The organism is Streptomyces sp. Pv4-95 (assembly GCF_045782725.1).
Taxonomy (GTDB): Bacteria; Actinomycetota; Actinomycetes; order Streptomycetales; family Streptomycetaceae; genus Streptomyces.
In genome coordinates, this window is record NZ_CP127172.1 from 6,356,787 (window position 1) to 6,812,945 (window position 456,159).

410 protein-coding genes, 9 tRNA genes, 3 rRNA genes, 3 pseudogenes and 1 riboswitch (2 of these 426 running past the window's edge) are annotated in these 456,159 nt (G+C 71.9%); of the genes and pseudogenes, 259 read left to right on the forward strand and 166 right to left on the reverse strand.

The window, feature by feature from the left end; all coding sequences use genetic code 11:
- The 14 genes from QOM21_RS27765 to QOM21_RS27830 all read left to right on the forward strand — a co-directional run.
- Positions 1–213 carry the 3' end of a helix-turn-helix transcriptional regulator gene (locus QOM21_RS27765; protein WP_407553731.1) on the forward strand. 648 nt of this gene lie to the left of the window's left edge, so 213 of the gene's 861 nt are visible here — the last part of the coding sequence; its start codon lies off the left edge, out of view; it ends in the stop codon at positions 211–213.
- A complete protein-coding gene (gene sufB / locus QOM21_RS27770) occupies positions 210–1,631 on the forward strand; it encodes a Fe-S cluster assembly protein SufB (RefSeq protein ID WP_401478882.1) in 1,422 nt (473 codons plus the stop codon). The genes QOM21_RS27765 and sufB overlap by 4 nt, the downstream gene beginning before the upstream one ends.
- Before the next feature lie 57 nt (positions 1,632–1,688).
- Complete coding sequence (gene sufD / locus QOM21_RS27775) at positions 1,689–2,873, forward strand: Fe-S cluster assembly protein SufD (RefSeq protein WP_407553732.1); 1,185 nt, start codon at positions 1,689–1,691, stop codon at positions 2,871–2,873.
- Complete coding sequence (locus tag QOM21_RS27780) at positions 2,870–3,187, forward strand: non-heme iron oxygenase ferredoxin subunit (RefSeq protein ID WP_326621575.1); 318 nt, start codon at positions 2,870–2,872, stop codon at positions 3,185–3,187. The genes sufD and QOM21_RS27780 overlap by 4 nt, the downstream gene beginning before the upstream one ends.
- Before the next feature lie 7 nt (positions 3,188–3,194).
- Complete coding sequence (sufC, locus tag QOM21_RS27785) at positions 3,195–3,959, forward strand: Fe-S cluster assembly ATPase SufC (protein WP_407553733.1); 765 nt, start codon at positions 3,195–3,197, stop codon at positions 3,957–3,959.
- Positions 3,956–5,212, forward strand: a complete 1,257-nt coding sequence (locus QOM21_RS27790; RefSeq protein WP_393895941.1) for a cysteine desulfurase — start codon at positions 3,956–3,958, stop codon at positions 5,210–5,212. Before sufC ends, QOM21_RS27790 begins: the two co-directional genes overlap by 4 nt.
- Before the next feature lie 20 nt (positions 5,213–5,232).
- Entirely contained in the window at positions 5,233–5,691 is a 459-nt protein-coding gene (sufU, locus tag QOM21_RS27795; protein WP_393549675.1) for a Fe-S cluster assembly sulfur transfer protein SufU, read from the forward strand.
- A complete protein-coding gene (locus tag QOM21_RS27800) occupies positions 5,688–6,035 on the forward strand; it encodes a metal-sulfur cluster assembly factor (RefSeq protein WP_407553734.1) in 348 nt (115 codons plus the stop codon). The genes sufU and QOM21_RS27800 overlap by 4 nt, the downstream gene beginning before the upstream one ends.
- A gap of 203 nt (positions 6,036–6,238) precedes the next feature.
- Positions 6,239–6,559: a DMT family transporter gene (locus QOM21_RS27805; RefSeq protein ID WP_407553735.1), complete on the forward strand. Its 321-nt coding sequence runs from the start codon at positions 6,239–6,241 to the stop codon at positions 6,557–6,559.
- Complete coding sequence (locus tag QOM21_RS27810; protein WP_407553736.1) at positions 6,559–7,098, forward strand: TetR/AcrR family transcriptional regulator; 540 nt, start codon at positions 6,559–6,561, stop codon at positions 7,096–7,098. Before QOM21_RS27805 ends, QOM21_RS27810 begins: the two co-directional genes overlap by 1 nt.
- 105 nt (positions 7,099–7,203) lie before the next feature.
- Complete coding sequence (gene dapD, locus QOM21_RS27815) at positions 7,204–8,208, forward strand: 2,3,4,5-tetrahydropyridine-2,6-dicarboxylate N-succinyltransferase (protein WP_407553737.1); 1,005 nt, start codon at positions 7,204–7,206, stop codon at positions 8,206–8,208.
- A gap of 251 nt (positions 8,209–8,459) precedes the next feature.
- Positions 8,460–8,657, forward strand: a complete 198-nt coding sequence (locus QOM21_RS27820; protein WP_407553738.1) for a hypothetical protein — start codon at positions 8,460–8,462, stop codon at positions 8,655–8,657.
- Positions 8,654–9,316: a hypothetical protein gene (locus QOM21_RS27825; protein ID WP_407553739.1), complete on the forward strand. Its 663-nt coding sequence runs from the start codon at positions 8,654–8,656 to the stop codon at positions 9,314–9,316. Before QOM21_RS27820 ends, QOM21_RS27825 begins: the two co-directional genes overlap by 4 nt.
- 63 nt (positions 9,317–9,379) lie before the next feature.
- A complete protein-coding gene (locus QOM21_RS27830; RefSeq protein ID WP_407553740.1) occupies positions 9,380–10,306 on the forward strand; it encodes an EI24 domain-containing protein in 927 nt (308 codons plus the stop codon).
- On the opposite strand, the gene dapA is transcribed toward QOM21_RS27830, so the two are convergent.
- The 3 genes from dapA to QOM21_RS27845 form a co-directional block, all read right to left on the reverse strand.
- Positions 10,239–11,183, reverse strand: a complete 945-nt coding sequence (gene dapA, locus QOM21_RS27835) for a 4-hydroxy-tetrahydrodipicolinate synthase (RefSeq protein WP_407553741.1) — start codon at positions 11,181–11,183, stop codon at positions 10,239–10,241. The two genes, QOM21_RS27830 and dapA, sit on opposite strands and share 68 nt — an antisense overlap.
- A gap of 163 nt (positions 11,184–11,346) precedes the next feature.
- A complete protein-coding gene (locus QOM21_RS27840) occupies positions 11,347–11,499 on the reverse strand; it encodes a hypothetical protein (protein WP_407553742.1) in 153 nt (50 codons plus the stop codon).
- A 99-nt stretch (positions 11,500–11,598) separates the two neighbouring features.
- Complete coding sequence (locus QOM21_RS27845) at positions 11,599–13,437, reverse strand: endonuclease/exonuclease/phosphatase family protein (protein ID WP_407553743.1); 1,839 nt, start codon at positions 13,435–13,437, stop codon at positions 11,599–11,601.
- A gap of 235 nt (positions 13,438–13,672) precedes the next feature.
- Between QOM21_RS27845 and QOM21_RS27850 the strand changes: the two genes are divergently transcribed.
- Complete coding sequence (locus QOM21_RS27850) at positions 13,673–15,184, forward strand: hypothetical protein (RefSeq protein ID WP_407553744.1); 1,512 nt, start codon at positions 13,673–13,675, stop codon at positions 15,182–15,184.
- Positions 15,185–15,408: 224 nt separating this feature from the next.
- The gene (locus QOM21_RS27855; protein WP_407553745.1) at positions 15,409–16,863 is read left to right on the forward strand and encodes an alkaline phosphatase PhoX; all 1,455 of its coding nucleotides are present in this window, start codon (positions 15,409–15,411) and stop codon (positions 16,861–16,863) included.
- Here QOM21_RS27855 and QOM21_RS27860 read toward each other — a convergent pair.
- Entirely contained in the window at positions 16,814–17,812 is a 999-nt protein-coding gene (locus QOM21_RS27860; RefSeq protein WP_407553746.1) for a class I SAM-dependent methyltransferase, read from the reverse strand. The genes QOM21_RS27855 and QOM21_RS27860 overlap by 50 nt on opposite strands.
- A 155-nt stretch (positions 17,813–17,967) precedes the next feature.
- Here QOM21_RS27860 and QOM21_RS27865 point away from each other — a divergent pair, with 155 nt between their 5' ends.
- Positions 17,968–19,008: an MsnO8 family LLM class oxidoreductase gene (locus QOM21_RS27865; protein ID WP_407553747.1), complete on the forward strand. Its 1,041-nt coding sequence runs from the start codon at positions 17,968–17,970 to the stop codon at positions 19,006–19,008.
- Between the two features lie 193 nt (positions 19,009–19,201).
- Here the strand turns inward: QOM21_RS27865 and QOM21_RS27870 are convergent, their stop codons facing one another.
- The 4 genes from QOM21_RS27870 to QOM21_RS27885 all read right to left on the reverse strand — a co-directional run bounded on the left by QOM21_RS27870 (position 19,202) and on the right by QOM21_RS27885 (position 22,953).
- On the reverse strand, positions 19,202–19,999 hold the full coding sequence (locus tag QOM21_RS27870; RefSeq protein WP_407553748.1) for a hypothetical protein: 798 nt from the start codon (positions 19,997–19,999) through the stop codon (positions 19,202–19,204).
- 264 nt (positions 20,000–20,263) lie between these two features.
- Complete coding sequence (locus tag QOM21_RS27875; protein ID WP_407555860.1) at positions 20,264–21,469, reverse strand: TerD family protein; 1,206 nt, start codon at positions 21,467–21,469, stop codon at positions 20,264–20,266.
- Positions 21,470–21,600: 131 nt separating this feature from the next.
- Complete coding sequence (locus QOM21_RS27880) at positions 21,601–21,873, reverse strand: GlsB/YeaQ/YmgE family stress response membrane protein (RefSeq protein ID WP_407553749.1); 273 nt, start codon at positions 21,871–21,873, stop codon at positions 21,601–21,603.
- A 270-nt stretch (positions 21,874–22,143) separates the two neighbouring features.
- The gene (locus QOM21_RS27885) at positions 22,144–22,953 is read right to left on the reverse strand and encodes an NAD-dependent epimerase/dehydratase family protein (RefSeq protein ID WP_407553750.1); all 810 of its coding nucleotides are present in this window, start codon (positions 22,951–22,953) and stop codon (positions 22,144–22,146) included.
- A gap of 302 nt (positions 22,954–23,255) precedes the next feature.
- Between QOM21_RS27885 and QOM21_RS27890 the strand changes: the two genes are divergently transcribed.
- Complete coding sequence (locus tag QOM21_RS27890) at positions 23,256–24,152, forward strand: 5-dehydro-4-deoxyglucarate dehydratase (RefSeq protein ID WP_407555862.1); 897 nt, start codon at positions 23,256–23,258, stop codon at positions 24,150–24,152.
- Positions 24,152–25,384 (forward strand): hypothetical protein, encoded by a 1,233-nt coding sequence (locus tag QOM21_RS27895; protein WP_407553751.1) that lies wholly within the window; start codon positions 24,152–24,154, stop codon positions 25,382–25,384. Before QOM21_RS27890 ends, QOM21_RS27895 begins: the two co-directional genes overlap by 1 nt.
- A gap of 33 nt (positions 25,385–25,417) precedes the next feature.
- Here the strand turns inward: QOM21_RS27895 and QOM21_RS27900 are convergent, their stop codons facing one another.
- From QOM21_RS27900 to QOM21_RS27910, 3 genes are all read right to left on the reverse strand, one after another.
- The gene (locus tag QOM21_RS27900; RefSeq protein ID WP_407553752.1) at positions 25,418–26,077 is read right to left on the reverse strand and encodes a class F sortase; all 660 of its coding nucleotides are present in this window, start codon (positions 26,075–26,077) and stop codon (positions 25,418–25,420) included.
- A gap of 114 nt (positions 26,078–26,191) precedes the next feature.
- Entirely contained in the window at positions 26,192–26,803 is a 612-nt protein-coding gene (locus QOM21_RS27905) for a hypothetical protein (protein WP_407553753.1), read from the reverse strand.
- A 333-nt stretch (positions 26,804–27,136) separates the two neighbouring features.
- The gene (locus QOM21_RS27910; protein ID WP_407553754.1) at positions 27,137–27,907 is read right to left on the reverse strand and encodes an IclR family transcriptional regulator; all 771 of its coding nucleotides are present in this window, start codon (positions 27,905–27,907) and stop codon (positions 27,137–27,139) included.
- A gap of 120 nt (positions 27,908–28,027) precedes the next feature.
- Between QOM21_RS27910 and QOM21_RS27915 the strand changes: the two genes are divergently transcribed.
- From QOM21_RS27915 to QOM21_RS27935, 5 genes are all read left to right on the forward strand, one after another.
- On the forward strand, positions 28,028–29,578 hold the full coding sequence (locus tag QOM21_RS27915) for an aldehyde dehydrogenase (NADP(+)) (protein ID WP_407553755.1): 1,551 nt from the start codon (positions 28,028–28,030) through the stop codon (positions 29,576–29,578).
- 52 nt (positions 29,579–29,630) lie between these two features.
- Positions 29,631–30,128, forward strand: a complete 498-nt coding sequence (locus QOM21_RS27920) for a GNAT family N-acetyltransferase (RefSeq protein WP_407553756.1) — start codon at positions 29,631–29,633, stop codon at positions 30,126–30,128.
- Between the two features lie 157 nt (positions 30,129–30,285).
- Positions 30,286–30,990 carry a DsbA family oxidoreductase gene (locus QOM21_RS27925; protein ID WP_407553757.1) on the forward strand — a complete coding sequence of 235 codons (705 nt, stop codon included), beginning with the start codon at positions 30,286–30,288 and terminating at the stop codon, positions 30,988–30,990.
- Between the two features lie 112 nt (positions 30,991–31,102).
- On the forward strand, positions 31,103–32,167 hold the full coding sequence (locus tag QOM21_RS27930; RefSeq protein ID WP_407553758.1) for an aminotransferase class V-fold PLP-dependent enzyme: 1,065 nt from the start codon (positions 31,103–31,105) through the stop codon (positions 32,165–32,167).
- A 125-nt stretch (positions 32,168–32,292) separates the two neighbouring features.
- Positions 32,293–33,363: an alkene reductase gene (locus QOM21_RS27935; RefSeq protein WP_407553759.1), complete on the forward strand. Its 1,071-nt coding sequence runs from the start codon at positions 32,293–32,295 to the stop codon at positions 33,361–33,363.
- Positions 33,364–33,409: 46 nt separating this feature from the next.
- On the opposite strand, the gene QOM21_RS27940 is transcribed toward QOM21_RS27935, so the two are convergent.
- The 5 genes from QOM21_RS27940 to ectA form a co-directional block, all read right to left on the reverse strand.
- Entirely contained in the window at positions 33,410–34,720 is a 1,311-nt protein-coding gene (locus tag QOM21_RS27940) for an alpha/beta fold hydrolase (RefSeq protein WP_407553760.1), read from the reverse strand.
- Positions 34,721–34,917: 197 nt separating this feature from the next.
- Complete coding sequence (thpD, locus tag QOM21_RS27945; RefSeq protein WP_407553761.1) at positions 34,918–35,817, reverse strand: ectoine hydroxylase; 900 nt, start codon at positions 35,815–35,817, stop codon at positions 34,918–34,920.
- 91 nt (positions 35,818–35,908) lie between these two features.
- Entirely contained in the window at positions 35,909–36,313 is a 405-nt protein-coding gene (locus QOM21_RS27950; protein ID WP_393895911.1) for an ectoine synthase, read from the reverse strand.
- A 46-nt stretch (positions 36,314–36,359) separates the two neighbouring features.
- Complete coding sequence (ectB, locus tag QOM21_RS27955; RefSeq protein ID WP_407553762.1) at positions 36,360–37,628, reverse strand: diaminobutyrate--2-oxoglutarate transaminase; 1,269 nt, start codon at positions 37,626–37,628, stop codon at positions 36,360–36,362.
- 132 nt (positions 37,629–37,760) lie between these two features.
- Positions 37,761–38,327 carry a diaminobutyrate acetyltransferase gene (ectA, locus tag QOM21_RS27960; RefSeq protein WP_407553763.1) on the reverse strand — a complete coding sequence of 189 codons (567 nt, stop codon included), beginning with the start codon at positions 38,325–38,327 and terminating at the stop codon, positions 37,761–37,763.
- 504 nt (positions 38,328–38,831) lie between these two features.
- On the opposite strand from ectA, the gene QOM21_RS27965 reads away from it, so the two are divergent.
- Positions 38,832–39,923: an amidohydrolase family protein gene (locus tag QOM21_RS27965; RefSeq protein ID WP_407555864.1), complete on the forward strand. Its 1,092-nt coding sequence runs from the start codon at positions 38,832–38,834 to the stop codon at positions 39,921–39,923.
- A 220-nt stretch (positions 39,924–40,143) separates the two neighbouring features.
- Here the strand turns inward: QOM21_RS27965 and QOM21_RS27970 are convergent, their stop codons facing one another.
- Complete coding sequence (locus QOM21_RS27970) at positions 40,144–41,109, reverse strand: bile acid:sodium symporter family protein (RefSeq protein ID WP_407555865.1); 966 nt, start codon at positions 41,107–41,109, stop codon at positions 40,144–40,146.
- 444 nt (positions 41,110–41,553) lie between these two features.
- Here QOM21_RS27970 and QOM21_RS27975 point away from each other — a divergent pair, with 444 nt between their 5' ends.
- Entirely contained in the window at positions 41,554–42,498 is a 945-nt protein-coding gene (locus tag QOM21_RS27975; protein WP_407555867.1) for an SCO1860 family LAETG-anchored protein, read from the forward strand.
- Positions 42,499–42,652: 154 nt separating this feature from the next.
- On the opposite strand, the gene cobC is transcribed toward QOM21_RS27975, so the two are convergent.
- From cobC to QOM21_RS28020, 9 genes and pseudogenes are all read right to left on the reverse strand, one after another.
- Entirely contained in the window at positions 42,653–43,774 is a 1,122-nt protein-coding gene (gene cobC, locus QOM21_RS27980) for an Rv2231c family pyridoxal phosphate-dependent protein CobC (protein WP_407553764.1), read from the reverse strand.
- Positions 43,758–44,675 (reverse strand): sirohydrochlorin chelatase, encoded by a 918-nt coding sequence (locus QOM21_RS27985; protein WP_407555869.1) that lies wholly within the window; start codon positions 44,673–44,675, stop codon positions 43,758–43,760. The genes cobC and QOM21_RS27985 overlap by 17 nt, the downstream gene beginning before the upstream one ends.
- A gap of 180 nt (positions 44,676–44,855) precedes the next feature.
- Positions 44,856–45,341 (reverse strand): annotated as a pseudogene (locus QOM21_RS27990) (cobalamin biosynthesis protein); the annotation flags it as partial.
- Positions 45,338–46,009: a VOC family protein gene (locus QOM21_RS27995; RefSeq protein ID WP_407553765.1), complete on the reverse strand. Its 672-nt coding sequence runs from the start codon at positions 46,007–46,009 to the stop codon at positions 45,338–45,340. The gene QOM21_RS27995 and the pseudogene QOM21_RS27990, both read right to left, overlap by 4 nt.
- Entirely contained in the window at positions 46,006–47,433 is a 1,428-nt protein-coding gene (locus QOM21_RS28000; protein WP_407553766.1) for a cobyrinate a,c-diamide synthase, read from the reverse strand. The genes QOM21_RS27995 and QOM21_RS28000 overlap by 4 nt, the downstream gene beginning before the upstream one ends.
- Positions 47,434–47,440: 7 nt before the next feature.
- Positions 47,441–48,037 carry a cob(I)yrinic acid a,c-diamide adenosyltransferase gene (cobO, locus tag QOM21_RS28005; protein ID WP_407553767.1) on the reverse strand — a complete coding sequence of 199 codons (597 nt, stop codon included), beginning with the start codon at positions 48,035–48,037 and terminating at the stop codon, positions 47,441–47,443.
- A complete protein-coding gene (locus QOM21_RS28010) occupies positions 48,037–50,268 on the reverse strand; it encodes a putative cobaltochelatase (RefSeq protein ID WP_407553768.1) in 2,232 nt (743 codons plus the stop codon). Before QOM21_RS28010 ends, cobO begins: the two co-directional genes overlap by 1 nt.
- Before the next feature lie 121 nt (positions 50,269–50,389).
- The gene (locus QOM21_RS28015; protein WP_407553769.1) at positions 50,390–51,991 is read right to left on the reverse strand and encodes a cobyric acid synthase; all 1,602 of its coding nucleotides are present in this window, start codon (positions 51,989–51,991) and stop codon (positions 50,390–50,392) included.
- A gap of 10 nt (positions 51,992–52,001) precedes the next feature.
- Entirely contained in the window at positions 52,002–53,045 is a 1,044-nt protein-coding gene (locus tag QOM21_RS28020) for a cobalamin biosynthesis protein (RefSeq protein WP_407553770.1), read from the reverse strand.
- 129 nt (positions 53,046–53,174) lie between these two features.
- A riboswitch (cobalamin riboswitch) is annotated at positions 53,175–53,330 on the reverse strand.
- 204 nt (positions 53,331–53,534) lie between these two features.
- Between QOM21_RS28020 and QOM21_RS28025 the strand changes: the two genes are divergently transcribed.
- The 3 genes from QOM21_RS28025 to QOM21_RS28035 are packed head-to-tail and all read left to right on the forward strand — an operon-like array spanning position 53,535 to position 58,041.
- Entirely contained in the window at positions 53,535–53,987 is a 453-nt protein-coding gene (locus QOM21_RS28025) for a hypothetical protein (protein ID WP_407553771.1), read from the forward strand.
- A 5-nt stretch (positions 53,988–53,992) separates the two neighbouring features.
- Entirely contained in the window at positions 53,993–56,641 is a 2,649-nt protein-coding gene (locus tag QOM21_RS28030) for a caspase family protein (RefSeq protein ID WP_407553772.1), read from the forward strand.
- Positions 56,638–58,041: an extracellular solute-binding protein gene (locus tag QOM21_RS28035; RefSeq protein ID WP_407553773.1), complete on the forward strand. Its 1,404-nt coding sequence runs from the start codon at positions 56,638–56,640 to the stop codon at positions 58,039–58,041. Before QOM21_RS28030 ends, QOM21_RS28035 begins: the two co-directional genes overlap by 4 nt.
- A gap of 50 nt (positions 58,042–58,091) precedes the next feature.
- Here the strand turns inward: QOM21_RS28035 and QOM21_RS28040 are convergent, their stop codons facing one another.
- The 3 genes from QOM21_RS28040 to QOM21_RS28050 all read right to left on the reverse strand — a co-directional run bounded on the left by QOM21_RS28040 (position 58,092) and on the right by QOM21_RS28050 (position 60,441).
- Positions 58,092–58,328, reverse strand: coding sequence for a hypothetical protein (locus QOM21_RS28040; RefSeq protein WP_407553774.1), 237 nt, complete (start codon positions 58,326–58,328; stop codon positions 58,092–58,094).
- A gap of 24 nt (positions 58,329–58,352) precedes the next feature.
- Entirely contained in the window at positions 58,353–59,615 is a 1,263-nt protein-coding gene (locus tag QOM21_RS28045) for an inorganic phosphate transporter (protein WP_407553775.1), read from the reverse strand.
- A 139-nt stretch (positions 59,616–59,754) separates the two neighbouring features.
- Positions 59,755–60,441 (reverse strand): lysozyme, encoded by a 687-nt coding sequence (locus tag QOM21_RS28050; RefSeq protein WP_407553776.1) that lies wholly within the window; start codon positions 60,439–60,441, stop codon positions 59,755–59,757.
- Between the two features lie 414 nt (positions 60,442–60,855).
- Here QOM21_RS28050 and QOM21_RS28055 point away from each other — a divergent pair, with 414 nt between their 5' ends.
- From QOM21_RS28055 to QOM21_RS28065, 3 genes are all read left to right on the forward strand, one after another.
- Positions 60,856–61,533 carry a class II aldolase/adducin family protein gene (locus QOM21_RS28055; RefSeq protein WP_407553777.1) on the forward strand — a complete coding sequence of 226 codons (678 nt, stop codon included), beginning with the start codon at positions 60,856–60,858 and terminating at the stop codon, positions 61,531–61,533.
- Between the two features lie 78 nt (positions 61,534–61,611).
- A complete protein-coding gene (locus tag QOM21_RS28060) occupies positions 61,612–62,739 on the forward strand; it encodes an alpha/beta hydrolase (protein ID WP_407553778.1) in 1,128 nt (375 codons plus the stop codon).
- A 192-nt stretch (positions 62,740–62,931) separates the two neighbouring features.
- Positions 62,932–64,413 (forward strand): hypothetical protein, encoded by a 1,482-nt coding sequence (locus QOM21_RS28065; protein WP_407553779.1) that lies wholly within the window; start codon positions 62,932–62,934, stop codon positions 64,411–64,413.
- Positions 64,414–64,447: 34 nt separating this feature from the next.
- On the opposite strand, the gene QOM21_RS28070 is transcribed toward QOM21_RS28065, so the two are convergent.
- On the reverse strand, positions 64,448–64,861 hold the full coding sequence (locus tag QOM21_RS28070) for a VOC family protein (protein ID WP_407553780.1): 414 nt from the start codon (positions 64,859–64,861) through the stop codon (positions 64,448–64,450).
- A 339-nt stretch (positions 64,862–65,200) separates the two neighbouring features.
- Between QOM21_RS28070 and QOM21_RS28075 the strand changes: the two genes are divergently transcribed.
- From QOM21_RS28075 to QOM21_RS28085, 3 genes are all read left to right on the forward strand, one after another.
- Entirely contained in the window at positions 65,201–66,799 is a 1,599-nt protein-coding gene (locus QOM21_RS28075; protein WP_393895891.1) for an ABC-F family ATP-binding cassette domain-containing protein, read from the forward strand.
- Positions 66,800–67,122: 323 nt separating this feature from the next.
- Complete coding sequence (locus QOM21_RS28080) at positions 67,123–67,344, forward strand: helix-turn-helix domain-containing protein (RefSeq protein ID WP_006606369.1); 222 nt, start codon at positions 67,123–67,125, stop codon at positions 67,342–67,344.
- Positions 67,345–67,457: 113 nt separating this feature from the next.
- Positions 67,458–68,237, forward strand: coding sequence for an enoyl-CoA hydratase/isomerase family protein (locus tag QOM21_RS28085; RefSeq protein ID WP_407553781.1), 780 nt, complete (start codon positions 67,458–67,460; stop codon positions 68,235–68,237).
- Between the two features lie 46 nt (positions 68,238–68,283).
- On the opposite strand, the gene QOM21_RS28090 is transcribed toward QOM21_RS28085, so the two are convergent.
- On the reverse strand, positions 68,284–69,033 hold the full coding sequence (locus tag QOM21_RS28090) for a hypothetical protein (protein ID WP_407553782.1): 750 nt from the start codon (positions 69,031–69,033) through the stop codon (positions 68,284–68,286).
- A 214-nt stretch (positions 69,034–69,247) separates the two neighbouring features.
- On the opposite strand from QOM21_RS28090, the gene QOM21_RS28095 reads away from it, so the two are divergent.
- From QOM21_RS28095 to amaP, 5 genes are read left to right on the forward strand one after another with little or no spacing between them, the layout of a single operon-like run.
- Positions 69,248–69,712 (forward strand): Asp23/Gls24 family envelope stress response protein, encoded by a 465-nt coding sequence (locus QOM21_RS28095; RefSeq protein ID WP_407553783.1) that lies wholly within the window; start codon positions 69,248–69,250, stop codon positions 69,710–69,712.
- Positions 69,713–69,748: 36 nt separating this feature from the next.
- Positions 69,749–69,955 (forward strand): hypothetical protein, encoded by a 207-nt coding sequence (locus QOM21_RS28100; protein WP_407555871.1) that lies wholly within the window; start codon positions 69,749–69,751, stop codon positions 69,953–69,955.
- 6 nt (positions 69,956–69,961) lie between these two features.
- Positions 69,962–70,354 (forward strand): hypothetical protein, encoded by a 393-nt coding sequence (locus QOM21_RS28105; protein ID WP_407553784.1) that lies wholly within the window; start codon positions 69,962–69,964, stop codon positions 70,352–70,354.
- On the forward strand, positions 70,351–71,016 hold the full coding sequence (locus tag QOM21_RS28110; RefSeq protein ID WP_407553785.1) for a DUF6286 domain-containing protein: 666 nt from the start codon (positions 70,351–70,353) through the stop codon (positions 71,014–71,016). Before QOM21_RS28105 ends, QOM21_RS28110 begins: the two co-directional genes overlap by 4 nt.
- Positions 71,017–71,023: 7 nt before the next feature.
- Positions 71,024–71,629: an alkaline shock response membrane anchor protein AmaP gene (gene amaP / locus QOM21_RS28115; RefSeq protein ID WP_407553786.1), complete on the forward strand. Its 606-nt coding sequence runs from the start codon at positions 71,024–71,026 to the stop codon at positions 71,627–71,629.
- 89 nt (positions 71,630–71,718) lie between these two features.
- Here amaP and QOM21_RS28120 read toward each other — a convergent pair whose 3' ends face one another.
- The 6 genes from QOM21_RS28120 to QOM21_RS28145 form a co-directional block, all read right to left on the reverse strand.
- A complete protein-coding gene (locus QOM21_RS28120; RefSeq protein WP_407553787.1) occupies positions 71,719–72,474 on the reverse strand; it encodes an SDR family oxidoreductase in 756 nt (251 codons plus the stop codon).
- A 4-nt stretch (positions 72,475–72,478) separates the two neighbouring features.
- Positions 72,479–74,269: a glycoside hydrolase family 15 protein gene (locus QOM21_RS28125; protein ID WP_407553788.1), complete on the reverse strand. Its 1,791-nt coding sequence runs from the start codon at positions 74,267–74,269 to the stop codon at positions 72,479–72,481.
- A 29-nt stretch (positions 74,270–74,298) separates the two neighbouring features.
- Entirely contained in the window at positions 74,299–75,216 is a 918-nt protein-coding gene (locus QOM21_RS28130) for an SURF1 family protein (protein ID WP_407553789.1), read from the reverse strand.
- 85 nt (positions 75,217–75,301) lie between these two features.
- Complete coding sequence (locus tag QOM21_RS28135) at positions 75,302–75,535, reverse strand: hypothetical protein (protein WP_398556362.1); 234 nt, start codon at positions 75,533–75,535, stop codon at positions 75,302–75,304.
- Positions 75,536–75,598: 63 nt separating this feature from the next.
- On the reverse strand, positions 75,599–76,633 hold the full coding sequence (locus QOM21_RS28140) for a DEDDh family exonuclease (protein WP_407553790.1): 1,035 nt from the start codon (positions 76,631–76,633) through the stop codon (positions 75,599–75,601).
- A gap of 264 nt (positions 76,634–76,897) precedes the next feature.
- Positions 76,898–77,608 carry a Type 1 glutamine amidotransferase-like domain-containing protein gene (locus QOM21_RS28145; protein ID WP_407553791.1) on the reverse strand — a complete coding sequence of 237 codons (711 nt, stop codon included), beginning with the start codon at positions 77,606–77,608 and terminating at the stop codon, positions 76,898–76,900.
- 97 nt (positions 77,609–77,705) lie between these two features.
- On the opposite strand from QOM21_RS28145, the gene QOM21_RS28150 reads away from it, so the two are divergent.
- Together QOM21_RS28150 and QOM21_RS28155 are read left to right on the forward strand one after the other, a co-directional pair.
- Positions 77,706–78,671: a sterol desaturase family protein gene (locus QOM21_RS28150; RefSeq protein ID WP_407553792.1), complete on the forward strand. Its 966-nt coding sequence runs from the start codon at positions 77,706–77,708 to the stop codon at positions 78,669–78,671.
- Positions 78,668–79,411 carry a lysoplasmalogenase gene (locus tag QOM21_RS28155; RefSeq protein ID WP_407553793.1) on the forward strand — a complete coding sequence of 248 codons (744 nt, stop codon included), beginning with the start codon at positions 78,668–78,670 and terminating at the stop codon, positions 79,409–79,411. The genes QOM21_RS28150 and QOM21_RS28155 overlap by 4 nt, the downstream gene beginning before the upstream one ends.
- 55 nt (positions 79,412–79,466) lie before the next feature.
- Here the strand turns inward: QOM21_RS28155 and QOM21_RS28160 are convergent, their stop codons facing one another.
- Complete coding sequence (locus QOM21_RS28160; protein WP_407553794.1) at positions 79,467–80,300, reverse strand: helix-turn-helix transcriptional regulator; 834 nt, start codon at positions 80,298–80,300, stop codon at positions 79,467–79,469.
- Positions 80,301–80,428: 128 nt separating this feature from the next.
- On the opposite strand from QOM21_RS28160, the gene QOM21_RS28165 reads away from it, so the two are divergent.
- Complete coding sequence (locus QOM21_RS28165) at positions 80,429–81,163, forward strand: SDR family oxidoreductase (protein WP_407553795.1); 735 nt, start codon at positions 80,429–80,431, stop codon at positions 81,161–81,163.
- Positions 81,164–81,301: 138 nt separating this feature from the next.
- Here the strand turns inward: QOM21_RS28165 and QOM21_RS28170 are convergent, their stop codons facing one another.
- Positions 81,302–82,813: a S8 family peptidase gene (locus tag QOM21_RS28170; protein WP_407553796.1), complete on the reverse strand. Its 1,512-nt coding sequence runs from the start codon at positions 82,811–82,813 to the stop codon at positions 81,302–81,304.
- Positions 82,814–83,350: 537 nt separating this feature from the next.
- Between QOM21_RS28170 and QOM21_RS28175 the strand changes: the two genes are divergently transcribed.
- From QOM21_RS28175 to moaA, 3 genes are all read left to right on the forward strand, one after another.
- The gene (locus tag QOM21_RS28175) at positions 83,351–83,695 is read left to right on the forward strand and encodes a DUF485 domain-containing protein (RefSeq protein ID WP_393895872.1); all 345 of its coding nucleotides are present in this window, start codon (positions 83,351–83,353) and stop codon (positions 83,693–83,695) included.
- Entirely contained in the window at positions 83,692–85,329 is a 1,638-nt protein-coding gene (locus QOM21_RS28180) for a cation acetate symporter (RefSeq protein ID WP_407553797.1), read from the forward strand. Before QOM21_RS28175 ends, QOM21_RS28180 begins: the two co-directional genes overlap by 4 nt.
- Before the next feature lie 145 nt (positions 85,330–85,474).
- Complete coding sequence (moaA, locus tag QOM21_RS28185; RefSeq protein ID WP_407553798.1) at positions 85,475–86,464, forward strand: GTP 3',8-cyclase MoaA; 990 nt, start codon at positions 85,475–85,477, stop codon at positions 86,462–86,464.
- A 38-nt stretch (positions 86,465–86,502) separates the two neighbouring features.
- Here the strand turns inward: moaA and QOM21_RS28190 are convergent, their stop codons facing one another.
- Together QOM21_RS28190 and QOM21_RS28195 are read right to left on the reverse strand one after the other, a co-directional pair.
- Positions 86,503–86,739: a hypothetical protein gene (locus QOM21_RS28190; RefSeq protein WP_407553799.1), complete on the reverse strand. Its 237-nt coding sequence runs from the start codon at positions 86,737–86,739 to the stop codon at positions 86,503–86,505.
- A 201-nt stretch (positions 86,740–86,940) separates the two neighbouring features.
- Positions 86,941–87,324: a DUF3099 domain-containing protein gene (locus QOM21_RS28195; protein ID WP_407553800.1), complete on the reverse strand. Its 384-nt coding sequence runs from the start codon at positions 87,322–87,324 to the stop codon at positions 86,941–86,943.
- Positions 87,325–87,544: 220 nt separating this feature from the next.
- Between QOM21_RS28195 and QOM21_RS28200 the strand changes: the two genes are divergently transcribed.
- Positions 87,545–87,823, forward strand: coding sequence for a GlsB/YeaQ/YmgE family stress response membrane protein (locus QOM21_RS28200; protein WP_407553801.1), 279 nt, complete (start codon positions 87,545–87,547; stop codon positions 87,821–87,823).
- A gap of 105 nt (positions 87,824–87,928) precedes the next feature.
- Here the strand turns inward: QOM21_RS28200 and tyrS are convergent, their stop codons facing one another.
- The 3 genes from tyrS to QOM21_RS28215 form a co-directional block, all read right to left on the reverse strand.
- Positions 87,929–89,332: a tyrosine--tRNA ligase gene (gene tyrS / locus QOM21_RS28205; protein ID WP_407553802.1), complete on the reverse strand. Its 1,404-nt coding sequence runs from the start codon at positions 89,330–89,332 to the stop codon at positions 87,929–87,931.
- Between the two features lie 113 nt (positions 89,333–89,445).
- On the reverse strand, positions 89,446–90,891 hold the full coding sequence (locus QOM21_RS28210; protein ID WP_407553803.1) for a metallopeptidase TldD-related protein: 1,446 nt from the start codon (positions 90,889–90,891) through the stop codon (positions 89,446–89,448).
- Positions 90,888–92,444, reverse strand: a complete 1,557-nt coding sequence (locus QOM21_RS28215; protein ID WP_407553804.1) for a TldD/PmbA family protein — start codon at positions 92,442–92,444, stop codon at positions 90,888–90,890. The genes QOM21_RS28210 and QOM21_RS28215 overlap by 4 nt, the downstream gene beginning before the upstream one ends.
- A 226-nt stretch (positions 92,445–92,670) precedes the next feature.
- On the opposite strand from QOM21_RS28215, the gene fabG reads away from it, so the two are divergent.
- The 3 genes from fabG (at position 92,671) to QOM21_RS28230 (ending at position 94,645) form a co-directional block, all read left to right on the forward strand.
- Positions 92,671–93,375: a 3-oxoacyl-[acyl-carrier-protein] reductase gene (gene fabG, locus QOM21_RS28220; RefSeq protein ID WP_393895863.1), complete on the forward strand. Its 705-nt coding sequence runs from the start codon at positions 92,671–92,673 to the stop codon at positions 93,373–93,375.
- A 5-nt stretch (positions 93,376–93,380) separates the two neighbouring features.
- Positions 93,381–94,151 carry an enoyl-ACP reductase FabI gene (gene fabI, locus QOM21_RS28225; RefSeq protein ID WP_393895862.1) on the forward strand — a complete coding sequence of 257 codons (771 nt, stop codon included), beginning with the start codon at positions 93,381–93,383 and terminating at the stop codon, positions 94,149–94,151.
- A 143-nt stretch (positions 94,152–94,294) separates the two neighbouring features.
- Entirely contained in the window at positions 94,295–94,645 is a 351-nt protein-coding gene (locus tag QOM21_RS28230; protein WP_407553805.1) for a hypothetical protein, read from the forward strand.
- Here the strand turns inward: QOM21_RS28230 and QOM21_RS28235 are convergent.
- Positions 94,623–95,306, reverse strand: coding sequence for a FadR/GntR family transcriptional regulator (locus QOM21_RS28235; protein ID WP_407553806.1), 684 nt, complete (start codon positions 95,304–95,306; stop codon positions 94,623–94,625). The genes QOM21_RS28230 and QOM21_RS28235 overlap by 23 nt on opposite strands.
- A 145-nt stretch (positions 95,307–95,451) precedes the next feature.
- Between QOM21_RS28235 and QOM21_RS28240 the strand changes: the two genes are divergently transcribed.
- From QOM21_RS28240 to QOM21_RS28255, 4 genes are all read left to right on the forward strand, one after another.
- Positions 95,452–96,786, forward strand: coding sequence for a CynX/NimT family MFS transporter (locus QOM21_RS28240; RefSeq protein ID WP_407553807.1), 1,335 nt, complete (start codon positions 95,452–95,454; stop codon positions 96,784–96,786).
- A 16-nt stretch (positions 96,787–96,802) separates the two neighbouring features.
- Complete coding sequence (locus tag QOM21_RS28245) at positions 96,803–96,919, forward strand: SGM_5486 family transporter-associated protein (protein WP_283113144.1); 117 nt, start codon at positions 96,803–96,805, stop codon at positions 96,917–96,919.
- A 261-nt stretch (positions 96,920–97,180) separates the two neighbouring features.
- Positions 97,181–97,393 (forward strand): hypothetical protein, encoded by a 213-nt coding sequence (locus QOM21_RS28250; protein WP_407553808.1) that lies wholly within the window; start codon positions 97,181–97,183, stop codon positions 97,391–97,393.
- 85 nt (positions 97,394–97,478) lie between these two features.
- Positions 97,479–97,997, forward strand: a complete 519-nt coding sequence (locus tag QOM21_RS28255; RefSeq protein ID WP_407553809.1) for a SixA phosphatase family protein — start codon at positions 97,479–97,481, stop codon at positions 97,995–97,997.
- A 191-nt stretch (positions 97,998–98,188) separates the two neighbouring features.
- Here QOM21_RS28255 and serB read toward each other — a convergent pair whose 3' ends face one another.
- Positions 98,189–99,436 carry a phosphoserine phosphatase SerB gene (gene serB, locus QOM21_RS28260; protein WP_407553810.1) on the reverse strand — a complete coding sequence of 416 codons (1,248 nt, stop codon included), beginning with the start codon at positions 99,434–99,436 and terminating at the stop codon, positions 98,189–98,191.
- Positions 99,437–100,226: 790 nt separating this feature from the next.
- Here serB and QOM21_RS28265 point away from each other — a divergent pair.
- Positions 100,227–102,767 carry an FHA domain-containing protein gene (locus QOM21_RS28265; RefSeq protein ID WP_407553811.1) on the forward strand — a complete coding sequence of 847 codons (2,541 nt, stop codon included), beginning with the start codon at positions 100,227–100,229 and terminating at the stop codon, positions 102,765–102,767.
- A gap of 82 nt (positions 102,768–102,849) precedes the next feature.
- Here the strand turns inward: QOM21_RS28265 and QOM21_RS28270 are convergent, their stop codons facing one another.
- The 3 genes from QOM21_RS28270 to QOM21_RS28280 form a co-directional block, all read right to left on the reverse strand.
- Entirely contained in the window at positions 102,850–103,593 is a 744-nt protein-coding gene (locus QOM21_RS28270; RefSeq protein WP_407553812.1) for a transglycosylase SLT domain-containing protein, read from the reverse strand.
- A gap of 648 nt (positions 103,594–104,241) precedes the next feature.
- Positions 104,242–105,369, reverse strand: coding sequence for an S-adenosylmethionine:tRNA ribosyltransferase-isomerase (locus QOM21_RS28275; protein ID WP_407553813.1), 1,128 nt, complete (start codon positions 105,367–105,369; stop codon positions 104,242–104,244).
- Positions 105,366–106,193 carry an SDR family NAD(P)-dependent oxidoreductase gene (locus QOM21_RS28280; protein ID WP_407553814.1) on the reverse strand — a complete coding sequence of 276 codons (828 nt, stop codon included), beginning with the start codon at positions 106,191–106,193 and terminating at the stop codon, positions 105,366–105,368. The genes QOM21_RS28275 and QOM21_RS28280 overlap by 4 nt, the downstream gene beginning before the upstream one ends.
- A gap of 185 nt (positions 106,194–106,378) precedes the next feature.
- Here QOM21_RS28280 and QOM21_RS28285 point away from each other — a divergent pair, with 185 nt between their 5' ends.
- The 3 genes from QOM21_RS28285 to QOM21_RS28295 all read left to right on the forward strand — a co-directional run bounded on the left by QOM21_RS28285 (position 106,379) and on the right by QOM21_RS28295 (position 108,722).
- Complete coding sequence (locus QOM21_RS28285) at positions 106,379–107,536, forward strand: GAF domain-containing protein (protein WP_407553815.1); 1,158 nt, start codon at positions 106,379–106,381, stop codon at positions 107,534–107,536.
- A 19-nt stretch (positions 107,537–107,555) separates the two neighbouring features.
- A complete protein-coding gene (locus QOM21_RS28290; protein WP_407555873.1) occupies positions 107,556–108,248 on the forward strand; it encodes a response regulator in 693 nt (230 codons plus the stop codon).
- 228 nt (positions 108,249–108,476) lie between these two features.
- A complete protein-coding gene (locus tag QOM21_RS28295; protein ID WP_407553816.1) occupies positions 108,477–108,722 on the forward strand; it encodes a chaplin in 246 nt (81 codons plus the stop codon).
- A 443-nt stretch (positions 108,723–109,165) separates the two neighbouring features.
- On the opposite strand, the gene QOM21_RS28300 is transcribed toward QOM21_RS28295, so the two are convergent.
- A complete protein-coding gene (locus QOM21_RS28300) occupies positions 109,166–109,975 on the reverse strand; it encodes a hypothetical protein (RefSeq protein WP_407553817.1) in 810 nt (269 codons plus the stop codon).
- Between the two features lie 108 nt (positions 109,976–110,083).
- Between QOM21_RS28300 and QOM21_RS28305 the strand changes: the two genes are divergently transcribed.
- The 4 genes from QOM21_RS28305 (at position 110,084) to QOM21_RS28320 (ending at position 113,214) form a co-directional block, all read left to right on the forward strand.
- Positions 110,084–110,875, forward strand: a complete 792-nt coding sequence (locus QOM21_RS28305) for an ABC transporter ATP-binding protein (RefSeq protein WP_407555875.1) — start codon at positions 110,084–110,086, stop codon at positions 110,873–110,875.
- 59 nt (positions 110,876–110,934) lie between these two features.
- The gene (locus tag QOM21_RS28310) at positions 110,935–111,345 is read left to right on the forward strand and encodes an NfeD family protein (RefSeq protein WP_407555876.1); all 411 of its coding nucleotides are present in this window, start codon (positions 110,935–110,937) and stop codon (positions 111,343–111,345) included.
- Positions 111,346–111,448: 103 nt separating this feature from the next.
- Positions 111,449–112,384 carry an SPFH domain-containing protein gene (locus tag QOM21_RS28315; RefSeq protein WP_393895847.1) on the forward strand — a complete coding sequence of 312 codons (936 nt, stop codon included), beginning with the start codon at positions 111,449–111,451 and terminating at the stop codon, positions 112,382–112,384.
- A 62-nt stretch (positions 112,385–112,446) separates the two neighbouring features.
- The gene (locus QOM21_RS28320) at positions 112,447–113,214 is read left to right on the forward strand and encodes a sulfite exporter TauE/SafE family protein (RefSeq protein WP_407553818.1); all 768 of its coding nucleotides are present in this window, start codon (positions 112,447–112,449) and stop codon (positions 113,212–113,214) included.
- A gap of 39 nt (positions 113,215–113,253) precedes the next feature.
- On the opposite strand, the gene QOM21_RS28325 is transcribed toward QOM21_RS28320, so the two are convergent.
- The 3 genes from QOM21_RS28325 to QOM21_RS28335 all read right to left on the reverse strand — a co-directional run bounded on the left by QOM21_RS28325 (position 113,254) and on the right by QOM21_RS28335 (position 115,541).
- Positions 113,254–113,757, reverse strand: coding sequence for an HNH endonuclease (locus tag QOM21_RS28325; protein ID WP_393895845.1), 504 nt, complete (start codon positions 113,755–113,757; stop codon positions 113,254–113,256).
- 419 nt (positions 113,758–114,176) lie between these two features.
- Positions 114,177–114,716: a YbhB/YbcL family Raf kinase inhibitor-like protein gene (locus QOM21_RS28330; RefSeq protein ID WP_407553819.1), complete on the reverse strand. Its 540-nt coding sequence runs from the start codon at positions 114,714–114,716 to the stop codon at positions 114,177–114,179.
- 42 nt (positions 114,717–114,758) lie between these two features.
- Positions 114,759–115,541 carry a sporulation protein gene (locus tag QOM21_RS28335; protein WP_393895843.1) on the reverse strand — a complete coding sequence of 261 codons (783 nt, stop codon included), beginning with the start codon at positions 115,539–115,541 and terminating at the stop codon, positions 114,759–114,761.
- A 172-nt stretch (positions 115,542–115,713) separates the two neighbouring features.
- Here QOM21_RS28335 and QOM21_RS28340 point away from each other — a divergent pair, with 172 nt between their 5' ends.
- The 6 genes and pseudogenes from QOM21_RS28340 (at position 115,714) to QOM21_RS28365 (ending at position 124,474) form a co-directional block, all read left to right on the forward strand.
- Complete coding sequence (locus QOM21_RS28340; protein ID WP_407553820.1) at positions 115,714–116,367, forward strand: DNA-3-methyladenine glycosylase; 654 nt, start codon at positions 115,714–115,716, stop codon at positions 116,365–116,367.
- Between the two features lie 621 nt (positions 116,368–116,988).
- A 16S ribosomal RNA gene (locus QOM21_RS28345) occupies positions 116,989–118,517 on the forward strand.
- Positions 118,518–118,820: 303 nt separating this feature from the next.
- Positions 118,821–121,944, forward strand: a 23S ribosomal RNA gene (locus QOM21_RS28350).
- A 113-nt stretch (positions 121,945–122,057) separates the two neighbouring features.
- Positions 122,058–122,174 (forward strand): 5S ribosomal RNA (gene rrf, locus QOM21_RS28355).
- The 16S, 23S and 5S rRNA genes sit together here, the layout of an rRNA operon.
- 284 nt (positions 122,175–122,458) lie before the next feature.
- Positions 122,459–123,580 (forward strand): annotated as a pseudogene (locus QOM21_RS28360) (hypothetical protein); the annotation flags it as partial.
- Positions 123,581–123,661: 81 nt separating this feature from the next.
- Positions 123,662–124,474 carry a hypothetical protein gene (locus QOM21_RS28365; protein WP_407555878.1) on the forward strand — a complete coding sequence of 271 codons (813 nt, stop codon included), beginning with the start codon at positions 123,662–123,664 and terminating at the stop codon, positions 124,472–124,474.
- Between the two features lie 92 nt (positions 124,475–124,566).
- Here the strand turns inward: QOM21_RS28365 and QOM21_RS28370 are convergent, their stop codons facing one another.
- The 5 genes from QOM21_RS28370 to QOM21_RS28390 all read right to left on the reverse strand — a co-directional run bounded on the left by QOM21_RS28370 (position 124,567) and on the right by QOM21_RS28390 (position 131,378).
- Positions 124,567–126,384, reverse strand: coding sequence for an IucA/IucC family protein (locus QOM21_RS28370; RefSeq protein WP_407553821.1), 1,818 nt, complete (start codon positions 126,382–126,384; stop codon positions 124,567–124,569).
- Entirely contained in the window at positions 126,384–126,950 is a 567-nt protein-coding gene (locus QOM21_RS28375; RefSeq protein WP_407553822.1) for a GNAT family N-acetyltransferase, read from the reverse strand. Before QOM21_RS28375 ends, QOM21_RS28370 begins: the two co-directional genes overlap by 1 nt.
- A complete protein-coding gene (locus QOM21_RS28380; protein ID WP_407553823.1) occupies positions 126,947–128,290 on the reverse strand; it encodes a lysine N(6)-hydroxylase/L-ornithine N(5)-oxygenase family protein in 1,344 nt (447 codons plus the stop codon). The genes QOM21_RS28375 and QOM21_RS28380 overlap by 4 nt, the downstream gene beginning before the upstream one ends.
- 36 nt (positions 128,291–128,326) lie before the next feature.
- Positions 128,327–129,952 (reverse strand): pyridoxal phosphate-dependent decarboxylase family protein, encoded by a 1,626-nt coding sequence (locus QOM21_RS28385; protein WP_407553824.1) that lies wholly within the window; start codon positions 129,950–129,952, stop codon positions 128,327–128,329.
- 160 nt (positions 129,953–130,112) lie between these two features.
- Positions 130,113–131,378: a DUF1015 family protein gene (locus QOM21_RS28390; protein ID WP_407553825.1), complete on the reverse strand. Its 1,266-nt coding sequence runs from the start codon at positions 131,376–131,378 to the stop codon at positions 130,113–130,115.
- Between the two features lie 175 nt (positions 131,379–131,553).
- Here QOM21_RS28390 and QOM21_RS28395 point away from each other — a divergent pair, with 175 nt between their 5' ends.
- Entirely contained in the window at positions 131,554–132,579 is a 1,026-nt protein-coding gene (locus QOM21_RS28395) for an HAD-IIA family hydrolase (protein WP_407553826.1), read from the forward strand.
- Positions 132,580–132,797: 218 nt separating this feature from the next.
- Here the strand turns inward: QOM21_RS28395 and QOM21_RS28400 are convergent, their stop codons facing one another.
- Together QOM21_RS28400 and QOM21_RS28405 are read right to left on the reverse strand one after the other, a co-directional pair.
- Positions 132,798–133,688, reverse strand: coding sequence for a siderophore-interacting protein (locus tag QOM21_RS28400; protein ID WP_407553827.1), 891 nt, complete (start codon positions 133,686–133,688; stop codon positions 132,798–132,800).
- Between the two features lie 216 nt (positions 133,689–133,904).
- Positions 133,905–134,933, reverse strand: a complete 1,029-nt coding sequence (locus QOM21_RS28405) for an ABC transporter substrate-binding protein (RefSeq protein ID WP_407553828.1) — start codon at positions 134,931–134,933, stop codon at positions 133,905–133,907.
- A 65-nt stretch (positions 134,934–134,998) separates the two neighbouring features.
- Between QOM21_RS28405 and QOM21_RS28410 the strand changes: the two genes are divergently transcribed.
- From QOM21_RS28410 to QOM21_RS28420, 3 genes are all read left to right on the forward strand, one after another.
- On the forward strand, positions 134,999–136,048 hold the full coding sequence (locus QOM21_RS28410) for a FecCD family ABC transporter permease (RefSeq protein ID WP_407553829.1): 1,050 nt from the start codon (positions 134,999–135,001) through the stop codon (positions 136,046–136,048).
- Entirely contained in the window at positions 136,045–137,256 is a 1,212-nt protein-coding gene (locus QOM21_RS28415; RefSeq protein WP_407553830.1) for a FecCD family ABC transporter permease, read from the forward strand. The genes QOM21_RS28410 and QOM21_RS28415 overlap by 4 nt, the downstream gene beginning before the upstream one ends.
- 187 nt (positions 137,257–137,443) lie before the next feature.
- A complete protein-coding gene (locus QOM21_RS28420) occupies positions 137,444–138,328 on the forward strand; it encodes an ABC transporter ATP-binding protein (RefSeq protein WP_407553831.1) in 885 nt (294 codons plus the stop codon).
- A 42-nt stretch (positions 138,329–138,370) separates the two neighbouring features.
- On the opposite strand, the gene QOM21_RS28425 is transcribed toward QOM21_RS28420, so the two are convergent.
- Positions 138,371–138,718, reverse strand: a complete 348-nt coding sequence (locus tag QOM21_RS28425) for an SCP2 sterol-binding domain-containing protein (protein ID WP_407553832.1) — start codon at positions 138,716–138,718, stop codon at positions 138,371–138,373.
- Between the two features lie 362 nt (positions 138,719–139,080).
- Between QOM21_RS28425 and QOM21_RS28430 the strand changes: the two genes are divergently transcribed.
- The 6 genes from QOM21_RS28430 to QOM21_RS28455 all read left to right on the forward strand — a co-directional run bounded on the left by QOM21_RS28430 (position 139,081) and on the right by QOM21_RS28455 (position 146,001).
- Positions 139,081–139,308: a hypothetical protein gene (locus tag QOM21_RS28430; protein WP_407553833.1), complete on the forward strand. Its 228-nt coding sequence runs from the start codon at positions 139,081–139,083 to the stop codon at positions 139,306–139,308.
- Positions 139,309–139,315: 7 nt separating this feature from the next.
- A complete protein-coding gene (locus tag QOM21_RS28435) occupies positions 139,316–140,131 on the forward strand; it encodes a TlyA family RNA methyltransferase (RefSeq protein ID WP_407553834.1) in 816 nt (271 codons plus the stop codon).
- Between the two features lie 59 nt (positions 140,132–140,190).
- Positions 140,191–141,069, forward strand: coding sequence for an NAD kinase (locus QOM21_RS28440; RefSeq protein ID WP_393894530.1), 879 nt, complete (start codon positions 140,191–140,193; stop codon positions 141,067–141,069).
- A 570-nt stretch (positions 141,070–141,639) separates the two neighbouring features.
- A complete protein-coding gene (recN, locus tag QOM21_RS28445) occupies positions 141,640–143,367 on the forward strand; it encodes a DNA repair protein RecN (protein WP_407555880.1) in 1,728 nt (575 codons plus the stop codon).
- 124 nt (positions 143,368–143,491) lie between these two features.
- Positions 143,492–144,280 (forward strand): hypothetical protein, encoded by a 789-nt coding sequence (locus QOM21_RS28450; protein WP_407553835.1) that lies wholly within the window; start codon positions 143,492–143,494, stop codon positions 144,278–144,280.
- A gap of 569 nt (positions 144,281–144,849) precedes the next feature.
- Positions 144,850–146,001, forward strand: a complete 1,152-nt coding sequence (locus QOM21_RS28455) for a glycosyltransferase family 4 protein (protein ID WP_407553836.1) — start codon at positions 144,850–144,852, stop codon at positions 145,999–146,001.
- 55 nt (positions 146,002–146,056) lie between these two features.
- Here QOM21_RS28455 and QOM21_RS28460 read toward each other — a convergent pair whose 3' ends face one another.
- Both QOM21_RS28460 and QOM21_RS28465 read right to left on the reverse strand, forming a co-directional pair.
- Positions 146,057–147,712 carry a PucR family transcriptional regulator gene (locus QOM21_RS28460; RefSeq protein ID WP_407553837.1) on the reverse strand — a complete coding sequence of 552 codons (1,656 nt, stop codon included), beginning with the start codon at positions 147,710–147,712 and terminating at the stop codon, positions 146,057–146,059.
- 273 nt (positions 147,713–147,985) lie between these two features.
- A complete protein-coding gene (locus QOM21_RS28465) occupies positions 147,986–149,029 on the reverse strand; it encodes a LacI family DNA-binding transcriptional regulator (protein ID WP_407553838.1) in 1,044 nt (347 codons plus the stop codon).
- A 140-nt stretch (positions 149,030–149,169) separates the two neighbouring features.
- Here QOM21_RS28465 and QOM21_RS28470 point away from each other — a divergent pair, with 140 nt between their 5' ends.
- The 3 genes from QOM21_RS28470 (at position 149,170) to QOM21_RS28480 (ending at position 153,031) form a co-directional block, all read left to right on the forward strand.
- A complete protein-coding gene (locus tag QOM21_RS28470) occupies positions 149,170–150,297 on the forward strand; it encodes a glycoside hydrolase family 16 protein (protein ID WP_407553839.1) in 1,128 nt (375 codons plus the stop codon).
- Positions 150,294–151,496, forward strand: coding sequence for a beta-1,3-glucanase family protein (locus tag QOM21_RS28475; RefSeq protein WP_407553840.1), 1,203 nt, complete (start codon positions 150,294–150,296; stop codon positions 151,494–151,496). Before QOM21_RS28470 ends, QOM21_RS28475 begins: the two co-directional genes overlap by 4 nt.
- Before the next feature lie 125 nt (positions 151,497–151,621).
- Positions 151,622–153,031 (forward strand): MFS transporter, encoded by a 1,410-nt coding sequence (locus tag QOM21_RS28480; protein ID WP_407553841.1) that lies wholly within the window; start codon positions 151,622–151,624, stop codon positions 153,029–153,031.
- Here the strand turns inward: QOM21_RS28480 and QOM21_RS28485 are convergent.
- The gene (locus QOM21_RS28485) at positions 153,028–154,833 is read right to left on the reverse strand and encodes a glycoside hydrolase family 15 protein (RefSeq protein WP_407553842.1); all 1,806 of its coding nucleotides are present in this window, start codon (positions 154,831–154,833) and stop codon (positions 153,028–153,030) included. The two genes, QOM21_RS28480 and QOM21_RS28485, sit on opposite strands and share 4 nt — an antisense overlap.
- A gap of 418 nt (positions 154,834–155,251) precedes the next feature.
- Here QOM21_RS28485 and QOM21_RS28490 point away from each other — a divergent pair, with 418 nt between their 5' ends.
- The 14 genes from QOM21_RS28490 to der all read left to right on the forward strand — a co-directional run bounded on the left by QOM21_RS28490 (position 155,252) and on the right by der (position 171,476).
- Positions 155,252–156,907: a CTP synthase gene (locus QOM21_RS28490; protein ID WP_407553843.1), complete on the forward strand. Its 1,656-nt coding sequence runs from the start codon at positions 155,252–155,254 to the stop codon at positions 156,905–156,907.
- A 91-nt stretch (positions 156,908–156,998) separates the two neighbouring features.
- Positions 156,999–157,625: an NUDIX domain-containing protein gene (locus QOM21_RS28495; protein WP_407553844.1), complete on the forward strand. Its 627-nt coding sequence runs from the start codon at positions 156,999–157,001 to the stop codon at positions 157,623–157,625.
- Between the two features lie 175 nt (positions 157,626–157,800).
- Positions 157,801–159,993, forward strand: a complete 2,193-nt coding sequence (locus QOM21_RS28500) for a tetratricopeptide repeat protein (RefSeq protein ID WP_407553845.1) — start codon at positions 157,801–157,803, stop codon at positions 159,991–159,993.
- A 168-nt stretch (positions 159,994–160,161) separates the two neighbouring features.
- On the forward strand, positions 160,162–161,277 hold the full coding sequence (gene ald, locus QOM21_RS28505) for an alanine dehydrogenase (RefSeq protein WP_407555882.1): 1,116 nt from the start codon (positions 160,162–160,164) through the stop codon (positions 161,275–161,277).
- A gap of 487 nt (positions 161,278–161,764) precedes the next feature.
- Positions 161,765–162,781 (forward strand): ParA family protein, encoded by a 1,017-nt coding sequence (locus tag QOM21_RS28510; RefSeq protein WP_407553846.1) that lies wholly within the window; start codon positions 161,765–161,767, stop codon positions 162,779–162,781.
- On the forward strand, positions 162,778–163,410 hold the full coding sequence (locus QOM21_RS28515) for a hypothetical protein (RefSeq protein WP_407555884.1): 633 nt from the start codon (positions 162,778–162,780) through the stop codon (positions 163,408–163,410). The genes QOM21_RS28510 and QOM21_RS28515 overlap by 4 nt, the downstream gene beginning before the upstream one ends.
- 187 nt (positions 163,411–163,597) lie before the next feature.
- Complete coding sequence (locus tag QOM21_RS28520) at positions 163,598–164,968, forward strand: segregation/condensation protein A (protein ID WP_407553847.1); 1,371 nt, start codon at positions 163,598–163,600, stop codon at positions 164,966–164,968.
- 65 nt (positions 164,969–165,033) lie between these two features.
- Positions 165,034–165,681, forward strand: a complete 648-nt coding sequence (gene scpB, locus QOM21_RS28525) for an SMC-Scp complex subunit ScpB (RefSeq protein ID WP_407555885.1) — start codon at positions 165,034–165,036, stop codon at positions 165,679–165,681.
- Positions 165,681–166,829 (forward strand): pseudouridine synthase, encoded by a 1,149-nt coding sequence (locus QOM21_RS28530; RefSeq protein WP_407553848.1) that lies wholly within the window; start codon positions 165,681–165,683, stop codon positions 166,827–166,829. Before scpB ends, QOM21_RS28530 begins: the two co-directional genes overlap by 1 nt.
- 198 nt (positions 166,830–167,027) lie before the next feature.
- The gene (gene aroH / locus QOM21_RS28535) at positions 167,028–167,390 is read left to right on the forward strand and encodes a chorismate mutase (RefSeq protein ID WP_398558605.1); all 363 of its coding nucleotides are present in this window, start codon (positions 167,028–167,030) and stop codon (positions 167,388–167,390) included.
- Positions 167,387–168,472 carry a prephenate dehydrogenase gene (locus tag QOM21_RS28540; RefSeq protein WP_407553849.1) on the forward strand — a complete coding sequence of 362 codons (1,086 nt, stop codon included), beginning with the start codon at positions 167,387–167,389 and terminating at the stop codon, positions 168,470–168,472. The genes aroH and QOM21_RS28540 overlap by 4 nt, the downstream gene beginning before the upstream one ends.
- A 98-nt stretch (positions 168,473–168,570) precedes the next feature.
- The gene (gene cmk / locus QOM21_RS28545) at positions 168,571–169,293 is read left to right on the forward strand and encodes a (d)CMP kinase (protein WP_407553850.1); all 723 of its coding nucleotides are present in this window, start codon (positions 168,571–168,573) and stop codon (positions 169,291–169,293) included.
- The gene (locus tag QOM21_RS28550) at positions 169,290–169,946 is read left to right on the forward strand and encodes a lysophospholipid acyltransferase family protein (protein WP_407553851.1); all 657 of its coding nucleotides are present in this window, start codon (positions 169,290–169,292) and stop codon (positions 169,944–169,946) included. Before cmk ends, QOM21_RS28550 begins: the two co-directional genes overlap by 4 nt.
- 69 nt (positions 169,947–170,015) lie before the next feature.
- Entirely contained in the window at positions 170,016–171,476 is a 1,461-nt protein-coding gene (gene der / locus QOM21_RS28555) for a ribosome biogenesis GTPase Der (protein ID WP_407553852.1), read from the forward strand.
- 88 nt (positions 171,477–171,564) lie between these two features.
- Here the strand turns inward: der and QOM21_RS28560 are convergent, their stop codons facing one another.
- Positions 171,565–171,846: a hypothetical protein gene (locus QOM21_RS28560; RefSeq protein ID WP_407553853.1), complete on the reverse strand. Its 282-nt coding sequence runs from the start codon at positions 171,844–171,846 to the stop codon at positions 171,565–171,567.
- A gap of 171 nt (positions 171,847–172,017) precedes the next feature.
- A complete protein-coding gene (locus tag QOM21_RS28565) occupies positions 172,018–172,800 on the reverse strand; it encodes a hypothetical protein (protein WP_407555887.1) in 783 nt (260 codons plus the stop codon).
- A gap of 304 nt (positions 172,801–173,104) precedes the next feature.
- Here QOM21_RS28565 and QOM21_RS28570 point away from each other — a divergent pair, with 304 nt between their 5' ends.
- The 4 genes from QOM21_RS28570 (at position 173,105) to QOM21_RS28585 (ending at position 177,385) form a co-directional block, all read left to right on the forward strand.
- The gene (locus QOM21_RS28570) at positions 173,105–173,683 is read left to right on the forward strand and encodes a transglycosylase family protein (protein ID WP_407553854.1); all 579 of its coding nucleotides are present in this window, start codon (positions 173,105–173,107) and stop codon (positions 173,681–173,683) included.
- Positions 173,684–173,950: 267 nt separating this feature from the next.
- Entirely contained in the window at positions 173,951–175,210 is a 1,260-nt protein-coding gene (locus QOM21_RS28575; RefSeq protein WP_407553855.1) for a glycosyltransferase family 4 protein, read from the forward strand.
- Complete coding sequence (locus QOM21_RS28580; RefSeq protein ID WP_407553856.1) at positions 175,207–176,262, forward strand: hypothetical protein; 1,056 nt, start codon at positions 175,207–175,209, stop codon at positions 176,260–176,262. Before QOM21_RS28575 ends, QOM21_RS28580 begins: the two co-directional genes overlap by 4 nt.
- Positions 176,263–176,425: 163 nt before the next feature.
- Positions 176,426–177,385, forward strand: coding sequence for a helix-turn-helix transcriptional regulator (locus QOM21_RS28585; protein ID WP_407553857.1), 960 nt, complete (start codon positions 176,426–176,428; stop codon positions 177,383–177,385).
- On the opposite strand, the gene ctaD is transcribed toward QOM21_RS28585, so the two are convergent.
- On the reverse strand, positions 177,354–179,033 hold the full coding sequence (gene ctaD / locus QOM21_RS28590; RefSeq protein ID WP_407553858.1) for a cytochrome c oxidase subunit I: 1,680 nt from the start codon (positions 179,031–179,033) through the stop codon (positions 177,354–177,356). The genes QOM21_RS28585 and ctaD overlap by 32 nt on opposite strands.
- 539 nt (positions 179,034–179,572) lie before the next feature.
- Between ctaD and QOM21_RS28595 the strand changes: the two genes are divergently transcribed.
- Positions 179,573–179,788, forward strand: coding sequence for an I78 family peptidase inhibitor (locus QOM21_RS28595; RefSeq protein WP_407553859.1), 216 nt, complete (start codon positions 179,573–179,575; stop codon positions 179,786–179,788).
- Between the two features lie 106 nt (positions 179,789–179,894).
- Here QOM21_RS28595 and QOM21_RS28600 read toward each other — a convergent pair whose 3' ends face one another.
- Positions 179,895–180,935 carry a phosphatase PAP2 family protein gene (locus tag QOM21_RS28600; RefSeq protein ID WP_407553860.1) on the reverse strand — a complete coding sequence of 347 codons (1,041 nt, stop codon included), beginning with the start codon at positions 180,933–180,935 and terminating at the stop codon, positions 179,895–179,897.
- A 263-nt stretch (positions 180,936–181,198) separates the two neighbouring features.
- Positions 181,199–182,392, reverse strand: a complete 1,194-nt coding sequence (locus QOM21_RS28605; protein WP_407553861.1) for a hypothetical protein — start codon at positions 182,390–182,392, stop codon at positions 181,199–181,201.
- A 211-nt stretch (positions 182,393–182,603) separates the two neighbouring features.
- Between QOM21_RS28605 and QOM21_RS28610 the strand changes: the two genes are divergently transcribed.
- Both QOM21_RS28610 and QOM21_RS28615 read left to right on the forward strand, forming a co-directional pair.
- On the forward strand, positions 182,604–184,232 hold the full coding sequence (locus QOM21_RS28610) for an MFS transporter (RefSeq protein ID WP_407553862.1): 1,629 nt from the start codon (positions 182,604–182,606) through the stop codon (positions 184,230–184,232).
- A gap of 220 nt (positions 184,233–184,452) precedes the next feature.
- Positions 184,453–185,646 (forward strand): acyl-CoA dehydrogenase family protein, encoded by a 1,194-nt coding sequence (locus QOM21_RS28615; protein WP_407553863.1) that lies wholly within the window; start codon positions 184,453–184,455, stop codon positions 185,644–185,646.
- Positions 185,647–185,818: 172 nt separating this feature from the next.
- Here QOM21_RS28615 and QOM21_RS28620 read toward each other — a convergent pair whose 3' ends face one another.
- The 3 genes from QOM21_RS28620 to QOM21_RS28630 all read right to left on the reverse strand — a co-directional run bounded on the left by QOM21_RS28620 (position 185,819) and on the right by QOM21_RS28630 (position 188,168).
- The gene (locus QOM21_RS28620) at positions 185,819–186,268 is read right to left on the reverse strand and encodes a cell division protein SepF (protein ID WP_407553864.1); all 450 of its coding nucleotides are present in this window, start codon (positions 186,266–186,268) and stop codon (positions 185,819–185,821) included.
- A 446-nt stretch (positions 186,269–186,714) separates the two neighbouring features.
- Positions 186,715–187,665, reverse strand: coding sequence for an ABC transporter substrate-binding protein (locus tag QOM21_RS28625; RefSeq protein ID WP_407553865.1), 951 nt, complete (start codon positions 187,663–187,665; stop codon positions 186,715–186,717).
- On the reverse strand, positions 187,662–188,168 hold the full coding sequence (locus QOM21_RS28630; protein ID WP_407553866.1) for a GNAT family N-acetyltransferase: 507 nt from the start codon (positions 188,166–188,168) through the stop codon (positions 187,662–187,664). The genes QOM21_RS28625 and QOM21_RS28630 overlap by 4 nt, the downstream gene beginning before the upstream one ends.
- 646 nt (positions 188,169–188,814) lie before the next feature.
- Here QOM21_RS28630 and QOM21_RS28635 point away from each other — a divergent pair.
- The 7 genes from QOM21_RS28635 to QOM21_RS28665 all read left to right on the forward strand — a co-directional run bounded on the left by QOM21_RS28635 (position 188,815) and on the right by QOM21_RS28665 (position 197,474).
- Positions 188,815–189,732, forward strand: coding sequence for an amino acid ABC transporter permease (locus QOM21_RS28635; protein ID WP_407553867.1), 918 nt, complete (start codon positions 188,815–188,817; stop codon positions 189,730–189,732).
- Entirely contained in the window at positions 189,729–191,657 is a 1,929-nt protein-coding gene (locus tag QOM21_RS28640; protein ID WP_407553868.1) for an FAD/NAD(P)-binding protein, read from the forward strand. Before QOM21_RS28635 ends, QOM21_RS28640 begins: the two co-directional genes overlap by 4 nt.
- A gap of 117 nt (positions 191,658–191,774) precedes the next feature.
- The gene (locus QOM21_RS28645; RefSeq protein WP_407553869.1) at positions 191,775–192,575 is read left to right on the forward strand and encodes an amino acid ABC transporter ATP-binding protein; all 801 of its coding nucleotides are present in this window, start codon (positions 191,775–191,777) and stop codon (positions 192,573–192,575) included.
- Positions 192,576–192,756: 181 nt separating this feature from the next.
- Positions 192,757–193,542, forward strand: a complete 786-nt coding sequence (locus QOM21_RS28650) for a DUF1684 domain-containing protein (protein WP_407553870.1) — start codon at positions 192,757–192,759, stop codon at positions 193,540–193,542.
- A gap of 277 nt (positions 193,543–193,819) precedes the next feature.
- The gene (locus tag QOM21_RS28655; protein WP_407553871.1) at positions 193,820–194,725 is read left to right on the forward strand and encodes a S1 family peptidase; all 906 of its coding nucleotides are present in this window, start codon (positions 193,820–193,822) and stop codon (positions 194,723–194,725) included.
- A 177-nt stretch (positions 194,726–194,902) separates the two neighbouring features.
- Positions 194,903–195,889 (forward strand): slipin family protein, encoded by a 987-nt coding sequence (locus QOM21_RS28660; RefSeq protein ID WP_407553872.1) that lies wholly within the window; start codon positions 194,903–194,905, stop codon positions 195,887–195,889.
- Between the two features lie 517 nt (positions 195,890–196,406).
- Complete coding sequence (locus QOM21_RS28665) at positions 196,407–197,474, forward strand: S1 family peptidase (RefSeq protein WP_407553873.1); 1,068 nt, start codon at positions 196,407–196,409, stop codon at positions 197,472–197,474.
- Positions 197,475–197,571: 97 nt separating this feature from the next.
- Here QOM21_RS28665 and QOM21_RS28670 read toward each other — a convergent pair whose 3' ends face one another.
- The 3 genes from QOM21_RS28670 to QOM21_RS28680 form a co-directional block, all read right to left on the reverse strand.
- Positions 197,572–198,378: a metallophosphoesterase family protein gene (locus QOM21_RS28670; RefSeq protein WP_407555888.1), complete on the reverse strand. Its 807-nt coding sequence runs from the start codon at positions 198,376–198,378 to the stop codon at positions 197,572–197,574.
- Positions 198,379–198,522: 144 nt separating this feature from the next.
- The gene (locus tag QOM21_RS28675; protein ID WP_393894457.1) at positions 198,523–198,960 is read right to left on the reverse strand and encodes a subtilase-type protease inhibitor; all 438 of its coding nucleotides are present in this window, start codon (positions 198,958–198,960) and stop codon (positions 198,523–198,525) included.
- Positions 198,961–199,371: 411 nt separating this feature from the next.
- Positions 199,372–200,040, reverse strand: a complete 669-nt coding sequence (locus QOM21_RS28680) for a TetR/AcrR family transcriptional regulator (protein WP_407553874.1) — start codon at positions 200,038–200,040, stop codon at positions 199,372–199,374.
- A gap of 111 nt (positions 200,041–200,151) precedes the next feature.
- Between QOM21_RS28680 and QOM21_RS28685 the strand changes: the two genes are divergently transcribed.
- The gene (locus tag QOM21_RS28685; RefSeq protein ID WP_407553875.1) at positions 200,152–200,916 is read left to right on the forward strand and encodes an SDR family NAD(P)-dependent oxidoreductase; all 765 of its coding nucleotides are present in this window, start codon (positions 200,152–200,154) and stop codon (positions 200,914–200,916) included.
- A 65-nt stretch (positions 200,917–200,981) separates the two neighbouring features.
- Here QOM21_RS28685 and QOM21_RS28690 read toward each other — a convergent pair whose 3' ends face one another.
- Positions 200,982–202,040: a DUF3533 domain-containing protein gene (locus QOM21_RS28690; protein WP_407553876.1), complete on the reverse strand. Its 1,059-nt coding sequence runs from the start codon at positions 202,038–202,040 to the stop codon at positions 200,982–200,984.
- A 265-nt stretch (positions 202,041–202,305) separates the two neighbouring features.
- On the opposite strand from QOM21_RS28690, the gene QOM21_RS28695 reads away from it, so the two are divergent.
- Complete coding sequence (locus tag QOM21_RS28695; protein WP_407553877.1) at positions 202,306–205,845, forward strand: PHP domain-containing protein; 3,540 nt, start codon at positions 202,306–202,308, stop codon at positions 205,843–205,845.
- A complete protein-coding gene (locus QOM21_RS28700; RefSeq protein ID WP_407553878.1) occupies positions 205,842–206,972 on the forward strand; it encodes a DNA polymerase thumb domain-containing protein in 1,131 nt (376 codons plus the stop codon). The genes QOM21_RS28695 and QOM21_RS28700 overlap by 4 nt, the downstream gene beginning before the upstream one ends.
- Here QOM21_RS28700 and QOM21_RS28705 read toward each other — a convergent pair.
- On the reverse strand, positions 206,963–207,601 hold the full coding sequence (locus QOM21_RS28705) for a pyridoxamine 5'-phosphate oxidase family protein (protein ID WP_407553879.1): 639 nt from the start codon (positions 207,599–207,601) through the stop codon (positions 206,963–206,965). The genes QOM21_RS28700 and QOM21_RS28705 overlap by 10 nt on opposite strands.
- Before the next feature lie 305 nt (positions 207,602–207,906).
- On the opposite strand from QOM21_RS28705, the gene QOM21_RS28710 reads away from it, so the two are divergent.
- Positions 207,907–208,758, forward strand: coding sequence for an esterase/lipase family protein (locus QOM21_RS28710; RefSeq protein ID WP_407553880.1), 852 nt, complete (start codon positions 207,907–207,909; stop codon positions 208,756–208,758).
- 92 nt (positions 208,759–208,850) lie between these two features.
- On the opposite strand, the gene QOM21_RS28715 is transcribed toward QOM21_RS28710, so the two are convergent.
- Positions 208,851–209,870, reverse strand: a complete 1,020-nt coding sequence (locus QOM21_RS28715) for a lytic polysaccharide monooxygenase (protein ID WP_407553881.1) — start codon at positions 209,868–209,870, stop codon at positions 208,851–208,853.
- Positions 209,871–210,695: 825 nt separating this feature from the next.
- Here QOM21_RS28715 and QOM21_RS28720 point away from each other — a divergent pair.
- Positions 210,696–211,253: a DUF3291 domain-containing protein gene (locus QOM21_RS28720; RefSeq protein ID WP_407553882.1), complete on the forward strand. Its 558-nt coding sequence runs from the start codon at positions 210,696–210,698 to the stop codon at positions 211,251–211,253.
- A gap of 384 nt (positions 211,254–211,637) precedes the next feature.
- Here QOM21_RS28720 and QOM21_RS28725 read toward each other — a convergent pair whose 3' ends face one another.
- The 3 genes from QOM21_RS28725 to QOM21_RS28735 all read right to left on the reverse strand — a co-directional run bounded on the left by QOM21_RS28725 (position 211,638) and on the right by QOM21_RS28735 (position 214,664).
- A complete protein-coding gene (locus QOM21_RS28725) occupies positions 211,638–212,048 on the reverse strand; it encodes a GntR family transcriptional regulator (RefSeq protein WP_407553883.1) in 411 nt (136 codons plus the stop codon).
- A complete protein-coding gene (locus tag QOM21_RS28730; RefSeq protein ID WP_407553884.1) occupies positions 212,045–212,836 on the reverse strand; it encodes a hypothetical protein in 792 nt (263 codons plus the stop codon). The genes QOM21_RS28725 and QOM21_RS28730 overlap by 4 nt, the downstream gene beginning before the upstream one ends.
- 280 nt (positions 212,837–213,116) lie before the next feature.
- Positions 213,117–214,664: a carboxylesterase/lipase family protein gene (locus QOM21_RS28735; RefSeq protein ID WP_407553885.1), complete on the reverse strand. Its 1,548-nt coding sequence runs from the start codon at positions 214,662–214,664 to the stop codon at positions 213,117–213,119.
- Between the two features lie 365 nt (positions 214,665–215,029).
- Here QOM21_RS28735 and QOM21_RS28740 point away from each other — a divergent pair, with 365 nt between their 5' ends.
- Entirely contained in the window at positions 215,030–215,635 is a 606-nt protein-coding gene (locus QOM21_RS28740) for a hypothetical protein (protein ID WP_407555890.1), read from the forward strand.
- 31 nt (positions 215,636–215,666) lie between these two features.
- Here QOM21_RS28740 and QOM21_RS28745 read toward each other — a convergent pair whose 3' ends face one another.
- The gene (locus QOM21_RS28745) at positions 215,667–216,371 is read right to left on the reverse strand and encodes a response regulator (RefSeq protein WP_407553886.1); all 705 of its coding nucleotides are present in this window, start codon (positions 216,369–216,371) and stop codon (positions 215,667–215,669) included.
- Between the two features lie 143 nt (positions 216,372–216,514).
- Here QOM21_RS28745 and QOM21_RS28750 point away from each other — a divergent pair, with 143 nt between their 5' ends.
- The 4 genes from QOM21_RS28750 to QOM21_RS28765 all read left to right on the forward strand — a co-directional run bounded on the left by QOM21_RS28750 (position 216,515) and on the right by QOM21_RS28765 (position 220,922).
- Positions 216,515–217,498: a Bug family tripartite tricarboxylate transporter substrate binding protein gene (locus QOM21_RS28750; protein WP_407555891.1), complete on the forward strand. Its 984-nt coding sequence runs from the start codon at positions 216,515–216,517 to the stop codon at positions 217,496–217,498.
- On the forward strand, positions 217,495–218,019 hold the full coding sequence (locus tag QOM21_RS28755) for a tripartite tricarboxylate transporter TctB family protein (protein ID WP_407553887.1): 525 nt from the start codon (positions 217,495–217,497) through the stop codon (positions 218,017–218,019). Before QOM21_RS28750 ends, QOM21_RS28755 begins: the two co-directional genes overlap by 4 nt.
- Positions 218,020–218,022: 3 nt before the next feature.
- Positions 218,023–219,582, forward strand: a complete 1,560-nt coding sequence (locus QOM21_RS28760; protein WP_407553888.1) for a tripartite tricarboxylate transporter permease — start codon at positions 218,023–218,025, stop codon at positions 219,580–219,582.
- 158 nt (positions 219,583–219,740) lie between these two features.
- Positions 219,741–220,922: a methyltransferase domain-containing protein gene (locus QOM21_RS28765; RefSeq protein WP_407553889.1), complete on the forward strand. Its 1,182-nt coding sequence runs from the start codon at positions 219,741–219,743 to the stop codon at positions 220,920–220,922.
- 15 nt (positions 220,923–220,937) lie between these two features.
- Here QOM21_RS28765 and QOM21_RS28770 read toward each other — a convergent pair whose 3' ends face one another.
- On the reverse strand, positions 220,938–221,885 hold the full coding sequence (locus tag QOM21_RS28770; protein WP_407553890.1) for a GNAT family N-acetyltransferase: 948 nt from the start codon (positions 221,883–221,885) through the stop codon (positions 220,938–220,940).
- A gap of 248 nt (positions 221,886–222,133) precedes the next feature.
- Between QOM21_RS28770 and QOM21_RS28775 the strand changes: the two genes are divergently transcribed.
- From QOM21_RS28775 to QOM21_RS28785, 3 genes are all read left to right on the forward strand, one after another.
- On the forward strand, positions 222,134–222,523 hold the full coding sequence (locus QOM21_RS28775) for a GntR family transcriptional regulator (RefSeq protein ID WP_407553891.1): 390 nt from the start codon (positions 222,134–222,136) through the stop codon (positions 222,521–222,523).
- Between the two features lie 73 nt (positions 222,524–222,596).
- Complete coding sequence (ddaH, locus tag QOM21_RS28780; protein ID WP_407553892.1) at positions 222,597–223,373, forward strand: dimethylargininase; 777 nt, start codon at positions 222,597–222,599, stop codon at positions 223,371–223,373.
- Between the two features lie 19 nt (positions 223,374–223,392).
- Positions 223,393–224,355: a pirin family protein gene (locus QOM21_RS28785; RefSeq protein ID WP_407553893.1), complete on the forward strand. Its 963-nt coding sequence runs from the start codon at positions 223,393–223,395 to the stop codon at positions 224,353–224,355.
- Between the two features lie 145 nt (positions 224,356–224,500).
- Here the strand turns inward: QOM21_RS28785 and QOM21_RS28790 are convergent, their stop codons facing one another.
- The 3 genes from QOM21_RS28790 to QOM21_RS28800 form a co-directional block, all read right to left on the reverse strand.
- The gene (locus QOM21_RS28790) at positions 224,501–224,776 is read right to left on the reverse strand and encodes a hypothetical protein (protein ID WP_407553894.1); all 276 of its coding nucleotides are present in this window, start codon (positions 224,774–224,776) and stop codon (positions 224,501–224,503) included.
- Positions 224,777–224,924: 148 nt separating this feature from the next.
- On the reverse strand, positions 224,925–226,037 hold the full coding sequence (locus tag QOM21_RS28795) for a DUF5925 domain-containing protein (protein WP_407553895.1): 1,113 nt from the start codon (positions 226,035–226,037) through the stop codon (positions 224,925–224,927).
- A 159-nt stretch (positions 226,038–226,196) separates the two neighbouring features.
- Positions 226,197–227,435 (reverse strand): S8 family peptidase, encoded by a 1,239-nt coding sequence (locus QOM21_RS28800; protein WP_407553896.1) that lies wholly within the window; start codon positions 227,433–227,435, stop codon positions 226,197–226,199.
- A gap of 328 nt (positions 227,436–227,763) precedes the next feature.
- Between QOM21_RS28800 and QOM21_RS28805 the strand changes: the two genes are divergently transcribed.
- Positions 227,764–228,570 carry an SGNH/GDSL hydrolase family protein gene (locus tag QOM21_RS28805; protein WP_407553897.1) on the forward strand — a complete coding sequence of 269 codons (807 nt, stop codon included), beginning with the start codon at positions 227,764–227,766 and terminating at the stop codon, positions 228,568–228,570.
- A gap of 262 nt (positions 228,571–228,832) precedes the next feature.
- Entirely contained in the window at positions 228,833–229,096 is a 264-nt protein-coding gene (locus QOM21_RS28810; protein ID WP_407553898.1) for a hypothetical protein, read from the forward strand.
- Positions 229,097–229,481: 385 nt separating this feature from the next.
- Here the strand turns inward: QOM21_RS28810 and QOM21_RS28815 are convergent, their stop codons facing one another.
- Positions 229,482–230,738 (reverse strand): type ISP restriction/modification enzyme, encoded by a 1,257-nt coding sequence (locus QOM21_RS28815; protein ID WP_407553899.1) that lies wholly within the window; start codon positions 230,736–230,738, stop codon positions 229,482–229,484.
- 205 nt (positions 230,739–230,943) lie between these two features.
- Here QOM21_RS28815 and QOM21_RS28820 point away from each other — a divergent pair, with 205 nt between their 5' ends.
- Entirely contained in the window at positions 230,944–232,335 is a 1,392-nt protein-coding gene (locus QOM21_RS28820) for an MFS transporter (protein ID WP_407553900.1), read from the forward strand.
- Positions 232,336–232,407: 72 nt separating this feature from the next.
- Here the strand turns inward: QOM21_RS28820 and QOM21_RS28825 are convergent, their stop codons facing one another.
- Together QOM21_RS28825 and hmgA are read right to left on the reverse strand one after the other, a co-directional pair.
- On the reverse strand, positions 232,408–233,157 hold the full coding sequence (locus QOM21_RS28825) for a GntR family transcriptional regulator (RefSeq protein WP_407553901.1): 750 nt from the start codon (positions 233,155–233,157) through the stop codon (positions 232,408–232,410).
- A gap of 16 nt (positions 233,158–233,173) precedes the next feature.
- Positions 233,174–234,508 (reverse strand): homogentisate 1,2-dioxygenase, encoded by a 1,335-nt coding sequence (gene hmgA, locus QOM21_RS28830; RefSeq protein ID WP_407553902.1) that lies wholly within the window; start codon positions 234,506–234,508, stop codon positions 233,174–233,176.
- 168 nt (positions 234,509–234,676) lie between these two features.
- On the opposite strand from hmgA, the gene QOM21_RS28835 reads away from it, so the two are divergent.
- The 7 genes from QOM21_RS28835 to QOM21_RS28865 all read left to right on the forward strand — a co-directional run bounded on the left by QOM21_RS28835 (position 234,677) and on the right by QOM21_RS28865 (position 245,249).
- Positions 234,677–235,381 (forward strand): TetR/AcrR family transcriptional regulator, encoded by a 705-nt coding sequence (locus QOM21_RS28835; protein ID WP_407553903.1) that lies wholly within the window; start codon positions 234,677–234,679, stop codon positions 235,379–235,381.
- 170 nt (positions 235,382–235,551) lie between these two features.
- A complete protein-coding gene (locus tag QOM21_RS28840) occupies positions 235,552–237,861 on the forward strand; it encodes a molybdopterin-dependent oxidoreductase (RefSeq protein WP_407553904.1) in 2,310 nt (769 codons plus the stop codon).
- A gap of 120 nt (positions 237,862–237,981) precedes the next feature.
- Positions 237,982–239,439 carry a CitMHS family transporter gene (locus tag QOM21_RS28845; RefSeq protein ID WP_407553905.1) on the forward strand — a complete coding sequence of 486 codons (1,458 nt, stop codon included), beginning with the start codon at positions 237,982–237,984 and terminating at the stop codon, positions 239,437–239,439.
- Between the two features lie 54 nt (positions 239,440–239,493).
- Positions 239,494–240,777: an MFS transporter gene (locus tag QOM21_RS28850; protein ID WP_407553906.1), complete on the forward strand. Its 1,284-nt coding sequence runs from the start codon at positions 239,494–239,496 to the stop codon at positions 240,775–240,777.
- A 208-nt stretch (positions 240,778–240,985) separates the two neighbouring features.
- Complete coding sequence (locus QOM21_RS28855; RefSeq protein WP_407553907.1) at positions 240,986–242,380, forward strand: aldehyde dehydrogenase family protein; 1,395 nt, start codon at positions 240,986–240,988, stop codon at positions 242,378–242,380.
- A 217-nt stretch (positions 242,381–242,597) separates the two neighbouring features.
- Positions 242,598–243,680: a Zn-dependent alcohol dehydrogenase gene (locus QOM21_RS28860; protein WP_407553908.1), complete on the forward strand. Its 1,083-nt coding sequence runs from the start codon at positions 242,598–242,600 to the stop codon at positions 243,678–243,680.
- Between the two features lie 192 nt (positions 243,681–243,872).
- Complete coding sequence (locus QOM21_RS28865) at positions 243,873–245,249, forward strand: MFS transporter (protein WP_407553909.1); 1,377 nt, start codon at positions 243,873–243,875, stop codon at positions 245,247–245,249.
- A gap of 13 nt (positions 245,250–245,262) precedes the next feature.
- On the opposite strand, the gene QOM21_RS28870 is transcribed toward QOM21_RS28865, so the two are convergent.
- Both QOM21_RS28870 and QOM21_RS28875 read right to left on the reverse strand, forming a co-directional pair.
- A complete protein-coding gene (locus tag QOM21_RS28870; protein ID WP_407553911.1) occupies positions 245,263–246,339 on the reverse strand; it encodes an urea transporter in 1,077 nt (358 codons plus the stop codon).
- 183 nt (positions 246,340–246,522) lie between these two features.
- Positions 246,523–247,164: a TetR/AcrR family transcriptional regulator gene (locus QOM21_RS28875; RefSeq protein WP_407553912.1), complete on the reverse strand. Its 642-nt coding sequence runs from the start codon at positions 247,162–247,164 to the stop codon at positions 246,523–246,525.
- A gap of 128 nt (positions 247,165–247,292) precedes the next feature.
- Between QOM21_RS28875 and QOM21_RS28880 the strand changes: the two genes are divergently transcribed.
- Together QOM21_RS28880 and QOM21_RS28885 are read left to right on the forward strand one after the other, a co-directional pair.
- Positions 247,293–248,453, forward strand: a complete 1,161-nt coding sequence (locus QOM21_RS28880) for an acyl-CoA dehydrogenase family protein (protein WP_407553913.1) — start codon at positions 247,293–247,295, stop codon at positions 248,451–248,453.
- Positions 248,454–248,580: 127 nt separating this feature from the next.
- Positions 248,581–249,210 carry a TetR/AcrR family transcriptional regulator gene (locus tag QOM21_RS28885; protein ID WP_407553914.1) on the forward strand — a complete coding sequence of 210 codons (630 nt, stop codon included), beginning with the start codon at positions 248,581–248,583 and terminating at the stop codon, positions 249,208–249,210.
- Positions 249,211–249,292: 82 nt separating this feature from the next.
- On the opposite strand, the gene QOM21_RS28890 is transcribed toward QOM21_RS28885, so the two are convergent.
- Complete coding sequence (locus tag QOM21_RS28890) at positions 249,293–249,754, reverse strand: MaoC family dehydratase (RefSeq protein WP_407553915.1); 462 nt, start codon at positions 249,752–249,754, stop codon at positions 249,293–249,295.
- A gap of 164 nt (positions 249,755–249,918) precedes the next feature.
- On the opposite strand from QOM21_RS28890, the gene soxR reads away from it, so the two are divergent.
- Positions 249,919–250,521 carry a redox-sensitive transcriptional activator SoxR gene (soxR, locus tag QOM21_RS28895; protein WP_407553916.1) on the forward strand — a complete coding sequence of 201 codons (603 nt, stop codon included), beginning with the start codon at positions 249,919–249,921 and terminating at the stop codon, positions 250,519–250,521.
- 46 nt (positions 250,522–250,567) lie between these two features.
- On the opposite strand, the gene QOM21_RS28900 is transcribed toward soxR, so the two are convergent.
- The 3 genes from QOM21_RS28900 to QOM21_RS28910 all read right to left on the reverse strand — a co-directional run bounded on the left by QOM21_RS28900 (position 250,568) and on the right by QOM21_RS28910 (position 254,315).
- Positions 250,568–252,010, reverse strand: coding sequence for an amidase (locus tag QOM21_RS28900; RefSeq protein WP_407553917.1), 1,443 nt, complete (start codon positions 252,008–252,010; stop codon positions 250,568–250,570).
- A 197-nt stretch (positions 252,011–252,207) separates the two neighbouring features.
- Positions 252,208–253,578, reverse strand: a complete 1,371-nt coding sequence (locus tag QOM21_RS28905; RefSeq protein WP_407553919.1) for an OFA family MFS transporter — start codon at positions 253,576–253,578, stop codon at positions 252,208–252,210.
- Between the two features lie 122 nt (positions 253,579–253,700).
- On the reverse strand, positions 253,701–254,315 hold the full coding sequence (locus tag QOM21_RS28910; protein WP_407553921.1) for a hypothetical protein: 615 nt from the start codon (positions 254,313–254,315) through the stop codon (positions 253,701–253,703).
- Between the two features lie 251 nt (positions 254,316–254,566).
- Here QOM21_RS28910 and QOM21_RS28915 point away from each other — a divergent pair, with 251 nt between their 5' ends.
- A complete protein-coding gene (locus tag QOM21_RS28915) occupies positions 254,567–257,392 on the forward strand; it encodes a penicillin acylase family protein (protein ID WP_407553923.1) in 2,826 nt (941 codons plus the stop codon).
- Between the two features lie 129 nt (positions 257,393–257,521).
- Here the strand turns inward: QOM21_RS28915 and QOM21_RS28920 are convergent, their stop codons facing one another.
- Positions 257,522–258,814: an MFS transporter gene (locus QOM21_RS28920; RefSeq protein WP_407555893.1), complete on the reverse strand. Its 1,293-nt coding sequence runs from the start codon at positions 258,812–258,814 to the stop codon at positions 257,522–257,524.
- Between the two features lie 373 nt (positions 258,815–259,187).
- Positions 259,188–260,480, reverse strand: a complete 1,293-nt coding sequence (locus tag QOM21_RS28925) for an exo-beta-N-acetylmuramidase NamZ domain-containing protein (protein ID WP_407553924.1) — start codon at positions 260,478–260,480, stop codon at positions 259,188–259,190.
- A gap of 163 nt (positions 260,481–260,643) precedes the next feature.
- Between QOM21_RS28925 and QOM21_RS28930 the strand changes: the two genes are divergently transcribed.
- From QOM21_RS28930 to QOM21_RS28940, 3 genes are all read left to right on the forward strand, one after another.
- Positions 260,644–261,417 carry an SDR family oxidoreductase gene (locus tag QOM21_RS28930; RefSeq protein ID WP_407553926.1) on the forward strand — a complete coding sequence of 258 codons (774 nt, stop codon included), beginning with the start codon at positions 260,644–260,646 and terminating at the stop codon, positions 261,415–261,417.
- Positions 261,418–261,530: 113 nt separating this feature from the next.
- On the forward strand, positions 261,531–263,192 hold the full coding sequence (locus QOM21_RS28935; RefSeq protein ID WP_407553928.1) for a class I adenylate-forming enzyme family protein: 1,662 nt from the start codon (positions 261,531–261,533) through the stop codon (positions 263,190–263,192).
- A 104-nt stretch (positions 263,193–263,296) separates the two neighbouring features.
- Positions 263,297–263,902, forward strand: a complete 606-nt coding sequence (locus QOM21_RS28940; protein ID WP_407553930.1) for a TetR/AcrR family transcriptional regulator — start codon at positions 263,297–263,299, stop codon at positions 263,900–263,902.
- Between the two features lie 61 nt (positions 263,903–263,963).
- On the opposite strand, the gene QOM21_RS28945 is transcribed toward QOM21_RS28940, so the two are convergent.
- From QOM21_RS28945 to QOM21_RS28985, 9 genes are all read right to left on the reverse strand, one after another.
- A complete protein-coding gene (locus QOM21_RS28945; protein ID WP_407553931.1) occupies positions 263,964–265,178 on the reverse strand; it encodes an acyl-CoA dehydrogenase family protein in 1,215 nt (404 codons plus the stop codon).
- A gap of 7 nt (positions 265,179–265,185) precedes the next feature.
- Positions 265,186–266,247 (reverse strand): phosphotransferase family protein, encoded by a 1,062-nt coding sequence (locus QOM21_RS28950; RefSeq protein WP_407553932.1) that lies wholly within the window; start codon positions 266,245–266,247, stop codon positions 265,186–265,188.
- A 200-nt stretch (positions 266,248–266,447) separates the two neighbouring features.
- Positions 266,448–267,464 (reverse strand): MBL fold metallo-hydrolase, encoded by a 1,017-nt coding sequence (locus QOM21_RS28955; protein WP_407553934.1) that lies wholly within the window; start codon positions 267,462–267,464, stop codon positions 266,448–266,450.
- Between the two features lie 149 nt (positions 267,465–267,613).
- Positions 267,614–267,967: a DUF202 domain-containing protein gene (locus QOM21_RS28960; protein ID WP_407553936.1), complete on the reverse strand. Its 354-nt coding sequence runs from the start codon at positions 267,965–267,967 to the stop codon at positions 267,614–267,616.
- A gap of 3 nt (positions 267,968–267,970) precedes the next feature.
- Positions 267,971–268,381, reverse strand: a complete 411-nt coding sequence (locus QOM21_RS28965) for a YidH family protein (protein WP_407553937.1) — start codon at positions 268,379–268,381, stop codon at positions 267,971–267,973.
- A gap of 42 nt (positions 268,382–268,423) precedes the next feature.
- A complete protein-coding gene (locus QOM21_RS28970) occupies positions 268,424–268,957 on the reverse strand; it encodes an NUDIX hydrolase (protein ID WP_407553938.1) in 534 nt (177 codons plus the stop codon).
- Positions 268,958–269,037: 80 nt separating this feature from the next.
- Entirely contained in the window at positions 269,038–269,838 is an 801-nt protein-coding gene (locus tag QOM21_RS28975) for a glucose 1-dehydrogenase (protein WP_407553940.1), read from the reverse strand.
- Positions 269,835–270,506 (reverse strand): TetR family transcriptional regulator, encoded by a 672-nt coding sequence (locus QOM21_RS28980; protein ID WP_407553941.1) that lies wholly within the window; start codon positions 270,504–270,506, stop codon positions 269,835–269,837. Before QOM21_RS28980 ends, QOM21_RS28975 begins: the two co-directional genes overlap by 4 nt.
- A 628-nt stretch (positions 270,507–271,134) precedes the next feature.
- Positions 271,135–272,022 (reverse strand): DMT family transporter, encoded by an 888-nt coding sequence (locus QOM21_RS28985; RefSeq protein ID WP_407553943.1) that lies wholly within the window; start codon positions 272,020–272,022, stop codon positions 271,135–271,137.
- A 209-nt stretch (positions 272,023–272,231) separates the two neighbouring features.
- Between QOM21_RS28985 and QOM21_RS28990 the strand changes: the two genes are divergently transcribed.
- Complete coding sequence (locus QOM21_RS28990) at positions 272,232–273,887, forward strand: FAD-binding dehydrogenase (protein ID WP_407553944.1); 1,656 nt, start codon at positions 272,232–272,234, stop codon at positions 273,885–273,887.
- A gap of 34 nt (positions 273,888–273,921) precedes the next feature.
- Here the strand turns inward: QOM21_RS28990 and QOM21_RS28995 are convergent, their stop codons facing one another.
- Positions 273,922–274,563 carry a ScbR family autoregulator-binding transcription factor gene (locus QOM21_RS28995; RefSeq protein WP_407553945.1) on the reverse strand — a complete coding sequence of 214 codons (642 nt, stop codon included), beginning with the start codon at positions 274,561–274,563 and terminating at the stop codon, positions 273,922–273,924.
- A gap of 523 nt (positions 274,564–275,086) precedes the next feature.
- Here QOM21_RS28995 and QOM21_RS29000 point away from each other — a divergent pair.
- The 5 genes from QOM21_RS29000 (at position 275,087) to QOM21_RS29020 (ending at position 279,572) form a co-directional block, all read left to right on the forward strand.
- Positions 275,087–275,794 carry an SDR family oxidoreductase gene (locus tag QOM21_RS29000; protein ID WP_407553946.1) on the forward strand — a complete coding sequence of 236 codons (708 nt, stop codon included), beginning with the start codon at positions 275,087–275,089 and terminating at the stop codon, positions 275,792–275,794.
- Between the two features lie 203 nt (positions 275,795–275,997).
- Positions 275,998–276,753, forward strand: a complete 756-nt coding sequence (locus QOM21_RS29005; RefSeq protein ID WP_407553948.1) for a molybdopterin-dependent oxidoreductase — start codon at positions 275,998–276,000, stop codon at positions 276,751–276,753.
- Complete coding sequence (locus tag QOM21_RS29010; protein WP_407553950.1) at positions 276,737–277,471, forward strand: cytochrome b/b6 domain-containing protein; 735 nt, start codon at positions 276,737–276,739, stop codon at positions 277,469–277,471. Before QOM21_RS29005 ends, QOM21_RS29010 begins: the two co-directional genes overlap by 17 nt.
- Before the next feature lie 77 nt (positions 277,472–277,548).
- Positions 277,549–278,277 (forward strand): helix-turn-helix domain-containing protein, encoded by a 729-nt coding sequence (locus QOM21_RS29015; protein ID WP_407553952.1) that lies wholly within the window; start codon positions 277,549–277,551, stop codon positions 278,275–278,277.
- Entirely contained in the window at positions 278,274–279,572 is a 1,299-nt protein-coding gene (locus QOM21_RS29020) for an MFS transporter (RefSeq protein WP_407553954.1), read from the forward strand. Before QOM21_RS29015 ends, QOM21_RS29020 begins: the two co-directional genes overlap by 4 nt.
- An 82-nt stretch (positions 279,573–279,654) precedes the next feature.
- Here the strand turns inward: QOM21_RS29020 and QOM21_RS29025 are convergent, their stop codons facing one another.
- From QOM21_RS29025 to QOM21_RS29040, 4 genes are all read right to left on the reverse strand, one after another.
- Positions 279,655–280,788, reverse strand: a complete 1,134-nt coding sequence (locus tag QOM21_RS29025) for a sensor histidine kinase (protein WP_407553955.1) — start codon at positions 280,786–280,788, stop codon at positions 279,655–279,657.
- Positions 280,785–281,558, reverse strand: coding sequence for a response regulator transcription factor (locus QOM21_RS29030; RefSeq protein WP_407553956.1), 774 nt, complete (start codon positions 281,556–281,558; stop codon positions 280,785–280,787). The genes QOM21_RS29025 and QOM21_RS29030 overlap by 4 nt, the downstream gene beginning before the upstream one ends.
- Before the next feature lie 4 nt (positions 281,559–281,562).
- A complete protein-coding gene (locus QOM21_RS29035; RefSeq protein ID WP_407553958.1) occupies positions 281,563–281,742 on the reverse strand; it encodes a hypothetical protein in 180 nt (59 codons plus the stop codon).
- Positions 281,743–281,846: 104 nt separating this feature from the next.
- Positions 281,847–282,248, reverse strand: a complete 402-nt coding sequence (locus QOM21_RS29040; RefSeq protein WP_407553960.1) for a (2Fe-2S) ferredoxin domain-containing protein — start codon at positions 282,246–282,248, stop codon at positions 281,847–281,849.
- Positions 282,249–282,392: 144 nt separating this feature from the next.
- On the opposite strand from QOM21_RS29040, the gene QOM21_RS29045 reads away from it, so the two are divergent.
- Positions 282,393–283,826 (forward strand): cytochrome P450, encoded by a 1,434-nt coding sequence (locus QOM21_RS29045; RefSeq protein ID WP_407553962.1) that lies wholly within the window; start codon positions 282,393–282,395, stop codon positions 283,824–283,826.
- A 275-nt stretch (positions 283,827–284,101) separates the two neighbouring features.
- Here QOM21_RS29045 and QOM21_RS29050 read toward each other — a convergent pair whose 3' ends face one another.
- From QOM21_RS29050 to QOM21_RS29060, 3 genes are all read right to left on the reverse strand, one after another.
- Positions 284,102–284,524, reverse strand: a complete 423-nt coding sequence (locus QOM21_RS29050) for an NUDIX domain-containing protein (protein ID WP_407553963.1) — start codon at positions 284,522–284,524, stop codon at positions 284,102–284,104.
- Positions 284,525–284,567: 43 nt separating this feature from the next.
- Complete coding sequence (locus tag QOM21_RS29055; protein WP_407553965.1) at positions 284,568–285,242, reverse strand: HAD family hydrolase; 675 nt, start codon at positions 285,240–285,242, stop codon at positions 284,568–284,570.
- A gap of 154 nt (positions 285,243–285,396) precedes the next feature.
- A tRNA-Leu gene (locus QOM21_RS29060) sits at positions 285,397–285,484 on the reverse strand.
- Positions 285,485–285,792: 308 nt separating this feature from the next.
- Here QOM21_RS29060 and QOM21_RS29065 point away from each other — a divergent pair.
- The 3 genes from QOM21_RS29065 to QOM21_RS29075 all read left to right on the forward strand — a co-directional run bounded on the left by QOM21_RS29065 (position 285,793) and on the right by QOM21_RS29075 (position 288,437).
- A complete protein-coding gene (locus QOM21_RS29065) occupies positions 285,793–287,118 on the forward strand; it encodes a M20/M25/M40 family metallo-hydrolase (protein WP_407553966.1) in 1,326 nt (441 codons plus the stop codon).
- A gap of 141 nt (positions 287,119–287,259) precedes the next feature.
- Entirely contained in the window at positions 287,260–287,493 is a 234-nt protein-coding gene (chpH, locus tag QOM21_RS29070; protein ID WP_393894385.1) for a chaplin ChpH, read from the forward strand.
- 149 nt (positions 287,494–287,642) lie between these two features.
- Entirely contained in the window at positions 287,643–288,437 is a 795-nt protein-coding gene (locus QOM21_RS29075) for a chaplin (RefSeq protein WP_407553967.1), read from the forward strand.
- Between the two features lie 94 nt (positions 288,438–288,531).
- On the opposite strand, the gene QOM21_RS29080 is transcribed toward QOM21_RS29075, so the two are convergent.
- A complete protein-coding gene (locus QOM21_RS29080) occupies positions 288,532–288,720 on the reverse strand; it encodes a DUF5703 family protein (protein WP_018537156.1) in 189 nt (62 codons plus the stop codon).
- Between the two features lie 47 nt (positions 288,721–288,767).
- Between QOM21_RS29080 and QOM21_RS29085 the strand changes: the two genes are divergently transcribed.
- The gene (locus tag QOM21_RS29085; protein WP_407553969.1) at positions 288,768–289,457 is read left to right on the forward strand and encodes a hypothetical protein; all 690 of its coding nucleotides are present in this window, start codon (positions 288,768–288,770) and stop codon (positions 289,455–289,457) included.
- Positions 289,458–289,579: 122 nt separating this feature from the next.
- Here the strand turns inward: QOM21_RS29085 and QOM21_RS29090 are convergent, their stop codons facing one another.
- Complete coding sequence (locus QOM21_RS29090) at positions 289,580–292,162, reverse strand: helix-hairpin-helix domain-containing protein (protein WP_407553970.1); 2,583 nt, start codon at positions 292,160–292,162, stop codon at positions 289,580–289,582.
- The gene (locus tag QOM21_RS29095) at positions 292,159–293,142 is read right to left on the reverse strand and encodes an aldo/keto reductase (protein WP_407553971.1); all 984 of its coding nucleotides are present in this window, start codon (positions 293,140–293,142) and stop codon (positions 292,159–292,161) included. Before QOM21_RS29095 ends, QOM21_RS29090 begins: the two co-directional genes overlap by 4 nt.
- A gap of 127 nt (positions 293,143–293,269) precedes the next feature.
- Between QOM21_RS29095 and QOM21_RS29100 the strand changes: the two genes are divergently transcribed.
- The gene (locus QOM21_RS29100; protein WP_407553973.1) at positions 293,270–294,319 is read left to right on the forward strand and encodes an LLM class F420-dependent oxidoreductase; all 1,050 of its coding nucleotides are present in this window, start codon (positions 293,270–293,272) and stop codon (positions 294,317–294,319) included.
- 280 nt (positions 294,320–294,599) lie between these two features.
- Complete coding sequence (locus QOM21_RS29105; RefSeq protein ID WP_407553974.1) at positions 294,600–295,388, forward strand: ferritin-like domain-containing protein; 789 nt, start codon at positions 294,600–294,602, stop codon at positions 295,386–295,388.
- A 68-nt stretch (positions 295,389–295,456) separates the two neighbouring features.
- On the opposite strand, the gene corA is transcribed toward QOM21_RS29105, so the two are convergent.
- The gene (gene corA / locus QOM21_RS29110; RefSeq protein WP_407553975.1) at positions 295,457–296,449 is read right to left on the reverse strand and encodes a magnesium/cobalt transporter CorA; all 993 of its coding nucleotides are present in this window, start codon (positions 296,447–296,449) and stop codon (positions 295,457–295,459) included.
- 59 nt (positions 296,450–296,508) lie between these two features.
- Between corA and QOM21_RS29115 the strand changes: the two genes are divergently transcribed.
- The 4 genes from QOM21_RS29115 (at position 296,509) to mshC (ending at position 300,167) form a co-directional block, all read left to right on the forward strand.
- On the forward strand, positions 296,509–297,207 hold the full coding sequence (locus tag QOM21_RS29115; protein ID WP_407553976.1) for a histidine phosphatase family protein: 699 nt from the start codon (positions 296,509–296,511) through the stop codon (positions 297,205–297,207).
- A gap of 118 nt (positions 297,208–297,325) precedes the next feature.
- On the forward strand, positions 297,326–297,916 hold the full coding sequence (locus tag QOM21_RS29120; protein ID WP_407553977.1) for a DUF3090 domain-containing protein: 591 nt from the start codon (positions 297,326–297,328) through the stop codon (positions 297,914–297,916).
- A gap of 5 nt (positions 297,917–297,921) precedes the next feature.
- Positions 297,922–298,818: an SCO1664 family protein gene (locus QOM21_RS29125; RefSeq protein ID WP_407555894.1), complete on the forward strand. Its 897-nt coding sequence runs from the start codon at positions 297,922–297,924 to the stop codon at positions 298,816–298,818.
- Positions 298,819–298,937: 119 nt separating this feature from the next.
- Positions 298,938–300,167, forward strand: coding sequence for a cysteine--1-D-myo-inosityl 2-amino-2-deoxy-alpha-D-glucopyranoside ligase (gene mshC, locus QOM21_RS29130; protein ID WP_407553978.1), 1,230 nt, complete (start codon positions 298,938–298,940; stop codon positions 300,165–300,167).
- 303 nt (positions 300,168–300,470) lie between these two features.
- On the opposite strand, the gene QOM21_RS29135 is transcribed toward mshC, so the two are convergent.
- A complete protein-coding gene (locus QOM21_RS29135) occupies positions 300,471–301,607 on the reverse strand; it encodes a PAC2 family protein (protein WP_407553979.1) in 1,137 nt (378 codons plus the stop codon).
- A 261-nt stretch (positions 301,608–301,868) separates the two neighbouring features.
- On the opposite strand from QOM21_RS29135, the gene QOM21_RS29140 reads away from it, so the two are divergent.
- From QOM21_RS29140 to QOM21_RS29175, 8 genes are all read left to right on the forward strand, one after another.
- Positions 301,869–303,236 (forward strand): enolase C-terminal domain-like protein, encoded by a 1,368-nt coding sequence (locus tag QOM21_RS29140; protein WP_407553980.1) that lies wholly within the window; start codon positions 301,869–301,871, stop codon positions 303,234–303,236.
- The gene (locus QOM21_RS29145) at positions 303,233–304,030 is read left to right on the forward strand and encodes an SDR family NAD(P)-dependent oxidoreductase (RefSeq protein WP_407553981.1); all 798 of its coding nucleotides are present in this window, start codon (positions 303,233–303,235) and stop codon (positions 304,028–304,030) included. Before QOM21_RS29140 ends, QOM21_RS29145 begins: the two co-directional genes overlap by 4 nt.
- A gap of 64 nt (positions 304,031–304,094) precedes the next feature.
- On the forward strand, positions 304,095–305,126 hold the full coding sequence (locus tag QOM21_RS29150) for a sugar ABC transporter substrate-binding protein (RefSeq protein ID WP_407553982.1): 1,032 nt from the start codon (positions 304,095–304,097) through the stop codon (positions 305,124–305,126).
- A 68-nt stretch (positions 305,127–305,194) separates the two neighbouring features.
- Positions 305,195–306,736, forward strand: a complete 1,542-nt coding sequence (locus QOM21_RS29155) for a sugar ABC transporter ATP-binding protein (protein ID WP_407555896.1) — start codon at positions 305,195–305,197, stop codon at positions 306,734–306,736.
- The gene (locus QOM21_RS29160) at positions 306,733–307,767 is read left to right on the forward strand and encodes an ABC transporter permease (RefSeq protein WP_407553983.1); all 1,035 of its coding nucleotides are present in this window, start codon (positions 306,733–306,735) and stop codon (positions 307,765–307,767) included. Before QOM21_RS29155 ends, QOM21_RS29160 begins: the two co-directional genes overlap by 4 nt.
- Before the next feature lie 6 nt (positions 307,768–307,773).
- Entirely contained in the window at positions 307,774–308,796 is a 1,023-nt protein-coding gene (locus QOM21_RS29165; RefSeq protein ID WP_407553984.1) for an aldo/keto reductase, read from the forward strand.
- Positions 308,793–309,629 (forward strand): amidohydrolase family protein, encoded by an 837-nt coding sequence (locus QOM21_RS29170; protein WP_407553985.1) that lies wholly within the window; start codon positions 308,793–308,795, stop codon positions 309,627–309,629. Before QOM21_RS29165 ends, QOM21_RS29170 begins: the two co-directional genes overlap by 4 nt.
- Before the next feature lie 160 nt (positions 309,630–309,789).
- Positions 309,790–310,602 (forward strand): 3-oxoacyl-ACP reductase family protein, encoded by an 813-nt coding sequence (locus QOM21_RS29175; RefSeq protein WP_407553986.1) that lies wholly within the window; start codon positions 309,790–309,792, stop codon positions 310,600–310,602.
- 220 nt (positions 310,603–310,822) lie between these two features.
- On the opposite strand, the gene QOM21_RS29180 is transcribed toward QOM21_RS29175, so the two are convergent.
- The 6 genes from QOM21_RS29180 to QOM21_RS29205 form a co-directional block, all read right to left on the reverse strand.
- Positions 310,823–311,494: a FadR/GntR family transcriptional regulator gene (locus QOM21_RS29180; RefSeq protein ID WP_407553987.1), complete on the reverse strand. Its 672-nt coding sequence runs from the start codon at positions 311,492–311,494 to the stop codon at positions 310,823–310,825.
- 60 nt (positions 311,495–311,554) lie between these two features.
- Positions 311,555–312,601 (reverse strand): hypothetical protein, encoded by a 1,047-nt coding sequence (locus tag QOM21_RS29185; protein ID WP_407553988.1) that lies wholly within the window; start codon positions 312,599–312,601, stop codon positions 311,555–311,557.
- Positions 312,602–312,828: 227 nt separating this feature from the next.
- A complete protein-coding gene (locus QOM21_RS29190) occupies positions 312,829–314,433 on the reverse strand; it encodes an FAD-dependent oxidoreductase (protein WP_407553989.1) in 1,605 nt (534 codons plus the stop codon).
- 3 nt (positions 314,434–314,436) lie between these two features.
- Positions 314,437–315,987 carry a glycerol kinase GlpK gene (gene glpK / locus QOM21_RS29195; RefSeq protein WP_407553990.1) on the reverse strand — a complete coding sequence of 517 codons (1,551 nt, stop codon included), beginning with the start codon at positions 315,985–315,987 and terminating at the stop codon, positions 314,437–314,439.
- 49 nt (positions 315,988–316,036) lie between these two features.
- A complete protein-coding gene (locus QOM21_RS29200; RefSeq protein ID WP_407553991.1) occupies positions 316,037–316,825 on the reverse strand; it encodes an MIP/aquaporin family protein in 789 nt (262 codons plus the stop codon).
- Between the two features lie 228 nt (positions 316,826–317,053).
- On the reverse strand, positions 317,054–317,818 hold the full coding sequence (locus QOM21_RS29205; RefSeq protein WP_407553992.1) for an IclR family transcriptional regulator: 765 nt from the start codon (positions 317,816–317,818) through the stop codon (positions 317,054–317,056).
- Positions 317,819–318,056: 238 nt separating this feature from the next.
- Here QOM21_RS29205 and metH point away from each other — a divergent pair, with 238 nt between their 5' ends.
- The 4 genes from metH (at position 318,057) to QOM21_RS29225 (ending at position 326,137) form a co-directional block, all read left to right on the forward strand.
- Positions 318,057–321,566 (forward strand): methionine synthase, encoded by a 3,510-nt coding sequence (metH, locus tag QOM21_RS29210; protein ID WP_407553993.1) that lies wholly within the window; start codon positions 318,057–318,059, stop codon positions 321,564–321,566.
- A gap of 170 nt (positions 321,567–321,736) precedes the next feature.
- Positions 321,737–322,438, forward strand: coding sequence for an HAD family hydrolase (locus QOM21_RS29215; RefSeq protein ID WP_407553994.1), 702 nt, complete (start codon positions 321,737–321,739; stop codon positions 322,436–322,438).
- Between the two features lie 375 nt (positions 322,439–322,813).
- Positions 322,814–324,421 carry an ABC transporter substrate-binding protein gene (locus tag QOM21_RS29220; protein ID WP_407553995.1) on the forward strand — a complete coding sequence of 536 codons (1,608 nt, stop codon included), beginning with the start codon at positions 322,814–322,816 and terminating at the stop codon, positions 324,419–324,421.
- A 117-nt stretch (positions 324,422–324,538) separates the two neighbouring features.
- Positions 324,539–326,137, forward strand: a complete 1,599-nt coding sequence (locus tag QOM21_RS29225) for an ABC transporter substrate-binding protein (protein ID WP_407553996.1) — start codon at positions 324,539–324,541, stop codon at positions 326,135–326,137.
- Between the two features lie 104 nt (positions 326,138–326,241).
- On the opposite strand, the gene QOM21_RS29230 is transcribed toward QOM21_RS29225, so the two are convergent.
- Complete coding sequence (locus tag QOM21_RS29230) at positions 326,242–326,913, reverse strand: response regulator (protein WP_407553997.1); 672 nt, start codon at positions 326,911–326,913, stop codon at positions 326,242–326,244.
- Positions 326,914–326,945: 32 nt separating this feature from the next.
- Complete coding sequence (locus QOM21_RS29235; protein WP_407553998.1) at positions 326,946–327,965, reverse strand: RecB family exonuclease; 1,020 nt, start codon at positions 327,963–327,965, stop codon at positions 326,946–326,948.
- Positions 327,966–328,140: 175 nt separating this feature from the next.
- On the opposite strand from QOM21_RS29235, the gene QOM21_RS29240 reads away from it, so the two are divergent.
- The 3 genes from QOM21_RS29240 (at position 328,141) to QOM21_RS29250 (ending at position 331,230) form a co-directional block, all read left to right on the forward strand.
- Positions 328,141–329,427, forward strand: coding sequence for a site-2 protease family protein (locus tag QOM21_RS29240; protein WP_407553999.1), 1,287 nt, complete (start codon positions 328,141–328,143; stop codon positions 329,425–329,427).
- Between the two features lie 107 nt (positions 329,428–329,534).
- On the forward strand, positions 329,535–330,470 hold the full coding sequence (locus tag QOM21_RS29245; RefSeq protein WP_407554000.1) for a tRNA (adenine-N1)-methyltransferase: 936 nt from the start codon (positions 329,535–329,537) through the stop codon (positions 330,468–330,470).
- A gap of 181 nt (positions 330,471–330,651) precedes the next feature.
- A complete protein-coding gene (locus QOM21_RS29250; protein WP_407554001.1) occupies positions 330,652–331,230 on the forward strand; it encodes a hypothetical protein in 579 nt (192 codons plus the stop codon).
- A 67-nt stretch (positions 331,231–331,297) separates the two neighbouring features.
- Here QOM21_RS29250 and QOM21_RS29255 read toward each other — a convergent pair whose 3' ends face one another.
- Entirely contained in the window at positions 331,298–331,594 is a 297-nt protein-coding gene (locus tag QOM21_RS29255; protein ID WP_407554002.1) for a ferredoxin, read from the reverse strand.
- A 249-nt stretch (positions 331,595–331,843) separates the two neighbouring features.
- Here QOM21_RS29255 and arc point away from each other — a divergent pair, with 249 nt between their 5' ends.
- The 6 genes and pseudogenes from arc (at position 331,844) to prcA (ending at position 337,903) form a co-directional block, all read left to right on the forward strand.
- Positions 331,844–333,610 (forward strand): proteasome ATPase, encoded by a 1,767-nt coding sequence (gene arc / locus QOM21_RS29260; RefSeq protein ID WP_407554003.1) that lies wholly within the window; start codon positions 331,844–331,846, stop codon positions 333,608–333,610.
- A gap of 276 nt (positions 333,611–333,886) precedes the next feature.
- Entirely contained in the window at positions 333,887–335,398 is a 1,512-nt protein-coding gene (gene dop, locus QOM21_RS29265; RefSeq protein WP_393894350.1) for a depupylase/deamidase Dop, read from the forward strand.
- A 199-nt stretch (positions 335,399–335,597) separates the two neighbouring features.
- A complete protein-coding gene (locus tag QOM21_RS29270; RefSeq protein WP_393894349.1) occupies positions 335,598–335,816 on the forward strand; it encodes a ubiquitin-like protein Pup in 219 nt (72 codons plus the stop codon).
- Between the two features lie 194 nt (positions 335,817–336,010).
- Positions 336,011–336,191, forward strand: a pseudogene (locus QOM21_RS29275) (endonuclease domain-containing protein); the annotation flags it as partial.
- On the forward strand, positions 336,143–336,988 hold the full coding sequence (prcB, locus tag QOM21_RS29280; RefSeq protein WP_407554004.1) for a proteasome subunit beta: 846 nt from the start codon (positions 336,143–336,145) through the stop codon (positions 336,986–336,988). The pseudogene QOM21_RS29275 and the gene prcB, both read left to right, overlap by 49 nt.
- Before the next feature lie 66 nt (positions 336,989–337,054).
- Positions 337,055–337,903, forward strand: a complete 849-nt coding sequence (gene prcA, locus QOM21_RS29285) for a proteasome subunit alpha (RefSeq protein WP_407554006.1) — start codon at positions 337,055–337,057, stop codon at positions 337,901–337,903.
- A gap of 97 nt (positions 337,904–338,000) precedes the next feature.
- Here the strand turns inward: prcA and QOM21_RS29290 are convergent, their stop codons facing one another.
- A complete protein-coding gene (locus QOM21_RS29290) occupies positions 338,001–339,074 on the reverse strand; it encodes a LacI family DNA-binding transcriptional regulator (RefSeq protein ID WP_407554007.1) in 1,074 nt (357 codons plus the stop codon).
- 123 nt (positions 339,075–339,197) lie between these two features.
- Between QOM21_RS29290 and QOM21_RS29295 the strand changes: the two genes are divergently transcribed.
- The 12 genes from QOM21_RS29295 (at position 339,198) to QOM21_RS29350 (ending at position 351,522) form a co-directional block, all read left to right on the forward strand.
- The gene (locus tag QOM21_RS29295) at positions 339,198–340,457 is read left to right on the forward strand and encodes an MFS transporter (protein ID WP_407554009.1); all 1,260 of its coding nucleotides are present in this window, start codon (positions 339,198–339,200) and stop codon (positions 340,455–340,457) included.
- Positions 340,458–340,466: 9 nt separating this feature from the next.
- Positions 340,467–341,828, forward strand: a complete 1,362-nt coding sequence (gene pafA / locus QOM21_RS29300) for a Pup--protein ligase (RefSeq protein WP_398557605.1) — start codon at positions 340,467–340,469, stop codon at positions 341,826–341,828.
- Positions 341,829–341,962: 134 nt separating this feature from the next.
- Positions 341,963–342,952 carry an FKBP-type peptidyl-prolyl cis-trans isomerase gene (locus QOM21_RS29305; protein WP_407554010.1) on the forward strand — a complete coding sequence of 330 codons (990 nt, stop codon included), beginning with the start codon at positions 341,963–341,965 and terminating at the stop codon, positions 342,950–342,952.
- A gap of 92 nt (positions 342,953–343,044) precedes the next feature.
- Positions 343,045–343,419 carry an FKBP-type peptidyl-prolyl cis-trans isomerase gene (locus QOM21_RS29310; RefSeq protein ID WP_393894342.1) on the forward strand — a complete coding sequence of 125 codons (375 nt, stop codon included), beginning with the start codon at positions 343,045–343,047 and terminating at the stop codon, positions 343,417–343,419.
- A gap of 117 nt (positions 343,420–343,536) precedes the next feature.
- On the forward strand, positions 343,537–344,502 hold the full coding sequence (locus QOM21_RS29315) for a helix-turn-helix transcriptional regulator (protein WP_407554012.1): 966 nt from the start codon (positions 343,537–343,539) through the stop codon (positions 344,500–344,502).
- Positions 344,503–344,519: 17 nt separating this feature from the next.
- Complete coding sequence (locus QOM21_RS29320; protein WP_407554014.1) at positions 344,520–345,470, forward strand: helix-turn-helix transcriptional regulator; 951 nt, start codon at positions 344,520–344,522, stop codon at positions 345,468–345,470.
- 38 nt (positions 345,471–345,508) lie between these two features.
- On the forward strand, positions 345,509–345,766 hold the full coding sequence (locus QOM21_RS29325) for a hypothetical protein (protein ID WP_407554016.1): 258 nt from the start codon (positions 345,509–345,511) through the stop codon (positions 345,764–345,766).
- An 86-nt stretch (positions 345,767–345,852) separates the two neighbouring features.
- The gene (locus tag QOM21_RS29330) at positions 345,853–346,056 is read left to right on the forward strand and encodes a hypothetical protein (protein WP_407554017.1); all 204 of its coding nucleotides are present in this window, start codon (positions 345,853–345,855) and stop codon (positions 346,054–346,056) included.
- Between the two features lie 206 nt (positions 346,057–346,262).
- A complete protein-coding gene (gene tatA, locus QOM21_RS29335) occupies positions 346,263–346,550 on the forward strand; it encodes a Sec-independent protein translocase subunit TatA (protein WP_393894337.1) in 288 nt (95 codons plus the stop codon).
- Positions 346,551–346,614: 64 nt separating this feature from the next.
- Positions 346,615–347,571, forward strand: a complete 957-nt coding sequence (gene tatC / locus QOM21_RS29340) for a twin-arginine translocase subunit TatC (protein WP_407554019.1) — start codon at positions 346,615–346,617, stop codon at positions 347,569–347,571.
- Between the two features lie 123 nt (positions 347,572–347,694).
- A complete protein-coding gene (locus QOM21_RS29345; RefSeq protein WP_407554020.1) occupies positions 347,695–348,594 on the forward strand; it encodes a diacylglycerol kinase in 900 nt (299 codons plus the stop codon).
- A gap of 111 nt (positions 348,595–348,705) precedes the next feature.
- Entirely contained in the window at positions 348,706–351,522 is a 2,817-nt protein-coding gene (locus tag QOM21_RS29350; RefSeq protein ID WP_407554022.1) for a DEAD/DEAH box helicase, read from the forward strand.
- Between the two features lie 66 nt (positions 351,523–351,588).
- On the opposite strand, the gene QOM21_RS29355 is transcribed toward QOM21_RS29350, so the two are convergent.
- Positions 351,589–352,749, reverse strand: a complete 1,161-nt coding sequence (locus QOM21_RS29355; protein WP_407554023.1) for an LLM class flavin-dependent oxidoreductase — start codon at positions 352,747–352,749, stop codon at positions 351,589–351,591.
- A 409-nt stretch (positions 352,750–353,158) separates the two neighbouring features.
- Between QOM21_RS29355 and QOM21_RS29360 the strand changes: the two genes are divergently transcribed.
- Positions 353,159–353,482, forward strand: coding sequence for an L-rhamnose mutarotase (locus QOM21_RS29360; RefSeq protein ID WP_407555898.1), 324 nt, complete (start codon positions 353,159–353,161; stop codon positions 353,480–353,482).
- Between the two features lie 23 nt (positions 353,483–353,505).
- Here QOM21_RS29360 and QOM21_RS29365 read toward each other — a convergent pair whose 3' ends face one another.
- The 3 genes from QOM21_RS29365 to QOM21_RS29375 all read right to left on the reverse strand — a co-directional run bounded on the left by QOM21_RS29365 (position 353,506) and on the right by QOM21_RS29375 (position 356,014).
- The gene (locus QOM21_RS29365; RefSeq protein ID WP_407554024.1) at positions 353,506–354,438 is read right to left on the reverse strand and encodes an ADP-ribosylglycohydrolase family protein; all 933 of its coding nucleotides are present in this window, start codon (positions 354,436–354,438) and stop codon (positions 353,506–353,508) included.
- A gap of 206 nt (positions 354,439–354,644) precedes the next feature.
- Entirely contained in the window at positions 354,645–355,106 is a 462-nt protein-coding gene (locus tag QOM21_RS29370; RefSeq protein ID WP_407554025.1) for an ABA4-like family protein, read from the reverse strand.
- Between the two features lie 2 nt (positions 355,107–355,108).
- Positions 355,109–356,014, reverse strand: coding sequence for a hypothetical protein (locus QOM21_RS29375; RefSeq protein ID WP_407555899.1), 906 nt, complete (start codon positions 356,012–356,014; stop codon positions 355,109–355,111).
- Between the two features lie 190 nt (positions 356,015–356,204).
- Between QOM21_RS29375 and QOM21_RS29380 the strand changes: the two genes are divergently transcribed.
- A complete protein-coding gene (locus tag QOM21_RS29380; protein ID WP_407555901.1) occupies positions 356,205–356,867 on the forward strand; it encodes a MerR family transcriptional regulator in 663 nt (220 codons plus the stop codon).
- Between the two features lie 40 nt (positions 356,868–356,907).
- Here QOM21_RS29380 and QOM21_RS29385 read toward each other — a convergent pair whose 3' ends face one another.
- Together QOM21_RS29385 and QOM21_RS29390 are read right to left on the reverse strand one after the other, a co-directional pair.
- Positions 356,908–357,765, reverse strand: a complete 858-nt coding sequence (locus QOM21_RS29385; protein ID WP_407554026.1) for a siderophore-interacting protein — start codon at positions 357,763–357,765, stop codon at positions 356,908–356,910.
- A 51-nt stretch (positions 357,766–357,816) separates the two neighbouring features.
- Positions 357,817–358,734 carry a 5'-3' exonuclease H3TH domain-containing protein gene (locus QOM21_RS29390; protein ID WP_407555903.1) on the reverse strand — a complete coding sequence of 306 codons (918 nt, stop codon included), beginning with the start codon at positions 358,732–358,734 and terminating at the stop codon, positions 357,817–357,819.
- 227 nt (positions 358,735–358,961) lie between these two features.
- Between QOM21_RS29390 and QOM21_RS29395 the strand changes: the two genes are divergently transcribed.
- Positions 358,962–360,179 (forward strand): glycine betaine/L-proline ABC transporter ATP-binding protein, encoded by a 1,218-nt coding sequence (locus QOM21_RS29395; protein WP_407554027.1) that lies wholly within the window; start codon positions 358,962–358,964, stop codon positions 360,177–360,179.
- A complete protein-coding gene (locus tag QOM21_RS29400; protein WP_407554028.1) occupies positions 360,172–362,778 on the forward strand; it encodes an ABC transporter permease/substrate binding protein in 2,607 nt (868 codons plus the stop codon). Before QOM21_RS29395 ends, QOM21_RS29400 begins: the two co-directional genes overlap by 8 nt.
- A 150-nt stretch (positions 362,779–362,928) precedes the next feature.
- On the opposite strand, the gene QOM21_RS29405 is transcribed toward QOM21_RS29400, so the two are convergent.
- Entirely contained in the window at positions 362,929–364,155 is a 1,227-nt protein-coding gene (locus tag QOM21_RS29405) for a cation:proton antiporter (RefSeq protein ID WP_407554029.1), read from the reverse strand.
- A 335-nt stretch (positions 364,156–364,490) separates the two neighbouring features.
- Here QOM21_RS29405 and QOM21_RS29410 point away from each other — a divergent pair, with 335 nt between their 5' ends.
- A complete protein-coding gene (locus QOM21_RS29410; protein WP_407554030.1) occupies positions 364,491–364,925 on the forward strand; it encodes a hypothetical protein in 435 nt (144 codons plus the stop codon).
- 83 nt (positions 364,926–365,008) lie between these two features.
- Entirely contained in the window at positions 365,009–365,746 is a 738-nt protein-coding gene (locus QOM21_RS29415; protein WP_407554031.1) for a helical backbone metal receptor, read from the forward strand.
- A gap of 12 nt (positions 365,747–365,758) precedes the next feature.
- On the opposite strand, the gene QOM21_RS29420 is transcribed toward QOM21_RS29415, so the two are convergent.
- Positions 365,759–366,901, reverse strand: coding sequence for a TDT family transporter (locus QOM21_RS29420; protein ID WP_407554032.1), 1,143 nt, complete (start codon positions 366,899–366,901; stop codon positions 365,759–365,761).
- Positions 366,902–366,988: 87 nt separating this feature from the next.
- Between QOM21_RS29420 and QOM21_RS29425 the strand changes: the two genes are divergently transcribed.
- Entirely contained in the window at positions 366,989–367,999 is a 1,011-nt protein-coding gene (locus QOM21_RS29425) for a LysR family transcriptional regulator (RefSeq protein WP_407554033.1), read from the forward strand.
- Positions 368,000–368,068: 69 nt separating this feature from the next.
- Here the strand turns inward: QOM21_RS29425 and QOM21_RS29430 are convergent, their stop codons facing one another.
- Complete coding sequence (locus tag QOM21_RS29430; protein ID WP_407554034.1) at positions 368,069–369,370, reverse strand: uracil-xanthine permease family protein; 1,302 nt, start codon at positions 369,368–369,370, stop codon at positions 368,069–368,071.
- Between the two features lie 3 nt (positions 369,371–369,373).
- Positions 369,374–370,495 carry an arylsulfotransferase family protein gene (locus QOM21_RS29435; RefSeq protein WP_407555904.1) on the reverse strand — a complete coding sequence of 374 codons (1,122 nt, stop codon included), beginning with the start codon at positions 370,493–370,495 and terminating at the stop codon, positions 369,374–369,376.
- A 97-nt stretch (positions 370,496–370,592) separates the two neighbouring features.
- On the opposite strand from QOM21_RS29435, the gene QOM21_RS29440 reads away from it, so the two are divergent.
- Positions 370,593–371,171 carry a helix-turn-helix domain-containing protein gene (locus tag QOM21_RS29440; protein ID WP_407554035.1) on the forward strand — a complete coding sequence of 193 codons (579 nt, stop codon included), beginning with the start codon at positions 370,593–370,595 and terminating at the stop codon, positions 371,169–371,171.
- 28 nt (positions 371,172–371,199) lie between these two features.
- On the opposite strand, the gene QOM21_RS29445 is transcribed toward QOM21_RS29440, so the two are convergent.
- The 4 genes from QOM21_RS29445 to QOM21_RS29460 form a co-directional block, all read right to left on the reverse strand.
- A complete protein-coding gene (locus QOM21_RS29445) occupies positions 371,200–372,219 on the reverse strand; it encodes a methyltransferase (RefSeq protein WP_407554037.1) in 1,020 nt (339 codons plus the stop codon).
- A gap of 55 nt (positions 372,220–372,274) precedes the next feature.
- Positions 372,275–372,961 (reverse strand): gamma-glutamyl-gamma-aminobutyrate hydrolase family protein, encoded by a 687-nt coding sequence (locus QOM21_RS29450; RefSeq protein WP_407554038.1) that lies wholly within the window; start codon positions 372,959–372,961, stop codon positions 372,275–372,277.
- A 66-nt stretch (positions 372,962–373,027) separates the two neighbouring features.
- Positions 373,028–374,500 (reverse strand): ethanolamine permease, encoded by a 1,473-nt coding sequence (gene eat / locus QOM21_RS29455; RefSeq protein WP_407554039.1) that lies wholly within the window; start codon positions 374,498–374,500, stop codon positions 373,028–373,030.
- Between the two features lie 100 nt (positions 374,501–374,600).
- Complete coding sequence (locus QOM21_RS29460) at positions 374,601–375,332, reverse strand: FadR/GntR family transcriptional regulator (protein WP_407554041.1); 732 nt, start codon at positions 375,330–375,332, stop codon at positions 374,601–374,603.
- 73 nt (positions 375,333–375,405) lie between these two features.
- Between QOM21_RS29460 and QOM21_RS29465 the strand changes: the two genes are divergently transcribed.
- The 4 genes from QOM21_RS29465 to QOM21_RS29480 all read left to right on the forward strand — a co-directional run bounded on the left by QOM21_RS29465 (position 375,406) and on the right by QOM21_RS29480 (position 380,495).
- The gene (locus tag QOM21_RS29465) at positions 375,406–376,794 is read left to right on the forward strand and encodes a glutamine synthetase family protein (protein WP_407554043.1); all 1,389 of its coding nucleotides are present in this window, start codon (positions 375,406–375,408) and stop codon (positions 376,792–376,794) included.
- A 10-nt stretch (positions 376,795–376,804) separates the two neighbouring features.
- On the forward strand, positions 376,805–378,181 hold the full coding sequence (locus tag QOM21_RS29470; protein ID WP_407554044.1) for an aldehyde dehydrogenase family protein: 1,377 nt from the start codon (positions 376,805–376,807) through the stop codon (positions 378,179–378,181).
- 1 nt (position 378,182) lies between these two features.
- On the forward strand, positions 378,183–378,995 hold the full coding sequence (locus tag QOM21_RS29475; protein WP_407554046.1) for a 3-oxoacyl-ACP reductase: 813 nt from the start codon (positions 378,183–378,185) through the stop codon (positions 378,993–378,995).
- A 183-nt stretch (positions 378,996–379,178) separates the two neighbouring features.
- The gene (locus QOM21_RS29480; protein WP_407554048.1) at positions 379,179–380,495 is read left to right on the forward strand and encodes a haloacid dehalogenase-like hydrolase; all 1,317 of its coding nucleotides are present in this window, start codon (positions 379,179–379,181) and stop codon (positions 380,493–380,495) included.
- A gap of 43 nt (positions 380,496–380,538) precedes the next feature.
- Here QOM21_RS29480 and QOM21_RS29485 read toward each other — a convergent pair whose 3' ends face one another.
- Entirely contained in the window at positions 380,539–381,756 is a 1,218-nt protein-coding gene (locus QOM21_RS29485; protein ID WP_407554050.1) for an amino acid deaminase/aldolase, read from the reverse strand.
- Positions 381,757–381,958: 202 nt separating this feature from the next.
- Between QOM21_RS29485 and QOM21_RS29490 the strand changes: the two genes are divergently transcribed.
- From QOM21_RS29490 to QOM21_RS29505, 4 genes are all read left to right on the forward strand, one after another.
- Positions 381,959–383,332 (forward strand): hypothetical protein, encoded by a 1,374-nt coding sequence (locus tag QOM21_RS29490; RefSeq protein WP_407554051.1) that lies wholly within the window; start codon positions 381,959–381,961, stop codon positions 383,330–383,332.
- Positions 383,329–384,495: a type VII secretion-associated serine protease mycosin gene (gene mycP, locus QOM21_RS29495; RefSeq protein ID WP_407554052.1), complete on the forward strand. Its 1,167-nt coding sequence runs from the start codon at positions 383,329–383,331 to the stop codon at positions 384,493–384,495. Before QOM21_RS29490 ends, mycP begins: the two co-directional genes overlap by 4 nt.
- A 73-nt stretch (positions 384,496–384,568) precedes the next feature.
- Positions 384,569–385,300, forward strand: a complete 732-nt coding sequence (locus QOM21_RS29500; RefSeq protein ID WP_407554053.1) for an SseB family protein — start codon at positions 384,569–384,571, stop codon at positions 385,298–385,300.
- A gap of 117 nt (positions 385,301–385,417) precedes the next feature.
- Positions 385,418–386,170: an aquaporin gene (locus QOM21_RS29505; protein WP_407554054.1), complete on the forward strand. Its 753-nt coding sequence runs from the start codon at positions 385,418–385,420 to the stop codon at positions 386,168–386,170.
- 148 nt (positions 386,171–386,318) lie between these two features.
- On the opposite strand, the gene QOM21_RS29510 is transcribed toward QOM21_RS29505, so the two are convergent.
- Positions 386,319–386,702, reverse strand: coding sequence for a DUF1844 domain-containing protein (locus tag QOM21_RS29510; RefSeq protein WP_407554055.1), 384 nt, complete (start codon positions 386,700–386,702; stop codon positions 386,319–386,321).
- Positions 386,703–387,037: 335 nt separating this feature from the next.
- Here QOM21_RS29510 and infC point away from each other — a divergent pair, with 335 nt between their 5' ends.
- The 8 genes from infC to QOM21_RS29550 all read left to right on the forward strand — a co-directional run bounded on the left by infC (position 387,038) and on the right by QOM21_RS29550 (position 396,196).
- Positions 387,038–387,751, forward strand: coding sequence for a translation initiation factor IF-3 (gene infC, locus QOM21_RS29515; protein WP_393894303.1), 714 nt, complete (start codon positions 387,038–387,040; stop codon positions 387,749–387,751).
- Between the two features lie 120 nt (positions 387,752–387,871).
- Positions 387,872–388,066 (forward strand): 50S ribosomal protein L35, encoded by a 195-nt coding sequence (gene rpmI / locus QOM21_RS29520; protein ID WP_361161105.1) that lies wholly within the window; start codon positions 387,872–387,874, stop codon positions 388,064–388,066.
- Positions 388,067–388,171: 105 nt separating this feature from the next.
- On the forward strand, positions 388,172–388,555 hold the full coding sequence (gene rplT, locus QOM21_RS29525; RefSeq protein ID WP_052857680.1) for a 50S ribosomal protein L20: 384 nt from the start codon (positions 388,172–388,174) through the stop codon (positions 388,553–388,555).
- A gap of 132 nt (positions 388,556–388,687) precedes the next feature.
- Positions 388,688–389,542, forward strand: a complete 855-nt coding sequence (locus QOM21_RS29530; protein WP_407554056.1) for a TrmH family RNA methyltransferase — start codon at positions 388,688–388,690, stop codon at positions 389,540–389,542.
- An 82-nt stretch (positions 389,543–389,624) separates the two neighbouring features.
- Complete coding sequence (locus QOM21_RS29535; protein WP_407554057.1) at positions 389,625–390,782, forward strand: ATP-binding protein; 1,158 nt, start codon at positions 389,625–389,627, stop codon at positions 390,780–390,782.
- A 189-nt stretch (positions 390,783–390,971) separates the two neighbouring features.
- Entirely contained in the window at positions 390,972–392,096 is a 1,125-nt protein-coding gene (gene pheS, locus QOM21_RS29540; protein WP_407554059.1) for a phenylalanine--tRNA ligase subunit alpha, read from the forward strand.
- A complete protein-coding gene (pheT, locus tag QOM21_RS29545) occupies positions 392,096–394,621 on the forward strand; it encodes a phenylalanine--tRNA ligase subunit beta (protein WP_407554060.1) in 2,526 nt (841 codons plus the stop codon). Before pheS ends, pheT begins: the two co-directional genes overlap by 1 nt.
- Positions 394,622–394,945: 324 nt before the next feature.
- Positions 394,946–396,196, forward strand: a complete 1,251-nt coding sequence (locus QOM21_RS29550; RefSeq protein ID WP_407554061.1) for a PP2C family protein-serine/threonine phosphatase — start codon at positions 394,946–394,948, stop codon at positions 396,194–396,196.
- Between the two features lie 133 nt (positions 396,197–396,329).
- Here QOM21_RS29550 and QOM21_RS29555 read toward each other — a convergent pair whose 3' ends face one another.
- Entirely contained in the window at positions 396,330–397,187 is an 858-nt protein-coding gene (locus QOM21_RS29555) for a 3-hydroxybutyryl-CoA dehydrogenase (protein ID WP_407554063.1), read from the reverse strand.
- Positions 397,188–397,346: 159 nt separating this feature from the next.
- Between QOM21_RS29555 and QOM21_RS29560 the strand changes: the two genes are divergently transcribed.
- On the forward strand, positions 397,347–398,615 hold the full coding sequence (locus QOM21_RS29560; protein WP_407554064.1) for a glycoside hydrolase family 10 protein: 1,269 nt from the start codon (positions 397,347–397,349) through the stop codon (positions 398,613–398,615).
- A 48-nt stretch (positions 398,616–398,663) separates the two neighbouring features.
- Here the strand turns inward: QOM21_RS29560 and QOM21_RS29565 are convergent, their stop codons facing one another.
- Positions 398,664–398,873, reverse strand: coding sequence for a DUF1918 domain-containing protein (locus tag QOM21_RS29565; protein ID WP_407554066.1), 210 nt, complete (start codon positions 398,871–398,873; stop codon positions 398,664–398,666).
- Between the two features lie 187 nt (positions 398,874–399,060).
- A complete protein-coding gene (locus QOM21_RS29570) occupies positions 399,061–400,038 on the reverse strand; it encodes a DMT family transporter (RefSeq protein ID WP_407554068.1) in 978 nt (325 codons plus the stop codon).
- Here QOM21_RS29570 and QOM21_RS29575 point away from each other — a divergent pair.
- The 4 genes from QOM21_RS29575 (at position 400,037) to QOM21_RS29590 (ending at position 403,766) form a co-directional block, all read left to right on the forward strand.
- Positions 400,037–401,539 carry a PLP-dependent aminotransferase family protein gene (locus QOM21_RS29575; RefSeq protein ID WP_407554069.1) on the forward strand — a complete coding sequence of 501 codons (1,503 nt, stop codon included), beginning with the start codon at positions 400,037–400,039 and terminating at the stop codon, positions 401,537–401,539. The genes QOM21_RS29570 and QOM21_RS29575 overlap by 2 nt on opposite strands.
- A gap of 91 nt (positions 401,540–401,630) precedes the next feature.
- The gene (locus QOM21_RS29580) at positions 401,631–402,083 is read left to right on the forward strand and encodes a GNAT family N-acetyltransferase (protein ID WP_407554071.1); all 453 of its coding nucleotides are present in this window, start codon (positions 401,631–401,633) and stop codon (positions 402,081–402,083) included.
- Positions 402,084–402,126: 43 nt separating this feature from the next.
- Positions 402,127–402,696, forward strand: coding sequence for a histidine phosphatase family protein (locus QOM21_RS29585; RefSeq protein ID WP_407554073.1), 570 nt, complete (start codon positions 402,127–402,129; stop codon positions 402,694–402,696).
- A 230-nt stretch (positions 402,697–402,926) separates the two neighbouring features.
- On the forward strand, positions 402,927–403,766 hold the full coding sequence (locus tag QOM21_RS29590) for a hypothetical protein (protein WP_407554075.1): 840 nt from the start codon (positions 402,927–402,929) through the stop codon (positions 403,764–403,766).
- 41 nt (positions 403,767–403,807) lie between these two features.
- Here the strand turns inward: QOM21_RS29590 and QOM21_RS29595 are convergent, their stop codons facing one another.
- From QOM21_RS29595 to QOM21_RS29605, 3 genes are all read right to left on the reverse strand, one after another.
- Positions 403,808–404,584 carry a hypothetical protein gene (locus QOM21_RS29595; RefSeq protein WP_407554076.1) on the reverse strand — a complete coding sequence of 259 codons (777 nt, stop codon included), beginning with the start codon at positions 404,582–404,584 and terminating at the stop codon, positions 403,808–403,810.
- Between the two features lie 157 nt (positions 404,585–404,741).
- Complete coding sequence (locus tag QOM21_RS29600; RefSeq protein ID WP_407554078.1) at positions 404,742–405,212, reverse strand: YybH family protein; 471 nt, start codon at positions 405,210–405,212, stop codon at positions 404,742–404,744.
- Positions 405,213–405,426: 214 nt separating this feature from the next.
- Positions 405,427–406,173: a response regulator transcription factor gene (locus tag QOM21_RS29605; RefSeq protein ID WP_407554080.1), complete on the reverse strand. Its 747-nt coding sequence runs from the start codon at positions 406,171–406,173 to the stop codon at positions 405,427–405,429.
- Positions 406,174–406,572: 399 nt separating this feature from the next.
- Between QOM21_RS29605 and QOM21_RS29610 the strand changes: the two genes are divergently transcribed.
- From QOM21_RS29610 to QOM21_RS29635, 6 genes are all read left to right on the forward strand, one after another.
- Positions 406,573–406,764: a DUF1059 domain-containing protein gene (locus QOM21_RS29610; protein ID WP_407554081.1), complete on the forward strand. Its 192-nt coding sequence runs from the start codon at positions 406,573–406,575 to the stop codon at positions 406,762–406,764.
- A 110-nt stretch (positions 406,765–406,874) separates the two neighbouring features.
- Complete coding sequence (gene argC / locus QOM21_RS29615; protein WP_407554083.1) at positions 406,875–407,903, forward strand: N-acetyl-gamma-glutamyl-phosphate reductase; 1,029 nt, start codon at positions 406,875–406,877, stop codon at positions 407,901–407,903.
- Between the two features lie 85 nt (positions 407,904–407,988).
- The gene (gene argJ, locus QOM21_RS29620; protein ID WP_407554085.1) at positions 407,989–409,140 is read left to right on the forward strand and encodes a bifunctional glutamate N-acetyltransferase/amino-acid acetyltransferase ArgJ; all 1,152 of its coding nucleotides are present in this window, start codon (positions 407,989–407,991) and stop codon (positions 409,138–409,140) included.
- Positions 409,137–410,066, forward strand: a complete 930-nt coding sequence (gene argB / locus QOM21_RS29625) for an acetylglutamate kinase (protein ID WP_407554086.1) — start codon at positions 409,137–409,139, stop codon at positions 410,064–410,066. The genes argJ and argB overlap by 4 nt, the downstream gene beginning before the upstream one ends.
- Positions 410,063–411,280 (forward strand): acetylornithine transaminase, encoded by a 1,218-nt coding sequence (locus tag QOM21_RS29630; protein ID WP_407554087.1) that lies wholly within the window; start codon positions 410,063–410,065, stop codon positions 411,278–411,280. The genes argB and QOM21_RS29630 overlap by 4 nt, the downstream gene beginning before the upstream one ends.
- Positions 411,281–411,288: 8 nt before the next feature.
- Entirely contained in the window at positions 411,289–411,831 is a 543-nt protein-coding gene (locus QOM21_RS29635) for an arginine repressor (RefSeq protein WP_407554088.1), read from the forward strand.
- A gap of 131 nt (positions 411,832–411,962) precedes the next feature.
- On the opposite strand, the gene QOM21_RS29640 is transcribed toward QOM21_RS29635, so the two are convergent.
- Positions 411,963–412,036: transfer RNA gene (locus QOM21_RS29640), tRNA-Pro, on the reverse strand.
- A 143-nt stretch (positions 412,037–412,179) separates the two neighbouring features.
- Between QOM21_RS29640 and QOM21_RS29645 the strand changes: the two genes are divergently transcribed.
- From QOM21_RS29645 to QOM21_RS29670, 6 genes are all read left to right on the forward strand, one after another.
- Positions 412,180–412,554, forward strand: a complete 375-nt coding sequence (locus tag QOM21_RS29645; RefSeq protein ID WP_407554089.1) for a DUF488 domain-containing protein — start codon at positions 412,180–412,182, stop codon at positions 412,552–412,554.
- A 117-nt stretch (positions 412,555–412,671) separates the two neighbouring features.
- The gene (locus tag QOM21_RS29650) at positions 412,672–413,865 is read left to right on the forward strand and encodes an argininosuccinate synthase (protein ID WP_407554090.1); all 1,194 of its coding nucleotides are present in this window, start codon (positions 412,672–412,674) and stop codon (positions 413,863–413,865) included.
- Between the two features lie 115 nt (positions 413,866–413,980).
- A complete protein-coding gene (argH, locus tag QOM21_RS29655) occupies positions 413,981–415,429 on the forward strand; it encodes an argininosuccinate lyase (protein WP_407554091.1) in 1,449 nt (482 codons plus the stop codon).
- A 120-nt stretch (positions 415,430–415,549) separates the two neighbouring features.
- Positions 415,550–416,101, forward strand: a complete 552-nt coding sequence (locus QOM21_RS29660; RefSeq protein WP_407554092.1) for a TetR/AcrR family transcriptional regulator — start codon at positions 415,550–415,552, stop codon at positions 416,099–416,101.
- Positions 416,098–417,747, forward strand: a complete 1,650-nt coding sequence (locus tag QOM21_RS29665) for an MFS transporter (RefSeq protein WP_407554093.1) — start codon at positions 416,098–416,100, stop codon at positions 417,745–417,747. The genes QOM21_RS29660 and QOM21_RS29665 overlap by 4 nt, the downstream gene beginning before the upstream one ends.
- Positions 417,748–418,042: 295 nt before the next feature.
- Positions 418,043–420,013: a bifunctional metallophosphatase/5'-nucleotidase gene (locus tag QOM21_RS29670; protein ID WP_407554094.1), complete on the forward strand. Its 1,971-nt coding sequence runs from the start codon at positions 418,043–418,045 to the stop codon at positions 420,011–420,013.
- Between the two features lie 78 nt (positions 420,014–420,091).
- Here QOM21_RS29670 and QOM21_RS29675 read toward each other — a convergent pair whose 3' ends face one another.
- Positions 420,092–420,763 carry a lysophospholipid acyltransferase family protein gene (locus QOM21_RS29675; RefSeq protein WP_393894518.1) on the reverse strand — a complete coding sequence of 224 codons (672 nt, stop codon included), beginning with the start codon at positions 420,761–420,763 and terminating at the stop codon, positions 420,092–420,094.
- A gap of 284 nt (positions 420,764–421,047) precedes the next feature.
- On the opposite strand from QOM21_RS29675, the gene QOM21_RS29680 reads away from it, so the two are divergent.
- Both QOM21_RS29680 and QOM21_RS29685 read left to right on the forward strand, forming a co-directional pair.
- Positions 421,048–422,184 (forward strand): glycerophosphodiester phosphodiesterase, encoded by a 1,137-nt coding sequence (locus tag QOM21_RS29680; RefSeq protein WP_407554095.1) that lies wholly within the window; start codon positions 421,048–421,050, stop codon positions 422,182–422,184.
- Between the two features lie 314 nt (positions 422,185–422,498).
- Positions 422,499–423,014 (forward strand): GNAT family N-acetyltransferase, encoded by a 516-nt coding sequence (locus QOM21_RS29685; protein WP_407554096.1) that lies wholly within the window; start codon positions 422,499–422,501, stop codon positions 423,012–423,014.
- A 93-nt stretch (positions 423,015–423,107) separates the two neighbouring features.
- Here QOM21_RS29685 and QOM21_RS29690 read toward each other — a convergent pair whose 3' ends face one another.
- Together QOM21_RS29690 and QOM21_RS29695 are read right to left on the reverse strand one after the other, a co-directional pair.
- Positions 423,108–423,551: a hypothetical protein gene (locus tag QOM21_RS29690; RefSeq protein ID WP_407554097.1), complete on the reverse strand. Its 444-nt coding sequence runs from the start codon at positions 423,549–423,551 to the stop codon at positions 423,108–423,110.
- Entirely contained in the window at positions 423,544–423,912 is a 369-nt protein-coding gene (locus tag QOM21_RS29695; protein WP_407554098.1) for a hypothetical protein, read from the reverse strand. The genes QOM21_RS29690 and QOM21_RS29695 overlap by 8 nt, the downstream gene beginning before the upstream one ends.
- Before the next feature lie 117 nt (positions 423,913–424,029).
- On the opposite strand from QOM21_RS29695, the gene QOM21_RS29700 reads away from it, so the two are divergent.
- The 9 genes from QOM21_RS29700 to QOM21_RS29740 all read left to right on the forward strand — a co-directional run bounded on the left by QOM21_RS29700 (position 424,030) and on the right by QOM21_RS29740 (position 436,692).
- Positions 424,030–424,677 (forward strand): HAD family hydrolase, encoded by a 648-nt coding sequence (locus QOM21_RS29700; RefSeq protein WP_407554099.1) that lies wholly within the window; start codon positions 424,030–424,032, stop codon positions 424,675–424,677.
- Positions 424,678–425,062: 385 nt separating this feature from the next.
- Positions 425,063–426,184 (forward strand): methionine ABC transporter ATP-binding protein, encoded by a 1,122-nt coding sequence (locus tag QOM21_RS29705; protein WP_407554100.1) that lies wholly within the window; start codon positions 425,063–425,065, stop codon positions 426,182–426,184.
- Positions 426,181–426,921: a methionine ABC transporter permease gene (locus tag QOM21_RS29710; protein ID WP_407554101.1), complete on the forward strand. Its 741-nt coding sequence runs from the start codon at positions 426,181–426,183 to the stop codon at positions 426,919–426,921. The genes QOM21_RS29705 and QOM21_RS29710 overlap by 4 nt, the downstream gene beginning before the upstream one ends.
- Positions 426,922–427,034: 113 nt before the next feature.
- Complete coding sequence (locus QOM21_RS29715; RefSeq protein ID WP_407554102.1) at positions 427,035–427,889, forward strand: MetQ/NlpA family ABC transporter substrate-binding protein; 855 nt, start codon at positions 427,035–427,037, stop codon at positions 427,887–427,889.
- A 221-nt stretch (positions 427,890–428,110) separates the two neighbouring features.
- Positions 428,111–428,746, forward strand: coding sequence for a GNAT family N-acetyltransferase (locus tag QOM21_RS29720; protein WP_393894266.1), 636 nt, complete (start codon positions 428,111–428,113; stop codon positions 428,744–428,746).
- Between the two features lie 143 nt (positions 428,747–428,889).
- The gene (gene cbiE, locus QOM21_RS29725) at positions 428,890–430,110 is read left to right on the forward strand and encodes a precorrin-6y C5,15-methyltransferase (decarboxylating) subunit CbiE (RefSeq protein ID WP_407554103.1); all 1,221 of its coding nucleotides are present in this window, start codon (positions 428,890–428,892) and stop codon (positions 430,108–430,110) included.
- Between the two features lie 235 nt (positions 430,111–430,345).
- Positions 430,346–434,395 carry a nicotinate-nucleotide--dimethylbenzimidazole phosphoribosyltransferase gene (cobT, locus tag QOM21_RS29730; protein WP_407554104.1) on the forward strand — a complete coding sequence of 1,350 codons (4,050 nt, stop codon included), beginning with the start codon at positions 430,346–430,348 and terminating at the stop codon, positions 434,393–434,395.
- 172 nt (positions 434,396–434,567) lie between these two features.
- On the forward strand, positions 434,568–435,800 hold the full coding sequence (gene cobA, locus QOM21_RS29735) for a uroporphyrinogen-III C-methyltransferase (RefSeq protein ID WP_407554105.1): 1,233 nt from the start codon (positions 434,568–434,570) through the stop codon (positions 435,798–435,800).
- Between the two features lie 73 nt (positions 435,801–435,873).
- Positions 435,874–436,692 carry a TrmH family RNA methyltransferase gene (locus QOM21_RS29740; RefSeq protein WP_407554106.1) on the forward strand — a complete coding sequence of 273 codons (819 nt, stop codon included), beginning with the start codon at positions 435,874–435,876 and terminating at the stop codon, positions 436,690–436,692.
- A 55-nt stretch (positions 436,693–436,747) separates the two neighbouring features.
- Here QOM21_RS29740 and QOM21_RS29745 read toward each other — a convergent pair whose 3' ends face one another.
- Entirely contained in the window at positions 436,748–438,121 is a 1,374-nt protein-coding gene (locus QOM21_RS29745; protein ID WP_407554107.1) for a serine/threonine-protein kinase, read from the reverse strand.
- 695 nt (positions 438,122–438,816) lie between these two features.
- Here QOM21_RS29745 and QOM21_RS29750 point away from each other — a divergent pair.
- The 3 genes from QOM21_RS29750 (at position 438,817) to QOM21_RS29760 (ending at position 440,650) form a co-directional block, all read left to right on the forward strand.
- Positions 438,817–439,026 carry a hypothetical protein gene (locus QOM21_RS29750; RefSeq protein ID WP_407554108.1) on the forward strand — a complete coding sequence of 70 codons (210 nt, stop codon included), beginning with the start codon at positions 438,817–438,819 and terminating at the stop codon, positions 439,024–439,026.
- Between the two features lie 225 nt (positions 439,027–439,251).
- On the forward strand, positions 439,252–440,298 hold the full coding sequence (locus QOM21_RS29755; RefSeq protein WP_407554109.1) for a phosphotransferase: 1,047 nt from the start codon (positions 439,252–439,254) through the stop codon (positions 440,296–440,298).
- A 73-nt stretch (positions 440,299–440,371) separates the two neighbouring features.
- A complete protein-coding gene (locus QOM21_RS29760) occupies positions 440,372–440,650 on the forward strand; it encodes a zf-TFIIB domain-containing protein (RefSeq protein ID WP_393894517.1) in 279 nt (92 codons plus the stop codon).
- Positions 440,651–440,697: 47 nt separating this feature from the next.
- Here QOM21_RS29760 and QOM21_RS29765 read toward each other — a convergent pair.
- The 5 genes from QOM21_RS29765 to QOM21_RS29785 form a co-directional block, all read right to left on the reverse strand.
- Positions 440,698–440,769 (reverse strand) — tRNA-Val (locus QOM21_RS29765).
- Positions 440,770–440,808: 39 nt separating this feature from the next.
- Positions 440,809–440,880 (reverse strand) — tRNA-Val (locus QOM21_RS29770).
- A gap of 37 nt (positions 440,881–440,917) precedes the next feature.
- Positions 440,918–440,989, reverse strand: a tRNA-Val gene (locus QOM21_RS29775).
- A 1-nt stretch (position 440,990) separates the two neighbouring features.
- Positions 440,991–441,064 (reverse strand) — tRNA-Cys (locus QOM21_RS29780).
- A 37-nt stretch (positions 441,065–441,101) separates the two neighbouring features.
- Positions 441,102–441,174: transfer RNA gene (locus QOM21_RS29785), tRNA-Gly, on the reverse strand.
- Positions 441,175–441,351: 177 nt separating this feature from the next.
- Here QOM21_RS29785 and QOM21_RS29790 point away from each other — a divergent pair.
- Genes QOM21_RS29790 through QOM21_RS29800 form a run of 3 tightly spaced genes read left to right on the forward strand, consistent with a single transcriptional unit; the run spans position 441,352 to position 444,113 of the window.
- Positions 441,352–442,422 (forward strand): chorismate-binding protein, encoded by a 1,071-nt coding sequence (locus tag QOM21_RS29790; RefSeq protein ID WP_407554110.1) that lies wholly within the window; start codon positions 441,352–441,354, stop codon positions 442,420–442,422.
- Complete coding sequence (locus QOM21_RS29795; protein WP_407554111.1) at positions 442,419–443,243, forward strand: aminotransferase class IV; 825 nt, start codon at positions 442,419–442,421, stop codon at positions 443,241–443,243. Before QOM21_RS29790 ends, QOM21_RS29795 begins: the two co-directional genes overlap by 4 nt.
- Before the next feature lie 39 nt (positions 443,244–443,282).
- Positions 443,283–444,113, forward strand: coding sequence for a GNAT family N-acetyltransferase (locus QOM21_RS29800; protein ID WP_407554112.1), 831 nt, complete (start codon positions 443,283–443,285; stop codon positions 444,111–444,113).
- A gap of 31 nt (positions 444,114–444,144) precedes the next feature.
- On the opposite strand, the gene QOM21_RS29805 is transcribed toward QOM21_RS29800, so the two are convergent.
- Positions 444,145–444,666 (reverse strand): DsbA family protein, encoded by a 522-nt coding sequence (locus tag QOM21_RS29805; protein ID WP_407554113.1) that lies wholly within the window; start codon positions 444,664–444,666, stop codon positions 444,145–444,147.
- Between the two features lie 192 nt (positions 444,667–444,858).
- On the opposite strand from QOM21_RS29805, the gene QOM21_RS29810 reads away from it, so the two are divergent.
- Both QOM21_RS29810 and QOM21_RS29815 read left to right on the forward strand, forming a co-directional pair.
- Positions 444,859–445,317 carry a hypothetical protein gene (locus QOM21_RS29810; RefSeq protein WP_407554114.1) on the forward strand — a complete coding sequence of 153 codons (459 nt, stop codon included), beginning with the start codon at positions 444,859–444,861 and terminating at the stop codon, positions 445,315–445,317.
- A gap of 68 nt (positions 445,318–445,385) precedes the next feature.
- Positions 445,386–445,541, forward strand: coding sequence for a hypothetical protein (locus QOM21_RS29815; protein WP_393894253.1), 156 nt, complete (start codon positions 445,386–445,388; stop codon positions 445,539–445,541).
- 36 nt (positions 445,542–445,577) lie between these two features.
- Here the strand turns inward: QOM21_RS29815 and QOM21_RS29820 are convergent, their stop codons facing one another.
- Positions 445,578–446,144, reverse strand: a complete 567-nt coding sequence (locus tag QOM21_RS29820; RefSeq protein ID WP_407554115.1) for a CGNR zinc finger domain-containing protein — start codon at positions 446,142–446,144, stop codon at positions 445,578–445,580.
- A 228-nt stretch (positions 446,145–446,372) separates the two neighbouring features.
- A complete protein-coding gene (locus QOM21_RS29825; protein WP_003959770.1) occupies positions 446,373–446,786 on the reverse strand; it encodes an SsgA family sporulation/cell division regulator in 414 nt (137 codons plus the stop codon).
- A gap of 189 nt (positions 446,787–446,975) precedes the next feature.
- Between QOM21_RS29825 and QOM21_RS29830 the strand changes: the two genes are divergently transcribed.
- The 4 genes from QOM21_RS29830 to QOM21_RS29845 all read left to right on the forward strand — a co-directional run bounded on the left by QOM21_RS29830 (position 446,976) and on the right by QOM21_RS29845 (position 448,267).
- Positions 446,976–447,407, forward strand: coding sequence for a TIGR02611 family protein (locus QOM21_RS29830; protein ID WP_407554116.1), 432 nt, complete (start codon positions 446,976–446,978; stop codon positions 447,405–447,407).
- A 53-nt stretch (positions 447,408–447,460) separates the two neighbouring features.
- A tRNA-Val gene (locus QOM21_RS29835) sits at positions 447,461–447,532 on the forward strand.
- Between the two features lie 86 nt (positions 447,533–447,618).
- The gene (locus QOM21_RS29840; RefSeq protein WP_407554117.1) at positions 447,619–448,080 is read left to right on the forward strand and encodes an SRPBCC family protein; all 462 of its coding nucleotides are present in this window, start codon (positions 447,619–447,621) and stop codon (positions 448,078–448,080) included.
- Positions 448,081–448,195: 115 nt separating this feature from the next.
- A tRNA-Val gene (locus tag QOM21_RS29845) sits at positions 448,196–448,267 on the forward strand.
- A gap of 159 nt (positions 448,268–448,426) precedes the next feature.
- Here the strand turns inward: QOM21_RS29845 and QOM21_RS29850 are convergent.
- A complete protein-coding gene (locus QOM21_RS29850; protein WP_407555906.1) occupies positions 448,427–449,152 on the reverse strand; it encodes an exonuclease domain-containing protein in 726 nt (241 codons plus the stop codon).
- Positions 449,153–449,430: 278 nt separating this feature from the next.
- On the opposite strand from QOM21_RS29850, the gene QOM21_RS29855 reads away from it, so the two are divergent.
- From QOM21_RS29855 to thrS, 3 genes are all read left to right on the forward strand, one after another.
- Complete coding sequence (locus QOM21_RS29855) at positions 449,431–449,997, forward strand: DUF4365 domain-containing protein (RefSeq protein WP_407554118.1); 567 nt, start codon at positions 449,431–449,433, stop codon at positions 449,995–449,997.
- Positions 449,997–451,184 (forward strand): hypothetical protein, encoded by a 1,188-nt coding sequence (locus tag QOM21_RS29860; RefSeq protein WP_407554119.1) that lies wholly within the window; start codon positions 449,997–449,999, stop codon positions 451,182–451,184. The genes QOM21_RS29855 and QOM21_RS29860 overlap by 1 nt, the downstream gene beginning before the upstream one ends.
- A gap of 104 nt (positions 451,185–451,288) precedes the next feature.
- Positions 451,289–453,268: a threonine--tRNA ligase gene (gene thrS / locus QOM21_RS29865; protein ID WP_407554120.1), complete on the forward strand. Its 1,980-nt coding sequence runs from the start codon at positions 451,289–451,291 to the stop codon at positions 453,266–453,268.
- A gap of 57 nt (positions 453,269–453,325) precedes the next feature.
- Here the strand turns inward: thrS and QOM21_RS29870 are convergent, their stop codons facing one another.
- Positions 453,326–453,967, reverse strand: coding sequence for a potassium channel family protein (locus QOM21_RS29870; protein ID WP_407554121.1), 642 nt, complete (start codon positions 453,965–453,967; stop codon positions 453,326–453,328).
- A gap of 67 nt (positions 453,968–454,034) precedes the next feature.
- Between QOM21_RS29870 and QOM21_RS29875 the strand changes: the two genes are divergently transcribed.
- The 3 genes from QOM21_RS29875 to QOM21_RS29885 all read left to right on the forward strand — a co-directional run.
- Positions 454,035–454,592 (forward strand): HIT family protein, encoded by a 558-nt coding sequence (locus tag QOM21_RS29875; protein ID WP_393894244.1) that lies wholly within the window; start codon positions 454,035–454,037, stop codon positions 454,590–454,592.
- Positions 454,593–454,684: 92 nt separating this feature from the next.
- A complete protein-coding gene (locus tag QOM21_RS29880; RefSeq protein WP_407554122.1) occupies positions 454,685–455,503 on the forward strand; it encodes a polysaccharide deacetylase family protein in 819 nt (272 codons plus the stop codon).
- A protein-coding gene (locus QOM21_RS29885) for a hypothetical protein (RefSeq protein WP_407554123.1) crosses the window boundary here: on the forward strand, positions 455,503–456,159 show its 5' portion. The gene runs 549 nt beyond the window's last position; the window shows 657 of its 1,206 coding nt (coding positions 1–657); its start codon is at positions 455,503–455,505; its stop codon lies off the right edge, out of view. Before QOM21_RS29880 ends, QOM21_RS29885 begins: the two co-directional genes overlap by 1 nt.

Here is a 456,159-nt window from a genome sequence, read left to right on the forward strand (position 1 = left end):
GAGCAGTATCCGCAGTTGTGCGAGGCGGAGACCGAGGTCTTCTCCCGTCTGCTGGGGACCCACGTACAGCGACTCGCCACCATCGCCCACGGCGACGGGGTGTGCACCACCTTCATCCCGAAGGCCGGCGGGGCCGCTCACAGCACCACTGCGCCGAAGAACACCAAGACCACCAAAGCATCTGCAAGCACGGCCGGGAGGAACCCCGCATGACGCTCCCCACGGAGACTGCTCACCCCGAGCTCGAGGGTCTGGGCAAGTACGAATACGGCTGGGCCGACTCCGACGTGGCCGGCGCCTCGGCGAAGCGCGGAATCTCCGAGGCCGTCGTCCGCGACATCTCGGCGAAGAAGAACGAGCCCGAGTGGATGCTCAAGCTCCGCCTCAAGGGTCTGAAGCTGTTCGGCAAGAAGCCCATGCCCAACTGGGGCTCGGACCTGTCGGGCATCGACTTCGACAACATCAAGTACTTCGTCCGCTCCACCGAGCAGCAGGCCGCCTCCTGGGAGGACCTGCCCGAGGACATCAAGAACACCTACGACAAGCTCGGCATCCCCGAGGCGGAGAAGCAGCGCCTGGTCGCCGGTGTCGCCGCGCAGTACGAGTCCGAGGTCGTCTACCACCAGATCCGTGAGGACCTGGAGGAGCAGGGTGTCCTCTTCCTGGACACCGACACCGCGCTCAAGGAGCACCCGGAGCTCTTCCAGGAGTACTTCGGCACGGTCATCCCGGTCGGCGACAACAAGTTCGCGTCGCTGAACACCGCGGTGTGGTCCGGCGGGTCGTTCATCTACGTCCCCAAGGGTGTCCACGTCGACATCCCGCTGCAGGCCTACTTCCGGATCAACACCGAGAACATGGGCCAGTTCGAGCGGACGCTGATCATCGTCGACGAGGACGCCTACGTCCACTACGTCGAGGGCTGCACCGCGCCGATCTACAAGTCGGACTCGCTGCACTCCGCGGTCGTCGAGATCATCGTGAAGAAGGGCGGCCGCTGCCGCTACACGACCATCCAGAACTGGTCGAACAACGTCTACAACCTGGTCACCAAGCGCGCCGTCGCCTACGAGGGCGCGACCATGGAGTGGGTCGACGGCAACCTCGGCTCCAAGGTGACCATGAAGTACCCGGCCGTCTACCTCATGGGCGAGCACGCCAAGGGTGAGACCCTCTCCATCGCCTTCGCGGGCGAGGGCCAGCACCAGGACGCCGGCTCCAAGATGGTCCACATGGCGCCGAACACCTCCTCCAACATCGTCTCCAAGTCGGTGGCGCGAGGCGGCGGCCGGACCTCCTACCGCGGTCTGGTCGAGATCGGCGAGGGCGCGGCGGGCTCCAAGTCCAACGTGCTCTGCGACGCCCTGCTGGTCGACACCATCTCCCGGTCGGACACCTACCCGTACGTCGACGTCCGCGAGGACGACGTGTCCATGGGTCACGAGGCGACCGTCTCCAAGGTCAGTGAGGACCAGCTCTTCTACCTGATGGCCCGTGGCCTGACGGAGTTCGAGGCCATGGCGATGATCGTGCGCGGCTTTGTCGAGCCGATCGCCCGTGAGCTGCCCATGGAGTACGCGCTGGAGCTGAACCGGCTGATCGAGCTGCAGATGGAAGGCTCGGTCGGCTGACCCGGCCCCACGCAGCGACCGACTCCCTGATTGCAGAAAGCGAGCACGACGACAGCCATGGCTGAGGCTCAGAACATCCCGGCGGGTTCCACGACCACCGGCTCCATCGCGGTGGCCGCGGAGTCCACCGTCGCCACGCGGATGAGCGCCCCGCCGTCCTATGACGTGGCGGACTTCCCCGTGCCGCACGGCCGCGAGGAGGAGTGGCGTTTCACCCCCCTCGCGCGCCTGCGGGGCCTGCACGACGGCACCGCCGTCGCGGGCGGCGCCGATCTGAAGATCGACATCACGGCGCCGGAGGGCGTCACCCACGAGCTGGTGGACCGTGCCGACCCGCGCGTCGGCAAGGCCGGCAAGCCGGTGGACCGCGTCGCCGCGCAGGCGTACAGCTCCTTCGAGAAGGCCTCGGTCGTCACGGTCCCCAAGGAGACCGTGCTCTCGGAGCCGATCCGGATCAGCGTGCACGGCGAGGGCGGCACCGCCTTCGGCCACCAGGTCATCGAGCTGGGCCCGTTCGCCGAGGCGGTCGTCGTCATCGACCACACCGGTGACGCGGTGCTCGCCGCCAACGTCGACTACCTCCTGGGCGACGGCGCCAAGCTGACCGTCGTCTCCGTCCAGGACTGGGACGACAAGGCGGTGCACGTCGGACAGCACAACGCCCTGGTCGGCCGGGACGCGAGCTTCAAGTCGGTGGTCGTCACCTTCGGCGGTGACGTCGTCCGTCTCCACCCCCGCGTCACCTACGCGGGCCCCGGCGGCGAGGCCGAGTTCTACGGTCTGTACTTCACCGAGGAGGGCCAGCACCAGGAGCACCGCCTCTTCGTCGACCACGAGGCCACCAACTGCCGCTCGCACGTCGTCTACAAGGGCGCGCTGCAGGGCCAGGACGCGCACGCCGTCTGGATCGGCGACGTCCTGATCCGGGCGTCGGCCACCGGCACCGACACCTACGAGCTCAACCGCAACCTCGTCCTCACCGACGGCGCGCGGGTCGACTCGGTCCCCAACCTGGAGATCGAGACCGGCGAGATCGTCGGCGCCGGCCACGCCTCGGCGACCGGCCGCTTCGACGACGAGCAGCTGTTCTACCTGATGGCCCGCGGCATCCCGGCCGACGAGGCCCGCCGACTGGTCGTCCGCGGCTTCTTCGCCGAGCTGGTGCAGCAGATCGGCCTCCCGGACGTCGAAGAGCGTCTGATGAGCAAGATCGAGGCCGAGCTGGAAGCGTCCGCCGCATGACGTACGTACGCGCAGCGGCGCTCAGCGAGCTGGAGGAGGACACCCCCAAGAGGGTGGAACTCGACGGCACGCCGATCTCCCTGGTCCGCACCGAGGGCGAGGTGTTCGCGATCAACGACATCTGCTCGCACGCGAACGTCTCCCTCTCGGAGGGCGAGGTCGAGGACTGCTCGATCGAGTGCTGGCTGCACGGATCGAGCTTCGACCTGCGCACCGGCAAGCCGTCCGGCCTACCCGCGACGCGCCCCGTCCCCGTATACCCCGTAAAGATCGAAGGGGACGACGTGCTCGTCTCCGTCACCCAGGAGTCCTGAGTTCCCCATGGCAACGCTTGAGATCCACGACCTGCACGTCTCCGTCGAGGCCGAGAACGGCCCCCGCGAGATCCTGAAGGGCGTCGACCTGACCGTGAAGCAGGGCGAGACGCACGCCATCATGGGCCCCAACGGCTCCGGCAAGTCCACCCTCGCCTACTCGCTCGCGGGTCACCCCAAGTACACGATCACCGGCGGCACCGTCACCCTCGACGGCGAGGACGTCCTGGAGATGTCCGTCGACGAGCGCGCCCGTGCCGGCGTCTTCCTCGCCATGCAGTACCCGGTCGAGGTGCCCGGCGTCTCCGTCTCCAACTTCCTGCGCACGTCGGCGACGGCGATCCGCGGTGAGGCCCCCAAGCTGCGGCTGTGGGTCAAGGAGGTCAAGGAGGCCATGGAGCGTCTCTCCATGGACCCGGCGTTCGCCGAGCGCAACGTCAACGAGGGCTTCTCCGGCGGTGAGAAGAAGCGCCACGAGATCCTCCAGCTGGAGCTGCTCAAGCCGAAGATCGCGATCCTCGACGAGACCGACTCCGGCCTGGACGTCGACGCGCTGCGCACCGTCTCCGAGGGCGTCAACCGCGTCCGCGAGTCCGGCGAGGTCGGCACCCTGCTGATCACCCACTACACGCGCATCCTGCGCTACATCAAGCCCGACCACGTCCACGTGTTCGCGAACGGCCGCATCGCCGAATCCGGTGGCGCCGAGCTCGCCGACAAGCTGGAGGCCGAGGGCTACGAGGCCTACACGAAGGGTGGGGCGACCGCGTGACACAGATGCCGGGCCTCCTCGACACAGAGGCGATCCGTAAGGACTTCCCCCTGCTGGATCGTGTGGTCCACGACGGGAAGAAGGTCGTGTACCTGGACAACGCGGCGACTTCGCAGAAGCCGCGCCAGGTCCTCGACGCGCTGAACGAGTACTACGAGCGGCACAACGCCAACGTCCACCGCGGCGTGCACGTGCTCGCGGAGGAGGCCACGGCGCTGTACGAAGGCGCCCGTGACAAGGTCGCCGCGTTCATCAACGCACCGAGCCGCGATGAGGTGATCTTCACCAAGAACGCCTCCGAGTCGCTCAACCTCGTGGCGAACATGCTCGGCTGGGCCGATGAGCCCTACCGCGTGGACCACGAGACCGAGATCGTCATCTCGGAGATGGAGCACCACTCCAACATCGTTCCGTGGCAGCTGCTCTCGCAGCGCACCGGTGCGAAGCTGAAGTGGTTCGGCATCACCGACGACGGCCGTCTCGACCTGTCCAACATCGACGAGATCATCACCGAGAAGACGAAGATCGTCTCCTTCACGCTGGTCTCCAACATCATGGGCACGGTCAACCCGGTCGAGACGATCATCCGCCGTGCGCAGGAGGTCGGTGCGCTGGTCTGCATCGACGCCTCCCAGGCCGCCCCGCACATGGTGCTGGACGTCCAGGCGTTGCAGGCCGACTTCGTCGCCTTCACCGGCCACAAGATGTGCGGCCCGACCGGCATCGGTGTCCTGTGGGGCCGCCAGGAGCTGCTGGAGGATCTCCCGCCGTTCCTCGGTGGCGGCGAGATGATCGAGACGGTGTCGATGCACTCCTCGACCTACGCACCGGCGCCGCACAAGTTCGAGGCCGGTACGCCCCCGATCGCCCAGGCCGTCGGCCTCGGCGCGGCCGTGGACTACCTCTCCTCGATCGGTATGGACAAGATCGCCGCGCATGAGCACGCGATCACCGAGTACGCCGTCAAGCGGCTGCTAGAGGTCCCCGACCTGCGCATCATCGGTCCCAGCTCGGCCGAGGACCGCGGAGCGACGATCTCCTTCACGCTCGGCGACATCCACCCGCACGACGTCGGCCAGGTCCTCGACGAGCAGGGCATCGCGGTCCGGGTCGGCCACCACTGCGCGCGGCCGGTCTGCCTGCGGTTCGGAATTCCTGCGACCACCCGAGCGTCGTTCTATCTGTACTCCACCCCCGGCGAGGTCGATGCCTTGGTCGAGGGCCTGGAGCACGTCCGCAACTTCTTCGGATGAGGACGAGGACTGACTGAGCCGTGAAGCTGGATTCCATGTACCAGGACGTCATCCTGGACCACTACAAGCACCCGCACGGGCGCGGTCTTCGGGACGGCGACGCCGAGGTGCACCACGTCAACCCCACCTGCGGTGACGAGATCACGCTGCGCGTGCGGCTCGACGGCGCGACCATTGAGGATGTGTCCTACGAGGGGCAGGGCTGCTCCATCAGCCAGGCCAGCGCGTCGGTGCTCAACGAGCTGCTGGTGGGCAAGCAGCTCGGCGACGCCCAGAAGATCCAGGAGACGTTCCTGGAGCTGATGCAGTCCAAGGGCCAGCTCGAACCGGACGACGCGATGGAGGAGGTGCTGGAGGACGCGGTCGCGTTCGCCGGTGTCTCGAAGTACCCGGCGCGTGTGAAGTGCGCCCTGCTCAGCTGGATGGCCTGGAAGGACGCCACGGCCAAGGCTCTCTCCGAGGAGGCGAAGACCGCATGACCGACACCCCCGAGAATACGATCACGAGCACCAAGCCGGCCTCGGAGGAAGAGGTCCGCGAGGCGCTCTACGACGTCGTCGACCCCGAGCTCGGCATCGACGTCGTCAACCTGGGCCTGATCTACGGCATCCACGTCGACGACGCCAACATCGCCACCATCGACATGACGCTGACCTCCGCGGCCTGCCCGCTGACCGACGTCATCGAGGACCAGGCGAAGTCCGCAACGGACGGCATCGTCAGCGAACTGAAGATCAACTGGGTCTGGATGCCCCCGTGGGGCCCGGACAAGATCACCGACGACGGCCGCGAGCAGCTGCGCGCGCTGGGCTTCAACGTCTGAACCGCGGCTCGGGGCCTCCTCAGCGGATTGCCCCGGCCGCGTCGGAACGGCCATATCCGCCAGGCACCCCCTGGCGGATATGGCCGTTTCGCCGTACCGGGCCGCCGCGCGCACACCCCCCGCCCTCGTCGCCCCTCCCTTGCGTACGGCCGCGCGCACGGCCTTGTGTACAGACGTACGCAACGTTGTGTACGCTCGTACGTATGGTCTATGTGACGCTGGCCGGCGCGATCTTGTCCGAGGTCCTCGCCACCACGGCGATGAAGTACAGCGAGGGCTTCTCCAAGCTGTGGCCGTCGCTGGGTACCGCGGCGGGCTACCTCGTCGCCTTCGCCCTGCTGGCGCAGACGCTCAAGGCGATGAACATCGGCACCGCCTACGCGATCTGGGCCGGGGCCGGCACGGCCCTCGTCGCGGCGATCGGCATGGTCTTCATGGGGGAGAGCGCGTCCGCCCTGAAGATCCTCGGGCTGGTGCTGGTCGTGGCCGGTGTCGTGGTGCTGAATCTGGGCGGTGCGCACTGATGGCCCGCCGCTACGACCCCGACCGCAGGCAGCGGATCATCGACGCGGCCATCGCGGTGGTCGGCGAACGCGGGATCGCGGGCCTCAGCCACCGCACCGTGGCCGCGGCCGCGGATGTGCCGCTGGGCTCGACGACCTACCACTTCGCGACCCTGGACGATCTGCTCGTCGCCGCGTTGCAGCAGGTCAACGGCGAGTGGATGGCCGACTTCGCCCGTTGGGTGGACGGCATCGACCCGGCGGCGCCGCTCGCCGACGAGGTCACCCGGCTGGTCGAGGACACCCTCGCCGGCGACCGCGCCCGGGTGGAGCTGGAGTACGAGCTGTATCTGGCGGCGCTGCGCCACGAGGCGGTGCGGCCGATCGCCGCCGCCTGCCTGGACGAGATGGTGCGGCTGCTCGGCCGGCGCATCGGCGATGTGGCGACGGCGCGGGCGGTGGTGGCGTTCACCGACGGGCTGCTCCTCCAGCACCTGCTCACCGGCCAGCCGTTCCAACCCACCACGGTACGGGCGGGGTTGGCCGGGATCCTGGGCTGAGCCCGCCGGCGGTCAGGGGCGGGGCCGGTGCGGTGGGCGGTGCGCGCTGGTCTGATCGCTGAGACCGGTTCGCCTCGGCGGGCACCCTCCGGTTAGGTTTCGAACATGACCGATGCTGCTTCTTCCCGTCTCCAGACCGGCGCCGTCGCCGCCGGGCTCGCCACCGTCACGTCCGACGGCACTGTTCTCGACACCTGGTTCCCGGCCCCCGAGCTGGTCGCCGCGACCGCCGAGGCCCCCGGCCCCGCCGGCACCGAGGTGCTGACCGACGAGCGCGCCACCGAGCTGCTGGGCGCCGCCTCGCTGAAGGCGATCGGCCCCGACCCGGTCCGCGACGTCGAGGTCGTGGCCGTCCGCACGGTCATCGCCTCCCTGGACGACAAGCCGCTGGACGCGCACGACGCCTACCTGCGTCTGCACCTGCTCAGCCACCGGCTGGTCAAGCCGCACGGGCAGAACCTGGAGGGCGTCTTCGGCCTGCTGTCGAACGTCGCCTGGACCTCGCTCGGTCCGGTGGCCGTCGACCAGCTGGAGAAGGTGCGGCTGAACGCCCGCGCCGAGGGCCTGCACCTCCAGGTCACCAGCGTCGACAAGTTCCCGCGGATGACCGACTACGTCGCGCCCGCCGGTGTGCGCATCGCGGACGCCGACCGGGTGCGGCTCGGCGCGCACCTCGCCGCCGGCACCACCGTCATGCACGAGGGCTTCGTCAACTTCAACGCCGGGACGCTGGGCACCTCCATGGTCGAGGGCCGGATCAGCGCGGGCGTCGTCGTCGGCGACGGCTCCGATGTCGGTGGCGGCGCCTCCACCATGGGCACCCTGTCCGGTGGCGGCAAGCAGATCATCGCCATCGGCGAGCGCTGCCTGCTGGGCGCCGAGTCGGGCATCGGCATCGCGCTGGGCGACGAGTGCGTGGTGGAGGCGGGCCTGTACGTGACCGCCGGCACCCGGGTGACGCTGCCGGACGGCCAGGTCGTCAAGGCGCTGGAGCTGTCCGGCGCCGACAACATCCTCTTCCGCCGCAACTCGACCACCGGCGCCGTCGAGGCCCGGCCGAACAAGGCGGTCTGGGGCGGTCTCAACGAGATCCTGCACAGCCACAACTGAGCGGTCACCGCTGAGCGCGCCGGTCCCGTGGGACCGGCGCGGGCACGGTGCGCGAACGGCCCGGTGGGGAGACCCACCGGGCCGTTGTCGTTGCCGGGAGTGGCGCCGTGGCCGGCGCCGTGGGTGCGCGGGCGCGGGCCGGAGTGCGCCCGGGGCGCGGAAGCGGGGGCCGGTTTGCGCTGGTGCCAAGGCCACTGCCGGTGGGCCACCATGGCCTGGACGGAGTCCAACGCACCGTACCGGGAGGCGTCATGAGGCTGGGCAAACCGCTCGCTGTCGGCATCGCTGAGGAGCGGGAAGCGGTCGGCCCACCACATCGGGCCGAGACGCCCGGAGAGCCGGAGCGGGACGCGGCGCGGTCGGCGGTCACGGACGCTGCCGACGCCGCTGCCGAGGCCGCCGCCGATGCCGTGCTGCGGCTCGGCGCCGGGGCGCCGGCGGGCCGATGAGGAGGCTGCGACTGCCGCATGAGCGCCCGGCCGAGCCGCCGCGCGGATACAAGCTCGCCCACCCGGTGGTCTCCCACGACGACGGCCGGGTCGGTTTCGCCGGGGTGTCGATCGGCGGCGCGCTGCCGTACGGGGTGCTGGACGAGGCGCGGTGCGTGTACGGCCGCCGGCATCGCAGCCCCGCACTGCGCTGCGACTGCGGCTTTCACTGCCTGCACACGCTCTCCGACGCGCTCGCCCTGACCTGTGCGGGCGCGCACCGGCGGGCGACGCTCCTGGAGGTCACGGTGCTCGGTGCGTACATCCGCTTCGAGCGCGGCATGCGCTACGCACGCCAGCGGGTGCGGGTGGCGCGCGTCGGCCCATGTGTCTGCGGTCTGCCGGCGGAGGTCTTCGTGGACGCGGGCTGGGGCCGTACCGGCTGGCGGGCGCTGACCGGCGCGTGCGGGAGCTGCGCGGCGGGGCAGGGGCAGGTGACCTTCACGGAGTTCGCCCGGGTCGGTGGCGGCCGGCTGCGGGTGGTGGCCGGGCACCGCCGGGAGGCGGGCGAAGGGCCCACTTTCCGTGCGGTGCCCCGTCCGGCCACGGAGCCCGCCTTGATGCAGGCCAGGCTCGACCGGCTCCAGGGGCGGTGGTCGCGGCTGACCGGGGAGCCGTGACGAAGACCGGAGAACTGGCATGGCCGTGTCACGGGCCGTGCGGCGCGCCGCTAGGCTTGGGCCATGCGTGATCTTGCAGCGGGGCTGCGGTATCTGGGCAAGGGGCAGCGGTGGGTCGCCGGGCACGGCCGGTGGTGGGGCTTCGGGTTGATTCCCGCGCTGATCACCCTGGTCCTCTACGCCGCGGTGCTCACCGCGCTGGCCTTCTGGTCCGGTGACATCGCCGCCTGGGCCACGCCGTTCGCCGACGACTGGGGCTCCCCCTGGCAGGCGCTGCTGCGCGGCCTGTTCGTGGCGCTGTTGTTCGCCGGCGGGCTGATGCTGTCCGTCCTCACCTTCACGGCCGTCACCCTCCTGATCGGCGACCCGTTCTACGAGTCGCTGTCGGAGAAGGTCGAGGAGTCCGAGGGATCCTGCCCGCCGAGCCCGGACCGGCCGCTGTGGCAGGAGATCTGGATCGCCCTGCGCGACAGCGTCCATGTGCTGCTGCGCGCCGCCGGCTTCGGGATCCTGCTCTTCGCCCTCGGATTCGTGCCGTTCCTCGGGCAGACCGTCGTCCCCGTGATCGGCTTCTGCGTCTCCGGCTTCTTCCTCGCCGTGGAGCTGACGTCGGTGGCGATGCAGCGCCGGGACGTCCCCGTCCGTGAGCGGCTGCGGCTGCTGCGCGGCCGCAAGGCGCTCGCCGTCGGCTTCGGCACGCCCGTCGTGCTGCTCTTCCTCGTCCCGTTCGTCGCGGTGCTCCTGATGCCCGGCGCGGTCGCCGGAGCGACGCTGCTGGTCCGGGACCTGCTGCCCGAGGAGCAGCCGCAGGCCGTGGGCCCTGGGGAAGGCGAGGGGCTGCAGGCCGCCGGGCCGTACGGGCAGGGCGCTCCGGGGTACAGCGGGCAGGGCGGATTCGGGCCGCCGCCGGCGCAGTTCCCCGCTACCCAGGGACCGCCGCCGCAGACCGGACCCGGGTCCTCCACAACGCCTCCGTCAGCCGGGTGGTGAGCTGGGGTCCTGCGTCCAGGAGCGGGCCGCGGACCGGTCCCGCCGGTAGTTCCAGGTGGTTCAGCAGCGCCTTCACGGTGACCGCGCCCGGCGCTTCCGAACCGGTGACCGCCTCGAAGAGGGGCACCAGTTCCAGATGGCGCCGGGCGGCTTCGCCGGTGGCGCCGGCGTCGTAGGCGTCCTGCACGGAACGCACCGCGCGGGGCGCGACGTTGCCGGTGGTGGTGACGCAGCCGGTGCCGCCGATCGCGCGGAGCGGCAAGATCTGCTCGTCGCATCCCGCGTAGTAGGCCAGGCCGGTTGCGGCCAGGACCTTCGCCGACTTCAGCAGGTCGTATCCGCAGTCCTTGACCGCCGCGATGCGGGGATGGTCGGACAGGCGCAGCAGGGTCTGCGCGGTCTGCGCGGTGCCGGTGCGGGCGGGGATGTCGTAGAGCATCACCGGCAGTCCGGTGGCGTCCGCGACCGTACTCAGGTGGTGCGCGACGGATTCCTGGGTGGGTCGTGAGTAGTACGGAGTCACCACCAACAGCCCCTGAGCGCCTGCCCGTTCGGCGCTGCGGGCCAGGGTGACGCTGTGCCGCGTGTCGCTCGTGCCGACCCCGGCGGTGACGCGCGCCCGGTCGCCAACAGCCTCCACGACGGCCCGGAGCAGCGTTTCCTTCTCGGCGTCAGAGGTGGTCGGGGACTCCCCGGTGGTACCGCTCAGTACCAACCCGTCGCAGCCGCCGTCATCCACGAGATACGTGGCGAGCCGCTGCGCTCCTACCGGGTCCAGTGCTCCGTCCGGGGTGAACGGCGTGATCATGGCAACTGCGGTGCGCCCGAAGAGTGGTGGGGCGCCGGGTGCCGCGACGGGCGAGGCTGCGGTGTCCATTCCGGGAGTGTGCTCACGACCCACACTTCACGTCCACTTAGTTGTGCTCGCTCCTCCGTGAAGCAGTGCTACAACCCGCTCGTTGCGGGGACGGGGAGAGGACGACGCGGAGCGGCCGCCGTGCCCTGCAGGGCACGGCGGCCGCTCGGGTGTCACAGGCCCATTACTCGCCGGTCAGGCCATTGCGCGACCGGGGCTTGAGGTCCTGGGTCCGCTCCGCGGCGGACTCCTCGGACCCCTGCGGCTTCCGCTCGCGGTCGCTGCGCCGCTCGGCGCCGCGGTTCTTGGCCGACTTGCGATTCTGGCCCTTGCCCATGATCACTCCCTTGTCCGAGCCGATGTGCTTACCTGCCCAGTACCGCACCCTCAGGGGGAGTTGGCGATCCGGAGGTGGGCCAGGGGAGTGACGGCCACGTCACGGCCGGATGCGCAGCACCTGCGGGTCGTGGTCGCTGGCCTGGTCGGCGTACTCGGCGTTGATGTGCACGATGTCGTAGTCGGCACGGGCGGGATGACGGCTGGTGAGCATGTGGTCCAGCACCTGGGAGTTGCCGTTGTAGACATAGCCGTAGCGCTCGGCGCGCGGCAGCCTGCCGACGAGGTCGGTGAGTACCCCGCCGTCCGTCAGCTTCATCAGCGCGGGCGAGAACTGGTAGTCGTTGAGGTCTCCGGCGACCACCACATCGGCGCGTGGGTCCTTGGCCAGCAGATCCTTGACGAAGGCGTTGACCAGCCCGGCCTGCGCGACGCGCTGGGTCTCCGAGCTGCGGGCCGGCGGCTGGAAGCGGCTGTCCAGGCCCTGGTCGCCGCCCTTGGAGTTGAAGTGGTTGGCGACCACGAACACCCGGCTCCCTGGGCGGCTCTTGAGCGAGAACTGGCCGACGAGCGGCTTGCGGCTGTCCTTCCACGCCGATTCGGCGGGCGCGATCCGGCCCGGCGAGGCGGAGAGTGCGGCCTTGCCGTGGTCGTCGACCACCTTCACCGCGGTGGTGGCATCGCCGCCGGCGACGTCGGTGAAGGAGACCCGCTCGGGGTTGAAGAGGAAGGCGACCCGGATGTTGCCGCCGGGCTGTCCGCCGTCCTGGTCGTTCGCCGGGTCGATCTGCCGCCACTCGTACGCCGGGCCGCCCGCCGCCTTGATGGCGTCGGTGAGCTTCTTGAGGGTGGCGCCCGCGGTCACCACGCCGTTGTCGGTGGCGCCGCTGTCGTCCTGCACCTCTTCCAGCGCCACGACGTCGGGGGCGGCGAGGTGATCGACCAGCGCCGCCGCGAGGCGGTCGAACTTGGCCTGCGGGGTGGTGGGCGCGAGGTTCTCCACGTTGTACGTGGCGACCGCGAGCTCGTCGCTCTTCTGCTTGCGGGTGCTCTCCGGCGCCGGACCGTGATCGGCGACCGTGCCGAGCTCGGTGGCCTGGAGGGTGTAGCCCCCGAAGTTGTCGTAGTCCAGCGGGCCCGCGGTGGTGCCGGTCAGCTCGTCGCCGACGTCGGCCACCGGGAAGGGGCGCTCGGCGAACGGGATCAGCGAGGCCACCTTCACCCGGCCTGGGTTGGGGTCCTTGTAGGAGTCGTAGAGGGTGCCGCCGCGGGGCGTGCGGTGGTGCTTGGGCTCGGCGGTGACCCACAGCTCGTGATGGGTGCTGGTCGCGCCGACGACGGGTGCCCCGGAGACCGAGACGCGCATGCCCTCCAAGGACTCGTAGCGGTCCAGCGCGTAGGAACGGGGGCGCAGCGGCAGCGACTCGATGTTCCCGCCGTCCGGGCGGGGAGCGTAACGGGCCGGTATGGAGGCGGCGTTCAGCCGGTAGGCGGCGGGCAGCTTCGCCTTGGAGGAGTCAACTGTCCACGTGGCGCCGGTTATCTCGGTGACGGACTGCAGACCCGCGTCCTTGCCGCCCGGGTAGTACTCGCTGACCTTGCCGGCGACGGTGACCGCGTCGCCGACGGCGACCTTCGGTGTCTGGCTGCCGGTGAAGACGAAGATCGCCTCGCTGGTCGCGGCGTCGTCGTCCGGATGCGGGTCCTGCACCCAGAAGCCGCGCGCGGAGCCGAACGAACGGATTGCGGTGACCGTGCCGGGCACGTCGCCGACCTGCTGCCCGGCGAGCGGGGAGAGGCGGGTGCTGCCTTGGATGTCGTGGATCCGGGCACCGGCGGCGCCGGCGGACTGCGGCGCGGTGAGCAGGCCGGTGGCGAGGGCGGCGCAGGCCACCGCGCTGAGGGTGGCCGGTTTGCGGAGCGAACGACGGGACGGCATGAGGGCCTCCTGGGAAGTGGGGGAAGAGGATGCGGGCGTCAGGGCGGCGAGCAGCGCGGCGCGGAGCGGCCCGGCGATCTCTACGCGCGTCAATCTCTTGCGTGGCCACGGGAGTTGTCAAGGTCCACCGGGTGATCGGGTGGGGGCGGGTGGGTGAACCGCCCGAGATACGGAGAATTCCGTCTACGCTTGGGCGTCGCACGAGCCGTAGTCCGTTCGAGGAGCTGAGCCCCAGATGTCCGCAGACCGCCCCACCCTGCCGCCGGTGCGGCTGCACTCCGAAGCGGAACTGGCCCGGGACGCGCTGAGTGCGCCGCTGATGGCCCGAGCCGCCAAGCTGGCCCGCTGGGCGGAGCGGGGCGTACCGGTCGGCGTCGGCGGCGAGATCCTCCAGGAGTCGCTGGAGGCCGCCACCGAGCACCTCGGCCTCGGCGCCGACGAGGACGGCCCCGGTTACGCCGCCGAGGCCTGGCAGCTCGCGGTGGACACCGGTCTGGTGGAGATCGAGGAGACGGCGGACGAAGCGGCCGACGCCGACGACCTCCCCGACGACGCCGCGGTCGGCACCGCCCGCCCCGGTGAGGAGCTGAGCCTGCTGACGTCCGGCAGCCCGCAGGACATCCTCGACATCTGGCTCGGCGGCATGGAGACCGTGCTCGCCGACGCGGTCGCCCCCGACCTGTCCGACATCGCCGACCAGCTCGCCGAGGGCGGCGAGCTGGACCTGGACGCGATCGACTGGAACCCGGAGGAGGAGGCCGAGATGCTGGACGGCATCCTCGGCAACCTCTACCTGCTCACGGCCGTGAACGACGGCCCCGGACAGGACGTCCCGCTCCCCGCCCTCGCCGCGTCCATGATCGTCCCGGACGACATGGAGGAGCCCACCGACGACATCCTGGAAGAGGTCTCCGAGGCGATGATGCGCCTGGACGACCAGTTCCGGGTGCTGGAGCCGATCGGGCTCGTCGCCTACACCCCCGTGGACGAAGCCCTCATCGAGGAGCTGGACGAGGACGGCGAGACGGTCCTCCCCGCAGGGGGGACGCCCGGCGCCGAGCCGCCGGCCGACGCCGATGTCTCCCGCTACGGCCTGGTCCGGCTGACCCCGCTCGGTCTCTACGCGGTCCGCGCGCGGATGCTGGACGCCGGTGTCCACGCCCCGGCCGTCGGCGACCTCACCGACAAGGGCGCGGACGTCCTCCTCGACGCGCTGCCCGAATACCCCGAGACGCTCGCCCAGGCCGAGTCCGAGCAGTGGCTCGCCGCCCGCACCCCCGCGGACGCCGCCCGTGACCTCCTCGCGGCCGCCCGTGGCGACGACGAGCGCGCCCCGCTGCGCCGGCTCGCCGCCCAGCAGACGCTCTCCCTGGTCTCGCCGGACGCCGAGCCCGCGCTGCGCGAGGTCCTCGACGACCGGCAGCTGGGCGGCCTGGCCCGGGTCTGGCTGGCCGAGCGCGCGGCGGCCGGCATCTCCGAGCCGTCCCAGGAGATGATCTTCTGGCTGACCGTGGACACCATCGCCGCGCAGCTGGACAGCGCGACGGAGGACGCGGCGAACGAGCTGCGCGAGCTGGTCCGGAGCCTCACCGACCAGCACAGCGGGTTCTTCGACACCGCCTGGCGGGTGGACCACCCGGCCACCGCCGACGTCCTGGAGGCCATGGGCCGGCTGCACCCGGACAAGAAGGCCGCCAAGGAGGCCCGTAAGGCCGCCTTCAAGGCGCGCTCCCGCAAGGCGGACTGACTCACTCCGCTGCTCCGGGCCACCGGCCCGGAGCAGCCGTGGAGCTCCGGCGCGGCAGGGATACGGGCGGGGGCGGGCGCGAGCCGAAGGGCTTGCGGCCGCCCCCGCCCGCTGCGTGCGGGCCAACTGCTTCCTGGATGTCGTGCCGCGTTCAACCGGAGTTCGAAGGCGGGCGGGAACGTGTGCGGCGCAGGGAGAAGAAACCGGCCATCCAGGAGATGACAATGCCGCTGACCCGGAGAGACTTCGCCAAGCGTTCCGCCCTCGCCGGTGCGGGGGTGACGCTGGCCGGCAGCGTCGGCGTGCTGGCCACCGCCCCCGGAGCCCTCGCGGGCGAAACCACCACCGCCGGCGACGCCGGCGGAACGGCGGGCGACCACACACTCGGCTACGGTCCGCTGATCGCGGACCCGGACGGCATCCTCGCGCTGCCCGCCGGCTTCTCGTACCGGATCATCACCAGGACCGGTGTGACCACGCTCGACAGCGGCGAGTCCACGCCCTCCAACCACGACGGCACCGGCGCCTTCGAAGGCCGCCGGGGCACCACCCTGCTCGTCAACAACCACGAGCTGAAGGGCCCGCGCGCCGACTGGCCGCACCCGGTGCCGCTCGCCGACGGGCTGGTCTACGACCCGGCGGCGGCCGGCGGCTGCACCGTCGTCGAGGTCGCCAAGGACGGCACCCCTGTCGGCGAACGGGTCGGCATCGCCGGCACGTCCACCAACTGCGCGGGTGGGCACACCCCTTGGGGCACCTGGCTCACCTGCGAGGAGAACGAGGACAAGGCCGGCCAGAAGGGCATGACCAAGGACCACGGTTATGTCTTCGAGGTGGACCCGCTCGACATCCGGGCCGGCCGCCACCCCCAGCCCGTCAAGGCGCTCGGGCGCTATGCGCACGAGGCGGTGGTCGTCGACCCCCGGCGCGGCCACCTCTACCTGACCGAGGACGCCGACAGCCCCAACGGCCTGTTCTACCGATGGACCCCGCCGCACGGCTTCCGGCACGGCCGGGGGCAGCTGCGGACGCTGGCCGACGACGCCGGTGTGCTGGCAGCGCCCAAGTGCTACGACTCCGGCGGCCGCTTCGTCGACGACCTCTCGCGCGCCACGAGGACCGGCACCGTCTACGGCGTCGACTGGGTCGAGGTGCCCGACCGCGACGCCCGCGAGGTGTCGGTGCGGCGGCAGTTCGAGGATGGTGACATCACCCGTGCCCGCAAGCTGGAGGGCATGTGGTGGGCGGACGGCGGGGCCTACCTCGTCTCCTCCTTCGCCCGCGAGGAGAGCCCGGTCCAGCACGACGGACAGGTCTGGTTCTACGACCCGCGGCGGCGCACCCTGACGCTGAAGGTGCTGCTCGGCGTCAATGAGGACCCCGCGAAGGACGGTCCGCTCGACGGCCCCGACAACATCACCGTCTCGCCCTACGGCGGACTGATCATCGCCGAGGACGGCGAGGGCGTGCAGCATCTCTTCGGCGCCACCGAGGACGGCCGCACCTACCCGCTCGCGCGCAACGACCTCAACATCGGGACCGCCGACGAGCCGGAGTTCAGCGAGTTCACCGGGCCGGTCTTCTCCCCGGACGGCCGGACGCTCTTCGCCAACATCCAGGACCCGGGCATCATGCTGGCGATCTCCGGGCCGTGGAGGCGGCAGCGCCGGCAGCGGTAGCGGCGGCAGTGGCAACACCACCGTCACCGCCGTCGGGTGCCTCGGCGGTGAGGACGTAGTAGTCCAGCAGACCGGTCTCGTACGCCGTGAGGTAGCGGCGCGGCCATTCGTCGCGGAGCTCCGGCTGCTGGGCCATGTAGCGGTCGTAGGACGCCCAGACCCGGTCGCCGATCGCCCGGACCCGGACATCGCGGAGGCCGGCGTCGGCGAGCGTGGCGGCGGCCTCGTCGATGACATGGGGGACGTCCAGGCCGTCGGCGTACGGGGGCAGGAGTTCGGGCAGCGCGCGGGCCGCCTCCGAGCCGCGGGCGAAGAAGGTGGTCAGCGCCAGTCGCCCGGCCGGGTGCAGCACCCGGGCCGCCTCCCGGGCGAAGCCGGCCAGCTCACGGAAGTGCTGCGCTGCCTCGACGGAGTAGACACAGTCGACGGAGGCGTCGGGCAGCGGGATGCGTGCGGCGGTGCCGCGGATGAAGGACAGGGAGCCCGAGGGGGCCGGAGGAGAGCCGGGAGTGGCGGGCGCGGGCCCGTTCGTGAGCAGCGCGGCATTGGCCTCCCGGGCACGGGCGATCTGGTCCGGATGGGCGTCCAGGCCGATCACCGACCCGAAGCCGAATTCGCGCAGCGCCAGCGCGCAGCCCAGGCCCCGCCCGCAGCCCACTTCCAGCGCGGTGCGGCCCGCGGGCCGGTCGAAGGCGCCCAGCACCAGCCGGTAGAGGTCCTCCTCGCTGCGCACCCGGTCGGCCACGGTCAGCGGGCGGTCGGCGCCGGGCGGCTGCGCCCAGTAGCCGAAGTTGATGAAGCCGCCGGCGAACGCGGGGACGGTGCTCAGGTCGAGGTCGCCGTAGATCTTCGCCACGCGGTCGGGGAGGTCCGGCGCCCCGGAGCCCTCCGGGCGGCCGGGCTGCTTCCGGTGGCCGGCGTCGCCTGCCGGGTGCGGCTGCTGCGTCATCGAACGCTCCTCGTGCGTGCCGTGTGCGCGTGCGGTGTGCGGGCCGCACGCGGCCGGGGGTGGTCGCTCCGTTGCCTGTCGTGGGGTTCTTGCCTGCCGGGGTGACCCGCCGGGGTGGCGCGGAATCTTCAGCGGGCGCGGACGTTGAAGGAGGGGTGAGCTCGACGATACGGACGACACAATTCTCGATCCTGGACCGCTCCCGCACCAGAGAGGGACACCCGGAGGGGGCCGCGCTGCGTGACACCGTGGATCTGGCGCGGCAGGCGGAGCGGCTCGGCTACCACCGGTTCTGGGTCTCCGAGCACCACAGTGTGCCGGGGGTCGCCGGGTCCGCGCCGACGGTGCTGGCGGCCGCGGTGGCCTCCGCGACGTCCTCGATCCGGGTCGGCACGGGCGGCGTGATGCTGCCCAACCACCGGTCGCTGGTGGTCGCCGAGCAGTTCGGGGTCCTGGAGTCGCTCTTTCCCGGCCGGATCGACATGGGGCTCGGCCGGTCGGTCGGCTTCACCGGCGGCATCCGGCGGGCTCTGGGCACGGAGAAGGACGCCACCGAGGACTTCAGCGCCCAACTGGCGCAGCTCATCGGCTACTTCACGGGTACGCAGACCGCTCATCCGCAGGTCCACGCGCGTCCCGCCGAGGGGCTGCGGGTGCCGGCGTTCGTGCTGGCGACGGGCGCGGGGGCGCAGGTCGCCGCGGAGGCCGGCCTCGCTCTGGTCATCGGCGACCTCCGCGGCCGGGCGAAGATGCTCGACGCGATCGAGTCCTACCGGGCACGGTTTCGCCCCTCGCACCTGTGGGGCCGCCCGTATGTGGTGATCTCCGGGACGGTCGCGGTCGCGGCGACGACGGAGGCGGCGCGTCGGCTGCTGGTCCCGGAGGCCCGGGCGATGGCGTACTCCCGGACGCACGGTGTCTTCCCGCCGCTGCGGCCCGCCGAGGAGATGCTCCCGGCCGGCGGGGGAGCCGACGGCGAGGGTGCTGTGTCCGCGCGGGAGCGGGAGTTCTACGAGGAGGCGCTCCGTGGTCACCTCTACGGCACCGAGGAGGAGGTCGCCGGGGCCCTCGACGCCCTTATCGAACGCACCGGGGCGGACGAGGTCCTGGTCACCACCAGCACCTATGACCGCACGGCCCTGCTGGAGTCCTATGAGCGACTGGCCCGGATCGCGGGACTGAGGGGACCGGGCTGAGGCTGGGCGGGGGAGTCGGCGGGCGCCCGCCGAGCCCCCCTGCCGGTTACCCGCACTCTGCGCCGCCGCTCCCGCAGCCCCGCCGGTCGCCCCGATGCCTGCCTTCGGCCCGTCGCGGCTTCGGTCCCTCGCGGGTTCGGCCCCTCGGCCTCGCGGCCCCCGTGACGACCGGCGGGGCACCGGGCTTCCTCCCTTACGTCCCGGCGTCCGCCGCCGGCAGCCGCTCGACCTCGGCCCGGTCGTAGCGGTCCAGCGGGCCCGGCCGGAGTCCGTTGCGCTCCGCGGTGACCTCGAACTTTCCCGGTGCCCACCCCAGCAGCGTCGCCGCCTCCTTGGCCGTGAGGCTCCGGGCGAGCCATTCCTCGCGTTGCTTCACCACGGTGGCGACGTGCTCCTGGGGGAGGCCGTCGAGGTCGTCCAGGCCGTACATGGGATGGCCGCGGAACTCGCCGACAGCACGCAGCAGACCCTGGTCGGCCAGGGCGCGGACATCGGGCCGCTCGACCGGGAGGCCGGTGCGGGCGGCGAGCCGTGTCGCCGCGTCGATCGAGCCGAGCCCGGGGTGGTCCCCCAGGACCTCGCGGATCTCCGCCACCCGGTCGCGCAGTGTCTCGACCACCTCGCGCGACCAGCGGGTGCCGTCCACGTCCGGCGGTGGGATGAGCCCCTGCTGCTCCGCCCGGCCGGCCTGCCAGCGCTCCAGACCCAGCTCCTTCGCCAGCTGGTGGGGGCCGAAGCTGTCCCGCTTCGGCACTCGCCGCCGGGCGGCCCCCGCGGTGGGCTGAGCATCGGGATAGTGCGCGTCGTCCACGGCGGCCAGGATCGTCTCGACGCGGTCCACGAGAGCCTTGGCGACGGATAACGACCACCGCTCGTCCGCCACGTCCGGCGGCGGGATCAGCCCGCGCGTCTCCGCGCGGCGCAGGTGGCGTGGTGCGATGCCCAGCCAGTGGGCCAGCTGCTGCGGGCCGAAGTCCTTTTCCCCTGTCACGATTCCTCCCCGTTCCGTAACTGCCACCACCCAGCCTACGGCGTGGGTATGACAGTCAACTGTGCCTTGGGAGAGGGGCGTTGGGGCCGAGGGCGCCATCGCTTTCCGGGCCTGGCCCAAGGCTCTGCGGCTCCCTCGGGAGGATCCGGCTGCGGGCCCCGGAGGCGGTGCGTCCGGCGCCCTGGTTCCGGCGGGAGCGCCCCTCCCGGCCGCGTCGGTGACGTCGGGCCGGGTGGGGCGGGGCGCCGGATGACGGGCCCTGGGTCAGAGGGCCTTGGCCGCGGGCTTCACCATGCCGCGCACCGTGCGGGAGTCGACGAACTCGCCCATGGCGGTCATCTCCCACTCGCCGGAGAACTGCCGGATGAGCTTGGCCATCATGACGCCCGTGCGCGGCTCGGAGCCGGTGAGGTCGAAGCGGACCAGCTCCTCGCCGGTCTGCGCGTCGGCCAGGCGGCAGTACGCCTTGGCGACGTCGGAGAACTTCTGGCCGGAGAAGGAGTTGACGGTGAAGACCAGGCCGGTCACCTGCGGGGGCACACCGCCGAGGTGGACGGTGATGACCTCGTCGTCGCCGGAACCGTCACCGGTGAGGTTGTCGCCGGAGTGCTGGATCGCGCCGTTGAGGATCGACAGCTTGCCGAAGAAGCAGTTGTCGATCTTCTTGCGGTCCGGGCCGTAGGCGATGACGGAGGCGTCCAGGTCGATGCTCTTGCCGCGGAAGGCGGGCTCCCAGCCGAGCCCCATCCGGACCGAGCTGAGCAGTGGCTGTCCGCCCTTGACCAGCGAAACCGTCTGGTTCTTCTGGAGGCTGACGCGGCCCTTGTCCAGGTTGATCTTGCCGGCGCCCGGAGCCGGCGCGGCGGGCGGTGCCGCGGGTGCGGCGGGCTGCGATGCGGCCGGTGCGGCGGCGGGCGGCGCCGCGGGCGCCTGGGGGGCGGCCTGCGGGGCGGCGGGAGCCGGTGCCTGCGGGGCGGCCGGCTCCTCGACGCTCACGCCGAAGTCGGTCGCGATGCCGGCCAGGCCGTTGGCGTAGCCCTGTCCGACGGCGCGGACCTTCCAGACGCCGTTGCGCCGGTAGATCTCGACGACCACCAGGGCGGTCTCCGTGCCGAGCTGCGGCGGGGTGAAGGAGGCGATGACGCTGCCGTCGTCGGCGTTGCGCACCGTGCCGGTCGGTTCGGTGCCCGCGAAGGTGGCGCCGGCGGCGTCCAGGCTCGCGGTGACGACGACCTTCTCGATGCCGTCGGGTACCGCTCCGGTGTCCACCGTGATGGTGTCGCCGCCGCCGGGGGCCGCGGAGTGGGTGACACCGGGGCCGTTGGGCTGGTTGTAGAACACGAAGTCGTCGTCCGAGCGCACCTTGCCCTCGGCGGTGAGCAGCAGGCCCGACACATCCAGCCGCACGGGGGCGGTGACGTCCACCGCGACCCGCGCGGAGGTGAGCGGGAGATTCGAGCCAGGAGTCATAGCGGTCATGCCAGCAGTAACGACCGGCCGGCTTTTACGGTTCCATTACCCGCACCCGGATGGTCGCCGGGCCGGTCCGCAGCCGTCGCCGTGGCACCCGGCGGGCGCCCCCCCCGCCGCGCCCGCCCGGCTCAGCGGCGGTCGCGGGAGTTGCCGAACAGCAGGCGGTAGGCGATCAGCAGGACCAGGGCCCCGGCGATCGCGGCCACCCACATCGAGGGGTCGTAGAAGTCCTTGGGTATCGGACGGTCCAGGACGCGGGTGGAGAGCCAGCCGCCGATGAAGGAGCCGGCGATCCCGATCAGGGTCGTCCCGACGAGCCCGCCCGGGTCACGCCCCGGCAGCAGGACCTTGGCGATGACGCCGGCGATGAGTCCCAGTACGAGCCAGCTGACGATGCCCATGATGCGTTTCCTCGTTCCTGCGGTGTGACGTTGGTGCCGTGTGCGCCGCGCCCTGTGCGCCGCGCCTCTGTCCTGCTTCTCTGCCCCGCTTCGTCTTCAAGGACGCGAGGGGGCGGTGGCGAGTTCCGTACGGTGACGGATCGGCGTCGTCGGGAGCGGGGCGGGGCGGGGATCGTCGGGGGCAGGATCATCGTCGGTGTCGTCAGCCAACTGCTCGCGTGCCTGCCCGACGGCCGGTGGCGGTCCCCGGTGGGCGGGCTCGCGCTCAGATCAGTACGGCCAGCGCGGCGGGTCGGTGCAGAACGCGCCACCGAGATGGGCGTGCTCGGGGTTGTCGGGGTCGAGCTCGCCCTGGGCCGCGATCAATTCGGCCGCGTAGGGCTCGGAGTCGTCCTGCGGGTCGTAGCCCAGGGCGCGGGCGGACGAGAGGTCCCACCACAGGCGGGTGTTGGCCGAGGAGGCGTAGGCGACCGTGTGTCCGACGTCCTCGGCGGTCAGCGCGGCGTGCAGCAGCCGGGCGGCGTCCGCGGGACTCAGCCAGATCGACAGCATGCGCACGGAGGTCGGTGCGGGGAAGCAGGAGCCGATGCGCAGGGAGACGGTTTCGATGCCGTGCAGGTCCCAGTAGAGCGAGGCGAGGTCCTCGCCGAACCCCTTGGACAGGCCGTAGTGGGTGTCGGGGCGGCGGGGGGTGCCGACGGGGATCGCGCCGGAGCCGTCCGGGGGCCGGGGGGTGAAGCCGACGGCATGGTTGGAGGAGGCGAAGACGATGCGGCGCACGCCCTCTTCGCGGGCGGCTTCGTAGAGGTGGTAGGTGCCTTCGATGTTGGCCCGCAGGATCTGCTCGAACGGGGCTTCCAGGGAGATGCCCGCGAAGTGGATGATCGCGTCGACGCCGCGTACGGCCTCGCGCAGCGCCTGCTTGTCCGCCAGATCGGCGGTGATCGCGTCCGGTTCGCCGTCGATCGGCCGCTGGTCGAAGAGCCGCAGGCGGTAGCCGTGGGGCGGCAGCAGCTCGCGCATCAGGGTGCCGAGCCCGCCGGCGGCGCCGGTGAGCAGAACGGTGCGGGGTGCGGTCATGTGCGGGGACTCCTCCGGCTGCGCTGTGACGCTGGATGCGTGGACAGCATTCAGATGTGTGGACACGCTAAGGACCGCCCCGCAGGTGGTCAAGGAGGCCGGTGGAAGGGGTGAACCCGCTTGACGCGCCGGGGATTTCGCGCCCTTGACCGACGTGGGACGGCTGCTCTAGCGTGGTCGGGTTCATAAATATGGACGCAGATCAGAATCATGCACGAGTGCATGCGCATGCGTGCCAGGGAGAGCCCGTGACCCCAGCCCCGCCGCTCGCCGGCCGCCTCGACGGACTGCTGTTCTTCCCCGTGACCGCGTACGCGCCGGACGGCGCCGTGGACCTGGACGCCTTCCGGGCGCATGTGCGCGGCGGTATCGACGCGGGCGCGGCCGCCGTCTTCGCCTGCTGCGGCACCGGGGAGTTCCACGCGCTGACCCCGGAGGAGTTCGGGGCCTGTGTCGCCGCCGCCGTGGCGGAGGCGGCGGGCCGCGTCCCGGTCGTCGCCGGAGCGGGCTACGGCACCGCGCTCGCCGAACGCTTCGCCCGCATCGCCCACGAAGCCGGCGCCGACGGCCTGCTGGCCATGCCGCCCTATCTCGTCGTCGCCGAACAGGAAGGGCTGCTGCGGCACTACACCGCCATCGCCGCGGCCACCCCGCTTCCCGTCATCGTCTACCAGCGCGACAACGCCGTCTTCACCCCCGAAACCGTCGTCGAACTGGCCAGGACGCCGGGCATCATCGGCCTCAAGGACGGTCTGGGCGACCTCGACCTGCTGCAGCGGATCATCAGCGCCGTGCGCACCGACGCCGCCGACGAGAGCTTCCTCTACTTCAACGGGCTGCCCACCGCGGAACTCACCGGCCCCGCGTACCTGGGCCTGGGAGTACGGCTCTACTCCTCCGCCGTGTTCGCCTTCGCGCCCGAGATCGCCCTGGTCTTCCACCGGGCCCTGAACGCCGGTGACGATTCGACGGTCGCCCGGCTGCTCGACGGCTTCTACCGGCCCCTGGTCGACCTGCGCAACAGGGGCCGCGGGTACGCCGTTTCCCTGGTCAAGGCGGGCGTGCGGCTGCGCGGCCTGGAGGTGGGGGAGATCCGGCCCCCGCTCACCGAACCGGCCCCGGCGCATGTCAAGGAGCTCGCCGCACTGATCGACCGCGGCCTGCTCCTGGCCGCCGACGCTCCGGAGAACGGCGCCTGATGCACACCGCCGCCTTCCTCTATCCCTGGGACATCGTCGGCGACCCGGACGCCGCCGGCCGTATCGCCGACCTCGGTGTCCAGCAGGTCACGCTGGCCTCCGCCTACCACTCCACCCGCGCCCTGACCCCGCGTCACCCCGGCCACCGCATCGTCACCGCCCGGCACGCCGCGGTCCTCTACCCCCCGGACGCCGAGCGGTGGGCGGGACGCACACTGCGGCCGTACACCCAGGACTGGGTGCCGGGTGCGGACCCCTTCGGGGCGGCCCTGCGGGCGCTGACCGAGGCAGGGCTCGACGTGCACACCTGGGTGGTGCTGGCGCACAACTCCCGTCTGGGCGACGAGCATCCGTCCGCCGTCGTCCGCAACGCCTACGGGGATGCCTACCCGTGGGCACCGTGCATCGCCCGCGGCGAGGTGCGCGAGTACCTCGTGGACCTCGCCGCGGAGGCGGCGGTCCGCCCCGGCGCCCGGGGCACCGAGCTGGAGTCCTGCGGCTGGTACGGAATGGCCCATCTGCACGCCCACGACAAGGTCGCCGGGGTCCCGCTGTCCGGCGCCGGACAGTACTTGATGTCGCTGTGCTTCTGCTCGGTCTGCTCGGACGGGTACACCGCGCTGGGGATCCCCGCGGCGGAGGTGCGCGCGGGCGTGCGGCAGGCGCTGGAGCCGCTCTGGAGGGAGGAGCCGGGCGCGGGCAGCCCGCCCCCGGCGGCGGCCCCGGCGGAGCGGGCGGCGGAACGGGACCTGATCGAGGCGCTGCTCGGCGGGGACCTCGCCGGTGTGGTGCGCACCTGGCGCGACCGTGCGGCCCGGTCCCTGCAACGCGCGGCCGTGCGCGCCGTACGGGAGGCGGCGGCGGAGGAGTTCCGGGTGCTGCTGCACGCCGACCCGGCCGCGCACCGCTGCGGCGCCAACGCCGGGGTGGATCCGGGGGATGTCCTCGCGCACGCCGACGGGGTGGTCGTGCCGTGCACCGGCGATGACGCGGCCCGCGCCGACGCCCTCGGGCCGTTCGCCGACCGCCCGGCCACCGCCACCGTCGCCGCCAACCTCACCGTCGTCGCCGGTATGGGCGGCAGCCCCGGCACCCTCGCCGCCGATGCGGCGCACGCCGTCTCACTGGGCGCGAACGCGCTGCGGCTCTACCACGGGGGGCTGGCGGGCGACGGCGACCTGGCGGCCGTGCGGCACGCCCTGCGCACCACGCTGCCGGGCCTCGGAAGCTGACCCCCAGGTTGCCGTGAGGGTGGGGTGTGCGCGTCACGGGCCCTTGCTGCCGGTGAGATGGGCGAAGACGACGACGTTGCCCAGGTACTCCTGGGTGGCCTCGTCGAAGCCGCCCCCGCAGGTGATCAGACGGAGTTCGGGGCGGGCGGCCGGGCCGTAGACCTTGTCGTCCGGGAAGCCGTCGCCCTGGTAGACCTCGACGGCGTCGACCGTGAAGAGTGCCGTCCGGCCGTCCGCGCGCCGGATCTGGATGGTGTGGTTCTTCTGCACGGAGCCGAGGCGGTAGAAGACGGCGGGCCCCGCGTGGTTGTCGACATGACCGGCGATCAGAGCGGTGCCCCCGGCGCCGGGTGCGGTGCCGGCCGCGTACCAGCCGGCCAGGTTCGTGTCCTTCTCCGGCGGCGCCGCCAGGCTCCCGTTCGCGGCGAGCCCCAGCCGGGTCAGCGGCGCGTCGACGCCGATCGACGGCACCGTGACGCGCACCGGCTCCGACACCGGCAGCGGTCGGGCCGCCGGGCCCGCGGAGGGCCCGGCCCTCGATGACGCCGCCGAGAACCCCTGGGTCGCGGACGGCTGCGGCGGGGCGGCGGCCCCGGCGCCCTGGGCGACCAGCCAGATCCCGGTGCCCAGCGCGAGAAGCGTGCCGATGGCTATGACGGTCCTGTCCCCCTGCGCGCGGCTGCTGGTTCCCATGGCGGTGCGCACCCCTCCCAGAAAGCGGTGGACGGCTCACGTCCCGGCCTCCCGTGTACGGCGGTCCCTCGGGAGGCGGGCGGCTCGTGGGTCACCGGCCGTGGCCGGCCCCGGTCAGATCCGGTCTCCCGAGCGGCGGCGGCGCGAGGCCCAGGCGCCACCGGCGACCGCGGCCAGCAGCACGGCCGCGCCCGCGGCGATTTCGGTGGTGTCGGTGTTCTCGCTGGTGGTGCCGACACCCGTCGCCACCTTGCCCTTGGGCGGGGAGGCGGGACCGTCGGCCGGGGCGGTGCTGGGACCACCGGCCGGGGCAGCGGTGTGGCCGCCGGCCGGAGCGGCGTGGGTACCGGCGGCCGGGGCGGCCGTGCTACCGCTGCCGCGGCCGATGTGGACGGTGCCGGTGAGATCCTTGCCGCCGGCGCAGGTGCCGCTGATGCCGTAGTTGCCGGGCCAGGTGCCCTGCCGGATGGTCAGCTCGCCGGTCAGCGGGCCCCGTACGGACTCCTGGGTGAGCTTGATGGTGCCCGTGCCCAGCGTGCTGGTGTCGACGCTCGCGGTGCGGCTGTTCCCGCAGCCCGTGACGGCCAGGGAGATCGTGGAGCCGGGCCGGGCCGGGTGGGGCGACACCTCGATCACACCGAAGTCGCCGGCGTACGCCGCGGTGGCGGAGAGGCCGAGAGCGGCCAGGGAGACCCCGGCGCCGGTGAGAAGTCGAGTGGAACGCATGGCACGAACCTCCACGAAGCACGGACGTGGCACACCACTGCGCCTGAGGGGAATTCCGCGCTTCCTGGTTCCGAGATAAGCGGTCCGGCGTCGGGAGAGCATGCTGACGAGCCGTCAGAACACCCCCACTCGGGCGTCACGGCACCCGAGTTCGTCGACAAAGGCGCAGGCCAGAGGGGGTTTCCCGCGGACGCCTCGCAGCCGTCCGCAGTGAGGTGAACGGGTGACCGGCCCGACCCGGGGTGTGTGACACTCCGTGACGGAGTGCCGGAGCGGCGGCCCCCGAAGGGGCGGTGGGCCTGCGCGTGGCGCCTCGGACGCCCGCCCGGGCATTCAGAGCCGGCGGGTGGCCAGCGTCAGGCGGTCCCGCGCGTCGAAGAGCGTGTCCTTGATCATCTGTTCGTGGGCCGGAGTCAGCCGGGCCACCGGCACCGAGCAGCTGATCGCGTCCCGCGCCGGCGTGCGGTAGGGGATCGCGATGCCGAAGCAGCGCAGACCCAGCGTGTTCTCCTCGCGGTCCACCGCGTAGCCCTGCTCGCGCACCGCGTGCAGCTCCTCGATCAGCTTCTCGCGGTCGGTGATGGTGTGTTCGGTCAGCGGCGCGAGGGTGGGCGGCAGCAGCGCGCGCACCTGGTCGTCCGTGTAGGTGGCGAGCAGCGCCTTGCCCAGGGACGTGGAGTGCGCCGGCAGCCGGCGGCCGACGCGGGTGAAGGGGCGCAGGTAGTGCTGCGACTGGCGGGTGGCGAGGTAGACGACGTTGACGCCGTCCAGCCGGGCGAGGTGGATGGTCTCGGTGGTGTCGTCGGAGAGCCGGTCCAGGGTGGGCCGGGCGGCGGCCACCACCTCGTCGCCGTCGATGTACGACGTGCCGACCAGCAGGGCGCGGACGCCGATGCCGTAGCGCGTACCGGTGGCGTCGGTCTCGACCCAGCCCAGGTCGACGAGGGTCCGCAGCAGCATGTAGAGGCTGGACTTGGGATACCCGACGGCTTCCTGTACGGATGCCAGGCTGTGCATACCGGGGCGGCCCGCGAAGTACTCCAGCAGCTCCACCGTCCGTACCGCGGACTTGACCTGCGCTCCACCGGCATCGGCAGCTGACATCGCCCTTGACCCCTCTGTTCGGACACCCATAGAGTCCCAGAGATTCACCATCCGGGACAGCGTTCAGCATACCGAACACGGTCGGGTGTGCGGCAAGACTTCATCGGGAAGGAATGCACGGTGGCAGCAGCGGCAGCAGCACCAGTCTGGAGCGTCGACCCCCGAAGCGGGAAGCGGCGTGAGCAGGTTGCGGTGGAGGCGACGGCGGCCGAGGTGGATGCCACGGTCGGCGCGGCGCACGCCGCTCGCGCCTCGCTCGCCGACCGGGACGTGCGCGCGGCCTTTCTGCGTCGCGCCGCCGAGGTGCTGGAGGAGGCGGGCGACCGCGTCATCGAGGCCGCCGACGCCGAGACGGCGCTCGGCCCGGGGCGGCTGACCGGGGAACTCGGCCGGACCACCTACCAGTTGCGCGCCTTCGCCGACATCGTCGCCGAGGGCGCGTTCCTCGACGTACTGATCGACCACGCCGACCCGGCGCTCGCCCCGCCGCGGCCCGACTTGCGCCGCTACAAGATCCCGCTGGGCGTGGTCGCGGTCTACTCCGCCAGCAACTTCCCGCTCGCCTTCTCGGTGCCCGGCGGCGACACCGCCAGCGCCCTGGCGGCCGGCTGTCCGGTGGTGGTCAAGGCGCACCCCGACCACCCCGCCACCTCCGAGCTGTGCGTCGCGCTGCTGCGCCGGGCCGCGGCCGACGTCGGCCTGCCCGAGGGCGTGGTGAGCCTGGTGCACGGCTTCCAGGCCGGCGTCGACCTGGTACGCCACCCGCTGATCACCGCCGCCGGCTTCACCGGTTCGGTACGCGGCGGCCGGGCGCTTTACGACGCCGCCGCGGCCCGTCCGCAGCCCATCCCCTTCCACGGCGAGCTCGGCAGCCTCAACCCCGTGGTGATCACCGAGGCGGCGGCCGCCGAACGCGCCGAGGAGATCGGCGCCGGCCTGGCCGGCTCGGTGACCCTCGGCGTCGGGCAGTTCTGCGTCAAGCCCGGCCTGGTCCTCGCCCCCGAGGGGGCGGCCGGCGACCGGCTGCTGAAGTCGCTGACCGCGGCGGTCAGCGACAGCGAGGCAGGCGTCCTGCTGGACCACCGGATGCGCGACGCCTTCGTGGACGGCGTCCGGGCCCGCGCCGAACTCCCCGACGTCCAGGCTCCGGTGACCCCCGGTGCGGGCGGGGAGCACAGCGTCAGCGCCGGCTTCCTCGCCGTGCCGGCCACCCGCCTCGCCGCCGAGGGCCCGCACGACCTCCTCCTGGAGGAATGCTTCGGCCCGGTCACCGTCCTCGCCCGCTACGCCGACGAGTCCGAGATCGGCGCGGTCCTCGCCCGGCTCCCCGGCAATCTCACCGCGACCCTGCAACTCGGCGACGAGGAGGGCGCGGGCACCGACGCCGAGGGCCGCGGCGCCCGGCTGCTTGCCGACCTCACCCCGCTCGCCGGCCGCGTCGTCGTCAACGGCTGGCCGACCGGCGTCGCGGTCGCCCCCGCCCAGCACCACGGCGGGCCCTACCCGGCCACCACCTCCACCTCCACGTCCGTCGGCGGCACCGCCATCGAACGCTGGCTGCGGCCGGTCGCCTACCAGGACGCCCCGCCCGCGCTGCTCCCGCCCGAACTGCGGGAGGACAACCCGCTCGGGCTGCCGCGCCGCGTCGACGGCCGTGCCGAAGGCGCGTAGGGCCGACGGCGCCTTGCGTCCCGAAAGCGGGGGACCCGCCCTCCAGGTCCGCGTGGCACACACCGCGGACCTGGAGGCGATCGCCACCCTGCACAGTCGCGCCCGCGCCGCGTACCAGCGCGGCCGGGCGCCCGGCGTGCCCTTCGACCTGCTCGCCGAGCACACTCGCTGCCGGGCCGTCTGGGAACGCGCCCTGGAGCGCGACGACGCCCTCTGCGGCGTGCGAGAAGGCACAGTCCTGGGCGCCGCCTCCTACGGGCGCCCCTCAGGCCCGGGAGCCCGCGGAGCCGTCACCCTGCACCAGCTCCATGTCGACCCCGACCACTGGGGCACGGGCGTCGGCCGCGCCCTGCACACCGCCTGCGTGCTCGCCTGGCGCAGCGCCGGGTTATCCCGGGCCGCCCTGGACGTGGTCTGGCACAACCAGCGGGCCCGCGCCTTCTACAGCGGACACGGCTGGCGGCCTGACCCACGCCGCCGCCCCGCCCCCGACGCCACCCACCTCACGCTGACCCTGGCCCTCGCGGCAGCACCTGCCGGCGGGCACTGAGCCGCTGCCGTCGACGGGGCCCGTGGCCCGTGGCGCGCCGGGACCGGGCCCCGCGGAATAGCGTGCCGCCGCTGCCTGTTCCCCTCACGCCCCCGCGACGAAAAGCCGCGACAAGAGCAGCGGCAAAGTCCGCGACAACACGAAGGTCAGCCACTCCATGCGCGTCGAAATCTGGTCCGACATCGCCTGCCCCTGGTGCTACATCGGCAAGGCCCGCTTCGCGTCCGGGCTCGCCGCCTTCGCCCACCGCGACGACGTCGAGGTCGTGCACCGCTCCTTCGAACTCGACCCGAACGCCCCGGCCGCCGGCGACACCCCCGTACTGGACATGCTGGCCCGCAAGTACGGCGTCACCCGCGAGCAGGCCGAGGCCATGGAGGCCCGGGTCGCCGGCGCCGCGGCGGAGGAGGGGCTGGACTACCGCTCCGACCGGATCCACGGCAACACCTTCGACCTGCACCGCCTGCTGCACCTCGGCCGGGCGCACGGAGTCCAGGACGCCCTGCTCGACGCCCTCTACCGCGCCAACTTCGCCGAGGCCCGCCCCCTCGGCGACCCCGCCGTGCTCACCGCGATCGCCGTCGGCGCGGGGCTGCCCGCCGACGAGGTCGCACGGGTGCTGGCCGATCCGGACGCCTACGCGGACGCCGTCCGCGCCGACGAGCGGGAGGCCGCGGAGCTGGGCGCCACCGGCGTCCCGTTCTTCGTCATCGACCGCCGCTACGGCATCTCCGGCGGACAGCCCGCCGAGGTCTTCCGGCAGGCCCTGGAGCGCGCCCACGCCGACGGCGCAGGCCACCACCTCCCGGCCGGCGACGCCGAGGTCTGTGCGGACGACGGCTGCGCCGTGCCCGGGACATGACCGCCCGTCGGCCCGCCCGCAGGCCCGCCACCAGCGCGGATGAGTGCTTTACGCGGGCCGGCACGGCGCAGACGCCATGGACGTGGCACGGATCGCCCCGCACAGTGGGGGCATGCAGCGACGAAAGCCACTCGGCGGGGCCGAATTCGCGCCCGAGACGATCTACCTGAACTCCGCGTCCAGCGGACTGCTTCCGGCCCGCAGCGCCGCCGCGGTGCGCGCCGCCCTCGACGAATCCGCGACCTACGGCACCATGGGCCGCGACTACTTCGCCCCCGCCGCGGCCTCCCGGGCCGCCTTCGCCCGGCTCCTGGGCACCTCCCCGGAGCGCGTCGCCATCGGCAGCTCGGTCGCCGTGCAGTCCGCCTTCGTCGCCGCCACGCTCCCCGCAGGCTCCGAAGTGCTGGTGCCCGAAGGCGACTTCAGCTCCCTGGTCAACCCCCTGGCCGCGCGCCCCGGCATCACGCTGCGCAGCGTTCCGCTCGCCGACCTCGCCGAGGCGGTACGCCCGGGCACCGCGCTGGTCGCGTTCAGCGCCGTGCAGTCGCTGGACGGCACGATCGCCGACCTGGAGGCGGTGCGGACCGCCGCCCGGGCCCACGGCGCACGTACCTATCTCGACATCACCCAGGCCGCCGGCTGGCTGCCGCTGCGCGCCGCCGACTTCGATTTCGTCGTCTGCGGGGCCTTCAAGTGGCTGCTGTGCCCGCGAGGCACCACCTTCATGGCCTTCGGCGGGCAGGACCGGGAAGCGGCGGCGTGGCCCGCCGCGCTGCACGCGGGCTGGGTGGCCGGAGAGGACACCGGCGCCTCCAGCTACGGGCCCGTCGTCACACCGGCCGCCACCGCCCGGCGCTACGACGAACCGCACGCCCACTACTCCTACGTCGGCGCCGAGCACTCCCTCGCCCTCATCGAGGAGCTGGGCGTCGACACCGTCCACGCCCACAACACCGCGCTCGCCGACCACTACCGCGCCGGACTGGCCGCCCGCGGACTCACCCCCCGCCCGGCCCCCGGCTCGGCGATCGTCTCCACCCCCGGGATCGCGGACGCGGAGACCCGGCTGACCGAGGCCGGCGTGCGGATCTCGGTGCGCGGCGGGCTGCTGCGCGCCGCCTTCCACCTCTACAACTCCACCGACGACGTGGACCGGCTGCTGGAGCTGCTCGCCTAGGGATTTCGTTCCGATCCGGCCGGGCCCGGGGGAATGCCGGGGTCGGCCGGGCTGCTGAAACCATGGTCAAGACCTCGACCGCACGCAGGTCGAGGTCCCGTGGCCCAGCAACCGAAAGGCCCTCAGTGACCACCGCCTTCGACCCCGTCGACCTCGCCGGCACCCCCCTCGCCAACCGCATCGTGATGGCACCGATGACCCGCAACCGCGCCACGCAGGGCGGCGGCGTGCCGACCGACTCGATGGTGACGTACTACGCCCAGCGCGCCACCGCCGGTCTGATCGTCACCGAGGCCACCCAGCCCTCCGTCGTCGGCCAGGGCTATCCCTTCACGCCCGGACTGCACACCGCGGAGCAGGTCGCCGGCTGGCGCCGGGTGACCGACGCCGTGCACGAAGCGGGCGGCCGGATCTTCGCGCAGCTGTGGCACGGCGGCCGGATCGGCCACCCGGACGTGCTGCCGGACGGCCTGATACCGGTCGCGCCGTCGCCGGTGGCCGCCGGCAGCCAGGTCTTCACCGAGGACGGCATGAAGGACTGCGTCACCCCGCACGAGCTCACGGACAGTGAGATCCGTGCCACCGTCGCCGACTTCGCGGCGGCCGCCCGCAACGCCGTCGAGGCCGGCTTCGACGGCGTGGAGATCCATGGCGCCAACGGCTATCTCATCCACCAGTTCCTGGCCCCCAACAGCAACCTGCGCACCGACGCGTGGGGCGGCACGACCGAGGGCCGGATCCGCTTCGCGGTGGAGGTCACCCGCGCGGTGGCCGACGCGATCGGGGCCCACCGCACCGGCCTGCGGCTCTCGCCCGGCAACCCCTTCAACGACATCGACGAGCCCGCCCCCGAGCCCCTCTACACGGCGCTGCTCCAAGCGGTGGAGCCGATCGGCCTCGCCTACCTGCACGTCTGCGACGTCCCCGACCACGAGCTGCTGGGACGGCTGCGCAAGCACTTCACCGGCACCTTCGTCCTCAACCCGGCAGGCGACGGGCGCCCCGCCGGCCCCGAGGACCTGGCGCTCGTCGAGGACGGCACCGCCGATCTGCTGGCCTTCGGGCGGCAGTTCCTCGCCAACCCCGACCTGCCCCGGCGGCTGGCGCTCGGCGGGCCCTTCAACTCGCCCGACCGCGCGAGCTTCTACGGCGGTGACGACACCGGCTACCTGGACTACCCGGCCCTGCCGGCCTGATCCCGAAGGCGGCCGCGGCGGGGCGCCCGGGCACCCCGCCCGCCGTTCACACCTCGCCGCGCACGGTCCGGACCAGCCGGTCGAGCACCGCGCCGTCGCTCACCCGAAGGCCGTCGTGCTCCCACTCGTTGGTCACCCACACCCGCAGGCCCCGGATGCGATCGGCGGTCCGCAGCGACTGAGCGGTGTCGACGTACATGTCGTCGAAGTAGACGGCCGCGGCGGCCGGCACGGTGTTGCGGGCCAGCCGCCCGGCGTCATACAGATCCGGCCAGTCGGTACGCTCCGCGAGCGCCTGCGCGGTCTCCTTCAGCGGGACCAGCGCGGGATCGGTGTCGAACAGCCACGGGTACATCATCTCGCCGGTGAAATACAGCGGCCCGTCGCCGGCCAGCGCCGCATCCACGTCGAACTCCGGGAAGCCGGCGCGTACGCGCTGCGCCGCCCAGGCGGTGGGGCCCGGATCGACCGAGCGCTGCCCGTAGATCGTCTCGTGCAGCACCGCGAACAGCGGGGTGGTGGCGTAGGAGAGATGGCCCTGCACGGCGTGCAGGAACGCGTCCGCGAGTTCGGGGCCGCCGGGACCTCTCACCCAGGGCTCGGAGACGAGGTGGTGCAGGGTGTGCGAGCCGGTGCCGCTGCCCAGCATCAGGCCGAGCGCCTGGAACGCCTCGGCCGTCAGCAGCCCGCCGCCCGGCAGCCGTACGGTCCGCTCCCGCAGGTGCGCGGCGATCTCCTTCGCCGCCGCCACGTCCTGCGGATAACGGGCGTAGTGGGCGGCGTTCTTGCGCGCGACCCTCGGATAGGCCGCCAGATAGACGTCCTCCGCGCTCGCGTCGATCCCGGGCAGCCCGCCGGTGAGGTACGCGGCGCTCAGGCCCTCCGGGGCCCGGGAGAGGTAGGTGACGGTGCAGAACCCGCCGAAACTCTGGCCCAGCGCGCTCCACGGCGCGCCGCCCGCCACCAGCCGGCGCCGGAACAGCTCGGCGTCCCGCACGATGGCGTCGGCGCGGAAGTGCGCCAGGTAGGCGGCCTGTTCGGCCGGGCCGCCGCGCAGCGGCAGGGTCTGCCGGTTGGCCGGTGCCGAGCGTCCGGTGCCGCGCTGGTCCAGCAGCAGTACGCGGTGGTCGTCGAGCGCCCGGGACAGCCAGGAGTCGCGGCCCAGCGGGCGGGGAGCGGGGCAGCCCGGCCCGCCCTGGAGGTAGACCAGCCAGGGCAGTTCGTCCCGCTCGCGGCCCGCGGCGACCACCTCGCGTCCGTAGACCGCCAGCTGCTCGCCGTCCGGATCGTCGTGGTCCAGGGGCACCTCCAGCAGATGGTCGGTCAGCACTACACCGGGCAGCCGGTCGACAGCCATGCGCTCTCCTCGCTCCTTGTCTCCGTCGCCACCATGAAACCGCAGGTCGGGCAGGAGCGGCGGGCAGTGCCCACGGCGGCATCCGGTACGCCCGCACAACGCAGCGCGGCCCCCGCACAGTCGATGCTGTGCGGCGGCCGCGCCACCCGTGCGTACCGGTGAACCGCCGGCGAAGGCGGTGGTTCCGGAGTGATCCGCTACTTCACCGGAGTGAAGTCACGTGCGCCGATGTAGTCCGGGCGCCGGATCGGAGCCGCGAACGGATCCACCGCGGCGTTCTCCACGCTGTTGAACACGATGAAGACGTTGCTGCGCGGGTACGGGGTGATGTTGTCACCGGAGCCGTGCAGGGCGTTGCAGTCGAACCACGTCGCCGAGCCCGCCTTGCCGGTGAACAGCCGGATGCCGTGCTTGTCGGCCATCTTCGTCAGCACCTCGTCCGACGGGATGCCCGCGTCCTGCATCTGCAGCGACTTCTTGTAGTTGTCCTTCGGCGTCTCACCCGCGCAGCCCACGAAGTGCTCGTGGGAGCCCGGCATGATCATCAGGCCGCCGTTGGTGTCGTAGTTCTCGGTCAGCGCGATCGAGACCGACACGGTCCGCATGTTCGGCAGACCGTCCTCTGCGTGCCAGGTCTCGAAGTCCGAGTGCCAGTAGAAGCCCGAGGCACCGAATCCGGGCTTCACGTTGATCCGCGACTGGTGGACGTAGACGTCCGATCCGAGGATCTGCCGGGCGCGGCCGACCACACGCGGGTCGGAGACCAGCTTGGCGAACACCTCGCTGATCTTGTGCACCTCGAAGACGGTCCGTACGTCCTGGGACTTCGGCTCGACGATCGAGCGCGGGTCGGCGCGCATCGTCGGATCCAGGACGAGTCGGTCCAGCTCGGCGCGGTACACCGCGACTTCTTCCGCCGTAAGCAGTTCCCCGATGGCGAAAAAGCCGTCGCGTTCGAAGTCGCTCAGCTCGGACGGCTCGAAAGGTCCGGCCGTTCCGGGCTGCGACCACACCACCGGGTCCCTTCGCGGAGTGATCACCTCAGTGGATCCGCGGGTCGGGTACAGGTCGGCGGTGCGCTCGGGTGCGGTGGTCATGGTGTTGCCTTCCTCTCCTCTCGAAGTGCTCTGTCTTACCTGCTCGTGTGCGTGCCTTCCTTGCTGCCGGACGGGGCAGGCGGAGTACGCCTCAGACCGTCTCGGGTTCGGTGAGCAACGGGTAGACACCGTTCTCGTCGTGGTCCTCGCGGCCGGTCACCGGAGGGTTGAACACACAGACGCAGCGGAAGTCCGTCTTGGGCCGCATCGTGTGCTTCTCGTGGCCGTTGAGCAGGTACATCGTGCCGGGCGTGATCCAGTGCTTCTCGCCGGTCTCGTCGTTCGTGAGCTCGGCCTCGCCCTCTACGCACAGTACGGCCTCGATGTGATTCGCGTACCACATCGACGTCTCGGTTCCCGCGTACAGCGTGGTCTCGTGAAGCGAGAAGCCGACGCGCTCCTTGGCGAGCACGATGCGCTTGCTCTCCCACGTGCCGGAAGCGGCCTTGACGTGGCGGTCGGTGCCTTCGATGTCCTTGAAGGATCGGACGATCACGGTGAGTCGGTGCCTTTCTGTGAAACGGTAAGGAGCTCTGGGCTGTTCAGGCGCAGTCGCGGACCGCGCGGGCGAGGGTGCGAAGGCCCTCGTCCAGCTCCTCGGGGGTGGTCGTCAGTGCGGGGAGCAGCTTGACGACCTCGCTCTCCGGGCCGGAGGTCTCGATGAGCAGACCCAGCTCGTAGGCGCGCTTGGCGATTTTGTTGGCGAGGCTCTTCTCGACGCACTCCAGGCCCCACACCAGACCGCGGCCGCGGTACTCGGCGATGGCTTCCGGGTGCTCCTCGACGATGGCCTTCAGGTGGGCTTCCACGATCTCACCGCGGGCGAGAGTCTGCTTCTCCATCTGACCGTCGGCCCAGTAGGTGTCCAGCGCGGCGGCGGCGGTGACGAACGCCGGGTTGTTGCCGCGGAAGGTGCCGTTGTGCTCGCCCGGCTCCCACACGTCCAGCTCCGGCTTGAACAGCGTGAGCGCGAGGGGGAGGCCGTAGCCGCTGATGGACTTCGAGACGGTGACGATGTCCGGCACGATGCCCGCCTCCTCGAAGGAGAAGAAGGCACCCGTACGGCCGCAGCCCATCTGGATGTCGTCGACGATCAGCAGCATGTCGCGGCGCTCGCACAGGTCGGCGAGGGCGCGCAGCCACTCGGCGCGGGCGACGTTGATGCCGCCCTCGCCCTGGACGGTCTCGACGATCACCGCGGCGGGGGTGTTCAGGCCCGAGCCCTGGTCCTCGAGCAGCCGCTCGAACCACAGGAAGTCGGGGTACGCGCCGTCGAGGTAGTTGTCGAACGGCATCGGGGTGCCGTGCACCAGCGGGATGCCGGCGCCGGCGCGCTTGAAGGCGTTGCCGGTCACGGCAAGCGAGCCGAGCGACATGCCGTGGAAGGCGTTGGTGAAGGACACGATCGACTCGCGGCCCTTGACCTTGCGCGCCAGCTTCAGCGCGGCCTCGACGGCGTTGGTGCCCGTCGGGCCGGGGAACATGACCTTGTAGGGCAGGTCACGCGGCCGCAGGATGATGTTCTGGAAGGACTCCAGGAACGCCCGCTTGGCCGTGGTGGACATGTCCAGGCCGTGGGTGACGCCGTCGCGCTCGATGTAGTCGATCAGCGCGCGTTTGAGGACCGGGTTGTTGTGGCCGTAGTTCAGTGACCCGGCACCGGCGAAGAAGTCGAGGTAGGTGTGGCCGTCCTCGTCGAACATGCGGCTGCCCTGCGCACGGTCGAACACGGTCGGCCAACCGCGGCAGTAGCTCCGCACCTCGGACTCAACGGTTTCGAAGACGCTCAGATCGGGCTGGGTGATGGTCACAGCATGCTCCTGGGAGATGAGTGGCGAAAGGGGGAGAAGTCTTGGGTGGCTGGGGGCGGGACCGGCGGTGTTACGGGGTGTGCCGGAACCGCGTGGCGTACGCGGCATCGGAGCCGCGTGGCCCGGAGGCCGTCAGCGCCCGGAACCCGGTGGAGGGTCGAACGGGCCGATGAGGTGCAGGACCTCCGGCTCGTGGCCCTGCTCCGGGAACAGTCCCGCGTCGAAGAGCACCTCGCGCTTCAGCGACACCTGGTGGCGCTCGGCGAACGAGGAGAACAGGCGGTTCGACGCGGCGTTGTCGGGCGTGATCGTCGTCTCTACGAGGCGGATGCCCAGCTCACGTGTGGCGCGGGCGGTCAGCCCGTCCAGGAGTGCGGCGGCCAGCCCCTGACCCCGGTGCGCGTCGTCGACGGCGACCTGCCAGACGACGAGCGTGTCGGGGCGCTCGGGGCGGATGTAGCCGGTGACGAAGGCCGCCGGCTCGCCCTCCGCGTCACGTGCGACGACGGAGGTGGCGGCGAAGTCGCGACACCACAGGAGGTAGCTGTACGAGGAGTTCAGGTCCAGTGCCTTGGAGTCGCGAGCGATACGCCAGATCGCGGCCCCGTCCTCTACGCGTGGGGTGTCGAGCTTGAAGCCCTCCGGCAATTCTCTGATATCGCTACGGGCACCTGCATGGTCTGCTTGTGCGGCGGTCATAGAAATTAAATTTACCCAGTGAAAAAGGAAATTGCATCGCGAGGAGGGGTTACGGAACGGATCGCTTTGTGGTATCGCGCGGGGGCGCTCGAGCGCGCGATCCAGCGGAGGGATGTCCCAATTTGACCAGGAAGTTCGGGGCGAAACGGACACCGTGTGTAGTCGGTCACAGGTCCGTAACGTCCTGGAGACCGGTCCGAATTACGGCACTTGCCACCTGCGGAATCGTGGCGTTTGAGGTGCGGAAAAGCGGGCAGAAGAATACGGGAAGCTAAGCTTCTCAGGAATTTGGAATTTGCCGGTGGAAGGTCTACCGAGCGTACGCGTGACTCTCTCCGCGAGACACACCGGAAGATGTGCGAGATGATGGGCGGGAACGCCCGCCAAGGAATGTGCAAGGCGCCGCCGGGATTCTCTGCCGTGGCGCGGAAAAGACTGTCGCGCGCGCGGAGGCCGCCCCTCGGCCGGTCGCGGCGCGCCGCTTAAAGTGCCGCTATGACGTCCATGAGCGAAGGTGCGGCGCTGCACCTCAAGGGGAGGGTCCTGGCGGGCCCGGAGGATGTGCGCGACGAGTTCTGGGTCGTGGGCGGGCGGGTGACGTTCCAGCGCCCGACCGGGATCCGGGACCTCACCACCGTCGAGGGCTGGATCCTTCCGGGGCTGGTCGACGCGCACTGCCATGTCGGGCTCGACGCCCACGGCCCGGTCGACGCAGGGACCGCCGAGAAGCAGGCGCTCACCGACCGTGATGCCGGCACTCTGCTGATCCGCGACGCCGGATCGCCCTCGGACACCCGCTGGATCGACGACCGGGCGGACCTGCCACGGATCATCCGCGCCGGCCGCCACATCGCGCGCACCCGCCGCTACATCCGCAACTACGCCCACGAGATCGAGCCCGAGGACCTGGTCGCCTACGTCGCCCAGGAGGCCCGGCGGGGCGACGGCTGGGTCAAGCTCGTCGGCGACTGGATCGACCGCTCGACCGGTGACCTGGAGTCCTGCTGGCCGCGGGGCGAGGTCGAGGCGGCCATCACCGAGGCGCACCGGCTGGGCGCCCGGGTGACCGCCCACTGCTTCGCGGAGGACTCCCTCGCGCCGCTCGTCGAGGCCGGGATCGACTGCGTCGAGCACGCCACGGGCCTCACCGAGGACACCATCCCGCTGTTCGCCGAGCGGGGTGTCGCCATCGTGCCGACGCTCGTCAACATCGGGACGTTCCCGCGCCTCGCCGCCGGCGGGGAGGCGAAGTTCCCGCGCTGGGCGGACCACATGCGGCGGCTGCACACGCGGCGCTACGACACCGTGCGGGCCGCGTACGACGCCGGGGTGCCGATCTTCGCCGGTACGGACGCGGGCGGCTCACTGGCGCACGGGCTGATCGCGGAAGAGGTCGCGGAGCTGCGGAAGGCCGGGCTGCCCGCCGTGGCCGCGCTCTCCGCGACGACCTGGGGGGCCAGGGAGTGGCTCGGCCGCCCCGGACTCACCGAGGGCGCTCCGGCGGACCTGGTCGTCTACGAGGCGGATCCCCGTGAGGACGTGCGGGTGCTCGCGGCGCCGCGCCGCGTGGTGCTGCGCGGGCGGGTGGTCGGCTGAGGCGCGCCCCGGAGCGCGGGGTGCGGTCAGGAGGGTGGCCGTACGCCGCTCTCCCGGCCTGTGGGGCCATGTGGGTGACTCGGGGGGCCCGATGCCCCTCGGGAGCCCGTCACGCCCCGGTCTGCTCGCGAGAGCCGGGCCGGTGAGGCGCCGGGCCCCTCGCGAGCGGAGCGGCACGAGGCGGCTGGGTCCCGCGCCCCCGGAGTCTTGGCCCGGGGCTCTAGCCCTGCCGGCGCGCGGACCGTGCCATCCAGGCGGCGACCAGCGCGCCCGAGACGTTGTGCCAGACGGAGAAGACCGCGGCGGGCAGCGCGGCGGCCGGGCTGAAGTGGGCGGTGGCCAGGGACGCCGCGAGCCCGGAGTTCTGCATGCCGACCTCGAAGGCCATCGCCCGGCTCGCCGGGCGGCCCAGCCGGGCCAGCTTCCCGGACGCGTAGCCGAGCATGAGGCCCAGCCCGTTGTGCAGGACCACCGCGAGCACGACCAGGGCGGCCGCGTCCTTGATCGCCTCGGCGCTGCCGGACACCACGGCCAGCACGATGGCCGCGATGGTGACGGCGGAGAGCCACGGCAGGGCGCCGAGCACCCGGTCGACCCAGCGGCCGGCGACCACCCGCACCACCAGCCCCGCGATCACCGGGAGCAGCACGGTCTTGAGGATGTCGGTGACCATGACTCCGGCGTCCACGTCGAGGAACTGCCCGGCGAGGAGCAGCGTCAGCGGGGGAGTGATGAGCGGCGCCAGCACCGTGGAGACCGTGGCCACCGAGACCGAGAGCGCGACATCGCCGCGGGCCAGGAAGGTCACGACGTTCGAGGCCGTACCGCTGGGGGCGCAGCCGACGAGGATCACGCCCGCCGCGAGCTGCGGCGGCAGGTCGAGCGCGGTGGCGATCAGCCAGCCGAGCCCCGGCATGATCACGTAGTGCGCGACCAGGCCGAGCCCGACCGCCCACGGCCGCTTGGCGACCGCGGTGAAGTCCGGCGGGGTCAGCGTCAGGCCCATCGAGAACATCACCACGCCGAGCATCCACGGCACCGCCGGCGCCCAGCCGGTGAAGTGCGCCGGCCACAGGAGGCCGACCGCCCCGGCGGCGAGTACCAGCAAGGGGAAGACCGTGACCGCCCGGCGGGCCGCGCGGTCGGACGCGGGAAGGTCGCCGGTGGGTGCGGGCGGCTCCGGTATGCCGGATTCCGCGGCCGGTTCGGGGCTCTGGTTCGTCTGCTCGGTTGACACGGCGGCACCCTAGCTTCCGCATGCGTGTAGGAGGCACGGGATTCCGGATGGTGGACGTCGGGGCTCCGCGGCGGCCGGCCCCGGGGCGATCAGCCGGTCGCCTGCTGGTCACCCCTGAGGTGGGACGGCTGGGACACGGGGGGCGGGTTGCATCGAATAAATTCGAAAAAAGACACGGAAACCACCCATTGGGATGAACTCACGTCACGTGGCTGCCCGTTCACCCTCGGTGCGGCCACGATGTGCGGGTCGAGGTCGTCGGCCCGCGTGATGTCCCCCATGGCGCGGCCGACGGCTCACTTCTCTTGTGGGGGTTCCACACACGTGTCCACCAGATCCACCAGCTTCTTCGGCGTGCCCGTACGCGGCCGGGCGGCCGGTTCCGCCGCCCCGCTGCCGGCCCGCCGGCTCGCCGCGACCTTCGTCGCCACCGCCTTCGCCGCCGGCCCCGCCGTCCTGCTCGGCGCCGTCCCGGCGCACGCCACCGGTGACCACGGAGCGGATGGCGGCACCTCCGGCGCGGTCGTGCTGCGCACCGCCCTGGACGTCGGTCTGCTCGACAAGACGGTCAAGGTGCCGCTGCGGGCCGCGCTCAACGAGGTGCGTGCCCCGGCCTCCGCGGAGAAGACCTCGCTGACCGTCGAGCTCGACGGCATCAACCAGGGCAGGCCGTTCAGCGTGCTGCGGGCGGACGTCGCCACCGCGCGGGCCACCGCCGCCCGCGGCCGGACCGAGGGCTACGCCAACGTCGCGCACGCCAAGGTGCACGTCCCCGGCCTTCCGCTGCTCTCCCTGATCGAGGTCGAGCAGGTCACGTCCAAGGCCGTCTGCGAGGCGGGGAAGCGGCCCCGGGCCGAGTCGAACGTGCTGGGCACGGTGCGCGTCCTGGGCAAGAAGGTCACGCTGAGTTCGAGCGGCACGACCGACGTCAAGGTTCCGGGCGTCGGGGAGGTGCGGCTGGACCTGTCGAGGAAGAGCGTCACGTCCAAGTCCGCCGCGGCCACCGCCCTCGACCTCAAGGTCTCGGTCAACCCGCTGAAGCTGAACGTCGCCGAGGTCGAGGGCCGGGTCACGCTCGCCCAGGCCACCTGCACCGCGCCCCGCACCGCGCCGCCCGAGGACGGCTCGGGCGGCACCGGCACCAGCGGTGGCGAGGGCTCCGGCCCGAGCACCCAGACCGGCTCCGGCCCGAGCACCCAGAACCTCGCGGAGACCGGCGGCAGTTCCGCCACGCCGTATCTCGTCGGCGGCGCGGCCCTGCTGGTCGCCGCGGGTGCCGGATCGCTCGGCTACGCCCGCCGGCGCCGGGGCGCCGCGCCGCAGGGCGGCCGCGGCTGACAAGCCCCGTATCCGCGCTCGGTGCCGTGGGGGCGCCGGGCGTGGATACGGCCCGAGGTGTGCCGCGTGGCCGGTGACGGCCGGCGCGGTGTGCCTCACCCCGCCGGGGTCCCCGTAGAAGCGTGGTTCACGGGGAACCCGGCGGGGCTCTCGGTCAGTTGGCGGGCTCCGCCGCCGGGCCGGTGGCGAGCACCTCCGCGAGGGCCGTCACGAAGCGGTCCGTCGTCGCCCGGTCGCGGACGGCGAGCCGGAGCCAGTCGGGTCCGAGGCCCGGGAAGGTGTCGCCACGGCGCACCGCGAAGCCGCGCTCGCGCAGCCCGGCGCGTACCGCCGCCGCACGCGGCAGCCGGATCAGCACGAACGGCCCTTCGGCGGGGCCGACGGCCCGTATCCCGGGGAACTCGCCCAGCCTGGCCCGCAGATGGTCCCGGTCGGCGGCGATCCCGACCGCCGCCGCGGCCGCCTCGTCGAGCGCGGCGGACTCGCAGCACGCCTCGGCCGCGGCCAGCGCCGGGCTGGAGACCGGCCACAGCGGCTGGGCCCGCTCCAGGGCGGCGACGGTGCCGGGCTCGGCCAGCACATAGCCGACGCGCAGCCCCGCGAGCCCCCATGTCTTGGTGAGGCTGCGCAGCACCACCAGGCCCGGCAGATCCGTGCGCCCGGCCAGCGACGCCCGCTCACCGGGCACCGCGTCCATGAACGCCTCGTCCACGACCAGCGTGCGGCCCGGACGCGCCAACCGGGCCAGGGCGTCCGCGGGATGGAGCACGGAGGTCGGATTGGTCGGGTTGCCGACGACCACCAGATCGGCTTCGTCGGGCACCGTCGCACCCGCCAGCCGGAAGCCGTCGTCCTCGCCGAGCAGCACCCGCTCCACCGTGTGCCCGGCGTCCCGCAGGGCCGCCTCCGGCTCGGTGAACTGCGGATGCACCACGACCGGCCTGCGGGCGGCCACGGCGCGGGCGATCAGCACGAAGGCCTCGGCGGCGCCCGACGTCAGCAGCACCCGTTCGACCGGCAGGCCGTGCCGCGCCGCGACCGCCCGGCGTGCCGCCCGGCCGTCCGGATACGCGGCGAGACCGTCGAGGGACGCGGCGATCCGGGCCTTGAGCCAGGCCGGGGGAGTGCCGGTCCTGACGTTGACCGCCAGGTCCGTCAGCCCGCCGTCTGCGCCCCGTACTTCGGCGTCGCCGTGGTGTCGCAGGTCGGGCTCGTGCGGCGGCGGGGACTGCGGCCGTACCGCCGGCCGCCGTGCGGACTCAGCCGGCGCTGACATGGCCACCCCGCTCCCCGGCCGGACCCGCCTGCTCCGGTGCGCAGGCCGTGCCGAGGCCGTCCTCCGCCGCCACCGCGCAGTCGGGGTGCCCGTCCCGGAGCAGGGGATCGCCGGCCACCGCCTCCCGGTAGCGCTCCATGACCACGTCGGCCAGTTCCGGTTCGGGGCCGATCACTCCGGCGCCGAGCACCTCGATGCCCGGGTGCGCCGCGGCCCAGCCCTCGGACTGCATCCGCAGCCGCGCCAACAGGTCACCGCGGAACAGGAAGTAGGGCAGCACGACGATGCGTGGCGGGCCGCCCCGTCCCGGGGCCGCCGCGGCCAGCACGCTGCACCGGTCGAGCCCGGCCGGCACGTCGGGTGCCGCGTGCGAGACGAACGCGGTCTCCACACCGGCGAAGCCGCGGCCCTCCCAGAGCAGGCGCGCGGCCCGCGCCACCTCGGCGTTGGCGTGCGGGTCGGGGGCGCCGCGGCCCACCAGCAGCACCGTCGTACGGGCCCGGTCCTCCGGCCTGCGGGCGCCGCCGCCCAACGCCTCGTCCAGCCGCCGCTCCAGCACGGCGAGCAGCTTGGGGTGCGGCCCCAGTTCGGCGCCGCAGGCGTAGTCCAGGCCGGGGTGGCGCTCGGCCGCCCGCGCCAGCGAGACGGGGAGCGCGTCGGGCGCCTGCCCGCTCGGGTCCAGCAGCAGCGGCACGGCGGCGATCCGGGTCGCGCCCCGCTCGACCAGCTCCTCGACGGCGTCGTCCAGTGGCCGGACCGGTGAGGAGCCGAAGAAGCCGCCCGCGACGGGCACGTCGGGGTGGCGCTCGTCGAGTGCCCGCACCAGGGCACGCAGGGCCTCGGCCCCGCTGGCGTCTCGGGTGCCGTGACCGGCGATGAGCAGAGCGGGAGGGGTGGTCACAACGTCTCCTTGGAGCCGGGGTCTCGCTGTCGGGCGCGGCGGTGCGGACGGCGGGCCGCTGCGGGGCGTGGTGGGGGAGGTCATGACGATATCCGCCGGGTGCAAGGGGGCGGTGGCCGCTCCCCACGTACTGTCGGTAAGGCCCGAGGTGTCCGGTCCCGTCCCGATGGCGAGCGCGCAGGTCGCCCGGGCCGCACGGCCGTACGGCGCCGACTTCCGCTTGCCCGCGACCAGTTCGGCCCCCGGCCCGGCGGCGAGCAGCGCGGCGGCCTCCGCGACGCTCGGCGTCCCGACCGCGGCCGAAGCGGCAGCGGACGGCGCCGGTACCGGCACGGTCGCGAGCACCTGCGCCGGGAACGACCGTAGCGGCACCCCGAGCCGCCGTGCCGCCCCGACCAGCCCCGGCTCCGCGGCCTTGGCCGTCGCCGTCGCCAGCGCGGTCAGCGCGCCCGCCGGCCGTCCCGCGGACGCGAGGGCGGCCGCGATGAGGTCCAGCACCTCCGCCACCGCCACGCCCCGGCTCGCTCCGACACCGACGACCAGTGGTGCGGCGGGCGGTAGCGGCTGCTCGCCCTCCGTTGCCGGAGGGCGCGCCGCACGAGCGGGTCCGGTCCGCGGCGCCTCGCCGGCGCCGTCGCGCGGCCCGCCTCCCGCCCGGCCCGTCATACCGCGACAGCTCCCCGGCCGAAGGCCACCGGCCCCTGCCGGCCTGCCAGGACGGCGGTGAGCCCGCCGGGCCCGCTGGTGAGCGGCTGTCCCGGCCACCGTGCGCCGAGCGCCGCCAGCCGGCCCGCGACGGCGTCCGGCTCGGGGTCGCTCGCGGTGAGCGAGACCAACGGCAGTTCGGGGAGAGGGGCGTCGGACGGGTGCTGCGTGTCGCCCCAGTCGAGCAGGAACGGCGTGCGGCCGCCGCCCGCGCACGGCGGCGTCAGCCGCCAGGCGATACGGCCGCCGTCCGGGGCCCGGCGGCTCATCGCGACCGCGTCGCCGGGGTCGTAGCCGTGGGCCCGCGCGTGGGCGACGGACGACGCGATGCCGGTGACCCGGACCGCCCAGGTGACCAGTTCGGGACCGGACAGCGCATCGATGCCGAACCACCGCGGTCCGTCCGGCGCGGGCTGCTCCGGATCCGGCCCGATGATCTCGAAGTAGGCCCCGCCGCCCAGCCCCAGCAGGTGATTGCGGGTACCCCGGCCCGGATGGCTGCCGCCCGGGGCGGGGCGCACACCGGTCAGTTCCGCCACCTCGGCGACCGTGCGGTCCAGGTCCGGGGTGGCGTAGACGAGATGGTCCAGCACGGCGGCCGGGCCGCCGGCTCCCCGGCCGCCGGTCACCCGGCACCGCCCGGCGCGGCGGACGGCGTGCTCCGTGCGGCGCTCTCGACCAGGCGGCCGGCCAGCGAGGGCTCGGCCGCCCAGTGCACATGCAGATACGAGGCGTGCACGCCGCCGCTGACGAAGCCCTCGACCCGGCGCTCCGGGTGGGTCAGGCCCCACGCGGGCGACGCCCCGGCGCCCGGCTCCAGCGTCGTGCGATGGAACTCGTGGCCGCGCACCCGCGTCCCGGCGGCCGCCAGCGCGTTGTCCTGGAGCGCCACCGCCTCCCGGTAGCCCAGCGTGAGCCGCTCGGTCATCCGGGCGTCCGCGGGCAGCACCCCGCACATCGGCTTGCCGTCGATGGAGCGGGAGAGGTAGAGCAGCCCGGCGCACTCGGCGGACACCGGGGCCCCGGAGGCGGCCAGCGCGGCCACCGCCGATCGCAGCGGGGCGTTCGCCGACAGGTCCGGCGCGTACACCTCGGGGAAGCCGCCGCCGATCACCAACCCCTGGGTGCCGGGCGGCAGTTGCTCGTCGTGCAGCGGGTCGAAGGGCGCCACTTCGGCGCCCGCGGCGGCCAGCAGCTCGGCGTGCTCCGCGTACGAGAAGGTGAAGGCGGCGCCTCCCGCGACGGCGATCAGCGGCTTCCCGGCGGCCGCGTCGGTGGGAGCGGCCCCGGCCGTCGCGCCGACGACGGGCGCCACCTCCGCGGCCGGATCCCAGGGCGTGTCCGTCAGCCGCGGCACGTCGTGCGCCAGGGCCAGCAGCGCCTTGAGGTCGCAGCCCTCGCGCACCCGCGCGGCGAGTTCGCGCACCGACTCCACCGCGTCCGTACGGCGCTCGGCGACCGGCACCAGGCCCAGATGCCGCGACGGGGTACGGGCCTGCTGCGTACGCCGCAGGGCGCCGAGCACCGGCACCCCGGACGATTCCATCGCCTCGCGGAGCAGCGCCTCGTGGCGGTCCGAGCCGACCTTGTTGAGGATCACCCCGGCCAGCCGGACCTCCGGGTCCCAGGACGCGAAGCCGTGCACCAGCGCGGCCACCGACCGGGACTGCGAGGACGCGTCCACCACCAGCACCACCGGCGCCCGCAGCACCTTCGCCACCTGCGCCGTCGACGACAGCTCGCCCTGCCCCGACGCCCCGTCGAACAGACCCATCACGCCCTCGACGACCGCCAGGTCCGCGCCCGCCGACCCGTGCAGGAACAGCGGGGCGATCCGGCCGGTCCCGCACAGGTAGGCGTCGAGGTTGCGGCCCGGGCGGCCGGTGGCCAGGGAGTGGTAGCCGGGATCGATGTAGTCGGGGCCCACCTTGTGCGGGGAGACCGCGAGGCCGGCCTCGGCGAACGCCGCCATCAGGCCGGTGGCCACCGTCGTCTTGCCCGCTCCGGAGGCGGGCGCGGCGATGACCAGCCGCGGGATCGTCGCTCCGCTCACGCCGCGCTCACCATTCGATGCCCCGCTGGCCCTTCTGGCCCTCGTCCATCGGGTGCTTGACCTTGGACATGTCCGTCACCAGGTCGGCGAAGTCCACCAGGGGCCGAGGGGCGTTGCGGCCGGTGATGACGACGTGCTGCGTACCCGGGCGGTCGCGCAGCACCGACACCACCTCCTCGGTGTCGATCCAGCCCCAGTGCATCGGGTAGGCGAACTCGTCCAGCACCAGCAGCTTGTAGGTCTCGGCGGCGAGATCCCGCTTGACCTGCTCCCAGCCCTCGCGCGCCGCGTCCTCGCTGGAGGCGATGTCGCGCTGCACCCAGGACCAGCCCTCGCCCATCTTGTGCCAGGCGACGCTGCCGCCCTCGCCGGTCTCGCCGAGGACCTTCAGCGCGCGCTCCTCGCCGACCTTCCACTTCGCCGACTTCACGAACTGGAACACCCCGACCGGCCAGCCCTGGTTCCAGGCGCGCAGCGCCAGACCGAAGGCGGCGGTGGACTTGCCCTTGCCGATGCCCGTGTGGACGAAGACCAGCGGCCGATTGCGGCGCTGGCGGGTGGTGAGCCCGTCGTTCGGTACGACGGACGGCTGTCCCTGCGGCATTACGCGACCCTCCGGGATCCTTGAGTGTGATCAGTGGTGCGGGCGGTCCTGCCGCCGGCTGCGTGAGCTGATTCCTGCACACCGCTCCGGCCGCGGCCGGCGGGGCCCGACCGTGCGGTGTGCCCGCCGTGGCTTCCCTGCACCTCACGGACGAGCGCCGAGACGCTGTCCGCGCGCAGCTCGTCGAGGGTGACCGCGGTGCCCTGCAGGGCCCGGGCCAGTTCGCCCGCCAACCCCAGCCGGACGGGCCCCTGCTCGCAGTCCACGACGACCGACGCGACGCCCTCCGAGGCCAGCAGGCGGCCGGCTCGGGTGGCCCGCGGCAAGGGCTGGTCGCCGCCGGTCGCGCGGCCGTCCGTGACGACCACCAGCAGCGGCCGGCGCGAGGCGTCCCGCATCCGCTCCACGCGCAGCACCTCGTGGGCCTTGAGCAGGCCCTCCGACAGCGGTGTCCGCCCGCCGGTGGGCAGCTGCTCCAGCCGCGCCGCCCCCGCCTCCACCGAGGAGGTCGGCGGCAGCGCCAGCTCGGCGCCCTTCCCGCGGAAGGTGATCATGCCGATCTTGTCGCGGCGCTGGTAGGCGTCGAGCAGCAGCGAGAGCACCGCGCCCTTGACCGCGCTCATCCGCTGCCGCGCCGCCATCGAACCGGACGCGTCCACGACGAACAGCACGAGATTGCCCTCCCGGCCCTCGCGCACCGCCTCGCGCAGATCGTCCCGGCGCACCACCAGGCCCCGCCCGCTGCGCCCGCGGGCCCGCTGGTGCGGCGCCGCGGCCTGCACCGTCGCGGACAGGTGCAGCTTGCTCAACGCCCCTTGCGGGCGCCGGGCGCCGGTGGTCCGGCCGTGCGCGGTACGGGCCCGCGACCTGCGGCCGTCCGCACCCTCGCCCAGTCCGGGAACGTCCAGCCGCCGCGTGGTGAACGGCTCGGCCGCACCCACCGCCGCGCGCTCCGGTCCGGGGCCCGCCGGGGGCTGTTCGGCGGACGGCTCGGGGGCCGGTGCTCCGGTGTCGGCGGGGTCTGCCGTGCCCGACTCCGGCTCCGGGCCCGCCGGGGGCGTCCGGTCGTCCCGGCCCTCGGGCCCGCCGTCCTGCGGCGGCTGCCCGCCGGGACCGTCCGGGCCGCCGTCGGGGCCGCCGTCCGGGCCGTCGGGTCCGCCCTCGGGACCGCCGTCCGGCCCGTCCGGCTCCGGGTCGTCGTCGCCGTCGTCCGACCCGCCGAACTCCTCCAGCGTCTCGTCCAGTTTGTCCTCGTCCAGGCCCGGCGCGTCGAAGGGATTGCGGCGCCGCCGGTGCGGCAGCGCGAGGAGCGCGGCCTGCCGGACGTCCTCGGCCAGTACGTCGGTCCGCCCGGCCCAGGCCGCGAGCGCGGTCGCGGTGCGCGCCATCACGATGTCCGCGCGCATCCCGTCCACCTCGAACGCCGCGCAGGTCGCGGCGATCTGCCGGAGGGCGGCGTCCCCGAGCGTCACGGCGGGCAGCCGCTCCCGCGCCGCCGTGATGCGCAGGCGCAGCTCGTCCTCCTCGGCGGCCCAGCGCGCCGCGAAGCCCGCCGGGTCGGCGTCGTAGGCCAGCCGGCGGCGGACGACCTCGACGCGCCGGTCCGGCTCGCGGGAGGCCGCGACCTCGACCGTCAGCCCGAAGCGGTCCAGCAACTGCGGCCGCAGCTCGCCCTCTTCGGGGTTCATGGTGCCGACGAGCAGGAAGCGCGCCGCGTGCCGTACCGAGACGCCCTCGCGCTCGACGTAGGAGGCGCCCATCGCCGCCGCGTCCAGCAGCAGGTCCACGAGGTGGTCGTGGAGCAGGTTGACCTCGTCGACGTAGAGCACCCCGCGGTGCGCGTCGGCCAGCAGGCCGGGCTCGAAGGCCTTGACGCCCTCCGACAGCGCCCGTTCGATGTCCAGCGCGCCCACCAGCCGGTCCTCCGAGGCGCCGACGGGCAGTTCGACCATCCGCGTCGGGCGGTCCTCGCCCGCACCCGCCTCGTGCGGGCCGTCCGGGCAGGCCGGGTCGGGCGCGACCGGAGCGCAGGAGAAGCGGCAGCCGGTGATCACGTCCACGGGCGGCATCAGCGACGACAGGGCACGCACCGCCGTGCTCTTGGCGGTGCCCTTCTCGCCACGCACCAGCACACCGCCGACCGCGGGGCTGACCGCGTTCAGCAGCAGCGCCAGCCGGAGATCGTCCATGCCGACTACCGCGGTGAAGGGATAGTTGGGAGTCGTGGTCATGCGTTGATGCCTCCTGCGGGCGCACTACGCCCGCGCACGTGATCTGCCACCGCGGCCCCGGCCGCCGTGGCACTGTGGCCCCCGCTTCCACGGGGGTGGTACGTCCTTGTCCGCCGGCTCCTCACGGCGCGCCCGGAGGGACGAACGGCAGCCCCTGCGGCACCCCCTCCTCGATCAGCCGCAGCAGCGCGTCGGTGTCCGCGTGCTCCTCGATCAGATCGCCCAGCCGGTCCAGCTGCTCCTCGCGCAGCGTGCCGAAGCAGGTGTCGGGGGCCGGCACGAAGGCCCGGCCCGCGTCCGCCGCGACCTGCCGCAGAAAGGCCCGCCGGAACGCGTCGCTCTCCAGCGAGCCGTGCCAGTGGGTGCCCCACACCGAGCCGACCCGGCACCCGTCCAGACTCTGCCCGCGGCCGTCGGAGATGAACGTCTGCCCGCCGTTGACCTCGGCCACCCCGTGGTGGATCTCGTAGCCCTCCACGGGCTCGTCCAGCGCCTGCCCGACGGGGCGCGCCAGCGTCTTCTCCACGGCGAAGCGCACCCGGACGGGCAGCAGCCCGAGGCCGGGCACCGCGCCCGCCCGCGACTCCACCTCGTCGTCGATGTGCTCGCCGAGCATCTGGAACCCGCCGCAGATGCCCAGCACCGGACGGCCCTCGGCGGCCCGGCGCGCGATCGCGTCCGCCAGACCGCGCTCGCGCAGCCACTCCAGCGCCCGGACCGTGCCCCGGGTGCCCGGCAGCACCACCAGGTCCGCGTCGGCCAGTTCCTCGGCCCGGTCCACGAACCGCACGACCACGCCGGGTTCTGCGGCCAGCGCGTCCACGTCCGTGAAGTTGGACATCAGCGGCACCGCGGCCACCGCGACCCGCAGGACGTCCGCGCCGTGCGGCGGCGCCACCACGCTCTCGCGCACCGCGCCGCGCAGCGAGACCCGCAGGCCGTCCTCCTCGTCGATGCCGAGCCCGTGGGCGAAGGGCAGCACGCCGAGCGTCGGCCGGCCGGTGAGGCCGCGCAGCATCTCCAACCCCGGCTCCAGCAGCGTCACATCGCCGCGGAACTTGTTGACGACATAGCCCGCGATCAGCGACTGGTCCTCCTTCGACAGCAGCGCCGTGGTGCCGAAGAAGGAGGCGAACACCCCGCCCCTGTCGATGTCCCCGACCACCACGACGGGCAGCCGGCCGGCCCGCGCGATGCCCATGTTGACGATGTCGGTCCGGCGCAGATTGATCTCGGCGGGGCTGCCCGCGCCCTCGCAGATCACCGCGTCATGGGTGCGCCGAAGTTCCTGGAGGCAGTCGGTGACCGTACCCAGCAGCGCCTCGCGCCGCCCGGCGTACGGCCCCGCGCCGGGCGTCCGGCCGTCGGGGTGCCCGAAGTATCCCGTGGCGCTCAGCTCGCCCACCGGCTTGCCCAGCAGCACCACCTGGCTGCTGCGGTCGCTGCCGGGCTTGAGCAGCACCGGATTCATCAGCGCCGTCGGCTCGACCCGGGCGGCCGCCGCCTGCATCGCCTGCGCCCGTCCGATCTCCGCGCCCTCACGCGTCACGAAGGAGTTCAGCGACATGTTCTGCGCCTTGAACGGCGCGACGCGGACGCCCTGGCGAACCAGCCACCGGCAGATGCCGGCCGTGACCACGCTCTTGCCCGCGTCGGACGTCGTGCCGGCCACCAGCAGGCCACCGCCGACGGACCCGCCGGACACCTCGAACCGTCCCGTCACCGGGCCCTCCTCATCTGCCGGGGCATCGCTGTGCCGTGAGCCGTGCCGAACCCGCCCGGCCGTGCGCCCTCGCCGCCCGGACCGCGCCCACCGCGAGCCGGCCCGCGACCGTCGTCGCCAGCGCCAGCACGCTCACCCGGCGCGAGAGCCGGACCGCCCGCTCGATGTCGGGCACGCCGACCGGTCGCGCCGCGCCGTTGAGCACCGGCCGGTGCTCCACCCGCCCGCCGTACGCCAGCGTGCCGCCCAGCCGGACGCCAAGCGCCCCCGCGAACGACGCCTCCACCGGGCCCGCGTTGGGGCTGGGGTGCGCGCCGCCGTCGGCCCGCCAGGCGTTCAGCGCGCCGCGCCGGTCGGGGCCCGCGAGCACCGTGAGGGCCGCGGTCAGCCGGGCCCCGGGCCAGCCGGCCACGTCGTCGAGCCGGGCCGACGCCCAGCCGAACCGGCGGTATCGAGGCGATTTATGACCCACCATCGCGTCCAGGGTGTTCACCGCACGGAACGCCACCAGGCCGGGCACACCGCCCAGCGCACCCCATACCAGCGCGCCGACCACCGCGTCCGACGTGTTCTCCGCGACCGACTCGACCACCGCGCGCGCCATCTGCGGCTCGTCCAGTGCCTGCGGGTCGCGCCCGCACAGATGCGGCAGCCGCTCCCGCGCCAGATCCGGGTCGCCCGCCGTCAGCGCGCCGCCGATGGCCCGCGCCTCCCGGCCCAGCGAGGTGCCGCCCAGCACGGCCCAGACCGTCGCCGCGGTCAGGGCGACGCCGGCGGCGGTACGGGTGCGGGCGCCACCGCCGGGAAGCGGCGAGGTCAGGGAGCCGCGTACGGCGCGCTGCACGAGCGCGGCGCCCGCGGCCGCGCCGCCCGCGCACAGCAGGGCATGGGCCGCTCCCCGGCCGCGGTGGTCGCGCCACAGCCGGCGCTCGACGGCACCCGCGGCCCGGCCGAACGCGGCCACCGGATGGCCGCGCCGGGGGTCCGCCGCGATCAGGTCGCCGAGAAAGCCGAGGGCCGCGCCGCACGCGTACGTGGCGTGTTCGGCACGCATCGGATCAGACCGCCGTCAGTCCTCGAAGGGATGCTGCGGCGTCGCTCAACGGGCATCTCGAACTGCGGCCGGGCATGGCGGTATGTCCTCACTCAGGGTCCGCGCCCTGGCTCGACGTGACGGCGACGAGAGTCTCCTGGCTCCCGGATCGGCGCTTCCCCCGGCCTTCCAGCCCGTACGCGCGCGACCTGACGGACGACGCGTGACGGGCCGTGACCTCTCCTGGAGGAACGCTCCCCGGTGACAGTGGCGGGACCGCGCCGGATTCTCACCGGACTTCCTCATCTGTCGCCGAATGGCTCCGGCAGTCCACCACGCCCCACGAATGCCCGTCAACTCACCCTTGACCTGCGACGCAGCCCTGTGGCAGGCGCTGTGGCGCACACCACAGGGTGCTCCGGAGGTCACGGACGGTTGCCCCCGCGCCTGATCCCACGTCACTATCTGGTGGCACGGCGGGCGATGGCGCCGCCGGAAGGGGGCCGGGGGATGCCGGACAAGGCTGACCGTCACGAGATCCGTATCAGGATCACGGGCACGAACAACGCACACCAGGACATCGAGGATCTCAAGGCATGGCTGGAGCGCGAGCCGTGGCTGGCACACCAGCGCCACGACTGGGCCCTGCGGCCGCGCCCGTCCGGCGGCGACGGCGCCCCGGACGAACGCGACCTCGGCGACATGGCCATCGGCATCGACGATCTGGTCCTGGTCCTCATCGGCACGGTCGCCGCCGAGGTGACCAAGAGCCTGAGCATCGCCCTGCGGGAGTGGCTGCGGCGGCGCCGGGAGGAACGGGCGGTGGGGGAGGCGCCGGCCGTGGCCGTCGACGGCGACGGCGGGCTGGCGCCGGTCGGTGACCCGGGCCCGCGCGGCGCGGCCCCCGAACGCCCCGATCCCCGAAGCCGGTCGACCGAGGGCGGCAGCGCCGGCGAGGACTGACCCGGATGTCCCTCTACGACGCGCGGGGCAAGATCAACCGGGCGCTGCTGATCTGTGTCAGCGACTACAAGAACTTATCCGCACTCCCCGCCGTGGAGGCGAACGCCGAGGAACTCAAGCGGGTCCTGCTCGCCCCCGGCACCGACCTGTTCACCGACGAGGAAGTCGTCATCTGCCGGCCTCAGGAGCCCTGGGAGCTGGAGCAGGCCCTGGACACCGTCACCGACGAGGCACGCGGCCTGCTGCTGGTGCACTTCTCCGGCCACGGCTGGGTCGGCCGCGACGGCGGCGACCTGCAGCTCATGGTCGGCATGTCGGACACCCGCCAGCGCCACAAGGCGGTGTCCTGGCAGGACATGGTGCTGTCCTACCTCGACAGCGCACGCGCCGACCGGATCGTGATCCTGCTGGAGTGCTGCTACTCCGGCAACGCCGACGAGACCTTCCACTCCCGCCGCACACCCATGTCCCTGCTGATGGCCGCGCAGCCCAACCGCCGGATCTTCAGCGGCGACGAACCGGCCGGCGGCTCCCTCTTCACCCGCGCGGTCGTGCAGATCCTCGAACGCGGCATACCCGGCGAGCGGTTCGTCACCTTCGAGGACCTCGTCCGCACACTGCGCGAGCGGCTGGCCCACGAGCGGACGCCGATGGGCGACGTCTGGGAGCCCCGCTCGGCCAAGCAGAACACCGTCGACGACGTCATCCTCTCCTTCGCCACCCCCGAGGTCCGGCCCCCGACCCCGCTGCGCATCCGCTTGCGCCGGTGGCTGAAGCAGCGCCTCAGCCGCTGGCTGCGGGTCATCGCCGCCCTGGTGACCGTCCTCGGCCTCACCGCCGCCGGCCTCGTCGCCTTCCAGCTCCTGCGGACCGACCCGGCCTGCCCGCCCGCCCTCGAACTGCGCCTGCTCACCGCCCCCGAGTCCGAACCGGCCCTGCGCCAGGCGGCCTTCGCCTACGAGATGTCCGACAGCAACACCCGTCCGCTGCAGGGTGAGGACGACGTTCCCGACGGCTGCCGGCGCGCCCAGATCACCGTCTACTCCGCGGCCAAGGACCAGGTCGACCAGGGCTTCGCCGCCGCCGACCGCTGGCAGGGCGAGGCCCACGGCACCGGTAAGGGCCACCCGTCCACCAAGGGCATCGAGCCCCTCAACAGGCCGGGGCCGCAGCCCGATCTGTGGATCCCCGAATCCAGCGCCGACTACGCCGAGGTCCGCCGCGGCATGCCCGCCACCGGCTCCCCGGTGACCCTGCACCACACCGGCCCGGTGGCCTACACCCCGCTCGTCGTCGGCATCCCGGCGAACCGGCGCCTCGACGACGTCGAACAGGTCGGTGCCTCCTGGCAGGAGATCCTCACCGGCACCGACAGCGACCACCGCGACCTGCGACTGCTGCGCCCCAGCCCCGTCCTTTCCGGCACCGGCCTGCTGCACACCATCGGCCTGTATCTCGCCAACGACGGCTCGCGGATCGCTCCCGCGGGCGGCCCCGACCCCACCCTCGCCCGGGACGCCGAGCGCCGGCTCTCCGCCCCGGGCAGCCAGTACGCGGGCAGCACCGAGCTGCTCTGCTCGCTGCGGCCCACCGGCCAGGACGGCCGCCCCGGCACCGGCCGCGGGACGGGGGCGGCACCACTGGTCTCGGAGAAGTCCCTCGCCGACTTCAACCTCGGCCGCGCCATCGGCGGTTGTCCCGCCCTGGAGAGCCCGCTCGCCCCCGGCGACCGGTACGCCGCCTACTACCCCAAGAACGTCCCGGCGCTCGACCACCCGCTGATCCGGGTGGACTGGCAGGGCGCCACCGACGCCGCGCCGCGCCAGGACGCCGTCGGCCGGTTCGGCGACTGGCTGAGGGACCCCGAGGGCGGCCGCCGCATCCTCGGCAGGCAGGGCTACCGTGCGGTGCCCGGCAAGGACGGCAAGGCGCCGGACCCGGTGCCGGACTCGCCGCTGACCGACGACCGCGCGGACGCCGACCTCGACGCGCCGGTCACCCCGTTCACCGCGGGCGGGGACCAGGTGACACGGGTGCTGGACGGCTACGACAAGGCGCAGAAGTCCAGCCGGCTGCTGATTCTCATGGACACCTCCACCTCGATGGCCGAGGGCGGCAAACTCCCGATCGCCCTCAGCGCGGCCGGCCGCGCCCTGGAGATGGTGGGCACCCACCACACGTACGGCCTGTGGACCTTCCCCGACGGCGCGCACCCCACCGATCCCGGCGCGGTACGCCGGACCGTCCCGCTGGGCACCGCCGACCCCGCCCCGGGCAAGGCGGCCCTGGACCGCATCGCCAAGGGGGAGCTGGTCGAACACGGCGCGGCCATGCAGGAGGCACTGACCGCCGCGGTACGGGAGATGAAGAAGTCCACCGGCACCAACAACGCCATCGTGCTCGTCCTCGACCAGGACGACGGCGCCGCAGGGCGGGCGTCGGGCGTGGAGCAGACCCTCAACTCACTCCTCAAGAAGGGACCCGAGGTGCCCGTCCTCACCCTCGTCATGGGCAAGGCAGGCTGCGACTCCTTCGTCCTCCAGGGGCTGGCCGGTGCCTCCAAGGGGCAGTGCGTGCCCGGCGGTCCTGACGCCCCCGATCTGCTCGCCGGACTGGTCGCCTCCGTCGGCGCGGCCGGAAAGGACAGCCGGTGAGGGCCCGGCGGGCCGGATTGCCCGCGGCCCTGGTGTGCCTGACCCTGACGGCGGCGGCGAGCGGCTGTACGTCCGGGCCGGAGCCCACCCCGGAGAAGGGCGCGATCGTCCTCGCCACCGGCAGCGACCTCAGCAGCTCCGGTGTGCGCCAGGACCTCATCCTCGACTGGGAGCGGCGCACCGGCCGCACCGTGCGGATCGTCAAGCTGCCGGACACCGCGGACGGCCAGCGCAGCCAGCTGCTGGCCTCCGGCCAGTCCGGCAACAGCGGCTACGACGTGCTCAACCTCGACGTGGCCTGGACCGCCGAGTTCGCCGAGGCCGGCGTCATCCGGCCCTGGGGCGCGAGCCTGGACGCCGACTTCCTCGACAGCGTGGTCAAGACCGTCGAGTACGGGGGCAAGGTGTGGGGCGTGCCCTTCAACACCGATGCCGGGCTGCTCTATTACCGCAAGGACATCCTTCACGACTACGGATACGACCGGCCCCCCACCAACTGGGGCGAGCTGAAGAACGTGGCTGCCCAGGTCGCCGGGGCCTACAACCGCAAGGCCGCGAAGGACGCCAAGGCCGCCGGGAACGCGGATGAGGACGCCGAGGCCGTCCCGAAGATGTACGGCATGGTCGCCCAGCTCCGCCCGTACGAAGGGCTGACCGTCAACACCCTGGAGTCCGCCTGGGCCAACGGCGGCGCCCCGGAGGCGACCAGCTTCACCAAGGGAGAGCAGGTCGGCGCGCTCCAGCAGGGCGTCGCCGACGTCAAGGACCGGCTCGACTCGATCATGCCGCACGAGGCCACGACCATGGACGAGACCGAGAGCCGCCGCTGGTTCGCCGACGGCCGTGCGCTGTTCATGCGCAACTGGCCGGTGGAGTACGCCTCGGTCGCCGAGAAGCTGGAGGCGGGCGTCCAGTTCGACGTCGCCGAGCTGCCCGGCCGCCCCACCGACGGCAAGCGGATGTCCGTCCTGGGCGGGCAGAACCTCGCGATCTCCGCGACCAGCTCCCGCCCGGAGGGCGCCCGCCGGTTGATCGAGGCACTGACCGGTCCGGGCAGTGAGCGCTGCCTGCTGGAGCGGGGGTTCGCCGCGACCCGCGACTCGGCCTACCGGGCACCCGAGAAGGCCCCCGACTGCACCCTGCCGCCCGGGGACGCCGAGCGCGCGGAACACGGCGCCGCCCGGCAGCCGGCGCAGCGCCCCGGCCAGGAGCCGCCGTACACCCGGACGCTGTACGCGGCGCTACGGGCCGCCGAGCCCCGCCCGCGCTCCGCCCACTACCAGACCTTCAGCAAGGTCGTGCAGCTGCGCGTCTCCGAATACCTCAACAGCCGCGGCGGCACCGCCATCGCCGACGCCCTGGCCAGGGAAGCGGACGAGGCGCTCAGCGGCCGCGGCTGATGCCGCGGTCCGCCGAACGCCTCGTCCGGTGGAGTCCCTCGCCGTACCGGTCAGCCGGCGACGATCAGGTAGATGCCGTAGGCCACGGCCGCCGCGCACAGCGCGAAGGCGGTCACCGCGCCGGTCCGCGCGCCCGCACCGGGCCCGGAGGCCACGGCCGCCGCGCCCTCCTGGTGCGGCTTGCGGGACGTACCGACGATGCCGACGGTGAACAGGCCCACGATCCCGACCGTCACCACGAGGCTGACGCCGAAGACCTGACCGAGAGCTGCCCATTCGATGTTCATTGCGAGTTCCTTAGATGAGGGCCGCTAGCGGCCGGCTGCGGTCGCGGCCGCGGTGCGATGGGCGGCCGCCGGGACGGCCGCGGTGCCCTGCTCACGGTCTTCGGCGAGGGGAGCGGGCGAGCTCGCCGGGGGAGGGGAGACGCTCTGCAGCGCTGCCGTCACCACGCCCACCGGCTCGGCGGCGGGTGCCTCGTTGACGTTGGTGTGGTCGACCGGCTTGCGCCGGGAGGCGGCCCAGATCGCGCCGCAGACGGCGAGTCCGAGGACCGCGACCGTCGCCACGCCCCAGTCGCCCTGACCGGCCAGGAGGGCGGCGCCCGCCGCGACCAGACCGGCGGCCGGCAGCGTCAGACCCCAGGCCAGCACCATCCGGCCGGCGGTGGACCAGCGCACCACGCCGCCCTTGCGGCCCAGGCCCGAGCCCATCACGGAGCCGGAGCACACCTGGGTGGTGGAGAGCGCGAAGCCGAGGTGGGAGGAGGCCAGGATGGTGGCCGCGGCGCCGGTCTGGGCGGCGAAGCCCTGCGGCGGCTGGATGTCGGTGATGCCCTTGCCCATCGTGCGGATGATCCGCCAGCCGCCCAGGTAGGTGCCGAGCGCGATGGCGATACCGGCCGAGGCGATGACCCACAGCGGCGGGTCGGCGTGCGGGGCGACCACACCACCGGTGATCAGCGCGAGGGTGATCACGCCCATCGTCTTCTGCGCGTCGTTGGTGCCGTGGGCGAGCGAGACCAGGGCGGCCGAGGCGATCTGGCCGCTGCGGTAGCCCTTGGCGGTGTCCGCCTCGTCGCGGTTGCGGGCCAGCCGGTAGGTGAGCCGGGTCGCGGCCATCGCCGCGAGACCGGCGACCACCGGGGCGGCCACGGCCGGGATGAGGACCTTCATCACGACGGCGTCCGCGTGCACCCCGCCGGTGCCGACGGACACCAGGGTCGCGCCGATCAGACCGCCGAACAGAGCGTGGGAGGAACTGGAGGGGAGCCCGGCGAGCCAGGTCAGGAGGTTCCAGACGATCGCGCCGACCAGGCCGGCGAAGATCACTTCAGGTCTGATGCCGGCACCTTCGTCGATGATGCCGCCGGAGATGGTCTTGGCGACCTCCACCGACAGGAATGCTCCGACGAGGTTGAGCACCGCCGACATCGCCACCGCTGTCTTGGGCTTCAGTGCCCCGGTGGAAATGGTGGTGGCCATCGCGTTGGCCGTGTCGTGGAAGCCGTTCGTAAAGTCGAACACCAAGGCCGTGACGATCACGATCCCGATGAGAAGCGTGATGTGTTCCATTCACCCAGGCAATCAGCTCGATGGTCAGTGACTTTCGGAAACGTACGGAGGGCGGGTGAACGGAAAGTGAACTGGGGCGGGCCGAGTGATGACACCACCGCAGGGTTCACGGGGAGGTACCCCTGACGTCACTTCCGTCTCACCCTCTGGCGAACTTCTTGAGCTGCCCCAGTGTCCCGTTCCAGCGGTCCTGATCGCCCGGAAGGGGCCCCTGGTCGGCGTACTGCCAGAAGGTGGGGGCCGACCAGCCCGCGGGCGTCGGGCCGGGCACGTCGTGCCAGTTCGCCAGCCACAGCGGATGGGACCTGAACGAGCGGCTGCTGCCCGTGCAGTCGTTCCACCAGCGGGCCGTCGTGTAGATCACCGGCCGGCGGCCCGTCGTGCGCCGCACCTCCTTGCTGAAGGAGCGGATCCAGCGCACCATCGCGCCCTTGCTCAGCCCGTAGCACGGCTGCCTGGCGTTGTAGGGGTTGTGCTCGATGTCCAGGGCGGGCGGCAGCGTCCAGCCGTCCGACTTCCAGCGGCCGCCGTTGCGCAGGAAGAAGCGGGCCTGCCGCGCGCCGCCCGAGGCGCTCGGGACCGCGAAGTGGTAGGCGCCGCGCAGCAGCCCGGCCTCGCGCGCACCGTTGTACTGCTCGCGGAAGGCGGGGCTGCGGTAGCTGTGCGACTCGGTCGCCTTGACGTACACGAACCGCGCACCCTCCTCCCGGGCTTCGGTCCAGTCGACGTTCTTCTGATGTGAGGAGACGTCATGCCCGCGGGGCGAGCTGTCCGCGGCGGCGGGGGCCACGGGCCCGACGAGCGCCGCGCCCGTCAGTGCGATCACGGGCAACGCCGCCAGCAGTCGGCGCGGACGGCCGGTGAGGTGGGGGTGGCGGAGGCTCCGGGGACGATCGGGGTGGCGGAGGCGGGGGCGAGGCTGCCGCGAGAGGCGGCGCACGGGCCGCGGCAGGGCGTCGGCGGGAATGCGGTGGGAAGCGCGCTCACTGGCCAATGGATCCCCTTGGTCGGCGACGTCTGGAGACAGTGCCCGACAGTAGTTGCTCGCTTACCCGGAGTGGCGCATTTAACGGATAATCATTTCGGGAGTGTCGCTATCATTCGATGTCCGTCGTTAACACCGGCTATCTGTCGATAGCGGGCATAAGGAATTCGGGGTCCTGCGCCCTCCCCCGAACCGGCCTGCCCGTACGGTGGCGCGCACCGCATCCGCTTCTGCCGCCACCGCGCCGGAGGACCCGTGAAGGACCAGCCCGACTCCGCTGCCCGCCTCGCCGCCGCCTGGCAGGAACTGGTCGACACCGCACGGCGGACCGTCGCCGACGGCCTGGTCGTCGGCACCTCCGGCAATGTCTCGGTGCGCGTCGACGACCTGATCCTGGTCACCCCCAGCGGCGTCCCCTACGACCGGCTCGGTCCGGACGACCTCACCGCGGTCGACTCGGACGGCCGCCAGGTCGCCGGCGACCTGCGGCCCACCAGCGAACTCCCCATGCACCTGGCGGTCTACCGCACCACCGCGGCCACCGCCGTCGTGCACACCCACGCCCCGCACGCCACCGCCGTCTCCACGCTGGTCACCGAACTCCCGCCGGTCCACTACATGGCCGCGGCGCTCGGCGGCCCGGTCCGGGTCGCCCCCTACGCCCTGTACGGAAGCGACGAACTGGCCCGGCACATGGTGGACGCGCTGCGCGACAGGACCGGCTGCCTGCTGCGGAACCACGGCACCGTGGTCCACGGCGACAGCCTCGGCCAGGCGCTGGACCACACCGCCCAGCTGGAGTGGATGTGCCGGGTCTGGCTCCTCGCCCGCTCCGTTCCCGGCCACACCCCGGGCCTGCTGTCGGCCGGTCAGCTCGACGAGGCCGGCGCGCAGCTGCGCGGCTACGGCCAGTGGGACGGCCGGCGGCGCTGAAAGCGCCCGGTCCGGAGCCCGTCACCCGGCCGCTCCCGCCCACTGGCCCCGCCGCTGTCCCCTCCGCACACTGGGATGGTGCGCCTGGGTACTGCGGCGGCTGTCGCCGCCACCACCGTGATCGGTGCCGGGGCGGCCGCGGTGGCGGTCGGCCGGTACGCCAGCGATGTTGCCCTCAAACCGTCGCCTGACCACCCCCTGCCGGGCGACCCCCGTCTCACGGTCCACTCCGCCACGGACGAGCTGATCACCCTCACCCGGACGCTCGCCTCGCTGCGGCCCGGCACCTACGGCCTCGCCGGCGCGGGCTGCCACGCGGTGGTCGGCCCCGTCGTCCGCGGCGTGCCGCATCCCGCCGACACCGTCGTACGCCGGCTGGAGCGGGTCACCCACGGCGTCCTGACGCCCGGCGCCCGGATGCTGCTGACCCCCCAGGTGTACATCGGCAACCCCCGCGACGCCCTCGGGATCGACTACGCCGACGTCGACATCCCCGGCGAACTGGGCGCGCTGCCCGCATGGTTCGTCCCCGGCGTCCGCGACACCTGGGTCATCACCGCGCACGGCCTCGGCACCACGCGCGAGCATCCGATGGTCGCCATGCCGTTCCTGTGGCGCCATCAGATCCCGGTCCTCGACCTCGCCTACCGCAACGACGTGGGCGCCCCGCGCACCACCGACGGCATCAGCCATCTCGGCGACTCCGAGTGGCGCGACCTGGACGCCGCGATCCGCTACGCGATCCGCTACGGCGCCCACAAGGTGGTCCTCTACGGCTGGTCCACCGGTGCCACCATGGCGCTGCGCGCCGCCGTCAATTCCGCGCTGCGCGACCGGATCAGCGGGCTGGTGCTGGACTCCCCGGTCCTCGACCGGCAGGCCGCGGTGCGCGCGCTCGCAGCCGGACGGCGGGTCCCGCGGGCGCTGCTGCCGCTGGTCGTACGCGCCGCGGAAGGTGCCACGGGGCTGCCCCTGGACCGCCCCGCCGACGCCGTGGACCCCGCCGCGCTGACCGTCCCGGCCCTCCTCTTCCACGGCCCGGACGACATCGTCGCGCCCTGGGCGGCCTCCCGCTCCTTCGCCGCCCGCCGAGAGGACCTGATCACCCTTCAACCCGTTCCGCACGCCCCGCATGCCGCGATGTGGAACGCCGACCCGGACAGCTACGACGAGGCCCTGCGCCGCTTCCTGACCCCGCTGATGTAGCGGGAGAGGGGGGCTCCGCAACGGCTCTTCCGGTCCGGTCCGCCCCGGTGTCACCCGATATCGGGTGACGCCCGGCCGTACGGGGGGACAACTCCCCACATCCGGGATGGGTCGCCTGGGTGGCGCCGCGTGCGCGGAGCGCCACCCGGGTTCCGATTGGGCTTTCGGGCCGTCAGCGGCAAGACTGCTCCTGTGACGTCCCGTACCCCGCGCGACTCCCGGCTCCGACTCGTCCCCCGCCAACCGATTGCGGCCGCCCGCAGGGCGGTGAGCACCCGGGCCGCCCGCCCGGCGCCGCGCCCTCCCGAGGGCACCCCGCCGCCGGCGGAGCTGGCCCGGCAGGCCCGCGCCGCACTGGCCGGTGCGGCCCGCCTCGCCCGCTGGGCCGACGGCGCCGGCGGCACCGGCGCGGGACTGCGGGCCGGGCCGGACGGAGCCCTGCCCCTGCCCGACGTGGAGCGCGCCGCCGAGGCCCTGCAGCTCGGCGCGCGGCAGGTCCGCGCCGACTGGGACCGCGCCCGGCTCGCCGGGCTCATCGAGCTGCACGGCGGCGTGGCCCGCCCCGGCTGGCGGCTGCGTGCCTGGGACCGCGACGACACGGCCGCCCTGCGCGGCTGGGTCGCGCTCTTCGACGCCTGGTCACTGGCCCGCCCCGCACCGGCCGGCGCCGGCCCCGCGATCGTCGCCGAAGTCGTCGAAGCCGTACCGCAGTTGCTTTCGCTGCTGCACCTCTCGGCCGGCCCGGTGCGGCTGCCGGTCCTGCTGGACATGCTCGACCAGCGCGTCGCAGAGCTGCGCACGGAGCGCTGCGAGGTCCCCTACGGCCAGGACACGGCTCAGGGCCGGGCGGCGCAGACTCCCGTGCCGGGCCCGCGTACGGGCGCGGTCGCGGAAGCCGGGGGAGCGGTGGTCGAGGCCGCCGGTGCCTCGCTCGCCGAGCTGCTTGACTGGGCGCTGGACTCCCTGACCACCGTCGGGGCGCTGTTCCCTCACGACGACGCCCCCGGCGCGCACGGCGACCGCGACGAGGCGCAGTTGACGCCGCTGGGGAACTGGTCGGTGTGGGTCAAGCTGGAGCAGATCTGCGTCGCCGCGCAGAGCCCGGCCGGTCATATCGAGCAGTCCGCGGAGGCGATGCTGCGCGGCTGCGCCCGGCTGACCCCCGGTCCCGCCAGGACCGAGTACCGCGCGTGGCTCGCCGCCCGCTCCGTCGGTGCCGCGGTCGAGGAACTGCTCACCGTCGCCCGCGGCGAGGACGCGCTGCTGCGCGGGCTGGCCTTCGAGGCGCTGCGGGCCGTCGGCGCGCCCGCGGAGCCCGCCGTACGCGCTGCGGCCGATGAGCCGGCGCTGCGGCCGTACGCCCTGCTGTGGCTGGTCGAGCACGAGGGCGGGGACCCGGAGACCGCACCCGACGTGCTCACCCGGGAGGAGTCGACCTGGCTGTGGGTGGACACCGCCGCGGCCGTCGCCGACCACGGCGAGACCCAGTTGCTGGTCCGTCATCTCGACTCCGCGGTGCAGGGATCGGTGCCGCGCCTGCTGGACGAGGTGCGTGCGGTCGGACACCCGCGCACCGTGCAGGTGCTGGTCGCGCTCGCCGCGGCGCACCCGGACCCGGCAGTCGCCAAGGCCGTACGCCGCGCGGCGTTCCAGGTCCACACGGGCGGTGTCTGAGCCGGCCCGGCGGCTCGCCTCGGCTTGTGCTTGCTCAGGCCGAGGCGCCGGGGACGTACGTCCCGAAGCTCCAGATGTTGCCCTCGCCGTCCCGGGCCATGTAGTCACGCGAGCCGTAGTCCTGGTCCTTGGGCGCCATGAGGATCTCCGCCCCGGCCGCCTCCGCCCGCGCGTGGTGCGCGTCGGTGTCCTCGACGACGACGTAGACGCCGGTGGGGCCGGAATCGCCCATCGCCGCGTCGAAGACGCCGCCGTGGCCCTTCGCCCCCAGCATCACCTTGCCGTTGCCGTAGGACAGCTCGGCGTGCAGCACCGCACCGCCCTCGCCTTCGTAGACGGCGTCCTGCGTGAAGCCGAAGGCGTCGGTCAGCAGCCGGATCGCCGCCCGGGCGTCGCGGTAGAGCACGGTCGGGTAGATCGTCGGGGGCCCGGAGGGGGCTGTGGTCATGGTCGTTCACCATCCCTGCGGTCGGGCCGCGGAACTTTTTCCGAGACCTGCGTCACAGTCTTCCAGCCGGGTCCGACAGCGCACCCCGGGACCGCACCCGCCCCGCCGCGACCACCGCCGCGTGACCTGGGCCGGACGGCCCGCCGCCCGGCATTCGCCGTACGCCCCCGGCACGACCTCGGCCCACGGGCCCGCTCCGGCCGCCCGCAGCCGGGAAAACGGCTTGCGCAGCACCGTTAGACTGCCCGTATGGCAGTTCTCCTTTGGGTTCATTAGACGGCGCAGACCGCTCTCGGACCGTCCGTCCAATCCGCCGTCTTCCTGCCCTGGAGTTTTTCCGTGATCACCGCTTCCGGCCTTGAGCTGCGCGCCGGCGCCCGAATCCTCATCGAGTCCGCCTCCTTCCGCATCGCCAAGGGCGACCGCATCGGCCTGGTGGGCCGCAACGGCGCCGGCAAGACCACCCTCACCAAGGTGCTGGCGGGCGAGGGCATCCCCGCCGCCGGCACGGTCACCCGCTCCGGGGACGTCGGCTATCTGCCGCAGGACCCGCGCACCGGCGACCTGGACGTGCTGGCCCGCGACCGCATCCTGTCCGCCCGCGACCTGGACTCCGTGCTCCGCAAGATGCGGGAGAACGAGGACCGGATGGCCAACGGCAAGGGCGCCACCCGCGAGAAGGCCATGCGGAAGTACGAGCGCCTGGAGACCGAGTTCCTGACCAAGGGCGGCTACGCGGCAGAGGCGGAGGCCGCGACGATCGCCGCCAGCCTCGGACTGCCCGACCGCATCCTCGGGCAGCCGCTGCACACCCTCTCCGGTGGTCAGCGCCGCCGCGTCGAGCTGGCCCGGATCCTGTTCTCGGACTCCGACACCCTGCTGCTCGACGAGCCGACCAACCACCTCGACGCCGACTCCATCGTCTGGCTGCGCGACTACCTCAAGACCTACCGCGGCGGCTTCATCGTGATCTCGCACGACGTCGACCTGGTCGAGACCGTCGTCAACAAGGTCTTCTACCTCGACGCCAACCGCTCGCAGATCGACGTCTACAACATGGGCTGGAAGCTCTACCAGCAGCAGCGCGAGGCGGACGAGAAGCGCCGCAAGCGTGAGCGGCAGAACGCCGAGAAGAAGGCGGCGGCCCTCAACAGCCAGGCCGACAAGATGCGGGCCAAGGCGACCAAGACGGTCGCCGCACAGAACATGGCCAAGCGCGCCGACCGCCTGCTGGCCGGCCTGGAGGCCGTGCGGGCCTCCGACAAGGTCGCCAAGCTGCGCTTCCCGGACCCCGCGCCGTGCGGCAAGACGCCGCTCACGGCCGAGGGCCTGTCGAAGTCCTACGGCTCGCTGGAGATCTTCACCGACGTCGACCTGGCCATCGACAAGGGCTCGCGGGTGGTCATCCTCGGCCTCAACGGCGCCGGCAAGACCACCCTGCTGAGGCTGCTCGCCGGCGTCGAGACGCCGGACACCGGCGACGTCCGCCATGGACACGGCCTCAAGCTGGGCTACTACGCCCAGGAGCACGAGACGCTGGACCCGGACCGCACGGTCCTGGAGAACATGCGCTCGTCCGCCCCGGACATGGACCTGGTCGCCATCCGCAAGACGCTGGGCTCCTTCCTCTTCTCGGGCGACGACGTCGACAAGCCGGCCGGAGTGCTCTCCGGCGGCGAGAAGACCCGTCTGGCCCTGGCCACGCTGGTCGTCTCCTCCGCCAACGTCCTGCTGCTCGACGAGCCGACGAACAACCTCGACCCGGCCAGCCGCGAGGAGATTCTCGGCGCGCTGCGCACCTTCACGGGCGCGGTGGTCCTGGTGTCGCACGACGAGGGCGCGGTGGACGCGCTGGAACCGGAGCGGATCATTCTGCTGCCCGACGGCGTCGAGGACCTGTGGGGCCAGGACTACGCGGACCTGGTCGCGCTCGCCTGATCAAGGCCGTCTGGATCATTCGGCCGACGGGTGATCCATCATCTGAGTGAGAACGGCTCGTACATCGGCGAGCCTGCGGCGGAAGGCCGGGCCCCTCGGGGCCCGGCCTTCTCCCTTTCGCTCACATACCTCCTGACCTGCCGCTTCTCCCGGAGGGCGGTCTCCGGCCGGCCCGCGCGAGGGGCGGAATGAGGAATTCCATCGGCCCTGACCCGGCCCCGGAGGCCGAAGGATGTCGTAGAGACCTTGCGGAATGGGTGGCCAGGAAGCCGGGGAGGGGTGATCATGAGAGTCCAGAGCGCACTTCCCACGAGGAGGCACGGGTGGCCGAGACTCTGAAGAAGGGCAGCCGGGTAACCGGCGCCGCGCGCGAGAAGCTCGCGGCAGACCTGAAGAAGAAGTACGACTCCGGTGCGAGCATCCGGGCGCTGGCCGAGGAAACCGGCCGCTCCTACGGATTCGTGCATCGGATGCTCAGTGAATCCGGTGTGGTCCTGCGCGGTCGTGGCGGAGCCACGAGGGGCAAGAAGGCCGCCTCGGCCTGACGACCGCGACTCCGGGTACAGCGGTGTCCCCCCGGTCGGTCGAGCAGTCGACCGGGAGGTTACCGTTCAGTCACTTACGCCGCAGGTGCGGCTGGCTGACTCGGAGGCGCCTTATGACTCTGCTCGACAAGGACGGTGTGCGGCTCACCGTGGACGACGCGATCGCCACGGTGACCCTCGCCAACGCGGCCAAGCGCAACGCGCAGTCGCCGGCCATGTGGCGGGCGTTGGCCGAGGCGGGTTCGCTGCTGCCGGGAAACGTACGGATCGTTGTGCTGCGCGCGGAGGGCAAGTCCTTCTCCGCAGGGCTCGACCGGCAGGCGTTCACGCCCGAGGGGTTCGACGGCGAGCCGTCGTTCCTCGACATGGCGCGTGGTCCGGACAGCGAGCTGGACGCCACCATCGCCGAGTACCAGGAAGCGTTCACCTGGTGGCGGCGCAATGACGTGGTCTCCATCGCCGCCGTGCAGGGGCATGCCATCGGTGCGGGCTTCCAGCTCGCTCTGGCCTGCGACCTGCGGGTCTGCGCCCAGGACGTTCAGTTCGCCATGCGCGAGACCAGCCTGGGGCTGGTACCGGACCTGACCGGCACCCACCCCCTCCTCGGCCTCGTGGGCTATGCCCGCGCGCTGGAGATCTGCGCCACCGGACGCTTCGTGCACGCCGAGGAGGCGGAACGGGTGGGCCTGGCCAACCTCGTGGTACCCGCCGACCAACTGGACGCCGCGGTGGCCGATCTGGCGGCGGCCCTCACCGCCGCCCCGCGCGACGCCGTCATCGAGACCAAGGCACTGCTCGCCGGCGCGGCGGACCGCAGCTACGAGGAGCAGCGCACCGCGGAGCGGGCCGCCCAGGCCCGTCGGCTGCGCGACCTCGCGGGCATCGGGGAATAGCACCCCACGACACCGCGTACGGGCGTGCCCGGTCGGCGGAGCGGTCTCAGCCCACCGGCCGGGCACCCCCGGAGAAGTTCCCCTCCACGGCCGTGACCAGCACGGCGACCGTTCGGGCCGCGGGCGCCGCGGCGGTCACCGCCACGCGCACGGCCCGGGCCACCTCCAGAGCCCGGTGGCCGGCCACGGTCGTCAGCTGCACGAACGCGTGTCCGTCGGCGAGCCGCACCGGCCGGGTGCCGAGCACCGGGGCGAGCCGGGCGACGCCGGGGACGGCGCGGGCGACGGCGGCGATCCCCTCCGGGCCGTCCTGCGTCGCGCCCGAGCGGGCCTTCTGCGGCGTCACCGGTGCGCCGGACGTCCGCGCGGGCGCTGCCCGGTCGGTCCGCTCGGTGTCGTCCGCCTCCAGGATGTCGTCGGCCCGCAGGTCGACCGCGCTCACCACCAGCCCCAATTCCCTCTCCGCGGCGTCCACGAGAGCCGCGCGCAGCAGTTCGGCGACGGCGGTCAGCGGCCGGTCGGCGTACGCGGCGAAGTCCGCCTCGATCCGCAGCGGGCCGGGCGGCAAGGCGCTCGGTGGCGCCGGCACCTCGGGGTGCGGTGCGCTCCCGGGATCCGCGAGGGACAGCCGCGGGGTGCCCCATCGCGCCCCGGCCGGTGAGCCGACGGCGGCCCGCAGCGCGTCGGCGGCCGCCCGCTCGGTGATCCAGGCCCCGTCCGAGGGCCCGCCGAGCGGAAGCACCCGGCCCATGCGGAGCTGCTCGCTCACCGCTTGCGCCAACTGGTACGCGGGCACCTCGCCACCTCTTCTCCGTCCGCCCCCGGTTTCCCCGGTTCCCGGATTGTGCCCCCAGCCTGCCGCAGAGCTGCCCGTACGGCAGGGCGGTGCGCCGAATGGCGCCATATGGAGCACGCCGCCCGCCATCCCCGAAGCGAGGTGCGGTAACCGCACTTACTGTGGAAATCGGAGCGGGCAGACCGCTTCTCCCCTCCGAAAGGGACGAACGGCGATGAGCGAGAGCCAGCAGTATTCGGACAGTGGAAAGACGCTGGGCGGCAGGCGGGGCGGCGGCGATCCCGCGGCCCGTGGACGGACCACCATCGCCGACGGTGTCGTCGAGAAGATCGCCGGTCTCGCGGCCCGCGAAGTGGTCGGCGTCCACGCCATGGGGAGCGGCTTCGCCCGCACCTTCGGCGCGGTACGGGACCGGGTTCCCGGCGGCGGCAAGTCGGCCACCGCGTCCCGCGGTGTGAAGGCGGAGGTCGGCGAGGTACAGACCGCGCTCGACCTGGAGATCGTCGTGGACTACGGCGTGGCGATCGCCGATGTCGCGCGGGCCGTCCGGGAGAACGTCATCTCCGCCGTCGAGCGGATGACGGGCCTGGAGGTCGTCGAGGTCAATATCGCGGTGAGCGACGTCAAGCTGCCCGAGGACGAAGACGAAGAAGAAGAATCGGAGTCTCGGCTTCAGTGACCGGGCCCGTCCGGAGTGGTAGCGAAGGAGCGCATGATGAGCATGGCCGTGGTCGGCCTCTTGGCCGGTATGGCGCTGGGCTTCGCCGGATACTTCGGCGGATTCGGAGCCTTCGTCCTGGTGGCGGCGTTGGGTGCGATCGGATTCGTGGCGGGCAGGTTCCTCGACGGCGACCTGGAACCCGGCTACTTCTTCCGCACGCGCAACGGTGACCGCTACGACCGCTACGACCGGCGGGGGTGACGCCGGGTGACGACGGTGTCCCCGGCCCCCGCTGTCACCGCTGTTCCGGCGGGGGAGCGGGGTGCGACAAAGATCGCTGACCGGGTGGTGGCCAAGCTCGCCGCCCAGGCGGCGCGCGAAGCGCTGCGCACGGCCGCGCCCGGCCGGACCACCGACGCCCATGCGTCGGTGACGGTCCACCGCAAGGACGGCCGGCCGTACTTCGGCGAGGCCCGGGTGCGCGTGGCCGTGGAGCTCCCCTACCCCTCGGACATCGGCGCGCAGTGCGGCGCGGTGCGCCGCCGGGTCACCGAGCGGGTCACGACACTGGCGAACATGGAGGTGCCCGACGTCGCGGTGGAGGTCGAGCGCCTGCACTCCCCGCTGCTGGACACCTCCGGCAGGGGAAGGGTGCGATGAGCGACGACGAGGAACTGTCGAACACCCGGCGGCTGCCCACGCTCGACAAGGAGCCGGACGCCACCGACCCCGCCGAACCCCCTCCCGGGGCCACCGGCCCGAGCGCCACCGCGGACGGTGAACGGACCGGGCGCTTCTGGTCGGAGCGACGGGTGCCGGCCGCCATCCTCGCGCTGGTGCTGCTCGGCGGGACCGGGCTGTTCCTCTACGACGTGGTGTCCGTGCGCGCCGACCGCCCGGCGATGTCCTGGCGCCGTCAGCTCGCCGACCAACTGGCCACCCGGCCCCTGGACAGCGCCTGGGTACTGGGCATCGCGGCGGCCGCCGCGGCGATCGGACTGTGGCTCCTCGTGCTCGCCCTCACCCCCGGTCTGCGCGAGGTGCTGCCGATGCGCCGCACCACCTCCGCGATCCGGGCCGGACTCGACCGTTCCGCCGCCGCGCTGATCCTCCGCGACCGGGCCATGGAGGTGCCCGGCGTGCAGTCCGTACGGATGTCCGTCACCCGCCGCAAGGCCAAGGCACGGGCGTTCTCCCACTTCCGCGAGCTGGAAGAGGTCCGCGGCGACCTGGACGCGGCGCTCGGCGACGGTCTGCGACAGCTGGGACTCTCGCACCGGCTGCGGCTCTCCCTCAAAGTCCGGCGCCCGAAGAAGAGGTGAGCGCGACATGCGCAAGGTGCGAAGAACCGTCAACCGGGTGCTGCTGGGCCTGGCGGGCGCGGTGCTCTTCGGGGCCGGCGCCTCGGTGCTGACGGCCGGTCTCGACCTGCCCGCCAAATGGCACTTCACGCTGCCGGAGAACTGGCCCTGGACCGGTCCCGACGAGGTGCTGCTCTCCGACGAAAACCGCACCCGGTGGACGGACAGCAGCTGGTGGTGGCCCACGGTCATCGCGGCCCTGGCCGTACTGCTCCTGCTGGCGCTGTGGTGGCTGCTGGTGCAGTTCCGGCGGCACCGGCTGACCCATCTCCTGGTCGACAGCGGCGACGGTGAGGGCGCCCTGCTGCGCGGCCGGGCCCTGGAGGACGCGCTGACGGCCGAGACGGAGGCCCTGGCCGGTGTGGACGGTGCCGGTGTGCGGCTGACCGGCCGGCGGACCGAGCCCACGGTGCGGGCCCGGCTGGCGCTCGCTCCGCACGCCGACCCGGGCACGGTGGTGCAGCGCCTGGCGGACGACGCGTTGGACAACGCGCGCCGCTCGGCGGGCCTGGAGCAGCTGCCGGCGGACGTACGGCTGCGGGCCGTGCGGCACCGCGCGGAGCGGGTCAGTTGACGGCACGGCGCGGGTCATGAACCGACGAAGCGCCCCGGGTAGCGGCCAGGACCGGCTCCCCCGGGGCGCTTCGCCGTGCAGGCGGTGCGTCAGAAGCCGTGCCGTGCCCCGCCGTCGACCGGCACCATGACGCCGGTGATGTAGGAGGCGGCCGGCGAGAGCAGGAACGCCGCGGTCCGGCCGAACTCCTCGGGGTTGCCGTAGCGGCCCAGCGGAATCGACGCGGAGTTGCGCGCACGGGAGCCCTCCGGGTCCCCGGAGAGCGCGTCGAGCTGGGTCATCCGGTCGGTGGCGATCCGGCCCGGCAGCACGCCGACGACGCGGATGCCGCGCGGGCCCACCTCGTTGGCCAGCGACTTGGCGAACCCGGCGAGCCCCGGGCGCAGCCCGTTGGAGATGGTCAGGCCGCCGATCGGCTCGTAGACGGAGCCGGACAGCACGAACCCGATGACGCCGCCCTCGTCCAGCTCGGCGGCGGCGGTCCTGGCCAGCCGCACCGCGCCCAGGAAGACCGCTTCGAAGGCCGACTGCCACTGCTCGTCGCTGTTGTCGGCGGCCGAGCCGGGCGGCGGGCCGCCGACGCTGATCAGGATGCCGTCGAAGCGGCCGAAGCGTTCACGGGCCGCCGCGACCAGGCGCGCCGCGGCGTCCGGATCGGCGTTGTCGGCCGCGACGCCGAGGGCGCGGTCGCCCAGGGACGAGGCCGCCTCGGCCGCGCTCTCCTCGCTGCGCCCGGTGAGCACGACGTTGGCGCCGTCGGCGATCAGTTCACGGGCGGTGGCGAAACCCAGCCCACGGGTCGCTCCGGTGACGATGTACGTCCGGTCGGTGAGTCCAAGATCCATGGCCCTAGTCTGCCCCCGGGCCGTCCAGCAGCGCGAAGGCGGTCCCCACCAGTCCGATATGGCTGAACGCCTGCGGGTAGTTGCCCAGCTGCCGCCCGGCGACCGGGTCGTACTCCTCGGCCAGCAGCCCGACGTCGTTGCGCAGGTCCAGCAGCCGCTCGAACAGCGCGCGGGCCTCGTCACGGCGGCCGATCGCGTGCAGGGCGTCGGCGAGCCAGAACGAGCAGACCAGGAAGGCCCCCTCGCCCCCCGGCAGGCCGTCGACGGAGACGCCGTCGGCGGGGGTGCTGTAGCGGCGCACCAGTCCGTCGCGCGTCAGCTCCCGCTGCACCGCCTCGACGGTGCCGACGACCCGCGGGTCGGTCGCCGGCAGGAAGCCGACGCGGGGGATCAGCAGCGTCGCGGCGTCCAGCTCGGTCGAGCCGTAGTACTGGGTGAAGGTGCCGCGTTCCGCGTCGTAGCCCTGTTCGCAGACCTCGCGGTGGACCTCGTCGCGCATCGCCTTCCAGCGGGTGAGGTCGCCGCCGGCCTTCGGGTACGCCTCCAGCACGCGCACCGCGCGGTCCGCGGCGACCCAGGCCATGACCTTGGAGTGCACGAAGTGGCGCCGTGGCCCCCGGATCTCCCACAGCCCCTCGTCGGGGTCGCGCCAGTTGGACTCCAGGTACTCCACCAGGGTGCGCTGGATCCGCCAGGCGTGGTGCTCCGACGGCAGACCCGCGGTACGGGCGATGTGGAAGGAGTCCAGCACCTCGCCGTAGACGTCGAGCTGGCGTTGTTCGACGGCGGCGTTGCCGATCCGCACCGGCGGGGAGTCGGCGTATCCGGACAGCCACGGGAGTTCGGCCTCCGGCAGCCGCCGCTCGCCGGACAGCCCGTACATGATCTGCAGGTCCTGGGGCGCACCGGCCACCGCACGCAGCAGCCAGTCCCGCCACGCCCGCGCCTCGTCGAGATACCCGGCGGCGATCAGGGAGTTCAGGGTGAGGCTGGCGTCCCGCACCCAGCAGTAGCGGTAGTCCCAGTTGCGGATGCCGCCGAGCTCCTCGGGCAGCGAGGTGGTGGGAGCCGCGACGATGCCGCCGGTGGGCGCGTACGTGAGCGCCTTGAGGGTGATCAGGGAGCGGATCACCGCGGCGCGGTAGGGGCCTTCGTAGCGGCAGCGGGCGGACCAGCCCTGCCAGTCGTCCAAGGTGACGTCGAGTGCCACGAACGGGTCGATCTGGTCCGGCCGGGGCTCGTGGGAGGGGTGCCAGGTCAGCACGAACGCGGCGCGTTCGCCCTCGGCGACGGTGAAGTCCGAGCGGGTGCTGAAGTCCTTGCCGTACGTGGTGCCCCGGGAGGGGGTGCGCAGCCACACCGAGTCCGGTCCGGCGACCGCGACCCGGCAGCCCTCGGAGTGCCGCACCCAGGGAACCACCCGCCCGTAGTCGAAGCGCAGCCGCAGCACACCGCGCATCTCGACGGTGCCGCGGATGCCTTCGACGATCCGTACGACATCGGGGGCGCGGTCGCGCTGCGGCATGAAGTCGGTGACCTTGACGGCGCCGGTGGAGGTCTCCCACACGGTGTCCAGCACGAGGGAGTCACCGCGGTAGGAGCGCTCGGCGCGGGCGTCGGCGTCCCGGGGGGCCAGCCGCCAGTGTCCGTTGTCCCTGTTGCCGAGGACGGCGGCGAAACAGGCGGCCGAATCGAAGCGCGGCAGGCACAGCCAGTCGATGGATCCGTCGCGGCCGACGAGTGCGGCGGTCTGCAGATCGCCGATGAGCGCGTAGTCCTCGATAAGTGGGTGCACTCAGCGCACCTTCCCGCGAGGGGGGCGCGCTACTCGGGCGGCGCGGCTGTCCGGGCTACGGCTTCCGCCCGGTCAGATGCCTGGTCCGGTGCGGGGCCCTTGCCGTCCTCGGTGGCGTCTGCCTCCGCCTCCGGTGCGGGAGGCTCGGTTCCCTGAGGCGCCGGGGGACCGGCCGCGCCCCGGTCCTCCGCGGCCGCGGCCGCGGCCCGGTCGCGGCGCTCGCGGCGCACCAGGACGACCCAGCCGACCGGGACCGCGGCAGCGAACAGCCACCACTGGATGGCGTACGCCATGTGCGGGCCGATGCTGTCGTGATCCGGCTCGGGGACCTGCTCGGGCTTGCCGCCGGCCGGCTCGGGACCGGTCTGCTCGATGTAGCCGCCGAGCACCGGCCGGTGCAGCCGCTCGGCCTGCTGCCCGCTGTTGATCAGCATCACCTGGCGGGCCGGCAGTCCCTTGGTGTTCTTGATGCCGCTCTCTGCGGTGGTCTCGTCGGCCATCATCCGGCCGGTCACGGTCACCTGGCCGCGAGGGGCGGCCGGGACGTCGGGGAACCTCGTGAGGTCGTTGCCCGCCGAGATCCAGCCCCGGTTCACCAGGACGGCGTCGCCGCCGGGCAGGAGCAGGGGGGTCAGGACGTAGTAGCCGATGCTCTGCTCGTCGGCGGCGGTGCGCTGGCGGACGACGACCTCGTGGCGGGTGTCGTACCGGCCGGTGGCGGTGACCGTGCGCCACATGTCGTCCCGGGGCAGTGGCCGGCCCGGCGCGGTCAGCTCGGTGACCGGGACCGGCTGGGCGGCGAGGCTGTCCGCGATGAGCTGGTTCTGCGCCACCTTGTGTTCGTGGCGGTGGAACTGCCAGAAGCCCAGCTTGATCATCGTTGGGATCAGGACCAGGCCCACGAGGGTGAGGATCACCCACTGCCGGGACAACAGGAAGCGGTACACGCATTGACGGTACCCGGAGTGCGGCGGCCCCCGAGCAGGGGGTCCTGCCGGGGGCCGAGAGCCGCTCGGAGGGCCGGCGGCCGGGTCAGACTCTGTCGACGATGCCCACCTTCCCCTCCGCGCGGGCGCAGTGGGCGCCGCAGAACCACTGGTCGCCGACCTCGACGCCCTGGCCGATGATCTGGCATCGGCAGTGCTCGCAGATCGGTGCCATGCGGTGGATGGCGCAGGAGAAGCAGTCGAAGACGTGCACCGCGCCCTGCGCGTGCACCTCGAACGTCATGCCGTAGTCGTTTCCGCAGACCTCACAACGTGCCATGCGCCACAGGGTGCGGGCGGGGCCTGCGCGGGGCGAGGTGCTGACGGGTGTGTTGGACGGGCTTCACCCGGAAGCAGGCGCGGAGGGCGCCGGCGCGACATCCTGCAGCAGTTGCATGAAGGCCGCCTCGTCGATCACGACCGTGCCGAACGAGGCCGCCTTGGCGGTCTTGGAGGTCTGCGCACCGGGGTCGTTGGTCACCAGCAGGCTGGTCAGCCGGGACACGCTCGTGGCGACGTGCAGGCCGGCCTCGATCGCGCGGTCCTCCAGCAGCTCGCGGTCGACGGAGGTGTCGCCCGAGAACGCGATCCGCATGCCCTGGACGAGCCGGCCGCCGCTTTCGTAGCGCCCCGGGTTGGGATACGGGCACGCCGGGCGCTTCCGGGACGGCCGCCAGGAAGTGGGGCGGTAGGAGGACGCGGAGTGCTGCCGGGGCGCGGGGGCGTCCGACCACTCCGTCAGCGGCTGGCAGCTCAGCAGGGGGAGCCGCAGATTCTCCTGCGCGGCCCGGCGCAGACCGGGGCGGAACGCCTCGGCGAGCACCCGGGCGTCGTCCAGGGCGTGGTGGGCGCGCTCCTGCACGACGCCGTAATGGGCGGCGAGCGACTCCAGCTTGTGGTTGGGCAGCGGCAGCGCCAGCTCCTTGGCGAGCGCGATCGTGCACAGGCGCTGGCGGACCGGCGCGGTCGCGGCGGCGCGGGCGTACTCCCGGGCGATCATGGACCAGTCGAACATGGCGTTGTGCGCGACGAGTACCCGGTCCTCCAGGCGCTTGGACAGCTCCGGCACGATGTCCGGGAAGAGCGGGGCGTCGGCCAGCATCGCGCTCGTCAGACCGTGGATCCAGACCGGGCCCGGGTCCCGCTGCGGGTTGACGAGGGTGTACCAGTGGTCCTGGACCTCGCCCTGTGCGTCGAGTTGATACACGGCGGCAGAGATGATCCGGTCGTCCCGGGCGAGGCCGGTGGTCTCCACGTCGACCACCGCGTATCCCTGGGGATATTCGGTCGGCCAAGGAGCCGGCGGCGTCTGCGGGCCCGGCTGCTGCCCGATCTTCGGTGCGATCGAGGGGGCTGCTGCCATGCGGTCTTCGAGCATGGTCAATGAGGATACGGGCCGCCACTGACAGCCACCGCACCGCCCGTCGCGCGCGTCGGCCCGCGCGGTGCCCCTGCCGCCGCCGGTGCGGAGGCGATCGGCGGCGGTCGCAAGGCCGGACGAAAGCACCGTCAACAGGCCCTGGGCAGCGCGGATGAAGGGTGTCGCCGGGTCGTCGGGGGTCGCATCGCGCTGCCCCGGGACGCAGGCCGCGCTACGTCCGCCGCCGGCCCGCACTTTCGGGTTGTCGCCCGCGCGGAGGCGTCAGGTCTGAGGGGCGAGCGGACGCGCCGCCCATGGCGTCTCGGTCACCGCACCACCGACGCCGACGCTCACCCGTCGCACGGTGGCGTCCGGCCTGCGCGTCACCACATCCACCGGCTCCCCGTCGGTGAACACCGCGGCGGCACCGTCGTCGATGGCCCAACCACTCGGAAGGGCACCGCTGTTGACCGCGTCCCGGTACGCGGGACGGCGTGCCGGCTCGCTGTCGTAGTGCGGACAGAGGCTGCCCGGCACCAGTCCCAGCCCGTCGGAGAGCGGCGCCACGGGCCCGAAGGAGTCCGAGAGCGCGCTCTCGAACCAGCAGCAGGCCCCCGCGCTGATGCCACAGAGCAGTACCCCGGCCTCGTACGCCTCGCGCAGGACGGTGTCCAGGCCGTGCAGGCGCCAGACGGCGAGCATGTTGGCGGTGTTGCCGCCGCCGACGTAGACGATGTCCTGGGCGAGTACAAAACTCCGCAAGTCGGGCTCGGTGCGCCGGAACAGCGCCAGATGGCTCGGCTCGCAGTCGCGCGCGGCGAAGGCGGTGTGGAACGCCTCGATGTATCCGTGGGCGTCGCCGCTCGCGGTGGGCAGGAAGCAGATCTTCGGCCGCGGCCGTGCGGCGGCCGCGAGGACGTAGTCATCGATCAGGGTGTCGTCATCGCCGGAGAAGCCGCCGCCCAGCAGGGCGAGGGTGCGTACGGGCGTCATCCGGTCCTCGATTCTCTTCCCGCTGACAGCAGGTCTTACATACTTCTCGGTAACAACCTCTAGCGGGGGCGCCACCGGCCCCCTTATGGTGCGGGGCATGCCGCACCTTCCCGATGTCGTGTTGTGGTCCGTCCCGGCCTTCGTCCTGCTCACCGTCGTGGAGATGGTGAGCTATCGCCTGCATCCCGACGAGGACGCGGAGGGCTATCAGGCCAAGGACGCCGCCACCAGCGTCGGAATGGGGCTGGGCAGCCTCGTCTTCGACGCCCTGTGGAAGATTCCGATCGTGGCGATCTACGCCGCGGTCTACGAACTCACCCCGCTGCGTGTCCCCGTCCTGTGGTGGACGGTGTTGCTGATGCTGCTGGCGCAGGACTTCTTCTATTACTGGTCACACCGCGGGCACCACGTCATCCGCGTCCTGTGGGCGTGCCATGTGGTGCACCACTCCAGCAAGAAGTTCAACCTGACCACCGCGCTGCGGCAGCCCTGGACGACGTGGACCGTCTGGCCGTTCTACGTCCCGATGATCGCCCTCGGGGTGCATCCGGCGGCTGTCGCGTTCTGTTCGGGGGCCAACCTCGTCTACCAGTTCTGGGTCCACACCGAGCGGATCGGCAAGCTGCCGCGCCCGGTGGAGTTCGTCCTGAACACGCCCTCCCACCACCGCGTCCACCACGCCTCGCAGGGCGGCTACCTCGACCGGAACTTCGGCGGGATCCTGATCCTCTGGGACCGGATGTTCGGCTCGTTCGTCGCCGAGACCGAGCGGCCCGTGTACGGCCTCACCAAGAACATCGAGACGTACAACCCGCTGCGGGTGGCCACCCATGAGTACGCCGCCATCGCGCGTGACGTACGGGCGGCCGACACCTGGCGCGAGCGCGCCGGACGGGTCTTCGGCGGGCCCGGCTGGCAGCCGGCGGCCGCGGCCGTACCCGTCCCGGCCCCGGAGGGCGCCGCCAAGTCCCCGGTGGAGGCGGGCAGTTCGCCGGTGCCGGCCGGCGGGAAGAAAGCCCGGCGCGACAAGAAGAACGCCACCGTCAAGGAGCCCGCCGCGTGACCTTCCCCGGGCCCGGCCCCCGTACCGCACGGATCCTGGCCGGCGCCTTCGGCGTGCTGGCCGTCGTCCAGCTCGCGGCCCTGCTGACCGGAGCGGCCACCGGAACCGCCGACGGACTCGGCGCCGCGGCGGACCTCGCCGTGCACGTCACCAAGCCCGCCCTGATGCCGGTGCTCGCCGCGTACGTCCTCGCTCGCGGCGGTCCGCCGCTGCTGGCCGGCGCGCTGCTGTTCGGCTGCGGGGGCGACACCTTCCTCCAGATCGGCGGCGACACCCTCTTCCTGCTGGGGATGGGCTCGTTCGCCGCCGGGCACGTCTGCTACCTGGTGCTCTTCGCCCGCCACGGCGCCCCCGACGCACGGCGGGGGCGTACCGCGGCGGCTGCCGCCGCGTACGCGGCCCTGCTGACCGGCACCGTGGTGCTGCTGTGGCCGGATCTGCCGCCCGAGCTGCGGATCCCGGTGGCGGGCTACAGCCTGCTGCTCACCGCGATGGCGTTCGGCGCGCTGCGGGCAGGGCCCTGGGCCGCGCTGGGCGGGCTGCTCTTCCTGCTCTCGGACACCCTGATCGCGACCGGCATCGCCGAGTGGCCGCAGCTGCCGGGCCCGCAGTTCTGGATCATGCTCACCTATGTCGCGGCCCAGTGCGCGCTGGCCTTCGGCGTGCTCCGGGCGGCCGCCGCCCCGCGCGGACCGCGTGCCGCCGCGCAGCCGACCCGTACGGCCGGCTCGGCCGTCTGAGCCCGCCGGGCGCCGCGGCGACTGCTCGGCAGATCCCGGCCGCCCTCTCCTCCGGCTACCGGGCGGCCTGATCCGAGGTGGCGTGGAGGGAGCCGAGCAGGCCCAGGGCCTGGGCGCTGGGGCTGCCGGGTTCGGCCTGGTAGATGACCAGTTGCTGGCCCGGAGCGTCGCGTACGTCGAAGGACTGGTAGGTGAGCGCCAGGGGTCCGACGTCCGGGTGGAGCAGGTGCTTGGCGTCCTGGGTCTTGCCGCGCACGGCGTGGGTGTTCCACAGGCGGGTGAAGTCCGCGCTGTGCTCGGTGAGGGTGCGGACGAGCTCCCGCAGGCGTGGGTTGTCCGGGTCGAGACCGGCCGACTGGCGCAGGTGACTCACGGTGGCCTGCGCCGCCTGACTCCACCTGGTGTAGAAGTGTCGGCCCGCCGGATCGAGGAAGGTCATGCGGGCCAGATTGTCGGCCTGCTCGAAGGGTGAGTACAGGGCCTCGGCCAGGGCGTTGCCCGCCAGGACGTCCAAGGTCGGGTTGATGACGAACGCCGGCGCGCCCGGGTAGCCGTCCATCAGCCGGCGAAGGGCGGGACCGACGCGGTCCGTGGTGTGGGCGAACCGGTTGACCGACGCGGTCCCGGCCAGCTGGTGCAGGTGTGCGTGGGCGTCGGGGTCCAGCCGCAGGGCGCGTCCGAGCGCGTCGAGTACCTGGGCCGAGGGGTGGCGCTCGCGCCCCTGTTCCAGGCGGGTGTAGTAATCCGCGTTCACCCCGGCCAGGACCGCGACCTCTTCACGGCGCAGTCCGGTGACCCTGCGTACGCCGTAGCTCGCCATGCCGATGTCCTGCGGCCGCAGGCCCGCCCTGCGTGCGCGCAGGAACTCTCCCAGGTGGTTGTCGGTCATGTCCTCAGGCTAGGACGCGGGGGCGGCGTGCTGCCCGGGTGCACCGCACCCAGGCAAGCCGCGTCCTGGTCGGTGGTCCCCGACCTGTCCAGACTCGGCCGGGCACCCCACCGAGAGGAACAGCAGACATGACAGACACAGCCAAGGTCGTGGCGGTCACCGGAGCGAGCAGCGGGATCGGCGAGGCGACGGCCCGCCGACTCGCCGCGGACGGCCACCGCTTGTTCCTCGGAGCACGGCGCACCGATCGCCTCGATGCGCTGACCCGGGAGATCACCACCGAGGGCGGCACCGCGGCCTTCCAACGGCTGGACGTCACGGACGCCGACGATGTCCACGCCTTCGTGTCCGCGGCTCGCGAGCGCTACGGCCGAGTGGACGTGGTGGTCAACAACGCCGGAGTGATGCCGCTCTCGCCACTGGAGGCGCTCAAGACCGACGAGTGGGACCGCATGATCGACGTCAATGTGCGGGGAGTCCTGCACGGCATCGCCGCCGCTCTGCCCGTGATGCGCGCTCAGGGCGGCGGGCACTTCGTGAACATCGCCTCCGTCGGCGCCTACGAGGTCTCGCCCACCGCCGCCGTCTACTGCGCCACCAAGTTCGCGGTCCGCGCGATCTCCGAAGGACTGCGCCAGGAGTCCACCGGGAACATCCGGGTCACCCTCGTCTCCCCGGGCGTGACCGAGTCCGAACTCGCCGACGGCATCTCCGACCCTGCCGCCAGGGAGGCCATGAAGACCTACCGCGCCGCGGCACTGCCCGCCTCCGCCATCGCGGAGGCCATTGCCTACGCCCTTTCGCAGCCCACGCAGGTCGACGTCAACGAGATCGTCGTCCGTCCCACCGCAAGTGCCCAATAGCCCGAGCAGCGCCCCACGTGGTGCCCATGATGCTCTCGATCACACCCATGCCGAGCCGCAGAAAAGCCGGGGCGAGCAGCCCGCCAGGTGCGGCGCAACGGGCCGGGGGGGGGCGAACCACCCGGCCCGTCGGGGGAGTTACTTCTTCACCGCGTCCAGCGCGTCGACGATGCCGTAGCCGAAGTGGCTGTTGACATGCTTCGTGCCGGTGCAGGTGGCGTCACCCGTGGGGCAGCCGGGGTTGTCGGCCTGCTCCTTGAGGAGCCACTGGATCTCCTGTGGGCTCGCCTTCGGGTGGGCGCTCTTGACCAGCGCCGCGACACCCGCGACATGCGGCGATGCCATGGACGTGCCGGCCAGGTAGGCCCAGTCGCCGCCCGGCATCGTGGAGAGGATGTTGCCGTGCTTGGCGGGCAGCTCGGGCACCTGCCGCGAGTCGCCGCCCGGGGCCGCCACATCGATCTGGCCGAGGCCGTAGTTCGAGTAGTACGACTTGAGCTTGTGCACGCCGGTCGCGGCGACCGTCACCGTGCCCGGGATCTGGGTGGGGACGTCCCAGCAGGTCTTCGGGTCGATGGTGCGCTCGACCGGTGTCGAGTCGTTCGGGCTGCTGTTGTCGGCGATCTTGGCAGCCGCGAGGTCGAAGCTGGAGTTGCCCGCGGCGGCGACGTTGATCGCGCCCTTGCGCTGGGCGTACTTCGCGGCCCGGCCGACCGCGTCAACGATGGCGGCCTGGTCGGCGTCATCCTTGCAGTTGAACATCCACGGGTCGACGTAGTAGCTGTTGTTCGTGACCTCGACGCCGTGGTCGGCCGCGAAGACGAAGGCACACACCACGCTCTCGGCGAAGAAGAGGGAGGTCTCGGGCTCGCTGACCTTGATGGCCGAGATCTTCACGCCCGGGGCGACACCCGCCACGCCCACGCCGTTGCGGGCCGCGGCGATCGAGCCGGCGACATGCGTGCCGTGGTAGTCGTTGTCCGGGTCGTACGGGCGCCAGGAGCCTGCGGAGGTATCGGCGACGCCGCCCACGCAGTTGGCGGACTGCTTCGCCGAGAAGTTCGCCTTCAGGTCCGGGTGGGTGTCGTCCACACCGGTGTCGATGACGGCGACGGTGACCTTCTTGCTGCCGGGGTTCACCTGCGCGGCCTTGTCGGCCTTGATCGCCGGGAGGTCCCACTGCAGGGGCTCCAGCGGCTCCTCACCGCTCGCCTTGGCCGCCGCGGCAGCCTTGAGCTGGGACTTCGGCAGCGCGACCTTCTGCGGCTTGCCGATGTCGGTGGTGCCCGACGCCTTCAGCGGCGAGGTGCGGGTGGCGCCCGCGGACTGCACACCCTGCACGGTGCGGATCGACTCCGCGAACCGGGGGTTGGCCGAATGGACGACGATCACACCGATCTGCTGATGAGCGGTGACCACCTTCCCCCCGGCCTTGGCTATCTCCTTCGACACCCTGCCGACCGTGGCCCGGTCCGGGGTGGTGTTCACGACGTACGAGAGCAGCGGGCCGTCGGTCGAGACGGCAGCGGCCGGAGCGGTCTCCTGCGACGCGGCGGTGGCCGCGTTCGGGAGGAAACCGAGGGATGCCGTCAGAGCCAGTCCGAGCGGGACGGCCAACGCCCGCACCCGTCTGGATCGGGGATGCGCCATGGGTACTCCACATCATCCGTGAGACCGCCCGTGCACGGGTGTGCGCACGGGCGGATGCAATGACTCGTGAAGTTATCCGCGATCACCGAGGAACAGCAATGGACTCGGCCGAAAACCTGGCACATATGGCATATTGACGCTGCGTCACATGAATCGGGCGAGTCGTTCACGGAGCGCGGCGCAGGGCCCCGATGCTCAGCGGCGGCAGCGCGATCCGCGGGCCGTACCACCGGCGCCGCTCCCTCCCGGCCGGCCGCGGCGCCATGGGCGGGACGGCGAGTGGGACCGGCAGCCGGACGCTGCCGTAGGGGCGCCGACGGGGGCCGGAAGGCCGCGGGGCCTGCGGGGGAGGCGGTTTCACAACCGTCTCAACGAAGCGTCCTCCGAGCGGTGGCGGTCCGTCCGGCCAATCCTCTGGAATTCAACCAACAGCCCCCTGTCGCATCGTTTGCCACGGCTCTACCATGCGTGATCCGGATCACTTAACTGATTCTTACCGACGGCCTTCCCGCCAGCAACTACGCGTCAGGAGATTCCGTGAGCACCGCACCGCCCTCCGCCCCGGGGCCGCACGAGCCGCCCGACTACGCCCAGGTGCAGTCGAGCGCGGAATTCGCCGCACTGCGTCACTCGTACCGCTCGTTCGCCTTCCCGCTCACCATTGCCTTCATCCTCTGGTACCTCACGTACGTGCTGCTCTCCAGCTACGCGGGCGACTTCATGGGCCTGAAGGTCTTCGGCAACGTCAACGTCGCCTTTGTTCTCGGCATCGCCCAGTTCGTCACCACCTTCCTCATCGCCTGGTGGTACGCCCGGCACGCCGCAGCCAAGCTCGACCCCAAGGCCGAGGCCATCAAGTCCCGCCTGGAGGGCGACGCATGAACCTCATCCAGCAGGCGCACACCCTCCCGCTCGCGGCAGGCGGCGCGGGTGAGCACCGCCCCCTGATCATTTCGCTCTTCGCGGCCTTCGTCCTGGCCACCCTCGCCATCACCGTCTGGGCGGGCCGGCAGACCAAGGGGGCGGAGGACTTCTACGCCGGCGGCCGGCAGTTCAGCGGCTTCCAGAACGGCCTGGCGATCTCCGGCGACTACATGTCCGCCGCGTCCTTCCTCGGCATCGCCGGCGCCATCGCGCTCTTCGGCTACGACGGCTTCCTGTACTCCATCGGCTTCCTCGTCGCCTGGCTGGTCGCCCTGCTCCTGGTCGCCGAACCCCTGCGCAACTCGGGCCGCTTCACGATGGGCGACGTCCTCGCCTACCGCATGCGCCAGCGCCCGGTCCGTACGGCCGCGGGCACCTCCACCATCATCGTCTCGATCTTCTACCTGCTCGCCCAGATGGCCGGCGCCGGCGCCCTGGTCACCCTGCTCCTCGGCATCACCAGCGAAGCGGGCAAGATCCTCGTCGTCGTCCTCGTCGGCATCGTGATGATCCTCTACGTCACCATCGGCGGCATGAAGGGCACCACCTGGGTGCAGATGGTCAAGGCCGTCCTGCTGATCGCCGGCACCCTGCTGATCACCTTCCTGGTGATGCTCAAGTTCAACTTCAACATCTCCACCCTGCTCGGTGCCGCCGCCGAGAACAGCGGCAAGGGCTCGTCCTTCCTGGAGCCCGGCCTGAAGTACGGCGCCACCGCCACCTCGAAGATCGACTTCATCTCCCTCGGCATCGCGCTCGTCCTGGGCACCGCCGGCCTGCCGCACATCCTCATCCGCTTCTACACGGTGCCCACGGCCAAGGCCGCCCGTAAGTCGGTGAACTGGGCGATCGGCATCATCGGCGTCTTCTACCTGATGACCATCGCGCTCGGCTTCGGCGCCGCCGCCCTGATCAAGCCCGAGACGATCATCGCGTCCAACAAGGCGGGCAACACCGCGGCCCCGCTGCTCGCCCAGGAAATCGGCGGCGGTGCGGACTCCACGGGCGGCGCGATCCTGCTCGCGGTCATCTCGGCGGTGGCCTTCGCGACCATCCTCGCCGTCGTCGCGGGACTCACCCTGGCCTCGTCGTCGTCCTTCGCGCACGACCTGTACGTCAACGTCATCCGCAAGGGCAAGGCCAGTGAGAAGGAAGAGGTCCGCGCGGCCCGCTGGGCGACGGTGGGCATCGGCGCCGTCGCCATCGCCCTCGGCGTCCTCGCCCGCGGGCTGAACGTGGCGGGCCTGGTGGCCCTGGCCTTCGCCGTAGCGGCGTCCGCCAACCTCCCGACGATCCTCTACAGCCTGTTCTGGAAGCGGTTCACCACCAACGGCGCCCTGTGGTCGATCTACGGCGGCCTGGCCTCCTCGGTCCTGCTGGTCCTCTTCTCGCCCGTCGTCTCCAGCAAGGAGACGTCGATGTTCCCGGGTGTGGACTTCGCTTACTTCCCGCTGGAGAACCCCGGCCTGATCTCCATCCCGCTGGGCTTCCTGCTCGGCTGGCTGGGATCCCTCCTGTCCAAGGAGGGGCCGGACGTGAAGAAGTACGCCGAGCTGGAGGTCCGCTCCCTGACCGGAACCGGAGCGCACTGAGGCATCCGCACAGCCCCTGGGCGGGGTGGCCTCGTAGAGATCTACGAGGCCACCCCGCCCACCTCGTGCTTCTCAGACCTGCTTCTCGGCGAACCCATCGCGTAGGCTCGAAGCGTACTGACCGGACTCTCGGGGAGGGGACCTCGTGCTCATCGACACCTACGGTCGCGTGGCCACCGACCTGCGCGTTTCGCTGACCGACCGCTGCAACCTCCGGTGCACCTACTGCATGCCCGAGGAGGGCCTGCAGTGGCTGGCGAAGCCGGATCTGCTCACCGACGACGAGATCGTCCGGCTGATCAGCATCGCCGTGACCGACCTCGGCATCGAAGAGGTCCGCTTCACGGGCGGTGAGCCCCTGCTGCGCCCCGGCCTCGTCGGCATCGTCGAGCGCGTCGCGGCGCTCACCCCCCGCCCCCAGATGTCGCTGACCACCAACGGCATCGGCCTGCAGCGCACCGCGACCGCACTGCGCGACGCCGGCCTGGACCGTGTGAACGTCTCCCTGGACACCCTGCGGCCGGACGTCTTCCAGACCATGACCCGCCGCAAGCGGCACGACGACGTGCTGCGCGGTCTGGAGGCGGCCCGCGACGCCGGGCTGACCCCGGTCAAGGTCAACTCCGTGCTGATGCGGGGCCTCAACGACGACGAGGCCCCCGACCTGCTCGCCTGGGCGGTGGCGAACGACTACGAGCTCCGCTTCATCGAGCAGATGCCGCTCGACGCCCAGCACGGCTGGAAGCGCGACGGCATGATCACCGCAGGTGACATCCTCACCTCGCTGCGCACCCGCTTCGAGCTGACCGCCGAGGGCCAGGACGAGCGCGGCTCCGCGCCGGCCGAGCGCTGGACCGTCGACGGCGGCCCGCACCGCGTGGGCGTCATCGCCTCCGTCACCCGCCCGTTCTGCCGGGCCTGCGACCGCACCCGCCTGACCGCCGACGGCCAGGTCCGTACGTGCCTGTTCGCCACCGAGGAGACGGACCTGCGTGCCGCCCTCCGCTCGGACGCCCCCGACGCCGAGATCGCCCGCATCTGGAAACTCGCGATGTGGGGCAAGAAGGCCGGCTCCGGCCTGGACGACCCCACCTTCCTCCAGCCCGACCGCCCGATGTCCGCAATCGGCGGCTGAGCCCTCCGGCGAGCCGCCCGCGGCGGGCGGCTGCCCGCTCAGCCTTCGGAGTCCGGTGCCTCCCACTCCTCCAGGGTGACGACGTCCTTCAGGAAGCCGCGGACGCCGAGGAACTGGGAGAGGTGCTCGCGGTGTTCGTCGCAGGCGAGCCAGGTCTTGCGGCGCTCCGGGGTATGCAGCTTCGGGTTGTTCCAGGCGAGTACCCACACGGCGGGTGCGCGGCAGCCCTTGGCGGAGCAGATGACGGCGTTCTCGGGGGAGTTCGGGGAGTTCACGGCCTCAACCCTACGTCCCGCATCCGGACGCGGACATGGCGACGCCGGGCAGCCACGGGGGGAGCCGCCCGGCGTCGGTCCGTCGCTCCGACGGGGGATGCGGAGCGCGTACGCAGTATGTCACGGGCACTGGTGCCGGGTGCACCGGAACCACATGATTGATCTGAGCTTTTCTTGAGCTTTGCAGACGGCCCCGAGGGGTCAGGTTCCCGCGGTCCGCGGCTCCGACGCGTCCGGCCCAGGAGGCCCCGAAGGCTCCGCCGCCGGCTCCGCGGGCGTGACCGGACTCCCCGCCGTCAGCATCGGCCGGGTCGGCGCGGCGACGAACGTCGAGGGCAGTGAAGGGGCGTTCTCCCGGCCCGCGTTGGCGATGACGACCGCGATATAGGGGAGCGCGATGCCCAGCACCAGGGCCGCGATGGCGATCGGCCGCTGGACGTTCCACAGCACGGCGGTCAGGATCACGGCGACGGTCCGCACCGACATGGAGATCACGTAGCGGCGCTGCCGGCCGCGCACGTCCTCGGACAGCCCCTGGCGCGCCCCGGTGATCCGGAACGCCTCGGTGCTGCTGTGCTTCCGCATCACATTCCACCACCTGGTCAGTTGTGCCGGATGATCCCGCTTTCCGGGCGGATTCCACGGTACGCCGCGACTGCGTCGGGTTCGAGACCGGGTCCTGCCGCGGTGCGTCCCTGTGCCCTACGCCGTTGTGCCCACCCCCTGCTCCGGCGTGCGCCGTAGCTCGCACGGAGCGACACTGGCGTGGCACGGGTAGGTGCTCCGCGCCCCACGAGGAGGCGACATGAGTTGGTTGTGGGCCATCATCCTCGGTCTGGTCCTGGGCCTGATCGCGAAGGCCATCATCCCGGGCAAGCAGGCGATCCCCCTCTGGCTGACCGTGATCTTCGGCATGCTGGGCAGCGTCCTGGGCAACTGGGTGGCCACCGGTATCGGAGTGAACGAGACCGAGGGCATCGACTGGATGCGCCACTTGCTGCAACTGGTCGGCGCGGTCCTCGTCGTCGGCGTGGGCGACCGCCTCTGGGCCGGCATGCGCGCGCACCGGAAACGGACCACCTAGATCATCCGGCATACCGCTCCCGCCCCGTGTCCGTGCGAGGCGCTGCCACATGACCGACGGCCGGTGCGCTGACGCACCGGCCGCCGTCATGCCATGCCCTGCGCGTCAGCGCCCGTCGAGCTGGGCGAGCTTGCGGCCGGCCTTGAGGTACGCCGTACCGGCCGTGCCGGCCAGCTTCTCGGCCAGCACCTCGGCCAGCGGGCGCACCGACTCGGCCTCGGCGAGCACCACGGTCTGCTGCCCGTCCTCGCCCTCCACGACCAGCCGCAGCGCGTTCTGCTTGGCCAGCCGGCGCGCGGCCGAGGCGCTCGGCGTGAACTCCAGCACCTTCGTCAGCACCGCGGCCACCGTCTCCGCGCCGTGTGCGGCGACGTCGACGACCGGCAGCGAGTCGACGTCGGCGAACGACTTCTTGGAGAACTGCGCGATGAACCCGGCTCGCGCGGCCATCGCGGCCTCCAGGCCGTACAGCGCCGTGACGACCTCGCCGGCGAGGATCTTCTTGAGGTCCATCGGGTGCAGCGACCGGTCCGCGACGCGGCCCAGGACGAGGGTGATCTCCTCGTCGGTCCACTCCGTCCATGCCTTGAGGTACGGCTCCATCAGCCGGTCGGGCACCGACATGATCTTGCCGAAGACATCGTCGGCGGGGGAGTTCAGTCCGACGTAGTTGCCCTTGGACTTGGACATCTTCGCCCCGGTGCCGTCCGTGCCCTCGATCAGCGGCATGGTCACCACCAGCTGCGGCTGCTGACCGCGCAGCTCCATGAGCTTTCGGCCCATCTGGAGGTTGAGCAGCTGGTCCGAGCCGCCCAGCTCCACATCGCACTCCAGCGCCACCGAGTCCAGGCCCTGGGCGATGGGGTAGAGCAGCTCGGTCATCGTCAGACCCGACCCGGCGGCCAGGCGGTTGCGGAAGTCCTCGCGCTGCAGCAGCTGCGAGGCCGGCACCTGGGCGAGCAGCGAGAGCAGCTCGGGGAAGGTGTAGGGCGCCAGCCACTCGCTGTTCTGCCGGAAGCTGACCTTGTCGAAGTCGAAGAAGGGGCGCACCTGTTCGCGGTACGTCGCGAGGTTTTGCGCAATGTCCTCGTCGGTCAGCGGGGGACGCTCGGCGGTACGGCCCGAGGGGTCGCCGATCTTGGCGGTGAAGTCACCGATGATCAGCGTGACGTCGTGCCCGAGCCGCTGGAACCGGCTGAGGATGATCAGCGGCACGGCGTGACCGAGGTGCACGTCGGTCGCCGTCGGGTCGATGCCCAGCTTGATGTGCAGGCCCCGCCCGGCCGCCCGGCGCTCCTCGATCCGCTCGGCCAGCTTGTCCACGCCCGGCAGGACCTCGACGGTCCGGCTCGCGATCAGCTCGGCCTGCTCCTTGGCGGGCAGGTCCGTCAGGTCGAGATAGCGCCGCGCGCCCGTCTCCTGGAGCAGCTCCTGGACGGTCGCGTCCGCGGAGAGGTCGGTGGAGAGCAGGGTCGTGGCGCGGGCGACGGATTCGCCGAGGCGTGTCATGGCGTTCCTGATCGATCGGTGTTCCCACAAGGGGAGGACAAGCGGACAGTCTATTCGCCCGCGGGCCGGTGATCGCCCGGCCGGGCCAGGGGCACCGGCCGGGCTGCGGCCGCTCACACGCCGCGGCTGACCGAACTCATGTTGAAGTCCGGGATGCGCAGTGCCGGCATCGCCGCCCGCGTGAAGTAGTCGCTCCACTCCCGCGGCAGCGTCCGCTCCGTACGGCCGGCCTCCACCGCGCGGGAGAGCAGGTTCACCGGCGACTCGTTGAAGCGGAAGTTGTTGACCTCGCCGACGACCTCGCCGTTCTCGACCAGATAGACGCCGTCACGGGTCAGACCGGTCAGCAGCAGCGTGGCCGGATCGACCTCGCGGATGTACCACAGGCAGGTCAGCAGCAGGGTGGGCCCGTCGTGGCCGCTCGCCGCCACCATCTCGTCCAGTGAGCGTGAACCACCCGCGTCCAGCAGGAGGTTGTCGATTCCGGGGGCCACCGGGAGGCCGGTCAGTGCGGCACTGTGCCGGGTGGTCACCAGGCGGTTCAGCACCCCGTCGCGCAGCCATTCGGTCGGCGCCAGCGGCAGCCCGTTGTCGAAGACCGACGCGTCGTCGCCCGAGGTGTGCGCCACCACGAACGGCGCGCACTCCAGACCGGGCGCCCGCGGATCGCTGCGCAGTGTCAGCGGCAGCTCCGAGAGCCGCTCGCCCAGCCGGGTGCCCGCTCCGGGCCGGGAGGCGTCGTCGCCCTTGCCCGGCTTCGAGAAGACCGTGCGGCCCTCGACGGCGTCCCGGGCGGCGGACGACCACATCTGGTAGATCAGCAGGTCCGCGACGGCGGTCGGCGGCAGCAGCGTCTCGTACCGCCCGGCCGGCAGCTCGACCCGCCGCTCGGCCCAGCGCAGCCGACGGGCCAGCTCCGCGTCCATCTCGCGCGGGTCGACGTCGGTGAAGTCGCGGGTCGCGCGGCCGGTCCAGGCGGAGCGGGCGGCGGCCGCGGTGCTGCCCGCCGACTTGGCGTTCAGCTCCAGCGTCCCGGTGGGCTGGTCGTGTCGCAGCCGCAGCCCGGTCGAGGTGCCCAGGTAGGTCGAGACGACCTCGTGGTGGGCGAAGCCGTACAGCTCGCGACCGCCGTCCCTGGCCTGCCGGAAGGACTCCCCGAGCGCCGGCGCGAACTCCGCGAAGACATCGGAGGAGGTCTCGGCGGGCCCGTCGGTGAAGTCGGCGGACGCCGCCGCGGTGCCGCCGACCAGCGGCTGCGCGTCCTCGGCCGGCCCCGCCTCGCGGGCGGCCGCCTCCGCGGCCCGTACCAGCGGCTCCAGATCGGCCGCGGTCACCGCCGACCGGGAGATCACTCCGCACGCGGTGCCCTGCCTGCCGTCCACGGTCGACACGACGGTCAGCGTCCGGCCCCGGGTGACGCCGTTGGTGGTGAGCGCGTTGCCCGCCCAGCGCAGATTGGTGCTGGAGTGCTCGTCGGCGAGGACCGCGCAGCCGTCGGCGCGTGAGAGCTCAAGGGTCCGCTCGACGATCTCGTGCGGGGTGCTGGTGCGAGGGCTCATCGGCCGGCCTCCTGCGTGGTGTTCAGGATGTTGACGCCCTCGAACAGGGCCGAGGGGCAGCCGTGCGAGACCGCGGCGATCTGCCCCGGCTGGGCCTTGCCGCAGTTGAAGGCACCGCCCAGGACATAGGTCTGCGGGCCGCCGACCGCGCTCATCGAGCCCCAGAAGTCGGTGGTGGTGGCCTGGTAGGCGACATCCCGCAGCTGCCCGGCCAGCCGGCCGTTCTCGATGCGGAAGAACCGCTGGCCGGTGAACTGGAAGTTGTACCTCTGCATGTCGATCGACCAGGAGCGGTCGCCGACGACGTAGATGCCGCGCTCCACCCCCGAGATCAGCTCGTCGGTGGAGGGCCCGTCCGGCGCCGGCTGGAGCGAGACGTTCGCCATCCGCTGGACCGGCACATGTCCGGGCGAGTCCGCGTAGGCGCAGCCGTTGGAACGCCCCAGGCCCGCCAACCGCGCGATTCTGCGGTCGAGTTGATAGCCGACGAGCGTCCCGCCGCGGACCAGGTCCCAGGACTGCGCGGCCACCCCCTCGTCGTCGTAGCCGACCGTGGCCAGGCCGTGTTCGGCGGTCCGGTCGCCGGTGACGTTCATGATCTCCGAGCCGTACGCCAGCTTCCCGAGCTGGTCGAAGGTGGCGAACGAGGTGCCCGCGTACGCCGCTTCGTAGCCCAGCGCGCGGTCCAGTTCGGTCGCGTGCCCGATCGACTCGTGGATGGTGAGCCACAGGTTGGAGGGATCCACCACCAGGTCGTAGGCGCCCGGCTCGACGCTCGGTGCGTGCAGTTTCTCCGCGAGGTGTCCGGGGATCCGTTCCAGCTCGCCGTCCCAGTCGTAGTGGCCGCCGGTCAGGTACTCCCAGCCCCGGCCCACCGGCGGCGCGATGGTGCGCATCGAGTCGAACTCGCCGGTGACCGGGTCCACCGCGACGGCGGTCAGCTGGGAGTGCAGCCGCACCCGCTGCTGCGTGGTGCTGGTGCCCGCGGTGTCCGCGTAGAACTTGTTCTCCTGGACGGTCAGCAGCGACGCGTCCGCGTGCGCCACCCCCGGCGCCGCCAGCAGCCGGCCGCTCCACTCCGCCAGCAGCCCGGTCTTGTCGGCGTCCGGCACGTCGAACGGATTGATCTCGTACGACGACACCCACGTACGGTCCGGATGCGCGGGCTCGGGCGCCAGCTCGACCCGCTCGTCGGACCCGGCGGCGTCGATGACCTTGGCCGACAGCTTGGCCATCGCCACCGCGCGGGACGCCACCCGCGCCGCCGCGTCCATCGTCAGATCCACACCGGAGGCGAACCCCCAGGCCCCGCCGTGCACCACCCGCACCGCGTACCCGAGGTCGGTGGTGTCCGACGTCCCGGCCGTACGGGCGTCCCGCAGCCGCCAGGCCGCGCTGCGCACCCGCTCCAGGCGGAAGTCGGCGTGCTCGGCGCCCAGCGCGCGGGCCCGTGCCAGCGCGGCGTCGGCCAGCGCGTGCCGCGGCAGCGCCAGAAAGGTCTCGTCAGGTGCATGGGGTGAAGCAGGCACGGCATCCTCCCGTAGTCGGCGCATGCATCATGCCCTGCGCGGCGCGCCCGGCCCAGACGGCGCCGGGTGAGGCGCCGCGGCGATTCGGCCCGCCGGGAGGCGCCCGGGTAAGGGGCGTGCGCCGCGGTTCTGTGGGGACCCGACAGAGCGCGGCGCGCGCCCCTGTCCGGGCTCGATTCCCCGTACGGGCCCCGCTACCGATAGTTTCGTACCGAACTCAGGACGGACAGGAACAGGAAAGGGTGATCTCTTGAGCCGCTCGGTTCTGGTCACCGGAGGCAACCGCGGCATTGGCCTTGCCATTGCCCGGGCCTTCGCCGAGGCAGGCGACAAGGTCGCCATCACCTACCGCTCGGGCGAGCCCCCCGAGGGCTTTTTGGCCGTGAAGTGCGACATCACGGACAACGAGCAGGTCGAGCAGGCATACAAGGAGATCGAGGAGAAGCAGGGCGCGGTCGAGGTGCTGGTGGCGAACGCCGGTGTCACCCGCGACCAGTTGCTGATGCGGATGTCCGAGGAGGACTTCACCTCGGTCCTGGAGACCAACCTCACCGGCACGTTCCGGGTGGTCAAGCGTGCCAACCGCGCGATGCTGCGGGCCCGTAAGGGACGGGTGGTGCTCATCTCGTCCGTGGTCGGGCTGATGGGTGGCCCCGGGCAGTCGAACTACGCCGCCTCCAAGGCCGGTCTGGTGGGCTTCGCCCGCTCGCTGGCACGGGAGCTGGGCAGCCGCAACATCACCGTCAACGTCGTCGCCCCCGGCTTCGTCGACACCGACATGACCCGTGTGCTCAGCGACGAGCAGCGGGAGAACATCGTGAAGCAGGTTCCGCTCGCGCGTTATGCGCAGCCCGAGGAGATCGCCGCCTCGGTCCGCTTCCTGGCCTCGGACGAGGCCGCGTACATCACCGGAGCCGTCATTCCTGTCGACGGCGGATTGGGCATGGGTCACTGATCAGCATGAGTGGAATCCTTGCAGGCAAGCGCATCCTGGTCACGGGTGTTCTGACCGAGTCGTCGATCGCGTTCCAGGCGGCCAAGGTCGCCCAGAACGAGGGCGCCGAGGTCATCCTCACCGGCTTCGGCCGGCTCTCCCTGGTCGAGCGGATCGCCAAGCGGCTGCCCAAGCCCGCGCCGGTCATCGAGCTGGACGTGACCAACCAGGAGCACCTCGACACCCTCGCCGACAAGATCCGCGAGCACCAGGGCGAGGGCGCCCGGATCGACGGCATCGTCCACTCCATCGCCTTCGGCCCGCAGGGTGCCTTCAACTTCCTGGAGGCGGAGTGGTCGGACGTGGGCACCGCGGTGCAGGTCTCGGCGTACTCCTACAAGTCGCTGACCATGGCCTGCCTGCCGCTCATGGAGCACGGCGGCGCGGTCGTCGGCCTCACCTTCGACGCGCAGATCGCCTGGCCGAAGTACGACTGGATGGGCGTGGCCAAGGCGGCGCTGGAGAGCACCAACCGCTACCTCGCGCGTGACCTGGGCCCCAAGGGCATCCGCTGCAACCTGGTCTCGGCCGGTCCGATCAAGTCGATGGCCGCCAAGTCCATCCCCGGCTTCGAGGAGCTGGCGGACGTGTGGAACCACCGCGCCCCCATCGGCTGGGACCTCGCGGACCCGGAGCCGGCCGGCCGCGGCGTCGTCGGCATGCTGTCCGACTTCTTCCCCCGGACGACCGGTGAGATCGTCCACGTCGACGGCGGCGTGCACATGATGGGTGCCTGACGCCCGAAGCGCATCCGTACTGCCCGTCCCGGTCCGCCGGGGCGGGCAGAACGCGTTTTCGAGTCGAGAAGCGAGGGCGCTCCCCACACACTGGGTGAGGTGTCCGGGACCCGCCCGGCGCATCGTGGGGAGGAGGTACCGGCGTGCCCGCATCACGACGCCGTACGGCAGCCCTGACGATCACCCTGGCAGCCCTCGCGGGGGTCACCGCACCGGCCGCACGGGCCGTGCCACCCGTGGGGTCCGACGATCCGCAGCAGGTGCCGCACGCGCAGTGCCGCACCGCCGTCGTCCGCAGCAGCGCCACCGCCACCTGCTTCAACCCGCACGGCAACATCAGCCACGTACGCCTGCACATCGAGTGCAAGCGCTGGTACGACCCGGACGTGGACTCCCTGGCCGAAGCGGTCGGCCCCGCTCAGCGCGTCACTCTCTCCGGCCGCTGCTGGCAGGAGATCGAGGACGTCTGGGTCAGCCACGATCCAGCAGGGTGAGCCGGCAGCCGAAGGGGTGCGCGCTCGCCTCCGCGGCGGCCAGGTCGCCGTCGCCGGCGCGGATCGCCTCCACCAGACGCGCATGGTCCATGTGCGCCTCGGGCCGCAGCACCTTGCCGACATCGGCGCGCAGGAAGTCGCGCAGCACGCCCCCGAGGTCGGCGTAGATCTCGGCCAGTACGTCGTTGTGCGAGGCCGCCACGATCGCCATGTGCAAGGTCGCGTCCGCCTCCACGAAGGCCTCCGCCGCACCGGACTCCCAGGCTTCCTCGCGCCGCTCCAGCAGGGTGTCGATCTGCCGCAGGTCCTGCGCGGTACGCCGGCGGGCCGCGAGCCGGGCGGCCTCCGCCTCCAGGGCGCTGCGCAGCTCGGCGACGTGCATCGGGTCGGCGTCGGCGAACCTGCGGTTCATCACCCCGGCCAGCTCACTGGTCGCGACGACGTACGTGCCCGAGCCCTGCCGGATGTCGACCAGCCCGTTGTGCGCGAGGGCCCGGACGGCCTCGCGGACGGTGTTGCGGGCCACCCCGAGCTGCTCGACGAGTTCCGGCTCGGTCGGGATACGCGACCCCACGGGCCACTCCCCGGAGGTGATCTGACCGCGCAGCTGCGCGATCACCTGGTCGGCCAGCGCGGATCGGCGGGTCGAGGTCAGGGGCATGGCTGAGCTCCGGAGGGGTGCGGCGGACGGTGGGCGGCGGGTGTCCCGGGCGGAGCTGCCGGTCGCCGGTGGCGCCGTCCGGGACAGCAGAGGCTATCGACAGCGAGTGGACACACATTCATCCCATGATTCTATGATGGTGCGCATGGCAGACGAAGACCTCGCGACCCTCGGCCCGGCGGCCGAGTCCAGGACCACCCCCGCACCCCGCCCGGCAGACGGCTCCGGAGAGCCGCAGCCGGCGGCCCGAGAAGCCGGACCGGACGGCGGCCGCGCGGCCTCCCGGGCCGCCCGTTGGCTGCCGGGGATCCTGATCGCCGGCCTGGTCCTCGCGGCGCTCAACCTCCGGCCCGCCATCACCAGCCTCGGCGCGCTCCTGGAGGAGGTCCGCGTCGGTCTGGGCATGTCCGGCACGGTCGCCGGGCTGCTGACCTCCGTGCCGGCCCTGTGCTTCGCCGCCTTCGGCCTCGCCGCGCCCCGGCTGGCCAGGCGCTGGGGCCCCGGCGCCATCGTGTGCGTCGGCATGGCCGCGATCGCGGTGGGGGTCGCGGTGCGGCCGTTCGCCGGCGGCACCGTCGGCTTCCTCGTCGCCAGCGCGCTCGCCCTGGCCGGTATCGCGGTCAGCAACGTCCTCATGCCGGTCGTCATCAAGACCTGGTTCCCGGACCGGGTCGGCTCGATGACCGGCCTGTACTCCATGGCCCTGGCCCTGGGGACCTCGCTGGCCGCCGCGCTGACCGTCCCCATGACGGCCGCGCTGGGCGGAAGTTGGCGCACCGGCCTGGCCGTGTGGGCGGCGCTCGCCGCCGTCGCGGTGCTGCCGTGGCTCGTGGTGGTCCGACAGCGCCGCAACTCTGCCGAGATGTCCACGGGAAGCGCGCCGCGCCCCGCGGAAACCCCCGTACGGATCACGTCCTCGCCGACCGCCTGGGCACTGGCCGTCTTCTTCGGCCTGCAGGCAACCGCCGCCTACATCACCATGGGCTGGATGCCGCAGATCTTCCGCGACGCCGGGGTCTCGGCGGGTACCGCGGGTGTGCTGCTCGCCGTCACCATGGCGATGGGCGTGCCGCTCTCGTTCGTGCTGCCACGGCTGGCCTCCCGGATGCGGCACCAGGGGCCGCTCGCCGTGGTGCTCGGCGTCTGCGGCCTGGCCGGCTACGCCGGGCTGTGGCTGGCCCCGGCCGCCGGTGCCTGGATCTGGGCGCTGCTGATGGGCATATCGAACTGCGCCTTCCCGCTGGCCCTGACGATGATCGGGATGCGGTCGAGCAGCTCCGCGGGCGTCGTGAAGCTCTCGGCCTTCGCGCAGTGCGTCGGCTACCTGATCTCCATCCCGGGGCCGCTGCTGGTCGGCACGCTCTACCAGCACAGCGGCGGCTGGGGCCTGCCGATCGCGCTGATGGCCGGGCTCATGGTGCCGCAGATCGCGGTCGGTGTGCTGGCCGGCCGGGACCGCCGCATCGAGGACGAGACCTGAGTGGGAGACTGGGCGCATGCCAGTGCTCGAACCGAATCCGCAGGGCGGCCAGAAGAAGCTGCTCCTCGTGCTGGGCGCCATGCTCGGCGTGACCGTCGTCGTCGCGATCATCGCGAGTATCGCGGCGCCCTGAGCCGACCGAAGCCGCTGCGGCGGACCGGGGGCGGAGCAGGGCCGCGAGCCGTGGGCGGAGTCCTGTGACGGCCGGCCCGGGGGCACGTGGTGGGGTTCTCCCCACCATCCCCTAGGGGGTCGGGCTCAGGGGTAACTGGGTGGCTTCCCGGGTAGGAACGGCCGCCCAAGATCCGTAGCTTCGAAGCACACCGCACCGCAGCGGTGGGCGCCCCGCGGCCCCGCGGCCGCGCAGCCCTTCGATCGCCACGGAGGCGATTCCATGTCCGCCGCGTTCCGCCGGCCGTCCCCACCGAGGATCCGGGGCCTGCGGATACCGCTGCCGTGGTGGGCCCTGGCCCTGCCGGTCGCCTCGTTCGCCGTCCTGCTGGTGCTCATGGCGAGCTCCTCCCCGGCGACCGCCGCGAGCGCCCGTGACGGCCTGGCGCCGCTGCTGGAATTCCTTGCCAGGGTCGTCAGCCTCGGTTCCTCATGACCGCCGGTGCACGGCCGTCACCCTGCGGGGGGCAGCCCTTCAACACCCCGCGCCCCGCGCCGCCTTTCGTGCGAAGCTGGGACTCATGAGCGCCGATACACCCCGCCGGATTGTCCTCCTCCGACACGCCAAGGCCGAATGGTCGGACAGTTCCGACCACGAGCGGCCGCTCGCCGATCGCGGCCGTCAGGACGCCCCGGCCGCCGGTCGACGGCTGGCCGGAGCCGGGATCACCCCCGACCTGACGTTGTGCTCGACGGCCACCCGCACCCGTGAGACCTGGAAGCTCTTCGTGACCGAGCTCGCGCACCGCCCCAAGACGGTGTATGAGGAGCGGCTCTACGAAGCCTCGCTCGGCGAGCTCATCGCCCTGTTGAACGAGACCTCGGACGACGTGCACGACCTGCTGGTCGTCGCCCACAACCCGGGGGTTCACGCCCTCGCGGACGCGCTCGCCGGCGAGGCCGACGACGATCTCCTGGCCCGCATGAACCGCGGTGGCTTCCCGACCGCGACGATGGCCGTGATCGCCTTCAACGGCTCGTGGAAGTCCGTCGAGCACGGCGTCGGCCGCCTCGTCGCCTACCTGCCGCCTCACGAGTGAGGCCACCGCACCACCGTCGCCGCTGACGGGCCGGTCCACCCTCCGGCCCGCTGACGGTCGCACCACATACGACAAGGGCTCCGGCGCACGCCGGAGCCCTTGTCGTATGTCTGCCGCGGCCTGCTGTTTCTGCCGGGGCCGGCCCGGTGCGGCCGGCCCGTCGGCCGGGCGCCCGGGGGAGCGGTGCGGCCTCAGCCGAGGTGCGTGTCCGCGGCCTCGACCTCTTCGCGGGTGATGCCCAGCAGATAGAGCACGGTATCCAGGAACGGCACGTTCACCGCGGTGTGCGCCGCCTCGCGCACCACCGGCTTGGCGTTGAAGGCGACGCCGAGGCCCGCCGTGTTGAGCATGTCGAGGTCGTTGGCGCCGTCGCCGATCGCGACGGTCTGCGCGAGCGGCACCCCGGCCTGCTGGGCGAAGCTGCGCAGCAGGCGCGCCTTGCCCGCCCGGTCGACGATGTCGCCGGTCACCCGGCCGGTGAGCTTGCCGTCGACGATCTCCAGGGTGTTGGCCGAGGCGAAGTCGAGACCGAGCTCCTCCTGGAGCGCGTCGGTGACCTGGGTGAAGCCGCCCGAGACCACACCGACCTGGTAGCCGAGCCGCTTGAGGGTCCGTACCAGGGTGCGGGCACCCGGGGTGAGCCGCACCTCCTTGCGTACGGACTCCACGACGGAGGCGTCGAGCCCGCCGAGCAGCGCAACCCTGGCGTGCAGCGACTGCTCGAAGTCCAGCTCGCCGCGCATCGCGGCGGCCGTGACCTCGGCGACCTCGGCCTCGCAGCCGGCGTGCGCCGCGAACAGCTCGATGACCTCGTCCTGGATGAGCGTGGAGTCGACGTCCATGACCACCAGCCGCTGGGCCCGGCGCTGGAGCCCGGCCGCGACGACGGCGATGTCCACCCCGAGCATCGCGGCCTCCGGTGCCAGCACCGAGCGCAGCGCGTCCGTCGCCGCACCCGACACCGCGAACTCCACGGCCGTCACCGGATACTTCGCAAGACGGAAAATACGGTCGATATTACCGCCCGAGGTCGTTATGGCGGCGGCGATGGCGGCGGTCGACTCGGCGGTCAGCGGGTGGCCCAGCACGGTGACGTGCGAGCGGCCGGTGCCGCGCGGACGGTTGTCGCCCCGGCCGGAGATGATCTCGGCCTGGAGGTTCAGCGACTCGGCCCAGCTGTGCACGGTGGCCCGGAGGTCGCCCTCGGAGGAGCCGGAGGAGCCCTCTGCCGGGGAAGGGGCCGTGACCAGCGCGCACAGCACGATGCGCCCTCGGGTCACGACCTGCTCGATGTCCACGACATCGACGGAGTAGGCGGCGAGGGTGTCGAAGAGACCTGCGGTGATGCCGGGCCGGTCCTTCCCGAAGATCTTGACGAGAAGGGTCGGTACGTCATCGCCCGGTACGGCGGTGGCAGGCGGGATCTGCGATGCGCTCATGGTGCCCTTACGGTATCCGGCCGGAGAGCCCGACCGTACAGGTGTCCGTGGTTCGGACCAGCGCGTTCCGCCGTCTGCCCGCGGTGCGCCCGGGGCTTCGGGGCGCGACCGGCCCCGCTGATCGTTATCGAGTCGTGTCCGGGCCGTCGGCCGGGCCGGTCGATGCGGCGAGTGACGCCGCCAACTCCCTTGCCGTGTGGGGGAGTTCGTCGCGCCAGTGGCGGGTGCGGGAGGGGGGACCCGGGCCCGATGGCACCCCTCCCGACCTCCGCGACCCTCTCCGATCCGTGTGTGCGATGGCGATGTCAAGGGTGTTTTGGGTCATTTTGCCCGGTAGAGCGGGGGTGGTGTCTCTCCGCGGCACTGTGTCCGCCGCGGCGCGGCCTGCTCCGCCTCCTTCGCGCTCGCCGAGGGCCGCACGCCGGCAGCCTCGGCCGCACGGCGGAGAGAAACCGGCCCTCCCTTCTCGCCTACATCGGAGGAAAAGCCAGCTCAAAGCGGAGCGGATGGAGGGCGGCGGCGCGACCGGCGCGATTCCGGGCGTCGCGGCGGGAGGGGGCGCCGACGCACCGTCAGCTCCCCGGCTTTCCGTAATGCGCCTGTTCCCCGGAAATCTCCGTATCCGCTCCTACTTCCCGCTCTCCGGGGGAGTTTGGCACATCACGACAAGCGGGCCCCGCGCCCCGGTCCTCTCCCGGTTACCGGTCCGAGGGCCGAGCCTGAAATAGTTCCTCACGATGTTCGCCATCCCTAGACTTCCCATACAGGGCGTCACTCGGGGGACTATGTAATGGGGCATGGAGTGCCTGAACTCGTACTCGAATTGAACGGAAGGACCTGGACGCTCGATCCGTCCCGGTCCTACAACGTGGGCCGCGATCCGCAGGGCGACATGGTGCTCGACGACGCCAGGGTTTCCTGGCGGCACGCCACCGTGCGGTGGGCCGGCCGCGGCTGGATCATCGAAGACCACGGCAGCACCAACGGCACATACGTCCAGGGGCAGCGGATCCACCAGCTGGAGATCGGCCCCGGCTCGGTCGTGCACCTGGGCAACGCCACCGACGGTCCCCGGGTGAGCCTGTCGGCCGCCCCGGCTGCCGGCGCGTACAACGCGCAGCCCGCGATGGCGCCCCAGCAGCAGGGCGCGCAGGGCTGGCAGGCGCCTCCCGCGCAGCAGCCGCCGGCCCACCAGCCGCCGGCCCACCAGCCGCCGGTCCAGCAGAACTGGCAGGCCCCGCCGCAGGCGCAGCAGCCGCCGTACATCCCGCCGCAGCAGGCCCAGCAGCCTCCGCAGGCGGCCGCGCCCTCGCAGCGGCCGGCCGGTGACCGCAGCCCGACCACCTTCCACCGCCTCGACACCGGCCGTGTGATGCGCATCGGCCGTGCGCTGGAGAACGAGCTGGTCGTCTCCGACCTCCAGGTCTCCCGCAATCACGCGGAGTTCCGGGCCACGCCCGACGGCCGCTTCGAGATCCGCGACCTCGGCAGCCACAACGGCACGTACGTCAACGGTCAGCCGGTCGCCAAGTCCGGCACGGCGCTGATCGGCCCGAACGACATCATCGGTGTCGGTCACTCCACCTTCCGGCTGGTCGGCGACCGCCTGGAGGAGTTCGTCGACACCGGCGAGGTCTCCTTCTCGGCCCGCCACCTCACCGTCACCGTCGACGGCGGCAAGCAGATCCTCAAGGACGTCTCCTTCGGCGTCCCGGAGAAGTCGCTGATCGCGGTCATCGGCCCGTCCGGTTCCGGCAAGTCGACGCTGCTCAAGGCGCTGACCGGCTACCGGCCCGCCAACCAGGGCGATGTCCTCTACGACAACCGCAACCTCTACAAGCAGTTCGCCGAGCTGCGCCAGCGCATCGGCCTGGTTCCGCAGGACGACATCCTGCACAAGGAACTGACCGTCGCCAAGGCTCTCAAGTACGCCGCCAAGCTGCGCTTCCCCGGGGACACCGCGGAGTCCGAGCGTGAGGCGCGGATCGACGAGGTGCTGCGCGAGCTGAAGCTCGACATCCACAAGGACAAGAAGGTCACCTCGCTCTCCGGTGGCCAGCGCAAGCGCGTCTCGGTGGCCCTGGAGCTGCTGACCAAGCCCTCGCTGATCTTCCTCGACGAGCCCACCTCCGGCCTCGACCCGGGCATGGACCGCGATGTCATGCAGCTGCTGCGCGGCCTCGCCGACGACGGCCGCACGGTCCTGGTCGTCACCCACTCGGTGGCCGAGCTCGGTATCTGCGACAAGCTGCTGGTGATGGCGCCGGGCGGTGGCGTTGCCTACTTCGGCCCGCCCGAGGAAGCGCTGAACTTCTTCCAGTACGACACCTGGGCGGATGTCTTCTCGGCCTTCGAGAACTACCGGGACTACGACTGGATGGGCCGCTGGCGCGGCTCGCCGCACTACCAGATGTACGCCGCGGACATCGACGCCGTCGCCCCGCAGTCGGTGACGATCCAGCCGCCGCCGGCCCGGATGCAGAAGTCCCAGAGCTGGGGCTCGCAACTGTGGACGCTGATGCGGCGCTACGTCTCGGTGCTCGCCTCCGACCGCGGCTTCCTGGGCCTGATGGTGATCCTGCCGGCGGTCCTCGGCGTGGTCTCGATCCTGATCCCCAGCGACTACGGCCTCGGATACGGGCCGCTCAACAAGAACAGAACCAACCGCGACGCGAGCACGATCATGCTGATCCTCGCGGTGGGCATGTGCTTCTCGGGCGCGGCCAACTCCGTCCGTGAGCTGATCAAGGAGCGGGTCATCTACGAACGCGAACGGGCCACCGGCCTGTCGCGGTCGGCGTATCTGATGTCCAAGGTGATCGTGCTCGGTGTGGTCACGGCCTTCCAGGGCGTGATCATCGCGGCGATCGGGTTCTCGCCCCGCAAGCTGCCCACCGAGGGCCTGCTGCTGGAGGGCGCGCCTGCCGTCGAGATGGCACTGGCGATCATCGCGCTCGGCTTCACCTCGATGATGTTCGGCCTGATCATCTCGGCGCTGGTCAAGACGGCCGAGAAGACCATGCCGCTGCTGGTCATGTTCGCCATCGTCCAGGTCGTCTTCACGGGCGTGCTCTTCCAGCTCTTCGACACCGTGGGCGTCGGGCAGTTCTCCTGGCTGATGCCCTCGCGCTGGGCCGTCGCCGCGATGGGCGCGACCGCCGACATGAACACGCTGCTGCCGTGGGAGGTCGGCAACCCCGACCCGCTGTGGAAGCACCAGACCGGCGTCTACATCATGGACATGATCATCTTGATCGGTCTGGGCGTCGCCCTCGCCTTCGTCGTCGCGCGGCTGCTGCGCCGCCACGAGCCGGAGGTCATGCGCAAGTAGCGCGTCCCGCATTCACGCCCGAGGGGCGGCACCCGGTTCCGGGTGCCGCCCCTCGGCGGTGTTCGGTGCGTGAAACGGCTTCTCAGTAGGCCGAGTTCACGTTGTCCATCGAACCGTACATGTCGGCCGCGTAGTTGCAGGCGGCGGTGATGTTGGCGACCGGGTCGTAGAGGTCCCACGAGGTGCCGTCGACGTGGTACGCCTCGAAGGTCGGCTGGATCACCTGGAGCAGACCCTTGGACGGGACGCCGTTCTGGGCGTTGATGTCCCAGTTGTTGATGGCCTTCGGGTCGCCGCCCGACTCCCGGATGATGTTCCGGTGGATGCCCTCGTACGTGCCGGGAATGCCCTTCTTCGCCATGATGTCCAGCGACTCCCGGATCCAGCCGTCCAGGTTGTCGGCGTACGTCTTGGGGGCCGGCTTCGGGGCGGGGGCGGCGCGCTCGGCGGACCGGCTCGCGGCCTGCTGCTCCTTGCGCTCCTTCTCCGCCTTGGCCTTCGCATCGGCCTTGGCCTTGGCGGCCGCCTTCGCCTTGGCCTCGGCCTCGGCCTTCTTCTTGGCGGCGGCCTCGGCCTTGCCCTGCGCGGCGGAGTCGTCGGCCTGCTTGGTGATCGTGTCCTGCTGCGTCTTGGCGGCGGTGTCGACCGCGCTGAAGGCAACCGGCTTCACGTTCTGGGTGGCGGCCTTGGGCTCGCCCTGTTCGGCGTCGGCGCCCGGGACGACCGAGAAGGCCAGAGCGGCGGCACCGGCCGCTGCGATGCCTACGACGGAAAGCTTATGGGTCCGCTTGAGGCGGGAAAATCCAGAAACAGCGTGCTTCGGCATGGCGGAGTCGACCTCTTCCAATGGGGGGACCGTCGCGAGGGCCGTGGTGGCGAAGAACGCCGATTTCGATACGGCGCCGAGCGACGGAGGCCATTCTTAGCGGCCGGAAATTGCCCGGGCAAAGGTGTGACATACGATCCGGGTTAGTGGAACCAGGTGCTCACGAATTGCGTCGCAGCTGGTCGCATCCCAGCTCACAGCGCCTTTACAAGGCCACTAAGTCGGGTCGTAAGTGACCTGCGTCCTATGTGCGGCGTCACAGTGGAGAGGGGTTTGTCTCGCTGGGTGTAATTGCGAACGCACAGCCTGTGCGGGTCATGCCGACATCGCGGCGAAGTCAAGAGGCTTTCGGACCAAATGGGCCTCTTCAGTGGCAGTATCGGTCAATCCGACCAAAACGCCGCGAAAGCTCACTCTTCGGCGGACCCGCTCCAGCGGTTCCTGGAGCAAAAGCCCTGGTGCAGCGCGTATATCGGCCCTGTCAGGCCCGGCAGGTGCTGCGCGGCCGGCAGCATGCCGGACCATGAAGCAGGTCGACTCGTCCGCGTAGTACGCGCCCATGTAGTAGGGCATGGCCGGCACAGCGGCCGTCAGCGCGAGAGTCCAGGGCTGCTCATGCGCCCCGGGTGACACGGCGGCGGCGCGGGCTCAGGACGGCAGCAGCAGATGGAGATCCCCGAACTCGTGCCACAGGTAGCGGCGCTCCACCGCCGCCGCGTACGCGCGCCGCAGCGTATCCCCGTCCGCCACCGCCGACGCCACCGCCTCCAGCATCAGCAGATGCGAGGCCGTGGGCTCGTGCAGCCCGGTGAGCAGGCCGTTCACCACCCGCACCCCGCGCTCCGGCGTCACCACGAGATCCGTCCAGCCGTCCGTCGCCCGCACCCGCCCGTCCGGCCCGGCGGCCGACTCCAGTGCCCGCACCGCCGTCGTCCCCACCGCCACGATCCGCCCGCCGGAACCGGCGCCGCGCCCCGCCCGCCCGGCGCGCACCGCGTTCACCAGCCAGGCGGTGGCGGGCGGCACCGCGAACCGCTCCGGATACGGCGGCTCGAAGGCTTCCGCCGACGCCACGCCCGTGTGCAGCGAGATCGGCGCGAACTGCACTCCTGCGCTCACCAGCCCCGCCACCAGCGACGCCGTGAAGGGGCGGGCCGCGCTCGGCATCTCCGCGCTGCCGCCGCCGGCGGAGTCCGTCGCGAAAACCGTCTGGTAGGCGGCCGGCGGCTGATCGCGGTCGGTGTAGCCGTACCGGATCGGCCGCCCGTACCTCCGCATCAGCTCCGCGGCCGTGCCGCCCGCCAACCGCGCCCACCACAGCCGTGCGCCCCCGGGGTCCACCGGCGCCTCCAGGGTCAGCCGCGCCCCGCCCGGCAGCCGCACCACCCTGCCTGCCGGGCCGCCCGCCCGCGGCCGGGTGCTGCCCCGCCCGTCCGGTCTGCGCAGCTCCACCGCCCAGCACCCGGCCACGGCGCGGCCCGCCGGATGCCCGCGGTCCGCCCGCGTCGAGAAGTGCACCACCACAGGCTCGCCGCGCCCCCGGCCGTCCCCGATCCGGCCGTCGACCGCGGCCGACAGCGTCGGAGAGGTGTTCACCACCAGCACGTCCCCGGCCGCGAGCAGTTGCGGCAGCTCACCGAAGGCGTGATGCCCGACCTCCTCCGTGCCCCGGCTCACCATCAGCCGTACGGCGTCGCGGTCGAGGCCGGGGCCCCGCTGCTCCGCCGGGACCCGGGCGGAGAGCTCCTCGGGGACGCGTAGCGCCTCCGTGATCATCGTGCGCCCTCCGGTGCGGCCGACGGCGGATCCGCGGGGGTCGCCGGCCCGGCCGGCAGGTCCCCCGCCCGGTACCGCCCGGAGGCGGCCCGGCGGTCCAAGAGGTCCAGGAGGGCGGGAACGACGGTCTCCGGCAGCGGCCGCCCGGAGTCGTCGTCGGTGGGGACGGCGGCCGCGTACAGGTCGGTCCGCATGTCACCCGGGTCCACCCACCACACCCGCAGCCCCGGCTCCTCCTCCGCCAGCACCGCCGACACCTGGTCGAGTGCCGCCTTGGAGGCTCCGTAGCCACCCCATGTCTCGTACGCCTCGACAGCCGCATCCGAACTGATGTGAAGAACAGCCCCACCTGTCCCTGCAAACGCATCGCCTTCTGTCCCTATATAAGGGGACGAATCCTCATTGGCCGCGCCCTCCGTGGGAGGGGCGAGGAGCGGGGACTTACGCAGCAGCGGCAGAGCCTCCTGCACCAGCCCCAAGGGCGCGACGACATTCACCTCCAGGGCATCCCGCAGTCCCGTCAGCGGATGCTCCGCCAGCCGCACCAGCGGAGCCGCCCCCAGGACGCTCGCGTTGCTCACCAGCAGATCGAGCCCGCCCAGCTCACGGGCCGCCGCCACCAGCTCCCGCCGGTGCCCGTCGTCCGCCACATCGCCGGGCAGCGCGACCACCCGGGCCCCGCCTTCGCGCAGCTCCCGCGCCGCCGCCTCCAGCGGCCCGGACGACCTGGCGTCCACCACCAGATCCCAGCCCCGCCCGGCCAGCGCCGCGGCCAGCGCCCGGCCCAGCCCCTTCGACGCCCCCGTAATGATCGCCACCGGCATGATCGCGTCCCCTTCCCGGGCCGGGCCCGCGCCCCGCCCTCGCCCTCACCGTAGGAACGCGCCGCCCCGGCAGGCGTCGGGCGACGGGCGGGCCGCCGCAGGGCATTGGGCCTAGGGCGGTGGGCGGAGACCGAGGGCGCCGGTGGTCCGATACGGGCCGGTCAGCGCGCCGGTACGGTGAAGCCATGACCAACGGACCGGGAGCCGGCATCCCCGCGGTGAGCACCGCGATCCTGGCGATGAGCAGGCACCTGGAGGTGCGCGACGTCCTCAAGACGATCGTCGCCTCGGCCCGCGAGCTGCTGGACGCCGAGTACGCCGCCCTGGGCGTGCCCGACGATCACGGCGGCTTCGCGCAGTTCGTGGTGGACGGCGTCAGCAGCGAGCAGTGGAAGGCCATCGGCCCGCTGCCCCGCCAGCACGGCATCCTCGCCGCGATGCTGCACAACGCCACCCCGGAGCGCCTCGCGGACGTCCGGCAGGACCCGCGCTTCGGCGGCTGGCCCGACGCCCACCCGGACATGTCCGACTTCCTGGGCCTGCCGGTCGCCGACGGCGACGAGATCCTGGGCGCTCTCTTCCTCGCCAACAAGCGCTGTCCCGAGCCCCGGCCCGCCCGCGGCAGCCGCTGCGGCTTCACCGAGGACGACGAGCGACTGCTCGGCATACTCGCCCAGCACGCCGCCATCGCGCTGACCAACGCCCGCCTCTACGAGCGCAGCCGCGAACTCACCATCGCGGGGGAGCGCGCCAGGCTCGCCCACGAACTGCACGACGCGGTCGCCCAGAAGCTCTTCTCCCTCCGGCTGACCGCACAGGCCGCCACCGCACTGGTCGACCGCGACCCGGCCCGCGCCAAGGACGAACTGCACCAGGTCGCCGCGCTCGCCGCGGAGGCCGCCGACGAACTGCGCGCCGCCGTGATCGAGCTGCGGCCCGCGGCCTTGGACGAGGACGGCCTGGTCGCCACCCTGCGCTCCCAGGCCCAGGTCCTGGACCGCGCCCACTCCGCGCGGGTCAGCTTCACGGCCCATGGGGTCCGCGCCCTGCCGTCCGCCCAGGAGGACGCACTCCTCCGGGTCGCCCAGGAGGCGCTGCACAACGCCCTGCGGCACTCCGGGGCGGAGCACGTCGACGTCAGCCTCGCCCGCCACGGCCAGGGAGCGCTGCTGCGGGTCGCGGACGACGGCTGCGGTTTCGACACCGGCCGGGTCCGCCGGGCCGGCCGCCACCTCGGCCTGGTCTCGATGCGTGACCGCGCCGGCGGAGTCGGTGGAAAGCTCACCGTGGAGTCGGTGCCCGGCAAGGGGACCGCCGTCGAGATGGAGGTACCCGGTGGCTGAAATCGAAGGGGGCGGGGCCATGGGGGTGCCCGCGGACGGGGCCCGGGGGAGCCGGGACCGGCAGCCGGCCGACGGCCGGGCCATCCGCGTCCTGCTCGTCGACGACCACCAGGTCGTACGCCGCGGGCTGCGGACCTTCCTGGAGATCCAGGAGGACATCGAGGTGGTGGGAGAGGCGTCCGACGGCGCTGAGGGCGTCGCCGCCGCCGAACAGCTGCGCCCCGACGTCGTCCTGATGGACGTCAAGATGCCCGGCATGGACGGCATCGAGGCCCTGCGGAAGCTGCGCGAACTGACCAACCCCGCCCGGGTGTTGGTCGTCACGAGCTTCACCGAGCAGCGCACCGTCGTTCCGGCCCTGCGCGCGGGCGCGGCCGGATACCTCTACAAGGACGTCGACCCCGACGCGCTGGCCGGCGCCATCCGTTCGGTGCACGCGGGGCATGTGCTGCTCCAGCCCGAGGTCGCCGGCGCCCTCCTCTCCCAGGACGAGGGCAACACCGGCCAGGGGCGCGGTACTTCGCTGACCGAGCGGGAGCGCGAGGTGCTCGGCCTGATCGCCGACGGACGGTCCAACCGTGAGATCGCGCGGGCCCTGGTGCTCTCGGAGAAGACGGTCAAGACTCATGTCTCCAACATCCTCATGAAGCTCGACCTCGCGGATCGCACCCAGGCCGCGCTGTGGGCGGTGCGGCACGGCATCGGCGCCTGAACACACCGCCGCCGGAGGGAGATCCGGCGGCCGAGCCACTCCTCGAAACGATTCTGCGCCGTTCTCCCCGAGGGGACGGGGCGATCAAAGCGGAGCGTCGTCTTCCGGTGCGAGATTCATACTGTCGTGTAGACGTCGCCCATTTGGCGTATCCGTCCTCGGGGCCCGGCCGTTTCCCAGTGCAGTCGTGACGGCTGGTCACGGCAACGGCAACGAGGAGCATGAGAAGTGAAGAACATCAAGCGGGTAGCGGCCCTCACGATGATGGCCGGCGGCCTCGCCGTCGCGGGTGCCGGTGTCGCCTCCGCCCACAGCGCGCCGCTGGCCCAGGGCACGGCCGTGAACTCCCCCGGCGTGGGCTCCGGCAACCTCGTCCAGGTTCCCGTGAACGTCCCCGTGAACGCCTGCGGCAACACCGTCACCGTCATCGGTGCCCTCAACCCGGTTTTCGGCAACCCCTGCGTCAACCACTGAGACGGGCACTCCCCTCCCGGCAACGGCATCCCGGCCCCGCAGGCAACCACCTGCGGGGCCGGGCCTGTTGAGGCCACTGCCATCGCGGTCATGGCCGCCGCTCCCGACGGTGCGTCCCACCGGCCAGGTGTCGCCAGGCCGACGCCCTGACGGAACGAAACACGGACCGAAGCGCGGACCCGGAGCGCAACACTGACGCCCTCTTCCCGAACGTCTCCTCCTGGAGGTCCCTGAGGCCCTTGAGGCCCGTTCCTGTGCTCGTCCCTCGGCCCGCTCCGTGACGGCCCATCCCTGGACGGGAGGACGGACTCCTTGGACCGGCGGACCCCCTTGGACCGGCTGATCCCTTTACGGGCGGGCGTACCCGGTCCCCCCGCCACCCCCGCCACCAGTCCGGCCCTCGCCCCAGGGACGAACTGCCCGCCGAAGCTGGGCAGGGATTCTCACCCCCGCCGCTCCCGCTCCTCCACCGCGGCGTTGTACGCCGCCACCTGCGCCCGTCGGGCCGTACGCTCCACCGGCCGCAGCGCCTCGGCGCGGGCCGCGATCTCCGATGCGCTCACCGCCCCGCCGTGCTCCCCGTCACCGCCGGCCTGCCGCGCGATGTCGACGAGCGCGCCCACCCGCTGGGCCAGCTCCAGCACCCGCACCGCACGAGGCGGGTACCCCGGCGCGAGCACCTGCCGGCCCGCCTCCGCCCGCGCGCGGTACGCCTCCAGGGCCGCCTGCGCGACGGGGCCGGAACCGGCTACGTCCAGCGACGAGAGCGCCTCGGTCGCCTCCCGCAGCGCCTCCGCCAGCTCCCGCTCCGCCTCACCCAGCGACGGCACGTCGGCCGGTGGCCCCTCCCGCACCGGCAGGCAGTGCCAGACCACCTCCACGTGCACATCGGGGCCGCTGCCGCCCTCGGGGCCGGCCTCGTACACGTCCGGCACCAGGCCCAGGCCGGCTCCCACTGTGAGCACCGCCTCCTCGGACTCCAGCGCTCGCGCGTTGAAGTCCGGCGGGCCGCAGAGCCCCAGCGGATGCCCCGGCACCGGCAGCGCGACCCGCAGGCCGACCGCCCCCAGCGCGCGCAGCCGCCCCAGCGCGAGCGTCAGCCCGACCGGCGACGACTCCCCGGGCAGGCCCTCCACGCGGTGCACCGCGTCATCGTCCGCGATACGGTGCGCGGCTTCATCAGGTGAGACAAGTCCGGCCAAGAGGGCATTTCCCCACGACGCCAGCCGTCCCGAACGAGGTTCATCGAGCATGCTCCCCAGCCTAGGCAACAGCTCTGACAACGAGTGGCGTAGGTTTGCTGGGGGGCTGCGCCTACAGGTGCACGCGACGACCGAGAAGCAATGGGAGACAACGCGCTCATGAGCGATGTGCTGGAGCTGGTGGACGTATCCGTGGTCCGCGAAGGACGGGCTCTGGTGGACCAGGTCTCCTGGTCGGTGAAGGAGGGCGAGCGCTGGGTGATCCTCGGCCCGAACGGCGCCGGCAAGACCACCCTCCTCAACGTCGCGTCCAGCTACCTCTACCCGAGCACCGGCACGGCCTCGATCCTCGGGGAGCAGCTCGGCAAGGTCGACGTCTTCGACCTCCGCCCGCGCATCGGCATGGCCGGCATCGCCCTGGCCGACAAGCTGCCGCGCAGCCAGACGGTCCTGCAGACCGTGCTGACCGCCGCCTACGGCATGACCGCGAGCTGGCAGGAGAGCTACGAGGAGGTCGACGAGCAGCGCGCCCGCGCCTTCCTCGACCGCCTGGGTATGACCGCCTACCTCGACCGGAAGTTCGGCACCCTCTCCGAGGGCGAGCGCAAGCGGACCCTGATCGCCCGCGCGATGATGACCGACCCCGAGCTGCTCCTCCTGGACGAGCCCGCCGCCGGCCTCGATCTCGGCGGCCGCGAGGACCTGGTGCGCCGCCTGGGCCGCCTGGCCCGCGACCCCTACGCCCCTTCGATGATCATGGTCACGCACCACGTCGAGGAGATCGCCCCCGGCTTCACCCACGTCCTGATGATCCGCCAGGGCAAGGTGCTGGCCGCCGGCCCGCTCGACCTGGAGCTGACCTCCAGCAACCTCTCCCACTGCTTCGGCCTGCCGCTGATCGTCGAGCAGCGCGGCGACCGCTGGACCGCACAAGGTCTGCCCCTTTCCTGACCGATCGTGCCCTGTCCCGGGCCGTCCCGCGGATCTACCATGAAGCCGTGGACGCATGGGTGTGGTGGCTGATCGCCGCCGTAGGGCTGGGTATTCCTCTCGTCGTGACCGCGATGCCCGAATTCGGGATGCTCGCGGTCGGTGCCGTCGCCGGTGCCGTCACCGCAAGCCTCGGTGGCGGCACCGTTCCGCAATTCCTCGTCTTCGCCGCCGTGTCGGTCGCGTTGATCGTGGTCGTACGCCCCATCGCCAACCGCCACCGCGGCCAGAGTCCGGGCCTGGCCTCGGGAGTTGACGCCCTCAGGGGCAAGAGCGCCACGGTTCTCGAACGCGTCGACTCCGGTGGCGGCCGCATCAAGCTCGCCGGTGAGGTCTGGTCCGCCCGCGCTCTCGACACCGACCAGGTCTACGAACCGGGCCAACAGGTCGACGTCGTCGAGATCGAAGGGGCCACGGCGGTCGTCATCTGACCTGAACCCGCTGCGCCGCGCGCCTCGACTCTGAAAGACTGATCAACCGCCAAGCCGGTCCAACGGCCGGCACGGACCAGCAACGAAGGGCACGGGAGCCGCAGTGGAACCGATCATCATCGTCCTGATCATCCTGGTGGTGCTCGTGTTCATCGCACTCATCAAGACGATCCAGGTCATCCCACAGGCCAGCGCCGCCATCGTCGAACGCTTCGGGCGCTACACCCGTACGCTCAACGCCGGGTTGAACATCGTCGTCCCGTTCATCGACTCCATCCGCAACCGCATCGACCTCCGCGAACAGGTCGTGCCGTTCCCGCCGCAGCCGGTGATCACCCAGGACAACCTGGTCGTGAACATCGACACCGTCATCTACTACCAGGTGACCGACGCCCGCGCCGCGACCTACGAAGTCGCCAGCTACATCCAGGCGATCGAGCAGCTCACCGTCACCACCCTGCGCAACATCATCGGTGGCATGGACCTGGAGCGGACCCTGACCTCCCGCGAGGAGATCAACGCCGCGCTGCGCGGGGTCCTGGACGAGGCCACCGGGAAGTGGGGCATCCGCGTCAACCGCGTCGAGCTCAAGGCCATCGAGCCGCCGACCTCCATCCAGGACTCGATGGAGAAGCAGATGCGCGCCGACCGCGACAAGCGCGCCGCGATCCTCCAGGCCGAAGGTGTCCGGCAGTCCCAGATCCTCACCGCGGAAGGTGAGAAGCAGTCCTCGATCCTGCGCGCCGAAGGTGACGCCAAGGCCGCGGCGCTGCGCGCCGAGGGTGAGGCCCAGGCCATCAGGGTCGTCTTCGAGTCGATTCACGCCGGCGACCCGGACCAGAAGCTGCTGTCCTACCAGTACCTTCAGATGCTCCCGAAGATCGCCGAAGGCGACGCCAACAAGCTCTGGATCGTGCCGAGCGAGATCGGCGACGCCCTCAAGGGCCTCGGCGGCGCCATCGGCAACTTCAACCCCGCGGGCGGCGGCAGCATCCCCAAGCCCAGCTCCCCGAACCGCGAGGCGCCCCCCATCGACTGATCCGGCAAACCCCTGGGGCATGATCGGGTGACACCCACCGACCACGCCCCAGGGGAGTCCGCATGAGTATCTGGGAAGCGCTCGCGGTCTTCGTCGCGGGAATCGGCGCCGGCACCATCAACACCATCGTCGGCTCCGGCACCCTCATCACGTTCCCCGTGCTGCTGGCAATCGGCCTGCCGCCCATCACGGCCAACGTCTCCAACACGCTCGGTCTGGTGCCCGGTTCGATCAGCGGCGCCATCGGCTACCGCCGCGAACTCAGCGGCCAGCGCCGCCGCATCCTGCGCTTCGGCACCACCGCCTTCATCGGCGGCCTGACCGGCGCGGTCCTGCTGCTCGCACTGCCCTCCGAGGCCTTCGACGCGATCGTGCCCGCGCTCATCGCCGTCGCCCTGGTCCTGGTCGTCGCCCAGCCCAAGCTCTCCGCCGCGCTGCGCGCCCGCCGTGCCCGTACGGGCACCACAGGCCACCGCGACGGGGGCATCGCCCTGCTCCTCGGCCTGCTGTGCGCCAGCGCCTACGGCGGCTACTTCGGCGCCGCTCAGGGGGTCTTGTACCTCTCCCTGATGGGCTTGCTGCTCAACGAGGACCTGCAACGCATCAACGCCCTCAAGAACGTCCTCGCGGTCGTCGTGAACGGCGTCGCGGCGGTCTTCTTCCTCTTCGTCGCCCACTTCAACTGGACCGCCGTCGTCCTCATCGCCGTGGGCTCGGCCCTGGGCGGCCAGATCGGCGCAAAGGTCGGCCGGCGACTGCCCCCCACGGCGCTGCGGGCGGTCATCGTCGTCGTCGGCCTGGCAGCCATCGCCCAACTCCTCCTGAAATAGGACGGCCGGGCGACGGCCACCACGCACCGCGGGAACCCCCTAGGCCGGCAGTGCCAGCCAGTCCGGCAGCTCTTCCCGCACGGAGACCCCGAGCGCCGACAGCATCGCGTCCGCCGGCGTCGGCTCGAACGGACGCCGCAGCAGCTGCATCCCCGCCTGCTCCGGAGTACGGTCCGCCTTGCGGTGATTGTCCTCCGCACACGAGGCGACGGTATTCAGCCAGGTGTCCCCACCACCGTGCGACCTCGGCACGACGTGGTCGACGGTCGTCGCCCGCCGGCCGCAGTACGCACACCGGTGCTGGTCACGGACCAGCACACCCCGCCGCGACCACGGCGCCTGCCTTCGGAACGGCACCCGTACGTATCTGCTGAGTCTGATCACCCGCGGCACCGGAACATCCACCGAAGCCGCCCGAATGCGAAGCCCCGGGTGGGCGTGCTCGACGACGGCCTTGTCCTGCATGACCAGTACCACCGCACGCCGCAGCGACACCGTCGACAGCGGCTCGAAGCTCGCGTTGAGCACCAGCGTCTCGCGCATCCCGCCCACCTCCCGGACCCCGTTCGCCCCCTCGGCGAAGTGGCTCCACTGTGCAGTGGAAGGGATTCCCAGGACAACGCAATTTCCGCATGCCAGAAGGTAGATGACGGGCAATCAGAAGGTGAACGGGGAGCGGCCCGCACGCCGGTCCCGCGCCCCTGAAGCGGGAGCGCCTGACCTCGGCGCCGGAAAAGCGTGCGCTCCGGGTCCCACCCCCGTGAAACACGCGGGACCCGGAGCGAACGGCAGCCGGCGAGGACGCCCGACACGAGTGCGGGCTCCGGCAAGCGGCGGGGGACACACCTGCGCCCCGCCGCTCCCGCCAGTGCGGTACCGACTGCCCGACGGCCCGATGGAGGCCGTCAGCCATGTACCACTCTGTGCGCGGGAAGCGCCGGGGCGCAACGGAATTAGCGGGCTCAGCCCGCCGCGGGCACCTCGAACTCGGCGATCAGCTGCGCCCGCCCGATGGTGTGGAACCGCAGGTTGAAGCCCACCGCCGCGGGCGAGGCATCGGCGTCGGGGCCGAGCTTTTCCTGGTCCACCGCGTACACGGTGAACACATAGCGGTGCGGCCCGTCCCCGGGCGGCGGGGCGGCGCCGGTGAACTCCAGCGTCCCGGCGTCGTTCCGGGCATGGACGGCGCCCTCGGGCAGCCCCTTCATGTCACCGGAGCCGGCACCGGCCGGCAGCTCCGTCACCGACACCGGAATGTCGAACAGCGTCCAGTGCCAAAAGCCACTGCCGGTCGGCGCGTCCGGGTCGTAGCAGGTGACGGCATAGCTCTTCGTCCCCGCGGGAGCACCCTCCCACCGCAGGTGCGGCGAACGGTTCCCCTGGGCCTGGACCTGTTCCGGTCGCAGCGTTCCGCCCGGCTCCACCTCATCGCTGGTCACCGTGAACTGCGGCACCGGCGGATGGAAATCGTGCGGGAGCGGCCGCCGCTTCAGCTCGGACACCTCGACACCTCCTGGTCGCTTGCTGACACCTGTCCGCCCAGGTTAGAGCCAGTTCCGCTTACCGCCGACCTCCGCCAGCCACTGGTTGAGGTAAGCGGCCCAGTCCGTTCCCTCGAAGTCGTTGAGCCCGACCGTGAACGAACGGAAGGAGTCCGTCCCCTCGGTGAACAGCCCCGGCTTCTTGTCCATCTCCAGTACGACGTCCATCTCGCGGTCGTCGGCGACGAAGGACAGCTCCACCTGGTTCAGCCCGCGGTACTGCTGCGGGGCGAAGAACTCCACCTCCTGGTAGAACGGCAGCTTCTGGCGCGTCCCCCGGATGTGCCCCTGCTCGAGGTCGGCGGCCTTGAAACGGAACCCGAGCCGGCCGAACGCGTCGAGAATCGCCTGCTGCGCCGGCAGCGGGTGCACATTCACCGGGTCGAGGTCACCGGAGTCCACCGCACGGGCGATCTCCAGCTCCGTCGTCACACCGACGGCCATGCCGTGCAGGTGCTGGCCGAGAAACGTCGTGATCGGCGTCTCCCACGGGATCTCCAGACCGAACGGCACGGTGTGCGCCGCCCCGGCCTGCACCTCGAACGCGCCACCCAGCCGCTGCTTGGTGAACTCGATGTTCCGCTTGTACTCCTCCTCGCCGCTCTCGACCTCGACGCGCGCCTGCAGACCGACGGACAGCCCCTCGACCTGCTGGGCCACCGACCCGCCCTGGATCCGCACCTCACCCTGGACGACGCCACCGGGGACGACGTTCTCCTCGAAGAGCACCGTCTCCACCGACGCGCCCCCGGCTCCCAAACTCGCCAGCAGCTTCTTGAACCCCATGCTCGTCCTCCCCAGGCGGAACGCCTGTGCTCTGTGTAGCTCGCCGAGATCTCGGCTTGATTCCTACCCACGCGAAACGGCGCGGGCCGGTTCCACGGGCCATACCTTCCCAACCCCGGTGCCCCGCTGACCAGCCGCCCACCCATATATCGCTGCACTACCCTCGGAGCGCATGACCGACGTACCGGAACGTATGCCGCTCAGCCGCGATTTCTTCGACCGCCCGGTGGTGGACGTGGCTCCCGACCTGCTGGGCCGCACCCTTGTACGCCACACCCCCGACGGCCCGATCGAACTCCGCCTGACGGAGGTCGAGGCGTACGACGGGGAGTCCGACCCGGGCTCACACGCCTACCGGGGCCGCACGGCGCGCAACGCCTCCATGTTCGGTCCGCCCGGTCACGCCTACGTCTATTTCATCTACGGCATGTGGTTCAGCCTCAACCTGGTCTGCGGCCCCGAGGGCAAGGCGAGCGGTGTCCTCCTGCGCGCCGGCGAGATCCTGACGGGCGAGCCCCTGGCCGCAGCCCGACGTCCCAAGGCCCGCAGCGCCAACGAACTCGCCAAGGGCCCGGCCCGCTTGGCAACGGCCCTCGACATCGACCGCAGCCTGAACGGCGTCGACCTCTGCGCCGGCGACCCCGACCATCTCTCCGTGCTGCACGGCAGCCCGGCAGTGCCCGCAGATGTACGGAGCGGTCCGCGCACGGGCGTAGGCGGAGAAGGGGCCGACCACCCGTGGCGCTACTGGATCGCCGGCGACCGCACCGTCAGCCCGTACCGCCCGCACGTGCCGCGTCGTCGCCGTGCCACCAGCGATACTTGACTCGGGCGGGCCAACCGCCTAACGTGGCCCGAGCCGCTGGAGACGGGCAGCGCTATCTGCGTGGACCGCCAGGCGGCACAACCAACTACTACGAACGCTCCCTCTGACCGGGGCCTTTTTGGCGTTGCCAAAATTCGACCCCTTCGACTCGATTATGAGTCGCCGGGAAAAGCAGCTAACGTAGTGACCACGCCGAAAGGCAAACCCCCTCCGACAGGTAATCGGAACCGCATTTCGAACCCACCGCGATAAGCGGGGGAACGGAAAAGGATCTGATAGAGTCGGAATCGCGAAGAGGCCGAAAGGCCGAATCGCACCGGCGAAAATCAGGACCGCGAGGATCTGATAGAGTCGGAAACGCAAGACCGAAGGGAAGCGCCCGGAGAGCCTGGTGAAACAGGCACAAAGGAAGCGTCCGTTCCTTGAGAACTCAACAGCGTGCCAAAAGTCAACGCCAGATATGTTGATACCCCGTCCACCTCGGTGGATGAGGTTCCTTTGAAAGTCCATCCCGTCCATGTGGCGTGGGTGGCACACACAGCGAGGACGCTGTGAACGAGCAGACTTATTCCGTCCGCTCGTTCCGCTCTCGTGTGTGTTTCGCCGGATTACCGGCAAACATTCACGGAGAGTTTGATCCTGGCTCAGGACGAACGCTGGCGGCGTGCTTAACACATGCAAGTCGAACGATGAACCTCCTTCGGGAGGGGATTAGTGGCGAACGGGTGAGTAACACGTGGGCAATCTGCCCTTCACTCTGGGACAAGCCCTGGAAACGGGGTCTAATACCGGATACGACTACCGACCGCATGGTCTGGTGGTGGAAAGCTCCGGCGGTGAAGGATGAGCCCGCGGCCTATCAGCTTGTTGGTGGGGTGATGGCCTACCAAGGCGACGACGGGTAGCCGGCCTGAGAGGGCGACCGGCCACACTGGGACTGAGACACGGCCCAGACTCCTACGGGAGGCAGCAGTGGGGAATATTGCACAATGGGCGAAAGCCTGATGCAGCGACGCCGCGTGAGGGATGACGGCCTTCGGGTTGTAAACCTCTTTCAGCAGGGAAGAAGCGAAAGTGACGGTACCTGCAGAAGAAGCGCCGGCTAACTACGTGCCAGCAGCCGCGGTAATACGTAGGGCGCAAGCGTTGTCCGGAATTATTGGGCGTAAAGAGCTCGTAGGCGGCTTGTCACGTCGGATGTGAAAGCCCGGGGCTTAACCCCGGGTCTGCATTCGATACGGGCAGGCTAGAGTTCGGTAGGGGAGATCGGAATTCCTGGTGTAGCGGTGAAATGCGCAGATATCAGGAGGAACACCGGTGGCGAAGGCGGATCTCTGGGCCGATACTGACGCTGAGGAGCGAAAGCGTGGGGAGCGAACAGGATTAGATACCCTGGTAGTCCACGCCGTAAACGTTGGGAACTAGGTGTGGGCGACATTCCACGTCGTCCGTGCCGCAGCTAACGCATTAAGTTCCCCGCCTGGGGAGTACGGCCGCAAGGCTAAAACTCAAAGGAATTGACGGGGGCCCGCACAAGCAGCGGAGCATGTGGCTTAATTCGACGCAACGCGAAGAACCTTACCAAGGCTTGACATACACCGGAAACGCCTGGAGACAGGCGCCCCCTTGTGGTCGGTGTACAGGTGGTGCATGGCTGTCGTCAGCTCGTGTCGTGAGATGTTGGGTTAAGTCCCGCAACGAGCGCAACCCTTGTTCTGTGTTGCCAGCATGCCCTTCGGGGTGATGGGGACTCACAGGAGACTGCCGGGGTCAACTCGGAGGAAGGTGGGGACGACGTCAAGTCATCATGCCCCTTATGTCTTGGGCTGCACACGTGCTACAATGGCCGGTACAATGAGCTGCGATACCGCGAGGTGGAGCGAATCTCAAAAAGCCGGTCTCAGTTCGGATTGGGGTCTGCAACTCGACCCCATGAAGTCGGAGTTGCTAGTAATCGCAGATCAGCATTGCTGCGGTGAATACGTTCCCGGGCCTTGTACACACCGCCCGTCACGTCACGAAAGTCGGTAACACCCGAAGCCGGTGGCCCAACCCCTTGTGGGAGGGAATCGTCGAAGGTGGGACTGGCGATTGGGACGAAGTCGTAACAAGGTAGCCGTACCGGAAGGTGCGGCTGGATCACCTCCTTTCTAAGGAGCATTTCTTACCGACTTCGGTTGGTCAGAGGCCACTTCGTCGGCAAATGTTCGACGGTGGTTGCTCATGGGTGGAACGTTGACTATTCGGCACATTCGGTTGGTTGTCATTAGTACTGCTTCGGCGTGGAACGTGAGGATGGATCGGGTGGGCCGGGCACGCTGTTGGGTATCTGAGGGTACGGACTTTCGAGTCTGGACCTTCGTGATGCCGGCCCCAGTGAACTCGCCTTGTGTGGCGGGGTGATGGGTGGCTGGTCGTTGCTTGAGAACTGCACAGTGGACGCGAGCATCTGTGGCCAAGTTTTTAAGGGCGCACGGTGGATGCCTTGGCACCAGGAACCGATGAAGGACGTGGGAGGCCACGATAGGCCCCGGGGAGCTGTCAACCAAGCTTTGATCCGGGGGTGTCCGAATGGGGAAACCCGGCAGTCGTCATGGGCTGTCACCCGCTGCTGAACACATAGGCAGTGTGGAGGGAACGCGGGGAAGTGAAACATCTCAGTACCCGCAGGAAGAGAAAACAACCGTGATTCCGGGAGTAGTGGCGAGCGAAACCGGATGAGGCCAAACCAGTCACGTGTGATACCCGGCAGGGGTTGCGTGGTTGGGGTTGTGGGAGTTCTCTTTCATCGTCTGCCGGCGATGAGGCAAGTCAGAAACCGTTGGTGTAGGCGAAGGGCATGCGAAAGGCCCGGCGTAGAGGGTAAGACCCCCGTAGCTGAAACATCAACGGCTTGCTTGAGAACCACCCAAGTAGCACGGGGCCCGAGAAATCCCGTGTGAATCTGGCGGGACCACCCGTTAAGCCTAAATATTCCCTGGTGACCGATAGCGGATAGTACCGTGAGGGAATGGTGAAAAGTACCGCGGGAGCGGAGTGAAATAGTACCTGAAACCGTGTGCCTACAAGCCGTGGGAGCGTCGCTGTATGTGCTTGCACATGCAGTCGTGACTGCGTGCCTTTTGAAGAATGAGCCTGCGAGTTTGCGGTATGTTGCGAGGTTAACCCGTGTGGGGAAGCCGTAGCGAAAGCGAGTCCGAATAGGGCGTTGAGTAGCGTGCCCAAGACCCGAAGCGGAGTGATCTAGCCATGGGCAGGTTGAAGCGGAGGTAAGACTTCGTGGAGGACCGAACCCACCAGGGTTGAAAACCTGGGGGATGACCTGTGGTTAGGGGTGAAAGGCCAATCAAACTCCGTGATAGCTGGTTCTCCCCGAAATGCATTTAGGTGCAGCGTCGTGTGTTTCTTGCCGGAGGTAGAGCACTGGATAGGCGATGGGCCCTACCGGGTTACTGACCTTAGCCAAACTCCGAATGCCGGTAAGTGAGAGCGCGGCAGTGAGACTGTGGGGGATAAGCTCCATGGTCGAGAGGGAAACAGCCCAGAGCATCGACTAAGGCCCCTAAGCGTGTGCTAAGTGGGAAAGGATGTGGAGTCGCAGAGACAACCAGGAGGTTGGCTTAGAAGCAGCCATCCTTGAAAGAGTGCGTAATAGCTCACTGGTCAAGTGATTCCGCGCCGACAATGTAGCGGGGCTCAAGCACACCGCCGAAGTCGTGTCATTGCAGTACATACCCCCAACGGGGACTGTGATGGGTAGGGGAGCGTCGTGTGCCGGGTGAAGCAGCCGTGGAAACGAGTTGTGGACGGTTCACGAGTGAGAATGCAGGCATGAGTAGCGATACACACGTGGGAAACGTGTGCGCCGATTGACTAAGGGTTCCTGGGTCAAGCTGATCTGCCCAGGGTAAGTCGGGACCTAAGGCGAGGCCGACAGGCGTAGTCGATGGACAACCGGTTGATATTCCGGTACCCGCTTTGAAGCGCCAAACATTGAATCAGGCGATGCTAAGTCCGTGAAGCCGGCCTGGAGTCTTCGGACAAAGGGACGTGGTGGAGCCGACGAACCAGACTTGTAGTAGGTGAGTGATGGGGTGACGCAGGAAGGTAGTCCAGCCCGGGCGGTGGTTGTCCCGGGGTAAGGGTGTAGGCCGTGTGGTAGGTAAATCCGTCACACGTTAAGGCTGAGACCTGATGCCGAGCCGATTGTGGCGAAGTGGATGATCCTATGCTGTCGAGAAAAGCCTCTAGCGAGTTTCATGGCGGCCCGTACCCTAAACCGACTCAGGTGGTCAGGTAGAGAATACCGAGGCGTTCGGGTGAACTATGGTTAAGGAACTCGGCAAAATGCCCCCGTAACTTCGGGAGAAGGGGGGCCATTTCTGGTGATCCGATTTACTCGGTGAGCTGGGGGTGGCCGCAGAGACCAGCGAGAAGCGACTGTTTACTAAAAACACAGGTCCGTGCGAAGCCGTAAGGCGATGTATACGGACTGACGCCTGCCCGGTGCTGGAACGTTAAGGGGACCGGTTAGTCACATTTCGGTGTGGCGAAGCTGAGAACTTAAGCGCCAGTAAACGGCGGTGGTAACTATAACCATCCTAAGGTAGCGAAATTCCTTGTCGGGTAAGTTCCGACCTGCACGAATGGCGTAACGACTTCTCGACTGTCTCAACCATAGGCCCGGTGAAATTGCACTACGAGTAAAGATGCTCGTTTCGCGCAGCAGGACGGAAAGACCCCGGGACCTTTACTATAGCTTGATATTGGTGTTCGGTTCGGCTTGTGTAGGATAGGTGGGAGACTTTGAAGCAGCCACGCCAGTGGTTGTGGAGTCATTGTTGAAATACCACTCTGGTCGTGCTGGATGTCTAACCTGGGTCCGTGATCCGGATCAGGGACAGTGTCTGGTGGGTAGTTTAACTGGGGCGGTTGCCTCCTAAAGAGTAACGGAGGCGCCCAAAGGTTCCCTCAGCCTGGTTGGCAATCAGGTGTTGAGTGTAAGTGCACAAGGGAGCTTGACTGTGAGACTGACGGGTCGAGCAGGTACGAAAGTAGGGACTAGTGATCCGGCGGTGGCTTGTGGAAGCGCCGTCGCTCAACGGATAAAAGGTACCCCGGGGATAACAGGCTGATCTTCCCCAAGAGTCCATATCGACGGGATGGTTTGGCACCTCGATGTCGGCTCGTCGCATCCTGGGGCTGGAGTCGGTCCCAAGGGTTGGGCTGTTCGCCCATTAAAGCGGTACGCGAGCTGGGTTTAGAACGTCGTGAGACAGTTCGGTCCCTATCCGCTGTGCGCGTAGGAGTATTGAGAAGGGCTGTCCCTAGTACGAGAGGACCGGGACGGACGAACCTCTGGTGTGCCAGTTGTCCTGCCAAGGGCATGGCTGGTTGGCTACGTTCGGAAAGGATAACCGCTGAAAGCATCTAAGCGGGAAGCCTGCTTCGAGATGAGTACTCCCACCCCCTTTGAGGGGTTAAGGCTCCCAGTAGACGACTGGGTTGATAGGCCAGATATGGAAGACCGGTAACGGTTGGAGTTGACTGGTACTAATAGGCCGAGGGCTTGTCCTCAGTTGCTCGCGTCCACTGTGTGGTTCCCGGGTTGCGAACAGTCGCAATCGCTGGTTGAACCAAGTTTCACTCTTAACTAAAAAGTGTGCTTGTTCGCTAGAACCCGATAGGGTTTCGGTGGTCATTGCGTTAGGGAAACGCCCGGTTACATTTCGAACCCGGAAGCTAAGCCTTTCAGCGCCGATGGTACTGCAGGGGGGACCCTGTGGGAGAGTAGGACGCCGCCGAACAATCTTTCAAGGACCCTTGGTCCCAGCGTTCATGCTGGGACCAAGGGTCCTTTTTGTTTTGCCGAAGCGCGCCGAAATGGTCGGTGCGCGAGAATGAATGTGCAGTACCGATGACAGGAGTCACGTCGATGTCCACCAACTCTTCCGACGATCGTTCGGAGCGCCGGCCTCAGCGGCGCGACGACGGTGACCGCGGTGGTTTCCGGCGTGACGACCGGGGGCCGCGTCGTGACAACGACCGTGGCGGCCGCCCGGCCGGCGGCGGTGGCGGTAACGCGGGCCGTGACAACCGTGGTTCCGACCGCGGTGGGTTCCGCCGTGATGACCGTCCGTCCGGTGGTGACCGTGGCGGGTTCCGTCGCGATGACCGTCCCTCGGGTGGCGACCGCGGCCGCTCCGCAGGTGGCGACCGTGGCGGCTTCCGGCGCGACGACCGTGGTGGACGTCCGACGGGTGGCGGCTATGCCGGGCGTGATGACCGTGGTGGTCGTCCGTCGGGTGGGGACCGCGGGGGGTTCCGTCGCGATGACCGTCCCTCCGGTGGTGACCGTGGCGGATTCCGTGGCGGTGACCGCCGGGATGACCGTCCGCGCGGACCTCGTCGCGACGATGAGCGCGGCGGTGGTTTCCGTCGCGATGACCGTCCTTCGGGTGGGGACCGCGGTGGGTTCCGCCGTGATGACCGTCCGTCGGGTGGCGACCGTGGTGGGTTCCGTCGTGATGACCGTGGTGGGCGTCCGTCCGGTGGTGACCGTCCGGCGTTCCGTCGTGATGACCGTCCCTCTGGTGGGGACCGTGGCGGCTTCCGTCGGGACGACCGTCCGTCGGGTGGCGACCGTGGGGGCTTCCGTCGCGATGACCGTCCCTCCGGTGGCGACCGTGGTGGGTTCCGTAGGGATGACCGGGGCTCTGAGCGTCCCTCCTTCCGTCGTGATGACCGGCCGTCCGGTGGGGACCGCGGTGGGTTCCGTCGTGATGACCGGCCGTCCGGTGGGGACCGCGGTGGGTTCCGTCGTGATGACCGGCCGTCCGGTGGGGACCGCGGTGGGTTCCGTGGTGGGGATCGTCGGGACGAGCGGCCGCGTGGGCCGCGGCGTGAGGACGACCGTGGTGGGCGTCCGACCGGGGGTGGCGACCGCGGGGGCTTCCGTCGGGACGATCGGCGCGATGAGCGTCGTGATGACCGCGGTGGTGACCGTGGGGGCTTCCGGCGTGATGACCGGCCGTCCGGTGGCGACCGTGGTGGGTTCCGTCGCGATGACCGTCCCTCCGGTGGCGAGCGTGGCGGGTTCCGTCGGGATGACCGGGGGCCGCGTCGGGATGATGACCGCGGGCGTCGGCCGTACGGTGCCGGGCGTGGGCGGGACGACCGTCGGGACGACCGGCGTGATGACCGTCGCGACCGGGACCGGGAGCCGATCAAGCGGCTGCCGATTCCGGAGGACGTCACCGGGGAGGAGATCGACAAGGATGTGCGGCAGGAGCTGATGAGCCTGCCGAAGACGCTCGCCGACGATGTCGCCAAGAACCTGGTGATGGTGGCGAGGCTGCTGGACGAGGACCCGGAGCAGGCGTACGGGTACTCCCGGATCGCGCTGCGGCTGGCGTCCAGGGTCGCCGCGGTGCGTGAGGCCGCGGGCTTCGCGGCGTACGCGGTCGCCAAGTACAGCGAGGCGCTTGCCGAGTTCCGGGCGGCACGGCGGATGACCGGCAGCGTCGAGCTGTGGCCCGTCATGGCCGACTGCGAGCGCGGTCTGGGCCGGCCCGAGAAGGCGATGGCCATGGCCGGCGAGCCCGAGGTGGCGAAGCTGGACAAGGCCGGGCAGGTGGAGATGCGGCTGGTCGCGGCGGGTGCCCGTCGGGACATGGGGCAGGCGGACGCCGCCGTGGTGACGCTGCAGGGTCCCGAGCTCGCGTCGAACGCGGTGCACCCGTGGACCGCGCGGCTGCGCTACGCCTACGCGGACGCGCTGCTGGAGGTCGGGCGCGAGGACGAGGCGCGCGACTGGTTCGCCAAGGCGCTGGAGGCCGACCAGGGTGGCACCACGGACGCCTCGGACCGCCTCGCGGAGCTGGACGGTGTCGAGTTCACCGATGCTCTGGACGACGGCGACACCGGCGCCCCCGCCGACGAGTCCGACGAGACGGACGCGGCTGAGGAGACGGGTGTGACCGTGGCCGAGGAGGCCGGCGCCGAGGTGTCGGTCGTCGAGGGCGACGACGTGGCTGATGAGGTCGTCGTGGTCGAGGCCGCGGGCGAGGACACGGACGATGAGGACGAGCGGTCCGAGAAGGGCTGAGTCGCCGACGTGCGTGATGCCGCGCGGGCTGCGGTGAGTTGACTAAGGGCGGGACCCCGGTGGGTCCCGCCCTTCGTCGTTTCTGTGGGGGGTCAGGTGGTGGGGGCGTAGGGGGCGAGGGGGTTGCGGAGGGTGCCGATGAGCTGGAGGGCGCCTGCCGGGTCCTGGAGGTCGACCATCTGCTGGTTGTTGCGCAGCTGGAGACGGTTGAGGCAGGAGAGGGAGAACTCCTCGGCGAACATGTCGTACTGGGCGAACTTGTCGGCCAGGTGGGGCATGGACGCCTGGTAGTCCGTGACGCAGTCGGCGACCGTGCGCCAGAAGGTGTCCTCGTCGAGGACGCCGAGGTCGGCGAGTGTGCCGTTGAGGAAGCGGAAGAAGCAGTCGAAGACGTCGGTGAAGACGGACAGCAGCTTCTTGTCCTCGGGGACGTCGGCGCGGATGCGCTCGACGGCGGGGGGCAGCACCGCGTCGGGGTCCATGACGGCGATCTCTTCGGCGATGTCCTTGAAGATCACGCGAGCCACGGCGCCGTCCTCGATGACCAGGATGGCGTTCTCGCCGTGCGGCATGAAGACCAGGTCGTAGGCGTAGAAGGCGTGCAGGACGGGGGTGAGGTACGCGTCCAGGTAGCGGCGGAGCCAGACCGCGGGCTCCAGGCCGGACTCCTCGATCAGGGCGCCGGCGAAGGACCCGCCGTCCCGGTCGACGTGCAGGAGGGAGGCCATGGTGGCCAGCCGCTGACCCGGTTCGACGGTGGAGACGGGGCTCTCGCGCCAGAGGGCGGCGAGCATCTTGAGGTACGGGGAGCCCTTGGCGGTGGCGGCCTCGTACCGGCGGTGGTGGTAGCCGATGGCGGCGCGCTCGCGGATGATCGAGAAGCGGGCGGCCCGGAAGGTCTCGTCGCCGTCGATGAGGCGGGCCAGCCAGTCGTTGATGGCCGGGGTGGCTTCCATGTAGGAGGCGGACAGGCCGCGCATGAAGCCCATGTTGAGGACCGAGAGGGCCGTTTTGACGTAGTGCTTCTCGGGGCTGGTGGTGTTGAAGAAGGTGCGGATGGACTGCTGGGCCAGGTAGTCGTCGTCGCCCGAGCCCAGGAACACCAGGCGCTGCTGGGCGACCTCCGCGGCGAAGGTGACCGAGAGCTTGTTCCACCACTGCCAGGGGTGGGCGGGGATGAGGTGGTAGTCGGCGAGGTCCAGGCCGAGGTCGCCGAGGGTGCCGGCGAAACGGTCGAGGGTGCGCTCGCCCAGCTCGTCGCGGACGAGCGTGTCGTAGTCGAGGTCCGCGCCCGCGGTGAAGGTGGAGTGGTCGCGGTGGGCGGCCAGCCAGATCAGCTGGACGGGGGCGGCGGCCTCGGGGGCGTACGCGTGGTACTCGTGGACGCCGAAGCCGAGACGGCCGTTGTTGGCGACGAAGCAGGGGTGGCCCTCGGTCATGCCGGTCTCGATGGCCTGGAAGCCCGACTTCGTGAGTTCGGCGGCGCTTGCCGGGGCGGCGGCGAGTTTGTAGGCGGTGCCGGAGAGAGTGGAGCTGATCTCTTCCAGGTAGACCGGGAGGATCTCCTCGCCCAGGCCCAGGGTCCCGCGGAATTCGATGAAGAAGTCGAGGGCGTCCAGCGGGAGTTCGCCGCTGTCGCGGTGGCGGGTGACGCTGTCGGCGTTGATCTGCCAGTGGTCGAGCGTCAGGCGGCGGGCTCTGAAGCGGTATTCGACGCCGCCGTCGTCACTGCGTACGGCGTAGTGGCCGTCCGCGGGCAGGCGGGTGGGGGAGAGCAGCCGTTCGTGGGCGAACTCGGCGAGCGCCTTGCGGACGAGGAGCCGGTTGGCGCGGGACCAGAGGTCGGGGGTGAGGTGCGCGACGGCGTCCAGGGCGGGCAGGTGCGGGGCTGCGTCGGAGGTGGGGAGCATCAGTTCTCTCCTCGGGCGGCCAGGAACTGGTCGCGGGTGCAGGTGCTGAGGTAGGCGTCTTTGGAGGGGAGGGAGACGGTGCGTTGGACCTCGAACCCGACGGCCTTGTTGAGGGCGTGCACCGCGGTGTTGCGGGCGTCGGGCTCGACGACGATGCGGCGGGTGGCCGGGTCGTCGAAGAGCATCTCCATCACGGTCGTGATCACGGCGAGGGTGAAGCCGTGCACGGGGGTGTCGGTGGGGGCCGACAGGAAGTGCATGCCGACGTCGCCCGGCTGGGCGGCGTGGATGCCGACCAGTTCGCGGTGGGCGGGGTCGTAGCGCTCCGCGAGGAACGCCGGGGTGCCGTTGTGCAGGCCGAGGTAGGCGTCGTGGAAGGGGTCGGCGGCTATCCGCGTGAACTCCTTCTCGACGGCCGGGAGGTCGCAGTCCTGCATCAGCCAGAAGACGGCCTTGGGGTGGGTGACCCAGCCGTGCAGCAGCGCGGCATCGGCCGGCGGGTCGACCGGGCGCAGCGAGAACTCACCGAGCGCTTGGTCGGTACGGGTGAAGAGCGGGGCGCTCATGCGGAGACCTCCAGGGTGTGCCGCGGGTCGGCAGGGGTGGCGAGGTCCATGACGGCCGGAGCGGCGAACTCCTGGAAGGCGATGGACTTCTCGACCGGGTAGTACTCACGGCCGAGCAGCTCGCGGACGATGCAGGAGTTGCGGTAGGCGGCCATGCCGAGGTCGGGGGTGACGAAGCCGTGGGTGTGCAGCTCGGCGTTCTGCACGTAGATGCCGTGGCCGGCGGTGTCGATGCTGTAGTTGCGTGCGACGTCGTAGCGGCCGGCGTCGTCCCAGGCGATGCGGTCGTGGATCGGGGCGAGGAAGTCCGGGGTGCGGTAGCGGTATCCGGTGGCGAGGATCAGGCCCTGTGTGTCGAGGGAGAAGTCCTGGCCTTGTTCCTCCTGGCGCAGCCCGAGGGTGTAGGTGCCGCTGGTCTCGTCGTAACGGGCCGTGTTCAGCGCCGTGTTGGTGAGCAGCCGGGTGGCGCAGGGGCCGTTGAGGTTCTTCTGGTAGAGCAGGTCGAAGATGCCGTTGATGAGGTCGGAGTCGATGCCCTTGTAGAGGTTCTTGTGCGAGGCGTTGAGGCGGTCGCGGGTGGCCGGGGGGAGGGCGTGGAAGTAGTCCACGTACTCCGGCGAGGTCATCTCCAGCGTGAGCTTGGTGTATTCGAGGGGGAAGAAGCGGGGGGAGCGGGTGGCCCAGGTCAGGTGGTAGCCGTGGCTGTCGATGTCCTGGAGCAGGTCGTAATAGACCTCGGCCGCGCTCTGGCCGCTGCCGACGATGGTGATGCTGTCCTTGGCCTGCAGGGTGGCCTTGGCGTCGAGGTAGTCGGCGTTGTGCAGCAGGTCGCCGCCCAGGCCCTCGCAGGACTCGGGGATGTGCGGCGGGGTGCCGGTGCCGAGGACGATCTTGCGGGCGCGGTAGGTCTTCCGCTCGCCGGTGGGCACGTGCTCGGCCTGCACGACGTAGAGCTCCTCGCTCTCGTCGTAGGTGACGGTGGTGACCTGGTGGGCGAAGCGGATGCTGTCCAGTTTGCCGGCGGCCCAGCGGCAGTAGTCGTTGAACTCGGCGCGCAGCGGATAGAAGCTCTCGCGGATGTAGAAGGAGTACAGCCGGCCCGATTCCTTCAGGTAGTTCAGGAAGGAGAAGGGGGAGGTGGGGTCGGCGAGGGTGACGAGGTCGGCCATGAAGGGCACCTGGAGGGTGCTGCTGTCGAGCATCATGCCGGGGTGCCAGTCGAAGGACGCCTTGTTGTCCAGGAACAGGCCGTCGAGCCCGTCGATGGGTTCGGTCAGGCAGGCCAGGCCGAGGTTGAAGGGGCCGAGGCCGATGGCCACGAAGTCATAAGGAGCGGACACGGGATCTCCGTTGGGGGGTGGTCGGCGGTGGGGAGGTCAGCGCGCGCTGAGGGCCGGCTCGGGCTGCTCGGCCAGGTAGCTGCCGGCGTGCTCGGCGATCAGGTCGAGGACGGTGGCGATGTCCTCCAGCGTGGTCTCCGGGTTGAGCAGGGTGAACTTGAGGTGGTGCCGGCCGTCGACGACGGTGCCCGCGACGATGGCGTCACCGGAGGCGAACAGCGCCTCCCGGGCGTGCAGGTTGACCAGGTCGCTGAGGTGGGGGTCGTGGTCGGCGCTGGGGACGTAGCGGAAGACCAGGGTGCTCAGCTGCGGCTCGACGACGACATCGAACCGGGGGTCGTCATGGAGGATCTTCCAGGCGTCCGCGGCCCGGTCGATGACCTCGTCGAAGAGTTCGCCGATGCCGCTTGCGCCCATGGTGCGCAGCGTCAGCCACAGTTTGAGGGCGTCGAAGCGGCGGGTGGTCTGGATCGACTTGTCGACCTGGTTGGGGATGCGCCGCTCGGCCATCCGGCGCGGGTTGAGGTAGTCCGCGTGGTAGGTGACGTGCCGCAGCGTGGTGTGGTCGCGGACCAGTACGGCGCTGGAACTGACCGGCTGGAAGAAGGACTTGTGGTAGTCGACGGTGACCGAGTCGGCGCGTTCGATGCCGGCGAGCAGGTCGCGGCGTCGGGAGACCAGCAGACCGCAGCCGTAGGCGGCGTCGACGTGCATCCAGGTGCCGTACCGGTCGCACAGGTCGGCGATCTCGCCGAGCGGGTCGATGCTGCCGAAGTCAGTGGTGCCCGCGGTGGCGACGACGGCGATGGGGAGGAGGTCGTCGCGGCGGCAGCGCTCCAGCGCGGCGGCCAGGTCGGTGGTGCGCATCCGGCGGTTCTCGTCGCAGGGGACGGAGATCACGGACTCCGCGCCCATGCCGAGGAGGGTGGCGGCCTTCTGGATGCTGAAGTGGCTGCACTCGGAGGTGAGGATGCGCAGCCGCGGCAGGACGTCGGAGCGCCGGGCGTCGGCGGGCGCGTCGGCGCGGGCCAGTTCGCGGCGGCATGCCTCGTCCCGGGCGAGCAGCATGGCCTGCAGGTTGGACTGGGTGCCGCCACTGGTGAAGATGCCGTCGGCCTGTTCGCCGAGACCTATTCGGCGGGCCGTCCAGTCGATCAGGCGCCGCTCGATGAGGGTGCCGCCGGCGCTCTGGTCCCAGGTGTCCAGCGAGGAGTTGACGGCGGAGAGCACCGCCTCGCCGACGAGGGCGGGGATCACCACCGGGCAGTTGAGGTGCGCGAGGTAGCGGGGGTGGTGGAAGTAGACGGCGTCGCGGAGGTAGACCTCTTCGAGTTCGTCGAGGGCCGCGGCCGGGTCGTGCAGCGGTGCTTCGAGGTCGATGTCCGCGACGGTCGGGGTGAGTTCGTCGACGGAGATGCCGGTGAACGGCCGCTCGGTGGCGGCGATGGTGGCGCTCACCCGCTCGACGCTCTCGGTGACCGTGCTGCGGTAGCGCCCGGCCGTGCCGTTGTTGAGCAGGTAGGACCTGCTGTCGGCCGGTTCGGTGGTGGCGCTGTCGCCCGGTTGTCCACCCGGGGCGTGGACGGTGGGGGTGACGCGGTGGGTCGCCCCGGGGCTGCCGGTGGTCGACGGGTCCTCGGCGGGGTGCGCGAGGGGACTCATGAGCTTGTCCTCCCTGATGCGGACTTGGCCACGTCCTGCGCAGCGCTGAGGGCGCGCAGGGGCAGGGAGACCCACCCGATGACGTAGTGAGGTAAGCCTAACCTAACTACATCTGCGGGTTGCGGAGGGGGCGCTCCGCCGGCGCCGGCCGGCGGAGGGCTCAGGGGGTGCCGTCCTCCAGGGTCCGCAGGACCAGGCCGGTGGCGGGCTTGGGCCCGAAGGAGGTCGACTTGCGTGGCATCGTCACGCCCTGCAGGGCGAGTTGACGGACCGTCTCCTCCGAGGTGGCACGCATCAGGACGGCGGTTCCGCCGTGCCGGGCGGCCTGCTCGACGGCTGCCTCGGTGTGATGCAGGTAGCCGATGTCCGACGGGTGGTCGGGGATGCGCCAGACGCTGTCGAGAAGGGTGGCGTGCAGCACCGTGGCATCCAGTTGCCGCCAGGTCTCCGGCCGGTCCTTGCGGATCGTGCGCTCCAGCAGCGCCGGATCCGGCCGGTCCAGCAGATGGAAGGTGTCCGGCCCGCCCGTCAGGACGAAGGCGTTGCCCGGCGTCCGCTCCAAGGTCTGCAGGGCGGCGGTCAGTCCGCCGGAGAGCGCGCGTACGCGGAAGGCGCCGGACAGGCCGGCCAGCGCCTCGGCGGGCGGCAGATGCGGCAGGACGCGGTGAATCGCGCGGACCTGGAGCGGATAGCGGGCCGTGTCGACCAGCAGCACCAGGCCGGATGCCCAGGGCGAGGAGGGGGTGGCGCCGGGCAACTGCTCGTACAGCCGCTGGTAGGTCGCCCAGCGGTGGTGTCCGTCGGCGATCAGGGCCTGCCTGCGGGAGAGATCGTCGTCGACCGCCGCGAGGTCGGCGGGGTCGGTGACGGCCCACAGCCGGTGCGCGAAGCCGTCCTCGGTGGTCGTGGCCAGCAGCGGGCTGCTCAGCACGGTGCGCTCGATGACGGCGGTGGCGCCCGTCGCGGTGCCCTGGCCGCGGTAGGAGAGCAGCAGGGGCTCGAAGTTGGCGGCTGCCGCGCGCATCAGGGCGGCGCGGTCCGCGACCACCTCGGGGATCACGCCCTCGTGCGGGAGCACCGGACCGTCCAGGCACAGGGCGCCGATCAGCCCGCGCTGCAGCACTTCGCCGCTGCGCTGCTCGTAGACGTACAGCGCCGGCCGGTCGTCGTGCGTCAGGATGCCTTCCGCGCGCCAGCGGCTCAGGGTGTCGGCGGCCTGGCGGTGGCGGGTGGCGGGGTCCGCGGCGTGCGGCAGGATCAGCCGGACGATGTTGTACGGATCGGCGGTCTCCAAGTGGCGCACACCGTCGGGCCGGACCACGACGTCGTACGGCGGCGAGGTGACGGCGGTGAGGCTGCTGACACGGTCCGGGGCATAGCGCAGTCCACGGAACGGGAGGAGGCGAAGGCCGTCGGTACTGGTCATTGAAGAATGCTATGCCGCCGTCCCGGTGAGGGATGATCGGGGGACAGCCGGTGACTGGCTGGAAATATCGGTATGCGCGAGGTGCGGACGACGCGCCGCGCGACGCGGAGGGCGACGTTCCGCGCGGCCGGGCGGAGTTCTTCGCGGGCGGCGCGGTGATGAGGAGCGAGACGGCATGAACGAGCAGGTTCGCAGGCAGCCCGACGGTTGCGAGCGCGCCCTGAGCGCGGCGTACGACACGGCGCTGCTGGATCTGGACGGGGTCGTCTACGCCGGCGGACAGGCCATCGCGCATGCCGTGGAGTCGCTGACGACGGCGCGGGACGGCGGTATGCACCTCGCATATGTGACCAATAACGCTGCCCGGACACCGCAGGCCGTCGCCGATCAGCTCACCGGCTTCGGTCTGCCGACCGGTCCGGAGGACGTGATCACCTCCGCGCAGGCGGTGGCGCGGCTGATCTCCGAGCAGGTGCCGAAGGGCGCGCGGGTGCTGGCGATCGGCGGCGAGGGGTTGCTGGTGGCGCTGCGTGAGCGAGGGCTGGAGCCGGTGGCGTCCGCGGACGACGAGCCGGCGGCGGTCGTGCAGGGCTACGACCCCACGCTGGACTGGGAGCGGCTGGCGGAGGCCGCGTACGCGGTGCAGCGAGGGGTGCCGTGGTTCGCCTCCAACACCGACCTGACGATCCCCAAGGAACGCGGGATCGCCCCCGGCAACGGCGCGTTGGTGGAGGTCGTCCGGATCGCGGCGGGCGGTTCGCCGCAGGTGGCGGGCAAGCCGCAGCCGCCGATGCACCGGGAGACGGTGCTGCGGACCGGCGCCCGGCGGCCGCTGGTGATCGGGGACCGGCTCGATACGGACATCGAGGGCGCCTGCAACGGCGAGGTGGACTCGCTGCTGGTGCTCACCGGCGTCACCACCGCCGCGGAGCTCCTGGCCGCGCCGCCGCAGCACCGGCCGACGTACGTGGACGCGGATCTGCGCGGGATGCTGACCTCGCAGCCGGATGTCGTCGCGGCCGACGGCGGCTTCCGGTGCGGCGGCTGGACGGCGAGGGCGAACGGTGAGGCGCTCGCCCTGGACGGCGACGGTGCGCCCCTGGACGCGCTGCGAGCGCTGTGCGCGGCGGCCTGGACCGCGGCGGGGGACGGCAGTTGCACGGCGGACGCGGGGAAGGCGCTGGCCCGCATCGGGATGTGAGGACCGGGCCCGGGCCCGGGCATCTCGCGGCCCGGGGCGCTCGTGGCCGACGCACTTCGCGGTCGACGGAGGCATCAGGGAAGCGTGCGGCACCAGGGGGTGGCGTGTCTGTGCCACGGCCGGGGGCGCGGCCCCCGGCGCATGCCCCACGGTGCGTGTCATTGCCGGGTCGGTCCTTGTCGGTTCGGTCCGGCCGTGTCCGGGTCGGGGTGTCCGGTTCAGTCCTGGTCGGCCGCCGCGGTGCCGGCCGTCAGCTCCGCGATCAGGTCCTCCTCGCTGGCGCCACGGCGCCAGTAGCCGGTGAACTTCACGGCCCTGCGGTCGATGCCGCGCTCGCGGACGAGGTGCCTGCGCACCGCCTTGACGGTGCCCGCCTCTCCGGCGATCCAGGCGTACGGCGTGCCCTCGGGCAGCTCGGCGGCGCGCAGTGCGTCGAGCACCGGCTGACGGGTTGCGGCCGTCGCCTCGTCCCGGACGAGCCAGGTGATGTCGGCGTCGGCGAAGGTCGGCAGGCTCTGCCGGTCGTCCTCGTGGGCGATTTCGACGTAGACCTTGGCCTGGGTGCCGGGGGAGAGCCAGGACAGGATGCCGCCGATGGCGGGCAGCGCGGTCTCGTCGCCGGTCAGCAGGATCCAGTCGGTGCCCGTCGGCGGCCGGAAGTCGACGCCGCCGTTGTCCTCGACGGCGGGGGCCAGGACGGTCAGCAGGTCGCCAGGACGGGCGCGGGCGGCCCAGCGCCCGGCCGGACCGGCCGCCGCGGCGTGGGTGGCGCTGTCCGCGCCGTGCAGGGCGAAGTCGACGTCGAACTCCCGCGGCTCATGGCGCTGTTCGCGGATCGTGTAGGAGCGCATCACGGCGCGCTCGGCAGGATCCTGTGCCCGCCAGGTGGTGTACCAGCCGTCGCCGGTGTCCTCGAAGACCGGCCGGTCCTGGTGGGGCTGCGGGAGGAAGATCTTGAAGCGCTGGTCACGACCGCCGGACGTCAGCTCGGCCAGACGTTCACCGCCGAAGGTGATCCGGACGATGGAGGGGCCCAGCCGCCGGGTGCGCACGACATGCACATCGAAGAAGCGGAAGGGCGTGGTGGCGGGTGCGGCGGTCGTGGTCATGCGGAGGAACCTCCCGGGAAGGCGCTGCGGTTTCTCGGTGACGGGACTGGGCGTTGGCGGTGACGGGACTGGGCGTTGGCGGTGCGGGGGTGGTGCATGGCGGTCCGGCGACGCCGCGTCGGGGGAGGCGTGGCGCCGGGGGTGCGGTGGTGCGGTGCGGCGCTGGTGGACCGCCGGCCTGCCGACGGCGGGCGGGTGATCCACCACCGCCCTGCGTCAGTTGACCTTCTTGGCGTCCTCGATCGCCTTGGCCAGCGACTCGATCAGCGGTGCGGCACCCGCGTAGGAGAAGCGCGGTTCGCTCGACCACGGGGTGATCTGGCCGGCCTTGACGGCGGGCAGCTTGGCCCAGGAGGGCTTGGCCGCCAGGTCCTTGGGCTGGAGGGTGGCGGTGCGGTTGTCGAGCAGCAGCACATCGGCCTTGTACTTGTCGGCGTTCTCCCAGCTCAGGCTCTCGAAGTAGCCGCCCTTGTCCAGGTGGTCGGGGACGATCAGGTCGACGCCGAGGGACTTGTAGTACATGAGGTCGGCGTTGATGCCCGGGTTGGAGGCGTAGAAGAGGTCGGGGCTGCCGGAGCAGGCGAGCACCTTGACCGGGTGGGACTTGGCGGCCTTGCGCAGCGCCGCGGCGGCCTTCTCGAAGCGGGCCTTGTCGTCGGTGACCTTCTTGGCCTTGAGGTCGGCGCCGAGCGACTGCGCCAGCTCGGCGTAGCGCTCGATGATCTTGACGAGGGGGGTCCGGGAGGAGGTGATCGCGACGCTCTTCGCGAGCTGCGCGATCTTGTCCTTGCTGTCCTCGGGGACGAACCAGAGGGCGCCGGGCTCGTACATGTTGGTGATGAGCAGATCGGGGTTGAGGCCCGCGTACTTCTCGACGTTGAACTGGTTGTAGGCGTTGCCGATGATGGTGACCTTGTCGACGTCCAGGTCACCCGCCTGCGGGTCGGCCTTGCCGTTCTTCAGCTTGGTCGGGCCGAAGACGCCGACGATCTGCTCGTCCATCCCGAAGTCGTGCAGCGCCGCCGCGGTGCCGGTGAAGGCGACGATGCGCTGCGGGGTGCCGTCGAGGGAGACCTTCTTCCTGCGGTCGTCGGTGAAGGACCAAGGGCCGCCCTTGGCGTCCTTCGTGGCGCCCCCCGTCCCCTTTTCACCGCCGCACGCGGCCAGCAGGGCGCCGATGCCGACGGCGCCGCCCGCGGCCAGGACACCGCGACGGGACGGAGTTACGCTTCGGGGGGTGCTCATGAGGGTGCGCTTCTCTCTGGGAGGGGCCTGTAAGTCGAATGTGAGGGTAGGCTAACCTAACTCTCGTGTTGGTTGACAGCCCCCCCGAAGCATCAAAGGCCCCGGCCCAAGTGGCGCCGCAGCGTCGGCTCGTCACGCGCTCCGCGGGGCTGGTCGCCTCCGTGGCCGCCCTGGCCGTGATCGCCGTCCTCGGCATCGCCGTCGGCGCCAAACAGATTCCCCTCGACCAGGTGTGGCACGGGGTCTTCGACTACTCCGGCTCCGATACCGACGTGGTCGTGCGCGATGTGCGGTTCCCGCGCACCCTGCTCGCGCTCATCGTCGGAGCCGCGCTCGGACTGGCCGGCACCGTCATGCAGGCGCTGACCCGGAACCCGCTCGCCGACCCCGGGGTGCTCGGCATCAACGCCGGCGCCTCCGCGGCGGTCGTCTCCGCCATCAGCTTCTTCGGCGTCACCTCGCTGTCCGGATATGTGTGGTTCGCGTTCGCCGGCGCGGCGGTGGTCTCCGTCGCGGTGTACGTCCTGGGCGGCACCCGCAACGCCACGCCCGTGCGGCTCGCGCTCGCCGGCACCGCGCTGACCGCCGTCCTCGTCGGCTACATCAACGCCGTCAACCTGATGGACACCGCGGCGCTGGACAAGATGCGCTTCTGGACGGTCGGTTCGCTGGCTTCCGCCACCATGCCGACGGTCACCCACATCGCGCCGTTCCTCGTGGTGGGCGGCGTGCTCGCGCTGCTGCTCGCCCGGCCGTTGAACGCCGTCGCCCTCGGCGACGACCAGGCGCGGGCCCTGGGCGCCCGGCTGACCCGCACCCGCGTGCTGGCGATGCTCGCCGTCACGCTGCTGTGCGGCGGCGCGACCGCCGCCTGCGGCCCGATCGTCTACGTCGGGCTGATGGTGCCGCATGTCGTACGCGCCATCACCGGGCCCGACATGCGCTGGATCCTGCCGTATTCGGCGGTGCTCTCGCCGGTCCTGCTGCTCGGCGCGGACATCCTCGGCCGGGTCGCGGCCCGGCCCGGCGAGTTGCAGGTCGGCATCGTCACGGCCGTTGTCGGCGGACCGGTCTTCATCTATCTCGTACGGCGTCGGAGGATGGCCCAGCTGTGAGCGCGACCGTGAAGCCCGGAAAGGGCGGGCAGCCCGGGACGCCCGGAACATCCGAGAAGGGGGCCGATGACGTGACGGAGGAAGGGCGCCGCACGCCGGCCGGCCCGGACGCGAAGCGCGGTGCGGGGGCGAAGGCGCCGCGGCGGGTGATATCCGTGCGCACCGCGGGCGGGTTCTCCCTCCGGCTCGATCTGCGTGCCGTCGCGACCGGGCTGGTGCTGCTCGTCGTCGCGCTGGCCGCGGCCGTGGCGCTGATCGGCTCCGGCGACTACCCGATGACACCGGGCGAGGTGCTCAGCACGCTGACCGGTGACGGCAACCCCGGCCAGGTGTTCATCGTGCAGGACCTGCGGCTGCCGCGGGTCCTGGTGGGGCTGATGGTCGGCGCCGCGTTCGGCATCGCCGGTGCCGTCTTCCAGACCGTCTCGCGCAACCCCCTGGGCAGCCCGGACGTCCTCGGCTTCGCCCAGGGTTCGTCCGTCGGGGCGCTGGTCGTCATCGTCTACTTCCAGGGCGGCACCCTCGCGGTCGCCGCCGGCGCGGTCGTCGGCGGTGTCTTCACCGGCCTCGCCATCTTCCTGCTCGCCTGGAAGCGCGGTATCCAGGGATACCGCTTCGTGCTCGTCGGAATCGGCGCCTCCGCGATGCTCTACGCCCTGGTGCTCTACCTCCTGACGAAGGCGAACATCTACGAGGCGACCCGCGCCACCACCTGGATGACCGGGTCGCTCAACGGCCGGGACTGGTCCCAGGTCTGGCCGCTGGCCGGGGTGTGCGTCGTCCTCATCCCGCTGGTGCTCCTCCAGGGGAGGCCGTTGCGCATGCTGGAGATGGGCGACGACGCCGCGTACGCGCTGGGCGTCCGGGTCGACCGGGTGCGGGTGGTGACCCTGTTCGCCTCGGTACTGCTGGTCGCCTCGGCCACCGCCGCCGCCGGTCCCATCTCGTTCGTGGCGCTCACCGCGCCGCAGCTGGCCCGGCGGCTCCGCCTCCCGCGCTTGCGCAAGGGCGCTCGAAGCGCTCCCACGCCCGGCCCCAACCTGCTGTCGTCCGCCCTCATGGGCTCGGTGCTGCTGGTCGCGGCCGACTGGGCATCGCAGGGTCTCTTCGGCGCCGACCAACTCCCGGTGGGCGTGCTCACCGGCATGCTGGGCGGCGGCTATCTGCTGTGGCTGCTGGCCACCGAGCGCAAGGCCGGGCGGGTATGAGCACGGGCACGCCCGGAGCACCCGCCGGTACGAGGGCCGGTGCGACGGCCGCGGCCGAGCCCGGCGGAGGGATGGCGGCGAGCATGCCTCCGGCGGCCGGTGACCGCCCGGCGGCGGACGGGCCGCGCGCCGCACACCGGTGTGCGGCACCGGACAACAGCTACACGACAACCCCAGGAGCCCTGAAGTGAGCCGTCTCACGGCCGAGAACGTCACCCTCGCCTACGACCAGCGGGTCATCGCCGAAAACCTCTCGGTCCGCATCCCCGACCACTCCTTCACGGTCATCGTCGGCCCGAACGCCTGCGGCAAGTCCACCCTGCTGCGCGCCCTGTCCCGGATGCTCAAGCCGGCCGCCGGGTCGGTACTGCTCGACGGCTCGGTGATCTCCTCGCTCCCGGCCAAGAAGGTCGCAAGGACCCTGGGGCTGCTGCCGCAGTCCTCGGTCGCACCCGACGGCATCACGGTGTCGGACCTGGTGGCGCGCGGCCGCTACCCGCACCAGGGTCTGCTGCGCCAGTGGTCCGGCGAGGACGAGCGCATCGTCCAGGAGTCGCTCGCCGCGACCGGTATCACGGGCCTGGCGGAGCGGTATGTCGACGAGCTCTCCGGCGGTCAGCGGCAGCGCGTGTGGATCGCGATGGCACTCGCCCAGCAGACGCCGCTGCTCCTGCTGGACGAGCCGACGACCTACCTGGACATCCAGCACCAGATCGAGGTCCTCGACCTGTGCGCCGATCTGCACGAGGAGCAGGGCCGCACGCTCGTCGCCGTGCTGCACGACCTCAACCACGCCGCCCGTTACGCGACGCACCTCATCGCCATGAAGGACGGCGCGGTCGTCGCCGAGGGCGCGCCGGGGGAGATCGTCACGGCGGAGCTGGTGGAGGACGTCTTCGGGCTCGGCTGCCAGATCATCGACGATCCGCAGACCGGCACGCCCCTGGTCATCCCGGCCGCCCGCACTCCGCGCGGCGGAAGCCGGAGCGGCGTCGGCCTGCCCGGGACGGAAACGGCCGGGGCAGGCGAGACGGCGGAGGCGAAGGCCGATCGCGTGCACGCGGGTTCGTGAAAGCGGGCCCCGTCCTGGGCGGCCACCGGGCGGTGGCCGGCGCTACAGCAGCGTGCGCAGGCGCAACAGGTCGCGCAGGCCGGCTTCCAGCTTGACGCGGCCGCTGCCCCACGCCTTCGCGAAGTTGAGGCGCCCGTCCACCAGGGCGACCAGATCGTCCCCGGCCATGGCGAGACGGATATCCGCCTTGTGCGGCGGCGGGCCGGGCACATGGGTCACGTCCTGGATGCTGCCGTCCGCGAGCCGCCCCACGAACGTGATGTCGAGGTCCGTGATGCGGCAGCTGAGCGAGCGGTCGAGCGCGGCGGCGCTGCGCACGCCGCCGTCCGCCGAGGAGAGGTTCTGGGCCAGCCGGTCGAGCGCGGCGCGGCACTGGTCGAGGGTTGCCATCGTGATCGACGATACGCCAGGTCGGGGGCGGCTCGTACGCCGTTGACGGGGTTGCGCAAGGTAGCGTCGGGGGCATGGAAGAGCCGACGTCAGGCCCGGAGCCGGAAGGGCCCGCCGCAGCCTCGGACCCGGGTGCGCGCCCGGGGTACGGGGACCGGGCGGGAAGCGCGTCCGGAACAACCGGATCCGCCGGGCAGGCCGGGAGCCCCCGGTCTGCCGAGAACGCCGTAACGGCCGCTGGGACGGACGGGACAGCCGGGGCGGAGGACCCTGCCGGGGCGGCGGAAGCCGCGGGGCCCGACGGGGCCGCGGAGCCGACCGACGCCCCCGCGCCGACCGAATCCGTGGAGCCGGCCGACCCCGTGGGCTCCGCGGCACCGCAGCCGATCGGGATCGCGGTCACGCCGACCGGCGACGCCGCGGTCGACGCCCGGCTGCGGCGGCTCGCCGACGCCGACCACCTCCCCGCGAGTGGCCACCTCCAGGTGTACGAGGATGTGCACCGTGGGCTGCGCGACGCGCTGGCCGCCCTCGACCAGCGCCCCGGGCCGCCCGCCCCTTCCTCGACGACGCACGACAACAGGAGCTGAACCACAGGTGGCAGGAGTGGCACGACGCCGACTCGACGCGGAGCTGGTGCGCCGCAAGCTGGCCCGCTCGCGCGAGCACGCGAGCCAGCTGATCGCCGCGGGGCGGGTGACCGTCGGCGGGGCGACCGCGACCAAGTCCGCCACCCAGGTCGAGACCAGCGCCGCCGTCGTCGTACGCGAGGACGAGGGCGACCCCGACTACGTCTCGCGCGGCGGCCACAAGCTCGCCGGCGCGTTCGCCGCCTTCGTCCCGCAGGGCCTGAAGATCGAGGGCCGGCGGGCGCTGGACGCGGGCGCCTCGACCGGCGGCTTCACCGACGTACTGCTGCGCGCCGGCGCCGGGCACGTCGTCGCCGTCGACGTCGGCTACGGGCAGCTGGCGTGGTCGCTGCAGAGCGACGACCGGGTCAGCGTCAAGGACCGCACGAACGTACGTGAGTTGACGCTGGAGCAGATCGACTCCACACCCGTCGACCTCGTCGTCGGCGACCTCTCCTTCATCCCGCTCGGGCTCGTCCTGCCCGCACTGGTCGGCTGCGCGGCGCCCGACGCCGACCTGGTGCTGATGGTCAAACCGCAATTCGAGGTCGGCAAGGAACGGCTGGGCAGCGGCGGAGTGGTGCGCAGCGCGGAACTGCGTGCCGGGGCCGTGCGCGCGGTCGCGGGCCGGGCCGCGGAACTGGGACTTGGCATTCTTGGCGTAACTGCGAGCCCGTTGCCCGGACCATCGGGGAATGTCGAGTACTTTCTGTGGCTGCGCGCCGGGGCGCCTGCACTCGACCCGGCGGATGTCGACCGTGCAGTGGCGGAGGGGCCCCGTTGACCACAACCCAGGCAGTTGAAGGCAGCGCAGCACACGAGCGGGACGGCGCGGAGCGGACCGTGTTCCTGCTCGCGCACACCGGCCGCCCCGCGGCCATCCGCAGCGCCGAACTCGTCGTCCAGGGCCTGCTGCGCAGCGGCATCGGCGTGCGGGTGCTGGCCGAGGAGGCCGCGGACCTGCCGCTGCCGCCGTCCGTCGAGCGCGTCGAGACCGAGCCGTGCGCCGCCGAGGGCTGCGAACTGCTGGTGGTGCTCGGCGGGGACGGCACGCTGCTGCGCGGCGCGGACTTCGCGCGCACGTCCGGCGTGCCGATGCTGGGCGTCAATCTCGGCCGGGTCGGCTTCCTCGCCGAGGCCGAACGCGATGACCTCGACAAGGTCGTCGACCGGGTCGTCACCCGCGCGTACGAGGTCGAGGAGCGGATGACGCTCGATGTCCTCGTCCGTAACAACGGCAATGTCGTGCACACCGATTGGGCGCTCAACGAGGCGTCGGTGGAGAAGGCCGCGCGGGAGCGGATGCTGGAGGTCGTCACCGAGGTCGACGGCCGTCCGGTCTCCCGCTTCGGCGGCGACGGGGTGGTCTGCGCGACACCGACCGGCTCGACCGCGTACGCCTTCTCGGCCGGCGGCCCGGTGGTCTGGCCCGAGGTCGAGGCGCTGCTGATGGTCCCGATCAGCGCGCACGCGCTGTTCGCCAAGCCGCTGGTGACCTCGCCGAATTCGGTGCTGGCGGTGGAGGTCCAGCCCAAGACACCGCACGGCATCCTGTGGTGCGACGGCCGGCGCAGCGTCGAACTCCCCGCCGGCGCACGGGTGGAGGTCCGCCGCGGCGCCGTCCCGGTACGCCTCGCGCGCCTGCACCACGCCTCCTTCACCGACCGCCTCGTCGCCAAGTTCGCCCTGCCGGTGGCGGGGTGGCGGGGGGCACCGCACTAGGAACCGGGACCGGGAGCGGTGGAGGTACCGTGCCCGGGGCCCGGTGGGCGGGAGCTTCGGCGTCGGACTCGGCGACGGAATCCGGCCATTGAAACCGCCGGGTGAGCTGCCGGGCCGGGGCCTGGATCACCGGCCCGAGGGATGTCCGACAGCTCCCTCGTGGACGGCTTCCCGATGGCCGGGCCCCGGGAATCGACATGTCGATGGACCCGAGGGAGGGCCGCCGGCCATCGGATGGTGACAAGGCGATGCCATCATCACCCCCTCCGGCTCGGGACTCTTGCCCGCCCCCCGGCCACGCAGACCCGCACCTGCCGGTGAGCCGGGTACGAATGCACCTTTCGTTCGGTACGTACGCGGCCTTCTCGCTGTACGTACGCGGCTTTCTCCCGAGCCCGAGGGGTCCGCGGCCCGGTGCGGTCGGGCTCCCATCTGGGCCGCGAGGGCCTTGCCCAGGAGGAATCCGAGCGGGGGCGGGTGGGTTTTCCGCGGCTTCCGGGGCAGGGGAGAGGGGGAGGCCGTCGCGGGGGGACCTCGGGACCTCGTAAGGTCGTGTCCGTGTTGGAGGAGATGCGGATCCAGTCCCTGGGCGTCATTGATGACGCCGTTGTCGAGCTGTCCCCGGGCTTCACGGCGGTGACGGGCGAGACAGGCGCGGGCAAGACCATGGTCGTCACCAGCCTCGGCCTGCTGCTCGGCGGGCGCGCCGACCCCGCCCTGGTGCGGATCGGCGCCAAATCGGCGGTCGTGGAGGGCCGGATCACGACGGCCGACGGCGACCCGGCGGCCGTACGGGCCGAGGAGGCCGGCGCGGAGCTGGAGGACGGCGTGCTCCTGATCAGCCGCACCGTCTCCGCAGAAGGCCGCTCCCGTGCCCATGTGGGAGGCCGGTCGGTACCGGTCGGACTGCTGGGCGAGCTGGCCGACGATCTTGTCGCGGTGCACGGCCAGACCGACCAGCAGGGTCTGCTGCGGCCGGCCCGTCAGCGCCAGGCCCTCGACCGCTACGCCGGGGACGCGGTCAGCATTCCGCTCGCCGCCTATGCCACCGCCCACCGCCGGCTGCGCGCCGTCGCGAGCGAGCTGGACGAGCTGACGACCCTGGCCCGCGAGCGGACGCAGGAAGCCGATCTGCTGCGCTTCGGCCTGGAGGAGATCGCGGCGGTCGAACCGCTGCCCGGGGAGGACACCGACCTCGCCGCCGAGGCCGAGCGGCTCGGGCACGCCGAGGCGCTCGCCTCCGCGGCGACCGCCGCGCACGCCGCGCTGGCCGGTGACCTCGAAGACCTGGAGGCCGTGGACGCCACCACCCTGGTCGCCGGTGCCCACCGCGCCCTCGACGCCGTACGCAGCCACGACCGGGAGCTGTCCGCGCTGGCCGACCGGCTCGGCGAGATCGGCATTCTCCTGTCGGACGTGGCGGGCGAGCTGGCCGGCTACGCCGACGGCCTGGACGCCGACCCGCTGCGGCTGGCCGCCGTCGAGGAGCGCCGCGCTGCCCTGACCCAGCTGACCCGCAAGTACGGGCAGGACATCGCGGCGGTGCTGGCCTGGTCCGAGGCGAGCGCCGCACGGCTCGCCGAACTGGACGGCGACGACGACCGGATCGGTGAGCTGACCGCAGAGCGGGACGCGCTCCGTGCCGAACTGGGCGCGCTGGGACAGGCGTTGACCGACGCCCGCACCGCGTCGGCGAAGGAGTTCGCCGACGCCGTCACCGCGGAACTCGCCGAACTCGCCATGCCCCACGCCCGGGTGAGCGTGGAGATCCGGCAGGTCGAGGTGGCGGAGGACGCCGACGGCATCGAGATCGGCGGCCGTAACGTCGCCTATGGCCCGGCAGGCGCCGACGAGGTCGAGCTGCTGCTGGCCCCGCACCCGGGCGCACCGCCCCGGCCGATCGCCAAGGGGGCGTCCGGCGGTGAGCTCTCCCGGGTGATGCTCGCCGTCGAGGTGGTCTTCGCCGGCTCCGACCCCGTACCGACCTACCTCTTCGACGAGGTGGACGCGGGCGTCGGCGGCAAGGCGGCCGTCGAGGTCGGCCGGCGGCTGGCCCGGCTCGCGAAGTCGGCACAGGTCGTCGTCGTCACGCACCTTCCGCAGGTCGCGGCCTTCGCGGACCGGCAGCTCCTCGTCGAGAAGACGAACGACGGATCGGTCACCAGGAGCGGTGTCACCGTCCTGGAGGGCGAGGAGCGGGTGCGGGAACTCTCCCGGATGCTGGCCGGCCAGGAGGACTCCGAGACGGCCCGGGCGCATGCCGAGGAGCTGCTGGAAACGGCGCGTTCGGGACGCTAGAGGGCGCGGGCCGAACGGTCCGCAGGGCACGTCTGGTCCGCACCACCGGGGCCCGCGGGCATCAATATCGCGCCTTCCGACGACGGGCGTGGAGCGCGGCACGGCGTCGCGCGAGGGGAGAGACATGGCGGCGGCAGACACCGGTGTGTGGGGGCGGATCGCGGCGCTTGCCGGGGCGGCGGGAGCGACCAGGGCGGCGTACGCGGCGCTCAGGACCCGGCCGCCGGGCGGTGCGGCGCGCTGGGAGCGGACGAACCACGCGGGCCGGACGGTGCACTTGCACGCGGGGCTCGCGACGGCCTTCGGCACCGCGTTCGCCGCCGCCACGGCTCCGGGACTGCCCGCACGGACGAGGGGCGCCGCCGCCCTGGCGGTCCTCGCCGCCGGCGGCTGCGGGGCATACGACGACCTGGCCGGCGTGGGCGATGCCCGGCGCGGCTTCCGGGCGCACCTCTCGGCCCTGCGCGGCGGAGAGGTCACCACGGGGGCCGTGAAGCTGTTCGGGATCGGCGCGGCCGGGCTGGCCGCGGGCGCGCTGCTCAAGGAACGCCCGGTCGACAAGGTGCTGGCGGGCGTGGTGATCGCCGGCTCGGCCCATCTGGTGAACCTGCTGGACGTCCGGCCCGGCCGGGCGGTCGGCGCCGTGGCGGCCATCGGCGCGCCGGGGCTGCTGCGCCGAGGACCGGCCGGCCCGCTGTCCGCCGTGCCCGTGGGTTCCGCGACGGCTGTCGTCGGTGACGACATGGGGGAGCGCACCATGCTCGGGGACGCCGGGGCGCACGCCCTCGGTGCGGGCCTCGGGCTCGCCATCGCCACCGGAAACGGGCGAACAGGGCTTCTCGCCCACGCGGCCGGGCTGATCGTGGCCGCGGCCGCGGGGGAGCGCGCCAGCCGGGCCGCCGCCGCACTGTGACCACGGGGCACTGCGGCCGGGGGGCGCTTCCGGCCACCATTCCGGCGCAGTCCGGCCTCTTTGGCCGCCCGCGCTCCGGCGTGCGCCGCCAAGGCCGGAGCGCGGCAGCCTTGCCCGGCGTGTAGCGGCCCTTCTAGCGGCCCTTCCCCGGCGTGTGTCCGGCCGTCCGGCGTACGCCCGAGCCATCCTCGAACGGGTGTCGAGGCGGTCGGTTTGTCGCCCATGTGGGTGAACCCGTGGATGTGCGGGTGAGACTTCCCACCGGAACGGCATACAAGCGGTGCGGAATTGACGCCGCCGGGCTGGCATCCTGGGCGCGGTGCGCAGCGTCGGGCGCGCTCGCGATGTCCTGCCCCGGTGGAGGACCTCGGTGCGGCCGGCCTCGCGATGCCGCACCACACCCTTCGCGGCGCTCCCCGGCCCCGCGCACGACCCCGAGGCCGCACGACCACGCTCAGCCGGTTCCGCACGACCACGCAGCAACGCTGCACGACGCAGCGCCCCGCAGTTCCCGGACCGCCCCCGCCGGTCCGGCCCGTACCGTCCACCGACACAGGAGCCCCGACCACGTGAGCAGCGTCCCGACCTCGTCGCACGGGCAGTCCCCGCTGCGCACGGTCCAGGTGCTGGGGCACGGCAGCGCCGGCAGCGCGGCCCATGTGCGGTCCTTGGCGGAAGGGCTGGTCGCGCGCGGGGTGCGGGTGACCGTGTGCGCCGCTCCCGAAGCCGAGGAGACGTACGACTTCACCGGCGTCGGAGCGCGGTTCACCCCGGTCGCCCCGCGCATGGACCCGGCCGGTGTGGCGGCCCTGCGCAGCGCCTGCTGGGGCGCCGACCTCGTCCATGCGCACGGCCTGCGGGCCGGTCTGCGGGCCTCCATGGCCCTGCGCGGCCCCCGGGGAGCACGCGTACCTCTGGTCATCACCTGGCACACAAAAGCGCACACCGCGGGCGCGCGTGCCGGGCTCGTGCATCTGATGGAACGGCGGGTGGCGAAGGCGGCCGCTGTCGTCCTCGGAGTCTGCTCCGACCTCGTGGACCGGGCGCGCGAGCGGGGCGCACGCGATGCCCGTCTCGCGCCGGTCGCCATCCCCCGCCCCCGGCCGGGCGGTGCGCCGTCCGAGGCCGAGGACGAGGAGTGCAAGCGCGACAAGGAGCGGGCCGAACTGGGCGCCGTGGACCGCCCCTTGCTGCTCGCGGTCGGCCGCCTCGACCCCGGTCAGGGCCACGACCTGCTGCTCGACGCGGCGCACGCCTGGTGTGCCCGTGACCCGCAGCCGCTGCTCGCCATCGCGGGGGAGGGGGACCAGCGGCTCGCGCTCCAGCGGCGCATCGACAACGAGCTGCTGCCCGTCCAGCTGCTCGGCCGCCGCGACGACGTCCCCGAACTCCTCGCGGCCGCCGACCTGGTGGTGCTTCCCAGCCGCTGGGAAGCGCGTTCGCTGATCGCCCAGGAGGCGCTGCGGGCCGGTGTACCCCTGGTGGCGACCGACACCGGAGGCACCCGCGAGCTGGTGGGCAGCGGAGCCGAACTGGTCCGCTACGGCGATGCCGCGGCCCTGGCCCGTACGGTCCTCGACCTCCTCGCCGACCCCGCCCGCCGGGACGCCCTCGCCGCGGCGGGCCGGGCCCAGGCGGCCGGGTGGCCCACCGAGGACGACACGGTCGCGCAGGTGCTCAGCGTCTACGACGAGCTGACGCAGCCCGTTCAGCCGGGCTAGCCGCAGCGGGCGGTGCGGCCTGCCACCCGCTGCGCCGCTCCCTCGTCCCCCTGCGCTACGGCTTGTCCGCGGGCCGGTTGCCCGTGTGCCGGCGGGCGCGCAGGGCCAGTCGCAGGCCCAGGACCGTCTGCGGGTCCTCCAGGTCCGTCGCGAGGAGCTGGCCGATACGGGCCAGGCGGTCGTACAGCGTCTGCCGGTTCACGTTGAGGTCACGGGCGGTCTCGGCCTTGCGGCCGGCGCTCGCCAGATACGCCTCCAGCGTCGGCAGCAGCGGCTGGCGCGCGCCCCGGTCATGAGCGAGCAGCGGGCCGATGGCGCGCTCCACGAAGTCCGCCAGGACCCCCTGCTCGCCGTGTTCGCGCATCCGCCAGAGCAGCAGCTCGATGTCCAGCCGGCGCGCGTCGTACCAGGTCTGTTCCGGCAGCCCCTGCGCCGCGGCCGCCGCCTCCTCCGCATGGCGCAGCCCGGGCCCGGCCGCGGCCCAATCGCCCTTCGTGCCCACGACCACCACGGGCCGGTGCGCGGACGGCCGGTCGACGCCCGCCCGTACGACGCCCGCGCGCAGCGCCTCGGCGATGCGGTCCGCGACGGCGTCCCGGTCCTGCCCCGCGCGCAGTGCCACCAGCACCGGGACCCGCCCTTCCACGGGCCGTACGCCGAGCAGGACGGGCACCCCGGTGGCGGCGAGTTCCTCGCGCAACGTCTGCGCGAGGAGTGCCCAACTGCCGGGAGTGGGCAGCCCGGTGGGCAGCCGCATGACCACCGGGAACACGGGCGCCTCCGGCCCGGGACGGAAGCCCAGCAGGCGTGCCTGGCCCGGTGCCTCGGCCGCGGAGATCCGGCCCTCCGCCAGATCGGCGAGGAAGTCCCCCCGTCCCCGGGCGGCGAGCACCTCTTCCTGACGGGACTGCAGCATGACCACGGCCAGCAGGTCGGCGGCGCGTTCGGCGGCGATCCGGTGGACCTGCGCCACGGGGGTGTTGACGGGCAGCAGGACCAGACGGGCGCGCACCGCGTCGGGGCCGTGGCCGCCGCCGGGCACGTCGATGCGGACGCCGGTGTCGCGGAGACCCTCCCAGGCCAGCAGGGGATCGGCGTCCGCGGGACCTCCGCTGTCGTCGTCGCCGTCGGGTCCCGCCGCGTACAGCGGGCTGCCGTCGGGGGCCTCCAGGCACAGCGGATTACCGGTGAAGACGGCCAGCAGGCGGAGCACCTCGGGAGCGCCGCCGCCGCGCAGCAGGACGTCCGTGCAGCGGCGCAGGATCTCGTCGGCCCGCCGCAGCAGCAGGTAGTGGCTGTTGATGATCTCGGTGTGGATCGCCTCGGTCACCGTGACGTAGGGGACCTCGCGGTGCAGCTGGATCAGCGGCAGCCCGCAGTCGCGTGCGCTGTCGACCATTGCCGAGGGCAGCGCTTCGAAACGAGAACCCAGCTCCACGACGAGAGCAGCGATCTCGCGGTCGGCGAGCTTGCGGATGAAGGCGCGCTGCTCGGAGGGCCGCGCGCCCAGTCCGAGGCCGGTGGTCAGCAGCAGTTCGCCGCCCTTGAGCAGCGAGGCGATGTGCGGGACCTCGCCGGCGTGCACCCAGCGCACCGCCCGGTCCAGACGGTCCTCACCGGCCACCACCTCCGGCAGGCCCCGACGCAGCGCGGGCAGCTCCAGTGCCCTGCGTACCGTGATCTCGGCTTCGATTTTCGCTTCCGGCCCCATGGCGTCGAACGGTACCCGCACTCCGCTATCCGGAACGCCCAGGTCCGCCTCCGGCACCGGGGCGTGGCACGGGCGAGCGGTGCGCGGAAGGGACGTGGGCCGGGCGGAACGGGTGCGGTGGTGGGGGACCGGGCCGGGTGGGCGACAGGCAGGGCGGGAAGCGGCGCCCTGCCCTACGGTCGCGGCGCCCGGCCGTACGGCCCGCCGCGCCCGCCGCGCCCGGCCGTACGGTCCGCGGCGCCGGCCCCCCCCCGGCTCCCTCGCCCGGCCCCCTCACCCCGACTCCCGCACCACCAGCTTCGCTTCGGTGATCACCGGTGCGAGGTCCTCGTCGTCCGTCTTCCGCGGGCCCAGCCGGCGGAGCAGCAGCCGGGCCATCACCCGGCCCATCTCCTCGACGTCCTGCCGCACCGTGGTCAGCGGCGGGTCGGCCCAGGCCGCCGGCTCCAGGTCGTCGTAACCGACGATCGCCACCTCGTCGGGCACCCGCCTCCCACGGGCCCGCAGGGTGCGCAGCGCGCCGTTCGCCATCAGGTCGGAACAGGCGAAGACCGCGTCCAGATCCGGCGCCGAGTCCAGGAGTTCGGCCATCGCGCGCTCGCCGCCGCTCGCGGTGAACCCGCCGTCCGCGATCAGCCGCGGGTCCGGCTCGGCGGTGCCGAGCGCGTCACGGTAGCCGTCGAGGCGGTCGAGGGCGGACGTCTGGTCGAGCGGGCCGGTGATGACGGCGATCCGGCGCCGGCCGCGGCCGAGGAGATGACGTACGGCCTGACGTGCGCCGTCGCGGTTGTCGGTGTCGACATAGAGCGGGCGGGGCGCACGGTCGGCGCCCGTCCAGCCGGGCCGGCCTCCGTAGACCGTGGGCAGCCCGGCGCTCTCGGCCATGCCGGGCAGCGGGTCGTCGCGGTGCAGCGAGAACATCAGGGCACCGTCGACGTGCCCGGCCGACAGATAGCGGCCGATCCGGTCGTAGTCGGCGCGGTGCTCGACGAACAGCAGCAGCAACTGCATGTCGGCGGCGGCCAGTTCGCGGCTGATGCCGCGCAGCTGGCGACCGAAGAAGGGGTCGGAGAAGACCCTGGTCTCCGGCTCCGCGATGATCACCGCGATCGCGCCGGTACGGCGGGTGACCAGCGAACGGGCCGCGCTGTTGGGTACGTACCCCAGCGCGGTCACCGACTGCCGGACCCGCTCCCGGACCGCGGCCCGTACGCCCGCACCCCCGTTGACCACGCGGGACACCGTCGCACGGGACACCCCGGCATGCGCCGCGACCGCCTCCAGCGTCGGTCGTGGGCCGTTCGGTTCAGACACCATCCAACTCCTTTTTCCACGCGGTGACTTGACGGTGCGCCGTCGAGTCGGCAGGGTGCACTGCACACGATATGAGAGCGCTCTCACAACGTGTACCCCCAAGAACTCCTCACGACCCCCCACCGTGCCGAGGAGAGAATGTCATGAGCATGAGACTGAGTAGGAGAACGCGGACGAGAGCAGTGTTCTTCGCCGCGAGCACAGCACTCGTCACGACCTGCGCCCTCACCCTTCCGACGGCTTCGGCCGAGGAACCGGCCCCCCGGGCGGGGCAGTCGACCACCGACCGGCACTCCGCCGACGACCGGACGACCCCCCGGGCCCTCCAGGAAGTCTGGCGCACCGACTTCGACGGCGCCGCCGGATCGGGTCCCTCCGCCGACGACTGGATCATCGACACCGGCACCGGCTATCCCGGCGGCCCCGCCAACTGGGGTACCGGTGAACGCCAGACCTACACCGACCGCCCCGAGAACCTCCAGCTCGACGGGGACGGCCACCTGAAGATCACGGCGCTCGAGTCCGGCGGTGCCTGGACCTCGGGCCGCATCGAGTCCCGGCGCACCGACTTCGCGGCCCCGGCCGGCGGCAAAATCCGTATCGAGGCGGGCATCCGGATGCCCGACGTCTCCGGTGACGCCGCGCTTGGCTACTGGCCGGCGTTCTGGACGCTGGGCGCCGAGTACCGGGGCAACTACTGGAACTGGCCGGGCATCGGCGAGTTCGACATCATGGAGAACGTCAACGGCATCAACAAGGTCTGGGGCGTGCTGCACTGCGGCGTCAACCCCGGCGGGCCGTGCAACGAGACGCAGGGCAAGGGGAACTCCCGCGACTGCCCGGACACCGCCTGCCAGGCCGGCTTCCACACCTACGCGCTGGAGCTCGACCGCACCGACAGCGCCGCGGAATCGCTGAGCTGGTTTGTCGACGGCCAGAAGTTCCACACCGTCAACTCCTCGGAGATGGACGCCGCCTCCTGGGCGAACGCGACCCACCACGGGCACTTCCTGCTGCTCAACCTGGCGATGGGCGGGGCCTTCCCGGACGGCGTGGCCGGCTCGGCCACCCCCACCGATGCCACCGAGCCCGGCGGCTCGCTGCTCGTCGACCATGTCGCCGTCTCCGTCGAGCAGCCCGCGAAGGCCGCCGACGCCACCCGAGGCCGACACTCCGCGACTGCCCGGTCCGCCCCGGCCGCCCTGCCCCATCGGTCCGCCCGGACCGCCCCCACCGCCCAGCGCCCCGCCCCGCAAGGAGCCACCTCGTGATCACTCGTCGCAGCCTGCTCGGCGGCCTCGCCGCCGGCGCCGCCACCGCCTCCGGAATCGCCCTGGCCGGCCGTGCCATCGGAGCCCCCGCGCCGGCCGGCCGGGCCGTCGCGGGCATGCCGCTGCACCTCGTCAACAACTCCGGCGCGTACGCCAACTCCTCGGTCTGGGTCTACATCGTCGGCAACGACGGCACCCGGCAGGTACGTGTCACCCCCGAGGGGGAACTCAAGCCCGTCGCCCTGGCCGACAACGGCTCGGACGGCTTCACCGACTACGCCATACCGCTCGCCGCGAGCGGCACCACGACCCTCCAACTGCCCCGGATGTCCGGCCGGATCTACACCGCGCTCGGCAGCAAGCTCAAGTTCAAGGCGGTCGAGGACGGCAACGGCAAGGCCGCGCTCGCCTATCCGGCGGGCTGGGTGGCCGGCGACCCCAACTACGACGTCCTGCACGACTGCGCCGAGTTCACCTACAACTCCGGTGGCATGTACTGCAACACCACCATGGTGGACATGTTCAGCGTCCCGCTGGCGATCAAGCTCACCGGCGCGAAGGACCAGACCACCGGCACGCTCAAGGACGGCGCCCGCGCCAAGGTCTTCGCCGACGTCAAGGGCGCCGAGGGGTTCGACGCGCTGGTCATCGACGACAAGCGCATCATCGCCCCGGGACACGGCCTCGACAGCGGCCTCTTCGGCAAGGACCACTTCGCCCCGGCGATCGACGAGGCGTGGTCCGCCTACGAATCCAAGGACCTGTCCGTCACCACCAACGCGGGCACCTTCACCGGCCGGGTCAGCGGCGGCAAACTCGCCTTCACCGGCCCCCAAGGCCTAAAGGGCCAGGGAGGTGCCCCCACCGGTTCGGTCTCCTTCGACAAGCCCTCCACCCGGGACGTCCTCTTCTGCGACGGCACGCTCGCTGCACCCAACGACGGCACGCTCGGCCCGGTCGCCGCCATCCTGGGCGCCGCCCTCAACCGCTCCACGCTCGCCTCCGACGCCGCCCAGCCCGGCACCGACCCCGCCGCCTTCTACCAGGCGCAGCTGACCAACCACTACGCCAAGGCCATGCACGCGGCGACCCAGGACGGCAAGGCGTACGGCTTTGCCTTCGACGACGTCGCGGGGTTCGCCTCGTACATCGAGGACGGGGCGCCCAAGGAGATCACCCTGACGCTGACCCCGTTCTGACCGGCCCGCCGCCACCTCCCGGGGTGGCGGCTCGTGCGGTAGCGGACTCACGGCCGCTCCCGCGCCCCGTGACGCGGCCGGAAATGCGGCGACGCGCCCCGGTCCCCGCTTCTACGCTGAGCCGCATGTCAGGTACCGCACAAGCCCGCAAGGACCCTGACGACGGCGGGAGACCGCACATCGGGACGCCTCAGGACCCGGACCGTGCCACCGTTGCCGCAGTGCAGCGCCGCACGCTCCGGGTCCTGGTGTCCGCGCAGGTCGTCGCGGGTATCGGTATGGGCTCGATGCTCTCGTCGGGGGCGCTGCTCGTCGCGAGGCTCACCGGTTCCGAGGCCCTCGCGGGCCTCGCCACCACCTCCGTCACCCTCGGCGCCGCGCTGCTCGGCATCCCGCTCGCCGCGCTCTCCCGGTGCCGGGGCAGGCGGGCGGGCCTCGGTGCGGGCTGGCTGCTGGCCGCCGCCGGTTCGCTGGCGGTGCTCGTCGCCGCGCACCTCGGCTGGTTCCTCCTGGTCCTCGCCGGGACCCTGCTCATCGGATCCGGTACCGCCGCCAATCTGCAATCCCGTTACGCCGCCGCCGACCTCGCCGAGGACGCCCACCGGGCGCGTGCCCTGTCCCTGGTGGTGTGGTCCACGACGGTCGGCAGCGTCATCGGGCCCAACCTCAGCGGCCCGGGGGAACCGGTCGCACGCGCCCTGGGGCTGCCCGAGGAGGCGGGCACCTTCGTCTTCTCCGTCGGAGCCTTCCTGGCCGGCGCGGCGCTGATCTGGTTCCTGCTGCGACCGGACCCGCTGCGCCTGGCGGCCGCGCGGGCGGGCGCACGCGTCCCGGCCGGCGCCACGGAACCCGCCGCACCCTTCCGCACGCGGATCGTCGCCGCCGTGCGGCACGTCCGCACCTCGCGGCCGGCGCTGCTCGGCCTGTCCGCCGTCGTCCTCGGCCATGCCGTGATGGTGTCGGTGATGACCATGACGCCGCTGCATCTCACCCACCACGGTGCCGCGTTGAGCGCCGTCGGCTTCAGCATCAGCCTGCACATCGCCGGGATGTACGCGCTGTCGCCGCTCGTCGGATGGCTCACCGACCGGCTGGGCCGGGTCCGCGTGATCCTCGCCGGCCAGGCGGTCCAGGTCTGCGCCGCCGTCACCGCGGGCACCGCGGGCGGCGCGCCGTGGGGTGTCGCCACCGGTCTGTTCCTGCTGGGCCTGGGCTGGTCCTGCGCCACGGTGGCCGGCTCGACGCTGCTGACGGAGTCCACCGCGGCCGCGCACCGCTCCGAGGTGCAGGGGCTCACCGACACCCTGATGAATCTCGCGGGCGCCGCCGGTGGCGCGGCGGCCGGCGGCATCGTCGCACTGATCGGCTTCGGCGGCCTCAACGCCGCCGTCACCGTCCTGCTTCTCCCGGTCACCGCCCTCGCGCTCGCGCCAGGCACACGCACGCGGGCCGGGCATGACCGTCGTCGAGCACGGCCGGGGGGCGCGGCCGGGGCGGACGCGGAGTCCGCCGACCGGCCCGGCCCGCCGGTCTAGCCGCCGTACGCCCCGCTCGCCGTCAGCCGCAGTGCCGTATCGATCAGCGGGACGTGGCTGAACGCCTGCGGGAAGTTGCCCACCTGGCGCTTGAGCTTGGGGTCCCACTCCTCCGCGAGCAGACCCAGGTCGTTGCGGAGCGAGAGCAGCTTCTCGAAGAGCTTGCGGGCCTCCTCGACGCGCCCGATCATCGCCAGGTCGTCGGCGAGCCAGAACGAGCACGCCAGGAAAGCGCCCTCCTCGCCCTCCAGGCCGTCCACGCCGAGGTCGTCCGCGCCGGACGTCGGGTAGCGCAGCACGAAGCCGTCCTCGGTGGCCAGCTCCCGCTGGATGGCCTCGATCGTGCCGATGACGCGCTTGTCGTCCGGAGGCAGGAAGCCCATCTGCGGGATCAGCAGCAGCGAGGCGTCCAGCTCCTGCGAGCCGTAGGACTGGGTGAAGGTGTTCCGCTCCTTGTCGTACCCCTTCTCGCAGACGTCCCGGTGGATGGTCTCGCGCAGGTCCTTCCACCGCTCCAGCGGACCGTCCACGTCCCCGGACTCGATCAGCTTGACCGTGCGGTCCACCGCGACCCAGGTCATCACCTTGGAGTGCACGAAGTGGCGGCGCGGACCGCGGACCTCCCAGATCCCCTCGTCCGGCTCGTCCCAGTGCTGCTCGACCCAGCGGATCAGCTTCAGCTGCAGCACCGAGGCGTAGTCGTTACGGGCCAGACCCGTCATGTGCGCCAGGTGCAGGGCCTCGGTGACCTCGCCGTAGACGTCCAGCTGAAGCTGGCCCGCGGCGCCGTTGCCGACGCGTACCGGCTGTGAATTCTCGTATCCCGGAAGCCAGTTGAGTTCGTTCTCGCCCAACTCGCGCTCACCGGCGATGCCGTACATGATCTGCAGGTTCTCCGGGTCGCCGGCCACCGCCCGCAGCAGCCACTCGCGCCATGCCCGCGCCTCTTCGCGGTAGCCGGTGCGCAGCAGCGACGACAGGGTGATCGCGGCGTCCCGCAGCCAGGTGAAGCGGTAGTCCCAGTTGCGGACACCGCCCACGCACTCGGGCAGCGAGGTCGTCGGCGCCGCCACGATCCCGCCGGTCGGCGCGTAGGTCAGCGCCTTGAGCGTGATCAGCGAGCGCACCACCGCGTCCCGGTAGGGACCGTGGTACGTGCAGTGCTCGACCCATTCGCGCCAGAAGTCCTCGGTGGCCTCCAGCGACGCCTCGGGCTCCGCCAGCGCCGGCGGCTGGTGGTGCGAGGGCTGCCAGCTGATCGTGAAGGCGATCCGGTCGCCCGGCCGGACCGTGAAGTCGGAGTACGTCGTCAGGTCCTTGCCGTAGGTGTCCACCGAGGTGTCCAGCCAGACCGAGTCCGGTCCCGCGACCGCGACCGTGCGGCCGTCCACCTTGTGGACCCACGGCACGACCCAGCCGTAGGAGAACCGCATCCGCAGCGCGGAGGTCATCTGGACGCGCCCGCTGACCCCTTCCACGATGCGGATCACCTGCGGCGCGCCGTCACGGGGCGGCATGAAGTCGATGACCCGCACCGTTCCGCGCGGTGTGTCCCATTCCGACTCCAGCACGAGCGAATCGCCCCGGTAGCGGCGGCGGTCGGCGGGCGGCGGCTTGCCCTCGGGGCCGTGCGCGGGCCCCATTCGCCAGAATCCGTGTTCCTCGGTGCCCAGCAGCCCGGCGAAGACCGCCGGCGAGTCGAAGCGGGGGAGGCACAGCCAGTCGACCGTGCCGTCCCGGCACACTAGGGCGGCGGTCTGCATATCGCCGATGAGTGCGTAGTCCTCGATGCGCCCGGCCACGTGCCTCTCCCGTCGAACTGGAGTGACGCCCCCCACGGGACGTGTGATGTATCCGTCCTGCCCATGAAACGTCGCCGAGCAGCGGGACCGGAAATCGGGGCGGGGGTGGTGCCTTCCCGGACGGCTCGATTGCGAGTGTCCGAGCAGGATACGACGCACACGGATGATCTGCGTGACCCTCGCGTCGAGTGGGGTGGTCCGAACGGGTGGCCTGTGTCACGTGAGAGTCCGGGTGCGTGGCCGGGAGCGACCATGCCAGGTCGCTGATAGCCTGGTACCCCGTGGACCGGTGGGACCCCAGAGCTGTCACGGCAGATGTCACGGCACCCCCGAACCGCAGCGAAGGCACCCCTGAAACTCCAGGTCGGCGCCGCATCGCACCTCTCCACCTCGCGACCACGGGAGTTCCCTCTTGGCCATGCCGCCCAAATCCACGACGACCAAGCACCTCTTCGTCACCGGGGGCGTCGCCTCCTCGCTCGGCAAGGGGCTCACGGCCTCCAGCCTGGGCGCGCTCCTGAAGGCGCGCGGCCTGCGGGTCACGATGCAGAAGCTCGACCCCTACCTCAACGTCGACCCCGGAACGATGAACCCGTTCCAGCACGGTGAGGTCTTCGTCACCAACGACGGCGCCGAGACCGACCTGGACATCGGCCACTACGAGCGGTTCCTCGACGTCGACCTCGACGGCTCCGCGAACGTGACCACCGGCCAGGTCTACAACACCGTGATCGCCAAGGAGCGGCGCGGCGAGTACCTCGGCGACACCGTGCAGGTCATCCCGCACATCACCAACGAGATCAAGCACCGCATCCGGCGGATGGCGACCGACGACGTCGACGTCGTCATCACCGAGGTGGGCGGCACGGTCGGCGACATCGAGTCGCTGCCGTTCCTGGAGACCGTCCGCCAGGTCCGCCACGAGGTCGGCCGGGACAACGTCTTCGTCGTGCACATCTCGCTGCTCCCGTACATCGGCCCGTCCGGTGAGCTGAAGACCAAGCCGACGCAGCACTCGGTCGCGGCGCTGCGCAACATCGGTATCCAGCCCGACGCGATCGTGCTGCGCGCAGACCGCGAGGTCCCCACCGCCATCAAGCGCAAGATCTCGCTGATGTGCGACGTGGACGAGGCCGCCGTCATCGCCTGCCCCGACGCGCCGTCGATCTACGACATCCCCAAGGTCGTGCACGCCGAGGGCCTGGACGCCTACGTCGTGCGCAAGCTGGACCTGCCGTTCCGCGACGTGGACTGGACCCAGTGGGCCGACCTGCTGGACCGCGTCCACAACCCCGACCACGAGGTCAAGGTCGCGCTGGTCGGCAAGTACATCGACCTGCCGGACGCCTACCTCTCGGTCACCGAGGCGCTGCGGGCCGGCGGCTTCGCGAACAAGACCCGCGTGAAGCTGAAGTGGGTGACCTCCGACGACTGCAAGACCCCGGCGGGGGCCGCCGAGCAGCTCGCCGACTGCGACGCCGTCTGCATCCCCGGAGGCTTCGGCGACCGCGGTGTCGACGGCAAGGTCGGCGCGATCACCTACGCCCGCGAGAACAAGCTGCCGCTGCTCGGCCTGTGCCTGGGCCTGCAGTGCGTGGTCATCGAGGCGGCCCGCAACCTGGCCGGCATCGAGGGCGCGAACTCCACCGAGTTCGACCCGGCGGCGGCCGACCCGGTCATCTCCACGATGGCCGAGCAGATGGACATCGTCGCCGGCGAGGGCGACATGGGTGGCACGATGCGGCTGGGCATGTACCCCGCCAAGCTCGCCGAGGGCTCGATCGTCCGTGAGGTCTACGACGACCAGCCGTACGTCGAGGAGCGCCACCGCCACCGCTACGAGGTCAACAACGCCTACCGCGGTGAGCTGGAGAAGAAGGCCGGTCTGCTGTTCTCCGGCACCTCCCCGGACAACAAGCTCGTCGAGTACGTCGAGTACCCGCGCGAGGCGCACCCCTACCTGGTCGCCACCCAGGCGCACCCGGAGCTGCGCTCCCGCCCGACCCGCCCGCACCCGCTCTTCGCGGGCCTGGTCAAGGCGGCCGTCGCCCGCAAGACGGGTGCCGGGAAGTAAGGCACGGCACGACGGATACGGTTGCCGGGGTACGGCCTCTTCGAGGTCGTACCCCGGTTTCTGCGTTGAGGCTCACCAAGGAGGACGCCGCATGGCGATCAAGGACACCCCCGAGGAGTGGACGGTCACCGCGACCACGACGCCGTTCACCGGGAAGAAGACCAGCGTGCGCACCGACGAGGTCGTCATGCCGGACGGATCCACCGTCACCCGCGACTACCAGGTGCACCCCGGTTCCGTGGCGGTCCTCGCCCTGGACGACGACGGCAACGTACTGGTGCTGTGCCAGTACCGTCACCCGGTGCGCCAGAGGCTCTGGGAGATCCCGGCCGGACTGCTCGACGTCCCCGGCGAGAACCCGCTGCACGCCGCGCAGCGCGAGCTGTACGAGGAGGCGCACGTCAAGGCCGAGGACTGGCGGGTGCTGACCGACGTCTACACCACCCCCGGTGGCTGTGACGAGGCCGTACGGATCTTCCTCGCCCGCGGCCTCTCCACGGCCGAGGGGGAGCGCTTCGAGGTCTTCGAGGAGGAAGCAGACATGGAGCTCGCGCGGGTCCCGCAGGCCGAGCTGGTCCGCGGTGTGCTCGCCGGCGAGCTGCACAACAACTGCCTCGTCGTCGGCGTCCTCGCGCTGACCGCCGCCCAGGGCGGCGAGGGGCTGGACGCGCTGCGCCCGGCCGAGGCGCCGTGGCCGGCCCGCCCCTTCGAGAGCTGATCCGACCGGTCGCTCCGCCGGCCCTCGCCTTCCGGTCCGATGATCTGCTGATCCGATCGAGTGACTCAACCGCCCTGCTCAGCACGGCTTGTGACGGGGTGTGAACTACCCTCGGTCGCATCCCCGTCCGCGTCCGCGGCGGGCTCGTACGCGCAGGTGGACGGGAGCGTGGCCGGTGACGGATCAGGCGGTGGGCGGGGGGCACCTCCCGCCGGAGACGGCGGGGCGGCCCGCCACGGCGGCGCGCGATCTGCAGGCGTCACCACCCCGCCAGGACGGCGTCGCCGGCGGCCCGCCGAGTCGCCGCGGCGCCCCTGAGGGGACCGCCCCGGGGGCTCCCGCCGCGCCTCCGGCGTCCCGTTTCGCCGGCCGGCGCCGGGAGCTCAAGGCGCTCCGCGCCGACATCGCGCGCACCGGTCTGGACACCCTCTCCGGCCGCAGGGGAGCCCGCAGCCGCGTCCTGCTCATCGCGGGCCGCCCCGGGGCCGGCCGTACGGCCCTCGCCGAGGAGCTGCTGCGCGAACTCGCGGACGACTACCCCGACGGTGTGCTGCGGGCCGTGCTGACCGCGCCGGGCGGCGGTGCGGTCGGCACCGACCGCACCGCCCGTGAGCTGCTCACCGCCCTCGGTGTCGACTCCCCGCCGGGCGCGACCGAGGACGAGCTGACGGAGAGCCTGCGGGCCGCACTCGCCGATCGCCGCGCACTGCTCTTCCTGGACGACGCACCGGGCGCCGAGCAGGTCGAGGCGCTGCTCCCGGACGCCCCGGACTGCCTGGTGGTGGTGGTCTCCCAAGGGCCCCTGACCGGCATCCCCGATGTGCGCCCCTGCACCGTCGGCGGTCTGGACAGCGCGGCGTGCGTGGAGATCCTCGCCCGGTTCGCGGGGCCGACCCGCATCACCGTCGACCCGCGGATCGCGGAGGCCGTAGCCGAGGAGTGCGGCGGACAGCCCGCAGCCCTGGTGCTGGCCGGCGGCTGGCTCGCCGTCCGGCCCAAGGCGTCGATCTCCGACCTGCGCAACGAACTGCACGGCGTCCCGCTGCCCGAGGACCTGCCGAGGGGACTCCGCCCGCTCTACCGGGCCTTCCGGCTCGCCTACGCCGCGCTGCCGCCGCCGGCCGCGCGGATACTGCGGCTGCTCACGCTGGCCCCGGGCGGTCTGATCGACCCGCACATCGCGTCCGCGCTGGCCGGCTGCTCGGTCGCCGCAGCGACGACGATGCTGCAGGACTTCGTCGCCCTGGGCCTGCTGCGGCCGGTCCCCGACGAGGAGGCCGGAGCCGACGGCGTGGCGGCCTCCTCGCCGGGGGCGCACGGTTCCGGCAGCGTGCCGCATCCGCGCTATCAACTGCCCAGCTGCCTCGGCCCGTTGGCACGGGAGCTGCTCCAGGAGCACGAGCGGCCCGCGGACATCCAGCTGGCCCGGGCCCGGATGCTGGAGCGCACCGTGCGCCTGCTCCTGTCCTGCCGCGCCATGGGCGAGCCGGTCGATTCCCCCGCGCGGCAGAAGGTCGCCGGGCTGCCGCGCTCGTTGCGCTTCCCGTCCGAGGACGCCGCCGCGAGCTGGCTGCGCAGCCGCCGCGACGCGCTGCTCGACGCCGCCAGGGTCGCCGTCGCGGACGGTGAACTCGACACCCTGGACCGGCGGTTGATGGCCGCGCTGACCCGGACGTTGCTCGCCCACCTGGGCGCGCAGGCGGCCGCGCCGGACCTCTACGCGCTGCACGGACTCGTCCTGGAAGTGGCCCGGCGGCGCGACCTGCCGCACGAGAAAGCGGCCGCACTGCTCAACCTCGCCGACCTCGACGGCCAGTGCGGACGCACGGAGGAGGCGCTCACCCGCTACCGCGGAGCGCTGGAGGCCGCCCGCTCGGTGAAGGACCCGGTCGCCACCGGCCGGGCGCTGGAGTCGCTCGGCGGTACGTACTCCGAGCTGGGCGACTGGCAGCGGGCGGCCGACTGGTACGGCCGGGCGCTTGAGCTGCGGCTGGCCCGCGGGGAGAGCGCCGACGCCGCGCGGCTGCACGGGCGGATCGGCGGCGCGCACACCTACGCGGGCCGGTGGGGCGACGCGCTGAAGGAGTGGCGGGCCGCCGCCCGGACGTACCGCAGGCTCGGCGACGTGGCGGGGCAGGCGCGTGCGACCGGCGAGGTGGCACGGGTCCAGGAGTACGCGGGCCGGCCCGAGGAGGCCCTGCGGACCTGCATGGAGGCCCTCGAAACCGCCCGCAGCGCGGGTGACGGACGTCTCGAAGCGGCACTCCAGCTTCGGATTGCGGACACCCTCGAACGGCTCGGCGACCCAGCAGCGGCACGGCTCCATCGGGCCGTGGGAGAGCGACTTCTCGAAGATCACCCTCTGTGACCTACGAAATCGGTAGTGGTCATCGAAAAGATTGAAGCTTTGCAAGGCTAGACAACAGGAGCTCCTTCAATAGACTGGGTGGGCCGCGTACGGCGCGGTCAGTTCCGTCATGCGCCGCATGAGGGGATAATTCATCCCGCAACCTCTCTTACAAGGACCGTGATCGACGTGAAGGTCGGCATCCCCCGCGAGGTCAAGAACAACGAGTTCCGCGTGGCCATCACGCCCGCCGGCGTGAACGAGCTGGTTCGCCACGGCCACCAGGTCTTCGTCGAGAAGGACGCCGGCCTCGGCTCGTCCATCACGAACGAGGAGTACGTCTCCGCCGGCGCCGCCATCCTCGGCACCGCCGACGAGGTCTGGGGCACCGCCGACCTCCTGCTGAAGGTCAAGGAGCCCATCGCGGAGGAGTACCACCGCCTCCGCAAGGACCAGACCCTCTTCACCTACCTGCACCTCGCGGCCTCCCGCGAGTGCACGGACGCGCTGCTGGAGTCCGGCACCACCGCCATCGCCTACGAGACCGTCGAGACGGCCGGCCGCCAGCTGCCGCTGCTCGCCCCGATGTCCGAGGTCGCGGGCCGGATCGCCCCGCAGGTCGGCGCGTACCACCTCATGCGCCAGGCCGGCGGCCGCGGTGTGCTGCCCGGTGGCGTCCCCGGTGTGGCCGCGGGCAAGGCCGTCATCATCGGCGGCGGCGTCTCCGGCTGGAACGCCCTGCAGATCGCCGTGGGCCTCGGCTTCCACGTCACGCTGCTCGACAAGGACATCAACAAGCTCCGCGAGGCGGACAAGATCTTCGGCACCAAGGTGCAGACGATCGTCTCCAACGCCTTCGAGCTGGAGAAGGCCGTCGTCGAGGCCGACCTGGTCGTCGGTGCCGTGCTGATCCCCGGCGCCAAGGCCCCGAAGCTGGTCACCAACGAGCTCGTCGCCAAGATGAAGCCCGGAAGTGTCCTTGTCGACATCGCGATCGACCAGGGCGGCTGCTTCGAGGACTCGCGTCCCACCACGCACGCCGAGCCGACCTTCCCGGTCCACAACTCGGTCTTCTACTGCGTCGCCAACATGCCCGGCGCGGTCCCCAACACCTCCACGCACGCGCTCACCAACGCCACGCTGCCCTACATCGTGGAGCTGGCGAACCGCGGCTGGGTCGAGGCGCTGCGCCGTGACCCGGCGCTCGCCAAGGGCCTCAACACGCACGACGGCAAGGTGGTCTACGGCCCCGTCGCCGAGGCGCACGGCCTGGAGGCCGTCGAACTGCGCACGCTCCTGGGCTGAGCGTCAACCGCGAGCGTCAACGCTGCACACCCGGCCGGGCCTTGTCGACAAGGTCCGGCCGGTCGCATGTACGAGTCCGCGGATGTCCGACACCGGCGGGCCGGCTCTCAACTCGCCGTGAACGTAACCCTTTAACCGATTCGCACACCCCCGAAACCTCGGTCTGATGCCGCCTGCGCCCTTGACATCGAGGGGTTCGGTTGCCGACACATCGTGCCGGGTCCGGTGGATTGTGTTGCTGCGAACGCCCGACACGCCATAGAGTCGCCAACCGTCGGCATGGTGCCACGCTGACCTATCGATAAGTTTCCTGGTCACATCCAAGGAGGTAAGACGACTTGTGAATGAGTCGACATTTTCTCCCGGAGGTGGTCGACCAGGAGTCGTTGCACGGGGCCAAGGTCCCTCGGGGCTCAAGGCTGTCGGCTCCGTCGCAGTCCGCACCTTCGCAGCCCACCAGAGCACGACCACGACAGCCCACGAAAGCATGGACGGCCATCACGTGAACGCCATGGCCGGCGACCGGGGCAGTGGAGATCCCGCCCGTCTCGCCGACTACGACGACCTGCCCGAGGGGCACTTCTACGATCCCGATGCGGAGTACGAGCCGGACCCGGAGTACGCGGCGACGCTCGCCCCGGACGCGGCCCGCCAGCGCCGCGAGCGCGTCGGCCCGACCGGGCGCCCGCTCCCGTACTTCCCGATCCCGGGACCGCTGTCGGATCACGGCCCCGCCAAGATCATCGCGATGTGCAACCAGAAGGGCGGGGTCGGCAAGACCACCTCGACCATCAACCTGGGCGCCGCACTCGCCGAATACGGACGACGGGTGCTGCTCGTCGACTTCGACCCGCAGGGTGCCCTGTCGGTCGGACTCGGCGTCAACCCGATGGAACTCGACCTGACGGTCTACAACCTGCTCATGGAGCGGGGCATGTCGGCCGACGAGGTCCTCCTCAAGACCGCGGTCCCCAACATGGACCTGCTGCCCAGCAATATCGACTTGTCGGCGGCAGAGGTGCAGTTGGTCAGCGAGGTCGCGCGCGAGTCGACATTGCAGCGGGCGCTGAAGCCGCTGCTCGCCGACTACGACTACATCGTCATCGACTGCCAGCCCTCGCTCGGGCTGCTCACCGTCAACGCCCTGACGGCGGCTCACAAGGTCATCGTCCCGCTGGAGTGCGAGTTCTTCGCACTGCGTGGCGTGGCGCTGCTCACCGAGACGATCGAGAAGGTCCAGGAGCGGCTCAACCCCGAGCTGGAGCTGGACGGCATCCTGGCGACGATGTACGACTCCCGCACCGTGCACAGCCGCGAGGTGCTGGCGCGCGTCGTGGAGGCGTTCGACGAGCACGTCTACCACACCGTCATCGGCCGTACGGTCCGCTTCCCCGAGACGACCGTCGCGGGCGAGCCGATCACCACGTACGCCTCCAACTCCGTGGGTGCGGCCGCTTATCGTCAGCTCGCCAGGGAGGTGCTCGCCCGGTGTCACGCCGAGTGAGTCTGCCCGGAGCCGACGAACTGTTCCGCACCACCGGGGGGATGGGGCTGCAGCCCTCGTCTCCCCGCCGCACGGCGAACGGCTCCCCGGCCAACGGCGAGGCACCTCGGGTGCCGGCGCCGGCCGGGGAGAGCACTCCGGCCGCGACTGCGCCGGAGGCGCCCCCCGTCGTACGGGCCCGCCGGCCGGAGACGGCCGCACCGGCCGGTGACGGCGGCCCGGGGACCGCGCGCACGGCTCCGCCGGCATCCCCGGCCGAACACAGCGGCCGTGAGACGGACGCGGACGGGCCCAAGGGACACCGGGCGGCGACGGGCCGGTCCGGCCGGGCCGACGAGGACGCCGCCGCCGCGGCCGCCCAGGCCGGCGGGCAGAGCCGCCGCCGTGGCGGCGGGCGCGGTGCCAACCGGCGCCCCAGCGGCCGGGAGCGGCACGACGAGAAGATCACGGTCTATGTCTCCGCCGAGGAGCTCATGGACCTGGAGCACGCGCGCCTGGTGCTGCGCGGCGAACACGGCCTCGCCGTCGACCGCGGCCGGATCGTGCGCGAGGCGGTGGCCGTCGTCCTCGCCGACCTGGAGTCGCGCGGAGACGCCAGCATCCTGGTCCGGCGGCTGCGCGGACGTTAGGGCGGGGCCGGGCGGTCCGGCCTGCGGGTTTTCCGTACGCCGCACGCCGCAGTGCGGCGTCCCCGGCGGCGCGGTCCGGACGGGATAGCCTGCCCACTCGGTGGGGGCGGGCCCGGTGAAACCGGGCCGAATCCCTCCGTGACCAGCCCGTCGCCCCGGCGCGGGGACCGCAGCAGCATGGACCGCGATGCCGACGACCCACGACGACGCCCCTCCGCCCCGCCCCCGCCGCACCCTCGGACGCGGCCCGGCCGCGGGCCCCGTAACGGAGGAGCCGGCGCCCCCGGCGGAGGAGCCGGCAGCCGCCCCGGAGCGGGCCGCGGTGCCCGACCCGGCCACGGCACCGGAACCTGTCACCGTGCCGGAAGCGGCTACCGCGCCGGAGCCGGCCATCCTGCCCGGTCCGGCCGCGGAGCAGGCGAGTGCGCCGGAGCCGCTCGTGGCGCCCGAGGGCCGGGAGCCCGCCGCCGCCCACGACGGGGAGCCGGATCCGTCCGCTGCCGTCGATGTCGCAGACCCCGTCGATCCCGCGGATCCCGCGGAAGCCGACACCGAGATCGCCGCCGATGCCGACGTCGAAGCCCCCGCCCAGACCGATGGCGGCATCGAGACCGAGGCCGACCCCGCCGACGCCGGCGACGGCAGGTTCACGGTCCGGCTGGACAACTTCGAGGGCCCCTTCGACCTCCTCCTGCAGTTGATCTCCAAGCACAAGATGGATGTGACCGAGGTCGCACTGTCGAAGGTGACCGACGAGTTCATGGCGCACATCCGGGCCATGGGGCCGGACTGGGACCTGGACCAGACGACGGAGTTCCTGGTCGTCGCGGCCACGCTGCTGGATCTGAAGGCCGCCCGGCTGCTGCCCGCCGCGGAGGTGGAGGACGAGGCCGACCTCGCGCTTTTGGAGGCCCGCGACCTGCTCTTCGCGCGCCTGCTGCAGTACCGCGCGTACAAGCGGATCGCGGACATCTTCAGCGACCGCCTGGCGGACGAGTCCCGGCGCCACCCCCGTACGGTCGGGCTGGAGCCGCACCTCGCGGAGCTGCTTCCCGAGGTCGTCATCAGCATCGGGGCGGAGGGGTTCGCGAAGCTCGCGGTGAAGGCGATGCAGCCCAAGGCCAGGCCGCAGGTCTACGTCGACCACATCCACGCGCCGCTGGTCAGCGTGCGGGAGCAGGCCGAGGTGATGGTGGCGCGGTTGCGGGAGGCCGGCGAGAGCAGCTTCCAGGAGCTGATCGCGGACGCGCCGGACACCCTCACGGTCGTGGCGCGCTTCCTGGCCCTGCTGGAGCTCTACCGGGAGCGGGTGGTGGTCCTGGACCAGGAGGAGGCGCTGGGGGCGCTGACGGTCCGCTGGACGGGCTCCGAGGGCTCCCGGCCGGTCGTCACGGACGAGTTCGACCAGGAACCGGCGGAGCGGGCCGCCGTGGCGGCGGCACGGCCGGCAGAGACACCGGAGCCGGACGCCGTGCGGGAACCGGACGAGCGGGACAGGCCGGACGGGGCGGTCGGGCCGGAAGAGCCGGAAGAGCCGGAAGAGGAGGAGCGGGCGTGAGTGGTGGTCAGGAGACCCAGGGGACCGACGCGGCCTACGAGGTCACGGAGAGCGGTGCGGGCGAGATTCCCGTCCCGGAGCAGGCCCATGAGGCGCCGGCCGGGGCGCTCGGCGTCGCCGAGCTGGACCTGAAGCCCGCCCTGGAGGCCGTGCTCATGGTCGTCGACGAGCCCGCCACCGAGGAGCATCTGGCCCGGGTGCTCCAGCGGCCGCGCCGGTCGGTCGCGCTGGCCCTGCGCGAGCTGGCCGACGACTACACCCGCGAGGGGCGGGGCTTCGACCTGCGGCTGGTGGCCGGCGGCTGGCGGTTCTACTCCCGCGCCGAGTACGCGGACGCGGTGGAGAGCTTCGTCCTGGACGGGCAGCAGGCCCGGCTCACCCAGGCCGCATTGGAGACTCTGGCCGTGGTCGCGTACCGTCAGCCGGTCAGCCGTTCCCGTGTTTCGGCCGTACGCGGCGTCAACTGTGACGGTGTGATGCGCACACTCCTCCAGCGAGGTCTGGTGGAGGAGGCGGGGACGGAACCTGAAACAGGTGCGATCCTGTACAGGACGACGAACTACTTTCTGGAGCGGATGGGCCTGCGCGGCCTGGACGAGCTCCCGGAGCTCGCACCGTTCCTCCCGGAAGCGGACGCGGTCGAGGGCGACTCACCGGAAGGTATCCCGTCGTTCGACGTAGACGACAGCGGCGACTCTCAGACGGATCATTGATGCGAAGCAGCGGCAGGAACAGCGGAAACCAGAACAACGCGGGCGGCGGCGACCGCCGACGCTCGGGTGCGGGGGGCCGCGACGACCAGCAGAAGCGCGCGGGCCGGCCCCGTCCCGAAGAGCGCCGCTACGACGTGGGCGGATCCGGCGGCAGCGGAGGCTCCTCCGGCCGCGACGACGAGCGCAAGGGCGGCGCCCCGAAGAGCGGCGGCAGCCGTGGTGCGGCGGCCCGCGGCGGCGCCAAGGGCGGCCCCCGTACGGGCGCCGCGGGCAAGGCCGGCCGCCCCGGCGGCAAGGGCGCCGGTCCGCAGCGCGGCCGTGGCCAGGGGCCCGCACGCTCCCGTGAGCTGGACGCCAAGATCGAGGAGCGCAACCGCGCCCGCCACGACAAGCCGCAGGTCAAGACCCCCAAGACCTTCGATGACCAGGAGGGCGAGCGGCTGCAGAAGGTGCTGGCCAGGGCCGGCATGGGCTCGCGGCGGGCCTGCGAGGAGCTGATCGACCAGGCGCGCGTCGAGGTCAACGGCCAGATCGTCATGGAGCAGGGCGTCCGGGTCGACCCCGAGAAGGACGAGATCAAGGTCGACGGCCTGACGGTCGCGACCCAGTCGTACCTCTTCTTCGCGCTGAACAAGCCGGCCGGCGTCGTCTCCACGATGGAGGACCCCGACGGCCGCCAGTGCCTGGGCGACTACGTCACCAACCGTGAGACGCGGCTGTTCCACGTGGGCCGGCTGGACACCGAGACCGAGGGCATCATCCTGCTCACCAACCACGGTGAGCTGGCCCACCGTCTGACGCACCCGCGCTACGGCGTCAAGAAGACCTACCTCGCCGCGATCCAGGGCCCCCTCCCGCGTGACCTGGGCAAGCAGCTCAAGGACGGCATCCAGCTGGAGGACGGCTACGCCCGCGCGGACCACTTCCGGGTCGTCGAGAACACCGGGAAGAACTACCTCGTCGAGGTCACCCTCCACGAGGGCCGCAAGCACATCGTGCGCCGGATGCTCGCCGAGGCCGGATTCCCCGTCGAGCGGCTCGTCCGTACGAGCTTCGGCCCGATCCCGCTGGGCGACCAGAAGTCGGGCTGGCTGCGCCGGATGACCAACACCGAGGTCGGCATGCTGATGCGCGAGGTCGAGCTCTAGGCACTCAGGGTGCGGGCGCCCCGCCCGCCCGACCGGCACCCCTCGACCGTCACGGAGACGATCGGGGGGTGTTCTCATGCGCCGTGCCGCCGGTTCCCCGGCCGGGAGCTGAGGTACGGCTGTCGGTGGGCCTCGTTACCCTTGATCTGTGCGTGCAGGTGCGCGCGACGCGGCACACAGACGCAGGGGAGCAGTGACGTGGCGGTAAGAGCGGTCCGCGGGGCCGTCCAGCTGGAGCGGGACGACGCGGAGCACATGCAGGAGCAGGTGGCCGAGCTGCTCACCGCCATTCTGGAGCGCAACGGCCTCGTCCCGGACGACCTGATCAGCGTGTGGTTCACCGCCACCCCCGATCTGCACAGCGACTTCCCGGCCGCCGCCGCGCGGGGCCTGGGCATCACGGACGTGCCGTTGATCTGCGCCCAGGAGCTGGACGTGGCCGGCGCCATGGAGCGCGTGGTGCGGGTGCTCGCCCATGTCGAGACGGGCCTGTCCAAGGCCGGGATCGCCCATGTCTACCTCGGCGCGGCCGGGGCGCTGCGAAAGGACATCGCGCAGTGAGGACCGCACTCGTCGTCGGCACCGGCCTGATCGGCACCTCCGCCGCCCTCGCGCTGAACGCGCGCGGCGTCCAGGTCCACCTGGAGGACCACGACCACGCCCAGGCGCTGACGGCCGCCGCGCTCGGCGCGGGCACCGCGGAGCAGCCCTCCGGCCCGGTCGACCTCGCCATCGTGGCCGTGCCGCCGGCCCATGTCGCCTCCGCGCTGGCCGAGGTCATGCGGCGCGGCGCGGCCCGCGCGTACATCGACGTGGCGAGCGTCAAGGGCGGCCCCCGCCGCGAGCTGGAGGCGATGGGCTGCGACCTGTCCGCCTACCTCGGCACCCACCCGATGGCCGGCAAGGAGCGCTCGGGGCCGCTCGCCGCCACCGCCGACCTCTTCGAGGGCCGTCCCTGGGTGCTCACCCCGACCCGCGAGGGTGACACCGAGGTGCTCAATCTCGCCCTGGAGCTGGTCGCGCTCTGCCGCGCGGTGCCCGTGGTGATGGACGCCGACGCCCACGACCGCGCCGTCGCCCTGGTCTCGCACACCCCGCAGCTGCTCTCCAGCCTCGTCGCGGCCCGTCTGCGGGGCGCCGACGAGACCGCCGTGCGGCTGTGCGGTCAGGGCATCCGGGATGTGACGAGGATCGCGGCCTCCGATCCGGCCATGTGGATCGACATCCTGTCCGCCAACCCCGGCCCGGTCGCCGATGTGCTGTCCGAGGTCGCCGCCGACCTGGACGAGACCGTCCGGTCGCTGCGCGCACTGGAGTCCGCCGACGAGGACAAGCGCGGCACCGGCGTGGGCGGCATCGAGGACGTGCTGCGGCGCGGCAACGCCGGGCGGGAGCGGGTGCCGGGCAAGCACGGCGCCGCCCCGGCCGTCTACGAGATCGTCGCCGTCCACATCGGGGACCAGCCCGGTGAGCTGGCCCGGATCTTCGCGGACGCGGGCCGGGCGGGGATCAACATCGAGGACGTCCGGATCGAGCACGCCACCGGTCAGCAGGCCGGTTTCATCCAGCTCACGGTCGAGCCCAAGTCCGTACCGGCGCTGACCGCGGAGCTGCGGGAGAGGGGCTGGTCGATCCGGCAGTGAGACCGTGGACGGCGCCATGCGGGTGAGCCAGTAACCTTGTCCGAGGTCTGTATGGCCCGTGGACCCCCGCCCCGTGTACAAGAAAGGTGTTCGTCACCGTGGAAACCGCCGCCCGGACCGCCCCGGCTGCAGTGATTGTCGCCATCGACGGCCCCGCTGGCACGGGCAAGTCCAGCACGTCCAAGGCCGTGGCCGCCAAGCTCGGCCTCGGCTACCTCGACACCGGTGCCCAGTACCGCGCGATCACCTGGTGGATGCTGACCAACGGCATCGACGTCAAGGACCCGGTCGCGGTCGCCGACGCCGCCGCCAAGCCCGTGATCGTCTCCGGCACCGACCCGGCCGCCCCGACCATCTCGGTCGACGGCCTGGACGCCGCGGGCCCGATCCGTACGCAGGAGGTCACCGGCGCGGTCAGCGCGGTCAGCGCCGTCCCCGAGGTGCGCACCCGCATCACCGACCTGCAGCGCTCCATCGCCGCCGAGGCGCCGCACGGCATCGTCGTCGAGGGCCGGGACATCGGCATCACCGTCCTGCCCGACGCCGACCTCAAGGTCTTCCTCACCGCCTCCGCCGAGGCGCGGGCGGCCCGCCGCAGCGGCGAGCTCAAGGGCAAGGAGGCCGGAGACCTGGCCGCCACCCGCGAGGCCCTGATGAAGCGGGACGCCGCCGACTCCTCCCGTAAGACCTCCCCGCTGGCGAAGGCCGACGACGCCGTCGAGGTGGACACCACCGAGCTGACCCTGGAGCAGGTCATCGAGTGCGTGGTGACCCTCATCGAGGGTGCGAGCGCCGAAAAGGCGGGACGGGTCGCTCCGTGACCGAAAGCACCAAGGCGCCGAGCCCGGCCGGCGCCGCGGTCGGCAGGCGGATCGGCATCGGCCTGATGTACGGCCTGTGGAAGCCGCGGGTCCTGGGCGCCTGGCGGGTTCCCGCGGCCGGCCCGGTGATCCTCGCGGTCAACCACTCGCACGGCCTCGACGGCCCGATGCTGATGGGCACCGCGCCCCGGCCGGTGCACTTCCTGATCAAGAAAGAGGCCTTCGTCGGCCCGCTGGACCCCTTCCTGCGCGGCATCGGGCAGCTGAAGGTGGACCGCAGTACGGCCGACCGCAAGGCGATCACCGACGCCCTCGGTGTGCTGGACAACGGCGGGGTGCTGGGCATCTTCCCGGAAGGCACCCGTGGCGAGGGCGACTTCGCGTCCCTGCGGGCCGGCCTCGCGTACTTCGCCGTGCGCTCCGGCGCACCGGTCGTCCCGGTGGCGGTGCTCGGCAGCACCGACCGCAGGAGCCGGCTGACCCCTGCCGTACCGCCGCTGCGCGGCCGCGTCGACGTCGTCTTCGGTGACGGCTTCGCGGCGGGCGACGGCAGCGGACGGCGCACCCGCAAGGCGCTGGACGAGGCGACCGTGCGGATCCAGGAGCGGCTGACCGCCCACCTGGCAGAGGCCAGGCGCCTGACCGGGCGCTGACCGAAACTTGAGTAGTGGGCCGCGCACGAGCGGCCCACCGATGACGAAGATGAACGAGGAACGGACTTCATGAACGACCAGATCCACACCGGCGACGAGCACGGTGCGCTTGGCGACGCCGAGTACGCGGAGTTCATGGAGCTCGCCGCGCAGGAGGGCTTCGACCCCGAGGAGGTCGAGGGCGACATCGCCGCGGCCGGCCACGGCCCGCTGCCCGTCCTCGCCGTCGTCGGACGCCCCAATGTCGGTAAGTCGACCCTGGTGAACCGCATCATCGGCCGCCGTGAGGCGGTCGTCGAGGACAAGCCCGGCGTCACCCGTGACCGCGTCACCTACGAGGCCGACTGGAACGGCCGCCGCTTCAAGGTCGTCGACACCGGCGGCTGGGAGCAGGACGTCCTCGGCATCGACGCCTCCGTCGCCGCCCAGGCCGAGTTCGCCATCGAGGCCGCGGACGCGGTGGTCTTCGTCGTGGACTCCAAGGTCGGCGCGACCGACACCGACGAGGCCGTCGTCAAACTGCTGCGCCGTTCCGGCAAGCCCGTCGTGCTGGTCGCCAACAAGGTCGACGGCCTGTCCGGCGAGGCCGACGCGGCCGCGCTGTGGTCGCTGGGCCTCGGCGAGCCGCACCCCATCTCCGCGCTGCACGGCCGCGGCACCGGCGACATGCTCGACGCCGTCCTGGAGGCGCTGCCCGAGGCGCCCGCGCAGACCTTCGGCACCGCACTCGGCGGCCCCCGCCGGATCGCGCTGATCGGCCGCCCGAACGTCGGCAAGTCCTCGCTGCTGAACAAGGTCGCGGGCGAGGAGCGGGTGGTCGTCAACGAGATCGCCGGCACCACCCGCGACCCGGTCGACGAACTGATCGAACTCGGCGGCAAGACCTGGAAGTTCGTGGACACCGCCGGCATCCGCCGCCGGGTGCACCTCCAGGAAGGCGCCGACTACTACGCCTCGCTGCGCACCGCGGCGGCCGTGGAGAAGGCCGAGGTCGCGGTCGTCCTGATCGACGCCAGCGAGTCCATCAGCGTGCAGGACCAGCGGATCATCACGATGGCCGTGGAGGCCGGGCGCGCCCTGGTCATCGCCTACAACAAGTGGGACAACCTCGACGAGGAGCGCCGCTTCTACCTGGAGCGGGAGATCGAGCGGGACCTCGTCCAGGTCCCGTGGGCGATGCGGGTGAACGTCTCCGCGCGCACCGGCCGCCACATGGAGAAGCTCGTTCCGGCGATCGAGACCGCGCTGGCCGGCTGGGAGACCCGCATCCCGACGGGACGGCTCAACGCCTTCCTCGGCGAGATCGTGGCCTCCCACCCGCACCCGATCCGCGGTGGCAAGCAGCCCCGCATCCTGTTCGGCACCCAGGCAGGCACCAAGCCCCCGCGCTTCGTGCTCTTCGCCTCCGGCTTCCTGGAGGCCGGCTACCGGCGCTTCATCGAGCGCCGGCTGCGTGAGGAGTTCGGGTTCGAGGGGACGCCCATTCACATCTCGGTGCGGGTGCGGGAGAAGCGCAGCAAGAAGAAGTAGGCACACGCGCTCCCGGCCTCACGCCTGCGCCCCCGCCCTCATGAGGGCGGGGGCGCATTGCGTTCGGGGCCGCCGCCCACGGCGGGTGTCAGTGGCCGTGCTGGCGGTGGTCCCGCGGTCCCGGCGGCAGCGCCGCGGGGACATGGCGCGGGTGGTACGGCTGCCGGCCCACGACTTCCCAGTGGCCCGAGGACGCCGCCGTGCGTCCCCAGTTCCCGGCGCCGCGCAGGGCGTCCGAGACCTCCGCCTCATCCGTCCGGTCCCCGGGCAGCGCCCGGAAGGAGCGTCGGTACTCGGCGTACAGCGCGTCGTAGATCGGCGTGGCCGAAGCGCGATCGGCGGCGTGCGTCGGTTCGTGCGACGAACGCATGCCGGGGATCGGGTGGGGATACTGGGCGCGGGAGGAGGGGTCGTATGAGTGCACGTCTGTGCCAACGACCCTGATGCCCCGGGGATGCGGCTTTCGGGTGGAAATGGCTGATCGCGGGGGTAATCCGGCCAATTCAGGCGGACTGCCCCCGCGATCGGTCTACCGCTCGGATCAGGTGCCGGCCAGCGGCATCGCCGCCGCGACCAGAACGCCGTCCGCGGCCGCCTTCTCCAGCGCCTGCCGCATCAGGTCCTCACGCGGCTGGTGGCCGATGGTGCCGACGGGGGCCGCGTACATCAGCACGGTCTTGGCCTTGTTCGCCGCCGCGCGCCAGCCGTCGGAGACGGCCAGCGGCTGGTGCGCCTGCCACCACGCGGACTGGTTGTTGGCGGTGCCCGGCTGGAGGACGGCGTGCAGCTTGCCCATGGCGAGGAGCGCGGACCAGCCCGGGTTCGGGGCGGGCAGCTGGTTCATGTCCGTGACGGGGCTGAAGCCCTGCTCCAGGAGCAGCGGCAGGAAGTCGTCGTTCATGCTCGTCGACCCGGGGCGGGCGATCGGGCCGTTGGGCTCGACGACCAGCGCCGGGCGCAGTTCGCCCTCGATCAGAACCAGGCCGCAGGTGATCCCGAGGGTCGCCTGGCTGCCGGCGGGGGCCGGGGCGGGGCCCGGGGCGCCGGCGGCGGCGTCCTCACCGGTGATGGAGCGCACGGCTCCCTGGAGCTGCTCCTCCGATACGGGAACGACCTGCGAGGGGATGCACGTCGCGTGCGCGAACGCGAGCACCGCGGTCTCCTCGCCCACGAACAGGACGGTGCTGGTGCGCTCCTGCTCGCTGTCGCCGGGGGTGCGGCATGAGGTGCAGTCGTAGCTGCCGGGGGCGTCGCCACCGGCCAGCAGGCGGTCGGCTTCTTCGTCGCCGATCTCGGCGCGAACGTCGTCGCTGACGTCGAGCATGCGCGGCACGGGTGGCTCCTCGATCTCTGAGCGGCTGCCGGGCGGTCTCCCGGCTCGTAGAGGAACAACGGGTGACCTGCGGCAGGGGTCACGCGCGGACGGGAACAGAATCGAACCGATCGGCGCACAGCGGAATTCGGTGGTGATACATAGCAAGGTGCGGGTGAAGCGGTCACACATCGCCACCCTCTGCGCAGAGCCCGGCGCAGGTGGCGGCTCGCGATACACCGGACCGGGTGGGCCCGCCCTGTCGGGGGCGCGGCACCGGCCCGCCGCGCCGTGGCGCTGCTTAACGTCACCGGTTATGTCTGACTACCCATCAGTCGCATGGCGCTTCCCGGCCCGAGGGCTGCTCGCCGCGGGGGCCGCAGCGCTGCTGCTGTGCCTGCCGGTGGAGGCCGTTGCGGAGCAGTCGCGGGGGGCGGGGGCGCGCGGCGGCCCGGCTCCGTACGCCTGCGCCGAGGACCAGTGGCCGTGGGGCTGCATGGCCGAGTGCGAGAGCGGCGGTGACTGGCACATCAACACCGGCAACGGCTTCTACGGCGGGCTGCAGTTCTCGCAGCGCACCTGGAAGAGCTTCGGCGGCTCCGTCTACGCGGCACGGGCCGACCTCGCCACCCGCGACGAGCAGATCGAGATCGCGGAGAAGGTCCTCGCCGTCCAGGGCTGGGGGGCCTGGCCCGCCTGCTCCAAGCGCTACGGGCTGAGCGGCAAGACCTATGCCGTTCCGCCGGGCGACTCCCTCGACGGGGTCACGCAGGAGCTCCGGCTCCGCGGCGAATGGCCGGTGCTGTACCGCGCGGACAGGGGAGGCAAGGGGGGACGGCACGCACGGCTGCGGACCGGCGCGCGGCCGGCGCACTCCGGTCACCCGAGGCGGTGACGTCGGGAGGCGCAGGTGCACCTCCCTCCGGTGGGTCCATCGGCTGTGTTGTCCGTAGGTGGAGGGATTTCTCGGCGCAGAGGTTCCCTCACTTCTCTACCGATGCCCTAACTTTTTCGGAACAACTTGGCGAAAGCCCCCAACCCGGAACCTCGTTTCACGGTCCTACCGTTCAGCAACTGGGTGTACGAAGCCGTCGGGAGGGGCGCGCGGCGTGGCCCACGGGGCGGCCAGGCACAACGGATGACCAGGGGACGCGGGGGACGGATGCACATCTCATTCCTGATTCACAATGCATACGGCATCGGGGGGACGATCAGGACCACGTTCAACCTGGCCCGTACGCTCTCGGAGCAGCACGACGTGGAGATAGTGTCCGTGCTGCGGCACCGCGACGAGCCGGTGTTCTCCCTCGGGCCTCAGGTGACGTTGCGTCATCTCGTGGACATCCGGGAGAACAGCTCCACCTACGACGGCGCCGATCCCGCACACGCCCGCCCCGCCAAGGTCTTCCCCTCCGCCGAGGGCCGCTTCGGCCAGTACAGCGAGCTCACCGACCGCCGGATCGCCCAGCATCTCAGCGGGATCGAGGCGCACGTCGTGGTCGGCACCAGACCGGGTCTGAATGTGCACATCGCCAAGCAGGCGCGCCGCGGCCCGGTCCGTATCGGCCAGGAGCACCTGACCCTCGACACCCACAGCCGGGCGCTCAAGTTGGCGCTGCGCGGCGCCTATCCGCGGCTGGACGCGGTCACCACCGTCACCGAGGCCGATGCCCGCGCCTACCGCCGGACGCTGCGACTGCCGGGAGTCCGCGTCGAAGCGGTGCCCAACAGCGTGCCCGCATCCGGCCTGGAGCCGGCCGACGGCAGCGGCAAGTGGGTCGTCGCGGCCGGCCGGCTCGCCCGCGTCAAGCGCTACGACATCCTCATCCGCGCCTTCGCCCGGGTCGCCGCCGAGCGGCCCGACTGGCGGCTGCGGATCTACGGCGGCGGCGCCGAGAAGGCCGCCCTGCGCGACCTGATCGACGAACTCGGCCTGTACAACCACGTCTTCCTGATGGGGCCGGCCAACCCCCTGGAGCCCGAGTGGGCCAAGGGCTCCATCGCCGCGGTCTCCTCCAGCCTCGAATCCTTCGGGATGACGATCGTGGAGGCCATGCGCAGCGGCCTGCCGGTCGTCGCCACCGACTGCCCGCACGGCCCCGGCGAGATCATCCGCGACGGGGTGGACGGCCGGCTGGTGCCGGTCGGCGACCCCGAGGCGCTGGCCGGGTCGCTGCTGGAACTGATCAACGACGACGCCGCTCGCAAGCGGATGGGCGGCGCCGCACTCGCCGCGTCCGCCCGCTTCGATCCCGCCACGATCGCCGAGCGCTACGAATCGCTCTTCGGCGACCTGCTGGCGCAAAGACGGGGCAGCCGCGTGCGCGGCACCCTTCATCGCACCCGAGGAGCACTGTTGAGCGGCGCTTACGCCACCAAGGACGCGGCTCGTGCCGCGCTGAGAGGGGTGCGGACGGTATGAACGCGTCGACCCAGCTCCCCGCGAGCGGACACCACGCGAAGGAGCACCAGGACATCGACCGGACACCGGCGGTGCCACCCGCCGGGGGAGCCGACGCCACCGGCCCCGCGGGGCCGGGTGGCGAGGCGGTCCACGCCGCCACGGCAGGCGAGGACGCGGGCGCGGCCCGGGTCCCCGAGGTGCTGAAGGCCGACTGCATCGCGGACTCCGCGGGCGGCCTGACCTTCGATCTGAACGCCCCTCAGGACCTGCCCACCGCGTGGAGCGCCGCGCTGGTGCTGCGGCGGCGCTCCACCGGCAAGGAACAGGACGGCGGCACGGACGGGACGGACGAGGAGGTGCGTCTGCCGCTCGGCCCGAACGGCTCCGGGCAGCTGCGCGCCGTGCTCCCCAGCACCGTCGCGCTCGCCGAGGGACGCTGGAACGCCTACGCCGACCTCGGCGACGGCCAGGACGCCAGGCGCCTGCTGCCGGGCGTCAACGACCTGCGGTCGCTGGTGGACCGCAGGCCGCTGACGGGCATCGGCCGGCTCGGCGTGCGCATCCCGTACGCGACCAAGTTCGGCAACCTCGCGCTGCGCAGCTGGCTGCGCGGTCCGCACGCCGAGGCCGGTGACATCCTGGTGGCGCCCGAGGGCCTGACGGTCTCCGGCCGGCTGTACGGCGCGGTCCCGGCCGACGGTGCCCGGGCCGAGGCCCGCGCCCGGCGTTCCGCCCCGGCCGACGGAAGGCCGGCTTCCGGCACCCCCGTGGTCGTCACGGCCCCGCTGACCGTCGACGGCGCGCACTTCACCTTCACTCTGCCGTGGGAGGAGCTGGCCGTCCGCTGGAAGCGCGGCAGCGAGCCGTGGGACCTCTGGGTGCGTCCCGCCGAAGGCGCCAGGCCGGTGCGCATCGCCCGCCTCCTGGACGACGTCGCGGACAAGAAGCAGGTCTTCAGCTACCCGGCGCTCGCGGTGCAGGCACCGGCGGGGCCGGTCAGGGTCGGCCCGTATTACACGCTCGACAACGACCTGGCGATAAGGGTCGCGGGACCGGCCGACGAGGCGTAGCCGGACGCGAGGGACGACGGCGGTGCGGGCTCGCACCGCCCTTCGTGCTGCCCGCACGCCGCCGGAGAGCTGCGGCAGCAGGCCGCGCCGGGCTCCACACCTGGACAAGGACGTCTCGCGCACGCGGACAGTACCTGTCCGCAAACGCTGCGAGACTTGGCGCATGTTGGACACCTCGGCACGGCTGCTCCGTCTGCTCTCCCTGCTGCAGGCGCATCGGGACTGGTCGGGCGGGGATCTCGCCGACCGCCTCGGCGTCACCCCGCGCACCGTCCGGCGCGACATCGACCGGCTGCGCGAGCTGGGCTACCCCGTGCACTCCACGCCCGGCACCGCCGGCGGCTACCAACTCGGCGCCGGTGCCGAGCTGCCGCCGCTGCTCCTCGACGACGAGGAGGCGGTGGCCGTCGCGGTGGGGCTGCGCAGCGCCGCGGAGGGCAGCGTCGAGGGCATCGAGGAGACCTCCGTGCGGGCGCTGGCGAAGCTGGAGCAGGTGCTGCCGCACCACCTGCGGCGCCGGGTCGGCGCGCTGACCGCCTTCACCGTGCCGATGCCCGGCAGGACCGGCGGCCCGCGGGTGGACGCCGCCACCCTGACCGAACTCGCGCACGCCTGCCGGGACTGCCAGCGGCTGCGCTTCGACTACGTCTCCCACGACGGCACGGTCACCCGCCGCAACGTCGAACCGCACCGGCTGGTCTCCACCCAGCGCCGCTGGTATCTCGTCGCCTGGGACGTCGACCGCGCCGACTGGCGCACCTACCGCGCCGACCGGATCACCCCGACCCCGCCGCACGGCCCGCGGTTCACGCCCCGGCCCCCGCCTGCGGAGGATCTCGCGGCGTACGTCTCCGAGGGCGTCTCCACCCACGCCTACGCGGAGCGGGCGACGGTCCTGCTGCGCGTGCCGCTGGAGCGGGCCGCGACGCGTATCGGTCCTTCGGCGGGGGTCCTGGAGGCGGTCGACGAGAACAGCTGCCTGTTGCGGACCGGGGCGCACAGCCTCGACGTGATGGTGATCCACCTGGTGCTGACCGGTTTCGACTTCGAGGTCCGTGAACCGCCGGAACTGCTCGATCGCATACGGGACGTCAGGGACCGGTTGTCCCGGGCGCTGGGATAGCGGCGGGCGGCTTGCCCACCCCGGGGTGGTGCAGGTCGAAGGCCGGTGACTCGGAGCGGATCTTGGGCATGGTGGTGAAGTTGTGCCGCGGCGGCGGCGAGGAGGTCGCCCACTCCAGGGAGCGGCCGTAGCCCCAGGGGTCGTCCAGCGTCGTCGCGGTCCCGTACTGCGTGGTCTTCCAGACGTTGTAGAGGAACGGCAGCGTGGAGGCGCCGAGCAGGAACGAGCCGATGGTGGAGAGGGTGTTCAGGGCGGTGAAGCCGTCGGCGCTCAGGTAGTCGGCGTAGCGGCGCGCCATGCCTTCCACACCCAGCCAGTGCTGGACGAGGAAGGTGGTGTGGAAGCCGACGAACAGCGTCCAGAAGTGGATCTTGCCGAGCCGCTCGTCGAGCATCTTGCCGGTGAACTTGGGCCACCAGAAGTAGAAGCCCGCGAACGTCGCGAAGACCACCGTCCCGAAGACGACGTAGTGGAAGTGGCCGACCACGAAGTACGAGTCGGTGACGTGGAAGTCCAGCGGCGGCGAGGCCAGGATGACGCCGGTGAGCCCGCCGAACAGGAAGCTCACCAGGAAGCCGATCGCCCACAGCATCGGGGTCTCGAAGGACAGCGAACCGCGCCACATGGTGCCGATCCAGTTGAAGAACTTCACCCCGGTCGGCGCCGCGATCAGGAACGACAGCAGGGAGAAGAACGGCAGCAGCACCGCGCCGGTCACGAACATGTGGTGCGCCCAGACCACCACCGACAGGCCGGTGATGGCCATCGTCGCGCCGATCAGCATGATGTACCCGAAGATCGGCTTGCGGGAGAATACCGGGATGATCTCCGTGATGATCCCGAAGAACGGCAGCGCGATGATGTAGACCTCGGGGTGGCCGAAGAACCAGAACAGGTGCTGCCACAGCAGCGCACCGCCCCACTGGGGCTCGAACACCACCGCCCCGAAGCGCCGGTCCGCCTCCATCACCAGCAGCGCGGCCGCCAGGACCGGGAACGCCAGCAGCACCAGGATCGATGTGAACAGCACGTTCCAGGTGAAGACCGGCATCCGGAACATCGTCATGCCGGGCGCCCGCATGCCGATGATCGTGGTGATGAAGTTGACCGCGCCGAGGATGGTGCCGAAACCGGCCAGCGCCAGGCCCATGATCCACATATCGGCGCCGAGGCCCGGGGCGTGCGTCGGGGAGTTGAGCGGCGCGTACGCCGTCCATCCGTAGCCCGGTCCGCCGTCCGGGGTCAGGAAGCTGCCCACCACCATCAGCGCGCCGAAGAGGTAGAGCCAGTACGAGAGCATGTTCAGCCGCGGGAAGGCGACGTCGGGAGAGCCGATCTGCAAGGGCATGATCTCGTTGGCGAAGCCGGCGAACGCCGGGGTGGCGAACAGCAGCAGCATGATCGTGCCGTGCATCGTGACCGCCTGGTTGAACTGCTCGTTGCTGACGAGCTGGAGGCCGGGACGGGCCAGTTCGGCACGCATCACCAGCGCCAGCAGGCCGCCGAACAGGAAGAACCCGAAGGAAGTGATCAGGTAGAGATGCCCGATCTTCTTGTGGTCGGTCGTGGTCAGCCAGTCGACCAGGATCGAACCCCGGCGTCGCGCCCTGGTCGGCCGGATGCTCGCTCGGGCGGTGTCCGTACCCATCCGCCGCACCTCGTTCCTCAAGGGTGTACTGGGGGCCGGGGCCATGATGCTCGGGTCGGGAGGGGAGTGCGAGGGGGCGCTCCGGCCGTGCCCGGCGGGATCTGACGCCCCGTTACCGCGGGCGGGCGGCGGCGCCGGGCGGGGCCGCGGCGGGGTGTCCGGGACGGCACGCCGAGGGCGGCCATGGGCGATGTGCGGGAAATGTGTGTGGAGTGTGTCTCGTTGGCCAATTGCCCCTTGGCCGATAAAGCACTTCGGGTAAGGGAAATGCGCACCGGACGGCGGATTGTTTTCCCAACTCTGTCCGGCGTTGTCCGGGCCGGCTGCACACCGCTTCGCATTTGATCAAGGAGGAATTCAGGCCGCTTTATTTTCCACCCGGTTGCGGCATCACACGGCACGTACGGGTGACGGGAGTTCCCGCAAACGCAGGAGCCTTGGCTGTGACACAAGTGTGACCAATGACAGACCCGGAAGGCACCGGCGTGTGCGACAGAAGGGCCTTCCGTGCTCCGGTACAGGCGCCTAACGTGGCTGTCATGGCACCCGAACCGAACCTTCCGAACGAACCCCAGGACGACACCGAGGCATATACCGGCCTCGCCCAGCAGGACGCCGAGGAGCGTGCCCGCGCGCGCGGCTGGACCACGGTCCGCTCGCTGCCGCCCGGCGCGATCATCACGATGGAATACCTCGTCGGCCGGCTCAACTTCGAGGTGAAGGACGGCGTCGTGCACCGGACCTGGCAGGGCTGACCGCCCTCGCGTACGACGAAGGCCCCGGCTGCTCCCTCAGGAGCGGCCGGGGCCTTCGGTGCGGGGTAGCGGGTGTGCGTACCGGCCCCGCGGTCAGGGGAGGCGGTCAGCCGGTCCCGTTGCGGCCCCGCCCGGACGTCGGGCTCATCGGGGTGCTGCGCGGGACGCGGTCCGCGTGCGGCGGCCGGCGGCTGCCCGCGGGGGTGACCGGTGAGCGCTCCGAGCGGGAGGTGTGCGGACGTGCCGGGTGGTGGGGCCAGCCGTCCGGCGCGCGGGTGGCCGCGCCGCGGCCGCCCGTACCGACGCTGACGGCCTCGCGCACCAGCGCCTCGCCGTCCGCGCCGACACGCTGGCGCGAGATGCCGGGGGCCGGCGCTCCGGCCGGCAGCGGGCCGCGCAGCGAGTCGGGGCGCAGTCGCAGCCACAGGCGCAGCAGGACGCCCATGATGCGGTCCTCGACCCAGGTCAGACCGGGCTCCAGCCACGGCAGCGCCAGCAGCACCAGCAGTCCGGCCGCCCAGCCGAGCAGTACGTCACTGACCCAGTGCGTACCGAGGTAGACGGTGGTCATGCCGACGCCCAGGGCGCCCAGTGCCGCGATCACCGACAGGGTGCGGCGGCGCAGCGGCGTGGTCGCCAGGTAGGCCAGCACACCCCAGGTGACCACGGCGTTCGCGGTGTGACCCGAGGGAAATATATCGCCGCCGAGCCACATCTCGTTCGAGCCGACGGTGGTCGCGTAGTGCGGGCCGAGCCGGCTCATGCCGAGCTTGGCGGCGCCCACGGTCACGTTCAGCAGGAGGAGGGAGGCGCCGAGCACCAGCAGCGGGTGGAGGTTGCGCTGGCGCCAGCACCGCCAGCCCAGCCAGGCGGCCACCGCCACAGCGGTCGGTCCGCGCTGCCCCAGGACAACGAAGTAGTCGAGGAAGGCATGGATCTCAGGCCATTGCTTGTACGGCTTGAAGAACATGACTTGCCAGTCGAATGTGACCAGCCATGAAGTGGCCAGCACTCCGACCACGATCGCGATGTACACCGCCAGCGTGCCTCCGAACAGCCACAGGCGGGTCCGGGTCATGCGTGGTAGGGGTCGGCCGCGATCGGTCGGGCGCTCCTCCATCTGGTCGAGCTTGTCATCGGTACGCACTCAATCGACGTTACCGCGTGTGATGTAGCTGCTTGGTCAAACTGTGAGCTTTGTAATGACGATGTGATGTGGAATGTGTCTCAAACAGGGCTTGGAGGCAGGGATTTGGAAGTGAATTCGAAGCGATTCGGATTCCCCTCGTGGCGTCCGCGTGTCGCCGGTGTGAGCGCCTTATCTGCTTTTCCTCGCGGGAGTTTATCCCTGATTCGCCGGGGCGTCGCGGGATGTTTCCCGCGGCGTCCTTACGGAGGGGCGGCTTCCGGTCACGGTGGGCCGGAGCCGTTCAGCCAGAAGGCGCCGTACAGCGCGGAGCCCACCGTGACCACCCCGATGACCAGGCACGATCGTGCCGGACGCAGGCGCGCGAGCCCCACCGCGAGGGGCAGCAGCAGTGGGTAGGCCGGCAGCATCAGCCGCGGCTTGGAGCCGAAGTACCCCTTGGCGGTCAGTGCCAGCAGCAGCACCGCGCCGCCGTAGACCAGCAGTGGCAGCGGCTGTCCCGTCCGCACTCCGCGGACGTACAGCCAGATGACCAGCGCGACACCGATGAGCAGGCCGAGCCCGGCGGCGAAGGCGGGGCCGGACAGCAGGTCCCCGATGAAGGAGGCGAAGGCCATTCCGCCGTCGAAGCCGTTGCCCCAGCCGCCCTGGACGTCCAGATAGCCGGTGAGGCTGCCCTGCCGGGCGCCGACCCACAGGAAGAAGCCGCACCAGCCGAGCGGGGCGATCAGCACGCCGAGCAGCATTCCCCGGTGGCGGCCGCCGAGGGCCGCGCGCAGTCCCACACCGCCGGCCCGCTCGTTCCACACCGTCACCGCCGCGGTGATCCACACCGCCGCCACGACCGCGGCACCCACCGGCCGGGTCAGCCCGGCCAGCGAGGCGAGCACCCCCGCCCAGACCCAGCGCCCGGTCAGGACGCAGTACACGGCCCAGGCCGCGAGGGCGGTGAACAGCGACTCCGAGTAGGCCATCGACTGCACGATGCCCACCGGCAGGGCTGCCCAGAGGGCCGCCAGGGCCACTCCGGCACGCGGCCCGTGCAGCCGCTCGCCGGTCGCGTACAGCGCCCAGGCCGCCCCCAGCGACGCCGTCCAGGCCACGATCATCCCGGCGTCGGCCGCGGACAGCGGCAGCAGCGCGGACAGGCCCCGCTCCAGCCAGGGAAGCAGCGGGAAGAACGCCAGGTTCGAATGCACATCGCCGTTGGCCAGCTGCACGCTGTAGCCGTAGCCCTGCTCGGCGACGCGGGTGTACCAGAGGGCGTCCCAGCGCGCGGAGAGCAGTGTGTGCCAGCTCTTGCCGTTCGCCGCCGACCACACCGCGAGCACGACCACGCCCAGCAGCCGGATGGCCGCGTACGCCGTGAGGGCGGGCGCGGCCCGGCGCAGGGCGTCCCGGACGGCGGGACCGCACACGGTCCGGCCGGGGGCGGCGGTCGAGGCAAGATCGTTCACCCGGACGATTATCCAGGGTGAAAGAAGCGCCTCTGCCTGCGGCGTCGAGGGAACGCGACGACCTGCGATGCGCGTCTCATCGTGAGGTGAGCCACGCGGGCCCCCGGGTGATTCGCGTAGTCTGACGTATCAACTCGCCCGTGCCGCCGGTTCACCCGGGGCGTTTTCGCGCCCTGCTCCGCGGCCGCGAGAGCATGACAGGAGGTACTGCATGTCCGGGACGACCGCGTCCGACAAGGGACGGACGGCTGGTGTTCCCCGGCTCTCAGGCGGCGGTGCGAGCCGCTGGACCGTGCTGATCGTGCTCTGTGTCAGCCTGCTCTTCGTCGCGCTGGACACCACGATCCTGTACGTGGCGGTGCCCTCGGTGACCGAGGATCTGCGGCCGGGCCCGGTGGAACTCCTCTGGATCGTCGATGTCTACCCGCTGATAGCCGCGTCGTTGCTGATCCTCTTCGGCACCCTCGGCGACCGGGTGGGGCGCCGGCGCATCCTCCTCCTCGGCTACGGCCTCTTCGGTGTCGCCTCGGCCGCCGCGGCGCTGGCGCCGAACCCGCAGACCTTGATGGTGGCGCGTGCCCTGCTCGGCATCGGCGGCGCGATGATCATGCCCGCGACGCTGTCGATCCTGCGCCAGGTCTTCCCCGACCGGCGCGAGCGCGCGGTCGCCATCGGCGTGTGGAGCGCGGTGGCGGCGGTCGGCGCCGCGGTCGGCCCGGTGCTGGGCGGCTTCCTCGTGGAGAACTTCTGGTGGGGCTCGGTCTTCCTCATCAACATCCCGATGATGGCCGTGATGCTGCTGATAGGCCGCTGGCTGCTGCCGGAGTCGCGGGGTGAGCGCAACGGGCCCTGGGACGTGATCGGCGCCGTCATCGCGGCGCTCGGCGTGCTGGGCATCGTCCTCGGGGTCAAGCGCATCGGCAGTGGCGAGGCCGTGCTCGGCCTCACCACCCTTCTCCCCATCGTCCTCGGCACCCTGCTGCTGGTCCTCTTCGTCCACCGCCAGCGACGGCGCGTGCACCCGCTGATCGACATGCGGCTCTTCGCCCGCCCGGCGTTCGGCACCTCCGTCGGCTGCATCGTGCTGGCGATGCTCGCCCTGGTGGGCCTTCAGCTGATCGCCGTGCAGTACCTCCAACTCGTGCTCGGCCTGAGCCCGCTGGAGACCGGGCTGCGGATGCTGCCCCTGGTCTTCGCCGCCATGGCGGCCGGGCTCACCGGCTCGCGAATGCTGCAGGCCGTCGGGCCGCGGGCCATGGTCTCGCTCGGCTTCGTCCTCACCGCCGTCGCGGTGCTCTGCCTGACCGCGATGAACGACCAGGACCGCATCTGGCTGCTCTCCCTCGGCTTCGTGCTCCTGGGATTCGGCTTCCAGTCCACCCTGTTCGGGGCCTACGAGTCGATGCTCAGCGAGGCCCCCGCGGAAGCGTCCGGCGGCGCCGCCGCCATCGGCGAGACCTCCTACCAGCTCGGCGCGGGCATCGGCGTCGCGCTGCTCGGCAGTGTCATGAACGCCGCGTACGCCCCGGGTCTGTCCCATGTCGACGGTGTCCCCCGGGGGGCCTCCGCCTCGGCGTCGCACTCCCTGGGCGAGGCGTACAAGGTCGCCGCGGGGCTGGGGGAGTCGGCCAAGCACGCGCTGCGTGAGGCCGCTCGCGAGTCCTTCGTCCGCGGACTGCACGTCACGCTCGTCGCCAGCGCGGTGCTGCTGCTCGTCGGGGCGGCGATCGCGCTGCGGCTGCCGCGTCGGGCCGCGGACTCCGCCGAGCGGGCCGAGGGCGACAACGCCACCGGCGTCAGCCGCGACGGTGAACCGGCTCCGGCGAACACCGGCCGCTGACGGGACCGTGCCGCGCGCCCGCGGCACGAACCGTGTCCCCTCTATACGGTTTGCGGGTATCGATAGGGCGCCCGTCCTGACGGAGCCTGCTGTGACCCCGGGCCCGGGACGCGCCGCGTTTCGGCGCCCCTTGCCCGCCGGGCCACGGTGGCCGTACCGTCGGAGACGCAATAACTACCACTGCTAGTTTTTCGCGTGCTGAACCCGCCGGAGGCCCGCCATGTCCGCCAAGTCGTCCTCGCTGCCGCCGTTCGATCCCCGCGACCCCCTGGGCATCGACGACCTGCTCACCGACGAGGACCGCGCCGTCCGCGGCACCGTCCGCCAGTGGGCCGCCGACCGCGTCCTGCCGGACATCGCCGACTGGTACGAGCGCGGCGAACTGCCCGGCATCCGCGAACTCGCCCGCGAGCTGGGCTCCCTCGGCGCGCTCGGGATGTCCCTGACCGGCTACGGCTGCGCGGGCGCCTCGTCCGTTCAGTACGGACTGGCGTGCCTGGAGCTGGAGGCCGCCGACTCCGGCATCCGCTCGCTGGTCTCCGTCCAGGGCTCGCTCGCCATGTACGCGATCTGGCGCTTCGGCTCCGAGGAGCAGAAGCAGCAGTGGCTGCCGCGGATGGCCTCCGGCGAGGTCATCGGCTGCTTCGGCCTGACCGAGCCGGACCACGGCTCCGACCCCGCCGGGATGCGCACCTACGCCAAGAAGGACGGCTCGGACTGGGTCCTCACCGGCCGCAAGATGTGGATCACCAACGGCTCGGTGGCCGGCGTCGCCGTGGTCTGGGCCGGCACCGACGAGGGCATCCGCGGCTTCGTCGTCCCCACCGACGCCCCCGGTTTCTCCGCCCCCGAGATCAAGCACAAGTGGTCGCTGCGCGCCTCGGTGACCAGCGAGCTGGTGATGGACGAGGTGCGGCTGCCGGCCGACGCCGTACTCCCCGAGGTCACCGGCCTGCGCGGCCCCCTCAGCTGCCTGAGTCACGCCCGCTACGGCATTGTCTGGGGCTCCATGGGCGCCGCGCGTGCGAGCTTCGAGGCGGCGCTCGACTACTCCAGGACCCGGGAGCAGTTCGGCCGGCCCATCGGCGGCTTCCAGCTCACCCAGGCCAAGCTCGCCGATATGGCCGTGGAGCTGCACAAGGGGATCCTGCTCGCCCATCACCTCGGGCTGCGGATGGATGCGGGGCGGCTGCGCCCCGAGCAGATCAGCTTCGGCAAGCTCAACAACGTGCGCGAGGCGATGGAGATCTGTCGCACCGCCCGGACGATCCTGGGCGCCAACGGGATCTCGCTGGAGTACCCCGTCATGCGGCACGCGACCAATCTCGAATCGGTGCTCACCTATGAAGGCACCGTGGAGATGCATCAGCTGGTGCTCGGCAAGGCGCTGACCGGCCTCGACGCCTTCCGCTGAGCGGCCGGCCGGCCCCGGGGCCGGCCTCCGGCGTCGCCGGATCGACGCAGCGCGCACCGACCCGTCGGCCGGTGCGGAACTGCCGCCCCCTCCGGGAGGCGGCCCCGCGCGGCTCGGCCGGCTGCCCTCTCCGGGGGCGGCCGCCAAGCCGTGCTCAGGGCACGGGCGCCGGTCAGCTCTGGTTGAAGAAGCCGCCGTTGCGGTGCCCGTCGGCCTCGCCGCTGACGACCTGGTAGTCGGCGGGAGTGAGCAGGAAGACGCGGGTGGCGACCCGCTCGATCGATCCGCGCAGCCCGAACGTCAGGCCGGCGGCGAAATCCACCACGCGCTTGGCGTCGGTGGGGTCCATGGACGTCAGGTTCACGATCACCGGGACGCCGGCCCGGAAGAGCTCGCCGATGCCGCGGGCGTCACCGAAGCCGTCCGGGGTGACCGTGGCGATGCGGGTGCCCTGGTCCTGGGCGGCCCGGTCGGCAACCCGGACCCGCGGGTCGGTCACCCAGGGGGTGCTGCCCGCCTCGCCGGGCTCGGGTCCCTCGGCGTAGTCGTCGTCGTAGTAGCGCTCGTCATCGTTGTCGTCGACGAGGCCAAGCCAGGCACTCGCCTTGCGCACCGATCCCATGGACGCCTCCTCTCACCCGCGGTCGCTGTGTTCCGCCTCTCTATCGTCGTCCATGAGACGGAGGTGGTGCCAAGTGGATAGCCGCCGCTCGGGGGGTTCGTGACACATCTGGTGCATTGAGGGTGGCATGTCGTCAGCTCTCCTACCCCGAAAGGGAACTGACTGTGCGCCCGAGGTGACTGATCGTTACGCGCCCGGCGGAGCTGACACACGGTCAGCGCAGCGCCGACCGGACCGCCGGGTAGGTTCACCCACCGGACCAGGGTCGATGATGGTGCCTCAGGTTGACGGCCAGGAGGTGGCCCGATGATCGGGCGAGTGATGCGGCGGAGGGTCGTTGACAAGGGACGCCGGTTCCCTTCCGGCTCTCCGGGTGGTCGCGTCACCGGCGGCCACCGGGGTGCCGTACCCGGGGCCGCCGGTGCGCGAGGCGGCTCAGCGGCCGGTCACCGGATCTCCGGCGGGCTGATCCGCGACGTGGTGATCGCCGACTTCTCGGTGCCCCACTTCTTCAGGATGCGGTCGTAGGTGCCGTCCTTCTTGAGCCGGTTGACCGCCGCTTGGACGGCGGGCGCCAGCGGGGTGTCCTTCTTGAACGCGAACCCGACGTCGAGGCGCTTGAACTCGTTGAGGAACCGCAGCCCCTTCTGCTGCCGAACGGCGTAGCGCAGCCCGTTGATGGTGCTCATCACCACATCGGTGCGGCCTTGCTGCAGGGAGATCCACAGGGCGCCCTGCTCGGCGTAGGTCTTGACGTCGTACGGCTTCTTGCCCGCCTTCGCGCACAGGGGCCGGTTCTGCTCCAGGGTCGCCTCGAAGGTGGTGCCCGCACCGGTGGCGACGGTCAGACCGCACAGCTGCCGCAGCGAGGTGACCTTCTTCAGCGAGCTCTCCGCGCGGACCGCGAAGCCCTGCCCGTCATTGACGTAGGTGACGAAGTCGATGGTCCTGCGGCGGTCGTCGGTGACGCCGAAGTTGCCGGTGCCCAGGTCGTACTTACCGCTGCCCAGGGCGGGCAGGATCGCCTCGAAGCTCGCCACTTCCCGCTTGAGCCGGAGGCCGAGGACCTTGCCGACCGCGTCCGCGAAGTCGACGTCCTGGCCGGCCAGGGTCTTGCCGTCGGCGAGATAGGTCGCGCTGGGCGGGGCGCCGACGCTGGTGGCGAGGGAGAGGGTGCCCCGGGCGCGGACGTCCGCGGGCAGCAGCTTCGCGGCGGCCGGGACCTTCTCGACCTTGGAGACCACATCCGTGGTGGGGAGCTCGGTACCGGCCGCCGCCGGGCCCGCCGGCGAGCCGGCTGCCGGGTCGCCGGTGCCACAGGCGGTGAGCGCCAGGGCCGCGGTGGCGACGAGGGCGGCGGCGCGCGGCGCGGTGCGGCGCGGCAGGGAGGTGGTCATGGTCGTGGGTTCTCCAGATGCTTCTCGAACGGCAGCGGGCCGATCGTCTCCGGGGCGGCGGACAGGTCGAACAGCGGGCGGTAGCCCGCGGCGAGATAGAGGCCCTTGGCCTCCGGCTGGCGCGGACCGGTCGTCAGGTAGACGCGGTGGTAGCCCCGTTGGGCGGCGTCCTGTTCCAGCGCTTCGAGGACGCGGCGGGCGAGACCGCGCCTGCGGTGAGCGGAGTGCGTCCAGATGCGCTTGAGTTCGGCGGTGTGCGCGTCGTAGCGGCGGTACGCGCCGCCGGCGACCGGGCTGCCGTCCTCCAGGAGCAGCAGGAACGCGCCCCGTGGCGGGTCGAATTCCGCGTCCGGGTACTCCAGGCTCAGGTCGACGGGTTTTTCGTAGCGGGTGCTGTATTCGTGGGTGAGTTCGTCCAGCAGGGGGCGGGCGAGTGGGTCGGAGACGGCGGTGTGCAGGACGGTCACCGCGGCGGAGCGCGGCGGCCCGGGTGCGGCGGTCACCGGCCGGTCTCCTGGCCGGGCGGGGCGGAGGCGGAGTCGTGCGCCGGAGGGGCGGGACACCGAAGGGACCCATGACGGGTGGGGTGCCGGGGGAGAGCGTGGTCGGTCGTGACACCGATGCGCATGTCGCGCCCTTCTGCGAGCGTGCCGACGGAACGAAGGAACGAAGGAACGAAGGAACGAAGGAACGAATGACGGAAATGGCGGAATGGGGGTGCGAGGGGAGGGCCGAGAGCCGGCGTGCCGGCACCCGGATCCGGGCATGCGAGGGGAGGGGTGCGTCGCTCGGCGACGCGAAGCGTGAAGGCGCGCGGTGGAGGAGAGGGAACCGCGAAGCGGCCCGGCCTCAGCGGCGGCGGGCCTCAGGGCAGGGCGTCAGCTCAACAGGACGACGACCACACACGACCGAAGTCGATGTGGTCGCGGGTGACCAGCCGCTGCCATGAATACATGCGCCAAGTGGAACAGGCATCCGTTTGTGCGTCAACCGGACTGTGACGCACTGCTCACAGTGTGGACAGCCTTGACAGCGGGGCGTGTTGTCCTCATAACCTCAAGGGCCGGTCGTGCTGAGGGGCTCGACCGTGCTGCCTGTGTGAAGGCGCTCCACCCGTGTTCGATCACTGAATCCACGGAGCCCGCACACATGCCTGTGAACGATTCCCTGGTCACCGACGCCTCCGCGCCGTCGGACCGCCGCTTCCTCGCTCCTCCTGACACCCCGGCCGACGATGACGCCCTCAAGGTCGTCCCGGTACGCCGCACCGGCCAGTGGCTCGCCGCCGGCGTGGTGGTGCTGCTGCTCGTCATGGCGGGCAACTCCGTCGTCCGCAACGAAGCCTTCCAATGGGACGTCGTCGGCGCGTACTTCACCACCACCGCCGTGCTGCGCGGCCTCGGGCTCACGCTGTGGCTGACGGTCCTGGTGATGGTGCTCGGCTTCGCCCTCGGCACCCTGCTCGCCGTCTGCCGGCTGTCCTCCAACAGGATTCTGCAGGGCGTCAGCTGGGGCTATGTCTGGCTCTTCAGGTCGATGCCGATCCTGGTCCAGCTGCTGTTCTGGTTCAACATCGGCGCGCTCTATCCGCAGCTCGGCCTCGGTATCCCGTTCGGCCCGGAGTTCGTCACGGTCAAGACGGTGAACCTGCTCGGCCCGGTCAGCATCGCGATCATCGGCCTCACCCTGCACGAGGCCGCCTACGCCGCGGAAGTCGTCCGCGGCGGCATCCTGTCCGTCGACAGGGGGCAGTGGGAGGCCGCCCAGTCGCTGGGTCTGGGCGCCTGGCGCCGGCTGCGCCGCATCGTGCTGCCGCAGGCGATGCGCGCGATCGTGCCGCCGGCCGGGAACATGCTGATCGGCACGCTCAAGGGCACCTCCATCGTCAGCGTCATCGCCGTCCAGGACCTGCTCTACTCCGTCCAGCTGGTCTACCACCGCACCTACCAGGTCATCCCGCTGCTGCTGGTCGCCACCATCTGGTACGTCGTGGTCACCTCGGTGCTCGGGGTGGGCCAGCACTACATCGAGCGGCACTACGCCCGCGGAACGGCCGGCGCCCGATGAGGCCCTCCCTGGTGATCGTGGGAGCAGGGCCGCGGGGCAGTGGACTGGTCGAGCGGATCGCCGCCAACGCCGTTTCCCTGTACGGCGATACGCCCCTGGACCTGCACCTCGTCGATCCGTACCCGCCCGGGTGCGGCCGGATCTGGCGCCATGACCAGTCCCCGCTGCTGTGGATGAACTCCACCGCCGAGGACGTCACGATGTTCACCGACGAGAGCGTGGAGCTGGAAGGGCCGGTACGTCCCGGACCCTCGCTCGCCGAGTGGGCCGCCGGCGTGCGCGCGGGCGAGCACACCGTCGCACCGCACGTCGCCGCCGCCGTCGAGGCCCTGGGGCCGCGGGACTTCGCGGGCCGCCGGCTGCAGGGTGACTACCTCGGCTGGGTCCATGACCGGTCGGTCGCGTCGCTGCCGCCGGGGATCGCCGTCCACGAACACCGCCGCACGGCCGTAGGGGTGTCCGGTCCGCGCGACGGCCGGCAGCAGGTGTGGCTGGAGGGGCGGGCCGAGCCGCTCGTCGCCGATGCCGTCGTGCTGGCCCTCGGGCATCTGGAGTCCGCGCCGTCGTCCGAGCAGGAGGCCCTGGCCGACTTCGCGACCCGGCACCAACTGACGTATCTGCCGCCGGCGTTCACCGCGGACAGCGATCTGAGCGCGCTGCGGCCCGGCGAGCCGGTGCTCGTCCGCGGCTTCGGGCTGGCGTTCGTGGACCTGATGGTGCTGCTCACCGAGGGGCGCGGCGGCACGTACACGACCGGCCCCGACGGCGAGCCGGTCTACCGTCCCTCGGGGCGCGAGCCCGTCCTGCATGTCGGGTCCCGGCGCGGGGTGCCCTACCACTCCAAGATCGGTTACGAGCTGCACGGCGAACGGCCGCCCGTACCGCGCTTCTTCGGGCCCGCACAGGTCGACGCGCTGCTTGAGCGGCAGGAGGGCCTCGACTTCCGGCGCGACGTACTGCCCCTGATCGACAAGGAGCTGGGCTTCGCGCACTACCACCGGCTGTTCACCGTGCACCCCGGCCGCACCCGCATGGCCTGGCCGGACTTCGAGGAGAAGTACGCCGCCGAGGAACCGGGGAGCGCCGCGCTCGGGGCCCTGGTCGAGGCATCGGTCCCCGACCCCGCGGACCGGCTGGACCTGGCGGCTCTCGACCATCCGCTCGCGGGTGTGACGTACCCGGACGGTGAGGCTCTGCAGGAGGGGCTGCGCGGCTACATCGAGGCCGATCTCGACCGCCGACACGACCCGGAACACAGCCCTGACCTGGCGGTCTTCCTGGCGTTGCTGTCGGTCTACGGTCAGCTGGTCCGGATCGGCGACCGCGGGCCGTGGTGGCACGGCTTCTTCAGCTACCTCGCCTCGGGGCCGCCGGGCCCGCGGCTGCGGCAGCTGCTCGCCCTCTCCCGGGCGGGTGTGGTGCGGTTCCTCGGCCCGGACACCACCGTCACCACCGACGAGCGGCGCGGGGTGTTCCGGGCGGGCAGCAGCGGTGTGCCGGGGGAGACCGTCGAGGCCGCGGCGCTGGTGGAGGCGCGGCTGCCGGAGCCGACGGTCGAGCACACCGGGGACGCCCTGCTGCGCGGGCTGCACGCCGATGGCGCGGTATCGACGCCCGGCGGACTGCTGGCCGTGGACGCCGCCGACGGCCGGGTCCTGGACCGTGCGGGCCGGCCGCACCCGCGTCGCTTCGCCCTCGGTCCGCACACCGACGCCCGGTCCGGCGGCGCGTTCGCCCGCCCCCGCACCAACGCGCCCGCCTTCCGCCAGAACGACGCCACCGCGCGGGCCCTGCTCACCCTTCTCCGGGACCTGGCCGCACCGCCCGCCGCGCCCGGCGTGCGGGCCACCACGCCCGCCACCTCCTCCGTCGCCGCTCCCCGCGCCGCACCGGTCTCCGAGGAATCCCGTGTCGCCGACCTGTGAGGGGCCCGCCGCGCAGACCGCCCAGAGGGCCGCCGGCGTCCGGCGCGTCCTCCTGACCAGTGGGCTCTCCGCCCGCCGGCACCACGTCGCACGTCACTACGCCCGAGGAGCCACGCGATGAGCACCACCGCGACGCCCGCCACCACTTCCGCCACGACCTCCGCCATGGTCGAACTCCGCGCGGTCCGCAAGAGCTTCGGCCCGCTGGAGGTGCTGCGCGGCATCGATCTGCAGGTTCGCTCCGGCGAAGTGGCGGTCATCCTGGGGCCGTCCGGCTCGGGCAAGTCCACCCTGCTGCGCACCATCAACCACCTGGAGAAGGTCGACAGCGGCCGGATCAGCGTGGACGGCTCCCTGGTGGGCTACCGCAGATCGGGCGACAAGCTCTACGAGCTGCGCGAACGGGAGATCCTCAAACAGCGCACCCACATCGGCTTCGTCTTCCAGAACTTCCACCTCTTCCCGCATCTGACGGTCCTGGAGAACATCACCGAGGCACCCGTCTCCGCGCTGCGACGGCCCAGGAAGACCGCCCTCGCCGGTGCCCGCGCCCTGCTGGACCGGGTGGGTCTCGCCGACAAGGCGGACGCCTACCCCCGGCAGCTCTCCGGCGGGCAGCAGCAGCGGGTCGCCATCGCCAGGGCGCTCGCCCTGGAGCCGAAGGTGCTGCTCTTCGACGAGCCGACCTCCGCGCTCGACCCGGAGCTGGTCGGCGAAGTCCTCGACGTCATCAAGGACTTGGCGCACCAGGGCACCACCATGATCGTGGTCAGCCACGAGATCGGCTTCGCCCGCGAGGTCGCCGACACGGTGGTCTTCATGGACGGCGGCCGGATCGTCGAGCAGGGGCCGCCCGGCCAGGTCCTGGACAACCCGCGCCACGCACGCACCGCGGCCTTCCTGTCCAAGGTGCTCTGACACCGCATCCGCTGCTTCACGGGCCGGCGACCCGTCCGGGGCCGGGCGTTGCGACCGCGATCGCGGACGTGATCGCCACCCGGCGCCAGGGCCCGGAGGCCGGCCCCGTAAGGGAATACCCCGGCACGACATCGTGCTCCCACTTGAGACTGCCGCAGCCGGCAGGGAAAAGGTGACCGTCATGAGCAGTTCCCCCGCACAGGAGTGGCAGGAGTGGCACGACCGGCGCGTCGCGACGGTCTCCCGGCCGTACGGCCCGCTCGCGCTGACCGGCACCCACTGGCTCAGCGACCACCCCGGCGGCCGTGTCGAGGGCCTGCCGGGCACCTGGACCGAGGAGGGCGATCACGTCCTGCTGCGGGCCTCCGCCTCCGACGGCCTCACCGTCGACGGCAAGCCGCTGGACGGCGAAATCCGGCTCGACCAGGACACGGCACCCGACCGCACCAGAGTGACGCAGGGGGAGCGGCATCTGCTCGTGTTCCGCCGCGAGGGAGTGTGGGCGGTACGGGACTTCGACCCGCAGGCCGAGGCCCGCCGCGCCTTCACCGGGATCGATGTCTACCCGCACGACGATGACTGGGTGCGGCCCGGTCTGTTCCGCCCGTACGCGCAGGGGCGTACCGTCCGGGTGCCCAATGCCGACGGGCAGCAGCGTGGCCTCGGTCTGGCGGGCGAGCTGGCCTTCACCCTCGAAGGCGACGAGCACACGCTGGAGGTCGCGGTCGAGGGCGACGGCTCCCTGTGGGCGGTGATCGCGGACGCGACCAGCGGCGACGAGAGCTACCGCTTCCGCTTCCTGCGGCCGCCCGCGCCCGCCGAGGACGGCACGGTCACCGTCGACTTCAACCGCACCCTGCTGCCGCCGTGCGCCTTCGCCGACCATTTCCTGTGCCCCTTCCCGCCGCCCGGCAACACCCTGCCGTTCGCCCTGCGGGCCGGTGAGCGCAACCGCCTCACCCGCTGATTCGTCCAAGCGCCGACCGCGAGGTCGGACACCGCCCCGGAAGCCGCGAGGGAGGCTGCCGGGGCGGTGCGCCGCGTGCTCGCGGCGGTCGGTCACCGGGTATCTCGCACGAGACATTCGTGAGGCCCTCTTGCGCGGTGGGGGTGGTGGACCCGAGACTCCCGACCAGCGCTTGTCAGGGGCACGCAGAAAATGAACGTGCGGATTCTTGCCTGCCCTTCGGCTGCGCCTCACGGGCCGCCTACAGGTGGCCCCACGATCCCCTCGGAGGAATCACGTGAGGAACGAGCGCACCACCCCCCGCAGCGGCGTAGCGAGACGCACCCGGCTGATCGCCGTGGCGTCCGGACTGGTGGCCATCGGAGCCGTCGCCATCCCCACCGCCAACGCACAGAACCCCGCTCCCGACCAGGCGTACAGCGCCACCCAGCTCTCCGCGGCCGGTAACGCGGTCCGCACCGCGGACGTCGCGGGCACCGCCTGGCGGGTCGACAAGGCCGCCAACGAGCTCGTCGTCACGGCCGACAGCACCGTCTCGCAGGCCGAGATCGCCAAGATCGAGCAGGCCGCGGGCGGCAACGCCGGTGCGGTCCGCATCGAGCGCACCGCGGGCACCTTCCGCAAGCTCATATCCGGCGGCGACGCCATCTACGCCCCCAGCTGGCGCTGCTCGCTCGGCTTCAACGTCCGCAGTGGCAGCACGTACTACCTGCTGACGGCCGGTCACTGCACCGACGGGAACCCGCCGTGGTACTCCAACTCGGCGCACACCACGAGCATCGGCCCGACCACCGGATCCAGCTTCCCCGGCAACGACTACGGCATCGTGAAGTACACCTCCTCCGTCGCGCACGCCGGGACGGTCGGCAGCCAGGACATCACCAGTGCCGGCAACCCGACCGTGGGCCAGTCGGTCACCCGCCGCGGTTCCACGACCGGCATCCACAGCGGCAAGGTCACCGCGCTGAACGCCACCGTGAACTACGGCGGCGGCGACATCGTCTCCGGCCTCATCCAGACCACCGTGTGCGCCGAGCCCGGCGACAGCGGCGGCCCGCTCTACGCCGGGACGAAGGCCCTCGGCCTCACCTCCGGCGGCAGCGGCGACTGCACCTCCGGTGGCACCACGTTCTTCCAGCCCGTCACCGAGGCGCTCAGCGCATACGGCGTGAGCGTCTACTGACCGGCTGACTTCCGTACGGATCGACCGGGTCGCGCGGCCCGGTGGCAGAAGGGCCCTCGTCCGCCGGCGGACGAGGGCCTTGCCGTGCCGGGCGACCCTCGTCCGTCCCGAGAAACCGGGCATACCATGGGTAATGCGAGGTAATCGGGCGACAGTGGCACAGGTCAGGGGTCCGTGATGGTCGAAGAACTGGTGACGGCCGGAGTGGCGCTGGCGTCGGTGGGCGCCGTGTACCTCATATCGGCGGCACGTGTGGTCAAACAGTACGAACGCGGTGTGGTGCTGCGGCTGGGGCGGCTGGCGTCCGAGGTGCGCTCGCCGGGCTTCACCATGATCGTTCCGGGCGTGGACCGGCTGCGCAAGGTCAACATGCAGATCGTCACGATGCCGGTGCCGGCCCAGGAGGGCATCACCCGCGACAACGTGACCGTCCGGGTCGACGCGGTGGTCTATTTCAAGGTCGTGGACGCCGCCGACGCGGTCATCGAGGTCGAGGACTACCGCTTCGCGGTCTCCCAGGTCGCCCAGACCTCGCTGCGCTCCATCATCGGCAAGAGCGATCTGGACGATCTGCTCTCCAACCGCGAAAAGCTCAACGAGGGCCTCGCGGTGATGATCGACAGCCCGGCACTGGGCTGGGGCGTACGGATCGACCGGGTCGAGATCAAGGACGTCTCGCTGCCGGAGACGATGAAACGGTCGATGGCCCGGCAGGCCGAGGCCACCCGTGACCGGCGCGCCCGGGTGATCAACGCCGACGCCGAACTCCAGGCGTCGAAGAAGCTGGCCGAGGCGGCGCAGGCGATGTCCGACCAGCCCGCGGCGCTGCAATTGCGGCTGCTGCAGACCGTCGTCGCGGTGGCGGCGGAGAAGAACTCCACCCTCGTGCTGCCCTTCCCGGTGGAGCTGCTGCGCTTCCTGGAACGCTCGGGGCTGCAGGCCCAGGCGCAGACCGAGCAGACCCAGGCGGAGACCGAGCAGGTCGAGGCGGAGCGGGGTGCGCGGCGCCCGGCTCCCACCGTGAAGCAGGCCCCGGCCATGACGCCGACTTCCGCGATGGGTGCCGCCCCCGCCACGCGGTCGCGCGCGGCCGACGAGAACGGCTTCGGCGGCTCGCTCCCGCCCGAGCTGGAGGACCTCCCGGAGGCGGAGAACCTGACGTAGGGCGGGGGCGCAGGGAGCCGGGGGCGCGTCCTACGGTCATGGGGGCGGCGTGATCGCCGCCCCCTCTTCGCTGTCCTGGTGGCTCCCGGCGCTCCCTCGTCATTGTGTGACCGCCCAGCGGCGGCGGGCGGTCGATGCCGAGCGGGCCGGAACGGTTGCCCGGCCGGTGGGCGCTGCTTCCGGGAACGTACGGATGGTTTCCGGTCAGGTGTGGTCCTCACACATTTCTGGGTGTCGAGTGCGTCATGTGGCGCCTGATGTCCGCAGTCAGGATCCCCGTGCGCGGATATCGGTGTGACCGCGATGTGAAGAAGCGGTGAACTACCGGACCCAAGACCGGAACTCGGTCTTGTGCACGAGTGTGTGCGATGGGAATACTCGGCTCCGCACGTTGGCATGGACGCGACTCCCCGAGGTCGCTATACGGGGGTGACCCGTTCGTGTCTCGAAGTCCCACACTCTCCGGGCCCGCGTGATTCCCCACACAGCGGGCTCTTCCCCCCACGGAGGCTTTGAGTTGAAGCACCGACGCATACCCAAGCGACGCGCCCTCATGGCAGGTGCCGGAGCGCTGGCCCTCGCGGCCACCGCCACCATCACCCTGGCCAATGCCAACGCGACCCCGGCCACCCCCACCGTGGCCAAGCTGACCTCCACCGCCGCCACCACGCTGGCGTCGCATCTCAAGACCGGCACGGTCGGCGCGTTCTATGACGCCAAGGCCAAGAAGCTGGTGGTCAACGTCGTGAACGAGACCGCGGCCAAGGCCGTACGGGCCAAGGGTGCGGAGGCGAGACTCGTCCGCCACACGCTCGCCCAGCTCGACTCGGCCCGCCAGACGCTCAAGACGAAGGCGACCATCCCGGGCACCTCCTGGGGTGTCGACCCGCAGACCAACAAGGTCGTGGTGACCGCCGACCGCACGGTCAAGGGCGCCAAGCTCGACCGGCTCACCAAGGTCACCGAGAGCCTCGGCGACAAGGTCGAACTCCGGCACACCAAGGGCGAGTTCAAGCGCTTCATCGCAGGCGGCGACGCGATCTGGGGGAGCGGATCGCGCTGCTCGCTCGGCTTCAACGTCGTCAAGGACGGCCAGCCGTACTTCCTGACCGCCGGACACTGCGGCAACGCCGTGCAGAGCTGGTCCGACCAGCAGGGCGGCTCGGAGGTCGCGACCACCGAGGAGTCGAGCTTCCCGGGCAACGACTACGCCATCGCCAAGTACACCGGCGACACCGCGCACCCGAGCGAGGTGGACCTCTACAACGGCAGCACCCAGAAGATCACCAAGGCCGGGGACGCCACCGTGGGGCAGAAGGTGCAGCGCAGCGGCAGCACCACCCAGCTGCACGACGGCACGGTCAAGGCGCTGAACGCCAGCGTCAACTACCAGGAGGGCACCGTCGACGGTCTGATCCAGACCGACGTCTGCGCCGAGCCCGGTGACAGTGGCGGCGCGCTCTTCGACGGCGAGACCGCGCTCGGCCTGACCTCCGGCGGCAGCGGCGACTGCTCCTCGGGCGGCGAGACCTTCTTCCAGCCGGTGCCCGAGGCCCTGGAGGCCTACGGCGCGCAGATCGGCTGACCCGCACCGCACGGCGCCGAAGGGCCACGCCCCGACCGGCACCGGCACCGGCCCCCGGAACGCTTCGGCGTCCGGGGGCCGGTGCCGTTCCGCGCTCTCACTCCGCGTTCCCCGCCGGCCGCCCGTCCCCGGGGCCGAACGCGGCCAGCGCCTCCTCGGCGGAATGCCGGGCCCGGACGTAGGTGTTCGCCCACTCGGCCGCCGCCGGGAAGCCCGACTCCCGGTCGATCCGGTCGCAGGCCGCGTCGTGGTCGAAGGGGGTGTGCCGCAGGGTGACCGCGCCACCTTCGGGCCCGAGCAGCGCCCAGTGCGCGCCCGGTCGGCCGTACGGCATCCCGACGCTGCCCGGATTGACCACCAGCCGGCCGTGCGTGAAACGGACGAACGGCACATGGGTGTGCCCGCAGACCACCGTGCGTACGGCGTCGGGCACCCCTTCCAAAACCTCGGCCCAGCGCTCCGGCCGCGAGTCGACCAGCACCATCTCCTCGTCGTCACGCGGTGTGGCGTGACAGAAGAGGACCGGCCCCAGACCTGCCACCTCGCGGGTGACGGTGGCGGGCAGGGAGCGCAGGAAGTCCTTCTCCCGTGGGAGGAGTTGCCCGGCCGCCCAGGCGCTGACCTCGTCGGCGGCCGCGTCCGGTCGTCCGGCCGTCAGCTCGCGGTCGGCGTTGCCGCTGATCCACACCGCGCGCTCGCCGAGGGCCCGCAGCCGCTCGAAGGTCTGCCGGGGGAGCGGCCCGGCGAGCAGATCGCCGGTCAGGACGACGTGCCGGGCGGTGCGTACGTCCGGCTCCTCCAGCACGGCTTCCAGCGCCGGCAACACGCCGTGGATGTCGGAGAGGACGGCGACGGCCTCCGTGCGGTGCGGAACTGGCGCCTCGTCAGAAGTCTTGCTCGGCATATCAGTTGTGTGGTGATCGGCCATGACCCCGAGCTTAGGAGCCGTGCGCGTGCCGCACGCGACGATCCCCGGGCGCCGCCGTCCGGCGCCCGGGGATCGGACCCCGGACACCGTGGTGGCGCCCGGGGAGTGCGGACCGCTCCGTCAGAACTCGAAGACCGAGCCCCTGCTGCCGTTCATCGCGCAGGGGTTGGCGTAGGTGTAGCTGTGGGACACCCGGCGGCCTTCCCAGACGCCGTCCGCGGTGACCACGACGGGGTCCCACTCCTTGGTGCACAGTCGATCGGCCGTGGTGCCGGTGATCTGGGTGAAGTCCCCGGCGGCGGAGCGCAGCTGGGCGCAGGCGGCTCGCGGGTTCGGGTGGCTGCCGGTCGCGCTGGGCGTACAGGTGAGCGTGACCGCGCGCTGCACTGTGGCAGTCGCCCGGCTCTCGCCCTGGCCGACGGTCAGAACCAGAGCCGTCGGGGCGTAGAGCCCACCGCTCCGCGCGGGCTGCGCCGGTGCGGCGGCCTGTGCGGTGGTGGCCAGTGCGCCGAGAACCAGCGCCGCGCCGAGCGCGATTCCCCCAGTGATGTACCGCATGACGAACACTCCTTTGGTCGAAGGTGCAGATACCGGACGGGAGTCTGACCCAAGGGCACCTTGAACGCACGCCGGGCGACCACTTTGAGTCGTTGGGTGAAAGCGGTGAGTAATGGCGAGAACGTCACGGTGGAGATGTGAAGGGGGTGTGACGTTATGGTGCCCTACCTGCGGAGATGCGGCCCTCGACGGCGTGATGGGACGCGCGTAGACCGGGCATGGAAGGAGTGAATCCGGCCGCCGACCGGTCGTTCGGGCGGGTATCGATCTCCGCCGATTGGCCGAAGAGCGGGCCGGAGTACCCCTCCGTATCGATTCCATGCCCGGCGGCGGCAAAGAGACGGAAACCCTCCGTGCGCCCCGAGGCGCTCCGGAGGGTGCGTGCGGTGTCCTCGCAGGGGGCCGGGCGCGCTACTCCTTGCGCCGGTCCAGCTCCGGCAGGCCCGCCGTGAGGGCGTGCAGGCCGCGTCCCGCCAGCTCCGCGGGCCCGTGGGGGCCGTCCGCAGGCGCGTCGCCCGCGGCCCACTCCTCGACCGCCACCCGCATCGCGGTGTTCGCGGCGGCCGCGGCCAGTCGTAACTCCAGCGGGCCGGCGCCGGTCAGCTTGGCCAGGACCGGCATCAGTGCCTCCTCGGAGTCGTGGTGCACCCGGTGCCAGACGGCGCGCAGCGCGGGGTCGCCCGGCATCGCCCGCAGGAGTCCGCGGGTCCAGTGCAGCGCCTCCTCGGCCGGTGCGTCCGCGGGGGTCAGGGCCTGTCGCGCGGCCCGCTCCAGCGCGGCCCGCGCCGGCGGTGCGTCCGGCCCGGCGGCCGCCGTGGCCAGATCGTCGATCCACTCCCGGACCCCGACGGCCAGGAGCGGCGCCACCGCGTCCTCCTTGGTCCGGAAGTAGCGGTAGAAGGTGCGCAGCGCGACGCCGGCGGTGCGGGCGATCTCCTCGGCGGTGACGGCGGCGCCGCGCTCGGCGAACAGGGCCGCCGCGGTACGGGCGATCTCCAGCTGGGTCTCGGCCTTGCGCCGCTCGGTGAGGGAGGGGCGGGAGAGGCGGGAGGGAGTGGCGGGGCGCGGTGCGGTGGGCATGGGCCCAGCTTACGGAGCGCTGCGTCAGATAGGCGCATCATGTGAATGTGGCACGTTGTGCCAAAGCGGCGTACCGTGCCGTCGTCGTATCCCGACCTAGGACGGAGCACCATGAACCGCTTTGACGGACGCCGCGCCCTGATCACCGGAGCCGGCTCGGGCATCGGCCGGGCCACCGTCCACCGGATCCTCGCCGAGGGCGGCCGGGTGGTGGCGGCGGATGTCGACGCGGACGGCCTGCGGGCCACCGCGGAACGGGCCGCCGCGGACGGCGCCGGCGACCGGCTGGAGACGGCGGTGCTGGACATATCCGACGAGGCGGCCGTCCGGGCCGCGGTCGCCGCCGCGGTGTCCGGACTGGGCGGCCTGGACGTCCTGGTGAACGCGGCAGGCATCCTGCGCTCCTCGCACACCCATGAGACCGGCCTGGACTTCTTCAACAAGATCCTCGCGGTCAATCTGACCGGCACGTTCCTGATGATCCGGGAGGCACTGCCCGCGCTGCTGGAGGGCTCGGCGCCGGTAGTGGTCAACTTCAGCTCCACCTCCGCCTCGTTCGCGCACCCGTACATGGCGGCGTACGCGGCGAGCAAGGGAGGAGTGCAGTCGCTGACCCACGCCATCGCGAGCGAGTACAGCAAGCGGGGGCTGCGCGCCGTGTGTGTGGCGCCGGGCTCCATCCGCTCGGGGATGACCGTCGACCCGGGCCTGCCCGAGGACGCGGACATGAGTCTGTTCGGGAAGCTGATGCCGGCCATCGGCGAGGGCTTCGCGGGCCCGGAGACGGTCGCCGGTGTCATCGCCATGCTCGCCTCGCAGGACGGCGCGTTCATCACCGGTACGGAGATCCGGATCGATGGCGGCACGCATATGTGAACGGGTGGACGTCCGCGGGCGCGGCGCCCTGAGGTGCCGCGCCCGCGGACGTCCCGTCGGCCGGTTCAGGCCGGTAGCCGTTCCCCGTCGGAGCTCTTGGCGGTGTTCTTCCGGTGGAGCGTCGCGAGCACGAGGGTGATCACGGTGCCGCCCACGGCCCACGCGGAGAGCACCAGCAGCGGTCCGGTCGTCGCGTTGCCCCGGAAGTACGCGATCGAGCGGGCCGACCAGGTGCCCGCGCCCGGTGGCAGCGCCGGTCCGATGGCCTGCCAGAACGGCGGCAGCAGCGGATAGGGATAGGCGCCGCCCGCACTGGGGTTGCCCAGGATCACGATCACCAGGATCGCCAGGCCGATGCCGACGATGCCCAGTAGCCCCTGGAAGGCCAGGGTGGTGGCTCCCACCGCGAAGACGACCAGGGCGCCCAGCCCCCACATCCCGAGGATGCTGCCCGGCAGCGCGGCCAGCACGGGTCCCACGATGATCGCGCCGGCCAGGCCCGCGAGGATCGAGTAGAGCGCCAGCACGGTCAGCCGGATGACCGCCCGCTGCCCGTTGGCGGGCCGGGCCCCGGCGCTGATGGCGAGGACCGCGGCGCACAGATAGCCGCCGACGCACCAGCCCACGACGAGGTAGAACGACGACAGGCTGCGGCTGTCGCCCGCGTCTGCCGGTGTCGCGTCCACGGTGCGTACGGTGCGCCGCTGTTCCTTCTCCGCCGCCCTGATCACCTGCTCGACCGCCTGGGACAGCGAGGCGCCGCCGCCGCTCGCGACCAGCAGCCGGTCGGTGCTGCCGCGCGGATCCACGATCAGCGCCCCGTCGATCTTGCGGTCCTGGAGCTGCCGCAGTGCCTCCGCCTCCGAGGGCGAGGTGCGCGGGTCAAGGGGGGACCCGGGCAGCCGGTCCAGCTTCCCGGCCAGCTGTCCTGCGGTCTGCGGGGGAGCGACCACGGCGAGCGGTACATCCCGCGGCTGGGGGTGGTGGAAGGCGCCGGTGTACGACGTGATGAACGCGATCATCAGTCCCAGGACACCGGTCACCAGCAGTGCGGCCCGGGCGGTCACCGCGCTCTTCACCTCCGCCAGGAGGGTGGTGGGGGTGCCGTCGTCCGTGGTGGCCATGCGCGCTCCTTGCCCCGTACGGGGGTCGTGCCGTGATGATCCCGGGCGTTGTGGTCCATATCTTCCGTTCGGTCCTGAGGCGGCGCAGATCGGGTGGGGCCGATTGACGGAAGGAAGGGGAGGTCACGGGGGTGAAGGGATAGGGGTGCCCCCTCGGGGCCCGCTTCCTTTCGTTCGTACGAATGTTCGAGCTAGGGGTTATGGTGGAGAGGTAAACGAGGGACTCGGGGATAGCCAGGGGGCCGATGAGGTGCAGGAGGTGCGGATGCCGGGGTTCACGCATCTGCACACCGCTTCGGCGTTCTCCTCGCGCTACGGCGCCTCCCGCCCGGAGCGCCTCGCCGAGCGCGCCGCCGAACGCGGTATGGACGCCCTCGCGCTGACCGACCGGGACGGCCTCACCGGAGCCCTGCGGTTCGCCAAGGCGGCCGCCGAGGCCGGTGTCCGCCCGCTCTTCGGCACCGAACTGGCCGTGCGGGAAGGCGAATCGCCGCCCCTGGGCGCCGCCCCCGAGCGCGCTCCGGCGGCCGCCTCCCGCGCCGTCTTCCTCGCGCGCGACGGAGCGGCCGGCTGGGCGGCCCTGTGCCGCCTGGTCTCGGCCGCCCACGCCGAGCGGCCCGAGCGGCCGGTCCTCCCGTGGAGTGCCCTGGAGTCCGCCCCGGCCGGTCTGAGCGTCCTGCTCGGGCCGGACTCCGAGGTCGGCAGGGCGCTGGCCGCGGGCCGCCCGGACCGCGCCGCCCGGCTCGTCGCCCCCTGGCGCGAGCGGTACGGCGAGGCGCTCCGCCTGGAGGTCGTCGACCACGGGCGGAACGGCGACGGCCCCGGGTCCCGGCGGCTGGCCGCCCGCACTCTCGGCTTCGCCGTCACCCAGGGCCTGCGCGCCGTCCTGACCAATGCGGTCCGCTACGCCGACCCGGGGCAGGGCCCCGTCGCCGACGTCCTGGACGCCGTCCGCCGGACGGTGCCCGTGGACCGCCGCCCGGAGGGCCGGGACAGCGGCGAACGGTGGCTCAAGGACGCCGCCGCCATGAGCGGGGCCGCCGACCGGATCGCCGAGGCGGCCGGCTTCCGGCGCGACCTCGCCCACCGCCTTCTCACCATGACGGAGGAGGCCGCGGGGGAGTGCCGGGTCGATCCGGCACGGGACCTCGGGCTCGGACGGGCCCACGTCCCCGAACCCCGGCCGGCCGGTGCCCGGCGCCGCACGGCCGCCCGGATGCTGCGCTCGCGCTGTGCCGCCGGGATGCTGTTGCGCGGCTACGGCCGGGACCGCGAGCGCTGGGCGCGGCTGCACGACGAACTTCGGGTGATCGAACGGCGCGGCCTCCCTGCGCACTTCCTGACGGCCGCTCATGCCGTCGATTCCATGAGGCAGCTGGACATCCGATACGCAGCCCGGGGGGACGGCGCCGCATCTCTGGTCAACCACCTCCTGGGTATCGCACACACCGACCCCGTCGCGTACGGGCTGTCGGCGGAGCGCTTCCTGTCCGAACGGCAGGCGGGACCGCCCGCCATCGGCATCGACGTCGAATCCGCCCGTCGGCCGGCGGCCCTCCGGGCGCTCCTCGACCGCTTCGGCGCGGAGCGGGTCGCCGCGGTCTCGATGCCCGAGACCTACCGGGTACGGCATGCCGTACAGGACGTCGGTGCCGCCCTGGGCGCGCCCCCGGAACTGGTGGACCGGCTGGCTTCGGCCTTCCCGCGTGTCCCGCCCCGCGAGGCCCGGACGGCGCTCTCCGGACTCCCGGAGCTGCGCGGGGCGCGGGAAGCGGGCGGCGAGCGGCTGTGGGAGCTGGTCGAGGCACTGGACGGGCTGCCGCGCGGCCGCGCCGTGCACCCGAGCGGGGTGCTGCTCTCCGGCGCCTCGCTGCTGGACCGTACGCCCGTCCTGCCGGCCGGCGCCGCAGCCGCCCCGGAGCGGGGCGGAGCGGGGGCCGTCCCGTTGCCGCTGTCCCCCTTCGACCCGGCGGACGCCGCGGACCTCGGGCTGCTCATGCTCGATGTGCGGGGAGTGCGGGCGCAGTCCGCGATCGCGCACGCGGTCGCCGAGATCGGCCGGGCCACCGGGCGCCGCCCCGACCTGGACGACCCGGCGCAGGTGCCGCCGGACGACCCCGACACCTACGAACTGATCCGTTCCACCGACACCCTCGGCTGCCCCCGGATCGAAGCGCCGGGCGGGCGCGAGCTGATCGGACAGCTGCAGCCGGACAGCATCGACGATCTGGTGCTCGCCGTCGCGCTCCACCGCCCCGGGCCGGCCGCCGGTGACGCGGCGCAGTCGCTCGTCGAGGCGCGGCACGGCCGGCGGGCGGCCCGCCCCGCGCACCCCGACCTGGCGGAGACGCTGCGCGGGACCTACGGCGTCATGGTCTTCCGGGAGCAGCTCATCGAGACGCTGCGGATCATGACCGGCTGCACGTGGGAGGAGGCCGAAGCGAAGCGGCGCGCCTCGGCGCATCCGGAAGGGCGCAGTCGCGTGCGCGCGTGGTTCGCGGCGCGTGCCGAGCGGCGCGGATACGCACCCGAGGCGATCGCGCAGGCATGGCGGAGCGTGGCGGAATTCGGCGCGTACGACGTCTCCAAGGCGCACGCGGTCGCCTTCGCCGTACCCGTCCACCAGTCCGCCTGGCTCAAGGCGCACCACCCCGCGGCCTTCTACGCCGGGCTGCTCACCCACGACCCCGGGAGGTATCCGAAGCGGCTGCTGCTCGCGGATGCGCGGCGCCGCGGCGTGCCGGTGCTGGCGGTGGACGTGAACCGGTCCTCCGTGACTCATCGGATCGAACTGGTGTCCGGTTCGATGTCGGGGGTCGCCGTCTGGGGGCTCCGGCTCGCGCTCTTCGAGGTGCACGGCATGAGCGCGGCCGAGGCGCAGCGGATCGAGGCGGGCCGGCCCTACCTCTCGCTCCAGGACCTCTGGCAGCGGGCCCGGCCTGGCCACCCCGTGGCCGAACGCCTGGCCCGGGTGGGGGCGTTGGACGCCTTCGGCGCGAACCGGCGCGATCTGCTGCTGCACATCGCCGAGCTGGACCGGCGCGGGCCCGGACAGCCGGGATGCCCGGCGCTCCCCGCCCCCGCCGACCTCGGTGACGTCGAACGGCTCAGCGCCGAACTGGGCGCCCTCGGCAAGGGCGTCTCCCGGCATCCGATCGCCGACCACCAGGAGTTCCTCACGGAGCTCGGCGCACTGCAGGCCCCGATGCTGCACCAGGCCAGGAACGGTGAGACGGTGCTGGTCGCCGGGGCCAAGGCGGCCACCCGGACACCGCCGGGCGGCTCGGGGCGCGGGTTCGTCCGTACCACTCTCGACGACGGCACCGGTCTGATCGACTGCGCCTTCCTCGACGCCGCCCCCGGGCCGGGCGGTCCGGCAGCGGACCCCGGTCAGGGGGCATGCGCGCAGACCGTCCTGCACTCCTGGCTGCTGCTCGTGCGCGGCACGGTCCGGCACGGGACGGGCAGCCTCAGCGTGCTCGGCGGCGCCGTCTGGAACCTCGCCGAACTGGCTGAACTGCGCCGCCAGGGCGGCCTGGAGGCGGTGACCGTGCGCCTCGCCGAGGGGCCCCGGCCCACTGCGGAGCCGGCCGGCCCCGGCGCGGCGGACCGCCCGGATGCGGCACACACCCCCGGGGCCGCGGACGGCGCGCACCCGGCGGACGCGACGACCGCCGCACCGGGGCGCACCATCCAGATGGAGACCGGGCACGGACTTCCCCCGGACACCGGCCTCCAGCCCTCCGGGGCCCGCGCGGCCACCGTCCGCAAGCTCTGGCACGCGAGCCCGGGGAGCGCGGGATGAGCCCCGCGCCGGACCCGTCCGCCACGCCGCCACCGGGCGAGGAGAACCCCGCGGTGCCGTCGGCGGCCACCGCCGCGCCACGGTCGCCCGGCATGCTCCATGTGCGCTTCCGGGGTGCCGCGGACACCGCCGTGAGCGCCGAGGTGTACGAGGAACTCCTGGGCCTGCTGGCGCAGTTCACCCCGGTGGTCGAGGCGCTGCCGCCGGACGCGGCGCTGGCCGATGTCCGCGGGGCGCGGCGCTACTTCGACCGGGACGCGGCGGGCATCGCCGAACTGGTGCGGCTGCGCGCTCTGGCGTGGCACGGCGTGCGGTGCACGATCGGCATCGGCGCCAATCCGCTGCTCGCGAGGATGGCGGCCCAGGAGGCGGGGCCCGGAGAGATACGGGCCGTCCCCGGCGACCGGGAATCCGTCGCCGCGTTCCTCGCCGGCCGGCCTGCCTCCGCGCTGTCCGGAGTGGGGCCCGCGACCGCCCGCACCCTGTGTGCCTACGGTCTCGACAGCATCGGCCGGATCGCCGCCGCGCCGCCCGCGACCCTGCAGCGGATCCTCGGCGCGAAGGCCGGCCGCGCCGTGCACGAGCGGGCCCGCGGTATCGACCCGACGCCGGTCCTGCCCAACGCCTCCGCCCGTTCGATGGGCGCGGAACACCGTTTCGTGCGCGACGAACTGGACCCGGAGGGGCGCCGCCGGGCGCTGCTCTCCCTCGCCGACGACCTCGGGGCACGGCTGCGGACGACCGGGCAGGCGGCCCGTGCGCTCACACTCACCGTCCGCTACGCCGACCGCTCCGTGACGACCCGCACCCGTCGGCTGGCCGAACCGACCGCGCACGGGCCCACGCTGACCGAAACGGCCTACGCCCTGCACGCCGCACTCGGCCTGCAACGGGCGCGGGTACGGTCCGTCGCGCTGCGTGCGGAGGATCTGTGCCGCGCCGAACTCGCCACCCGCCAGCTGATGTTCGACCCGGCGGAGGACAAGGCGCACCGCATCGAGGCCGCCGTCGACCGGGCCAGGGCCCGCTTCGGGACCGCCGCGGTCCGGCCGGCGGCGAAGCTCGGCACCGGGCGGCAGCCACCGTGGCCGGCCGGCAGGCCGGGCCCCCGGGCCGTTCAGCCGTAGAGGCGCTCGGCGTACCGCGGGCCGTAGTGCTCCTCCAGGGTTTCCAGCGGGAGGTCCTGGGCCTCGACGCCCTTGACGATCCGCGCCCGCGACGGCAGCGCGTCCGGCTCCCAGGTCTCCGGCTCCCACAGCCGCGAGCGCAGGAACGCCTTGGCGCAGTGGTAGAAGAGCTCCTCGATCTCCACCAGCAGGGCGAGCCGTGGCCGGTTGCCCTGGACCACGAGGTCGTCGAAGAACGGGGCGTCCCGCAGCAGCCGCGCGCGGCCGTTGATGCGGAGGGTGTCGCCGCGTCCGGGCACGACGTAGTTCAGCCCGACATACGGATTGGTGAGGACGTTCGCGAAGCCGTCCAGGCGCCTGTTGCCGGGGCGGTCCGGGATCACGAGGGTGGTGTCGTCCAGGACATGGGTGAAACCCGCGGGGTCGCCCTTGGGCGAGACATCGCAACGGCCTCGGGCATCCGCGGTGGCGATCAGACAGAACGGGGAGCGGGCCAGCCACTGGCGGTCGAGGGCGTGCAGCCGGTCCCTGGTCTTGTTCGCGGCGTGCGCGGTCGGTTCGCCGATCAGCTCGCGCAGCTCCGCCTCCGACGAGATCTCGTCGAGGCCCGCCAGATCCGCCTTCGTCACCGCAGTCTCCCCTCGGTCACCGGTCGCTCACGAGCGTGACGACCGTGCGATCGACTTTACGGGAGCCCTCCGACAATGCGGCCGGACGCGGCGTACGCGGTGCGGGACGGCGGGTGGCGCGGCGCGGACCCCGGACGTCCGGTGAGGGTTGTGTGCTGCTTCCTTCACCGTCACGCGGCTGGCCCTCGCTGCTTACCCGGCCGTAACTTTAACTTTCAGTCAACAAGCTTGGCCCTTGCGATCCGGATCGCAGGTGAACGGCTCACCGGGCACTTCGGAGACCCCTCACCCGCAAGGAGCACCGTATGAAGCTGCGTTGGACACGTACGCTCACCCTGCTTCCCGCCCTCGCCCTGGCCCTCGGTCTCACCACGGCCACCCCGGCCGCCGCCGACGCCACCGTCAGCAGCGGCTGGAACAACTACTCCTGCAAGCCCTCCGCCGCGCACCCCCGGCCGGTGGTCCTGGTGCACGGCACCTTCGGCAACTCCGTCGACAACTGGCTCGGTCTCGCGCCCTACCTGGTGGCGCGCGGCTACTGCGTCTTCTCCCTGGACTACGGCCGGCTCCCCGGCGTCCCGTTCTTCCACGGGCTGGGCGCGGTGGACGACTCCGCACGGCAACTCGCCACGTACGTCGACCGGGTGCTGGGCGCCACGGGGGCCCGCAAGGCCGATCTGGTGGGGCACTCCCAGGGCGGCATGATGCCGCGGGTGTACCTCAAGTTCCACGGCGGTGCGGACAAGGTGAACGCACTGGTCGGGCTCGCACCCAGCAACCATGGCACCGATGTGAACGGGCTGACCGATCTGCTGGATCAGTTCCCCGGGGCGAAGGACTACGTCGACGCCTTCACCCCCGGACTGTCCGACCAGATCGCCGGGTCGGACACCCTCAACCGGCTCAACGAGGGCGGCGACACCGTCCCTGGCGTGCACTACACCGTCATCGCCACCCGGTACGACGAGGTCGTCACGCCCTACCGGACGCAGTTCCTCGACGGCCCGGACGTGCGCAACGTCCTGTTGCAGGACCTCTGCGCCGTCGACTTCTCCGAGCACGTGGCCATCGGGCTCTTCGACCGGCTCGCCTTCCACGAAACGGCCAACGCCCTCGACCCGGCCCACGCCACCCCGACGACCTGCCTGTCCGGCTGACGCAGGGCGGCCCCGGCCCGCAACCCGGGTCCGGGGCCGCCCTCGTGGCCGGGCGGGCGGCCGGCCATCGCACCGCGGCCGGCCGCCATGTCTCAGCCGCGGTGCCGGGCGGCCTTGCGGCGGCTGGTGGCGAACAGGAACGCGGCGCCGACGGCCAGTACGGCGGCGCCGCCGACCGCGAGCGGAGCGGTGGAGCTGTCGCCACCGGTCTCGGCCAGCCGCGTGCCGTCGACCGGCTTGCTGCCGCCGCCGTTGGGCTGCGGCGCGTTGGCGTCCCCGGGGGCCGCCAGGGCCGGGTCGTCCGCCCCGGCCGACGGCGCGGCCGCCCCGGCCTGGGTGTGGGAGTCGGCGTCGCCGTGCCCGTGGTGCTCGACGGAGGACTTGCCCGCGCCCGCGGCGATCTGGGTGTCGGTCGGCGCGGACGCCGACGGCGCCGGGTCCGCGGTCTGCGCGGAGCCGCCCGCGGCGCTGCCGCCGCCCTTGCCGAACACCACGTCGGAGCAGGTGTAGAACGCCTCGGGGCTGTCCGAGCGCTGCCAGATGCTGTAGATGAGGTGGCGTCCGGTCCTCGCCGGCACCTTGCCGTCGAAGACGTAGTCGCCGTTCTCCATCTTCGGGTCCGTCACGTTCACGAACGGCTTCGCCTCCAGGTCCGACCACTTCAGCGGCTTCGTCGGGTCGTAGCCGTCCTTCGTGATGTACAGCTCGAAGGAGCCCTTGTGGGGGGCCGTGCCCTTGTAGCGGAAGGTGTGACCGCCGGCCTTCATCGCGGTCGACGGCCAGTCGGCGCGCGGCAGGTCCAGGCCCTTGTACTTGTCGTTCCCCGCGCTGCACAGCTTCCCGTCGGGGATGATCTCCTTCGACTTGCCCGCGGCGTTGGCGATGTTGACCGCGTTCCAGTCGTAGAAGGCCTGCACACCGCTCGCCGCCACCGCGGCCTTGCACGCCGCGGACCGCGGGCTCTCGGGGCCCTCCGCGTAACAGGCCGACACCCGGCTGACCGGGTCCGTCATCGAGCCGTGCGCGGCGGCCGGCCCCGCGGCGAGAGCGGTGAGGGCGAGCGGGGCGATGCCCACCAGTGCGATCCCGGTGGCCTTGCGACGAGCGGTCATCGTGGGGGTCTCCTTCATCAGGTACGTCGAGCGGGGTGAGGACGAAAAAGCGGCGGTGGGGGGTCGGAAGGCACGGCCGGTGCCGCCCCCCGGTGAACGGCGCCGACGGCACGCAACTCCGCCTTGCGAGCAGCACGCTAGCCCCGCTGAACAGCCGATTTGAGGCCCGAAGGCCGATCCCGGGGATCCTTATGGTGCGTTTAAGGAAGGGCTAAGCGGGGGCTCATACAGGGCTGCCGAAAACGGGCATCGGGGCCTGCGGTGTTCTCGGCGGGTTCGCCCGTCACCGTCCATGCCAGTCCACCGGGATGCGCCTCGTGTGGCTCTCCCTCCGGCTCTCCGCGCGGCTCCCCGGTGGCTCTCCTCGGGCCCCGCATGAACCGAATACGTGGGGCGCTCGCCCCTGGACGATCTATTCCAAGGGGCCAGTTGTCCTTTGACAGCGAACCCGGTCTCTGCGCCGTCCAACCCGGTCGATGCCGCTGGCGTTGCCCCGGCACACCAGCTCGAGCGGAGCTGTCGATGCTGCTCCTCCGCGGTTGCCGGGCCGATGCGGGCTCCCACGACGGCAGGCGCGCCACCGCCCCAGCTCCCGCAATGGCCTGTGCAAGAGGCCACTTGGACATCGAAAACGCAACTTCGACATGGCCCGCGGAGGCAGCTACCTTCACCTGGTCTTCGGCGGTCGCCCACGGTCGCGCAGGGGTTCCTTCGGGCTGAGCCACCCCTCACGGGATGAGTTGGTCACGCCCCACGAACCCTTCGCCCCATGCGTGAGCCACCGAACCGGGTCCACACCAGGCACCCCCAACCAGGGAGAGACGCATGCCCCATCTTGCTCTGTACACATTCGGCGTCCTGAAGTCACCTCTGGCCGACCCCGCACCTCTCACGCGCGAGTTCTACGACATCGGTGAGGCCGTCTACCGGAAGATCGGTCAGCACCCCGGGTACATCGCTCATGCTGAAGCGGCAGAAGGTGACCGGGGCATGATCTTCGGGGCGGACTGGGGTGCATGGGGGGAGTTCGCCGTACCGACCTGGTACGGCAAGGGCCGTACGGTGGATACCACCGCCCTGGCCGCGACCCTCTCGCTCTGGACCGACCTGGGCCCCGCCTTCGACGCCATCTACACCGGTCTGCACCGCGCGGCGCTGAACCGGCGTTACGACTGGTTCGAGAGGACAGGACACCCGAATTACGTGTGCTGGTGGGTCTCCGACGGCGTGATACCCACCTGGCAGGACGGGGTGTCCAGACTGGAACACCTCCACGACCAAGCCCCCGCGCCGCACGCCTTCACCTTCCACCACCCGTTCGCCCCGGAGGGAACTCCGACCAGGATCAACGGCATCGGGCCGAAGAGCGACCGGGTTCGCTGACAAGCAAGCCGACGCGAGCGATGACGGCGTCGGGTGTGCGTCCGCGGTGGCGTTCGAGGTCGAGCCGGCCCTTGAAGGTCTCTTGATCGACGCGATGATCTGCCACAGAGGCCCAAACGACCTGGTGACGAGTGGATGCCTGGCCTGTGGTGACCGGTTCCGTTGAGGCGTTGCTCCTGGTCCTCCGGTCGATCCGGAGCGGAGATCTCCGGATCAACCAGGGCCGCGGGAACGGGACATTTCCGGGGCCCGTGCCGTGGGCTGACAGTGGCTCACCACCCACTGTCGGCTGCGCCTGTCACCTCTCTTGCTTACGCCTGCCGCTCAAGTCTGTTCTCCCGTCGGTGACTTGAGCCGGTGCTCGGCCGTCTCGGGGGCATGCGCTCAGCTGTCGGCGGTGGTCGAGGAGGAGGTGGGGCCCGGGTCCATGGCGTCGCGGACGGCGGTCAGGATGTCCTCGGTGTCGGCCCCGAGCGCACGGGCCGCGGAGGTGAAGTCCCGTGCGAGGGTCGTGAGTTGGTCGGCATCGTGTGCGCGCGGCTCGGAGGGGAGTCTCGCGACCCGGGTGCCCGCGCCACGGCGGGTGCGGATCAGCTCGGCGGCCTCCAGTTCGCGGTAGGCGCGAGCCACGGTGCCCGGCGCCAGGCCGAGGTCGACGGCGAGCTGGCGCACGGTCGGCAGGCGCTCGCCCTCGGCCAGTCGGCCGGTGCGGATCAGCGCGGCCAGCTGGGCGCGGATCTGCTCGTACGGCGGTACCTGGCTGGTGGTGTCGACGCGGACGGCGGGGTCACTCATCGTCGAGGGCCATCGTCGGCTGCCTCGTCGTCGACCGCCCGGGGGGCCACCACGGTGACCAGGGACCATCCGAAGGTGAACAGGCTCAGCAGGCCCAGGGGGCAGATCACCACGATGGTGGCGGCGCCCAACGGGCCGGCGCAGGTCTCCTTCTCCGTGAGTGCGACGAAGATCATCAGCGCCACCAGCAGCACCTGGCTCGACACCAGCAGCCCCCAGGCCCCGGTGATCGCCCACGCGCGGTCGCGGCGCTGCTGGTCGCCGCCCGGGCCGTGGGCGATGCGGCGCAGGGCCCAGACGCAGACGGGAGTGCCGATCGCGAGGGCGGCGAACATCGGGCCGCTGTAGTACAGGCCGGGCCAGGGGCCGAGGGAGGTGTTCATCCCTTCGCAGGCGACGGTGATGACATGCCCCGTTCTGCCGATCCGGTCGGGGTCGGAGGAGGCCGTGCCCGCACCGATCACCAGCAGGGTGACAAGGGACGCCGCCTGCAGAAGGAGCAGGGGCGCCATGCGGGGCGGCACCTGGTCTCTGACCAGGCGCGGGGCGACGCTCGCGGTGCGTACCGCTTCCTGGGGGCGCAGGGTCAGGGTGTCGCCGAGCAGGACGCCGCCCACCGCGCACAGGCCGAAAGCCGTGATGGCGAACACGACGGGCATCGTGATGTCGCCGCTCTTCATGGTGACCAACTGCTGTGCGGCCACGATGCCGATGGCCAGGCCCGACCAGCGCGCGTAGTAGTCGGCGTGGTCGAGGAACCGGGATCGGAGCGGGGCGGTGTCGAGCATATGGAGATCCCCCCGGATCATCTTGTATTAAGTGATGGGTACAAGATGCCCCGGGCGAGATCTTGTGTCAAATGCTCGATACAAGGCGGATGTGCGGCGGAACGGCCTCCCGCGCAAGGGAGTTCACTCCGGCGCAGAGAAGGGGGAGCGGGCCTCTGGCCAGTGCGGCAGCCACAACTGGGGCGGGCACGTCCCGTACCGGAGTAGCAGCCGGCTGAGTGCGCTGCTGCGTGTATCGGGGCCGCCGGGCCCGTGGTGGCCCGGCGGCGGGTTGCGGGGATCAGGTGCGGGGGAGGGCGTCCTTCCACCACAGGCGCTCGCCGCTGCGCGGGTCCTCGACGGCCGTGTCGGCGGTGGTGTTGTCGTGGGCGAAGCACATGACGGTGCGTCGTGCCTCGTCGTAGGGCTGCCAGTTGACCCCACCGGTGGTGGCGAACTCCACCCAGGTGCCGTGCAGGGCGTCGGCGAGTGCCTGGGGGGCGTCGGGGCCGGTGAAGGCCTTGGACTCGGGCAGGTGGAGGGTGTCCCAGGCGAAGGGCAGGTCGAGGCTGTGGCACGCGCCCAGTTCGACGCCGACGTTGTTGGGGGTGACCCCGGAGCGCCAGCCGAACTCGTAGACGAACGTGTTCTCGTCATCCGTGCGGGCTTCGGCGACGCGGTAGGTGGGGATGCGGAACATGCGGTCGGTCAGGACGGCGGAGGCGACGCCGGGGGCGGCCTTGCGTGGGTAGACCGGGCCGTCGACGTCGTAGGTGTCGTAGGAGCCGTCGGGGGCGCCGTAGGCCTTGATGCGGGGCTTGAACAGGATCGGTGTGTCCCAGCCGGCCAGGAAGCTGGTGGTCACGAACAGGCGGAACTCCTCCGTGGTCGTGCCCATCAGCAGCGGGACGTGGCTGCCCTGCCCGGAGCTGATCGCCTTGATCGGCTGCTCCCGCAGCAGGTCTCCGTCGATGACCGGCATGAACGACATACCGCAGGAGGCGATGGTGCTCGCCCCGTACTTGGCGACGCTCGCGGTCTTGGTGATGTCGGCGCTGGTCAGGTTCTGCGCATCGATCAGTGCGGCGACCTCGACCCCGGCCAGGGACTCCACCGTGGCGGGCACGTTCAGCCGCTTGGCGACGTCGTTCATCACCAGCGCCGCGTCCCCGGGGCTCTGTCCGAGGTGGGCGGTCCCGCTCTGCACGATCGCCTTGTGGAACAGGCTGGTGCCGGTCGACAGCAGGGCCAGCACGCTCATCGCTCCGGCGGACTCGCCGCACACCGTCACGTTGTCCGGGTCGCCGCCGAACTGCTGGATGTTGTCGCGCACCCACTCCAGGGCGAAGAGCTGGTCGAGCAGGCCGCGGTTGTCCGGTGCGCCCTCCAGGCGGCCGAAGCCGTAGACGCCCAGACGGTAGTTGATGCTCACACACACCACGCCGTCACGGGCGAAGGTCGTACCGTCGTAGACGGGCACCGCGCTGGAGCCGGTGGTGAAGCCGCCGCCGTGGATCCACACCATTACCGGCAGCTGGGTCTGCGTGCCGGGGCTCGGGGTCCACACGTTGAGGTTGAGCCACTCGTCGGGCCGGTCGCCGACGACGTCCGGGTCCGACATCAGCTCCCCCAGCCGTCCGGCCAACTCGGGCTTGGGGGCGGTGGAGCCGTGCGTGTGCGCCGGGAGTACCTCTTCCCACGGCTCGGGCCGAACGGGCGCGGCGAACCGCCGCTCCGCGGTCATCTCCGCGGCGTACGGGATACCGAGGAAGCGGGTGATGCCGTTCTCCACGATCCCGGAAACCGGGCCGTAGGCGGTTTGCGCGTCGATCGTCGTCAGCTCGGACATGTGACTCCTCAAGGCCGGCGACATGTGCACCCGCGAGAGCGCCGGCCCCCTCGTCGGCGTCCCGCACCCTTCGGCGGGACAAGCACTCAAAGTACACGCATGACTACGCACCGTGTTCGCCGTGTGGCATATTCCCCACTCTTTGTCCGAAAACGGCTCTGCGGGTCATCGGTCAAGCGCAGGTGAGGTGAAGAGGGTCATCCGGGGCGGGAGTTGTGCGGGGCCGCCGACGCACCGTGCTCACCCGGCGCTTCCCTTGCTCCCCCCTGTGCGCTCTTGCGGGACGGCCTCCCGGGCTGCACGGTCGAGGAGGGCTGTTCCCGGAGGCGTTGCCCGGGCGGGGAAGGCGGGAGGGCGCTGTGACCTTGTCATCACGATGGGCTCGCGAGACGTTCGGCGTCCTGGCCGGACCGCTCGCGGAAGCCGTGCCGGCCTGCCTCACACGCGCCCACGAACGTGCCAGGGGCGGCCATCAGGGCGTGCACACCCAGACGCTGGAGGCGTACGGGCACGGCTTGCACGCGGTGCAGTACGAGGAACTGGCAGCCGGGTTGGAACACCTCCCGGGCGCGACGGCGGTCCGGCTCCAGGCCCGGACGGTGATGATCGTCGCCGACCACGTCGTCCATCCGATCCGCTACGCGAAGACCGATGTGCCGGTGACCGGAGCCCGGCTCCGGAGTGTCACCGGGCTGCGTGCGGACCTCATACGCCGGCACGGGCCCGAACCCCTGCAGATGGAGCTGGACCTGGGACTCGACGAGGTCGAGGAGCAGGAGGTGCACCCCGACCTAGGGCAACTGCCGCCGGGCGTCGGCCTGGTGCTCGTCGCTTACGCGTGTTCCATGGACCGCGGTGTGATGCGTCTGGAGTGGGGTTCCGCGGAGCTGAGGACGGCCGACCGTCATCTCCTCCGGCACCACCACGAGCCGCTGCCGATGCCCGCTCCCGGACGGCCGGATGTCGCATGACGCCGCCGTCACTGCGGAGCCTGGTGGCCGCTCAGGCGATCCAGCGGTAGCGCCGCTCCGGCCGGCCCGTACCGCCGTAACGGAGCGAGACCTCCGCGCGGCCCGTTTCGGTGAAGTACTCCAGGTAGCGCCGCGCGCTCACCCGGGACAGCTCACCGGCCGCCGCGCACTCGGACGCGGACAGTCCCTCGGTGTGGCCCCGCAGGGTGCGCTCGACCAGTTCCGCGGTGTGTGCCGCAAGGCCCTTGGGCAGACCCCGGGAACCGGGCGGGCGGGTGCCGAAGATCTGATCGACGTCCTCCTGGCTGGCTTCGCCCAGCCGGTCCAGCCGCGAGCGGACCGCCGCCACATGACGCAACTGCTCCTGAAGAGAAGTGCGGTGGAACGGCTTGATCAGATAGTGCAGGGCTCCGGCCCGCAGGGCGTCACGGATGATGTGCGCATCGCGGGCGGCGGTGATGAAGAGCGCGTCGACGGGCTGCCGGGGCTCGCGGCCGGGCTCCCCGCGGGCCTCCTCCTCCCGGGCACGCAGCTCGCGCAGCACGCTCACCCCGTCCATGTCCGGCAAATACACGTCCAGCAGTACGAGATCGGGCCGCAGCCGGTCGGCCGCGCGCAGCGCCTCGGCGCCGCTGTGCGCCACGCCCGCGACGGAGAAGCCCTCCGTGGCGGCCACGTAGTGGCTGTGCAGCTTGGCGACCATGAAGTCGTCGTCGACGACCAGGACCTCGGTCATCACACGCGCCTCTCCATGACCAGAAGTTTCATAAGGACCCTTAATACCGGAAGCGAGACGCGAGGTTAACCCCCGGGCAACATGTGGCCCGCATCACACCGTCCACCCCCCCGCCGGCCAACCACAGAAGGGTGGTGTCACCTGTGCGTCCGCGCACACCCCTCGCTCTGCTCGCGGCAGCGCTCCTGGTCCTCCTCGGGCCCCCGCTGCTCACCTCCGGCAGCGGCGCCGAGACCGGCACGCAGATCCCCGGCCTGAAGATCATGGTCCCCAACACCCCGGGCGGCGGTTACGACATCACCGCCCGCACGGCCGCCAAGAGCATCGAGGACGCCGAGCTCAACCACAACGTCGAGGTGTACAACCTGCCCGGCGCCGGGGGCACGGTCGGACTGAGCCGGCTGGTCAACGAGCGCGGCAACGGCAAGCTCGCGATGTCCATGGGGCTCGGGGTGGTCGGCGCGGTGCACACCAACCACGCGCCCTCCACCCTGGGCGACACCACTCCCATCGCCCGGCTGACCGAGGAACCGGACATCGTGGTCGTCGCCAAGGAGTCGAAGTACCGGACGTTCGGCCAGCTGCTCGCCGACTGGAAGAAGCGGCCGGGCAAGATGCCGGTGGGCGGCGGATCCTCGCCGGGCGGCCCCGACCACCTGGCACCCATGCTGATGGCCAAGGCCGCCGGCATCACCCCGAAGACCGTCAACTACGTACCGTTCGACGGCGGCGGTGAACTGCTCGCCTCCGTCCTCGGCGGCAAGGTCGCCTTCGGCGTCTCCGGCCTCGGCGAGTACCTCGACCAGATCAAGTCGGGCGAACTGCGGCTGCTCGCCGTCACCGGCCCGAAGCGCGTCCCCGGATTCGACGCGCCGACCCTCAAGGAGTCGGGCGTGGACGTGGAGTTCACCAACTGGCGCGGCATCGTCGCCCCGCCCGGCCTGTCCACCGCCGAACGGGACAAGCTGATCCACCTGTTCACGAAGCTGCACGACTCCCCGCAGTGGAAGGACGCCGCCAAGCGCAACGGCTGGATCGATGCCTTCGCGACCGGCGAGACCTTCGGCCGCTTCCTGGACGCCCAGGACCGGCGGGTCGACAAGGTACTGAAGGAGCTGGGGCTGTGAGTACCTCCGAGACCGCCCACCGGACCCTGCGCGAGCGGCTGCGCGGCCGCTCCGAACTCGGCGTGTGCGCCCTGCTCCTCGTCCTCGGCGTCCTGGTACTGACCGACGCCGTCACCATGGACACCGACTTCGCCCAGCGCGGCCCGGTGGGCCCGACCACCGTCCCGTTCGTCGTGGGCGCCCTGCTGCTGCTCGTCGCCGTCCTGCTCGCGGTGGACGTGCTGCGCGGCGGCCGGGGCGAGGCCGAGGGCGGCGAGGACGTCGACCTGACCGAGCCCGGCGACTGGCGCACCGTCGCGCTGCTCGTCGGCGTCTTCCTCGCCAACGCCGTCCTCATCGGCCCGCTCGGCTTCCCGATCTCCGGCGCCCTCCTCTTCTGGGGCTCCGCGTACGCGCTGGGCAGCCGCAACCTCACCCGCGACCCGCTGATCGCGGCCGGGCTCGCCCTGGCCACCTTCCTGGTCTTCAACAACCTGCTGGGCGTCCCGCTGCCCGGCGGCCCGCTGATGGGGGTGCTGTAACCGATGGACTCCCTGAACTCCCTCCTCGACGGCTTCGGTACGGCGCTCACCCCGCTGAACCTGCTGTGGGCCGCCATCGGCGTCCTGCTCGGCACCGCCATCGGCGTGCTGCCCGGCATCGGCCCCGCCATGGCCGTCGCGCTGCTGCTGCCCGTCACCTACGGACTCGATCCCACCGGCGCGTTCATCATGTTCGCCGGCATCTACTACGGCGGCATGTTCGGCGGCTCCACCACCTCGATCCTGCTCAACACACCGGGCGAGAGCGCCGCCGTCGTCGCCGCCATCGAGGGCAACCCGATGGCCAGGGCCGGCCGGGGCGCCCAAGCGCTCGCGGCGGCCGCCATCGGCCACTTCGCCGGCGGCATGATCGGCACGATCCTGCTCGTCGTCCTCGCCCCCACGGTGGCCGCGCTCGCCGTCGACATCGGCGCCCCCGACTACTTCGCCATCATGGTCCTGGCGTTCATCGCGGTGACGTCCGTCCTCGGCAGCTCCCGCATCCGCGGCTTCGCCTCCCTGCTGATCGGCCTCACCCTCGGCCTGGTCGGCCTGGACCAGATGACCGGCCAGCAGCGGCTGACCTTCGGCTCCCTGCAACTGGCGGACGGCATCGACGTGGTGATCGTCGCGGTCGGGCTGTTCGCCATCGGCGAGGCCCTGTGGGTCGCCGCCCATCTGCGGCGCTCCTCCGGAGAGTCGATCCCCGTCGGCCGCCCCTGGCTGGGGCGCGCGGAGCTGCGCCGCACCTGGAAGCCGTGGCTGCGCGGACCGCTGATCGGCTTTCCGTTCGGCGCCATCCCGGCGGGCGGCGCGGAGATCCCCACCTTCCTGTCGTACGTCACCGAGAAGAAGCTCAGCAGGCACCGCGACGAGTTCGGCCGGGGCGCCATCGAGGGCGTGGCCGGTCCCGAGTCGGCGTCCTCCGCGTCCGCGGCGGGCACGCTGGTGTCCATGCTGACGCTGGGCCTGCCCACCACGGCGGTCGCCGCCGTCATGCTGGCGGCCTTCCAGCAGTACGGCATCCAGCCGGGACCGCTGCTCTTCGAGCGGGAACCCGACCTGGTGTGGGGCCTGATCGCCTCCCTGTTCGTCGGCATGGTGCTGCTGCTCGTCCTCAACCTGCCGCTGGCACCGGTCTGGGCGAAGCTGCTGCGGATCCCGCGGCCCTACCTCTACGCGGGCATCCTCTTCTTCGCGGCGGTCGGCGCGTACGCCGTCGGCGGCGAGGCCCTGGACCTGGTGATCCTGCTGGTCATCGGCCTGATCGGGCTCGGGATGCGGCGCTACGGACTGCCGGTGCTGCCCGCGGTCATCGGGGTCATCCTCGGCCCGGCCGCGGAGCAGCAGCTGCGCCGGGCGCTGCAGATCAGCGACGGCAGTGCCGTCGGCCTGGTCAACACGCCGTTCGCGGCGACCGTCTACACCGTGATCGTCATCCTGCTGGCCTGGCCCTGGATCAAGCGGCTGGTGCCGCGTGGGCGGAGCGGGCCGCGATCGGGTACGGGAGCCGGGTCCGGGGCCGGATCCGGGGATGAGACGGCCGGCAGCGGCGGCGGGTGAAACATGGTGGCCGGCGGGGTGAGATCCGCCGGCCGCCCCGTACAACTCGACGGCCCGCGCGGGCTGTCGGGCGCCCGATCCCCCCGCGCCTTCACGGCGGGCGGGGAGTGCTCAGCTGCTCCCGGCCCATTGTCAGTGGCCGCTGGCACCATCGGCACATGACCACCGACCAGCCCGCCCGCCGGCGGGAAGCGCCGCTGCCCGGTACCGACGCCGCCTACTGGGATTCCGCCGCCGAGACCTTCGACGACGAACCCGACCACGGCCTGCGCGATCCCGCCGTCCGTGCCGCCTGGGACGAGCGGCTGCGTTCCTGGCTGCCGTCCGGGCCGTCCGACATCCTCGATCTCGGCTGCGGCACGGGGAGTCTGGCCCTGCTCGCCACCGAGCAGGGCCACCGCGTGACGGGCGTCGACCGCTCGGCCGCGATGGTCGCGCGGGCACGCGCCAAGCTCGCCGGGCGGGAGGCGGACTTCCTCGTCGGTGACGCCGCCGCTCCGCCCGTGGGGGAGCGGCGGTTCGCCGTCGTCCTGGTGCGTCATGTCCTGTGGGCGCTCCCGGACCCGTCGGCCGCCCTGCGGCACTGGGCCGGACTGCTGGCTCCCGGCGGCCGGCTGCTGCTGATCGAGGGGCGCTGGGGCGAGGCCGACCCGGTCGGCCTCACGGCAGCGGAACTCGTCTCGCTCGCCGCCCCGTTGGCGGAATCCACCCGCGTGGAGGACCTCTCCGGCGAACCCGCTCTCTGGGGCAAGGAGGTGCATGACGAGCGCTATGCCCTGATCGCCTGGCCGGACCGCACACCCGAGGCCGGCCCGGCGCCCGGTGCCGCCCGGCCCGTCCGGCACACCGAAGTCGTCGACGTCCACCTGGTGTTGCGCCGGGGCGACGAGGTGCTGCTCGCCCGCCGCTCCGGCACCGGCTACGCGGACGGCCTGCTGCACGCCCCGTCGGGACACGCCGAGGACGGCGAGGACGTGCGGGAGGCCATGATTCGCGAGGCCCACGAGGAGTTGGGGCTGCGGCTGACGCCCGCCGATCTGCGCGTCGGCCTGGTCATGCAGCACCGCGCCCCTGGCCCGGCGCGGCCCCGCATCGGCTGGTTCTTCGAAGCGGTCCACGGCGCGGGCGGAGAGCCGGAGAACCGCGAGCCGGACAAGTGCTCGCAGCTGGCGTGGTATTCGCTGGACGCGTTGCCGGACGACATGGTCGCGTACTGCCGGGCGGGGCTGGACGGTCTGCGCGCAGGTCACCGATTCCTGCTCCACTGGCACCGGGCAGGCGACAGTATCGCCTACGACCCCTCCGCCCCCAGCCGCGCGGTCGCTCTGGACGGGCCGTAGCGGGCAGGGGTGCCCTCACCTCCGGTCCCGGTCCCGGTCCCGCGAGAGTTCGCGCACACACCGCCACTCGGCGCCGAACGGGCGGTAGCCGAAGGCCCGGTTGATGGCGAGCATCGGGGCGTTGGTGGCGTCGTTGCCGGTGAAGGCGGCGGTGCAGTCGGCGTCCCGGGCGCGGCGCAGCGAATCGGTCTTCGCGAGCCGGGCCAGGCCCCTGCCCCGGAAGGCGCGTCGGGTGCCGGTCATACCCGTCGAATAGCGGCCGAGACCGTCGACCTCGGCCAGGGTGTAGGACGCGATGTCCCCGTTCACGGTCACCACCGAGCTGAGGTTCCAGTCGATGTCCGGGTGCTCCCACGTGTGCAGCAGCCAGTCCTCGTAGGCCATGGCGTCGCAGGCGACCTCGCCCGGCTCGTCCGCGGTCGCCTCGGCGTCCGCCTCGAACAGCGGGCGGGGGTCGGCCCCGAAGTCCGCGCCGGTGCACAGGCGGACGCCGGGCGGCAGCGGGGAGGGGAGGGGCGGCAGGCCGGCGGACCGCAGATCGAGACGGAGGAAGCGGGCCGGGCGGGCCCGGCGGTAGCCGCGGCGCTCCGCGAAGGCGAGAGAACCGGGCTCGTCGACGGCCCAGGCGTACAGATGGGTGGCGCCGGCCTCGGACAGATGCGCCTCGGCCGCGGCCAGCAGCGCCGATCCGACGCCCCGGCCCCGGTGCTCCGGGTGGACCTGCGGGGTCGCGGCGCTCTGCCCCGGCAGGCTGCTGTCGTACAGCAGTGCGCTGCGGACGGCGCCGACGATCCGGCCGTCCAACTCGGCGACGAACAGCCGCAGACACTGGGCCGCCGGCGCATGGGCGACATCCCAGGCGATGCCTTGCGGGGTGGAGAGGAGGTACGGCAGCGCGGCACGCCGCAGGTCTGCCACGGCCTTGGCGTCGGCCGGCCGGAATTCGCGCACGGTGGGCGTCATGGCTGCGGACGGTACGCCGCCCGCTCCCTCCGCGCCTCCCTATTTCGACCGGAAGATGCCCGGTTGCCCAGAGGCGACCGGACCCGCACCCGCAACTGCCCGCAGTGGTGCCGGCCACGGCGCGAAAGCGCCCCGTATCCCCGCGCGGGCGGCGCTCCTGACGCACAATGGGTGCGACAAAACCGCGCACCGGCGGAAGCCCGCACCCGACGCAACCGCCCGGCCCCACCAGCACCAGGAGCGCCACCGTGTCACCCCAGACCCTCACGATCATCATCGACCCGGACGCGGCCGAAGCGCCGTACGAACAGGTACGCACCCAGATCGCCGACCGGGCCAGGGACGGTGGCCTGCCGGTCGGCTACAAGCTGCCGACCGTCCGCGGGCTGGCCGAAGACCTGGGGCTGGCGGCCAACACCGTCGCCAAGGCATACCGCGCCCTGGAATCCGACGGTGTGATCGAGACCAGGGGCCGCAACGGCAGCTTCATCGCGGCCGCGGGCGAGGCCGCGGACAAGGAAGCCGCCGCGGCCGCGGAAAGCTACGCCCGGCGTGCCCACCGGCTGGGCCTGGACCGGCGCGCCGCCCTCGCCGTCGTCGAGGACGCCCTGCGCGCGGCCTACGGATCCGGCACCTGACCACGCCCCGAGCCACCCGAGACGACCCCGCCGCCGGCCCCGGCACGGCGCCCCGCCACCCCGAAGGAATCGCATGCCCAGTCAGCAGGCACTCGTCCGCCGCCCCTCCCCGCGCCTCGCCGACGGCCTGGTCACCCACATCGACCGGCAGCCGGTCGACGCCGCCCTCGCCATGCGCCAGTGGGAGGGCTACGTCCAGGCGCTCCGCGAGCACGGCTGGCACACCACCGAGGTGGACGCGGCCGATGACTGCCCGGACGCCGTCTTCGTCGAGGACACCATGGTCGTCTTCCGCAACGTGGCGCTGATCGCCCGCCCCGGCGCGGATTCCCGCAAGCCCGAGACGCGCGCGGCGCGGGCCGCGGCCGAGGCACTCGGCTGCTCGGTCAACGAGGTCCGGGCGCCCGGCACACTCGACGGCGGCGACGTCCTGAAGATCGGCGACACGGTCTACGTCGGCCGCGGCGGGCGCACGAACGCCGACGGTGTACGGCAACTGCGCGCCGCCTTCGAGCCGTTGGGCGCCCGAGTCGTCGCCGTACCGATGAGCAAGGTGCTGCACCTGAAGTCCGCGGTCACCGCCCTGCCGGACGGCACCGTCATCGGCTACCCGCCGCTCGTCGACGACCCGGCCGCGTTCCCGCGCTTCCTGCCGGTCCCCGAGGAGCCCGGTGCGCATGTGGTGCTGCTCGGCGGCGGCAGGCTGCTGATGGCCGCCAGCGCGCCCAAGAGCGCCGAGCTCTTCGCCGACCTGGGCTACCGCCCCGTCCCTGTGGACATCGGGGAGTTCGAGAAGATGGAGGGCTGCGTGACATGCCTGTCCGTACGCCTGCGCGAGCTGTATGCCTGAGCGCGCATATCGTGGCGGTATGAGCAACCTCGATCTCCGGCCGGCACCCAACCTGTGCGGGGGGAACGGCCGTACGGGGCCGGTCCGCGACGTCCAGCCCGGCAAGCAGGTGGCCCTCGGCGAGAGCACCGTCGTCCGCCGGCTGCTGCCCAACCTCGGGCGGCGGATGGTCGGCGCCTGGTGCTTCGTCGACCACTACGGTCCCGACGACATCGCCGACGAGCCCGGGATGCAGGTGCCACCGCATCCGCACATGGGCCTGCAGACCGTCAGCTGGCTGCACGAGGGCGAGGTGCTGCACCGCGACAGCCTGGGCAGCCTGCAGACCGTACGGCCGCGCGAGCTGGGCCTGATGACGTCGGGACAGGCCATCTCGCACTCCGAGGAGTCCCCGCACGGCCACCCGCCGCTGCTGCACGGCGCCCAGCTGTGGGTGGCGCTGCCCGGCGAACACCGCCTTACCGCGCCGGCCTTCGAGCACCATGCCGACCTGCCCGTCATCACCGGTGGGGGCGGCCTGTCGGCCACCGTCATCCTCGGTGAGCTGGACGGCGCCACCTCACCCGGCACCACCCACTCCCCGCTCGTCGGCGCCGATCTCACCCTCGCCGCGGGCACCGACGCCCGCCTGCCGGTCGACCCGGATTTCGAGTACGCGGCGCTGGCCATCTCCGGGGAGACCGAGATCGACGGGGTGCGTCTGGCGCCCGGCGCCCTGCTCTACCTCGGCTGCGGACGCACCGAACTCCCCTTGCGGTCCGAGGACGCCGGCAGCCTGATGCTGCTGGGCGGCGTGCCGTTCGAGGAGGAGATCGTGATGTGGTGGAACTTCGTCGGCCGCACCGGCGAGGAGATCGCACAGGCCCGCGCCGACTGGATGACCGGCAACCGCTTCGGCGAGGTGCACGGCTACGACGGCGCCCGGCTGCGCGCCCCCGAGCTGCCGCCGGTGCCGCTGAAGCCGCGAGGAAGGGCGCGCTGACCTGCGGGCACGGCCCGGGTCGTGGTCTCTCGGGGCACGCGTTCACCGCATGGACGGCTGCACCTGCCGTACTTCAACGGTAAGCAGCGCACGCCCCTCCCGCCACCTTGCGCGCTCCGCCACCCGGCATGCCCGCCGCTGCGCCTCACATCTGCTGCGGGAAGACGTAATAGGACTCCAGCGGGCCGCCTGCGATGTGCACCAGCCTGACGAAGGACACCTGATCCTCGTCGTTCGACAGGTGATCGAGCACTCTGGTGTCGATACAGACGCCGTTCACCGTGAACTCGGGCTCCAGCCGTTCCCTGAGGAACTTCTCCGGGTCGGCGCTCAGGGTCTCCCACTCTCCTTCGCCGAGTTCGATGTCGAAGATTTCGAGAGGGTACGACTCCCCCTCGCTTTTCCGGACCGCCTTGGCCATGGCGCGCTCCTTCCGAAGAGAGCTCTCCCCTCCTTTCAGCTTGCGCTCTCCAACGGCCTGGGCAAGTCGAGCGGACCGGCGGCCGCGGCTCCTCCCGTGGGCGGGAAGCGCGGGGCCGCGACCGGGAATTCGCACCGCGGCGTGGCCCTCACAGATACATGCCCGCGTCCGCCCCCGCGTCCTGGGCCGGGACCGAGGCGGGCCGGGTGCCGCGGCGCAGCGCGAAGAGCTCGGCGAGGGAGGCGCCCTCGCGGCCGATGCCCTCCTCGGTGCCCAGCCAGTGCACCGCTTCGGGGCGGGTGAGCGGGCCGACCTCGATACGGGCCAGGCAGCGGCCGGGGCGGACCACCGCGGGATGCATGCGCTCCAGGTCCTCGTTGGTGGTGACGCCGACCAGGACGTTGCGCCCCTGGCCCAGCAGACCGTCCGTCAGGTTGAGCAGCCGCGACAGTGCCTGGCCCGCCGTGTGCTTGGCCTCGCCGCGGATGAGTTCGTCGCAGTCCTCCAGGAGCAGCAGGCGCCAGCGGCCCTTGCCGGTGCTGTCCTCCTCCCCGATGGCGATGTCCATGAGGTAGCCGACGTCGTTGAACAGCCGCTCCGGGTCGAGCACGCAGTCCACCTGGCACCAGTCGCGCCAGGAGCGGGCGAGGGTGCGCAGCGCGGAGGTCTTGCCGGTACCGGGCGGGCCGTGCAGCAACAGCAGCCGGCCGGCGATCTCCTCGGGCGCCACCTTCATCAGCCGGTCCATGGCATCGGCCACCGGCGCGGTGTAATTGGGGCGGATCTCGTCCCACGTTCCCGCGGAGATCTGCCGGGACGTCCGGTGCGGGCCGCGGCGCGGTGAGAAGTACCAGAAGCCCATGGCGACGTTCTCCGGCTGCGGCTCCGGTTCGTCCTCCGCACCGTCCGCCGCCTGCCCCAGCACCTTCTGGGCCAGCTCGTCGCTGACGGCGGTGACCGTCACATCGGCCCCGCGGTTCCAGCGCGAGACCAGCAGGGTGAACCCGTCGCCCTCCGCGAGGGTGGCGCTGCGGTCCTCGTCGCGGGCGGAGCGCAGAATGCGCGTGCCGGGCGGCAGCAGGGTCAGCCCGGACTTCACCCTGTCCACGGAGCGGCTGCGGGCGTACGGCTGCTCTCCCTTGGCGAACCGCCCCAGAAAGAGCGCGTCGATGACATCGGAAGGGGAATCGCTGTCGTCCATGTTCAGACGGATCGGAAGGGACTCCTCGGCGGCGGACGGCTGGACGTGATCGGCAGACATGCCGCCATGATCTGTCACGGCACCCGGTCCGGCACGCGGATTATCCCGGTGTTTTCCCCGGACAGAACACAACCGTTACGTGGAAACCGGGCGCCGGGCCCGCGGGACGCCCGGAAGGGCCCCGGGCGATGTGCCGCCCGGGGCGCCGTGGTGGCCGTGTTACGGGACGATCTTGAGCAGCTTGTTCGGCGATCCGGCGCCGGGGCTGGTCACGACTCCGCCGGTGGCGCCGTTCGTCAGGGCGGTGGCGACCGCCGCGGGGGTGGCGGCCGGGTGGCCGGCGAGGTAGACCGCGGCGGCGCCCGCCACGTGCGGGGACGCCATCGAGGTGCCGGAGATGGTGTTGGTGGCGGTATCGGTGGTCTTCCAGGCGCTGGTGATGCTGCTGCCGGGCGCGAAGAGGTCCACGCGCGACCCGTAGTTGGAGTAGCTCGCGCGCGCGTCGGTGGAGGTTGTCGCGCCGACGGTGAGCGCTTCGGGCACGCGCGCCGGCGAGTAGTTCTGCGCGTTCGCCCCCGAATTGCCGGCGGCGACGGCGTAGGTCACCCCGCTCTTGATGGAGTTCTGCACCGCGGTGTCCAGGGCCGCGTCGGCGCCGCCGCCCAGCGACAGGTTCGCCACCGAGGGGCCGCTGTGGTTCCTGGTGACCCAGTCGATGCCCGCGACGACCTGGGCGGTGGTCCCCGAGCCCGCGTTGTTCAGCACCCGCACCGCCACGATCCTCGCCTTCTTGGCGACGCCGTAGGAGGTGCCGGCCGCGGTCGCCGCGACATGGGTGCCGTGCCCGTTGCCGTCCTGGGCGGTGGTGTCGTTGTCGACGGCGTCGTAGCCGTTCGCCGCCCGCCCGCCGAAGTCCTGGTGGGTGACGCGGACGCCGGTGTCGATGACGTAGACGGTGGCGCCGGAGCCCGCGGTGTCCGGGTAGGTGTACTTCTGGTCGAGCGGCAGGTTCGCCTGGTCGATCCGGTCCAGCCCCCAGGACGGCGGGTTGGTCTGGGTGCCCAGGGCGTGCAGGGTGCGGTCCTGGAAGACCTGGTCGACGGCCGGGTCCGCGGCCAGCCGTCTCGCCTGCGCGGCCGAGAGCGTGACGGCGTATCCGTTGAGGGCGGCGGTGTAGGTGCGCCGCACGGTGCCGCCGTACTCGGATATCACGCCTCTGCCGTGCGCCGAGGCGGACGTGAACCCGGCGTCGCGCTTCAGGGTGACGAGGTAGCTGCCGCGCACCGCGTCGGCGGCCCCGGCACCCACGACGGTGCCTTCCGCGGGCGCCGCGTGGGCGGGGAAGGACAGGGCGCCGAGCGTGGCGGCGGCCGTGGCCGCGGTGAGCGCCGCGGCGATCCGCAGCCGGGCCGAACGGTTCGGGGTGGAGCGCGGGGTGGTGTTACGCGTCACTGCCATCGCGAGGGAGTCCTCCTCATCGGTGGCGCGCCGTGGTGCGCGCGCGAGGGATGGGGCGTACGGAGCCGTACGCGCCGGGCGGTGCCGCGGAGGGTTCCGCTGACCGCCCGTCAAAAGGTTCGGCGAGGGGGCCGCCCGTATCAACACTTCTGTCGGGATGTCATATGCACGTCATAGCAAAGCAATGTCAGCTCCGACATGGCGGTGGAGATCCCCATGGATCGTCAGATTTGCCGCGAAGCATGCATCAGCTTTGGCATGGACACTTCCGGTTACCGGTGAGTCCTGCTACCACGGATGAGGCAGAGACCCTGCTGAGGGAGGTTCCATGAGACTGTCCCGATTCGCGGCCACCACGGCCGCCTTCTTCGTCACCACGGCGCTCGCGCTCACCGGCACGAGCGCCGCCGCATCCGGCCAACAGGCCGCAGCCACCGGCTATACGGCCCTGGGCGACTCCTATTCCTCGGGAGTCGGGGCCGGCAGTTACGACAGCGCGAGCGGTGACTGCAAGCGCAGCACCAAGGCATACCCGGCCCTCTGGGCCGCGTCGCACTCACCCTCGTCCTTCCGGTTCGCCGCATGCTCAGGTGCTCGTACGGGTGATGTCCTCAACAACCAGCTCTCCTCGCTCGACAGCTCCACCGGGCTCGTCAGCATCACCATCGGCGGCAACGACGCGGGCTTCGCCGACACCATGACCACCTGTGCGCTCAGCTCCGAGAGCGCATGTCTGGCCCGCGTCGCCCAGGCCGTCGACTACGTCCGCAACACCCTGCCCGCCAAGCTCGACGGGGTGTACACCGCCATCTCCCAGAAGGCCCCCTCCGCCCGCGTCGTCGTCCTGGGATACCCGCACTTCTACAAGATCGGCGGCAGTTGCATCGCCGGTCTGTCGGAGAAGTCCCGTACCGCGATAAACGGCGCCGCCGACGAGATCAACGGCGTCACCGCCAAGCGGGCCGCCGATCACGGCTTCTCCTTCGCCGACGTCAACACCACCTTCGCCGGCCATGAACTCTGTTCGGGCGCCGCCTGGTTGCACAGCGTGACCTACCCCGTCCTGGAGTCCTACCACCCCACCGCCACCGGACAGGCCGGCGGCTATCTGCCCGTCTTCGGCGGCGCCGCGTAGATCTCCCGCATCCCCGAAGCCGAGGAGGGGCCGGAATCCGGGCCCTCCTCGTGTTCCCGTCGCCCGTGGTGCCAGGTGCCTTCCGTCGCCCGACGGGCAATCAACTTGCCCTGGTCGATGCCCTGTACGCGATGTTCCGTATGGTGTTCGTCAACGTCGAAGCGAGGCAGGTGGATCCGTTGGGCGGTCTGCACGCGTGTCCTCCAAGAGAGATAGGGTTACCCTGCCCGGGCCGGGTGCCCTCGTACGGGTGGGGAGAGTCATGGAACAGATAACAGTGCGTAGCAGGGCGCGAGTCCCTGCCATCAACTGCGGGAGTGGCGCGTCCAGTGCGCGCCTCGACCGTCATCTCGCGGTGCTGGGCGGTCCCGCCGTCCCGCAGCGTGAGGCACAGGGTGCGACGTCATTGATGCAGGAGCTCACCGCTCGTGATCACACGCGCACCAGAGGGAGCCGCGGCGCCAGGGTCTCGCTGTTCGCACCGCTGCGCAGGCTGCGGCGTTCGCTGTTCGGCGGCCACGGCTGACCGTAGTACCCCTGAAGTGAATACCTCGGGCGACCACACCGTCCCGGCGCAGCGCTGCGATCCGATCGCGCATCAGGCCAAGGGCGTCACGCAGCGCGTCGGTGTGCTCGCCGGAGGCAGGAATTCTTCTCTCCGGTGCGCTCCGACTGCCTTCCCCTCACCCGGAGGCCGTTCGGTGCCCGGATACGAACCACCCGTCCCCGTGACGGGTGGTTTTTTCTTTGCCCCGTGACCGCCGCAGGCGCCTGGCCGCGGGGCCCGGCGCACCAAGGGCGTGAGGCGTTCTCCTCGCCGGGGCCGGAGTTGGCGCCCCAGGAGTGACCCAGGAGTGACCCAGGAGTGAGTGGAAGGCGTGCACGGGCGCCGGGGCGCGCGCCCCGGCGCCTCACAGCAGGGCGAACTGCCCCTCGGGGCCCTCTTCGTGGTGGTCCAGCACGGATGCCGGACGACGCGCGGAGAGCGGCGCGGGGACGACGCCGGCCGCCCGCAGCTCGGCCGCCCCGATCCCCGGAGCGTCCGCGGCCCGCAGGCGCAACTCCTCCACCGGCGCGCTCAGTTCGGCCAGCAGGGCCAGGACGGTGATCAGCTCCAGCAGGTCCGACGTCCATTCCTGCGGCCAGGTCGCGGGGCGCAGTGCCGCCAGCGAACCGGCCTCGGCCGGCTCCGCGCCCGCGCCGGTGCGCTGCGTGAACCAGGCGTCGAGGACGCGTACGCCGCCTGCGTGGTAGTCCCAGGCGCCCGGCGGCACCGGCGCGATCCGGCCGCTGCCCAGCAGCAGCGCCTCCTCGTCCCGGTCGTAGGCGAGAGTCTGCGGCAGGCCGTGTTCGGGAAGGGCCGCGCGTACGTAGGGCCGGCGGCCGCCCGGCATCCGGGGCCGCTCCGTTGCGCGCGAGCCGTCGGCGGGCTCCCCGCCCGTACGGGCGCCGCGGGTCTGCAGCCACAACAGCCGCCCGCCGAGGGCCACCCCGTCCTCCCAGACCGCCGGATCGGCGGGGAGCGGCACCACGCAGCCGTCGGGGGAGTGGTGGGCGCTCGCGGTGATCCAGGCGAGGAGCTCGGCCGGTGCCACGGGGCGCGCAAGGCGGCGGCCGAGCAGGTCGAGCAGGCCCGGTGTGAGGTTCGGCTCGATGCCGCCCGGCCGCCGGTAGAGCGGGTGGATCCGGCCGGGGCGGCCGGCCGGTGACCGCCCGTCCGGGAGCGTCGCGGAGCACACCACGGCGGGGCCCGGCACCTGGGGCACCGCTCCCCACGCGACAGCGAACAGCTGGCGGTCGTCCGCCACCCGCCACAGCTCCGGCCGGGCGGTGTCGATCAGCCGGTGGTCGGGCAGCAGCCACTGCTGATCGAAGGGGCCGTGCAGCACCCGCTGGGGCGCCGGGCACGGCCCGCCCGCCCGCAGCAGCCGCTCGGTGGGGGTTGCCTGGCCGGGCAGCTGCCCGACGGCGGAGTGCAGCGTCCGGGCCCGGGACGGCCGGAACAGCCGCTCACGGGCCGCCGCGTCCTCGGCCGCCACCAGCCGCTTCCAGCGGGCCGTGAGGACCGCGGGATCCGGCCCCATGACCCAGGAACGGCCGAGCCGCAGCGGCGCCACGGACCACGGCATCAGATCGGACAGCCGTGGCGCGTCCTGCTTCGCCGTCACGCGGAGCCCCTCCCGGACCGTTCGGTTGACCCCGGCATCGTAACCAGGGGCCGGTGGCCGCGTCGGAATCCCGAGCCCGGAGCACTCCTGCCCACGCGCCCTTCCGGTAACTGATCTTGGAGGGGTACCGTCCACGCGGTACGCCCGATGCGCGGTGCGGCGTGGCTCCGCCCTGCGCGTGGGACCTGCTCAGGGGAGGACCGCCATGTCGGACACCGTCTCCCCCACGCCTGACCGGCGCGGGGGAACCCCCATCGGCGCTCGCGCCGCGGCGCGGCTCGACCGGCTGCCGCCCTCCCGATGGCACCGCCGGATCACGCTCGTCGTCGGCATCGGTGCCTTCTTCGATCTCTACGAGATCTTTCTCGGCGGTGTGCTCGGCGCGGTCCTGGCCGAGCAGTGGCATCTCGGGCACACCGGGAAGTCCTGGGTGATCGCCTCGGGGTTCCTCGGCATGTTCGTCGGCGCCAATGTGCTGTCGGTGCTCGCCGACCGCTTCGGACGGCGCCGGATGTTCATGGTGAATCTGGGCGCGTACTCACTGTTCTCCCTGCTGTGCGCGTTCGCCCCGAACCTGGAGTGGCTGCTGGCGCTGCGCTTCCTCGCCGGCCTCGGCCTCGGTGCCGAGCTGGTCCTCGTCGACACCTATCTCGCCGAGTTCCTGCCGCGCGCGGTCCGTGGCCGGTACATCGCCTACGCGTACACCTTCGGCTTCCTCGGGGTGCCGGTCGCCGCGCTCCTCGGGGCCCGGCTGGTGGCCGAACAGCAGCTGCTGGGCATCGAAGGCTGGCGCTGGCTGCTGGTCGCCGGCGCGCTGGGCGCCGCCTTCATCCAGCTGATGCGTAGCCAACTCCCTGAGTCACCACGGTGGTTGACGGTCAGGGGGCGGACCGCGGAAGCCGACCGGATCGTGTCCGGCATCGAGGAGCGGGTGGCGCGGGAGACCGGCACCAGCCTGCCGTCCGTCCCGGAGGTGGAGAATGTTCCGGAGCGGAAGGTGCCGCTGGGGGAGATGTTCCGCGGGGACTTCCGCCGGCGCACCGTCATGTGGTGGATCTTCCAAGTCCTGCAGACCGTCGGCTACTACGGCTTCGGTTCGCTGGCGCCGGTGGTGCTCACCGAGAAGGGCCACACCGTCACCGCGTCCCTGCTGTACGCGGCGCTGAGCTTCTGCGGCTATCCGCTCGGGTCGGCACTGTCCATCCCGCTCATCGACCGGATCGAGCGCCGCACGCTGATCATCGCCTCCGCCCTCGGCATGGCCGGCTGCGGCCTGGCCTTCGGATTCGCCTCCGCCACCTGGGCGATCGTCGCCTTCGGCTTCGGCCTGACGGTGTGCAGCAACGTCTTCTCCAACGCCTTCCACGTGTACCAGACCGAGATCTTCCCGACGGGGCTGCGCAGCAGCGCGATCGGCATCGCCTACTCGCTGTCCCGGCTCACCTCGGTCGTGCTGCCCTTCGTGGCGCTCAGCGTGCTGACCGACCTCGGGGCGGCCGCGGTGTTCGCGGGTTCCGCGATGCTGATGGTGCTGTTGTGCCTGGACGTGGCGCTGTTGGGGCCGCGCAGCACGGGCCGGAGCCTGGAGCGCATCTGAGCGCCCTCCCGGGGCCGTTCCGCCCCGGGGCCGCTCCGCTCCGTCGCCCCGGACCGTGCCGGACCGGCACGGTCAGTGCGCGTCCAGGGTGACCGTGAAGGAGAAGCGGTCGCCGCGGTAGCGGATCCGGGCGACGTCGACGGCCCGGCCGGCCTCGTCGTAGGTGATGCCGGTGTAGTGCAGGATCGGACTCAGCAGCGGGACCTGAAGCAGCCGGGCGGTCTCCGGGTCGGCCAGCCGCGCCTCGACGGTGTCGGTGATCCGGCTTATCCGGACGCCCACGGCGTCCCGCAGCACCTTCGTCATCGGCCACCGCTCCAGATCCGCCGGGTCGATCTTGGTGGCGACATCGGGCCGGACGTAGTTGCGCGCGTGGTTGGTGGGCTCACCCGTCTCCTCGTCGCCGCGCAGCCGGCAGAATCCGGTCACCTCCGCGCAGTCCGGGAAATACTCGGCCAGTTCGGCGGGCACCGGCACCGGTCCGTGCTCCAGCAGCGTGCTGTTCATCCCGGACTGCTGGGCGACGATCGCGTCCACCGACCCGAGCAGCCGCACCGGCGCGCCCCGCTGCGCGCTCGGCTCGATGAAGGTGCCGCGGCGCCGGTGCCGGCTGATCAGGCCCTCGGTCTCCAGTTCCTTGAGGGCCTGGCGCATGGTCAGCACGCTCACGCCGTAGTGCGCGGCGAGCGCGTCCTCGGTGGGCAGCCGCAGCGGCGCGTCCGGGGACCGGCCGAGTATGGAGGCACGCAGGGACTGCGACACCTGATACCACAGCGGCAGCTTGCGGTTCAGGGCGAGCGAGTCGGGAGCGAAGGTGTTCACAGGGCGTTCCCCGGTCTCACGGGCGGAAGTGGCGCTGGAGACCCTGCCATACGTCGTCGTAGCCGGTCTGCAGGTGTTCCGCGTCCCGGGCCTGCTCGGTGAGGGTCAGCGGCCAGCGGGTCTCGAACATGAAGGCCAGGCCGTCGTCGATCCGCTGCGGCCGCAGCTCGGCGGCGCTCGCCTTGTCGAAGGTCTCCCGGTCCGGGCCGTGCGCCGACATCATGTTGTGCAGCGAGCCGCCGCCCGGTACGAAGCCCCCTGGGCCCGAGGTCTTGGCGTCGTAGGCGCCCTCGATCAGTCCCATGTACTCGGTCATCACATTGCGGTGGAAGTAGGGCGGCCGGAAGGTGTCCTCGCCGACCAGCCAGCGCGGCGCGAACACCACGAAGTCCACCCCGGCGAGGCCGGGGGTGTCGGACGGTGAGGTGAGGACCGTGAAGATCGACGGGTCCGGGTGGTCATGGCTGATCGAGCCGATGACGTTGAAGCGGTGCAGGTCGTAGACGTACGGCACGTGGTTGCCGTGCCAGGCGACGACATCGAGCGGCGAGTGGTCGTACGTCGCGGTCCAGAGGTTGCCGCAGAACTTGTTGACGACCTCGAACGGCCCCTCGATGTCCTCAAAGGCGGCGACCGGGGCGAGGAAGTCCCGCGGGTTCGCCAGCCCGTTGGCGCCGATCGGGCCGAGGTCCGGCAGCTGGAAGGGCTTGCCGTAGTTCTCGCAGACGTAGCCGCGCGCGGTGTCGTCCAGCAGCTCGACGCGGAAGCGGACGCCGCGGGGGATCAGCGCCACATGGCCCGGTTCGGCGCGCAGCAGACCGAGTTCGGTGCGCACCAGCAGCCCGCCGCGCTCCGGGACGATCAGCAGCTCGCCGTCCGCGTCGCTGAACACCCGCCCCGTCATGGAGGAGTTGGCGTGGTAGAGGTGCACGGCCATGCCGGTGCGCCGGGTCGCGTCGCCGTTGCCGCCCAGCGTCCACAGACCGTCCAGGAAGTCGACCGGACCGGCCGGGGCGGGCAGCGGGTTCCAGCGCAGCCGGTTGGGGTCGGGGACGCAGTCGGTGAACGGCGCCGAGCGGAGGGTACGCCGCTCGGCGCGGACGAACGGCGGGTGCGCGGCCGAGGGGCGGATGCGGTAGAGCCAGGAGCGGTGGTTGTGGGCCCGCGGTTCGGTGAAAGCCGAACCGCTCAGCTGCTCCGCGTACAGGCCGAGGGGGGCGCGCTGGGGGGAGTTGCGGCCCACCGGCAGGGCGCCGGGGAGGGCCTCCGAGCTGTGCTCGTTGCCGAAGCCGGAGAGGTACCCCAGCCCTTCGGCCGTCTTCCTCGCCTGCTCGTTGCCCGTACCTGTCATCGCGTGCTCCCGCCGCTCAAGGAATCCTATGCAAGACCTTAGGATTGCTGGGGGAGCCCGTCAACGGAGACTTCCCGGCCGACATGGCCGGATCCCTTCCCCGCCCCGGCCGGGCCGGTATCCGCCCGACCGGCTGTCGTCCGGCCGAACCGAGGGCAGGATGGACGGGTGCAGCAACCCACCCCGCCACCCGCCCCGCTCCGGCGCGTCCCCGTCCAGCGGCGCAGTGCCCAGCGCCTCGCGCGCATCCTCGACGCCTGCGCAGAACTGCTGGAGGAGACCGGATACGAGGACCTCAGCACCCGCGCCGTGGCCGGCCGGGCCGGGGTCCCGATCGGCTCCGTGTACCGCTTCTTCCCCCACAAGCGGGCCATTGCCGAGGCGCTCGCCCGGCGCAATCTCGACGCCTACGCGGACCGCATCACCGCCCGGCTCGGCGCCTCCGCCGAGCCGCTGGCGTGGCGGCACGCGATGGATGTCGTGCTCGACGAGTACCTCGCCATGAAGCGGACGGTGCCGGGCTTCGCCCTGGTGGAATTCACCGTGCCCGCCCCGCAGGAGTCCCGGCAGGCCAACTACGAGGTGGCCGACCGGCTGCGCGAGCTGTTCGCCGGCCGGCTCGGCCTGGACGCCACCGACGAGGGGCTGCGCACCGCGTTCCTCGTCGCCGTCGAGACCGCCGACGCGCTGCTCCAGCTCGCGTTCCGTACGGACCCGGGCGGCGACCCGGCGATCATCACGGAGACCAGGCACCTGCTGCGGGCCTACCTCGGGCGGTATCTGGACGACGGCGGCACGGGCGGCACGGACGTCGGGACGGCGGACGGGACCGTGGGGCCCGACGGGCCGGGCGGGGGAGCCGGGGCGGGCTGACGGCGGGCTCCCCCTGGGGGCGACCGCCTACGGTGCGGGACGCCGCCCGGAGGTCCGTGGCGCGCCTTCCCCGGCGAATTTCCGTCGGCGGGCTTCCCTCATGCGTACCGGTCGGTATGGTCGGTGCGTACGCGCACCGCCGCCGCCGGCACCGTCCCCGGGAGGGACCGATGAGTCGTACCGCCCTGCGCATCTGCCCGCTCTGCGAGGCCACCTGCGGGCTCAGCGTCACCGTCGAGGAGGACGTCGCCGACGGGCGGGAACTGCTCGGCCAGGGGCGCATCACCGCCGCCCGTGGCGATCGCGACGATGTCTTCAGCAAGGGGTTCATCTGCCCCAAGGGCGCCGCCTTCGGCCAGCTCGACGCCGACCCCGACCGGCTGACCCGCCCCCTGGTGCGGCGCGACGGGCAGCTTCGGGAGGCCGGCTGGGACGAGGCGTTCGCGGCCGTGCAGGCGGGACTGCGGCCGGTGATCGAGGAACACGGGGCGAACGCCGTCGCGGTCGTGCTCGGCAACCCCAATGTGCACACCGTCGCCGGCGCGCTCTACCCGCCGGTCCTCCTCAGCACCCTGCGGACGCGCAACGTTTTCACCGCCTCCACCGTCGACCAGATGCCCAAGCACGTCTCCAGCGGCCTGCTCTACGGCGACCCGCTGGCCATACCGGTGCCCGACCTGGACCGCACCGACCACCTCGTGGTGATCGGCGCCAACCCCCTGGATTCCAACGGCAGTCTGTGCACCGCGCCGGACTTCCCGGGCCGGCTCAAGGCGCTGCGGCGGCGCGGCGGGCGGCTGACGGTGATCGACCCGCGGCGCACCCGCACCGCCCGGATCGCCGACCGGCATCTGGCGATCCGCCCCGGCACGGACGCGCTGCTGCTCTTCGCCATGGTGCAGGTGCTCTTCGAGGAAGGTCTGGTGGACCCGGGGGAGCGGGCCGCTCATATCGAAGGGGTCGCGGACGTCGAGCGGCTCGCGGCGGAGTTCACCCCGGAGGCGGTGGCGCCCGCCTGCGAGGTGCCCGCGGACGAGATCCGGACGCTCGCCCGGGAGCTGGCGGCCGCGGAGCGCGCGGCCGTATACGGCCGGATCGGCGCGAGCACCGTCGAGTTCGGCACCCTGACCTGCTGGCTCGTCGACGTGGTGAACATCCTCACCGGCAACTTCGACCGGCCGGGCGGCGTGATGTTCCCGCTGTCCGCGACCGGCGCGGCGCCCCGGCCGCCGAAGCCGGGCCGGGGGTTCGCGCTCGGCCGCTGGCACAGCCGCGTCTCCGGCCACCCGGAGGCCAAGTCCGAGCTGCCGCTCGCCGCGCTGGCCGAGGAGATCGACACGCCGGGGCCGGGGCCGGGGCACCCGGGGGCGCCGGACGGCCCGGTCCGTGCGGTGATCGCCATCGCCGCGAACCCGGTGCTGTCCGCCCCGGACGGCGAACGGCTCGACCGCGCGCTGGCCGGTGCCGGCTTCATGGTCAGCGTCGACCCCTACCTCAACGAGACCTCCCGGCACGCCGACGTCGTCCTGCCGCCGCCCCCGCCCTCCCGCAGCGCGCACTACGACTTCGCCTTCAACGCCCTCGCCGTCCGCAACCAGGCCCGCTACACCCGGGCCGTGCTGCCGCTCGACGAAGGGCGGCCGGACGAATGCGAGATCCATGCCCGGCTGATCCTGTGCGCGGGCGGCCAGGACGGTGCGGACCCCGGCCTGGTCGACACGATGGTCATCGACGCGGCGCTGGGCAAGGCCGTCGCCGACCCGCACTCCCCGGCCCACGGCCGGCAGCCGGCCGAACTCGCGGCGGAGCTGACCGGCGAGAGCGGCGCCGAACGGCGGCTCGACATGATGCTGCGGCTCGGCCCGTACGGCGACGGCTTCGGTGCGGACCCCGACGGTCTCACCCTGGCGCGGCTGCTGGAGCACCCGCACGGCATCGACCTCGGGCCGCTGGCCCCTCGGGTGCCCGGCGTCCTCAAGACCCGCGGCGGGACCGTCGATCTGTGCCCGGAGCCGATCAGGGCCACCGAAGCGGCGCGTCTGCGCGCGACCCTCGACCGGCGCCCCGAGGGCCTGCTCCTCGTCGGGCGGCGCCATCTGCGGTCCAACAACTCCTGGATGCACAACCTCCCTGCGCTGACCGGTGGCACCAACCGCTGCACCGTGCAGGTGCACCCGCAGGACGCGGCACGGCTGGGCCTGACCGACGGCGGCACCGCGCTGATGAAGGGGGACGGCGGCGAGCTGGAGGTGCCGGTGGAGGTCACCGACGCGGTGCGGCCCGGCGTGGTGAGCATGCCGCACGGCTGGGGGCACGACCGGCCCGGTACGCGGATGGGGGTGGCGGCCGCCGACCCCGGACGGAACGTCAACCAGCTCAACTGCGGTACCCGGCTGGACGTCCTGTCGGGGACCGCGGTGCTCAACGGGCTGCCCGTTCAGCTCGCCCCGGCGCCCGCGATCCCGGCCGCTCGCTCATGACCTGGTGTTTTGCTCGTATTGCTCGCACGTCAAGACCTTGTTAACAAAACTTTGCGGCACCTAACGTCGCCACGACCGCCATCCCCGGTGGGTGTTCAAGGGCGAACGTGAGGTACCCCAATGCTGACAATCCTCGGATTTGTCATGATCGCCACCTTCCTGGTGCTGATCATGATGAAGAAGATGTCACCGATAGCAGCGCTCGTGCTCATTCCCGCTCTGTTCTGCGTACTCGTGGGACAGGGTGGGAATCTGGGCGACTACGTCCTCAAGGGCATCGGTGACCTTGCCCCCACGGCCGCGATGCTGATGTTCGCCATCATCTACTTCGGGGTGATGATCGACGTCGGGCTCTTCGACCCGATCGTCCGCGGCATCCTGCGGTTCTGCAAAGCCGACCCGATGCGGATCGTGGTCGGCACCGCCGTGCTCGCCGCGATCGTCTCCCTCGACGGGGACGGCTCGACCACGTTCATGATCACCGTTTCCGCGATGTATCCGCTCTACCGCAGGCTGAAGATGAGCCTGGTGGTCATGACCGGCGTCGCCGCCACCGCCAACGGCGTGATGAACACCCTGCCCTGGGGCGGCCCCACCGCCCGCGTCGCCACCGCCCTCAAGCTCGACGCAGGCGACGTCTTCGTCCCGATGATCCCGGCGCTGGCCGTCGGCCTGGTCGCGGTGTTCCTGCTCGCCTACGTCCTGGGCCTGCGTGAGCGCAAGCGGCTCGGTGTCCTGACGCTCGGCGACGTCGTCGCGGAGAAGGAGACCGAGCAGGTCCTGGTCGGCGCGGGCGGCGGCAGCGCCACCGCGGCCGGGGGCGGCAACGCGTTCGGCAAGATGTTCCGCAAGATGGCCGTTTCCGGCGGCGCGGGCTCCACCGCCACCGCCACCGCCACCGGTGACGACGACACCAACGACGGCCCCGACGGCAGCTTCCAGGGCCTTGACCCGCAGCGCGCCACCCTGCGCCCCAAGCTGTACTGGTTCAACGCCGCGCTGACCGTCGCGCTGCTCACCCTGCTGATCATGCAGACGCTGCCGATCCCGGTGCTGTTCCTCATCGGCGCCGCCATCGCGCTGACCGTCAACTTCCCCCGGATGAAGGACCAGAAGGAGCGGATCGCCGCGCACGCCGAGAACGTTCTGAACGTCTCCGGCATGGTCTTCGCCGCCGCGGTCTTCACCGGCGTGCTCACCGGCACCGGCATGGTCGAGCACATGGCCCGCTGGCTGGTCGACGGCATCCCGGACGCCCTCGGCCCGCACATGGCGATCGTCACCGGCATCCTGAGCGTCCCGCTCACCTACCTGATGTCGAACGACGGCTTCTACTTCGGCATCGTGCCGATCCTCGCCGAGGCCGGCGCCGCACACGGCGTCGCCCCCATCGAGATCGCCCGTGCCTCGCTCGTCGGCCAGCCGCTGCACATGTCCAGCCCGCTGGTGCCCGCCGTGTTCGTCCTGATCGGCATGGCCAAGGTCGAATTCGGCGACCACACCAAATTCACCATCAAGTGGGCCGCACTGACCTCCCTGGTGGTCCTGTGCGCCGGACTCCTCTTCGGCATCATCTAGACGCAGGAACCCCTTGCCGCAACACCCCCCACACACGGAACGGAACAACGCACCGTGACGGCACCCGCGAGGCCCGGCAGGAGCTGGCTGCTGCGTCTGGTCATCACCTTCTCCTTCGCCCAAGGAGCGGTGAGCATGGCCAGACCGGCCGTCTCCTACCGGGCCCTCGCGCTGGGCGCCGACGAACAGGCCATCGGCGTCATCACCGCCGTCTACGCCCTGCTGCCGCTGCTCGTCGCCGTCCCGCTCGGCCGCCGCACCGACCACGGCCGCTGCGCGCCGCTGCTGGTCGTCGGCGTTGCGCTGATCAGCGGCGGCTGCGCACTCAGCGGCCTCGCCGGCTCGCTGCCCGCGATGGCCGCCTGGAGCGGCGTGATGGGCCTGGGGCACCTCTGCTTCGTCATCGGGGCCCAGTCGATAGTCGCCCGCCGCAGCGCCCCCGCCGAACGCGACCGCAACTTCGGCCACTTCACCATCGGCGCCTCCCTCGGCCAGCTCGTCGGCCCGATCGCCGCCGGCCTGGTCATCTCCGAGCACGACGGCGCGATGGCCCCGACGAGCGCCACCGCACTGCTCGTCTCCGGCGGAATCGGCGCGGTCTCCTACGTCGCGCTCTGGCGCCTGGAGCAGCGCACCCCGCCCGCCGCAGCCGTACCCGAGCCGGCCGGGCCGCACGTCCCCGTACGCGCCATCCTGCGCACCCGGGGCGTACCGGCCGGCATCTTCATGAGCCTGGCCGTGCTCTCCGCGACCGACATCCTCACCGCCTACCTCCCCGTCATCGGCGAGGACCGCGCCATCGCCCCCACCACCATCGGCCTGCTGCTCAGCCTGCGGGCCGCGGCCACCATCGCCTGCCGGCTCGTGATGACGCCGATGATCCGGTGGCTGGGCCGCACCGCGCTGATGGCCGGCAGCTGCGCGCTGGCCGGCCTGCTGTGCGGCGGCATGGTGCTGCCCGTGCCGGTCTGGGCGCTGGCCGTGATGCTCACCGCGCTCGGCTTCTGCCTCGGCGTCGGCCAGCCGCTGTCGATGACCACCGTCGTCCAGGCGGCGCCCGACCGGGCCCGCTCCACGGCGCTGGCCCTCCGCCTCACCGGCAACCGCCTCGGCCAGGTCGCCGCCCCCGCCACCGCGGGCCTGCTCGCCGGCGTCGCGGGGACCGCCGCACCCTTCGTGATGCTCGGCGTACTGCTCCTGGCCTCCGCAGGGACCGCGGCCGGAGGAAGCACGCGCCCTGGCGACTCACCGCCTCCCACGGCCGGCCACGTCCCCCGGCCCACGGACGGCACCTCACCGGGGCCCGTCCGGGACGGCTCCGGCCGCGCCGAGCGCTAGCTCCGCGGCCGTCGCAGCCCCCGCCGCGGCGTCCGCCGTCGGTTCTCCGTGTTCCGGTGCGCGTGATCGACGGCACCCGCCGCATTCCCTGGCGTCCGAAAACTACCGACGCTAGTTTAGGAGGGTCCGGGCGGACGGCCGTGGCGCCCACGGCCCCGACGGACACCCCAACGGGGATGACCACCAGCCGTTTCGGGAGGACCACGACGTGAAGCAGCACGACGCGATGTACATCGACGGAAGCTGGCGGCCCGCCGCGGGGAGCGGCACGATCGACGTCGTCAATCCGGCCGACGGCCAGGTCATCGCCGCCGTACCGGCCGGTTCGGCCCAGGACGTGGACGCCGCCGTCCGGGCCGCGCGTGCCGCACTGCCCGCCTGGGCCGCCACCTCGCCCGCGGAGCGCGCCGGCCTGCTGACCGCGCTGCGCGACCAACTCGCGGCGCGCGCGGAGGAGATCGCGGAGACCGTCACCGCCGAGCTGGGCTCGCCCCTGGCGTTCAGCACGGCCGTGCACGCGGGCGTCCCGGTCGCGGTGTGCGGCTCCTACGCCGAGCTGGCCCGGTCGTACGCCTTCGAGGAGAAGATCGGCAACTCCACCGTGCTGCACGAACCGGTCGGCGTGGTGGGCGCGATCACGCCGTGGAACTACCCGCTGCACCAGGTCGTCGCCAAGGTCGCGCCGGCGCTCGCGGCGGGCTGCACGGTCGTGCTCAAGCCCGCCGAGGACACCCCGCTGGTGGCCCAGCTGTTCGCCGAGTGCGTCGACGCGGCGGGCATACCGGCCGGAGTCTTCAACCTCGTCACCGGTCTCGGCCCGGTCGCCGGCCAGGCGCTGGCCGAGCACGAGGGGGTCGATCTGGTCTCCTTCACCGGCTCGACGGCCGTGGGCAGGAAGATCGGCGCGGCCGCGGGCGCCGCCGTCAAGCGGGTGGCGCTCGAACTGGGCGGCAAGTCCGCCAACGTCATCCTGCCCAGCGCCGACCTCGCCAAGGCGGTCGGTGTCGGCGTCGCCAACGTCATGGCCAACTCCGGCCAGACGTGCAGCGCGTGGACCCGGATGCTGGTGCACGAGGACCGGTACGCGGAGGCCGTGGAACTCGCCGTGGCCGCGGTCGCCAAGTACGTGCCCGGTGAGCGGGTCGGCCCGCTGGTCAACGCCAAGCAGCGCGACCGGGTGCGCGGTTACATCGAGCAGGGCGTCGCGCAGGGCGCGAAGGTCGTGGCGGGGGGCCCGGAGGCGCCCCGGGAGACCGGCTACTACGTGAAGCCGACCGTCTTCGCGGACGTCACCCCGGAGATGACCATCGCCCAGGAGGAGATCTTCGGGCCGGTGCTGTCGATCCTGCCGTACCGGGACGAGGACGACGCCGCCCGGATCGCCAACGGCACCGTCTACGGGCTCGCCGGCGCGGTCTGGGCGGGCGAGGCGGAGGAGGCGGTCGCCTTCGCCCGCCGTCTCGACACCGGTCAGGTCGACATCAACGGCGGCCGCTTCAACCCCCTGGCGCCGTTCGGCGGTTACAAGCAGTCCGGTGTCGGGCGCGAGCTGGGCCCGCACGGCCTGACCGAGTACCTCCAGACCAAGTCGCTGCAGTTCTGAGACGCCGGGTGGCGGGACGCGCTGCGGACCGCGGTGTCGCGGTCCGCAGTCGTGAGCCGGTGAGCCTCGGGGGCTTCGGTGGCCGATGTGCCGTCCGCCGCCCGCCCGCCGCCCCGTCCTGCCCTCCCGCCCGGCATGCCGCTCCTGCTTTCCTTGGTTCCGTCCGAGCCGCCCAACGCCTCCGTTCCCTTCTCTTTCCCGTCCCGAGGAGATCCCTGTGGTCCGCGCCGCCCTCCTGTCCGCCGTCAACGCCCCGCTCCGGGTCACCGAGATCGACCTGCCGGAGCCCGGTCCGGGGCAGGTCCGCATCCGTCTCGCCGCCGCCGGCGTCTGCCACTCCGACCTGTCGCTGTCCAACGGCACCCTCCGCCAGCCCGTCCCGGCGGTCCTCGGACACGAGGGTGCGGGCACCGTCACCGCGGTCGGGCCCTCGGTGACCTCGGTGGCCCCGGGGGACCGGGTCGTCCTCAACTGGGCGCCGTCCTGCGGCGACTGCCACTTCTGCGGCCTCGCGGAGCCCTGGCTGTGCGCCAACTCCGGTGTCGCCGCGAACGCCCCGTACGCGCACCTCGCGGCCGACGGCAGTGAGCTCTACCCGGGCCTGGGCACCGCCGCCTTCGCCGAGGAGACCGTGGTCCCCGCGCACGCCGCGCTGCCGCTCCCGGAAGGGGTGCCGCTCGCCGACGCGGCGCTGCTGGGCTGCGCGGTGCTGACCGGCTGGGGCGCGGTGCACCACAGCGCCCAGGTGCGGGCGGGGGAGTCCGTCGCCGTCTTCGGTGTCGGCGGCGTCGGCCTCGCGACGCTCCAGGCGGCACGGATCGCGGGTGCGGGCACGATCGTGGCCGTGGACGTCTCGCCGGAGAAGGAGGAGCTGGCGCGCGCGGCGGGCGCCACCGAGTTCCTGGTGGCCGGCGAGGACACCGCCAAACGGATCCGCAAGCTGACCGGCGGCTTCGGCGCCGATGTCGCCGTGGAGTGCGTGGGCCGCGCCGAGACGATCCGTACGGCCTGGTCGGCGACCCGGCGGGGCGGCCGCACCACGGTCGTCGGGATCGGCGGCCAGGACCAGCAGGTGACCTTCTCCGCCCTGGAGATCTTCTACTTCGGCCGCACGCTCTCCGGCTGTGTCTACGGCAACAGCGACCCGGCACGGGACCTGCCGGTCATCGCCGAGCACGTCCGCTCGGGCGCGCTCGACCTGTCCGCCCTGGTCACCGAGCGGATCTCGCTGGACGGCATCCCCGACGCGTTCGACGCGATGGTGGCGGGCAAGGGCGGCCGGGCGCTGATCGTCTTCTGACCGGACGCGGCGGCGGGGCGGCCGGGCCACGGCCGGCCGGGGCGGTGTCCAGCGCTCCGGCCGGCCGGCCCCGGCGGGCGGGGAAAACTGATGCTGCGCGGTCCGTTGACGGCGTACCGGCCGGTCGGTACGGTCACCCGACATCTTGGCGCCGCCCCCCATCCCTCCCCGCACCCACCGGAGTGTGCACGCATGGACTCGGCCCCCTCCGCGACACAGGGCAACAGCAGCACGCCACCCTCCGCCCGGAACCGCCGCAAGGTCGCCACCGCCGCGGCCCTGGCCTCGGCCGTGGAGTGGTACGACTACTTCGTCTTCGGCATCGCCGCCGCGCTCGTGCTCGGCGACTCCTTCTTCCCCTCCGGCAGTGAGGCCGCGGGCGTGCTCGCCGCCTTCGCGACCTTCGCCGTCGGCTTCCTCGCCCGTCCCGTCGGCGGCGTCATCGCCGGCCATCTCGGGGACAAGCGGGGCCGCAAGCCCATGCTCGTCCTCGCGCTGACCGTGATGGGCGTCGCCACGACCGGCATCGGCCTGCTCCCGTCGTACGACAGCATCGGGATCGCCGCACCGATCCTGCTCGTCCTTCTGCGGGTGCTCCAGGGACTCGCGGTGGGCGCCCAGTGGGGCGGCGCGATGCTGATGGCCACGGAGTACGCCCCCGAGGGCAAGCGGGGGCTCTACGGCTCGCTGGTCCAGCTCGGTGTCCCCATCGGCGTGGTGACCGCCAACTCCGTCTTCCTGGTGGCCGGCGCGGTCACCGACGAGCGGACCTTCGGCAGTTGGGGCTGGCGGATCCCGTTCTTCATCGGCATCCTCGTGCTCGTGCTCGCCCGCTACATCCACACCCGGGTCGAGGAGACGCCGGAATTCAAGGCCGCCGAGAACGAACTGGCCGCCGCCGAGAAGTCCGCCGACGCGCAGCGCTCGCCGCTGGGCACGATCATGCGCCACCACCTGGGCACCGTCCTGCTGGCCGGCGGCTCCTTCGCGGTGAACACCGCCACGTTCTACATCCTGATCACCGGCGTCCTGGACTACTCCACGCGCGAGCTGCACATGGAGCGCACCGCGGTCCTCACCGTCTCGCTGCTCGTCAGCCTCACCCAGCTCGCCCTGATCCCGGCCTCCGCGGCGCTCTCCGACCGCATCGGCCGCCTGCGGGTCTACGCCGCGGGCGCCGTCGGTCTGCTCATCTGGGCGATCCCGATGTTCCTGCTCATCGACACCGCGTCGCTGGCCTGGATGGCCGTGGGCACATTCGTCGGCAGCTGCTTCCTGAGCATCATGTACGGGCCGCAGGCCGCCCTGTTCGCCGAGCTGTTCACCGCCGAGATGCGCTACACCGGAGCGTCGCTCGGCTACCAGATCAGCGCCATCCTGGGCGGCGGGCTCGCGCCGTTCGTCATGGTCCTGCTGCTGGAGGCGACCGGCACCTCGATGTCGGTCTCGGCCTACATCATCGGGCTGTCCGTCATCGCGCTGGCCTCGATCTGGCTGCTGGCCCGCCGCGCGGCGGCGTCCCGTACGGCCGTGGACGGGACACCGAAAGCGGCGACGGCCAAGGGCTGACGGCCGGCAGGGATCAGACGGCGGCCCGGCCCGGCTCGGGGCCCTCCGGAGCCGGGCCGCCCGGCTCGAAGGCCCGCTCCGGAGCGGGCTGCGGGTCTCCCGCGCCGGGCACCGGGCCGGGTGCCCCTGCCCGGCGCAACCGGGGGAACGCCGGTACCGCCGCCAGGAAGGCCAGCGAGACGAGGACGAACGGCCAGGTGAAGGTGTGACCGCCGGACGGGGCGAAGACGGCGGCCATCGTCGCGCTCAGGCCGGTCGCGGTGACCGCGCCGGCCAGTGCGTAGGCCAGGCTCCAGGCGTCCGCGGCGAGGAACACCCCGCACAGCGCCATCGCCACGAGCACCGCGTTGTAGCCCATCGTGCCCTCGGCCACCTGCCTCGCGGGTGCGCCGAGGGCCCAGGCGGTGAGGATGCCGACGCCGCTGCCCAGGCACGCCATCACGCCCGCGAGCCGGGAGGCGGCGAAGATGCCGAGCAGGAGGATCACGCCGACGTACCACTGCGGCATGAAGAAGATCTGCGCGACGTTGGCGAAGAACGCGCGCCACAGATCGGATCCGGCCAGAGCGGTGGGCCCGCTCGCGGGCCGGGCGAGTGCGGCCAGGCTCGCGCCGTGGTGCCAGACCCGCGCGAAGCCCGGCGCGGCGATCGTCGCGGCGCTCGCCATCAGGCAGTACGGCAGGGTGAGGGTCGGCAGGCCCCAGGTGGCCAGTATCCGTGCGGCGGCGCCGGTGACGACGGTGACCACCACGCTCCCGGCGAGCGCCAGCACGGCGGTGGAGAGATGGTCGGCGCCGAGGAACACGGCGAGCGCGACGGCCACCAGGCAGGCGTTGAAGCCTTCGAGGCCGGCCGTGACGCGGCCGCCGTCCACGCCCAGGAGCCGCGCCGTCGCGGTACCGACCGCCGTGCCCAGCAGCCCGTACAGCGCGAACTCCCAGCCCGCGGCGCACAGCGCGAGCGAGATCACCGCCCCTGCCCACGCGCTCTGCAGGAAGACGACCTGCCCCTTCCCTCGGAGCACCTCGGTGACAAAGCGTCCGTAACCCGCGGTGAATCGACCGCACTTGGCCGTACTCGGCTCGCGCACGCCGCCTCCATGCCTCCCGCACAACGCCCTGCCCGCCAGGGACTGCTGGATTTTAGAGCGGACCGCGGGCGCGGTGACACGGGGCCTCGGTGGTACGCAGGGGGCGTGCGGCTGCGGGCCGCGCGGATGCGAGCCGGAGCGGGCCCCTCCGGGGGCTCCGCGCCCAGGGCCCTGCCGATCGGATCAGGCCGGCGGGACCAGCTCCGGGTGTTGCAGCGCGAGCCCGTCGACGAGGGCCTGCAGGCCGGTTTCGAACGCGCCCTCGTCCACCTGGCGTTGATGCTCGGCGAGGAGATGCGCCTGGCCCAGGTGGGGATAGTCGGCGGGGTCGTAGGCGCCGGGGTCGTCCACGAAGCCACGGGCGAACGAGCCCAGTGCGGAGCCCGCCACGAAGTAGCGGACCATGGCGCAGACCCGGGTCGCCTGGGCGGGCGGCCAGCCCGCCTCGACCATGCCGCCGAACGCCTCGTCGGCCATCTTCAGGCCGGCCGGGCGGCGGCCGGGCCCCTGGGCGAGGAACGGCACGACGTGCGGATGCGCGGCGAGCGCGGCGCGGTAGGAGCGGGCCCAGCCGAGCAGTCCGGTCCGCCAGTCCCCGCCGGCCTCGAACGCCGAGACGTCGACCTTCGCGATGACCGTGTCGGCGACCGCGTCGAGGATCTCGTCCTTGGTCGTGAAGTGGTTGTAGAGCGACGGCCCGCTCACGCCCAACTCGGCCGCGAGGCGCCGGGTGGACAGCGCCGGCAGCCCTTCCGCGTCGATGAGTGCCAGCGCCGTGGTGACGATGCGCTCACGGCTCAGAAGGGGCTTGCGGGGTCGGGCCATGACGCACATAGTAGAGGCTGCCGTCCAAAAACTAGCAGTGCTAATTAACGTCTTCGGGGCGATGCGGTGAGCGGACGCCGCCGTGCCCGCCCGAGCCGTCCCACTGCGCACGTCACCGAGGGGTCCTGATGAACCTGGAGCTCAGCGAGGAGCAGACCGCCGTCCGGCAGCTCGCCGAGGATTTCGTCGGCCGCGAGATATCCCCGCACGTCACCGCCTGGGACCGCGCCGAACAGGTCGACCGCGGCATCGTCAAGAAGCTCGGCGACCTCGGCTTCCTGGGCCTGACCGTCCCCGAGGAGTACGGGGGCTCCGGCGGCGACCACCTCGCCTACTGCCTGGTCACCGAGGAACTGGGCCGCGGGGACTCCTCGGTGCGCGGCATCGTCTCGGTCTCCCTGGGGCTGGTGGCCAAGACGATCGCGGCCTGGGGGGACGAGGCGCAGAAGCGGGAGTGGCTGCCGCGGCTCACCTCCGGGGCGGCGATCGGCTGCTTCGGCCTGACCGAGCCGGGCACCGGATCCGACGCCGGCAACCTCGCCACCCGCGCGGTCCGCGACGGCGGTCCCGGCGGGGACTGGATCATCGACGGCGCCAAGACGTTCATCACCAATGGCACCTGGGCCGACGTCGTGCTGCTCTTCGCCCGCACCGGGCCCGAGCCCGGCCACAAGGGTGTCAGCGCCTTCCTCGTGCCCACCGACAGCCCCGGCCTGGAGCGCCGCGAGATCCACGGGAAGCTCGGCCTGCGCGGCCAGGCCACCGCGGAGCTGGTCCTGGACGGTGTGCGGGTGCCCTCCGCCGCCATGCTCGGCCCGGCGGGAAAGGGGTTCTCGGTCGCCATGTCCGCGCTGGCCAAGGGCCGGATGTCGGTGGCCGCCGGCTGCGTGGGTATCGCACAGGCCGCGCTGGACGCGGCACTCGGCTACGCGGGCGAGCGCGAGCAGTTCGGCAAGCCCATCGCCGGGCACCAGCTGGTCCAGGAGCTGCTCACCGACATCGCCGTGGACGTGGACGCCGCGCGCCTGCTGACCTGGCGGGTCGCCGACCTCATCGACCGCGGGAAGCCGTTCGTCACCGAGGCGTCCAAGGCCAAGCTGTTCGCCTCCGAGGCCGCGGTGCGGGCCGCGAACAACGCCCTCCAGGTCTTCGGCGGTTACGGTTACATCGACGAGTACCCGGTCGGCAAACTGCTCCGGGACGCCCGCGTGATGACCCTCTACGAGGGCACCAGCCAGATCCAGAAGCTGGTCATCGGCCGTGCGCTGACCGGCGTCTCGGCCTTCTGACCGGCCGGCGGCCGCGCGTCGCCGCCCGGCCGCCGCCCCCGCGACGCCGCTAAGCGCTTGCTCAGCGGCGCGGTATGGTGTTCGATCCGTCGGAGGAGAGTCCCTGGCGGAGCGAGGAGCGTGCGCGATGGGTGCGGAGGCGGAACGGGCGGCCGAGGCCGGCGAGGACTGGGACGATGTGACCCCGGACGCCGCGCGGCGGCTGGTCTGCGCCGCCGTCGAGGCGTTCGCCGAGCGCGGCTATCACGCCACCACCACCCGCGACATCGCGAGCCGGGCCGGGATGAGCCCCGCCGCGCTCTACATCCACTACAAGACCAAGGAAGAGCTGCTCTACCGCATCAGCGGCAACGGCCACGAGAAGGCGCTGCGCATCATGGGTGCCGCCGCCGAGGCCGAGGGCAGCGCCACCGAGCGGCTCCGCGACGCCGTGCACACCTTCGCCCGCTGGCACGCCGAGCACCACACCACCGCCCGGGTCATCCAGTACGAACTCCAGGCGCTCGGCGCCGAGCACTACACCGAGATCACCGACCTGCGCCGCAGGACCGACCGGCTGCTGCGGCAGATCATCCAGGACGGCGCGGACAGCGGGGAGTTCCAGGCCGACGACGTGCCGGGCACCACCCTCGCCGTGCTGTCGCTGTGCGTCGACGTGGCCCGCTGGTTCTCCTCGGACGGCGCCCGTACCCCCGACGAGGTCGGCGCGCTCTACGCGGGCCTGGTGCTGCGCATGGTGGGCGCGGACGCGGTCTGACGCATCGGCGCCGCCGCCCCGCGCCCCCGGGCCGGGGAGGGGGGACCCGCCCCGGCCCCGGTGAGCGAAGGCCGCCGCCGGATCAGAGGTAGAAGCGGCTGACCGACTCCGCCACGCAGACCGGCTTGTCGCCGCCCTCGCGCTCGATCGTCACGGTGGTGGTGAGCTGCACCCCGCCGGAGACCTCGCTGACGTCCGCGATCCGGGCGGTGGCGCGCAGCCGCGAGCCCACCGGGACGGTGGCGGGGAAGCGCACCTTGTTGGTGCCGTAGTTGATGCCCATCTTCACGTTGTCGACCCGCATCAGCTGCGGCACGAGGGCGGGCAGCAGCGACAGCGTCAGGTAGCCGTGCGCGATGGTGGTGCCGAAGGGGCCGGCCGCCGCCTTCTCCTGGTCCACATGGATCCACTGGTGATCGCCGGTGGCCTCCGCGAACAGGTCGATCCGCTTCTGGTCGATCTCCAGCCAGTCGCTGGTGCCCAGGTCCTCGCCGACCGCGGCCCGCAGTTCGTCGAGCGATCCAAACACTCGGGGCTCTGCCATCTCCGTCTGCCTCCTCAGGATCCGTACGCCGGGCCCGGAGCGCGTCCGGCGCGCGCCTCACCCGTGCGCTTACTAAGCGCTTGCTCAGCATGCTGAGTGGGGGTACCCGCTGTCAACGCTCGGGGACACCCTTGAGGCCGGGCCGTGTGTCCTAGGGTTGAGCCGTGCCCCAGCTTCCGTTCAAGGTCCATGAACTCTCCGTCGGCCAGCTCTCCGCACGGAGCGGCGCCGCGGTCTCCGCGCTGCACTTCTACGAGTCCAAAGGGCTGATCAGCAGCACGAGGACGGCCGGCAACCAACGCCGCTACACCCGGGACGCCCTGCGCAGGGTCGCCTTCGTCCGGGCCGCGCAGCGTGTGGGCATTCCCCTCGCGGTGATCCGCGACGCGCTGGCGGAGCTGCCCGACGAGCGCACCCCCAACCGCGCCGACTGGGCCAGGCTCTCCGAGGTCTGGCGCTCGGAGCTGGACGAGCGGATCAGCCAGCTCGTCGAACTGCGGGACCGGCTCACCGACTGCATCGGCTGCGGCTGCCTCTCGCTGGAGAGGTGCGCGCTGTCCAACCCGTACGACAACCTCGGCGAACAGGGCCCCGGCGCCCGCCGGTTGCGCGTCGACCGGAGCGTGAAGGACCCGGCGGCGGTGCGGGACAACGGGGGCGGGGCGCGGGCGGCCGGGCCGGAGGCCGCCGCGGGGGAGTGCGAGGGCGGGGAGTGCGACGCCGACGCCGCTGCCGCTCAAGGGCGGGAGCACGCGCGGCGCCGCTGACCCCGCGGTGCGGGGTGCGGGGCGCCGCCGCGAACCGAACTCCCTCTCACCACATGGAGGGCTTGCGTCCCGCCCACGGGCGGGCCCGCTCCAGCTGCGCGGAGAGCGAGAGCAAGGTGGCCTCGTCGCCGTAGCGGCCGCCGAGCATCACGCCGATCGGCAGGCCCGCGGCGTTCCAGTGCAGCGGGACACTCACCGCGGGCTGGCCGGTGGCGTTGTAGAGCGCGGTGAAGGGGGTGAACGCCCCGATGGCGGCGAACTCGGCCTGCGGATCGGCGTCGTCGCGCAGCGCCCCGACCGGCGCGGGCGGTGCGGCCAGCGTGGGCGAGAGCACCACGTCGTACCCGCCGTCCTGCGGCATCAGGCCGTCGGCGAGCGTCTGCGCGAGCATCCGGAAGGTGTACATCGCGCTCGCGAAGTCGGTGCCGGAGACCTCTGCGCCGCGGGCCCGCAGATAGCGGGTGAGCGGCATCAGCAGCTCCTCGCCCTCCGGCGGCACCGGACGGTTCGCGGCGATCACCGACCAGACCTTGGTGAAGGCGTAGCGGATGCCGTCGTCGACGGGAAGCACCAACTCCTCGACGCGGTGGCCGAGTTCGCCGAGCAGCTTGGCGGTATCGGTGACGGCGGCGAGGCAGTCCGGATGGACGTCGACATTCGGTATGGGCGCACCGGCCAGGCACGCGATGCGCAGCTGCCCCGGCTCCCGGCGGGCGTGTGCGGCGAAGGTCTCGCCGGGCGGGAGCGCGGGCGCCGTGAACGGGTCACCGGGCATCGGGCCCGCGAGGACGTCCAGGAGCGCGGCCGCGTCGGCGACCGTGCGCGCCAGCGGCCCCGAGGTGCTCAGGCCCGTGATGTCTTGCAGCAGCGGGCCGCTGCTGACCCGGCCGCGGCTGGGCTTGATGCCGAACAGCCCGCAGGCCGACGCCGGGATGCGGATGGAGCCGCCGCCGTCGCTCGCATGCGCGAGGGGTGCCAGGCCGCCGGCCACGGCCGCGGCCGCCCCGCCGCTCGACCCGCCCGCCGAGCGGCTGAGGTCCCACGGGGTGCGGGCCGGCGGCGCGAGACCGTTCTCGGTGTAGCAGGGCAGCCCGAACTCGGGGGTGTTGGTCTTCCCCGGCATCACGGTGCCGGCGGCGCGCAGCTTGGTGACGATGTGATCGTCGACGGGGGATACCTGCTCGGCGAGCGCCCGGGAGCCCATCGTGCAGCGCTCACCCGCGACGTGGTTGAGGTCCTTGACCGGCACCGGAACGCCGTGCAGCGCGGGGAGTTCGCGCCCCTCCCGGCGCGCCGCGACGGCCTCCCTCTCGGCTCCGGCGGCCTGCTCACGGGCGAGCTGCGGAGTGCGGGTCAAGAAGGCGCCCAGGGTGTCGTCCAGCCGGTCGATCCGCTCCAGGTAGTGCTCGGTGAGCTCGACGGGCGAGAGGTCGCCGGACCGGATGGCTGCGGCCTGTTCGAGCGCGGTCAGATCGTGCGGTGCGGCCATGGGACGTCCACCCTTTCGTGGGGAGCCCGTGCGGCCGGGGCACCGGGGCACGGGCACCCGGACGGCACGGGCAACGGTGTGCGCGGGTCAGCTCGTGAACAGTTGTTTCAGTTTCAGGGCGAGTTCGTAAAGGCCGTAGGCGAAGGGCACCCCCACCCAGAGCCAGACGGAGACGAGCAGCAGGGTGCGCCGTGCGGTCACCGGTCCGCTCCCTTCGGGTCGGCGGCGGGGTCGACGGCGGGCCGCTCCCCGGACGCGGCGGGTTCGTGGTGGCGGGGGTGGACCGGCCGGACCGCCTCGTTGGCGGCGAAGCCGACGGCCAGCAGCCCGATCATGATGAAGAAGGAGGTCGCGTAGAGGTCCGGCCCGCTGTGGCCCGCGGCCTTCTGCGCGTCGGCGACGGCGTTGACGATCAGCGGGCCGAGGACACCCGCGGTCGACCAGGCGGTGAGCAGCCGGCCGTGGATCGCGCCCACCTGATAGGTACCGAAGAGGTCCTTGAGATAGGCCGGGACGGTGGCGAACCCGCCGCCGTAGAAGGAGAGGATCACCGCGGCGCAGCCGATGAACAGCGGCTTGGAGGTGTCGCCCGCGAGGGCGATCAGCAGATACATCAGGGCCCCTACGCCGAGGTAGAGGCGGTAGACGTTCTTCCGGCCCGTCAGGTCGGAGGTGGAGGACCAGACGATCCGGCCGAGCATGTTCGCCAGCGACAGCATGCCGACGAAGCCGGCCGCGGCTGCCGCGCTCACCGGCGCCGCTGACCGGGCGAAGAAGTCGGAGATCATCGGGGCGGCCTTCTCCAGGATGCCGATCCCCGCGGTGACGTTGGTGCACAGGACCACCCACAGACACCAGAACTGCGGGGTGCGCAGCGCGTTGCGGGCCGATACCTGGGCGGTGGTGACCAGCGGGCGGGCCGCGGCGGCCGCGGCGGCGCGGGGTTGCCGGTCGGCGCCCGGGACCCGCACCAGCAGCACCCCGAGCGTCATGAAGACGGCGTAGACCAGGCCCATGACGAGGAAGGTCCGTGCGATGCCGGCCGCGTCCGCACCGAGGGCGCCGAGGAGTTGGGTCGACCAGGGGGAGGCGATCAGCGCGCCGCCGCCGAAGCCCATGATGGCGATACCGGTGGCCATTCCCGGGCGGTCGGGGAACCACTTGATGAGCGTGGACACCGGGGAGATGTAGCCGATGCCCAGGCCGATTCCGCCGATGAAGCCGTAGCCGAGGACGATCAGCCAGTACCGGCCGGTGGCCGCGCCCAGGGCGGCGACGAGGAATCCGGAGACGAAGCAGACCGCCGAGACACACATCGCCCAGCGTGGACCGTTGCGCTCCACGAGCGTGCCGCCGAAGGCCGCGGACAGCCCCAGCATCACGATGGCCAGCTGGAAGGGGAGTGCGGAGGCCGTCCCGGACAGGTGGAGGGCCGACTCCAGAGGCGGTTTGAAGACACTCCAGGCGTAGACCTGGCCGATGGCGAGGTGGATGGACAGGGCGGCGGGCGGGACGAGCCAGCGGTTCCATCCCGGAGCGGCCACCACGGTGCGCGAACGGGCGAGCATGCGGCGGAACGTACAACGTTCATCCACTTCGGGGGAAGGCCGCCCGCGGAATCCCCTGTACCCGGCACCGATTGCCGGGGTGGGGCAGGCGGCCCGTCAACTCGGCCGGTGCGCCCCGATGTTCAGGCCGCGACGACCGTACGGCCGCTCCGGACCCGGCCCGCGGCCGTCAGTACCTCGGCGGTCAGCACGGAAGCGGGGGCCACCACCCCGCACTCCCGGCAGGCGGGTCCGGATGCCGGCGGCCCGGCGGGATCCGGGAGCCAGGCGAAGCGCGTCCCGCCGCACACCGGGCAGTCCCGGCGCGGGCGGCCCGACTCCATCGCCGCGATCATGTTGCGCAGCACCACCGCGAGGCGGGCCGCCGGGTGCCGCTGCGGGGACTCGCAGGGCACGATGTCACAGCCGCCCCAGGTGCGGCGGTGCCAGTCGTCGATCGCGCTGGGCTGGCGGATGCCGTCGTGCTTCTCCCTGCGGCGCCGGGCGGCGAACTCCTCCTCGTAGGCCAGCCAGAGGGTGCGCGCCTCCTCCAGCTCGGCCAGTGCGACCACCAGCCGTTCGGGATCGGGGTCGCGGTCCTGTGGCGCGATGCCGACCCTGCTGCACAGATGGTGCCAGGTGGCCCGATGCCCGTAAGGGGCAAAGCGCTCCAGGCACTTGCGCAGGGCGGTACGCCGCTGAGCTGCGACGAGTCGTGGATTGCGGACCTGTTCGGCGAGGGCTCTGAAACCGGCCATGTTCATCCCACCTCCGTGGGGAGGACCCGACTGGACGCAGAAGGGACGTAGCCGATCACCATCTGGATCCATCGAATTTTCGTGCGGTTTTTTCGGCGGGTGGTGCCGGTGCGGCTCCCGGGTGTCTGTGGGGAATTGGAAAAGGTGACTGTTGTTCATCTTCCGGCCGGGGTTAACCGCCGGTAACGTCCCGCCCACCACCCTCCCCCGAGCTGTTGAGGAGCAGGGGGGACCCCCATCGAGGAGCAGGGATGCGACGACGTACCGGAAGGCTCAGGACTGCCGTGGCGGCAGCCCTGGTCGCCCTGGGTGCCACGCTCTTGGCACCACCCCCCACCGCGGCCGCGGCCGCCGCACCGACCGAATCCACCGACTACTGCCAGGGCCAGTGCGCCGACATCCTGCCGCCCGGCGCCAGCGGCAACGCCACCCTGGTGGAGATCCTCGGCAACAAGCTGTTCGGCACCCACCCCGCGCACACCACCGACCAACTCGGCCCGTACGGCGCCCTGGCGAGCGGCTACCAGTCGCTCACCGACGACACTCTGACCAACTTCTTCAACGACGCCTCCTTCGGCGTCCCCGAGGGCCAGGTCGCCAAGGTCACCGCACCCCGCGACGACGTGACCATCACCCGCGACAAGAAGACCGGCGTGCCGCACATCAAGGGCACCACCCGCTACGGCACCGAATACGGCGCCGGTTACGCGGCCGGCCAGGACCGGCTGTGGCTGATGGACCTCTTCCGGCACATCGGCCGCGGCGAGCTGACCTCCTTCGCCGGCGGAGCCCTCGCCAACCAGGGCCTGGAGCAGCAGTTCTGGCCGTCCGCCCCGTACACCGAGGCGGACCTCCAGGCGCAGGTCGACAGCATCCGGGACAACAACGGAGCCCGCGGCAAGCAGGCGATGGAGGACGCGCAGGCATACGTCGACGGCATCAACGCCTACCGCGAGGAATCCAAGAACGGCCGCTACTTCCCGGGCGAGTACGTGCTCACCGGGCATGTCGACGCCGTCACCAACGCCGGTGAGATCAAGCCCTTCGAGCTCACTGACCTCATCGCGCTGGCATCAGTGGTCGGCGGCCTCTTCGGCAACGGCGGCGGCGGCGAGGTCCCCTCCGCCCTCGCGCTGCTCTCCGCCCAGCAGAAGTACGGCGTGGAGAAGGGCACCGAGGTCTGGGAGTCCTTCCGGGAGCGCAACGACCCCGAGGCCGCGAAGACCCTGCACGACGGCCAGAGCTTCCCGTACGCCGTCAAGCCGGCCAAGGCCAAGGGCACCGCGCTGCCCGACCGCGGCACGGTCGCCGCCGAGCCCCTGGTGTACGACCGCACGGGCGCCGCCACGGCCAAGAAGGGGACGCCGCCGCGCGACCCGGTCAAGGCCCCGAAGAAGTACAAGAAGCTGGAAGGGCTGTTCAAGGACGGGGTGCTGCCCAAGGGCAGTTTCGACCCCACACAGCACCGCGGGATGTCCAACGCCCTGCTGGTCTCCGGCAAGCACTCCGCGAGCGGCAACCCCGTCGCCGTCTTCGGCCCGCAGACCGGCTACTTCGCGCCCCAGCTGCTGATGCTCCAGGAGATCCAGGGTCCGGGCATCAGCGCCCGCGGCGCCTCCTTCGCCGGCGTCGGGATGTACGTCCAGCTCGGCCGCGGCCAGGACTACGCCTGGAGCGCCACCTCCGCCGGCCAGGACATCACCGACACCTATGCCGTCGACCTGTGCAACACCGACGGCTCCGCGCCCACCAAGGACTCCACCGGCTACCGCTACCACGGCTCCTGCCTGCCCATGGAGAAGCTGGAGCGCACCAACTCCTGGAAGCCCACCATCGCCGACCCGACGGCGGCAGGCTCCTATCGGATGCAGGTGTTCCGGACCAAGTACGGCACCGTCACACATCGCGCCACCGTCGACGGCAAACCCGTCGCCTACACGGCACTGCGCACCACCTACCGGCACGAGGCCGACTCCATCATCGGCTTCCAGATGCTCAACGACCCCTCGTACGTCCAGGACGCGAAGACCTTCCAGAAGGCCACCCAGCACATCGGCTACGCCTTCAACTGGTTCTACGCCGACTCCCGGGACATCGCCTACTACAACAGCGGCCTCAACCCGGTCCGCGCCCCCGGGGTGGACCCGGCGCTGCCCGTCAAGGCGGACGCCGCCTACGAGTGGCAGGGCTACGACCCCGACACCAACGACACCGACTACACCCCGCCCGCGGAGCACCCGCAGTCCGTCAACCAGGACTTCTACATCTCCTGGAACAACAAGCAGGCCAAGGACTACGACTCGGCCGGCTACGGCAACGGCTCGGTGCACCGCGGCAACCTGCTCGACGACCGGGTGCGGGACCTGACGAAGGACGGCGGGGTGACCCGCGCGTCGCTGACCCGGGCGATGTCCGAGGCCGCCGTCACCGACCTGCGCGGCGAGGACGTGCTGCCCGAACTCCTCAGGGTGCTGCGCAGCAAGCCGGTCACCGACCCCGCTATCCAGACCGCGGTGCAGCGGCTGGAGGCGTGGCGCAAGGACGGGGCCCAGCGCCGCGAGACCACCGCCGGCTCGCACACCTACGCGCACTCCGACGCGGTACGGCTGATGGACGCCTGGTGGCCGCTGATGATCGAGAAGAGCTTCGAGCCGGGCCTGGGCGGCGATCTCTACGACGCCCTGGGGGCCAACCTCGCCATCGACGAGTCGCCTTCGGCCGGCCACGGTCCGACCGGCGCCCACGCCGGATCCGCCTTCCAGTACGGCTGGTGGAGCTACGCGGACAAGGATCTGCGGTCGGTGCTCGGTGACAAGGTCCAGGGCCCGCTCGCCGAGCGGTACTGCGGCAACGGCGACCTGCCCGCCTGCCGCGACACCCTGCTGGAGACCCTCCGGCAGGCGAACGCGAAGACGGCCGAGCAGGTCTACCCGGGCGACGACAGCTGCAAGGCCGGCGACCAGTGGTGCGCGGACGCGATCATCCACCGTGCGGTGGGCGGTCTGACGCACGACACCATCAGCTGGCAGAACCGGCCGACCTACCAGCAGGTGGTGGAATTCCCCGGCCACCGCTAGGAGGGGAGCCGGGCCGGGGCCGCACGACGGGCCCCGGCCCGGCGCTCCAGGACCCCTCGGCCACACGACGCCGGCCGGGTGCCCGAAGGACTCGGGCGCCCGGCCGGCGTCGTGCACGTGCCTGCGGCGTCAGGCGAGTTCGCGTTCCCGGGTCTCGGGCAGCGCCAGCACGCACACCAGCGAGACGACCGCCATCGCGCTGACGTACCAGCCCACCGAGGAGGAGCCGAACTCCGCCTGCAGTCGGGTGGCGACCAGCGGGGCCACCGCACCGCCCAGGACGCCGCCCAGGTTGTAGGCCAGCGAGGCGCCCGAGTAGCGCACCGTGGTGCGGAACAGCTCCGGCAGATACGCGCCCATCGGGCCGTACACCACGCCCATGCAGAACAGCGCGCCGCCGATGCCGAGGGCGATCAGCACCGGCTGCTCGGTGTCCAGCAGCGGGAAGAGCACCAGGCCCCAGACGGCGGCGAGTCCGCACCCGGCCAGGACGAGCTTGCGGCGGCCGGAGCCGTCGGAACGGGTGGCGGCGAGCCAGGTGCCGGCCGCAAGGAACAGGCAGGCGACGAGCGAGAGGCCGAGCATGGTGTTCCGCGAGACGCCGAGGGTGCCGGTCGCGTAGGAGAGGCAGTAGGTGGTCGCGGTGTAGAACAGGCCGTAGGCGACGACCATCCCGCCCGCGCCCAGCAGCAGCTCGCGCGGATGCCGGCGGAAGACGTCCACGGCCGGGACGCGGCCCGCTTCCTGGGCTTCCCGCACCTTCGCGAAGACCGGCGTCTCGCTGATCCTGAGCCGGACGAACAGCCCCACGCCGACCAGCAGGAACGACAGCAGGAAGGGCACCCGCCAGCCCCAGGAGCGGAACGCCGCGTCGTCGAGGACCGCGGACAGCAGCCAGAACACACCGGTCGCCGCGAAGAAGCCGACGGAGGGCCCGAGTTGGGGGAAGGCGGCATACAGTCCACGACGCTTCCTGGGCGCGTGCTCGACCGCGAGCAGGGCGGCCCCGCCCCACTCGCCGCCCAGCCCGATGCCCTGCAGGAAGCGCAGCAGGATGAGCAGCAGCGGCGCCCAGATGCCCAGCGTGCCGTATCCGGGGAGCAGTCCGACCAGGGCGGTGGACAGGCCCATCAGCAGCAGCGAGGCGACCAGGACGGACTTTCGGCCCACCCGGTCCCCGAAGTGCCCGAAGATCACCGAGCCTAGGGGGCGCGCGGCGAACGCCACCGCGTAGGTGGAGAACGACGCGAGCGTCGCGTTGACCGGATCGAGGGTCGGGAAGAACGCCTGGTTGAGGACGAGCGCGGCGGCCGTGCCGTAGATGTAGAAGTCGTAGAACTCGATGGCGGTCCCGATGAACGAGGCCACCGCCACCCGCCGCAGGCTCTCCCCGCCGGTCTTCTCCACGGCGGTCTTCTCCACGGCGCCGGTCTCCGCGCCGCGGGTCTTCTCCACGGCGGTCTTCTCCACGGCGCCGGTCTCCGCGCCGCGGGTCTTCTCCACGGCGGTCTTCTCCACGGCGCCGGTCTCCGCGCCGCGGGTCTTCTCCACGGCGTCCGCGCCGGCCGGCGCCGCGGACGGGTCGGCCGCTCCCGCCCGCGGTACGGCCGCCGCCCCTGGCTCCGCCGGGGCCACGGCCGCTTCGTCCGGGCTCGTCTTCACTGTTTTCGCTGGTGTCGCGTCACTCTGCACGAGCCGCACTCTCACGCTAGGTGTACGGGGCAGTCAATAGGCGAAATGCCCTGTCTCGGGTGCTGAGACGGTGCGGGGGCCGTGACGCCGGATCGCCGCCCTGTCAGTGGTAGCGCAGATACTGCTGACGCACCGTCCGGAAGCGCCGCAGCGGCCCCTGCCAGGCGGCGACGACCTCGTCCGTGTCCGCGCCCGCGTCGATCATCGTCCGCACGGCCGACGAGCCGGTCAGCCGGTCGATCCCGTTGTCCGGCCGCCAGGCGAAGCCGCTCCAGACCCGCTTGGCGGTCACCAGCAGGGCGATGCCGGTCCGCACCGGATCGAAGACCTCGCGGTCGTGGACGTGCAGTTGTACGCCGCCGATCGTCTTGCCCTCGAACTTGGAGAACGTCGGCGCGAAGTACGCCTCCCGGAAGTGCACGCCCGGCAACCGCAGTTCGCCCGCCGCCGCGGCCCACCGCCGGTCGATGCCGTCCGCGCCGAGCAGCTCGAAGGGCCGGGTGGTGCCGCGCCCCTCGGAGAGGTTGGTGCCCTCGAACATGCAGGTGCCCGCATAGACGAGCGCGGTGTCTGCGGTGGGCATGTTGGGGCTCGGCGGGACCCACGGCAGCCCGGTCGTGTCGAAGAAGTCCCCGCGCCGCCACCCGGTCATCAGGACCGTCTCCAGCTGCACCGGCCGTCCGGCGGCCTTGGGTACGAACTCGCCGTTGAACAGCAGCGCCAGCTCCGCCACCGTCATTCCGTGCGACTGCGCGATCGGCTCCCGGCCGACGAACGAGGCGTACGCCTTCTCCAGCACCGGGCCGGTGGCGGACCGGCCGGTCACCGGGTTGGGCCGGTCGAGCACCACGAACCGCTTGCCGGCGAGCACGGCCGCCACCATGCAGTCGTACAGCGTCCAGATGTAGGTGTAGAAGCGGGCGCCGGCGTCCTGGATGTCGAAGACGACGGTGTCCACGCCGGAGGCGGTGAAGATGTCGGCGAGTGCCTTGCCGCTCTTGTTGTACGTGTCGTAGACCGGCAGCCCGGTCGCCGGGTCGTCGTAGCGGCCCTCCGAGCCTCCCGCCTGGGCCGTGCCCCGGAAGCCGTGCTCGGGGCCGAAGACGGCGGTCAGCCGCACCCGTTCGTCCGCGTGCATCACATCGACGATGTGCCGCACGTCCGGGGTGACCCCGGTGGGGTTGGTGACGATGCCGACCCGGCGGCCTTCCAGCAGACGGTAGCCGTCCGCGGTCAGCCGGTCGAAGCCGGTGCGTACCGTGCGGCCGGCGGGGGCGGCGCGGCCGCCGGGCACCCGCGCCGTCGCGTGGGCCGGGCCCGCGGCCGCGGCGACCGTGGCGCCCGCCGCGCCGGTCGCCGCGAGATGCCCGAGCAGAACGCGTCTCGACAGAGCCATGCGCACACCTCCGTGATCGGGTACGTGTCGTGCGCACGCTAACGCGGTCGGGGCCGCGACGGAACGCACCCGGCCGTCACGGAGCCGGGGCTCTTCCGTTCGGACATACCGACTGGTTAGTCTGCCTCGGCAGGCGAGTGGACGTGACCGAGGGAGAAGCAGCGTGGAAGCCGTACGGGACAAGGCCGTTGTCGTGACCGGGGCCGGCGGGGGGATCGGCGCCGCACTGGCCCGCCGGTTCGCCGCCGAGGGTGCCCGCGTCGTGGTCAACGACCTGGACGTGGCCAAGGCCGAGAAGACGGCCGAGGAGATCGGCGCCCTCGCGGTCCCCGGCGACGCCTCCACCGTCGTCCCGGCAGCCCGCGACGCCCTCGGCGGGGCCATCGACATCTTCTGCGCCAACGCGGGCGTCGCCCCGGCGGGCGGCCCCGAGGCCGCCGAGGACGTCTGGCTCCAGGCGTGGGACGTCAATGTCATGGCTCATGTCCGGGCCGCCCGCGACCTCGTGCCCCACTGGCTGGAGCGCGGCAGCGGCCGCTTCATCTCCACCGTCTCCGCGGCCGGACTGCTGACCATGGTCGGCTCCGCCCCGTACAGCGTCACCAAGCACGGCGCCTACGCCTTCGCCGAGTGGCTGTCGGCCACCTACCGCCACCGCGGCATCGACGTGCACGCCATCTGCCCCCAGGGCGTGCGCACCGACATGCTGGCCGTCACCGGAGCCGCAGGCGACCTCGTCCTCACCCCCGGCGCCATCGAGCCGCCCGCCGTCGCCGACGCGCTGTGCACCGCGATCGAGGAGGGCCGCTTCCTGGTCTTGCCCCACCCCGAGGTGGCCGGCTACTACGCCTCCCGCGCCGCCGACCCCGACCGCTGGCTCGGTGCCATGAACCACCTCCAGCAGAAGCTGGAGAAGGCCGAGGGCCGGGACGCGTAACCGCACCACCCGGGGGTGGCGAGCCGGACGGGACCGGCCACGTCACCCCCGCCCGCACTCCAGGTGTCCCCGCAGGGATGATCAGGCGATCAGGAAGAAAGGGCCGCACCCCGATGACCTCCTACCAGGACAAGCCGTGGCTGGCGCAGCTCACCGACGCTCAGCGCGCGCCCGTCCAGCCGCCCCCCTCGACACTGCACGCCTTCCGGAACGCGGTCCGCGGCGCCCCCGACCGCACCGCGCTCGCCTACTTCGACGGCCGGCTGTCCTACGCCGAGACCGACGCGCTCTCCGACGGCATCGCCGCCCACCTCGCCGAGCGAGGCTTCTCCCGCGGTGACCGGGCCGCGGTCATGCTGCAGAACTCCCCGCATTTCGTGCTCGCGCTGCTCGGCGTCTGGAAGGCCGGGGGTGTGGCGGTGCCCGTCAACCCGATGTACAAGTCCGGCGAGATGCAGCACATCCTGAACGACGCCGAGGTCACCGCCGTCATCTGCGCCGACCGCACCTGGGACGGCTTCCTGCGGGACACCGCCGCCGGGGCCCCGTCCGTGACGATCGCGCTGACCGCCTGCGAGCTGGAGCTGCAGACCCGCGACGACGCACGGGTGCTCCGCGGGGAGCGCCTCGGACCGCGCGAGGGCGCCGACGACCTGCTCACGGTCGCGCGCACCGCCGGCCGGATACGCGCCGTACCCACCGACCCGGACCTCACCGCCGACGACATAGCGCTGATCAGCTACACCTCGGGCACCAGCGGAGCCCCCAAGGGCGCGACCAACACCCACGGCAACATCAGCCACAACGCCGAGCGGCAGCGCACCGGCCTCGGCCTGCCCGACGGCGCCACCTACTTCGCGCTCGCCCCGCTCTTCCACATCACCGGCATGGTGTGCGAGCTCTCCGCGTGCATCGCCAACGCCGGCACCCTCGCACTGGCCTACCGCTTCGAGGCGGGCGTCGTCCTGGACGCCTTCCTGGAGCACCGCCCCGCCTACACGGTCGGCCCCTCCACCGCCTACATGGCGCTGATGGCCCACCCCGACGTCAGCCGGGACCACTTCGCGTCGTTCCTGACGATGTCCTCGGGCGGTGCGCCGCTGCCGCCCGCGCTCGTCGAGAAGTTCCGGGCCGGCTTCGGCCCCTACCTCCACAACGGCTACGGCCTGACCGAGTGCACCGCCCCCTGCGCCAGCGTCCCGCCGGGCAGGGAAGCGCCGGTGGACAAGGTCTCCGGCACCCTGGCGGTCGGCGTGCCCAGCCCCGACGCGGTCGTCCGCATCATCGACGAGAACGGCGCCGACCTGCCGTTCGGTGAGCAGGGCGAGATAGCGGTGCGCGGCCCGCAGGTCGTACCCGGCTACTGGCGGCGCCCCGAGGCCACCGCGGACGGTCTCCCGGACGGCGAGCTGCGCACCGGCGACATCGGCTTCATGGACTCCGACGGCTGGCTGTACGTCGTCGACCGCAAGAAGGACATGATCAACGCGTCCGGCTTCAAGGTGTGGCCGCGCGAGGTCGAGGACGTCCTGTACACCCACCCGGCGGTGCGCGAGGCGGCCGTGGTCGGCGTGCCCGACGCCTACCGCGGCGAGTCGGTGAAGGCGTATGTCAGCCTGCGGCCGGGGAACACCCCCGAACCCGGCGAACTGGCCGCGTACTGCAAGGAACGGCTGGCGGCGTACAAATATCCGCGGGAGGTGGAGATCCTGCCGGAGCTTCCCAAGACCACGAGTGGCAAGATCCTCCGACGGGAGTTGCGCCACCGCGCATGACCCCGGGCACCCGGCGGGCGCCCGGCCCGGCAACGGGCCGTGCCCCGCCCGGCCCGGGCCCACCGGCACCACAGGCGCATCAGCACGAAGGACAGGTGAGGGCGATGGCCGGCACGAAGGACGGCAACGGCAACGGCAGCACGAAGCCCGTGGCCCAGCGGCTGCTGGCCACCGCCACCAAGCTCTTCGCGGAGCAGGGCTACGACCGCACCTCGGTCCAGGAGATCGTCGACGCGGCGGGCGTCACCAAGGGAGCCCTCTACCACTACTTCGGTTCCAAGGACGATCTGCTGCACGAGGTCTACGGCCGGGTGCTGCGGCTCCAGCAGGAGCGGCTGGACCACTTCGCCGACGCCGACGCGCCGGTCGAGCAGCGGCTGCGGGACGCGGCCGCCGATGTCGTCGTCACCACCATCGACAACCTCGACGACACCAAGATCTTCTTCCGCTCGATGCACCACCTCGGACCGGAGAAGGACAAGCAGGTCCGCGCGGAGCGGCGGCGCTACCACGAGCGGTTCCGGGCGCTGATCGAGGAGGGCCAGCGATCCGGCGTGTTCACCACGGACATCCCGGCCGACCTCGTCGTCGACTACCACTTCGGCTCGGTGCACCACCTCGGCACGTGGTACCGCGAGCGCGGCCCGCTGACGCCCCAGCAGGTCGCCGACCACCTTGCCGACCTGCTGCTGCGCGCGCTGCGTCCGTAACGCACGCAACCACGGAGGGGCCCCGCGGCCGAACAGCCGCGGGGCCCCTCCGTCGTCGACGCTAGAGGTACTTCTTCAGCTCGCGGCGGGCCAGCGACCGCTGGTGCACCTCGTCGGGGCCGTCCGCCAGCCGCAGCGTGCGGGCCGCCGCCCACAGCTCCGCCAGCGGGAAGTCCTGGCTGACGCCGCCGGCGCCGTACAGCTGCACCGCCTGGTCCAGGATCCCGACGACCGTGCGCGGGGTGGCGATCTTGATGGACTGGATCTCGGTGTGCGCGCCCTTGTTGCCGACGGTGTCCATCAGCCAGGCGGTCTTCAGCACCAGCAGCCGCAACTGCTCCACCGCCACCCGCGCGTCCGCGATCCACTCCTGGACCACGCCCTGCTGGGCCAGCGGCTTGCCGAAGGCCGAACGGGCCACCGCGCGGCGGCACATCAGCTCGATGGCCCGCTCGGCCATGCCGATCAGCCGCATGCAGTGGTGGATCCGGCCGGGGCCGAGCCGGGCCTGGGCGATGGCGAAGCCGCCGCCCTCCTCGCCGATCAGGTTGGCCGCCGGCACCCGCACGTCGTGGAAGACCACCTCGGCGTGGCCGCCGTGGTAGTGGTCCTCGTAGCCGTAGACCTGCATGGCGCGCTTGACCTCGAGCCCCGGCGTGTCGCGCGGCACCAGGATCATCGACTGCTGACGGCGGATGTCCTCGCCGCCGGGGTCCGTCTTGCCCATCACGATGAAGACCTGGCACAGCGGGTTCATCGCCCCGGAGATGTACCACTTGCGCCCGTTGATGACGTACTCGTCACCCACCCGCTCGATCCGCGTCTCGATGTTCGTCGCGTCCGAGGACGCCACCTCGGGCTCGGTCATCGCGAACGCCGAGCGGATCTCGCCCGCGAGCAGCGGCTCCAGCCACTGCTTCTGCTGGGCCTCGGAGCCGAACTGCGCCAGCACCTCCATGTTGCCGGTGTCCGGCGCCGCGCAGTTCAGCGCGGTGGGGGCGAGCTGCGGGCTGCGGCCGGTGATCTCCGCGAGCGGCGCGTACTGCAGGTTGGTCAGTCCCGCGCCGTGCGCCGCGTCCGGCAGGAAGAGGTTCCACAGGCCCTGCCGGCGCGCCTCCGCCTTGAGCTCCTCCACGATCGCCGGGGTGTCCCACGGCGAGGCGAGCTGCGCCCGCTGCTCCTCGACGATCTCCTCGGCCGGCAGTACGTGCTCGTCCATGAAGGCCAGCAGCTTCTCCCGCAGCTCTTCCGTACGGGCGTCGAATGCGAAGTCCATGGGTGCCTCAGCCTTCCTTCAGGGCGGACAGGGTGGAACGGCCGTGCTCGATGAAGACCGGCACGACCTCGCCGATCCGGTCGAAGCCGGCGCCCAGGGTCTGGCCGAGCGTGTAGCGGTAGTGGATGCCTTCGAGGATCACCGCGAGCTTGAAGTACGCGAACGCGGTGTACCAGGCGACCTGCGAGACATCGCGGCCCGAGCGGGTCGCGTAACGCTCGATCAGTTCGGCCGGTTCGGGGTGTCCGGGGGCGCTGCGGGTCGTGGTGATCGGGGAGTCCGGGGTGTCCTCCTGCTCGCTGTACATCACCAGCAGCCCGAGGTCGGCGAGCGGATCGCCCAGCGTGGACATCTCCCAGTCCAGTACCGCGGTGATCCGGTCGTCGGCGCCGACCAGGACGTTGTCCAGGCGGTAGTCCCCGTGGATCACGGTCGGCGCGGGGGAGTCCGGCAGCGCCGCGGCCAACTCGCCGTGGAGCGCGTCGATGCCCGGCAGCTCACGGTTCCTCGACGCCGCAAGCTGTTTGCCCCAGCGCCGCAGCTGGCGCTCCAGGAAGCCGTCGGGCCGGCCGAAGTCCGCGAGGCCGACCGCCTCGGGGTCCACCGCGTGCAGCGCGACGAGGGTGTCGACGAGGGAGAGCACCACTCCCCGGGTGCGCTCCGCTCCCAGCGGCCGCAGCTGGTCGGCGGTGCGGTACGGCGTGCCCTCGACCAGCTCCATCACGTAGAAGGGCGCCCCGATGACCGACTCGTCCTCGCACAGCAGCAGCGCCTCGGGTACCGGCACCGGCGTCTCGTGCAGCGCGCTGATCACGCGGTGCTCGCGCCGCATGTCGTGCGCGGTGGCCAGCACATGGCCGAGCGGCGGCCGCCGGACGACCCAGGAGGACGTGCCGTCGGTGACGCGGTAGGTGAGGTTGGACCGTCCGCCCTCGATCAGCTGCGCGCGCAACGGTCCGCCGGTCAGGCCGGGCCGTTCCCGTTCCAGGTGCTCGCGCAATCGCGCCAGGTCCAGGCCGGGGGGTACCTCCCGGGCCGCGGCCTGAGGGGGAGGGGTGCCCTTGCTCATCGTGCTCCTCCGTACGGAGTGGACAGTCACTCGGTCAACGCCTCGATCATGCCGACTAGTCGGTATGGCGTCCAGTGCGCGGACGTGGGGCGTCGGTCACGCGACGGCGGCCGGACGCAGCACCGGCCGCCGACCGGCTGCCGCGCAGCCGCCGTGACCAGGCCGGATCGCGCGGAGGCAGGCCGCCGCCGGCGCTTGCCTCAGGCGTGGCACGCCATCGGAATCCCGCCGTTCATGACCGTCATGTCCCCGAACCCGGCGACCGGATCCAGCGGGGAGCCGGGTGCCGCGCCCGACAGCTCCGCGTACGCCCGATGCAGATTCGCCACCAGCCGCTCGCTCTCGGCCAGCTCGGCGAACGGGCCGAGGTCGGTCTCCCGGGCCACCTCCAGAGGAGTCCGGCCGGCCGCGTGCCCGTCGACCGCCAGCCGCTGGACGAAGCGCAGGTAGCGCTCGATGTCGTCGTACACCTCCGGGCCGGTCACCGGGCCGTGCCCGGGGACGACGGTGACGGCGTCCAGCGAGCGCAGCACCTCGATCGCGCGCAGCGAGCCGGTCAGGGATCCCATGAACACGAACGGGGTGCCGCCGTGGAAGACGAGGTCGCCGGTGAAGACGATCCGGTGGCCGGGCAGCCAGACGATGGTGTCGCCGGGGGTGTGCGCGACGCCCGGGTGGATCAGCTGCACCTCGGTTTCGCCGATGTGCAGGCTGAGCGTGTCGGTGTAGGTGACGGTCGGCGGGGTGAGGCGGATGTCGCCGTAGGCCACCTGCGGCCACATCGCGTGCAGCTGGTGTCCGGCGGCCAGCAGTTCGCGGCGGCAGTCGGCGTGCCCGATGATCGTCGCCTCGGGTGTGAAGACGGCGTTGCCGTAGGTGTGGTCGCCGTGGTGATGGGTGTTGACCACGGTGCGGGGTGTCGCGGCGCCGCTCTCGGCGATCCGGTGGCGCAGCAGGCGTGCCCGGCGTTCGGTGGCGGCGGTGTCCACCACCAGGGTGGCGCCCCCGTCGGTGACGAACCCCGCGTTGTTCAGGCACCAGCCGCCGTCCGGCTGGATGAACGCGCTGACCCCGGCGGCCAGTTCGACGAGATACGGCTCCGGTACGGCCTGCTCCGCGACGGCTGCCGCGCCGGCCGGCGGCTCGGCGGCGGTCACCTCGGCGGCGGGTCCCGGGACGGTGCGGGGACCGGTGGCGGTCGGTGCGGTGTGGCTCATGCGGATGTCGCCCCTCAGCTGATGGATCCTCACCCCGCTCTGCCGGGGCGAGTGTTGTGCCTGCTCCGGCGGTGTGCGGGGTCGCGACACGGTACCGCCGGGGCCCGATCCGCCGGTGCACCGGGCACCTCACCGCGCGACGGGCGCGCTCAGGGCAGCAGGATCGTCGCGCCACCCACCGCGAGCGCCAGGGTGCAGCCGACCAGCAGCAGCGCGGTCCGCGGGGGCATGCCGGGCGGCCGGCCGCCGGCCATCGCCTGCATCCTGCGGTGTGCGACGGAGACGAAGACGATCCACACCAGCCCCATCAGCACCACCAGGACCGCCTCCACGGCACCCGGGGCGTCGCTCTGGATCAGTTGCCTGCCGGCCAGCAGCGCCACGGCCGTGCAGGACAGCGTCGTACGTCGCCAGGCCAGCCTGGTCCGTTCGGGCTGCAGACCGGGGTCCCGGTCGGGCTCCGGCTGCCGTGCCCCCGCGCCCCGCGCCCGCCCGTCACCCATCGGCTAGCGGGTCCGGCCCAGCAGCACGAGCACGACCATCGCCGCCGCGAGCACCCCGACGCCCAGCGCAAGCAGCGAGGGGAAACGGGACGTCGGCAGATCCTCACCGCGTCGCATCGCCCGCTCGCACCGCACCCAGTGGTTGACCGCGCGGAGCGCACAGAGCGCCCCGCCCGCCAGCAGCGCGACGGTGAACGTCACCCGCAGCGCCTCGTGCAGCCGGGGCAGGAACTGATCCACCGCGAATCCGCCGCCGACCAGTGCCAGACCGGTGCGCAGCCAGGCGAGGAAGGTGCGCTCGTTGGCGAGCGAGAAGCGGTAGTCGGGTGTCGAGCCCTCCTCGCGGACCCGCCCGGGGGAGAGCCAGAGCCGCACGGCCGTCGCCGTCGCCCGCAGCCCGTCGGTGAGGATCATGCCCAGAACCCTACCCACCGGTTGGCTTGTCCGCCGGTGCCATCAGCGGGCCCCGCCGGCCCGGTGGGCGAGCAGCTGACGCCAGGCCGCCAGACCGTCCGGCGTCCACGGCCACTCGTCGAGCCGCCCGGCGAGCTCGTCCTCGGTCACGAAGGCATGCCAGTCGATCTCCGACTCCTGCGGGGCGACCGGCAGCGTGCAGCGCACCTCGTACACCGCGGACCACCAGGTGTGCTCGGGCGTCTCGTACAGGAAGGTGAAGAGATGCTCCGGCTGCGGCAGGCCCTGGACGCCCAGTTCCTCCTCCGCCTCGCGCAGCGCCGCCTCGTCGTAGGTCTCCCCGGTGCCGACCACGCCTCCGACGAACATGTCGTAGTGCGAGGGGAAGACGAGCTTCTGCGGTGTGCGCCGGTGCACGAAGATCCGGCCCTCGGTGTCCCGGGCGAGGACGAACGCGCAGCGGGTGCGCAGCCTGCGGGCGTACGCCTCACCCCGTGGGGCCTGTCCCACGACCTGATCGTTCTCGTCGACGACGTCGAGGATCTCGTCCGCGTTGAGCGGCTGCTGATCGGTCATGGGGCCATGCAATCACCCCCGGCGGTGGCCGGTTCCGCCGGGGATGCGGGGCCCGCGGGCACTGCCCTGCGGGCGAGTGCTCACTGCCCCATGACGTACTTCACCGTCGGCCCGGTGGTCCAGCCGCCGTCCACGGCCAGCTCGGCGCCGGTGACGTAGGAGGCGGCGTCGGACAGCAGGAAGACCACGGCCCCGGCGATCTCGTGTGCCTCGCCGACCCGGCCCATCGGGGTGTTGGGGTACCTGCCCTCGCCCCGCTCGATGCCGACCTCGGCGGTCATCGGCGTATAGGTCATACCGGGGTGGACGGAGTTCACGCGGATCCGCGCCGTGCCCAGCTCCACCGCACCGATCTTGGTCAGGCCGCGCACGCCCCACTTCGACGCGCCGTAGCCGCCGGTCAGCGCCAGCCCCATCAGGCCGGCCGCCGAGGAGATGTTCACGATCGAGCCCGCGCCGCGCTCCCGCATGGCGGGGATGACGGTCTTCATCCCGATGAAGACGCCGGTGAGGTTCACGTCCAGAACCTTGCGGAAGAAGTCGACGGAGACCGACTCCAAGGGCGCCCCGGTGGATATCCCGGCGTTGTTGACCAGGCCGTCGATTCCGCCGAACTCCGCCACGCAGAACTCCCCCACCCGCTGCCAGTCCTCCTCGGACGTGACGTCATGGGGGAGGAAGCGGGCCCGCTCGCCGAGGCGGGCCGCCGTCGCCGCGCCCTCTTCCCGGAGCACATCGGTGAGCACGACCCGGGCGCCGGCCGCAACGGCCTGCTCGGCGGCGGCCGCACCCAGTCCGCGCGCACCGCCGGTGATGATGACGGTCTTGCCGGCCAGGTCCGCGGCGGGGGCAGCGGCGGGGGCGGGGGTGGCGTCGGTCATGAAGCGCTCCTTGAAGACGGGGTCGGAGAGGACGGGGTCGGGCCAGGGGCGGCGGCGAGCAGGAACGCCTCCGTGGTCCCGGTGAGGTCGGCGAGGAAAAGGTCCTCGCCGGTGAGGGGCGTGGCACCGTCGAGGTGGTGCCGCGCGCGGTCGGCCATCGCCGCGCCGATGAGGGTCAGCGCGAGGTCCAGCCGCTCCAGCCGCAGCGCCTCGGGCAGCCCGGCCGCGACGAGGGCGTCCTCGACGCGGCAGATCAGCCGCCAGTAGGCGGTGCCGGCCAGCGTGGGGTGCGGAATCCGGGTGCGTACCCCGCTCTCGTGGCTGAGCTGGGCGGAGATCCGCAGACAGCGCCGCCCGCGGTCGTCGCGCAGCTCGGTCGCCTCCGCGGTGACCAGCGCGCCGATCAGCTCCCCGAGCGAGGGCTCGCCCGTCATCGCGGCCAGCAACGGCTCCAGCGCGGCTTCGGTACGGGCCAGCCGGCCGGCCATCACGGCGTCCAGCAGACCGGCCCGAGAGCCGAAGTGGTACTGCACGGCCGAGGGGTTGCTCTGCCCCGCCCGCCGCACGATGTCGCGGGTCTGGGCGCCGTCCACCCCTTGCGCCGCGAAGATCTCCTCGGCGGCACGGAGCAGCTTCTCCCGGGTCTCGGGTCCTGACGTTCTGGCCATGAACGCACTCTAATGCTGGGCATTATTAAAAAGCGAGCCGCTGGAGACGAAGAGAACGGAGAGGGGCCGCGATGCCCGGCGGGCACGGGGAAGTGAGGGCTTGGCGCCGCGGCAGCCGTCCAGCCGGGGCCCGGCGGCCCGCCGGGACCAGCCGAGCCGCCGGTCCCATCCCGCAATCGCCCTCAGCGCGGCCCCATTCCCGCGAGCCCTCGGCGTACCCGGACGGCTCGTTGCTACCGCCGGGTCGGTAGTTGGGCCTCGGCAGGAGCACCGCACGGGCCACCCGGGCCCGCCTGAGGGCTCGCCCCGCCGGGCAGCTGTCGGCGGCCGGTGCCACGGCCATCCCCGCGCGCCTTCGGCCGCGCGCCCGTACGCCTGGGCGCCACCGCCCGGCGGCAGGTCTCCCGGGCAGGCGGCGTCGGCACCCTGCCGGGCGGGCGGCCGCCTGCGTCGGCGCGGCTCCCACTCCAGCGAGCCCTCGATCGCGCGCCGGTACACCTCGGTGCCACCATCGGCGGGCAGTGTCAGGCGGCCGGCTCCCGCCCAGGCGGCCCCGCCGCGCGCCGGGCCCGCCGACCATCGGCCCGTCGGCTCCGGCTGTCCCGCACCGCCCGTCCCGCACCCGCGTTCAGCGCGGCTGCAGCTCCCGTGAGTCCTCGGCGCGGCCGGCGCCCGGCGGCATCGCGGGGTGGCTGCCGATCAGGACGATGCCCGTGACGACGGCCGCTATCCCGATCCCTTCCCAGGCCAGTGCCCCGGGAGTGACCTCCAGCCGGTCGCCCAGGAACCCGACCCCGCAGGCGATGCCGGCCAGCGGCTGGGCGGCGGTCAGCGCGGGCAGCGACATCCGCAGCGGCGCCGTCTCGAAGGCGCTCTGCACCAGCACCAGCGCCAGCACCCCGAGCACCACGATCGCGTAAGGCTGCCAGGAGGTGAGCAACGCGCTCCAACCCCCCTCGCCGAACCGCTCCCCGCTCATCCTGGTGAGCGCGTCCTGGAGGCCGTAGAGCAGCCCGGCCGCGACGCCCAGCAGCGCCGCCTCCACACTTATCCGCGCCCGCTTGGCCAACGCCGCGAGCAGCAGGGCGGTGCCCAGCACCATGCCCATGATCAGCCAGTGCCACATCGATTCGCTCTCGCTGCTCCCGCCGCGTGGCCGGCCCGCCACGATGAAGGCCGTCACCCCGCCCGCCAGCAGCCACAGCCCCGCCCAGCCGCTGCGCCCCAGCCGCTGCTTGGTCAGCCGCCTGGCCAGGGCCATCGCGAACAGCAGATTGGTCGCCAACAGCGGCTCCACGAGGGTGATGTCGCCCATCCCCAGCGCCACCGCGCCCAGCGACATCCCGATCACCATCAGGCCGATGCCCGCCAGCCAGCGCGGCATCCGCACCAGGTCGAGCAGCAGTCGCAGGGAGAGGAAGTCCTTCATCGGGGCGTGCTGCGCCGCGGCTTGCTGGAAGACGAATCCCAGTCCCAGACAGCAAGCCGCACCAAGGGCGAGCAGTATCACCGTCACGTCGCACACCTCGTATCGCGCGGGGCGGGGGATGCGCCTGAGGATAGTCATCCGCCGGCGTCGGTGGAGTGGCCCTGGTCACCCACCATTCTCCCGCTCACCCGTGCGTACCACCCGGTAACAGCTGTTGACGGCCGTGGCCGGTGCACTGAAGATCGTGTGCACCACGGCGGCCAGGTCGTCCGGCGTGTCCGGTGAGGAGAGCTGAGATGGCGTACGACGCTGATGTGATCGTGATCGGGGCGGGGCTCGCGGGGCTGGCCGCCACGGCGGAACTGGTGGACGCCGGGCGCAAGGTCATCCTCCTGGACCAGGAGCCCGAACAGTCCCTCGGCGGTCAGGCCCACTGGTCCTTCGGCGGCCTCTTCCTGGTGGACACGCCCGAGCAGCGCCGGCTGCGGATCCGCGACAGCCACGAACTGGCCTGGCAGGACTGGCTGGGCACGGCCGGTTTCGACCGCCCGGAGGACCACTGGCCGCGCCAATGGGCGCAGGCGTACGTCGACTTCGCGGCGGGGGAGAAGCGCTCCTGGCTGCACCGCCAGGGCCTGCGCATCTTCCCCGTCGTCGGCTGGGCCGAACGGGGCGGTTACGGAGCCATCGGGCACGGCAACTCCGTCCCCCGCTTCCACATCACCTGGGGCACCGGCCCCGGCATCGTGGCACCGTTCGAACGCCGGGTACGCGCCGGTGCGGCGCGCGGCCTGGTGGATCTGCGCTTCCGTCACCGCGTCACCGGCCTGTCGCGCAGCGCGGGCAGCCTGGACACGGTCAGCGGCGAGATCCTGGAGCCCTCCGACGCCGAACGGGGTACGCCCAGCAGCCGCGAGGTGACCGGCTCCTTCGAGCTCCGGGCGCAGGCCGTGATCGTCACCTCCGGCGGCATCGGCGGCAATCACGACCTGGTCCGCGCCAACTGGCCCGAACGGCTGGGGAAGCCCCCGCGGCAGATGCTCTCGGGGGTGCCCGCGCATGTGGACGGCAAGATGCTCGGCATCACCGAGGCGGCCGGTGGCCGGATCATCAACCGGGACCGGATGTGGCACTACACCGAGGGCATCGAAAACTGGAACCCGATCTGGCCGAAGCACGGCATCCGGATCCTGTCCGGGCCCTCCCCGCTCTGGCTGGACGCCCGGGGCAAGCGCCTGCCCGTGCCGCTGTTCCCCGGCTTCGACACGCTCGGCACGCTGGAGCACATCATGCGGACCGGCCATGACCACACCTGGTTCGTGCTCACCCAGAAGATCATCGAGAAGGAGTTCACCCTCTCCGGCTCCGAACAGAACCCGGACCTGACCGGGAAGAGCATCCGGGACGTCCTGGGGCGGGCCAGGGCCGGCGCGCCGGGACCGGTGCAGGCGTTCATGGACCACGGCGCGGACTTCATCGTCGAGCGGTCGCCGTCCGACCTGGTGCGGCGGATGAACGAGCTCACCGGGGAGCCGCTGATCGACGAGGCCGCGCTGCGCGGCGAGATGGTGGCGCGGGACCGGGAGATCGCCCACCCCTTCACCAAGGATCTCCAGGTGACGGCGATGCGCGGCGCCCGCAAGTTCCTCGGCGACCGCCTCATCCGCACGGCCGCCCCGCACCGCCTGCTCGACCCCAAGGCCGGGCCGCTGATCGCCGTCCGGCTGCACATCCTGACCCGAAAGACGCTCGGCGGCCTGGAGACCGACCTCTCCTCGCGCGTACTGGCCGAGGAGGGGTCCCCCGTCCCGGGCCTGTACGCGGCGGGCGAGGCGGCGGGCTTCGGCGGCGGCGGCGTCCACGGCTACCGCTCGCTGGAGGGCACCTTCCTCGGCGGCTGCCTCTTCTCCGGCCGTACGGCGGGTCGCGCCGCGGCCAAGGCGGTCTCCTGACGGGGAGGGGGCGGGCCGGCCCGGCGCCGGCCCGCTACGCCGCCGAGGAGCTCTGCACGATCTTGGCGTGCGACTCGGCGGAGGCCAGGCCCAGCAAGGGGATGATCGGGGGGTGGGCGAGGGTCGGGATCACCGTCTGGAAGAAGACCGTGAGCCAGTGCTGAAGGGGCGAGGGGCCGCGCCCCGCCGAGAAGGCGTCCGACATCAGCTCGATGCCGGCGAACGACCCCACGATCATCTCGGCGACATCGCGACGCGCGGTCGTGCTCGCCATCGTGGGCAGGAGTTCACCCCGGTCGTGGGCCACCGTCAGCAACTCCTCGACGTACTCCGTCCACATGAGCATCGGCTGTGCACGGTCCAACTGGTTGGCGCCCTGCTCCAGGGTGAGACGTGCGGCCGCGCGCTGCACCACGTCCGTCTGCAGCCGGTCCACGAGGGTGTAGCCCGCCGTCATCAGTTCCCGCAGCTTGACCGCGTCCGGCTCGACCCTGATCTCCTGGACGTGCTCGGTGAGGAGGGTGTCGGCGAGCGCCTGCTTGTCCGTGAAGTGGAAGTACAACGCGCCCTTGGTGACGTTCGCTTCTCTCAGGATGTCGGCGATTCTGGCCTTGTCGTAGCCGTTCTCGGCAAAGACCCTGGCAGCGGCTTCGAGTATCACTCGCCTGGTTGCCATCGCGCGTTCCTGCTGAACCACAGGGCGCCTCCCGTCCGTCGAGGAATGTCGGGTGAGCAACTCGCTGCTCACGTCATTTGGCAGACCACCAGTCGTCTTCGGCCGAGCCCGGAAACAGCAGAACGTACCTGGTGGTGCGCAGCGTAGCCGTGCCGGCCGCCTCATGAGAGGCGGGGCCGAGGGGCTCGCCACGGGGTGGACCGGCCCACGCGGCGGTCGTCCGGGTGTCGCGTCGGCCGGGGTGGCCGGGACGGGCCGGGATGACCGGAATAAATGGCCGGTGTGTCCCTGGTGGTGACAGCCCCGACCTGATCGTGACGCCCAAGGAGCGACGCTCTACCGTTGCCAGCGCGGTCGCCCGGACACCCTGCGTGCTCACGGAAGTGGTTCCCGAGACATGGACGGAACCACCAGGGGTGTCATGGACACCGCAGGTGCCGCGCGGGGGCGTTCCCTGCGGCGGGCCCTGCGCACCGCCGCTCCACCGTTCCCACCCGACACTTCAGGCAGAGGAGTTACCCGCATGTCCCGATCGGTTCTGGTGACCGGAGGCAACCGAGGCATCGGCCGGGCTGTCGCCGAGACGTTCCGCGACGAGGGCGACCGGGTCGCCATCACCTATCGCACGGAGGACCCGGGGATACCGGGCGTGCTCGCGGTGCGCTGCGACGTCACCGACAGCGAACAGGTCGATGCGGCATTCGACGAGGTCGAGGCCCGGCACGGCGCGGTCGAGGTGCTCGTCGCCAACGCGGGCGTCACCGCCGACAACCTGCTCGCCGACATGTCGGACGAGCAGTTCCGGCACGTCTACGAGACCAATGTGGCGGGCACCTTCTACGTCGCCCGGCGCGCCGGCACCGCGCCGATGCCGGACGGCGGCCGCATCATCGCGATCTCGTCCGCCATCGCCCCCTACGGCGCCTACGGCCAGGCCAACTACGCGTCCTCCAAGGCCGGACAGATCGGGCTGGTCAAGTCGCTGATGCGCGAGCTGGCTCCGCGAGGCATCACGGTGAACGCCGTCCTCCCGGGTCCCGTGCAGACCGACATGTACGACGAGCTCTCGCCGGAGGCCAAGGCCGGGCATCTGCGCAGCATCCCGCTGGGCCGCTGCGGTCAGCCCGAGGAGATCGCCGGCGTCGTGGCCTTCCTCGCCTCGTCCAAGGCCGCGTTCATCAACGGCGTGGCGCTGCCCGTCGACGGTGGGGCGCTCGGCCACCTGATCTGATGCGCCGTCGGCGGTCGCACGGCTGAAGGGCGGCGGGTCCCTGCCGGAAGGGGGACCCGCCGCCTGCGCGGCGCCCGGCCCCCGGGGAGCCGCCAGGCCGGTCACCGGCACCGCTGGTGCGCACCTGGCACCGCCGATGACGAAAGTCTGACGCCGCGGCCCGGGCACTGGACCGGAGGGCCGCACGGTGTTCGAATCCAAGAGTGACAAGGGACGCGATTCCGGCCCGCCCGGGGGACGGCGACGGCGAGGACGGGCGCGGTACACCCGTCGGCCGCCGTGTCGTGCTCGGCATGCTCGGGGCGGGGGCCGCGGGCGTCGCCGCGGCCCCGTTCCTCCAGCGTGCGTACGACAGCACCCTCGGCGCCGCCGCCCAGAAGGACCCCACCGGCCTGACCGGCCTGCTGCCGGCAGGCGGCGGATTCCGCTACTACTCGGTCACCGGCTCGGTCCCGCACAAGGACGAAAGGACCTACCGGCTCACGCTCGACGGCCTGGTCCGCCGGCGCGTCACCTACCGCCTCGACGACCTGCGCCGGCTCCCGCAGACCAGGCTCGTCCGCGACGTGCAGTGCGTCACCGGCTGGCGGGTGCCCGGCACCCCCTTCGAAGGCGTGCGCCTGGCCGACCTCCTCGACGACGCGGGCGTCCGCCCCGAGGCCAAGGCCGTCCGGTTCACCTGCTTCGACGGTGCCTACAGCGAGTCCCTCACCCTCGAACAGGCCCGCCGCGGCGACGTCCTGGTGGCCCTGCGGATGCAGGACAAGCCGATCGGCCACGCACACGGCGGACCGGTGCGTCTCTACGTCGCGCCCATGTACTTCTACAAATCCGCGAAGTGGCTCTCCACGATCACCGTCACCGAGCGCGTGGAGCCCGGCTACTGGGAGGAGCGTGGATATGACGTCGACGCCTGGGTCGGCAGGTCGAACGGACGCGACGATGCCCCGACCACCTGAGCGCACAGCGGCCGGCCGCGTCGCCCGCTTCACGCCCGCCGAACACCGGGTGCACCGCGCCACCGCCACCCTGATGGCGCTCTGCGTCCTGACCGCGGGCTGCCTCTACCTGCCCTTCCTCGCCGAACTCGTCGGCCGGCGCGCCCTCATGGTCACCGTCCACGAGTGGTCGGGCATCCTGCTGCCGGTGCCCCTCCTCCTCGGCCTCGCCTCGCGGGCCCTGCGCGCGGACCTCACCCGGCTCAACCGCTACGGCCCCCACGACCGCCACTGGCTGCGCGCGTCCCTCCGCCGCCGGCACCGCGCCGGCGCCCGCACCGCCGGAAAGTTCAACGCCGGCCAGAAGGTCTACGCCGCCTGGATCGCCGGTGCCGTCCTGGTCATGATGTGCACCGGCCTGCTGATGTGGTTCACCCACCTCGCCCCGCTGGTGTGGCGGACCGGCGCCACCTTCGTCCATGACTGGCTCGCCCTCGCCGTGGTGATCGTGATCGCCGGCCACGTCTGGAGGGCGCTCGGCGACCCCGAGTCCCGCCGCGGCATGCGCACCGGCTACGTCGACGCGGACTGGGCCCGGCGCGAGCACCCTCTCTGGGATCACGAGAAGGAGCGCCGGAGCGACCGCACCGCAAGCCGGCGGAGCGACCGCGGGACCGGCGGGACCGACGGCCGGGGAGGCGACGGCTCAGGCGGTGCCCATCAGGCCGGGCGTTTCTAGGCCGAGCGTTCCCGGATCGAGAACATCTTGCAGAGAAACCTCTGCAAAGGAGTCTCTGCATCTTCTACTCTGTCGGCATGACGGAGTCTCCCGAGCCACCCCGGACACCTGCCGCCGCGCGCCCCGTCCGTCGCCTGGACGCCCGAAGCCTGCGGGGCCTGGCGCACCCCCTGCGGATGCGCATCCTCGAACTGCTGACCCTCGACGGCCCGGACACCGCCACCGGCCTCAGTCGCCGCGTCGGCGAGAACACCGGCACGGTGAGCTGGCATCTGCGCCACCTGGCCGACCACGGATTCATCGAGGAGGAGGCGGGTCGCGGCACCAAGCGGCAGCGCTGGTGGCGGGCGGTCGCGGCCTCCCGCCAGCTGAACACGACGGAATTCCGCGACGATCCGGATGCCCGCGGCCCGCTCTCCGTCTACGTGAACGAGCTCGTCCAGCAGCACTTCCACCGGGTCGCCGGCTACCTCGCCGAGGACTGGGAGACCGACTGGCGGAACGCCGGCACCATCGCCCAATGGCACGACCTGCGCCTGACCGCCGGCCAACTCGAAGCGCTCAACGACGAGGTGACGGCCGTCATCGACCGCTACCGGCAGGCCGCGGCCGCCACCGGCGAGCCGGTGGACGAAGCGGATCGCGCCCGTACGCGCGCTTCCGGGGAGCCGGAAACCCGGCCCGTCATCGTCCAACTCCAGTCCTTTCCCCGTAAGGAACGCGCGGAGCGCACCGCGGCTCCGGAGCAGCCGGACGCGCGGGACGGCGACGAGCAACCGCGGCGCCCGCGCGGAGACGGCCGATGAGCGGACTGCTGCGCCGCGACCGGGACTTCCGGCTGCTGTGGTGCGGCGAGACCTCCGGGAAGTTCGGCGCGGCGGTCACCAATGTGGCGATGCCGTTGGTCGCCGTCTCCACCCTGCACGCCGACACCTTCGCGGTCGGCCTGCTCGGCGCCTGCGGCTGGCTCCCCTGGCTGCTGATAGGGCTGCCGGTGGGCGTCTGGGTGGATCGCACACGCCGCCGGCCGCTGATGCTGTCCGCCGCGGCGCTGTCCCTGGCGCTGTTCGCGGCCGTGCCGGTTCTCGCTTGGCTCGGCGGTCTCGGGCTCGGCCTGCTGATCGTCGTCGCGCTGCTGGCCGGGTCCGCCGCGGTGGTGTTCCAGACCGCCTACAGCGCCTACCTCCCCACCCTCCTCCCACCGGCCGATCAGGCCGAGGGCAACGCCGCACTGCACGGCAGCGCGTCGGCGGCGCAGATCGCGGGGCAGGGCGCGGGCGGCCTGCTCGTCCAACTGGCGGGCGCAGTCAGCGGATTGGCCGCCCAGGCCGCGACCTTCCTGGTCTCGCTGCTGTGCCTGCTCGGCATCCGCCACCGCGAACCACGGCCGACGGGGCGGGCCGGCGCGCCCCGCGCACTGACCGCGGAGGTCGCCGAGGGGCTGCGGCTGGTCGCGGGCGACAAGTGGTTCCGTACGCTCACCCTCTTCGGCGCCTCGTCCAACCTCGCGCTCATGGGCTACCAGTCCCTCCTGGTCGTCTTCCTGGTCCGCGAGGTCGGACTGTCGCCGGGAGTGGTCGGCGGCCTGCTGGCGCTGGCCGGTACGGGCGGTATCGCCGGTGCCTTCGCCGCCCGTCGGCTGGCCCACCGCCTGGGCACCGCCCGCGCCATGCTGCTGTGCGAACTGGTCCTGCCCACCGGGGCATTGCTGATCCCCCTCACCGGCCAGGGCCCCGGCGCACTGCTCTTCGTCGCGGGCAGCTTCTGTGTCTCCGCGGGCGTCGTCGCCGGCAACGTCGTCAAGGCGGGCTTCCAGCAGCGCTACTGCCCGCCGGCCCTGCTCGGCCGCCTCGTCGCCAGCACCTCCTTCCTCAACTACGGGACGCTGCCGCTGGGTGCCCTTCTCGGCGGCGCGCTCGGCGGGGCGCTGGGGCCCCGCCCCGCGATGTGGATCTTGACCGCCGGTGTGCCGCTGGCCGCCCTGATCCTGCTGTTCTCACCGGTGCGCACGGTCCGGGACCTGCCGCTCGCCCGCCCGGAGGCCGGCCGGAAGCCCGATACGCCCGGCCGCGACGGGACGCTGCCCCTGCCGGGGCGATGAGGGCATCCCTCCGGGCGCCGGTGCGCACGCCCCTCCGACGGCAGGCCCTCACAGGAGCACGCCACCATCCGCTCCGGGAGCTTCACGCCACGGGCGGTTCCGCTGCCGGGAGTTCGACCTCGAAGCGGCAGCCCGCACCGGCGTTGCGGACCGTCGTACGCCCCTGGTGGGCTTCCACGATGCCGCGGACGATCGCGAGCCCGAGGCCGGCGCCGCTCTTGCCGTCCGCGCGGGGCGTCCGGGCCGGGCCGCCGCGCCAGCCGGTGTCGAAGACCCGCTCCAGGTCGCCCGGCGGGATGCCGCCGCAGCCGTCCTCGACGGCGAGGACGACCCGGCCCGCCTCGTGCCGCGCGCTGACCGCGACGGTGCCGTCGGCCGGCGTCGCGCGGATGGCGTTGACCAGCAGATTGCCCAGTACGCGAGTGATCTGCTGGGCGTCCACCCGCACCGGCAGCGGCACCACCCCGCCGTCCACCAGCCGCACCCCGCTCACCCGGGCCAGCGGCCGGGCCCCCGCGAGCGCGTCGTCCACCAGGTCGTACACCGACACCCGCGACAGGGTCAGCGCCAGCGCCCCGGCCTGGATGCGGGAGAGTTCGAAGAGGTCGTCGACCATCGCCGCGAGCCGGTCCACCTCCACCCGCATCCGGGAGTGGTAGCGGGCGGTGTCCTCGGCGACGCCGTCCTCCAGTGCCTCGGCCATCGCCCGCAGCCCGGCGAGGGGGGTGCGCAGATCGTGCGAGATCCCGGCGATCAGGTCGCGGCGGGAGGCATCCAGCGCCCGCTCCCGCTCGCGTGCCTCGGCGAGCCGCCCGCTGGTCTCCTCCAACGCGGCGGACAGCGCGGCCAGTTCCGCGGTCGGCGGCACGGCGGGCGCCACGAACCCGCCCTCGCTGCCGACCGTACGGGCCGACCGCGCCAGCTCCCGGCTGCCCGTGGCGATCCGCCGCCCGAACAGCAGGGCGGCGGCCAGCGAGACCACCCCGGAGACACCGACCACCGCCATCACCACGCCCAGGTCGTGCCCGGACAGGAACATCGCCTGCGCGACCGCGACGGTGCCCGCCGCCATCGAGGCCACCGCCAGAGCGGCCACCGCGAACAGGGAGACGGCGACGGAGCGGCGCCGCAGCACCCGTACCGCGGGTGCGGCGAGCAGGCCCACGAGCACCGCGCCGAGCGCCGCCAGGCCCACGATGACCAGGAAGTCCGTCATGACGGAGAGCCGCCTTCCGCGGGGTCGAAGCGGTAGCCGGCGCCCCACACCGTCGTCACCAGGCGCGGCGCCGCCGGATCGTCCTCGACCTTCTCGCGCAGCCGTCGCACGTGCACCGTCACCGTCGACAGGTCACCGAACTCCCACCCCCACACCCGGTGCAGCAGCGCCTCCCGGGAGAAGACCTGTCCGGGGTGCCGCATGAAGAAGACCAGCAGGTCGAACTCGCGGGCCGTGAGTGACAGTTCACGGCCGTGCCGGTCGGCCCGCCGGCCGCCCGGATCCGCGCGCAGATCACCGCACCGCAGGACCGGGGCGGGGGCCGCGGGCGGCGGCGCCGACTCGGCCCGCCGCAGCACCGAACCGATGCGCAACACCAGCTCCCGAGGGCTGAACGGCTTGGTCACGTAGTCGTCCGCCCCCAGCTCCAGGCCGAGGATGCGGTCGGCCTCCTCGCCCCGCGCCGTCAGCATCACCACCGGAACGGCGGGGCCCTCGTCGGCACGGCGCAGCCGCCGGCACACCTCCAGGCCGTCGATGCCCGGCAGCATCAGGTCGAGGACGACGAGATGGGGGCGGAAGGCCGCGGCACGGTCGAGGGCGGCGAAGCCGTCGGCCGCGTGCTCGGTGGTGTAGCCCGCACGGGAGAGGTAGCCGGTGACGACCTCGGCGACGGTCGGATCGTCCTCGACGACCAGGACGCGGCGCGGCGGCCCGTGCGACGGGGTCCGCTGGGACGGAGGGGGTTCGGGAGGCGTGGCTCGGTGCACGGGGTCAGCGTGCCATTCCCGGCGCGGAGCCGTGCGAGGAGCCGGTGCCTGCGGGGGCGTACGGGGCGGCTTCCCCAGGGCGACCGGTCTTCTCGGCACCGGCGGACGCCGGATACCGGCGCGCCCGGGGCCGTCCCAGGTCGCCCGCCGCCTCGGCCGGCCGACTGTCCAGGTGGTGCGTCATGCTTCCAGCAAACACCAGCGGGCGCCGCGGCGGGCGGCACGGACTCCCGCCGTAAGACTCCGGTAATCGCATGGTGCCGGGGCGCGCTCCACCCCGGCCCCGGATCAGCTCTCCAGACCCTCCCGCACCCGCCGTGACACCGTGATCGCGTAGAGGTCGAGCACACCCGGCGGTTCCGCGAGACCGGGACCGCCCGCGCGGATCCAGTCGGCGATGTCCGCGAGCGCGTCGTCGTCGTTGACCAGGCCAAGCCAGACGGGGCGCCCGCCCGCGGCCCGGCCCGCAGGCGACGGCTGGACCACGACGACGTTCGCCTGGTCGCAGACGTCCAGGCACTCGGAGGCCCGTACCGGAGCAGCGCCGTCGAGCGCCGCGCGCAGCCTGGGGATCTGGCCGGCGTGGTCGACGCCCGGGATCTTGGACGCGTCGCCGCAGCAGCAGCCGCGGCAGACGGTGACCCGGCACGGGGACGCGGTGGCCGCACGGCCGGAACGCTTGGAGCTCATCCGACCCATGCTACGTGCGGCGATCCGGCGGCCCGCCCCGCGCCCCCGGCCCCGCGACACCCGCACCGGCCTCCCGGCCCGGCCGCCTCGAACGAATGCCCCAACCCGCGGTGCGGCGCAGGTTTTTGGGATAGGAATCGGAATATGACGCTCACCGATTCCGATCGCACCCCCGGCCCCGGTTCCGACGGCGGACCCGCCACCGACATCCCCGGGCCGGCCGGTCTGCCGTTACTCGGTTCGATGCTCGACCTCCGCCGCGACTCCCTGAGCGCGTTCGTCCGGGCACAGCGCCAACACGGCGACGTGGTCCGCCTCGAAGCGGGCCCGCCCGGGCTGCGCAGCGTGTTCCACGCCGTCTTCTCGCCGGCCGGGGTCCAGCAGATCCTCGGCACCGAGGCCGCCAACTTCCGCAAGGACCACCCGCTCTACGAAGAGGTCCGGCAAGCCTTCGGCAACGGCCTGCTGACCAGCCAGGACGACGACTACCTCCGCCAGCGGCGGCTGGTGCAGCCCCTGTTCACCAAGCGCCGCGTCGACACCTACGCGGCGGCCGTGGCGACCGAGGCGGACGCCGTCGCCGAGCGCTGGCGGACCGCGGACCCCTCCGGCGTCGACCTGGTCCCCGAGATGAACCGGCTGGCACTGCGCACGGTCTCCCGGATCCTGTTCGGCACGGACGTCGAGGCCGCCGTGGACGTCATCCACCGGTGCGCCCCGGTCATCAACGCCTATGTCGTGCGCCGCGCCTACGCCCCCCTGAAGGTCCCGCGCGACTGGCCGACGCCCGGAAACCGCAAGGTGCAGGCCGCCTCCGCGGAGTTCTCCGCCGTCTGTGACCGCATCATCGCGGAACGGCGTGCGGCGTCCGGGACCACCGGGGACGGTGCCCGGGCCGCGGACGGCGACGACCTCCTCTCGCTCCTCGCCGAGGCGGGCAACGAGCAGGACGGCTCCCTGGACGCCACCGAGGTCCGCGAACAGGTGCTCATCTTCCTGCTCGCCGGCCACGAGACCACCGCCACCTCCATGGCCTTCACCCTCCACCTCCTCGCCAAGCACCCCGAGGAGCAGGCACGGGTCCGCGAGGAGATCGACCGCGTACTGGCGGACCGCGAGCCCACCGCCGAGGATCTGGACCGACTGCCGTGCCTGACCCGGGCGTTCAAGGAGGCCATGCGTCTGTATCCGGCCGCACCGGTCGTCAGCCGCCGCGCCGTCGAGGCCACCGAGATCGGGGGCTACGTCATCCCCGCCGGTGCCGATGTGGTGGTCGCGCCCTGGGTGACCCACCGCAGCCCCGACCTGTGGGAGGACCCGGAGCGCTTCGACCCGGAGCGCTTCACCCCCGAGCGCGAGGCAGCACGGCACCGCTACGCGTGGTTCCCGTTCGGCGGGGGCCCGCGCGCCTGCATCGGCCAGCACTTCTCCATGCTGGAGTCGGTGCTCGCGATGGCGACGCTGCTGCGCGCCCACGAACTGGAGGCCGTGGACCAGGAGGTGCCGGTCGCGGCCGGCATCACCCTCCAGGCGACCGGCCCGGCCCGGGTACGCCTGCGCCCGCGCGACCTCGGCTGAGAAGGGTGAGCGGACCGGGCTGCCGCGCACACGGCCCTGCGGCACCCGGGAAAGCCGTCCGGCGGCGGGGCCGTTGACCTGCCCGCCGCCCCAATTCGGTTGCCGAGCGCCGTTCCTGTGGGCCATGCTCGTGCACATGACCTACAGGAAGGGCGGTTGCCGCCCCACCCGTTGACCGCGCGGACGCCGGGCCGAAGCCCGGCCCCCGCTCCGCAGCCGGCCGGCCGCACCGACTCGCACCGCCCGTGACCTCGCCCTCCGGTCCTACGCGACCGTCATGCCGACCGGGCCGCGAAGAGCGCCAGGCTCGCTCCGCACTGCGAGTGCAGTGGCGCCGGCAGCGCGTCCGGCGCGAACCACTCCCACGCGTCGAACTTGTGCGGCTCGCCGAGTTCCACCTCACCGGGCTCCACCCGGACCGCGAAGACCACCGCGACCCAGTGCGAGTGCACCGGTTCGCCGCGCAGCACATTGCGCACCCCGATCATGTCGATGCCGAGCGGCCGCGCGCCGTACTCCTCGTGCACCTCCCGCGCCACCGCCGCCTCGAAGGTCTCCCCGAACTCCAGCGCCCCGGCCCCGCAGTCCCAGGTCCCCGGCTCGTCCCTGGCGCCACTGCTCCGCCGCGCCAGCAGCACCCGCCCCGCCTCGTCGTGGCACACGAAGACACACGACACCTTCGGCTCCGCCCCGCTCACACCGCCCCCTCGACAATCCTGTGCTCTTCGCCCCTGCCCGGCCTCAGAAGTGCCGCAGCAACTCCCCGAACGCCGACAGCCGCAGTACCTTCTCGTCGCCCGGATCCACGTCGCTGTGCTCCAGCACCCAGGTGTGCTGGTGCGGAATGAAGACCGCGTTCAGCCCGGCCGCACGGGCCGGCAGGATGTCCGACTTCGGGGAGTTCCCGATCATCCAGGTCGAGGCCGGCACCAGGTCGTGGACCCGCACCAACTCCTCGTACGTCGAGACATCCTTCTCCGCCACGATGTGCACGTCCCGGAAGTACGGCCGCAGACCGGACGCCGCCACCTTCCGCTCCTGCTCCTCGGTGTCGCCCTTGGTCAACAGCAGCAGATCGTGCCGCCGGGCCAGTTCCGCCAGCGTCTCGGCCACCCCCGCGACGAGCTCCACCCGGTCGTGGGCGAAGGCCGCCGCCCACCCCGCGATACGGGCCGTCTCCTCGGCCGTCGCCGCCCGCTCCCGCAGCCGTGCCACACACTCGCCGAGACTGCGCAGGAACACCTTGCTGCCGTAGCCGTGCGTCAGGGCGTTCGCCGCCTCGATGTCGTCGAGGACGGCCCGTACCCCGGCCCGGTCGAGTTCGGGATGCGCCATCCACTCCAGGAACTCGTCGATGACCCGCTCGAAGATCACGTTGTTCTCCCACAACGTGTCATCCGCATCGAAGATCAGCACTCGCCCCGCCCCTCACAAGCTCCACCGACCTGCGCACCCTACGCACGCCCTGCGGGCCCGCGCACCGGAATATCGCGGGGGACGGGGTGCCCGGCCCTCCGGGGCCGGGCACCCCGGGAAAAGCAAAGGACCCCAGATCAACTGGGGTCCTGGCTGGTGTCCGAGGGGGGACTTGAACCCCCACGCCCGATAAAGGGCACTAGCACCTCAAGCTAGCGCGTCTGCCATTCCGCCACCCGGACAAGGTGTCTGTCGTCGCGGCCGCGCCGTTCCGACGTGGAAAACAATAGCAAACCTTCGGCGGTGGTCGATCACCCACTCTTTTGGCCGGGGGAGGGGCTGTGACCAGGGCATGTCGGGAGTATTGCGGCCTTGGGCGCAGCGGCCGCGAGGTGGAGGATGGCGGTGGACCCCCGCCGCGGTGCGGGCTCCCGCGAGGAGCGCGACGCGGCCGTGAACCATGAGGAGGCAGTGTGAGCGAGCCCGGCGAGCGAACCATGGCAAGGTGCGAGTCCCGCGGATGCGGGGCCGAGCGAAGCGAGGTTCAGGCATGAGCGAGTCGCAGCCGACCCGTACGGTCACCGGCGAGGACGAGGTCGTCGACCTGTGCCGGGACCTGATCAGGATCGACACCAGCAACTACGGCGACCACTCGGGCCCGGGTGAGCGCGCGGCCGCCGAATACGTCGCGGAGAAGCTCGCCGAGGTCGGGCTGGAGCCGCAGATCTTCGAGTCGCACCGGGGCCGCGCCTCGACCGTGGCCCGGATCGAGGGCGAGGACCGCTCGCGGCCCGCACTGCTGATCCACGGGCACACCGACGTGGTGCCCGCCAACGCCGACGACTGGACCCACCACCCGTTCTCCGGCGAGATCGCGGACGGGTGCCTGTGGGGCCGCGGCGCGGTCGACATGAAGGACATGGACGCGATGACGCTGGCCGTCGTCCGTGACCGGATGCGCACCGGCCGCAAGCCCCCGCGCGACATCGTGCTGGCCTTCCTCGCGGACGAGGAGGCGGGCGGCACCTACGGCGCGCGCTTCCTCGTCGACAAGCACCCCGGCCTCTTCGAGGGCGTGACGGAGGCGATCAGCGAGGTCGGCGGCTTCTCCTTCACCGTCAACGAGAATCTGCGCCTCTATCTCGTCGAGACGGCGCAGAAGGGCATGCACTGGATGAAGCTGACCGTGGACGGCTCCGCCGGACACGGTTCGATGATCCACCGGGACAACGCCATCACCGAACTGTCCGAGGCCGTCGGGCGGTTGGGCCGGCACGAGTTCCCGGTGCGGGTGACGAAGACCCTGCGTGCCTTCCTGGACGAGCTCGGGGACGCGCTGGGCACCGAACTCGACCCGGAGAACATGGACGACACGCTGGCCAAGCTCGGCGGCATCGCCAAGCTGATCGGCGCCTCGCTCAAGAACACCGCCAACCCGACCCAGTTGGGCGCGGGTTACAAGGTCAACGTCATTCCGGGCCAGGCCACCGCGCATGTCGACGGCCGCTTCCTGCCGGGCTACGAGCAGGAGTTCCTGGCCGACCTGGACCGGATCCTCGGTCCGCGCGTCAAGCGGGAGGACGTGCACGCGGACAAGGCCCTGGAGACCACCTTCGACGGCGCGCTGGTCGACGCGATGCAGTCGGCGCTCCAGGCGGAGGACCCGATCGCCCGCGCGGTGCCGTACATGCTCTCGGCCGGCACGGACGCGAAGTCCTTCGACGACCTCGGAATCCGCGGCTTCGGCTTCGCGCCGCTGAAGCTGCCGCCGGAGCTGGACTTCGCCGGAATGTTCCACGGCGTGGACGAGCGAGTGCCCGTGGACGGGCTGAAGTTCGGTGTACGCGTGCTCGACCGGTTCATCGAACAGAGCTGAATTCGGCGCGGATTACCTGCCGTCCGCGTCGGCGTAGCTGAAACGGGTGAATGCAACGGTGTGTTCGTAGCTCAATCGCTCCGGCCTCGTTGGAGTGAGTGCGGTCCGCGGCTGGGATCGCATTGCCTACAAGGAGGAATAATGATCAAGAAGATCGTCGCTGCTGCGGCAGTCACCAGTGGCCTTGTGCTCGCCGGCGCGGGCCTGGCTGTTGCCGATTCGGGTGCCCAGGGCGCGGCCCTGCACTCCCCGGGTGTCGTCTCCGGCAACGTCGTCCAGGTGCCGGTCCACGTTCCGGTGAACGTCTGCGGCAACACGGTCAACGTGATCGGGCTGCTGAACCCCGCCTTCGGCAACAAGTGTGTCAACGACTGACGTTCACTGACGTTGTATCCGCCCCTGTAGGGGGCTGATCCAGCTCGGCTCCGGAATGCACTCGCATTCCGGAGCCTCTGGGTATTTCAGCGGGCGGGTGGATCTTACTCGCGCGCATTCCTGATGGCACAAGGCAGGGGAACCAAGCTATGAGGCAGGTCGCGAAAAAGGGCCTGATCACGATGGCGGCCGCGGGTGGGCTGCTCGCTCTCGCGGGTGGCTACGCACAGGCGGACTCCGGAGCACTGGGGCGCTCGGCGCATTCGCCCGGTGTCGGCTCCGGCAACACCGTCCAGATCCCGGTCCATGTACCGGTGAACGTGTGCGGAAACACCGTCAACGTCATCGGACTGCTCAACCCGGCGTTCGGGAACAAGTGCTCCAACGACTCGGGTGGCAAGCACCACGGCTCCGGCGCCAAGGGCAAGGCATCACACTCGCCCGGTGTCGTCTCCGGCAACAATGTCCAGGTCCCGGTCGACGTGCCGGTCAACGCCTGTGGCAACAGTGCCTCGGTGGGCGGGCTGCTGAACCCCGCCTTCGGAAACGACTGCGACAACGAGCCGGAGACGGTGCCGCCGACGAGCCCGGAGTACCCGGACAACCCCGGCGAGCCCACTCCGCCCACGGAGGAGCAGCCGCCGTCGCCGGAGAACCCCGACGAGCCGGACAACCCGGACAACCCCGAGGAGCCCGAGGAGCCGGGCACCCCCGGGGGGCCGGAAACCCCGGACTCGCCGGACAGCCCGGACTCGCCGGACAACCCGGGGACGAGGCCGCAGACGGAGACCGAGCCGCACACGCAGGTCGTCACGCCGCCGAAGACTGCCGGACATCTCGCGCAGACCGGTGCCGGGACGATCGGTCTCGCGGTTCCGGCCGCCGCCGGACTGCTGCTCGGGGGAGCCGTGCTCTACCGCCGGGCGCGCACCGCTCGCGGGTGACAGGCACCACATAGCCCGGCGTGACACGTCCGGGCATCGGAGCGGGCCCCGTGGTGACGGGGCCCGTTTCGTTGTGCACGGACAGCTCCTGTGATCACCAAGTGGCGCGGAGCTGTCGGATGATCCGGCGGCGCAGCCGCACCCTGCGGCTGCCGTCGGGGTTGAGGCGAAGTCGGTCCAACTCCCAGTGTCCGTACTCGGCGTGGTCGGTCAGCAGGCGTGTGGCGGCCTTGCGGGAGACCCCCCGAGGCACATACACATCGCAGAATTCGTATTCCGGCATCGCATCTATTGTGCGGGACCGGCCCCGGTACGGATAGCGTCTGCACTATGTCTGATGCTGCGCAGCCCTCCGCTGCCGAGGTACGTGCCGCCGCCGAGGCGGTCAAAGCCGCGCTGGACCGTCACCTCGACGCGGTCGAACGCCGCTCGGGGCAGGATGATCCAGCTGTTTATGCCGCGTTCGACGAGCTCGCCGCGGCGGCCGAGGCCTATGACGAGCTGCTGTACGACACCTACGACGAGGTCACCCCCTTCGAGATCCCCGGCAGCGACGTGCTGCCTTCCTACGCGGGCCCCGAGGAGCCCAGCGCGTTGAGCGTGCTCATCCGGCGCGACTACACCGTCGTCGAACCACAACGGCTGCTGCACCAGGCCCAGCGCATCGCCGACCTCGATCCGGACGCCGCCGACGACGTACCGGTGAACGGCTCCGCGGGTACCGGGGCGGGCGGCGTGGTCGGCAACAGCGTGCATGCGGCGCTCGGTGTGCTCTTCGGGGAGTTCGAGCCGGACGAGATCGCCTCCCGCCACAAGGAGTTCGGCCTGGAGGAGGGCGACTCCACGCTGTGGGTGGCGGCCGCGGACGATCCCGCGGAGCCGGGCGAGTGGCTGTCCGCGCCGTTCGACCAGGCGGATCCGCAGCGGGTGGTCTGCCGCTTCGACGTCAGCTCCGTCTTCGACGAGGAACTGGGCGAGGACGACGACGATCTGATCGAGGTGCTCGACCAGGACCGGTGAGACCGGGCGGGAGCTTCGCCTACCGTCTGCCTCCCGGCCTTGCGCACACCGCTGCCCCGGTCCCGTCAGGACGTACCGACGGGACCGGGGCAGCGGCGTGCCCGGGACTGTGCGGACGCGGCTTAGCCGGCGGCCGGGTCCGCTGTGGCCTGCACGCTCTGCGTCTGCAGGAGGGTGCGCAGCCGGGTCGTGCGCTCCTTGACGGGCACCTCGGCCACGGCACGGGCCAGCGCCTGGTCGACGCCCTGGACCACGGAGAGATGGCGCTCGCCGCGGCTGAAGGCGGTGTAGGCCCAGGAGCGGGTCAGACCGCCCGCCGCGTCACCGGGCAGCACGGTCACCACGGCGGGCCAGCGCATACCTGCCGCCTGATGGGCGGTGAGCGCCCAGCCGTGCCGCACGGCACCGGAGCCGACCTGCTCGCGCGGCACCACCACGGGGGCTCCGCAATCGAGGTGCAGGCCGTCGGCGTCCGCTCCGGTGACCGTGCCGGGCACGGTGCGGCCGGGCGCCGGGGCGTACGCGACGCGGTCGCCCGGGTCGAAGCCGCCGAACCGGCCGGGGCCGGGGTTGAGCCGCTCCTTGAGCGCGGTGTTCAGTGCGCGGGTGCCGGCCGCGCCGCCGTGGCCGAGGGTGATGACCTGCGTCTGGTCGGCGGGGACGCCGAGCGCCCGGGGGACGGAGTCGGCGACCAGCTGGACGGTGCGGTGCACCGCCTCGCCGGCGTTCTGCACCGGGACGATCACCACTTCCTTGCCGGGGGCCTCGACCTGGTTCAGCTCCCCGATGCCGATGCCCGACACCAGCTCGCCGATCGGGCCGAAGTCCGGGGTGCGGGAGGCGACCTGGGGGCAGCAGCGGGCGGAGAGGAGGTCGGTGAACAGCCGGCCGGGCCCTGCGGACCACAGGACGGCCGGGTCTCCGCTGAGCACGAGTCGGGTCCCGTCGGTCAGCGACTCGACGAGCAGCGCGGCGGTCTCCAGATCGAGTTGGGGGGCGTCCAGCACCACCAGCAGATCGAGGGCCAGTGCGCCGTCCGCGTCCCGGCCGGGGCCCTGCTGCCCGGAGATCAGGCCGGACACCGTCACCGCCGCGGTATCGGCGCCCTCCAGGGCGGTCGGGGCGGTGCCCTGCGGGGCCTGCGAGAGCTGGGCGGCCAGTCGGCGGCGGCCGTTCTCGCTGTGGGTGGCGCCGAAGGCCCGCAGACCCAGGGCGCGGGCCGCGGCGATCAGCGCGGCGGGCTCGGCGCGCGCGGCCTCCGCGCCGGTGTGGGCCACCAGGCCGCTGTGCGCGGCGGCGCGGATCAGCTCGGCGGCCGACGGCGACGGGGCGGCGGCTGCGGCGGCGTCCCATGCCGCGGCGGACGGGTGGGCGCGACGGATGCCCTCGGTCTCTTCCGCGAGGTCCCGGGAGTTCTCCCGGGGCTCCTCGGCGGTTCCCGCGGGGGCGCCCGCAGCGTCGTCGGCGGTGGCCGCCGAGGCGTCCTGCACGGCCGTGCCGCTCTCGTCAGCCGCCGGGTCCGCGCGGTCCGCCGGGTCCGCGGAGTCTGCCGGGCTTCGGCTCTCGCCTTCCGGCGCCGGTTCGCCCTCGGGCACCGGCTCGAAGGTGTTGAGCAGCCGTGCCAGCCCGTCGGCGACGCTCTCCTCGGCCATCGCGAACCGGTCGAGGCCGAGCAGGACCCGGACCGGCTGCTCCTCCTCTTCCTCGTCCGCCGCGGGCCGTCGGCCCGGGGTGTCGATCGCGTCCTGGAACACCAGCACCGCGCCGTCCGCGATGGCGGTCTGCAGCGCCTCGTCGGGGTCGGGCACCGAGCGCTGGGCGAGGGCGGCGCGCAACGCGGGCGCCTCCAGCGCGGAGTGGCCCGCGACGGCGGCCTGCTCCAGCAGCCACAGGACCAGTGCCTGTCCGCGCCGTTCGTCGTCCGGCCCGCATGCCGTGCCCAGCAGCGCCCGCGCGAAGCCGTCGGCCTGCTCGGGGCGCACACCGGGGACGGCGAGCAGCTGCCAGGGGTCCTCGCTCAGCGCCTCGGCGGCGCGCTCACCGAGCACCTCGGCGGCCTTCTCGGCCAACTCCTCGGGAGCGCCGCCCGCCGCGAGGACCTGGCGTACGCCTGGCAGGCCGGGGGCCGTCGCCACCGCGGGCTTCGGGGCGGGCGCGGCCTGGGCCTGCGAAGGCGGGGGGCCGTCCGCGGCGGGCGGGCCGACGGGGCCCGCGGGCGCCTCGGCCGGGCGGGCTGCCTGCTGCCGCGCGGGGTCGGCGGGTCCGGTGCTCTGCGCGGGCCGTGCGTCGGCGGCCGGGGCGCCGGCCTGCTGCGCGGGGCCGGCGGCGGGGGTGCTCGGCTTGGGGGTGCGATGGCTCTGGGCGAAGAACGAGGCGGCCGAGCGCTCACCGCTCTCGACGGCCCGCACCGCGGCGGCCAGGTCGGCGGCCGTCGCCGCTGCGGAGCCGGGTGCCGGCGCGGCCGCGGCGGAGTCGCCGGCGGCGGACTCGGCGGCGGCCTCCTGAGCCGTTCCGGGCGCGGTGCCCGGGCCGGGCTCCGGCTCGGCGGCCGGTGCGGATTCCCCGGAGGCGTGGCCCACCGCTTCGGCGTTCGCCGCCGCGTCGCCCGGCCCGTGCGCGGAGTCGTCGGGCGACTGGGCATCCGTAGCGCCGGGCGCGGCCTCCTGCTCGGGCGTGGTCTCGCCGGCGAGGCGGTCGGTACTCACAGCGTGCTCCAGTCGTGATCGGGATAGTGGTGCACCGGGGCCGACACATCGTCCAGCGCCCGGCGGATCTCGTCAGGAAGACTAAGGGTCTCCACTGACAACGCCGCTCTGAGCTGCTGTGCGGTCCGCGCCCCCACGATCGGGGCGGTGACTCCGGGACGGTCGCGGACCCAGGAGAGCGCGACCTGAAGCGGGGTGACGGCCAGTCCGTCCGCGGCGGTGCTCACCGCCTCGACGATCCGGCCCGCCGACTCGTCGAGGTAGGGCGCGACGAACGGGGCGAGGTGGTCGGAGGCGCCGCGCGAGTCGGCCGGTGTGGCATGGCGGTATTTCCCGGTGAGCACGCCGCGGCCGAGCGGTGAGGAGGGCAGCACGCCGACGCCGAGGTCGAGGGCGGCGGGCAGCACCTCGCGCTCGATGCCGCGCTGCAGCAGGGAGTACTCCATCTGCGTGCCCGCCAGCCGGTTGCGCACGCCGGGCACCGCCAGCTGCCAGGTGCCGGCCTTGGCGAGCTGCCAGCCGGAGAAGTTCGACAACCCCACATAGCGCGCCCGGCCGCTGCTGACGGCGAGGTCGAGGGCGTGCAGGGTCTCCTCGAGCGGGGTCTCGTGGTCGAAGCCGTGCAGCTGCCACAGGTCGACGTAGTCAGTCCCCAGCCGCTCCAGGGAGGCGTCCAGCGCGGCCAGCAGATGGCGGCGGGAGCTGTCGACGCGGCGGTCGGTCTCCAGGACGCTGCCGGCCTTGGTGGCGATCACCAGATCCTGGCGGGGGACGAGCGCCTCGGTCAGCCGGCCGAGGAGGTACTCGGCGCCGCCGTCGGCGTAGATGTCGGCGGTGTCGACGAGGGTGCCGCCGGCCTCCCAGAACGTCTTGAGCTGGTCGGCGGCTTCCTGTTCGTCGGTGTCGCGTGCCCAGTTCAGGGTGCCGAGCCCGAGGCGGGACACACGAAGGCCGGTACGCCCGAGGTGCCTTTGCTCCATGGTCTGTGAGATTACTGGCCGCGGGCCCGGATCAGGGGACCTGTGGACAACCCGCCGATGACGGTCGGCGGGGTGGCGCGCTAGAGTCCCCGCAACAGCGACGTTACTGATCAGTAAGGGGAGCGGCATGAGGCTTGGCATCAACCTCGGCTACTGGGGTGCCGGGATGGACTCGGACAATCTCGCCGTGGCGCAGGAGGCCGACCGCCTCGGTTATTCGGTCTGCTGGGCCGCCGAGGCCTACGGATCCGACGCTCCCTCGGTGCTCTCCTGGGTGGCCGCTCAGACCGAGCGCATCGACATCGGTTCGGCGATCTTCCAGATCCCCGCACGCGCCCCCGCGATGACGGCGATGACCGCCGCCACGCTCGACTCGCTCTCCGGCGGCCGATTCCGGCTCGGCCTCGGTGTCTCGGGGCCGCAGGTCTCCGAGGGCTGGTACGGCGTGAAGTTCGACAAGCCGCTGGCGCGCACCCGCGAGTACGTCGACATCGTCCGCAAGGCGATGTCGCGGGAGCGGCTCTCCTACGAGGGCGAGCACTGGACGCTGCCCCTGCCCGGCGGCCCCGGCAAGCCGCTGAAGCTCACCGTGCACCCGCAGCGCGAGCACATCCCGCTCTACATCGCGGCGATCGGCCCCAAGAACCTCGAACAGACCGGCGAGATCGCCGACGGCGCACTGCTGATCTTCCCGTCCGCCGAGCACCTGGCCGAGACCGCGATCGCCCCCATCCGGGCCGGCCGCGAGAAGGCCGGCAAGACCCTGGAGGGCTTCGACGTCTGCCCGACGCTGCCGCTCGCCCTCGGCGAGGACGTCGGCGCGCTGGCCGACATGTTCCGCCCGTACACCGCGCTGTACGTCGGCGGTATGGGCAGCCGGAAGCAGAACTTCTACAACAAGCTGGCCCAGCGCATGGGCTACGAGAAGGAAGCCGCCGAGATCCAGGACAAGTACCTGTCCGGTGACAAGGAGGGCGCGGCCGCCGCGATTCCGCAGCAGCTGATCGACCAGACCACGCTGCTCGGCACCGTCGACCGGATCGCCGACCGGATGCAGGCGTACGCCGAAGCGGGGGTCACCACCCTGACCCTGGCGCCGGCCGGCTTCACGCTGGAGGACCGGATCGCGTCCCTGCGGGCCGGCACCGAGGCCCTGGAGCGCGCCGGGCTGGCGTAGCGCGACGCCGACGACGCATTACCGGACCGCACCGCACAACGCGAAGCCCGGCACCGAAGGTGCCGGGCTTCCGGGAAGCGCTGCGGCCGTGGTGGGGGCTCGGGGGTCTTCCCCGCCACGGCCGTCACGCAGCACAACGCCGCGCCGGGCACGGTGGTTACGCCCCGTCGCCGAGGGGTCATGTCATTCGAACGGTCGAATGGGCCGGTCCACCGGTTGCCGCACTCCGCACGCCGACCTTGACTTTTCCTGCGGGTGTGTCCGTTCGGAGGTGGCGCGCATGTTCTCGGCCAAAGCCCTGTTCCAAGAGATCATCGACAACGATGACTCCTACCGCCTGTTCTGCTCCATAGCCGCCAGTGGCGAGGCCCAGGGAGGGTGGGAGAACGGCCGTATCGCGGCCCTGCTCCCGCCGGCGATGGCCGGCCTCGCACCCAAGGTCGCGCGGCACGGCGCGGATGAGGACAAGCACGGCCGGATCTTCCAGGCTCTGCTGCGCAAGCGCGGCCTGACGGCCGCCGATGTCCCCGAGGAAACCGACTACACCATGCTGCTGGAGCGGCGCGGCATCGGACTGGCGCACGACAAGCTGCGCCGCGACGCCCCCCTCAGTGAGCTGGACATCATCACCTACCTCTCGCACAGCAGGGTCACCGAGCAGCGTGCGGCCGACCAGATGGACATGCTGACGAAGTATTTCGGCGATCACCCCGAGGTGGGCAAGGCGATCCGGATGATCTCGAACGACGAGGACAACCACCTCGCCTACTGCCACGAGGAACTCCTCCGGCTGGCCCGGGCCGGGCACGGCCGGACCATCCAGCGGATCCTGCACGAGTGCGCGAACGCCGAGATCGCGGTCTACCGGGACGTGAGCCTTGCGGTGATGGACCACATGGGGCGCATCCTGAAGTGGCCCGCGGCCAAGTCCGCGGTGCTCAGGGCGGGGATCCGGGCGATGTACGGCTACGAGCGGGCGGGTGGCTGGCGGCGGATGGTCAGCCTGTCGATGCCCGAGCGGCGCGACGCGCTGGGCGGGCCGGCCACTTCCACGGCGGAGTTCGCCTGACGGTGTGACCACGTGCGCCCGGCGGTGTGACGGGACGGCTGTGACGAAAGGGCGGGCCCGCCCTTTCGTCACAGCCATCCGCGGCGTTTGAACATCCGGTACAGCCACACCTCCAGAGAGGCCATCACCAGCAGGATCGCCGGGTATCCCAGGGGCCACCGCAGCTCGGGCATGTGCTCGAAGTTCATCCCGTAGATGCCGGCGATCAGGGTGGGGACGGCGGCCAGCGCGGCCCATGACGAGATCTTGCGCATGTCGTCGTTCTGCCGCACGCCCATCTGCGCGAGGTGCGCGGAGAGAATGTCCGACAGCAGCCGGTCCAGGCCCTCGACCGACTCGTTGGCGCGGGTGAGATGGTCGTCGACGTCGCGGAAGAACGGCCGGGCCTTTTCGTGCACGAACGGCACCCCGGGGTTCTGCAGCCGGGCCATCGGCTCCGCCAACGGGCCGGTCGCGCGTCGGAATTCGAGGATCTCGCGCTTGAACGCGTAGATCGCGGCCGCGGTGTTCCTGGTGTCGCCGCGGACCGGTGCGAAGACCTCCGCCTCCAACTCCTCCAGATCCACCTGGAGTTCGGCGGCCACCTCGATGTAGTGGTCGACCACCGCGTCGCTGACGGCGTACAGCACCGCGGTCGGCCCGTGCCGGAGGACCTTCGGCTGGTGCTCCAGGCGCACCCGCACGGTGCGCAGCGGGCTCGCCTCGCCGTGCCGGACGGTCACCACGAACGAGTCGCCGACGAAGAGCATCAGCTCCGAGGCGGTGACGGTGTCCGCCGCGTCGTCGTAGGCGACCGGCTTGAGCACCACGAACAGGGAGTCGTCGTAGACCTCCAGCTTCGGTCGCTGATGAGCCTTGAGGGCGTCCTCGACCGCCAGCGGATGCAGCCCGAACTGGCTGCTGACGCGATCGAACTCCTCCTGCGTCGGCTCGTGCATGCCGAGCCACAGGAAGGAATTTCCCTCGGCCCGAGCCTCGTCGAGCGCGGCGGAGAGATCTTCCGGCCCGTCGGTGCGGCGGCCGTCCCGGTAGATGGCGCAGTCCACGATCACATCTGGCATTCTCGCCCCTCCTCCGGCCGCCTGCCAGGAACGGGCCCGCGGCACGTAGGCTGGCGGCCATGCCCACGCTGATCCTGGTGCGGCACGGCCGCTCCACCGCCAACACCTCCGGCGTCCTCGCCGGACGGACTCCCGGTGTCGCCCTCGACGAGCGGGGCGCTGCCCAGGCCGCGGCGCTGCCCGCGCGGCTGGCGCAGGTGCCGCTGGCCGCCGTCGTCTGCAGCCCCCTGCAGCGCTGCCAGGAGACCGTGCAGCCGCTGCTGGACGCCCGCCCCGGCCTGCCGCTGCACCAGGAGGACCGGATCAGCGAATGCGACTACGGCGAATGGTCGGGCCGCAAACTCGCCGAACTGAGCGACCAGCCGCTGATGGAGGTCGTCCAGCAGCACCCGTCCACCGCCGCCTTCCCCGGCGGGGAGTCGATGCGCGGTATGCAGGCCCGCGCGGTGGACGCGGTACACGACTGGAACGCCCGCATCGAGGCCGCCCACGGCGCCGAGGCCGCCTATGTGATGTGTTCGCACGGCGACATCATCAAATCCCTTGTGGCGGACGCCCTGGGCATGCACCTCGACCTCTTCCAGCGGATCTCCGTGGAGCCCTGCTCGGTCACCGCGATCCGCTACACACGGCTGCGCCCGTACCTCGTACGGCTCGGCGACACCGGGGATTTCGGCGGGCTGGCCCCCCGGGAGGAGGGCGGCGCGGCCGCGGCCGAACGGGATGCCGCGGTCGGCGGTGGTGCGGGAGCACCGTGATCAGTCGGCGCAGTAGGGTGGTGCGACGGCGCTGCCTGCCATGCCCCTGCGATCCGACGCGGTGACCAGGACCGCAGCGACCGCAGTGCCCCCGCAGTCGAGCAATCGGAGCAGGACGTTGTCCCGTCAGGTGTTCTTCTACGACGCGCCGGACCGCTTCGTGGCCGGTACGGTCGGGCTGCCTGGCCGCCGTAGTTTTTACCTCCAGGCCACCGCGGCAGGCCGTACCACCAGCGTCGCCCTGGAGAAGACCCAGGTCGCGGCCCTCGCGGAGCGGATCGACGAGCTGCTGGACGAGGTGGTGCGGCGCAGCGGGGGCAACGCCCCGGTGCCCGCGATGTCTCCCACGGAGGTCTCCGACACCGCTCCGCTGGAGTCGCCCGTCGAGGAGGAGTTCCGGGTCGGCACCATGGCGCTCGCCTGGGACGGCGAGGACGAGCGGATGATCGTCGAGGCGCAGGCCCTGGTGGAGCTGGACGCCGACAACGAAGAGGACCTCGCCGACGCCGAGGAGCGGCTGCTCCAGGACGACGAGAACGGCCCCCCGATGCTCCGGGTGCGGCTCACCGGCACCATGGCCAGGGCATTCGCCAAGCGGGCCCTGGATGTCGTCAACGCCGGGCGTCCGCCGTGCCCGCTGTGCAGCCTGCCGCTCGATCCGGAGGGACATGTGTGTCCGCGCCAGAACGGATACCGGCGGGACGCGTGAGCGCCATGGAGCCCTCCGTCGAACCGGCCGGGCAGCTTCCCGGCCCCTCCGCACCGCAGGACCCGCCGGGCACGGACCCGCGGGAGCGGGCCCCGGGACTGCCGGACGCGTTTCTCGCCGAGGGCGAGCTGACGGTGCGCGGGCAGATCCGGGAGGCGTCCAACGCGGTGCTCTACTGCTCGGTCACCCATGAGGGCCGCACCGCCGCCTGCGTCTACAAGCCGGTGGACGGCGAGCGCCCGCTGTGGGACTTCCCCGACGGCACCCTCGCGCAGCGCGAAGTGGCGGCGTACGAGGTCTCCCGGGCGACCGGCTGGGACCTGATCCCCACGACCGTGCTGCGGGACGGCCCGTACGGCACCGGCATGGTCCAGGAGTGGATCGAGGCGCCCGCCGACGGGGACGACGGCGAGGCGGTCCCGGAACTGCTGGCCCTGGTGGAGGACGAGGGACCGGCGCCGGGCTGGAAGGCCGTCGGCTTCGCGGAGATCGGCGACGGCCGCACCGCGCTCCTGGTGCACGCCGACCATCCGTGGCTGCGGCGGCTCGCGGTGCTCGACGCGGTGATCAACAACGGGGACCGCAAGGGCGGGCACCTGCTGCCCGCGACCGGCGGACAGCTTTTCGCCATCGACCACGGCGTCACGTTCAACGCCGAGGACAAGCTGCGCACGCTTCTGTGGGGGTGGGCGGGGGAGCCGCTGACGGAGGAGGCCCTGGAGGTCCTGCGGGGCCTCCAGGACGCACTCACGGCTGCCGCGCCGCTCGCCGCCCGACTGGCCGAACTGATCACGGATGCCGAGATCGAGGCATTGCGGGAGCGTGTCGCGGAACTGCTGCGGACCGGCCGGCACCCGGAGCCCGGCGGTCAGTGGCCCGCGATCCCCTGGCCACCGGTCTGAGGACGCCGTCCGCCGCGGCGGCTCCTTGCATGATTCGGACCCGAACACAAGAGCGCCTATCCGGCCAAGAGCGCCGGACCGGTTCGTATGCGGAACATGCGTCCGGTTACGCTCAAGGCATGCATGCATGGCCCGCTTCTGAGGTTCCCGCCCTGCCCGGTCAGGGCAGCGACCTGAGGATCCACGACACCGCGACCGGCGGACGGGTGACCCTCGCCCCCGGTCCCGTCGCCCGTATCTACGTCTGCGGCATCACGCCGTACGACGCCACCCACATGGGGCACGCGGCGACCTACAACGCGTTCGACCTGGTTCAGCGCGTGTGGCTCGACACGAAGCGCCAGGTTCACTACGTGCAGAACGTCACCGATGTCGACGATCCGCTCCTGGCGCGGGCCGTCGACACCGGTGAGGACTGGACGGCGCTCGCGGAGCGTGAGACCGCCCTCTTCCGCGAGGACATGACGGCCCTGCGGATGCTGCCGCCGCGCGAGTACATCGGCGCGGTCGAGGCCATACCGGGGATCGTCCCGCTGGTGGAGCGGCTGCGCGACGCCGGCGCGGCGTACGAACTGGACGGCGACACCTACTTCTCCGTCGAGTCCGACCCGCACTTCGGCGAGGTCTCAGGGCTGGACGCGGAGGCGATGCGCCTGCTGTCCGCGGAGCGCGGCGGCGACCCCGAGCGGGAGGGCAAGAAGAGCCCGCTCGACCCGATGCTGTGGATGGCCGCCCGCGAGGGCGAGCCGAGCTGGGACGGGCGCTCCCTCGGCCGCGGCCGACCCGGCTGGCACATCGAGTGCGTGGCCATCGCCCTGGAACACCTGGGCATGGGCTTCGACGTCCAGGGCGGCGGCTCCGACCTCGCGTTCCCCCACCACGAGATGGGCGCCTCGCACGCCCAGGCGCTCACCGGCGAGCACCCGTTCGCCAAGGCGTATGTGCACGCCGGGATGGTCGCGCTGCACGGCGAGAAGATGTCCAAGTCCAAGGGCAATCTCGTCTTCGTCTCCACGGTGCGGCGCGAGGGCACCGACCCGGCCGCGATACGCCTCGCGCTGCTCGCGCACCACTACCGCGCGGACTGGGAATGGACCGACGGGGTGCTGGAGGAGGCCGTGGAGCGCCTGGCGCGCTGGCGTGCCGCCGTCTCGCGGCCCGACGGCCCGTCGGCCGAGGCACTCCTCGCGGAGGTCCGTACGGCACTCGCCGACGATCTGGACTCCCCGGCCGCGCTCGCGGCCGTGGACCGCTGGGCCGCTGCCCAGCAGGCCGGCGGCGGCGATGACGAGTCCGCCCCCGGCCTGGTCTCCCGCACGGTCGACGCGCTGCTCGGCGTGGCGCTCTGACGGCCGTTCGCTGACCCTCACCCCTTCCGTCCTCCGGGGCGCTCCCGCCGATCGGCGGGAGCGCCCCCTTTTGCTGTGCGCGGGGTCCAACCGGTCGCAGGGCGAAGGCGATCGGGCGATTCCGCGTCCCCGCCGGGGGCGCCGTTCTGAGGGGCCGGGAGTCTCTCGCGCCGCATCGCTGATGACGAACCATCATCAGAGCGTCAGTCGACAGCAGCCGGGCCCGAAACGGGCCGGGGCGCCGACCCGGCCTCGCGGCGGGTTCGGCGCCCCGGTGCGGTGGCGCGGTGTGCTGCGGGCGACTCAGCGGTCGCTGTCCTCCGGGCCGTTGCCGTCCTCGGGCCTGCCGGTGTCGCCGGAGTCGGCCGCGTCGGGGACGTCCGGGGACGCGGGTGAGTCCTTGGCCCGGCCCTCCGCCTCCGGGGCGTCCTTTCGGGGCTCCGCGGCGTCCTCGGCGGGCCGGGGCTCGCGCGGTTCCTTGGGCGCCGGACGCGGCGGGCGGGTGCGGCCGCTGGAGGTGTCGCGCAGATAGGAGCCGTCGCGGCCGTCGGTGAGGCCGCCCTCGGTCGCCACGCCCGGCCCGGCCTGCGGGTCGCGGCGGCGGAGGTAGCGCTCGAATTCCCTGGCGATCGCCTCGCCGGACGCCTCCGGCAGCTCCGCGGTGTCCCGGGCCTCCTCCAGCGACTGGACGTACTCGGCGACCTCGCTGTCCTCGGCGGCCAGCTGGTCCACGCCCAGCTGCCAGGCGCGCGCGTCCTCGCTCAGCTCGCCGAGCGGGATGCGGATGTCGAGGAGGTCCTCCAGGCGGTTGAGCAGGGCGAGGCTGGCCTTCGGGTTCGGCGGCTGGGAGACGTAGTGCGGCACCGCCGCCCACAGGCTCACCGCGGGAACGCCCGCGTGCGTGCAGGCCTCCTGGAGGATGCCGACGATGCCGGTGGGGCCTTCGTAGCGGGACTCCTCCAGATCCAGCCGGCTCGCCAGCTCCGTGTCGGAGGTGACGCCGCTGACCGGCACCGGCCGGGTGTGCGGGGTGTCGCCGAGCAGCGCGCCCAGCACCACCAGCATCTCCACGCCCAACTCGTGCGCGAAGCCCAGGATTTCGTTGCAGAACGAGCGCCAGCGCATGCTCGGTTCGATGCCGCGCACCAGGACCAGGTCGCGGGGCCGGCCCTTGCCGTCGGAGTCGGCGACGCGCACGACGGACAGGCGGGTCGTCGGCCAGGTGATCTTGCGCGCGCCGCCCTCCAGGAAGACGGTCGGGCGGTTCACCTGGAAGTCGTAGTAGTCCTCCGCGTCCAGCGCGGCGAAGACCTCGCCCTTCCATTCCCGGTCCAGGTGTGCGACCGCGGCGGAGGCGGCGTCGCCGGCGTCGTTCCAGCCCTCGAACGCGGCCACCATGACCGGGTCGATCAGCTCGGGCACCCCCTCGAGCTCGATCACCCAGCGCCTCCTTCCGACCGGTCCGGCCGCCTCGGGGCGGCCGCCGGCAGCAGATCCATTACGTGCGTACCCCAGACTACGGCGTCCGGCGTGCCTGCTCGCAGCCCCTCTGCACGAACGAGTGCTCATTCATCCGACCTGTTTCGAGATCGTCCGAGCAACTTCCGTACGCGGTCTGGACGCTGCCGTGTGGGCAGGGCTATACATCGGATGACCGGGAAAGGTCCGATGTTCTTCCGCGACATGCCAGGGGGCGTCCGCATGGCTGCAGCCGACACCGTCACCGAGCTGGAGGTGCACGACGTCCGCTTCCCCACCTCGGAGCAGCTCGACGGCTCGGACGCCATGCATCCCGACCCCGACTACTCAGCGGCCTATGTCCTGCTGCACACCGCCGGCGGGCCGCCCGGACACGGCTTCTGCTTCACCATCGGACGCGGAAACGATGTCATGGCGGCCGCGATCCGCTCCCTCGCGCCCTACCTTGTCGGCCGACCGGCCCCGACCACCGCCGCCGGTCTGGCCGCCCTGCACCGCGACCTCACGCACGACTCCCAGCTGCGCTGGCTCGGCCCGGAGAAGGGCGTGATGCACATGGCCGCGGGCGCGGTGATCAACGCGGCCTGGGACCTGGCGGCCACCCGGGCGGGCCTGCCGGTCTGGGCGTACCTCGCCGCCATGACCCCCGAGGACCTGGTCTCGCAGGTCGACTTCCGCCATCTCTCCGACGCCCTGACACCCGACGAGGCGCTGGCCCTGCTGCGCGCCGCCGAACCCGGCCGCGCCGGGCGGGCCGCCCGTCTGCGGGCCGAGGGCTATCCCGCGTACACCACCACGCCCGGCTGGCTCGGCCACGACGACGCCAAGCTGGTGCGGCTGGCCGAGGAGGCGGTGGCCGAAGGCTTCGGGCAGATCAAGCTGAAGGTGGGCGGTGACCTGGAGGACGACCTGCGCCGGATGCGGCTGGCCCGGGACGCCGTCGGCCCCGCGGTGCGCATCGCCGTGGACGCCAACCAGCGCTGGGACGTGGCCGAGGCGGTCCGCTGGATGACCGCGCTGGCGCCGTACTCCCCGCACTGGATCGAGGAGCCCACCAGCCCGGACGACGTCCTGGGGCACGCGGCGGTGCGCGCCGGGCAGCCCGTGCCGGTCGCCACCGGTGAGCACGTCGCCAACCGGGTGGTCTTCAAGCAGTTGTTGCAGGCCGGCGCCGTGGACTTCGTGCAGATCGACGCGGCCCGGGTGGCCGGCGTCAACGAGAACCTCGCGATCCTGCTGCTGGCCGCCAAGTTCGGCGTCCCGGTCTGCCCGCACGCCGGCGGGGTGGGGCTCTGCGAATTGGTGCAGCACCTCGCGATGTTCGACTACGTCGCGGTCTCGGGCAGCCGCGAGAACCGGGTCATCGAGTACGTCGACCATCTGCACGAGCACTTCACCGATCCGGTGGTCGTCGAGCAGGGCCGCTACCGGGCCCCCACCGCGCCGGGGTTCTCCGCCCGGATCAAGCCCGAGTCGGTCGCCGCGCATTCCTATCCCGACGGCCCGGTGTGGCGTGCCCGGCGCGACCGCCGGCCACCGCACGCGTACGGCAGGCCCACGGGCCAGGACGAACAGGAGATCACCGTATGAGCACCGGAGCGCAGACCGCCCGCCCGCCGGCCGACTTCCAGGGCATGGGCGCCCTCGTCACCGGCGGCGGCTCCGGCATCGGCGCGGCCACCGTCGCCCTGCTGCTGGCCCGCGGCGCCCGGGTCGCCGTACTGGACCGCGACCCGTCCGGCGCGCCCGAGGGGGCGATCCCGGTGAAGGCCGATGTGACCTCGGACGCGGCCGTCCGCGCCGCCGTCGCCGAGGCGGTGGGGGAGTTGGGCACCCTGCACACCGTCGTCGGCAACGCCGGGATCGGAGCCGTCGGCACCGTCGAGGACAACGACGACGCCGAGTGGAGCCGGGTGCTTCAGGTGAACGTCATGGGTCTTGTGCGCACCGCCCGCGCCGCTCTGCCGCACCTGCGCCGCGCGGCGGCCGATCAGCCCGGCCGGGTCTCCCTCACCCACACCTGCTCCATCGCGGCCACCGCGGGCCTGCCGCAACGCGCGCTGTACAGCGCCAGCAAGGGCGCCGTCCTGTCGCTGACCCTGGCCATGGCGGCCGACCATGTCCGCGAGGGCATCCGGGTCAACTGCGTCAACCCCGGCACCGCCGACACCCCATGGGTCGGCCGCCTCCTGGACCAGGCGGACGACCCGGCCGCCGAGCGCGCCGCACTCAACTCCCGCCAGCCGATGGGACGCATGGTCGCCGCCGAGGAAGTGGCCGCCGCCATCGTCCACTTGGCCTCACCGGCCGCGTCCGGGATCACCGGGACCGCACTCGCCGTCGACGGCGGCATGCAGGGCCTCCGCCTGCGCCCGGCCCCCTGATTCGCGCCCGCCCCCCGTATCCCTCGCTCCGTACCCCAGCCGCACCCACGACCAAGGGACCACCATGAGACTGCGTACGACCGGCGCGGCGGCCTGCGCCGTACTGCTCGCCACCGCCGCGCTCGCCGGCTGCAACCGCGGCAGCGACGCCGCCGGCGCCAAGGTGGGCATCGACATGCCCCGTACGGACACCGACTTCTGGAACTCCTACCAGAGCTACGTGGAGAAGGGACTGGACAAGGGCAAGGTTTCCGCGCTGCCGCTGTCCAACTCGCAGAACGACATATCCAAGGTCGTCTCCAACGTGCAGGCCCTCACCGACCAGGGCGCCAAGGCGATCGTGATGGCTCCGCAGGACACCGGTGCCATCACCGCCGAGCTGGAGCGGCTGGCGGAGAAGAAGATCCCGGTGGTGAGTGTGGACACCCGCCCCGACGCGGGCAAGGTCTACATGGTCGTACGCGCCGACAACCGCGCCTACGGCGAGAAGTCCTGCGACTACCTCGGCAAGAAGCTGGGCGGCAAGGGACGCGTCGCCGAACTCCAGGGAGACCTCAGCTCGATCAACGGGCGGGACCGCTCCCAAGCCTTCGCGGCGTGCATGAAGAAGAAGTTCCCCGGCATCACCGTGCACGAGCTGGCCACGGACTGGAAGGGCGAGGTCGCCTCCGCCAAGCTGCAGAGCCTGCTCGCCCAGCACCGCGACATCGACGGCCTCTACCTCCAGGCCGGCGGCGCCTTCCTCCAGCCCACCCTGGCCCTGCTGGAGCAGAAGAAGCTCCTGAAGCCGGCCGGTGCGGACGGGCACATCACCATCATCTCCAACGATGGCATACCGGACGAACTGGCCGCCATACGCGCCGGGAAGATCGACGCCACCCTCTCCCAGCCGGCCGACCTCTACGCCGAGTACGCGCTGTTCTACGCCCGGGCCGGCCTGGAAGGGAAGACCTTCCGCCCCGGACCGACCGACCACGGCTCGACGATCGTGAAGATCAGGAACGGGCTGGAGGACCAGCTGCCGGCGCCCCTGGTCACCAAGGGCAACGTCGACGACCCGAAGCTGTGGGCCAACCAGCTCCAGAAGCGGAGGTAGCGGCCGTGGACAGCACCGGCCGCCCCGCCCCGGGCGACGAGGGACCCGCGTCCGGCCCGCAGGAGGCCGTGGTGCACGCCGAGGGGATCGTCAAACGCTACGGGCCGACCGTCGCCCTCGACGGCGCCCGGCTGACCGTACGGCCCGGCGAGGCGCACGCCCTCGTCGGCCGCAACGGCGCAGGCAAGTCCACCCTGGTCTCCGTGCTGACCGGCATGGAGCGGCCGGACGCCGGTGAGGTCACCTTCGGCGGTGCGCCCGCGCCCGGCTGGGGCGACACCGCCGCCTGGCAGCGCAGGGCCGCCTGCGTCTACCAGAAGTCCATGACGGTGCCCGAGCTGACCGTCGCGGAGAACCTCTACCTCAACCGCTTCCAGGGCGAGCGGACCATCCGCTGGCGGGCCCTGCGTGCCCGGGCGCGCGACCTGCTCGCCGACTACGGCGTCGAGGTCGACCCGGCCGCCCGCATCAAGGATCTCGGCGTCGAGCAGCGGCAGTTCGTGGAGATCGCCCGCGCGCTGTCCTTCGGCGCCCGGCTGATCATCCTCGACGAGCCCACCGCCCGGCTCGACGCCGGCGGCATCGCCCGGCTCTTCGGCAAGCTGCGCGAACTGCGCGCCCAGGGCGTCGCCTTCCTGTTCATCTCGCACCATCTGCAGGAGGTGTACGAACTCTGCGACACCGTCACCGTCTTCCGCGACGCCCGCCATGTGCTGACCGCCCCCGTCCCCGGGCTGGCCGAGGACGACCTGGTGGCGGCGATGACGGGGGAGGAGGCGGGCGCGGCGCGGCGGGCCGTGCCGTCCCGCCGGCCGGCCGGCGAGCCGGTGCTGCGCACCGAGGCGCTCGCCCTCGACGGCCGGTTCGCGCCGCTGGATCTGACCGTACGGGCCGGTGAGGTGGTGGGGCTGGCAGGAGCCACGGCCAGCGGGAACACCGCGATCGCCGAGACCCTGGTCGGGCTGCGCGCGCCCAGCGGCGGGCGGATCGCCGTGGGCGGCCGGCCGGTCAGAACGGGCAGCGTGCCGCACGCCCTCGACGCGGGCATCGGCTACGTCCCCGAGGACCGGCACCGGGAGGGGCTGATCCTGGGCCGCAGCGTCGCCGAGAACGCCACCTTGACCGTCACCGACCAACTCGGACCGGCCGGAACCGTACTGCCCGCGAGGATCCGGGAGTTCGCCGCCCGCATGATCAGGTCACTGGACATCAAGACCACCGGGCCCGGGCAGCCCGTGTCCGGGCTCTCGGGCGGCAACCAGCAGAAGGTCGTCATCGCCCGTGCGCTGGCCCGCGACCCGGGGGTCCTGGTCGCCGTCCGGCCCACCAACGGGGTGGACGTCAGGTCCAAGGACGCTCTGCTGGGCGTCGTACGGGACGTCGCGGACCGCGGCCGCGCCGCGGTGATCGTCTCCGACGAGCTGGACGACCTGCGGATCTGCGACCGGGTGCTGGCGGTCTTCCACGGCCGGGTGATCGCCGAGTTCACCGGCGGCTGGCGCGATCACGAGCTGGTGGCCGCCATGGAAGGCATGGCGGGCAAGGCGGGCGCACCCGGCACCGGACCCGCGGCAGCGCACACGGAGGGAACGGAAGGGACCGCACCATGACCGAGACCGCATCGCCACCGGCCACCGACGCGGTGGGCAAAGCCGCCGCGCCCGACCGGGCCCTGGGCGGCCTGGCCCGCTGGCGGGACTTCTCCCTCGTACCGGTGATCTTCGTGCTGGGTGTCATCGGCTTCATCGTCTCGCCCGCCTTCCTCACCCAGGACAACCTCATCGGCGTCGTCCAGCAGTCCACCGAGCTGGGCCTGCTGGTGCTGGGTGAGGCGCTCATCCTGATCAGCGGCCGGATGGACCTGTCGCTGGAGTCGACCATCGGCCTGGCACCGGTGATCGCCCTGTGGCTGGTGATGCCCGCGCACGGCTCCCGCTTCGCGGGCCTTGAGCTCTTCCCGGCGTGGACGGCGATCCCGCTCTGCCTCGCCGTGGGCGCAGCGGTCGGCGCGGCCAACGGTTTCCTCATCCTGACCCTGCGCGTCAACGGGTTCATCGCCACGCTCGGGATGCTCACCATGCTGCGGGGCCTTCAGGTGGGCATCTCCGAGGGGCAGTCCATCGGCGGGGTCCCGGAGTCCTTCGCCTATCTGGGCAAGGCGGACTGGCTGGGCGTGCCGGCCGCCGTCTGGATCTGTCTGGCCCTCTTCGCCTGCGGCGGCGGGGTGCTGGGATATCTGCGGCACGGACGGGCGCTGTACGCGATCGGCGGGAACCCGGAGGCGGCCCGCGCGGCCGGCGTACGGGTGGACCGCATCACCTGGATCGTGCTGGCCGTGGGCGGAGTGCTCGCCGCGTTCGCCGGCATCCTCTACACCGGCCACTACGGCGCGGTCTCCGCGAGTCAGGGCAACGGCTGGATCTTCCAGGTCTTCGCCGCGGCGGTGATCGGCGGCATCGGCCTCAAGGGCGGCCGCGGCACCCTGTTCGGCGCGCTCACCGGTGTCCTCACCCTCCAGCTGGTGATCAATGTGATGACGCTGGGCGGAGTGCCGCCGCTGTGGACGCAGTTCCTCAACGGGATGATCATCATCATCGCGCTGGTCATCTCCCGCTTCACCAGCGGCGAGAAGCAGGACTGAGCGGGCATGGCCCATCAGCCCTTCGCGCTGCGGGAGTTGGGGAGCAGCGGAGTGACCGTCCCGGCGCTCGGCCTCGGCTGCGCCCCGCTCGGCAACCTCTACCGTGCCGTCCCCGAGGAGCAGGCGCGGCAGGTGGTGCGCACCGCCTTCGCCACCGGTGCGCGCTACTTCGACACCGCCCCCCACTACGGCGTCGGCCTCTCCGAGGAACGCCTCGGCCGGGCGTTGCGCGGCCTCGACCGGAGCGCGTACACGCTCTCCACCAAGGTCGGCCGCAGGCTGCGGCCGACCGCACCGGGAGAGCCGGGAGCGGTGGCGGGCGAGGGGTTCGTCGACACCCCCGCACGGACGCGGGTACGGGACTTCTCCCGCGACGGTATCCGCGCCACCCTCGACGCTTCCCTGGAGCGGCTCGGCGTGGACGCCGTCGACATCGTCTATCTGCACGATGTGGAGGAGCACCTGCCCGAGGTGTACGCGACCGGCTTCCCCGCGCTCGCCGAGCTGCGCGCCCAGAAGGTGGTACGCGCCATCGGCTTCGGTATGAACCACAGCGATGTGCTGGCACGTCTGGTCGCGGAGCTCGACGTGGACGTGGTGCTGTGTGCGGGCCGTTGGACGCTGCTGGAGCGCACCGCGTTCGACGATCTGCTGCCGGTGTGCGCGCGGCGCGGCACCTCGGTGGTCGTCGGCGGTGTCTACAACTCCGGTCTGCTGGCGGATCCGACCCCCGGCGCGCCGTACAACTACGCGCCCGCGCCACCCCAGCTGCTCCACCGGGCACGCCAACTCGCCTCGGTGTGCGCGGAGTTCGAGGTGCCGCTCATGGCCGCGGCGCTCCGCTTCCCGTTCGGGCACCCCGGTGTCGCGTCGGCCGTGGTCGGTGCCGCCACTCCCGAGGAGGCCGCCCAGAACGCCACGCTTTTCGCGCGGGATATCCCGGACGAGTTGTGGCATACCCTCGTCGCCCGGGGCCTGCTCGACCCCGATCTGCCGCTGCCCCTCGCCGCCCCTGGAGCCCGTCCTTGACGCGCATCGACGCCCATCACCACCTGTGGGACCTGAGCCGACGCGCCCAGCCGTGGATGGACGGTCCGTGGGCGGACCCGATCCGTCGCAGCTACGCGCTGCCCGACCTCCTCCCGCATCTGGACGCGCACCGCATGGACGGCACCGTCCTGGTCCAGTCCTCGTCGTCGTACGAGGAGACGGCCGAACTGCTGGCGGTCGCGGCGGGGGACGGGCCGGTGCGCGGCGTCGTCGGCTGGGCCGACCTCACCGACCCGGCGCTCGCCGAGGTGCTGGCGGGGCTCCCCGCGGGGCTGGTGGGCATCCGCCACCAGGTGCAGGACGAGCCGGACCCGGACTGGCTCGTACGGCCGGACGTGCTCCGCGGCCTGCGCGTCCTGTCCGATGCCGGGCTGGTCTACGACCTGCTGGTCACCCCGCGCGAGCTGCCGGCCGCGCTGACCGCGGCGCGCGCCCTGCCGGGCCTGGCCCTGGTCCTGGATCACGCGGCCAAACCCCCCATCGCACGGGGCGATTGGCAGCCCTGGGCCGACCTGGTCGCCGAGCTGGCCCGGCTGCCGCAGGTGGCCTGCAAGCTCTCCGGGCTGGTCACCGAGGCCGATCCGTCCGGCTGGCGCCCGCAGCAGATCCTGCCGTACGCCCGGCACGTCCTGGACGTCTTCGGGCCGGAGCGCGTGATGTTCGGCTCCGACTGGCCGGTCTGCACCCTGGCGGCCGACTACGACGACGTCTTCGCCCTCGCCGAGGCCGCCACCGGGCCGCTCGACGACGCCGAACGGGCCGCCGTCTTCGGCGGAACGGCCGCGCGGGTGTACGGCATCGGGCCGGGCTGAACACGCGCACCGTCCGATCCCGGCCACCGGGCTCAGCCCGAGGGCACGGCCGCCGATGCGGCGTCCGGATCCCGCCGGCGTCCCGCTGCGCGCCGTTCGAGGATCGAGTCGTGCCGCTGACGTGAGCGGTGCGGACGACGAGTCGAAGGTGGACGACAGCATGGCAACGACAGCCGAGGCAGGCACGACGGCCGGGACGACAACGCAGGCAGGGGGGACAGCGACGGGCGGTGCGCGACAGCTCCGCGGCAAGGTGGCTCTGGTGACCGGTGGGAGCCGCGGCATCGGCGCGGCGACGGCCCTGCGGCTCGCCGCGGACGGCGCGGCCGTGGCGCTCACATACCTGAGCCGGCAGGACCGCGCGGAGCAGGTCGTCAAGGAGATCGAGCAGGCCGGCGGGCAGGCATGGGCCATACGGGCCGACAGCGCGGACCCGGAGGCGGTGCGGTCCTCGGTGACGGGCACCGTTGAGCGCTTCGGGCGGCTCGACATCCTGGTGAACAACGCGGGTGCCGGCGTCCTCGGCCCCCTGGAGGGAATCTCCCTCCAGGACGTCGACCGGGTGCTGCACATCAATGTCCGGGCGCCGTTCCTGGCGTCGCAGGCCGCGGCCGGGCTGCTGACCGACGGCGGCCGGATCATCACCATCGGCAGCTGCATGGCCGAACGGGTCGCCTTCCCCGGCGGCACGCTCTACGCCACCAGCAAGGCCGCGCTCACCGGACTGACCAAGACCCTGGCCAGGGAGCTGGGCCCGCGCGGCATCACCGCCAACCTCGTGCAGCCCGGACCGGTCGACACCGACATGAACCCCGCCGACGGAGAGAGCGCCCCGCTGCAGGCCGGGTTCACCGCGCTCGGCGCGTACGGAGAGGGGGCGGATGTCGCGGCGACGGTGGCGCATCTCGCGGGCGAGGGCGGGCGCTACATCACCGGCGCCTCGATCGCGGTGGACGGTGGCTTCGCGGTCTGAGCGGCCCGGCGGCGGGTGCGGGGGAGCGGGCGACCCGCGGCCGCCGGAAGCGGGTGCGGGGACGTCCTCCGGGGCAGCCGGCCCCGCACGGTGGCCCCGGGGCCTGCCGGGGGAAGGGCCCGCACCGTGTCCTTCCCCCGGCAGGGAAACACGCCGGGGGAAGGACACGGGGGAGCTGCCGGGCGGTCGCCGACCGCCCGCCCGACAGCTCGGCCGGGCGTCACAGCGTCGAGCGCAGCCACTGCTCCACGCTGGCGATGTGCACCGTCGCCCACGACCGGGCTGCCTCGGCGTCCCGGTCGCGCAGTGCGGCGATGATCGCCCGGTGCTCGGTGAGGGTGCGCGTCACCGCGTCCTTCTGTGTCAGTCCGCGCCAGATCCGGGCCCGGGTGGTCGGTCCGGACAGGCCCTCCAGCAGGGAACAGAGCACGGAGTTGCCGGAGGCCGAGACGATCCGGCGGTGGAACTCCAGATCGCCGGCGATCAGATCCTCCACCGCGGGCTGCGGGCCCAGGGCGTCCAAATGGTCCTCCAGCGCGTCGAGTTCGGCGACGCCGATGCGGCCGGCCGCCATCGCCGTCGCGGCGGGCTCCAGGATGCGCCGGACGGCGAGGAACTCCAGCACCGTGTCGTCGCGGTGGAAGTCCACCACGAAGTTCATGGCCTCCAGCAGGAGCTTGGGGTCGAGGCTGGTGACGTAGGTGCCGTCCCCCTGGCGCACATCCAGAATGCGGATGAGCGAGAGCGCGCGCACCGCCTCGCGCAGCGAGTTGCGGGACAGGCCCAGCTCGGCCGCCAGCTCACTCTCCTTGGGCAGCCGGTCGCCCGGCCGCAGCGCCCCGGAGACGATCATCCCCTTGATCTTCTCGATGGCCTCGTCCGTGACCGCCATGGCCGCCCTCCCCGCTCGGACCCGTCGGACATCCGCACAGACATCCGATGTCTGGGCTCATTATGACCCGGGACGCGCGCACCAACCGGTGCGGTACGCGGACCAGTCCTCTTCCGTGGCCGCGAAATCGACATACAGCGCCATTCCGAACCTCCGGCGGTCCACCTCCTGGCGGGTGAGCCCCAGACGCGCCCCACGCACCGCCGCGCGCACCGTCTCCGCCGAGGCGCGGTGCCCGACGTCGTCGGTGTGGAAGAACGGCAGCCCCATCAGCAGGTCGGTGCGACCGCCGGTCGCCTCCAGCGCCAGCCGGGTCTGCTGCGCCACATAACCGCCGTACAGCCCCTCCGTGGGCAGCGCGGTGTCGTAGGACATCAGCGCTATCTGATCGACGCGGCGCGCCACCTGCCCGAAGAACCGCTGCGATATCCACTTGCGATGCCCCGTCACCGCCCCGCTGAGGGTGTGGAGTCCGGGCAGCGGATCTATCTGGTGGACGGCTACGGAGAGCAGCGCCCCCCGGTCGTGGACCGCGGGCTCGAGCCGGTCGAGCAGCCGCAGATAGTCGGCGTTCCCGGAGTGCACCGGCTCCAGATCCAGATGGACCCCGGCGAACCCCTCCGCCAGCACCCGCCGCGCGCTCGCCACGATCGCACGGCGAGCCGCCGCGTCCGACAGCCGTAGCCCACCCCGCTGGTCGGCTTCGTACACCAGACGGTCGCCCAGCCAGGCGTGCACCCGGACCGACGGCAGGGCGCGGTGCACCGCGGCGATCAGCCACCGGGCACGCGGATATGCCGAACGCGCCGGTGGCAGTGTGCCGTCATGTTCCAACGGGCCGGCGTGGACGTACAGATCGCGTATCCCGGTGCCCGCGACGCGCCGCTTCAGCGCCGCCACATCGGCGGCGTCCCGCCGGCCGTCCACCCAGGCGTGGCCGAGCCAGATCGCGTCCCGGCCACGGGTGACCGCCTCCGGCGAGGCCGCCCCCGCATACCCGGCGCGCAGTGCCGTGCCGGCGATCGTCACCGGCAGCACGACCAGTACGGCGACCACCCAGGCCGCCCATTTCCCCGCACGCCGCAACCGTCGACGAGCCATCCCCATACCCCCCCGTTGATGAGCTTCGGGAGACAGCATGCCAGCCGTCACTGACAGTGACCGCTCGCGGGCGGCAGCGGTGCGGCTCGGCCCTCGATCGCCGCCCGTCCCGGCCGGCGGCCGCGCAGGCGTCCGGCCGCGGACACGGCGATGGGGCGGCCCCCGTGGCCCGCCCCATCACTGTGCTCTGCCGCTGCATGACCTGCTGTCAGCCGCGTTCCCCGGCCGGGGAATCAGTCCTCCAGCATGCCCTTGACCTTGGCGCGGACGTCCTCCGTGGCCAGGCCGCGGATCGTCAGCGTCGTACGGCGGCGCAGCACGTCGTCGACCGTCTCGGCCCACTCGTGGTCCCGGGCGTAGGCGACCTGGGCCCAGATCTCCGGCGCGTCCGGGTGGATGCGCTCGGCCAGCGCCGGGTTCTCGTTCGCCATCCGCGCGATGTCGAAGGACAGCGAGCCGTAGTGGGTGGCGAGGTGCCTGGCGGTCTCGGGGGCCATCCGGGGGCCGGGCGTGCCGCCGTCGATGAGCAGCCGGTGCGCGACCGCGTTGGGGTTGGCGATACCGGGCAGCGGGAGCTTCTTCGGCAGGTGCGCGATCGGCTCCATGTCGTCGGCCAGCGGCTGCCCCGGAAGCTCGGCGAGCTTGTTCATGACCGTGCGGCCGATGTGCCGGAAGGTCGTCCACTTGCCGCCCGCGACCGACAGCATGCCCCCGCTGCCCTCGGTGACGACCGTCTCGCGCTTGGCCTTGGAGGTGTCGCCGGGGCCGCCGGGCAGCACCCGCAGGCCCGCGAAGGAGTACGTGATCAGGTCGCGGGAGATCTGCTGGTCACGGACGGAGTAGGCGGCCTCGTCCAGGATCTGCGCGGTGTCCTTCTCGGTGACCGCGACATCAGCCGGGTCGCCCTCGAACTCCTCGTCGGTGGTGCCGAGCAGCAGCATGTCCTCCCAGGGGAGGGCGAAGGTGATGCGGTACTTGTCGATCGGGGTCGCCAGCGCGGCCTTCCAGGGGGCGGTGCGCTTGAGGACCAGGTGCGCGCCCTTCGACAGGCGGATGGAGGGCGCCGCGTTCGGGTCCTCCAGCTTGCGCAGGTGGTCCACCCAGGGCCCGGTGGCGTTGAGCACCAGGCGGGCGTTTATCCCGAACTCGTGGGAGTCCAGCCGGTCCCGGAGCTCCGCGCCGGTGACCCGTCCCTGGGTGAAGCGCAGGCCGGTGACCTCGGCGTGGTTGAGGACCGTGGCGCCGGCCGCGACCGCCGCGCGCACGGTCATCAGGGCCATCCGGGAGTCGTTCATCTGGTCGTCGCCGTACACGGCCACGGCCTTGAGGTTCTCCGTCCGCAGCTCGGGCACGTCGCGCTGCGCCTTCGACGGGCTGATGACATGGCCGACGCCGTCACCAAACGCGGAGAGCGCGGAGTAGGCGAAGACGCCCGCGCCGAGCTTGGCCGCGCCGTGCGGGCCGCCCTTGTAGACGGGCAGGTAGAAGGTGAGGGGGTTGGCGAGGTGCGGTGCGACCTCACGGGACACCGCACGCCGCTCGAAGTGGTTCTCCGCCACCAGCTTCACCGCACCGGTCTGCAGGTAGCGCAGACCGCCGTGCAGCAGCTTGGAGGAGGCGGAGGAGGTGGCGCCGGCGAAGTCACCGGCGTCCACCAGGGCCACCCGCAGCCCGGCCTGCGCGGCGTGCCAGGCAGTGGAGATGCCCAGGATGCCGCCACCGATCACCAGGAGGTCGTACGTCGCCTTGGACAGGTGCTCCCGGGTCTCGGCGCGGCTCGCGGTCGAACCGTCGGCCGGGTGCGTCCCGAGTGCCGGGACGCTCTGCAGGGTGCTCATGTTTTACTCCTCGACAGTGCTGTCATCGAGCCAGCCCATGGAGCGTTCGACAGCCTTGAGCCAGCTCTTGTACTCGCGGTCACGGGTGGCCGCATCCATCCGGGGGGTCCATTCGGCGGCCCGCCGCCAGTTGGCGCGCAGTTCGTCGGTGCTGGACCAGAAGCCGACGGCCAGTCCGGCCGCGTAGGCGGCGCCGAGGCAGGTCGTCTCGGCGACCATCGGGCGCACCACGGGTGCGTCCAGGAAGTCCGAGAGGGTCTGCATCAGCAGGTTGTTGGAGGTCATTCCGCCGTCGACCTTGAGTGCGGTCAGTTCGACGCCGGAGTCCTTGGTCATGGCGTCGCTGATCTCGCGGGTCTGCCATGCGGTGGCCTCCAGCACGGCACGGGCGATGTGCGCCTTGGTGACGTAGCGGGTGAGGCCGGTGATCACACCGCGGGCGTCGGGGCGCCAGTACGGTGCGAAGAGGCCGGAGAAGGCGGGTACGAAGTAGGCGCCGCCGTTGTCCTCGACGGAGCTGGCCAGCGTCTCGATCTCGGCCGCGCTGTTGATCAGGCCCATCTGGTCGCGCATCCACTGGACGAGCGAGCCGGTGACGGCGATGGAGCCTTCCAGGGCGTACACCGGCTTCTGGTCACCGATGCGGTAGCCGACGGTGGTCAGCAGCCCGTTGTAGGAGTTGACGGGCTCGTCACCGGTGTTCATCAGCATGAACGTGCCGGTGCCGTAGGTCGACTTCGCCTCGCCCTTCTCGTAGCAGGTCTGGCCGAAGAGGGCCGCCTGCTGGTCGCCGAGCGCGGAGGCGACCGGGACGCCCGCCAGGACGCCCGCCGCACACCGGCCGTAGACCTCGGAAGAAGACTTGATCTTCGGCAGCAGGGCGGCCGGGATGTCGATCGAGGTCAGGATCTTCGGATCCCAGGCGAGGTTGTGCAGGTTCATCAGGAGGGTGCGCGAGGCGTTGGTGACGTCGGTGACGTGCTCGCCGCCGTCGACGCCGCCGGTGAGGTTCCAGATGACCCAGGAGTCCATGGTGCCGAAGAGGATGTCGCCGGCCTCCGCGCGCTCGCGCAGGCCCTCGACGTTGTCCAGCAGCCAGCGGATCTTCGGGCCCGCGAAGTACGAGGCCAGCGGCAGGCCGGTCTCGCGGCGGAAGCGGTCCTGGCCGACGTTGCGGCCGAGCTCGCGGCAGAGGGCGTCGGTGCGGGTGTCCTGCCAGACGATGGCGTTGTGGACGGGCTCACCGGTGTTCTTGTCCCAGAGGACGGTGGTCTCGCGCTGGTTGGTGATGCCGATGGCCTTGACGTCGGCCGAGGTGATCCCGGCCTTCTCCACGGCGCCGGCGACGACCTGCTGGACGTTGGCCCAGATCTCGGTCGCGTCGTGCTCGACCCAGCCGGGCTTGGGGAAGATCTGCTCGTGTTCCTTCTGGTCGACCGAGACGATCCGGCCGTCCTTGTCGAAGACGATGCAGCGGCTGGAGGTCGTGCCCTGGTCGATGGCCGCGATGAACGGACCGTGACCGTGCGAGGAGGTGCTGTGGGTGTCGCTCATGGTGTGCTCCAAGGAGTCTGTGCGGGCGGAGTCCGGACGGTCGGGCGGGTCAGGCGAACGCCACCTGATAGATGCCTCCGGCGATGGCTCCGCCGATCAGCGGACCGACGACCGGAATCCATGCATAGCTCCAGTCTGAGCCGCCCTTGTTCGGCAGCGGCAGAAGTGCGTGCACGACTCGCGGGCCGAGGTCACGGACCGGGTTGATCGCGTAGCCCGTCGGACCGCCGAGCGAGAGGCCGATGCCCACGACGACGAGCGCGACGAGCAGGGTGCCGATCGGGCCGACGCCCTTGCCGTTGTCGCTCAGGCCCAGGGTGAGGATCGCCAGCACGAGCACGATGGTGGCGATGATCTCCGTGGCGATGTTCTGTACGACGTTCCGGATCTCCGGGCCGGTGGAGAAGATGCCCAGGACCGGGCCGGCCTTCGGCGCGGCGGCCTTGTCGACCATGCCTTCTTCACCCGAGTGGTCGGCCAGGACCTCGGGGTCCGTCAGGTGCGCGCGGAACTGCCCGTAGTAGGAGACCCACACCAGTACGGCGCCGATCATCGCGCCGAGCATCTCGCCCGCGAAGTACACCGGCACCTGGTTCCATTCGATGCCGCCCTGAATGGCGAGGCCGATGGTGACCGCGGGGTTGAGGTGCGCGCCGGACTTGGCGGCTATGTAGGCACCCGTGAGGACGGCGAAGCCCCACCCGAAGGCGATGGCCACCCATCCGGCGTTGAACGCCTTGGAGCGTTTGAAGGTGACGGCGGCGCACACGCCACCGCCGAGCAAGATCAGAACAGCGGTACCGATGGTCTCGCTGATGAAGATGTCGGAGCTGGACACCGGCGACTCCTTTGTCCTTCGTCCAGGGGGAAGGCGAACCCCGGGTCCCTCCGGTGGTCCGCACCCTCCGAGAGGGCGGTGGTCGGCCGGCGGCAGTACCCACCATAGCGAATATTGTCGTTAGGTGTTCGACAATGCCGACCGACGAACGGCAGTTTTGTTCACCGTTAGCACCCCGTCAAGGGTGCCGTGGCGAAAAATTTGGTCGGACATACCGCCCAAATACGGTCAGAACCGCCCGGCACCAAGATCCCTTGACACCGCCCGTGCACAATCCCGCACGGCGGCGATGATTTCCGGCCGCAGTTCGCCGTCCTTGCACACCCGCTCCACGGCCCCCGTGACACCCACCGCGCCCACCGGCATCCGCCGCCGGTCGTGGATCGGCGCGGCCAGCGAGGCGACGCCGTCCCAGGTCTCCTCGACGTCCGCGGCCCAGCCGCGCGCCCGGGTCAGGTCGAGCAGCCCCTCGAAGTCCTCCAGCCCCGTCACCGTGCGCGGCGTGAACGCCTCCCGCTCCGACTCGGAGACCTCGCTGTGCGCCACCGGGTCGTACGCCGAAAGCACCTTGCCCAGTGCCGTGCTGTGGAGCGGCTGCATCGCGCCGACCTCCAGCACCTGCCGGCTGTCGTCCGGCCGGAAGACGTGGTGCACGATCAGTACGCCCTGCTGGTGCAGGACGCCCAGATAGACGCTCTCCCCGCTGGAGCGGGCCAGGTCGTCGGTCCACACCAGGGCGCGGGCCCGCAGCTCGTGGACGTCCAGATAGCTGTTGCCCAGCCGCAGCAGCTCCGCGCCCAGCTGGTAGCGGCCCGAGGCCGCGTCCTGCTCTACGAAGCCCTCCTGCTGCAGGGTGCGCAGGATGCCGTGGGCGGTGCCCTTGGCCAGTCCCAGGGAGGAGGAGATGTCGGAGAGCCCCAGCCGCCGCTCCCCTCCTGCGAGCAACCGCAACATCGCGGCGGCCCGCTCCAGCGACTGGATGGTGCGTGCCATCGGGCGACCTCCGAGGTAAGTGGTTCGACAATGCTGAACGATATCGGCCCATGCCGACTCGTGGGGACGCAACGAAAGAGTTGCAGCGATCATGGTTAATGCACAGCCCCGTGCCGCGCCTCACTGTCCACGCCGTGAAACAACAGTCCCGTCCCCCGGACCGGCAGCTAGGCTGGCCTGGTGCGCCCTCTCCCGGAGGGTGCAAAGCCGACAGCCGTCGCAACCAGGGAGCATCTCCATGGCCTCGTACACGCCATCGTCCAGCAGCACATCCCGCGTCGAATCCTTCCGCGAGGCACTGGCCTCCCGGGTGGTGGTCGCCGACGGGGCGATGGGCACGATGCTGCAGGCGCAGGATCCGTCCATGGAGGACTTCCAGCAGCTCGAAGGCTGCAACGAGGTCCTCAACATCACCCGCCCGGACATCGTCCGCGCGGTGCACGAGGAATACTTCGCGGTCGGTGTCGACTGCGTGGAGACCAACACCTTCGGTGCGAACTTCGCGGCGCTGGCCGAGTACGACATCCCCGAGCGGGTCTTCGAGCTCTCCGAGTCCGGCGCCCGGATCGCCCGCGAGGTCGCCGACGAGTTCACCGCCTCGACCGGGCAGCAGCGCTACGTACTGGGCTCCATGGGCCCCGGCACCAAGCTGCCCACCCTGGGCCACGCCCCCTACGTCACGCTGCGCGACGCCTACCAGCAGAACGCCGAGGGAATGATCGCCGGCGGCGCCGACGCGCTGCTGGTGGAGACCACTCAGGACCTGCTGCAGACCAAGGCCGCCATCCTCGGCGCCCGCCGTGCGCTGGAGGTCACCGGCACCAACCTGCCGGTGATCTGCTCGGTGACGGTCGAGACGACCGGGACGATGCTGCTGGGCTCGGAGATCGGCGCGGCACTCACGGCGCTGGAGCCGCTGGGGATCGACATGATCGGTCTGAACTGCGCCACCGGCCCCGCCGAGATGAGCGAGCACCTGCGCTACCTGGCCCGCCACTCCCGTGTGCCGATCTCCTGTATGCCCAACGCGGGCCTGCCGGTGCTGGGCAAGGACGGTGCGCACTACCCCCTGACGGCCGGCGAGCTGGCCGACGCGCAGGAGACCTTCGTCGCGGAGTACGGCCTGTCGCTGGTCGGCGGCTGCTGCGGTACGACGCCGGAGCACCTGCGCCAGGTCGTCGAGCGGGTCCGCGGCGTGGAGCCCACGCCGCGCACCGCGCGTCCCGAGCCCGGCGCCGCCTCCCTCTACCAGACGGTGCCGTTCCGCCAGGACACCTCGTACATGGCGATCGGCGAGCGGACGAACGCCAACGGCTCGAAGAAGTTCCGCGAGGCGATGCTGGATGCCCGCTGGGACGACTGTGTGGAGATGGCCCGCGACCAGATCCGCGAGGGTGCCCACATGCTCGACCTGTGCGTCGACTATGTCGGCCGGGACGGTGTGGCGGACATGCAGGAGCTGGCCGGGCGGTTCGCCACGGCCTCCACCCTGCCGATCGTGCTGGACTCCACCGAGGTCGACGTCCTCCAGGCCGGACTGGAGAAGCTCGGCGGGCGGGCCGTCATCAACTCCGTCAACTACGAGGACGGCGACGGGCCGGAGTCGCGCTTCGCGAAGGTCACGGCGCTGGCGTCCGAGCACGGCGCGGCGCTGATCGCGCTGACCATCAACGAGGAGGGCCAGGCCCGCACGGTCGAGGACAAGGTCGCCATCGCCGAGCGGCTGATCGAGGACCTGACCGGCAACTGGGGCATCCACGAGTCGGACATCCTCATCGACTGCCTGACCTTCACGATCTGCACCGGCCAGGAGGAGTCCCGCAAGGACGGCATCGCCACCATCGAGGCGATCCGCGAGCTCAAGCGCCGCCGCCCGGACGTGCAGACGACGCTGGGGCTGTCGAACATCTCCTTCGGCCTCAACCCGGCCGCCCGCATCGTGCTCAACTCCGTCTTCCTGGACGAGTGCGTCAAGGCGGGCCTGGACTCGGCGATCGTGCACGCCTCGAAGATCCTGCCGATCGCGCGGCTGGAGGAGGAGCAGGTCAAGACCGCCCTCGACCTGATCTACGACCGGCGCGCGGAGGGCTACGACCCGCTGCAGAAGCTCATGGAGCTCTTCGAGGGCGTCAACACCAAGTCCATGAAGGCCGGCAAGACCGAGGAACTCCTCGCGCTGCCCCTGGACGAGCGCCTGCAGCGCCGGATCATCGACGGTGAGAAGAACGGCCTGGAGGCCGACCTGGACGAGGCGCTGGAGACGCGTCCGGCCCTGGACATCGTCAACGACACGCTCCTGGAGGGCATGAAGGTCGTCGGTGAGCTGTTCGGCTCCGGCCAGATGCAGCTGCCGTTCGTGCTCCAGTCCGCCGAGGTCATGAAGACCGCGGTGGCCCATCTGGAGCCGCACATGGAGAAGACCGACGACGACGGCAAGGGCACCATCGTCCTGGCCACCGTGCGCGGCGACGTCCACGACATCGGCAAGAACCTCGTCGACATCATCCTGTCCAACAACGGCTACAACGTCGTCAACCTCGGCATCAAGCAGCCGGTCTCCGCGATCCTGGAAGCCGCCGAGGAGCACCGCGCCGACGTCATCGGCATGTCGGGTCTCCTGGTCAAGTCCACCGTGATCATGAAGGAGAACCTCCAGGAGCTCAACCAGCGCAAGATGGCCGCCGACTTCCCCGTCATCCTCGGCGGCGCCGCCCTGACCAGGGCGTATGTCGAGCAGGATCTGCACGAGATCTACGAGGGCGAGGTCCGCTACGCCCGCGACGCCTTCGAGGGCCTGCGCCTGATGGACGCCCTGATCGCCGTCAAGCGCGGCGTGCCGGGCGCCACCCTGCCCGAGCTCAAGCAGCGGCGGGTGCCCAAGCGGGACACGCCGGTGCTGGAGGTCACCGAGCCCGAGGGCTCGGTGCGCTCGGACGTCGCCATCGACAACCCGGTGCCGGCGCCGCCGTTCTGGGGCACCCGCGTCGTCAAGGGCATCCAGCTCGCCGACTACGCCTCCTGGCTCGACGAAGGCGCCCTGTTCAAGGGGCAGTGGGGCCTCAAGCAGGCCCGTACCGGTGACGGGCCGACCTACGAGGAGCTGGTGGAGACCGAGGGCCGGCCCCGGCTGCGCGGCTGGCTCGACAAGCTGCAGACCGAGAACCTCCTGGAAGCGGCCGTCGTGCACGGCTACTTCCCCTGTGTTTCCAAGGGCGAGGACCTCATCCTGCTGCACGAGGACGGCACCGAGCGCACCCGCTTCACCTTCCCGCGCCAGCGCCGGGGCCGCCGCCTGTGCCTGGCGGACTACTTCCGCCCCGAGGAGTCCGGCGAGCGGGACGTCGTCGGACTGCAGGTCGTCACCGTCGGCTCGAAGATCGGCGGCGCCACCGCCGAGCTCTTCGAGGCCAACTCCTACCGCGACTACCTCGAACTGCACGGCCTGTCCGTCCAGTTGGCCGAGGCACTCGCCGAGTACTGGCACGCCCGGGTCCGCGCCGAACTCGGCTTCGCCGGCGAGGACCCCTCGGACGTCGAGGACATGTTCGCCCTGAAGTACCGCGGCGCGCGCTTCTCGCTCGGCTACGGCGCCTGCCCCGACCTGGAGGACCGCGCGAAGATCGCCGATCTCCTGCAGCCGGAGCGGATCGGCGTCGAGCTCTCGGAGGAGTTCCAGCTCCACCCGGAGCAGTCCACCGACGCCATCGTCATCCACCACCCGGAGGCGAAGTACTTCAACGCCAGGTGACCCGTTTGGGCCGTCCGGGGCTTTCCGGGCGGTTCCTGACGTTCTCGCCGGGACGCATCCGCGTGTGCAGTTGTACAATGGTCGGTCCGGTAGTGGCCGGTTGTCTCCCCGTCCCGGGGCGGCGACCGGCCCTTTCGTCCCTTCGGGGACGTCCCCACGGAGGTGGATGGATGACCAGCAGCATCCCCGCAGTCGGCACCCGAACGGCCGAAGCCGCAACCCTCCAAGCCGTATTCCTGGACCTGGACGGCACGCTCGTCGACACCGAGGGGTTCTGGTGGGAGGCGGAGACCGAGGTCTTCGCCGAACTGGGCCACATCCTGGACGACACGCACCGCGAGGTGGTCGTCGGCGGGCCGATGACCCGCAGCGCCGGCTATCTGATTCAGGCCACCGGCGCCCAGATCGGCCTCGCCGAGCTGAGCCTCCGCCTGAACGCCAGTTTCGCGGCCCGGATCGGACGCGGCGTGCCCCTGATGCCGGGCGCCCGCAGGCTGCTGGCGGAACTGGCCGCCCATCAGGTGCCGACCGCCCTGGTCTCCGCCTCGCACCGCACGATCATCGATCGCATGCTGCAGTCGCTGGGCCGGGAGCACTTCCGGCTGACCCTCGCCGGGGACGAGCTGGAGCGCACCAAGCCGCACCCGGACCCGTATCTGACGGCCGCCGCCCGGCTGGGCGTGGACCCGGCACGCTGCGCCGTCGTGGAGGACACCATGACCGGGGTGACGGCGGGGGAGGCCGCGGGCTGCCGGGTCGTCGCGGTGCCGTCCATCACCCCGATCCCGCCGGCCCCGGGCCGGACCGTCGTGGGATCGCTCGAAGAAGTCGATCTGTCCTTTCTGCGAGCACTCATCACGGAAAGCCGTTGACACGTACACCGAGCGTGTTCCATCGAAAGCCGACCGGAACTCAGGGCAGCGGAGCGCTCATTTTCCGTGACGAATGCGATGGCCGAATTAACGCATCGCCGCGGTGAATTGGGAGCGTGACGTTTCTCACGTGCCGGACCGTCGACAGCGGTCCCCGCAGGTGTTCCAAGGGGGCTCGACGGTGGCCTCGGCAGGGGTAACTGTCCGGATTGGTGGAGCAGCATGCGAAATGTTCCACCGTCCGGATATCGGTCACCGCCGGTTGGTTATCCAGTAGCCATATCGCTGCAACTCCATTGTGTCCCGGACCCACTGGCCGTTCCTACTAATGTCGACGCGAGCAACACCTCTGCGCTGATAAGGAACCTGCCGACGATGAATCGCAAGACCTTGGTGCTGCCGGCGCTGGCCGGCCTGCTCGTGCCCGCACTCGCTGCCTGCGGCAGCACCGACGGCGCGGGCGAGGGAGGCGACCCGATCGTCGTCGGGGTCGCCACCCAGATCGAGGCCACCAAGGCAGCGCCCGCGCCGCTCGACCCGGCGCAGGCCTACGACGTCGACGCGTGGAACATGCTGCGCGGCACGCTCCAGACGCTGATGCGACAGCCCAGGACCGGTACCGCGCCGGTGCCCGAGGCGGCACAGTCGTGCGGGTTCCGCGACACCCGGAACGAGCAGTACCGCTGCACCCTGCGCAGTGGCCTGAAGTTCTCCAACGGCCACGCCCTCACCGCCGAGGACGTCAAGTTCTCCCTCGACCGGCTGAAGGACATCAACTACACCAACGGCCCGGTGTCGCTGCTCAAGGACATCGACAAGGTGGAGGCGCTCAGCGACACCGAGGTGGTCTTCCACCTCAAGAAGCCGGACGCCACCTTCCCGCAGAAGCTCGCAACGCCGGCCGCGGCCATCGTCGACAGCGAGGTCTACCCCAAGAACCGGCTGTACAAGGGCTTCGACGTCGTCGGCTCCGGCCCGTACACGCTCAAGACCGAACTCTCCGGCGAGCGGGTCTCCAAGGCCGTCTTCACCAAGAACCCCGAGTACAAGGGCGGGGTCACGGCGAAGAACGACAAGGTGGAGATGCGGTTCTTCAAGGACTCCGACGGCATGGAGAAGGCCCTGCGCAAGGGCGACATCGACCTGATGAACCGCGGTCTGTCGCCCGACCAGATCAAGGGCCTGGAGAACGCCCGGGACAAGCACATCGCCCTGCAGGAGATGCCCGGCCAGGAGATCCGCTACCTCGCCTTCAACACCAAGGACCCGGCGGTCTCCGACAGGGCCGTGCGGCAGGCGATGGCGCAGCTGGTCAACCGCTCCGAGCTGGTGCGCGACGTCTACTCCTACACCGGCGTCCCGCTCTACTCCCTCGTTCCCACCGGCCTGACCGGCCACATCAACTCGTTCTTCACCAAGTACGGAAACCCCAGCGTCCCGGCCGCCCGCAAGACCCTGCAGCAGGCGAACATCAGCACCCCGGTGAAGCTGACCCTCACGTACACCAAGAACCACTACGGCTCCAGCACCGCCAAGGAGTTCCGTACGCTGCAGCAGCAGCTCAACAGCAGCAAGCTGTTCGACGTGGACATCAAGGGCATCGACAACTGGCAGCAGTTCCGCACCGACTCCTCGGCCGGCAAGTACACCGCTTACGGCATGGGCTGGTTCGCCGACATCCCGGACGCGGACAACTACATCGCGCCGTTCATCGGCAAGGGCAACTTCCTCAACTCCCCTTACCGCAACGCCAAGGTCGAGTCCCAGTTGATCCCGACGACCCGCCAGCAGACCGACCGCAACTCCGCCGCGGCCGGCTTCAAGCAGGCGCAGGACATCATCGCCGACGACATCCCGCTGCTCCCGCTGTGGCAGGGCAAGCAGTACGTCGCCGCCCGGGACGACGTCACCGGCGTCGAATGGGCCCTCAACTCCTCCTCCGCGTTGCAGATCTGGGAGCTCGGACGCGGCGTCGCCGACTGAGGCCGGCCCTCCGCACACTTGTAGGACACCATCGCCGCCGCGGCACACCGCCGTGGCTCGACCCGGCATCTCTGCCGTGACCAGGCATTTTGCCACCCAGATCGTGAGGACCAGGTAGTGAGGAAGCGGGACCAGTGGCTCGCCGCCCCGATCGGAGCGGGGCTGACCACAGCCCTGCTCGCGCTCGCCGGGTGCGGAGCTGAGGACTCGGGATCGGCCGGCAACGGCGAGCCCGTGGTCATGGGGATGACGGACAAGGTCGTGGCCACCGACCCCGCCGCAGGCTACGACCCGGGGTCGTGGCTGCTGTTCAACAACGTCTTCCAGTCGTTGCTGAGCTTCCCGAAGGGCGGTACGACGCCCGAACCGGAAGCCGCGAGAAGCTGCGGATTCACCGACAGCGCCAGCAAGGTCTACCGCTGCACGCTCAAGGACGGCCTGACGTTCAGCAACGGGAACGCGCTGACCTCGAAGGACGTCAAGTTCTCCGTCGACAGGACCCGGCGCATCAAGGACCCGGGCGGCCCCGCCGTCATGTTCTCCGCCCTCGACAAGGTCGAGACGCCGGACGCCAAGACCGTGGTCTTCCGGCTGAAGACGCCCGACGCCACCTTCCCCATGAAGATCGCCTCGGGCGCCGGCTCGATCGTCGACCACGCCTCCTACTCGGCGAACCGCCTGCGCACCGACGGCAAGGCCGTCGGCTCCGGCGTCTACACCCTGAAGGAGTACGGCCGAAGGCAGGCCCGCTTCGCCGTCAACGCCGCCTACAAGGGCCCCGCGAAGGTCAAGAACTCCGGGATGACCGTGAAGTTCTTCGACGCCCGCGACAAGCTCAAGAAGGCCGTACAGAGCGGCAGCGTCGACGTCGCCTACCGCGGACTGTCCATGAAGGACCTCTCCGCGCTCAACAACGCCTCACTCCACGACCAGCACGGCACCCAGGTGGTCGAGGGCGCCAGCGCCGAGGTCATGCACCTGGTCTTCAACATGAAGGACCCGGTCGCCGGCAAGCTGGGCGTCCGCAAGGCGATCGCCTACCTGCTGGACCGCTCGACCCTGGTGCGGGACGTCTACCGGCACACCGCCGTCCCGCTGTACTCGATCGTCCCGGCCGGTATCACCGGTCACAACACAGCCTTCTTCAACGCCTACGGCGACCGGCCCCAGCCGGGCAAGGCCGCGGACGCCCTGCGCTCCGCCGGCCTGCAGGGCAAGGTCCCGCTCACCCTGTGGGCGACCCCCGACCGGTTCGGCCCCGGCACCGTCCCCGCGTTCCAGGAGATCGCCCAACAGCTCAACTCCAGCGGCCTGTTCGACGCGCGCGTGCGCACGGTGGACACCAAGGAGTACGACAAGGGCGTGGCGGACGGCCGGTTCGGCGTCTACGTCAAGGGCTGGGTCCCCGACTACCCGGACCCGGACAACTTCACCCAGCCGTTCTTCGGCAAGGACAGCGTCCTGTCCAACCACTACGACTCGCCGCGGATCTCCGGCCGGCTGCTGCCCCAGACCGCGGACGAGACCGACCGCGGCGCCACCAAGACCGCGTTCCGCGAGGTGCAGGACATCGTCGCCAAGGACCTGCCGGTCATCCCGATCTGGCAGGGCAAGCAGTACGCCGTCGCCCGCGACGGCATCTCCGGCCTGGAGTGGACCCTGGACTCCACGACCGTCTTCCGGTTCTGGGAGATCAGCAAGGCCACCGAAGCCTGATCCGCCCGCGCGAGCGGCGCCCAGTACGCGGCGGGGCCGGCCCGAGATCCTCGGGCCGGCCCCGCCGCGGCGTGCCGCACGAACCGGTGGAGCCGCCGACCGGCCTACTGCGCGCCGGGGCGGACCAGGCCGCTCTCGTAGGCGTACACCGCCGCCTGCACCCGGTCGCGCAGGCCCAGCTTCGTCAGCACATGACCCACATGCGTCTTGACGGTGGTCTCGCTCACGAACAGGTCGGCGGCGATCTCGGCGTTCGACAGCCCGCGTGCCACCAGCTTCAGCACCTCGACCTCGCGCTCGGTCAGGGTGTGCAGGGTGTCCGGCACCGCGTCCTCGCCCGACGGGAGATGCCCGGCGTACTTGTCCAGCAGCCGGCGCGTGATGCTCGGCGCGAGCATCGCCTCGCCCGCCGCCACCACCCGGATCGCCTGCACCAGCTCGTTGGCCGGCGCGTCCTTGAGCAGGAAGCCGCTGGCGCCGGCCCGCAGCGCCTCGACGACGTACTCGTCCAGATCGAAGGTCGTCAGCACCAGCACCTTCGCCGGGCCGTCCTTGGCGGGACCGGTGATCTGCCGGGTCGCCTCGACACCGTCCATCCGCGGCATGCGGATGTCCATCAGCACGACATCGGGCTGCAGCGCACGCACCTGGTCCTGCGCCTGCAGACCGTCACCGGCCTCGCCGACGACCGCCAGATCCTGCTCGGCTTCCAGAATCATCCGGAATCCCGTACGCAGCAGGGGCTGGTCGTCGACCAGCAGGACGCGGATAGTCACGAGCTCTCCTTCGTGAGGCCCTGTCCGGGTGATCAGGCCTGGATCGGCCCCATTCTGCCCTGTTGCCCGCCGTCACCGTCCGCCGGGCGGACCGTCAGCGGATAGACCGGGGGAGTGCCGCCGAATTCCGGGCAGCGCGCCTGGTGGTCGCACCAGCCGCACAGCTTGGTCGGCCGCGGTCGCCAGTCACCGGTGTCCGTCGCCAGCTGGATCGCCTCCCACAGCGCGAGCAACTTCCGCTCCACCGCCCGCAGTTCGGCCTCGCTCGGGTCGTACGTCAGCACATCGCCGCTGCCCAGATACACCAGCTGCAACCGCCGCGGGACCGTCCCGCGCAGCCGCCACATCACCAGCGCGTAGAACTTCATCTGGAACAGCGCGCCCTCGGCGTACTGCGGCCGGGGCGCCTTGCCGGTCTTGTAGTCGACGATCCGCACCTCGCCCGTCGGCGCGACATCGACCCGGTCGATGAAGCCCCGCAGCTGCAGACCGGACTCCAGCACCGTCTCCACATACAGCTCGCGGTCCGCCGGCTCCAGACGCGTCGGGTCCTCCAGCGAGAACCACCGCTCCACCAGTGCCTCGGCCTCCGCCAGCCACTTCGCCAGCAGCTCGCCCGCCTCGTCGCCCTCGAAGAGCCCGGCCAGCTCGGGCCGCTTGGCCAGCAGCTTCTCCCACTCGCCCGGCACCATCGCCCGGGCGCCCGGCGCGGTGCGCTCGATCGCGGGGGCGTCGAAGAGACGCTCCAGCACCGCATGCACCACCGTGCCGCGGGTCGCCGCCGCGCTCGGCTTCTCGGGCAGTTTGTCGATCACCCGGAAGCGGTACAGCAGCGGGCACTGCATGAAGTCGCTCGCCCGCGACGGCGACAGCGCCACCGGCCGCCCGGCGAGCGCGCCGGCGCCGGCCGGCGCACCGCCCCCCGCGCCGCTCTCCCCCTCGGCCTCGCCCTGCGGCAGCGGCCCGCGCTGCGGTCCGACGCCGGCAGCGCTCTGCCGCGTGCTCCGCCCGTCCGCCGCGGCCGACTCGGCGTTCTCGGTGCTCGATCCCATGCCACCAGACCCTACGGCCCGCCACCGACAACCCCGCGCCCGCCGCCCGCGGAAGGGCCCCGCGGCGGATCCCGGCGGGGCACTCCGCATACCATCGACCTCAGACCCCTTTGCCCTGCATGATCGATGGATCACGCCGAGCAGGAGCGAAGGCCGTATTCGACGAGGGGACGCCGTGGACGAGAGCGGGAAGCCGCAGGACCCCCAGGAGTCCGTGCAGTCCCAGCCGCCCGAGCCGCCCAAGGACACCGAGAAGCCCGAGCCGCCCGCACCGAAGGAACCCAGGACTCCGGCACCCGGCAGGCGAAAGGGCGCGGGCGGCGGCATCCTCATGGGCCGGCCCTTCGGCGTGCCGGTCTACGTCGCCCCCAGCTGGTTCCTCGTCGCCGCCCTCATCACCTGGGTCTTCGGCGGGCAACTGGAACGCGTGCTGCCCGAGCTCGGCGGCGCCCGCTACCTCGTCTCGCTCTTCTTCGCCGTCGCCTTCTACGCCTCGGTGCTCGTCCACGAGCTGGCGCACACCGTCGCCGCCCTCCGCTTCAAGCTCCCGGTGCGCCGCATCCAGCTCCAGTTCTTCGGCGGCGTCTCGGAGATCGAGAAGGAGACCGAGACCCCGGGCCGCGAGTTCGTCCTCGCCTTCGTCGGCCCGCTCCTGTCCCTGGTGCTCGCCGGCGTCTTCTACGGCGGCATGCAGCTGGTCGAACCGGGCACCGTCCCCGGCGTCCTGCTCGCGGGCCTGATGATCTCCAACCTCATCGTCGCGATCTTCAACCTCCTGCCCGGCCTCCCGCTGGACGGCGGGCGGATGCTGCGCGCCGTCGTCTGGAAGCTCTCCGGCAAACCGATGACCGGCACCGTCGCCGCCGCCTGGGTCGGCCGCGCCCTCGCCGTCGCCGTCCTCATCGGCCTGCCGCTGCTCACCCACACCGGTGCGCTCGGCAACACCCGCCCGGAGATCGGCGGCGCCGACTCCCTCACCGACGCCCTGCTTGCGGCGATCCTCGCCGCCATCATCTGGACCGGCGCCGGCAACAGCCTGCGCATGGCCCGGCTGCGCGAGCGCCTGCCCGACCTCCAGGCCCGGGTGCTGACCCGGCGCGCCGTGCCGGTCGAGACCGACACCCCGCTCTCCGAAGCGCTGCGCCGCGCCAACAGCGCCGGTGCCCGCGCCCTGGTCGTCGTCGACCGCCAGGGGGAGCCCACGGCCCTCGTCCGTGAGGCCGCGATCGTGGCCGTCCCCGAGCACCGCCGCCCCTGGGTCCCGGTGGGCACCCTCGCCCAGGACCTCAAGGACGGCATGCGGGTCTCCGCCGAACTCGCGGGTGAGGGCCTCCTGGAGTTCCTGCGGGCCACCCCGGCCACCGAATACCTCGTCGTCGAGGAGACCGGTGAGATCTACGGCGTGCTGTCCAGCGCCGATGTCGAGCGGGCGTTCGTCTCCGCGATGTCCCGCCACTCCTGACCCGCGGCTCCTGACCCGCCGCCGCAGGAGGACCCCGCGGCCGCCCCGGGGACCCGTCCGCGGGCCCACTGGTCCGCGGCGTCCCGACGGGCCGGTAGGCTGGTCACATGTCCGAACCGACCGGTGCCGCCCGCCGTCGCGGGCCCTTCAAGGTCGGGGACCAGGTCCAGCTCACCGACCCCAAGGGACGCCACTACACCTTCACGCTCGAAGAGGGAAAAAGCTTCCACACCCATAAGGGAGCCTTCCCCCACGACGAGCTGATCGGTGCTCCCGAGGGCAGTGTTGTCCGTACCACCGGGAACGTCGCCTACCTCGCGCTGCGCCCGCTGCTCCCCGACTATGTCCTGTCCATGCCCCGCGGCGCCGCCGTGGTCTACCCCAAGGACGCGGGGCAGATCCTGGCGATGGCCGACATCTTCCCCGGCGCCCGCGTCGTCGAGGCGGGGGTGGGATCCGGCTCGCTCAGCAGCTTCCTGCTGCGCGCCATCGGCGACCAGGGCATGCTGCACTCCTACGAGCGCCGCGCCGACTTCGCCGAGATCGCCACGCAGAACGTCGAACGCTACTTCGGCGGTCCGCACCCCGCGTGGACCCTCACCGTCGGTGACCTCCAGGACAACCTCTCCGACGCCGACGTCGACCGCGTCATCCTGGACATGCTGGCCCCCTGGGAGTGCCTGGAGGCCGTCTCCAAGGCGCTGGTCCCCGGCGGCATCCTCTGCGCCTACGTCGCGACGACCACGCAGCTGGCCCGCACCGTCGAGTCGATCCGCGAGCACGGCACCTTCAACGAGCCGTCGGCCTGGGAGACCATGGTCCGCACCTGGCACGTCGAGGGCCTGGCCGTCCGCCCCGACCACCGCATGATCGGGCACACCGGCTTCCTCCTCACCGCCCGCCGCCTGGCCGACGGGGTCGAGCCCCCGCTGCGCCGCCGCCGGCCCGCCAAGGGCGCGTACGGCGAGGACTACTCCGGACCGGGCAAGGCCGACCCGGCCGCGGGATCCTCCGGCGCGAGCGGCTCCGCAGAGCGCGGCTGACCGTTCAGATCCGGCCAACGAACCGCCAGGCGCCGCCGACGAGTTCCCCCACGGGGAACCGCCGGCGGCGCTTCTTCGTACCCAAGGCAAAACTCCTGTCCGGCCGGTTCCGTGCGGTCCGCTCCTGTGGAACGATGCTGGGCACTCCCACCTCCACAGCACTTCACAGGAGTTACCCCGCGTGCAGCCCTTGGCAGGCCAGGACCTTTCGCACACCCAGCCGCGCGCCATGCACTGGCTCGCCACCGCCACCGCCATCTCCGCGGTCGTCGCGGCCGCGTCCTTCGTCCAGCCTCCTGATGCCACCGCCACCACGCCCGGGCAAGCGAGAACCGGCCACACCGCGGCTCCCGACCCCCGCGAGGTGACTTTTCCCATGGAGTGCGGGCCCGAGCGGGTCGACGTGGTGAAGAAGGTCTCCGGCGACCTCGACGGCGACGGCACGACGGAGACCGTCGCCGTGGCCCGCTGCCACTCCGGGATCGGCACGCCGCCCAGCGGGGTCTACGTCCTCGCCCGGCCGAGCGACCCCGAGGCGGCGCCGCGCATCGTGGCGACGCTCGTCGAGCCCGCCCAGAAGCTCAGTGTCCAGCGGATCGCCCTGGCGGGGGGCGGGATCTCGGCGGAGCTCCTGGGCTACTCCACCCTTGACGTGCCGCGCTGCTGCCCCGACGTGCACAAGGGCGTCAAGTGGCAATGGAAGGGCGGGAAGTTCGTCCAGAGCGAACTCCCCGCCGCGATGAGCACCGAGCGTGCGTGATCCGTCACCCGCAGTGCGGTGAGTCGACGCCGGCTACGACCGGCCTACGCTCCCGTCTGCGGGGCGTCTACTCCGCGTCCGGGCCGTATACCTCGACCCGGTCCGCGACGCGGCGGACGTGAATACAGTCCCCGGGGCACTCCTTGGCCGAGTCCTTGACGTCGTTGAGCAGCGGGAGCGGGACGGGGGTTGTGGCCCCCTTGTCCTGGAGCAGCTCGTCGTCGCCGCTCTTGACATAGGCCAGGCCATCGATGTCGAGCTCGAAGACCTCGGGCGCGTACTGCGCACAGATGCCATCGCCGGTGCACAGGTCCTGATCGATCCAGACTTCAAGCTCTGGACGGGCTTCATCCTGCGCGGTCATCTCGCCTGCCGTTCCTGCGTACGTGAACCGTTTTTGTCTAAGTGGCGCCACCCCTGACGGGTGTTGACCGACTCGACGATACAACCGCTCGCTTTCCGATGCCGTTGGGTGGGTATTCCTTTGGCGTGAGGACGTGCGCAAGGGTGAAGATCAGACACACCCCGACAGTCTTTTCGATCTAGGGGTTTCAACCTGCACCGGCCCAGGTAGGGTCAGGAAGCGTCCAGCTCCTTGGAGGAGGTGAGGACCGTGGCAGCCCACGACGACGACATCAACCGCGGCATCCGGCCGGGGCGAGGGTCTGAAGATCCCGCCGGCCAGGTTGCCTATCTCGAGCAGGAGATCGCCGTCCTGCGACGCAAGCTCGCCGACTCTCCGCGTCACACGAGGATTCTCGAAGAGCGGATCGTCGAGCTGCAGACCAACCTGGCCGGCGTCTCGGCTCAGAACGAGCGACTCGCCAATACTCTCCGCGAGGCCCGCGACCAGATCGTCGCGCTCAAGGAGGAAGTCGACCGGCTCGCGCAGCCGCCGGCCGGCTTCGGTGTCTTCCTGCAGTCCAACGAGGACGACACGGTCGACATTTTCACCGGAGGCAGAAAGCTCCGGGTGAATGTCAGCCCCAGTGTGGAGACCGCCGACCTCAGGCGCGGCCAAGAGGTCATGCTCAATGAAGCGCTCAACGTGGTCGAGGCCATGGAGTTCGAGAGCGCCGGCGACATCGTCACCCTCAAGGAGATCCTTGAGGACGGCGAGCGCGCGCTGGTCATCGGGCACACCGACGAGGAACGGGTGGTGAGGCTCGCCGAGCCGCTGCTGGACATCACCATCCGCCCCGGCGACGCCCTGCTCCTCGAGCCCCGGTCCGGCTACGTCTACGAAGTCATCCCGAAGAGCGAGGTCGAGGAGCTCGTCCTCGAAGAGGTCCCGGACATCGACTACACCAAGATCGGCGGTCTGGGCGGCCAGATCGAACTGATCCGGGACGCGGTCGAGCTTCCGTACCTCTACCCCGACCTCTTCAAGGAGCACGAACTCCGTCCCCCCAAGGGTGTCTTGCTCTACGGCCCGCCCGGCTGCGGCAAGACGCTCATCGCCAAGGCGGTCGCCAACTCCCTTGCCAAGAAGGTCGCCGAGGTGACCGGGCAGCCCGCGGGGAAGAGCTTCTTCCTCAACATCAAGGGCCCCGAGCTGCTCAACAAGTACGTCGGCGAGACGGAGCGGCACATCCGGCTGGTCTTCCAGCGGGCCAGGGAGAAGGCGAGCGAGGGGACCCCCGTCATCGTCTTCTTCGACGAGATGGACTCCCTCTTCCGCACCCGCGGCTCCGGTGTCAGCTCGGACGTGGAGAACACCATCGTTCCGCAGCTGCTCTCCGAGATCGACGGTGTGGAGGGCCTGGAGAACGTCATCGTGATCGGTGCCTCGAACCGCGAGGACATGATCGACCCGGCGATCCTGCGCCCCGGCCGGCTCGATGTGAAGATCAAGATCGAGCGTCCGGACGCGGAGGCCGCCAAGGACATCTTCTCGAAGTACCTCACGGAACGCCTCCCGCTGCATTCCGACGACCTCACCGAGCACGGCGAGTCGCGCAAGGCCGCGGTCAGCGGAATGATCCAGTCGGTCGTCGAGCAGATGTACGCGGAATCCGAGGAGAACCGCTTCCTGGAGGTCACCTACGCCAATGGTGACAAGGAAGTTTTGTACTTCAAGGACTTCAACTCCGGCGCGATGATCGAAAACATTGTCGGACGTGCGAAGAAGATGGCCATCAAGGCCTTCCTCGAGCACAAGCAGAAGGGTCTGCGGGTCTCCCACCTCCTCCAGGCGTGCGTGGACGAGTTCAAGGAGAACGAGGACCTGCCCAACACCACCAACCCGGACGACTGGGCCCGGATCTCCGGTAAGAAGGGCGAGCGGATCGTTTACATCCGTACGCTGGTCACCGGAAAGCAGGGCGCGGACACCGGCCGCTCCATCGACACGGTGGCGAATACCGGCCAATACCTGTAACACCGCACTCCGGCTGCGGATGTCCTGCACGGGGCGTCCGCAGCCGGACGCTTTTCCGGGCATGCGGGACGCGTCCCCGAAAAGGCCGCGGGAAAACAGGGAAAACCGGACTGGAGTAATGACTGTAATGATCTCCCCAGCACCGCAAAGGCGTTCTAGGCTCTTCGGTACCGCCGCGTCACGCTGTTCGGGAGCGGGGATCGCAGACAGCACGGAAGCGCAGCGGTACTTGAGCGCCGACCCCATCCGGGGGCGCCGCCGGGCAAGGAGGGCCGCATGACCGTACGGCGAGTAATGGGAATCGAGACGGAGTACGGGATCTCCGTCCCCGGCCACCCGAACGCCAATGCCATGCTCACCTCGTCCCAGGTCGTCAACGCCTACGCGGCGGCGATGCACCGGGCACGACGTGCCCGCTGGGATTTCGAGGAGGAGAATCCGCTGCGGGACGCCCGCGGCTTCGACCTCGCCCGCGAGGCCGCCGATTCCAGTCAGCTCACCGATGAGGACATCGGCCTCGCCAATGTCATCCTCACCAACGGGGCCAGGCTCTACGTCGACCACGCCCACCCCGAATACAGCGCTCCCGAGGTCACCAATCCGCGCGACGCGGTCCTGTGGGACAAGGCCGGCGAGCGGATCATGGCCGAGGCGGCGGAACGCGCAGGTCAGGTGCCCGGCGCCCAGCCCATTCACCTTTACAAGAACAACACCGACAACAAGGGCGCCTCCTACGGGACGCACGAGAACTACCTGATGAAGCGGGAGACCCCGTTCTCGGACATCGTGCGGCACCTGACGCCCTTCTTCGTCTCGCGCCAGGTGGTCACGGGCGCCGGCCGGGTGGGTATCGGCCAGGACGGCCACGAGCACGGCTTCCAGCTCAGCCAGCGCTCGGACTACTTCGAGGTCGAGGTGGGCCTGGAGACGACGCTCAAGCGCCCCATCATCAACACCCGCGACGAACCGCACGCGGACGCGGAGAAGTACCGCCGGCTCCATGTGATCATCGGCGACGCCAACCTTTCCGAGATCTCGACGTATCTGAAGCTGGGCACCACCTCGCTGGTGCTCTCCATGATCGAGGACGGATTCATCGCCGTCGACCTGGCGGTCGACCAGCCCGTCCGTACCCTCCACCAGGTTTCGCACGACCCCACTCTGCAACATCTGATCACTCTCCGCAGCGGCCGCACGCTCACCGCGGTACAGCTCCAGATGGAGTACTTCGAGCTGGCCCGCAAGTACGTCGAGGACCGCTACGGCGCGGACGCGGACGAGCAGACCAAGGACGTCCTGACCAGGTGGGAGGACGTGCTCGGGCGGCTGGAGAACGATCCGATGAGCCTGTCGGGCGAGCTGGACTGGGTCGCCAAGCGGGAGCTGATGGAGGGCTACCGCCGGCGGGACGGCCTGGACTGGGACGCGGCGCGGCTGCACCTCATCGACCTGCAGTACGCCGACGTGCGCCCCGACAAGGGCCTGTACAACCGTCTGGCGGCCCGCGGCAAGATGAAGCGGCTCCTGGACGAGCCCGAGGTGGAACGGGCGCGTATGAAGCCTCCGGAGGACACCAGGGCCTACTTCCGCGGCCGGTGCCTGGAGCAGTACGCCGACGACGTCGCTGCGGCCTCGTGGGATTCGGTCATCTTCGACCTGCCGGGCCGGGACTCCCTGCAACGGGTGCCCACGCTGGAGCCGCTGCGCGGGACCCGGCAGCACGTCAAGGAGCTGCTGGACCGGTGCCGGACGGCCGAGGAACTGGTCCGGGTGCTGTCCGGCCGCTGAGTTCCGGCGTATTCACGGCGGACTCGCGGCGGCCGTACGGCGATCGGCGACCGATCCGCGGCTGAAATGGCCGCGGTGCGGGAATCATCGAGGTGACTCCCGGACGTTGCACCAAGTGCAGGGCCGATGTCACACCCTCCTTGTAGGGTCTGATCTTGAAGGTCACATCGAGCGGGGCGAACCGAGCGGGGTGAGGGATATGGCGACCAAGGACAGCGGCGGCGGGCAGCAGAAGGCCACGCGTTCCACCGAAGAGGTCGAGGAGCAGACGCAGGACGCGGAGGCTTCCGAAGACCTCAAGGAGCGCCAGGAAAAGCTGTCGGACGACGTGGATTCGGTGCTGGACGAAATCGACGACGTTCTGGAAGAAAATGCCGAGGACTTCGTGCGGTCCTTTGTGCAGAAGGGCGGCGAGTAGCCGGTCCGTGGACCGGACGCGGCATCGGCAGTGCTTCCGGGCTTTCCCGGAGCGCTGCCCACCGCGTCCGGTACGCGCCGGCGCTCTCTTCGGGCGGACGGTGCTCCCGCGGCCGCCGCCCGGCCGCCCTGGTGGTGCGTCAACAAAGCGCGTCCGTATCGGCCGTACGGGGTCGCGGCCCCGGTTCCGGAACTCATGTGGATCACGCGCACGAGACGGGTAAGGTCCGAGGCGTACTGTGCTTCAGCTGCAACGCAGCCCTTGGACCAAGTCAAGGATCGGCCGGACGTTGTGAGGCGGGCGGCCGAATATCTGGAAGGAAACGTGTGGAAGCCAACACTCGTAGCACCGGGCGTCTGCCAGCGGCCTTCCTGACGCCTGGATCCTCGTCGTTCATGGACTTCCTCGGTGAGCACTCTCCCGATCTGCTGCCGGGCAACCGCCCGTTGCCGCCCGTGCAGGGTGCCGTCGAGGCGCCGCACGGCACCACCATCGTGGCCGCGTCCTTCCCCGGTGGCGTGGTGCTCGCCGGTGACCGGCGGGCGACGATGGGCAATGTCATCGCGCAGCGCGACATCGAGAAGGTTTTCCCCGCCGACGAGTACTCCGCGGTCGGCATTGCCGGCACCGCCGGTCTGGCCGTCGAGATGGTCAAGCTGTTCCAGCTGGAGCTGGAGCACTTCGAAAAGGTCGAGGGCGCCCAACTCTCCCTCGAAGGCAAGGCGAACCGCCTCTCCACGATGATCCGCGGCAACCTCGGGATGGCCATGCAGGGCCTCGCGGTGGTGCCGCTGTTCGCCGGCTGGGACCTCGACCGCGAGAAGGGCCGCATCTTCTCGTACGACGTCACCGGCGGTCGCTCCGAGGAGCACGGCTTCGCGTCGACGGGCTCCGGCTCCGTCTTCGCCCGCGGGGCCCTCAAGAAGCTCTACCGCGACGACTTCACCGAGAACCAGGCCGCCACGGCCGTCGTCCAGGCGCTCTACGACGCCGCCGACGACGACTCCGCGACCGGCGGGCCCGACATGGCCCGGCGGATCTATCCGATCGTCATGGTGATCACCGAGGACGGCTTCAAGAGGTACGCCGAAGCCGAGGTCTCGGAGATCGCCCGGGCCATTCATGAGCGCCGCCTCGACCAGCCCGACGGCCCGCGCGCCGCGCTGCTCTGACGGGACGGCTGTTCCTCCATGCATGCGCCACTGACAGAGCCATTGACAGAAAGGGACGGATAGCCGGTGTCGACGCCGTTCTATGTCTCACCCCAGCAGGCCATGGCCGATCGGGCCGAATACGCCCGGAAGGGCATCGCGCGCGGTCGCAGCGTCGTGGTGCTGCAGTACACCGACGGCGTGGTCTTCGTCGCCGAGAATCCCTCCCGGGCCCTGCACAAGGTCAGCGAGATCTATGACCGCATCGCCTTCGCGGCGGTCGGCAAGTACAACGAGTTCGAGAACCTGCGGATCGGCGGCGTGCGCTACGCCGACCTGCGGGGCTACACCTACCACCGCGAGGACGTGACCGCACGCGGACTCGCCAACGTCTACGCCCAGACGCTCGGCACGATCTTCTCCAGCGCCGCCGAGAAGCCGTACGAGGTCGAGCTGATCGTCGCCGAGGTGGGCAACGCCGCCGAGGACGATCAGATCTACCGGCTGCCGCACGACGGCTCCATCGTCGACGAGCACGGCTCCGTCGCGGTGGGTGGCAACGCCGACCAGATCAGCACCTACCTCGACCAGCGCCACCGCGACGGTATGACGCTGGGTGAGGCGCTGAAGCTGGCCGTCGATTCGCTCTCGCGCGACAACAACGGCGGCGAGCGCACGCTGACCGCCGAGCAGCTGGAGGTCGCGACGCTGGACCGTACGCGGCCCCAGCAGCGGAAGTTCAAGCGCATCCTGGGCCGGCAGCTCTCCCGCCTGCTCGACGAGAACGGCGCCGCGTCCGCGGGCGGGCCGTCGGACACCGACGAGTCCTCGGACGACGCGGCCGACGCCGCCGACAACGGGGCGGCCGACAAGGGCGGTTCGGGCAAGGGCCCGGACGCCAAGGACGACAAGGGCTCGTCCGGCACGAAGGACTGAGCACGCCATCCGGGCGATGTGCCCGGTATACGCGCCCCGGTGGGTCACAGCCCGCCGGGGCGCGCCGGTGTCCGGGCGCCGCCGGGCGGGCTACGCGCTACGGGCCGTCGGGAGGCGCGGCCGTCGAGCCGCGGGCGATCAGCTGGACCGGCAGCGTGGGCGCCTCGGCCCCCCGGCCGTCCAGAACCGCCATCAGGGCCCGCATCCCCGCCTCGCCGAACTCCTCGGCGGGCAGCCGTACGGTCGTCAGCTCCGGCTCCACCGCGACCGCCAGGGCCAGATCGTCGAAGCCGGTGACGGAGACGTCCTCGGGGACCCGCAGGCCCAGCCGGCGCACGGCCTTGCAGGCTCCCGCGGCGATGATGTCGTCGTCGCAGAGCAGGGCGGTGGGGCGCGGGCCCGCTCCGGTCAGCGCGGCATGCGCGGCCCGCAGCCCGGCGTCGACGCTCAGGGCGGTGGGCTGCCGGCGCAGACGGGTGCCGGGCAGCCCCTCCAGCGCGTCGGCCAGGGCGCGGGCGCGCAGCTCGAAGGTCCAGGAGTCGACGTCCGCCGCGAGATGGGTGATGCGGCGGTGGCCGAGGCCGACCACATGGTTCACCAACTGCCGTACACCGTCGGCGATATCGAGGTTGACCGAGGCGGCCGGGCGGTCGTCGTCCGGGTCGCTGTCCAGCATCACCAGGGGCAGGCCGGCGTCACGCAGCGCGGTGAGCGCGTCCGCGGCCATGGACGAGGCGATGACGCCGTCCAGGGTGGCCGCGGAGGAGTCGAAGGGGTCGCGGGCCGGGCCGATGCCCTCGGGTGACGGATAGAGCACCACACCGAAGCCGTGGTCGGCGGCGATCCGGGCCGCGCCGGTGTAGACACGCGCGAAGAACTCGGTGGTCAGCGCCGGGACCACGAGGAGCACGGTGCGGGTGCGGCCGGTGCGCAGGGTGCGGGCGGCGAGGTTGGGCCGGTAGCCCAGCTCGCGGGCCGCGGTGCGCACCGCCTCCGCCTTGCCGGGGGAGACCCGGCCCCGCCACTTGTCGCCCAGCACGAGGGAGACGGCGGCCTGCGAGACCCCGGCGGCGCGCGCGACGTCCCGGCTGGTGGTGCGCGCACCGGCGGGCGCGACGGCCTTACCGGGCGCCTCACGGCGGGTCGGCGTCGTGGCCTCGTTGCTGGTCACCGGTGCTCTCTCTCCTTGCGTTCGGCCGCGGTGGGCTGGACCCACGGGTTGCCGTCATGGTACGTATGACGCCGCACGTTATACGTAAAACCTCCGGGCCGGCCCGGAGGGAAAGGGGCGGGGATGGCCGCGGGATATGCGGAGCTGCTCAGGACCCGGCATGCGGCCCGGCTCCTGACGGGGACCCTGGTGGGCAGGCTGCCGAACGCCACCGCGCCGCTGGCGGTGGTCCTCTTCGTCCGTGCGGAGGGCGGCAGCTATGCGCTCGCCGGCGTGCTCTCCGCGGTCTACGGCGTCTGCACCGCCATCGGCCAGCCGCTCCTCGGCCGGGCCGTGGACCTGCGCGGGCAGCCGCGGGTGATGCTGCCCGCCGCGGTGCTCTCCGCCCTCGGAATGGCGCTGCTGGCGGCCGTCGGCCTGAAGGTGCTGTGGCTCGCCTACGTCGCCATGGTCATCGCAGGTCTCTTCACCCCGCCCCTGGAGGGCGGTCTGCGAGCGCTGTGGCCGGGCGTCCTCAAGCGTGAGGACCGGGTGCACGCCGCCTACGCACTGGACGCGGTCGCGCAGGAAGTCATGTTCGCCGTGGGCCCGTTGCTGGTGACACTGTGCGTGGCGGCCTGGTCGGAGCGGGCCGCGCTGCTGGTGATCAACCTGATCGGGGTGCTCGGCGCGCTCTCCGTCGTGGTCTCCGAGCCGTCCCGGCAGTGGCGCAGCGAGCCGCGCGAGGCGCACTGGCTGGGCGCTCTGCGCTCGGGCGGGATGCTGGTGCTGATCGGGGCCTTCTTCTTCGTCGGGCTGGCGCTGGGGTCCATCGCGGTCGCGGCGGTGGCGTACGCCGACGAGTACGGCGGGGGCATGATCTCCAGTGCTCTGCTCTCCGCTCTCGGGTTCGGCGCGCTGGTCGGCGGTATCGCCTACGGCGCCCGCGAGTGGCCGGGGCGGCCGGAGAGCCGGCTGCGGCTGCTCATCGCGCTGCTGGCGCTGGGTTACCTGCCGCTGATGCTGGTGCCCGGCGTGGTCGGGATGACGGTGCTGACCGGAGTCGCCGGCGTCTTCCTGGCGCCCGCGCTCGCCTGCGCGTTCGTCGTCGTCGACCGGCACGCTCCCAAGGGGACGGTGACCGAGGCCTTTTCGTGGCTGGTGACGACCTTCGGCGTCGGCTCGGCGGTCGGCGCCTCGGTGGTGGGCCCGGCGGTCGAGGGCGGCGGTTCGGCGGCGGGATTCGCGGTGGCCGGCGCCGGTGGTGTCGCCGCGCTGATGGTGCTTTTGTCGACGAAGCGATTTCTCGGGGATCCCGTGCGGCGCAAGAGCGAAGCGCTCCCGACGGAAAATGATCGAAACGGGGCCGTCGAACCCGGTTTCAGAGCAGGCCGTCAGGCGTAATGTTCAGTCATGGACCGCCGCATTTTCGGGCTGGAGAACGAGTACGGCGTCACGTGCACTTTCAGGGGACAGCGCCGACTGTCACCTGACGAAGTGGCGCGGTACCTCTTCCGCCGTGTTGTGTCATGGGGCCGCAGCAGCAATGTCTTCCTGCGGAACGGCGCCCGCCTGTACCTCGACGTGGGATCGCATCCGGAATACGCAACTCCCGAGTGCGACAACGTGACCGAACTGGTCACCCACGACAAGGCCGGCGAGCGCATTCTCGAGGGCCTGCTCGTCGACGCCGAACGCCGCCTGCACGAGGAGGGAATCGCGGGCGACGTCTATCTCTTCAAGAACAACACCGATTCGGCGGGAAACTCCTACGGCTGCCACGAGAACTATCTCGTCGCCCGCCACGGGGAGTTCTCCCGGCTCGCGGACATCCTCATCCCCTTCCTCGTCACCCGTCAGCTGCTGTGCGGCGCGGGCAAGGTGCTCCAGACTCCGCGGGGCGCCGTCTACTGCGTCAGTCAGCGCGCCGAGCACATCTGGGAGGGAGTCTCCTCCGCGACGACCCGCTCCCGTCCGATCATCAACACCCGCGACGAGCCGCATGCCGACGCCGAGCGCTATCGCCGTCTGCATGTCATCGTCGGTGACTCCAACATGTCCGAGACGACCATGCTGCTCAAGGTCGGTGCCACCGATCTCGTGCTGCGCATGATCGAGGCGGGCACGGTCATGCGCGATCTGACGCTGGAGAACCCCATCAGGGCGATCCGTGAGGTCAGCCATGACATCACCGGACAGCGCAAGGTGCGCCTGGCCAGTGGCCGCGAGGCCTCCGCCCTGGAGGTCCAGCAGGAGTACTACGAGAAGGCCGTGGACTTCTGCGAGCGCCGCGGAATCCGTACGGGCACCGTCGAGCGGGTTCTGGAGCTGTGGGGCCGCACTCTCGAGGCGATCCGGGACGAGGATCTCGACCGGATCTCCACCGAGATCGACTGGGTGATGAAACATCAGCTCATCGAGCGGTACCGCGCGAAGAACAACATCACCATGTCGCATCCGCGAGTGGCGCAGATAGACCTCGCCTATCACGACATCCATCGCCGCAGGGGGCTCTATTACCTCCTGGAGCGCAAGGGGCAAGCCGCCAGGATCTGCAACGACTTGAAGATCTTCGAAGGCAAGTCGGTGCCGCCGCAGACCACGCGCGCGCGGCTGCGGGGCGACTTCATTCGGCGTGCTCAGGAGCAGCGCCGGGATTTCACCGTCGACTGGGTGCACCTCAAGCTCAATGACCAGGCACAGCGCACGGTCCTGTGCAAGGACCCGTTCCGGTCGGTGGACGACAGAGTGGAGAAGCTCATCGCGGGGATGTGACCGCCGCGTACACAGCTATGTGCCGGGAGTGATTGCTCCCGGCACATTGCTGTGTTGCGCCGGGAAACGCCTCGGGGGACAGGTCGTAGAGTGGCGGGCATTGCCCCATCACCCCACGAGCCCGAGTTGGACTGATGAACCTCACGAAGAACACCCGTCGCGCTGCTGCCGCAGCGCTGACCGTGCCCATCCTGCTGTTCACCGCCGCGTGCGGGTCCGACGACGGCAAGGGCGCGTCCGATGACGCCGTTGTCAAGGTGACGGGCGCGGCGGGCGCCAAGCCCAAGATCAGCGTGCCCAAGGACGCCAAGCCCGCCGACAAGGCCGTCACCAAGACGCTCGTCGAGGGCAAGGGCGAGGTCGTCAAGAAGGGCGATCTCGTCCGGCTGGACTTCGCCGCGCAGTCGATGAAGGGCCAGAACCTCGGCAGCAGCTGGACGCCGCAGCCCGGGACCAAGCCCGGCGCGCCGCGTACCCAGGTCGTCAGCGAGGTCACCGACCAGATGACCCAGCAGATGCTCCCGCCGAAGGTGATGAGCGAGGTGGCCGGGCACAAGGTCGGCAGCCGGTTCGAGGTCGAGGGCACCGCGAAGGCGCTGATCGGCGAGGGCCTGAACCCGCAGTCGGGCATCAAGCCCGAGGACGGCCTGGTGTGGGTCGTCGACGTGGTCGGCGCCAAGAAGGTGGACAAGAAGACCAAGGCCGAGGGCGAGCAGGCGGCGCCCGAGGACGGGCTGCCCGAGGTGAAGGCGGAGGGGGAGAAGGCCGCGACCATCACCGTCCCCAAGGGTGAGAAGGCGCCGACCGGCCTGAAGGACCAGGTCCTGATCAAGGGCAAGGGTCCCAAGGTGAAGGCGGGCGACGGGCTGATCGCCCAGTACACCGGTGTGAAGTGGGAGGACGGCAAGAAGTTCGACTCCTCCTGGGACCACGGTGGCGCGACCGCCTTCCAGATCGGCACCGGCCAGGTCGTCCAGGGCTGGGACAAGGCTCTGGTCGGCAAGCACGTCGGTGACCGGGTGGAGATCGTGATCCCGCCGAAGCTGGGCTACGGCGCGAGCCCGCAGCACGAGCTCGCGAAGAACACCCTGGTCTTCTCGGTCGACATCGTGGGCACGGTCTGATCGTTCGTCTCCCGACCGGCAACACGGAACGGCCGCCAAGATCTGCGAGACTGGCGCCGTAATCGTAAAGATTCGTAAGTAGGAGCACATTCGTGAGCATCGACAAGCCCGAGATCGACTTTCCTGAGGGCCCGGCTCCCACCGAGCTCGAGATCGTGGACCTGAAGGAGGGTGACGGGCCGGTCGCCAAGGCCGGGGACACCGTCTCCGTCCACTACGTCGGCGTTGCGTTCAGCACCGGCGAGGAGTTCGACGCGAGCTGGAACCGCGGCACCCCGCTGCAGTTCCAGCTGGGCGCCGGCCAGGTCATCGCCGGCTGGGACCAGGGCGTGCAGGGCATGAAGGTCGGCGGCCGTCGCCGGCTGACCATCCCCTCGCACCTCGCCTACGGTGAGCGCGGCGCCGGCGGTGGCCGGATCGCCCCGGGCGAGACGCTGATCTTCGTCTGCGACCTGGTCTCCGTCTGAGACCACGGCTGACGACAGCACCGAGGGCCCATGCCGACCGGCATGGGCCCTCAGCTTTGCCCTGGGCACCCTGAGCGGTACGGTCAACGGTCGGGAGTTCAACGAGAAAGGGCGTCGATGGCGATTGCCAAGGCCGAGCGGCTGATGAACCTGGCGCTGTGTCTGCTGGGGACCCGTCGCCCGCTGACCAAGCGCGAACTCAGGTCGTCCATCGAGGCCTACATCGAGGCGGGCAGCGACGACTCCTTCAACCGCATGTTCGAGCGGGACAAGGACGATCTGCGTGAGCTGGGCCTGGTGATCGAAACCGTCGACGGCATCGACGCGGACGTCGGCTACCTCGCCCGCCGGGACAGCAACCGCCTCCCCCCGATCACGCTCGACGCCGAGGAGGCCGCCGCCCTGGGGCTGGCCGCCAAGATCTGGCAGCAGGCGCGTCTCGCGGGTGCGGCCAGTGGCGCGTTGCAGAAGCTGCGGGCGGCCGGGATGCCGCTCGCCTCGGACGAGGACTTCGACGCCGGCCAGCCGCACAGCGCCCTCGAACCGCGCATCCCGGCCCACGAGGCCGCCTTCGAGCCGCTGATGCTGGCCTGCCGCGACCGCCGGCCGGTGCTCTTCGACTACCGCAAGTCCAACGCCGCCCGCCCCGAGCAGCGGCAGGTCGAGCCGTGGATCCTGGAGTGCTGGCGCGGCCACTGGTACGTCGCCGGCTGGGACCGCGAGCGCAAGGCCGAGCGGGTCTTCCGGCTCTCCCGGATCACCGGCAAGGTCCGCTCCCGGCAAGGGGCGTTCACCGCTCCGGTGCCCGATCACGTCACCGTCCGCGAGACGGTGGAGAGCTGGGCGGGCGAGACCGCCACCGGGACGGCCAGGATCAAGCTCCGCGCCGAGCACGGCTATCCGCTGCGCGCCCGCGCGCTCACCGTGCGGGAGCTGGGTGACGGCTGGGACGAGCTGGAGATCCCCAACGGCCACGGACTCGACGCCTGGCTCGTGGAGTTCGGGCCCGATGTGGTGGTGCTGGAACCCGCGGAACTGCGGGCCGATGTCGTGGACCGGCTGCGTGCCGTGGCCAAGGGCTGAGAGGGACACGAGAACCCATGGCGACGAACGCGATCGACCAGACCCGCCGGATGCTGTCCCTGGTGACCTACCTGCGCGAGCGCCCGGGTGCGCGCGTCGGGGACGTCGCCCGCGCCTTCGGCATCACCGAGGACGAGCTGATCGCCGACCTCGACGTACTGCCGATGTGCGGTACGAGCTTCCGCGGCGGCGACCTCCTGGACATCGACACCGACGGCGACCGCATCTGGTGGCACAACCCCGACGACGTCGCGGAACCGCTGCGGCTGGCCGCCGACGAGGCGACCGCGCTGCTGGTCGCGGCCCGCGCCGTGGCCACCCTCCCCGGGCTGCGGGAGGGCGACCGCCAGGCGCTGCTGCGCGCCACCGCGAAGCTGGAGGCGGCGGCCGGCGAGGCGGCCGGTGCCAGCGCCCGGCTCTCGGTGACCTTCGAGTCCGAGGGCGGCGTCTTCGCCGACGTGGACCGCGCCATCGCCGAACGGCGCCGGCTGTGGCTGCGCTACTACTCCCCGGCGCGTGACGAGCTGACCGAGCGGGAGGTGGACCCGATCCGCCTGTTCGCCGTCGGCCACACCTACGTCGAGGCGTGGTGCCGCCTCTCGGAGGCCCGGCGGACCTTCCGGCTCGACCGCGTGGCCGAGATCAAGCTGCTGGACGCGCCCTCCGACCCGCCGCCGGTCGAACTGCGGGACCTCTCGGAGGGCCTGGTGCAGCCCGCGGCCGAGGACCCCGAGGTGTCCATCGAGGTCGGACCGGGCGGCCGCTGGGTCGCGGAGTACTACCCGCACGACAGCGCCGAGGAGCTTCCCGACGGCGGCCTGCGCATCACCCTGCGTACCCCCGACCCCGCCTCGCTGCGCCGGCTCGCGCTGCGGCTGGGCGGTGACGGCCGCATCGTCTCCCCGCAGGCACTCGCGGACAGCGCGCGGCAGGCCGCAGGGCAAGCCCTCGCGGCGTACGGCGAGTGAGCGCGGTCCAGTAAGCCCGTGAAGGAGGAGGCAGAAGGATGACGACGACGATGGCGACCACCCTGGCGACCACGACCGCTCCGGTGCTCTTCAAGGCGGCCTGCCCGGACTGCCGGGGCCATTTCGAACTGGCCTCGGAGGCGTTCCGGCTGGCCATCGGCGCCAGCCGACGCACCACCTTCTACTCCTTCACCTGCCCCGACTGTGGCCGCGCGGTGCGCAGGCCGGCCGGTGAGCGGATCATCGAGCTGCTCACCGGCGGCGGGGTCCGCACACTGCGGCTGCACTCCGGCTGACGGCTCCGCCCGCCACGGGCCGGCCGAGGTCGCCCGGCCCGTGGGAGACCGCCCGACTCCCGCCGCCTGCCCGTTAGGCTCGCCCCATGCTCTGGCCCATGATCGCTATCGCCCTCGGCTTCCTCGGCATCGCCGTGCTCGGCGTGCTGGCCGTGCGCGTCTTCGTCGAAGTGCGCCGGCTGGCCCGTCAGGTCGGTACGGCGTCCGACCGGATCCAGCGGGCCGCCGAGGATCTTGAGCGCGCGGCGACGCCGCTCGCGTCCCAGGCGCACCAGGCCGGCAGGCGGTAGTAACGGCGGACCCCTGATGCGCCCGTGATCCGGGAGGTACGCTGCAACGGCCCGGACCGCACGGCAGGGGAGGCAATCCGACGTATGCAAGGGGATTGCCCAGCGTTAACGACCGAACGTTACGATCGAGGTAGCACCAGGACGCCAGTCCGACCCCATCGGCAGGCACCACAGCAGACGCCGCCCCGGCGAGAAGGTAGTCGCACATGTTCAGCAACCTGAGGGCCCCCGAGATCATTCTGATTCTCGTCATCATTGTGCTGCTGTTCGGCGCGAAGAAGCTCCCGGACATGGCGCGTTCCCTCGGCAAGTCCGCCCGCATCCTCAAGAGCGAGGCCAAGGCGATGAAGAAGGAAGGCGAGGCGGAGGGCGGCGCCGCGTCCGAAGCTCCTGCCGACGCCGCGCAGCAGGCTCCTCGTACGATTCAGGCAGCTCCCGGAGATGTGAGCAGCTCGCGCCCGGTGGCCGAGCCGAACCGCACCAACCAGAGCTGAAGCCGACCCGATCCCGTCGCTCCGACCCGGTCGGGGCGGCTGATGTACGAGACGAGGAAGTGGGTTGCTCAAGTCTGCCCGCAAGCAGGAGAAGGACCCCGAGGGGCGGATGCCGCTCGCGGCGCATCTGCGTGAGTTGCGCAACCGGCTGCTGAAATCGGTGCTCGCGATCGGTGTGGTCACCGTCATCGCGATGTGGCAGTACGAACCCCTCGCGCACTTCATCACGGGTCCCGTCATCGACGCGGTCGGCTGCCCGAAGGGCGGCGCCACCGCCGGTGGCCGCGCGCATCCGTGCGCCGAGATCACCGCCAACGGTCTGCTGGCACCGTTCACGATCCTGCTCAAGCTCTCCCTCACCACCGGCGTGGTCGCCGCCAGCCCGGTCTGGCTCTACCAGCTCTGGGCCTTCCTCGCCCCGGGCCTGCACCGGCACGAGAAGAAGTACGCGCTGGCCTTCGTCGGCGCCGGCGTGCCGCTCTTCCTCGGTGGCGCCTACCTCGCCTACGCCGTGCTGCCCACCACGGCCGGCGCGCTGGTCGGACTGACCCCCAGTGACTGGGCCAACCTCTTCCCGGCCGATGAGTTCCTCGACATCGTCACGCGCATGGTCGTCGTCTTCGGCGTCGCGTTCGAGCTGCCGCTGCTCCTGGTGCTGCTGAACTTCGGCGGTGTGCTCACCGGACAACGGATCATGAGCTGGTGGCGGTTCATGGTGCTGGGCATCACGGTCTTCGCCGCGCTCGCCACCCCCACCGGTGACCCGCTCACGATGGGGCTGCTGGCCGCGCCGATCGTGGTGCTGTACTTCGGCGCCGCCGGCATCTGCCTGATCAACGACCGCCGCCGCAAGCGCGCCGACCCGGACGCGGAGCTGGCCGACGACGAGGCCTCCGAGCTGGACCTCACACCGGCCGGTGTCGAGGAGATCGAGCCCGTCGCCTCCAGCCGGATGCTCCCCGAGCAGGCGAGCGGCGGTGCCGACGCGCCGACCCGCCGCGGCTACGACGACGTGACCTGATCGCGATGGCTCCGCCCGGCCTCCGGCCGTGGCGGACGCCCTGCCGCCGCTGACGGCCCCCGCCTCCAGGAGGCGGGGGCCGTTCGCTCGCCCGGTGCCGCGGCGTCGGGTTATGGTCCGCGCGTGACCTGCGACATCACTCTCTTCGTCAACCCGCGGGCGGGGCGCGGCCGGGGCGCACGGGAGACCCAACCGGCTGCCACGACCCTGCGGGAAGCGGGCTTCTCCGTGCGTACGGTGCTCGGCGAGGACGCGGCGGACGCGCTGCGCCGGGCCCGCGCCGCAGTGGCCGAGGGCACCGGAGCGCTCGTCGCGGTCGGCGGTGACGGGCTGGTCTCGCTCGCGCTTCAGGCGGTGGCCGGAACCGGCACCCCACTGGGCGTGGTGGCAGTGGGGACCGGCAACGACTTCGCCCGCGCCACCGGCCTGCCGGTGCGCGCTCCGGCCGCCGCGGCCACCCGGATCGCCCGCTCGCTCAAGGGGGACGGGGGCCTGCCCATCGACCTCGGGCGGGTCGGGGACACGTTCTTCGGGACGGTGTTGGCCTCCGGCTTCGACTCGCGGGTCAACGACCGCGCCAACCGGATGCGGGTGCCGCGCGGGCGGCTCACCTACGACCTGGCGCTCCTCGCCGAGCTCGCGGCGCTGCGCCCGATCCCGTACCGGATCCGGCTGGACGACGGGCCCGTGCGCGAGGTCGAGGCGACGCTGGTCGCGGTGGGCAACGGCAGTTCGTACGGCGGCGGGATGCGGATCTGCGCGGAGGCGAGGCTGGACGACGGGCTCCTGGACGTCACCGTGGTCGGCGCCTGTGGACGCGGGGAGCTGCTGAGGGTCTTTCCGCGCGTCTACCGGGGAGCGCACCTGACCCACCCCAAGGTCTCGGTGCACCGTGCGGCGCGGGTCACGCTGGAGGCGGCGGGGGTGACCGGCTATGCGGACGGGGAGCCGCTGGGGCCGCTGCCGCTGACCGCGCGGTCCGTACCGGGAGCCGTCCGGCTGCTGGGTGCCGGGGACCGGTAGCGGCAGGACCGGCGTAGCGCGGACGCCGCGCGGTGGGCCGACGGGGCCCCGGGCATTGCCTCCGTAAAGATCGGGTCGTTGTCAGAGGTGGCCGGTAGGCTCGTAAGCACGATGACCGAGGACATGTCCCCTGCTGAGCGCTATGCCGCCGCCAAGCTCAGGGCGGCCGAGCAGGCCACCGCACTCGCCCCTTTCCGTGACATGTACGACTTCGATCTGGATGAGTTCCAGGTCGAGGCGTGCAAGGCCCTGGAGGCCGGCAAGGGTGTGCTGGTCGCGGCCCCCACCGGATCCGGTAAGACGATCGTCGGCGAATTCGCCGTCCACCTGGCCCTGGAGCAGGGCCGAAAATGCTTCTACACCACGCCCATCAAGGCCCTGTCCAACCAGAAGTTCCAGGATCTGGTCCGCCGCTACGGCGCCGACAAGGTCGGCCTGCTGACGGGCGACAACAGCGTCAACTCCGAGGCGCCGGTGGTCGTGATGACCACCGAGGTGCTGCGGAACATGCTCTACTCCGGCTCCCGGTCGCTGGTCGGCCTCGGCTATGTGGTCATGGACGAGGTGCACTACCTCTCCGACCGCTTCCGCGGCGCCGTCTGGGAAGAGGTGATCATCCATCTCCCGGAGTCGGTGACCCTGGTGTCGCTGTCGGCCACCGTCTCCAATGCCGAGGAGTTCGGTGACTGGCTGGACACCGTCCGTGGCGACACCGAGGTGATCGTCTCCGAGCACCGCCCGGTGCCGCTGTGGCAGCACGTCCTCGCGGGCCGGCGGATGTACGACCTGTTCGAGGAGCGGAGCCAGGGCGGTGGGGGCCGGCGAGAGGTCAACCCCGACCTGGAGCGGCTGGCCCGGATGGAGAACAGCCGGCCCACCTTCGGCCGTGACAAGCGCCGCGGGCGCAACATGCGCGAGGCGGACCGCGAGCGGGAGCGCCGCCAGCGCAGCCGGATCTGGACACCGAGCCGGCCCGAGGTGATCGACCGGCTCGACAACGAGGGTCTGCTGCCCGCCATCACCTTCATCTTCAGCCGCGCCGCCTGCGAGGCGGCCGTCCAGCAGTGCCTCCACTCGGGCCTGCGGCTCAACGACCAGGAGGGCCGCGAGAAGGTCCGCCGCATCGTGGAGGCACGGACGGCCGGCATCCCGGACGACGACCTCCATGTGCTCGGCTACTTCGAGTGGCTGGAGGGCCTGGAGCGGGGCATCGCCGCCCACCACGCCGGCATGCTGCCGACCTTCAAGGAGGTCGTCGAGGAGCTGTTCGTGCAGGGCCTGGTCAAGGCCGTCTTCGCCACCGAGACGCTGGCCCTGGGCATCAACATGCCCGCGCGGTCGGTGGTGCTGGAGAAGCTCGTCAAGTGGAACGGCGAGCAGCACGCCGACATCACCCCCGGCGAGTACACCCAGCTCACCGGCCGGGCCGGACGCCGGGGCATCGACGTCGAGGGCCACGCCGTGGTCCTGTGGCAGCGCGGCATGGACCCGGGCGCGCTGGCCGGCCTGGCCGGCACCCGCACCTATCCGCTGCGCTCCTCCTTCAAGCCGTCGTACAACATGGCGGTCAACCTCGTCTCGCAGTTCGGCAGGCACCGTTCGCGGGAGCTGCTGGAGATGTCCTTCGCGCAGTTCCAGGCCGACAAGTCGGTGGTCGGGATCTCGCGCCAGGTGCAGAAGAACGAGGAGGGGCTGGGTGGTTACCGCTCCTCGATGACCTGCCACCTCGGGGACTTCGAGGAATACTCCCGGCTGCGCCGTGAGTTGAAGGACCGTGAGACGGAGCTGGCCAAGCAGGGCGCCGCACAGCGGCGGGTCGCGGCCGCCGCGGCCCTGGAGAAGCTCAAGCCCGGCGACATCATCCACGTCCCGACCGGCAAGTACGCCGGTCTCGCGCTGGTGCTGGACCCGGGGATGTCTTCGGGGCGGACGAACGGCCACCGCGGCTTCGAGGCGCAGGACGGCCCGCGGCCGCTGGTGCTGACCGCCGAGCGGCAGGTCAAGCGACTGGCGTCGATGGATTTCCCGGTGCCCGTCTCGGCGTTGGACCGGATGCGGATCCCCAAGTCCTTCAACGCCCGCAGCCCGCAGTCGCGTCGCGACCTGGCGTCCGCGCTGCGCACCAAGGCCGGTCATGTGGTGCCCTCACGGCACCGCAAGCCGCGTGCCGAGGCCGCCGACGACCGGGAGATCTCCCGGCTGCGCACGGAGATCCGCGCCCACCCCTGCCACGGCTGCGACGAGCGGGAGGACCACGCCCGTTGGGCCGAGCGCTATCACCGGCTGCTGCGGGACACCCGCCAGTTGGAGCGCAGGATCGAGGGGCGGACGAACACCATCGCGCGCACCTTCGACCGGATCTGCGCGCTGCTGACCGAGCTGGACTACCTCGAAGGCGACACCGTCACCGACGAGGGCCGTCGGCTGGCCCGGCTTTACGGCGAGCTGGACCTGCTGGCGAGCGAATGTCTGCGCGACGGTGTCTGGGAGGGGCTCGGCCCGGCGGAACTGGCGGCCTGCGCCTCGGCGCTGGTCTACGAGTCGCGCCAGGCGGACGACGCGGTGGCGCCCAAGCTGCCGGCCGGCCGGGCCCGCGACGCGCTGGCGGAGACGGTGCGCATCTGGGGGCGGCTGGATGCCCTGGAAGAGGACCACAAGATCAATCAGGCGGAGGGGGTCGGCCAGCGCGAACCGGACCTCGGCTTCGCCTGGGCCGCGTACCGCTGGGCATCCGGCTTCGGCCTCGACGACGTCCTCCGGGAGGCGGACATGCCGGCCGGTGACTTCGTCCGCTGGTGCAAGCAACTGATCGATGTCCTCGGGCAGATCGCGGCGGCGGCCCCGCCCGGTGGCTCGGTGGCGCGCACCGCCCGCAAGGCGGTGGACGGCGTGCTGCGCGGCGTCGTGGCGTATTCGTCGGTGGGCTGAGGAACACCGGACCCATCGAGGGCGCCCGCTTTCCGAATGAGGGAGGCGGGCGCCCTCGCTGTTTCCCTACGAAGCGCGCTGTGCCACGGCCCCGTCGGTGGCCCGGCCGGCGCTCCCGTCGGCGCTGCGGGCGGCGTCCCGTGCCGCGTCCCGCTTGGCGACCTCCTCGCGGACGAGCGGGATGACATGACGGCCGAAGTCGATCGCGTCGTCGAGCAGGTCGTAGCCACGGGCCGAGAGGATGTCCACGCCCAGGTCGTAGTAGTCCAGCAGGGCCTGCGCGACCGTCTCCGGGGTGCCGACCAGGGCGGTGGAGTTCCCCGCCCCACCGGTCTCGGCGGCGGTCGGCGTCCACAGCGCCCGGTCGTGGCGCTCGCCCTCCGCGGCCACCGCGAGCAGCCGCTGGGATCCGGCGTTCTGCGGTGCCGTCAGGGGGTGCCGGCGGCTGAGCGGCCCGCCGGCCTTGCGTGTCCTGATGCGCTCCAGGGTGCGGTGGGCCTTCTCCCAGGCCAGTTCCTCGGTGGGCGCGATGATCGGCCGGAAGGCGACCTGGATCCTGGGGGTGCCGCTGCGGCCGGCGGCCTGCGCGGCGGCCTTGACCGAGGCGATCTGCTCGGCGGTCTGCGCCAGCGGCTCGCCCCACAGGCAGTAGATGTCCGCCTCGGCGCCGCCGACCGCGTATGCCGCGGGAGAGGAGCCGCCGAACGACACCTGCGGGTGCGGTTGCCGGACGGGGAAGGTGTCGGAGACGAAGTCGTGGAAGCGGTAGTGCGTGCCCTCGTGGTCGAAGGGCTCGTGGGTGGTCCAGATCTTCTTGACGATGCGGAGGTATTCGCGGGTGCGGTCGTAGCGCTCGTCCTTGGTGAGGGCGTCGCCCTCGCGGCGCTGCTCGTGGTCGTTGCCGCCGGTGATGAAGTGCACCGCCAGCCTGCCGTCGCTGATGTGGTCCAGCGTCGCGAAGGTCTTCGCCGCGAAGGTCGGATACGAGACGTTGGGGCGGTGCGCCACCAGCAGTTGCAGGGTCTCGGTACGCGCGGCGATGTAGGCGGCGGCCGGGGACGGGTCGGGGGAGCCGGAGCCGTAGGCGAACAGCACCCGGTCCCAGCCGTGGTCCTGGTGGGCGCGGGCCAGAGCGAGCGTGTAGTCCTTGTCGAAGGACGCGCCGGAGCGCGGGGTGACTTCGGAACCGTCGTTGGTCGCGGCGATGCCGAGGAACTCGACAGGCATGGGTAGGGCCTCGTCTTCTCGTAGGTCGGGCAGGCGTACGTGAGCGCCGTACGGGGCGGGTGGTGCGCTACGGAGAAGTCAGCGGCAACAGGAAGCCGACCACACTCGACCGAAGTCGATGTGGTCGCGGGTGACCAGCCGCTGCTGAGGAGGCATGGGGTCAGTGGAACAGGAGCCGGCGGCCCCGTCAACCAAGTCCTGGTGAGCAGTGGCGGGTTCGGGTCGAAGAGCGTGCCGGGACGGGGTGTACGGGCCGGGGCCGGCGGTGCACGATCTCCGTATGAGGGAGACGGGCGAGGGAGCGCACGGTGATCTGCCGGCCGTACGAGGTGAGCGGGAGGGCGCGAGGGCGGAGCCGGCGGGCGGGGGAAGCGCCGCAGGCGCGGACGGCGGCCGGGACGGCGCTCCGGTGCGGCGCTTCGGCAAGGTCATCAGACTGCGGCCGGAGCACCGGGAGGAGTACCTGCGGCTGCATGCCGAGGCATGGCCGGAGGTGCTGGCGACGATCACCGCCTGCAACCTCCGCAACTACTCGATCTATCTCCAGGGCGAGTTGCTGTTCTCCTACGTCGAGTACGTCGGCGAGGACTACGCCGCCGACATGGCCCGGATGGCCGCCGACCCGGTGACCCGGGAGTGGTGGCGGCGCACCGACCCCTGCCAGGAGCAGACCGAGGATGCCGTACCGGGGGAGTGGTGGACGCCGATGCGGGAGGTCTTCCACCACGACTGACCCCGGATCCCGGGCGGCTCCGCTCAGGTGGGCGTTCGCAGCAGCTGTCCGGCCAGCCGCGTGAGGTCGTCGGCCCGCAGGACCGTGTCGCCGAACCCGGGCAGCGGGACGTGCAGGGGGCGTATCCAGCGGTCCGGGATCGCGGCCGCTCCGTGGACCGCGCCGGCGAGCCCGCCGGTGACCGCGGCGACGGTGTCGGTGTCCCCGCCGAGGTCGATCGCGGCGCCCAGCGCGTCGGCGAAGCAGCTGGTGGTGCGCAGGGCCCAGAGCGCGGATCCCAGGCACGGCCAGACAGCGCCGTTGAACTCGGTGGCCGCCGCCGGGTGCCAGTCGGGCGCCAGGACGACCGCCCAGCGCGCACGGTGGTCGGGGTGGACGGCGGCGAGCGCGTCGGGCACCGCGGCGAGCGGATCCCCGCCGTCGAGGGCGACGCGGAGCAGTTCGTGGAAGAGGGCACTGCCCTCCCATGCCGCAGGGTCGCCGTGGGTCAGCGCGGCCAGTCGGCGGGCGGCGTCCATGGTCGCGGCGGTGCCCTGCCGGGCGAAGTACACGGCGGGCGGGGCCGCGCGCATCAGGGCGCCGTTGCCGGCCGCACGCGCGTTGGCCGCGAAGTGCGCGTCCGCGGCGCGGTTCCAGGGCAGTCCGCTGCCGAGGACGGCTTCGGTCTGCAGCCCGATGTCCTTCGGCTCGGCCGCGGCCCAGCGTTGGAAGCGGGCGAAGACATCGGGAAGGTCGAGTCCGCCGCGCTCCAGCAGGGATCGGGCGGTGAGCAACGCCATCTGTGTGTCGTCCGTGGCCTCGCCGAGATCCCAGCCGCCGCCCGGGTGCATCTCGCCGCGCCCGTCCGGGAAGCGAGCCGTGTAGCAGCCGGCCGGACCGAATTCGAAGGGCGCCCCGAGCGCGTCGCCGACGGCGGAGCCCAAGACGGCGCCGATCGCCCGTTCGTCACGGTCCATTGGTCCCCCCGAATGGCTTCGTGTGTGTGGGCCACAGGCTATCGGCCGCGTGGGCGCGCGGTGTGCCCCTCGTGCCGGGTGCCGGGTGAGCGGACGAAGCCGTTCCGCGGGTGGCGCCCCGTCAGGTCGTCGCTGAGAGGGGTCCGGAGCCCGTACCGGGGGCGGCGGCCGACCGTAGGTACGGCCCGCCACCACCCGAACTGCCGTCATGCGCGGGCGGGTTCACCGGTGGCTGCGCGTCGCCGTTCCCGCATCCGCAGACCACCGCGAAGGACGAGGAAGAGCAGCACACCGATGGGGGAGAGGAGCACGGTCAGGAGCAGCAGCGGCCCCATCACCAGGGGGTGGATGCCCAGGGTGCGGGCCTCGCGGTACATCCACTGGCCCAGGAACAGGTCCCAGGCGATGACCTGGGCCCAGATGGCACCGGCGCCGCCGCCCAGTGCCATCAGCTCCTGGAATCCGGCCAGATCGGGGCTGCGGACAGCTGCCCACAGCTGCGGGAACACCGGGAGGGCCAACGCGAGATAGACGGCGATGACCGGCACCATCGGGAGCGGGGAGGCGGCGATCCGGTCGGTCCACCGCCGGCCCGGGGCGAGGATCAGCAGTGCCCAGAACGGCGCCGCCAGGTAGAAGGCCAGGTCGAAGAGGGTGCGGTCGCTCATGTCTATTCCTTGGAGAGAGGCGGGAGCAGGGCGGCGTCGCCGGTTGTCGCGGGGCGCCGCAGGGCCGAGTACGTTCCGGCCGCGGTGGCCACGGCGATGGCACCGAGGGCGCCGAGCGTCGCCGCGTCGGGGTGGATCAGTGGCTGACCGCGCAGCGCCTGCCAGGTCACGAGGGCGACCACGGCGCCGACGCACCCAGCTGCGACCTGCACCAGCCGCAGTCGTACCCGCTCGTCCCGCAGCCGGGTGAAGCGTCCGGCCAGCGTCTCGATCGCGTAAAGGAACAGCGGGAGCGCCTGGAGTGCATGCATGCCGAGGAAGTGCGGGATGCGCAGATCGCCGCCGGTGGTGCTCCAGCCGGTGAGCGGCATGGCAGGACCGCCGTCCGGGACGCCCACGCTGTGGGCGCCGATGACGGTGCCGAGATCGCCCCCGGCCTGCTGCTCCGGTGTGGGCCCCACCATCAGGCCGCCGAGCAGCAGGCCCGCCAGCGCGATCAGCAGGCCGAGCCGGATCGCCTGATCGGTCGCCCGGTCGCCGAGTCGCGCTCGCCACAGGATGACCGCGATGACGAAGGTGGCCACCCACAGGACCGCGATGGTGATGCCCATGACGCTGAACAGGAGCTGGTCCAGCGGGGTTTCGACGTTGAAGTGGCTGCGGCGGCCGCGCAGTGCCTGTACCGCGATGATGCCCATTTCCGTCAGCCCGGAGACGACGACGGCGTGCGCGGCCCACCGCCCGGTCCGGCTCGCGGTGGTCTGCCGGGACAGCATCCAGGCGAGGGTGAGTCCGTAGACGGCGAAGGACACGGCGAACTTGAACGGCTTCAACCAGATCGGCGCGCCGACCAGGATCCGGTCGTCGACGATCAGGCCGACCGCGAAGGCGACGGCGAGCGCCGCCATCCCCCAGGAGAAGGCGAGCAGCGAACGGTATCTGGACATGAGGATCCCCCTACAGAATGGATAGTGGCGCTTACCGCTATCTGATAGCGGAACTATCTATGATGGGGAGGTGATTGGCAAGGCCGGGAAGCGCGGGGGCGCCCGGGAGTACGAGGAGCCGGACGCGGGTCCGGGACGGAAGAGGCGGCAGATGCGCATCGGGGAACTGAGCCGGGCCACGGGCGTGGCGGTCCCGACGATCAAGTACTACGTGCGCGAGGGGCTGTTGCCCCCGGGCCGGCTGACCAGCCCGAACCAGGCGAGCTACGACGACACGCACACCCGCAGGCTGCGGCTGATCCGCGGGCTGATGGACGTCGGAGGGCTCTCGGTGTCGGCCGTGCGCGAGGTGCTGGCCGCCGTGGACTCACCGGAGGAGCCGGTGCACAAGGTGCTGGGCGCGGCGCAGCACGCCATCACGCCGGTCTCCGCGGGTGAGCCGGAGGGGCTGGCGGAGGCCAGGCACACGGTCACCGAGCTGGTGCGGCGGCGGGGTTGGCGGGTGGGGCCGGATCATCCGTCCGTCGAGACCGTCGCCGTCGCGCTGGCGACCTTCCGCGGCATCGGCCACGGTGCGTTCGAGGAGGTGCTGGACGACTACGCCGACGCGTGCGAGCAGATCGCTGCCGCGGACCTCGACTTCGTGGGACGGCACGTGGAGGTGGACGGCATCGTGGAAGGCGTGGTGGTGGGGACCGTTCTGGGGGACGCGGTGCTCAGCGCGATGCGCCGGCTCGCGCACGTGGACAGCTCGGCCCGCAGATACGACGAGGGCGCCCCCGGCGCGTCCGGCGGTCCGGACACGCCTGCGTGACGGGCGCCCTCGTACGGGTGTTGACGGTTGGCGGCGCGGGTCAGGAAGCGACCGCCGGGACGGACTCCTGCTCGGACTCCACCTGCTGGTTCCAGTCCTGCTTGGATGCCTGCCAGCCGTCCTCGTCGTGGCCGGAGCGCCAGTAGCCGGAGATCGAGAGGTCCTCGCGGGGGATGCCCCGCTCGACCCGCAGCAGCCGGCGCAGCTCCTTCACGAAACCCGCCTCGCCGTGCACGAACGCCTGCACCCGGCCGGCCGGGAAGTCCAACGCCCTTACGGCCGCGACGAGTTCACGGCCCACCGGGGCGCCGTCGCGGTGCAGCCAGGTGATCTCCGCGCCGGCCGGAACGGTGAGTTCCTGGCGCTCCTCCGGGCCGGCCACCTCGATGAAGGCGTGCACCCGCGCGCCCTCGGGCATCCGGGCCAGGGAGGCCGCGATGGCCGGGAGCGCGCTCTCGTCGCCCGCCAGCAGATGCCAGTCGGCGCCGGCCTCGGGGAGGTAGGCGCCGCCGGGGCCGAGGAAGTAGATCTCCTCGCCCGGCTTCGCCGCCGCCGCCCACGGCCCGGCCAGCCCCTCGTCGCCGTGCACCACGAAGTCGACGGTCAGTTCGCGGGCCTCGGCATCCCAGGAGCGCACCGTGTACGTGCGGGTCCTGGGCCACTGGTCGCGCGGGAAGTCGGCGCGGATCCCGGCCATGTCGAACGGCTCGGGGTAGCTGACGCCGGGCAGCGGAAAGACCAGCTTGACGTAGTGGTCGGAGTAGTCGCCCGCCGCGAACTCCACGAGCCCTTCGCCGCCGAGCACCACCCGGACCATGTGCGGGGTGAGCTGCTCGGTGCGCAGCACCCGCCCTTGGTGCAGTGCGGGCTTCTTGCGGGCCGGACGGTCTGCTGCCACGGCATTCTCCCCAGGGCGCGTCGGTTAATTAGGTATACCTAACCTAACAGCTCATCGCCGGAGGGTGAGGAGCAGTCGATGCAAAGATCCACCCAAGCCCCACTGTGCGGCCAGTGCGTCCAGGCGCTCGGGATCGGCCGGTTCCGAGGGCAGTGCGGGGTCGGTGTCGTCCGGCACCGGCACATCGGTGGCCACCTTCACGACCGTCGGGGCGACCGCGAGGTAGGGACGCGCCTCGACGAGCCGCTTGCGCTGTGCGGGCGTCACCTTCGATGACGGGTCCTCGGCCGCGGCGATGATGCCCGCCAGGTCCCCGTACGCGTCCAGCAGCTTGGCCGCGGTCTTCTCGCCGATCCCCGGCACGCCCGGCAGGCCGTCGCTGGGATCGCCGCGCAGCAGGGCCAGATCGACGTAGCCCGGTCCGTCCACGCCGTACTTCTCCCGCAGTAGCGCCTCGTCGGTGATCTGGAGGGTGCCGACGCCCTTGAGCGGATAGAGGATGCGGATACCGCGCCGGTCGTCGATCAGCTGGAAGAGGTCGCGGTCGCCGGTGACGATGTCCACCGGGCCCGGCGCCCGGCCCGCCAGTGTGCCGATGACGTCGTCGGCCTCGTAGCCCGCGGCCCCGATGCGGGCGATGCCGAGGGCGTCGAGCACGTCCTCGATGATCGGCACCTGCGGCGAGAGAGTGTCCGGAATCTCTTCCTCGTCCGGCTCCGGAGAGCCCTCGGGGGCCTCCTCGGCGACCCGGTGCGCCTTGTAGGACGGGATCAGGTCGACCCGCCACTGGGGGCGCCAGTCGAAGTCCATGCAGGCCACGAGGTCGTCGGGGTGGTGGTCCTGGACGAGCCGGGCGATGAAGTCCAGCAGGCCGCGCACCGCGTTGACCGGGGTGCCGTCCGGGGCCCTGACCGATTCCGGTACGCCGAAGTAGGCGCGGAAGTAGAGCGAGGCGGTGTCGAGAAGCATCAGGCGTCGAGTCACATCCCGCATGATGCCGTACACCCCAAACGTCAACACGATGTGACCTGGAACACGGATGGGTTTGAGCCGATCACGCCAGGGCAGGCGCGCAGCCGGAGCGAACCCGGTATGAATTTCAACTTTTCCACCGGTAAAGGCGGGCCGAACCCGTCTCGCTCCACGACCTGCCTGCGGGGGTGGCAGGTCGTTCCCGTTCGACAAGAGAGGTTCATGTGTCCAGGCTGCAAGCCGAGCACCTGTACAAAGTGTTCGGCAGACGACCCGAGGACGCGGTGCGACGGCTCGAGGACGGCGCGAGCCGCGACGATCTGCGGGCCGAAGGCACCACCGCCGCAGTCATCGACGCGTCGATCGAGGTGGACGAAGGCCAGATCTTCGTCGTCATGGGCCTGTCGGGGTCCGGCAAGTCCACGCTGCTGCGCACCCTCAACGGGCTGCTTGAGCCGACCGCCGGGACCGTCCGGTTCGACGGCCAGGACCTGACCTCGCTCAGCGACAAGGAACTGCGCAAGGTCCGTTCCGAGAAGATCTCCATGGTCTTCCAGCACTTCGCGCTCTTCCCGCACCGCAGTGTGCTGGAGAACGCCGCCTACGGCCTCGAAGTCCAGGGCGTTCCCCGCGCCGAGCGGACCCGGCGCGCCACCGAGGCACTGGAGCTGACCGGCCTGAAGGGCTGGGAGAAGTCCTGGCCCGACGAGCTCTCCGGCGGTATGCAGCAGCGCGTGGGCCTCGCCCGCGCCCTGGCCACCGACGCCGATCTGCTGCTGATGGACGAGTCCTTCAGCGCGCTCGACCCGCTGATCCGCCGCGATATGCAGGACCAGCTGCTGGAGCTGCAGAAGAGCCTCAAGAAGACCATCGTCTTCATCACCCACGACCTCAACGAGGCGATGCGCCTCGGCGACCGGATCGCCGTCATGCGCGACGGCCGGATCGTGCAGGTCGGCAGTGCCGAGGACATCCTGGTCACGCCCGCCAACGACTATGTCGCCTCCTTCACCCAGGACGTGGACCGCACCCGGGTGCTGACCGCCGGCGCGATCATGACCGAGGTCGACACCGTGCTGGGCGAGAAGTTCGCCGACGCCGAGGAGTTCCGCGCCGCGGCGCCCGCCACGGTCCGGCTCGACACCCCCCTCGTCGAGCTGTTCACCCCCTGCTCCACCAGCTCCGTTCCGGTCGCGGTGACCGACGACGCGGGCAAGCTCGTCGGCGCCGTTCCGGCCGGCCGGCTGCTCGCCGTCCTCGGTGAGCCCGCGCCGCAGGACAGCCTCCCGGCCGTGCCCGCGCAGGCCGACGCCGTCGACCCCAAGACGCCGGCCGGCCACCAGGACGCCACCGTGAGCAAGCAGGACGCCACCGTGAGCCCGGAGGCCGATGGCGCCTCCGATGACAATCAGCCCGAGGACAAGGTGATCACCGGTGCCTAGAGTTCAGATAGGCAGCTGGGTCAGCGCCGCCGTCGACTGGCTGCGCGACAACCTCGCCTGGCTCTTCGACTTCGTCACCAGCGTGCTCACCACGCTCTACAACGCGATCCACACGGTCCTCGCCGGACCCGAGCCGCTGATCCTCGCGGGCATTCTCGCGGTGATCGCCTGGTGGCTGCGCGGACTGCCGGCCGCCCTGCTCACCTTCGTCGGCTTCGCCCTGATCGATTCGATCGAGCAGTGGGGCGAGACGGTGTCGTCGCTGTCCCTGGTGCTGGTGGCCTGCCTCATCACCGTCGCGGTCGCCATCCCGCTCGGCATCCTGGCGGCCCGCAGCCGCGTCGTCGGCGGCGCGCTGCGTCCGGTCCTCGACCTGATGCAGACGATGCCGGCGATGGTCTACCTCATCCCCGGCATCCTCTTCTTCGGCCTCGGTGTCGTCCCCGGCATCGTGTCGACGATCGTCTTCTCCATGCCGCCCGCCGTCCGCATGACGGAGCTGGGCATCCGGCAGGTCGACGAGGAACTGGTCGAGGCCGCGGAGGCGTTCGGTACCCACCCGCGCCGCACCCTCTTCCGGGTGCAGCTGCCGCTCGCGCTGCCGACGATCATGGCCGGTATCAACCAGGTCATCATGCTGGCGCTGTCCATGGTCGTCATCGCGGGCATGGTCGGCGGCGGCGGACTGGGCGGCTCGGTCTACAACTCGATCAGCTCCGTCGATGTGGCGCTGGGTGCCGAGGCCGGTCTCGCGGTCGTCATCCTCGCCATGTACCTGGACCGGATGACCGGTGCGCTCAACCAGCGGGTCTCCCCGCTGGGCCGCCGCGCGCTGGCCAAGGCGCAGGCCGCACTCGGCGGGCTGAAGTTCCTCCAGTGGAAGCCCGCCACCTCGGTGGCGATGGTCGGTGTGGTCGTGCTCGCGCTGCTCGCCGGCGGCATGGGCTTCCTCGGCAAGGACGGCGGCGCGAAGGGCACCACGGACGGCAACGGCCGGCCGGTCAGCCTGGGCTACGTCAACTGGGACGAGGGCAAGGCCACCACGTACCTGTGGAAGGAAATCCTCGAACAGCGTGGCTACAAGCCCAAGGTCCAGGCCCTGGAGGCCGGTCCGCTCTTCGCCGGCCAGGCCCGTGGCGACATCGACGTCCAGAGCAACGCCTGGCTGCCGACGACCCACGCGTCGTACTGGAAGAAGTACCAGGACAAGCTGGAGGACCTCGGCACCTGGTACGACAAGACCTCCCTGGAGATCGCGGTCCCGTCCTACATGAAGGACGTCAAGACCCTGGACGACCTCAAGGGCAAGTCGGGCGAGCTGGGCGGCAAGATCACCGGCATCGAGCCGGGCGCCGGCGAGATGAAGATCCTCAAGGACAAGGTCCTCAAGGACTACGGTCTGGACAGCGAGTACAAGGTGGTGGAGTCCTCCACCTCCTCGATGCTCAGCGAGCTGGACCGCAAGATCCACGAGAAGAAGCCGATCGCCGTCACGCTGTGGTCCCCGCACTGGGCGTACGACAAGTACAAGCTGACCAAGCTCAAGGACCCCAAGGGCTCCTTCGGCGCGAGTGACAGCCTGCACATGCTCGGCCGCAAGGGCTTCGCGAAGGACGAGCCGCAGGTCGCCAAGTGGATGAAGAACTTCCACATGGACGAGAAGCAGCTCACCAGCCTGGAGAACGAGATCAAGAAGGCCGGCGTCGGCCACGAGCAGGACGGTGTGCGCGCCTGGCTCAAGCAGCACCCGGGGCTGGTCGACAAGATCGCCCCGTCCGCCAACGCCGCCTACGCCAAGGGCAAGGACGCGGGCAAGGCCCCGAACATCGGCTACCCGGCGTGGGACGAGGGCATCGCCACCACGTACCTGTGGAAGAACGTCCTGGAGAAGCGCGGCTACAAGCCCCGCATCCGCAATCTCGATGTCGGCCCCATGTGGACGGGCCTGTCCACCGGCCAGATCGATGTGGAGACCGACGCCTGGCTGCCGGTCGCGCAGAAGCAGTACTGGGACAAGTACAAGAAGGATCTCGTCGACGTCGGGCCCTGGTACGACAAGACGTCCCTGGAGATCTCGGTGCCGTCCTACGTCAAGGGTGTGAAGACCCTCGACGATCTGCGCAAGCACAAGGACGAGTTCAAGGGCAAGATCATCGGCATCGAGCCGGGCACCGGCGAGATGAAGCGCCTCAAGAGCGTCGTGGCACCCGAGTACGGCTTCGACGACTTCCAGGTCACCGAGGCCGGCACCAGCGCGATGCTCGCCGAGCTGGACCGGGCCTACGCCAACAAGGAGCCCATCGCGGTCGTGCTGTGGTCCCCCCACTGGGCGTACAGCAAGTACAAGCTCACCAAGCTCGCCGACCCCAAGGGCACCTGGGGCGCGAACAACCAGATCAAGACGATCGGCAACAAGAGCTTCCCGAAGAAGTTCCCGGAGTTCAACGGCTGGTTGAAGAACTGGAAGATGAGCCCCGACCAGCTCGGCAGCCTGGAGAAGGCGATCCAGGACGCCGGCAAGGGCAACGAGGACAAGGGTGTCGAGAAGTGGATCGACGCCCACCCGGGCATCGTCGACAAGATGGCACCGGTGAAGTAACCGCCGCATCGCGCACCCCGTACCCCGGGCGCGCATCGCGGCACGGCGAGCCCCGCCTCCGGCAGCAGACCGGAGGCGGGGCTCGCCGCTTGCGTGCGGACGGTGTGTCCACCGGCACACGGTCCCGCGGGTCAGGGGGCCGACGGCAGGTCAGGTTCCCGGCGGGGCGGGGGCATCCGTCCGGGAGCGTGTGCCGCGGGCGTAGGCGCGGCCGATCGGTTCGGAGCTCAGACCGTGCAGCACGATGCTGATCATGACGGTCATCACCATCACCCGGACCAGGAAATCACCGCTGTGATGAGGCAATTCGTCGACCGCGAGAAGCCCGAAGACGATCGAGGTCACACCCCTGGGGCCCAGCCATCCCAGGAACAGCTTGTCCGGCAGCGACAACCCCGTTCGCGCGAGCACGAGCAGTACCGGGAGCGTACGCACCAGGGTGACGGCGACCAGCGCGTAGAGGATCACCGAGAGGTGGAAGCCGTCCCAGAACTCGTCGTTCACCAGCTGCCCGAACACGAACCACAGCGCGAGGGACAGCAGTGCGGCCAGGTCGTCGGTCATGTTCCCCGCGCCCGCCGGGAGGTGGTGCATCGCCGGTGCGATGCAGACGCCGGCGACGAAGGCCGCGACGAACCCGTTGCCGTCGGCCGCGGACGACAGCGTGAAGGCGGCCACGGGAACGGCCAGGACGCCGAGCCGCGTCGCCGACAGCTCCGTCCAGCCCTTCGCCCAGGAACGGCGCAGCAGCCACCCGGCCCCGTAGCCGATGACCGACCCGACGCCGACGGCCCAGGCCGCGGAGCCGACCGCGTCCAGCAGCGCCTCGGCGTAATCGGCGCTCGCGGTGCGGGATTCGACCGCGGCGGCGATGAACAGGAGGAACACCGGCGAGATGATCCCGTGGTTCAGGCCCCCCTCGACATTGAGGACCTCGCGCAGCCGCGCCGGGATCCTCTTGTCCCGTACGACGGCGGAGGTGGGCGCCAGGTCCATGGGCACGACGACCGTCGCCAGGACCGCAAGGATCCATCCGGGCCGCTCGGGGAAGAAGGCGTAGGCGGTCAGGAAGGCGACGCCGAGGGCCAGCGGCAGCGCGCCGCCGAGGAGACGGATGACGAGCCCCTTCTCCCTTTTGATGACCCCTTTGGGGACCTCCGTGGCGTCGATGAACAGAAGCAGCGCCAGCACGACCTCCACCGCGTGCTCGAAGTCGGGGGTGTCGAGGTCGAATTCCAGCGGGGGATGTGCACCGCTGGTCAGGGCGATACCGGCCGCCATCATGGCGATCGGGGCGGTGATGCTCCATCGCGCCAGCCGGCGCGAGAGGACGACCCAGATGAACAGAATGCCCGCGATGACGGTGAAGGCAAGCATGGCTTCCTGCGCTTTCCGGCTGGGCACCCTTTCCCGATGTGCGCAGCTTAGGACGGGTCCCGGGGCCCGCCGGGAGGAGCGCGCCGGTGGGCCGCGAGTCGAAGCTGTCCGGCGTCCTCGAAGGGCGGAGGTGGACGGACCTGCCCGTTGCGGGGCGGGGCCGCGGCCGTCCCGGCGCCGACGCCGGCCGGGACGCGGGCGGGTCGCTCGGATGGAGCACGGAGCCCACCGACCGGCGGCGCCCGCGTCGCGCCGCCCCCCGAGCGGTGGTGTGCTCCTGGGGTGCCGGTCATCCCTCGCGACCGCCGCGGCCGCGGCCGGCGCAGGAGACGACCGTGAACCCTGCGCGCATATCCGCAGTCGCCCTGATCGGCGCCGTCGCCCTCGCCGCCGCCGCGCCGCAGGCGTCGGCGCAGGTCGATCCGGATCCGATGGCGGCCGGTCAGCGGGTGACGGTCTCCGACGGCAAGAGATGCGACGCGGCCGGCGGTGCCAGGGCGGATTCGAAGCTCTTCGGCTCGGTGGTCCTCCGGCCGGGCGAGCGCGGGATGGCCGCGGAGGCCATGGCCGCCGTGGGCGCCGCACCGGGCCGCTACCAGGTCACCATCGTGTGCGGAGCGGGCGGCGAACGCTTCACCGAGACCGTCTCCGTGCGCGGGGGCCGGGTCGACGGGGTGAACGCGAGCCAGGCGGCGGGCGGCCTGGCCCTGCTCGCGCTGGCCGGCGCCGCCGCCTACCTGCTCCGCCGCAGCGTCAACGCCCGCTCCTGACCGGCGACTTCGGCTGCCGGGCCGCACGGCGGCGGTGACCTGCGGCCGTGCCGGGCCCGGCAGCGGACGCGTACGGTGGAGTGATGTCCTCTCGCGGCGCCGTCCGGCGCGTGGTCTCCCTGGTCCCCTCGCTCACCGAGGCGGTCGCCGTCTGCGCCCCCGAACTGCTGGTCGGCGCCACCGACTGGTGCACGCACCCCGCCGGACTCGACGTCACCCACATCGGCGGGACGAAGAACCCCGACACCGCCCGGATCATCGCCCTGGCCCCCGACCTCGTGATCGCCAACGAGGAGGAGAACCGCCCGCAGGACATCGCCGCGCTGCGCTCCGCCGGCGTGGCGGTCCAGGTCACCGAGATCCGGACACTGGACGAGGCGCTGCGCGAGCTGACCCGGGTGCTGGTGGACGGCTGCGGTCTGCCCCGGCCGGACTGGCTGGACGCGGCGGAGGCCGCCTGGCGCGATCTGCCGCTCCGACGGCCGGAGTCGGGGGCCGTGGTGCCGATCTGGCGGCGGCCGTGGATGGTGCTGGGCCGGGACACCTTCGCCGGCGACCTCCTCGCGCGGCTCGGCGTACGCAACCTCTACGGCCGGCACGCCGAGCGCTATCCGCGGGTCCCCGTCGAGGAGTTGAACAGCCGGGGGGCGGATCTCGTGGTGCTGCCGGACGAGCCGTACCTTTTCACCGCCGACGACGGCCCCGAGGCGTTCCCCGGTCTCCCGGCCGCGCTCGTCAGCGGGCGCCACCTCACCTGGTACGGCCCGTCGCTGGTCACCGCCCCGGCCGTCCTGACGGCTGCGCTCGCAGCGGCACGGTGAGCGCGCCGGCCGTCAGCGCGCCGGCGGCTGCGGAGGGGCGAGGAGCCGGCCGCGCGCGAGGCCGAGGACGGTGCGGGTGCCCGTCACCGCCACGGCCGTCACCAGAACGGCGAACAGCGCGGTCGCGAGCCAGCCGAAGGCGGCCACACCGGTGTGCCCGGCCAGGCCCGCGGCGCCGGTGACGCAGGTGCCGATGGGGAAGGTGAAGCCCCACCAGGTCATGGCGAACGGCATGCCGGCGCGGAACGCGCGCACCACCATCGCGGTGGCCAGGGCCAGCCACAGCAGTGCGAAGCCCATCACCGGGACGCCGTAGAGCACCGAGAAGGCTCCCATCGCCTGCGCCATGGACGGATCCACCGCCCCGGGAGCGGCGTCGGCGAGGTGGGCGACGGCGGTGGTGGACTGGCCCAGCGGTCCGAGGACGAGGAACAGTGCCGGGGTCAGGGTGAGCGGCAGCGGGCCGTGCCGGAACAGCCGCGCCACCACGAGCGGCAGCACGACCAGCGTCGCGAGCAGCGACATCCCGAACATCGCCAAGCAGCCCAGCAGCATCACCCGCTGCCACTGCCCCGGCGGCAGCGCCGGCACCAGGGCCGGGCCGAGCGCGGCCGAGACCATGGGGGCGACCAGCGGCAGCAGCCACACCGGTGAGGCGCTGTCGGCCGTGATGCGGTGCCGGGTCACCATCAGGTAGGGGACGGTCACCGCGGCGGCCAGGCCGGCGGCCGTGCCCACGCTCCACAGGACCACGTCGACGGCGAGCGCCGCACGGTGGCCGATGACACCGGGGCCGACCGCGAGCGCACCGCCGCCGACGGCGAGCAGCGCCATCGCGAGGCAGCCGTAGAACGGCGCGACCGCCGGATCCAGCAGATGGCGCCGGGCCTGGTCGCCGTGGCGTATCCAGTGCACGGTACGGGCGCCCAGCAGCGTCACCAGCATCAGCGCGGACAGGACCCAGACGGCTTCCCAGACGGTGCGCAGGCCGGGGCCGGTGAACGGCAGGGCCGCGCCCGCACTGGCGACGATCGAGGTGCCCATCACGGCGGCGTACCAGTTCGGCCCGAGGTGACGGAGCGAGGAGGCGCGCTCGGTGGCGCCGTGGTCGGGGGCGGCCGAGGGCCGCGAAGGTGCTTGCGCGAGGAGTGCCATGCATCTCAGCGTCCTCGCTCCTGTCGGCCGCCACCAGGGATGTCGTGTCTATGAGGGCATAAGCTGGGGTTATGAGCAGAGGGACTTATGGGTGACGTGGGCGGCCGGGAGGCCGCACGGGGCGGCGGCAGCGGGCGGCCACGGCCCGGGGCGGAGCCGGACGGTGCGCGCGACGGTCGCCCGCCCGAGCCCGCCGGGCCGTTGGCGCACCGGGTGCCGGATCTCGGGGCGCTGGAACTGCTGCTCGCGGTGGCCCGGCTGGGCAGCCTGGGGCGGGCCGCCCGCGCGACCGGGATCACCCAGCCCGCCGCCAGCAGCCGGATCCGCTCCATGGAACGGCAGCTGGGCGTGGCGTTGGTGGAACGCTCGCCCCGGGGCTCCCGGCTCACCGACGCGGGCGCGCTGGTCACCGACTGGGCGCGGCGGGTGGTGGAAGCGGCCGAGGCGTTCGACGTGGGAGCGCAGGCGCTGCGCGGACGGCGCGACTCCCGGCTGCGCGTCGCCGCCAGCATGACGATCGCCGAATACCTCCTGCCCGGCTGGCTGATCGCGCTGCGCGCCCAGCGACCGGGCACCGCGGTCTCGCTGCTCGCGGGCAATTCCGGCATGGTCGCCGAGCGGCTGCTGACGGGTGCGGCGGACCTGGGCTTCGTCGAGGGGCTGCGGGTGCCGGAGGGCCTGGACGGCACGGTCATCGGCCACGACCGGCTGGTCGTGGTCGCGGCGCCGTCCCACCCGTGGTCCCGGCGGCGTACGGCGCTGACCGCGGCCGAACTCGCCGCCACCCCGCTGATCCTGCGCGAGCGCGGCTCCGGCACCCGCGAGGTGCTGGATGCCGCGCTCGCCGGGCACGGCGGGCTGGCCGAGCCGCTGCTGGAGCTCGCGTCCACCACCGCCGTGAAGTCCGCCGTCGTCAGCGAGGCGGCGCCCTCGGTGCTCAGCGAGCTCGCCGTCGGCGAGGAGTTGAGCGCCCGGCGGCTGGTGGAGGTCCCGGTCCACGACCTCCGTCTGGGACGCGATCTGCGCGCCGTCTGGCCGTCCGGGCAGCGTCCTGCGGGCCCCGCCCGGCAACTGCTGGGGTTGACGCGCGGGGCGTGATGCCGCGGGGATCCGGCCGGCGGGGCGGTCGGCCGCCGGCCGAGCGGCCGGCCCGCGGGAGCACGGGGCTCAGCGCGCCTCGGGTGCCACCGCGGGCCGCGGTCCCAGTCGCCCGAAGAGCGCCGACAGCACGATCGCCGTCAGGGCCGCCGCCGGCACCCCGCTGCCGAAGAGAGTGCGGGCCCAGTCCGGCAGCGGCGCGTACAACTGCGGGGCCAGGAGCGGCAGGAGCCCCGCGAGCAGGGTGAGGGCGACGACCGTCGAGGCGGCACGGTCGGCGAGGTCGGTGCGCCGGAGCATGTCGAGACCCATCGCGGCGATCACCGCGTAGATCACCAGGGCCGCGCCCCCCACCACGGCAGGCGGCAGCGCGGCGAGGAGCCGGGTCGCGGGGGCGAACACCCCGCACAGGATGAGCAGGACGCCGGCCGCTGCCGTCACGAACCGGCTGCGCACGCCGGTCAGTCGGACGATGCCGATGTTCTCCGCGCTGGTGACCATCACCGGCCCGCCGAGCAGCCCGGCGCCGAGCGTGGTGACGGCGTCCGCGCGAGCCGTGCGCGGCACATCGCGCGCCGGATCGGGGGTACGGCCCACCGTCTCGCAGTTGAGGACGGTCTGACCGGTCGCCTCGGCCAGCGAGGCGAGGGCGTAGACCATCAGCGGGAGGGCGGCGAGCAGGTCGAAGTGCGGGGTGCCGTAGGGCAGGAGGCGGGGCAGCGAGAACAGCGACTCGCCGGGGACGCTGCGGAAGGGGCTGCCGGTGAGCGCGGCGGTCGCGGTACCGGCGGCGATGCCGATGAGCACCGACAACTGCCGCCAGACGCCGCGCAACAGCAGGAAGCACAGGGTGGTGGCGGCGATGGTGACCAGCGCGAGCCGGCTGCCGCCGACCGCCATCGGGGCCGCGACATGCACCATGGTGATGCCGATGACCAGTACCGTCGTGCCCATCACCAGCGGGGGGAAGAGCCGTACGAGCCGTCCGTACAGCGGCAGTACGGCCAGCAGCAGCGCGGCCGCGAGGAGGACGGAGCCCGAGGCGGTGGCCGGGCCGTGCTCCTGGGCGATCCGCAGGAAGACGGCGACCGCCGCGCCGCCCGGCAGCATCATGAACGGCAGTCGGGCGCCGGTGCGCAGCACGCCGAGGGACTGCAGCAGCGCCCCGGCTCCGCACAGCACCAGCGTCGCGGTGAGCAGCGACGCGGTGCGGTCGGCGGACAGCCGCAGCCCGCCGGCCATCAGGAAGACCGTGGAGACGGGGGCGGCGATCATCGCCAGGACGTGCTGCGCGGCGAGCGGCAGCAGCCGGCCCGGCGGCAGCCGCTCGTCCACCGGGGCGACGTCAGGCCCGCGCTCGGGCGCGCCCATGGCTCACACCTGCCGCTTCAGCCAGGGAAGTTGCCCGGCGTCGTAGCGGTAGGCGCGGAAGACCGCGTTGTTCAGGGAGGGGAAGAGCGCGCCGATCTCCGGCTCTCGGTAGCTGCCGAACTGCGGGACGACGTACTCCCAGCAGAGCGTGCCCTGCGCGGTCACCTCGAAGATCCGGCCGGCCGGGGAGTCGGTGATGAGGGTGTTGCCGTTGGGCAGCCGCTGCGCGCTGCCCATGAACGGCGCGAAGAACGCCTCCCGCGCCGGGTCGTGGTACTCCCACACCACTTTCCCCGACGGCCGCTCGACCTCGATGACGCGGGAGTAGGGGACGTCCACGCCGGGCCGGAAGACGCCGTTGTCGAAGATCAGGATGTTGCCGTCGGCCAGCTCGGTGGGGTGGTGCTGCTGGGAGACCAGCCCCGGCTCGGTCCGCCAGAGGACCTCACCCGTCTCCCGGCTGATGACGATCACGGCCGAGACGCTGCGCAGACTGGCGAGGACGTTGCCGTCGGCCAGCGGGAACACCGAGTTGATCAGCGGCCAGTGCTCGCGGGAGTAGTCCGGGTGCAGCGCGTACTCCTCCGGATCGAGATGGTCGCTCACCCGCCAGGACCAGAGCAGACGGCCGTCGGCGTCCACCTCGCGGATGGTGTCGGCGTGGACCGTGCCGCCCGGCTCGGAGCCGGGGACGCCGCCGCGCACCGCCGCCGCCCGCGCGCCGGTCAGCGGCTCCAGGGCGGTGTAGAGGATGCGGCCGTCGCCGTAATGGTGCGCGTCGTGGTGCTGGAGGGGGTCGGTGAAGGAGCGCAGCACCGTGCCGTCCGGGGCGATCTCCTGCATCAGCCCGCCCCGGTACTTGTGCCACATCGGGAACAGGGCGTCCTGGTCCGGGAGGGTGGCGTTGTAGGCGAGGTTGCCGTTGGGCAGGATGCGGGCGTGCCGGCCGGGGCGGTGCGGCAGCTGCCAGCGGTGCGCGACCGTGCCGTGCACATCGATGAGCAGCACCTCACCGTCACCGGTCAGCGGCGCGTAGAGGGTGTAACCGCCGTGGCCGGCCTGCTCGTCGAGCGCGATCAGGCCGGTGCCCCGGCGGCGGCGTGTGTTTTGATCGACTGTGGTCATCATTCCCCTTGTCAAACTTTGTTTGATGGGATCAAACAGCCTAGACGTTAGAAACGTCGTGTTGCAGCCCTGTGAACGCAGCAATAAGGAGTGACGGATGAGTGCACCGCAGGACACTCCGCAGGACGGAGCGGGGCAGGCGCCCCGGGTCGGTGCGGAGGTGCGCAGGCGGCGCCGCGCCCAGGACATGACGCTGGCCGCGCTCGCCGGCGCGACCGGTCTGTCGGCGCCCTTCCTGAGCCAGGTCGAGAACGACCGGGCCCGCCCCAGCATGCGTTCCCTCCAGCGGATCGCCGACGCCCTCGGCACCACCGCGGTACAGCTGCTCGCCGCCTCCGACGGGCCGCGCACGGTCGATGTGGTCCGTGCCGGCTCGGCGTCCGTGCCCGAGGACGGCGACCGGGGCAGGGTGCGGCCCCTGGTGCGCGGCCGGCAGCAGCTGCACGCCCTGGAGTTCACCGGCCGGCACGACTGGCAGCGCGAATTCCGGCACCCGCACGACGAGTTGATGTACGTCATCGAGGGGGCGGTGGAGGCGGAGGCGGACGGTGACCGCCACCGGCTGGGGCCGGGCGACACCCTCTACTGCTCCGGGGGCGTCACCCACCGCTGGCGGTCCCTGGTGCCCGAGAGCCGGGTCCTGCTGGTCGGGGTCGCGGACGACTTCCGCGGCTGAGCTCCGGCCGGTGCGGCCGGGCCCGCCGTCACGGCTTGACCGCGACCACCGCACCGTCCGCGCCGGGGCCCTCGAAGCGCACCGTCGTGACGTCCACGAACCCGGCGTCCGCCAGCCACCGGCCGTACTCCGCCGCCGTGTAGTTCCGCCCCCAGGTGCTCACCAGCATGTTCAGGCTCATCAGCGCCGGCAGCAGCGGCCCGTCCTTGCTGTCGTCGACCAGCAGTTCGCTGATCAGGATCCGGCCGCCGGACGGCAGCGCGGCGAAGCACTTGGCGAGGATCAGCCGGCCGGTCTCCTCGTCCCAGTCGTGCAGGATCTGCGAGAGCAGCACCGCGTCGTGTCCGCCGGGCAGTTCGGCGTCGTGCAGGAAGTCGCCCGGCACACAGGCGATACGGTCCGCGAGCCCGGCCGCGGCGACCCGCTCGCCGGTCAGTTCGCAGACGAACGGCAGGTCCAGGACGGTGCAGCGCAGGTCGGGGTGGGCGCGGCACAGTTCGATGTCGTACGCCGCCCCGCCGCCGCCGACGTCCAACAGCAGGTGCACCGGGGAGAAGTCGTACGCGGCGGCGAGCGCGCGGGCGCTGGTGGCGGAGAGCGCGTACATGCTCTTCCAGAAGGTCGCGGTCAGCACCGTGTCCTCCGGATCGAACATGGACTCCTTCGCCGCGGGGTCGAAGTTGGTGGGGGAGTCGGTGCGCAGCGACTCCTCCAGCCGCATCCAGCCGGTGTAGCGGCGGTCCAGGGAGAGCACGGCGTCGCCGAAGTAGTCCGGCCGGCCGCGCACCAGATACTCCTCCGCCTCCGGGGTGTTGGCGTAGCCGTCGCCCACGCGGCGCAGCAGGCCGAGCGCCGCGCAGGCGGTGAGGAGCAGCTCGGCCGGGCGCTCGGCGAGACCGTTGCGGGCGGCGACCTCGACGGCGGTGGCGCCCGGCGCCGCCGACAGCTGGGAGAACAGGTCCAGCCGGGTCGCCTCGGCGAGCGCCTTGGCGGCCCACACTCCGGTGGCGATCTTCATCAGGCGCTTCGGTGACCGGTGGTGCGGCATCGGGCTCCTCGCGATCCTGGCACGCCGCCGACGGCCGTGCCCCGGTCCCAGTGGATCAGCCGCGCGCCGCCGTCACCAGTGCGTCCATCACCCGCGTGTCGTCCCCGGCCTCCGGGTGCCACTGCACGGCGAGCGCGAAGCCGTGGTCCTCCGGAGGCAGCTCCACCGCCTCGATGGTGCCGTCCGGCGCGTACGCGGAGGGAACCAGCCCGCTGCCGAGCCGGTCGATCGCCTGGTGGTGGTACGTCGGCACGGACACCGGCTCGGGCAGTGCCTTGCTCAGCTGTGTCCCGGGGACCGGCTCGATGTCGTGCCGGCCGAAGACGCCGGGCGGCCCGGTGTGTCCCTCCAGGTGCTGGAGGAGGGTGCCGCCCCGCGCCACGTTCAGCAGCTGGAGCCCGCGGCAGATGCCCAGCAGCGGCAGCTCCCGCTCCAACGCGGCCTCGATCAGCGCCAGTTCCCAGGCGTCGCGTTCCACCGCGGGCGGCCCGGTCCTGGGGTGCGGCTCGGCGCCGTAGCGGGCCGGTTCGACATCCGCGCCGCCGGCGATCACCAGGGCGTCCAGCCGGGCGACGGCCGCCGCGGCGGTGGCGGGGGCGTCGGGCGGCAGCAGCGCCGCCAGCCCGCCCGAGCGCTGCACCAGCCGGTGGTACCCCGCGGGCAGCACCGCCGCGGGCAGGGTCCACACCCCCCACCGGGCCTCCTCCTGGTAGGTGCTGATGCCGATGAGGGGCTGGGACATCGGTGGTCCTCCGTGCGTCCGTACAGGGTTCGGTCGGGACCGGCCGGCCGCCGCGGCCGGTCGGCGTCAGTCGCGTGCGAGTTCCGCCTCGGCCTCCGCCAGTGCCGCGAACTCCTCCTCGGGCGCCGCGGCCACCAGCCGGTGCCGGGAGTAGCAGGCGAAGTAGACGATGGCCACGGCGTACACACCGAGGGCGATGAAGGCGGCCTCCTTGTCGACCAGGAACGTCGCCACCAGCGCGGAGCAGGCCAGGACGAACGCGATGGACGAGGTCCACATGCCGCCGGGAGTGCGGTACGGGCGGTGCAGACCGGGCTCGCGGCGGCGCAGCACGAGGTGGGAGAGCGACATCAGGGCGTAGGAGATGGTCGCGCCGAAGACCGCGACATTGAGCATCCGGGCGCCGTCGCCGGTCGCCGCGGCGAGCCCGAAGCCCAGCGCGCCGGGGACCAGCAGGCCGAGGTAGGGCGCCTTGCGGCGGCTGGTGAGGGACAGGAAGCGGGGGAGGTAGCCGGCCCGGGAGAGCGCGAAGAGCTGCCGGGAGCCGGCGAAGATCAGCGAGAAGAAGGACGCCACCAGACCGGCGAGGCCCGCGTAGTTCACGATCCGGCTGATCGTCGTCGGCTTGCCCTGCGGCTGTAGTGCCTGCACCAGCGGGTCGCCCACGGACTGGATCGCGGCGGACCCGCGGGCCCCGGTCGCGGCCACGAAGGTGATCAGCGCGAGCAGGAGCAGCACGCCCATCGCGGCGGCCATCGCCTTCGGCAGGACCCGGGCCGGATCCTTGGTCTCCTCCGCGGCCAGCGGCACTCCCTCGATGCCGAGGAAGAACCACATGCCGAACGGGAAGGCCGCCCAGATGCCCAGAATGCCGAACGGCAGCCAGGAGTTGGCGCCGAACGCGCCCTCCTGGACGGGTATGTCGTTGAGGGTGTCCACATGGAAGTCGGTGAACGCCGCCAGGGCGAAGACGACCAGGGCGGCGACCGCGACGGCGGTGACGATCAGGCTGAAGCGCAGCGCCTCGCCCACGCCCCACAGGTGGATCCCGATGAAGATGACGAAGCAGGCGAGGTAGACCGGCCAGCTGGAGTGCAGGCCGAACAGGCCCAGCGACTCGACGTAGTCCCCGATGAAGATGGAGATCGCGGCGGGCGCCAGCACGTATTCGATCAGGATGGCGGTCCCGGTCAGGAAGCCGCCCCAGGTGCCCAGGGCGCGCCGGGCGAAGCCGTAGCCGCCGCCCGCCGTCGGCAGGATCGAGGCCAGCTCGGCCAGCGCGAAGACCAGGCAGGTGTACATCAGGCCCATCAGCACGGCGGCGATGGCCAGGCCGCCGAAGCCGCCCTGCGCCAGGCCGTTGTTCCATCCCGAGAAGTCACCCGAGACGACATAGGCGACACCCAGGCCGGTCAGCAGCAGCGGACCCGCGCTGCCGCGCCGCAGGGTCCGGCGCTCCAGGTAGGTGTCCCCGGGCGGCCCCGAGCCGGCCGTGGACGGGTCGGGCGGTGCGGTGTGCGCGTCGGTGCTGTCGGCCATGAGCCGCTCCTGCCTCGCCGAAGGAATCCGGAGTAAAGGTTTAGCCGCATACCTTTGCTGTCCTGCCGCGTCGGCGCAAGACCCATGCGTAAAAGACTTGTTACGCCGTGGGCGCGGTGAGGAATCCGCGCAGCAGCGCGGCGGTGCCGCAGCAGTGCTCGCGCATCACCTCGCGGGCGCCGTCGGCGTCGCCCTCCAGCACCGCCTCCACCAGCGCGGAGTGCTGGGTCTGGGAGTGCTCCAGGTTCCGCACCAGCAGCGGGATGCAGTCCAGCAGATCGTTCACGCCCGCCCGTACCGCCGCGTACTGGGCCGCGAGCGAGGGCGAGCCGGACAGCTCGGCGAGGGTCAGATGCAGCAGGGTGTCGAGCCGGCGGTAGTCGGCCAGCGGGGCGTCCTGCGTCGCCGCGAGCGCCGAGCGCAGCCGGTCGGCCCCTTCCGCGGACAGCCCGTGCGCGGCGCACAGCCCGGCCGCCCCGACCTCCAGCACCTCCCGGAAGCGGAGGGTGTCCTCGACGTCGATCTTCCCGATCCGGCGCCGCAGCTCGGCCTCGCCCGGGTTCTCCGTGCGCACGCGGACGAAGGTGCCGCCGTAGCGGCCGCGCCTGCTCTCCACCATGCCCTCGTCCTGGAGCACCTTGAGCACCTCGCGCAGCGTCACCCGGCTGATCTGGAGGCGCTCGGCCAACTCCCGCTCCGCGGGCAGCCGTTCCCCCTGCGGCACCAGGCCGAGCCGGACGATCTGGAGTATCTGCTCCAGGGCCTCCTCGAATCCGTTGCCGGCCCGCACGGGTCGCAGCACCGGCGCCAGCCGGTCCGCCGCACCGTCCATCGGAACCCCTTCCCAATCAATGGTTCGTGTGCCTACCTTATGACCTCCGGATGCAGTGACAGGAGGCAACACCGTGGCAGATCGCACGCCCCCACTCTCCGTCGAGGAACTGAGAGTCCTCGTCGACGCCGGGGAGATCGACACTGTCGTCCTCGCCTTCACCGATATGCAAGGCAGGCTCCAGGGCAAGCGGTTCGCCGCCCGCTACTTCCTCGACACCGTCCTGGAACACGGCACCGAGGGCTGCAACTACCTCCTCGCCGTGGACGTGGACCTCAACACCGTCGAGGGCTACGCGATGTCCTCCTGGGAGCGCGGCTACGGCGACTTCGCGATGCACGGCGACACCGCCACCCTGCGCCGCACCCCCTGGAACCCGGGCACCGCCCTGATCACCGCCGACCTGGCCTGGCACGACCGCTCGCCGGTCGTCGCCTCCCCCCGCCAGATCCTGCGCCGCCAGCTCGACCGGCTGCGCGAGGCGGGCCTGGAGCGCACCGGGAGCGGCTGGAGCGCGTACGCCGGCACCGAGCTGGAGTTCATGCTCTTCAAGGACACCTACGAGGACGGCTGGTCGCGCGGCTACCGCGACATGAACCCGGCCAACCAGTACAACGCCGACTACTCCGTGCTGGGCACCGGCCGCGTGGAGCCCGTGCTGCGCCGCATCCGCAACGAGATGGGCGCGGCCGGCATGACCGTCGAGTCCGCCAAGGGTGAGTGCAACCTCGGCCAGCACGAGATCGTGTTCGTCTACGACGAGGCGCTCACCACCTGCGACCAGCACAGCATCTACAAGACCGGGGCCAAGGAGATCGCCGCGCAGGAGGGCATGTCGCTCACCTTCATGGCGAAGTACGACGAGCGGGAGGGCAACTCCTGTCATATCCACCTCTCCCTCCAGGACGACGAGGGCCGGCCCGTACTGGCCGACGACGACGGCCCGTACGGCATGTCGTCGACCATGCGCCACTTCCTCGCGGGCCAGGTCGCCGCGATGCGGGACTTCACGCTCTTCTACGCCCCCAACATCAACTCCTACAAGCGCTTCCGCCCCGGCTCCTTCGCGCCCACCGCGGCCGCCTGGGGCCCGGACAACCGCACCTGCGCCCTGCGGGTCATCGGCCACGGCCGCTCGCACCGCCTGGAGAACCGCCTGCCCGGCGGCGATGTGAACCCCTACCTCGCGGTGGCCGCGATGGTCGCGGCCGGCCTGTACGGAATAGAACACGAGCTGGAACTCCCCGAGGCGACCACCGGCAACGCCTACACCGGCGACGCCGCGCACGTGCCCACCACGCTGCGTGAGGCCGCCGAGCTGTGGGAGAACAGCCCGATCGCCCGTGCGGCCTTCGGCGACGAGGTCGTCGACCACTACCGCCACATGGCCCGTGTCGAGCAGAACGCCTACGACGCGGCCGTCACGGACTGGGAGCGCTTCCGCTCCTTCGAGCGCATGTAAGGAACCACACGTGTCCGATGGTCTGCACGAGCTGAACATCATCAACCCGGCGACCGAGGAGGTGGTGGCCACCGTCCCCACCACCTCCCCCGCCGAGGTCGACGCCGCGGTCCGGCGGGCCACCGCCGCCCAGCCGAAATGGGCCGCCCTCGCGCCGGGCGAACGGGCCCGGATACTGCGCCGGTTCGCCGACGTCGTCGAGGCCAACATCCGCCCGCTGGCCGAGCTGGAGCTCCAGGAGGCCGGCCACCCGCTGGGCAACGCCGAGTGGGAGGCGGGCAACGTCCGCGACCTGCTGCACTACGCCGCAGGGGGAGTGGAGCGCCTGACCGGCACCCAGATCCCGGTCGCGGGCGGACTGAACATCACCCTCCAGGAGCCGCTGGGCGTCGTCGGCGTCATCGCCCCCTGGAACTTCCCGATGCCGATCGCCGCCTGGGGCACCGCCCCCGCGCTCGCGGCCGGTAACGCCGTCCTGCTCAAGCCTGCCGAGACCACACCGCTCACCGCCCTCCGGCTCGCCCAGTACGCGCTGGACGCGGGGCTCCCCGAGGGGCTCTTCCAGGTGCTGCCGGGCGAGGGGCCGGTCACCGGCACCGCGCTCGTCGACCACCCCGGCGTCGCCAAGATCGTCTTCACCGGGTCCACCGCCACCGGCCGGGGCATCGCCGCCCGCTGCGCGGAGCAGACCAAGCGGCTGACCCTGGAACTCGGCGGCAAGAGCCCCAACATCGTCTTCGCCGACGCCGACATCGAGGCCGCGGCCGCCGCCACACCGGGCTCCTTCCTCGACAACACCGGACAGGACTGCTGCGCCCGCAGCCGCATCCTCGTCCAGCGCCAGGTCTACGACCGCTACATGGAACTGCTGGAACCGGCGGTCAAGGCGTTCGTGGTCGGCGACCCGGCGGACCCGGCGACCCAGATGGGACCGCTGATCTCCGCGGCCCAGCGCGAGCGCGTGCGGTCCTACGTACCCGAGGACGCCCCCGCCGCCATCCGCGGCGAGGCGCCCGCGGGCAAGGGCTTCTGGTACCCGGCCACCGTCCTGGAGGGGCGGCCGGAGGACCGTACGGCCATCGAGGAGATCTTCGGGCCGGTCGCCGTCGTCATCCCCTTCGACGACGAGGCCGACGCGGTCCGGATCGCCAACGCCACCGACTACGGCCTCTCCGGCTCCCTGTGGACCCGCGACGTCAGCCGCGCGATCCGCGTCTCGCGTGCCGTCGCGGCCGGCAACCTCTCCGTCAACTCCCACAGCAGCGTGCGCTATTGGACCCCCTTCGGCGGGTTCAAGCAGTCCGGACTCGGCCGCGAGCTGGGCCCGGACGCACTGTCCGCCTTCACCGAGACGAAGAACGTCTTCATCAGCACCGAGGAGCACTGAAGTGACCGACCCGACCCTCCCCGCGCCCTCGGCCGAGACGGCCCCCGTGTGCCGCCGCCTGGTCGGCCGCACCGCAGTGATCACCGGAGCCGGCAGCGGGATCGGCCTGGCCACCGCCCGCCGGCTCGCCTCCGAAGGCGCCAACATCGTCTGCGCCGACATCGACGACACCGCGGGCAAGGCGGCCGCCGACGAGGTCGGCGGCACCTTCGTCCAGGTCGACGTGACCGACGCCGAGCAGGTCGAGGCGCTCTACCGGACCGCCTTCGAGACCTACGGCTCGGTCGACATCGCCTTCAACAACGCCGGCATCTCGCCCGCCGACGACGACTCGATCCTCACCACCGGCCTGGACGCCTGGAAGCGGGTCCAGGAGGTCAACCTCACCTCGGTCTACCTCTGCTGCAAGTACGCCCTGCCCTACATGCGCGACCAGCGGCGCGGCTCCATCATCAACACCGCCTCCTTCGTCGCCGTGATGGGCGCTGCCACCTCGCAGATCAGCTACACCGCCTCCAAGGGCGGCGTGCTGTCGATGTCCCGCGAACTGGGCGTGCAGTTCGCCCGCGAGGGCATCCGGGTCAACGCCCTGTGCCCCGGGCCGGTCAACACCCCGCTGCTGAAGGAGCTGTTCGCCAAGGACCCGGAGCGGGCCGCCCGTCGCCTGGTGCACGTCCCGGTCGGCCGGTTCGCCGAGCCGGAGGAGATCGCCGCCGCGGTGGCCTTCCTCGCCAGCGACGACTCCTCCTTCGTCAACGCCGCCGAATTCCTGGTGGACGGCGGGATCGCCGGTGCGTATGTGACGCCCGTCTAGGCCCGGCTGGGTAAAGTCACCCGACGCGCCACACCGGAAGACCACCCGCACCACACGCACCACGCAGAACCGCACACGCAGAACCGCACACGCACAACCGCACCACGCATGACGGGACCGGCGCCGAAAGGTGCCGGTCCCGCCGCTTCCCGCTGTTGACCGCCCCCGGACATCGGAGCATCCATGCGCAACAGGCGCGCCCTCACCCTGGGCCTCACCCTCACCGCGCTCCTCGCCGGCAGCGTGCCGGCCACCGCGGCCGCCTCCCACCGTGCGGCGCCCGTCCAGGGCACCCCCGCGGCCCGGAACGCCACGCACTGCCCGCAGCTCTCCAAGGACCTGACGTGGTACGGCCACAACCGGGCCAAGCTGCAACGCACCATCGACGAGCGCGGCACCTGCGGCAACCCCGGCCTCGCCGACGGCCACGGACGTGCCCCCGTCGCCGCGTTCGACTGGGACAACACCATGACCAAGAACGACGTCACCGACGCGACGATCGACTGGTCCCTGCTGCACGACAAGATCCTGCGCCCCGCACGCTGGCGCGACACCAGCAAGTGGCTGACCCCGGCGGCCGACCGCGCCCTGACCGCGGCCTGCGGCACCTCCGTACCGGTCGGCGCACCGCTGCCCACCTCCACCGACGCCGACTGCGCCGACGAGATCCTGGAAATCCGCGGCGAAGCCAGGACCATGGGAGGAGAGGAAGCCTTCGCCGGCACCTGGAACCACCGGCACACGGTGCCCGAATACGCCTGGGTGCCGCAGCTGTTCGCCGGTCACACCGACGCCGAACTCCGCTCCTACGCCGCCGCCGGGCGTAAGGCCGCGCTCGCCGCGCCGGTGGGCAGCACCCAGAAGATCGGCACCCACACCGTCCCCGCCTACGTGCGCTACTACGCCCAGCAGAAGGACCTGGTGCGCACCCTGCGGCGGGCCGGCTTCGACGTCTACATCGTCTCCGCCGGGTCCGAGCCGGTCACCGAGGTGTGGTCGGAGTCGGTCGGCTTCGACCGGGACCACACCATCGCCATCCGCAGCCTGCTCGACCACGGCAAGATCACCTACGGCATGCAGGGCTGCGGCGACGTCCCCGACTCCAAGGGCGAGGCGATCCCGTACATCGACGGCAAGCGCTGCTGGATCAACCAGGAGATCTTCCACATCAAGGGCGCCGAGGCATGGCGCCTGCAGGACCCCGCGCACCGCATCGCGCTCGGCGGCGGCGACGCCGACACCGATGTGACGTTCGTGAACGACGCCACCGGCGCCCACCTGGCCATCAACCGCAACAAGAACGAACTGATGTGCCGCGGCTACGACAACGCCGACGACCGCTGGGTGGTCAACCCGATGTTCATCGAGCCGCTGCCCCGCAAGTCCGGTAGCTACCCCTGCGCCACGGCCGCCTACATCAACACCGACGGCGTCCTCGGCCCGGTGCGCCGCCCCGACGGCACCGTCGTGCCCGACCAGCGCGACCGCATCCACGGCTGACGGCGACGGGCCGCGCCGGCCACCACCGGCGCGGCCCGGCCGCTCACAGGAAGGTGTGCCCCTCGCCGCGGTACGTCGGCACCGTCTCCACCACCCGGTCCCCGTCGATCAGATGCAGCGCGGCGAAGCGCTCGCACAGCTCACCGGCCTTCGCGTGCCGGAACCACACTTTGTCGCCGATCCGCAGCGTGTCGGCGGCCGGCCCCAGCAGCGGGGTCTGTACCTCGCCGGGCCCCTCCTGCGGGTCGTAGGACAGCCCCGCCGGGAGGTACGGCACCGGCAGCCGGTCGGCCCCCGCCGCACCCGACGCCGGATACCCGCCGCCCAGTACGGTCACCACCCCCGGGCCGGGCCGGCGCACCACCGGCTGGGCGAACAGCGCCGCCGGACGCCCGCTGAACGAGCGGAAGTTGTCGAACAGCCGCGGCACGTAGAGCCCCGACCCGGCCGCGATCTCGGTGACCGCCGCCTCCGCCGCCGTGTGCTGCACGCTGCCGGTGCCGCCGCCGTTGACGAACTCCAGCCCCGGCGCCACCGCCCGCACCGCCCGCACGGCCTCCCAACGCCGCTGCGCCAGCTCCTTGCGGGCCGCCGCCTGCATCACCCGGATGGCCCGTGAGAAGACCGGCTTGCCGGCCACCTCGTCGCCCACACCCGCCACATGCCCCTCGTAGGCCATCAGGCCCACCAGCCGGAAGCCGGGGCGGCGCGCCACGGTACGTGCCAGCGCGGCGAGTTGGGCGGGAGCGCGCAGCGGTGAGCGCCGGGCTCCCACCCGCACCTTTCCGCCCAGCACGCGGTAGGAGGTGTCCAGTTCCAGACAGACCCGCACCTCCTCGCCACCGCCGGCCGGCCGGGCCGCGTCGATCAGCTCCAGCTGCACCGGGTCGTCGACCATCACCGTCACCGACCCGGCGAGCTTCGGGTCGGCGGTCAGCTCGGCGTATCCGGCCCGGTCCGCCGACGGGTACGCCAGCAGGATGTCGGTGAAGCCCGAGCGTGCCAGCCACAGCGACTCACCCAGCGTGAAGCTCATGATTCCCGCGAAGCCGTCCCGTGCCAGCACCCTCTCCAGCAGTGCCCGGCAGCGCACCGATTTGCTCGCCACCCGGATCGGCTTGCCCTTCGAACGGCGCACCAGATCCGCGGCGTTGGCGTCGAAGGCCGGCAGATCGACGACTGCCAGCGGGGCGTCGAGGTGGGCGGTGGCCCGGGAGTAACGGGCTTTGTCGCCATACGCGTCGGCGGGGTACTGGGGCATGGCCGCAGCCTGCCAGAGACGCCTACCACTGGGTAGGGGGAGGGATCGCGACAGAGTGGACACAGGGTTGGAGGAGCGGCCGCACCTGCCCGTAGAGTGGCCGGACGTCACAACCAGCAGGTCAGTGGCGTGATGTCCGGATACGAACCACCCTGCCCCCATTGCGGATCGCGGCGGGGACACGGCGCGAGGGGGAGCGCGGGTGAGCACCGACGCCGATTACGCCGACGCGCACCGCGTCCCGCCCATACCCCCGCAGCCTCCCCGGCGGCCCGCCACCCCCGACGAGGACCCGCAGACCACGGTCCTGCGCCCGGTGCCCGCCGACCCGTCCGTCCCGCCGCCGCCGGCCGCACCGCCCGCGACCGCGCCGCCCGCGCCGTCCGAGCCCCCGCGCGGCACGGCCCCCGCGCCTCAGGCTGCCGCCCCCGCCGCTCCGCCCCGCCCGACCGTGCCGCCGCCCGTGCCGCCCCGCCCCCGGGTCGAGTCGCCCGCGGACCGGCCCGCCGCGCCGCAGGCCCCCGCGGGCCGCCCCGCCTCGTTCCGGGACACCGCCGCCTTCCACCTGGCCAACAGTCAGGAGCTGTGGGGTGGCGGCCGTGACTCCCGCCCCGCCGCCGACCCGCAGCCCGCTCCCCGGCGCTCCGCCGCCCCGCCCGCCGGGCCGGGCGCCGCTCCGCCGCCCCCCGCCCCCGAGCGCCCGACCGAGGCGCCCTGGCCGCGAACGCCTCTTCCGCCGCAGGGAGTTGCCCCGGCACCGGGCATGCCGGGCATGCCGGCCGTGCCGCCGAGCCGTCCGTCCGCGGGCCGCGGGCCCGGCGGGCGCGTGCTCGCCTCGGTGGCCTGTCTCGTGCTCGGCGTCGGCCTCGTCTTCGGCGCGTTCGCCGGGAGTTGGCTCACCGAGGGCGCCGAGGTGCCCCCCACCGCGGAGGCCGCGTTCGACAAGGGTCACGACGTCTGGCACGCCACCCCCGTCGACACGCTCTTCCCCCGCGTCCTCAACGGCCTCGGCCTCGGCCCAGGCGGCGCCGACCGCCGCTGGACCAGGATCGCCGTCGCCCCCGACAGCGGCTGCACGGGCGGCTTCGACCCGCAGCTCGCCAAGGCGCTCGCCCCGGCGGGCTGCGGCCGCCTGCTGCGCGCCACCTACCTCGACGCCACCCGCAGCCACGTCATCACCGTCGGGGCGCTGACCACCAAGGCGGACCGGACCGCCATGCTGGCGCTCAACACCCGCTTCAGCACCGGCGGCCTGGGCAGCCGCACCGACCTGATGCCCCTGCCGTACGCCGCCAAGGGCACCCCCGCCGCGGACTTCGGGCCCGACCAGCGCACCAGCTGGACGGTGCGGATCCTCACCGACGTACCCGTCGTCGTCTACGCCGTCTCCGGCTTCGCCGACGGCCGCAAGGTCACCGACCCGCAGTCCGCCGAGGAAGCGGTCCGGGAAGGGGTCACGACCGCCCCCGGCGAGTCCGGTCTCGGCCACGACGCCAAGAACATCGCGGACCGGGTGGAGGCCGCCTTCCGCAAGGCGGCGGGCGTCCCCACCCAGGCAACGGAGGAGTCGCCGTGACCAAGGCCCTGCTGCGCGGCACTGCGCTCACGCTGGCCTCCGCCGGACTCGCCGTGCTGCCCGCCGTCCCCGCCCGTGCCGCCGACGGCATCCGCGTCCAGGAGTGGGCCCTGGAAGCCGTGCACGCCCAGGACGCCTGGCGCACCACCAAGGGCGACGGGGTCACCGTCGCCGTCCTCGACACCGGCGTGGACGCCAACCACCCCGACCTCAAGGGACAGGTGCTGCCGGAGACCGACCTCGTCGGCTTCGGCGCCGGGCCCGGCGACCGGTCCTGGGCGCAGCACGGCACCGCCATGTCCGGCATCATCGCAGGTCACGGCCATGGCGCCGGTCGAGGGGACGGCGTTCTCGGCATCGCCCCCGAGGCGAAGATCCTGCCGGTCCGGGTGATCCTCGAAGACAGCGACCCGCAGCGCAACCGGGCCCGCACGGAGAAGGCCGGGGCGCTCGCCGACGGCATCCGCTGGGCCGCCGACCACGGCGCCGACGTCATCAACCTCTCCCTGGGCGACGACAGCGAGTCCGCCCACCCCGAGCCGCGTGAGGACGCCGCCATCCAGTACGCGCTCGGCAAGGGCGTCTCCGTCGTCGCGTCCGCGGGCAACGGCGGCAAGAACGGCTCCCCGGCCTCGTACCCCGCCGCCTACCCGGGCGTCATCGCGGTCACCGCCGTCGACCGCAAGGGTGCCCGCGCGCCGTTCTCCACCCGCCACTGGTACGCCACGGTCTCCGCGCCCGGCAGGCAGATCGTCATCGCCAACCCGGACCGCACGTACTACGAGGGCTGGGGCACCAGCGCGGCGGCCGCCTTCGCCTCCGGCGCCGTCGCCCTGATCCGCTCCGTACACCCGGACCTCAGCCCGGCGCAGGTCCGCCGGCTGCTCACCGACACCGCGCAGAACGCCCCCGAGGGCGGACGCGACGACGACTTCGGCGCCGGCCTGATCGACCCGGCCGCCGCCATCAAGGCCGGCCGGAGCCTGAAGCCGACCCCCCAGAAGCCGGCGGCCGCCGCTTACACACACCGCTATTTCGGGCCCGGCCCGACCGCCGAATCCGAGGACACCGGCAGCATTCCCTGGCTCCCCTGGACCGCCGGAGCCGCAGGGATCGCCCTCCTGGCCACCGCCGCGGTCCTCTGGCGCGCCCGCCACCGCTGACGGCCCCCGGAGGCCCCACCGGACCCCGGCACCTCCAGCCGTCCGCCCAGGGCCGAGCAGATAGGCTCGACCGGTGCAGAAGAACATCCCCGACCCCGGCTTCTCCGACGACGACGGCTCCGCGGATCCCGCGCTCGCCGCCGCCCTTTCGGCCTACGCCACCGACCGCGGCGCCGAGGCGCAGCTGCTGTCGGCCCTGGCCGGCGCGCGCGTGCTCGTCCCCGTGGTGGCCGTACTGGGAGAGACCGAGACCGGGCCGGACGGGCTGCGGCGCGAGAAGACCAGCGATATGGCCGTCCCCACCCTCCAGGCCCCGGACGGCCGCCGCGCACTGCCCGCCTTCACCTCGATGGAGTCCCTCCAGCGCTGGCGCCCGGACGCCCGCCCCGTGGCCGTACCCCTCCAGCAGGCGCTGCTCGCCGCTTCGCACGAGAAGGCCGACACCGTCGTCCTCGACCTGGCGGGCCCGGTGACCTACCAGCTCACCGGCGCCGCCCTGCGGGCCCTCGCCGAGGGCCGGACCAGCGCGGACCCGCTCACCGACCCGGCCGTCGCGGACGCGCTGCGCGCCCTGCTCGCCGCCGAGCCCGGCGTCCTTGTCGCCCATCTCGCCCCCTCCGAGGAAACCGACGCCACCCTCGCCCTCGGCCTGGCCCCCGACGCCGATACCGGCGAGGTGGCCCGGCGCCTGGCGCGGTCGCTGGCAGAGGACGAGGTGCTGCGCGACCGCCTCGTCCGCGGCCTTGACCTGGCCCTTCTGCCGCCCGGCGCCGGCGCGGCGGAGAAGCCCCTCTACCGCCGCTGACGCACCGGGCACCGCTCGCGGATCTCCCCGCGCGGCCCTCCTCGCCAACGGGCGCGTTCGCCTCCTCGGCCGCACAATCTCCAGGAGAGCTCAAGATCCACGCGAGGAGGGCCCCACATGGAGACCACCACGGAGACCCGCACGCTCGTAACGGAATTCCTCGGCACGCTGCTCCTGGTGTTGTTCGCCGTCGGCTCGGCAGTGCTGGCGGGCGAGTACATCGGCACCTTCGGCATCGCCCTGGCCTTCGGCTTCACCATGCTGGCACTGGCCTATGCCCTCGGCCCGATCTCGGGTTGCCACATCAACCCCGCGGTGACCCTCGGCATGCTGCTGGCCCACCGCATCACGCTCCGTGCCGCGATCGAGTACTGGATCGCCCAGGTGGTCGGCGGCATCGTCGGCGCCGCCGTACTGTTCCTGATCGCCAAGCAGGTGCCCGGTCTGGCCACCGACGGCGCCTTCGGCACGAACGGCTGGGGCGACCGCTCCGCGGTGAACATCAACCTCGGCGGCGCGTTCGTCGCGGAGATCGTGATGACCTTCGTCTTCGTCTTCGTCGTGCTGGCGGTGACCCACAAGGTGGCCGTCATCGGCTTCGACGGTCTGCCCATCGGCCTGGCACTGGCCACCGTCCACCTCTTCGGCATCCCGCTTGACGGCACCTCGGTGAACCCGGCGCGAAGCATCGGCCCGGCCTTGTTCGCGGGCGGCGCGGCCATCACCCAGCTGTGGCTGTTCATCGTCGCGCCGCTGATCGGCGGCGCGCTGGCGGCCGTGGTGCACCAGATCACCCATCCGCCGCTGGAGCCGCGCGTCGTCGCGGACAAGGCGTCCCCCGACGAGCCGAAGCCCGGCGCACGGGCCTGACGGGCCCGACACGGGCCCGGGCCGGCTGCTCTCTGTGCGCGCTCCGCTCCCCGCATGCAAGGAGCCCCGGCCGTGGCGGCCGGGGCTCCTTTGCTGGGTATTTGCTGGGTATTGTGCCGGGCATTTCGCCGGGTATGACGCCGGCGGATCAGCCGTGGACGGGCCCGGTGTACTTCTCGCCGGGGCCCTGGCCGGGCTCGTCGGGGACGACGGACGCCTCGCGGAAGGCCAGCTGCAGGGACTTCAGCCCGTCCCGCAGCGGCGCCGCGTGGTACGAGCCGATCTCGGTGGCGCTGGCCGTGACCAGCCCCGCCAGTGCCTGGATGAGCTTGCGTGCCTCGTCCAGGTCCTTGTGCGCCTCGCCCTCCTCGGCGAGACCGAGGTTGACCGCCGCCGAGCTCATCAGGTGCACCGCGACCGTCGTGATCACCTCGACCGCCGGCACATCCGCGATGTCACGGGTCATCGCGTCGAAGTCCGGCTCCGCCGGGTTCGAGGCGTCGGGCTGCTGCTGCGGGGTCTGGTCGCTCATGTCTTCGGGCTTCACTTCCTGCTGAGGGGATCGCGTCCAGACTATGGCCCGCGCCTCCCGGCCCCGCGTCCGGGACTACGGTGCCTCGTGGAGCCCCGTGGATCGGCCTCCCCACCGGCACACGAGTGGGTATCGCTCCTGGACTCGTGTATTCTGGTGCTCCGACCGGCCGGACACTCATGTGACCGGCCCACAAGTGGAGGCTCCGATCTCCCACCCGCACCGACCTCCGGGCCGGCGGGTCAACGGTCTGGCTGCGCCCCGCGGAGACATTCGCGGCGGTGCTCCTGAACCTTTTACGGAGCCCCGCCTGTGTCCCGTCCGGGGCGTTTTTCATGTACCGGCGCGGTTGGTCACACCGAAACAGACGTTACGCGGCAGTCCGCCAGGCCGTCGCGTGGTGCTACCGAGGAGGATCCATCAGCGCCGAGCCCCGCATCAACGACCGGATTCGCGTCCCTGAGGTGCGACTCGTCGGTCCCAGTGGCGAGCAGGTCGGCATCGTGCCGCTTGCCAAGGCCCTGGAGCTTGCGCAGGAGTACGACCTCGACCTGGTCGAGGTGGCGGCGAACGCACGTCCGCCGGTCTGCAAGCTCATGGACTACGGAAAGTTCAAGTACGAGTCGGCCATGAAGGCCCGTGAGGCGCGCAAGAACCAGGCGCACACGGTCATCAAGGAGATGAAGCTCCGGCCGAAGATCGACCCGCACGACTATGACACCAAGAAGGGTCACGTCGTCCGGTTCCTCAAGCAGGGTGACAAGGTCAAGATCACGATCATGTTCCGTGGTCGCGAGCAGTCCCGCCCCGAGCTGGGCTTCCGTCTGCTGCAGCGGCTCGCGTCCGACGTGGAGGACCTCGGCTTCATCGAGTCGAATCCGAAGCAGGACGGCCGAAACATGATCATGGTCCTCGGTCCGCACAAGAAGAAGACCGAGGCGATGGCCGAGGCCCGCGAGGCGCAGGCCGCCCGCAAGGCCGAGCGCCAGGGTGGAGTTCCCGCGGAGCAGTCCGTGGAGGAGCCCGCCGAGGAGCCCGCCGAGGCGTGAGCCCGGGCGTGAGCCCCGGATTCACGCCGGGGTCTCGCCCCGGAACACCAACCACAACATCTGACGCTCCCGCAGGCCGGTTTTCCGGTGGGGGCGCCACTGACGAGGAGAGAACGGCGCATGCCGAAGAACAAGACGCACAGCGGTGCCAGCAAGCGTTTCAAGATCACTGGCTCCGGCAAGGTGATGCGCGAGCGCGCCGGCAAGCGCCACCTGCTCGAGCACAAGTCGTCCCGCGTGACGCGTCGCCTCACCGGCAACGCCGAGATGGCCCCGGGCGACGCCGCGAAGATCAAGAAGCTTCTCGGCAAGTGAGTCCCGGCGCCCCGCCGACGGCCGGGGCGCAGGACTTGAGGACCGGGACCCAATCGAACCGGGCCGCGTGAGGACAACCGCGGCCCCGCTACAAGGAGTTAACAAGTGGCACGCGTCAAGCGGGCGGTCAACGCCCACAAGAAGCGCCGGGCGATCCTCGAGCAGGCCAGCGGCTACCGCGGCCAGCGCTCGCGCCTCTACCGCAAGGCGAAGGAGCAGGTCACCCACTCCCTCGTCTACAACTACAACGACCGCAAGAAGCGCAAGGGCGACTTCCGTCAGCTGTGGATCCAGCGCATCAACGCCGCTGCCCGCGCCAACGGCATGACGTACAACCGCTTCATCCAGGGTCTGAAGGCCGCCAACGTCGAGGTGGACCGCAAGATCCTGGCCGACCTCGCGGTGACGGACGCCAACGCGTTCGCCGCGCTGGTCGAGGTTGCCCAGAAGGCGCTTCCGAGCGACGTCAACGCCCCGAAGGCCGCCTGAACACCGGCCTGACGACGTGATGACGCGGACCCGCAGGCCCCGGCCTGCGGGTCCGCCGCCGTTTGCCGGACCGCGTGGCCTGCGCCAGGCCGCGGTCCGCCCGCACAGAACGAAAGAAGCGAGCCGCCGCCCATGGGCACCCCCGAGCTGATCTCCCCGCGCTCCCCGCGAGTCGCCGCCGCCCGACGGCTGGCCCGCCGCGCCTTCCGCGGCAAGGAACGCCGGTTCATCGCCGAGGGTCCGCAGGCCGTACGGGAGGCCATCGCGCACCGCGTCGAGGGCGAGCCCACGCTCATCGAGCTCTTCGCGACCGTCGAGGCCGCCGAGCGGCACACCGAGATCATCGCGGCGGCCCACGCGGCCGGGGTACGCGTCCACCATGCCGACGACCGGACGGTCGCCGACATCTCCCAGACGGTCACCCCGCAGGGCCTGCTCGGCGTCTGCCGGTTCCTGGACTCGCCGTTCGAGGAGATCCTCGCCGCCCGCCCCCAGCTGATCGCGGTGCTCGCCAACGTCCGTGACCCCGGCAACGCCGGTACGGTCCTGCGCTGCGCGGACGCCGCGGGCGCCGACGCCGTGGTCCTGACCGACGCCTCCGTGGACCTCTACAACCCCAAATCCGTCCGGGCCTCGGTCGGTTCGCTCTTCCATCTCCCGGTCGCGGTGGGCGTGCCGGTCGAGCGGGTGATGGACGGACTCCGGGCCTCCGGGGTGCGCCTGCTGGCCGCCGACGGTGCGGGCGACCGCGATCTGGACGGCGAGCTGGACGCGGGCGCCATGGGCGGGCCCACCGCCTGGATCTTCGGCAACGAGGCCTGGGGCCTGCCCGAGGAGACCCGCGCGCTCGCGGACGCCGTGGTCCGGGTCCCCATCCACGGAAAGGCCGAGAGCCTCAACCTCGCGACGGCCGCCGCGGTCTGCCTGTACGCCTCGGCGCGTGCCCAGCGCACCGCCGGCGGCTGCCGCTCCGTGTCACCCGCCTGAGGGGCGTCCGGCGGATCTTCGCGGCGCATCCGAACCGAGCTAGTAGTGTGGCGTGCTCGGGGCCCGGAAGGGGGTATCGGGGATGAGTGTGAGGACTTCCGGCATCACCGTCGCTGCGGACAGCCAGCTGTCCGACGGACCCGTGTGCGGGCCGTCGCCCGCCACCGTGACACCGAACGCCTTCGGCACCGGGCTCGGTCTCGACCCCGACGACCTCCCCGACGGCCTGGTCGTCGCCGACGAGAGCGGCCGCGTGGTCTGCTTCAACGCCGCGGCGGTCCGGATCACCGACATCGCCCCGCAGGACGCCCTCGGGCTCCCGCTGGCGGAGGCCCTGCCGCTGCAGGACGTCGAGGGGCGCCGCTGGTGGCAGCTGACCGACCCCTACGGCGGTCTCGCCATCCGGCGCGGGCAGCCGGAGCGCAATCTCGTGCTGGGCGGCCGCGAGGTGCTGGTATCCGCCCGCTACGTCCGCAGCCGCCCCACCGGGCCCGTCCGGCAGCTGGTCATCACGCTGCGCGGCACCGAGGCCCGCCGCCGCACCGAGCTGAGCCACGCCGAGCTGATCGCCACCGTCGCTCATGAGCTGCGGTCCCCGCTGACCTCGGTCAAGGGCTTCACGGCCACCCTCCTGCAGAAGTGGGAGCGCTTCACCGACGACCAGAAGCGGCTGATGCTGGAGACCGTGGACGCCGACGCCAACCGCGTCACCCGCCTCATCGCCGAGCTGCTCGACATCTCCCGCATCGACTCCGGACGGCTGGAGGTGCGGCGGCAGCGGGTCGACATGATCGCCGCGGTGCGCCGGCACGTCCAGGCGCAGACCACCGCGGGCCAGCGGCCCGACCGCTTCCTGATCCGGATGTGCGAACCGCTGCCCGATCTGTGGGCGGACCCGGACAAAGTGGACCAGGTGCTGGGGAACCTGCTGGAAAATGCCGTGCGCCACGGCGAGGGAACGGTCACCATCGAGGTCGGACCAGCACCGGATGCGACCAGCGTGGAAGGGACGACCGTCACCGTGAGCGACGAGGGCCCCGGCATTCCCGAGGAGTCGATGAGCCGCGTCTTCACCCGCTTCTGGCGGGGCAGCAAGCGCGGCGGCACCGGCCTGGGCCTCTACATCGTCAAGGGCATCGTCGAGGCGCACGGCGGCACGATCACGGTCGGCCGGGCCCCGGCAGGCGGTGCGGAGTTCCGATTCAGCCTGCCCGTCGCGGCCCCGGCCTTCATGGCCTGAGCGCCCGCGGCGGGCGCCCCGCAGGGGCACGGGCCCGCCGTGGTGGGCCCGCCCCTTAGACTTGACCTTTGGCACCTTTGGCGCACAAGCATCGCGGGCACAGAGCGGGCTCGGCATCCGACGTTTGTGATCGAAGAGCCGAGGCGAAGCGAGCCAAGCCAAGCCAGTCCACCGGAAGCACGGGAAGAGATGTCCGCACCCAATAAGTCCTACGACCCTGTCGAGGTCGAAGCCCTGAAACCGGAAGAGGTCGCCCGGCGCACCGACGAGGCGCTGGCCGCCGTCGCCGCCGCGGCCGACCTGGAGGAGCTGCGCGAGGTGAAGGTCGCGCACACCGGCGACCGCTCGCCGCTCGCCCTCGCCAACCGGGAGATCGGCGCCCTGCCCCCGCACGCCAAGGCGGACGCCGGAAAGCGCGTCGGCCAGGCCCGCGGCCGGGTGAACCAGGCGCTCAAGGTCCGCCAGGAGGAGCTGGAGGCGGAGCGCGACGCGCGGGTGCTCGTCGAGGAGGCGGTGGATGTCACGCTGCCCTACGACCGCGTTCCCGCCGGCGCCCGGCACCCGCTGACCACCTTCATGGAGCGGGTCGCCGACGTCTTCGTCGCGATGGGCTACGAGATCGCCGAGGGCCCCGAGGTCGAGGCGGAGTGGTTCAACTTCGACGCGCTCAACTTCGTGCCCGACCACCCCGCCCGCCAGATGCAGGACACCTTCTTCATCCAGGGTGAGGGCACCAAGGGCGACGAGTCCGGTGTCGTGCTGCGCACCCACACCTCGCCGGTCCAGGCGCGTACGCTCGTCGACCGCGAACCGCCGGTCTACGTCGTCTGCCCGGGGCGGGTCTACCGCACCGACGAGCTGGACGCCACGCACACCCCGGTCTTCCACCAGATCGAGCTGCTCGCCATCGACGAGGGCCTGACCATGGCGGACCTCAAGGGCACCCTGGACCACATGGTGCAGGCGCTCTTCGGGCCGGACATGAAGACCCGGCTGCGCCCCAACTTCTTCCCGTTCACCGAGCCGTCCGCCGAGATGGACATGCTCTGCTACGTCTGCCGCGGCGAGTCCGTCGGCAACGCGGACCGGCCCTGCCGCACCTGCGGCAGCGAGGGCTGGATCGAGCTGGGCGGCTGCGGCATGGTCAACCCGAAGGTGCTCATCGCCTGCGGCGTCGACCCGGAGAAGTACAGCGGATTCGCCTTCGGGTTCGGCATCGAGCGGATGCTGATGTTCCGCCACAACGTCGAAGACATGCGAGACATGGTCGAGGGTGACGTCCGGTTCACCCGGCCGTTCGGGATGGAGATCTGATGCGGGTCCCGCTTTCTTGGCTGCGGGAGTACGTCGACCTGCCGGCGACGGAGACCGGTCGTGACGTACAGGCCAAGCTCATCGAGGTCGGCCTGGAGGTCGAGACCGTCGAGCGGGTGGGCGACGGCCTGGAGGGCCCGCTCGTCGTCGGTCAGGTGCTGACCATCGAGGAGCTGGAGGGCTTCAAGAAGCCGATCCGCTTCTGCACCGTCGACGTCGGCACCGCCAACGGCACCGGCGAGCCGCAGGAGATCGTCTGCGGCGCCCGCAACTTCGCGGTCGGCGACAAGGTCGTCGTGGTGCTGCCGGGCGCCGTGCTGCCCGGCGACTTCAAGATCGCCGCGCGCAAGACGTATGGCAAGACCTCGCACGGCATGATCTGTTCCGGCGACGAGCTGGGCATGGGCGACGACGGGTCGGGCGGCATCATCGTGCTGCCGGCCGAGCACGAGGTGGGCACCGACGCCATCGAGCTGCTCGAACTCGTCGACGAGGTGCTGGACATCGCCGTCACGCCCGACCGCGGTTACTGCCTGTCGATGCGCGGCGTCGCCCGTGAGACGGGCACCGCCTACGGTCTGCCGCTGCGCGACCCGGCGCTGCTCGACGTCCCGCCGCCGAACTCCGACGGCTACCCGGTCAAGGTCGCCGACCCGGTCGGCTGCAGCCGCTTCACCGCCCGGACGGTCAGCGGCGTGGAGCCCGAGGCGCGTACCCCGATCTGGATGCAGCGCAGGCTGCAGAAGGCCGGCATGCGCCCGATCTCGCTCGCCGTCGACATCACCAACTACGTGATGCTGGAGATCGGCCAGCCGCTGCACGCCTACGACCGCTCCAGCGTGGACGGTCCGATCGGCGTCCGCCGGGCCACTCCCGGCGAGAAGCTGACCACCCTGGACGGCGCCAAGCGCGTGCTGGACGGCGAGGACCTGGTCATCACCGACGACCGGGGGCCCATCGGCCTCGCGGGCGTCATGGGCGGCGCGCACACCGAGATCGCGGACGCGGTCGCCGACCCCGAGTCCGGCCGGATCGGCGGCACCACCGAGATCGTCGTGGAGGCCGCGCACTTCGACGCGCTCTCCATCGCCCGGACGGGCCGCCGCCACAAGCTCTCCTCCGAGGCGTCCAAGCGCTTCGAGCGGGGAGTGGACCCGGAGGCCACGTCCGCCGCGGCGCAGCGGACCGTCGATCTGCTGGTGCTGCTCGCCGGCGGCAAGGCGGAGCCCGGCGTCACCGAGTTCGTCGCGCCCAGCGGGCCGCGCACGATCAGCCTCTCGGCGAACCACCCGGACAAGGTCGCCGGTGTCGACTACGGCCGGGAGACCGTCGTACGCCGACTCCAGCAGGTCGGCTGCGATGTCTACGGGCAGGACGAGCTGGTCGTCACCGTGCCGTCCTGGCGGCCCGACCTGAGCGAGCCCAACGACCTCGCCGAAGAGGTCATCCGGCTGGAGGGCTACGAGAATCTGCCCTCCACCCTCCCGCGGCCGCCGGCCGGCCGTGGGCTGACCGAGCGTCAGCGGCTGCACCGCAGGGTCGGCCGCGCCCTCGCCGGGGCCGGCTATGTCGAGGCCCTGAACTACCCGTTCACGGGTTCGGCGATCCTCGACCAGCTCGGCATCGAGCCGGACGACCCGCGCCGCAACGTCGTCACCCTCGTCAACCCGCTCTCCGACGAGGAGCCCGACCTCCGCACGACGCTCATCCCGGGGCTGCTCAACGCGCTGCGCCGGAACGCCGGCCGGGGCACCCACGACCTGGCGCTCTTCGAGACCGGCCTGGTCTTCCGGCCGACCGGTGACGAGAAGCCGCCCGCGCGGCTGCCCGTCGACCGCCGGCCGACCGACGAGGAGATCGCCGGCCTGAACGCGTCCCTCCCGCAGCAGCCGCGGCGCGTCGCCGTGGTGCTCGCCGGAGCCCGCGAGCAGGACGGCTGGTGGGGCGACGCACGTCCCGCCGGCTGGGCGGACGCCGTCGAGGCGGGCCGTACGGTCGCCCGGGAGGCGGGTGTCGAGCTGATCGTCCGTCAGGACCAGCACGCCCCGTGGCACCCGGGCCGGTGCGCGGCGCTGCTCGCCGTCGTCGACGGCGAGGAGATCCTCGTCGGCAACGCCGGTGAGCTGCACCCGCGCGTCATCAAGGCGCTCGGGCTGCCGGAGCGCAGCAGCGCGATGGAGATCGACCTGGACCGCGTCGAGCGGGCCTCGGACGGGCCGATGCGGGCGCCGCGGATCTCGACCTTCCCGGTCGCGACCCAGGACGTCGCGCTCATCGTCGACGGCACGGTTCCGGCCGCGGACGTCGAGGCCGCGCTGCGCGAGGGCGCGGGGCAACTCCTGGAGTCGCTGCGCCTGTTCGACGTCTTCACCGGCGAGCAGGTCGGTGAGGGCAAGAAGTCCCTGGCGTACGCGCTGCGTTTCCGTGCCGCGGACCGCACGCTGACCGCCGAGGAAGCCTCGGCGGCCCGTGACGCCGCGGTCGCGGCGGCGCAGGAGCGCACCGGAGCGACGCTGCGCGGCTAGCGGACGCTGCCGGCTGACGGCATGAGGAGTGAGGGCGTGGACGGCACCTGGTGCGGTCCACGCCCTCACTCCTTTCCGCTTTCCGGGGTGCGCGGCGCGTGGCCGGGGCCGGGACCGGGTGGCCGGATCCCGTGCCCCGCGAAGGGGTCCGGGGATATCCGCACACCATCACTCAATCGGGTGGTACGGCACGGATCGTCGCCACACAGACACATACCGTGGTGACAATCGATCCGGTCGGTGCAGCCTGCGCGACCGCGCGGAGGGGCCGGCCGACCGCCTCGTTGCCTGCTAAGGGGACCACCGGCTAGGGGGACCATCGGCATGATCCGAACCTGGGCGAGGGGCGGAGCACGCGCGGGTGCCGCTCGCGCGCAGCGCGCCTTCGTCTTCGTCCTGCCCGGCCTGTGGGTGCTGGGTGTGGTGGTCTGGGAGCTCAGTCGCCCCACCAGTGGCCAGTTGCTCCAGCTTCTCGCCGCCGCTCCGGCCATCGCGTGCGCGGGCACCGGCCGCCGCCAGTGTGTGGTGCTCGGCGGTCTGTGCGCGCTGCTCGCGCTGGTGCCGCTCGGCGAGTTGGAGCCGGCGGCCGGGCCGGGTGTGCGGGTGACGGCCTGCGGCGCGATCCTCGCGGTGGTGTGTGCCAGCTATCTGACCGCCGGCCGGCGGATGCGGCTGCTGCGGGAGCTGGAGCGCGCCCAGGAGGTCGCGACGGCCGCGCAGCGGGTGCTGTTGCGTCCGTTGCCGCCGCGGATCGACGGGATGGCCCTGGCCGCCGACCACCTCTCGGCGAGCGAGGGGGCCGCGGTCGGCGGTGACCTGTACGAGGCCGTGGGGACCCGGCACGGCGTCCGGGTGGTGATCGGGGATGTGCGTGGCCACGGCCTGGAGGCGATGGGCACGGTCGCCGCGATGCTGGGCAGCTTCCGCGAGGTGGCGCATGACGAGCCGGAACTGACAGGTGTGCTGCGCCGGTTGGAGCGCTCGCACCAACGGCATCTGCGGGAGCGGGCGCGGGCCGAGCATCCGTCGGCCGGCGGCGGCGAGCCGGCGAGCCCCCTCGCGGAGGAATTCGTGACGGTGCTGCTGCTCGAGGTGGCCCGGGACGGCGCGGTCACGGCGCTGAACTGCGGGCACCCCTGGCCGTATCGCGTCGGCTGTCGGGCGGTGGCGCCGGTCGCGCCCGCCGAGCCGATGCCGCCGCTGGGCCTCTTCCCGCTGCCCGAGGACCTGACCGCGGTCCGCTGCGGCCGGCTGCGGCCCGGTGAGGGGCTCTTCCTGCACACCGACGGCGCGGCCGATGCCCGGGATGCCGCGGGGGAGTTCTTCCCGCTGACCCAGGAGTTGCGCAGCAGCGTCGAGTCGACGGTCGTCGCGTCGAGTGCGGCGCAGCGCGGTCCCTCGCCGACGGGCGTGGTGGAGGATGTACGGGAGGCGCTGCTGCGGCATGCGGGCGGACGGCTGACCGATGATGTCGCCCTGCTGATGATGTGCAACGACCGGGTGCGGGTGCCGCCGCAGGGGCCCACCACCCCGCTGGCCGTACCGGGCTGCGTGGAGGCGGGACGCCCTGAGTAGCGGGTGTCATGGCGTGCCGATGGGGCCTTGCGAACGGCGGCTGCCGGGGCGGCAGTTCATGCCCGGTGAGAGGCGCGGTACGCGGGACGGCCCGCACCCCGGTGTGGGGTGCGGGCCGTCCCGGCGTGTGTGCTCAGTACGCGTAGAAACCCGAACCGGCCTTGCGGCCCAGCCGGCCCGCGTCGACCATGCGGGCGAGCAGCGGGGGAGAGGCGTACAGGGGCTCCTTGTACTCCTCGTACATCGAAGCCGCGACCGAGGCGACGGTGTCGAGGCCGATGAGGTCGGACAGCTTCAGCGGGCCCATCGGGTGGGCGCAGCCCAGCTCCATGCCGTTGTCGATGTCCTCGCGGCTGGCCATACCCGACTCGAACATCCGGATAGCGGAGAGCAGGTAGGGGATGAGGAGCGCGTTGACGACGAAGCCCGAGCGGTCCTGGGCGCGGATCGCGTGCTTGCCCAGGACGTCCTGCACCAGCGCCTCGGAGCGCTTGATGGTGTCCTCGCCGGTGGTCAGGGCGGGGATCAGCTCGACGAGGTTCTGCACCGGCGCCGGGTTGAAGAAGTGGATGCCGATGACCTGGTCGGGACGGGAGGTCGCCACCGCCAGCTTCACCAGGGGGATGGAGGAGGTGTTGGACGCCAGGATCGCGTCGGGTCGCGTGACGACCTGGTCGAGGACCTGGAAGATCTCGGTCTTCACCTGCTCGTTCTCCACGACGGCCTCGATGACGAGGTCGCGGTCGGAGAACTCCCCGAGGTCGGTGGTGAAGCTGAGCCGGCCGAGCGTCGCGTCGCGTTCCTCGGCAGTGATCTTGCCGCGTTCCGCGGCCTTGCCGAGCGAGTTGGTCAGACGGGTGCGACCCAGCTCCAGGGCTTCGCCGGTGGTCTCGGCGACCATGACGTCCAGCCCGGCGCGGGCGCACACCTCGGCGATGCCTGCGCCCATCTGGCCGCAGCCGACCACTCCGACGCGTTCGATGTCGGTCACATCGTGCCTTTCGCTGATCTTCAGGACTGGCGGTATGCCGTAAGGGTCCGGCGCCCACCTCGACCCCGACGGTACTCCGCGCGGTGCTGTGCTAGAGGCGCCGGGGGAGGCATCCTGAGCCCTCAAGACGGGATGAAACGGACAATCTGAGGGTTTTTCATGAGACGGATCACACGAAGAGGGTTCGCGGCGGCAGCACTGGGCGCGGCCTCGTCGGTACTCGCCGCGGGGGCGGCGGCGACCGCGGGCGGCCCGGCGGCTCCGGCCGGAGACCGGAAGGACGGTACCGGTCGGCCCGAGATGCGCGGCATGTGGCTGGCGACGATCGGCAACCGGGACTGGCCCTCCGCCCCCGGGCGGAGCGCCGCACGCCAACGGCAGGAACTTCTCGCCCACCTCGACGCGGCCGTCGAGAACCGGCTGAACACGGTGATCTTCCAGGTCCGCCCGAGCGCCGACGCCCTGTGGCCTTCCCCGCACGAGCCGTGGGCGGAGTGTCTGACCGGTGTGCAGGGCCGCGACCCTGGCTGGGACCCGCTGGGCTTCGCCGTGCGCGAGGCGCACCGGCGCGGTCTGGAGCTGCATGCCTGGTTCAACCCGTACCGGGTGGCCAACCACGCCGACCCCGGCCGGCTGGCTCCCGCCCACCCCGCGCGCCGGCATCCCGACTGGGTGGTCCCGTACGGCGGCAAGCTCTACTACAACCCGGGGCTGCCGGAAGTCCGCCGCTTCGTGCAGGAGGCGATGCTCGACGCGGTGCGGCGCTACCCCGTCGACGGGGTGCACTTCGACGACTACTTCTATCCGTACCCGGCCAAGGGCGAGCCGTTCCGCGACGACGCGGCCTACGCGGCGCACGGCAAGGGCTTCGCGAGCCGAGCGGCCTGGCGGCGGGACAACATCAACCGGCTGGTGCAGGAGACCGCCCAGCAGCTCGAAGGCGTCGAGTCGCGGCGGGCGGAGCGGCAGGTGCGGTTCGGCATCAGCCCGTTCGCGGTCTGGCGCAATCAGGCGACCGACCCCGCGGGCTCGGCGACGCGTGCCGGGGTGGAGACGTACGACGATCTCTACGCCGACACCCGCCGCTGGGTGCGGGAGGGCTGGGTCGACCACATCGTTCCGCAGGTCTACTGGAACATCGGAGCGGCGGGCTCCGACTACGCGGAACTGGTGGACTGGTGGGCGCGGACGGTCGAGGACACCGGCGTGGACCTCTACATCGGCGAGGCGCTCTACAAGGCGGGCGACCCGGCGCAGCCGGCCGCCTGGCGGGACCCGGCCGAACTCTCCCGCCACCTCACCCTGGCCCGGAAGCACCCGGAGGTCGGCGGCCATGTCTTCTTCTCCGCGAAGGAGGTGTCCGAGGACAGGGCCGGTGCGCTGACGCGGGTCGTCCGCGACCACTACGGCAGCGCCGCGCGGCCGTAGTGGCGGACCGGTGACCCGGTCGGCGGGGCCGGTCGGTTGTCGGCTCCGCTAGCGGGCTGGGCCGACGTCGACGGACTTTCCGTGCTGGACGACGCAGTCCGGGCCGGGCGACATGATCGCCTCGTGCCCGTCCTCGCCGCGGACGCGGTAGGGCGGATCGCCGTTCGTGCCCAGTACCTCGATGATCTCGACGACCCGGTCGTGATGCCCGACGGTTCTGCCGTGCACCAGCAGCCGGTCGCCCGTGTTCGCGTGCATCAGAGTTCCTCCCGCTTCGGGCGGCCGTGCGACCGGTGCGCCGGATCAGCGGCGGCCGAGCGGTTGAACGGCCAACGGATACGGGCCCGAGCGGCCCGGACGGCGTTATCAGCCGTCGCGGCAAGTTTACGTCCGGGGGCGGCTGCCGCACCCGGTGTGCAGCGGCCGGCCGGTGTCCGGGAGGAGGTCAGCCGCGCGTGCGCTGGGTGACCGCGATGCACGCGAGCACCGCCAGGGCCGCCGCGGGTGCGGCGGGCGGCAGGTGCTCACCCAGCAGCAGCACGGACCACACCAGGGTCAGCAGGGGCTGGGCGAGCTGCAGCTGACTCGCCTTGGACACGCCGATGGCGGCCATGCCGCGGTACCAGACGACCAGGCCGAGGAACTGCGATCCGATCGCGAGCCACAGCAGCCCCCCTACGGCGTGTGCCGTCAGGTGCAGCGGCTCGGTGGACAGGGCCACCGCCGCACCGGCCACCGTCACCGGCAGGGCCGCCACCAGCGCCCAGCCGATCACCTGCCAGCCCGGCAGATGGCGGGCCAGCCGGCCGCCCTCGGTGTAACCGGCCGCACACACCAGCAGCGCCGCGAAGAGGAAGAGGTCACCGGAACTCGGCGCCCCGCCGCTCTGCTGCACCGCGAAGCCGATGACGACGGCGGCGCCGATCAGGGAGGCGACCCAGAAGGTGCGGGAGGGGCGCGCGCCGGTCCGCAGCGCCGAGCAGGCGGCGGTGGTCAGCGGCAGCAGTCCGACGACGACTGCCGCGTGGGAGGTGGTGGAGGTCTGCAGGGCGAGGGTGGTCAGCAGCGGGAAGCCGAGTACGGCACCGCCCGCCACGACCGCGATGCCCGCCCAGTGGCGCCGCTCGGGGACCCGGACGCGGAAGGCCACGAGGCAGCTGCCGGCGATCGCCGCCGCCAGCACGCTGCGCAGCATCACCACCGTCCACGGGCCCATGCCTTCCAGGGCCCAGGCCGTCGCGGGAAAGGTGAGGGAGAACGCGGCGACACCGAGAGCGGCGAGGAGCGCGCCACGGCCGACGGGCGCGCCGCGAGGGGCGGGCGGGGTGGCGGCGTCGCCGGGGAGGTCACGGGGGCCGGTGGACACTTCCGGGGCGGTGACCGCTATCGCGACCGAAGCGATAGCGCTATCGTTGTCTCTCATGCATGAGCGTAGCAGTGTCGGTGAGCTGGCCGCGATCCTCCGTGGCGGATTGAACCGCTACTCTCCGGGTGAGAAGCTCCCGTCGAGTCGCGCGCTGATCGAACAGCACCGCGTCAGCCCGGTGACCGTCTCCCGCGCGCTCGCGCAGCTGGTCGCCGAGGGGCTGGTGGTGACCAGGCCGGGTGCCGGCGCCTTCCGGGCGGAACCACGCGCCGAGGCGGCCCGGCCGGTCGACACCTCCTGGCAGGAGATCGCGCTGAGCGCGGAACCGGCGGGCGACCAGGTGCCGCGCAGTGTCGACGCCTCAGGGGTGCTGGCCACCCTCGCCGTTCCTGCGCCCGGCGTCATCGAACTCAACGGCGGCTATCTGCACCCGGACCTGCAACCGGCGCGCGCACTGGCCGCGGCCCTGGCGCGCGCGGGGCGGCGGCCGGGCGCCTGGGGCCGCCCCCCGGTCGAAGGCGTGCCGGAGCTGCGGGCCTGGTTCGCCCGCGAGATCGGTGGGCCCGGCGGCGTACTGGCCGCCAGCGACGTCCTGGTCACCGCGGGCGGTCAGAGCGCGCTGACCGCCGCCCTGCGCGCGCTTGCGCCACCCGGCGCGCCGGTCCTCGTCGAATCCCCCACCTACCCCGGCATGCTGGCCGTCGCGCGCGCCTCGGGCCTGCGGCCCGTCCCGGTGCCGATGGACGCGGACGGCGTGCGCACCGATCTGCTCGCCGATGCCTTCCGGGCCAGCGGTGCCCGGCTCTTCGTCAGCCAGCCGCTGTTCCAGAACCCGACCGGCGCGGTGCTCGCGGGGGAGCGGCGGCGCGAGGTGCTGCGGGTCGCGCGCGCGGCGGGCGCGTTCGTGATCGAGGACGACTTCGCCCGGCGGCTGGTCCACGACGACGCCCCCGCGCTCCCGCCGACCCTCATGGCCGACGATGCGGACGGCACCGTCGTGCACGTCTGCTCCTTGACCAAGGCCACCTCGCCCAGCCTGCGGGTGGGCGCGCTGGCCGCACGGGGCCCGGTCCTGGACCGGCTGCGCGCCATCCAGGTCGTCGACAGCTTCTTCGTGCCGGGGCCGCTCCAGGAAACCGCCCTGGAACTCGTCGGCTCACCCGCCTGGACCCGCCATCTGCGCCTGATCGCAGGCGAGTTGACCGCCCGCAGGGATGCGATGGTCACTGCACTGCACCAGCAGCTGCCCGCACTCGCGGAACGCCGTCCCGGCCCGGCGGAGGGCCTCGGCCGCGCGCGGGACGGCGGGCTGCACGTCCCGCCCGGCGGCTACCACCTGTGGCTGCGGCTGCCGGACGGTACCGACGAGGCGGCCCTGATCTCCGCCGCATCGCGTGCGGGCGTCGCCGTCGCGGCCGGCCGGCCCTACTTCGCCGCCGAGCCGCCGGCCCCGCATCTCCGCCTGAGCTTCGCCTCCGCGGCCGGTACCGGCGAACTCGTGGAAGGTGTCCGCCGGCTGCGCGCCGCCTGCCGGGAGCTGGGTCTGGAGACCGGATGACCCGGCCGAGCGGGGCCGCTCCGGGCCGCCGGCTCCCGCGGTCGTCCGCCATCGGTTCGACGGCGGCCCCCGGTTCTGCCAACCTCCCGGCATGAACGATCACGCCCTCGACGGCTACCACCTCTCCACCGACCCGGCCCGCCTGGACGCGGACCTCGTCCACCGGTGGCTGTCCACCGACGCCTACTGGGCCCTGGACCGCCCCCGTGACCTGCACGACCGCGCCGTCGCGGGCTCGCTCAACTTCGGCCTGTACGACGCCGACTCGGGCACGCAGGTCGCGTACGCCCGGGTGGTCACCGACCACGCCACCTTCGCCTGGCTCTGCGACGTCTACGTCTGCCGCGACGACCGGGGCAAGGGGCTGGGCACCGCGCTCGTCGAGGCGGTCGCCGACCACCTGACGCCCTGCGGGCTGACTCGGATCACGCTCGCCACCAAGGACGCCCACGGGGTCTACGAGAAGATCGGCTTCCGCAGCCTGGTCGCGCCGGAACAGTGGATGACGCTCGGGCTGATCGACCCCGGGCCCATCAACCTCTGATCAAAGGGGTTGATCCGGGCGGCGCTGCTCTTACCATCGGCGAATGCATGTTCGCCTCACGTTGCTCGCCGCGGCCCGCAGCTCCTCGCTGCTGGAGACGCGGTTCGACGACGACCGCCCCCTCGGTGCCGCCGGCTGGCGTGAGGCCGAGCGTGCCGCCCCCGTGCTGTGCCGGCTCGCCGCCGCCGAGCTGCGCTACCGCTCGCCGTCGGAGCGCTGCCGGGAGACCGGGGACGCCCTCGGCCTCAGCCCGCTCGCCCAGCCGGCGCTGCGTGACTGCGACATGGGGCGCTGGCGGGGCCGGACCCTGGGGGAGGTGACCGCCACCGAGCCGCGCGCGGTGGACGCCTGGCTCGCCGATCCGCGCTCCGCGCCGCACGGCGGCGAGTCGCTGCTGGCCTTCATCAGCCGGGTCGGCGAATGGCTCGACACGCGTCCCGTCGAGGAGGGCGCGCGACTGCTGGCGGTCGCCGAGCCCGGTGTGGTGCGCGCCGCCCTGGTCTACGCGCTCCAGGCGCCGCCGCACTCGTACTGGCACATCGACGTCCAGCCGCTGTCGGTCACCACGCTGACCGGGCAGGCCGGCATGTGGAGCCTCCGTCTGGACGGGTGAGCCGCCCGCCGGGGCGGGAGCCGCGTGCGGTGGACGCCGGGTCGGTGGCCGGTGACGGAGAGCGACCCGTGCCACCCGGAAAGCCCATCCGGGCCGTACCGCCGTACGGGGCGAGCGCAACCGCGTGACCTGCGGGAACGATGGCGGGACGGTCGCCCTGCGCGCCGGTCGGGCCGTCCGGCGCCGGTCATCGACATGCAATCCGACCGGCCGGGCGTTTCGCTCTGGATATGCACATACGTCACTTCTTGCGCTGTGCCGCCGCTGCCGGCACCGTCCTGGCGTCCGCCTCGCTGCTCGGTTACGGCACCGGAGCCGTGGCCGCCCCGGCGGACGGCCACAAAGTGATCATCGAGCCCGATCCGGTGGCTCCGGGCGGTGAGTTCTCCGTCTTCGACGGCGGGAACTGCCCGGGCGAGACCGGCGTCGCCACGTTCGACGGTGCGGGCATCCCGGAGATGAAGCTGTCCAAGCTGCGCAACCAGGTCGGCGGCACCGGCCGGGTGCCGGAGACGACCCGGCCGGGCACCTACACCGTCACCCTGGTCTGCGGGAAGGACGGCGCCGAGGACCACGGCAAGGACCATGGCAAGGACCACGGTGGGGAGAGCGGCAAGGTGCCCGGAGAGGGGCATGGCGAGGGGCACGCCGAGGCAGGCGTTGAGCAACCGGCCCGGACCAACAGCGACGACGGGCTCGCGGACGAGTACGACCCCGGCCTGGATGCCGGGACCGACCCGGGCATGGAATCCGGCACCGATCCCGGCATGGAACCCGGCACCGATCCCGGGACGGAGCCCGGCGGCGAGCCCGGCGCCGAGTTCGGCACGGAGTCCGGCGAAGAGCCGGGCAAGGCGCACGGCGACGGGCGGCTGAAGCTCACCGGGACCATGACGGTTGCCGCCAGGGGCGGCACCCCCGTCCCCAAGGGCGGTTCGCACACCGGCCTCGGCGGCGGCGCCGGCGTGAGCGCGGGCACCACCGTGTGCGGCGGCGCACTGCTGGCCGGCACGGTCACCTGGGGAGTCGTTCTCCACCGGCGGCGGGGCCGGGCCGTCCGGCAGCGCTGACCCCGGGCGGGCCGGCAGCGCCGACGGCGCCGACCGGCGGCTCAGCCGGCCCGCCACCACACCCGCAACGGGCCGATGGGCAGGCAGCCGTGGCTCACCGCGGCCTCCAGGTCGGCGCCCGATTCGTATCCGACGACCGCCGATCCGGCCCACCGCGAGGCGACGGTGGCGAGGGCGCCCGCCCACGCCCCGTGTGGATCGTCGTCGGCCGCGAAGACATTGGACAGGCCCACCACAGGGCCTTCCGTGGTGGCGACCGCGCCCGCCACCACGGTGTCACCGCGGAGCCCCCGCAGGAAGAACGTCCCGTCGTCGGCGAGGAGTTCGCTCCGGAAAGGCCCGTTGTCCGGCCTCCGCTGCGCGTTGTCGTCCTGGCCCGCCGCGGCCGGCTCTCCGCTCCAGGCGGCCGCCCACGCCGCCAGATCGTCCTCGTCGCGGACCACGTCCCAACGGACGTCCGCCACCGGCGCCGGGGCCGCGGCCCCGGCCGGACGGTGGATCCACTGGGCCTCGAAGAGCACCTCGAACCCCGCGGAGGCCAGATCCAGGCGCGCGAAGCTGTCCTTGACCGAGCAGCCGGGGGAGCGGGCGTCGACCCGGGGCAGGAGCTCCGCGGCCGAAGCCTCGGGCGTCAGCGTGACGGCATCCGGATAGAGCGGCGGTGTCCGGCGTGCACTTGCCCAGACGTGGTCGTCGAAGGCGCCGGATATGCCGTGCGCCCGGCATACGGTGTCGCACCACGTGGCGTTGTTCCGGGCGGCGATACGCACCCACTCGTCACGGTCGGCGGATTCAGGCGGTGCACTGGACTCGATCATGGGCCGATGGTGGCAGGGCGCGCGGGACGCCACCAGCGAATTCCGGTCCTGGAACGGGCCGTGCGCCGCCGGCCGCCGGGTGCGTCACGGCTGCACGGCGCCTCCCGGCCGGACACCACTTCCCGGGCCTGCCGCCCGGGGCCGACCGCCGTCCCCGCTACGGCGTCAGATCCAGCGCGGCCAGACCCGATCCGTCCATCAGGAAGGGCACCGAGTCATGGGTGTGGGTGATGCTCCAGGTGCCGTCGGTCTTGCGGAAGCCGACGGTCCCCCGGCTCCACAGCTCCACCTGCGAGCCGTCCGACTTCGTCCCGCGCATGCGGTTGATGCCGTGGCTGAAGGCGACCTCGTCGCCGACCGTGAACTCGACCTCGGTCAGCGTGATCTCGATGGCGCCGTCCCACGTCGCGTACCAGGCTTCGAGGGCCTCGCGGTCCCGTGTCTCCGCGCCCTTGGACTGCAGGGGAGGGGCCAGATCGAACCGCACGATGTCCGGCGCGCACGGTTCGAGGAACCGCCGCGCGTCGCGTGCCTTCGTCGCGGCCACCCGTTCCTCCAGCAGTGCCTTGAGTGCGGTCTCGTCGGCCGTCCGCCCGGTCTCCCGGGTCGTGCCGGTGTCGGTGGTCATGGGTTTCTCCCGTCGTCCGGCGCCGGAGCGCCCCCTGTCGCTGTCCAACGGGTAGACCTCGGCGGGCGTCGCGACTCATCGGTGACTGCGGACTGCGGACTGCGGACTGCGGACCGCGGCCGGTTCGGCCGACAACCCGAGCGGCCGGACCGAGCCGGTGCCAGGAGACGGCGGAAGCGTTCCCGGGATGCGGGACATGCCCACCGGTACGGCCCTAGGGCCCCGTCCCCATCGGCCCTCCGCCGGTCCGCCACGCGTTCGCCGCCTGGACCCGGCCCCCGACGTGGAGCTTGGCGTAGGCGTGTTCCAGGTGCTTGTCGACGGTGCGGGGGCTGATTTCCAGACGGTGCGCGATCTGCTGGTTGGTCAGGCCGTGGGCCAGCAGGCCGAGTACGGCGGACTCCCGGCCGGTGACGAGATCCGGTCCGGGCATCGGCGGGGCCAGCCGGTTCAGGACCCGGCCGAGCCTGGTGCGCAGCAGGGCGGCCACCGCGACATCGCCATCGGTGAAGTCGCTGCCGCTGCGGTTGACGACCAGACACACGCTGCGCGGCGTGCCGTCCGCGAAGCCGCCGGGGAACGCCATCGCCAGCTGGTGCTCGGCCCCGAGCGGCCGGTAGACCTCGGCATAGGTGGCCAGGGCGTGGTATTCGCCGCTGGTCTGCAGGGCGGAGCGGCGCATCGGGGCGCCGGTCCCGATGGTGGTGTGGGTGACCAGCGCGTCGGCTGCCGCATGGCGCGCGAACGTCTCCAGGGCGGCGCGGTCCAGCAGGCCCTCCGGCAGGGTGCGCATCCGCTCGGCCGGATCGGGGCGGGGCGTCCAGACGATGCTGTCGCCCGGTACGGCACGGAGCAGCAACGGCAGGAGCGCCGGGACGAGGCTGTCCTCGTCGACGGCGTCGATCAGGAGGTCCACGACGGCCAGTACGCGTCGCAGGCCGACCTCCCCGGCCGCGTTCATGTCCTCAGGGTGGCGAGCGCGGCGAGGGGAGTCAAGGGCCGCCCGGCCGGCCGGGGGAAGACCGGCCGGGGGCGTCGGCCGCGGTGAGCGGCCGACGGCATGGACGCGGTGGGCGGGCTCTGTGCGACGAGCCGCCTGCGGTGCGAGCCCGGCTGCGTCGGCGGTGTGCGTACCGCCTCCGTATCCCGCGTGAGATCCCCCGTGCCCGAGGTCCGTGCTGCGCGAGGACGGACGGCGGGCGGGCGGCGGAAGCCGAAATCCGTCCCTCCGGTCGTGCGAGGAACGGCACCCCATTTCTACCGTCCACTCCAGCAGGGCACGGCGCCGGAGCGCCATACGGAGTTCGCCGTATGCGCCGGCCGGGGGGCGGGCCGACACTGGAAGGAGAGGAGGTGCGTCATGCGCAAGATGGTCGATTGCCGGGACTACCCCAGCGAGATGAACTGCACCCTCGTGATCGCGGGCGAGGAGGAGGAAGTGGTGCGCGCGGCGAGCGAGCACGCGGTATCCGTCCACGGCCACATGGACTCCCCGGAGCTGCGTGAGCAGATCCGGTCCACCCTCAAGGACGAGGTCCCACAGCACGCCTGAACCACGGCCCGCCGGGCGCCGCCCTCGATGCGGGGCGGTCGTCCGGCGCATCGCAGCGTTGCATAAAACTGCCGCTGTCCGTATAGTCATGCCATCGATGAGGAGGGTCCATGGCGGTACGTGCAGCAGTGGCCGGTGCGAGTGGGTACGCGGGAGGTGAGGTTCTGCGCCTGCTTCTGAGCCACCCCGAGGTGGAGATCGGCGCGGTGACCGGGCACTCCAACGCGGGGCAGCGCCTGGGCTCACTGCAGCCCCACCTGCTCCCGCTCGCGGACCGCCTGGTCGAGCCGACCTCGACCGAGGCGCTCACCGGGCACGACGTGGTCTTCCTGGCCCTGCCGCACGGCCAGTCCGCGGCGGTCGCCGAGGAACTCGGGCCCGATGTGCTCGTCGTCGACTGCGGGGCGGACTTCCGGCTGGCCGACGCCGCGGACTGGGAGGCGTTCTACGGCTCGCCCCACGCCGGCACCTGGCCGTACGGCCTCCCGGAGCTGCCCGGCGGCCGCACTACGCTCCAGGGCACCCGGCGCATCGCCGTCCCCGGCTGCTACCCCACCGCCGTCTCCCTCGCGCTGTTCCCGGCGTACGGAGCCGGCCTCGCCGAGCCCGAGGCAGTGATCGTCGCGGCGTCCGGCACCTCCGGCGCGGGCAAGGCCGCCAAGCCGCACCTGCTGGGATCCGAGGTCATGGGCTCGATGAGCCCGTACGGCGTCGGCGGCGGGCACCGGCACACTCCCGAGATGATCCAGAACCTGAGCGCGGTCGCCGGTGAGCGGGTAGGGGTCTCCTTCACACCGACCCTCGCGCCCATGCCGCGGGGCATCCTCGCCACCTGCTCGGCGAAGGCGAAGCCCGGCGTGGACGCCGACGCGGTGCGCGCCGCGTACGAGAAGGCGTTCGCCGACGAGCCGTTCGTCCGGCTGCTGCCCGAGGGGCAGTGGCCCTCGACCGGCGCCGTGTACGGCTCCAACGCCGTGCACCTGCAGGTGACGCTCGATGCCGCGGCCGGCCGGATCATCGTGATCTGCGCCCTCGACAACCTCACCAAGGGAACCGCGGGCGGCGCGGTCCAGAGCATGAACATCGCCCTCGGGCTCCCCGAGGGGACGGGGCTGCCGGCGGTCGGGGTCGCCCCGTGACCCGCACGGAGACCGGGACCGGGCAGCAAGGGGAGGCCGGCCCGCCCACGAGGGGCGCGGCCGGGGTAGCGACGGAGGAGAAGCAGTGAGCGTCACGGCAGCACAGGGATTCACGGCGGCGGGTATCGCCGCCGGAATCAAGGAGAACGGAAACCCGGACCTCGCCCTCGTGGTGAACAACGGTCCGCGCCAAGCCGCCGCCGGTGTCTTCACCTCCAACCGCGTCAAGGCCGCGCCGGTCGTCTGGTCCGAGCAGGTCCTCAAGGGCGGCCAGGTCTCCGCGGTGGTCCTCAACTCCGGTGGCGCGAACGCCTGTACCGGCCCGCTGGGCTTCCAGGACACCCACGCCACCGCGGAGAAGGTGGCCGAGGTGCTGGGCCACAGCGCCGGCGAAGTGGCCGTCGCCTCCACCGGCCTGATCGGCCTGCGCCTGCCGATGGGCAAGCTGCTGCCGGGCGTGGAGCGGGCCGCGGGCGAACTGACCGAGCACGGCGGCGAGAAGGCCGCCATCGCGATCAAGACCACCGACAGCGTGCACAAGACGGCCGTCGCCGGCCAGGACGGCTGGACGGTCGGCGGCATGGCCAAGGGCGCGGGCATGCTCGCACCGGGCCTGGCCACCATGCTGGTGGTGCTGACGACCGACGCCGACGTGCCGGCCGCCGAGCTCGACGCGGCACTGCGCGCGGCCACCCGGACCACCTTCGACCGGATCGACTCCGACGGCTGCATGTCGACGAACGACACGGTGCTGCTGCTCGCGTCGGGCGCCTCCGGTGTGGTGCCGGACGGCGCCGCGTTCGCCGGAGCGGTCCGCACCGTCTGCGACGACCTCGCCCGGCAGCTGATCGGTGACGCCGAGGGCGCAAGCAAGGACATCCGCATCGAGGTCGTGGGCGCCGCGAGTGAGGACGACGCCGTCGAGGTGGGCCGCTCCATCGCCCGCAACAACCTCCTCAAGTGCGCCATCCACGGCGAGGACCCCAACTGGGGCCGGGTGCTCTCCGCCATCGGCACCACCTCCGCCGTCTTCGAGCCCGACCAGCTGAACGTCGCCATCAACGACGTATGGGTCTGCAAGAACGGCTCCGTGGGCGAGGACCGCGACCTGGTCGACATGCGCTACCGGGAGGTGCGGATCACCGCCGACCTCTCCGCCGGCGCCGAGAGCGCGGTCATCTGGGCCAACGACCTCACCGCCGACTACGTCCACGAGAACAGCGCGTACTCCTCATGAGTACCCGTAAGCACACCGCGCTCCCCAAGGCCCGCACCCTCATCGAGGCGCTGCCCTGGCTGACCCGGCATCACGGCAAGACCGTCGTCATCAAGTTCGGCGGCAACGCGATGGTCGACGAGGAGCTCAAGAGCGCCTTCGCACAGGACGTCGTCTTCCTGCGGCACGCCGGGCTGCGCCCGGTCGTCGTGCACGGCGGCGGCCCCCAGATCAACGCGCAGCTCGATCTGCTCGGCCTGGAGTCGGAGTTCAAGGCCGGTCTGCGGGTCACCACGCCCGAGGCGATGAACGTCGTCCGGATGGTGCTCGCCGGCCAGGTGCAGCGCGAACTGGTCGGGCTGCTCAACGAGCACGGCCCGCTCGCCGTCGGGATGACCGGCGAGGACGCCCACCTGATGACGGCGACCAAGCACTACGCCGAGATCGACGGCGAACGGGTGGACATCGGCCGGGTCGGTGAGATCACCTCGATCGACCCCGGTGCGGTGCACGCGCTCCTGGACGACGGCCGTATCCCGGTCATCTCCTCCATCGCCCGGAGCAGCGACGAGGAGGACACCGCCGTCGGCGCGTCCGGCGTCTTCAACGTCAACGCCGACACCGCGGCGGCCGCGCTTGCCGCCGCGCTGGGCGCCGAGACGCTGATGGTCCTCACCGACGTCGAGGGTCTCTACGAGGACTGGCCGCACAGCGACGAAGTCATCTCCCGGCTGACCGCCACCGAACTGGAGAAGCTGCTGCCCGACCTGGCCAGCGGCATGGTGCCGAAGATGCGCGGCTGCCTGCATGCCGTCCGCAACGGTGTGCACACCGCGCGCGTGATCGACGGACGGGTCCAGCACTCGATCCTGCTGGAGATTTTCACGGACGAGGGAATCGGCACGATGGTCGTGCCGGACAGCAACACGATCGAGGGGGCGACATGAGCGAGCCGATGACCAACGAGGGCCTCAGCGGGCGCTGGCAGGGCACCATGATGGACAACTTCGGCACCCCCCGCCTCCCGCTGGTGCGCGGCGAGGGCGCCAAGGTCTGGGACGCCGACGGCAGCGAATACCTCGACTTCCTCGGAGGCATCGCGGTCAACGCGCTCGGCCACGCCCACCCCGCGGTGGTCCGCGCCGTCTCCGACCAGGTGGCCACCCTCGGCCATGTCTCCAACTTCTTCGTCACCGAGCCCACCGTGGCGCTGGCGGAGCGGCTGATCGCGCTGGCCGGACGCCCCGGCCGGGTGTACTTCTCCAACTCCGGCGCCGAGGCCAACGAGGCCGCCTTCAAGATCGGCCGGCTGACCGGCCGCACGCACATGGTCTCCACGGCGGGCGGCTTCCACGGCCGCACCATGGGCTCCCTCGCCCTGACCGGACAGCCCGCCAAACAGGCCCCGTTCGCCCCCCTCCCGGGCGATGTCAGCTACGTCCCGTACGGGGACGCCGACGCCCTGCGCGCCGCCGTCACCACCGACACCGCGTTCGTCATCCTGGAGCCCGTGCAGGGCGAGAACGGCGTCGTCGTGCCGCCGCCCGGTTACCTCCGGGCGGCCCGCGAGATCACCGCCGCCACCGGCACGCTGCTCGTCCTGGACGAGATCCAGACCGGCATCGGCAGGACCGGCCACTGGCTGGAGTCGCAGGCCCAGGGAGTCGAGGCCGACATCATCACCCTCGCCAAGGGCCTGGGCGGCGGCCTCCCGATCGGCGCGACGCTGGCGTTCGGCCCGGCCGCCGACCTGCTCACGCCCGGCTCGCACGGCTCGACGTTCAGCGGCAACCCCGTCGTCTGCGCCGGCGCCCTCGCCGTCCTCGACACCATCGAGGCCGACGGCCTGCTCGATCACGTCAAGCGCGTCGGCGAGCGGCTGCGGAGCGGAATCGAGGCTCTCGGGCACCCGTTGGTCGGCCAGGTCCGCGGCGCGGGACTGCTCCTGGGTATCGTCTTGACCGAGCCGCTGGCGCCCCGGGCGCAGCAGGCGGCTCAGGACGCGGGTCTCCTGGTGAACGCGGTCGCGCCGGATGTCGTCCGGCTCGCGCCGCCGCTGATCGTCTCGGACGACGAGGCGGACACGTTCCTCCGGAAGCTCCCCGCCGTCCTCGACACGGCCCTCGAAGGGGCCCACGGGGAACAACGATCCGGAGACTGACGACAACGATGACCGACCCGCAGGAGAACGAGTCGCTGAACGGCGGCCAGGCCGTACCGCAGACCCGCACCGCCCGCCACCGCCGGATCGTGGACATCCTCAACCGGCAGGCGGTCCGCTCCCAGAGCCAGCTCGCCAAGCTGCTCGCCGATGACGGGCTCTCCGTCACGCAGGCGACGCTCTCGCGGGACCTGGACGAACTCGGCGCCGTGAAGATCCGCAACACCGGTGGTGAGCTGATCTACGCGGTGCCCAGCGAGGGCGGCGACCGCAAGCCGCGGGCGCCGCTGGGGGAGTCGGCCAAGGAGGAGCGGATGCGCCGGCTCTCCGGCGAACTGCTCATCTCGGCCGAGGCCTCGGCCAATCTCGTCGTCCTGCGCACGCCGCCGGGGGCCGCCCAGTTCCTGGCCTCGGCCATCGACCAGGCCGAACTGCACGACATCCTCGGCACCATCGCGGGCGACGACACGCTGATGCTCATCAGCCGCGATCCCGCGGGCGGCCAGGCGCTCGCGGATCATCTGCTGCGGCTGGCGCAGAAGGCGCACTGAGCGGAGCCGGGGAGCGGCGCAGGCGCACCGTGCGCCGCCCGCTCGCCCGGCCGGCGCCCATCGCCACGCACTCACGGAAAAAGCCCGCTGACCAGGAGAATCATCTCCCTGTCAGCGGGCTTTTCGCACCGTCGGGACGACAGGATTTGAACCTGCGACCCCTTGACCCCCAGTCAAGTGCGCTACCAAGCTGCGCCACGTCCCGGTGCTCGTACCGACCGGAATCCTCCCGGCCGGGGTGTGCAGAAGAAAAATACCCTGTCCTGGCCCCTGAATCCAAAGCGGGTCCCCCCGAGGCCGATTCCCGGCCCCGCGGCAGGGGCCGCGCTTCCGTGCTTCGATGAAGGTATGGCCGATTTGTCCGGGGGGAATGTGCGGGTGCGCCGGGTGTACGACGCCCCGGAGCCGTCGGACGGCCCCCGGGTGCTGATCGACCGGCTGTGGCCGCGCGGGCTGTCCAAGGCCGACGCGCAGCTCACCGAGTGGTGCAAGGGCGTGGCCCCTTCCACGGAGCTGCGCCGCTGGTACGACCACCGCGAGGAGCGGTACGAGGAGTTCGCGGCGCGCTACCGGGCGGAGCTGGCGGCGCCGCAGGCGCGGGCCGCGCTCGACGGCCTGCGGAAGCTGGCGGCGGACGGCCCGCTGACGCTCCTGACGGCGACGAAGGAGACGGCGTACAGCCATGCATCCGTCCTTCTCGACGCTCTGCGAGAGGGCTCCTGAGCGCGCGCGACACTCCGTCGAACCGCCGCTGACCTGGGCTTTTCCGGTGGCGTTGACGAACCATACGGTGGAGTGCATACTTATACCCATCAGCGTATGCATCGTAAGGAGAAACCCGTGACCGAGCGCGTCGTACTCGCCTACTCGGGCGGCCTGGACACCTCTGTCTGTATCGGCTGGATCGCCGAGGAGACGGGCGCCGAGGTCATCGCCGTTGCCGTGGACGTCGGCCAGGGCGGCGAGGACCTGGACGTCATCCGCAAGCGCGCCCTCGCCTGCGGCGCCGTCGAGGCCGAGGTCGCGGACGCCAAGGACGAATTCGCCGACGAGTACTGCCTCCCGGCGATCCAGGCCAACGCCCTTTACATGGACCGCTACCCGCTGGTCTCCGCGCTCTCGCGGCCGACCATCGTCAAGCACCTGGTGGCCGCGGCCAAGAAGCACGGCGCCTCCACCGTCGCCCACGGCTGCACCGGCAAGGGCAACGACCAGGTCCGCTTCGAGGCCGGCATCTCCTCCCTCGCCCCCGACCTGAAGTGCATCGCCCCGGTCCGCGACTACGCGATGACCCGGGACAAGGCCATCGCCTTCTGCGAGGAGAAGAACCTCCCGATCGCGACCACCAAGAAGTCGCCGTACTCCATCGACCAGAACGTCTTCGGGCGTGCCGTCGAGACCGGCTTCCTGGAGGACATCTGGAACGCGCCGATCGAGGACGTCTACGAGTACACCGAGAACCCGGCGACCTCGCGGGAGGCCGACGAGGTCATCATCTCCTTCAAGGAGGGTGTCCCGGTCGCCATCGACGGCAAGCCCGTCACCGTCCTGCAGGCCATCCAGCAGCTCAACGAGCGCGCCGGCGCCCAGGGCATCGGCCGGATCGACATGGTCGAGGACCGCCTGGTCGGCATCAAGTCCCGCGAGGTGTACGAGGCGCCCGGCGCCATCGCGCTGATCACCGCGCACCAGGAGCTGGAGAACGTCACCGTCGAGCGCGAGCTGGCCCGCTACAAGCGGCAGGTCGAGCAGCGCTGGGGCGAGCTGGTCTACGACGGCCTGTGGTTCTCGCCGCTCAAGCGCGCCCTGGACGGCTTCATCGCCGAGGCCAACCAGCAGGTCACCGGCGACATCCGGATGACCATGCACGGTGGTCGCGCGGTCGTCACCGGCCGGAAGTCCGACAAGTCGCTGTACGACTTCAACCTGGCGACCTACGACACCGGCGACACCTTCGACCAGTCGCTCTCCAAGGGCTTCATCGAGCTCTTCGGAATGTCGAGCAAGATCGCGGCGAAGCGCGACCAGGCCTGAGCCCTCAGGCTCGGTAGCCTCACGTACGCATGCCGCCTCCCCGCCCTCGCGGCGGGGAGGCGGTGCAGGTCCGGGGACGCCCCGGAAGACTCAGTCACAGCCTTGAGGAGCAGCAGTGAGCAACGGCGCGGATCCGACGCAGAAGAGTTCCGGCGACGTCCGGCTCTGGGGCGGCCGTTTCGCCGACGGACCGGCCGAGGCGCTGGCCCAGCTGTCGGCCTCGGTCCACTTCGACTGGCGGCTCGCGCCGTACGACATCGCCGGCTCCCGCGCCCACGCCCGGGTGCTGCACACCGCCGGACTGCTCACCGCCGACGAGCTGGAGCGGATGCTGGCCGGTCTCGACCAGCTCGAAGCCGATGTGGCGGACGGCTCCTTCACGGGCACCGTCGCCGACGAGGACGTGCACACCGCCCTGGAGCGCGGTCTGCTGGAGCGCCTCGGTGCGGACCTCGGCGGCAAGCTGCGGGCCGGCCGGTCGCGCAACGACCAGGTCGCCACCCTCTTCCGGATGTACCTGCGCGACCACGCCCGGCTCGTCGGCGGGCTCATCGCGGACCTCCAGGAGGCGCTCGTCGGCCTCGCCGAGGCGCACCCGGACGTCGCGATGCCGGGCCGCACCCACCTCCAGCACGCCCAGCCGGTGCTCTTCGCCCACCACGTCCTGGCGCATGCGCAGTCGCTGTCGCGGGACGCGGAGCGGCTGCGCCAGTGGGACGAGCGCACCGCCGTCTCGCCGTACGGCTCCGGCGCGCTGGCCGGCTCCTCGCTGGGCCTCGACCCGGAGGCGGTCGCCGCGGACCTCGGGTTCGAGCACGGCTCGGCCGGAAACTCCATCGACGGTACGGCCTCGCGTGACTTCGTCGCGGAGTTCGCCTTCATCACCGCGATGATCGGCGTCAACCTCTCCCGGATCGCGGAGGAGGTCATCATCTGGAACACGAAGGAGTTCTCCTTCGTGACCCTGCACGACGCCTTCTCCACCGGCTCGTCGATCATGCCGCAGAAGAAGAACCCGGACATCGCGGAGCTGGCGCGCGGCAAGTCGGGCCGCCTGATCGGCAACCTGACGGGCCTCATGGCGACGCTCAAGGCGCTGCCGCTCGCGTACAACCGCGACCTGCAGGAGGACAAGGAGCCGGTCTTCGACTCCTGTGACCAACTGGAGGTCCTGCTTCCGGCGTTCACCGGCATGATGGCCACGCTGACCGTCAACCGCGAGCGCATGGAGGAGCTGGCCCCGGCCGGCTTCTCGCTGGCCACCGACATCGCCGAGTGGCTGGTCAAGCAGGGTGTGCCGTTCCGGGTGGCGCACGAGGTCGCGGGCGAGTGCGTCAAGGAGTGCGAGGCGCACGACATCGAGCTGGACCAGCTCACCGATGAGCAGTTCGCCAAGATCTCGCCGCACCTGACCCCCGAGGTCCGTACGGTCCTCAACGTCCCCGGCGCGCTCGCCTCGCGCAACGGTCGCGGCGGCACCGCCCCTTCGGCGGTGGCCGTCCAGCTCGCCGAGGTGCGGGCCGACCTGGTGACGCAGCAGACCTGGGCAGCGGCCAAGAAGTGACGCGAACCGCCGACGTGCGGTGACCGGCGGCCCCCATCCGCAAGGGTGGGGGCCGCCGTCGTATGTGCCGTGCCCCAAAAAGATGAGACATCGGTGTCTCATTCGGTTAGCCTGTGTCTCATGGCCGTCGATCGTGAACAGGTGCTCAGGAAAGCCGCCGCCCTGCTGACCCGCAGGGCGACGACACCGATGGACGACATCGCCCGCGCCGCCGGCATCAGCCGCGCGACCCTGCACCGGCACTTCGCCGGCCGGGACGCGCTGATCCGGGCCCTGGAGGAGCTGGGGATCGCCCAGTTCGCCCAGGCGATGGACGCGGCCGCGCTCGACGACGGCAACGCCTCCGACGCGCTGCGCCGGCTGATCACCGAGGCCGAGCCGGTCGCCGCGGTGCTGGCCTTCCTCTTCACCGAGAACCAGCTCTTCGAGGGCGCCGAGGTCAACGCCGGCTGGGCCCGGCTGGACGCCCGGATCACGGCTCTCTTCCGGCGCGGCCAGGAGGAGGGCGACTTCCGCATCGACCTCAGCTCGGCCTGGCTCACCGAGGCGTTCTACGGCCTCATCGGCGCCGGCTCCTGGGCCGTCCAGGAAGGGCGCGTCGCCCGCAACGACCTCAACCACTCGATCGCCGAGCTGCTGCTCGGCGGCATCCGACGGAGCATGGAGAAATGAGCGAGACCATAGCGTCAGGGCCGGTGGGTTCGGGCCATGTGGACGATCAGCCGCGCCCGGGCCGCTGGCTCGCACTCGCCGTCCTGGTCCTGGCCGTCCTGCTCGTCGGTGTCGATGTCACGGTCCTCGGTCTGGCCACCCCGTTCCTCAGCGAGGACCTGCGCCCCTCGGGGACCCAGCTGCTGTGGATCGGCGACATCTACTCCTTCGTCATCGCCGGGCTGCTGGTCTCCATGGGCAGCCTCGGCGACCGGATCGGCCGCAAGAAACTGCTGCTGCTGGGCTCCACCGCGTTCGGCGCGGTGTCGGTGCTGTGCGCCTACGCCAGCAGCCCGGAGATGATGATCGCCGCCCGCGCCCTGCTGGGCGTGGCCGGTGCGACGCTGATGCCGTCCACCCTCGCGCTGATCCGCAATCTCTTCCACGACCCCAGGGAGCGCAGCCTCGCGGTCGGCATCTGGGGCGCGATGGCCTCGGCCGGCACCGCCGTCGGCCCGGTCCTCGGCGGTTTCCTGCTGGGCCACTTCTGGTGGGGATCGGTCTTCCTGATCAACCTGCCGGTGATGGCGCTGCTGGTCGTCGTGGGCGCCAAGGTCATCCCGGAGTCCCGCAACCCCGATCCCGGCCCCTGGGACATCCCCAGCGTCCTGCTGTCGCTGGTGGGCATCGTCGCCCTCGTCTACGCCATCAAGGAGGTCGCGGTCCACGGCGTCCGCTGGGACATCGCGCTGTCCGCGGTCGTCGGCGTCCTCGCCCTCGTGGTGTTCGTCCGCCGCCAGCACACACTGAGCTCGCCGCTGCTGAACATGAAGCTCTTCCACCACCGGGGCTTCTCCGGGGCGGTCCTGGCCGACCTGCTGACCATCCTGGGCCTGTCGGGACTGGTCTTCTTCCTCTCCCAGTTCCTCCAGATGGTCCAGCTGCGCTCACCGCTGAACGCCGGGCTCACCGAACTCCCCGCCGCGGTCGGCGCGGTGGGAGCGGGCCTCGCCGCCGGTTACGTCGCCAGGCGCCTGTCCGTGCGGATCGTGGTGTCCGGCGGCCTCGCGGTGGTCGGCCTCTCGCTCGCCGGCTGTATGACCCTGCACGCCGACACCGGCACCTTCGCGCTGGGCACGATCCTCTTCGTCGTCGGGATCGGCGCCGGATTCTCCTTCACCGTCACCGCCGACGTGATCCTCTCCAGCGTCCCCAAGGAGGAGGCGGGCGCCGCCTCCGCGGTCTCCGAGACGGCCTACGAACTGGGCGCCGCGCTCGGCATCGCGGTGCTCGGCTCCATCGTCACCAGCATCTACCGCGGCTTCGCGGTGCCACCGGGGCTGTCCGAGGAGGCCACCGAGGGCGCCCGTGAGTCGCTCGGCGGAGCCTTCGAGCAGGCCGGCGCGCTCCCCGGCAGCCAGGGACAGGCGCTGATCAGGGCCGCTCAGGACTCCTTCGTCGACGGACTGGACATCGCGGCCGGCGTGGGCGCGGTGATCCTGCTGTCCGCCGCAGTGGCCGCCTGGTTCCTGCTGCGCGGCCAGGAGCTGGGCACCGGCCGGCCGAAGCCGGCGAGCGAGCCGGAGCCGGGAGCGTCGGCCGAGTCCGAGTCCGAGTCCGAGTCCGAGTCCGGCTCCGCGGCCGGCGGCCCCTCACAGCGCCCGTAGCCGACCGGCCGTAGGCCCGCCCCCGACCGGCGCTCCCTCGGATCGAGGTGACGCGCGCCCTCCCGCGCAGCTGCCTGCCGGGCGAACGAGGGACAGCGCCGGCCCGCCGAGCGCGAGCTGGCGTGTCCTGTGGATCAGGAGCCGGGCAGCGGCAATGATCCACGGGACACGCCCCGGGGGCGACTGTCCCCGGCCGTTCACGTCCGGTACCCGCCCAGGTGGCCCGGCGTCCCGCGCGGCGCGCAAGACTCTCCCGTCGTCCCCCTCAGGCCGGCCCGCTCAGGAGAGTGACGCAGTGCGAGACATCGGACGACGCTTCTTCTTCACCGCGGCGGGGGCCATGGCCACCGCCAGCGCGATCGGCAGCAACGCCTACGCCACCGGACACGCCCGCGACGCGGCCACCGCCGACGAGTACGTCGACGTCCAACTGCTCAACATCACCGACCTGCACGGCTATCTCCAGGCCGCACCCGGCGGCAACGCGGTCATCACCGGGGCGGGCGGCAAGACCTACACCGTGGGCGGGGTGGCCTACATGGCCACCCACCTCGAACGGCTGCGGACCGGCCGGCGCAACTCCCTCTTCTTCGCCCCCGGAGACCTCTTCTCCGGCTGGGAGTTCGACGCCTCCTCCTTCGCCGACGAGCCCACCATCGAGGCGCTCAACGCCATGGGGCTGGACTTCGCCTCGGCCGGTAACCACGAGTTCGACAAGTCCGCCACCTTCCTCACCTCCCACATGGAGGACGGCGAACCCTTCCCGGTGGTCGACCGCGACGATGCCTTCGCCGACTCCACCGGACGACGCTTCCGCGGCGCGGACTTCCCCTACTACAGCGCCAACATGGTGTGGCGCTCGACCGGAAAGAGGGTGCTCCCGCCGTACAACATCGCGTACGTGGACGCCGGGGGCGGCCGCCGGCTGCCGATCGGGTTCATCCATCTGACCGCCATCGGCAGCGAGTCCTTCCCCGGCTCCTACCAGCCGGGGCTGCGCACCCTGGACGAAGTGGAGACCGCCAACCGCTGCGCCGCGGAACTGAAGTCACGCGGCGTCAACGCGATCGTGCTGAGCATGCACGACGGCGCCGTCGCCGGCAGCGACTTCTCCAGCGGCTCCAACCCCTCAGGACCCGCCTACGAGCTGGCGCTGCGCGTCACCCCCGACATCGACGCGATCGTCACCGGCCACTGGCACAAGGCGTTCACGATGATGGTGCCCGACCCCAAGGGCAACCCCCGCCCGTTCGTCGAGGCCGGCTGCTACGGCCAGATCGTCAACGAGATCAACCTGCGCCTCGACCCCGTCACCGGCAAGGTCATCCGGTCCCTGACCACCGCCACCAACCACCCCAACACCCGGGATGTGGCACCGCACGCGGGACTCCGGTCGATCGCCGACTACTGGGCGGGCTACGCCACCCGGCGCGCCCGCGCCCCCATCGGCAAGCAGACCGCCTCCTTCACCCGGCGGCGCAACGCCGCGGGGGAGAGCACCATGGGCGACCTGGTGGCCGACTGGGCGCTGTGGGCGGGCAGGCAGCCCGCCGATGCGATGGCCGACCCCGGAAGCGACCCCGGCGCCCCGGCGGAACTCGCCGTCATCGCCGTCGCGCCGCGTGTCGGACAGGCCGTGATCGCCGCGGACCTCGTCCACGACGGGGCGACAGGCGGCACCGTCACCCTCGGGCAGGCATGGCACGCGGTCGGCTTCGGCGACCCGATCCTGACCGTGACGGTCACCGGTGCGCAGATCCACGACGCGCTGGAGGAGCAGTGGGCGCCCACCGCGGGCGGCGGGCTGGGGTTCGCGCCCCTGGCCGTCTCCGCCAACGTCCGCTACACGTTCGACGCGTCGGGTCCGGTCGGACGGCGGGTCGACGCCGCCGATGTGTACATCAACGGCACCGCGCTCGACCCGGCCCGCAGGTACCGCCTCGCCGCACCCTCGTACACCCTCATCAACCAGGACGGCTTCAGCGCCTTCACCGGGTTCACCGCGGCCGTCAGGCACCAGCGTGACTACGAGAGCTTCGTGGCGTTCGTCCGCGCCGAGCGGCAGCTGGCGCCCGCGCCGCTGAACCGGGTGGCGGTCAAGAACGCGGACGCGCCCGGCGCGCGGGTCGGCTCCGTCGTCGAACGGCTCCAGATGCTCCAGCCCGACGGCAGCGAGGTGCCCCGTCCCGAGGCGGCACTGCGCCGGGCGTCGACCGCCGGCCCCGAGGGGCAGCGCGCCCACCGCGGGATCCGGGTGCCCTGCTGATCCGCGCCACCGCGGGCACCAAGAGGCCGGGCCCCGTCCGACGAACGGACGGGGCCCGGCTGCTGCGCGAAGGGGAGGTCAGGCGGCGGCCCTGGCCTTGGTGGCGTAGATGTCGACGTACTCCTGACCGGACAGCTCCATGACGTCGCTCATCACCTCGTCGGTGACGGCCCGCAGCACGTAGCGGTCGCGGTCCATGCCGTCGTAGCGGGAGAAGTCCAGCGCCTCACCGAAGCGGACCGTCACCGGGGCCACGCGCGGCAGGCCCTTGCCGCCGGGCTGCACCTTGTCCGTGCCGATCATCGCGAACGGCACGACCGGCGCGCCGGTCATCAGCGCCAGCCGGGCGATGCCGGTGCGGCCGCGGTAGAGCCGGCCGTCGGGGGAGCGGGTGCCCTCGGGGTAGATGCCGAAGACCCGGCCCTCCTCCAGGATGCGGCGGCCGGTCATCAGGGCGGCGACGCCACCGTGGCCGCCGTCGCGGTCCACCGGGATCATGCCGGAGCTGGTGAAGAACCAGGCCATCAGCCGGCCCTTGAGGCCCGTGCCGGTGACGTACTCGTCCTTGCCGATGAAGAACACCGGGCGCTTGACGATCAGGCCGAGGAAGAGCGAGTCGATGAACGTGACGTGGTTACCTGCGAGGATCACCGGCCCACTGCCCGGAATGCGCTCCATGCCCTCCACCTTCGGGCGGTACAGGACACGCATGACGAATCCGAGAATCGCCTTCAGCACAATGCGGGACAACGGGCCCTCCGGGTCGTGGATGGTCAGATCGAGCAAGCGCAGAGTTTCTGCAGCCCAGGACGATACTCGCGGGTTGACCCGCCTCGCACGTCGGGTTCACAGGCTCGATACGCAGAGTTGACGTGTGTTACCTCCATCTTCTCCCGGAAGTCGTCCCGCGTCTCCCCGACGCGGCCCGTCCGTGCCTACGATCACCCCGTCCCGTTGACAGGTGCGGGACACATGCGCATCACCTGGAAATCACCGGACTTACTCCCGGACACCTCACAGCAAGGAGCACGGGCATGCAGAAGCGGCAGCAGCCGGGACGGCGCACGGTGCTGGGAGCGGCGGCCCTCGGCGCGGGCGCGGCGGTACTGGGCGGAGCCGGCAGCGCGAGCGCCGGCGAGCGGAGCGGTGGGGGCCACGAGCTGCCGGTGCCGCTCGTCGTCGGACACCGCGGCGCCAGCGGCTACCGGCCCGAGCACACCTTCGGCTCCTACCAACTCGCCCTGGACATGGGCGCGGACGTCATCGAGCAGGACCTCGTGCCCACCAAGGACGGGCACCTGGTCTGCCGCCACGAGAACGACATCACCGCCACCACCGATGTCTCGGCGCACCCCGAGTTCGCGGACCGCAGGACGACCAAGACCGTCGACGGCGTGAAGCTCACCGGCTGGTTCACCGAGGACTTCACCCTCGCCGAGATCAAGACGCTGCGCGCCAAGGAGCGCATTCCGGGCACCCGGCAGCACAACACCCTCTACGACGGCCGGTGGGAGGTCCCCTCCTTCGAGGAGGTGCTGCAGTGGGCCGAACGCGAGGGCCGCAAGCGGGGCCGCCGCGTCTGGCTGCACATCGAGACCAAGCACCCCACCTACTTCCGCAAGCTGGGCCTCGGCCTGGAGGAGCGGCTGGCGAAGGCGCTGCGCGCGCACGGCAGGCACAAGAAGAACTCCCCGAACTTCCTGCAGTCCTTCGAACCCGGCAGCATCCAGCGGCTGGACCGGCTGGTCGACTGCCCCAAGGTCGTCCTGCTCTCCACCCTCACCAGCCGGCCCTGGGACTTCGTCGAGGCCGGTGACCCGCGTACGGTCGCCGATCTGGTCACGCCCGAGGGGCTGAAGTGGATCGCCCGGTTCGGCCAGGGCATCGGCCCGGACCTCACCGTGATCATCCCGCGCGACAAGGACGGCAAGCTGGGCGAGCCCACCTCCGTCGTCGCCGACGCCCATGCCGCCGGGCTGGTGCTGCACCCCTACACCGTCCGCAACGAGAACACCTTCCTGCCGGCCGACTACCGCCGCGGCACCGACCCGAACGCCTACGGCGACGCCCTCGGTGTCTTCAAGGCATACCTCGCCACCGGCATCGACGGCCTCTTCTCCGACAACCCCGACACCGCCCTGCTGGCGGCCGCGGAGTTCCGCAGGGGCTGACCGCCTGGGCCGCGTCGAGGCTCCACCGCTCCCGGACCGGCGCCCGCTCCTGCCGTCTTCTCATCTGAGTTGGGAATGTCACAGGAGAGCAGGGGGCCGGTCCGTTCCCCTTGTCCCGAATGCCTGCGCAGAATGCTCGCGGCGAGATTGCCGCCGCACGAATCCGGGGACTGACGGAGGAGCGGTGGCAGTCCTGCCACGGCGGCGGCGTGACACCCACGGCGCCGTCGGTCAGGGCACACAGCTCCGGGCGCGGCAACCCTCCACCCTCAGCGCGCCCGGACCAGCGAACCGAAAAGGGGAGGCATACGCGCATGGGCACGAGCGTGACCATCTCTGCGGCGACCGACCAGGACGCCGAGCAGATCCTCAAACTGCAGTACCTCTGCTACCAGCAGGAAGCCGCGCTGTACGACGACTACGGCATCGAGCCGCTCACCCAGAGCCTGGACGCCCTGCGCGCCGAACTCGGCGAGGGATGCGTCGTGGTGGCCCGGCTCGGCGAGGAGGTGGTCGGGTCGGTGCGCGGCACGGTCGACGCGGACGGCACCGCCGCCATAGCCAAGCTCATCGTGCACCCCCGGCTGCAGCGCCACGGACTCGGCGGCCGGCTGCTGGCCGCGGTGGAGGAGCGGCTGACGGCCGAGCGGTCGGCCAAGCGCTTCCGCCTCTTCACCGGCCACCGCAGCGAGGGCAATCTGCGCCTCTACCGCAGCCGCGGCTACGCTCCGGTCGGCACGGAGCAGGTGTCCCGCCGGCTGAGCCTGATCACGCTGGAGAAGGAGCTGGTGGCGAAGGATCCCGCCGAGGTGTTCGTGGCCGGGGCGTAGCGACGAGGTGAAGGGCCCGCCGGTGCCGCCGCCGGGCCCGTCCGCCTTTCCCGCCACCCGGCGGGGCACCGGAGCCCCGCCGGGGCGCAGCGGCTACGCCGACCGGGCCCGGCGCAGCCAGATCAGGCCGGTGACGGGCAGGAAGATCGGGATGAAGAGATAGCCCATGCCGTAGTCCGACCAGACGGTGGCATCGGGGAAGGCGGACCGGTCGAGCAGCGTCCAGGTGCCGATGCCCAGCACCCCGAGCAGCTCCAGCGCGCAGCAGGCGAACGCCGCCCTGCGGGCCCCTTCGCCGCCGCGCACCAACGAGAACGTGATGAAGCCGTAGACGACCGCGGAGACCGCGGACAGGCTGTAGGCGAGCGGCGCCCGGTCGAACTGGGCGATCAGCTGGTAGAGCGAGCGGGACGCGGCGGCGACGGTGAAGACCCCGTAGAGCGTGACCAGCAGCCGTCCCGGGCCGGTGCCGAGCGAGCGCCTCGGCGGGGCCGTGCCCGCGCCGTCCGACGCGGTGGTCGTGGTGTTCTCAGGCACTGCCGCCTCCCCAGATGTCGAACAGCCGCACTTCCAGCACGGCCAGCACCACGGCTCCCGCGGCGACGGTGGCCGAACCCCAGCGGGTGCGCTCCGCGAGGGACATGAACCCGGTCGCCGGTACGCACGCGGCGGCGCCGAGCAGATAGGAAACGAAGATCGCGGTGCCCTGCTCCGGCGACTGTCCGCGCGCCAACTGCACGACGGCGATGACCAGTTGGACGAGGCCGAGCAGGGACACGGCGGCCATGCCGATGAAGTGCCAGTCCTTCGTCGGCTGGTCGCGGTACGCGGCGAAGCCGCACCAGGCGGCCAGGGCGAGAGCGGTCACACCGACCACCATCGTCAGTGCGTCGATCACCGGGACCTCCGTGCGGCGTGGCTGCGCGCCGGGGAGTAGAGGGGCATGGGGCGACTTTAATCGGCGTCCGGAGGGCGGCTGCGCCCGGCCCCGTGGCCGCCCGTACGCTGGTGAAACATGAAGATCTCCGCGCAAGCACTCCTTTTCGACAACGACGGCACCCTCATCTCCTCCCTGGATTCCGTGTACCGCTGCTGGACCCGGTGGGCGAAGGAGTACGGCATCACCGAGGAGGACTTCGCGGCGGTCGAGCTGCACGGCCGTCCGGCGGCGGAGATCGCGGCCGATCTGCTGCCGGCCGAGCGGGTGCCCGAGGCGCTGGCCCGGATCGAGCAGCTGGAGATCGAGGACGCCGCGGGCGGCGTGGTCCTGCTGCCCGGGACCCGCGCCCTGCTGGAGAGCGTGCCCGCGGACCGGTGGGCGGTCGTCACCTCCGCCACGGGCCGGCTGGCCGAGGCCCGGCTGGCCGAGGTCGGGGTGCGCGCCAAGCACCTGGTCTCCGCCGACGACATCACCCGCGGCAAGCCGGACCCGGAGCCCTTCCTGCTCGGCGCCCGGCGGCTCGGTGTGGACCCGGCCGACTGCGTGGTCTTCGAGGACGCTCCGGCCGGGCTCCAGGCGGGCCGGGCGGCCGGGATGACCACCGTGGCGTTGACCACAACGCACCGGGCGGAGGAACTGGTCGCGGACGTCGTCGTCCCCGACCTGTCCGCGGTATCGGTGCAGGCCACGAACGGCGGGCTGGAGATCACCACCGCGGACTGAGCGCGGAAGGGCCACTGTCCACGGACCGGTCACCCATGTCCGCTATCCGGACTGGGTTGATCGGCCCGTACTCGTGTCTGGTTTACTTGCCGCCATGACCACGACGAGCAGCCGCACCCCTGCGACCGAGGCGATCACGACGCCCGGTGCTCGTTGCCTGTGTCGAATGTGTGACCGCTGAGGGCCCCCGCCTGAGCCTCGCGCCCCGAAGCGAGACCCCGCTTGTGCCGTGTCTTCGTCCACGACGGAACCGGCCGCCCCGCGTCACGGAACCCGGAGCCGGGCCCTGCCCGCTGCCTTCGGCGTCTCTCCTCTGCCGCACTCGCAAGAATGCCCCGTGCCCGGTGGGCGAGCCACCGCGCACTCGACAGTGACGGAATTCCCTGTGATCACCACAACGGGCCTGACCAAGGTCTACCGCTCAGGAGACCGCGAAGTCACCGCCCTGGACGGCGTCGATCTGCACGTCCGTGAGGGCGAGGTGTACGGCGTCATCGGACAGAGCGGCGCCGGAAAATCCACCCTGATCCGCTGCCTCAACCTCCTGGAGCGCCCCACCTCCGGCACGGTCACCGTCGCCGGCCAGGACCTCACGGCACTCGCCGGCGACCAGAAGCGCGCCAACGCCGCGCTGCGTGCCGCGCGCAGCCACATCGGCATGGTGTTCCAGCACTTCAACCTGCTGTCCTCGCGCACCGTCCAGGCCAACGTCGAACTGCCCCTGGAGATCCTCAAGGTGGACCGCCGCGAGCGGTCCCGCAAGGCTCTGGAGCTGCTGGACCTGGTCGGCCTCGCCGACAAGGCCAAGGCGTACCCCGCCCAGCTCTCCGGCGGCCAGAAGCAGCGGGTGGGCATCGCCCGCGCGCTGGCCGGCGACCCCAAGGTGCTGCTCTCCGACGAGGCCACCAGCGCCCTGGACCCCGAGACCACCCGCTCGATCCTCCAGCTGCTGCGCGACCTCAACCGCAAGCTGGGACTGACCGTCGTCCTCATCACGCACGAGATGGACGTCGTCAAGACGATCTGCGACTCGGCCGCCCTGATGCGGAACGGACGTGTCGTCGAGCAGGGCACCGTCGCGGACCTCCTGGCGACCCCCGGCTCCGAACTCGCCCGGGAGCTGTTCCCGGTGGGCGGCGAGCCGTCCGCCGAGGACCGTACGGTCGTCGACGTCACCTTCCACGGCGCGGCCGCCACCCGCCCGGTGATCTCCGAGCTGTCGCGCACGTACAACGTCGACGTCTCGATCCTCGGTGCCGCCATGGACACCGTCGGCGGCAAGCAGGTGGGCCGGATGCGCATCGAGCTGCCCGGTCCCTTCGAGGAGAACGTCGTGCCCATCGGGTTCCTGCGCGAGCAGGGTCTCCAGGTCGATGTGGTGGACGCGGCCGAGGCCGCCGACGCGACCGAGGGCGCCGACTCCGACGAGGCCGCAGGCGCGACCGCCGACAACGACCGTGCGATCCCGGCTCCCGCCGCCGCGCTGCTGAAGGAAGGTGCCAAGTGAGCTGGACCGACATGCAGCCGCTGCTGTACGACAACACCCTCGACACCCTCTTCATGGTGTGGTGGTCGACGGTCTGGGCCGTCCTCGTCGGCATCCCGGTCGGTGTGCTGCTGCACCTGACCGACCGCGGGGCCGTCCTGCAGAACGTCGTGGTGAACAGGGTCCTCGGCGCGATCGTGAACATCGGACGGTCCTTCCCGTTCCTGATCCTGATCGTCGTGCTGATCCCCTTCACCCGGATGGTCGTCGGCGTCTCCATCGGCCCCACGGGCGCGGTGGTGCCTCTGGCCATCGCGGCCATCCCGTTCTTCGCCCGGCTGGTGGAAGCGTCGCTGCGCGAGGTCGACCACGGCCTCGTCGAGGCGGCGCAGGCCATGGGCGGCGGCACCTGGACCATCGTGTTCAAGGTGCTGCTCCCGCAGGCCCTGCCGGCGCTGGTGGCGGCCGTCACCACCACCGTCATCACGCTGATCGGCTACTCCGCGATCGCCGGCGCGGTCGGCGGTGGCGGCCTGGGCAACCTGGCCTACACCTACGGCTACCAGCAGTACGAGACCTCGCTGATGATCACCACCGTGGTGGAGCTGATCGTCCTCGTCACCCTCGTGCAGCTGCTCGGCGACCTCGCCGTCCGACGGCTCGCCGGCCGGGGCACCCGCGGCCCCGCACGCGTCGGCCTGCGCCGCGCTCGGCGCGTCACCGAGGAGCCGGCCGTCGCCGCGGGGGAAGCCGCCTGATCCGCCTGCCCCCCCGCAACCCGTACCCACCGCATCACCCAAGAGCCCGGACCCTTTGCCGGGTGTACACCACGCGCGACCCCGCTCGCGCGAACAAGAAAGAGGCACTCTTCGTGCGCAACACCGTAAAGATCTCCGTGGCCGTGGCCGCCGCCTCCGCCGTCGCCCTGGGCGCGAGCGCCTGCAGCGCTCCCTCCGACACGACCGCCGGCGACAAGGGCGACAAGAACGCGCCCCTCGTCGTCGCGGCCAGCCCCACGCCGCACGGCGCCATCCTGGACTTCGTCAAGAACAAGCTGGCGGACAAGGCCGGCCTGAAGCTGGTCGTGAAGCCGTTCAACGACTACAAGATCCCCAACAAGGTCACCGACGACGGCCAGGTCGACGCCAACTTCTTCCAGCACAAGCCGTTCCTCGACACCTTCAACAAGGAGAACGGCACGCACATCGTGCCCGTCCAGAACGTGCTCATCGAGCCGCTCGGCGTCTACTCCAAGAAGATCGACAAGCTCTCCGAGCTCAAGGCCGGCAGCACCGTCTCGGTCCCCAACGACCCCTCCAACGAGGGCCGTGCACTCAAGCTGCTCGCCGACAACGGCGTGATCACCCTCAAGCCCGGCGTCGGCTCGGACGCCAAGCTGACGGACGTCAAGGACGACAAGGGCATCAAGATCACCGAGCTGGAGGCCGCCCAGACCGCGCCGCGTATCGACGATGTCGACGCCGCGATCATCAACGGCAACTTCGCCATCGGGGCCAAGCTCAAGCCCTCCACCGACGCGCTGGCCGTGGAGAAGGTGGAGAACAACCCCTACGCCAACTTCCTGGCCGTCAAGAAGGGCAACGAGGACGACCCGCGGGTCAAGAAGCTCGCCAAGCTTCTGAACTCCCCCGAGGTCAAGAAGTTCCTCCAGGACAAGTACAAGGACGGCTCGGTCATCCCGGCCTTCGGCCCGGCCAAGAGCTGACCCCGCCGCGCGGTCGGCCCGTCCAAGGGCGGCCTTCCGCGTCGCCGCACCGTGGGCCCCGGACGTGCACTGCGCGTCCGGGGCCCACGGTGCGTGGCACATCCGCAGGCAGATGCTGCATGCTGGTGCACTCAAGACGGTCAGGGCGGCCCGTGACTTCACGGCATGAACGGCCCGTGACGTTCCCGGAGCACCATGGTCAACGGCGTTGGAGCAGCGGCATGACATCCACCTTTCCGGACATCTCCATCAGCACGGACCGGTTGGTGCTGCGCCCCTTCGAGGAGGCCGACGTGCCCGCCCTCGCGGAGATGATGACCGACGAACTCGTCACCGCCTGGACGACCGTGCCGCACCCGTACACCGTCGACGACGCCCGAGCCTGGGTGACCCGCAAGGCCGCCGCGGTCCGCACCCAAGGCCGCGGCATCGCCCTGGCCGTCACTGAATTCCTCACCCAGCGGCTGGTCGGCACCATCCACGTCGACCGCACCGACTGGCGGGTGCGCAGCACCGAGATCGGCTACGTCACCGCCCCCTGGGCGCGCGGTGAGGGCTACGCCTGCGAATCGGTCCTCGCGGTCGCGCAGTGGCTCTTCCGGGACCTGGAGTTCGAGCGCGTCGAGCTGCGTACGGCCGCCGACAACACCGCGTCCCAGCAGGTCGCTCAGAAGATCGGCTGCATCAGCGAGGGCGTGCTGCGCAACGCCTGGATAGCCCGCAGCCGCACCGAGGACGGCGGCTGGACGGACATCCGTACGGATCTGATCGTGTGGAGCCTGCTGCCCGAGGACCTCGACGGCCTCCCCGCCCGGCTGGCCGACGCCAACGGTTTCACCTACCCCGGGTGGAATTGACCCCACTGCCTCGCTCAGGTCCGGAACTCGCGAGGTAGTCTCGGCCTGCCGCCCTTCGCCACCGGCGAGGACCGGCGCCCCACACACCACGGACCTCGTATCCCCGTGCGCACCCACCAGCAGCCCCCAGGAGACTGACGAGCATGGCCGACCGGGTCACGGTGATCGGATGGGACGGCTCTCCGCTGACCGACGCCGCCCGCTCCGCCCTCGGCGCCGCGACGCTGGTTGCCGGAGCCGCCCACCACCTCGCACTGCCCGAAGTCCCGCCGAACGCCGAGCGGATCCGGCTCGGCAGCGTGACGCTGGCCGCCCGCCGGGTCGCCCAGCACCGCGGCACCGCCGTCGTCCTCGCCGACGGCGACCCCGGCTTCTTCGGCGTCGTGCGCACCCTCAGGGCCCCCGAACACGGCCTGGAAGTCGAAGTCGTCCCCGCCGTCTCCTCCGTCGCCGCCGCCTTCGCCCGCGCCGGAATGCCCTGGGACGACGCCCAGATCGTGGTGGCCAACAGCCGTGAGCTGCGCCGTGCGGTGAACGTCTGCCGCGCGCACAGCAAGGTCGCGGTGCTCACCTCGCCCGGGGCCGGGCCCGCCGAACTCGCGCTTCTGCTGGGCGGTGTGCACCGCACCTTCGTCATCTGCGAGGAACTGGGCACCGACCGCGAGCAGGTGACAGTCCTCACATCCGACAAGGCGGCCGACCACGTCTGGCGCGACCCCAATGTCGTCATCGTGGTCGGGGGCTCGCCCGCCGGCGCCGCCGCTCAGGGGACCGGCTGGATCGCCGCCCACGAGGTGGGGCACCCGACCGGCCCGCGCGGCTGGGGACTTCCGGCCGCCGCGTACGGCGGCGCCCTCGGCGAGGGCGAGTCGGTCCAGCTGAGATCCGCTCAACTCGCGCGCCTCGGGCCGCGGGTGGGCGACCTGGTCTGGGACATCGGCGCCGGCAGTGGAGCCGCCGCCGTGGAGGCCGCGCGCTTCGGTGCCGCCGTCATCGCGGTGGACGCCGACCCGGAAGCATGCGGCCGCACCGCCGCCGTCGCCCGCCGCTACGGCGTCCAACTCCAGGTCGTGCACGGCCGCGCGCCGCAGACCCTCGAAGACCTGCCGGAGCCCGACGTGGTGCGGGTCGGCGGCGGGGGAGCGGCGGTCGTCACCGCCTGCGCGGCGCGCCGCCCGGAGCGGATCGTGACCCACGCCGCGACCCGCGACGAGGCCGAGGCGATCGGCAAGGCGCTGGCCGACGGCGGCTACGAAGTCGAGTGCGGGCTGCTGCAGTCCGTGGACCTGGACACATCCGTCTGGGTCGAACGCGAGCGCTCCGTCGTCTTTCTGCTCAGCGGCTATCGCGTTCCCCACCCTTGACCTGTACGGCAACCCGCGGAGGGTAGGCTGGCGGATCGTTGCGCCGCCGTTCCGCGTTCGGCTTCGTACGCCAATATCCGGAAAAAGCCGTGGTTTTGGCCGAATATGAAGCTCTAGAGGGCGGACGTGCCGCGAGACGTGCTCGCTCGTTCTAGCTATGGGCGTCGGCGCGTCCCCGGTCGAGCGCGTCGCACGAGCGGTTGGAAGGAGCACTACCAATGGGCGAGGGGTACGCATGACCGACACCGGCCAGGTCCCGGGCGAGGGACAGCCGGAGAACGCAGGCGGACATCCCGGGCAGCCGCAGCCGGCGGCCGCTTCCTCCCCTGCCGACGCCGGACCGATGGAGCAACCGGGCATGGTCACGCCGCCGGACACCTACCCCTACCCCGACCCGGCCGACGGCGTCCCCGAGGACGACGATCTGCTGCTGATGCCGGGCGCCCAGGGCGCCTGGAGCGAGCAGCAGGCACAGCAGCCGATGCCGCAGCCGCAGCCGGACGCACCGGAGCAGAGCGCACCGTTCGAGGCCGACCCGTCGGCCGCCGGCTTCGCGCCGATGCCCGCCCCGGCCGGCGACCACGAGAGCGGCGGCCGGGACTCCGGTTCCGTCGACCTCGGTGCCGTGCGCATCCCGCAGCCGGCCGCGCCGCAGCAGAGCCGCGCCCAGGCGCCCGCCCAGGCCACGCCCCCGCGCCGGCCGCTCCACATGGGCCCGCCCGTCCCGGACGCGACCGGCGGCGTGGTCCGCTCGCTCGCCGACCGCGGCCCCGCGGGCGCGCCCGCCCGGCACGCCGCACCGCCGGTCGCCGGCCCGGAGTACCTCGACGCCCCCGTGCAGGCCGGTGGGCCCGCGGCGGGCGAGCAGCCCGCCCGCGCGCAGACGCAGGGCCCCGCCGGTGACGCGCAGCCGTCCGCCGAGCAGTCCTTCCACGACGTGGCGTACGCCGAGCGGGCCTTCGCGGCAGCGTCCTACGCCGGGCAGTCCTATGCCGAGCAGGCGTACGGCGCCGCGGGACAGGGGCCGCTGCCCGGCCCGCAGCTCGGTGAGATCCCGTCGCAGGTGCCGGCCTGGAACGACGCCGCGGCCCAGGCCGTGGCGGCACCGGTCGGGGAGACCGCGACCCCCGAAGCCCCGGCCGCGCAGACCGCCGAGGCGCCCGCCGCCCCGGCTCCGCAGGACGCCCCGCTGCCCGCCGAGCAGGCCCCGCCGCTGCCCGCCGAGGGCGCGGCGGAGGAGGCCGCGGAGGACACCACCGCCGCTCCGGACAACGAGGCCGTGGCCGCCGACGAGGCGCCGGTGGAGGCCCCCGCTCAGCCGCAGGACGCGGTGGCGGAACCGCTTCCGGACGCCGCGGCCGCGGAAGCGGACGGCCCGGCCGCACCGGAAACGCCCGAGGCACCGGAGGCCCCCGAGGCGCAGGAGCCGGCGGAGCCCGCGGCCCCCGAAACGCCGGAAGCCTCGCAGGCACCCGAAGCCGCCCCGGCACCTGAAGCCCCGCAGGCCGCGGACGCACCGGAGGCCGTGAGCCCGCCGGCCCCCGAGGCTGCCGACGCGCCGCAGCCCGACGCTCCGGCCGAGGCGCCGCAGCAGCCCGTCGAGGAGAGCCCCGCTTCCGAGGCTCCCGAGGACGAGGCGCCGCTTGCGACAGCCGAGACCCCGGCCGCCGACGCGGACGTGGACGGTGCCGCCGAGGCGCAGCCCGCGGCCGAGCAGCCCGCTGAAGCGCCTCAGCCCGTGGCCGAGGAACAGCCGACCGAGACCGTCGAAGCCGAGGTCCCCGCCGCGGAGGCCCCCGCGGCGCCCGCCCCGGAAGCGGCGTCGATGCCCCCCGCGGCCCCTCAGGGCCCCGTCGCGATGCCCGCCCCCGAGGAGGGCGCCGACGATGCCGTCATAGAGCAGCCCGAGGCGGAGCGTCCGGACGCCGGTGCACAGCCCGGTGCCCCCGAGGACGCCGCAGGGCAGCAGAACCCGGCCGACGAGGCCCCCGCGGACCCCGAGGAGCAGGCCGCGCCGCAGCCCCCGACGGGTGACGAGCAGGCCCTGCCCGACGAGGCGGCGGCACCCGCCGGCGAGTCCGCGGACGCGGCACCCTCCGAGGTGGCCCCCGTCGATGTGGAAGCGGCCGCCGAAGTCCGGCCCGTGGCCGTGCACATCCCCGCCCAGGCGACCGGTGAACACCTCGTCGCCGAACCCGTTCGGGAACCGGCCGTCTCCTCGACGGAGGCCCCGGCAGGCGAGCAGCCCGCCGACGCCCCGACCGACGACGCTTCGGCGGACGCGCCTCCCCAGGACCAGGACGGCGCCGAACTCGTCCAGCTCGGCGAGGGCTACGAGGACGCCCAGGACCAGGGCCCCGCCGGAGGCGCCGAGCAGGACGACCTCGCGGCCGCGGCTTCCCAGCCGTCCGTCGACGCCGACCCCGCCGCTCCTTCCGACGAGCCCGATGCCCCCGGCACCCCCGTTCAGGTTCTGCTTCCCACCCAGCCCCAGCACCAGGACGGCCCGCTCGTGGACCACGGCACGGACCCCAGCGGTCTCCCGATCCCGGCTCCGGCCACCGGATATGACGAATCCGAGCGCGCCGCGGTGCACCGCGTGATGCGCGAGCGCCGCGACATCCGCAACGGCTTCCGCGGCGACCCCATCCCCAACGACGTCCTGCTGCGCGTCCTGGAAGCGGCGCACACCGCGCCGAGCGTCGGCCACTCCCAGCCCTGGGACTTCGTCGTCATCCGCTCGGACGAGACCCGCGAGAAGATGCACCAGCTCGCCACGGCGCAGCGGGAGGCGTACGCCAAGTCGCTGCCCAAGGCGCGCGCCAAGCAGTTCCGCGAGCTGAAGATCGAGGCGATCCTCGAAACGCCGGTGAACATCGTCGTCACCGCCGACTCCACCCGCGGCGGCCGGCACACCCTCGGACGCCACACCCAGCCGCAGATGGCCCCGTACTCCTCCGCGCTCGCCGTGGAGAACCTCTGGCTCGCGGCCCGCGCCGAGGGCCTGGGCGTCGGCTGGGTGAGCTTCTTCGACGAGCGGGAGATGGTCCGCGAACTGGGCCTGCCCGAGCACCTCGAAGTCGTCGCCTACCTCTGCATCGGCTTCGTCGACGAGTTCCCGGACGAGCCGGAGCTGATGCAGGCCGGCTGGGCCAAGCGCCGCCCGCTGTCCTGGGTCGTCCACGAGGAGACCTACGGACGCCGGGCGCTGCCCGGCGAGGCCCCGCACGATCTGCTCCAGGAAACCCTGCAGGGCATCCGCCCGCTGGACGCCAAGGCGCTCGGCGAGGCGTGGGAGCGGCAGAAGCGGATGACCAAGCCCGCCGGGGCGCTGGGCATGCTGGAGATCATCTCGGCGCAGCTGAGCGGGCTGTCCCGCAAGTGCCCGCCGCCGATCCCCGAGCCGGCCGCCGTCGCGATCTTCGCCGGTGACCACGGGGTGCACGCCCAGGGCGTGACGCCGTGGCCGCAGGAGGTCACCGGCCAGATGGTCGCCAACTTCCTCGGCGGCGGCGCCGTCTGCAACGCCTTCGCCAATCAGGTCGGCGCCGAGGTGTGCGTGGTGGACGTCGGCGTGGCGGGTGACCTCCCCGCGACCCCGGGGCTGCTGCCGCGCAAGGTCCGCCCCGGCACCGACGACTTCACCGTCGGCCCGGCGATGTCCCACGAGGACGTGCTGAAGGCGATCGAGGTCGGTATCGACACCGCCCGCGACCTCGTCGCGGCCGGTAACAAGGCGCTGCTGACGGGCGAGATGGGCATCGCCAACACCACCACCTCGGCCGCGCTGATCGCGGTCTACACCGGCGTCGACCCGGTCGAGGTCACCGGCCGGGGCACCGGCATCAACGACGAGACCCACGCCCGCAAGGTCGATGTGGTCCGCCGCGCCCTGGAACTCCACCAGCCGGACCCGGCCGACCCCATCGGCGTCCTCGCCGCGGTCGGCGGCCTGGAGCACGCCGCCCTCGTCGGCCTGATCCTCGGCGGCGCCTCGCTGCGCACCCCGGTCATCCTGGACGGCGTCAGCGCCGGCGCCGCGGCGCTGGTGGCCCGCGCCGTCGCCCCCGAGGCGCTGGCCGCCTGCATCGCCGGTCACCGCAGCGCGGAGCCCGGCCATGTCGCGGCCCTGACCAAGCTCGGCCTGCGCCCGCTGGTCGACCTCGATCTGCGCCTCGGCGAGGGCACCGGCGCGCTGCTGGCCCTCCCCGTCGTGCAGAGTGCCGCCCGCGCCATGCACGAGGTCGCCACCTTCGACTCCGCCGGAGTGACGGAGAAGAGCTGACCTGCGGCCCGCCCGCGCATGACCCCCGGCCCGCAGCCCCATAGGCTGTGGGCCGGGGCCGTCACTCCTCACGTACCGCCCCGGGGCCGTACGACCCCTCCAGCCGCTCCAGAGCCGCAGTGGCTGAGCCAGTCGCCGTACTCGCATCACCCGCACAAGGAGCCGTACCACCATGGCTGAGCACGTCGCCGAACACGCTGCCTACCCCGTCGGACTGCGGCTGTCCGGCCGTCGCGTGGTCGTCCTCGGCGCCGGCCAGGTCGCGCAGCGCCGGCTCCCCTCGCTCGTCGCCGCGGGCGCCGATGTCCTGCTGATCTCGCCCTCGGCCACGCCCTCCGTCGAGGCGATGGCCGACACCGGGGAGATCCGCTGGGAGCGTCGCCGGTACGAGGCCGGTGACCTCGACGGGGCCTGGTACGCGCTGATCTCCACCGACGATCCCGCCGCCAACACGGCGGCCTCCCAGGAGGCCGAGGACCGCCGGGTGTGGTGCGTTCGCGCCGACGACGCGGAGGCCGCCACCGCCTGGACCCCGGCCACCGGCCACAGCGAGGGCGTCACGGTCGCGGTGCTCACCGGCCGCGACCCGCGCCGCTCCGCCGGTGTCCGCGACGCCATCGTCGAGGGGCTGCGCGACGGCACCCTGGCCGCCCCGCACCACCGCAGCCGCGCCAAGGGCGTGGCCCTGGTGGGCGGCGGCCCCGGCGACCCCGATCTGATCACCGTGCGCGGCCGCCGTCTGCTTGCCGAGGCGGACGTCGTCATCGCCGACCGGCTCGGCCCCCGCGACCTGCTGGCCGAACTCCCGCCGCATGTCGAGGTCATCGACGCCGCGAAGATCCCCTACGGCCGTTTCATGGCCCAGGAAGCGATCAACAACGCCCTGATCGAGCACGCCAAGGCGGGCAAGGCCGTGGTCCGCCTCAAGGGCGGCGACCCGTTCGTCTTCGGCCGCGGCATGGAAGAGGCCCAGGCACTGGCCGAGGCCGGTATCTCCTGCACGGTCGTCCCCGGCATCTCCAGCACCATCTCCGTCCCCGGCGCCGCGGGCATCCCGGTCACCCACCGCGGGGTGGCCCACGAGTTCACCGTCGTCAGCGGCCATGTCGCCCCCGACGACGAGCGCTCACTGGTCGACTGGCCGGCGCTCGCCAAGCTGCGCGGCACCCTCGTCGTCCTGATGGGCGTGGAGAACAGCGGCGCCATCGCCGCCAAGCTCATCGAGCACGGACGCCCCGCCGACACCCCGGCCGCCGTCGTGCAGGAGGGCACCACCGCCGCGCAGCGCCGGGTCGACGCCACCCTCGCGACCCTCGGCGAGACCGTGCGGGCCGAAGGCGTCCGTCCCCCGGCGGTCATCGTGGTGGGGGACGTCGTCGCCGTCACCGCACCGTCCCCCGAGTAGCCGCCCGTTCCCGCAAGCAGCCGATGCCGTACGCGGCATGGGAACCTCGACACCGACAAGGCACTATCTTCCCGTGGCAGAAATCATCACCGTCGATGACCCGGACGACCCGCGGCTGAGCGACTACACCGGCCTCACCGACGTCGAGCTGCGGCGTCGGCGCGAGCCCGCCGAGGGGCTCTTCATCGCCGAGGGCGAGAAGGTCATCCGCCGCGCGAAGCACGCCGGCTACCGGATGCGGTCCATGCTGCTCTCGGCCAAGTGGGTCGATGTCATGCGCGATGTCATCGACGAGGTCCCGGCACCGGTCTACGCCGTCAGCCCCGATCTCGCCGAGCGGGTGACGGGCTACCACGTTCACCGCGGCGCCCTGGCGTCGATGCAGCGCAAGACCCTGCCAGAGGCCACGGAACTCCTCGGCACGGCCCGCCGGATCGTGGTGATGGAGGCGGTCAACGACCACACCAACATCGGGGCGATCTTCCGCAGCGCAGCGGCCCTCGGCATGGACGCGGTGCTGCTCTCCCCGGACTGCGCGGACCCGCTCTACCGCCGCTCGGTGAAGGTCTCCATGGGCGCGGTGTTCTCCGTGCCGTACGCCCGCCTGGAGAGCTGGCCCCGGGACCTGGCGGTGGTACGCGAGGCGGGCTTCAAACTCCTGGCGCTGACCCCGGCGGAGCAGGCGACCGCGATCGACGAGGCCGCCCCGCACACGCTGGAGCGGGCCGCCCTGATGCTCGGTGCGGAGGGCGGCGGCCTGACCACCGGAGCCCTGCGGGCCGCCGACGAATGGGTCCGCATCCCGATGGCGCACGGCGTGGACTCGCTCAACGTCGGAGCGGCCGCCGCGGTCGCCTTCTACGCCGTCGCGACGGGCCGCCCGGAGTCCTGACCGGCAGGCGAGGAGCCCCGGCCGGCCACAGGACCGCGAATGCGGCCCCCTGCGGTCAACTTGCCGGCCGCCCGGCCACGAACCGGCCGGTGTCCTCGCCGCCCGGTGCGTGACCGGTCTCGGCACGGGTGACCGGCCCCGGCCGCTCCCCGCCCAGCCCGCGCGCCGGGCCCTGGCAGCCCTGCGCCGCCGCGATACCGAGCGCCACCAGCAGCGTCACCGTCACGAAGACGATGATGCGCTGGCGCAGCAGCTTGCGGTCCGGACCGGGCCGGCGCCCTCCCGACGTCGTACGCACCGCGGAGCGGGCCCCGCTGCGACCGGGCCGTGCCGCAGGGACGCGCCCCGAGCGCCGTCCGGCGGGCCGTGGCCGGGATCCGGCACCGGACGCCGGTCCCGCGGGCCGGGGAGTGCCCTCCCGCGGCGCCGGGGGCCGGCTCGCCTGCGGCCGCGGTGTGGACGTACCCGTCGCCCGCCGCTCGGTGCGCTGACGCGCGTACTCCTCGGCACGCTGCCCCGTAGGCCGGTCGGCCGTCCGGCGCTCCCCATGGCTCCAGCCGCCCGCCCCGCCGGCCGGCTCGCCCTCCAGGGGGCCGCTCGACAGGCCGTGCGCCTCGCGTGCGGCGATCTCCTTCAGCCGCAGCGACAGGGACAGGGTGCTCGGGCGGTCCGCCGGGTCCTTGGCGAGACAGGAGGCGAGCAGCGGTGCCAGTGCGTCCGGCACCCCCGCCAGTTGCGCCTCCTCGTGCACCACGCGGTAGAGCATGACCTCGGAACTGCCCTGGCCGAAGGGCGAGTCGGCGGTGCAGGTGTAGGCGAGCGTGGCCCCCAGCGCGAAGATGTCCGTCGCGGGCGTCACCGCGGCACCGCGTACCTGTTCCGGTGCGAGGAAGCCCGGCGAGCCGACGGCCGTGCCGACGTGCGTCAGGGTGCTGGCGCCGGTGGCCCACGCGATGCCGAAGTCGATGATCCGCGGCCCCTTGGGCGACAGCAGGATGTTGGACGGCTTGAGGTCGCGGTGCACCACGCCCGCGTCGTGGACGGCGAGCAGGCCCTCGGACAGCGCGGCGCCGATCGAGGCGACCTGCGCGGGGGACAGCGGCCCCTCCTCGTTGACCTTGTCGTGGAGGGACGGGCCGGGGACGTACTGGGTGGCGAACCAGGGCCGGTCCGCGTCGAGATCCGCCGCCACCAGCCGGGCCGTGCAGCCGCCGCGGATACGCCGGGCCGCCGAGACCTCGCGCGCGAACCGCGAGCGGAACTCCTGATCCTCCGCGAGGTCCGGGCGGATCACCTTCAGCGCCACCCGCTGCCCGCGCTTGTCCGATCCGAGATAGACCACGCCCATCCCGCCCGCGCCGAGCCGGCGGTGGAGCCGGAACGTCCCGACGACACGCGGGTCCTCGCGTCGGAGCCGCATCATCGCCATGTCCGTCCCCTACCTGCGGTGGGGAGGCCCCACTCCGCTGCCAACCGTCTGACGTGGCACAGCTTACGGATTGACGGCTCGCTGTGCTGATAGGCCGCGCATGCGTCGGGCACCGGATTGCCGCCGGCGAACGGGATTCCCGTACCGCAGGCCGCAAACGACCGCCGTACGCCCCCGATTCCGCAGCGAACGGTCAAAGCTCCGTTCGGGAAAGGAGATTGACGTACCGAAAGGTAGGTTTCGCGGACGCCCGGGGCGACGCCGATCCGCCCCCGTGCCCCTGGCTGCGGTCGACGAGCACGCGCGGCAGCGGCGCAGGAACGGCGGCCCGGGGGAGAGTGCGAGTGAGGGACGTCACCCAAGGGAGACCTGTCCGGCCGGGACGGGGGCCGCGAGAGTGGCGTACCCGCCCCGATTCCCGCTCTCCGCCGCGCCGTTCGGCCCCCGGGCGGCCGGCGCCGCGGGCCGCGCGGACCGCTCCCCTCGGGGACGCCCTCAGGGTCACCGCCCCGGCTCTCCACCCAGGGGAGTACGCAGAACCCCCTCCCGTCATCCTCCTGGAGGCCCGCCAATCGATACGACGGCATGACGACCCGAGCCCCGCGGCTGCCTACTGTGGTGTTCAAGCGGCGGGCGACAGCACTCGTCCCCCGAGGTCAGACGCCCGCCGCCCCAGACACGACAGGAGCAGGACGATGGCGGACACCACAGGGCGGACGGCCCTTCGAGCGCACGGGCGGCGAGTCGCCTCGGCGCTCGGCGGCCGACAGCCCTCCGGCACGCGCCATCCTCTCGTCGCGGTCGCCATGGTGATGCCGCTGGCGATCCTCCTGTCCGTGGTCTTCGGCGGCTGGGAAGCCGTCCTGACACAGGCGTCGTCCGTGGCCGGAATGCTGGGGCGCTGACAAGCGCCCCGGTCCCGGGAGAGCGGCCCGGGACGGGGACTTCCGGCAGCAACACCCCGTGGGGACGGGGGTAGGGCGGACGGCACGACGGCCGGGCATCTGGGGAGATGCCCGGCCATCGAGCATTTCGCGGGGCCACCTGCCGGACCCTTCCACCGGGACCGCGCGTACGATCCCAGGCCGGGCCGCCCACGGTCCGCACCGCTCGCAGCCCTCGGGGGACGGATGACCAGCACATTGCTCGACCGCTTGGCCGCCCTGTCGGCCGCCGCGGCGACGCACCCCGAGGCGTCGCAGGCGAGCGGACCGGCGCCGGCCACGGCCACGTCCGTGCTCGCCGACCGCCCGGACGGCACGGTCGTCCGCACCGGCCACACGGTCGCCAAGGCCCACGCCCCCGACAGCGACACCGCCGCACTCGCCACCCGCCTCCGTATCGCCGCCCACCCCTCGCTGCACGGCATCCTGCTGCCACCGCTCCCGGTCACCGCCCCCGACGGCTTCCTCACCCTCACCGAGGAGGGCCGGGCACTGACCCGCTGGCCGTACGGCAGCCCGGTCCCGCCCGACGACCCCGACGGCGCGCCCTGGGAGGAAGCCGCCGTCCTGCTGGCACGCCTGCACGCCGTCGACCCGGCCCAACTGCCCGGCCCGGTGCCCCCGATGCGCGGCCCGGCCAAGGCCGCACGCGCCATGGCCCGCCTGCGCGCCGCGCTCGCCCCGACCGGCGGCGCGATCCCCGCGCCCCGGGCGCCCCGGCCCGTGCCGGGCCCTCTCGCCGAGGCGGCCGGGTCCATCGAAGCCGCATGGGCCCTGCTGCCGCCCTGGGCGCGCGGCGTCGCTCCGGGGCCGCAGCCGGCCCTCCTGTGCCACGGCGACCTCCACCTCGGCCAGCTCGTACGCCACCCGGCCACCGGCGGCCGGTGGCTCCTCATAGACATCGACGACCTGGGTCTGGGCGACCCCGCCTGGGACCTGGCCCGCCCGGCCGCCTGGTTCGCCACCGGCCTGCTCGCCCCGGACGTCTGGTCGCGCTTCCTCTCCGCCTATCGCACGGCCGGCGGCCGCGCCGTGCGTCCGGACGGCGACCCCTGGCCCGACCTGGAAATACCCGCCCGCGCGCTGACCGTGCAGACCGCCGCCCTCGCCGTGGCCAAGGCGGCGGGGGAGTCCCGCCCCCTCGACGAGATCGAGACGGCGGTCGTGGACGCCTGCGCCCGCATGACCTCGCTGCCGCGGCAGTTGGCGCCCGCCGCGCGCAACGTAGGGTGAACACCTCGTCGCCGGGAGGACGTTCCGGCGACGCCGCAGTGAGCAGCAATGAATGACAGGAGTTGAGCCGACGATGCAGTGCCCCAAGTGCCATGCACCGATGCACACGTACAACCGCAATGGCGTTCAGATCGAGCAGTGCGCAGGCTGTCGGGGGATCTTCCTGGACTACGGGGAGCTGGAGTCGCTGACCCGCCTGGAGTCGCAGTGGTCCCAGCAGGCGCCGCCCCCGCCGCCCGCCCCGCAGGCATACCCGGCGGCTCCCGCCTGGGGCGCCCCGCACCAGGGCCACCACGGACACCACGGCCACCATGGCCACCGCAGCTTCGGACGGATGCTGTTCTCGTCCTGATCAACGACCGAGGGCCGGAGCGAATGCTCCGGCCCTCGGCTGCTGTGTGGACGATACTGGGATTGAACCAGTGACCTCTTCCGTGTCAGGGAAGCGCTCTCCCGCTGAGCTAATCGTCCTCGGGACCGCGGATCTCGATGATCTCCGCAGGTGCTGCGTGCGCGATACTGGGATTGAACCAGTGACCTCTTCCGTGTCAGGGAAGCGCTCTCCCGCTGAGCTAATCGCGCGGGACGGACACCCGGTGATGCGTTGCCGGGGATCCAGTGGACGATACTGGGATTGAACCAGTGACCTCTTCCGTGTCAGGGAAGCGCTCTCCCGCTGAGCTAATCGTCCTTGGAGGTGGAGACGGGATTTGAACCCGTGTAGACGGCTTTGCAGGCCGTTGCCTCGCCTCTCGGCCACTCCACCAGGAGTGAGGGGGTTCGGGAAAAGATCCCCCACATCGAGCGGACGACGAGACTCGAACTCGCGACATCCACCTTGGCAAGGTGGTGCTCTACCAACTGAGCTACGTCCGCAGGTGTGTCTCCCAGACTACGTCCGGGAGCTACTCGGCCTCCGGGGCGCTTGCGCGTCCCGGCGACGTGTTGAACTCTAGCGGATTCCGGGGCCAGTACAAAAACGCGTTTGTGCAGCGTGCTGCGCTGCTCACTCGGCCCGGGCGGCGATCGGGCCACCGCCATAGACTCACTGACGTGCACGACTTCCCTCCCATGGCGCGCTTCGGGGGTCTCATAGCCACCGACCTGCGCGATGTCACCAGCGATCCCGCGGCCCTGGACTCCACCGGCTGGTGGGCGGTGATCGCGGACTTCGAGGGCGCGGTGGTCTGCGCCCGCTTCGCGGACGTCCGGCCCGCCACGGCCGCGGACGCGCCCGCGCCCGGCCGCTGGAGCGGACCGACGCCGGCCGCCTGGCGCAGCTCCCTGGACCGGGACGCCTATACCGCCGGCGTACGGCGCATCCGTGCATACATCGCGGCCGGCGAGGTCTATCAGGTGAACCTCTGCCGCGTCCTGACCGCGCCGCTGCCCGATCCCGCCCGCGCCGACGTCGACGCCCTCTCCGCGGTGCTGGCCCTGGGCAACCCCGCCCCGTACGCCGGCACGGTCCGGTTGCCCGCCCATGGCGTAGAGGTGGCCACCGCCTCCCCCGAGCTGTATCTGCGCCGGGCGGGCCGCACCGTCGAGTCCGGGCCCATCAAGGGGACCGGGAGGACCGCCGAGGACCTCTCCGAGAAGGACCGGGCGGAGAACGTGATGATCGTGGACCTGGTCCGCAACGATCTCGGCCGGGTCTGCGCGAGCGGCACGGTGACCGTCCCGGCACTCTGCGCGGTCGAGGAACACCCCGGCCTCGTCCACCTCGTGTCCACCGTGCGCGGCGAGCTGGCCGAGACGCACGAGAAGACGGCCTGGGCGGACCTGCTCGGCGCCACCTTCCCGCCCGGGTCCGTCACCGGCGCCCCCAAGTCCAGCGCCCTGCGCATCATCGACGAGCTGGAGACCGCGCCCCGCGGCCCGTACTGCGGCGGCATCGGCTGGGTCGACGCCGACCGCCGCACCGGCGAGCTGGCCGTCGGGATCCGGACGTTCTGGATCGACCGCGCCGCGCCCGCGGGTCCGGTGCTCCGCTTCGGCGCGGGGGCGGGCATCATCTGGGACTCCGATCCCGACCGGGAGTGGGCCGAGACCGAGTTGAAGGCGAGCAGGCTGCTGGCGGTAGCGTCGGGACTGCACGCCGCGAGTGGAGGAGAGCGACGATGAAGATCTGGCTCGACGGGGGACTACGGGACGCCGACGGCGCCCGCGTCTCGGTCTTCGACCACGGCCTGACGGTCGGCGACGGAGTCTTCGAGACCCTCAAGGCCGAGGAGGGGCGTGCCTTCGCCCTCACCCGCCATCTGGAGCGGCTGACGACCTCCGCCCGGGGGCTCGGACTGCCCGACCCCGACCTCGACGAGGTGCGGCGCGGCTGTGCGGCCGTGCTGGAAGCCAACCCGATGGCGCTCGGACGGCTGCGGATCACCTACACCGGCGGCGTCTCGCCGCTCGGCTCGGACCGCGGCGATCTGGGCGCGACGCTGGTGATCGCGCTGTCCGGCACCCACCGCAGGCCCGACACCACGGCCGCCGTCACGGTGCCCTGGACCCGCAACGAACGCGGCGCGCTCGCCGGGCTGAAGTCGACGTCCTACGGCGAGAACGTCGTCGCGCTCGCCCGCGCCCGCGAACAGGACGCCTCCGAGGCGCTGTTCGCCAACACCGTCGGCGCGCTCTGCGAAGGCACCGGCTCCAACGTCTTCGTCGTCCTCGACGGTGAACTGCACACCCCGCCGCTGGCCTCCGGCTGTCTGGCGGGCATCACCCGGGCCCTGACGGTCTCCTGGGCGGGCGCCAAGGAGACCGATCTGCCTTTGGACGTGCTGGAACGGGCCGAGGAGATCTTCCTGACCTCCACGCTGCGCGACGTCCAGGCGGTGACCCGGATCGACGGGCGCCAACTGGCCGACGCCCCCGGCCCGGTGACGGCCGAGGCCCTGCGGATCTTCGAGCAGCACGCGGCGGCGGATTTCGATCCGCGCTGAGGACGTGCCCGGCGGCCGGGCGGCGGGTAGAAAGACTGCGTGACCACAACGCTGCGGCCCGCGGGACCGGAAGAACGACGTGACGACGGGGGACGGGCCCGTGTCTACGACGTCTGCGTCAACAGCCGCCGGGCGGGCGGTATCCGGCTGGGTACGGACCCTCGGTTCGGCCCCACGGCCGGCCGGATCGAGGCCCTCCGGATCGAGGCCCCCGACCGGCGGCGCGGCCGCGCCACGGTCGCCGCGCTCGCCGCGGAGGAGGTGCTGCGCGGCTGGGGCTGCCGGCAGATCGAACTGACCGTCCCGGCCGAGACCGAGGCCGCCGTGCGGCTCGCCACCGCTCTCGGCTACACCGAACGCAGCCGCACCCTGGCCAAGCCACTCAGCGAGCCGCCCCCGCTTCCCGAGGGCAGCGTTGCCCGTCCGCTGAGCGAGGAGGAGTACCCGGCCTGGCGGGACGCCGCGCTCGCGCTGCACGTCCGTACGCAGATCGGCCAGGGGATGGCCCCCGAGCGTGCCGAGGAGGCGTCCGCGGCCGGGCACCGTGCGCTGCTGCCGGAGGGCGTGGGGACGCCCGACCAGGCGCTGCGCGTCCTCACCGACGACGGCGTGCGGGTCGGCAGCATCTGGGTCGCCCTGCGGATGGCGGAGCAGCCCGGCGGCTACGTCGTCGATGTGCAGGTCGCGGCCGCCCACCGGGGCCGGGGCCACGGGCGCACCCTGATGCTCGTCGCCGAGCGCGAGAGCCTCTCCGCCGGACGTTCGTCCCTGGGCCTCAACGTCTACTCCGACAACACCCCGGCCCGGAGCCTCTACGACTCTCTGGGCTACCGGCCCACCGCCTACCTGCTGTGGAAGCCGTTGCTGTGAGCGGGCAGGCCGGCCCGTGGCGCGCCCGGCGTCAGCCGCGCTCGGCCAGGAGGCGGTCGGCGATCTCCTCGATCCGGGCGCGCAGCCCTTCCTGGCTCTTTCCGCCGTCCAGCCGCTCGCCGTCGATCACATACGTCGGGGTGCCGCTCACCCCGATCGCCTTGCCCTCGGCCTGGTCCGCGTCGACGATCAGCAGATGCCGGCCGTCGATGAGCGCGGTGTCCATCTCCTCCGCGTCGAGGCCCAGCTCCGCGGCCACCTCCAGCAGCAGCTTCTCGCCGCGGCTGCCGAGCTCGCCGGTACGGGCCAGCACCGCCTCGATGAACGGCCACCCCTGGCCCTGGTCGATGGCCTCCTCGGCGGCCTGGGCGGCGACGTAGGCGTGCTTGTGCTTCTCCAGCGGGAAGTGCCGCAGCCGGAGCTCCAGGCGGTCGCCGTAGCGCTCGCGTACCGCCCGCAGGTCCTCCAGGGCGGCGTGGCAGTCCGGGCACTGCAGCTCGCACCACACGTCCAGGACGGGGCGGGCGGGGCGGGAGGTGGTGGCATCGTTCATGAGGCCAGTCTTCCAGCCCGCGGACCGCCGCCCGAAGCGGGACCGGAGAGGGACCGCAACGGGACCGGGGGAGGAGCGAACCCGGAAATGTCCCTGAGGACGGCACGGAACATGGTCGCCGGAGCGCCGGAGAGGGCAGGATGGAAGGCAGGAGCGGATTGCCGCTCGCACATCCATCGGCAGGAGGACCGGATGCTGACCTCGACCGTGTGTGCCGCGGTGTCGGCGGCGGGCCTGGGCATCGCCGCGCTGACCGCGTACCGCAAGCGGTTCCTGACCGCGACCCGCATCGCCGCCTTCTCCCTCATCCCCATCGGCCTGGTGATGACCGGCGTCATCGACTGGGTCACCGACCTCGTCTTCAAGCCGACGGTCTGGGCGGGCTTCGGCATCCTCGCGATCTCGGTCGTGCTGTTCCTGCTGGCCAGGACAGTGGAGCGCCGCAGGGGCGGCGTGGGAAGCCGCAAGGAGCGCAAGGCGGCGAAGGGCTCCCGGCCCGACGCCGTGGCACCGGCCGCCTCGGCGCCCTCCCTGAGCGCCGGCCGCGGCGCCGCTCAGCCGGCCGCGAAGCCGCGGGAGCGGGGCAAGGAGGCTGCACCCAAGGATGACTTCTCGGACATCGAAGCGATCCTGAAAAAGCACGGGATCTGATGAACTACCGCTGCTGAGGGGCCCATTGGGCGCCTCGGGACGATCATCTGCGCCATGATGCGCGCGAGATGAACGATGAGTGCGCCCTGGCCCGGGACGACGCCCCGGCCCCCGAACCGCGCGGCTGTCTTTTCGCGCTGTCCCAGCCGCCGCTGATGCTCTTCCTCGGCGTTATCGGCTTTCTGCTCCTGCTCGGCGCCGTACACGACCTGTACGTCCTGTGAGGCCGCCTGCCCGCTGCCGGGCGGGCGGTACGCCGTTCAGCCCGCGGCCTCCCGCCGCCGGGCGCGGTAGGCGGCGACGTGCAGCCGGTTTCCGCAGGTGCGGCTGTCGCAGTAGCGCCGGGACCGATTGCGCGAGAGGTCGACGAAGGCGTGCCGGCAGTCCGGCGCCTCGCAGTGCCGCAGCCGCTCGCGCTCCCCGGCGACCACGAGGAACGCCAGCGCCATCCCGCCGTCCGCTGCCAGGTGGTCGGAGACCGAGGCGCCCGGCGCGAAGTAGTGGACATGCCAGTCGTAGTTGTCGTGATCGGTCAGCCGCGGTGTGGTGCCGGCCGAGGCGACCAGGAAGTTCAGCAGCTCGGCCGCGATCCGGTCGTCCTCGGCCGCGAAGACCTGGGCGAAGCGTGCGCGGACGTCCCGCACGGCCGCCAGATCGTCCTCGCCGAGGGCGCCCACGTCGCTGACGTCGTTGCGCTGCACGAACTCCTGGAGGGCGGCGAGGTCGGTGAGGCTGTCCGGCGCCCCGGGCGCTTCGCCCTCCGGTGCGGTGTTGAGCAGATCGACGACCGCGTCGAGCGCGCACCGGGTGTCATGGGTGATCATCACGGTTCGCTCCCTGGCCGGATGGGGTCCGACGCGTGCCGACCCCGGTGTTCGTTGCCGAATGGTCGCCGACTCTAGCGCTTCGAACAAGCCTCGGCGCCGCCTCCGCGGTGGGTCCGCGGCGACGGCGCCGAAGTGTGCCGTATGAACTTGTCGGTCCTGCGCCGTCGCCCCGAGTCGGACGGTCGCAAGTCGTGAGCGGTTGGGTGCGGTGGATGGCTGTGGTGCGTCTCAGCTCTCCGCGAGGATGTGGGAGAGCTCCGTGTCGAGATCGAAGTGCCGGTGTTCCGTACCGGGTGGCACGGCGGCGTCGGTCCTCTTGAGGAACGATTCGAGGGCCCGTGCGGGGGCCTCGAGAAGGGCTTCTCCCTCCGGGGAGCTCAGGGCGATGCAGACCACGCCCTGTCCGTGGCTCCGGGACGGCCAGACGCGGACGTCTCCGGTGCCGGTGGGCCGGTGCAGGCCCTCGGCGAGGAGGTCGCGGGCGAAAACCCACTCGACGGTCTCCTCGGCTCCGGTGTGGAAGGTGGCGTGCACGGCGTAGGGATCGGCCGTGTCATACCGCAGGCCCGCGGGTACAGGCAGTGAGGACTCGCTCGACACAACGAGGCGCAGGTGCAGCTCGCAGCTGACCGTGGTGTTCATAAGCGCCAGGGCCTTTCGCTCAGTGTGCGCTCGGGGATTCGCACGTCGGCGAAATCGACATGCCACCTACGGTGCCGTTGTAAACCCCTCTGACTGTTTTGGGTGGCTTCAGGTACCTCTTACGGCGGATTGCGGGATCGTCCTCGGCGGTAATTCCGGTGGACGGATCTCGTCCGGTAAGTTGGCCTTATGAATACGCAGAGTAACGGGGGGCCGGAAGCCGACGAGGAGGACGCCACGACGACCGAGCGTCCGCTCGGATCGCGGGCGCCGCGCTTCATCAAGAGCTCCCGGCCGCTGCACGTGAGCTGGCAGGTCGGAGTCTTCGTGGTCGGCCTCGCGGTCGTGGTGGCCGGAGTGATCATGCTGCCGCTGCCGGGTCCCGGCTGGCTGGTGATCTTCGGCGGTATGGCGATCTGGGCGACGGAATTCGTCTGGGCGCAGTTGGTGCTGCGCTGGACGAAGGTGAAGGTCACCGAGGCGGCCCAGAAAGCGCTCGACCCGAAGGTGCGGCGGCGCAACATCATTCTGACCACCATCGGCCTGGTGATCATCGCGGTGGCGCTCGCGGTGTATGTGTGGAAGTTCGGTTTCGCGATGCCGTGGAACGTCTCCGAGTGATCCACAAATGGTCCGGAGCCCCCGCCCACGTGGGGTAATGTTGGCGGTGCGCCGGGCGATTAGCTCAGTGGGAGAGCGCTTCGTTCACACCGAAGAGGTCACTGGTTCGAACCCAGTATCGCCCACCCCGGACGACGGCCCGGAGACATCAAGTCTCCGGGCCGTCGTGGTTGTTGAGCGCGCGCTCACCGCTGTCGCGCACACTGGGATCATGTCCGACTGGTCAGGCCGCCTGCATCGCCACACCTTCCGCAGCGTATGGCTGCTCGACGCGCAGCCCGGCGTCGTCTACGCCGTGCTCGAACGCGTCGAGGCGTATCCCCGGTGGTGGCCGCAGGTGCGTGAGGTGACCTCGATCGACGAGCGCACCGCGGAAGCCCGGATCCGGTCACTGCTGCCGTACGACCTGACGATCGTGGCCGCCGAGAAGGTACGGGATCCCGGGGCGGGCGTGCTGGAGATCGCGATGCGCGGGGACCTGGCGGGCTGGGCGCGCTGGACGATTCGCCCCGGCAAGGGCGGGACGCGCGCGGTCTACGAGCAGGAGGTCGAGGTCTGCAAGCCGCTCCTCAGGGTGCTCGCGCCCCTGGCGCGGCCGCTGTTCCGCCTCAATCACGCCGTGATGATGCGGGCCGGCCGGCGTGGGCTGGCGAGGTGGCTGGCCCGGGGGTGAGGGCGGCCGGGAGGTCCGGCGGGTCCGCCCGGACCGGTGCGGCCCAGGAATTTGATGAAAGGCCGCCGCGACCTGTATTGTTCAGGTCGTTCGCGGGGAAACCTCGCCGACACCCGGGCGATTAGCTCAGTGGGAGAGCGCTTCGTTCACACCGAAGAGGTCACTGGTTCGAACCCAGTATCGCCCACCGGGATCAAGAACCGGGCCGCCAAATGGCGGCCCGGTTCTTTTTGTTGAGATCTCGCGGAGAGCGGCCGGAGGCGGTCGGAGATGTGCCGGAGATCCGTCTTTTCCGCGGGCGCCGGGGAAACCGCCGCCGGTGAATGCCGGGAATTCTGAGGTGCTATCAGGCGGCGGCGGGGAGTTCGGGACGCAGCGGCCAATGGGGGTCGACGGCCTCGGGAGTGCCGCTGCGGTCGAACCACGCCTGCAGCCCGCGGGCCTGCGCGGCGTACCAGACCGCCTGCCGGGTGTGCAGCTCGCGCGGCTGCAGCCCTTCCAGGCGTTCGGCGAAGCGGTGTCCCAGTGCCCGGACGACGCGCAGCGCGGCGAGGGCGTCGGCCGCCGCCTCGTGGGCGCCGGTCAGCTCGACCTCGTAGTGCGCGCAGAGGTCGGTCAGGGTGCGGCGGCCCTTGCGGTAGCGGTCGAGGTGCTTGTCGAGGACCCGCGGGTCCAGGACGCAGAGCGAGCGGCCGCCGAGATAGGCGTCGAAGGGGGTGGCGCGGTGCCGTTTCAACTCGCGGTCCAGCAGGGTGAGATCGAACGGCGCGTTCATCACGACGAGCGGCCGGCCCGCCACGGACTGGGCGGCCAGGGCGCGGGCGATCTCCTCCAGCGCCGGTGCCGGCCACCGGCCGTGCAGCGCGAGATGGTCACCGGTCAGGCCGTGTATCGCCGTCGCGGCCTCGGGTATCTCCACGCCCGGATTGATCAGCCAGCGGGTGATCCGCGGCGCGGAGCGGGGGGTCTCCTGGACCACCAGGGCCGCGGAGACGACCCGGTCCCGCTCGACGTCGATCCCCGTCGTCTCGGTGTCGAAGGAAGCAAGTGGACCGTCATACCAGCACGGCATCATCCCAACTCCTCGGGCTCGTGCGGCGGGTGCCGGTGTACGTCACCCGAGCTGGTGATACCCGAGCTGCCGGGTGGTCGAACCGCCTTTGTTTGCGGAGCACTTGACGCGGAGAAAACCACAGGGACGGGCCGGCGCGATCCGCGCGGTCCGGCGGCGGCGTCCTCGGGCGCCACCGGGCGCAGCCGAGAGCACGCTGGATCTCCTTTTGCGCGCGGGCGGCTGTCTCCCCGTCATCCACAGGTTTCGATCGGCACAGCCCGGAAGGCATGGGAGCGATGACGCTCGCGCAGCCCGAACCGGGCGGGCTGCTGCCTCAGCGGATCACCCCGCGGCGCGGCGGACTCGCCACCACGGCCTGCATGGAGACCCTCCAGGTGGGCTATCTGCACGCGATCGCCGCCGCCTCCGGGTGCTCGCTGTCGCAGCCCTTCCCGGACAACGGAATCGACTGGCACGTCAGCCACGGCGGGGCCGGCCACACCATCGACGACGAGGTCACCATCAAGGTGCAGCTCAAGTGCACCTACCAGACCGCTCCGCGCCCCCCGGGGCCCACCTTCGCCTTCACGCTCGACAACGATCACCTGGTGAAGCTGGCCCGTACGCCCGTTGCGGTCCACAAGATCCTGGTGGTGATGCTGGTGCCGCGTACCCAGGAGGACTGGCTGCGGGCCGGTCACGACCACCTCGAACTGCGGCACTGCTGCTACTGGACCAACCTGGCCGGCCACCCGGTGACCGGCCGGCGCAGGACCACCGTGCGGATCCCGACCACGCGGATCTTCGACGACCGTGCGCTCTGCGACATCATGACGCGCGTCGGGGCGGGAGGGAGACCCTGATGTACCGGCCGACCGATGAATACGACGCGAGGCTGCTGGACCCCGCGCAGCTCGACCCTGCCGTGCTCGGCGCGCTGCTCGCCCGGCACGGCTGGCGCCGCAGGGGCGGGGCCGCCGGGCACTACGCCCGGTGGACGCCGCCCGGCGGAGGGGGCGGCACCAGCCTGCTGGTGCCCCACGATCGCCGCTTCCCCGACAGCGCGGAGCTGCTGGCCGAGGCGCTGGCCGCCCTCGCCCGGAGCGCGGTGCCCTCCGCCGGGGAGGTGCTGGTGGGGCTGGCCGTACCCAGCGACGAGGTGCGCTGGGAGCGGGGGATCCCGGACGACGGCGCCGGGGCCGCGGCGTGGCTGGCCCAGGAGCAACTGCGCGGTGCCGCGCGCTCGACGCTGATCGCCGGGGCCCTCGGCACCTGCTCCCGCGCCGGCTTCTACGGGGCACGGCACAAACGGCAGGCCGAGAAGTTCATGGCCGCGGTACTGGTCGGACCGGCGTCGGCCGGGCGCCGGATGACCGCGTTCGTTCCCGTCAGGGCCGGGCGTACGGCCGTCGCCGGATTGCAGCGGGCGCTGCACGCCGCGCGGGACGCGACCGACTACCAGCGGGCCACCGGCGGCATGGAGGCCTTCGACGCGGCGGTGGAGCTGGGCGTCTGCTACGAGCTGGCCCAGGCGCTGATCGCGCTGGTACGGGACTCCGAGGGGGTGCGGATCACGGTGGAGTGGTCGCCGGCGGCCGGCGCCCCGGCCGGCAGCGCGGCCCGCCCCGAGCCGGTGGAGTTCTCCCCCGGGGACCTGCCGGCGCTCCAGCAGGCAGCCCGCCGCTATGTGCGCGGTGAGCCGTCGCTGCCGGTGCGGCTGACCGGCGCGGTCGTGCGGCTGCGCCGGGAGCGGCCGGGTGGGCCGGGGACGGTGCGGTTGAGGGTGCTCGCCGGGGCGGATGTGGTGCAGGTGCGGGTCGCCCTGGGGGAGGAGGACTACCGGATCGCCGCACACGCCCACCTCGTGGGGCTGCCGGTCCGGGTGACCGGGCGGCTGGAGAGCCGGGGCGGTTTCCGGCGCCTCACCGGCGGCTGCGAGGTCACGCCCGTACAGGTCGACGACACCGAGCGGGACCGGCTGATGAAGTCCCTCCAGGAGAATCTGGACTTCTTCGAGGAGGCGTGCGGCGGGCCGCTGTCCGGCGACTGAGCGGGGCCCGGGGCAAACCGTTTCGCGGTGGGGTCGGGTGGCTCGGTACGATTCGGCTGCGCAGCAATCGCTGACGTGCAAGAGACATGAGTTTGGAGAGACCGGTGTCAGACGTCCGTGTGACCGTCCAACGCGATTCCGAGCGGGAAGAACGCGTGGTGACCACGGGGACTACGGCCGCCGAGCTCTTCCAGGGCGAGCGCAGTGTCGTCGCCGCTCGGGTGGCCGGGGAGCTGAAGGACCTGGCCTACGAGATCACCGATGGCGAGGTGGTCGAGCCTGTCGAGATCACCTCCGAGGACGGCCTGAACATCCTGCGGCACTCCACCGCGCATGTGATGGCCCAGGCCGTGCAGGAGCTGTTCCCGGAGGCGAAGCTCGGCATCGGGCCGCCCATCAAGGACGGCTTCTACTACGACTTCGACGTCGAGAAGCCCTTCCACCCGGACGACCTCAAGCGCATCGAGAAGAAGATGCAGGAGATCCAGAAGCGCGGGCAGAAGTTCGCGCGCCGGGTCACCACCGACGAGGACGCCCGCGAGGAGCTCGCCGACGAGCCGTACAAGCTGGAGCTCATCGGCCTCAAGGGCTCCGCCGCCGAGGCCGCCGAGGGCGCGTCCGCGGAGGTCGGTGCCGGCGAGCTGACCATCTACGACAACCTCGACGCCAAGACCGGCGAGCTGTGCTGGAAGGACCTCTGCCGCGGTCCGCACCTGCCCACCACCCGGAACATCCCGGCCTTCAAGCTCATGCGCTCGGCCGCGGCGTACTGGCGGGGCAGCGAGAAGAACAAGCAGCTCCAGCGCATCTACGGCACCGCCTGGCCGACGAAGGACGAGCTGAAGGCGTACCTGGAGTTCCTGGCCGAGGCCGAGAAGCGCGACCACCGCAAGCTCGGCTCCGAGCTGGACCTGTTCTCCATCCCGGAGGACATCGGTTCCGGCCTGGCGGTCTTCCACCCCAAGGGCGGCATCATCCGCCGGGTCATGGAGGACTACTCCCGCCGGCGCCACGAGGAGTCGGGGTACGAGTTCGTCTACACCCCGCACGCCACCAAGGGGAAGCTGTTCGAGAAGTCGGGCCACCTCGACTGGTACGCCGACGGTATGTACCCGCCCATGCAGCTCGACGAGGGCGTTGACTACTACCTCAAGCCCATGAACTGCCCCATGCACAACCTGATCTTCGATGCGCGCGGCCGCTCCTACCGCGAACTGCCGCTGCGCCTCTTCGAGTTCGGGACCGTCTACCGGTACGAGAAGTCCGGCGTGGTGCACGGCCTGACCCGCGCCCGCGGCTTCACCCAGGACGACGCGCACATCTACTGCACCAAGGAGCAGATGGCGGACGAGCTGGACGCCACCCTCACCTTCGTCCTGGACCTGCTGCGCGACTACGGCCTGACCGACTTCTACCTGGAGCTGTCCACCAAGGACCCGGAGAAGTTCGTGGGCTCGGACGAGGCGTGGGAGGAGGCCACCGAGACGCTGCGCAAGGTGGCCGAGAAGCAGGGGCTGCCGCTGGTCCCGGACCCGGGCGGCGCCGCGTTCTACGGCCCGAAGATCTCCGTGCAGACCAAGGACGCCATCGGCCGTACCTGGCAGATGTCCACCGTCCAGCTGGACTTCAACCTGCCCGAGCGCTTCGACCTGGAGTACACCTCGGCCGACGGCACCAAGCAGCGCCCCGTCATGATCCACCGCGCGCTGTTCGGCTCCATCGAGCGGTTCTTCGCGGTGCTGCTGGAGCACTACGCGGGCGCCTTCCCGGCGTGGCTCGCGCCGGTCCAGGCGGTCGGTATCCCGATCGGCGACGCGCATGTGTCCTACCTCCAGGACTTCGCCGCCGCGGCGAAGGCCAAGGGGCTGCGGGTCGAGGTCGACGCCTCCTCGGACCGGATGCAGAAGAAGATCAGGAACGCGCAGAAGAGCAAGGTGCCGTTCATGGTCATCGCGGGTGACGAGGACCTCGCCAACAACGCGGTCTCCTTCCGCTACCGCGACGGCTCGCAGAAGAACGGCATTCCGCGCGACGAGGCGATCGCCGAGCTCCTCGACGTCGTGGAGCGCCGCGTCCAGGTCTGACAGCGGTTCTTCCCCGTACCGGGCCCCGGCGAGCGCACCACGCTCGCCGGGGCCCGGTCAGGTTTCGCCCTCCTGCCGGAAGCGGCGCATCAGCCAGGAGGAGAACGAGCCCACCACCGCCCCGACCAGGGCGACCCCCACGCACATCAGCCCGGTGGCGACCACCCGCCCGCGCACGGTGACGGGCGTGGAGTCGCCGTAGCCGGTCGTCGTCAGCGCGGAGCAGGCCCACCACACGGAGTCGCCGAAGGTCCGGATGTTCGCCCCGGGGGCATAGCGCTCGTCGTGCAGGACGGCCAGGCTGGCGGCGAAGCCCAGCAGCAGCGCGGAGAGCCCGGAGTACGTCATCACCCGCGCCTCCAGCGCGAGCCGCGGCCGCTGCCTGCGCCGCTGGAGACGTTCGTGCAGGTCGACCATGCGCAGCGGGCGCAGCAGCGGCAGCACGGTCACGATGAGGTCCAGCCAGCGGGTGCGTACGAAGTGCCGCCGGTTGTTGCTGAAGGCCAGCCGCGCGAGATATTCGGCGATGAAGACGGCCCAGCTCACGGCGGTGACGGTCTCCCACAGGGCGTGCCAGCCGGGGGATAGGTCGGGGATCAGGACGCGGACCGCGTAGGAGGTGAGGAAGAGGAGCGAGGCGAGGAGGAGGTACGGCTCGGCGCGCTGTTCCCATCTCCGCAGCCGCTCTTCGTTGTCCACCCGCTCAGCATCGTGGAGCGGACCGCGGGGTCCGCCCCAACGACACGCCTCGAACAGGCGAAGTCATATGCTGGCCCGTATGACAAGCGAGCCGGAGCAGCAGATCGGAGTCGGGACACAGGACGCCTTCCAGCGCCTGTGGACGCCCCACCGGATGGCCTACATCCAGGGGGAGAACAAGCCGACCGGTCCGGGGGCCGATGACGGCTGCCCGTTCTGTTCGATTCCCGCGAAGTCGGACGAGGACGGCCTCGTGGTCGCGCGCGGCGAGCAGGTCTACGCGGTGCTGAATCTGTACCCGTACAACGGCGGCCACCTCATGGTGGTGCCCTTCCGGCACGTCGCCGACTACACCGAGCTGACCGGCCCGGAGACCGCGGAGCTCGCCGAGCTGACCAAGCAGGCGATGTCCGCGCTGCGTACGGCCTCCGGGGCGCACGGCTTCAACATCGGGATGAACCAGGGCACCGTCGCCGGCGCCGGGATCGCGGCCCACCTCCACCAGCACGTCGTACCGCGCTGGGGCGGCGACACCAACTTCATGCCGGTGGTCGGCCACACCAAGGTTCTGCCTCAACTCCTCGCCGACACACGGGCAATGCTCGCGGACGCCTGGCCCGCGTAGACGGTCTCCCGTCCGGGTGCGCAAAGCGACACGCACCCGGACGAATCGGATAGATCGCCACTATTTGGAATAGCTGCCCCTCTAATGGTGTGGTGACTTCCCTAGATCGCCGCTCCGTGCTGCGCGCGGCCGCCTCGGCCGTGGCCGTCGGCGCGCTCGCGTCGAGTTGCGCCCGGGCCGGCACGGGCTCCTCGGCGGTACGGGTCACCGACCCGCCGCACTCCGAGGGGGCCGGCCCGCCGACGTCCAGCCCGGGTGCCGCCTCGCCCTCCCCGGCGCATGCCGCCCGCCCGCCGACCCGGGTGCCCGGTCTGCCCGCGGAGATCGAGCACGGCCCGCGCGACCGGCAGGCGGTGGCCCTGACCTTCCACGGGCGGGGCGACCCGAAGCTGGCCACCGCCCTGCTGGGCGAGGCGGAGCGGGGCGGCGCCCGGGTCACCGTGCTCGCCATCGGCGACTGGCTCGACGAGCATCCCGCGATGGCCCGCCGGATCCTCGACGGCGGCCACGAGCTGGGCAATCACACGATGCACCACCGCAATATCTGCGCGCTGCCGGCAGACGCGGCGTACGCCGAGATCAGCCAGTGCGCCGACCGGCTGCGACGGCTCACCGGAAGCATCGGCAGCTGGTTCCGCCCCTCGCAGACCCAGCGGTCCACCGCCCTGGTGACCCGGCTGGCCCGTAAGGCCGGCTACCCGCACATCCTCTCCTACGACCTGGACTCCCTCGACGCGGACGACCCCGGGGCGCCGGCTGTCCGGCGCACGGTGGTGGACGGCGTCGAACCGGGCTCGGTCGTGAGCCTCCACCTCGGGCACGCCGGCACGGTGGCCGCGCTGCCCCCGATCCTCGACGGCCTCCGCCGGCGCGGTCTGCGCGCGGTGACGACAACGGAGCTAGTGACGTGATGGCTGACCGGACCCGTACTCAAGACCGCACGACGTCCCGCCCCGGCCGCCGGGCCGCACTGCTCGCCGTGGCCTGCGCGCTGGTGGCGGCCGGCTGCGGTGGCGGCAGCGAGATCAAGGCCGCCGAGAACAGCCCGCACCCGGCGAAGCCGTCACCGGCCAAGGCCGTCAAGCCGGGCCTGCCCGGCATGCCGCCGCTGCTGGACCAGAACGACCTCTACGCGGCGGACCGCCCCAACAAGCTGTCGCCGGCCGTCAAGGGCTTCCCCTCGCGGGTGTACGTACCCAACACCGGGTCGGACACGGTGAGCGTCATCGACCCGAAGACGTACAAGGTCATCGAGACGATCCCGGTGGGCGTGCAGCCCCAGCACGTCGTGCCCTCGTGGGACATGAAGACGCTCTGGGTCAACAACAACCGGGGACACGACCTCACCCCGATCAACCCGGCCAACGGCAAGGCCGGCAAGAAGGTCGACGTCCACGACCCCTACAACCTGTACTTCACGCCCGACGGGAAGTACGCGGTCGTCATGGCCTCGATGGACAGGCAGCTGGTCTTCCGCGACCCGCACACCATGGAGGTGCGCAAGACGGTGCCGGTCAGCTGCGCGGGCGTCAACCACGCCGACTTCTCGCCCGACGGCAGGTACTTC

Excerpts from the sequence above, each read along its gene's own strand:
- sufB (WP_401478882.1), top strand. The coding sequence starts at position 210 with ATGACGCTCCCCACGGAGACTGCTCACCCCGAGCTCGAGGGTCTGGGC.
- sufD (WP_407553732.1), top strand. The coding sequence starts at position 1,689 with ATGGCTGAGGCTCAGAACATCCCGGCGGGTTCCACGACCACCGGCTCC.
- QOM21_RS27780 (WP_326621575.1), top strand. The coding sequence starts at position 2,870 with ATGACGTACGTACGCGCAGCGGCGCTCAGCGAGCTGGAGGAGGACACC.
- sufC (WP_407553733.1), top strand. The coding sequence starts at position 3,195 with ATGGCAACGCTTGAGATCCACGACCTGCACGTCTCCGTCGAGGCCGAG.
- QOM21_RS27800 (WP_407553734.1), top strand. The coding sequence starts at position 5,688 with ATGACCGACACCCCCGAGAATACGATCACGAGCACCAAGCCGGCCTCG.
- QOM21_RS27805 (WP_407553735.1), top strand. The coding sequence starts at position 6,239 with ATGGTCTATGTGACGCTGGCCGGCGCGATCTTGTCCGAGGTCCTCGCC.
- QOM21_RS27810 (WP_407553736.1), top strand. The coding sequence starts at position 6,559 with ATGGCCCGCCGCTACGACCCCGACCGCAGGCAGCGGATCATCGACGCG.
- dapD (WP_407553737.1), top strand. The coding sequence starts at position 7,204 with ATGACCGATGCTGCTTCTTCCCGTCTCCAGACCGGCGCCGTCGCCGCC.
- QOM21_RS27820 (WP_407553738.1), top strand. The coding sequence starts at position 8,460 with ATGAGGCTGGGCAAACCGCTCGCTGTCGGCATCGCTGAGGAGCGGGAA.
- QOM21_RS27825 (WP_407553739.1), top strand. The coding sequence starts at position 8,654 with ATGAGGAGGCTGCGACTGCCGCATGAGCGCCCGGCCGAGCCGCCGCGC.
- QOM21_RS27830 (WP_407553740.1), top strand. The coding sequence starts at position 9,380 with ATGCGTGATCTTGCAGCGGGGCTGCGGTATCTGGGCAAGGGGCAGCGG.
- dapA (WP_407553741.1), bottom strand. The coding sequence starts at position 11,183 with ATGGACACCGCAGCCTCGCCCGTCGCGGCACCCGGCGCCCCACCACTC.
- QOM21_RS27840 (WP_407553742.1), bottom strand. The coding sequence starts at position 11,499 with ATGGGCAAGGGCCAGAATCGCAAGTCGGCCAAGAACCGCGGCGCCGAG.
- QOM21_RS27845 (WP_407553743.1), bottom strand. The coding sequence starts at position 13,437 with ATGCCGTCCCGTCGTTCGCTCCGCAAACCGGCCACCCTCAGCGCGGTG.
- QOM21_RS27850 (WP_407553744.1), top strand. The coding sequence starts at position 13,673 with ATGTCCGCAGACCGCCCCACCCTGCCGCCGGTGCGGCTGCACTCCGAA.
- QOM21_RS27855 (WP_407553745.1), top strand. The coding sequence starts at position 15,409 with ATGCCGCTGACCCGGAGAGACTTCGCCAAGCGTTCCGCCCTCGCCGGT.
- QOM21_RS27860 (WP_407553746.1), bottom strand. The coding sequence starts at position 17,812 with ATGACGCAGCAGCCGCACCCGGCAGGCGACGCCGGCCACCGGAAGCAG.
- QOM21_RS27875 (WP_407555860.1), bottom strand. The coding sequence starts at position 21,469 with ATGACTCCTGGCTCGAATCTCCCGCTCACCTCCGCGCGGGTCGCGGTG.
- QOM21_RS27880 (WP_407553749.1), bottom strand. The coding sequence starts at position 21,873 with ATGGGCATCGTCAGCTGGCTCGTACTGGGACTCATCGCCGGCGTCATC.
- QOM21_RS27885 (WP_407553750.1), bottom strand. The coding sequence starts at position 22,953 with ATGACCGCACCCCGCACCGTTCTGCTCACCGGCGCCGCCGGCGGGCTC.
- QOM21_RS27895 (WP_407553751.1), top strand. The coding sequence starts at position 24,152 with ATGCACACCGCCGCCTTCCTCTATCCCTGGGACATCGTCGGCGACCCG.
- QOM21_RS27900 (WP_407553752.1), bottom strand. The coding sequence starts at position 26,077 with ATGGGAACCAGCAGCCGCGCGCAGGGGGACAGGACCGTCATAGCCATC.
- QOM21_RS27905 (WP_407553753.1), bottom strand. The coding sequence starts at position 26,803 with ATGCGTTCCACTCGACTTCTCACCGGCGCCGGGGTCTCCCTGGCCGCT.
- QOM21_RS27910 (WP_407553754.1), bottom strand. The coding sequence starts at position 27,907 with ATGTCAGCTGCCGATGCCGGTGGAGCGCAGGTCAAGTCCGCGGTACGG.
- QOM21_RS27925 (WP_407553757.1), top strand. The coding sequence starts at position 30,286 with ATGCGCGTCGAAATCTGGTCCGACATCGCCTGCCCCTGGTGCTACATC.
- QOM21_RS27930 (WP_407553758.1), top strand. The coding sequence starts at position 31,103 with ATGCAGCGACGAAAGCCACTCGGCGGGGCCGAATTCGCGCCCGAGACG.
- QOM21_RS27940 (WP_407553760.1), bottom strand. The coding sequence starts at position 34,720 with ATGGCTGTCGACCGGCTGCCCGGTGTAGTGCTGACCGACCATCTGCTG.
- thpD (WP_407553761.1), bottom strand. The coding sequence starts at position 35,817 with ATGACCACCGCACCCGAGCGCACCGCCGACCTGTACCCGACCCGCGGA.
- ectA (WP_407553763.1), bottom strand. The coding sequence starts at position 38,327 with ATGACCGCCGCACAAGCAGACCATGCAGGTGCCCGTAGCGATATCAGA.
- QOM21_RS27965 (WP_407555864.1), top strand. The coding sequence starts at position 38,832 with ATGAGCGAAGGTGCGGCGCTGCACCTCAAGGGGAGGGTCCTGGCGGGC.
- cobC (WP_407553764.1), bottom strand. The coding sequence starts at position 43,774 with ATGTCAGCGCCGGCTGAGTCCGCACGGCGGCCGGCGGTACGGCCGCAG.
- cobO (WP_407553767.1), bottom strand. The coding sequence starts at position 48,037 with ATGCCGCAGGGACAGCCGTCCGTCGTACCGAACGACGGGCTCACCACC.
- QOM21_RS28010 (WP_407553768.1), bottom strand. The coding sequence starts at position 50,268 with ATGACCACGACTCCCAACTATCCCTTCACCGCGGTAGTCGGCATGGAC.
- QOM21_RS28020 (WP_407553770.1), bottom strand. The coding sequence starts at position 53,045 with ATGCGTGCCGAACACGCCACGTACGCGTGCGGCGCGGCCCTCGGCTTT.
- QOM21_RS28025 (WP_407553771.1), top strand. The coding sequence starts at position 53,535 with ATGCCGGACAAGGCTGACCGTCACGAGATCCGTATCAGGATCACGGGC.
- QOM21_RS28030 (WP_407553772.1), top strand. The coding sequence starts at position 53,993 with ATGTCCCTCTACGACGCGCGGGGCAAGATCAACCGGGCGCTGCTGATC.
- QOM21_RS28040 (WP_407553774.1), bottom strand. The coding sequence starts at position 58,328 with ATGAACATCGAATGGGCAGCTCTCGGTCAGGTCTTCGGCGTCAGCCTC.
- QOM21_RS28045 (WP_407553775.1), bottom strand. The coding sequence starts at position 59,615 with ATGGAACACATCACGCTTCTCATCGGGATCGTGATCGTCACGGCCTTG.
- QOM21_RS28070 (WP_407553780.1), bottom strand. The coding sequence starts at position 64,861 with ATGACCACAGCCCCCTCCGGGCCCCCGACGATCTACCCGACCGTGCTC.
- QOM21_RS28085 (WP_407553781.1), top strand. The coding sequence starts at position 67,458 with ATGACTCTGCTCGACAAGGACGGTGTGCGGCTCACCGTGGACGACGCG.
- QOM21_RS28095 (WP_407553783.1), top strand. The coding sequence starts at position 69,248 with ATGAGCGAGAGCCAGCAGTATTCGGACAGTGGAAAGACGCTGGGCGGC.
- QOM21_RS28100 (WP_407555871.1), top strand. The coding sequence starts at position 69,749 with ATGAGCATGGCCGTGGTCGGCCTCTTGGCCGGTATGGCGCTGGGCTTC.
- QOM21_RS28110 (WP_407553785.1), top strand. The coding sequence starts at position 70,351 with ATGAGCGACGACGAGGAACTGTCGAACACCCGGCGGCTGCCCACGCTC.
- amaP (WP_407553786.1), top strand. The coding sequence starts at position 71,024 with ATGCGCAAGGTGCGAAGAACCGTCAACCGGGTGCTGCTGGGCCTGGCG.
- QOM21_RS28120 (WP_407553787.1), bottom strand. The coding sequence starts at position 72,474 with ATGGATCTTGGACTCACCGACCGGACGTACATCGTCACCGGAGCGACC.
- QOM21_RS28135 (WP_398556362.1), bottom strand. The coding sequence starts at position 75,535 with ATGGCACGTTGTGAGGTCTGCGGAAACGACTACGGCATGACGTTCGAG.
- QOM21_RS28140 (WP_407553790.1), bottom strand. The coding sequence starts at position 76,633 with ATGCTCGAAGACCGCATGGCAGCAGCCCCCTCGATCGCACCGAAGATC.
- QOM21_RS28145 (WP_407553791.1), bottom strand. The coding sequence starts at position 77,608 with ATGACGCCCGTACGCACCCTCGCCCTGCTGGGCGGCGGCTTCTCCGGC.
- QOM21_RS28150 (WP_407553792.1), top strand. The coding sequence starts at position 77,706 with ATGCCGCACCTTCCCGATGTCGTGTTGTGGTCCGTCCCGGCCTTCGTC.
- QOM21_RS28160 (WP_407553794.1), bottom strand. The coding sequence starts at position 80,300 with ATGACCGACAACCACCTGGGAGAGTTCCTGCGCGCACGCAGGGCGGGC.
- QOM21_RS28165 (WP_407553795.1), top strand. The coding sequence starts at position 80,429 with ATGACAGACACAGCCAAGGTCGTGGCGGTCACCGGAGCGAGCAGCGGG.
- QOM21_RS28170 (WP_407553796.1), bottom strand. The coding sequence starts at position 82,813 with ATGGCGCATCCCCGATCCAGACGGGTGCGGGCGTTGGCCGTCCCGCTC.
- QOM21_RS28180 (WP_407553797.1), top strand. The coding sequence starts at position 83,692 with ATGAACCTCATCCAGCAGGCGCACACCCTCCCGCTCGCGGCAGGCGGC.
- QOM21_RS28195 (WP_407553800.1), bottom strand. The coding sequence starts at position 87,324 with ATGCGGAAGCACAGCAGCACCGAGGCGTTCCGGATCACCGGGGCGCGC.
- QOM21_RS28200 (WP_407553801.1), top strand. The coding sequence starts at position 87,545 with ATGAGTTGGTTGTGGGCCATCATCCTCGGTCTGGTCCTGGGCCTGATC.
- tyrS (WP_407553802.1), bottom strand. The coding sequence starts at position 89,332 with ATGACACGCCTCGGCGAATCCGTCGCCCGCGCCACGACCCTGCTCTCC.
- QOM21_RS28210 (WP_407553803.1), bottom strand. The coding sequence starts at position 90,891 with ATGAGCCCTCGCACCAGCACCCCGCACGAGATCGTCGAGCGGACCCTT.
- QOM21_RS28215 (WP_407553804.1), bottom strand. The coding sequence starts at position 92,444 with ATGCGCCGACTACGGGAGGATGCCGTGCCTGCTTCACCCCATGCACCT.
- fabI (WP_393895862.1), top strand. The coding sequence starts at position 93,381 with ATGAGTGGAATCCTTGCAGGCAAGCGCATCCTGGTCACGGGTGTTCTG.
- QOM21_RS28235 (WP_407553806.1), bottom strand. The coding sequence starts at position 95,306 with ATGCCCCTGACCTCGACCCGCCGATCCGCGCTGGCCGACCAGGTGATC.
- QOM21_RS28240 (WP_407553807.1), top strand. The coding sequence starts at position 95,452 with ATGGCAGACGAAGACCTCGCGACCCTCGGCCCGGCGGCCGAGTCCAGG.
- QOM21_RS28245 (WP_283113144.1), top strand. The coding sequence starts at position 96,803 with ATGCCAGTGCTCGAACCGAATCCGCAGGGCGGCCAGAAGAAGCTGCTC.
- QOM21_RS28250 (WP_407553808.1), top strand. The coding sequence starts at position 97,181 with ATGTCCGCCGCGTTCCGCCGGCCGTCCCCACCGAGGATCCGGGGCCTG.
- QOM21_RS28255 (WP_407553809.1), top strand. The coding sequence starts at position 97,479 with ATGAGCGCCGATACACCCCGCCGGATTGTCCTCCTCCGACACGCCAAG.
- serB (WP_407553810.1), bottom strand. The coding sequence starts at position 99,436 with ATGAGCGCATCGCAGATCCCGCCTGCCACCGCCGTACCGGGCGATGAC.
- QOM21_RS28265 (WP_407553811.1), top strand. The coding sequence starts at position 100,227 with ATGGGGCATGGAGTGCCTGAACTCGTACTCGAATTGAACGGAAGGACC.
- QOM21_RS28270 (WP_407553812.1), bottom strand. The coding sequence starts at position 103,593 with ATGCCGAAGCACGCTGTTTCTGGATTTTCCCGCCTCAAGCGGACCCAT.
- QOM21_RS28275 (WP_407553813.1), bottom strand. The coding sequence starts at position 105,369 with ATGATCACGGAGGCGCTACGCGTCCCCGAGGAGCTCTCCGCCCGGGTC.
- QOM21_RS28280 (WP_407553814.1), bottom strand. The coding sequence starts at position 106,193 with ATGCCGGTGGCGATCATTACGGGGGCGTCGAAGGGGCTGGGCCGGGCG.
- QOM21_RS28285 (WP_407553815.1), top strand. The coding sequence starts at position 106,379 with ATGACCAACGGACCGGGAGCCGGCATCCCCGCGGTGAGCACCGCGATC.
- QOM21_RS28290 (WP_407555873.1), top strand. The coding sequence starts at position 107,556 with ATGGGGGTGCCCGCGGACGGGGCCCGGGGGAGCCGGGACCGGCAGCCG.
- QOM21_RS28300 (WP_407553817.1), bottom strand. The coding sequence starts at position 109,975 with ATGCTCGATGAACCTCGTTCGGGACGGCTGGCGTCGTGGGGAAATGCC.
- QOM21_RS28305 (WP_407555875.1), top strand. The coding sequence starts at position 110,084 with ATGAGCGATGTGCTGGAGCTGGTGGACGTATCCGTGGTCCGCGAAGGA.
- QOM21_RS28320 (WP_407553818.1), top strand. The coding sequence starts at position 112,447 with ATGAGTATCTGGGAAGCGCTCGCGGTCTTCGTCGCGGGAATCGGCGCC.
- QOM21_RS28325 (WP_393895845.1), bottom strand. The coding sequence starts at position 113,757 with ATGCGCGAGACGCTGGTGCTCAACGCGAGCTTCGAGCCGCTGTCGACG.
- QOM21_RS28335 (WP_393895843.1), bottom strand. The coding sequence starts at position 115,541 with ATGGGGTTCAAGAAGCTGCTGGCGAGTTTGGGAGCCGGGGGCGCGTCG.
- QOM21_RS28340 (WP_407553820.1), top strand. The coding sequence starts at position 115,714 with ATGACCGACGTACCGGAACGTATGCCGCTCAGCCGCGATTTCTTCGAC.
- QOM21_RS28365 (WP_407555878.1), top strand. The coding sequence starts at position 123,662 with ATGAGCCTGCCGAAGACGCTCGCCGACGATGTCGCCAAGAACCTGGTG.
- QOM21_RS28370 (WP_407553821.1), bottom strand. The coding sequence starts at position 126,384 with ATGCTCCCCACCTCCGACGCAGCCCCGCACCTGCCCGCCCTGGACGCC.
- QOM21_RS28375 (WP_407553822.1), bottom strand. The coding sequence starts at position 126,950 with ATGAGCGCCCCGCTCTTCACCCGTACCGACCAAGCGCTCGGTGAGTTC.
- QOM21_RS28385 (WP_407553824.1), bottom strand. The coding sequence starts at position 129,952 with ATGAGTCCCCTCGCGCACCCCGCCGAGGACCCGTCGACCACCGGCAGC.
- QOM21_RS28390 (WP_407553825.1), bottom strand. The coding sequence starts at position 131,378 with ATGACCAGTACCGACGGCCTTCGCCTCCTCCCGTTCCGTGGACTGCGC.
- QOM21_RS28395 (WP_407553826.1), top strand. The coding sequence starts at position 131,554 with ATGAACGAGCAGGTTCGCAGGCAGCCCGACGGTTGCGAGCGCGCCCTG.
- QOM21_RS28400 (WP_407553827.1), bottom strand. The coding sequence starts at position 133,688 with ATGACCACGACCGCCGCACCCGCCACCACGCCCTTCCGCTTCTTCGAT.
- QOM21_RS28405 (WP_407553828.1), bottom strand. The coding sequence starts at position 134,933 with ATGAGCACCCCCCGAAGCGTAACTCCGTCCCGTCGCGGTGTCCTGGCC.
- QOM21_RS28425 (WP_407553832.1), bottom strand. The coding sequence starts at position 138,718 with ATGGCAACCCTCGACCAGTGCCGCGCCGCGCTCGACCGGCTGGCCCAG.
- recN (WP_407555880.1), top strand. The coding sequence starts at position 141,640 with ATGCGGATCCAGTCCCTGGGCGTCATTGATGACGCCGTTGTCGAGCTG.
- QOM21_RS28450 (WP_407553835.1), top strand. The coding sequence starts at position 143,492 with ATGGCGGCGGCAGACACCGGTGTGTGGGGGCGGATCGCGGCGCTTGCC.
- QOM21_RS28460 (WP_407553837.1), bottom strand. The coding sequence starts at position 147,712 with ATGGGGCCGGAAGCGAAAATCGAAGCCGAGATCACGGTACGCAGGGCA.
- QOM21_RS28465 (WP_407553838.1), bottom strand. The coding sequence starts at position 149,029 with ATGGTGTCTGAACCGAACGGCCCACGACCGACGCTGGAGGCGGTCGCG.
- QOM21_RS28470 (WP_407553839.1), top strand. The coding sequence starts at position 149,170 with ATGAGCATGAGACTGAGTAGGAGAACGCGGACGAGAGCAGTGTTCTTC.
- QOM21_RS28480 (WP_407553841.1), top strand. The coding sequence starts at position 151,622 with ATGTCAGGTACCGCACAAGCCCGCAAGGACCCTGACGACGGCGGGAGA.
- QOM21_RS28490 (WP_407553843.1), top strand. The coding sequence starts at position 155,252 with ATGCCGCCCAAATCCACGACGACCAAGCACCTCTTCGTCACCGGGGGC.
- QOM21_RS28495 (WP_407553844.1), top strand. The coding sequence starts at position 156,999 with ATGGCGATCAAGGACACCCCCGAGGAGTGGACGGTCACCGCGACCACG.
- QOM21_RS28510 (WP_407553846.1), top strand. The coding sequence starts at position 161,765 with ATGGACGGCCATCACGTGAACGCCATGGCCGGCGACCGGGGCAGTGGA.
- QOM21_RS28520 (WP_407553847.1), top strand. The coding sequence starts at position 163,598 with ATGCCGACGACCCACGACGACGCCCCTCCGCCCCGCCCCCGCCGCACC.
- QOM21_RS28530 (WP_407553848.1), top strand. The coding sequence starts at position 165,681 with ATGCGAAGCAGCGGCAGGAACAGCGGAAACCAGAACAACGCGGGCGGC.
- der (WP_407553852.1), top strand. The coding sequence starts at position 170,016 with ATGAACGACCAGATCCACACCGGCGACGAGCACGGTGCGCTTGGCGAC.
- QOM21_RS28560 (WP_407553853.1), bottom strand. The coding sequence starts at position 171,846 with ATGCGTTCGTCGCACGAACCGACGCACGCCGCCGATCGCGCTTCGGCC.
- QOM21_RS28565 (WP_407555887.1), bottom strand. The coding sequence starts at position 172,800 with ATGCTCGACGTCAGCGACGACGTTCGCGCCGAGATCGGCGACGAAGAA.
- QOM21_RS28570 (WP_407553854.1), top strand. The coding sequence starts at position 173,105 with ATGTCTGACTACCCATCAGTCGCATGGCGCTTCCCGGCCCGAGGGCTG.
- QOM21_RS28575 (WP_407553855.1), top strand. The coding sequence starts at position 173,951 with ATGCACATCTCATTCCTGATTCACAATGCATACGGCATCGGGGGGACG.
- QOM21_RS28580 (WP_407553856.1), top strand. The coding sequence starts at position 175,207 with ATGAACGCGTCGACCCAGCTCCCCGCGAGCGGACACCACGCGAAGGAG.
- QOM21_RS28585 (WP_407553857.1), top strand. The coding sequence starts at position 176,426 with ATGTTGGACACCTCGGCACGGCTGCTCCGTCTGCTCTCCCTGCTGCAG.
- ctaD (WP_407553858.1), bottom strand. The coding sequence starts at position 179,033 with ATGGGTACGGACACCGCCCGAGCGAGCATCCGGCCGACCAGGGCGCGA.
- QOM21_RS28595 (WP_407553859.1), top strand. The coding sequence starts at position 179,573 with ATGGCACCCGAACCGAACCTTCCGAACGAACCCCAGGACGACACCGAG.
- QOM21_RS28610 (WP_407553862.1), top strand. The coding sequence starts at position 182,604 with ATGTCCGGGACGACCGCGTCCGACAAGGGACGGACGGCTGGTGTTCCC.
- QOM21_RS28615 (WP_407553863.1), top strand. The coding sequence starts at position 184,453 with ATGTCCGCCAAGTCGTCCTCGCTGCCGCCGTTCGATCCCCGCGACCCC.
- QOM21_RS28620 (WP_407553864.1), bottom strand. The coding sequence starts at position 186,268 with ATGGGATCGGTGCGCAAGGCGAGTGCCTGGCTTGGCCTCGTCGACGAC.
- QOM21_RS28625 (WP_407553865.1), bottom strand. The coding sequence starts at position 187,665 with ATGACCACCTCCCTGCCGCGCCGCACCGCGCCGCGCGCCGCCGCCCTC.
- QOM21_RS28635 (WP_407553867.1), top strand. The coding sequence starts at position 188,815 with ATGCCTGTGAACGATTCCCTGGTCACCGACGCCTCCGCGCCGTCGGAC.
- QOM21_RS28640 (WP_407553868.1), top strand. The coding sequence starts at position 189,729 with ATGAGGCCCTCCCTGGTGATCGTGGGAGCAGGGCCGCGGGGCAGTGGA.
- QOM21_RS28645 (WP_407553869.1), top strand. The coding sequence starts at position 191,775 with ATGAGCACCACCGCGACGCCCGCCACCACTTCCGCCACGACCTCCGCC.
- QOM21_RS28650 (WP_407553870.1), top strand. The coding sequence starts at position 192,757 with ATGAGCAGTTCCCCCGCACAGGAGTGGCAGGAGTGGCACGACCGGCGC.
- QOM21_RS28660 (WP_407553872.1), top strand. The coding sequence starts at position 194,903 with ATGGTCGAAGAACTGGTGACGGCCGGAGTGGCGCTGGCGTCGGTGGGC.
- QOM21_RS28670 (WP_407555888.1), bottom strand. The coding sequence starts at position 198,378 with ATGCCGAGCAAGACTTCTGACGAGGCGCCAGTTCCGCACCGCACGGAG.
- QOM21_RS28675 (WP_393894457.1), bottom strand. The coding sequence starts at position 198,960 with ATGCGGTACATCACTGGGGGAATCGCGCTCGGCGCGGCGCTGGTTCTC.
- QOM21_RS28680 (WP_407553874.1), bottom strand. The coding sequence starts at position 200,040 with ATGCCCACCGCACCGCGCCCCGCCACTCCCTCCCGCCTCTCCCGCCCC.
- QOM21_RS28685 (WP_407553875.1), top strand. The coding sequence starts at position 200,152 with ATGAACCGCTTTGACGGACGCCGCGCCCTGATCACCGGAGCCGGCTCG.
- QOM21_RS28690 (WP_407553876.1), bottom strand. The coding sequence starts at position 202,040 with ATGGCCACCACGGACGACGGCACCCCCACCACCCTCCTGGCGGAGGTG.
- QOM21_RS28695 (WP_407553877.1), top strand. The coding sequence starts at position 202,306 with ATGCCGGGGTTCACGCATCTGCACACCGCTTCGGCGTTCTCCTCGCGC.
- QOM21_RS28700 (WP_407553878.1), top strand. The coding sequence starts at position 205,842 with ATGAGCCCCGCGCCGGACCCGTCCGCCACGCCGCCACCGGGCGAGGAG.
- QOM21_RS28710 (WP_407553880.1), top strand. The coding sequence starts at position 207,907 with ATGAAGCTGCGTTGGACACGTACGCTCACCCTGCTTCCCGCCCTCGCC.
- QOM21_RS28715 (WP_407553881.1), bottom strand. The coding sequence starts at position 209,870 with ATGACCGCTCGTCGCAAGGCCACCGGGATCGCACTGGTGGGCATCGCC.
- QOM21_RS28720 (WP_407553882.1), top strand. The coding sequence starts at position 210,696 with ATGCCCCATCTTGCTCTGTACACATTCGGCGTCCTGAAGTCACCTCTG.
- QOM21_RS28725 (WP_407553883.1), bottom strand. The coding sequence starts at position 212,048 with ATGAGTGACCCCGCCGTCCGCGTCGACACCACCAGCCAGGTACCGCCG.
- QOM21_RS28730 (WP_407553884.1), bottom strand. The coding sequence starts at position 212,836 with ATGCTCGACACCGCCCCGCTCCGATCCCGGTTCCTCGACCACGCCGAC.
- QOM21_RS28735 (WP_407553885.1), bottom strand. The coding sequence starts at position 214,664 with ATGTCCGAGCTGACGACGATCGACGCGCAAACCGCCTACGGCCCGGTT.
- QOM21_RS28745 (WP_407553886.1), bottom strand. The coding sequence starts at position 216,371 with ATGACCGAGGTCCTGGTCGTCGACGACGACTTCATGGTCGCCAAGCTG.
- QOM21_RS28760 (WP_407553888.1), top strand. The coding sequence starts at position 218,023 with ATGGACTCCCTGAACTCCCTCCTCGACGGCTTCGGTACGGCGCTCACC.
- QOM21_RS28765 (WP_407553889.1), top strand. The coding sequence starts at position 219,741 with ATGACCACCGACCAGCCCGCCCGCCGGCGGGAAGCGCCGCTGCCCGGT.
- QOM21_RS28770 (WP_407553890.1), bottom strand. The coding sequence starts at position 221,885 with ATGACGCCCACCGTGCGCGAATTCCGGCCGGCCGACGCCAAGGCCGTG.
- ddaH (WP_407553892.1), top strand. The coding sequence starts at position 222,597 with ATGCCCAGTCAGCAGGCACTCGTCCGCCGCCCCTCCCCGCGCCTCGCC.
- QOM21_RS28785 (WP_407553893.1), top strand. The coding sequence starts at position 223,393 with ATGAGCAACCTCGATCTCCGGCCGGCACCCAACCTGTGCGGGGGGAAC.
- QOM21_RS28790 (WP_407553894.1), bottom strand. The coding sequence starts at position 224,776 with ATGGCCAAGGCGGTCCGGAAAAGCGAGGGGGAGTCGTACCCTCTCGAA.
- QOM21_RS28795 (WP_407553895.1), bottom strand. The coding sequence starts at position 226,037 with ATGTCTGCCGATCACGTCCAGCCGTCCGCCGCCGAGGAGTCCCTTCCG.
- QOM21_RS28800 (WP_407553896.1), bottom strand. The coding sequence starts at position 227,435 with ATGGCAGTGACGCGTAACACCACCCCGCGCTCCACCCCGAACCGTTCG.
- QOM21_RS28805 (WP_407553897.1), top strand. The coding sequence starts at position 227,764 with ATGAGACTGTCCCGATTCGCGGCCACCACGGCCGCCTTCTTCGTCACC.
- QOM21_RS28810 (WP_407553898.1), top strand. The coding sequence starts at position 228,833 with ATGGAACAGATAACAGTGCGTAGCAGGGCGCGAGTCCCTGCCATCAAC.
- QOM21_RS28820 (WP_407553900.1), top strand. The coding sequence starts at position 230,944 with ATGTCGGACACCGTCTCCCCCACGCCTGACCGGCGCGGGGGAACCCCC.
- hmgA (WP_407553902.1), bottom strand. The coding sequence starts at position 234,508 with ATGACAGGTACGGGCAACGAGCAGGCGAGGAAGACGGCCGAAGGGCTG.
- QOM21_RS28840 (WP_407553904.1), top strand. The coding sequence starts at position 235,552 with ATGAGTCGTACCGCCCTGCGCATCTGCCCGCTCTGCGAGGCCACCTGC.
- QOM21_RS28845 (WP_407553905.1), top strand. The coding sequence starts at position 237,982 with ATGCTGACAATCCTCGGATTTGTCATGATCGCCACCTTCCTGGTGCTG.
- QOM21_RS28865 (WP_407553909.1), top strand. The coding sequence starts at position 243,873 with ATGGACTCGGCCCCCTCCGCGACACAGGGCAACAGCAGCACGCCACCC.
- QOM21_RS28875 (WP_407553912.1), bottom strand. The coding sequence starts at position 247,164 with ATGGCCCGACCCCGCAAGCCCCTTCTGAGCCGTGAGCGCATCGTCACC.
- QOM21_RS28880 (WP_407553913.1), top strand. The coding sequence starts at position 247,293 with ATGAACCTGGAGCTCAGCGAGGAGCAGACCGCCGTCCGGCAGCTCGCC.
- QOM21_RS28885 (WP_407553914.1), top strand. The coding sequence starts at position 248,581 with ATGGGTGCGGAGGCGGAACGGGCGGCCGAGGCCGGCGAGGACTGGGAC.
- QOM21_RS28890 (WP_407553915.1), bottom strand. The coding sequence starts at position 249,754 with ATGGCAGAGCCCCGAGTGTTTGGATCGCTCGACGAACTGCGGGCCGCG.
- QOM21_RS28900 (WP_407553917.1), bottom strand. The coding sequence starts at position 252,010 with ATGGCCGCACCGCACGATCTGACCGCGCTCGAACAGGCCGCAGCCATC.
- QOM21_RS28905 (WP_407553919.1), bottom strand. The coding sequence starts at position 253,578 with ATGCTCGCCCGTTCGCGCACCGTGGTGGCCGCTCCGGGATGGAACCGC.
- QOM21_RS28910 (WP_407553921.1), bottom strand. The coding sequence starts at position 254,315 with ATGGCCGGTTTCAGAGCCCTCGCCGAACAGGTCCGCAATCCACGACTC.
- QOM21_RS28915 (WP_407553923.1), top strand. The coding sequence starts at position 254,567 with ATGCGACGACGTACCGGAAGGCTCAGGACTGCCGTGGCGGCAGCCCTG.
- QOM21_RS28925 (WP_407553924.1), bottom strand. The coding sequence starts at position 260,480 with ATGGCTCTGTCGAGACGCGTTCTGCTCGGGCATCTCGCGGCGACCGGC.
- QOM21_RS28935 (WP_407553928.1), top strand. The coding sequence starts at position 261,531 with ATGACCTCCTACCAGGACAAGCCGTGGCTGGCGCAGCTCACCGACGCT.
- QOM21_RS28940 (WP_407553930.1), top strand. The coding sequence starts at position 263,297 with ATGGCCGGCACGAAGGACGGCAACGGCAACGGCAGCACGAAGCCCGTG.
- QOM21_RS28945 (WP_407553931.1), bottom strand. The coding sequence starts at position 265,178 with ATGGACTTCGCATTCGACGCCCGTACGGAAGAGCTGCGGGAGAAGCTG.
- QOM21_RS28950 (WP_407553932.1), bottom strand. The coding sequence starts at position 266,247 with ATGAGCAAGGGCACCCCTCCCCCTCAGGCCGCGGCCCGGGAGGTACCC.
- QOM21_RS28955 (WP_407553934.1), bottom strand. The coding sequence starts at position 267,464 with ATGAGCCACACCGCACCGACCGCCACCGGTCCCCGCACCGTCCCGGGA.
- QOM21_RS28960 (WP_407553936.1), bottom strand. The coding sequence starts at position 267,967 with ATGGGTGACGGGCGGGCGCGGGGCGCGGGGGCACGGCAGCCGGAGCCC.
- QOM21_RS28965 (WP_407553937.1), bottom strand. The coding sequence starts at position 268,381 with ATGATCCTCACCGACGGGCTGCGGGCGACGGCGACGGCCGTGCGGCTC.
- QOM21_RS28970 (WP_407553938.1), bottom strand. The coding sequence starts at position 268,957 with ATGACCGATCAGCAGCCGCTCAACGCGGACGAGATCCTCGACGTCGTC.
- QOM21_RS28975 (WP_407553940.1), bottom strand. The coding sequence starts at position 269,838 with ATGACCGACGCCACCCCCGCCCCCGCCGCTGCCCCCGCCGCGGACCTG.
- QOM21_RS28980 (WP_407553941.1), bottom strand. The coding sequence starts at position 270,506 with ATGGCCAGAACGTCAGGACCCGAGACCCGGGAGAAGCTGCTCCGTGCC.
- QOM21_RS28990 (WP_407553944.1), top strand. The coding sequence starts at position 272,232 with ATGGCGTACGACGCTGATGTGATCGTGATCGGGGCGGGGCTCGCGGGG.
- QOM21_RS28995 (WP_407553945.1), bottom strand. The coding sequence starts at position 274,563 with ATGGCAACCAGGCGAGTGATACTCGAAGCCGCTGCCAGGGTCTTTGCC.
- QOM21_RS29000 (WP_407553946.1), top strand. The coding sequence starts at position 275,087 with ATGTCCCGATCGGTTCTGGTGACCGGAGGCAACCGAGGCATCGGCCGG.
- QOM21_RS29010 (WP_407553950.1), top strand. The coding sequence starts at position 276,737 with ATGCCCCGACCACCTGAGCGCACAGCGGCCGGCCGCGTCGCCCGCTTC.
- QOM21_RS29015 (WP_407553952.1), top strand. The coding sequence starts at position 277,549 with ATGACGGAGTCTCCCGAGCCACCCCGGACACCTGCCGCCGCGCGCCCC.
- QOM21_RS29020 (WP_407553954.1), top strand. The coding sequence starts at position 278,274 with ATGAGCGGACTGCTGCGCCGCGACCGGGACTTCCGGCTGCTGTGGTGC.
- QOM21_RS29025 (WP_407553955.1), bottom strand. The coding sequence starts at position 280,788 with ATGACGGACTTCCTGGTCATCGTGGGCCTGGCGGCGCTCGGCGCGGTG.
- QOM21_RS29035 (WP_407553958.1), bottom strand. The coding sequence starts at position 281,742 with ATGACGCACCACCTGGACAGTCGGCCGGCCGAGGCGGCGGGCGACCTG.
- QOM21_RS29040 (WP_407553960.1), bottom strand. The coding sequence starts at position 282,248 with ATGAGCTCCAAGCGTTCCGGCCGTGCGGCCACCGCGTCCCCGTGCCGG.
- QOM21_RS29045 (WP_407553962.1), top strand. The coding sequence starts at position 282,393 with ATGACGCTCACCGATTCCGATCGCACCCCCGGCCCCGGTTCCGACGGC.
- QOM21_RS29065 (WP_407553966.1), top strand. The coding sequence starts at position 285,793 with ATGAGCGAGTCGCAGCCGACCCGTACGGTCACCGGCGAGGACGAGGTC.
- chpH (WP_393894385.1), top strand. The coding sequence starts at position 287,260 with ATGATCAAGAAGATCGTCGCTGCTGCGGCAGTCACCAGTGGCCTTGTG.
- QOM21_RS29075 (WP_407553967.1), top strand. The coding sequence starts at position 287,643 with ATGAGGCAGGTCGCGAAAAAGGGCCTGATCACGATGGCGGCCGCGGGT.
- QOM21_RS29080 (WP_018537156.1), bottom strand. The coding sequence starts at position 288,720 with ATGCCGGAATACGAATTCTGCGATGTGTATGTGCCTCGGGGGGTCTCC.
- QOM21_RS29085 (WP_407553969.1), top strand. The coding sequence starts at position 288,768 with ATGTCTGATGCTGCGCAGCCCTCCGCTGCCGAGGTACGTGCCGCCGCC.
- QOM21_RS29095 (WP_407553971.1), bottom strand. The coding sequence starts at position 293,142 with ATGGAGCAAAGGCACCTCGGGCGTACCGGCCTTCGTGTGTCCCGCCTC.
- QOM21_RS29100 (WP_407553973.1), top strand. The coding sequence starts at position 293,270 with ATGAGGCTTGGCATCAACCTCGGCTACTGGGGTGCCGGGATGGACTCG.
- QOM21_RS29105 (WP_407553974.1), top strand. The coding sequence starts at position 294,600 with ATGTTCTCGGCCAAAGCCCTGTTCCAAGAGATCATCGACAACGATGAC.
- corA (WP_407553975.1), bottom strand. The coding sequence starts at position 296,449 with ATGCCAGATGTGATCGTGGACTGCGCCATCTACCGGGACGGCCGCCGC.
- QOM21_RS29115 (WP_407553976.1), top strand. The coding sequence starts at position 296,509 with ATGCCCACGCTGATCCTGGTGCGGCACGGCCGCTCCACCGCCAACACC.
- QOM21_RS29125 (WP_407555894.1), top strand. The coding sequence starts at position 297,922 with ATGGAGCCCTCCGTCGAACCGGCCGGGCAGCTTCCCGGCCCCTCCGCA.
- mshC (WP_407553978.1), top strand. The coding sequence starts at position 298,938 with ATGCATGCATGGCCCGCTTCTGAGGTTCCCGCCCTGCCCGGTCAGGGC.
- QOM21_RS29140 (WP_407553980.1), top strand. The coding sequence starts at position 301,869 with ATGGCTGCAGCCGACACCGTCACCGAGCTGGAGGTGCACGACGTCCGC.
- QOM21_RS29145 (WP_407553981.1), top strand. The coding sequence starts at position 303,233 with ATGAGCACCGGAGCGCAGACCGCCCGCCCGCCGGCCGACTTCCAGGGC.
- QOM21_RS29150 (WP_407553982.1), top strand. The coding sequence starts at position 304,095 with ATGAGACTGCGTACGACCGGCGCGGCGGCCTGCGCCGTACTGCTCGCC.
- QOM21_RS29160 (WP_407553983.1), top strand. The coding sequence starts at position 306,733 with ATGACCGAGACCGCATCGCCACCGGCCACCGACGCGGTGGGCAAAGCC.
- QOM21_RS29165 (WP_407553984.1), top strand. The coding sequence starts at position 307,774 with ATGGCCCATCAGCCCTTCGCGCTGCGGGAGTTGGGGAGCAGCGGAGTG.
- QOM21_RS29175 (WP_407553986.1), top strand. The coding sequence starts at position 309,790 with ATGGCAACGACAGCCGAGGCAGGCACGACGGCCGGGACGACAACGCAG.
- QOM21_RS29180 (WP_407553987.1), bottom strand. The coding sequence starts at position 311,494 with ATGGCGGTCACGGACGAGGCCATCGAGAAGATCAAGGGGATGATCGTC.
- QOM21_RS29185 (WP_407553988.1), bottom strand. The coding sequence starts at position 312,601 with ATGGGGATGGCTCGTCGACGGTTGCGGCGTGCGGGGAAATGGGCGGCC.
- QOM21_RS29190 (WP_407553989.1), bottom strand. The coding sequence starts at position 314,433 with ATGAGCACCCTGCAGAGCGTCCCGGCACTCGGGACGCACCCGGCCGAC.
- glpK (WP_407553990.1), bottom strand. The coding sequence starts at position 315,987 with ATGAGCGACACCCACAGCACCTCCTCGCACGGTCACGGTCCGTTCATC.
- QOM21_RS29205 (WP_407553992.1), bottom strand. The coding sequence starts at position 317,818 with ATGGCACGCACCATCCAGTCGCTGGAGCGGGCCGCCGCGATGTTGCGG.
- metH (WP_407553993.1), top strand. The coding sequence starts at position 318,057 with ATGGCCTCGTACACGCCATCGTCCAGCAGCACATCCCGCGTCGAATCC.
- QOM21_RS29215 (WP_407553994.1), top strand. The coding sequence starts at position 321,737 with ATGACCAGCAGCATCCCCGCAGTCGGCACCCGAACGGCCGAAGCCGCA.
- QOM21_RS29220 (WP_407553995.1), top strand. The coding sequence starts at position 322,814 with ATGAATCGCAAGACCTTGGTGCTGCCGGCGCTGGCCGGCCTGCTCGTG.
- QOM21_RS29235 (WP_407553998.1), bottom strand. The coding sequence starts at position 327,965 with ATGGGATCGAGCACCGAGAACGCCGAGTCGGCCGCGGCGGACGGGCGG.
- QOM21_RS29245 (WP_407554000.1), top strand. The coding sequence starts at position 329,535 with ATGTCCGAACCGACCGGTGCCGCCCGCCGTCGCGGGCCCTTCAAGGTC.
- QOM21_RS29255 (WP_407554002.1), bottom strand. The coding sequence starts at position 331,594 with ATGACCGCGCAGGATGAAGCCCGTCCAGAGCTTGAAGTCTGGATCGAT.
- dop (WP_393894350.1), top strand. The coding sequence starts at position 333,887 with ATGACCGTACGGCGAGTAATGGGAATCGAGACGGAGTACGGGATCTCC.
- QOM21_RS29270 (WP_393894349.1), top strand. The coding sequence starts at position 335,598 with ATGGCGACCAAGGACAGCGGCGGCGGGCAGCAGAAGGCCACGCGTTCC.
- QOM21_RS29295 (WP_407554009.1), top strand. The coding sequence starts at position 339,198 with ATGGCCGCGGGATATGCGGAGCTGCTCAGGACCCGGCATGCGGCCCGG.
- pafA (WP_398557605.1), top strand. The coding sequence starts at position 340,467 with ATGGACCGCCGCATTTTCGGGCTGGAGAACGAGTACGGCGTCACGTGC.
- QOM21_RS29305 (WP_407554010.1), top strand. The coding sequence starts at position 341,963 with ATGAACCTCACGAAGAACACCCGTCGCGCTGCTGCCGCAGCGCTGACC.
- QOM21_RS29315 (WP_407554012.1), top strand. The coding sequence starts at position 343,537 with ATGGCGATTGCCAAGGCCGAGCGGCTGATGAACCTGGCGCTGTGTCTG.
- QOM21_RS29320 (WP_407554014.1), top strand. The coding sequence starts at position 344,520 with ATGGCGACGAACGCGATCGACCAGACCCGCCGGATGCTGTCCCTGGTG.
- QOM21_RS29325 (WP_407554016.1), top strand. The coding sequence starts at position 345,509 with ATGACGACGACGATGGCGACCACCCTGGCGACCACGACCGCTCCGGTG.
- QOM21_RS29330 (WP_407554017.1), top strand. The coding sequence starts at position 345,853 with ATGCTCTGGCCCATGATCGCTATCGCCCTCGGCTTCCTCGGCATCGCC.
- tatA (WP_393894337.1), top strand. The coding sequence starts at position 346,263 with ATGTTCAGCAACCTGAGGGCCCCCGAGATCATTCTGATTCTCGTCATC.
- QOM21_RS29350 (WP_407554022.1), top strand. The coding sequence starts at position 348,706 with ATGACCGAGGACATGTCCCCTGCTGAGCGCTATGCCGCCGCCAAGCTC.
- QOM21_RS29355 (WP_407554023.1), bottom strand. The coding sequence starts at position 352,749 with ATGCCTGTCGAGTTCCTCGGCATCGCCGCGACCAACGACGGTTCCGAA.
- QOM21_RS29365 (WP_407554024.1), bottom strand. The coding sequence starts at position 354,438 with ATGGACCGTGACGAACGGGCGATCGGCGCCGTCTTGGGCTCCGCCGTC.
- QOM21_RS29370 (WP_407554025.1), bottom strand. The coding sequence starts at position 355,106 with ATGAGCGACCGCACCCTCTTCGACCTGGCCTTCTACCTGGCGGCGCCG.
- QOM21_RS29375 (WP_407555899.1), bottom strand. The coding sequence starts at position 356,014 with ATGGCGGCGCTCGCCGTCGCCTTCGCGGTCGGCCTGATCGTCGACGAC.
- QOM21_RS29380 (WP_407555901.1), top strand. The coding sequence starts at position 356,205 with ATGCGCATCGGGGAACTGAGCCGGGCCACGGGCGTGGCGGTCCCGACG.
- QOM21_RS29390 (WP_407555903.1), bottom strand. The coding sequence starts at position 358,734 with ATGCTTCTCGACACCGCCTCGCTCTACTTCCGCGCCTACTTCGGCGTA.
- QOM21_RS29405 (WP_407554029.1), bottom strand. The coding sequence starts at position 364,155 with ATGCTTGCCTTCACCGTCATCGCGGGCATTCTGTTCATCTGGGTCGTC.
- QOM21_RS29415 (WP_407554031.1), top strand. The coding sequence starts at position 365,009 with ATGTCCTCTCGCGGCGCCGTCCGGCGCGTGGTCTCCCTGGTCCCCTCG.
- QOM21_RS29420 (WP_407554032.1), bottom strand. The coding sequence starts at position 366,901 with ATGGCACTCCTCGCGCAAGCACCTTCGCGGCCCTCGGCCGCCCCCGAC.
- QOM21_RS29425 (WP_407554033.1), top strand. The coding sequence starts at position 366,989 with ATGGGTGACGTGGGCGGCCGGGAGGCCGCACGGGGCGGCGGCAGCGGG.
- QOM21_RS29430 (WP_407554034.1), bottom strand. The coding sequence starts at position 369,370 with ATGGGCGCGCCCGAGCGCGGGCCTGACGTCGCCCCGGTGGACGAGCGG.
- QOM21_RS29435 (WP_407555904.1), bottom strand. The coding sequence starts at position 370,495 with ATGACCACAGTCGATCAAAACACACGCCGCCGCCGGGGCACCGGCCTG.
- QOM21_RS29440 (WP_407554035.1), top strand. The coding sequence starts at position 370,593 with ATGAGTGCACCGCAGGACACTCCGCAGGACGGAGCGGGGCAGGCGCCC.
- QOM21_RS29445 (WP_407554037.1), bottom strand. The coding sequence starts at position 372,219 with ATGCCGCACCACCGGTCACCGAAGCGCCTGATGAAGATCGCCACCGGA.
- QOM21_RS29450 (WP_407554038.1), bottom strand. The coding sequence starts at position 372,961 with ATGTCCCAGCCCCTCATCGGCATCAGCACCTACCAGGAGGAGGCCCGG.
- eat (WP_407554039.1), bottom strand. The coding sequence starts at position 374,500 with ATGGCCGACAGCACCGACGCGCACACCGCACCGCCCGACCCGTCCACG.
- QOM21_RS29460 (WP_407554041.1), bottom strand. The coding sequence starts at position 375,332 with ATGGACGGTGCGGCGGACCGGCTGGCGCCGGTGCTGCGACCCGTGCGG.
- QOM21_RS29480 (WP_407554048.1), top strand. The coding sequence starts at position 379,179 with ATGCGCAACAGGCGCGCCCTCACCCTGGGCCTCACCCTCACCGCGCTC.
- QOM21_RS29485 (WP_407554050.1), bottom strand. The coding sequence starts at position 381,756 with ATGCCCCAGTACCCCGCCGACGCGTATGGCGACAAAGCCCGTTACTCC.
- QOM21_RS29505 (WP_407554054.1), top strand. The coding sequence starts at position 385,418 with ATGGAGACCACCACGGAGACCCGCACGCTCGTAACGGAATTCCTCGGC.
- QOM21_RS29510 (WP_407554055.1), bottom strand. The coding sequence starts at position 386,702 with ATGAGCGACCAGACCCCGCAGCAGCAGCCCGACGCCTCGAACCCGGCG.
- infC (WP_393894303.1), top strand. The coding sequence starts at position 387,038 with ATGTACCGGCGCGGTTGGTCACACCGAAACAGACGTTACGCGGCAGTC.
- rpmI (WP_361161105.1), top strand. The coding sequence starts at position 387,872 with ATGCCGAAGAACAAGACGCACAGCGGTGCCAGCAAGCGTTTCAAGATC.
- QOM21_RS29530 (WP_407554056.1), top strand. The coding sequence starts at position 388,688 with ATGGGCACCCCCGAGCTGATCTCCCCGCGCTCCCCGCGAGTCGCCGCC.
- QOM21_RS29535 (WP_407554057.1), top strand. The coding sequence starts at position 389,625 with ATGAGTGTGAGGACTTCCGGCATCACCGTCGCTGCGGACAGCCAGCTG.
- pheS (WP_407554059.1), top strand. The coding sequence starts at position 390,972 with ATGTCCGCACCCAATAAGTCCTACGACCCTGTCGAGGTCGAAGCCCTG.
- pheT (WP_407554060.1), top strand. The coding sequence starts at position 392,096 with ATGCGGGTCCCGCTTTCTTGGCTGCGGGAGTACGTCGACCTGCCGGCG.
- QOM21_RS29550 (WP_407554061.1), top strand. The coding sequence starts at position 394,946 with ATGATCCGAACCTGGGCGAGGGGCGGAGCACGCGCGGGTGCCGCTCGC.
- QOM21_RS29560 (WP_407554064.1), top strand. The coding sequence starts at position 397,347 with ATGAGACGGATCACACGAAGAGGGTTCGCGGCGGCAGCACTGGGCGCG.
- QOM21_RS29565 (WP_407554066.1), bottom strand. The coding sequence starts at position 398,873 with ATGCACGCGAACACGGGCGACCGGCTGCTGGTGCACGGCAGAACCGTC.
- QOM21_RS29575 (WP_407554069.1), top strand. The coding sequence starts at position 400,037 with ATGCATGAGCGTAGCAGTGTCGGTGAGCTGGCCGCGATCCTCCGTGGC.
- QOM21_RS29570 (WP_407554068.1), bottom strand. The coding sequence starts at position 400,038 with ATGAGAGACAACGATAGCGCTATCGCTTCGGTCGCGATAGCGGTCACC.
- QOM21_RS29580 (WP_407554071.1), top strand. The coding sequence starts at position 401,631 with ATGAACGATCACGCCCTCGACGGCTACCACCTCTCCACCGACCCGGCC.
- QOM21_RS29585 (WP_407554073.1), top strand. The coding sequence starts at position 402,127 with ATGCATGTTCGCCTCACGTTGCTCGCCGCGGCCCGCAGCTCCTCGCTG.
- QOM21_RS29590 (WP_407554075.1), top strand. The coding sequence starts at position 402,927 with ATGCACATACGTCACTTCTTGCGCTGTGCCGCCGCTGCCGGCACCGTC.
- QOM21_RS29595 (WP_407554076.1), bottom strand. The coding sequence starts at position 404,584 with ATGATCGAGTCCAGTGCACCGCCTGAATCCGCCGACCGTGACGAGTGG.
- QOM21_RS29600 (WP_407554078.1), bottom strand. The coding sequence starts at position 405,212 with ATGACCACCGACACCGGCACGACCCGGGAGACCGGGCGGACGGCCGAC.
- QOM21_RS29605 (WP_407554080.1), bottom strand. The coding sequence starts at position 406,173 with ATGAACGCGGCCGGGGAGGTCGGCCTGCGACGCGTACTGGCCGTCGTG.
- QOM21_RS29610 (WP_407554081.1), top strand. The coding sequence starts at position 406,573 with ATGCGCAAGATGGTCGATTGCCGGGACTACCCCAGCGAGATGAACTGC.
- argC (WP_407554083.1), top strand. The coding sequence starts at position 406,875 with ATGGCGGTACGTGCAGCAGTGGCCGGTGCGAGTGGGTACGCGGGAGGT.
- argB (WP_407554086.1), top strand. The coding sequence starts at position 409,137 with ATGAGTACCCGTAAGCACACCGCGCTCCCCAAGGCCCGCACCCTCATC.
- QOM21_RS29630 (WP_407554087.1), top strand. The coding sequence starts at position 410,063 with ATGAGCGAGCCGATGACCAACGAGGGCCTCAGCGGGCGCTGGCAGGGC.
- QOM21_RS29635 (WP_407554088.1), top strand. The coding sequence starts at position 411,289 with ATGACCGACCCGCAGGAGAACGAGTCGCTGAACGGCGGCCAGGCCGTA.
- QOM21_RS29645 (WP_407554089.1), top strand. The coding sequence starts at position 412,180 with ATGGCCGATTTGTCCGGGGGGAATGTGCGGGTGCGCCGGGTGTACGAC.
- QOM21_RS29660 (WP_407554092.1), top strand. The coding sequence starts at position 415,550 with ATGGCCGTCGATCGTGAACAGGTGCTCAGGAAAGCCGCCGCCCTGCTG.
- QOM21_RS29665 (WP_407554093.1), top strand. The coding sequence starts at position 416,098 with ATGAGCGAGACCATAGCGTCAGGGCCGGTGGGTTCGGGCCATGTGGAC.
- QOM21_RS29680 (WP_407554095.1), top strand. The coding sequence starts at position 421,048 with ATGCAGAAGCGGCAGCAGCCGGGACGGCGCACGGTGCTGGGAGCGGCG.
- QOM21_RS29685 (WP_407554096.1), top strand. The coding sequence starts at position 422,499 with ATGGGCACGAGCGTGACCATCTCTGCGGCGACCGACCAGGACGCCGAG.
- QOM21_RS29700 (WP_407554099.1), top strand. The coding sequence starts at position 424,030 with ATGAAGATCTCCGCGCAAGCACTCCTTTTCGACAACGACGGCACCCTC.
- QOM21_RS29720 (WP_393894266.1), top strand. The coding sequence starts at position 428,111 with ATGACATCCACCTTTCCGGACATCTCCATCAGCACGGACCGGTTGGTG.
- cbiE (WP_407554103.1), top strand. The coding sequence starts at position 428,890 with ATGGCCGACCGGGTCACGGTGATCGGATGGGACGGCTCTCCGCTGACC.
- cobT (WP_407554104.1), top strand. The coding sequence starts at position 430,346 with ATGACCGACACCGGCCAGGTCCCGGGCGAGGGACAGCCGGAGAACGCA.
- cobA (WP_407554105.1), top strand. The coding sequence starts at position 434,568 with ATGGCTGAGCACGTCGCCGAACACGCTGCCTACCCCGTCGGACTGCGG.
- QOM21_RS29745 (WP_407554107.1), bottom strand. The coding sequence starts at position 438,121 with ATGGCGATGATGCGGCTCCGACGCGAGGACCCGCGTGTCGTCGGGACG.
- QOM21_RS29750 (WP_407554108.1), top strand. The coding sequence starts at position 438,817 with ATGGCGGACACCACAGGGCGGACGGCCCTTCGAGCGCACGGGCGGCGA.
- QOM21_RS29755 (WP_407554109.1), top strand. The coding sequence starts at position 439,252 with ATGACCAGCACATTGCTCGACCGCTTGGCCGCCCTGTCGGCCGCCGCG.
- QOM21_RS29760 (WP_393894517.1), top strand. The coding sequence starts at position 440,372 with ATGCAGTGCCCCAAGTGCCATGCACCGATGCACACGTACAACCGCAAT.
- QOM21_RS29795 (WP_407554111.1), top strand. The coding sequence starts at position 442,419 with ATGAAGATCTGGCTCGACGGGGGACTACGGGACGCCGACGGCGCCCGC.
- QOM21_RS29805 (WP_407554113.1), bottom strand. The coding sequence starts at position 444,666 with ATGAACGATGCCACCACCTCCCGCCCCGCCCGCCCCGTCCTGGACGTG.
- QOM21_RS29810 (WP_407554114.1), top strand. The coding sequence starts at position 444,859 with ATGCTGACCTCGACCGTGTGTGCCGCGGTGTCGGCGGCGGGCCTGGGC.
- QOM21_RS29815 (WP_393894253.1), top strand. The coding sequence starts at position 445,386 with ATGAACGATGAGTGCGCCCTGGCCCGGGACGACGCCCCGGCCCCCGAA.
- QOM21_RS29825 (WP_003959770.1), bottom strand. The coding sequence starts at position 446,786 with ATGAACACCACGGTCAGCTGCGAGCTGCACCTGCGCCTCGTTGTGTCG.
- QOM21_RS29830 (WP_407554116.1), top strand. The coding sequence starts at position 446,976 with ATGAATACGCAGAGTAACGGGGGGCCGGAAGCCGACGAGGAGGACGCC.
- QOM21_RS29840 (WP_407554117.1), top strand. The coding sequence starts at position 447,619 with ATGTCCGACTGGTCAGGCCGCCTGCATCGCCACACCTTCCGCAGCGTA.
- QOM21_RS29850 (WP_407555906.1), bottom strand. The coding sequence starts at position 449,152 with ATGCCGTGCTGGTATGACGGTCCACTTGCTTCCTTCGACACCGAGACG.
- QOM21_RS29855 (WP_407554118.1), top strand. The coding sequence starts at position 449,431 with ATGACGCTCGCGCAGCCCGAACCGGGCGGGCTGCTGCCTCAGCGGATC.
- QOM21_RS29860 (WP_407554119.1), top strand. The coding sequence starts at position 449,997 with ATGTACCGGCCGACCGATGAATACGACGCGAGGCTGCTGGACCCCGCG.
- QOM21_RS29875 (WP_393894244.1), top strand. The coding sequence starts at position 454,035 with ATGCTGGCCCGTATGACAAGCGAGCCGGAGCAGCAGATCGGAGTCGGG.